General features: G+C 64.6%; 419 protein-coding genes, 9 pseudogenes and 1 riboswitch (2 of these 429 running past the window's edge). Of the genes and pseudogenes, 226 read left to right on the top strand and 202 right to left on the bottom strand.

Going from position 1 to position 447,476, the window contains the following annotated elements:
• The 21 genes and pseudogenes from tssA to BLV47_RS35560 all read left to right on the top strand — a co-directional run.
• Positions 1-890, top strand: the 3' portion of a protein-coding gene (tssA, locus tag BLV47_RS18710) for a type VI secretion system protein TssA (RefSeq protein ID WP_092316014.1). The gene continues 667 nt to the left of window position 1, outside the view; 890 of the gene's 1,557 nt are visible here — the last part of the coding sequence; its start codon lies off the left edge, out of view; its stop codon occupies positions 888-890.
• 33 nt (positions 891-923) lie between these two features.
• The gene (tssB, locus tag BLV47_RS18705) at positions 924-1,430 is read left to right on the top strand and encodes a type VI secretion system contractile sheath small subunit (RefSeq protein WP_092316012.1); all 507 of its coding nucleotides are present in this window, start codon (positions 924-926) and stop codon (positions 1,428-1,430) included.
• A gap of 27 nt (positions 1,431-1,457) precedes the next feature.
• Positions 1,458-2,933 carry a type VI secretion system contractile sheath large subunit gene (gene tssC / locus BLV47_RS18700; protein WP_016965107.1) on the top strand — a complete coding sequence of 492 codons (1,476 nt, stop codon included), beginning with the start codon at positions 1,458-1,460 and terminating at the stop codon, positions 2,931-2,933.
• 15 nt (positions 2,934-2,948) lie between these two features.
• Positions 2,949-3,356 (top strand): type VI secretion system baseplate subunit TssE, encoded by a 408-nt coding sequence (gene tssE, locus BLV47_RS18695; RefSeq protein ID WP_092316010.1) that lies wholly within the window; start codon positions 2,949-2,951, stop codon positions 3,354-3,356.
• A 13-nt stretch (positions 3,357-3,369) separates the two neighbouring features.
• Complete coding sequence (locus BLV47_RS18690) at positions 3,370-3,873, top strand: PAAR domain-containing protein (RefSeq protein ID WP_092316008.1); 504 nt, start codon at positions 3,370-3,372, stop codon at positions 3,871-3,873.
• Positions 3,874-3,878: 5 nt separating this feature from the next.
• A complete protein-coding gene (locus BLV47_RS18685) occupies positions 3,879-4,730 on the top strand; it encodes a hypothetical protein (protein WP_092317308.1) in 852 nt (283 codons plus the stop codon).
• Entirely contained in the window at positions 4,727-5,101 is a 375-nt protein-coding gene (locus tag BLV47_RS18680) for a hypothetical protein (RefSeq protein ID WP_092316006.1), read from the top strand. Before BLV47_RS18685 ends, BLV47_RS18680 begins: the two co-directional genes overlap by 4 nt.
• Positions 5,102-5,261: 160 nt before the next feature.
• Positions 5,262-7,049, top strand: a complete 1,788-nt coding sequence (gene tssF, locus BLV47_RS18675; protein WP_092316004.1) for a type VI secretion system baseplate subunit TssF — start codon at positions 5,262-5,264, stop codon at positions 7,047-7,049.
• Positions 7,013-8,020 carry a type VI secretion system baseplate subunit TssG gene (tssG, locus tag BLV47_RS18670; RefSeq protein ID WP_092316002.1) on the top strand — a complete coding sequence of 336 codons (1,008 nt, stop codon included), beginning with the start codon at positions 7,013-7,015 and terminating at the stop codon, positions 8,018-8,020. Before tssF ends, tssG begins: the two co-directional genes overlap by 37 nt.
• A gap of 11 nt (positions 8,021-8,031) precedes the next feature.
• Positions 8,032-10,647, top strand: a complete 2,616-nt coding sequence (gene tssH, locus BLV47_RS18665; RefSeq protein WP_092316000.1) for a type VI secretion system ATPase TssH — start codon at positions 8,032-8,034, stop codon at positions 10,645-10,647.
• A 10-nt stretch (positions 10,648-10,657) separates the two neighbouring features.
• Entirely contained in the window at positions 10,658-12,184 is a 1,527-nt protein-coding gene (locus BLV47_RS18660) for a sigma-54 interaction domain-containing protein (protein ID WP_092315998.1), read from the top strand.
• Between the two features lie 85 nt (positions 12,185-12,269).
• Positions 12,270-12,410 (top strand): type VI secretion protein, encoded by a 141-nt coding sequence (locus BLV47_RS18655; protein WP_092315995.1) that lies wholly within the window; start codon positions 12,270-12,272, stop codon positions 12,408-12,410.
• 17 nt (positions 12,411-12,427) lie between these two features.
• Positions 12,428-13,627 (top strand): type VI secretion system-associated FHA domain protein TagH, encoded by a 1,200-nt coding sequence (tagH, locus tag BLV47_RS18650; protein WP_092315993.1) that lies wholly within the window; start codon positions 12,428-12,430, stop codon positions 13,625-13,627.
• Positions 13,628-13,632: 5 nt separating this feature from the next.
• The gene (tssJ, locus tag BLV47_RS18645) at positions 13,633-14,136 is read left to right on the top strand and encodes a type VI secretion system lipoprotein TssJ (RefSeq protein WP_092315991.1); all 504 of its coding nucleotides are present in this window, start codon (positions 13,633-13,635) and stop codon (positions 14,134-14,136) included.
• Positions 14,133-15,464, top strand: coding sequence for a type VI secretion system baseplate subunit TssK (gene tssK / locus BLV47_RS18640; RefSeq protein ID WP_092315989.1), 1,332 nt, complete (start codon positions 14,133-14,135; stop codon positions 15,462-15,464). Before tssJ ends, tssK begins: the two co-directional genes overlap by 4 nt.
• Positions 15,465-15,469: 5 nt before the next feature.
• Positions 15,470-16,354: a type IVB secretion system protein IcmH/DotU gene (icmH, locus tag BLV47_RS18635; protein WP_092315987.1), complete on the top strand. Its 885-nt coding sequence runs from the start codon at positions 15,470-15,472 to the stop codon at positions 16,352-16,354.
• A pseudogene (tssM, locus tag BLV47_RS18630) lies at positions 16,354-19,877 on the top strand (type VI secretion system membrane subunit TssM). The gene icmH and the pseudogene tssM overlap by 1 nt, the downstream one beginning before the upstream one ends.
• A complete protein-coding gene (locus BLV47_RS18625) occupies positions 19,877-20,605 on the top strand; it encodes a PP2C family protein-serine/threonine phosphatase (RefSeq protein ID WP_092315985.1) in 729 nt (242 codons plus the stop codon). Before tssM ends, BLV47_RS18625 begins: the two are co-directional and overlap by 1 nt.
• Positions 20,602-21,675, top strand: a complete 1,074-nt coding sequence (locus BLV47_RS18620; protein ID WP_092315983.1) for a serine/threonine-protein kinase — start codon at positions 20,602-20,604, stop codon at positions 21,673-21,675. The genes BLV47_RS18625 and BLV47_RS18620 overlap by 4 nt, the downstream gene beginning before the upstream one ends.
• A gap of 21 nt (positions 21,676-21,696) precedes the next feature.
• On the top strand, positions 21,697-24,129 hold the full coding sequence (gene tssI, locus BLV47_RS18615) for a type VI secretion system tip protein TssI/VgrG (RefSeq protein WP_092315981.1): 2,433 nt from the start codon (positions 21,697-21,699) through the stop codon (positions 24,127-24,129).
• A gap of 11 nt (positions 24,130-24,140) precedes the next feature.
• The gene (locus tag BLV47_RS35560; protein ID WP_143038286.1) at positions 24,141-25,250 is read left to right on the top strand and encodes a peptidoglycan-binding domain-containing protein; all 1,110 of its coding nucleotides are present in this window, start codon (positions 24,141-24,143) and stop codon (positions 25,248-25,250) included.
• A 123-nt stretch (positions 25,251-25,373) separates the two neighbouring features.
• Here BLV47_RS35560 and BLV47_RS18610 read toward each other — a convergent pair whose 3' ends face one another.
• Positions 25,374-26,678 carry an IS1380-like element ISPa33 family transposase gene (locus BLV47_RS18610; RefSeq protein ID WP_010793081.1) on the bottom strand — a complete coding sequence of 435 codons (1,305 nt, stop codon included), beginning with the start codon at positions 26,676-26,678 and terminating at the stop codon, positions 25,374-25,376.
• Between BLV47_RS18610 and BLV47_RS35555 the strand changes: the two genes are divergently transcribed.
• A complete protein-coding gene (locus BLV47_RS35555) occupies positions 26,651-27,463 on the top strand; it encodes a hypothetical protein (protein WP_143038285.1) in 813 nt (270 codons plus the stop codon). The two genes, BLV47_RS18610 and BLV47_RS35555, sit on opposite strands and share 28 nt — an antisense overlap.
• Before the next feature lie 2 nt (positions 27,464-27,465).
• On the top strand, positions 27,466-27,969 hold the full coding sequence (locus BLV47_RS18605) for a hypothetical protein (protein WP_092315979.1): 504 nt from the start codon (positions 27,466-27,468) through the stop codon (positions 27,967-27,969).
• Between the two features lie 81 nt (positions 27,970-28,050).
• Here the strand turns inward: BLV47_RS18605 and BLV47_RS18600 are convergent, their stop codons facing one another.
• From BLV47_RS18600 to hglS, 3 genes are all read right to left on the bottom strand, one after another.
• Entirely contained in the window at positions 28,051-28,293 is a 243-nt protein-coding gene (locus BLV47_RS18600) for a DUF3077 domain-containing protein (protein ID WP_244168908.1), read from the bottom strand.
• A gap of 401 nt (positions 28,294-28,694) precedes the next feature.
• Positions 28,695-30,098: an FAD-binding oxidoreductase gene (locus BLV47_RS18595; protein WP_092315975.1), complete on the bottom strand. Its 1,404-nt coding sequence runs from the start codon at positions 30,096-30,098 to the stop codon at positions 28,695-28,697.
• Between the two features lie 141 nt (positions 30,099-30,239).
• Positions 30,240-31,634, bottom strand: a complete 1,395-nt coding sequence (hglS, locus tag BLV47_RS18590; RefSeq protein ID WP_208605280.1) for a 2-oxoadipate dioxygenase/decarboxylase HglS — start codon at positions 31,632-31,634, stop codon at positions 30,240-30,242.
• Between the two features lie 304 nt (positions 31,635-31,938).
• Between hglS and BLV47_RS18585 the strand changes: the two genes are divergently transcribed.
• Complete coding sequence (locus BLV47_RS18585) at positions 31,939-33,021, top strand: diguanylate cyclase (protein ID WP_092315972.1); 1,083 nt, start codon at positions 31,939-31,941, stop codon at positions 33,019-33,021.
• 374 nt (positions 33,022-33,395) lie between these two features.
• On the opposite strand, the gene BLV47_RS18580 is transcribed toward BLV47_RS18585, so the two are convergent.
• From BLV47_RS18580 to BLV47_RS18530, 11 genes are all read right to left on the bottom strand, one after another.
• Positions 33,396-34,304, bottom strand: coding sequence for an ABC transporter substrate-binding protein (locus tag BLV47_RS18580; protein ID WP_092315970.1), 909 nt, complete (start codon positions 34,302-34,304; stop codon positions 33,396-33,398).
• Positions 34,297-35,049 (bottom strand): (2Fe-2S) ferredoxin domain-containing protein, encoded by a 753-nt coding sequence (locus tag BLV47_RS18575; protein WP_092315968.1) that lies wholly within the window; start codon positions 35,047-35,049, stop codon positions 34,297-34,299. The genes BLV47_RS18580 and BLV47_RS18575 overlap by 8 nt, the downstream gene beginning before the upstream one ends.
• A gap of 11 nt (positions 35,050-35,060) precedes the next feature.
• Entirely contained in the window at positions 35,061-36,983 is a 1,923-nt protein-coding gene (locus tag BLV47_RS18570; RefSeq protein WP_092315966.1) for a TonB-dependent receptor plug domain-containing protein, read from the bottom strand.
• Positions 36,984-37,135: 152 nt separating this feature from the next.
• Positions 37,136-37,338, bottom strand: a riboswitch (cobalamin riboswitch).
• The gene (locus BLV47_RS18565; protein ID WP_167365673.1) at positions 37,297-38,433 is read right to left on the bottom strand and encodes an arginine N-succinyltransferase; all 1,137 of its coding nucleotides are present in this window, start codon (positions 38,431-38,433) and stop codon (positions 37,297-37,299) included. (Overlaps the previous riboswitch by 42 nt.)
• 49 nt (positions 38,434-38,482) lie before the next feature.
• The gene (locus BLV47_RS18560; protein WP_092315964.1) at positions 38,483-39,499 is read right to left on the bottom strand and encodes an arginine N-succinyltransferase; all 1,017 of its coding nucleotides are present in this window, start codon (positions 39,497-39,499) and stop codon (positions 38,483-38,485) included.
• Between the two features lie 168 nt (positions 39,500-39,667).
• On the bottom strand, positions 39,668-41,017 hold the full coding sequence (locus BLV47_RS18555; RefSeq protein ID WP_092315962.1) for an APC family permease: 1,350 nt from the start codon (positions 41,015-41,017) through the stop codon (positions 39,668-39,670).
• Between the two features lie 183 nt (positions 41,018-41,200).
• Positions 41,201-41,953, bottom strand: coding sequence for an N-formylglutamate amidohydrolase (locus BLV47_RS18550; protein ID WP_092315960.1), 753 nt, complete (start codon positions 41,951-41,953; stop codon positions 41,201-41,203).
• Positions 41,937-43,292: a glutamine synthetase family protein gene (locus tag BLV47_RS18545; protein WP_092315958.1), complete on the bottom strand. Its 1,356-nt coding sequence runs from the start codon at positions 43,290-43,292 to the stop codon at positions 41,937-41,939. The genes BLV47_RS18550 and BLV47_RS18545 overlap by 17 nt, the downstream gene beginning before the upstream one ends.
• On the bottom strand, positions 43,289-43,933 hold the full coding sequence (locus BLV47_RS18540) for a cysteine hydrolase family protein (RefSeq protein ID WP_092315956.1): 645 nt from the start codon (positions 43,931-43,933) through the stop codon (positions 43,289-43,291). The genes BLV47_RS18545 and BLV47_RS18540 overlap by 4 nt, the downstream gene beginning before the upstream one ends.
• 2 nt (positions 43,934-43,935) lie before the next feature.
• Positions 43,936-44,790: a MurR/RpiR family transcriptional regulator gene (locus BLV47_RS18535; RefSeq protein WP_092315954.1), complete on the bottom strand. Its 855-nt coding sequence runs from the start codon at positions 44,788-44,790 to the stop codon at positions 43,936-43,938.
• Between the two features lie 312 nt (positions 44,791-45,102).
• Positions 45,103-47,058 carry an EAL domain-containing protein gene (locus tag BLV47_RS18530; protein ID WP_167365672.1) on the bottom strand — a complete coding sequence of 652 codons (1,956 nt, stop codon included), beginning with the start codon at positions 47,056-47,058 and terminating at the stop codon, positions 45,103-45,105.
• 238 nt (positions 47,059-47,296) lie between these two features.
• Here BLV47_RS18530 and BLV47_RS18525 point away from each other — a divergent pair, with 238 nt between their 5' ends.
• Both BLV47_RS18525 and cobF read left to right on the top strand, forming a co-directional pair.
• Positions 47,297-47,869: a histidine phosphatase family protein gene (locus tag BLV47_RS18525; RefSeq protein ID WP_092315950.1), complete on the top strand. Its 573-nt coding sequence runs from the start codon at positions 47,297-47,299 to the stop codon at positions 47,867-47,869.
• Positions 47,870-47,988: 119 nt separating this feature from the next.
• The gene (gene cobF / locus BLV47_RS18520) at positions 47,989-48,750 is read left to right on the top strand and encodes a precorrin-6A synthase (deacetylating) (protein WP_092315948.1); all 762 of its coding nucleotides are present in this window, start codon (positions 47,989-47,991) and stop codon (positions 48,748-48,750) included.
• A gap of 60 nt (positions 48,751-48,810) precedes the next feature.
• On the opposite strand, the gene ftrA is transcribed toward cobF, so the two are convergent.
• Complete coding sequence (gene ftrA / locus BLV47_RS18515) at positions 48,811-49,779, bottom strand: transcriptional regulator FtrA (protein WP_092315946.1); 969 nt, start codon at positions 49,777-49,779, stop codon at positions 48,811-48,813.
• Between the two features lie 102 nt (positions 49,780-49,881).
• Between ftrA and BLV47_RS18510 the strand changes: the two genes are divergently transcribed.
• On the top strand, positions 49,882-50,316 hold the full coding sequence (locus tag BLV47_RS18510) for a rhodanese-like domain-containing protein (RefSeq protein WP_092315944.1): 435 nt from the start codon (positions 49,882-49,884) through the stop codon (positions 50,314-50,316).
• Between the two features lie 364 nt (positions 50,317-50,680).
• On the opposite strand, the gene BLV47_RS18505 is transcribed toward BLV47_RS18510, so the two are convergent.
• Positions 50,681-51,985 carry an IS1380-like element ISPa33 family transposase gene (locus BLV47_RS18505; RefSeq protein WP_010793081.1) on the bottom strand — a complete coding sequence of 435 codons (1,305 nt, stop codon included), beginning with the start codon at positions 51,983-51,985 and terminating at the stop codon, positions 50,681-50,683.
• A 169-nt stretch (positions 51,986-52,154) separates the two neighbouring features.
• Between BLV47_RS18505 and BLV47_RS18500 the strand changes: the two genes are divergently transcribed.
• From BLV47_RS18500 to BLV47_RS18485, 4 genes are all read left to right on the top strand, one after another.
• Complete coding sequence (locus BLV47_RS18500) at positions 52,155-52,934, top strand: ABC transporter substrate-binding protein (RefSeq protein WP_092315942.1); 780 nt, start codon at positions 52,155-52,157, stop codon at positions 52,932-52,934.
• A 117-nt stretch (positions 52,935-53,051) separates the two neighbouring features.
• Complete coding sequence (locus BLV47_RS18495) at positions 53,052-54,164, top strand: succinylglutamate desuccinylase/aspartoacylase family protein (RefSeq protein ID WP_092315940.1); 1,113 nt, start codon at positions 53,052-53,054, stop codon at positions 54,162-54,164.
• 86 nt (positions 54,165-54,250) lie between these two features.
• Positions 54,251-54,634 carry a hypothetical protein gene (locus BLV47_RS18490; RefSeq protein ID WP_425272177.1) on the top strand — a complete coding sequence of 128 codons (384 nt, stop codon included), beginning with the start codon at positions 54,251-54,253 and terminating at the stop codon, positions 54,632-54,634.
• Positions 54,635-54,705: 71 nt separating this feature from the next.
• Positions 54,706-55,422: an alpha/beta hydrolase gene (locus BLV47_RS18485; protein WP_092315936.1), complete on the top strand. Its 717-nt coding sequence runs from the start codon at positions 54,706-54,708 to the stop codon at positions 55,420-55,422.
• Between the two features lie 13 nt (positions 55,423-55,435).
• On the opposite strand, the gene BLV47_RS18480 is transcribed toward BLV47_RS18485, so the two are convergent.
• From BLV47_RS18480 to BLV47_RS18465, 4 genes are all read right to left on the bottom strand, one after another.
• Positions 55,436-56,014 carry a DcrB/PsbP domain-containing protein gene (locus tag BLV47_RS18480; RefSeq protein WP_092315934.1) on the bottom strand — a complete coding sequence of 193 codons (579 nt, stop codon included), beginning with the start codon at positions 56,012-56,014 and terminating at the stop codon, positions 55,436-55,438.
• Between the two features lie 121 nt (positions 56,015-56,135).
• Entirely contained in the window at positions 56,136-57,050 is a 915-nt protein-coding gene (gene yddG, locus BLV47_RS18475; protein ID WP_092315932.1) for an aromatic amino acid exporter YddG, read from the bottom strand.
• A 99-nt stretch (positions 57,051-57,149) separates the two neighbouring features.
• A complete protein-coding gene (locus BLV47_RS18470; RefSeq protein ID WP_092315930.1) occupies positions 57,150-57,926 on the bottom strand; it encodes a helix-turn-helix domain-containing protein in 777 nt (258 codons plus the stop codon).
• A 97-nt stretch (positions 57,927-58,023) separates the two neighbouring features.
• Positions 58,024-58,806 (bottom strand): hypothetical protein, encoded by a 783-nt coding sequence (locus BLV47_RS18465; protein WP_092315928.1) that lies wholly within the window; start codon positions 58,804-58,806, stop codon positions 58,024-58,026.
• A gap of 423 nt (positions 58,807-59,229) precedes the next feature.
• Between BLV47_RS18465 and folE the strand changes: the two genes are divergently transcribed.
• Genes folE through BLV47_RS18450 form a run of 3 tightly spaced genes read left to right on the top strand, consistent with a single transcriptional unit; the run spans position 59,230 to position 60,876 of the window.
• The gene (gene folE, locus BLV47_RS18460; protein WP_016963769.1) at positions 59,230-59,790 is read left to right on the top strand and encodes a GTP cyclohydrolase I FolE; all 561 of its coding nucleotides are present in this window, start codon (positions 59,230-59,232) and stop codon (positions 59,788-59,790) included.
• A complete protein-coding gene (locus BLV47_RS18455; protein WP_092315926.1) occupies positions 59,791-60,318 on the top strand; it encodes a chalcone isomerase family protein in 528 nt (175 codons plus the stop codon).
• Between the two features lie 24 nt (positions 60,319-60,342).
• Positions 60,343-60,876: a DUF3833 domain-containing protein gene (locus tag BLV47_RS18450; protein ID WP_092315924.1), complete on the top strand. Its 534-nt coding sequence runs from the start codon at positions 60,343-60,345 to the stop codon at positions 60,874-60,876.
• An 18-nt stretch (positions 60,877-60,894) separates the two neighbouring features.
• Here BLV47_RS18450 and BLV47_RS18445 read toward each other — a convergent pair whose 3' ends face one another.
• Positions 60,895-61,356 (bottom strand): thiol-disulfide oxidoreductase DCC family protein, encoded by a 462-nt coding sequence (locus tag BLV47_RS18445; RefSeq protein WP_092315922.1) that lies wholly within the window; start codon positions 61,354-61,356, stop codon positions 60,895-60,897.
• A 157-nt stretch (positions 61,357-61,513) separates the two neighbouring features.
• Between BLV47_RS18445 and BLV47_RS18440 the strand changes: the two genes are divergently transcribed.
• Positions 61,514-62,839 carry an Nramp family divalent metal transporter gene (locus tag BLV47_RS18440; protein ID WP_092315920.1) on the top strand — a complete coding sequence of 442 codons (1,326 nt, stop codon included), beginning with the start codon at positions 61,514-61,516 and terminating at the stop codon, positions 62,837-62,839.
• Positions 62,840-62,938: 99 nt separating this feature from the next.
• On the opposite strand, the gene BLV47_RS18435 is transcribed toward BLV47_RS18440, so the two are convergent.
• The gene (locus BLV47_RS18435) at positions 62,939-63,871 is read right to left on the bottom strand and encodes a LysR family transcriptional regulator (protein ID WP_092315918.1); all 933 of its coding nucleotides are present in this window, start codon (positions 63,869-63,871) and stop codon (positions 62,939-62,941) included.
• A 191-nt stretch (positions 63,872-64,062) separates the two neighbouring features.
• Between BLV47_RS18435 and BLV47_RS18430 the strand changes: the two genes are divergently transcribed.
• Positions 64,063-64,488, top strand: a complete 426-nt coding sequence (locus BLV47_RS18430; RefSeq protein ID WP_244168939.1) for a DMT family transporter — start codon at positions 64,063-64,065, stop codon at positions 64,486-64,488.
• A 2-nt stretch (positions 64,489-64,490) separates the two neighbouring features.
• Positions 64,491-64,985 (top strand): DMT family transporter, encoded by a 495-nt coding sequence (locus BLV47_RS18425; RefSeq protein ID WP_092315914.1) that lies wholly within the window; start codon positions 64,491-64,493, stop codon positions 64,983-64,985.
• 31 nt (positions 64,986-65,016) lie between these two features.
• Here the strand turns inward: BLV47_RS18425 and glcF are convergent, their stop codons facing one another.
• Genes glcF through glcD form a run of 3 tightly spaced genes read right to left on the bottom strand, consistent with a single transcriptional unit; the run spans position 65,017 to position 68,789 of the window.
• On the bottom strand, positions 65,017-66,222 hold the full coding sequence (gene glcF / locus BLV47_RS18420; RefSeq protein WP_092315912.1) for a glycolate oxidase subunit GlcF: 1,206 nt from the start codon (positions 66,220-66,222) through the stop codon (positions 65,017-65,019).
• 3 nt (positions 66,223-66,225) lie between these two features.
• Entirely contained in the window at positions 66,226-67,290 is a 1,065-nt protein-coding gene (gene glcE / locus BLV47_RS18415; protein ID WP_092315910.1) for a glycolate oxidase subunit GlcE, read from the bottom strand.
• Positions 67,290-68,789, bottom strand: a complete 1,500-nt coding sequence (gene glcD / locus BLV47_RS18410) for a glycolate oxidase subunit GlcD (RefSeq protein WP_092315908.1) — start codon at positions 68,787-68,789, stop codon at positions 67,290-67,292. The genes glcE and glcD overlap by 1 nt, the downstream gene beginning before the upstream one ends.
• Positions 68,790-69,021: 232 nt before the next feature.
• Between glcD and BLV47_RS18405 the strand changes: the two genes are divergently transcribed.
• Entirely contained in the window at positions 69,022-69,192 is a 171-nt protein-coding gene (locus BLV47_RS18405) for a metallothionein (RefSeq protein WP_016965497.1), read from the top strand.
• Between the two features lie 49 nt (positions 69,193-69,241).
• On the opposite strand, the gene BLV47_RS18400 is transcribed toward BLV47_RS18405, so the two are convergent.
• The gene (locus BLV47_RS18400) at positions 69,242-69,469 is read right to left on the bottom strand and encodes a DUF6555 family protein (RefSeq protein WP_092315906.1); all 228 of its coding nucleotides are present in this window, start codon (positions 69,467-69,469) and stop codon (positions 69,242-69,244) included.
• Positions 69,470-69,701: 232 nt separating this feature from the next.
• Between BLV47_RS18400 and BLV47_RS18395 the strand changes: the two genes are divergently transcribed.
• The 3 genes from BLV47_RS18395 to BLV47_RS18385 all read left to right on the top strand — a co-directional run bounded on the left by BLV47_RS18395 (position 69,702) and on the right by BLV47_RS18385 (position 71,850).
• Complete coding sequence (locus BLV47_RS18395) at positions 69,702-70,475, top strand: AraC family transcriptional regulator (protein WP_092315904.1); 774 nt, start codon at positions 69,702-69,704, stop codon at positions 70,473-70,475.
• A 204-nt stretch (positions 70,476-70,679) separates the two neighbouring features.
• A complete protein-coding gene (locus BLV47_RS18390) occupies positions 70,680-70,853 on the top strand; it encodes a DUF1427 family protein (protein ID WP_016965498.1) in 174 nt (57 codons plus the stop codon).
• Positions 70,854-70,893: 40 nt separating this feature from the next.
• The gene (locus BLV47_RS18385) at positions 70,894-71,850 is read left to right on the top strand and encodes a quinone oxidoreductase family protein (protein ID WP_092315902.1); all 957 of its coding nucleotides are present in this window, start codon (positions 70,894-70,896) and stop codon (positions 71,848-71,850) included.
• A gap of 107 nt (positions 71,851-71,957) precedes the next feature.
• On the opposite strand, the gene BLV47_RS18380 is transcribed toward BLV47_RS18385, so the two are convergent.
• Entirely contained in the window at positions 71,958-72,986 is a 1,029-nt protein-coding gene (locus BLV47_RS18380; RefSeq protein ID WP_092315900.1) for a purine-nucleoside phosphorylase, read from the bottom strand.
• Positions 72,987-73,093: 107 nt separating this feature from the next.
• Positions 73,094-74,050 carry a nucleoside-specific channel-forming protein Tsx gene (locus BLV47_RS18375; RefSeq protein ID WP_092315898.1) on the bottom strand — a complete coding sequence of 319 codons (957 nt, stop codon included), beginning with the start codon at positions 74,048-74,050 and terminating at the stop codon, positions 73,094-73,096.
• Between the two features lie 258 nt (positions 74,051-74,308).
• On the opposite strand from BLV47_RS18375, the gene BLV47_RS18370 reads away from it, so the two are divergent.
• The 3 genes from BLV47_RS18370 to mnmH are packed head-to-tail and all read left to right on the top strand — an operon-like array spanning position 74,309 to position 76,846.
• Complete coding sequence (locus tag BLV47_RS18370) at positions 74,309-74,668, top strand: nuclear transport factor 2 family protein (RefSeq protein WP_092315896.1); 360 nt, start codon at positions 74,309-74,311, stop codon at positions 74,666-74,668.
• Positions 74,669-74,711: 43 nt separating this feature from the next.
• The gene (gene selD, locus BLV47_RS18365; RefSeq protein ID WP_092315894.1) at positions 74,712-75,746 is read left to right on the top strand and encodes a selenide, water dikinase SelD; all 1,035 of its coding nucleotides are present in this window, start codon (positions 74,712-74,714) and stop codon (positions 75,744-75,746) included.
• Positions 75,746-76,846 carry a tRNA 2-selenouridine(34) synthase MnmH gene (gene mnmH, locus BLV47_RS18360; RefSeq protein ID WP_092315892.1) on the top strand — a complete coding sequence of 367 codons (1,101 nt, stop codon included), beginning with the start codon at positions 75,746-75,748 and terminating at the stop codon, positions 76,844-76,846. The genes selD and mnmH overlap by 1 nt, the downstream gene beginning before the upstream one ends.
• A gap of 52 nt (positions 76,847-76,898) precedes the next feature.
• Here the strand turns inward: mnmH and BLV47_RS18355 are convergent, their stop codons facing one another.
• From BLV47_RS18355 to BLV47_RS18340, 3 genes are all read right to left on the bottom strand, one after another.
• Positions 76,899-77,240 (bottom strand): DUF6124 family protein, encoded by a 342-nt coding sequence (locus BLV47_RS18355; protein ID WP_092315890.1) that lies wholly within the window; start codon positions 77,238-77,240, stop codon positions 76,899-76,901.
• 398 nt (positions 77,241-77,638) lie between these two features.
• On the bottom strand, positions 77,639-78,694 hold the full coding sequence (locus BLV47_RS18345) for a permease (protein ID WP_092315888.1): 1,056 nt from the start codon (positions 78,692-78,694) through the stop codon (positions 77,639-77,641).
• A 220-nt stretch (positions 78,695-78,914) separates the two neighbouring features.
• Positions 78,915-79,571, bottom strand: coding sequence for a histidine phosphatase family protein (locus tag BLV47_RS18340; protein ID WP_092315886.1), 657 nt, complete (start codon positions 79,569-79,571; stop codon positions 78,915-78,917).
• Positions 79,572-79,788: 217 nt separating this feature from the next.
• Between BLV47_RS18340 and BLV47_RS18335 the strand changes: the two genes are divergently transcribed.
• From BLV47_RS18335 to BLV47_RS18310, 6 genes are all read left to right on the top strand, one after another.
• Entirely contained in the window at positions 79,789-80,493 is a 705-nt protein-coding gene (locus tag BLV47_RS18335) for a glutathione binding-like protein (protein WP_092315884.1), read from the top strand.
• 546 nt (positions 80,494-81,039) lie between these two features.
• Positions 81,040-81,891, top strand: coding sequence for a PhzF family phenazine biosynthesis protein (locus BLV47_RS18330; protein WP_092315882.1), 852 nt, complete (start codon positions 81,040-81,042; stop codon positions 81,889-81,891).
• Between the two features lie 251 nt (positions 81,892-82,142).
• On the top strand, positions 82,143-83,117 hold the full coding sequence (hemB, locus tag BLV47_RS18325; RefSeq protein WP_092315880.1) for a porphobilinogen synthase: 975 nt from the start codon (positions 82,143-82,145) through the stop codon (positions 83,115-83,117).
• Positions 83,118-83,234: 117 nt separating this feature from the next.
• Entirely contained in the window at positions 83,235-83,756 is a 522-nt protein-coding gene (locus tag BLV47_RS18320; protein ID WP_060838618.1) for a sigma-70 family RNA polymerase sigma factor, read from the top strand.
• The gene (locus BLV47_RS18315; RefSeq protein ID WP_092315878.1) at positions 83,753-84,724 is read left to right on the top strand and encodes a FecR domain-containing protein; all 972 of its coding nucleotides are present in this window, start codon (positions 83,753-83,755) and stop codon (positions 84,722-84,724) included. The genes BLV47_RS18320 and BLV47_RS18315 overlap by 4 nt, the downstream gene beginning before the upstream one ends.
• 103 nt (positions 84,725-84,827) lie before the next feature.
• On the top strand, positions 84,828-87,302 hold the full coding sequence (locus BLV47_RS18310) for a TonB-dependent siderophore receptor (RefSeq protein WP_092315876.1): 2,475 nt from the start codon (positions 84,828-84,830) through the stop codon (positions 87,300-87,302).
• Between the two features lie 29 nt (positions 87,303-87,331).
• Here the strand turns inward: BLV47_RS18310 and BLV47_RS18305 are convergent, their stop codons facing one another.
• Positions 87,332-88,882, bottom strand: a complete 1,551-nt coding sequence (locus BLV47_RS18305; RefSeq protein ID WP_092315874.1) for an FAD-dependent oxidoreductase — start codon at positions 88,880-88,882, stop codon at positions 87,332-87,334.
• Positions 88,883-88,945: 63 nt separating this feature from the next.
• Entirely contained in the window at positions 88,946-89,560 is a 615-nt protein-coding gene (locus BLV47_RS18300; protein ID WP_092315872.1) for a LysE family translocator, read from the bottom strand.
• Positions 89,561-89,932: 372 nt separating this feature from the next.
• On the opposite strand from BLV47_RS18300, the gene BLV47_RS18295 reads away from it, so the two are divergent.
• The gene (locus tag BLV47_RS18295) at positions 89,933-91,024 is read left to right on the top strand and encodes a DUF1615 domain-containing protein (RefSeq protein WP_092315870.1); all 1,092 of its coding nucleotides are present in this window, start codon (positions 89,933-89,935) and stop codon (positions 91,022-91,024) included.
• Positions 91,025-91,536: 512 nt separating this feature from the next.
• Complete coding sequence (locus BLV47_RS18290; protein ID WP_092315868.1) at positions 91,537-92,085, top strand: ATP phosphoribosyltransferase regulatory subunit; 549 nt, start codon at positions 91,537-91,539, stop codon at positions 92,083-92,085.
• Positions 92,086-92,500: 415 nt separating this feature from the next.
• On the opposite strand, the gene BLV47_RS18285 is transcribed toward BLV47_RS18290, so the two are convergent.
• Positions 92,501-93,298, bottom strand: coding sequence for a DUF4349 domain-containing protein (locus BLV47_RS18285; protein ID WP_092315866.1), 798 nt, complete (start codon positions 93,296-93,298; stop codon positions 92,501-92,503).
• Between the two features lie 196 nt (positions 93,299-93,494).
• Here BLV47_RS18285 and BLV47_RS18280 point away from each other — a divergent pair, with 196 nt between their 5' ends.
• Complete coding sequence (locus tag BLV47_RS18280; RefSeq protein WP_092315864.1) at positions 93,495-93,914, top strand: PaaI family thioesterase; 420 nt, start codon at positions 93,495-93,497, stop codon at positions 93,912-93,914.
• On the opposite strand, the gene rtcR is transcribed toward BLV47_RS18280, so the two are convergent.
• Positions 93,911-95,515 carry an RNA repair transcriptional activator RtcR gene (gene rtcR, locus BLV47_RS18275; protein ID WP_092315862.1) on the bottom strand — a complete coding sequence of 535 codons (1,605 nt, stop codon included), beginning with the start codon at positions 95,513-95,515 and terminating at the stop codon, positions 93,911-93,913. The two genes, BLV47_RS18280 and rtcR, sit on opposite strands and share 4 nt — an antisense overlap.
• A gap of 204 nt (positions 95,516-95,719) precedes the next feature.
• Between rtcR and BLV47_RS18270 the strand changes: the two genes are divergently transcribed.
• The 11 genes and pseudogenes from BLV47_RS18270 to BLV47_RS37075 all read left to right on the top strand — a co-directional run bounded on the left by BLV47_RS18270 (position 95,720) and on the right by BLV47_RS37075 (position 107,651).
• Positions 95,720-97,270 (top strand): vWA domain-containing protein, encoded by a 1,551-nt coding sequence (locus BLV47_RS18270; RefSeq protein WP_092315860.1) that lies wholly within the window; start codon positions 95,720-95,722, stop codon positions 97,268-97,270.
• 634 nt (positions 97,271-97,904) lie between these two features.
• Complete coding sequence (locus tag BLV47_RS18265; RefSeq protein WP_092315858.1) at positions 97,905-99,131, top strand: RtcB family protein; 1,227 nt, start codon at positions 97,905-97,907, stop codon at positions 99,129-99,131.
• 4 nt (positions 99,132-99,135) lie between these two features.
• Positions 99,136-100,479 (top strand): HEAT repeat domain-containing protein, encoded by a 1,344-nt coding sequence (locus tag BLV47_RS18260; protein ID WP_092315856.1) that lies wholly within the window; start codon positions 99,136-99,138, stop codon positions 100,477-100,479.
• 16 nt (positions 100,480-100,495) lie between these two features.
• The gene (locus BLV47_RS18255; RefSeq protein ID WP_092315854.1) at positions 100,496-101,128 is read left to right on the top strand and encodes a hypothetical protein; all 633 of its coding nucleotides are present in this window, start codon (positions 100,496-100,498) and stop codon (positions 101,126-101,128) included.
• Positions 101,129-101,143: 15 nt separating this feature from the next.
• Positions 101,144-101,932, top strand: a complete 789-nt coding sequence (locus tag BLV47_RS18250) for a nucleotidyltransferase domain-containing protein (RefSeq protein WP_092315852.1) — start codon at positions 101,144-101,146, stop codon at positions 101,930-101,932.
• 8 nt (positions 101,933-101,940) lie between these two features.
• Positions 101,941-102,969, top strand: a complete 1,029-nt coding sequence (gene rtcA / locus BLV47_RS18245) for an RNA 3'-terminal phosphate cyclase (protein WP_092315850.1) — start codon at positions 101,941-101,943, stop codon at positions 102,967-102,969.
• Positions 102,970-103,008: 39 nt separating this feature from the next.
• Positions 103,009-103,659 (top strand): glutathione S-transferase family protein, encoded by a 651-nt coding sequence (locus BLV47_RS18240; protein ID WP_092315848.1) that lies wholly within the window; start codon positions 103,009-103,011, stop codon positions 103,657-103,659.
• Positions 103,660-103,752: 93 nt separating this feature from the next.
• On the top strand, positions 103,753-104,865 hold the full coding sequence (locus tag BLV47_RS18235; RefSeq protein ID WP_092315846.1) for a M50 family metallopeptidase: 1,113 nt from the start codon (positions 103,753-103,755) through the stop codon (positions 104,863-104,865).
• A gap of 359 nt (positions 104,866-105,224) precedes the next feature.
• Positions 105,225-105,518 (top strand): DUF3144 domain-containing protein, encoded by a 294-nt coding sequence (locus tag BLV47_RS18230; RefSeq protein WP_092317305.1) that lies wholly within the window; start codon positions 105,225-105,227, stop codon positions 105,516-105,518.
• Between the two features lie 93 nt (positions 105,519-105,611).
• Positions 105,612-106,529 (top strand): annotated as a pseudogene (locus BLV47_RS37080) (cache domain-containing protein); the annotation flags it as partial.
• Entirely contained in the window at positions 106,515-107,651 is a 1,137-nt protein-coding gene (locus BLV47_RS37075; protein ID WP_425272176.1) for a methyl-accepting chemotaxis protein, read from the top strand. The pseudogene BLV47_RS37080 and the gene BLV47_RS37075, both read left to right, overlap by 15 nt.
• 75 nt (positions 107,652-107,726) lie before the next feature.
• Here BLV47_RS37075 and BLV47_RS18220 read toward each other — a convergent pair whose 3' ends face one another.
• Positions 107,727-108,176, bottom strand: coding sequence for a hypothetical protein (locus BLV47_RS18220; protein ID WP_092315842.1), 450 nt, complete (start codon positions 108,174-108,176; stop codon positions 107,727-107,729).
• Between the two features lie 340 nt (positions 108,177-108,516).
• On the opposite strand from BLV47_RS18220, the gene BLV47_RS18215 reads away from it, so the two are divergent.
• A complete protein-coding gene (locus tag BLV47_RS18215; protein WP_244168906.1) occupies positions 108,517-110,244 on the top strand; it encodes an alkaline phosphatase D family protein in 1,728 nt (575 codons plus the stop codon).
• Between the two features lie 7 nt (positions 110,245-110,251).
• Here BLV47_RS18215 and lysA read toward each other — a convergent pair whose 3' ends face one another.
• A complete protein-coding gene (gene lysA / locus BLV47_RS18210) occupies positions 110,252-111,484 on the bottom strand; it encodes a diaminopimelate decarboxylase (protein WP_092315840.1) in 1,233 nt (410 codons plus the stop codon).
• A 129-nt stretch (positions 111,485-111,613) separates the two neighbouring features.
• Here lysA and BLV47_RS18205 point away from each other — a divergent pair, with 129 nt between their 5' ends.
• On the top strand, positions 111,614-112,552 hold the full coding sequence (locus tag BLV47_RS18205) for a LysR family transcriptional regulator (protein ID WP_092315838.1): 939 nt from the start codon (positions 111,614-111,616) through the stop codon (positions 112,550-112,552).
• 354 nt (positions 112,553-112,906) lie between these two features.
• Here the strand turns inward: BLV47_RS18205 and BLV47_RS18200 are convergent, their stop codons facing one another.
• Genes BLV47_RS18200 through BLV47_RS18190 form a run of 3 tightly spaced genes read right to left on the bottom strand, consistent with a single transcriptional unit; the run spans position 112,907 to position 115,491 of the window.
• Complete coding sequence (locus tag BLV47_RS18200) at positions 112,907-114,085, bottom strand: acetyl-CoA C-acetyltransferase (RefSeq protein WP_092315836.1); 1,179 nt, start codon at positions 114,083-114,085, stop codon at positions 112,907-112,909.
• A 10-nt stretch (positions 114,086-114,095) separates the two neighbouring features.
• Entirely contained in the window at positions 114,096-114,755 is a 660-nt protein-coding gene (locus BLV47_RS18195) for a CoA transferase subunit B (RefSeq protein ID WP_092315834.1), read from the bottom strand.
• A gap of 37 nt (positions 114,756-114,792) precedes the next feature.
• The gene (locus BLV47_RS18190; RefSeq protein ID WP_092317299.1) at positions 114,793-115,491 is read right to left on the bottom strand and encodes a CoA transferase subunit A; all 699 of its coding nucleotides are present in this window, start codon (positions 115,489-115,491) and stop codon (positions 114,793-114,795) included.
• A 215-nt stretch (positions 115,492-115,706) separates the two neighbouring features.
• Between BLV47_RS18190 and BLV47_RS18185 the strand changes: the two genes are divergently transcribed.
• Positions 115,707-116,609, top strand: a complete 903-nt coding sequence (locus tag BLV47_RS18185; RefSeq protein WP_092315832.1) for a LysR family transcriptional regulator — start codon at positions 115,707-115,709, stop codon at positions 116,607-116,609.
• A 3-nt stretch (positions 116,610-116,612) separates the two neighbouring features.
• Here the strand turns inward: BLV47_RS18185 and BLV47_RS18180 are convergent, their stop codons facing one another.
• From BLV47_RS18180 to BLV47_RS18170, 4 genes and pseudogenes are all read right to left on the bottom strand, one after another.
• Positions 116,613-117,455 carry an NAD-dependent protein deacetylase gene (locus tag BLV47_RS18180; RefSeq protein WP_092315830.1) on the bottom strand — a complete coding sequence of 281 codons (843 nt, stop codon included), beginning with the start codon at positions 117,453-117,455 and terminating at the stop codon, positions 116,613-116,615.
• Between the two features lie 109 nt (positions 117,456-117,564).
• Positions 117,565-118,155: pseudogene (locus BLV47_RS37070) on the bottom strand (methyl-accepting chemotaxis protein); the annotation flags it as partial.
• A 264-nt stretch (positions 118,156-118,419) separates the two neighbouring features.
• Positions 118,420-119,121 (bottom strand): annotated as a pseudogene (locus BLV47_RS37065) (CHASE3 domain-containing protein); the annotation flags it as partial.
• A 288-nt stretch (positions 119,122-119,409) separates the two neighbouring features.
• Positions 119,410-121,635: an LTA synthase family protein gene (locus tag BLV47_RS18170; protein WP_092315826.1), complete on the bottom strand. Its 2,226-nt coding sequence runs from the start codon at positions 121,633-121,635 to the stop codon at positions 119,410-119,412.
• Positions 121,636-122,118: 483 nt separating this feature from the next.
• Between BLV47_RS18170 and BLV47_RS18165 the strand changes: the two genes are divergently transcribed.
• A complete protein-coding gene (locus BLV47_RS18165; protein ID WP_092308884.1) occupies positions 122,119-122,415 on the top strand; it encodes a transposase in 297 nt (98 codons plus the stop codon).
• Positions 122,412-123,245 carry an IS3 family transposase gene (locus BLV47_RS18160; RefSeq protein ID WP_092315824.1) on the top strand — a complete coding sequence of 278 codons (834 nt, stop codon included), beginning with the start codon at positions 122,412-122,414 and terminating at the stop codon, positions 123,243-123,245. The genes BLV47_RS18165 and BLV47_RS18160 overlap by 4 nt, the downstream gene beginning before the upstream one ends.
• A 99-nt stretch (positions 123,246-123,344) precedes the next feature.
• On the opposite strand, the gene BLV47_RS18155 is transcribed toward BLV47_RS18160, so the two are convergent.
• Genes BLV47_RS18155 through BLV47_RS18140 form a run of 4 tightly spaced genes read right to left on the bottom strand, consistent with a single transcriptional unit; the run spans position 123,345 to position 127,751 of the window.
• Positions 123,345-124,046, bottom strand: a complete 702-nt coding sequence (locus tag BLV47_RS18155; RefSeq protein WP_092315822.1) for a VIT1/CCC1 transporter family protein — start codon at positions 124,044-124,046, stop codon at positions 123,345-123,347.
• Positions 124,047-124,100: 54 nt separating this feature from the next.
• Positions 124,101-125,075, bottom strand: coding sequence for an FAD:protein FMN transferase (locus BLV47_RS18150; RefSeq protein ID WP_167365704.1), 975 nt, complete (start codon positions 125,073-125,075; stop codon positions 124,101-124,103).
• Positions 125,065-127,254: a PepSY domain-containing protein gene (locus tag BLV47_RS18145; RefSeq protein ID WP_092315818.1), complete on the bottom strand. Its 2,190-nt coding sequence runs from the start codon at positions 127,252-127,254 to the stop codon at positions 125,065-125,067. The genes BLV47_RS18150 and BLV47_RS18145 overlap by 11 nt, the downstream gene beginning before the upstream one ends.
• 26 nt (positions 127,255-127,280) lie before the next feature.
• Positions 127,281-127,751: a DUF2271 domain-containing protein gene (locus BLV47_RS18140; RefSeq protein WP_092315816.1), complete on the bottom strand. Its 471-nt coding sequence runs from the start codon at positions 127,749-127,751 to the stop codon at positions 127,281-127,283.
• A gap of 235 nt (positions 127,752-127,986) precedes the next feature.
• Between BLV47_RS18140 and BLV47_RS18135 the strand changes: the two genes are divergently transcribed.
• Positions 127,987-128,646, top strand: a complete 660-nt coding sequence (locus BLV47_RS18135) for a response regulator transcription factor (RefSeq protein WP_092315814.1) — start codon at positions 127,987-127,989, stop codon at positions 128,644-128,646.
• On the top strand, positions 128,643-129,986 hold the full coding sequence (locus tag BLV47_RS18130) for a sensor histidine kinase (RefSeq protein ID WP_092315812.1): 1,344 nt from the start codon (positions 128,643-128,645) through the stop codon (positions 129,984-129,986). The genes BLV47_RS18135 and BLV47_RS18130 overlap by 4 nt, the downstream gene beginning before the upstream one ends.
• Positions 129,987-130,314: 328 nt before the next feature.
• On the opposite strand, the gene BLV47_RS18125 is transcribed toward BLV47_RS18130, so the two are convergent.
• From BLV47_RS18125 to BLV47_RS18090, 8 genes are all read right to left on the bottom strand, one after another.
• Positions 130,315-130,755, bottom strand: coding sequence for a CBS domain-containing protein (locus tag BLV47_RS18125; protein ID WP_060838656.1), 441 nt, complete (start codon positions 130,753-130,755; stop codon positions 130,315-130,317).
• A 167-nt stretch (positions 130,756-130,922) separates the two neighbouring features.
• On the bottom strand, positions 130,923-132,092 hold the full coding sequence (solA, locus tag BLV47_RS18120; RefSeq protein WP_092315810.1) for an N-methyl-L-tryptophan oxidase: 1,170 nt from the start codon (positions 132,090-132,092) through the stop codon (positions 130,923-130,925).
• Between the two features lie 25 nt (positions 132,093-132,117).
• Complete coding sequence (locus BLV47_RS18115; protein ID WP_092315808.1) at positions 132,118-132,642, bottom strand: DUF2867 domain-containing protein; 525 nt, start codon at positions 132,640-132,642, stop codon at positions 132,118-132,120.
• Between the two features lie 252 nt (positions 132,643-132,894).
• Positions 132,895-134,001 carry a polyamine ABC transporter substrate-binding protein gene (locus BLV47_RS18110; RefSeq protein ID WP_341865638.1) on the bottom strand — a complete coding sequence of 369 codons (1,107 nt, stop codon included), beginning with the start codon at positions 133,999-134,001 and terminating at the stop codon, positions 132,895-132,897.
• Positions 134,002-134,143: 142 nt separating this feature from the next.
• Positions 134,144-135,040, bottom strand: coding sequence for an ABC transporter permease subunit (locus tag BLV47_RS18105; RefSeq protein WP_092315804.1), 897 nt, complete (start codon positions 135,038-135,040; stop codon positions 134,144-134,146).
• Positions 135,037-135,918 (bottom strand): ABC transporter permease subunit, encoded by an 882-nt coding sequence (locus BLV47_RS18100; protein ID WP_164990763.1) that lies wholly within the window; start codon positions 135,916-135,918, stop codon positions 135,037-135,039. The genes BLV47_RS18105 and BLV47_RS18100 overlap by 4 nt, the downstream gene beginning before the upstream one ends.
• 44 nt (positions 135,919-135,962) lie before the next feature.
• Positions 135,963-137,105, bottom strand: coding sequence for a polyamine ABC transporter ATP-binding protein (gene potA, locus BLV47_RS18095; protein ID WP_092315802.1), 1,143 nt, complete (start codon positions 137,103-137,105; stop codon positions 135,963-135,965).
• A gap of 250 nt (positions 137,106-137,355) precedes the next feature.
• A complete protein-coding gene (locus tag BLV47_RS18090; RefSeq protein WP_092315800.1) occupies positions 137,356-138,111 on the bottom strand; it encodes a gamma-glutamyl-gamma-aminobutyrate hydrolase family protein in 756 nt (251 codons plus the stop codon).
• A gap of 266 nt (positions 138,112-138,377) precedes the next feature.
• Between BLV47_RS18090 and BLV47_RS18085 the strand changes: the two genes are divergently transcribed.
• From BLV47_RS18085 to BLV47_RS18070, 4 genes are all read left to right on the top strand, one after another.
• The gene (locus tag BLV47_RS18085) at positions 138,378-139,754 is read left to right on the top strand and encodes a glutamine synthetase family protein (protein WP_092315798.1); all 1,377 of its coding nucleotides are present in this window, start codon (positions 138,378-138,380) and stop codon (positions 139,752-139,754) included.
• A gap of 33 nt (positions 139,755-139,787) precedes the next feature.
• On the top strand, positions 139,788-141,278 hold the full coding sequence (locus BLV47_RS18080) for an aldehyde dehydrogenase (protein WP_092315796.1): 1,491 nt from the start codon (positions 139,788-139,790) through the stop codon (positions 141,276-141,278).
• Positions 141,279-141,333: 55 nt separating this feature from the next.
• Complete coding sequence (locus tag BLV47_RS18075) at positions 141,334-142,614, top strand: NAD(P)/FAD-dependent oxidoreductase (RefSeq protein WP_092315794.1); 1,281 nt, start codon at positions 141,334-141,336, stop codon at positions 142,612-142,614.
• A 271-nt stretch (positions 142,615-142,885) separates the two neighbouring features.
• The gene (locus BLV47_RS18070; protein WP_060838667.1) at positions 142,886-143,434 is read left to right on the top strand and encodes a cupin domain-containing protein; all 549 of its coding nucleotides are present in this window, start codon (positions 142,886-142,888) and stop codon (positions 143,432-143,434) included.
• Between the two features lie 192 nt (positions 143,435-143,626).
• Here the strand turns inward: BLV47_RS18070 and BLV47_RS18065 are convergent, their stop codons facing one another.
• Positions 143,627-144,166, bottom strand: coding sequence for an AAA family ATPase (locus BLV47_RS18065; protein WP_092315792.1), 540 nt, complete (start codon positions 144,164-144,166; stop codon positions 143,627-143,629).
• Positions 144,167-144,506: 340 nt separating this feature from the next.
• Between BLV47_RS18065 and BLV47_RS18060 the strand changes: the two genes are divergently transcribed.
• The 4 genes from BLV47_RS18060 (at position 144,507) to BLV47_RS18045 (ending at position 147,380) form a co-directional block, all read left to right on the top strand.
• Positions 144,507-144,785 carry a hypothetical protein gene (locus BLV47_RS18060; RefSeq protein ID WP_060843183.1) on the top strand — a complete coding sequence of 93 codons (279 nt, stop codon included), beginning with the start codon at positions 144,507-144,509 and terminating at the stop codon, positions 144,783-144,785.
• Between the two features lie 230 nt (positions 144,786-145,015).
• Positions 145,016-146,464, top strand: a complete 1,449-nt coding sequence (locus tag BLV47_RS18055; RefSeq protein WP_092315790.1) for a PAAR domain-containing protein — start codon at positions 145,016-145,018, stop codon at positions 146,462-146,464.
• On the top strand, positions 146,461-146,850 hold the full coding sequence (locus BLV47_RS18050; protein ID WP_092315788.1) for a hypothetical protein: 390 nt from the start codon (positions 146,461-146,463) through the stop codon (positions 146,848-146,850). Before BLV47_RS18055 ends, BLV47_RS18050 begins: the two co-directional genes overlap by 4 nt.
• 17 nt (positions 146,851-146,867) lie before the next feature.
• Positions 146,868-147,380 (top strand): aminotransferase class I/II-fold pyridoxal phosphate-dependent enzyme, encoded by a 513-nt coding sequence (locus BLV47_RS18045; protein WP_244168905.1) that lies wholly within the window; start codon positions 146,868-146,870, stop codon positions 147,378-147,380.
• A 237-nt stretch (positions 147,381-147,617) separates the two neighbouring features.
• On the opposite strand, the gene BLV47_RS18040 is transcribed toward BLV47_RS18045, so the two are convergent.
• Together BLV47_RS18040 and BLV47_RS18035 are read right to left on the bottom strand one after the other, a co-directional pair.
• Positions 147,618-148,076 (bottom strand): Hsp20 family protein, encoded by a 459-nt coding sequence (locus tag BLV47_RS18040; protein WP_092315786.1) that lies wholly within the window; start codon positions 148,074-148,076, stop codon positions 147,618-147,620.
• 204 nt (positions 148,077-148,280) lie between these two features.
• On the bottom strand, positions 148,281-148,535 hold the full coding sequence (locus BLV47_RS18035; protein ID WP_092315784.1) for a bacteriocin immunity protein: 255 nt from the start codon (positions 148,533-148,535) through the stop codon (positions 148,281-148,283).
• A gap of 280 nt (positions 148,536-148,815) precedes the next feature.
• Here BLV47_RS18035 and BLV47_RS18030 point away from each other — a divergent pair, with 280 nt between their 5' ends.
• The 3 genes from BLV47_RS18030 to BLV47_RS18020 all read left to right on the top strand — a co-directional run bounded on the left by BLV47_RS18030 (position 148,816) and on the right by BLV47_RS18020 (position 151,257).
• Positions 148,816-150,261 (top strand): PAAR domain-containing protein, encoded by a 1,446-nt coding sequence (locus tag BLV47_RS18030; protein ID WP_092315782.1) that lies wholly within the window; start codon positions 148,816-148,818, stop codon positions 150,259-150,261.
• Positions 150,258-150,650, top strand: coding sequence for a hypothetical protein (locus BLV47_RS18025; protein WP_092315780.1), 393 nt, complete (start codon positions 150,258-150,260; stop codon positions 150,648-150,650). Before BLV47_RS18030 ends, BLV47_RS18025 begins: the two co-directional genes overlap by 4 nt.
• 211 nt (positions 150,651-150,861) lie before the next feature.
• Positions 150,862-151,257, top strand: a complete 396-nt coding sequence (locus tag BLV47_RS18020; protein ID WP_092315778.1) for a hypothetical protein — start codon at positions 150,862-150,864, stop codon at positions 151,255-151,257.
• A gap of 148 nt (positions 151,258-151,405) precedes the next feature.
• Here the strand turns inward: BLV47_RS18020 and BLV47_RS18015 are convergent, their stop codons facing one another.
• The 7 genes and pseudogenes from BLV47_RS18015 to BLV47_RS17990 form a co-directional block, all read right to left on the bottom strand.
• On the bottom strand, positions 151,406-152,026 hold the full coding sequence (locus BLV47_RS18015; RefSeq protein WP_244168904.1) for a hypothetical protein: 621 nt from the start codon (positions 152,024-152,026) through the stop codon (positions 151,406-151,408).
• Between the two features lie 153 nt (positions 152,027-152,179).
• Positions 152,180-152,839: a hypothetical protein gene (locus tag BLV47_RS18010; RefSeq protein ID WP_092315774.1), complete on the bottom strand. Its 660-nt coding sequence runs from the start codon at positions 152,837-152,839 to the stop codon at positions 152,180-152,182.
• A gap of 71 nt (positions 152,840-152,910) precedes the next feature.
• Positions 152,911-153,717, bottom strand: a pseudogene (locus BLV47_RS18005) (DMT family transporter); the annotation flags it as partial.
• A 94-nt stretch (positions 153,718-153,811) separates the two neighbouring features.
• The gene (gene istB / locus BLV47_RS18000) at positions 153,812-154,561 is read right to left on the bottom strand and encodes an IS21-like element IS1474 family helper ATPase IstB (protein WP_062838242.1); all 750 of its coding nucleotides are present in this window, start codon (positions 154,559-154,561) and stop codon (positions 153,812-153,814) included.
• Positions 154,449-156,134 carry an IS21 family transposase gene (gene istA / locus BLV47_RS17995; protein ID WP_062838241.1) on the bottom strand — a complete coding sequence of 562 codons (1,686 nt, stop codon included), beginning with the start codon at positions 156,132-156,134 and terminating at the stop codon, positions 154,449-154,451. The genes istB (BLV47_RS18000) and istA (BLV47_RS17995) overlap by 113 nt, the downstream gene beginning before the upstream one ends.
• Positions 156,135-156,359: 225 nt before the next feature.
• Positions 156,360-156,458: pseudogene (locus BLV47_RS35525) on the bottom strand (DMT family transporter); the annotation flags it as partial.
• Between the two features lie 165 nt (positions 156,459-156,623).
• Positions 156,624-157,694 carry an SDR family oxidoreductase gene (locus BLV47_RS17990; protein ID WP_092315772.1) on the bottom strand — a complete coding sequence of 357 codons (1,071 nt, stop codon included), beginning with the start codon at positions 157,692-157,694 and terminating at the stop codon, positions 156,624-156,626.
• A 74-nt stretch (positions 157,695-157,768) separates the two neighbouring features.
• Here BLV47_RS17990 and BLV47_RS17985 point away from each other — a divergent pair, with 74 nt between their 5' ends.
• The 5 genes from BLV47_RS17985 (at position 157,769) to BLV47_RS17965 (ending at position 163,453) form a co-directional block, all read left to right on the top strand.
• The gene (locus BLV47_RS17985) at positions 157,769-158,158 is read left to right on the top strand and encodes a MerR family transcriptional regulator (protein ID WP_092315770.1); all 390 of its coding nucleotides are present in this window, start codon (positions 157,769-157,771) and stop codon (positions 158,156-158,158) included.
• 326 nt (positions 158,159-158,484) lie between these two features.
• Positions 158,485-158,991, top strand: a complete 507-nt coding sequence (locus tag BLV47_RS17980) for a sigma-70 family RNA polymerase sigma factor (protein ID WP_092315768.1) — start codon at positions 158,485-158,487, stop codon at positions 158,989-158,991.
• Positions 158,988-159,953 (top strand): FecR domain-containing protein, encoded by a 966-nt coding sequence (locus tag BLV47_RS17975; RefSeq protein WP_092315766.1) that lies wholly within the window; start codon positions 158,988-158,990, stop codon positions 159,951-159,953. Before BLV47_RS17980 ends, BLV47_RS17975 begins: the two co-directional genes overlap by 4 nt.
• 97 nt (positions 159,954-160,050) lie before the next feature.
• The gene (locus BLV47_RS17970) at positions 160,051-162,885 is read left to right on the top strand and encodes a TonB-dependent receptor (RefSeq protein WP_092315764.1); all 2,835 of its coding nucleotides are present in this window, start codon (positions 160,051-160,053) and stop codon (positions 162,883-162,885) included.
• A 103-nt stretch (positions 162,886-162,988) separates the two neighbouring features.
• Entirely contained in the window at positions 162,989-163,453 is a 465-nt protein-coding gene (locus BLV47_RS17965) for a DUF3429 domain-containing protein (protein WP_092315762.1), read from the top strand.
• A 332-nt stretch (positions 163,454-163,785) separates the two neighbouring features.
• Here BLV47_RS17965 and BLV47_RS17955 read toward each other — a convergent pair whose 3' ends face one another.
• Positions 163,786-164,061 (bottom strand): hypothetical protein, encoded by a 276-nt coding sequence (locus BLV47_RS17955; RefSeq protein ID WP_092315758.1) that lies wholly within the window; start codon positions 164,059-164,061, stop codon positions 163,786-163,788.
• A 27-nt stretch (positions 164,062-164,088) separates the two neighbouring features.
• Positions 164,089-164,697: a TetR family transcriptional regulator gene (locus tag BLV47_RS17950; protein WP_092315756.1), complete on the bottom strand. Its 609-nt coding sequence runs from the start codon at positions 164,695-164,697 to the stop codon at positions 164,089-164,091.
• A 102-nt stretch (positions 164,698-164,799) separates the two neighbouring features.
• Between BLV47_RS17950 and BLV47_RS17945 the strand changes: the two genes are divergently transcribed.
• Both BLV47_RS17945 and BLV47_RS17940 read left to right on the top strand, forming a co-directional pair.
• Complete coding sequence (locus tag BLV47_RS17945) at positions 164,800-166,317, top strand: 2OG-Fe(II) oxygenase (RefSeq protein WP_244168903.1); 1,518 nt, start codon at positions 164,800-164,802, stop codon at positions 166,315-166,317.
• Positions 166,318-166,539: 222 nt separating this feature from the next.
• Positions 166,540-167,232: a tRNA (adenine(22)-N(1))-methyltransferase gene (locus BLV47_RS17940; protein ID WP_279626585.1), complete on the top strand. Its 693-nt coding sequence runs from the start codon at positions 166,540-166,542 to the stop codon at positions 167,230-167,232.
• Positions 167,233-167,293: 61 nt separating this feature from the next.
• On the opposite strand, the gene arsH is transcribed toward BLV47_RS17940, so the two are convergent.
• From arsH to BLV47_RS17925, 3 genes are read right to left on the bottom strand one after another with little or no spacing between them, the layout of a single operon-like run.
• Positions 167,294-167,986 (bottom strand): arsenical resistance protein ArsH, encoded by a 693-nt coding sequence (gene arsH / locus BLV47_RS17935; RefSeq protein WP_092315750.1) that lies wholly within the window; start codon positions 167,984-167,986, stop codon positions 167,294-167,296.
• Between the two features lie 12 nt (positions 167,987-167,998).
• A complete protein-coding gene (locus tag BLV47_RS17930; RefSeq protein WP_092315748.1) occupies positions 167,999-168,469 on the bottom strand; it encodes an arsenate reductase ArsC in 471 nt (156 codons plus the stop codon).
• 59 nt (positions 168,470-168,528) lie between these two features.
• Complete coding sequence (locus BLV47_RS17925) at positions 168,529-168,873, bottom strand: metalloregulator ArsR/SmtB family transcription factor (RefSeq protein ID WP_092315746.1); 345 nt, start codon at positions 168,871-168,873, stop codon at positions 168,529-168,531.
• A 223-nt stretch (positions 168,874-169,096) separates the two neighbouring features.
• Here BLV47_RS17925 and BLV47_RS17920 point away from each other — a divergent pair, with 223 nt between their 5' ends.
• The 5 genes from BLV47_RS17920 to BLV47_RS17900 all read left to right on the top strand — a co-directional run bounded on the left by BLV47_RS17920 (position 169,097) and on the right by BLV47_RS17900 (position 174,608).
• Complete coding sequence (locus tag BLV47_RS17920) at positions 169,097-169,966, top strand: hypothetical protein (protein WP_092315744.1); 870 nt, start codon at positions 169,097-169,099, stop codon at positions 169,964-169,966.
• 132 nt (positions 169,967-170,098) lie between these two features.
• Complete coding sequence (locus BLV47_RS17915; RefSeq protein ID WP_092315742.1) at positions 170,099-170,386, top strand: barstar family protein; 288 nt, start codon at positions 170,099-170,101, stop codon at positions 170,384-170,386.
• Between the two features lie 95 nt (positions 170,387-170,481).
• Positions 170,482-173,046 carry a valine--tRNA ligase gene (valS, locus tag BLV47_RS17910; RefSeq protein WP_208605279.1) on the top strand — a complete coding sequence of 855 codons (2,565 nt, stop codon included), beginning with the start codon at positions 170,482-170,484 and terminating at the stop codon, positions 173,044-173,046.
• Positions 173,047-173,169: 123 nt separating this feature from the next.
• Positions 173,170-174,021, top strand: a complete 852-nt coding sequence (locus BLV47_RS17905; protein ID WP_092315740.1) for an EcsC family protein — start codon at positions 173,170-173,172, stop codon at positions 174,019-174,021.
• An 11-nt stretch (positions 174,022-174,032) separates the two neighbouring features.
• Positions 174,033-174,608 (top strand): GNAT family N-acetyltransferase, encoded by a 576-nt coding sequence (locus BLV47_RS17900; RefSeq protein WP_092315738.1) that lies wholly within the window; start codon positions 174,033-174,035, stop codon positions 174,606-174,608.
• A 36-nt stretch (positions 174,609-174,644) separates the two neighbouring features.
• On the opposite strand, the gene BLV47_RS17895 is transcribed toward BLV47_RS17900, so the two are convergent.
• Together BLV47_RS17895 and BLV47_RS17890 are read right to left on the bottom strand one after the other, a co-directional pair.
• The gene (locus BLV47_RS17895; protein WP_092315736.1) at positions 174,645-175,079 is read right to left on the bottom strand and encodes a hypothetical protein; all 435 of its coding nucleotides are present in this window, start codon (positions 175,077-175,079) and stop codon (positions 174,645-174,647) included.
• 4 nt (positions 175,080-175,083) lie between these two features.
• Complete coding sequence (locus BLV47_RS17890; protein WP_092315734.1) at positions 175,084-175,413, bottom strand: cyclic-phosphate processing receiver domain-containing protein; 330 nt, start codon at positions 175,411-175,413, stop codon at positions 175,084-175,086.
• 266 nt (positions 175,414-175,679) lie between these two features.
• Here BLV47_RS17890 and BLV47_RS17885 point away from each other — a divergent pair, with 266 nt between their 5' ends.
• From BLV47_RS17885 to BLV47_RS17865, 5 genes are all read left to right on the top strand, one after another.
• Entirely contained in the window at positions 175,680-176,468 is a 789-nt protein-coding gene (locus BLV47_RS17885) for a hypothetical protein (protein WP_092315732.1), read from the top strand.
• Positions 176,469-176,515: 47 nt separating this feature from the next.
• Entirely contained in the window at positions 176,516-177,145 is a 630-nt protein-coding gene (locus tag BLV47_RS17880) for a DMP19 family protein (RefSeq protein ID WP_092315730.1), read from the top strand.
• 57 nt (positions 177,146-177,202) lie between these two features.
• Complete coding sequence (locus BLV47_RS17875) at positions 177,203-177,649, top strand: NUDIX hydrolase (RefSeq protein ID WP_208605278.1); 447 nt, start codon at positions 177,203-177,205, stop codon at positions 177,647-177,649.
• 198 nt (positions 177,650-177,847) lie between these two features.
• Entirely contained in the window at positions 177,848-178,543 is a 696-nt protein-coding gene (locus BLV47_RS17870; RefSeq protein WP_092315726.1) for an OmpW/AlkL family protein, read from the top strand.
• 258 nt (positions 178,544-178,801) lie between these two features.
• Positions 178,802-179,389 carry a cell wall hydrolase gene (locus tag BLV47_RS17865; RefSeq protein ID WP_425272174.1) on the top strand — a complete coding sequence of 196 codons (588 nt, stop codon included), beginning with the start codon at positions 178,802-178,804 and terminating at the stop codon, positions 179,387-179,389.
• A gap of 21 nt (positions 179,390-179,410) precedes the next feature.
• On the opposite strand, the gene BLV47_RS17860 is transcribed toward BLV47_RS17865, so the two are convergent.
• On the bottom strand, positions 179,411-179,752 hold the full coding sequence (locus tag BLV47_RS17860; RefSeq protein WP_092315722.1) for a hypothetical protein: 342 nt from the start codon (positions 179,750-179,752) through the stop codon (positions 179,411-179,413).
• A 43-nt stretch (positions 179,753-179,795) separates the two neighbouring features.
• A complete protein-coding gene (locus BLV47_RS17855) occupies positions 179,796-180,197 on the bottom strand; it encodes a GFA family protein (RefSeq protein WP_092315720.1) in 402 nt (133 codons plus the stop codon).
• 288 nt (positions 180,198-180,485) lie between these two features.
• On the opposite strand from BLV47_RS17855, the gene BLV47_RS17850 reads away from it, so the two are divergent.
• Positions 180,486-180,947, top strand: a complete 462-nt coding sequence (locus BLV47_RS17850) for a methyltransferase family protein (RefSeq protein WP_092315718.1) — start codon at positions 180,486-180,488, stop codon at positions 180,945-180,947.
• Positions 180,948-180,989: 42 nt separating this feature from the next.
• On the opposite strand, the gene BLV47_RS17845 is transcribed toward BLV47_RS17850, so the two are convergent.
• On the bottom strand, positions 180,990-181,469 hold the full coding sequence (locus BLV47_RS17845) for a hypothetical protein (protein WP_425272159.1): 480 nt from the start codon (positions 181,467-181,469) through the stop codon (positions 180,990-180,992).
• A gap of 144 nt (positions 181,470-181,613) precedes the next feature.
• Here BLV47_RS17845 and BLV47_RS17840 point away from each other — a divergent pair, with 144 nt between their 5' ends.
• A complete protein-coding gene (locus tag BLV47_RS17840; RefSeq protein ID WP_092315716.1) occupies positions 181,614-182,135 on the top strand; it encodes a DUF1993 domain-containing protein in 522 nt (173 codons plus the stop codon).
• A gap of 22 nt (positions 182,136-182,157) precedes the next feature.
• Here BLV47_RS17840 and BLV47_RS36565 read toward each other — a convergent pair.
• Positions 182,158-182,634, bottom strand: a pseudogene (locus BLV47_RS36565) (TetR/AcrR family transcriptional regulator); the annotation flags it as partial.
• A gap of 3 nt (positions 182,635-182,637) precedes the next feature.
• On the opposite strand from BLV47_RS36565, the gene BLV47_RS36410 reads away from it, so the two are divergent.
• Entirely contained in the window at positions 182,638-182,985 is a 348-nt protein-coding gene (locus tag BLV47_RS36410) for a darcynin family protein (protein ID WP_244168900.1), read from the top strand.
• 87 nt (positions 182,986-183,072) lie between these two features.
• Here BLV47_RS36410 and yfcF read toward each other — a convergent pair whose 3' ends face one another.
• Positions 183,073-183,705 carry a glutathione transferase gene (yfcF, locus tag BLV47_RS17830; protein ID WP_092315714.1) on the bottom strand — a complete coding sequence of 211 codons (633 nt, stop codon included), beginning with the start codon at positions 183,703-183,705 and terminating at the stop codon, positions 183,073-183,075.
• A gap of 322 nt (positions 183,706-184,027) precedes the next feature.
• Between yfcF and BLV47_RS17825 the strand changes: the two genes are divergently transcribed.
• On the top strand, positions 184,028-184,357 hold the full coding sequence (locus BLV47_RS17825; RefSeq protein WP_092315712.1) for a hypothetical protein: 330 nt from the start codon (positions 184,028-184,030) through the stop codon (positions 184,355-184,357).
• A 344-nt stretch (positions 184,358-184,701) separates the two neighbouring features.
• On the opposite strand, the gene BLV47_RS17820 is transcribed toward BLV47_RS17825, so the two are convergent.
• Positions 184,702-185,598 (bottom strand): DMT family transporter, encoded by an 897-nt coding sequence (locus BLV47_RS17820; RefSeq protein ID WP_092315710.1) that lies wholly within the window; start codon positions 185,596-185,598, stop codon positions 184,702-184,704.
• Between the two features lie 108 nt (positions 185,599-185,706).
• Between BLV47_RS17820 and BLV47_RS17815 the strand changes: the two genes are divergently transcribed.
• The gene (locus BLV47_RS17815) at positions 185,707-187,041 is read left to right on the top strand and encodes an aminotransferase-like domain-containing protein (protein ID WP_092315708.1); all 1,335 of its coding nucleotides are present in this window, start codon (positions 185,707-185,709) and stop codon (positions 187,039-187,041) included.
• A gap of 66 nt (positions 187,042-187,107) precedes the next feature.
• Here BLV47_RS17815 and BLV47_RS37060 read toward each other — a convergent pair whose 3' ends face one another.
• The 6 genes and pseudogenes from BLV47_RS37060 to BLV47_RS17790 form a co-directional block, all read right to left on the bottom strand.
• Positions 187,108-187,971, bottom strand: coding sequence for a methyl-accepting chemotaxis protein (locus BLV47_RS37060; RefSeq protein WP_409259009.1), 864 nt, complete (start codon positions 187,969-187,971; stop codon positions 187,108-187,110).
• Positions 187,966-188,721: pseudogene (locus BLV47_RS37055) on the bottom strand (MCP four helix bundle domain-containing protein); the annotation flags it as partial. The pseudogene BLV47_RS37055 and the gene BLV47_RS37060, both read right to left, overlap by 6 nt.
• A 263-nt stretch (positions 188,722-188,984) precedes the next feature.
• Entirely contained in the window at positions 188,985-189,866 is an 882-nt protein-coding gene (locus BLV47_RS17805) for an alpha/beta fold hydrolase (protein ID WP_092315704.1), read from the bottom strand.
• A gap of 87 nt (positions 189,867-189,953) precedes the next feature.
• Complete coding sequence (locus tag BLV47_RS17800; protein ID WP_092315702.1) at positions 189,954-190,475, bottom strand: alpha-ketoglutarate-dependent dioxygenase AlkB family protein; 522 nt, start codon at positions 190,473-190,475, stop codon at positions 189,954-189,956.
• A 55-nt stretch (positions 190,476-190,530) separates the two neighbouring features.
• Entirely contained in the window at positions 190,531-190,848 is a 318-nt protein-coding gene (locus BLV47_RS17795) for a hypothetical protein (protein ID WP_092315700.1), read from the bottom strand.
• Positions 190,849-190,954: 106 nt separating this feature from the next.
• Positions 190,955-191,680 (bottom strand): murein L,D-transpeptidase catalytic domain family protein, encoded by a 726-nt coding sequence (locus BLV47_RS17790; protein WP_092315698.1) that lies wholly within the window; start codon positions 191,678-191,680, stop codon positions 190,955-190,957.
• Positions 191,681-191,833: 153 nt separating this feature from the next.
• Here BLV47_RS17790 and BLV47_RS17785 point away from each other — a divergent pair, with 153 nt between their 5' ends.
• Positions 191,834-193,402 carry a L,D-transpeptidase family protein gene (locus BLV47_RS17785; protein ID WP_092315696.1) on the top strand — a complete coding sequence of 523 codons (1,569 nt, stop codon included), beginning with the start codon at positions 191,834-191,836 and terminating at the stop codon, positions 193,400-193,402.
• Positions 193,403-193,583: 181 nt separating this feature from the next.
• Here the strand turns inward: BLV47_RS17785 and BLV47_RS17780 are convergent, their stop codons facing one another.
• Positions 193,584-195,467, bottom strand: coding sequence for an amidohydrolase (locus BLV47_RS17780; protein WP_092315694.1), 1,884 nt, complete (start codon positions 195,465-195,467; stop codon positions 193,584-193,586).
• 114 nt (positions 195,468-195,581) lie between these two features.
• Between BLV47_RS17780 and BLV47_RS17775 the strand changes: the two genes are divergently transcribed.
• On the top strand, positions 195,582-195,953 hold the full coding sequence (locus BLV47_RS17775; RefSeq protein WP_167365671.1) for a hypothetical protein: 372 nt from the start codon (positions 195,582-195,584) through the stop codon (positions 195,951-195,953).
• A 3-nt stretch (positions 195,954-195,956) separates the two neighbouring features.
• Complete coding sequence (locus tag BLV47_RS17770; RefSeq protein ID WP_060838734.1) at positions 195,957-196,139, top strand: DUF1289 domain-containing protein; 183 nt, start codon at positions 195,957-195,959, stop codon at positions 196,137-196,139.
• A gap of 34 nt (positions 196,140-196,173) precedes the next feature.
• Here the strand turns inward: BLV47_RS17770 and BLV47_RS17765 are convergent, their stop codons facing one another.
• The 4 genes from BLV47_RS17765 to BLV47_RS17750 all read right to left on the bottom strand — a co-directional run bounded on the left by BLV47_RS17765 (position 196,174) and on the right by BLV47_RS17750 (position 198,826).
• Positions 196,174-196,653, bottom strand: coding sequence for a hypothetical protein (locus BLV47_RS17765; RefSeq protein WP_092315690.1), 480 nt, complete (start codon positions 196,651-196,653; stop codon positions 196,174-196,176).
• A gap of 13 nt (positions 196,654-196,666) precedes the next feature.
• Positions 196,667-197,308 carry a LysE family translocator gene (locus BLV47_RS17760; protein ID WP_092315688.1) on the bottom strand — a complete coding sequence of 214 codons (642 nt, stop codon included), beginning with the start codon at positions 197,306-197,308 and terminating at the stop codon, positions 196,667-196,669.
• 139 nt (positions 197,309-197,447) lie between these two features.
• Complete coding sequence (locus BLV47_RS17755) at positions 197,448-197,999, bottom strand: hypothetical protein (RefSeq protein ID WP_092315686.1); 552 nt, start codon at positions 197,997-197,999, stop codon at positions 197,448-197,450.
• 68 nt (positions 198,000-198,067) lie between these two features.
• Positions 198,068-198,826 (bottom strand): hypothetical protein, encoded by a 759-nt coding sequence (locus tag BLV47_RS17750; protein ID WP_244168899.1) that lies wholly within the window; start codon positions 198,824-198,826, stop codon positions 198,068-198,070.
• 323 nt (positions 198,827-199,149) lie between these two features.
• Between BLV47_RS17750 and BLV47_RS17745 the strand changes: the two genes are divergently transcribed.
• Positions 199,150-199,824, top strand: coding sequence for an ATPase (locus BLV47_RS17745; RefSeq protein ID WP_092315682.1), 675 nt, complete (start codon positions 199,150-199,152; stop codon positions 199,822-199,824).
• A gap of 115 nt (positions 199,825-199,939) precedes the next feature.
• On the opposite strand, the gene BLV47_RS17740 is transcribed toward BLV47_RS17745, so the two are convergent.
• The 3 genes from BLV47_RS17740 to BLV47_RS17730 form a co-directional block, all read right to left on the bottom strand.
• On the bottom strand, positions 199,940-200,788 hold the full coding sequence (locus BLV47_RS17740) for a CAP domain-containing protein (protein ID WP_092315680.1): 849 nt from the start codon (positions 200,786-200,788) through the stop codon (positions 199,940-199,942).
• 94 nt (positions 200,789-200,882) lie between these two features.
• On the bottom strand, positions 200,883-201,578 hold the full coding sequence (locus BLV47_RS17735) for a YwqG family protein (protein ID WP_092315678.1): 696 nt from the start codon (positions 201,576-201,578) through the stop codon (positions 200,883-200,885).
• 78 nt (positions 201,579-201,656) lie between these two features.
• Entirely contained in the window at positions 201,657-202,616 is a 960-nt protein-coding gene (locus BLV47_RS17730; protein WP_092315676.1) for a GlxA family transcriptional regulator, read from the bottom strand.
• Positions 202,617-202,713: 97 nt separating this feature from the next.
• Between BLV47_RS17730 and BLV47_RS17725 the strand changes: the two genes are divergently transcribed.
• Positions 202,714-203,169: a tautomerase family protein gene (locus BLV47_RS17725; protein ID WP_208605275.1), complete on the top strand. Its 456-nt coding sequence runs from the start codon at positions 202,714-202,716 to the stop codon at positions 203,167-203,169.
• A gap of 20 nt (positions 203,170-203,189) precedes the next feature.
• On the opposite strand, the gene BLV47_RS17720 is transcribed toward BLV47_RS17725, so the two are convergent.
• From BLV47_RS17720 to istA (BLV47_RS17700), 5 genes are read right to left on the bottom strand one after another with little or no spacing between them, the layout of a single operon-like run.
• A complete protein-coding gene (locus BLV47_RS17720) occupies positions 203,190-203,684 on the bottom strand; it encodes a PaaI family thioesterase (protein ID WP_092315672.1) in 495 nt (164 codons plus the stop codon).
• A gap of 47 nt (positions 203,685-203,731) precedes the next feature.
• Positions 203,732-204,373, bottom strand: coding sequence for a hypothetical protein (locus tag BLV47_RS17715; RefSeq protein ID WP_092315669.1), 642 nt, complete (start codon positions 204,371-204,373; stop codon positions 203,732-203,734).
• Positions 204,370-205,176, bottom strand: coding sequence for a hypothetical protein (locus BLV47_RS35520; protein ID WP_143038283.1), 807 nt, complete (start codon positions 205,174-205,176; stop codon positions 204,370-204,372). Before BLV47_RS35520 ends, BLV47_RS17715 begins: the two co-directional genes overlap by 4 nt.
• Positions 205,173-205,922 (bottom strand): IS21-like element IS1474 family helper ATPase IstB, encoded by a 750-nt coding sequence (istB, locus tag BLV47_RS17705; RefSeq protein WP_062838242.1) that lies wholly within the window; start codon positions 205,920-205,922, stop codon positions 205,173-205,175. The genes BLV47_RS35520 and istB (BLV47_RS17705) overlap by 4 nt, the downstream gene beginning before the upstream one ends.
• The gene (gene istA, locus BLV47_RS17700; RefSeq protein ID WP_062838241.1) at positions 205,810-207,495 is read right to left on the bottom strand and encodes an IS21 family transposase; all 1,686 of its coding nucleotides are present in this window, start codon (positions 207,493-207,495) and stop codon (positions 205,810-205,812) included. The genes istB (BLV47_RS17705) and istA (BLV47_RS17700) overlap by 113 nt, the downstream gene beginning before the upstream one ends.
• 1,045 nt (positions 207,496-208,540) lie before the next feature.
• Between istA (BLV47_RS17700) and mqo the strand changes: the two genes are divergently transcribed.
• From mqo to BLV47_RS17680, 4 genes are all read left to right on the top strand, one after another.
• Entirely contained in the window at positions 208,541-210,178 is a 1,638-nt protein-coding gene (mqo, locus tag BLV47_RS17695; protein WP_092315665.1) for a malate dehydrogenase (quinone), read from the top strand.
• Positions 210,179-210,447: 269 nt separating this feature from the next.
• Positions 210,448-211,170: a GNAT family N-acetyltransferase gene (locus BLV47_RS17690; RefSeq protein ID WP_092317290.1), complete on the top strand. Its 723-nt coding sequence runs from the start codon at positions 210,448-210,450 to the stop codon at positions 211,168-211,170.
• 427 nt (positions 211,171-211,597) lie between these two features.
• Positions 211,598-212,851, top strand: coding sequence for an MFS transporter (locus tag BLV47_RS17685; RefSeq protein WP_092315663.1), 1,254 nt, complete (start codon positions 211,598-211,600; stop codon positions 212,849-212,851).
• 215 nt (positions 212,852-213,066) lie between these two features.
• Positions 213,067-213,849, top strand: coding sequence for a DeoR/GlpR family DNA-binding transcription regulator (locus tag BLV47_RS17680; protein WP_092315661.1), 783 nt, complete (start codon positions 213,067-213,069; stop codon positions 213,847-213,849).
• A 93-nt stretch (positions 213,850-213,942) separates the two neighbouring features.
• Here the strand turns inward: BLV47_RS17680 and BLV47_RS17675 are convergent, their stop codons facing one another.
• From BLV47_RS17675 to BLV47_RS17655, 5 genes are all read right to left on the bottom strand, one after another.
• Complete coding sequence (locus BLV47_RS17675) at positions 213,943-214,740, bottom strand: nucleotidyltransferase domain-containing protein (RefSeq protein WP_092315659.1); 798 nt, start codon at positions 214,738-214,740, stop codon at positions 213,943-213,945.
• An 86-nt stretch (positions 214,741-214,826) separates the two neighbouring features.
• A complete protein-coding gene (locus BLV47_RS17670; protein WP_092315657.1) occupies positions 214,827-216,155 on the bottom strand; it encodes an MFS transporter in 1,329 nt (442 codons plus the stop codon).
• Positions 216,156-216,275: 120 nt separating this feature from the next.
• Complete coding sequence (lhgO, locus tag BLV47_RS17665) at positions 216,276-217,469, bottom strand: L-2-hydroxyglutarate oxidase (RefSeq protein ID WP_092315655.1); 1,194 nt, start codon at positions 217,467-217,469, stop codon at positions 216,276-216,278.
• Between the two features lie 115 nt (positions 217,470-217,584).
• Positions 217,585-218,295 carry a FadR/GntR family transcriptional regulator gene (locus BLV47_RS17660; protein WP_047303688.1) on the bottom strand — a complete coding sequence of 237 codons (711 nt, stop codon included), beginning with the start codon at positions 218,293-218,295 and terminating at the stop codon, positions 217,585-217,587.
• A gap of 109 nt (positions 218,296-218,404) precedes the next feature.
• On the bottom strand, positions 218,405-218,950 hold the full coding sequence (locus BLV47_RS17655) for a GNAT family N-acetyltransferase (protein ID WP_425272158.1): 546 nt from the start codon (positions 218,948-218,950) through the stop codon (positions 218,405-218,407).
• Positions 218,951-219,056: 106 nt separating this feature from the next.
• Here BLV47_RS17655 and BLV47_RS17650 point away from each other — a divergent pair, with 106 nt between their 5' ends.
• The gene (locus tag BLV47_RS17650; RefSeq protein ID WP_092315651.1) at positions 219,057-219,938 is read left to right on the top strand and encodes a LysR family transcriptional regulator; all 882 of its coding nucleotides are present in this window, start codon (positions 219,057-219,059) and stop codon (positions 219,936-219,938) included.
• 10 nt (positions 219,939-219,948) lie between these two features.
• On the opposite strand, the gene BLV47_RS17645 is transcribed toward BLV47_RS17650, so the two are convergent.
• A complete protein-coding gene (locus tag BLV47_RS17645; protein ID WP_092315649.1) occupies positions 219,949-220,563 on the bottom strand; it encodes a LysE family translocator in 615 nt (204 codons plus the stop codon).
• A 103-nt stretch (positions 220,564-220,666) separates the two neighbouring features.
• Positions 220,667-221,536 carry a LysR family transcriptional regulator gene (locus BLV47_RS17640; RefSeq protein WP_092315647.1) on the bottom strand — a complete coding sequence of 290 codons (870 nt, stop codon included), beginning with the start codon at positions 221,534-221,536 and terminating at the stop codon, positions 220,667-220,669.
• Positions 221,537-221,673: 137 nt separating this feature from the next.
• Between BLV47_RS17640 and BLV47_RS17635 the strand changes: the two genes are divergently transcribed.
• The 5 genes from BLV47_RS17635 to BLV47_RS17615 all read left to right on the top strand — a co-directional run bounded on the left by BLV47_RS17635 (position 221,674) and on the right by BLV47_RS17615 (position 226,596).
• Positions 221,674-222,732, top strand: a complete 1,059-nt coding sequence (locus BLV47_RS17635; protein ID WP_092315645.1) for an agmatine deiminase family protein — start codon at positions 221,674-221,676, stop codon at positions 222,730-222,732.
• Complete coding sequence (gene aguB, locus BLV47_RS17630) at positions 222,729-223,637, top strand: N-carbamoylputrescine amidase (protein WP_092315643.1); 909 nt, start codon at positions 222,729-222,731, stop codon at positions 223,635-223,637. The genes BLV47_RS17635 and aguB overlap by 4 nt, the downstream gene beginning before the upstream one ends.
• 1 nt (position 223,638) lies before the next feature.
• Complete coding sequence (locus tag BLV47_RS17625; RefSeq protein ID WP_092315641.1) at positions 223,639-224,760, top strand: extracellular solute-binding protein; 1,122 nt, start codon at positions 223,639-223,641, stop codon at positions 224,758-224,760.
• A gap of 129 nt (positions 224,761-224,889) precedes the next feature.
• A complete protein-coding gene (locus tag BLV47_RS17620) occupies positions 224,890-226,008 on the top strand; it encodes an agmatine deiminase family protein (RefSeq protein WP_092315639.1) in 1,119 nt (372 codons plus the stop codon).
• A gap of 129 nt (positions 226,009-226,137) precedes the next feature.
• Positions 226,138-226,596, top strand: coding sequence for a GNAT family N-acetyltransferase (locus BLV47_RS17615; protein WP_092315637.1), 459 nt, complete (start codon positions 226,138-226,140; stop codon positions 226,594-226,596).
• Positions 226,597-226,757: 161 nt separating this feature from the next.
• On the opposite strand, the gene BLV47_RS17610 is transcribed toward BLV47_RS17615, so the two are convergent.
• Together BLV47_RS17610 and BLV47_RS17605 are read right to left on the bottom strand one after the other, a co-directional pair.
• A complete protein-coding gene (locus tag BLV47_RS17610) occupies positions 226,758-227,699 on the bottom strand; it encodes a class I SAM-dependent methyltransferase (RefSeq protein ID WP_092315635.1) in 942 nt (313 codons plus the stop codon).
• 288 nt (positions 227,700-227,987) lie between these two features.
• A complete protein-coding gene (locus tag BLV47_RS17605) occupies positions 227,988-228,545 on the bottom strand; it encodes an NTF2 fold immunity protein (protein WP_244168898.1) in 558 nt (185 codons plus the stop codon).
• A gap of 280 nt (positions 228,546-228,825) precedes the next feature.
• On the opposite strand from BLV47_RS17605, the gene BLV47_RS17600 reads away from it, so the two are divergent.
• Positions 228,826-230,181 carry an MATE family efflux transporter gene (locus BLV47_RS17600; RefSeq protein WP_092315633.1) on the top strand — a complete coding sequence of 452 codons (1,356 nt, stop codon included), beginning with the start codon at positions 228,826-228,828 and terminating at the stop codon, positions 230,179-230,181.
• Positions 230,182-230,193: 12 nt separating this feature from the next.
• Here the strand turns inward: BLV47_RS17600 and BLV47_RS17595 are convergent, their stop codons facing one another.
• Both BLV47_RS17595 and BLV47_RS17590 read right to left on the bottom strand, forming a co-directional pair.
• The gene (locus BLV47_RS17595; protein ID WP_092315631.1) at positions 230,194-230,514 is read right to left on the bottom strand and encodes a DUF2834 domain-containing protein; all 321 of its coding nucleotides are present in this window, start codon (positions 230,512-230,514) and stop codon (positions 230,194-230,196) included.
• A 26-nt stretch (positions 230,515-230,540) separates the two neighbouring features.
• The gene (locus BLV47_RS17590) at positions 230,541-230,930 is read right to left on the bottom strand and encodes a DUF6713 family protein (protein WP_092315629.1); all 390 of its coding nucleotides are present in this window, start codon (positions 230,928-230,930) and stop codon (positions 230,541-230,543) included.
• A gap of 148 nt (positions 230,931-231,078) precedes the next feature.
• Between BLV47_RS17590 and BLV47_RS37050 the strand changes: the two genes are divergently transcribed.
• Together BLV47_RS37050 and BLV47_RS17580 are read left to right on the top strand one after the other, a co-directional pair.
• Positions 231,079-231,255 carry a hypothetical protein gene (locus BLV47_RS37050; protein WP_425272157.1) on the top strand — a complete coding sequence of 59 codons (177 nt, stop codon included), beginning with the start codon at positions 231,079-231,081 and terminating at the stop codon, positions 231,253-231,255.
• A 49-nt stretch (positions 231,256-231,304) separates the two neighbouring features.
• A complete protein-coding gene (locus BLV47_RS17580) occupies positions 231,305-232,150 on the top strand; it encodes a helix-turn-helix domain-containing protein (RefSeq protein ID WP_092315627.1) in 846 nt (281 codons plus the stop codon).
• Between the two features lie 14 nt (positions 232,151-232,164).
• On the opposite strand, the gene BLV47_RS17575 is transcribed toward BLV47_RS17580, so the two are convergent.
• Positions 232,165-232,539 carry a DUF2784 domain-containing protein gene (locus BLV47_RS17575; protein ID WP_092315625.1) on the bottom strand — a complete coding sequence of 125 codons (375 nt, stop codon included), beginning with the start codon at positions 232,537-232,539 and terminating at the stop codon, positions 232,165-232,167.
• A 219-nt stretch (positions 232,540-232,758) separates the two neighbouring features.
• Here BLV47_RS17575 and BLV47_RS17570 point away from each other — a divergent pair, with 219 nt between their 5' ends.
• Positions 232,759-233,769 (top strand): hypothetical protein, encoded by a 1,011-nt coding sequence (locus BLV47_RS17570; protein ID WP_092315623.1) that lies wholly within the window; start codon positions 232,759-232,761, stop codon positions 233,767-233,769.
• Positions 233,770-233,784: 15 nt separating this feature from the next.
• On the opposite strand, the gene BLV47_RS17565 is transcribed toward BLV47_RS17570, so the two are convergent.
• The 3 genes from BLV47_RS17565 to BLV47_RS17555 form a co-directional block, all read right to left on the bottom strand.
• Complete coding sequence (locus BLV47_RS17565; protein WP_092315621.1) at positions 233,785-235,548, bottom strand: FAD-dependent oxidoreductase; 1,764 nt, start codon at positions 235,546-235,548, stop codon at positions 233,785-233,787.
• A 245-nt stretch (positions 235,549-235,793) separates the two neighbouring features.
• Positions 235,794-237,167, bottom strand: a complete 1,374-nt coding sequence (gene ppnN / locus BLV47_RS17560) for a nucleotide 5'-monophosphate nucleosidase PpnN (RefSeq protein WP_092315619.1) — start codon at positions 237,165-237,167, stop codon at positions 235,794-235,796.
• Positions 237,168-237,372: 205 nt separating this feature from the next.
• Positions 237,373-238,122: an SIR2 family NAD-dependent protein deacylase gene (locus BLV47_RS17555; RefSeq protein ID WP_092315617.1), complete on the bottom strand. Its 750-nt coding sequence runs from the start codon at positions 238,120-238,122 to the stop codon at positions 237,373-237,375.
• A gap of 181 nt (positions 238,123-238,303) precedes the next feature.
• On the opposite strand from BLV47_RS17555, the gene BLV47_RS17550 reads away from it, so the two are divergent.
• Positions 238,304-238,708 (top strand): response regulator, encoded by a 405-nt coding sequence (locus BLV47_RS17550; protein ID WP_092315615.1) that lies wholly within the window; start codon positions 238,304-238,306, stop codon positions 238,706-238,708.
• A gap of 33 nt (positions 238,709-238,741) precedes the next feature.
• On the opposite strand, the gene BLV47_RS17545 is transcribed toward BLV47_RS17550, so the two are convergent.
• Positions 238,742-239,611, bottom strand: coding sequence for an isocitrate lyase/PEP mutase family protein (locus BLV47_RS17545; RefSeq protein ID WP_060838771.1), 870 nt, complete (start codon positions 239,609-239,611; stop codon positions 238,742-238,744).
• 404 nt (positions 239,612-240,015) lie between these two features.
• Here BLV47_RS17545 and BLV47_RS17540 point away from each other — a divergent pair, with 404 nt between their 5' ends.
• On the top strand, positions 240,016-241,143 hold the full coding sequence (locus BLV47_RS17540; RefSeq protein WP_092315613.1) for a saccharopine dehydrogenase family protein: 1,128 nt from the start codon (positions 240,016-240,018) through the stop codon (positions 241,141-241,143).
• 7 nt (positions 241,144-241,150) lie between these two features.
• On the opposite strand, the gene BLV47_RS17535 is transcribed toward BLV47_RS17540, so the two are convergent.
• From BLV47_RS17535 to BLV47_RS17525, 3 genes are all read right to left on the bottom strand, one after another.
• Positions 241,151-242,476, bottom strand: coding sequence for a YncE family protein (locus tag BLV47_RS17535; RefSeq protein ID WP_092315611.1), 1,326 nt, complete (start codon positions 242,474-242,476; stop codon positions 241,151-241,153).
• A gap of 116 nt (positions 242,477-242,592) precedes the next feature.
• Positions 242,593-243,540: a sensor domain-containing diguanylate cyclase gene (locus BLV47_RS17530; RefSeq protein ID WP_092315609.1), complete on the bottom strand. Its 948-nt coding sequence runs from the start codon at positions 243,538-243,540 to the stop codon at positions 242,593-242,595.
• Between the two features lie 3 nt (positions 243,541-243,543).
• Positions 243,544-244,533 (bottom strand): response regulator, encoded by a 990-nt coding sequence (locus BLV47_RS17525; RefSeq protein ID WP_092315607.1) that lies wholly within the window; start codon positions 244,531-244,533, stop codon positions 243,544-243,546.
• 514 nt (positions 244,534-245,047) lie between these two features.
• Here BLV47_RS17525 and BLV47_RS17520 point away from each other — a divergent pair.
• Positions 245,048-245,584: a DUF4174 domain-containing protein gene (locus BLV47_RS17520; RefSeq protein ID WP_092315605.1), complete on the top strand. Its 537-nt coding sequence runs from the start codon at positions 245,048-245,050 to the stop codon at positions 245,582-245,584.
• A 42-nt stretch (positions 245,585-245,626) separates the two neighbouring features.
• Here the strand turns inward: BLV47_RS17520 and BLV47_RS17515 are convergent, their stop codons facing one another.
• Complete coding sequence (locus BLV47_RS17515; RefSeq protein WP_092315603.1) at positions 245,627-246,802, bottom strand: aspartate aminotransferase family protein; 1,176 nt, start codon at positions 246,800-246,802, stop codon at positions 245,627-245,629.
• 101 nt (positions 246,803-246,903) lie between these two features.
• Here BLV47_RS17515 and BLV47_RS17510 point away from each other — a divergent pair, with 101 nt between their 5' ends.
• Positions 246,904-247,851: a LysR family transcriptional regulator gene (locus tag BLV47_RS17510; protein ID WP_092315601.1), complete on the top strand. Its 948-nt coding sequence runs from the start codon at positions 246,904-246,906 to the stop codon at positions 247,849-247,851.
• On the opposite strand, the gene BLV47_RS17505 is transcribed toward BLV47_RS17510, so the two are convergent.
• Genes BLV47_RS17505 through BLV47_RS17495 form a run of 3 tightly spaced genes read right to left on the bottom strand, consistent with a single transcriptional unit; the run spans position 247,803 to position 249,572 of the window.
• Positions 247,803-248,309, bottom strand: coding sequence for an NUDIX hydrolase (locus BLV47_RS17505; RefSeq protein ID WP_060838780.1), 507 nt, complete (start codon positions 248,307-248,309; stop codon positions 247,803-247,805). The two genes, BLV47_RS17510 and BLV47_RS17505, sit on opposite strands and share 49 nt — an antisense overlap.
• An 8-nt stretch (positions 248,310-248,317) precedes the next feature.
• Positions 248,318-249,025 (bottom strand): NUDIX hydrolase, encoded by a 708-nt coding sequence (locus tag BLV47_RS17500; RefSeq protein ID WP_092315599.1) that lies wholly within the window; start codon positions 249,023-249,025, stop codon positions 248,318-248,320.
• A 1-nt stretch (position 249,026) separates the two neighbouring features.
• Positions 249,027-249,572 carry an adenylyltransferase/cytidyltransferase family protein gene (locus tag BLV47_RS17495; RefSeq protein ID WP_092315597.1) on the bottom strand — a complete coding sequence of 182 codons (546 nt, stop codon included), beginning with the start codon at positions 249,570-249,572 and terminating at the stop codon, positions 249,027-249,029.
• A 181-nt stretch (positions 249,573-249,753) separates the two neighbouring features.
• Here BLV47_RS17495 and BLV47_RS17490 point away from each other — a divergent pair, with 181 nt between their 5' ends.
• Genes BLV47_RS17490 through nadE form a run of 3 tightly spaced genes read left to right on the top strand, consistent with a single transcriptional unit; the run spans position 249,754 to position 252,481 of the window.
• Positions 249,754-250,401: an isochorismatase family protein gene (locus tag BLV47_RS17490; protein ID WP_092315595.1), complete on the top strand. Its 648-nt coding sequence runs from the start codon at positions 249,754-249,756 to the stop codon at positions 250,399-250,401.
• A gap of 9 nt (positions 250,402-250,410) precedes the next feature.
• Positions 250,411-251,640, top strand: a complete 1,230-nt coding sequence (gene pncB / locus BLV47_RS17485; RefSeq protein WP_092315593.1) for a nicotinate phosphoribosyltransferase — start codon at positions 250,411-250,413, stop codon at positions 251,638-251,640.
• Position 251,641: 1 nt separating this feature from the next.
• Complete coding sequence (gene nadE / locus BLV47_RS17480; protein ID WP_092315591.1) at positions 251,642-252,481, top strand: ammonia-dependent NAD(+) synthetase; 840 nt, start codon at positions 251,642-251,644, stop codon at positions 252,479-252,481.
• A gap of 219 nt (positions 252,482-252,700) precedes the next feature.
• On the opposite strand, the gene BLV47_RS17475 is transcribed toward nadE, so the two are convergent.
• The 7 genes from BLV47_RS17475 to BLV47_RS17445 form a co-directional block, all read right to left on the bottom strand.
• Positions 252,701-253,168 (bottom strand): hypothetical protein, encoded by a 468-nt coding sequence (locus BLV47_RS17475; protein WP_092315589.1) that lies wholly within the window; start codon positions 253,166-253,168, stop codon positions 252,701-252,703.
• On the bottom strand, positions 253,161-253,571 hold the full coding sequence (locus BLV47_RS17470) for a GFA family protein (RefSeq protein ID WP_092315587.1): 411 nt from the start codon (positions 253,569-253,571) through the stop codon (positions 253,161-253,163). Before BLV47_RS17470 ends, BLV47_RS17475 begins: the two co-directional genes overlap by 8 nt.
• A gap of 256 nt (positions 253,572-253,827) precedes the next feature.
• Complete coding sequence (locus tag BLV47_RS17465) at positions 253,828-255,141, bottom strand: NAD(P)/FAD-dependent oxidoreductase (protein ID WP_092315585.1); 1,314 nt, start codon at positions 255,139-255,141, stop codon at positions 253,828-253,830.
• Positions 255,142-255,264: 123 nt separating this feature from the next.
• Positions 255,265-256,629 (bottom strand): glutamine synthetase family protein, encoded by a 1,365-nt coding sequence (locus tag BLV47_RS17460; protein WP_092315583.1) that lies wholly within the window; start codon positions 256,627-256,629, stop codon positions 255,265-255,267.
• A gap of 630 nt (positions 256,630-257,259) precedes the next feature.
• The gene (locus tag BLV47_RS17455) at positions 257,260-257,919 is read right to left on the bottom strand and encodes a methyltransferase family protein (protein ID WP_092315581.1); all 660 of its coding nucleotides are present in this window, start codon (positions 257,917-257,919) and stop codon (positions 257,260-257,262) included.
• A gap of 172 nt (positions 257,920-258,091) precedes the next feature.
• Positions 258,092-263,104 (bottom strand): beta strand repeat-containing protein, encoded by a 5,013-nt coding sequence (locus tag BLV47_RS36555; RefSeq protein WP_244168897.1) that lies wholly within the window; start codon positions 263,102-263,104, stop codon positions 258,092-258,094.
• Positions 263,105-263,232: 128 nt separating this feature from the next.
• Positions 263,233-264,129, bottom strand: coding sequence for a LysR family transcriptional regulator (locus tag BLV47_RS17445; protein ID WP_092315579.1), 897 nt, complete (start codon positions 264,127-264,129; stop codon positions 263,233-263,235).
• A gap of 161 nt (positions 264,130-264,290) precedes the next feature.
• Between BLV47_RS17445 and BLV47_RS17440 the strand changes: the two genes are divergently transcribed.
• The 4 genes from BLV47_RS17440 (at position 264,291) to BLV47_RS17425 (ending at position 268,382) form a co-directional block, all read left to right on the top strand.
• Complete coding sequence (locus BLV47_RS17440) at positions 264,291-264,932, top strand: hydrolase (RefSeq protein WP_092315577.1); 642 nt, start codon at positions 264,291-264,293, stop codon at positions 264,930-264,932.
• Between the two features lie 90 nt (positions 264,933-265,022).
• Complete coding sequence (locus BLV47_RS17435) at positions 265,023-265,850, top strand: alpha/beta fold hydrolase (RefSeq protein ID WP_092315575.1); 828 nt, start codon at positions 265,023-265,025, stop codon at positions 265,848-265,850.
• 72 nt (positions 265,851-265,922) lie between these two features.
• Positions 265,923-266,501, top strand: coding sequence for an antibiotic biosynthesis monooxygenase (locus BLV47_RS17430; protein WP_092315573.1), 579 nt, complete (start codon positions 265,923-265,925; stop codon positions 266,499-266,501).
• A gap of 30 nt (positions 266,502-266,531) precedes the next feature.
• Complete coding sequence (locus BLV47_RS17425) at positions 266,532-268,382, top strand: amidohydrolase (protein ID WP_092315572.1); 1,851 nt, start codon at positions 266,532-266,534, stop codon at positions 268,380-268,382.
• 147 nt (positions 268,383-268,529) lie between these two features.
• Here BLV47_RS17425 and BLV47_RS17420 read toward each other — a convergent pair whose 3' ends face one another.
• A complete protein-coding gene (locus BLV47_RS17420; RefSeq protein ID WP_092315570.1) occupies positions 268,530-268,859 on the bottom strand; it encodes a hypothetical protein in 330 nt (109 codons plus the stop codon).
• A gap of 569 nt (positions 268,860-269,428) precedes the next feature.
• Between BLV47_RS17420 and BLV47_RS17415 the strand changes: the two genes are divergently transcribed.
• Positions 269,429-271,789 carry a DNA polymerase II gene (locus BLV47_RS17415; RefSeq protein ID WP_167365670.1) on the top strand — a complete coding sequence of 787 codons (2,361 nt, stop codon included), beginning with the start codon at positions 269,429-269,431 and terminating at the stop codon, positions 271,787-271,789.
• A gap of 6 nt (positions 271,790-271,795) precedes the next feature.
• Here BLV47_RS17415 and BLV47_RS17410 read toward each other — a convergent pair whose 3' ends face one another.
• Both BLV47_RS17410 and BLV47_RS17405 read right to left on the bottom strand, forming a co-directional pair.
• The gene (locus tag BLV47_RS17410; RefSeq protein ID WP_092315566.1) at positions 271,796-272,125 is read right to left on the bottom strand and encodes a DHCW motif cupin fold protein; all 330 of its coding nucleotides are present in this window, start codon (positions 272,123-272,125) and stop codon (positions 271,796-271,798) included.
• 41 nt (positions 272,126-272,166) lie between these two features.
• Entirely contained in the window at positions 272,167-272,463 is a 297-nt protein-coding gene (locus BLV47_RS17405; protein WP_092315563.1) for a hypothetical protein, read from the bottom strand.
• A 281-nt stretch (positions 272,464-272,744) separates the two neighbouring features.
• Between BLV47_RS17405 and BLV47_RS17400 the strand changes: the two genes are divergently transcribed.
• Entirely contained in the window at positions 272,745-274,184 is a 1,440-nt protein-coding gene (locus tag BLV47_RS17400; RefSeq protein WP_092315561.1) for a serralysin family metalloprotease, read from the top strand.
• 116 nt (positions 274,185-274,300) lie between these two features.
• Entirely contained in the window at positions 274,301-274,936 is a 636-nt protein-coding gene (locus BLV47_RS17395; RefSeq protein ID WP_092315559.1) for an SUKH-3 domain-containing protein, read from the top strand.
• 151 nt (positions 274,937-275,087) lie between these two features.
• On the opposite strand, the gene BLV47_RS17390 is transcribed toward BLV47_RS17395, so the two are convergent.
• From BLV47_RS17390 to BLV47_RS17380, 3 genes are all read right to left on the bottom strand, one after another.
• Entirely contained in the window at positions 275,088-275,837 is a 750-nt protein-coding gene (locus BLV47_RS17390; protein WP_092315557.1) for a glycine-rich domain-containing protein, read from the bottom strand.
• Between the two features lie 166 nt (positions 275,838-276,003).
• A complete protein-coding gene (locus tag BLV47_RS17385) occupies positions 276,004-277,626 on the bottom strand; it encodes an MFS transporter (protein WP_092315555.1) in 1,623 nt (540 codons plus the stop codon).
• A 418-nt stretch (positions 277,627-278,044) separates the two neighbouring features.
• Positions 278,045-279,691 carry a GMC family oxidoreductase gene (locus BLV47_RS17380; protein ID WP_092315553.1) on the bottom strand — a complete coding sequence of 549 codons (1,647 nt, stop codon included), beginning with the start codon at positions 279,689-279,691 and terminating at the stop codon, positions 278,045-278,047.
• 133 nt (positions 279,692-279,824) lie between these two features.
• Here BLV47_RS17380 and BLV47_RS17375 point away from each other — a divergent pair, with 133 nt between their 5' ends.
• Entirely contained in the window at positions 279,825-280,718 is an 894-nt protein-coding gene (locus BLV47_RS17375; RefSeq protein ID WP_092315551.1) for a LysR family transcriptional regulator, read from the top strand.
• A gap of 6 nt (positions 280,719-280,724) precedes the next feature.
• Here the strand turns inward: BLV47_RS17375 and BLV47_RS17370 are convergent, their stop codons facing one another.
• Positions 280,725-281,660: a phytanoyl-CoA dioxygenase family protein gene (locus BLV47_RS17370; RefSeq protein ID WP_092315549.1), complete on the bottom strand. Its 936-nt coding sequence runs from the start codon at positions 281,658-281,660 to the stop codon at positions 280,725-280,727.
• Positions 281,661-282,012: 352 nt separating this feature from the next.
• Between BLV47_RS17370 and BLV47_RS17365 the strand changes: the two genes are divergently transcribed.
• Positions 282,013-282,387, top strand: coding sequence for a hypothetical protein (locus tag BLV47_RS17365; RefSeq protein WP_092315547.1), 375 nt, complete (start codon positions 282,013-282,015; stop codon positions 282,385-282,387).
• 28 nt (positions 282,388-282,415) lie between these two features.
• Here BLV47_RS17365 and BLV47_RS17360 read toward each other — a convergent pair whose 3' ends face one another.
• The 7 genes from BLV47_RS17360 to BLV47_RS17330 are packed head-to-tail and all read right to left on the bottom strand — an operon-like array spanning position 282,416 to position 288,778.
• Positions 282,416-283,828, bottom strand: coding sequence for an ATP-binding protein (locus tag BLV47_RS17360; RefSeq protein ID WP_092315545.1), 1,413 nt, complete (start codon positions 283,826-283,828; stop codon positions 282,416-282,418).
• Positions 283,825-284,487 carry a response regulator gene (locus BLV47_RS17355; RefSeq protein ID WP_092315543.1) on the bottom strand — a complete coding sequence of 221 codons (663 nt, stop codon included), beginning with the start codon at positions 284,485-284,487 and terminating at the stop codon, positions 283,825-283,827. The genes BLV47_RS17360 and BLV47_RS17355 overlap by 4 nt, the downstream gene beginning before the upstream one ends.
• A 22-nt stretch (positions 284,488-284,509) precedes the next feature.
• On the bottom strand, positions 284,510-285,154 hold the full coding sequence (locus BLV47_RS17350; protein ID WP_092315541.1) for a tetratricopeptide repeat protein: 645 nt from the start codon (positions 285,152-285,154) through the stop codon (positions 284,510-284,512).
• Complete coding sequence (locus BLV47_RS17345; RefSeq protein WP_092315539.1) at positions 285,151-285,960, bottom strand: SDR family oxidoreductase; 810 nt, start codon at positions 285,958-285,960, stop codon at positions 285,151-285,153. The genes BLV47_RS17350 and BLV47_RS17345 overlap by 4 nt, the downstream gene beginning before the upstream one ends.
• Positions 285,947-286,621, bottom strand: coding sequence for an iron-containing redox enzyme family protein (locus BLV47_RS17340; protein WP_092315537.1), 675 nt, complete (start codon positions 286,619-286,621; stop codon positions 285,947-285,949). Before BLV47_RS17340 ends, BLV47_RS17345 begins: the two co-directional genes overlap by 14 nt.
• Positions 286,618-288,099, bottom strand: coding sequence for an AMP-binding protein (locus tag BLV47_RS17335; protein WP_092315535.1), 1,482 nt, complete (start codon positions 288,097-288,099; stop codon positions 286,618-286,620). The genes BLV47_RS17340 and BLV47_RS17335 overlap by 4 nt, the downstream gene beginning before the upstream one ends.
• Positions 288,089-288,778, bottom strand: coding sequence for a thermostable hemolysin (locus BLV47_RS17330; RefSeq protein ID WP_092315533.1), 690 nt, complete (start codon positions 288,776-288,778; stop codon positions 288,089-288,091). The genes BLV47_RS17335 and BLV47_RS17330 overlap by 11 nt, the downstream gene beginning before the upstream one ends.
• 209 nt (positions 288,779-288,987) lie before the next feature.
• On the opposite strand from BLV47_RS17330, the gene BLV47_RS17325 reads away from it, so the two are divergent.
• On the top strand, positions 288,988-289,533 hold the full coding sequence (locus BLV47_RS17325; protein ID WP_092315531.1) for a cytochrome b: 546 nt from the start codon (positions 288,988-288,990) through the stop codon (positions 289,531-289,533).
• Positions 289,534-289,652: 119 nt separating this feature from the next.
• Here the strand turns inward: BLV47_RS17325 and BLV47_RS17320 are convergent, their stop codons facing one another.
• From BLV47_RS17320 to BLV47_RS17305, 3 genes are all read right to left on the bottom strand, one after another.
• Entirely contained in the window at positions 289,653-290,759 is a 1,107-nt protein-coding gene (locus BLV47_RS17320; protein WP_092315529.1) for a DNA alkylation repair protein, read from the bottom strand.
• Positions 290,760-291,443: 684 nt separating this feature from the next.
• Complete coding sequence (locus BLV47_RS17310; RefSeq protein WP_092315525.1) at positions 291,444-293,267, bottom strand: monovalent cation:proton antiporter-2 (CPA2) family protein; 1,824 nt, start codon at positions 293,265-293,267, stop codon at positions 291,444-291,446.
• Between the two features lie 174 nt (positions 293,268-293,441).
• Positions 293,442-294,332, bottom strand: a complete 891-nt coding sequence (locus BLV47_RS17305) for a LysR family transcriptional regulator (protein ID WP_092315523.1) — start codon at positions 294,330-294,332, stop codon at positions 293,442-293,444.
• Between the two features lie 170 nt (positions 294,333-294,502).
• Here BLV47_RS17305 and BLV47_RS17300 point away from each other — a divergent pair, with 170 nt between their 5' ends.
• From BLV47_RS17300 to BLV47_RS17285, 4 genes are all read left to right on the top strand, one after another.
• Positions 294,503-295,585 (top strand): 4-oxalomesaconate tautomerase, encoded by a 1,083-nt coding sequence (locus BLV47_RS17300; RefSeq protein ID WP_092315521.1) that lies wholly within the window; start codon positions 294,503-294,505, stop codon positions 295,583-295,585.
• A gap of 44 nt (positions 295,586-295,629) precedes the next feature.
• Positions 295,630-296,955, top strand: coding sequence for a C4-dicarboxylate transporter DctA (gene dctA / locus BLV47_RS17295; protein ID WP_092315519.1), 1,326 nt, complete (start codon positions 295,630-295,632; stop codon positions 296,953-296,955).
• Between the two features lie 139 nt (positions 296,956-297,094).
• Entirely contained in the window at positions 297,095-298,399 is a 1,305-nt protein-coding gene (locus BLV47_RS17290; RefSeq protein WP_092315517.1) for a CitMHS family transporter, read from the top strand.
• A 116-nt stretch (positions 298,400-298,515) separates the two neighbouring features.
• Positions 298,516-299,745, top strand: a complete 1,230-nt coding sequence (locus BLV47_RS17285; protein WP_244168938.1) for an OprD family porin — start codon at positions 298,516-298,518, stop codon at positions 299,743-299,745.
• Between the two features lie 5 nt (positions 299,746-299,750).
• On the opposite strand, the gene BLV47_RS17280 is transcribed toward BLV47_RS17285, so the two are convergent.
• Positions 299,751-300,761, bottom strand: coding sequence for a M48 family metallopeptidase (locus tag BLV47_RS17280; protein WP_092315513.1), 1,011 nt, complete (start codon positions 300,759-300,761; stop codon positions 299,751-299,753).
• Between the two features lie 27 nt (positions 300,762-300,788).
• Positions 300,789-301,388, bottom strand: coding sequence for a LemA family protein (locus tag BLV47_RS17275; protein WP_092315511.1), 600 nt, complete (start codon positions 301,386-301,388; stop codon positions 300,789-300,791).
• A gap of 171 nt (positions 301,389-301,559) precedes the next feature.
• Between BLV47_RS17275 and BLV47_RS17270 the strand changes: the two genes are divergently transcribed.
• The 3 genes from BLV47_RS17270 to BLV47_RS17260 all read left to right on the top strand — a co-directional run bounded on the left by BLV47_RS17270 (position 301,560) and on the right by BLV47_RS17260 (position 302,986).
• Positions 301,560-302,009, top strand: a complete 450-nt coding sequence (locus BLV47_RS17270) for a DUF4265 domain-containing protein (protein WP_244168896.1) — start codon at positions 301,560-301,562, stop codon at positions 302,007-302,009.
• A 184-nt stretch (positions 302,010-302,193) separates the two neighbouring features.
• Complete coding sequence (locus tag BLV47_RS17265) at positions 302,194-302,532, top strand: FKBP-type peptidyl-prolyl cis-trans isomerase (RefSeq protein WP_092315507.1); 339 nt, start codon at positions 302,194-302,196, stop codon at positions 302,530-302,532.
• A 31-nt stretch (positions 302,533-302,563) separates the two neighbouring features.
• On the top strand, positions 302,564-302,986 hold the full coding sequence (locus BLV47_RS17260) for an NUDIX domain-containing protein (protein WP_092315505.1): 423 nt from the start codon (positions 302,564-302,566) through the stop codon (positions 302,984-302,986).
• Between the two features lie 16 nt (positions 302,987-303,002).
• Here BLV47_RS17260 and BLV47_RS17255 read toward each other — a convergent pair whose 3' ends face one another.
• Positions 303,003-304,025 carry a sensor domain-containing diguanylate cyclase gene (locus BLV47_RS17255; RefSeq protein WP_092315503.1) on the bottom strand — a complete coding sequence of 341 codons (1,023 nt, stop codon included), beginning with the start codon at positions 304,023-304,025 and terminating at the stop codon, positions 303,003-303,005.
• A 223-nt stretch (positions 304,026-304,248) separates the two neighbouring features.
• On the opposite strand from BLV47_RS17255, the gene BLV47_RS17250 reads away from it, so the two are divergent.
• Together BLV47_RS17250 and dmeF are read left to right on the top strand one after the other, a co-directional pair.
• On the top strand, positions 304,249-304,524 hold the full coding sequence (locus BLV47_RS17250; protein ID WP_092315501.1) for a metal/formaldehyde-sensitive transcriptional repressor: 276 nt from the start codon (positions 304,249-304,251) through the stop codon (positions 304,522-304,524).
• A gap of 10 nt (positions 304,525-304,534) precedes the next feature.
• Complete coding sequence (gene dmeF, locus BLV47_RS17245) at positions 304,535-305,515, top strand: CDF family Co(II)/Ni(II) efflux transporter DmeF (RefSeq protein ID WP_092315499.1); 981 nt, start codon at positions 304,535-304,537, stop codon at positions 305,513-305,515.
• 18 nt (positions 305,516-305,533) lie between these two features.
• Here the strand turns inward: dmeF and BLV47_RS17240 are convergent, their stop codons facing one another.
• The gene (locus BLV47_RS17240; protein WP_208605302.1) at positions 305,534-306,169 is read right to left on the bottom strand and encodes a LysE family translocator; all 636 of its coding nucleotides are present in this window, start codon (positions 306,167-306,169) and stop codon (positions 305,534-305,536) included.
• Between the two features lie 120 nt (positions 306,170-306,289).
• Between BLV47_RS17240 and BLV47_RS17235 the strand changes: the two genes are divergently transcribed.
• Positions 306,290-307,249, top strand: a complete 960-nt coding sequence (locus BLV47_RS17235) for a LysR substrate-binding domain-containing protein (RefSeq protein ID WP_092315495.1) — start codon at positions 306,290-306,292, stop codon at positions 307,247-307,249.
• Positions 307,250-307,251: 2 nt separating this feature from the next.
• Here the strand turns inward: BLV47_RS17235 and BLV47_RS17230 are convergent, their stop codons facing one another.
• Both BLV47_RS17230 and BLV47_RS17225 read right to left on the bottom strand, forming a co-directional pair.
• A complete protein-coding gene (locus tag BLV47_RS17230; protein WP_092315493.1) occupies positions 307,252-307,746 on the bottom strand; it encodes a DUF1543 domain-containing protein in 495 nt (164 codons plus the stop codon).
• A gap of 50 nt (positions 307,747-307,796) precedes the next feature.
• The gene (locus BLV47_RS17225; RefSeq protein WP_092315491.1) at positions 307,797-308,963 is read right to left on the bottom strand and encodes a cytochrome P450 family protein; all 1,167 of its coding nucleotides are present in this window, start codon (positions 308,961-308,963) and stop codon (positions 307,797-307,799) included.
• 81 nt (positions 308,964-309,044) lie between these two features.
• On the opposite strand from BLV47_RS17225, the gene BLV47_RS17220 reads away from it, so the two are divergent.
• The gene (locus tag BLV47_RS17220) at positions 309,045-309,794 is read left to right on the top strand and encodes an ArsR/SmtB family transcription factor (RefSeq protein ID WP_092315489.1); all 750 of its coding nucleotides are present in this window, start codon (positions 309,045-309,047) and stop codon (positions 309,792-309,794) included.
• A 52-nt stretch (positions 309,795-309,846) separates the two neighbouring features.
• Here the strand turns inward: BLV47_RS17220 and BLV47_RS17215 are convergent, their stop codons facing one another.
• Positions 309,847-313,449 (bottom strand): transporter substrate-binding domain-containing protein, encoded by a 3,603-nt coding sequence (locus BLV47_RS17215; RefSeq protein WP_092315487.1) that lies wholly within the window; start codon positions 313,447-313,449, stop codon positions 309,847-309,849.
• 328 nt (positions 313,450-313,777) lie between these two features.
• On the opposite strand from BLV47_RS17215, the gene BLV47_RS17210 reads away from it, so the two are divergent.
• The 6 genes from BLV47_RS17210 to BLV47_RS17185 all read left to right on the top strand — a co-directional run bounded on the left by BLV47_RS17210 (position 313,778) and on the right by BLV47_RS17185 (position 320,554).
• A complete protein-coding gene (locus BLV47_RS17210; RefSeq protein ID WP_092315485.1) occupies positions 313,778-314,986 on the top strand; it encodes an EAL domain-containing response regulator in 1,209 nt (402 codons plus the stop codon).
• Positions 314,987-315,077: 91 nt separating this feature from the next.
• Entirely contained in the window at positions 315,078-315,578 is a 501-nt protein-coding gene (locus tag BLV47_RS17205) for a P-loop nucleotide/nucleoside kinase family protein (RefSeq protein WP_092315483.1), read from the top strand.
• Between the two features lie 486 nt (positions 315,579-316,064).
• The gene (locus BLV47_RS17200; protein WP_092315481.1) at positions 316,065-317,474 is read left to right on the top strand and encodes a circularly permuted type 2 ATP-grasp protein; all 1,410 of its coding nucleotides are present in this window, start codon (positions 316,065-316,067) and stop codon (positions 317,472-317,474) included.
• A 3-nt stretch (positions 317,475-317,477) separates the two neighbouring features.
• Complete coding sequence (locus tag BLV47_RS17195; RefSeq protein ID WP_092315479.1) at positions 317,478-318,428, top strand: alpha-E domain-containing protein; 951 nt, start codon at positions 317,478-317,480, stop codon at positions 318,426-318,428.
• Positions 318,425-319,222, top strand: coding sequence for a transglutaminase family protein (locus BLV47_RS17190; protein WP_092315477.1), 798 nt, complete (start codon positions 318,425-318,427; stop codon positions 319,220-319,222). The genes BLV47_RS17195 and BLV47_RS17190 overlap by 4 nt, the downstream gene beginning before the upstream one ends.
• A gap of 165 nt (positions 319,223-319,387) precedes the next feature.
• Positions 319,388-320,554, top strand: a complete 1,167-nt coding sequence (locus tag BLV47_RS17185; RefSeq protein ID WP_092315475.1) for an acetyltransferase domain-containing protein — start codon at positions 319,388-319,390, stop codon at positions 320,552-320,554.
• 66 nt (positions 320,555-320,620) lie between these two features.
• On the opposite strand, the gene BLV47_RS17180 is transcribed toward BLV47_RS17185, so the two are convergent.
• Positions 320,621-321,271, bottom strand: a complete 651-nt coding sequence (locus BLV47_RS17180; protein ID WP_092315472.1) for an SEL1-like repeat protein — start codon at positions 321,269-321,271, stop codon at positions 320,621-320,623.
• 175 nt (positions 321,272-321,446) lie between these two features.
• Here BLV47_RS17180 and BLV47_RS17175 point away from each other — a divergent pair, with 175 nt between their 5' ends.
• Together BLV47_RS17175 and BLV47_RS17170 are read left to right on the top strand one after the other, a co-directional pair.
• Positions 321,447-322,667 carry a putative DNA modification/repair radical SAM protein gene (locus BLV47_RS17175; protein WP_092315470.1) on the top strand — a complete coding sequence of 407 codons (1,221 nt, stop codon included), beginning with the start codon at positions 321,447-321,449 and terminating at the stop codon, positions 322,665-322,667.
• Positions 322,664-323,491, top strand: a complete 828-nt coding sequence (locus BLV47_RS17170) for a TIGR03915 family putative DNA repair protein (protein ID WP_092315468.1) — start codon at positions 322,664-322,666, stop codon at positions 323,489-323,491. The genes BLV47_RS17175 and BLV47_RS17170 overlap by 4 nt, the downstream gene beginning before the upstream one ends.
• A gap of 124 nt (positions 323,492-323,615) precedes the next feature.
• Here the strand turns inward: BLV47_RS17170 and BLV47_RS17165 are convergent, their stop codons facing one another.
• The 5 genes from BLV47_RS17165 to BLV47_RS17145 all read right to left on the bottom strand — a co-directional run bounded on the left by BLV47_RS17165 (position 323,616) and on the right by BLV47_RS17145 (position 329,868).
• The gene (locus BLV47_RS17165) at positions 323,616-324,635 is read right to left on the bottom strand and encodes a branched-chain amino acid aminotransferase (RefSeq protein ID WP_092315466.1); all 1,020 of its coding nucleotides are present in this window, start codon (positions 324,633-324,635) and stop codon (positions 323,616-323,618) included.
• A 229-nt stretch (positions 324,636-324,864) separates the two neighbouring features.
• Positions 324,865-326,256 (bottom strand): dihydrolipoyl dehydrogenase, encoded by a 1,392-nt coding sequence (gene lpdA, locus BLV47_RS17160; protein ID WP_092315464.1) that lies wholly within the window; start codon positions 326,254-326,256, stop codon positions 324,865-324,867.
• Between the two features lie 17 nt (positions 326,257-326,273).
• Positions 326,274-327,572 carry a dihydrolipoamide acetyltransferase family protein gene (locus tag BLV47_RS17155; protein WP_092315462.1) on the bottom strand — a complete coding sequence of 433 codons (1,299 nt, stop codon included), beginning with the start codon at positions 327,570-327,572 and terminating at the stop codon, positions 326,274-326,276.
• Complete coding sequence (locus BLV47_RS17150) at positions 327,573-328,631, bottom strand: alpha-ketoacid dehydrogenase subunit beta (protein WP_092315460.1); 1,059 nt, start codon at positions 328,629-328,631, stop codon at positions 327,573-327,575. It abuts the gene before it with no gap.
• A 1-nt stretch (position 328,632) separates the two neighbouring features.
• Entirely contained in the window at positions 328,633-329,868 is a 1,236-nt protein-coding gene (locus tag BLV47_RS17145) for a 3-methyl-2-oxobutanoate dehydrogenase (2-methylpropanoyl-transferring) subunit alpha (RefSeq protein WP_092315458.1), read from the bottom strand.
• A gap of 196 nt (positions 329,869-330,064) precedes the next feature.
• Between BLV47_RS17145 and bkdR the strand changes: the two genes are divergently transcribed.
• A complete protein-coding gene (bkdR, locus tag BLV47_RS17140) occupies positions 330,065-330,553 on the top strand; it encodes a Bkd operon transcriptional regulator BkdR (protein WP_092315456.1) in 489 nt (162 codons plus the stop codon).
• A gap of 3 nt (positions 330,554-330,556) precedes the next feature.
• Here the strand turns inward: bkdR and BLV47_RS17135 are convergent, their stop codons facing one another.
• Both BLV47_RS17135 and BLV47_RS17130 read right to left on the bottom strand, forming a co-directional pair.
• A complete protein-coding gene (locus BLV47_RS17135) occupies positions 330,557-331,753 on the bottom strand; it encodes a cyclic di-GMP phosphodiesterase (protein WP_092315454.1) in 1,197 nt (398 codons plus the stop codon).
• A gap of 122 nt (positions 331,754-331,875) precedes the next feature.
• On the bottom strand, positions 331,876-333,498 hold the full coding sequence (locus BLV47_RS17130) for a methyl-accepting chemotaxis protein (protein WP_092315452.1): 1,623 nt from the start codon (positions 333,496-333,498) through the stop codon (positions 331,876-331,878).
• Between the two features lie 284 nt (positions 333,499-333,782).
• On the opposite strand from BLV47_RS17130, the gene BLV47_RS17125 reads away from it, so the two are divergent.
• On the top strand, positions 333,783-335,267 hold the full coding sequence (locus BLV47_RS17125; RefSeq protein ID WP_092315450.1) for a DASS family sodium-coupled anion symporter: 1,485 nt from the start codon (positions 333,783-333,785) through the stop codon (positions 335,265-335,267).
• Between the two features lie 15 nt (positions 335,268-335,282).
• On the opposite strand, the gene dapF is transcribed toward BLV47_RS17125, so the two are convergent.
• Positions 335,283-336,077 (bottom strand): diaminopimelate epimerase, encoded by a 795-nt coding sequence (dapF, locus tag BLV47_RS17120; RefSeq protein WP_092317284.1) that lies wholly within the window; start codon positions 336,075-336,077, stop codon positions 335,283-335,285.
• A 217-nt stretch (positions 336,078-336,294) separates the two neighbouring features.
• Here dapF and BLV47_RS17115 point away from each other — a divergent pair, with 217 nt between their 5' ends.
• Entirely contained in the window at positions 336,295-337,950 is a 1,656-nt protein-coding gene (locus BLV47_RS17115) for an MFS transporter (protein WP_092315448.1), read from the top strand.
• Complete coding sequence (locus BLV47_RS17110; RefSeq protein WP_092315446.1) at positions 337,947-339,071, top strand: HlyD family secretion protein; 1,125 nt, start codon at positions 337,947-337,949, stop codon at positions 339,069-339,071. Before BLV47_RS17115 ends, BLV47_RS17110 begins: the two co-directional genes overlap by 4 nt.
• 352 nt (positions 339,072-339,423) lie before the next feature.
• On the opposite strand, the gene copD is transcribed toward BLV47_RS17110, so the two are convergent.
• Genes copD through BLV47_RS17095 form a run of 3 tightly spaced genes read right to left on the bottom strand, consistent with a single transcriptional unit; the run spans position 339,424 to position 341,140 of the window.
• Positions 339,424-340,299 (bottom strand): copper homeostasis membrane protein CopD, encoded by an 876-nt coding sequence (gene copD / locus BLV47_RS17105; RefSeq protein ID WP_092315444.1) that lies wholly within the window; start codon positions 340,297-340,299, stop codon positions 339,424-339,426.
• Between the two features lie 3 nt (positions 340,300-340,302).
• Entirely contained in the window at positions 340,303-340,671 is a 369-nt protein-coding gene (copC, locus tag BLV47_RS17100) for a copper homeostasis periplasmic binding protein CopC (RefSeq protein WP_092315442.1), read from the bottom strand.
• Between the two features lie 34 nt (positions 340,672-340,705).
• Entirely contained in the window at positions 340,706-341,140 is a 435-nt protein-coding gene (locus BLV47_RS17095; RefSeq protein ID WP_092315440.1) for a GNAT family N-acetyltransferase, read from the bottom strand.
• Positions 341,141-341,406: 266 nt separating this feature from the next.
• Here BLV47_RS17095 and BLV47_RS17090 point away from each other — a divergent pair, with 266 nt between their 5' ends.
• Positions 341,407-342,027, top strand: coding sequence for a TetR/AcrR family transcriptional regulator (locus tag BLV47_RS17090; protein ID WP_092315438.1), 621 nt, complete (start codon positions 341,407-341,409; stop codon positions 342,025-342,027).
• A gap of 105 nt (positions 342,028-342,132) precedes the next feature.
• On the opposite strand, the gene preA is transcribed toward BLV47_RS17090, so the two are convergent.
• The 3 genes from preA to hydA form a co-directional block, all read right to left on the bottom strand.
• Complete coding sequence (preA, locus tag BLV47_RS17085; RefSeq protein WP_092315436.1) at positions 342,133-343,407, bottom strand: NAD-dependent dihydropyrimidine dehydrogenase subunit PreA; 1,275 nt, start codon at positions 343,405-343,407, stop codon at positions 342,133-342,135.
• Positions 343,408-344,775, bottom strand: a complete 1,368-nt coding sequence (locus tag BLV47_RS17080; RefSeq protein WP_092317281.1) for an NAD(P)-dependent oxidoreductase — start codon at positions 344,773-344,775, stop codon at positions 343,408-343,410.
• A gap of 153 nt (positions 344,776-344,928) precedes the next feature.
• A complete protein-coding gene (hydA, locus tag BLV47_RS17075; protein WP_092315434.1) occupies positions 344,929-346,368 on the bottom strand; it encodes a dihydropyrimidinase in 1,440 nt (479 codons plus the stop codon).
• 620 nt (positions 346,369-346,988) lie between these two features.
• Between hydA and BLV47_RS17070 the strand changes: the two genes are divergently transcribed.
• From BLV47_RS17070 to msrA, 6 genes are all read left to right on the top strand, one after another.
• Positions 346,989-348,476 (top strand): NCS1 family nucleobase:cation symporter-1, encoded by a 1,488-nt coding sequence (locus BLV47_RS17070; protein ID WP_092315432.1) that lies wholly within the window; start codon positions 346,989-346,991, stop codon positions 348,474-348,476.
• Between the two features lie 217 nt (positions 348,477-348,693).
• Entirely contained in the window at positions 348,694-349,971 is a 1,278-nt protein-coding gene (locus BLV47_RS17065) for a Zn-dependent hydrolase (protein ID WP_092315429.1), read from the top strand.
• Between the two features lie 1,308 nt (positions 349,972-351,279).
• Positions 351,280-352,248: an aliphatic sulfonate ABC transporter substrate-binding protein gene (locus tag BLV47_RS17055; protein ID WP_092315425.1), complete on the top strand. Its 969-nt coding sequence runs from the start codon at positions 351,280-351,282 to the stop codon at positions 352,246-352,248.
• Between the two features lie 113 nt (positions 352,249-352,361).
• Positions 352,362-354,437 (top strand): ATP-binding cassette domain-containing protein, encoded by a 2,076-nt coding sequence (locus tag BLV47_RS17050; RefSeq protein ID WP_092315423.1) that lies wholly within the window; start codon positions 352,362-352,364, stop codon positions 354,435-354,437.
• Positions 354,434-355,489: an ABC transporter substrate-binding protein gene (locus BLV47_RS17045; RefSeq protein ID WP_092315421.1), complete on the top strand. Its 1,056-nt coding sequence runs from the start codon at positions 354,434-354,436 to the stop codon at positions 355,487-355,489. The genes BLV47_RS17050 and BLV47_RS17045 overlap by 4 nt, the downstream gene beginning before the upstream one ends.
• Positions 355,490-355,500: 11 nt before the next feature.
• Positions 355,501-355,950: a peptide-methionine (S)-S-oxide reductase MsrA gene (gene msrA, locus BLV47_RS17040; protein ID WP_092317278.1), complete on the top strand. Its 450-nt coding sequence runs from the start codon at positions 355,501-355,503 to the stop codon at positions 355,948-355,950.
• 84 nt (positions 355,951-356,034) lie between these two features.
• On the opposite strand, the gene BLV47_RS17035 is transcribed toward msrA, so the two are convergent.
• From BLV47_RS17035 to BLV47_RS17005, 6 genes are all read right to left on the bottom strand, one after another.
• Entirely contained in the window at positions 356,035-356,307 is a 273-nt protein-coding gene (locus BLV47_RS17035) for a hypothetical protein (protein WP_092315419.1), read from the bottom strand.
• Between the two features lie 1,230 nt (positions 356,308-357,537).
• Positions 357,538-357,945, bottom strand: a complete 408-nt coding sequence (locus tag BLV47_RS17025; protein WP_092315417.1) for a type II toxin-antitoxin system HicB family antitoxin — start codon at positions 357,943-357,945, stop codon at positions 357,538-357,540.
• 43 nt (positions 357,946-357,988) lie between these two features.
• Positions 357,989-358,168, bottom strand: coding sequence for a type II toxin-antitoxin system HicA family toxin (locus BLV47_RS17020; RefSeq protein WP_092315415.1), 180 nt, complete (start codon positions 358,166-358,168; stop codon positions 357,989-357,991).
• A gap of 129 nt (positions 358,169-358,297) precedes the next feature.
• Positions 358,298-359,719, bottom strand: a complete 1,422-nt coding sequence (locus tag BLV47_RS17015; RefSeq protein ID WP_092315413.1) for an efflux transporter outer membrane subunit — start codon at positions 359,717-359,719, stop codon at positions 358,298-358,300.
• A complete protein-coding gene (locus BLV47_RS17010; protein ID WP_092315411.1) occupies positions 359,703-360,869 on the bottom strand; it encodes an efflux RND transporter periplasmic adaptor subunit in 1,167 nt (388 codons plus the stop codon). The genes BLV47_RS17015 and BLV47_RS17010 overlap by 17 nt, the downstream gene beginning before the upstream one ends.
• Positions 360,859-364,080 carry an efflux RND transporter permease subunit gene (locus BLV47_RS17005; RefSeq protein ID WP_092315409.1) on the bottom strand — a complete coding sequence of 1,074 codons (3,222 nt, stop codon included), beginning with the start codon at positions 364,078-364,080 and terminating at the stop codon, positions 360,859-360,861. Before BLV47_RS17005 ends, BLV47_RS17010 begins: the two co-directional genes overlap by 11 nt.
• A gap of 230 nt (positions 364,081-364,310) precedes the next feature.
• On the opposite strand from BLV47_RS17005, the gene BLV47_RS17000 reads away from it, so the two are divergent.
• Both BLV47_RS17000 and BLV47_RS16995 read left to right on the top strand, forming a co-directional pair.
• The gene (locus tag BLV47_RS17000) at positions 364,311-364,721 is read left to right on the top strand and encodes a PA0061/PA0062 family lipoprotein (RefSeq protein WP_092315407.1); all 411 of its coding nucleotides are present in this window, start codon (positions 364,311-364,313) and stop codon (positions 364,719-364,721) included.
• 123 nt (positions 364,722-364,844) lie between these two features.
• A complete protein-coding gene (locus BLV47_RS16995) occupies positions 364,845-365,861 on the top strand; it encodes a PDDEXK nuclease domain-containing protein (RefSeq protein ID WP_092315405.1) in 1,017 nt (338 codons plus the stop codon).
• A 73-nt stretch (positions 365,862-365,934) separates the two neighbouring features.
• On the opposite strand, the gene BLV47_RS16990 is transcribed toward BLV47_RS16995, so the two are convergent.
• The 6 genes from BLV47_RS16990 to BLV47_RS16965 form a co-directional block, all read right to left on the bottom strand.
• Positions 365,935-366,306 (bottom strand): YkvA family protein, encoded by a 372-nt coding sequence (locus BLV47_RS16990; protein ID WP_244168895.1) that lies wholly within the window; start codon positions 366,304-366,306, stop codon positions 365,935-365,937.
• Between the two features lie 189 nt (positions 366,307-366,495).
• Entirely contained in the window at positions 366,496-366,915 is a 420-nt protein-coding gene (locus tag BLV47_RS16985) for a DUF6691 family protein (RefSeq protein WP_092315401.1), read from the bottom strand.
• On the bottom strand, positions 366,912-367,352 hold the full coding sequence (locus BLV47_RS16980) for a YeeE/YedE family protein (RefSeq protein WP_092315399.1): 441 nt from the start codon (positions 367,350-367,352) through the stop codon (positions 366,912-366,914). Before BLV47_RS16980 ends, BLV47_RS16985 begins: the two co-directional genes overlap by 4 nt.
• A 128-nt stretch (positions 367,353-367,480) precedes the next feature.
• Positions 367,481-368,308, bottom strand: a complete 828-nt coding sequence (locus BLV47_RS16975; RefSeq protein ID WP_092315397.1) for a sulfite exporter TauE/SafE family protein — start codon at positions 368,306-368,308, stop codon at positions 367,481-367,483.
• Positions 368,305-369,582 (bottom strand): NAD(P)/FAD-dependent oxidoreductase, encoded by a 1,278-nt coding sequence (locus BLV47_RS16970; RefSeq protein ID WP_092315395.1) that lies wholly within the window; start codon positions 369,580-369,582, stop codon positions 368,305-368,307. The genes BLV47_RS16975 and BLV47_RS16970 overlap by 4 nt, the downstream gene beginning before the upstream one ends.
• 30 nt (positions 369,583-369,612) lie before the next feature.
• Complete coding sequence (locus tag BLV47_RS16965; RefSeq protein ID WP_092315393.1) at positions 369,613-370,497, bottom strand: MBL fold metallo-hydrolase; 885 nt, start codon at positions 370,495-370,497, stop codon at positions 369,613-369,615.
• Positions 370,498-370,748: 251 nt separating this feature from the next.
• Between BLV47_RS16965 and BLV47_RS16960 the strand changes: the two genes are divergently transcribed.
• A complete protein-coding gene (locus tag BLV47_RS16960) occupies positions 370,749-372,062 on the top strand; it encodes a sigma-54 interaction domain-containing protein (protein ID WP_092315391.1) in 1,314 nt (437 codons plus the stop codon).
• Between the two features lie 27 nt (positions 372,063-372,089).
• Here BLV47_RS16960 and BLV47_RS16955 read toward each other — a convergent pair whose 3' ends face one another.
• Positions 372,090-372,632 (bottom strand): GNAT family N-acetyltransferase, encoded by a 543-nt coding sequence (locus BLV47_RS16955; RefSeq protein WP_092315389.1) that lies wholly within the window; start codon positions 372,630-372,632, stop codon positions 372,090-372,092.
• Between the two features lie 132 nt (positions 372,633-372,764).
• On the opposite strand from BLV47_RS16955, the gene BLV47_RS16950 reads away from it, so the two are divergent.
• On the top strand, positions 372,765-374,264 hold the full coding sequence (locus BLV47_RS16950) for a helix-turn-helix transcriptional regulator (RefSeq protein ID WP_092315387.1): 1,500 nt from the start codon (positions 372,765-372,767) through the stop codon (positions 374,262-374,264).
• A 136-nt stretch (positions 374,265-374,400) separates the two neighbouring features.
• Positions 374,401-374,700, top strand: a complete 300-nt coding sequence (locus BLV47_RS16945) for a DUF1652 domain-containing protein (protein WP_092315385.1) — start codon at positions 374,401-374,403, stop codon at positions 374,698-374,700.
• 14 nt (positions 374,701-374,714) lie between these two features.
• Here BLV47_RS16945 and BLV47_RS16940 read toward each other — a convergent pair whose 3' ends face one another.
• Positions 374,715-376,109, bottom strand: a complete 1,395-nt coding sequence (locus tag BLV47_RS16940; protein ID WP_092315383.1) for a sensor histidine kinase — start codon at positions 376,107-376,109, stop codon at positions 374,715-374,717.
• Entirely contained in the window at positions 376,087-376,770 is a 684-nt protein-coding gene (locus BLV47_RS16935; protein ID WP_060838882.1) for a response regulator transcription factor, read from the bottom strand. Before BLV47_RS16935 ends, BLV47_RS16940 begins: the two co-directional genes overlap by 23 nt.
• Before the next feature lie 169 nt (positions 376,771-376,939).
• On the opposite strand from BLV47_RS16935, the gene BLV47_RS16930 reads away from it, so the two are divergent.
• The 5 genes from BLV47_RS16930 to radC all read left to right on the top strand — a co-directional run bounded on the left by BLV47_RS16930 (position 376,940) and on the right by radC (position 381,076).
• Positions 376,940-377,281, top strand: a complete 342-nt coding sequence (locus tag BLV47_RS16930; RefSeq protein WP_092315381.1) for a YdcA family protein — start codon at positions 376,940-376,942, stop codon at positions 377,279-377,281.
• Positions 377,282-377,299: 18 nt separating this feature from the next.
• The gene (locus tag BLV47_RS16925) at positions 377,300-377,695 is read left to right on the top strand and encodes a hypothetical protein (protein ID WP_143038282.1); all 396 of its coding nucleotides are present in this window, start codon (positions 377,300-377,302) and stop codon (positions 377,693-377,695) included.
• A gap of 259 nt (positions 377,696-377,954) precedes the next feature.
• Positions 377,955-379,154 (top strand): tyrosine-type recombinase/integrase, encoded by a 1,200-nt coding sequence (locus BLV47_RS16920; protein WP_001062689.1) that lies wholly within the window; start codon positions 377,955-377,957, stop codon positions 379,152-379,154.
• On the top strand, positions 379,151-380,215 hold the full coding sequence (locus BLV47_RS16915; protein ID WP_003092331.1) for a PDDEXK nuclease domain-containing protein: 1,065 nt from the start codon (positions 379,151-379,153) through the stop codon (positions 380,213-380,215). Before BLV47_RS16920 ends, BLV47_RS16915 begins: the two co-directional genes overlap by 4 nt.
• 351 nt (positions 380,216-380,566) lie before the next feature.
• Positions 380,567-381,076 (top strand): RadC family protein, encoded by a 510-nt coding sequence (gene radC / locus BLV47_RS16910; protein ID WP_003092330.1) that lies wholly within the window; start codon positions 380,567-380,569, stop codon positions 381,074-381,076.
• A 66-nt stretch (positions 381,077-381,142) separates the two neighbouring features.
• Here radC and BLV47_RS16905 read toward each other — a convergent pair whose 3' ends face one another.
• From BLV47_RS16905 to BLV47_RS16895, 3 genes are all read right to left on the bottom strand, one after another.
• The gene (locus BLV47_RS16905; RefSeq protein ID WP_244168894.1) at positions 381,143-382,132 is read right to left on the bottom strand and encodes an AAA family ATPase; all 990 of its coding nucleotides are present in this window, start codon (positions 382,130-382,132) and stop codon (positions 381,143-381,145) included.
• 92 nt (positions 382,133-382,224) lie between these two features.
• Complete coding sequence (locus tag BLV47_RS16900; protein ID WP_010793081.1) at positions 382,225-383,529, bottom strand: IS1380-like element ISPa33 family transposase; 1,305 nt, start codon at positions 383,527-383,529, stop codon at positions 382,225-382,227.
• 57 nt (positions 383,530-383,586) lie between these two features.
• Positions 383,587-385,041, bottom strand: coding sequence for an AAA family ATPase (locus BLV47_RS16895; protein ID WP_244168893.1), 1,455 nt, complete (start codon positions 385,039-385,041; stop codon positions 383,587-383,589).
• A gap of 515 nt (positions 385,042-385,556) precedes the next feature.
• On the opposite strand from BLV47_RS16895, the gene BLV47_RS16890 reads away from it, so the two are divergent.
• The 4 genes from BLV47_RS16890 (at position 385,557) to BLV47_RS16865 (ending at position 389,895) form a co-directional block, all read left to right on the top strand.
• On the top strand, positions 385,557-386,384 hold the full coding sequence (locus BLV47_RS16890; RefSeq protein WP_003092327.1) for a DUF932 domain-containing protein: 828 nt from the start codon (positions 385,557-385,559) through the stop codon (positions 386,382-386,384).
• Positions 386,385-386,464: 80 nt separating this feature from the next.
• A complete protein-coding gene (locus BLV47_RS16885) occupies positions 386,465-388,534 on the top strand; it encodes a ParB/RepB/Spo0J family partition protein (protein ID WP_000994919.1) in 2,070 nt (689 codons plus the stop codon).
• 61 nt (positions 388,535-388,595) lie between these two features.
• Entirely contained in the window at positions 388,596-388,805 is a 210-nt protein-coding gene (locus tag BLV47_RS16880; protein WP_022580212.1) for a hypothetical protein, read from the top strand.
• 775 nt (positions 388,806-389,580) lie between these two features.
• Complete coding sequence (locus BLV47_RS16865; RefSeq protein ID WP_001273857.1) at positions 389,581-389,895, top strand: DUF736 domain-containing protein; 315 nt, start codon at positions 389,581-389,583, stop codon at positions 389,893-389,895.
• 312 nt (positions 389,896-390,207) lie between these two features.
• Here BLV47_RS16865 and BLV47_RS16860 read toward each other — a convergent pair whose 3' ends face one another.
• Positions 390,208-390,501, bottom strand: a complete 294-nt coding sequence (locus BLV47_RS16860) for a helix-turn-helix domain-containing protein (RefSeq protein WP_006379425.1) — start codon at positions 390,499-390,501, stop codon at positions 390,208-390,210.
• Positions 390,502-390,788: 287 nt separating this feature from the next.
• Here BLV47_RS16860 and BLV47_RS16855 point away from each other — a divergent pair, with 287 nt between their 5' ends.
• The 9 genes from BLV47_RS16855 (at position 390,789) to BLV47_RS16805 (ending at position 398,247) form a co-directional block, all read left to right on the top strand.
• On the top strand, positions 390,789-391,136 hold the full coding sequence (locus BLV47_RS16855; RefSeq protein WP_016487838.1) for a DUF2958 domain-containing protein: 348 nt from the start codon (positions 390,789-390,791) through the stop codon (positions 391,134-391,136).
• 342 nt (positions 391,137-391,478) lie between these two features.
• Entirely contained in the window at positions 391,479-392,249 is a 771-nt protein-coding gene (locus BLV47_RS16850) for a DUF2285 domain-containing protein (RefSeq protein ID WP_003092318.1), read from the top strand.
• A 111-nt stretch (positions 392,250-392,360) separates the two neighbouring features.
• Positions 392,361-392,645, top strand: coding sequence for a helix-turn-helix transcriptional regulator (locus BLV47_RS16845; RefSeq protein WP_001247107.1), 285 nt, complete (start codon positions 392,361-392,363; stop codon positions 392,643-392,645).
• Positions 392,646-392,671: 26 nt separating this feature from the next.
• Positions 392,672-393,517, top strand: a complete 846-nt coding sequence (locus BLV47_RS16840) for a replication initiator protein A (protein ID WP_022652188.1) — start codon at positions 392,672-392,674, stop codon at positions 393,515-393,517.
• Between the two features lie 241 nt (positions 393,518-393,758).
• On the top strand, positions 393,759-394,397 hold the full coding sequence (gene parA, locus BLV47_RS16830; RefSeq protein ID WP_003092312.1) for a ParA family partition ATPase: 639 nt from the start codon (positions 393,759-393,761) through the stop codon (positions 394,395-394,397).
• Positions 394,394-394,657 carry a hypothetical protein gene (locus tag BLV47_RS16825; RefSeq protein WP_000147048.1) on the top strand — a complete coding sequence of 88 codons (264 nt, stop codon included), beginning with the start codon at positions 394,394-394,396 and terminating at the stop codon, positions 394,655-394,657. The genes parA and BLV47_RS16825 overlap by 4 nt, the downstream gene beginning before the upstream one ends.
• Positions 394,654-395,211, top strand: a complete 558-nt coding sequence (locus BLV47_RS16820; protein WP_023093372.1) for a DUF2840 domain-containing protein — start codon at positions 394,654-394,656, stop codon at positions 395,209-395,211. The genes BLV47_RS16825 and BLV47_RS16820 overlap by 4 nt, the downstream gene beginning before the upstream one ends.
• Positions 395,208-395,795, top strand: a complete 588-nt coding sequence (locus tag BLV47_RS16815; RefSeq protein WP_003092304.1) for a S26 family signal peptidase — start codon at positions 395,208-395,210, stop codon at positions 395,793-395,795. The genes BLV47_RS16820 and BLV47_RS16815 overlap by 4 nt, the downstream gene beginning before the upstream one ends.
• Positions 395,796-396,243: 448 nt before the next feature.
• Positions 396,244-398,247 carry a relaxase/mobilization nuclease domain-containing protein gene (locus tag BLV47_RS16805; RefSeq protein ID WP_000132148.1) on the top strand — a complete coding sequence of 668 codons (2,004 nt, stop codon included), beginning with the start codon at positions 396,244-396,246 and terminating at the stop codon, positions 398,245-398,247.
• 66 nt (positions 398,248-398,313) lie between these two features.
• Here BLV47_RS16805 and BLV47_RS16800 read toward each other — a convergent pair whose 3' ends face one another.
• From BLV47_RS16800 to BLV47_RS16760, 9 genes are all read right to left on the bottom strand, one after another.
• Positions 398,314-398,913, bottom strand: a complete 600-nt coding sequence (locus BLV47_RS16800; RefSeq protein WP_003124411.1) for an ABC-type transport auxiliary lipoprotein family protein — start codon at positions 398,911-398,913, stop codon at positions 398,314-398,316.
• 92 nt (positions 398,914-399,005) lie between these two features.
• Positions 399,006-399,935, bottom strand: coding sequence for an MlaD family protein (locus tag BLV47_RS16795; RefSeq protein WP_000433686.1), 930 nt, complete (start codon positions 399,933-399,935; stop codon positions 399,006-399,008).
• Positions 399,936-400,026: 91 nt separating this feature from the next.
• The gene (locus BLV47_RS16790) at positions 400,027-400,839 is read right to left on the bottom strand and encodes an ABC transporter ATP-binding protein (protein ID WP_024944155.1); all 813 of its coding nucleotides are present in this window, start codon (positions 400,837-400,839) and stop codon (positions 400,027-400,029) included.
• Between the two features lie 5 nt (positions 400,840-400,844).
• The gene (locus BLV47_RS16785; RefSeq protein WP_000063629.1) at positions 400,845-402,002 is read right to left on the bottom strand and encodes an MlaE family ABC transporter permease; all 1,158 of its coding nucleotides are present in this window, start codon (positions 402,000-402,002) and stop codon (positions 400,845-400,847) included.
• Positions 401,999-402,619, bottom strand: coding sequence for a DUF3313 family protein (locus tag BLV47_RS16780; RefSeq protein WP_000837791.1), 621 nt, complete (start codon positions 402,617-402,619; stop codon positions 401,999-402,001). The genes BLV47_RS16785 and BLV47_RS16780 overlap by 4 nt, the downstream gene beginning before the upstream one ends.
• A gap of 15 nt (positions 402,620-402,634) precedes the next feature.
• On the bottom strand, positions 402,635-402,982 hold the full coding sequence (locus BLV47_RS16775; RefSeq protein WP_038421338.1) for a DMT family transporter: 348 nt from the start codon (positions 402,980-402,982) through the stop codon (positions 402,635-402,637).
• A gap of 80 nt (positions 402,983-403,062) precedes the next feature.
• Positions 403,063-406,167, bottom strand: a complete 3,105-nt coding sequence (locus tag BLV47_RS16770; protein WP_003092293.1) for an efflux RND transporter permease subunit — start codon at positions 406,165-406,167, stop codon at positions 403,063-403,065.
• Between the two features lie 24 nt (positions 406,168-406,191).
• Positions 406,192-407,223, bottom strand: coding sequence for an efflux RND transporter periplasmic adaptor subunit (locus BLV47_RS16765; protein WP_225984323.1), 1,032 nt, complete (start codon positions 407,221-407,223; stop codon positions 406,192-406,194).
• Between the two features lie 131 nt (positions 407,224-407,354).
• The gene (locus BLV47_RS16760; protein WP_092315377.1) at positions 407,355-407,996 is read right to left on the bottom strand and encodes a TetR/AcrR family transcriptional regulator; all 642 of its coding nucleotides are present in this window, start codon (positions 407,994-407,996) and stop codon (positions 407,355-407,357) included.
• A gap of 100 nt (positions 407,997-408,096) precedes the next feature.
• On the opposite strand from BLV47_RS16760, the gene BLV47_RS16755 reads away from it, so the two are divergent.
• The 4 genes from BLV47_RS16755 (at position 408,097) to BLV47_RS16740 (ending at position 411,171) form a co-directional block, all read left to right on the top strand.
• Complete coding sequence (locus BLV47_RS16755) at positions 408,097-409,500, top strand: efflux transporter outer membrane subunit (protein WP_000078291.1); 1,404 nt, start codon at positions 408,097-408,099, stop codon at positions 409,498-409,500.
• Positions 409,501-409,593: 93 nt separating this feature from the next.
• A complete protein-coding gene (locus BLV47_RS16750) occupies positions 409,594-410,499 on the top strand; it encodes a LysR family transcriptional regulator (protein WP_000405670.1) in 906 nt (301 codons plus the stop codon).
• A gap of 32 nt (positions 410,500-410,531) precedes the next feature.
• Positions 410,532-410,795, top strand: a complete 264-nt coding sequence (locus BLV47_RS16745) for an EexN family lipoprotein (RefSeq protein WP_000717310.1) — start codon at positions 410,532-410,534, stop codon at positions 410,793-410,795.
• A 58-nt stretch (positions 410,796-410,853) separates the two neighbouring features.
• A complete protein-coding gene (locus tag BLV47_RS16740; RefSeq protein ID WP_000539741.1) occupies positions 410,854-411,171 on the top strand; it encodes a DMT family transporter in 318 nt (105 codons plus the stop codon).
• Positions 411,172-411,399: 228 nt separating this feature from the next.
• Here BLV47_RS16740 and BLV47_RS16735 read toward each other — a convergent pair.
• The 3 genes and pseudogenes from BLV47_RS16735 to BLV47_RS16725 all read right to left on the bottom strand — a co-directional run.
• A pseudogene (locus tag BLV47_RS16735) lies at positions 411,400-411,579 on the bottom strand (integrase core domain-containing protein); the annotation flags it as partial.
• 101 nt (positions 411,580-411,680) lie between these two features.
• Positions 411,681-412,211: an SRPBCC family protein gene (locus tag BLV47_RS16730; protein WP_000043569.1), complete on the bottom strand. Its 531-nt coding sequence runs from the start codon at positions 412,209-412,211 to the stop codon at positions 411,681-411,683.
• Positions 412,212-412,492: 281 nt separating this feature from the next.
• The gene (locus tag BLV47_RS16725; RefSeq protein ID WP_092317275.1) at positions 412,493-413,398 is read right to left on the bottom strand and encodes a LysR family transcriptional regulator; all 906 of its coding nucleotides are present in this window, start codon (positions 413,396-413,398) and stop codon (positions 412,493-412,495) included.
• A gap of 305 nt (positions 413,399-413,703) precedes the next feature.
• Here BLV47_RS16725 and BLV47_RS16720 point away from each other — a divergent pair, with 305 nt between their 5' ends.
• The 16 genes from BLV47_RS16720 (at position 413,704) to hcnC (ending at position 429,520) form a co-directional block, all read left to right on the top strand.
• Positions 413,704-415,701: a conjugal transfer protein TraG gene (locus tag BLV47_RS16720; protein ID WP_001163195.1), complete on the top strand. Its 1,998-nt coding sequence runs from the start codon at positions 413,704-413,706 to the stop codon at positions 415,699-415,701.
• Positions 415,698-416,174 (top strand): ribbon-helix-helix protein, CopG family, encoded by a 477-nt coding sequence (locus tag BLV47_RS16715; RefSeq protein ID WP_000085131.1) that lies wholly within the window; start codon positions 415,698-415,700, stop codon positions 416,172-416,174. The genes BLV47_RS16720 and BLV47_RS16715 overlap by 4 nt, the downstream gene beginning before the upstream one ends.
• A complete protein-coding gene (gene trbB, locus BLV47_RS16710; protein ID WP_023093367.1) occupies positions 416,171-417,241 on the top strand; it encodes a P-type conjugative transfer ATPase TrbB in 1,071 nt (356 codons plus the stop codon). Before BLV47_RS16715 ends, trbB begins: the two co-directional genes overlap by 4 nt.
• Positions 417,238-417,624 (top strand): TrbC/VirB2 family type IV secretion system protein, encoded by a 387-nt coding sequence (locus BLV47_RS16705; RefSeq protein ID WP_000150010.1) that lies wholly within the window; start codon positions 417,238-417,240, stop codon positions 417,622-417,624. Before trbB ends, BLV47_RS16705 begins: the two co-directional genes overlap by 4 nt.
• Positions 417,621-417,890 carry a VirB3 family type IV secretion system protein gene (locus BLV47_RS16700; RefSeq protein WP_003092280.1) on the top strand — a complete coding sequence of 90 codons (270 nt, stop codon included), beginning with the start codon at positions 417,621-417,623 and terminating at the stop codon, positions 417,888-417,890. The genes BLV47_RS16705 and BLV47_RS16700 overlap by 4 nt, the downstream gene beginning before the upstream one ends.
• 12 nt (positions 417,891-417,902) lie before the next feature.
• Positions 417,903-420,353, top strand: a complete 2,451-nt coding sequence (gene trbE, locus BLV47_RS16695) for a conjugal transfer protein TrbE (RefSeq protein WP_000933135.1) — start codon at positions 417,903-417,905, stop codon at positions 420,351-420,353.
• Positions 420,350-421,093, top strand: a complete 744-nt coding sequence (gene trbJ, locus BLV47_RS16690) for a P-type conjugative transfer protein TrbJ (RefSeq protein WP_003092277.1) — start codon at positions 420,350-420,352, stop codon at positions 421,091-421,093. Before trbE ends, trbJ begins: the two co-directional genes overlap by 4 nt.
• A 12-nt stretch (positions 421,094-421,105) precedes the next feature.
• Entirely contained in the window at positions 421,106-421,432 is a 327-nt protein-coding gene (locus BLV47_RS16685) for a hypothetical protein (RefSeq protein ID WP_014603538.1), read from the top strand.
• Positions 421,429-422,796 (top strand): P-type conjugative transfer protein TrbL, encoded by a 1,368-nt coding sequence (trbL, locus tag BLV47_RS16680; RefSeq protein ID WP_001000746.1) that lies wholly within the window; start codon positions 421,429-421,431, stop codon positions 422,794-422,796. The genes BLV47_RS16685 and trbL overlap by 4 nt, the downstream gene beginning before the upstream one ends.
• Before the next feature lie 18 nt (positions 422,797-422,814).
• On the top strand, positions 422,815-423,519 hold the full coding sequence (trbF, locus tag BLV47_RS16675) for a conjugal transfer protein TrbF (protein WP_001211312.1): 705 nt from the start codon (positions 422,815-422,817) through the stop codon (positions 423,517-423,519).
• A complete protein-coding gene (gene trbG / locus BLV47_RS16670) occupies positions 423,516-424,508 on the top strand; it encodes a P-type conjugative transfer protein TrbG (protein WP_000776560.1) in 993 nt (330 codons plus the stop codon). The genes trbF and trbG overlap by 4 nt, the downstream gene beginning before the upstream one ends.
• Before the next feature lie 2 nt (positions 424,509-424,510).
• Entirely contained in the window at positions 424,511-425,791 is a 1,281-nt protein-coding gene (locus tag BLV47_RS16665) for a TraB/TrbI/VirB10 family type IV secretion system protein (protein ID WP_003092274.1), read from the top strand.
• Entirely contained in the window at positions 425,788-426,033 is a 246-nt protein-coding gene (locus BLV47_RS16660) for a DUF2274 domain-containing protein (protein ID WP_000108283.1), read from the top strand. Before BLV47_RS16665 ends, BLV47_RS16660 begins: the two co-directional genes overlap by 4 nt.
• 517 nt (positions 426,034-426,550) lie before the next feature.
• Positions 426,551-426,868 (top strand): cyanide-forming glycine dehydrogenase subunit HcnA, encoded by a 318-nt coding sequence (gene hcnA, locus BLV47_RS16650; RefSeq protein WP_092315375.1) that lies wholly within the window; start codon positions 426,551-426,553, stop codon positions 426,866-426,868.
• Complete coding sequence (gene hcnB, locus BLV47_RS16645; RefSeq protein WP_092315373.1) at positions 426,865-428,274, top strand: cyanide-forming glycine dehydrogenase subunit HcnB; 1,410 nt, start codon at positions 426,865-426,867, stop codon at positions 428,272-428,274. The genes hcnA and hcnB overlap by 4 nt, the downstream gene beginning before the upstream one ends.
• The gene (gene hcnC, locus BLV47_RS16640; RefSeq protein ID WP_092315371.1) at positions 428,267-429,520 is read left to right on the top strand and encodes a cyanide-forming glycine dehydrogenase subunit HcnC; all 1,254 of its coding nucleotides are present in this window, start codon (positions 428,267-428,269) and stop codon (positions 429,518-429,520) included. The genes hcnB and hcnC overlap by 8 nt, the downstream gene beginning before the upstream one ends.
• A gap of 131 nt (positions 429,521-429,651) precedes the next feature.
• On the opposite strand, the gene BLV47_RS16635 is transcribed toward hcnC, so the two are convergent.
• Together BLV47_RS16635 and BLV47_RS16630 are read right to left on the bottom strand one after the other, a co-directional pair.
• Entirely contained in the window at positions 429,652-430,263 is a 612-nt protein-coding gene (locus BLV47_RS16635) for a glutathione S-transferase (RefSeq protein WP_092315369.1), read from the bottom strand.
• Between the two features lie 47 nt (positions 430,264-430,310).
• Entirely contained in the window at positions 430,311-431,570 is a 1,260-nt protein-coding gene (locus BLV47_RS16630) for a multidrug effflux MFS transporter (protein WP_092315367.1), read from the bottom strand.
• Between the two features lie 92 nt (positions 431,571-431,662).
• Between BLV47_RS16630 and pdxR the strand changes: the two genes are divergently transcribed.
• The 3 genes from pdxR (at position 431,663) to BLV47_RS16615 (ending at position 435,147) form a co-directional block, all read left to right on the top strand.
• Positions 431,663-433,144: a MocR-like pyridoxine biosynthesis transcription factor PdxR gene (gene pdxR / locus BLV47_RS16625; RefSeq protein WP_092315365.1), complete on the top strand. Its 1,482-nt coding sequence runs from the start codon at positions 431,663-431,665 to the stop codon at positions 433,142-433,144.
• 82 nt (positions 433,145-433,226) lie between these two features.
• Complete coding sequence (locus tag BLV47_RS16620; protein WP_092315363.1) at positions 433,227-434,147, top strand: DHH family phosphoesterase; 921 nt, start codon at positions 433,227-433,229, stop codon at positions 434,145-434,147.
• 127 nt (positions 434,148-434,274) lie between these two features.
• Complete coding sequence (locus BLV47_RS16615; protein ID WP_092315361.1) at positions 434,275-435,147, top strand: patatin-like phospholipase family protein; 873 nt, start codon at positions 434,275-434,277, stop codon at positions 435,145-435,147.
• On the opposite strand, the gene BLV47_RS16610 is transcribed toward BLV47_RS16615, so the two are convergent.
• Positions 435,144-436,064, bottom strand: a complete 921-nt coding sequence (locus tag BLV47_RS16610; protein ID WP_092315359.1) for a MurR/RpiR family transcriptional regulator — start codon at positions 436,062-436,064, stop codon at positions 435,144-435,146. The genes BLV47_RS16615 and BLV47_RS16610 overlap by 4 nt on opposite strands.
• A 310-nt stretch (positions 436,065-436,374) precedes the next feature.
• Here BLV47_RS16610 and BLV47_RS16605 point away from each other — a divergent pair, with 310 nt between their 5' ends.
• The 10 genes from BLV47_RS16605 to BLV47_RS16560 all read left to right on the top strand — a co-directional run.
• Complete coding sequence (locus BLV47_RS16605) at positions 436,375-438,315, top strand: bifunctional 5-dehydro-2-deoxygluconokinase/5-dehydro-2-deoxyphosphogluconate aldolase (RefSeq protein ID WP_092315357.1); 1,941 nt, start codon at positions 436,375-436,377, stop codon at positions 438,313-438,315.
• Between the two features lie 130 nt (positions 438,316-438,445).
• On the top strand, positions 438,446-439,354 hold the full coding sequence (iolE, locus tag BLV47_RS16600; protein WP_092315355.1) for a myo-inosose-2 dehydratase: 909 nt from the start codon (positions 438,446-438,448) through the stop codon (positions 439,352-439,354).
• Positions 439,351-440,157: a 5-deoxy-glucuronate isomerase gene (gene iolB, locus BLV47_RS16595; RefSeq protein ID WP_092315353.1), complete on the top strand. Its 807-nt coding sequence runs from the start codon at positions 439,351-439,353 to the stop codon at positions 440,155-440,157. Before iolE ends, iolB begins: the two co-directional genes overlap by 4 nt.
• Before the next feature lie 43 nt (positions 440,158-440,200).
• A complete protein-coding gene (locus BLV47_RS16590) occupies positions 440,201-441,700 on the top strand; it encodes a CoA-acylating methylmalonate-semialdehyde dehydrogenase (protein WP_092315351.1) in 1,500 nt (499 codons plus the stop codon).
• Between the two features lie 36 nt (positions 441,701-441,736).
• A complete protein-coding gene (locus BLV47_RS16585) occupies positions 441,737-442,558 on the top strand; it encodes a TIM barrel protein (RefSeq protein ID WP_092315349.1) in 822 nt (273 codons plus the stop codon).
• A gap of 144 nt (positions 442,559-442,702) precedes the next feature.
• On the top strand, positions 442,703-444,640 hold the full coding sequence (gene iolD, locus BLV47_RS16580) for a 3D-(3,5/4)-trihydroxycyclohexane-1,2-dione acylhydrolase (decyclizing) (RefSeq protein ID WP_092315347.1): 1,938 nt from the start codon (positions 442,703-442,705) through the stop codon (positions 444,638-444,640).
• A 34-nt stretch (positions 444,641-444,674) separates the two neighbouring features.
• Positions 444,675-445,685 (top strand): bifunctional inositol 2-dehydrogenase/D-chiro-inositol 1-dehydrogenase, encoded by a 1,011-nt coding sequence (gene iolG, locus BLV47_RS16575; protein WP_092315345.1) that lies wholly within the window; start codon positions 444,675-444,677, stop codon positions 445,683-445,685.
• A gap of 530 nt (positions 445,686-446,215) precedes the next feature.
• Positions 446,216-446,407, top strand: coding sequence for a hypothetical protein (locus tag BLV47_RS16570; protein WP_092315343.1), 192 nt, complete (start codon positions 446,216-446,218; stop codon positions 446,405-446,407).
• Between the two features lie 53 nt (positions 446,408-446,460).
• The gene (locus BLV47_RS16565) at positions 446,461-447,387 is read left to right on the top strand and encodes a sugar ABC transporter substrate-binding protein (RefSeq protein WP_092315341.1); all 927 of its coding nucleotides are present in this window, start codon (positions 446,461-446,463) and stop codon (positions 447,385-447,387) included.
• Between the two features lie 84 nt (positions 447,388-447,471).
• Positions 447,472-447,476, top strand: partial view of a sugar ABC transporter ATP-binding protein gene (locus BLV47_RS16560; protein WP_092315339.1) — the 5' portion only. The gene runs 1,561 nt beyond the window's last position; only the first 5 of its 1,566 coding nucleotides appear in the window; the start codon lies at positions 447,472-447,474; its stop codon lies beyond the right edge, outside the window.

Raw genomic sequence — 447,476 nt, 5'->3', positions numbered from 1 at the left:
CGCACAAGGCCCTGCGCGCCCAGCAGGACAACGCTCGGCCGCTGTGCGCCTGGTGGCTGCGGCAGAAAGCCACCGATCAACGGGCCCTGCGCCTCAATCGCACCCTGATGTGGCTGGCCATCGATGCGGTGCCCGAGCGCAATGCCGAGCAGGTCACCGCCTTGCGCGGGCTGCCGGCGGACAAGTTGCGTCACTACCAGGAACGTTTCGCCCAGGGCCAGTACGCCGACCTGCTGGTGGAACTGGAGGCCAGTCTGGCCCGGGCGCCGTTCTGGTTCGACGGCCAGCGCATGGTCTGGGAGTGCCTGCAGGAGCTCAATGCCGAGTCGGCCATGCGCGAGGTGGAGTTCCATTTCGCCCTGCTGCTGCAACGCCTGCCCGGGCTGATCGAACTGCGTTTCCATGATGGTGTGGCCTTTGCCGATCCGGCCACTCGCGCCTGGGTCAGCGCCCAGGTCCTGCCCCATCTGCAAAGTGCCGATGCGCCGCGCAAGGTCGAAGCGGACAGCCACCTGCCGGCCTGGGAAGAGGCCCTGGACGAGGTGCTGCCGACCCTGCGCAAGGACGGCCTCAAGGCTGCGGTGCAGGTGCTCAAGCAGGGACTGCAGAACGCCCAGGGCGGGCGGGTGCGGTTCTTCTGGCAGTTGAGCCTGGCGCGCCTGTGTTTCACGGCCAAGAAGTACGAACTGGCCAAGACCCAACTGGAGACGCTCGACCAGCAGTTGCAGCACTCGGGCCTGCAGGCCTGGGAGCCGCAACTGGCGCTGGAGGTGCTGCAGCTGCTGCACAACTGCTGCGAGCTGTTGCCGCAGAACCACGCGGTGCGCGAACGCAAGGAAGAGGTTTACCGCAGGCTGTGCCATCTCGATCTCGAGGTGGTACTCGAATAGGCCCCAGGGCCAACAATCCCAAGGAGAAGTGTCATGGCCAAAGAAGGCTCTGTAGCCCCCAAGGAACGGATCAACGTCACGTTCAAGCCCGCCACCGGCGGCGCCCAGGAAGAAATCGAACTGCCGTTGAAGCTACTGGCGATCGGCGATTACACCCAGCGCCTGGACGAGCGCAAGGTCGAGGATCGCAAACCCATCAGCATCGACAAGATGACCTTTGACGAGGTCCTGGCCAAGCAGGAACTGCGCCTGACCCTGAGCGTGCCCAATCGCCTGCAGGACGACGGCGGCAGCGACGAGCTGGCGGTGCAACTGCGGGTTGATTCGATTAAGGACTTCAATCCCGCGAGCCTGGTGGAGCAGGTGCCGGAGCTGAAGAAACTCATGGAACTGCGCGACGCCCTGGTGGCGCTCAAGGGGCCGTTGGGCAACGCGCCGGCCTTTCGCAAAGCCATCGAAGGCGTGCTCGCCGATGACCAGTCCCGGGACCGAGTCTTGGGTGAACTGGGTCTGAACGCCGCCCCCGCCCTGCAAGACTGAGCCCTCAACAGCCAAGGAAGCTCGAACATGAGCAGCAGTGCCGCACAGCAGAAGCACCAGGACAGCAGTGAATACAGCATCCTCGACAGCATCATCGCCGAGACGCGCCTGACCCCGGATGACGAGGCCTATGACATCGCCAAGCGCGGGGTCTCGGCCTTTATAGAAGAGTTGCTGAAACCGCAGAACAGCGGCGAGCCGGTGAAGAAGGCCATGGTCGATCGGATGATTGCCGAGATCGACGCCAAGCTCAGCCAGCAGATGGACGAGATCCTCCACCATCCCGACTTTCAGTCGCTGGAGTCGGCCTGGCGTGGCTTGCAATTGCTGGTGGACCGCACCAATTTCCGCGAGAACATCAAGATCGAGATCCTCAACGTCTCCAAGCAGGACCTGCTGGACGACTTCGAGGACTCTCCGGAAGTGATGCAGGCCGGCCTCTACAAACACATCTACACCGCTGAATACGGCCAGTTCGGTGGCCAGCCGGTGGGGGCCATCATCGCCAACTACTTCATGTCCCCCAGCTCGCCGGACGTGAAGCTGATGCAGTACGTGTCCAGCGTGGCCTGCATGTCCCATGCACCCTTCATCGCTGCGGCGGGGCCGAAGTTCTTCGGCCTGGAAAGCTTTACCGGGCTGCCGGACCTCAAGGATCTCAAGGACCACTTCGAAGGCCCGCAATTTGCCAAGTGGCAGAGCTTCCGTCAGTCCGAGGATGCCCGCTACATCGGCCTGACCCTGCCGCGTTTCCTGTTGCGCAACCCTTATGACCCGGAAGAAAACCCGGTGAAATCCTTCGTCTACAAGGAAAACGTCGCCAACAGCCACGAAGACTACCTGTGGGGCAACACCGCCTACGCCTTTGGCACTCGCCTGACCGACAGCTTCGCCAAGTTTCGCTGGTGCCCGAACATCATCGGCCCGCAGAGCGGTGGCGCGGTGGAGGACCTGCCCCTGCACCACTTCGAGAGCATGGGCGAGATCGAAACCAAGATTCCCACCGAGGTGCTGGTTTCCGACCGGCGCGAGTACGAACTGGCGGAAGAGGGTTTCATCTCCCTGACCATGCGCAAGGGCAGCGACAACGCCGCGTTCTTCTCCGCCAGTTCGGTGCAGAAACCCAAGTTCTTCGGCATCAGCGCCGAGGGCAAGGCGGCGGAGCTCAACTACAAGCTTGGTACCCAGCTGCCCTACATGATGATCGTCAACCGCCTGGCCCATTACCTGAAGGTGCTGCAGCGCGAGCAACTGGGGTCCTGGAAGGAGCGCACCGACCTGGAACTGGAACTCAACAAGTGGATCCGCCAGTACGTGGCCGACCAGGAGAACCCCAGCAGCGAAGTGCGTGGCCGACGCCCGCTGCGTGCCGCGCAGATCATCGTCAGCGACGTCGAGGGTGAGCCGGGCTGGTACCGGGTCAGCCTCAACGTGCGGCCGCACTTCAAGTACATGGGGGCGGACTTCACCTTGTCGCTGGTGGGCAAGCTGGACAAGGAATAGGGCAGGAGCTGAGCCATGCGTCGATACGGCAGCCTTTTCGAACGCCTCAGCGGCGAGGCCGAGCAGCGCGTCGGCTGGAGTCGCGAAGTGGCCGCCATGGCGTCGGTGGCTGCCCATCTGGCGAAGATGCTCAGCACCCGGGCGGGCAGTGTGCAGACACTGTCCGACTACGGGCTGCCGGATCTCAACGACATGCGCCTGAGCCTGCACGACGCGCTGAGTCAGGCGCGAGAGGCGATCGAAGGCTTTATCGAAACCTATGAGCCCAGGCTGTCCGGCGTGCGGGTCAAGCCACTGTCCCGGGACCACGATCCCCTCAAGCTGGCCTTCAGCATCGAAGGCCTGCTGGAGGTGGAAGGGGTCAGGCGCCAGGTGAGCTTTGCCGCGCGGCTGGATGGCAGCGGGCAGGTACGGGTCAAGTAAGGAGTGCACAAGGATGTCTGGAAAACCTGCGGCGCGGCTCAGCGATCCAACGGCTTGCCCGATTCCCGGGCATGGGGTCAGCCCCATCGCCAGCGGCTCAGCGGATGTGCTGTTCGACGGCTTGCCGGCGGCGCGCGAAGGTGACGTGTCGGCCTGTGGCGGAGCCCTGAGCGGTGCCTTGAGCAGCACCGTGTTCATCAACGGTCGGCCGGCCGCCACTCTGGGCTCGCTGGGCAGTCACGGCAACACGGTGATAGGCGGATCAGGGACGGTGATCATTGGCGATACCCATGTCCCGGCACCGTTTGTGGCGCCGTTGCCTTTGGTCATGGCCGGCGAATTCAATCAATTTCTTGAGTTCAGGACTGCAAGCGGAAAAGTCGTTGAGGATCTGCAGTTTTTCATTCGTTCTGAAAGTGGAATTGAAAAGAGCGGTACGACTTCAACGGGTGTTTCGAGCGGTATTTCGACTGGAAGAAAGTCGGAGGTTCTCAACGTGCTGGTTTCTGCGGAGTGATAGACGTGAAGACAGTCATTGTTGTCGACGGTATTAATCATGTCTTCTTGACGGAGGGAGGGGCTACAAAATTAAAGCTGGAAGCAGAAACAACCGAGGCGACGGATGTTGCGGGAGCACAACTGAAGTTGCCGGACATTTGGCTGATCACGAGAAAGAATGGCACTCCTATTTTTGGTTTGAGGCCTGAGTCCGGTGATAAGGCGTTCCGTATATTGACTGCAGAAAAGTTGTACGAGGAGAAGATTCAATGGTTTGAGCCATTGGCCCGTTACTACAGGCGGTTGATCTGGGTAAATCCAGAGTCAACCCGAAAAGGCGCAGATGTATATCTTGCCTACAAACATGTCACCTGGGGAGAACTCATAGAGTTTGCAATTGTTGATCGATTGTCGATCAGTTTTCATAGTTTGCTTCCTGGGGACTGGAAGAAATCTGATAAGGGAGGGGATGGATACCTTTTAGTACTGATGCAGGATCAACCTTACTGGACCGACGGTATTGGGCAGATCCCCTATGCGGTCAACACCTTCAGGAAGTACTGGAGAGAGACTCGGAACAAGGATCTTGCTATCAGGAAAACAGGAGAGACAGGAATTAGGTGGGGAAGCGGAAAATTCTACGAGCCAGCGGAAACAGGGCCCGGAGACGTTTACGACAATTTCATGATCTTGAGGGGAGCCTTGTGGGCATCTGAAAATTTCAGGCTCGAAGTGAAACAGCACACCATTCTTGATCGAGGCATTCCTTATGAAATAGAGACAGCAGACGCAGTGTATGCACCCACCTCGAAGACCAGGCTGACTCGCCCTATTTCACAGTCTGATATAGACAGGTATGGAGTTTGGCAGCGATGAGTGTCAGGCAAGGTATTGGTATTTGCATACACCTTTTGTTTTGTGTGATTTATATATTTTTGCATGACTATCTTGTCGGTATTTATGTTTCGATTTATGGAGGGTTTACATCTCGAGGTATTGCTATCGCCATGACCAGTGGCTTGATGTTCTACCTGTTTGTCTTAATGAGTTTTGTGGTTTTTTTAATTTCAGGTTTCAAGTGGAAGGTTTTAGTAATTTTTTTGTTGATGATTTCGATATTTTTTTATTTTTATCCGCGTTATCCCGTACGGGCGATCGTGTATTCGCTACTTGAGGGAGGGCTGATGATGTTGGCAGTTTTACTCAGGATGTGGCTGGAAAAGTGGTTGCTCAGAGTGGGGCGCTGAAATTGTCAGTCGTTTGGTAGTTGAACCTCTGCGCCATTGTCCGGTTGTAGAGCGCGGTGGTTTTTTACGGTTTCAAGTAACACGAATCGAATCTGAGCACTGATCCAAGTCAGGGTTTTCATATGCTCGCCCCTTTAACAGAGACGCAGGCAGGTACGCCATGTCCTTCAACCACTACTACCAAAGCGAACTGACCGCACTGCGCCAGTTGGGTCGGCGTTTTGCCGAGCGTAGTCCGGCGCTGGCTCCGTTTCTCGGGCAGGCCGGGCGGGACCCGGATGTGGAGCGGCTGCTGGAAGGCTTTGCCTTTCTCACCGGGCGTCTGCGGCAGAAGCTCGATGACGAGCTGCCGGAGCTCAGCCATTCGTTGATGCATCTGCTGTGGCCCAACTACATGCGGCCGTTGCCGGCGTTCAGCATCCTGCAGTTCGATCCATTGCAGCGCTCGGGGCCGGCGGTGGCGGTGGCCCGTGACACTCCCGTGGAAAGCCAGCCGGTCAACGAGGTGCGCTGTCGTTTTCGCACCTGCTACCCCACCGAGGTGCTGCCCCTGGACCTGACCGGCTTGACCTATTCGGTGAAGGGCGACGGCGCCTTGCTCAGCCTGCGCCTGGAGATGAGCTGTGACGGTCATGTCGGTGAGCTTGCGCTCAGCCGCTTGCGCTTGCACCTGGCCGGTGAGCGCTACATCAGTCAGATGCTCTACCTGAGCCTGCTGCGCAACCTGGACAGTATCGAGCTGGTGCCGTTGCAGGCAGGTGGCGCGCCGTTGCAGGGGGCCAATGGCGATCCGCTGTCGTTCAAGATTCCCGGCAATCAAGTGCAGCCGGTGGGATTTGCCGAAGAGCAAGCGCTGATCCCGTACCCGCTGAACACCTTCCGTGGCTACCGCTATCTGCAGGAGTATTTCTCCTTCCAGGACAAGTTCCTGTTCGTCGACCTGGATGGCCTGCAGGTACTGCGTTCGTTGCCCGAAGACCGCCTCAAGCAGGTGCGCGGGCTGGAGCTGCGTTTCGATATCCGCAAGAGCGGTATCCAGCGCCTGCGGCCGACCCTGGATAACGTCAAGCTGTACTGCACCCCCATCGTCAACCTGTTCAAGCACGACGCGCTGCCGATCCGCCTCGACGGCAAGCAGGACGAATACCTGTTGCTGCCGGCCGAATACGACCTGGAGAACTGCGGCGTGTTCTCGGTGGATTCGGTCACCGGCTGGGCCCCGGGCGGGGTCGGCTACCAGGACTATGTCGCGTTCGAATCCTTCGAGCACGACCCCAGTTTCGACGTGCCCCAGAGCCGTCCGCACTACAGCATCCGCCAGCGTTCATCGTTGCTGCACGATGGCCTGGACACCTACCTGAGTTTCGCCATCCGCCACACCGAGGCCCAGGAAACCCTGTCCATCGAGCTGACCTGCACCAACCAGAACCTGCCCCGGCAGCTCAAGCTCGGGGACATCAACCTGTCCTGCGAGGCAACGCCGGACTTCCTCAGGTTTCGCAATATCACCGCGGCCACGTCCAGTTTCGCGCCGCCGCTCAATCGCGATTTCCTGTGGAAGCTGATCAGCAACATGTCCCTCAACTACCTGTCCCTGGCCAACGTCGATGCGCTCAAGGTGATTCTCGAAACCTACGACCTGCCGCGCTATTACGACCAGCACGCCGAACGGGTCAGCAAACGTTTGCTGGGGGGGCTCAAGTCGATCCGTCACGAACACGTCGATCGCCTGCACCGTGGCCTGCCGCTGCGGGGCCTGCGCACCGAGCTGACCATCGACCCGCAAGGCTATATCGGTGAAGGCGACCTGTTCATCTTCGCTTCCGTGCTCAACGAGTTTTTCGCGCTTTACGCCAGCCTCAATTCGTACCACGAGCTGCGGGTAAACAGTACACAAGGAGAGGTGTACCAATGGACGCCACGCATGGGGTTGCAGCCCCTGCTTTAAGCGAGCTGTCCCGAGGCATACGGGAGTACTCGCTGTTCCAGGCGGTGATGCTGGTGGTCGATCGACTGCGCGATGCTCACCCACAGATGAACGACGACGAGCTCTACGATCAACTGGAGTTCCAGGCCAACCCGAGCCTGGGATTTCCCGGTAGCGACGTCGATCGCGTGGAGTTCTTCGAAGAGCACGGACTCTTGCATGCGCGCCTGCGCCTGAACCTGATCGGCCTGTTCGGCTCCGGTTCGCCGCTGCCGGCCTTCTATGGCGAGCAGGCCCTGGGCGACACCGAGGAGGGCAACCCGACCCGGTATTTTCTCGATCTGTTCCACCATCGCCTGCAACGACTGATGCTGCCGATCTGGCGCAAGTACCGCTATCGCGCGAGCTTCTCCAGCGGCGCCCTGGACCCGTTTTCCAGCCAGTTGTTCGCCTTGATCGGCCTGGGCGGCGAGGAGATCCGCCAGGCCCGGGAACTGAACTGGAAACGCTTGCTGCCCTACCTTGGCTTGCTCAGCCTGCGGGCCCACTCGGCGGCGCTGATCGAGGCGGTGCTGCGTTACTACTTCAAGCATGCGCAGCTGGTGATCGAGCAATGCATCGAGCGCCGGGTGCAGATCCTCGACGAGCAGCGCAACCGCCTGGGCCTGGGCAACAGCGTGCTCGGCGAGGACCTGGTGCTGGGGGAGCGGGTGCGCGATCGCAGCGGCAAGTTCCGCATCCACATCCGCGAGCTCGACTGGCAGCGCTTCCATGAATTCCTGCCGATCGGCTTTGGCTATCAACCGCTCTGCGCCCTGGTGCGCTTCACCTTGCGCGACCCGTTGGACTACGACATTCGCCTGGTACTGCGCCAGGAAGAAATCCGTGAACTGTGCATCGGCGAGCAGAACGCTTGCCGCCTGGGCTGGACCAGCTGGCTGGGACGTGAACGCGCCGATGGCGTGGTGACCCTGGGCAGCCTCTCTCATTAAGGACGAGACCGATGATCAACGTCGATTTGCCACAACTGATCCAGGCACTGGATGCCGAAACCCGTCGCGACCTGGAGCGCTGCGCCGAGCGTTGCGTGGCCCGTGGCGGCAGCAAGATCCTGGTGGAAGACCTGCTGCTGGAACTGCTGGAGCGGCCCCAAGGGCTGCTGGCCCGGGCCCTGCAGGATGCCGGGATCGAGGCCGCCGAGCTGGTGGCGGTGCTGCAACCCGGGACCGAGCACAGTGCCTCGCGCAACCCGGTGTTTGCGCCGGAACTGGTGCAATGGCTGCAGGACGCCTTGCTGGTGGCCAGCCTGGAGCTGGGGCAGACCCAGGTGCAGCAGGCGGCGTTGCTCCTGGCCCTGCTGCGCAACCCGCTGCGCTACGCCGGCAGCCGCTACCAGCCGCTGCTGGCGCGGCTGAACAGCCAGCGCCTGAAAGACTTCGCCCTGGCCCAGCAGGCTGATCCCGCGGCCCCGGGCCAGCCGGCGGCCGGCGGCGAATCGCTGTTGCAGCGCTTCACCCACAACCTCACTCAGCAGGCCCGGGACGGCAAGCTCGACCCGGTGCTGTGCCGCGATGAGGCGCTGCGCCAGATGGTGGATATCCTCGCCCGGCGGCGCAAGAACAACCCGATCATTGTCGGCGAAGCCGGGGTCGGCAAGACCGCGGTGGTGGAGGAACTGGCGTCGCGCATTGCCGCCGGTGAAGTGCCCCAGGCGTTGCAGGGAGTCGAGTTGCTGGTCCTGGACATGGGCCTGCTGCAGGCCGGGGCCAGCGTCAAGGGCGAGTTCGAGCGCCGGCTCAAAGGGGTGATCGACGAGGTCAAGGCCGCGCCGCGGCCGATCATCATGTTCATCGACGAGGCCCATACCCTGATCGGGGCCGGTGGCAACGCCGGCGGTGGCGACGCTGCCAACCTGCTCAAGCCGGCCCTGGCCCGAGGCGAGCTGCGCACCATCGCCGCCACCACCTGGAGCGAGTACAAGAAATACTTCGAGAAGGACCCGGCCCTGGCCCGGCGTTTCCAGCCGGTGCAGTTGCATGAGCCCAGTGTCGACGAGGCGGTGACCATCCTGCGCGGCCTGGCCCCGGTCTATGAACAGAGCCACGGCATTTACCTGCGCGACGACGCGGTGGTGGCGGCGGCGCAGTTGTCGGCACGCTATCTGGCGGGCCGCCAGTTGCCGGACAAGGCGGTGGATGTTCTGGACACCGCCTGTGCCCGGGTGCGCATCAGCCTGGCGGCGGCGCCGCAGAGCCTGGAACGGCTGCGGGCCGAGCTGGCCGAAGGCGGGCGCCAGTGCCAGGCCCAGCGGCGCGATGCCGAGGCCGGGCTGAGTATCGATCGGCCGGCCCTGGCCCAGCTGCAACAGCGCCTGATCGAGGCCGAGCAGGAGCGGCAGGCCCTGGAGCAACGCTGGCTCGAACAGCGCCGGCTGGCCGAGCGCCTGCTGGTCCTGCGCCAGGAACTGGCCCAGGCCCGCGCCGCCGCGAGCGCCAGCCCCCAGGACCCGGAGCAGGGCCGGCCAACCGTGGATTTGGATGCCCTGCAGGCAGAACTGGAGGCGGTCCACGGCCTGTTGAGCAGTGCTCAAACCGCAGAGCGCCTGGTCAGCTTTGAAGTGTGTCCACGGCTGGTGGCCGAAGTCATCAGCGCCTGGACCGGTGTGCCCCTGGAGCAACTGGCCCGGGAGCACAACGCCCGGGTGGCCAGTTTCGCCGACGATCTGCGAGCGCGGATCCGCGGCCAGGAACAGGCGGTGCAGGCCCTCGACCGTTCCATGCGCGCCGTCGCCGCGGGCCTGAACAAGCCTGACGCACCGGTGGGGGTGTTCCTGCTGGTGGGCCCCAGCGGTGTCGGCAAGACCGAGACCGCCCTGGCCCTGGCGGACCTGCTGTACGGCGGCGAGCGCTTCCTGACCACCATCAACATGTCCGAATTCCAGGAGAAACACAGCGTCTCGCGGCTGATCGGCTCGCCGCCCGGCTACATCGGTTATGGCGAGGGCGGCATGCTCACCGAAGCGGTCCGGCAGAAGCCCTATTCGGTGGTGCTGCTGGACGAGGTGGAGAAGGCCGATCCGGACGTGCTCAACCTGTTCTACCAGATCTTCGACAAGGGCCTGGCCAACGATGGCGAGGGGCGCGCGATCGACTTTCGCAACACCCTGATCCTGATGACCTCGAACCTTGCCAGCGAACGCATCGACGCCCTGTGCCAGGGCCCGCAGCGCCCCAGCACCGAGGATCTGGAGCGGGCGATCCGTCCGCTGCTCAGCGCCCACTTCAAGCCGGCGCTGCTGGCCCGCATGCGCGTGGTGCCGTTCTACCCGGTGGACGCTCCGGTGCTGCGGGAGCTGATCGAGATCAAGCTGCAGCGCCTGGGCCGGCGCCTGGCGCGCCGGCAACTGCAGTTCAGTCATTGCCAGGAACTGGTGACGCAACTGGCCCGGCGCTGCGGGCAGAGCGACAGCGGTGCGCGACTGATCGACCACTTGCTGGAGGCGCACCTGCTGCCCCGGGTCGCCGATCGCCTGCTGCAGGCCATGGCCAGCGGCGAGACCCTTGGGCAGGTGTACGCCACGGTGGATGCAGATGGCGGCGTGGTCTGCGAGTTTGCTTGAGGACACCCGAATGTTTACCCAGATTGCCCAACCACTGGCCTATGCCGAATCCCTGCTGGGGATGTACTGCGACCTGGCCCGCAGCGGCGACGAGGCCAGTCTGCTGGCGGACTTCGTGGCGGCCGTCGCCCGGCTCAGTGGTTGCCAGTTGACCCAGCTGTATCTGCTGGACGCCACCCATACCCGCTTGGAGCTTTGCGCCGAGTGTCTGAGCGATGCCGCGCGACCGCGACCGGTGGCCGAGCTGCCGGCGGACTACAACGGCGAACAGCTGTTGCAGTTCGCGCTGTGCCAGGACCGCGTGCTGTTCCTCGCCGACCTGGGTTGCGGCCTGTACCAGACCGATTTCCTGCCGGAGGCGGGCGGTGCCTGGCGCTCGCTGCTGTGCGTGCCCTTGGCCAACCCCCAGGGCGCGGTGCAAGGGCTGCTGCTGTGCGCCAGCCGCGAGCCTGCCCGGTTGCAGGGGTTTGCCGGTTCGTTGCGCCTGTCGGGCAGCTTCCTGCTGGCCCAGCGCAGCCTGCGGCAACACTGGCGGCATGCGCTGGCCACGCCGCCGGTCGAGGCCGAGGCGCCGCGCCGCGTCGGCGACTACGGGCTGATTGGCAGCAGCCCGGCCATGCGCCAGACCTGCCAGCTGATCAGCAAGGTGCTGCACAGCCCTTACACGGTGCTGCTCCAGGGCGAGACCGGCACCGGCAAGGAGGTGGTGGCGCGGGCCATCCACGATTACGGACCGCGCCGCTTGCAGCCCTTCATCGTGCAGAACTGCGCAGCCTTGCCCGAGCATTTGCTGGAGAGCGAATTGTTCGGCTACCGCAAAGGCGCGTTCACCGGTGCCGACAGCGATCGCATCGGCCTGTTCGAGGCGGCCCAGGGCGGCACGCTGCTGCTGGATGAAATCGGCGACATGCCGCTGGTGCTGCAGGCCAAGTTGTTGCGGGTGTTGCAGGAAAGCGAAATCCGCCCCCTGGGCAGCACCGAGCCGCGCCAGATCGATGTGCGCATCATCGCCGCCACGCACCGCGACTTGCCGACCCTGGTCAGCAGCGGCGAGTTTCGCGAAGACCTCTATTACCGCCTTGGCCAGTTCCCCATCGAACTGCCGCCCCTGCGCCAGCGCGCCGGGGATGTGGCGCAACTGGCGCGCTATTTCTGCGACAAGACCTGCGCCTTCCTCCAGCGCGAAGCATTGCAGTGGTCCGACTCGGCGTTGCAACTGCTTGGCGGCTACGCCTTTCCCGGCAACGTGCGCGAGCTCAAGGGTCTGGTCGAACGGGCGGTACTGCTGTGCGAAGGCCGCGAACTGCTGCCCGAGCACTTGCTCCTGCAACGCCCGGCGCCGGACGACTCGCCGAGCCTGAACCTGCGGCTGCGCATGGAACAGGTCGAGCGCGGCCTGTTGCTGGAGTGCCTGCACAAGCACGGCGGCAATCGCACCCACGCCGCCCGCGAGCTGGGCATGTCGCGGCGTGCCCTGCATTACCGCCTGGCGCGCTTGCAGATCCAGCCGCTGGAACCCGAGGCGTCCTGCTCATGAGCGCGCTGTGGTGGTGTTTGTCACTGACCGGCGGCGCCCGATCCGTTCGGCGCCGTGCCCCTTACCTTGATTCGGAGAACTGCTGATGTCCGTGCGTCCCTGGCCTCTTGTCCTGCTGTTGCTGGTGGTTTTCGGCCACCTGGGCGGTTGCAGCGGCAATTACAAATTCAATGACCCCAGCTACCGCCCGCTCGGAGACCCGCAGACGGTCAACCGCGGCAAGTGAGCGCAAGGAGCAGCACCATGGAACTGGTTTTTGAAATGCTCGACAGCCCTCAGCACCTGCCTGCCGCAAGTGCCAGCAAGACCTTCGGCCAGGGCGGTGGGCGGATCGGCCGCGGCGCCGATTGTCACTGGGTGATTCCCGATCGCCAGCGGCATCTGTCCAATCACCACGCGCAGGTCAGCTATCGGGACGGGGCGTTCTTCCTCACCGATACCAGCAGCAACGGCATCGTCCTCAAGGACAGCGGCGCACGCCTGCCCAAGGGCACGCCGCTGCGCATCGAGCATGGCAGCACCTATGTGCTGGGGGGCTTCGTGATGCGCGCGTGGCTGTTGCCGGCGAGCGCGCCCCTGGCGCTGGACGTCGGCCGACCGCTGGCCGCGGGCAGCATCATTCCCGATGACGCCTTTCTTGATCCGGACCCGCTCAAGGTCCTGGCCATGGAGGAGCAGGGCGAGCTGACGGACGATCCTCTGGCGCTGCTCGACAGCCCGCCCCAGGCCCTGGAGCCCTTCGCCGACTATGCGCGGATCGACACCGAGCACCTGCGGGTGCCCGAACTGGTGGCGCCCGCGCCGCCCCCGCCAGCCAGCCCGGCGGCGTCGCTCCAGAGCCCTGGCGAGCCATTCTGGGAACGGTTTGCCGAAGCCCTGGGCGTTGAACTCAAGGACCTCGATCCGGCGGCCCGGGAAGCGCTGGCCATCAAGGCAGCGAGCCTGCTCAGGCAGAGTGTCGCCGGCCTGCAGCAGAGCCTGCGCACCCGCAGCGAACTGAAGAGCGAACTGCGCCTGGGCCAGACCCAGGTGCAGAGCGTTGGCAAGAACCCGCTGCGCTTTGCCCCGGACGCCAGCGAAGCCCTGGAGCGGCTGCTGCTGGACGACAAGCCCGGGCAGTTGACCGGGCCCCAGGCCATTGCCCGGGCCTTCACCGATTTGCAGGCGCATCAGGTGGCCTTGCTCGCCGCCAGCCGGGCAGCGCTGCGCAGCACCCTGGAGCACTTTTCGCCGCAGCAGCTGACCCTGCGCTTCGAGCGCGACGGCAAGCGCCCCTGGCTGGCCAGCGCCGGGCGTCACTGGCGGGCCTACACCCGTTACCACCAGCACCTGCGCCTGGACGACGACTGGAGCGAACGCCTGCTGGCCCGGGACTTTGCCCAGGCCTACGAGGAGCAGCACCGGCTGATTTGCACCCTCAACACCCACGCCCACCAAGGATGATCCCCATGCTTCGCTGCAAGGTTTTATGGATGCGCGCCGCGACCCTGCTGGCGCTGTCGCTACTCGGCGCCTGCGCCTCGATGTCGCCGTATTCGAGCCTGACCAAGCTCGACCTCAGGCTTAGCGCCAGCGACCAGTTGAACCCCGACCTCAACGGCCGACCATCACCCATCGTGGTGCGCCTGCTGGAGCTCAAGCACCCGGTGGCCTTTGAGAACGCCGATTTCTTCAGCCTCTATGAACGGGCCAAGGAGTCCCTGGCCCCGGACCTGGTGGCCAGCGAGGAGCTGGAACTGCGGCCCGGGCAGAGCCTGGAGCTCAAGCTCAGCGTCGACCGTGACAGCCGTTATGTCGGGGTACTGGCGGCCTATCGCGACCTGCCGGAAACCCGCTGGCGCTATGTGATTCCGATCACCGCGCTGGAGGTCACTCGCAGTGAGCTGATCCTCGACCAGGCGGGCATTCGCAACCCTCTGCAACCTCTGGCCCGGGCGGATGAACAGCCATGAACGAACATAAAGTCATCTGGCAGGAAGGCATGTTGCTGCGGCCCCAGCACTTTCAGCACAACGACCGCTACTTCGACCATCAGCTCAAGACCCGCACCCAGTTGCTGGGCAGCTACACCTGGGGCTTTCTCGGCCTGGAGATCGACCTGCAATACCTGAACATGGGCAAGCTGGTGATCAGCCGGGCCTCGGGGATCCTGCCGGACGGCAGTCTGTTCGCCCTGGGGGAGAGCAGCGAGCCCCTGGCCCTGGACGTGCCGGCCAACACCGGCAAGACCGCGGTGTACCTGGCGCTGCCCCTGGTCACCGGCAATCACATCGAGGCCCGGCGCGCCGAGCAGTCCGATGTGCTGGCGCGCTACATCACCTACGAAGCGCAGATCGCCGACTCCAATGCCGACGACGACTCCAGCAGCCAGATCAGTTGCGGGCGACCGGACTTCCGCCTGTTGCTGGGCGAGCAGCAGAGCGACCAGGCCTACGTCAAGCTCAAGGTCTGCGAGGTGCAGGGCAGCAACGCCGAAGGGGTGATCAGCCTCGATGAGGAGTTCTTCCCGACCTTCATCCAGACCCACGCCTCGCCTTACCTGCTGTCTTGCCTCAAGGAGGTGATCAGCATGCTCGCCCACCGTGGCGACACCATTGCCGAGCGCATCCGCTCCAATGGCAAGGTCGGTGGCGCCGAGGTCGGCGATTTCATGATGCTGCAGTTGATCAACCGCGGCGAAGTGGTGCTGCGCCACTACCTGGACCTGGAGCAGGTGCACCCGGAGGAACTGTACCGCACCTTGCTCGGCATGCTGGGCGACCTGTCGACCTTTTCCAGCGAGAGCAAGCGCCCGCGCCTGGACACCCGCTACCAGCACAGCGACCAGGGGGCGAGTTTTCGCAGCCTGATGGACGCCATTCGCCAGGTGCTGTCCATGGTCCTGGAGCAGCACGCCATGGAGCTGGCCCTGCAGGAGCGCCAGTACGGCATCCTGGTGGCGGCGCTGCACGATCACTCGCTGCTGGAGTCGGCCTCGTTCGTCCTGGCCGCCAGCGCCAACTGCGAGGCCGAAGAGTTGCGCCATCGCCTGCCGGCGCACCTCAAGGTCGGCCCGGTGGAGAACATCCGCCAGCTGGTCAACCTGCACCTGCCGGGGATCAAGGTCAAACCGCTGTCGGTGGCGCCGCGACAGATCCCGTTCCACTCCAGCAAGACCTATTTCATCCTCGAATTCAGCCCCCAGGAGCTGAGCCAACTGGAGCGCTCCGGGGGCTTTGCCTTCCACGTTTCCGGGGAGTTCTCCGAGCTTGAGCTGAAATTCTGGGCCATCAGGAACTGACTGCCATGACCAAGGACAGTGAATACCCGCAGGACGACAAGACCGTCCTCGTCGATCGCCACGAGCCCCACGCCGGCACCGGCCCGCTGACGGACGCCGCCGCGCCGCTGCGCATCGAGCAACTGGAGCAGCGGATGATCTATGCCGCGCGCCTGCAACCGGCCCAGGCCTTCAACGTCAGCCTCAACGCCCTGGTGGCCGCGGCGTCCGAGCTGCTTTCGCAAGTGGTGCGGCTCAAGCACAGCGTGGTGCGCGAAGACCTGGACGCGCTCAACCAGCAACTGAGCGCCGCCATCCGGCGTTTCGAGGCCCGGGCGCTGCACGACGGCGCCGAGGCCGGCCAGGTGCGCAGCGCCCGTTATGTGCTGTGCACGGTGGCGGACGAGGCGGTGGTGAGCACCCCCTGGGGCAATGAAAGCCAGTGGTCGCAGATGAGCCTGCTGAGCAGCTTTCACAACGAGACGTTCGGCGGCGAAAAGGTCTTCCAGTTGCTGGAGCAACTGACCCGCAATCCGCTGCGCCACTTGCCGATGCTGGAGCTCATCTACCTGTGCCTGTCCCTGGGGTTCGAGGGCAAGTACCGGGTCGCGCCCCGCGGCATGCTCGAACTGGAAGGCATCCGCGATGCCCTGTACCGGCAGATCCGCCAGTTGCGCGGCGACGTTCCCCGGGAGCTGTCGCCGCAGTGGCAGGGCTTTGGCGATCAGCGCCCGGACCTGGTGCGGATCGTGCCCTGGTGGACGGTGGCGTTGTTCACCCTGGTGAGCCTGGCGGTGATGTATTCGGGGTTCGCCTGGGTTCTGGCGCAGCAGCGCGAGAGCGTGCTGCAACCTTATCGTCAGCTTGATTCGGCGGCCTCGGTCAACGCGCCGCAAGACGGGAAACTGTGATGAAGACTCTGTTGAAGAAAGTCGGCCTGTTCCTCGCCAGGACCTGGGTCTGGACCCTGCTACTGGTGTTGTTGATGGCGTTGCTGGTGTGGTTCGTCGGGCCCTTGCTGGCGGTGGACGACTATCGGTTCTGGGCCAGCACCACCGCGCGGCTGTTGACCATCAGCGGCTTGTGCCTGATCTGGGGCCTGGGCATGGTGTTCGCCAACTGGCGCGCCGGGGTGCGCAAGAGCGCCCTGGAGGACAGCGAGGAAGGCCGGCAAAGCCTGGAACGCGAACAACGCATGGATGACGAGGAGAAAGAGCTGCGCAGTCGCTTCAAGGATGCGCTGCGTACCCTCAAGACCTCCAGCCTGTATCGTGGCCGCAGCGAGCGCTGGCGCCAGGACCTGCCCTGGTACCTGCTGCTCGGGCCCCAGGGGGGGGCAAGACCAGCCTGCTGGATTTTTCCGGGCTGGAATTTCCCCTCAATCGCATCGACCGCAAACTGACCCGCGACACCCAGGGCAGCGTCCATTGCGACTGGTACTTCGCTGAACACGGGGTGCTGATCGATACGGCCGGGCGTTACCTGACCCAGCCCGATCCCGAGGCCGACAGCCACGCCTGGAGCACCTTGCTCGGCCTGCTGCGCAGCCGTCGGCGCAATCGGCCGCTCAATGGCGTGCTCCTGGCCCTGCCGGTGGAAGTGTTGCAGGGCGGCGACGAGCAGGCCCTGGAGCTGTTGGCGCGCCAGGTGCGCAGTCGCCTGCAGGAGGTGCGGCAAAAATTGCACGTGGAGGTGCCGGTGTACCTGGTGCTGAGCAAGGCCGACCAACTGCTGGGGTTCGACGAGTTCTTCGATCAGCTGAGCCGCGAAGAGAGCGAGCAGGTACTGGGGGTCAGCTTCCGTCGCGAGCAGGACGGCACCGATGTGGCGGTACTGCGCGAGGAGTTCGAAGACCTGCTGCGGCGCCTCAACAGCCAGATGATCATGCGCATGCACCAGGAGCGCGACACCCAGCGACGCGGGCGGATACTCGACTTTCCCCACCAGTTGGGACTGATCGGCGAGCGCCTGTGCCTGTTCGTCGACATGGCCTTCACCGGTAACCGCTACCAGCGCGCCAGCCTGTTGCGCGGCTTCTACCTCACCAGTGCGCCGCACCTGAGCCAGTCGCTGGACCCCGACACGGCCGGGATCGGCGCCAACCTGGGCCTGCCCAGCAGCCTGTTGCCGAACCTGCACAGCGGGCGCGCGCGATTCATTCATCACCTGCTCAGTCAGGTGATCTTTCCCGAAGCCGAACTGGCGGGCCTGGAGAAGGGCGAGCGCCGGCGCATCGACTGGGGCCAGCGTGCCCTCTATCTGGGGGCGCTGGGTTCCCTGGGCCTATTCGGGCTGGTATGGGCCAGTGGTTTTTCCGCCAACCATGGCCGCCTGGAGCAATTGCGCGAGCTGGCTCGGGAATGGACCCTGCAACGCGCCACCTTGAGTGCTCAAAGCGACGCCATGGCGGCGCTCAAGAGCCTGGACCTGAGCGAGCAGGCGACCCGGGTGTTCCCGCCCAAGGGCCAGGTGTCGCTGCATGAGCGCGCCGGCCTGTATCAGGGCGAGGCCAGCAACCCGTTGCTGCGCGCGACCTATGAGCGCGAGCTGCAAGCCCAACTGCTGCCGCGGGTGGCGCAGATGCTCGAAGGGCAGATCCGCAGCAACCTCAAGGACCGGGAGCGCCTGCTCAACAGCCTGCGCGCCTACCTGATGCTGAACCTCAAGGAGCGCCGCGATCCCAGTTGGCTGCGCGACTGGGTAGCGTCCGACTGGTCGCGGCGCTACCCCGGCAACAGCGCGGTGCAGAACGGCCTCAACCGGCACTTCGAGCGCCTGTTGCAGCAACCCTTCAGCTACCCGCTCAATGAGCCGCTGGTGGCCCAGGCCCGCCAGGTGCTGCGCAGCGAGTCGCTGGCCGACGTGATCTACCGGGTGCTGCGCGAGCAGGCCCGGAGCCTGCCGGACTATCGCCTGAGCCAGCACCTGGGGCCCCAGGGCCACTTGCTGCTGGGCGCCGACTATGTGATCCCGGGCTTCTACACCCAGCAGGGCTACCAGCAGTATTTCTCGGTCCAGGGCGCCAGCCTGGTGAGCGACATCCTCCAGGACAACTGGGTGCTGGGGGAGGGCAGCGACATCAGCGGCATGGACCTGCGCCAGCTGATGGTCAAGCTGGAGCAGCTGTACTTTCGCGACTACGCCAACCACTGGGGCGAGGCGGTGGGCCGGGTGGCTCTGCAGCCGATCCAGGATGCCGGTGAAGGGGCCGAGCAAGTGGCCGGCCTGACCTCGGCCAACTCGCCGATCCTGCAACTGCTGGTGGAAGTGCGCGACAACACCCGTTTCCCGGTGCTGGCCGAGCCCGGCGATGAGCTGAGCGAGGCCGCTGACAAGCTGGTCGGTGGCGGCGCCTTGGGCAAGGTCGCGGCGGCGGCCGCGGGCAAGGCCCAGGACGGGTTGCTGAAAAAGCTCCCGGACACCGCGCGCAAATCCCTGCAAAGCCGCTTCGAGCCATTGCACCGCTTGCTCGACGACAACAACGGCCCCACCGCGGACCTGGCTCCGGCCCTGCAGGCACTCAACGAACTGCAGTTGCAACTGGCGTTTTTGGCCCGCTCCGGCAACCCCGAACAGGCGGCCTTTGAAATGGCCAAGACCCGCATGAGCGGCCAGCGCGATGCCCTGAGCACCCTGCGCACCAGTTCCGGGCGCCTGCCGCGGCCGGTCAGCGCCTGGTTCAACCTGCTGGCCGAAGACACCTGGCGCCTGGTGCTCAACGACGCCTACCACTACCTCAACCAGCGTTATCAGGGCGAGCTCTACGGCTTCTACGGCAAGGCCATCCACAAGCGCTACCCGTTCGATGCCCACAGCAGCAGCGAGGTGGCCATTGGCGACTTCCGCGAGTTCTTCAAGGCCCAGGGCCTGGCCGAGCGCTTCTTCGACACCTACCTGCGGCCCTTCGTGGTGGGCGATCCGGGCAATTACCGGCTGCGCAACGTCGACGGCTACAGCCTGCCGGTGTCCCGGGTCTACCTGGACCAGATGGCCGCGGCCCAGGTCATCCGCCAGAGCTTCTTCGCCGAGAACCCCGCCGAGCCCCAGGTGCAGTTCCGCCTGGAGCCCTACACCCTGGACCCCAGTGTCAGCCGCGCCGAGTTCCGCTTCGGCAACCAGCAGTTCGAGTACCGCCACGGTCCGATCGTGCCCATGGCCTTCAAATGGCCCACCGATGCGGAAAACGGCCGCACCAGTCTGATCCTGGAAAAACTCGCCGGGCGGCCCATCGGCATCGAGAAGAACAGCGGTCCCTGGTCACTGTTCCGCCTGTTCGACCTGATGCAGAACGAATACCTGAGCGGACGTGACGTGATGGTGATCAAGGCCGACCTGGGCGGACTGCGGGCCAACTACCTGCTGCACAGCCAGCGCACCCCCAACCCGTTCGACATGGGCGTGCTGCGCAGCTTCCGCCTGCCGGTGCAGCTCTGATGAACGTTGCCGGGGCCTGGCGCAGCGCGGCCCGTACCGACCCGGGCAAGGTTCGCCGGCGCAACGAGGACGCCTTCCTCGACTGCCCGGAGCGCGGCCTGTGGGTGGTGGCCGACGGCATGGGCGGGCACCAGGGCGGCGACATCGCCAGCCGGCTGATCGTCAGCAGCCTCGCCGAGCTGCCGGCTGAGGAGGGCTTCGAGGCCCGCCTGGCCAGCGTGCGCCAGTGCCTGCACTGGCTCAACCGGCGCCTGGGCCAGGAGCTGACGGTCACCGCCGGACGGCGCGACAGCATCATGGGCAGCACCGTGGTCGCGCTGTTGCTGCAGGGCGATCGCGCCGCCTGCATCTGGGCCGGTGACAGCCGCTGCTACCTGTGGCGCGAACAGCGTCTGTACCAGCTGTCCCGGGACCATTCGCTGATGCAGAAACTCATCGACGAGCAGCAGATGAGTGTCGAGCAGGCCCGCGCGCACCCGGCCGCTAACGCCCTGACCCGGGCGGTGGGCGCCAGCGAGCGCCTGAGCCTGGAAGTGCTGGAACTGCAGGTCTATCCCGACGACGTGTTCCTGCTGTGCAGCGACGGCCTGTACCAGGATCTGACCCGCAACGCCCTGTGCCGCGCCCTGAGCCTGGCGGCGCCGCAGGTGGCCTTGCAGCGTTTGTTCGAGGACGCGCTGGACGGCGAGGCGCGGGACAACCTGACCGCCGTGGTGGTGCGCCAATGAACCTGTCGCTGTTGCACCCGCATTCACCCTCGCCGGCGCCGGGCGAACTGACCCGGGTGGTCGCGGCGGCGGCAACGCAGCAGCGGCCGGTCAAGGGGCGCGGCAAGGGCTCCAAGGGCCGCGGCAAGGCCCGGGGCGGCGGCAAGCGGCGCTTGCCGACAGCGCCGGTGCTCAAGGTGCTCGATCCCCTGGGCGGGCTGCCCCGGCTGCTGGCCGGCCGCTACCGCCTGGAACGCTTGCTCGGTGCCGGCGGCATGGGCGTGGTGTACCGCGCCCGGGACCTGCTGCATGAACAGTTCGGCGACCCCGAACCCTATGTGGCCGTGAAGCTGCTCAGCGAAGCCTTCGCCGACGCGCCGGATGCCAGCGCCTTGCTCTACAGCGAGTTTGCCCTGACCCGGCGCCTGCACCATCGGCACATCGTGCGCATGCACAGCTTCGACGTGGACACCGGGCATGCCTGCGCCTTTATCACCATGGAGCAACTGCACGGCATGCCCCTGGACCAATTGCTCTGCCAGTGGCCCCTGGGTCTGCCCTGGGCGCAGTCGCGCGAGGTGATTCCGGCCTTGCTGGATGCCCTTGCTTACTGCCATGGCCTCGGGGTGCTGCACGGCGACCTCAAGCCCGGCAACCTGATGCTCGGCGACGACGGCCTGCGCCTCTTCGACTTCGGCCTGAGCCGCGCCGCCCAGGGCCTGTTGCCGGGCCTGCCAGGGCTCAACCGCCAGCGTTTCGACGCCTGGACCCCCAGCTACGCCGCCCCGGAACTGCTGGAAGGCGCGCCGCTGTCGGCGGCGGCCGATCTGTTCGCCGCCGCTTGCGTGATCCACGAGCTGGTCAGCGGCCAGCACCCTTATCGCCGCCTGCCCTCGACCCAGGCCCGGGACCAGCAGCTGGACCTGCAACTGCAACGCCCGCGCCAACTGCCGGGGCACTGCTGGCCGGCGCTGCGCACGGCCCTGGCGCTGAATGCCGCGGAGCGGGCCATCGGCGTCGAGGAGCTGCGGGATGCCTTTGCCCCCAGGGGCGGCTGGCTGGGCGGCTGGTTGCAGCGGCGTGAACCATGAACAGCGAACAAGGAGCAGCACATGTTCAACTCGGCCAGTGAAACCCACTTCAGCCTGAGCGTCGAAGACTTTGCCAATGACTTACAGGTGCTCGGATTCAAGGGCACCGAAGGCATCAGCCAGCCCTTTCGCTTCGACCTGCAGCTGGTCAGCGACAACCCGGCCCTGGACCTGGAAGGGCTGCTGCACAAACAGGCGTTTCTCGCCTTCGACCCCCAGGGCCATGGCATTCATGGCCAGATCCGCCGCGTGGCCCAGGGCGATTCTGGCAAGCGCCTGACCCATTACCAGCTGTCCCTGGTGCCGCGTCTGGATTACCTGCGCCACCGCAGCAACCAGCGAATCTTCCAGCAGCTCTCGGCGCCGGCCATCATCGCCGCGATTCTCGAAGAACACGGCATCCTCGCCGATGCCTATCGGTTCCAGATCGAGCATCCATGCCCGGAACGCGACTACTGCGTGCAGTACGACGAGAGCGACCTGCACTTCATCCAGCGCCTGTGCGAAGAAGAAGGCCTGCACTACCACTTCCAGCACAGCCGTGGCGGCCACCTGCTGGTGTTTGCCGACAACCAGACCGCGTTCCCCAAGCTCGGCAGGCCCACCGACTACGTGCGCGGCAGCGGGCTGGTGGCCGACGCGCCGGTGATCAAGGGCTTCGAAGTGCGCCTGGCGTCGCGCACCAGCCGCACCAGCCGCCGCGATTACGACTTCGAGAAACCGCGCCTGCAACTGGAGGCCGCCTACCGGCCCGAGGCCCGGAGTCCGCAACCGGACCTGGAAGACTATGACTACCCCGGACGCTTCACTGACCGCCAGCGTGGCAAGTTGCTCAGCCAGCGCGCCCTGGAGCGCCACCGCGCCGACTATCGGCAGGCCGAGGGCTGGGGCGATGAACCACGGCTGGTCAGCGGGCATTTCCTGCAATTGTCCGAGCACCCGCGCAGGCAATGGAACGACCTCTGGCTGCTGACCCAGGTGACCCACGAAGGCAAGCAGCCCCAGGTGCTGGAAGAGTCCATTACCAGCGATACCCGGGCCGAGGACGGTTTCCAGCAGGGCTACCGCAACCGCTTTCTGGCCACCCCCTGGGACGTGTTCTACCGCGCGCCGCTCAAGCACCCCAAACCCCGGGTGCTGGGCAGCCAGACCGCGGTGGTCACCGGCCCGGCCGGGGAGGAAATCCACTGCGATCAGTACGGCCGGGTCAAGGTGCAGTTTCATTGGGACCGCGAGGGCCAGGGCGACGACAAGAGCAGCTGCTGGCTGCGGGTGGCTTCCGGCTGGGCCGGCGACCGCTACGGCGCCCTGGTCATCCCGCGCATCGGCATGGAAGTGCTGGTGAGCTTCCTCGAAGGCGACCCCGACCAGCCCCTGGTCAGCGGCTGCCTGTACCACAAGGAACACGAGGTGCCCTACGCGCTGCCCGCGCACAAGACCCGCAGCGTATTCAAGAGCCTGAGCTCGCCGGGCGGCGGCGGTTTCAACGAACTGCGCATCGAAGACAAAAAAGGCGCCGAACAGATCTTCGTCCACGCCCAGCGCGACTGGGATGAAAACATCCAGCACGACCAGAAGATCCTTGTTGGCAACGAGCGCCACGACACGGTCGAGCACCACGTCTACAGCGAATTCAAGGCCGAGGAACACCGCACCACCCACGGCGCGCGCAAGACCGAAATCCGCGCCGACGACCACCTCACCGTGGCCGACACCCAGCACATCAAGCTCGGCGTGGCGCAACTGACCCAGGCCGGGCAGGAAATCCACCTCAAGGCCGGGGACAAGATCGTCATCGAGGCGGCCCTGGAAATGACCCTCAAGGCCGGCGGTAGCTTTATCAAGCTCGACCCCGGCGGCGTGACGATCGTCGGGCCGCTGGTGAAACAGAACGCCGGCGGCGCCCCGGGCAGTGGCAGCGGGATTGCCATCAAGGAGCCGCTGCAGCCGGGGGCGGCGGATCGGGATAAGGCGGGGAATTTGATGGAGAAGGCGTTGGTGAATGCGCCGCAACCCTCACCATTAGAAAACCTTCGCAAAAGCTTTCGAATTCAAATGAAACGCCCCTATGACAAGAAAGGAATCTCTGGACAGCCTTATATATTGGAAGCCGATGGTGTGACTTATAAGGGAACAACATCTGCTGATGGATTTGTAGATCAACCTGTTCCGCTAAAGGCTAAAAAAGGAAAGTTAACCTTCTACGCATTTGGGATTGAGGCACAACCGTGGGTATGGGATCTCGATCTAAGCTCGCAACCAGTTGCATCGGATGTCAAGGGGCTTCAGTCACGGCTGAAAAACCTCGGTTTTTATCATGGAAAAGTTGATGGTGAAAACGGTCCAAAAACAAAGTATGCCACTCGCTGCTTCCATCGTTCATGTGAGCTGACAGATAAAGACTACCTGTCTCTGAATGATGTAAAACGGTTGGAAGAACAACATCTTGCGTAAGGAAATTAGTGATGAACTATGGGGGCTTTGATCTTTTTTTTGGAGATCATGATGGTAAGCCAGCGCAGAATTTACCTCCGCGATGGGGAGGCGTGGACAATCCGAACCTTTCCAATATTTCTGCTGAAACAGCTATTTCACCTTCAGGTAATAGTGCGGCTTTAGCTATTTATGAGCATGTAAGAAAGCTTCAGGAGGATTTGGCTTTTTTAGGGTTCTCTGTAGTTGGAAAGCCAGACGGCGCGTTTGGGGTTCGTACTGGTTGGGGTGTTAGAGAGTTTCAAATTTACGCCTCCATGGCTCAAGTAGCATGTGTTAGGCAAGATAAAAAGGGCTTGCTCTTATTAGATCAAACTGGCTCTCCTGTAAAGGTAGATAATTTAGACGTATATTTTGATAGTTCGGCAGCGATTTTGGCCAAAGCAGGAAAAGCAGCAGTTGTGGGCGGAACAACCGCAGGTCCGGTCAGTTACTATGTCGATAGTTTGCAGTCAGTTGCTAACTCGGCTCGGTACTCTGGCCCTATAAGTGGGGTTATGAATGCACAAACCAGATTGGCGATAGATCACTGGCTGGAGAATGACTATAGATGTCCGGTAGTCCTTGAGGCTTGGAAAATGGTCCATGGCGTCAGGAATGATATTGCTGCTTCCGGATGCAATATTTGGGCGCATGATAGCTTTACTGAGGGGGCGCCGAGAGTTTTTGTTAGAGATTTTTCAAGTTATTTTGATTTTCCTGCTGGGCGAGCGCAAAACCATTATCATGTTGTAGGTTATTACGAGTCTCGAGGTTTTGGTGGACCTAATGCGAGTAAAGGACATAGTTGGTCGCCAGAGGCTGAAATGACGGTGCAGAATATAACCGGCTCACCAGTCAATTTCACACAACTTAATAGTCCGGCCCTATCAACTTATCGTACTGTTCGAGTGGTGGCTGAAGCAGAATGTTTTGGACGTTTTGATGTGCTCAATGCATGGGACAATGCACTCGTGTCTGCAGGTCCATGCCACTGGACTATGGGGTTGTTCGATAGTGGTAAATACGGGAGGGGTGAGTTTGTTGGTTTTATTTCTTACCTAACCCGGATTTCTCATGAGGCCGGCAGGCGTGGCCGGTGAAGCCTCGGTGTATCAACAACCTGCCTTCCACCGCTAAAAATTGATCGTTTTTTATTCAATTCCCGCGTATGGGGCGCACTGCCCCCTTTCCCCCATTGAGCCGGGCCGGGGGCGCCCGCCTGTTCAGGTCGGCTTGAGGCGGGCAACCAGCCCCGCAAAGAGTTCCTGATGCGGATAGGCCTCGCTGATCAGCACGCGGATGCGCCGGCTGTTGCGAATGATCACCGCACCGATCTTGAGCAGTTTCAAGCGCAGGTTATGGATGCTCATGCGCGCCAATGCGGTGCCCTGGAGATGATCGCGTAGCCGTTCGAACAGCACATAGGCAAAGGCCGACAGCATCAGCCGCCACTGGTTGGTCCACCAGCGTGGGCTGGAGGTGCGGTCGGCGAACAGATCCAACTGTTGGTCCTTGATCCGATTCTCCATGTCGCCACGGCCGCAGTAGTCTTCGTAGTACTGCTGGGCAGCATCCTCGGCAAAGCGGGACACGACGATGAAGCGTGGATTGGCACCCTGCTCGCCATGTTCCAGGCGCGACACGACCAGGCGGCGCCTACGCCAACTACCGGCCTGATAGAGGAAGCGATACACGCCGGACATCTTCTGCCCGGTTTCTTGGTAGGCCTCGGCGACAGCTTGCATGGCCGGCGCCGCCATCCGCTGCAGGCGGGTGTTGCGGGCCAGACCCACCACATAATCCACCTGCTTGCGGTCACACCAGTCGAGCATGCGATGTCGGCAAAAACCGCCGTCACCGCGGAACACGATGCGGGTCTCTGGCCAGAAGCGGCGAATGAACTTGACCAGCAGTGCCAGGATGGCCCAACTGTGTCGGGCGCCATCGATGTTGCTCGGGCGCAAATAGCTCACCAGCAGATGGCGACCACAGAACACATAGAGCGGCAGGAAGCAGTAATGGTCGTAATAGCCATGGAAGAAGCGCCCTTCCTGATCACCATGCACCGGCACATCGGTCGCATCGAAGTCGAGCACGATCTCAGCCGGCGCCTGGTCATGCTGGGCGATGAAGTGCTCCCACAGCAGGCGATGGGCTTGCACCACCGTTTCGCGATCGGCTTGCTGTTCCAGGCGCCCCAGAGTGGATTTGCCGGCCAGCGGTTGCAGGCGGTTGACCGCAGTCTGCAGCGCGTAGTCATGGCGCAGGCCGTCATGATCGTTGAGATCCTCGTAGCCGGCGGCCAGTGCATAGATACGCTGGGCGAGCAGTGTCTGCAGTCCATGCTGGACACGCCCAGGATCACGCCGATCGGGAACGATTTTGGCCAGGCGGCGGGTCAAGCCATGTTGCCGGTCGACCTCGCGCAGCAGCAACAAGCCCGCATCCGAGGTGATGTGACCACCGGTGAAAGAGGCCTCGACGAGGCGGCGAGAGAGGGGTGAAAAGTGGAGTTTTTCTGGTAGCATTTTGTGCGCGGCTGAAGACTTATGGGGCTTTGTTTGGCGACAAGAATCATAAGGCTTTCAGCCGTTTTTGTTTATGCGGTCATGAGAAATCCGGGCTAAAGCAAAGAAATAACGAAATTTTTAGAAAGGTCTTTGGTGATTTTGGGCTTTATCCAAAATATGATTGGGGGGATTCGAGGTTGTATGTTGAGGATCTGAAAACATATTCTGGATGGGTGAGGTTAACAAATGACACATATGTTCCTGTTCAGCAGGTACATGCCGAGAGTGAATTTAATGATTTGCTGAGAACTAAAGAGGAAGCCCATTACTTAAAAACTTGGCATTGGTTTTATCGGCTGAGCATGGCAGGTCGAACCTTATCGGGCTATAGGGAGGCGATGTGGTCTATGGCCAAAGTCAGGGTTAGGGATCTTTTGACTAAGGAGGTTCAGTTTCGTGTTGGCGCTACGACTATAATTAGTACGCTGGGTAGCGTTTTTACCTCAGAGAAGAGTGTTGCAATACTTTTGAGATGGCATGTATATCGGCCGTCACATGTGGTTCATGATGACTATCAGAGAATCGTGCCAATCATTCAGCAAACAATAAATGAAACAGCTACGGTGAATTGGCAATTGCCGGTATCAAACTGGGGTGATGCACATGAAGCTGCCTTGTCTAGAGGGCTTCTATCTGCGGCCGCAGCTGTAAACTCCACTATAACGACCAGCATAGCTTTTGGTTCTACCCAGCCCCAGGGAGCAGTCCGAACTGGTCGTAATACCTTTATTCTGGATGAGTGAATATGAAATATATCCTAGCTCTTTTTCTGCTTTTACCGATTGCTTGTGCCGCAGCAGTAGAAGTTTGTGATGCCAGTGGTCCCAAACATTTTATTTCACAGTGGGCAGAAGATGTTGATCCTGTTCAGGTTCTTTCAAGAGTTGATGGGGTGAAGTTCTCTGTTCAAGAAGGTAGGGTTGTCTATAATGATGATCTTAATGGCGATGGGGTGAGGGACTTTATTTTTTCTTATTCTGGTAGTGAGGGGTCAAGTAAGGACAGGGTTTATGGTTTCTTTATTCAGTGTCGAGGGTATTTGAAATTTGTTGGTGGAGACTATTTTGCAGGCGTTAAGGTTTTAGATGTCTCCCCTGGTGGTGAAAATAAATATAAAGATATAGAGGTGTACTTCTATCAGAGAGATAAGGATGGGAATGTTGTATATAAGGGGGAGGGGGCGGTGACTAAGTCGTATGTGTGGAGCTTCAATCACGGCGCTCAGAGGTATGAAGGTGCGCTCGAATAACTCTTTGTGGTTTGTGTCTGAAAGAGAAACCGCTGCTTGTGAAGATAAATAATTAGTGGTTTATCTTTTTGGTATGCGTTATTAATTTAATCTCGACTCTGGTATGCCATTGGAAACATCATCGATAATGGCTTTGCCCATCTCGCATAGATAGTAGGCGGGCCAAGCATAACGCTTTCCTTGCTTTTCCATTGCAGCATCGAGCATGAGCTTTTTGGTGTAGTAGAACAGATTGGTAGCATGTTCCAGGGCTTCCCGAGCTGGAATATCCGGATTGACCTTGAACAGGTTTTGTTCTTTGTCGCCGCACTGGGTGAAGGTCACGATGCCAATGGTTTTGACTGAGGCAGTACTCCGTTTACTGGGTTATAGGCGCCACTTTGTTACCAAACGAATGGGTGGCAGCTGTACGCAGGTTGGTAAACCGGGGTAAACGAGCCCGGCAGACCCGAAGGCCTCCCGCGCACAGCCGCCATAACAAAGATGCAGGCACTAAAAAAACGCCGGCATGCGTTATGAGGGCGCTTATGCGCCGTTTACTCTCCGGGTTACCAAGCCGGCCGCTGATTGTGCAGCGGCGGGCGAAGGACTGCGGTCGGGGTGATCCGCTGCAACGGCGTTGGCGCGCTATTGTATGACGCCTTGTGTGTGCAGGCGTTTACCGCCGACGCGGGTGCTGGCTCTTCAACCAATTTCCATCGAACCCTGTCCTGGCACTCAAGCCCTCAAGGCCGCGCCCCCACCCCATACGCATCCCACAACTTATTGCGGAACTTGTTCTGCGGATCGACCCGGGCTTTCAACGCGAGAAATTCCCCCGCCCTTGGATAGGCCGCGCGAAACTGCTGCGCCGTGGCGTGGATCTGGTACGGCAGGTAGTAGCTGCCGCCGTGCTGGATGGCGCTGTCCACCAGGGCGCGGGTCCATTCGCCGACTTTCTCCCGTTCCTCTGGCGCGGTGCTCTGCTGGTAGTACAGCACCAGGGCGAACACCTCGGTCTTGGCCCAGGCCAGCAGGGTGCCGGGGTCGGCCTTGGCGTGGCGGATCGACAGGTTGATCACGTTGACGTTATGCGCTCTCAAGGTCGTGCCCATTTCTTGGACGAAGCTCTCCAACTGCTCGGGGGGCACGAAGTATTCCTGCAGCACGTAGGTGCGCTTGGCCCGGGACTCGGGCTCCAGTTCGCGCACGTCGAGGCTGGCTTCGTGGTTGCGCCACGATACTTGCGGCTTTTTCAGCACCAGGGGGTCGATCACCTCCTGGCGCAGGGTCTTGCCGCCGGGCCACTGGCTCACCACTTTCAGGGCTTTCTGTTCTTTCCAGTAGTTCTGGTCCAGGGGCGTGAGGCGTTCCTTGACCGTGACCGGCAGCTCGGTCTGGCTGTAGGAGACGGCGCGCAGGGTCTGGTACCGGTCGGGGTAGAGCACGGCGTTGTGCAGGATGACCTTGGGGTCGTCATGGATGCGGGCCTGGAAGTAGGGGCGGTAGGCGCCCAGGGGCATTTCCTCGACGCTGCGCAGCAGGCGCACGTTGTCGCTCAGTTGCAAGGTGGCCTGGACGATCACCCCCAGGCCGCCGTAGCCGCCGATGGCGCCGTAGAACAGTTCGCTGTTGTGCTGCGGGCTGGCGTCCACCACTTGGCCGTCGGCCAGCACCAGCTTGATGGCTTTCACCGAGCTCACCAGCGGGCCGTAGCCGATGTAGCGACCATGGGCGTTGACGCTCAGGGCGCCGCCGACGGTGAAGTTGGCATAGCTCTGCATGATGCTCACGGACAGGTCGTGGGGGTCGATGTAGTCCTGCACGGCGCGCCAGGTGATGCCCGGCTGCACGGTGATTTCCTTGCGTTCTTTGGAGAAGTCGAGCACCCGGTTGAAGCCGCGCATGTCGATCTGCAGCGCGTGCTCGGTGGCGGTCTGGCCGCCCATGCTGTAGCGCCCGCCGCCTATGGCGATGGGCCCGGGGTGTTCGGCCACCTGCTGGACGATCTGCTCCAGGGTGCTGGGGCGCACCACCTGATCGACCACGATGGGGTTGAGCTGGGTGATGTCGTTGACGGTTTCTGCGGCGTGGGTGGTGAGTGCGTGGCTGAGCGCCGCGCATAAAAACAGGCCGATCGCGAATCTCATTCGCCGTGTCCATCCCTGGTGGTGGCGCGCCGCCGGAGGGGCGCAAATGGCCGCAGAATACCGCCGCGGCGGGTCCATGACCATGGGCGAACGTACCGGGGGGAGGGCGGCATCGCCCCGTGGGTCGATGCCGGGCGCGGCTTACAGCGTCGGCAGGCCTAGGGTGGCGGCGCACTGCTCCAGGGAGCGCTGCTGGGTCTGGGCGTACAACTGCAGTTCGTCGAGGGTGGCGCGCCCGAGGGCGTTTTCGAAGGCCTGGCGGTTGGAGTGTTCGGCGTAGTGGCTCTGGCTGTCGTCACCCAGGTTGGACTGGAAGATCCCGGCGGCGCTCACCGGCAGGAAATCCTCATAGACCAGGGGCTCGAAGCCCAGGTGCCCGGCTGCCAGCAGGGCCGGCAGGGTGGTGGGGCGCTGGGGCTCGGCGCGGGCCGCGAGCCCGGCTTCGCTGACGAAGTAGCGAAAGTACGCCAAGCCCTGTTCGCGCATGGCCGAGTGGCTGTCGGGAAACTCCCGGAAGTGCTCTTGCATCAGTTGGTTGTAGCGCTGGGCGTTGGCCTCGTTGGGGAAGTCGCCCAGGGCGTCGCGGGCGGCGTTCAGCAGGCGGTCGTAGAGCGCGCGGCCTTTGGGGGTCAGCGCTGCGCCGCGCTGTTCGATTTCGCCAAAGCGCGCGCTGTGGCTGCCTTGGCTGTCGGCCTGGTCGGTGAAGGCCACGGACTCCTCCAGGGCCTTGAAGCTGGTCTGGCGCAGCAGGATCGGGCAGTCCCGGCGCGGCGGGCCTTCGATCACCGCCTTGGGGGTGATGCCGTGCTCCGGCATGAGCTGCTGCACTTGATCGATGTCCAGGGTGCGCGGGGTCAGGTGGTTGATGTGCGGGCCCTTGAACGCCACCACGTCGGCGATCAAGCGGTGCTGGGCGCTGAGGCTGGCGTACTGGGCGGCGGTCACGGTGGCGTGGTGGTGCCAGCGGAAGGTTTCCAGGGCTTCCTGGATAAAGCGCTGGGCGTCGTCTTCATCCAGCCCGCCCTCGGCCTGGGCCTGCTCAATCAGCTCCAGCACCTTGGGGGTGAAGATCTGGCGCTGGGCCAGCACCTGTTGGGCAAAGCCTCGCAGTTCGGGGTTGTCGATCAGTTCCAGGCGCAGCAGCGAGGTAAAGACCCGGAACGGGCTGACCTGCAGGGCTTCTTCGTGCACCGCGCGAAAGGCCGTGGAATGCACCGGTACCCCGGCCGGGGTCAGGTCGTAGTAGCCCACCGGCTGCATGCCCATCACCGCGAACAACCGGGCCAGGGTCGCCAGCTCCGCGGCGGTGCCGACGCGGATCGCGCCGTGGCGCTCCAGGTCCAGGCGCTGCAGTTCGCCGCTGCGCTGCAGGTGCCGGGCAATCGCCGGTTGCTGCTCCAGCACCCGGGCATTGACCTGGGCCACCAGTTCCATCAGGGCGCCGTAGAGGGGCACCTCCTCGCGGTACATATCCGACATCGCCCGGGAAAATCCCTGGCGGATCAGGTCAGGACTGACGAAGCGCTGGTTGCTCATGGACAGGTTTCCCGTGGCAGTGGATGGCGAAGCGAGAGAGGTACGGATCGGCCTCGATTCTGCTGGCCGGTGCCGAGGCTGACAAACGAAGTTTCCTCTGAACTTCATTCTGCAAACGAATGCATGGGGGCGCTGGCTTGCAGCGCCTCTTGGGGCCGACGGGCAGATTCCCGCACGGCGGGCCCGAGCGGAGCGGGCAGGCTGCGCGCGCTGATGGCGTTTTGGAACTGTGTGGCTAGACTTGCAACGGTCGATCCCCCCGCTACCGCTCGCGGCATCTTTCCCATCGCTGGACGGAGGCAACTTGGCCCCTGCGCAGTACACCAGAGGAAAGGGACTGTCATTGGCCAGGAGGCTGTATAAATCGCGGATTCTCGGCTTGGGCCTGGGCTTGCTGTGCGTGGCTGCCGGGATGTGGCCGCTGCAACCGGCGCCCTGGGTCTGGGGGCTGATGCTGTTCAACGCCTTTGTCTGGCCGCACCTGGCCTATCAGTGGGCGCGCTGGGCACGGGTGCCGTTTCGCGCCGAGCACCGCAACTTGCTGGTGGACTCGCTGGCGGGCGGTTTCTGGGTGGCGGCCATGCACTTCAATCCGCTGCCGCTGGCCACCACCCTGGGGATGATGGCGATGAACAACATCGCCCTGGGCGGGGTGCGCTTCTTTCTCGCCGGCAGTCTGGCCCAGGCCCTGGGCATTGGCCTGGGCCTGTGGCTGTTCGGCCCGTCGTTCATCCCCCAGACCACGCCGCTGCAGCTGTACGCCTGTCTGCCGATGCTGACCCTGTACCCCATGACCCTGGGCTACATCTGCTACCGCCAGGCGGCCACCCTGGGGCAGCACAAGCGCGAGCTGCTGGCCCGCAGTCGCACCGACAGCCTGACCGGGCTACTCAATCACGGGGCCTGGAAGGACCAGCTGGAGGTCGAGTTCCAGCGCTGCAAGCGCCAGGGCCGCGGCGGCGCCATCGCCCTGATCGACATCGATCACTTCAAGGCCATCAACGACACCTACGGCCATGTGGCCGGTGATGGGGTGCTGCGCCAGTTGAGCAAGCTTCTGCGGCAGAACCTGCGGGCCAGCGACCAGGCCGGGCGTTATGGCGGCGACGAATTCTGCGTGATACTGCCGGACGTGCCGCTGGCCCATGCCGCGGATTTGATGGAGGCCCTGCGTGGGCGCTTTGCGGCCCTGGGTCATGAGCAGAACCCGGCGTTGCAGGTCAGCCTGAGCATTGGTCTGGCGGCCTTCAGTCTCGGGCATGACGAGGCCATGGACTGGCTCAACGATGCCGATCAGGCCTTGTATGTGGCCAAGAGTGGCGGTCGTAACAACGTCACCTGTCATCCGCCGCAGCTGCCTTCGCGCAAGGTGTTGAATCCTCTGTAACACCGGCTCCCCGTAGGAGCGGGCTCGCCGCGAAGGCTTCGGGCGCGGCGCAGGACTGGCGGCGCTCGCTTCGCCGGCAAGCCGGCTCCTACATCGGGTGCGGTCTGTAGGAGCGGGCTCGCCCGCGAAGGCTTCGGGCGTGGCGCGGGACTGGCGGCGCTCGCTTCGCCTGCAAGCCGGCTCCTACATCGGGTGCGGTCTGTAGGAGCGGGCTCGCCCGCGAAAGCTTCGGGCGTGGCGCGGGACTGGCGGCGCTCGCTTCGCCGGCAAGCCGGCTCCTACATCGGGTGCGGTCTGTAGGAGCGGGCTCGCCCGCGAAGGCTTCGGAGCGAGGCGCGGGATTGGCGGCGCTCGCTTCGCCGGCAAGCCGGCTCCTACAGGGCGGGGTGCAGGCGCCGGGCCAGTTCCAGGGCGCTGCGGGCGCTGGCGATGCCCGGCACCAGTTGGCTGAAGGGAATCTCGATCAGGCGCTGCTCGCGCACCGCCCGCAGCCGCGACAGCACGGGATCGCTGCCCAGCAACTGGCGCTTGCGCGAGGCCGGTGACCACAGGGCATCGGCCAACAGCAGCACGTCCGGGTCGTTGATCAGCAGCGTCTCGCTATTCACCCGCAGCTGCGGGTGATCGACAGAGGCCATGCTGTTGCGCGCTCCGGCGGCCTGCAGCAGCACGCCGACAAAACCGCGGCGACCCTGGCTGGCCAGGCCGTTGACCTCGCTGTCGAGGTAGAACACCGCAGGCCGGTTGCGTCCCTGGTACAGGGCCGCTGCCGCGTCGAGGTTGGCCTGTTGCTCGGCGATCAGTTGCGCGGCCCGGGTCTCCTGCTGCAACAGGCGGCCCAGGGTCAGCAGGTCGCGACGGATATGCCCGAAGTAGTCTTCGCTGTGCCCGGCGCAGGCCGACTCCAGCAGGTAGCTGCCTACGCCTATGGCGCTCAGGTGTCGTCGGGAGCTGAAGTTTTCCGGGAACGCTGAGGCAAAGCCGCCCACCACCAGATCGGGCTTGAGGCTGTAGAGCACTTCCGCCGAGGGATACTGCCGGGCGATCACCGGTACACCGTGGTAGTGCCCGTCGGCCCCGGCATCGTCGTCCAGGTAGGCCACGCCGATCATCGCTGGCCCGGCGCCCAGGGCCAGCAGCAGGTCGGCGCTGTGCTGGTTGAGGGCGACGATGCGCTGTGGCGGTCCGGCAATTTCCCAGCGCTTGCCGCAGTTTTCATAGTGCTGCGCCAGGGCCGGCAGGGCCGCCAGCCACAGCAGCAGGCCGAGCAGTCTGCTAGGCATGCGCCGGCCCTCCATAGGGCGTGGGAATCTGCAGTTGCGCCACCGGTTCGCCCTGGACCAGGTGCTGCTGCACCAGGCGCAGCACTTCGCCGTCATCGCGTACTCGATACCAGCAGCCATCCGGGTGCACGGTGAGTAGCGGTCCCAGGTTGCAGGGGAATTGGCAGGCGGTGCGGGTCAGCAGCACGCCGCCGGGTGTTTCCAGGTGCTCCAGGCGCAGCAGTTCGCGGCGCAGGGTCTTCCACAGCGCCAGGGCGCCGCGTCGCACGCAGCGCGGGCCGGTGCACAGGAACACCTGGCGGGCATGGGGCGGCACCCGTGACCAGTCCGGGTCGCTGGCCACCGCGTTGACCTTGTCGCAGGGCAGGTGGCGTTCGCGCTGGCCAATGCTGGCGCAGGCCTGGGCCGCGTCCAGCCCGCGGCGGCCCAAGGCCTGGGCGGTGACCCACGGTTGCGGCGCTTGCGGGTGGGCGCGGGCCAGGCGTCCCAGCTCGTCGCGCAGCCAATCCAGGTAGGCGCCGTCGGAGCTGGGCTCCAGGTCCACCACCAGCAGCGCCGCGCCGTTCTCGGGCAAGGGTTCGTCGAAGGCGGCCCAGAGGCTGTCGAAGCCGTCCAGGGTGTCGATCACCCGGGTGCTGGCGTCGTTGCCTCGCAGTTGATGAAGCTCGCGGCGAAACGCCTCGCCCAGGGCTCCGCTGTTCAGGCCGGGGCCGACGAACAGCACCCGTTGATAATCCTTGTGCATGGCACTCGTCCTCAGAAGCGGTAGGTGTAGCGCACCTCGGTGGTGAAGGGGCGCCCCAGGTTATCCACCCGTGGGGTGTTGCTGGCGATGCTGGTGCTGTAGTCGCGGTCGAAGAGGTTTTCCAGCAGCAGGCTCAGGCGATGCTGCCGGGCCGTGTCGAGGTAGCGATAGGCATCGGCGTCGACCACCGAATAGTGGCCGTAGTCGATCTTTTTCGGGCTGTCGATCTGGCCGATGTAGCGGATTGCCCCGCCCACGCCCCACATCTGGTCGGGGGCTTCGAAGCCCAGCCGCGAGCGGGCGAAGAAGCCGGGGATATTGCTCAGGGTCACGCCGTTGCGCGACTCCACCAGGTTGCGGGTCAGGTCCGCCGAGAGGGTCCACTGCGGGCTGAACTGCCAGCGCCCGTCGATCTCGATGCCGCGTACCTTGATCCGTCCCTGGCCATTGACCCAGTCGATGCCGTCGAGGGCGATCAGGTCGTCGATCTTGCGCTGGAACAGCGTGCCGCTGGCGTTGAAGTCGCCGGCCAGCAGGCTGCCCTGGTAGTCCAGGCCCAGCTCGGCATTCAGGCTCTTTTCCGGCTTGAGGTGGCGGTTGCCTCGTTCATCGTCCTCGTTGGCGAACAGTTGCTCGGCATTGGGCAGCTTGAAGGCACTGCCGAACTGGCCGCGCAGTTGCCAGTGGGGCGAGAGGTCATACAGCGAGGTGAGCATGCCCACCGTGGCGCTTTCGCCGCCGCTGATCTTCTCGTGACGCACGCCGATGCTCGGGTGCCAGTCGGGCAGGGCTGCCACTACCGGGCGCAACTGAGCGTAGAGGGCATTGGCCTGGGCGCTGTTGTCGTCGATCTTGAGCACGTCGTCCTGGCCCTTGAACCACTGGTTGTCGCTGCCGAACAGCAGCACGTGGCCGCCGTCCAGTTCGGCCTTGCCCTCGGCCTGCAGGCCCCAGTCGGTGAAGCCCCAGTAGTCGTTGTGGTTGATCACTTTGCTGCCCCCGCCCTCGGTGGTGTTGATGCGGGTATAGCGGGTGTCCCAGTCGTTGACATGGCCTTTGACGAAGTAGCTGAAACCTTCGCTCAGGCGCTGTTCGAAGGTCGCGGTGGCGATCTGCTGGATGCGCTCGTTGGTGGTCTTCTTGTTGTTCAGCGGGCGGGCGAAATCCAAGTTGGCGTCGCTGTACTGGTAGAACAGCTCCAGCCGCGAGTCGTCGGCAAAGCCCTGGATCGCCTTGGCGCCGAAGGTGGTCACTTCATAGCTGCGTTTCCTGTCCCGGGTGTTGGCGTTGTAGGCGCTGTTGCGAAACGGCTGGTAACCGTCGGAGCGGTTGTGGCTGACATAGGCCAAGAGGCCCAGGTCGCCCAGGCCGTTGCTGACGATGCGTTCGGCGCGGGCATCGCCGCTGGTGCCCATGAAGCTGTCCAGGCCCAGGTTGGCCTCGCCGGAGACGTCGCGGGTCTGCGGGTTGCGGGTGACGATGTTGATCACCCCGGACACTGCCTGGGTGCCGAACAGCAGGCTCTGGCCGCCCTTGAGCACCTCGATGCGCTCGATGGCGTTGGCCGGCAGGGTGTCCAGGTACAGGCCGCCGTACAGCCGGTTGTTCAGGCGCACGCCGTCCAGCAGGATCAGGGTGTCGTCGTTGCGCCCCCCCAGCAGGGAATAGGTGCCGTAGTCGAAGGGGCCGTTTTTCGGTGCTACGTACAGGCCCGGCACATACATCTGCAGGACCCGGGTGATGTCGCTGCTGGGGCCGGCGCGTTCGATCTGCTGGCGATCGATGATCTCCAGCTTGCTGCCGTAGCGGGCCATTTCGGCCACGGCGGTGGACTCCACCGAAGGGGCAAAAATCGATTGCGGCTGCAGTTCCAGTGGCGCGTCGTCCGCCAGCAGCAGGGGGCTGAACAGGCAGCCGAGCAGGGCGCCGCTCATGCCGCGGCGAGGTGCACGCCAGGCGCATGCAGGGAAGGTTTCGATCGTTGTCATTCTTGGTCTTCTCGAAAGTGTCTTCGGGAAGCACGCAGGAGAAGGTATCGGCCACGGGCGCGCGACCTTACCGGCCCATGCCCGCCCACCGCAGGATTGCCAAACAGAAGTTCCAGGCCGGTCTCCGGGCTTGCGAGTCTGGCGGCATTCGCCTTCCCATACCTTGGGTACAGTGGCCTGTTGAATGCAGCACTCGCTTACCGTTGCGGGGGCAGCACCGGACTAGCCCTGAAGGGGCGCACCGGTTTCCCGTTTCACCTCATGCACGGCGGCATGAGGCACCTGAAGCTGGGCAGCATGTTACGCAGCGAAGCTGCGAGCTCCAAGCTCCAAGTTTCAAGCGGCAAGCTAAAAGCTGTTGCTTGCAGCTTGAAGCTTGCCGCTTGCCGCTTGCCGCTTGCACTGCTCTGACTGTGTCACCGGGCTGCAGTTGCAGGCGCTTGGCGGTCAGGCGGTCCACCAGCAGGCAGCCGGATACCAGGCGCCCGGGAGCGGCGGTGATGCGGCAGCTCTCCAGGCGCCGGTTGTGAATCAGCCACACCGGCGCCTGCGCGTCCGGAGTGCCCACCAACAGGGGCAGGGTCTGGCTTTCACGCACGCTGCGGATCTTCGTCACCTCGGCCTCGATCAGCGGCCCGCCGTCGAAGATGTCGATGCAGCCCTGATGGTTGAAACCTTCGCCCCGCAGGATGCTCACCGCCTGTTCGGTGCTGTGGTGGGCCTGGCCGATGGCGGCCTGGGCGTCGGGGCTGAGCAGGCAGGTGTACAGCGGCTGGCGCGGCATGAGTTCGCTGATGAAGGACTTGCTGCCCTGGCTGGACAGGCGATTGGCCTGCTGGAAGTCCATCTTGAAGAAGTGCCGCCCCAGGCTGTCCCAGAACGGCGAACGGCCCTGGCTGTCGAGCTGGCCCCGCAACTCGGCCACCAGTTTGTCGCCGAACAGCTGCGGGTACTCGGCGACGAACAGCAGGCGCGCGGTGGACAGCAGGCGCCCGGCGTAGCCCTGGCGCTGGTCGTGGCGCAGGTACAGCGAGCAGAGCAGGGATTGCCCGGTCATCTCGTTGCACAGGAACAGGGTCGGAATCTCTCTGTCGATGCCCAGTTCCGGGGCGCGGCCGCGGCTGATGCCCAGCCGGTAGTGGTAGCTGGGCTCGCGCAGGCCGATGGCGCCGCTCACAGCGCAGACGCCGATCACTTGCAGATCGTCGTCCTCCAGCACGAACAGGTAGTCGGCATCGGCCCGTTCCACCTGATTGGCGAAGGTGCGCTGGGCCCAGCGCAGCCGATGAGCCAGGCGCTCGGGGTCGGTGGAGAGGTTGTTCAACTCGCGAGGGCTGCCTTGCAGCAGCTTCAGCAGCGCCGGCAGATCGCTGACGCGCACCGGACGGACGATCATGGCACAGCTCCCTGGCGCTGCCGGGGGCCGCGGTAAACCCCGGGGCGGCTCATAACGCCACTCCCCGCACCGGCTCGCCCGGTGTCAATTGCAGGGCCTGGAGCATCGCCTGATCCAGGCCGATCACGTCGCCCGGGGCTTCGTCGAGGGGCACGACGATCGCGCGAAAGCCCTGCAACCGGTCGTTGCTCAGCAGCCAGTGGCGGCCCTGGCCGCTCTGCGGGCTCAGGTAACTGACCGCGACCCGGCTCTGAATGATCGAGCGCAGCTGGTTGCTGCGTGCCTGCAGGGTCGGGCCGGCATCGAACAGGTCGACGTACTGGGTGGGCGCGAAGCCTTCGTCGACGAGGATGTCGCAGGCCTCCCGGGCCGCCGGATGAATGCGTCCGATGCAGTCCTGGGCCGGCTGCGGCAGCATCGGGATGTACAGCGGGTACTGGGGCATCAGTTCGGCGAGAAAGCCGCGACCCTGCAAGGCGCACAGGCGTTCGGCCTCGACATAGGGCAGGTCGAAGAAGTGCTGGCCCACCGCCGCCCAGAAGGGTGATTGGCCGGCCTCGTCGCTGTAGCCGACGATCTCGCTGATGCAAGTGTCGGCAAAGCGCCAGGGGTGCGCGGCGATGAACAGCAGGCGCGCGCGGGAGGTCAGTTGCGCCTGGGGCGTGCCCGCCAGCGCCGGATCGACATGGAAGCTGCGCAGCAGGGTCTGTTCGCTGAGGTCCTGGCACAGTGACAGGGTCGGCACGGCGTGTTCGATGTTCAGCTCTCGCGAGCTGCTGACGAAGGGGCGGTTGCGCAGGCTGTAGAAGGGCGTGGCAAAGCCGGCGGTGGCGAGGATGTCCGAGCAGCCGTGCAGTTGGCCGCTGTCCTGGTCCTCGAGCACCAGAAAATAGTTTTCCGGCCCCTGGCGGGCCTCGACCTTGGCGAAGGACGCCAGGGAGTCGAGGATCTTTTCCCGCAGGCAGGTTTCGTCATCCACCAGCGAAGTCACGCCCAGCAGGCGTGCGCCGGCCAGACGCAGCAGTTGAGGCAGATCGGATAACGCCACCGGACGCAAGGCCAGCATGGGTGTACTCCTGTATCAAGGGCCGTTCGCCGGGGGCGAACATCGGCCAGACATCACTGTCGGTGACCACGCAATTGCACGGCCGCGGTTTCCGGCGGCCGGTCCCCGGGGCGGCTTGTGGCGGCCGCACTCGGGGGCGCGACGCCATCCGGCGCCGCGCGGGGAGGCTCATGGCTTGAGCGGATCGGGCAGGGCCGCGGCGCTGCCCAGCTTGTTCAGCAGGAACAGGTAGACCAGCCCGGCGAGGATCCAGATGGCGCCGAGTTTCTGCGCGTCCACGCCCATGTTGTACATGATGGCGCAGACGATCACGAAGCCGATCACCGGGCAGATCAGGTGGCGCACCACCTGGCCGGATTTCTGCCGGCGCCAGTAGAAGTTGATCACGGTGATGTGCAGCAGCATGAAGCCGCTCAGGGCGCCGAAGTTGACCAGCGAGGTCAGGGTGTCCACCGAGTTGATGAACAGGTAGCAGATCAGCAGCGACAGCACCGCCACCAGGTAGATGCTGATGTGCGGGGTGTTGTGTTTCGGGTGCACCTTGGCCAGCACCTTGGGCAACTTGCCGTCGCGGGCCATGCCGAACAGCAGGCGCGACACCGCGGCCTGCGAAGTAATGGCCACCGCCACGCCCCAGGCCAGCGCCGTGGCCACCCCGGTGAGGGTCGCCAGCCAGCTGCCGGCGGCCAGTTCGGCGATCTCGTAGAAGGCGGTGTCGGCGGACTTGAAGCCCATGCCGGCGGCCAGGTCGGTGGCGATCCAGGTCTGCACCACGAAGATCGCGCCCATCACCAGCAGAGTGATCAGCGCCGCGCGACCGACGCTGCGGCCGGGGTCGCCCTTGACCTCTTCGGCCAGCGTGGAGATGGCGTCGAAGCCGAGGAACGACAGCACGGCGATGGACACGCCCTGCATCAGCAGGCCGAAGTGGAAGTTGTCCGGGCTGTACAGCGGCGCCAGGGTCAGCTGGCCGTGGCCGGCGCCGCCGTGCAGGGCGTTCCAGGCGTAGAACAGGAAGATTCCCAGGACCACCAGTTGCGCCAGCAGGAACAGGATGTTCATCCGCGCGGTGAAGGTGATGCCCCGCAGGTTGACGAAGGTGGCGCTGACCAGGAACGCCAGGATGAAACCGACCTTGGGCACTTCCGGGTACAGGTGGTTGAGCGCCATGGCGGCGTAGACGTAGAGCAGCGGCGGGATCAGCAGGTAGTCCAGGAGCATCAGCCAGCCGGCGAGAAAGCCGACATGCGGGTTGAGGCCGCGCTGGGCGTAGGAATACACCGAGCCGGCAATGGGGAAGGCGCGGGCCATGGCGCCGTAGCTCAGGGCGGTGAAGACCATCGCCACCATGCCGATGATGTAGGCCAGGGGCACCATCCCTGGGGCTTCCTGGTTGACGTAGCCGTAGACCCCGAACGGGGCGATGGGGATCATGAAAATCATCCCGTAGACCACCAGGTCACGCAGGCTCAGCCCGCGCTTGAGTTCCTGTTTGTAGCCGAATTCTTCAATCTCCATGAAGCGGTTCTCCTTGTAGCCAATGTAGGTGGACGAAGTCGGCACCGAGGGTCGTCATGGACACCTCGGGCGCCGCCTGTGTTTGAACCTGGCAGGGTTAAAGACACACCACAGCTTGTTTTCTTGTTGTCGTTGCAGTCCAGCAAAGCGTCCGGGTCGCGTTCAATCCTCTGGTTTTGCGGGTTACAGCAGCGGTGCCAGGCGGTCGCTCCAGCACTGCACGGCTTCGGGGCTGCGCAGCAGATCGTTGCGCACCTCGATCAGCACCGATTCCAGACCCCGGGCATCCCCGTGCACCGGCACGGTCATGTCGCTCAAGGGGTCGATTTCATAAGGCTGGTTGCCCGCCACCTTTATCGGCAGGGTCCACAAACCTTCCAGTATTCGCGCGGCGTAGGCCGTGGCGTTGCCATACAGCACGCCGACTTCCAACGAGCGCGGCTGGCTGTAGTAGATGGGTGTGAAGCTGTGGATCCCCACCACCCGCACTTCGCGGCCGGCGGCCAGGCGCCGGTCGATGATCCGTTGCAGACGCTGGTGAAACGGCGTGAACAGCTGCTGGCGGCGGTATTCGCGGGTCGCCTCGTCGAGGTGCTGGTTGCCCGGCACCTGATAGATCTCGCTCTGCAGCGGGATGCTGTCGGGGGCGTGGCGCGGCCGGTTGAGGTCGATCAGCAGGCGCGAATAGTTGGCCGCGATCAGGGTCGCGCCCAGGGCCTGGGACAGGCTCTGGGCCAGTTCCAGGGCGCCCGGGTCCCAGGCGATGTGCTCGCGAGCCGCCACCTTGTCCAGGCCCAGGTCGTGCAGGGCCGGTGGAATGTAGTGGCTGGCGTGCTCGCACACCAGGATCAGCGGATGCTCGGAGTCTTCCCGCAGCAGGTGGTAGGCCGGCTCGGTGTAGAGACCGTGCTCGGCGGATTTAGTACAGGTGTCCATAGTGCTCACAGAGTTCGGCAGCGGTCAGGTGCTCGGTCAGGGACACTTCCTTTTGTTTGACGGCGAAATAGGTGCTCAGCAGCGGTTCCGGCAGAGCCTGCAGCAATTCCGTGTTGCTGCGCAGGTAATCCAGGGCCTGGGGCAGGCTGCCCGGCAGGGGCACGATGCCGCTGGCCAGGCGTTGTTCGGCGCTCAGTTCATCGGGGACCTTGTCGGTCACCGCGTTCAGCGGCAGCGTCTGTTCGATGCCCAGGCGTCCGGCCATCAGGATCACCGCCATGGCCAGGTGTGGCGAGGCGGTGGCGTCCAGGGCGCGGAACTCCAGGTTGTACTGCGGCGCCAGGGGCTTGCCGCCGATGTCCACGGTGGGGCAGATGCGCAGCGAGGCTTCGCGGTTGCGCAGGCCCAGGCAGGCGTAGGAGGCGCTCCAGTGATGGGGCTGCAGGCGCTCGTAGGACAGCGGCGTAGGCGCGGTAAAGGCGCACAGCGCCGGCAGGTGCTTGAGCACCCCGGCGGCCCAGTGCTGACCCAGGCTCGACAGGTCGTCGCCACTCACCGCCTGGGGATCGTAGAGCAGCGGTTGGCCGTCCAGGTCTTGCAGGCTCAGGTGCAGGTGCACGCCGTTGCACACCGCGTCGGCGGCGGTCTTGGGGGCGAAGCTGACCCGCTGCCCGAGCTGTCGGGCGATTTCCCGGGTGATCTCGCGCACGTTCACCGCGCGGTCGGCGGCGGCCAGGCCCTGGGTCGGGCGGCAGGTGATCTCGTATTGCTGCTTGCCGTATTCGGGGAGGAACATTTCCGGCTCGACCCCGGCGGCCCGCAGCGCCGCCAGCAGCCAGCCACCGAAGGCCGCGCCCTGGCGCTGGGCTTCCAGGGAGAAGGCCAGGTGCTGGCGCTGGCCGCTGCCGGTATCGAGGTTGAATTCATGTTCGAAGGCGGCGGTGACCTGGATGCCCAGCTCGCGGTAGCGCTCTATTTCGTTGCGCAGCAGGGTGCGCGGGCAGGCGCCCCAGGGCCTGCCGTCAGTCTCGCAAATGTCGGCATGGATGAAGTCCAGGGGCGGCGCCGTGGCATCCGGCCCGGGTCCGACGCTGACCCGGCTGTCCAGGTCGGGAATCAGCCGCAGGTCGCCGTAGGCGCCCCAGGGGTTGTCCTCGGCGATCAGGTCCTGGGGCGTCAGGGCGCTGTTGGCCGGCACCCAGCCGCAGCCGCCGAGCCGGTAGCGCTCCAGCTCGTCGCTGGGGAACGAGCGGCCGCGGGTGACGCCGATCAGGTCGGTGGTGACCAGGCTGGTCATGGCCACCGGCGTCAGGGCCTCGATGCCCTGGCCGCGGCTCATCCGCGGATCTCCCGCAGGCGGCCGAGCACGGTGTCAGTGTCGGTGATCCAGCAGTAGCCCTTGATCGCGTTGAGGCAGGCCTGGTGCCGGGCATCGCTGTAGGTGGCGCAGGCGTCTTCCACCAGGGTCACCAGGTAGCCGCGATCGGCGGCGTCGCGCACCGCCATGTCCACGCACTGGTCGGTGACGATCCCGGCGACGATCAGGTGGCGGGTTTCCAGGTTGCGCAGCACGTAGTCGATGTTGGTGGAGTTGAACACCCCGGAGGAGGTCTTGGGCAGCACGATCTCGTTTTCCACCGGTGCCAGCTCGTCGATGATCGCCGCCTGGGGGCTGCCCTTGGGCAGGTGCATGTTCGACAGCTTGTGGTCCAGGGAGCGGTCGCGGCCGTCGGCGGTCAGGCTTTCGATCAGGGTGTGCAGCACGTTCTGCCGCGCTTCGCGCACCGCGGCCAGCAGGCGTTGCTGGTTGGGAATCACCTGTTGCCGGGCGCGCTGCAGGAAGGCTTGGCCCTCGGGCTCCTGCAAGTGCGGGTCGAACTGCGGCTCCAGCCAGGCGCGTTGCATGTCCACCAGCAGCAGGGCGGTGTGATCGACAACGAAGGGCAGGTCGCGGGGCGAACGGTGGGGCAGGCTGAACATCCTTATTTCTCCTCCAGCACATGGGTATCGAATTGCGCCCGCAGGGCATCGATGCCCTCCAGGCGTTGATCAAGATCGGCGCTGCGCGGGGTCAGGCAGGCGATCAGCGCCTCGACCTGGGCCAGCGCCGGCACCAGGGTGTCGAAGGGCGACAGGGATTCCACCGGGGCGCTGATGATCAGGTCCGCCAGCTCGCGCAGCGGCGAGGCATAAATGTCGGTGAACAGCACCACCCGGGCATGGCGTGCCTTGGCCGCGCTGGCCACCCGCAGCGCCTGGGACTGATAGCGGCGGTAGTCGAACAGCAGCACCAGGTCCTGGCGCTGGATATCGAACAGGCGGTCCGGCAGTTGCGCATTGTCTTCCAGCAGCAGGCAGCCGGGACGCATCAGGCGCAGGTGGTTGAGCAGGTAGTGGGCGAGGAAACTGCTGAAGCGTCCGCCGAAGCAGTACAGCGCGTGGCGGCTGTCCTGCAGCCAGTTCACGAGCACGCGCACGTCTTCGGGCTGGGTCAGGGCCTGGGTGTCCTGCAGGGCGCGCTGGCTGTCCGCCAGGTAGCGGCCCCAGGTGTCGCCCTGGGCCACTTGCGCCCGGGGGCGGAGCAGGGTGCTGGGGGACCGCAGGCGGTCGTCCATGTCGCTGAGCAGGGCTTCCTGGAACTCGCCGTAGCCGCTGAAACCGAGCTTCTTCACCAGCCGCACTATGGTCGGATCACTGACGCCTGCGTGCTCCGCCAGACGCGACATCGGCCCCAGGCCGTTGCGCGGGTAGTGGTCGAGCAGCGCGCGCACCACCTTGCGCTCTGCGGGCGTCAGGTCGAGGGCCGAGTCGGTGATCAGGTCTTTGAGAGAGGGCATCGGGGTGCCTTGGAAGGTGATGTCGGTTTTATTTCATGAAAAGGCGAAATTGATATTTATGTAATGGACGCTACATGTCTAGTGAAAAATTGTCTGATAGCAAAATGCCCTGAAATGGGGCGGGGTTGGGGGGCAGGGGGATGGGGTTTCGCCCTTACGGCGAGTCACTATATGTAGGAGCCGGCTTGCCGGCGAAGAGGGCGAAGAGGGCGAAGAGGGCCGTGAGGCATGCATCGCCCGGGCGGACGCCTTCGCTGGCAAGCCAGCTCCTACGGAGGGGGATAGGCCTGATCCATAAATCGAAAAGCCCCATCACTGCCCCGGCTTTTCACCCTGCCCGCGCTCACACTCGATCCCCAGTTCAATCAATTGCGCCAGAGGCACCGCCGGCGAGAAGAAGTACCCCTGGGCACAGCCAATGCCAATGCTGCGCAGAATATCGATCTGCTCCTGAGTCTCGACCCCTTCGGCGGTCAGCGTCGCCTGGTACAGGCGGGCGCTTTCCTGGGCGATGGAGACGGCGGTGCGCATCCGTTCGTAGTGCAGCAGCGAAATCATCGAGTGATCGATCTTCACTTCCGCAAAGGGGTATTTGGCCAGGATGCTCAGCGCCGAATAGCCGGTGCCGAAGTCGTCCAGGGACAGGGTCACGCCGTGATCCTTGAGCAGGAGCATGTTGTGGGCCACTTGGCGGGTGTCCTGCAGCAGGGTGTTTTCGGTCAGTTCCAGGGTCAGGCGGTGGCCGGGCAGGCCGCTCTCCTTGAGGCGCCGTATCAGCAGCACGGCAAAGTTGGCATCGCTCAGGGTCGAGGCTGAGACGTTCACCGCCAGGGGCCCCGACAAGCCGGCGTCGATGTAGCGCCGGGCGTCACGAATGACCGCTTCGATGGTCGACCATTCGAAGGCGTGCTGCAGGTCGTGGTGGCGGATGACCTCGAGAATCAGCAGCGGAGAAATGGCCGCGCCCTGTTCGTCCCGGGCCCGCAGCAACGCTTCGGCGCCGATCACCGTGCCCCGGCTCAGGCAGAACTTGGGCTGGTAGTGCAGCGGCGGGGCGTTGCTGCGGACCCATGCCAGCAACTGCTGGCGGATGCGTTCGTTGCTCTGGGCCTGTTCGATCAGCGACTGATGCAGGTAGCGCACGGGTTGGCGGCTGTCCTGCAAGGCCAGGCTGATGTTGCGCAAGGTGATGTTGGCGCTGCCGCCGGCGCAGGCGTCGATCACGCAGAACTGCAGCGTGGGAGGCAGGCCGCTGTCGCTGGGCAAGCGGGCCTGCAGGGTCGTCCTCAGGGTGGCCAGCAGGGCCGACTCCTCGACCTGGCGGATACTGCAATCGGGCAGGGCCAGTGCCAGGCTCAGGTCCGAGAACATGAATGGCCTGGGTTCGGTGGCGCTCAGCAGGACATGCCGGGCGGCGCCGTCCTGGAATTCCTGCGCCAGGCAGACCAGCAACTGATCGGTCCAGTCGTGGCCGTGAATGGCCACCAGGTCCTTGAGGTTGCCGACTTTGACCACGACCAGCGTGTGCCGCCCGAGCATCTTCGCCCCCTGTTGCAGCAGTTGCTCCAGATAGATGCTCAAGGCCCGGCGATTGGGCAGTTGCGTGGTCGGGTCGGTCAGCGCCTGTTGCAGCAGGCGCTGTTGGGCCTGCTGGTAGCCTGCCTCGCGACGCAGCATGGCGAGAATCAGGATGATCAGCGGCAGCGAGAACAGGGTCGAACTGAAGCGCAACGACAGCAACTGTGCGGCGATGGTCGAGTCGATGCTGCCCATCCAGTAGACCAGTGGCACCGGGGCAATGGCGGCACCGACCCGTACCAGCAGCACCAGGGTCATTTCCTTGAACTGCAGGGACCACAGGCGGCGCGATTCGAACCAGCGGTGCAGCAGCACGCCGCCCAGGGTCATCAGGCTGAAACTGAACAGGGCTTCGGCGAACAGCTCGCTGCTGGCGAACCAGAAACGCGCCAGCGCCACCAGCGCCAGGCAGGCCAGGCCGCCCCACCAGCCACCCAGCAAACCGGCGAGAAACAGCATGTCGTTGCTCGGGAACACCTTCACCGGCGTCTGCATGAACTGCGAGGCCAGGGCGATCAGGGTGACGTTGCTGGTTCCGAGAATCAGCCCCAGCAGGACCTTTTTCGACTTGATCAGGCGCTGGGCGTCTTCGCGCAGCATCAGCAGGGTGCTGAAGACCCCGACCATGGCCACGTATTGCAGCAGGATGATCGGCAACGTCGATGTGTTGACCGCAAGGTTGAGAGACATGGGCTCCCACATACCGCTGTGCATGGTTGTCGAACTGCCTGATGGGGGGCGAGATTGGGAAGGGGGTGGAGGAGGATAAAAGTCCGCTGCGGGGGTGGCCTATAAGGCATTTCTGTTTCTTGATGGGTTTATTCTTGAATTTTTTCGAGAGTTGTCTGGTTTTCCCTGCTGGGAATGCTCTCTGCGCTCGTGCTAAAAAACGCCTCAGCCCTGATTGCCCTTTGTCGAGATCGCCCCATTGCCGGCCACCCGCCTGACCCTGATCTGCCATGCCCGCACCGCCGCCCAGAAACAGGCGCGGCTGCCCCTGGACGAAGCCCTGGAAATGGACTGGCAGGCCCAGGCCCTGAGCCGGGCGACGGCCTTCAAGCCTGGGCTGCGGGTGCTTTGCGGTCCGGAGTTGCGCACTCGCCAGACCGCCACTCTGTTCTGTGCCGAGCCGCAAGTGCAGGAAGCCTTGCGCGACTGCGGCTTGGGCCTCTGGCAGGGGCTATCGATCAAGCAGTTGCAGGCGCGCGAGCCCCAGGCGCTGCAGGCCTGGCTCGCGGACCCGCACCTGGCGCCGCCGCAGGGTGAATCGGTGGCCCAGTTGTGCCAGCGCGTGGCGCAGTGGCTGCAAGACATGGCCACGCGCCCCGGGCACTGGCTGGCGGTGACCCATCCCTTTGTCATGCGTGCGGCGTTGCTGCAGGTGCTGCAGGCGCCCCTGGCGAGCTTCAACCTGCTGGATATCGAGCCCCTGGCCCGGCTCGACCTTAGCCACGCCGGCCGCTGGCGCCTGCGCCTGCTTGAATCGCCGGCCCCCGGTTAACCGCGACGCTCGTCGGTTGCGGCTGCCGTGCCGGCCACTGCAGTGCCTTGGAGAAAGCATTCTCATCGGGCCAAAGCCCCGCATACTGGCGGGCAGGCAAAACAGCGAGAGCAAGACCCATGAAAACCCTACAGGTCATCGGCATCGGCGCCGGCAACCCCGACTACATCACGATTCAGGCGATCAAGGCGCTGAACAGCTGCGATGTGGTGTTTCTCATGGACAAGGGGCCGAGCAAGGATTCGCTGATCGACCTGCGCCGCGAACTGTGCGAACGCTACATCACCGAGCGGCCCTTTCGTTTCGTCGAGGCACAGAACCCCGAGCGCGAACGTGGCGATGTCGACTACCAGGCCAGCGTGCAGGCGCTGAACCGCGACAAGCAGCAGGTCTTCGAGCGCCTGATCAACGAGGAACTGGCCGATGGGGAAACCGGCGCCTTCCTGACCTGGGGCGATCCGGCGCTGTACGACAGCACCTTGCGCATCCTGGAGCAGATCCTCGCCAGCGGCGCGGCGCAGTTCGACTATCAGGTGATCCCCGGCATCACCAGCGTCCAGGCCCTGGCCGCCCGGCACAAAGTGCCGCTGAACCGCGTCGGCCGCTCCGTGGAAATCACCACCGGCCGGCGCCTGGCGGCGGGGCAGGCCAGCGATGCCGACAGCCTGGTGGTGATGCTCGATGCCGAGGATTCCTATCGCCAGCTGCGCAACCAGGACCTGGACATCTATTGGGGCGCCTACCTGGGCACCGCGGACGAGATCCTCATTTCCGGGCGGCTTGACGAGGTCGCCGAGCAGATCCAGCAGGTGCGTCGCCAAGCGCGGCAGACTCATGGCTGGATCATGGACACCTACCTGCTGCGCAAGCCGCAGGCTTAGGCTCTGCTCGCAATGGACGCCACTGAATGAGTGGCGTGTGGTTCGCCGGCAAGCCGGCTCCTACGCAAGGGGTTTTCGGCCGAAGCGCTCGCGGTAGGCCGAAGGCGGCAGGCCCACCAGGCCGCGAAAGGCCACGCGAAAACTTTCCACCGAACGATAACCGCAACGCAGGGCGATGCTTTCTGTGGTTTCGCTGCCGCTTTCCAGCAGCTCCCGGGCCCGGGCCATTCGCTCATGCTGCAACCAGGCCTTGGGCGAGGCGCCGGTGGCGTCGCTGAAACGCCGCAGGAAGGTTCGCTCGCTCATCAGGGCCCGGGCCGCCAGGTCGCTCACCGCCAGCGGCTCATGCAGGCGCTCCCGAGCCCATTGCATGACCCGCGACAGATCGCTGCGCGGGGTGCGGCTGACGGGCGCGGGAATGAACTGGGCCTGACCGCCGGTACGCTGGGGCGACATCACCAGGCGCCGGGCCACGCTGTTGGCCACCTGGGTGCCGAAGTCCCGGGCCACCAGGTGCAGGCAGGCATCGATGCCGGCGGCGCTGCCTGCGGACGTGATCAACTGCCCGGAATCGACGTAGAGCACATCCGGATCCACCGAGATGTCCGGGAAGCGCTCGGCCAGCTCTTGGGTGTAGCGCCAGTGGGTGGTGGCGCCCAGGCCGTTGAGCAGGCCGCTGGCCGCCAGGGCGAAGACCCCCGAGCAGATCGACAGCAACCGCGCGCCGCGATGGTAGGCCCGGCGCAGGGCTTCCAGCAGCCTGGGCGGCGGTGCCTGATCGCGGTTGCGCCAGCCGGGAATGATGATGGTCCGGGCCTGCTCCAGCAGTTCCAGGCCGCCATCGGCCAGTATCCGGATACCGCCCGCAGCGCGCATCGGCCCCGGGTCCACGGCGACGATGCAGTGCTCATACCAGGGAAAATCGAACTCCGGCCGGGCCAGGCCGAAGATTTCCACGGCAATGCCGAATTCGAAGGTGCAAAGGCCGTCGTAAGCCAGGATCGCGACCAGGCCGGGGGAATTGTGCATTTGGCGGAAAGTTACCAGTCGATGTCCGGGGCGCCACTTTAGCGCGGCGGGGCAGGGCCTATAAAGTCCTCCCACCTTAATCGCGAGTTTCTGGAGACGCCCATGACCAGCCTGGTCCGTAGCACTGCCGCCGCTCCTTCGGCCATTGCCCTGATGCATTTTTGCAACCGCCTGACCTTTGAAACCGACTGTTCCGACGTCTACCGCAGCCAGGAGACTGGCGAAGTGGATTTTGTCCTGGTGGATGTGCGTGGCCCCGAGGCCTTTGCCCGTGGCCATGTGCCCGGGGCGATCAATCTGCCCGGGCATGGGCTTTGCGCCGAACAGCTGGCCGGTTATCCGCGCGACACCCTGTTCGTGGTGTATTGCGCCGGCCCGCATTGCAATGGCGCGAACAAGGCGGCGGTCAAGCTGGCGGCCCTGGAATACCCGGTCAAGGAAATGATCGGCGGCATCACCGGCTGGCTGGCTGAGGGCTTCCCGCTTAGCAGCGGGCAGCCATGCCGCGAGGGGGCGGATCTGTCCTGCGCCTGCTGAAGGGCGCCCCCCGCTGGCGGCGGCCTCAGGCTGTCGCCAGGGGGGATGTGTCGGTAAACATGGGCCGTTTTGAGGCGAACGTCGGGTTTTTCAGGCACACATGCACCAAGCAGGGGCGTGGGGAGAGATGCGGGGATACAGTCGCAGGTTTTTTGTAAGTATTTGTCGCATAAACACAATTTGCCGCTTCGGAGCCGCTCTAGCCCGGATTTCTCATGAGGCCGGCAGGCGTGGCCGGTGAAGCCTCGGTGTATCAACAACCTGCCTTCCACCGCTAAAAATTGATCGTTTTTTATTCAATTCCCGCGTATGGGGCGCACTGCCCCCTTTCCCCCATTGAGCCGGGCCGGGGGCGCCCGCCTGTTCAGGTCGGCTTGAGGCGGGCAACCAGCCCCGCAAAGAGTTCCTGATGCGGATAGGCCTCGCTGATCAGCACGCGGATGCGCCGGCTGTTGCGAATGATCACCGCACCGATCTTGAGCAGTTTCAAGCGCAGGTTATGGATGCTCATGCGCGCCAATGCGGTGCCCTGGAGATGATCGCGTAGCCGTTCGAACAGCACATAGGCAAAGGCCGACAGCATCAGCCGCCACTGGTTGGTCCACCAGCGTGGGCTGGAGGTGCGGTCGGCGAACAGATCCAACTGTTGGTCCTTGATCCGATTCTCCATGTCGCCACGGCCGCAGTAGTCTTCGTAGTACTGCTGGGCAGCATCCTCGGCAAAGCGGGACACGACGATGAAGCGTGGATTGGCACCCTGCTCGCCATGTTCCAGGCGCGACACGACCAGGCGGCGCCTACGCCAACTACCGGCCTGATAGAGGAAGCGATACACGCCGGACATCTTCTGCCCGGTTTCTTGGTAGGCCTCGGCGACAGCTTGCATGGCCGGCGCCGCCATCCGCTGCAGGCGGGTGTTGCGGGCCAGACCCACCACATAATCCACCTGCTTGCGGTCACACCAGTCGAGCATGCGATGTCGGCAAAAACCGCCGTCACCGCGGAACACGATGCGGGTCTCTGGCCAGAAGCGGCGAATGAACTTGACCAGCAGTGCCAGGATGGCCCAACTGTGTCGGGCGCCATCGATGTTGCTCGGGCGCAAATAGCTCACCAGCAGATGGCGACCACAGAACACATAGAGCGGCAGGAAGCAGTAATGGTCGTAATAGCCATGGAAGAAGCGCCCTTCCTGATCACCATGCACCGGCACATCGGTCGCATCGAAGTCGAGCACGATCTCAGCCGGCGCCTGGTCATGCTGGGCGATGAAGTGCTCCCACAGCAGGCGATGGGCTTGCACCACCGTTTCGCGATCGGCTTGCTGTTCCAGGCGCCCCAGAGTGGATTTGCCGGCCAGCGGTTGCAGGCGGTTGACCGCAGTCTGCAGCGCGTAGTCATGGCGCAGGCCGTCATGATCGTTGAGATCCTCGTAGCCGGCGGCCAGTGCATAGATACGCTGGGCGAGCAGTGTCTGCAGTCCATGCTGGACACGCCCAGGATCACGCCGATCGGGAACGATTTTGGCCAGGCGGCGGGTCAAGCCATGTTGCCGGTCGACCTCGCGCAGCAGCAACAAGCCCGCATCCGAGGTGATGTGACCACCGGTGAAAGAGGCCTCGACGAGGCGGCGAGAGAGGGGTGAAAAGTGGAGTTTTTCTGGTAGCATTTTGTGCGCGGCTGAAGACTTATGGGGCTTTGTTTGGCGACAAGAATCATAAGGCTTTCAGCCGTTTTTGTTTATGCGGTCATGAGAAATCCGGGCTAGACTGCTGGCCACTTCGATTTGCCCTTAATCGAAACCAGCCAATAAAAGTCTCCGTCTCCTGGAGTTATAAATGAACAAGTTTGCGCTGTTTGGTGCCCTGGCACTGTCGCTGTTTTCCTTCACCGCTTCGGCCGACGAGGCCAAGCCGATCCGTATCGGTATCGAAGCCGGCTACCCGCCGTTCTCGATGAAGACCCCCGACGGCAAGCTCACCGGTTTCGATGTCGACCTGGGCGATGCCCTGTGCGAGCAGATGAAAGTCAAATGCACCTGGGTCGAGCAGGAGTTCGACGGCCTGATCCCGGCGCTGAAGGTGAAGAAGATCGACGCCATCCTGTCGTCCATGACCATCACCGACGACCGCAAGAAGAACGTCGATTTCACCATCAAGTACTACCACACCCCGGCGCGCTTCGTGATGAAGGCCGGCACCGCCATCAAGGACCCGCTGACCGAGCTCAAGGGCAAGAAGGTCGGCGTGCTGCGCGCCAGTACCCACGACCGCTTCGCCACCGAAGTGCTGGTGCCGGCGGGTATCGACCTGGTGCGCTACGGCTCCCAGCAGGAAGCCAACCTGGACATGGTTTCCGGCCGCATCGACGCGCTGTTGGCCGACTCGGTCAACCTCAACGATGGCTTCCTGAAAACCGATGCCGGCAAGGGCTTCGCCTTCGTCGGCCCCGAGTACAACGATCCGAAGTACTTCGGTGGCGGTGCCGGCATTGCCGTGCGCAAGGGTGACAAGGAGCTGGCGGACAAATTCAACAGCGCCATCGGCGAGATCCGCGCCAACGGCAAGTACAAGCAAGTGCAGGACAAGTACTTCGATTTCGACGTCTACGGCGAGTAAGCCGTCGGCTCGATACAGGAGGTAAAAAAAGGTGGCGGCCGCAACTCGGTCGCCACCTTTTTTCTGCGCCACTGTTTTATTCTGCACCGCGCTTTTTTCTTCAACCCCGGAGCCAGCATGCAACGCATCGACCATTCCCTGCCCTGGGGCCACCTGGGCACCCAGCGCCAGCTCAGTGTGTTCCGCTTCGGCAGCGGCCCACGCAAGGTGTACATCCAGGCCAGCCTGCACGCCGATGAATTGCCGGGCATGCGCACCGCCTGGGAGCTCAAGCAGCGTCTGGCCGAGCTGGAGCAGCAGGGCCGTCTGCAAGGGCTGATCGAGCTGGTGCCGGTGGCCAACCCCATCGGCCTGGACCAGCAGGTGCAGGGCAGCCACCTGGGGCGTTTCGAGCTGGGCAGCGGCAAGAACTTCAACCGTGCCTTCGTCGAACTCAGCGGCCCGGTGGGCGACCTGATCGGCAAGCAGCTGGGCAGCGATGCCGCCGCCAATATCGCCTTGATCCGCCGCGCCATGGTCCAGGTGCTGGATGAACTGCCGCCGCCGGCCTCGCAACTGCAGGCCTTGCAGCGCTTGCTGCTGCGCCATGCCTGCGATGCCGATATCACCCTGGATCTGCACTGCGATTTCGAAGCAGCGATCCATCTCTACGCCTTGCCCCAGCACTGGCCGCAGTGGCAGTCCCTGGCGGCGCGGCTCAAGGCTGGGGTGGCGCTGCTCTGTGAAGATTCCGGCGGCAGCTCCTTCGACGAGTCCTGTTCCGCGCCCTGGCTGCGCCTGGCCCAGGATTTTCCCCGGGCGGCGATTCCTCCGGCCAACCTGGCCACCACCCTGGAGCTGGGCAGCATGGGCGACACCCGGGTCGAGCAGGCCCGGGCCAACTGCGAGGCCATCCTCGGCTTTCTCGCCGAACAGGGACTGATCAGCGGCGACTGGCCTGCCGCGCCGGATCAGTGCTGCGAGGGCATGCCCTTCGAAGGCACCGAATACCTGTTTGCCCCGCACCACGGCGTGGTCAGCTTCCTGCGCGAGGCCGGCGACTGGGTGGAGCGCGGCGATGCCCTGTTCGAAGTGGTCGACCCGCTCAACGACAGCGTCAGTACCGTGCGCGCCGGCACCAGTGGCGTGCTCTTTGCCCTGGACCGCGGGCGCTACACCCAGCCGGGCATCTGGCTGGCCAAGGTGGCCGGCCGCGAGGCGATTCGCGCCGGCAAGCTGATCAACGACTGAACCGCCAGGAGCAGCTGCGTTGCGTTGGTCGGCGATCCGCCAGCGCGCCTTTCGCCGGCAAGCCGGCTCCTACAGCAGAGGTGTCCGTGTTCCGAGTGTCCCTGTTTATCCGCCTGCTGTTCACCCTGTGCCTGTTGGCGGCCACCTTCAATCACCTGCGCGCCGCGGTGGACCACGGGTTGCTCTGGGACTATGGCTACGGCGTCGACACGCCCCTGGCCAGCCGGGCCTTCTGGGGTTCCCTGAGCTTTTTCGATCCGCTGGCGGCGTTGCTGCTGTGGCTGCGCCCGCGCTGGGGGTTGCTGCTGACCCTGGCGATCATCGTGCTGGATGTCGTGCACAACAGCTTTTATGTGGCGGCCCACGGCCAGTGGCTGGAAACCTTCTACCTGTCTCAGGTGGGGTTCGGGCTGGCGGTGCTGGTGCTGCTGCCTTTGGCCTGGCGGGGCCTGGCGCTGCCCGACAGATGAACCTGCGGGCCCGGTGATGCCAGGCTCCGACACTGATTTGCTTGCCATCCCTCAGGCACAAGGAGTCGTACATGATCCGCTATCTGACGCTATTGCTCGCATTGGCCGCGCCCCTGGTCCACGCCGAGCCGACGCTGCACGACGATCTGCCGCTGCGCTATCTGGAGCAGGCTCCGGGCGACACGCGCAACCAGCCGCTGGTGATCTTCCTGCATGGCTACGGCAGCAACGAGGCCGACCTGTTCGGCCTGCATGAGCGCCTGCCGGCGACCTACACCTACCTTTCGGCCCAGGCGCCGCAGACCCTGGAAGAGGGCAGTTATCAGTGGTTCCAGCGCAAGGGGCAGGGGGCCTATGACGGTGTGACCGAAGAACTGGCCAGCAGCGCCGAGCTGATCGAGCAGTTTGTCCGCGCCGCGCTGGCCAAGTACCACACCCAGCCGGACAAGGTGGTGCTGGTGGGGTTCAGCCAGGGCGCGGCCATGGCCTATGAGGTGGGGCTGCGCCATCCGCAGTCGGTACGCGGCATTGCCGCCTTGAGCGGGAAGATCTTGCCGCTGCTGGCGGCACAGGTGAAAAACAGCCCGGAACTGCAGCGCCTGGGCATCTTCATCGGCCACGGCACCGAAGATCGGCGCCTGCCCTACAGCGATGCGCTGGAGGCCAATAGCTTGCTGCACAGGGCCTCGCTGCAACCGCAGTTCCATGCCTACCCGGGGTTGGGGCACAGCATCAGCGAGGCCGAGATCGAAGACCTCAAGGCTTGGCTGCAGGGGCTCAACCCCTAAGCCGAAGCGGGCTTTACCGACCGAGAATGTGCTTCATCAGTGCGGCATGGCCGGCCTTGTCGGCGGCCCGGGAAATCACCTGGACCACCGCCATGCGCGAGCCGGAACCGGCGATCAGGGTCGAGTTCAGGGTCTGGCCGCCGCCCTGGGTCGCGGTGCTGTCGATCTGCCGCACACCCAGGCCCTTGAGGGTCATGCTCTTTTCACTCTGTTTGCTGAAGTCCGGCAGGGCGGCGGCCTGTTGCGAGAGAAAGCTGCTGACCGCGGCGTCGAGAAAGACGCTGTCGTTGTCCTTGACCTGGGCCGCATTGGGAATGCTGTTCTGCGCGGCGATCACCACGGTGCGGGTGGTGGCGTTGGAATACAGGGTGCCGCTGGCGCCCGCGGTGCCGTCGGCCTCGCTGCCGGCCGGCAGGGCCGAGGCAGTGAAGCCCTTGGGCAGGGTGAAGGTCAGCTTGCCGCCAAGCATCGAGACTTTCTCCCCGGTCGCCTGCTTGGCCGTGGACTTGCCGGCAGCGAGCGCGTTCAGCGCACCAAAGCCCGCCATCGCAGCGAACACCAGGACCAGGGCTTTTCTAGCGAAGGATGACATGCGCAATCTCCAGGCATGGGATCAAGGGTGCGCATCATCCCATGCCCGTTACGGCCGGCTCCAGAACGTTTTTTGGCGCGTTGGTCGTGGCGCTTCGGATAGCCGTTTCTGGTGTCGCGCATCAGGCGCTACCGGTGCGCCGGCCCGAGGTGGCAATCACGGCCCCGGCGATGATGAGGAGCGCGGGTAGCAGCAGGATCGGCTTGGCGTTGGTCTGACCGGCGACGATCAGCAACAGGGTGGAAAACAGCGGGGCGAGATAGGACAGAGCGCCGAGACTTGCCAGGTTGCCGTGCTTGGTCGCGTGATCCCATGCAAAGAATGCCAGGCCGACCGGGCCCAGACCGAGGCCGATGATCGCCAGCCATTGCCCGTAGTCAGGCTGAACCGTGGTTTCGAACGCCAGGTGACAAAGCGCTCCGGCTATCGCTACCAGGCCGCAGATTGCCCCGATGCTGCTGCTGGGAACCTTGCTCAAGCGTCGATTGATCACCGAGTAGCCCGACCAGACCAAGGCACAGAGCAAGGCGGCCGTATAGCCGGCGACCGGCATGCTGGCCATGCCTGACTGCGAGCGTTGCTGCATGATGAACGCCGTGCCGGCAAGCCCCAGGAGCGCTCCCAGCAGTTGTCGCGGGCGCAGTCGCTGGCCACCCGTGACAGCGGCCAGCAAGACGATCAGCAGCGGCCAGAGGTAGGCGATCAGGCTGGCTTCGGCCGCGGGCGCGGCCTTGAGGGCGAAGAAATACAGTGCGTGATAGCCAAAGATTCCCAGAAAGCCTGTGGCCCACACCTTCCATGGCTGACGCCAGCCTTGAAAGCCCGCAGCACCTCGCAGCCCGAGAATGAGCAGGCTGGCCACAAAGGCTACGGCAAAGCTCAAAGCCAGCAACTCGAAAGGCGGGATGCCCGAGGTCAGGGTGGTGAGCAAGGCCAGGCAGGACCACAGGAACACGGCAATCACCCCAATGGCGGTTGCCGAGGCGGCGGACCTCGGGGCCGAGAGCGTTTTGCTGGACGTCGTTGCTTGGGTCATGAGTGCCGTCCGATGAGCGTTGCGAGGCGGGCATGATAGAAAATCCGCTCGCTCGGGTATTGGCGTGGGCTGCCTATTGCTTGTTCCAGGCTGCACGTTTCAGTCGGTTGCGCAGGATCTTCGGGCCGATGCGGGTGTCAGGTTGCGGTTTTTTTTCAGCGCATGATTCAAGGCGCTCTGGTCGGCGTAACCCGCTCGATGGGCAATGTCCGTGATCGACAGTCGAGTGTCGCGCAGCAGGTCCATGGCCAGGTCCAGGCGCAGACGAGTGACATGGGCAAAAGGCGTGGTTTTCAGGTGCTGCTCGAAGAGTCGGTACAAGCGTCGTTCGCTGGTGCCTGACATTCGGGCGATTTCAGAGGCGGTCAGAGCGGTGCCCAGGTTGTTTTCGATATGGGTCAGGGCCCGGGCCAGGGTCAATTGCCCGTGATCAGGGGAGTGGCTGTGGGGCTGGACCAGGGTCGACATCAGCAAGGTACTCCAGGATTGAGCCACCTCAGGCGAACTGGTCAGCAATGGAGCGCTGCGTGTTGCGTAATCAAGCAGGTGGCGAATCTCCGGCCTTACCGGAAAAAAGCTTTTTTCGTTGAGTCTCTTGATGGTTTCAGCTTCGAACGTTTGGGCACGGGGCGATGAAAGCGCGACATCAAGAACCAGGAAAGTGTTGGCGGTACTGGCGGAAAAGGCATGAGGGCAACCTGCCGGGATGATCACGCCCTGGCTCCAGTCGACTCTGCCGCCACGGCCATCGACCTCTATCTCCATGGCGCCTGATTGCGGCAGCACGATCTGGTGATAGTCGTGCGCATGCAGCTCAATCTGGGCTGAGTAGGATCGCAAGGCCAATGAAGCGGTTGGGGTTGCTATGTGGCTCATCGCACGCTTCCACAAAACTGACGACGCATGATGCATGAGTGTCCGAGCTCGGCGCCAGCCTCTGGATGCCGAGGCCTAGTGCCGGTTTATTTGCGCTTCAAGGACGTCGCCCAGCGACGGTGCCGAGGGTGTTTCGCGCCAACAGGCGCTTGCTCAAACCCAGCACCAGCATCGACACCGCCACTGCCAATGCAAAGGCGAGCATTCCCACCGTGGGCAGGGCCAGGGCCAGCACCAGGCAGAACGCCGCAAAGGAATACAGGCCGGTGGTCAGGGAGCGCAACAGCACTATGGTGAAGGCCACGCCGTGGCTCTGGTGGGAGAACACCGCCAGCACGCTGCCGAGCACCGGAAACACCGCGAGCATGCCGCTCCAGCGTTCGCCAACGGTGCTGGCCAGCAGGGTCACCGCCAGGGTCAGCAAGGCCCCGGCGAGCATGCGGTAGGGCAGTTTGTCGGAGCGCGGCGCGGGGGCGGCGGGCAGCTCGCCAACCCGGGGAAACAGCCGCGGCGCCAGGAGCAGGGCGCTGGCGGCACAGGCCACGGACAAGCCCAGCGAGGCCGGCACCTGAGTTATGGCTGTGGCCAGCACGGCCCAGACCAGTGTGGCCACGGCCAGGGCCCCGGGCCAGGCCAGGCGCTGCGCGGCGTGGGTGTAGGCGACGCTGAAGGCGATCATCGCCAGCAATGCCGAGAGGGCCGCCCCCGCCGCATGGGTGGCGAAAGCGCTGCCTTGCTCCAGGGCCAGAAACAGCAGGATCGGGCCCACCACCACCGGAAACCCCGCCAGCCAGCCGGCGACATTCGGTCCCCAGCGCCTGCTCGCCAGGGAGATCAACCAGAGGAATCCGGGAACCGTCAGCAGTTTTAACAGCAGCATGCGTGCACTCGGTGGATGAACGGTGCGCCACGCTAGCATCCAGCGCGGCTTTTGGCGCGTATCTGCTGACAGGGAAGCGGCCGGTAGCGGAGGAAGGTGGCGCTTTTTTCTTGTACAGCGAAAAGGTTTTGAATCGATTAAATGCGGTTTTGTACAAGTATTTAGGCGTTTAAGGCGTTTTTTATTGATAAAAATTGTACAAAATTAGAATTGTCGTATAGGTTTTCAAGGGTGGAATGTGCGAGTGCCTGCTCAGTCCTTTCAGGGGTAGGTGGTTGCTTTCCACACTTTTGGGGCTCCGAGGTAAGGCCCGGGTGGAACCGGGGCTGGGTCAGTCGTGTGGTCGGCCACCTCGGTGCTCTTTTTTTCCTCGGCACGTGCAAGGAATTGCCCGCCTCGCCGGCTTTTCGGAACCCATGCGCCATGCACGATCCTCTATCTCAGCACTTTCACGGCATCCTCCAGGGCCTGGGTGAAGACCCCTCGCGCGAAGGCCTGCGGGACACTCCGCAGCGAGCGTCAAAGGCCTTGCGTTACCTGTGTCATGGTTACGAAACCAGCCTCGAAGAACTGGTCAACGGTGCGTTGTTCAGCTCCACCAGCGACGAGATGGTGATGGTCCAGAACATCGAGTTGTATTCCCTGTGCGAACACCATCTGCTGCCCTTCATCGGCCAGGCCCACGTGGCTTACATCCCCACTGGCAAGGTGCTGGGCCTGTCCAAGGTGGCGCGGATCGTCGACATGTACGCGCGACGCCTGCAGATCCAGGAGAACCTCACGCGGCAGATTGCCGAGGCGATCCAGGAAGTGACCCGGGCGGCCGGGGTGGCGGTGGTCATCGAGGCGCGGCACATGTGCATGATGATGCGCGGGGTGGAAAAGCAGAATTCGCTGATGAACACCTCGGTAATGCTGGGGGCCTTTCGCGAGTCCGCCAGCACTCGCCAGGAGTTTCTCCAACTGTTGCGCAGGCAGCCTTGAATGAAGCGCATCCGGCGATGGCGGGTGGCCCGGTGGCTGTGGCTGCTGGTGCTGCTCAGTGCCGGCGCCAGCGCCGGCTGGCAGGCGTCGCTGCCCGATGCCCGGCTGCTGGGCAGTGGCGAGTTCAGCTGGTTCGGCTTCAAGGTCTACAACGCGCGGCTCTGGGGCAGGGCGTTGCCGCTGGCGGACGACAGCCCCTTCGCCCTGGAGCTGACCTATAGGCGCACGATCAGCCGCGGCGATCTGGTGCAGACCAGCCTCGACGAGATCCAGCGCCTGTCCGGTGCCGCGGTGAGCCCGGCGCAACTCAAGGACTGGCAGGCGCAGATGCAGCGCGCCTTTGTCGATGTCGAACCGGGCCAGCGCATCACCGGGGTGTTCCTGCCCGGACGCGGGGTGGAGTTCTTTGTCGACCAGCGCTTGCAGTACAGGGTCGAGGACGAAGCTTTCGCCCGAGCGTTTTTCGCCATCTGGCTCGACCCGCGCACGCGCAATCCGCAGCTGCGCGCAAAACTGCTGGGCCAATAGCCGGCGCAGCACAGGAGATGCTCCATGTTGAAGAAATACTTGCTGTTGCTGTGCCTCGGCCTGGGTCTGGTCGCCTGCAGCGACACCGACGTCAAGCAGTACCGTGAGCAGAAACCCGAGCTGGAACTGCGGCAGTTCTTCAGTGGCCGGGTTGAGGCCTGGGGGCTGTTCCAGAAGCGCTCAGGCGAGGTGATCAAGCGCTTCCACGTGCAGATCGACAGCCGCAGCGAGGGCGAGAAATTCATCATGCACGAGGACTTCACCTACAGCGACGGCACCCGCCAGACCCGGGTCTGGACCCTGGTCCCGGCGGGGCCCGGCCTGTGGCGCGGCACCGCCGACGATGTGGTCGGCGAGGCCCTGGGCGAAGTCTCCGGCAATGCCTTGCGCTGGCGCTACGTGCTCAACCTGCCGGTGGACGGCAAGACCTATCAGGTGCACTTCGACGACTGGATGTACCTGTTGGACGAAAACACCCTGGCCAATCGGTCCTACATGACCAAGTTCGGTTTCGAGCTGGGGCAGGTCAGCCTGTTTTTCCGCCGCCAGCCCAACTGACGGCGTTCGCCCCGGGCCTCAGGACGGATCGTCGAGAAAGCGCCCGCGATGTTCGGGGCTCGGCAACAGGCATACCTCATGGCGGCCGAACCAGCGGTAGCGATTGCCGGCGATGCGGTCATAGACCCAGTCCCGCAGCGGCCGCGGGACCCAGCGCAGCAGGCGCAGCCAGCGCCAGGGCGCGGGCAGTTGCGCCATCAGGCGGATAAAGGCTTCGGAGCGTTGTGACAGACCCTGGTCTTCGATCAGCAGCACACTGTCGAACTGCTCGGTGGGCTGGCCGAACCACTGCAGCAGGGCCTGACCCTGGGGCGATTGCATCGACGCCAGCTTGATCCGCCGCTGGCGGTCGTGGCGGATCACGAACTGCACCGAGGCATTGCACAGCTTGCACACTCCATCGAACAGCAGGACCCGGTCGCCGGGGTGCAGGAAGGGGGGCAGGGTGTCGGGTTCGGGGGGTGTCGCAGCGCTGTTCACGGGGCCACCTTGGGCGGGAAATCGATGCCTGCAGCAGGCGTCGCAAGGGTCTGGAGTGGCAGCAGCATACTCGCCTTCAGGGTGAAAATTCAGGCTTGGGTGCCCGGGCTGAAACCTCTAAGCTGGGCCCTTGCTCCAATCCGTCGTGGAAATCCCCGTGAAATTCAGCCTGCCAAAAATCGCTACAGCGCCCTTTTGTCCGCCGGAAGTGGCCGGTTCCGTATCCGTCGATCCCCGTGCCTCGTTGTTCAAGCGCCTGCTGCGTTTTGCCGGCCCGGGGCTGCTGATTTCCATTGGCTACATGGACCCGGGCAACTGGGCCACGGCCATCGAGGCCGGTTCGCGCTACGGCTACAACCTGCTGTTCGTGGTGTTGCTGGCGAGCCTGGCGGGGATGGCGGTGCAATGCCTGTGCTCGCGCCTGGGCATCGCCACGGGCCGCGATCTGGCGCAACTGTGCCGGGAGCGTTACAGCCGGCGTTCGGCCCGGGTCCAATGGCTGGCGGCCGAGGTGTCGATCATCGCCACCGACCTGGCCGAAGTGCTGGGCTGCGCCCTGGCGTTCCACCTGCTGCTGGGGGTGTCCCTGAGCACCGGGATCGTCATCACCGCCTTCGACACCTTGCTGGTGCTGGCCCTGCAGAACCGCGGCTTTCGCCGGCTGGAGGCGATCATGCTGGCGCTGGTGGCGACCATCGGCGTGTGTTTCTTCATTGAACTGCTGCTGATCAAGCCCTACTGGCCGGACGTGGCGCGGGGCTTCACGCCCTCGCTTTCGGCCATCAGCGAGGCTGCGCCCCTGTATCTGGCCATCGGCATCCTCGGCGCCACGGTGATGCCGCACAACCTGTACCTGCACACCTCGGTGGTGCAGACCCGGCTGATCGGCCAGGACCGGGCCAGCCGCGCCGACGCCATCAAGCTGGCGCGGATCGACACCATAGGCTCCCTGGCCCTGGCGTTGCTGGTCAATGCGGCGATCCTGATCCTTGCCGCCGCGGCCTTCCACAACACCGGCCACAGCGACGTGGTGGAGATCCAGGACGCCTACCACCTGCTCGACCCGCTGGTGGGCGGGGCCCTGGCCAGCGTGCTGTTCGGCGTGGCGCTGCTGGCCTCGGGGCAGAGCTCGACCTTCACCGGGACCATTGCCGGGCAGGTGATCATGGAGGGTTACCTGAACCTGCGGATTCCCTGCTGGCAGCGACGCCTGATCACTCGCGGCCTGGCGTTGATTCCAGCGTTCATCGGCGTCTGGCTGCTGGGGGAGGGCGCCGTGGGCCAACTGCTGGTGCTGAGCCAGGTGGTGCTCAGCCTGCAACTGCCGTTTGCCCTGTATCCGCTGATCCGCATGACCAACGACCGGCGCCTGATGGGCGAATTCGTCAACCGCTGGCCGACCCGGCTCCTCGCCTGGAGCCTGTTCGCCATCATCAGCGCGGCCAATGCCTGGCTTCTGGTCGAAGCAGCGGCAAGTTTCTAGCGGCAAGCTGCAAGCTAAAGCCATCCGCGCCATGCTTTGAGCTTGCAGCTTGCAGCTTGCAGCTTGCAGCTTGCAGCTTGCAGCTTGCAGCTGATCGCGTTAGCGATCCCAATAGGGCTCGGGGCCGAATTTCTCGACGAAGAAGTCGATCACGGTACGCACTTTCACCGACAGCCGGCGGCTGCCGGGCCACAGGGCGGCGATCTGTTGCGGTTCGAGGCTGGTGGCCACCTCGAAGTCTTCGAACAGCGCCACCAGGCGGCCCTGGTGCAGGGCTTGCCCAATCAGCCAGGAAGGAAACATCACCAGCCCCAGGCCCTGTTCGGCGGCCTGGGTCAGGGTGTCGGCGTGGTTGCCGGTCAGCGGGCCCTTGACGCTGTAGGGCGTCCAGTCTTCCCGCCCCTGGCGGAAGAACCAGCGCTGCTGGCCGCTCTCGCCCTTGTAGGCCAGGCACTGGTGCCCTCGTAGCTGTTCCGGGTGTTGCGGTGTGCCATGCCGCGCCAGGTAGGCCGGGCTGGCCGCCACCCGGTAGCGCTGCGGGGCCAGCAGGCGGGCCTGCATCGAGGAGTCTTCCAGGGTGCCGATGCGAAACAGCAGGTCGGTGCCGTCCTGCAAGGGATCGATGTAGTTGTCGGTCTGCTGGATGTCCAGTTGCAGCTTGGGGTAGCGGCCCAGCAGTTCGCCAAGCCAGGGCGACAGGTGCCGCTGGCCGAACACCACCGGAGCGTTGATTCGCACCAGCCCGGCGGGTTCGTCCTGCTGTTCCTGCAGCGCCTGTTCGGCTTCTTCCCATTGCGCTAGCACCCGCCGCGCATGGTGGCCCAGCAGGCGCCCGGCCTCGGTGGGGCTGACGGCGCGGGTGTGGCGATAGAGCAACTGCTGGCCCAGGGCCTGTTCCATCAGCTGGATCTGCCGCGAGATGGACGAGGGCGCCAGCCCCTCGCGGCGCGCCACGGCCGAGAAGCTGCCCTGGTCGAGCACCGCGATGAACAGGCGCAGGGCCTTGAAACCGAGGTCGTTGAAGCCTTGCATGGAGGAATCCTGCTGTGCGTTTTACGCAAAAGAGTTGTCAGCATGCTGGCATTTATCGCAAAGCTCGTGCAATCGATAATGCCCGCCGTTTCTTGATCTCAGGCAGGTGTTGCATGTCTTCCGATGTTGTCGAACCCGCGCTGCCAAACCTGGCGCCGGTCACTGAATCCCGCGCCGGCTGGCAGCGCCTGATGCTCTTGCCGCTGGTGATCCTGGCCGGCATGGGCCTGTCGGTGGAGGCCGGTCTGCTCGGTCCGCTGGGCGCTCAGGTCGGGCATCTGTGGGCCACCCTGAGCATCTTCGGCGTGGGTGCAGCGCTGTTGTCTCTGCTGCTGTTGTTCAGCGGTCCACAGCCGGGGCCGGCCCTGAGCCAGTTGCTGCGCTGGCAGTTGCTCGGCGGGGTGCTGGGGCCGATCTACGTGGTGGTGCTGACCCTGGCCACGCCCCATATCGGCATTGCCATGACCATGATCGCGATCCTCTCCGGGCAGGTCGGCAAAAGCGTGCTGATCGACCATTACGGCTGGTTCGGCAGTGCCCGCAAACCGCTCGATGCCGAGCGCGGGCTGGCCCTGGCGCTGATTGTCGTCGCACTGATCCTGATGGCCCGAGGTTGAAGATGAATCTGTTTCTATTGCTGGTCGTGGTGGTGGCCGCCGGTGCGCTGCTGAGTGTGCAGGCGGCGATCAATGGCCGCCTGGGAGCAAGCGTCGGGGTGCTGCGCAGCAGCCTGCTGACCTTTGCCGTGGGCGCCCTGATCACCGGGTTGCTGATTGTGTTTTTCCAGCCGCCCCAGGCCATGACGTTGCTTCAGGCGCCGAAATGGCAGCTTTGTGGCGCCTTGTTCGGCGTGGTCTACATGCTGGTGATGGTCGGCGCGGTGCCGCGGGTGGGCGCCGCTGTGGCCACGGTGGCGGTGATTCTCGGGCAGTTGGGCATGGGCATGCTGATCGATAACTTCGGCTGGTTCGGCAACCCGGCCATCGAGCTGTCGTCCAACCGCCTGCTGGCGATGCTGTGCCTGGCCCTGGCGCTGCTGTTCATGTATCGGAGCCATAAGCTGCAAGCTGCAAGCCGCAAGCCGCAAGCCGCAAGCCGCAAGCCGCAAGCCTGAAGCTTGAAGCTTGAAGCTTGCCGCTTGCCGCTTAGTCCAGCACTTCGATCCAGTGGCGGACCGGGGTGCGGCCGGCGCCATCCAGGTGGCTCTGGCAGCCGATGTTGGCGGTGACGATAAGGTCCGGCCGGCCGCTTTCCAGGGCCCGCAGCTTGTCGTCCCGCAGTTGTCGCGCCAGCGCTGGCTGGGTCAGTGAATAGGTGCCCGCCGAGCCGCAGCACAGGTGGCTGTCGGGCACGGCGGTGAGGTGGAAGCCCAGGCGTTGCAGCAGGCTTTCCACGGCGCCGCCGAGCTTTTGCGCGTGCTGCAGGGTGCAGGGGCAGTGGAAGGCCAGACGCTGTTCGCTGTGGGCGCCGAGCTGTTCCAGGGGTTCGTCGCGCAGCACTTCCACCAGGTCCCGGGCCAGGGCACTGACCTGCCGGGCCTTGGCCGCGTAGGCCGGATCATGGGCCAGCAGGTGCTGGTAGTCCTTGATGAAGGCGCCGCAGCCGCTGGCGGTCTGGACGATCGCCTCGGCGCCCTGTTGCAGGTACGGCCACCAAGCGTCGATGTTGCGCCGGGCGCGCTGCAGGCCGGTGTCCTGGGCGTTCAGGTGATAGTCCACGGCGCCGCAGCAAGCGGCCGCGTCGACCGGTTGCACGCTGATGCCCAGGCGATCCAGGACCCGCGCCGTGGCGGCATTGGTGTTGGGCGACAACCCCGGCTGCACGCAACCTTCGAGCAACAGCACGCGCCGCGCATGCCGTGGGGCGGGGCGCGGCTTGGCCGTGGGCAACTGGCGCGGCAGCTTGTCCTGCACCGCCTGGGGCAGCAGCGGGCGCAGGCGGCTGCCGCCCTGGATCAGGGCCTTGAACAGCTGCGGGTTGGCGCAGAGGGCCCGCAGGCCATGGCGCAGCAGTTGCTGGCCGGCGGGGCGGGGTACAGCGGCGTCGACCACGGCGCGGCCGATGTCCAGCAGGTTGTGGTAGTCGACCCCGGACGGGCAGGTGCTCTCGCAGTTGCGACACGTCAGGCAGCGGTCCAGATGCTGCTGGGCCTGGGAGGTGGCCGGGGCGCCTTCGAGCACCTGCTTGATTAGGTAGATGCGGCCTCGCGGACCGTCCAGCTCGTCGCCCAGCAACTGGTAGGTGGGGCAGGTGGCGTTGCAGAAGCCGCAGTGCACGCAGCTGCGCAGGATGCGCTCGGCTTCGGCGGCCCGGGGCAGTTGCCGGGCTTCGGGGCTGAGGGTGGTCTGCATGGTCTAGAGCTCCGCGTAGAGTCGGCCGGGGTTGAAGATCCCTTGCGGGTCCAGCTGCGCCTTGAGCCGTTGGTGGTAGTGCAGCAGGGTCGGCGCCAGGGGCTGGAACGGGCTGTCCTGCAGGCCGTGGCTGTAGCAGCTGGCGTGGCCGCCGACGGCGCTGACCGCGGCGCGGATCTCGGCGGCCGTGGCATCGGTCTTCAGCCAGCGCTGGGCGCCGCCCCAGTCCAGCAGTTGTTCGCCGGGCAGGGCCAGCAGCGGCGTGTTGTGCGGCAGCGACAGGCGCCACAGCGGCGGGCCAGGGTCGAAGAACGCCAGTTGCTGTTCATTGAGCAGGCTCCAGTAGCCCGCCTCCAGGGGCTCGCCGCCCAGGCGCTCATGGGCCGCCGCCACCGAGCCTTCGCCGCCCTCCAGGCGCAGGTGCAGGCGCTCGTCGTCATGGCAGGCGGCGCTGATCGGCAGGGGCTGCTGGCCCCATTCGGCCAGTTGCGCGAGGGCGCGCTGGCGGTCCATTTCCAGGCTCAGGCTCAGGCATTGCCGGGGCTTGGGCAGGACTTTCAGCGAGACTTCGGTGATCAGCCCCAGGCAGCCGTAGCTGCCGGCCATCAGCCGCGACAGGTCATAACCGGCGACGTTCTTCATCACCTCGCCGCCAAAGCGCAGGTGCTGGCCGCTGCCGCTGATGATCCGGGTGCCGAGAACGAAATCCCGCACCGCGCCGGCCCAGGGCCGACGCGGCCCGGACAGGCCGCTGGCGAGCATGCCGCCGACGGTGGCGCCGGCGCCGAAGGATGGCGGCTCGCAAGGCAGCATCTGCCCGGCGGCCTCCAGGGTGGCGTGCAACTCGCTGAGCGGGGTGCCGGCTCGGACGCTGATCACCAGCTCGGTGGGGTCGTAGCTGACGATGCCGCGATGGCTGCGGGTGTCGAGGATTTCCCCGGCGCATTCACGGCCGAGAAAGGCCTTGCTGTTGGCGCCCTGGATACGCAGCGGGGTGTTGTTCTGCAGGGCGTCGCGCACCTGCTCCAGCAACGCCTCTACGGCATCGAAGTCGCTGTCCGTGCTCATCAGAAGCGCTCCAGTTCGGGGAAGGGCAGTTGCCCGTGGTGGATGTGCATGGCGCCGAACTCCGCGCAACGCTGCAGGGTCGGGATGTTCTTTCCGGGGTTGAGCAGGCCGTGGGGATCGAAGGCTGCCTTGATGGCGTGGAACAGGTTCAGTTCGTGGTGGTTGAACTGGGCGCACATCTGGTTGATTTTCTCCCGGCCCACACCGTGTTCGCCGGTGATGCTGCCGCCCACCGCCACGCACAGTTCGAGGATCTTGCCGCCCAGGGCCTCGGCCCGTTGCAGCTCGCCGGGCTGGTTGGCGTCGAACAGGATCAGCGGGTGCATGTTGCCGTCGCCGGCATGGAACACGTTGGCCACCCGCAACTGGTGCTCGTCGGCCAGGCGGGCGATGCCCCGCAGCACTTCTGGTAGCTGGCGCCGGGGAATGCTGCCGTCCATGCAGTAGTAGTCCGGCGCCAGGCGCCCCACCGCCGGGAAGGCATTCTTGCGCCCGGCCCAGAAGCGCACGCGCTCGGCTTCGTCGCGGGCCTGGCGCACCTCGCTGGCGCCGGCTCGTTGCAGTACCTGGCGCACCCGCTGGCAGTCGTCGTGGACATCGGCTTCCACGCCGTCCAGTTCGCACAGCAGGATGGCTTCGGCGTCCACCGGGTAACCGGCGTGGATGAAGTCTTCGGCGGCGCGCAGCGCCAGGTTGTCCATCATCTCCAGGCCGCCGGGGATGATCCCCGCGGCAATGATCTCGGCCACCGCGCGGCCGGCGGCTTCCACCGAGTCGAAGGCCGCCAGCAGCACCTTGGCGATCTGCGGCTTGGGCAGCAGCTTGACCGTGACCTCAGTGATCACCCCCAGCAGGCCCTCGGAGCCGGTGAACAGCGCCAGCAGGTCGAAGCCCGGCGAATCCAGGGCCTCGCTGCCCAGGGTCAGGGGCTGGCCGTCGATGCTGAGCATCTCGACCTTGAGCAGGTTGTGCACGGTCAGACCGTATTTCAGGCAGTGCACGCCGCCGGCGTTTTCCGCGACGTTGCCGCCAATCGAGCAGGCGATCTGCGAAGACGGGTCGGGGGCGTAGTACAGGCCAAAGGGCGCGGCGGCCTGGGATATCGCCAGGTTGCGCACCCCGGGCTGGAGCCTGGCACAACGCGCGGCGGGGTCGATCTGCAGGATGTCCTTGAAGCGCGTCATCACCAGCAGCAGGCCATTCTCCAGGGGCAGGGCGCCGCCGGACAGGCCGGTGCCGGCGCCCCGGGCCACTACCGGCACCCGTTGCGCATGGCAGATCTGCAGGATGCGTTGCACCTGATCCAGGTGCCGGGGCAGGGCCACCAGCATCGGCGTGCTGCGGTAGGCGCTGAGGCCGTCGCACTCGTAGGGCTTGAGCTGGGTTGGCTGGTCCAGCAGTTCCAGTTCCGGAAGTTCTTGGCGTAGAGCCTGGATCAGGGCCTGGCGGTCGACTTCGGGCAGGGCGCCGTCGAGGCGTTCGTCGTAGAGCATGGTCATGGCGACTGGGGACCTTGTGTGGTTTTTATCAGGTCGCGACAGCAGCATCAGCGGGCCTGGTGTCCGTCCGTCCGCGCTTGCGCTGGCTGAACCACTTTAGTCGCTCGTGGCCGGGTGAGGGGCGCGGATTGGCCTAACCTTTTTAAGTGCTCGAACCCTGCGCTGCGCGCCGCTGTTTCAGGCGCTGCGCTGTTCGGGTCTCATCAGAAGGCCGTTCACGAGGAACACTGCCATGTCCAATCAAACCTGTGCCTGTCCGGCTTGCACCTGCAAGCTTGGAGCCCATTCGATTGTCCGTCACGGTAAGCACTACTGCTGCCAGGCGTGCGCCGACCATCACGCCCACGGTGAACCTTGCGCTTCCACCGAGGGCTGCAAATGCGCCAAGGGCGCCCACGGTTGACGCGGCTGTGGCGGGTGGAGCCCCAGAGCTCCACCCCCACCGGCAGGGCCTAGACCGAAGGGCGCCAGGTGACGTTCTCGATGCCGAGTTTTTCCGCCATGGGCTTGCTGGTCTTCTTCACCCGTTCACGGCCGAAACGTCCGATCCGACCCACGCCTGCGTCGCAACTGGCCCAGTGCCAGGCCTCGGCGTTGTCCATCTTTTCCTGGCGGATGATGAAGGACTTGGGCGCGCCGTGGAGGGTGTATTCGATGACGAAAAGTTTTGCGTTATTCATAAAGCCGTTATTCCTCCCTGTGATGCCTTAGTGATTCTGGCGTGGCGGAAAAATTCACTCGAATTGTCCCGCCGGGCTACCGACGGTCATCTTCCGAGGCTGCGCTCGCCGCCAGGGTGCCAGGGCCGGGCTGCGGGCTTGAGCCCCGTGTGGATGCGGGCCGCGGCGCCGCTTGGCGGCATCCACGGTGGCTGGTTACCATGGGCGCCCGCCGACTTGCCGCGACCTTGCCATGGCCCTCGCCACACCTCCCGACCTCAGTGACCCCGCGATCCCGGTGCAACCCCTGGCGCGTACGTATCCGCGCGGCTTGTTCATCGAGCCCCATCAGCACGACTGGGGCCAGTTGCTCTACGCCATGAGCGGGGTGATGTGGGTCGAGACACCCCAGGAGGCCCTGGTGGTGCCGCCGCAGCGCGCGGTCTGGCTGCCCCCTGGGGTCAGCCACGGGATTCGCGTGGTCAGCGATTTGCAGATGCGCAATATCTACCTGCGCCCGTCCCTGGCGGCGACCCTGGATCCCGGCGTCCAGGTGTTGCAGGTGGACAACCTGCTGCGCGAGCTCATCGTGCGCCTGGTGGAGCTCGACCCACCGCAGCCGGAGTACTACGAGGCGCTGGTGGGGCTGGCCCTGCTGGAACTGCGCAGGGCCCGCCGCTCGCTGTTGAAGATTGCCCTGCCGGACGCCTCCGACCGGCGCCTGAGCAGCCTGTGCCAGGCGGTGATGGCGGCGCCGTCCCTGGCCATTTCCTTTGAACAGCACGCCGACGCGGCGGGGGCCAGCGTGCGTACCCTGGCACGGCTGTTCAAGGAACAGCTGGGCCTGGGGTTCGCCGAATGGCGGCGGCAGGTGCAACTGGCCACCGCGGCTGCGGAGCTGATCCAGGGCGTACCGGTGAGCCGCATTGCCCGCGAGTTGGGCTATTCCCCCGGCAGTTTCAGCGACATGTTCCGTCGCGAACTGGGTGTCGCGCCTTCCCAGTACGCCGCCGCGAGCCAGGTGTAGCCGCTGTCGCAGGCTGCGAAGACGACGCGAAGATCCAAAGAGCCCACGAGGTGTATCAGGCGGACGCCAGCCAAGCGACCGCCCGGGTTTCGCTTTGGCCGAAATCCTGAAGCACTTGACCGATGCCGCAAGCGCTCGCCACCTAGACTTTGTCGCACACGCCACATCACCCCGGCACGGATGCCACGGCTTCTGGAGCGCGACATGAACTACCTGATTTCCCTGGCCGCCGGTCTGCTGGTCGGCCTGCTGTACGGCGCCTTGCAGGTGCGTTCCCCGGCACCGCCGGCCATTGCCCTGGTGGGCCTGTTGGGCATGCTCGGCGGCGAGCAGTTGTGGCCGCTGGGGCGTCAGCTCTTGAGCAGTTGGCTGTCCTGAACAGGCACTTTTTCTTTCCCCCTGACCCATGGAACCGACAATGAAAGCACTGCAATTTTCCGCAACCGGTGATCTTGCCGCCCTGCAGGTGGTGGACCTTGCCACACCGGCGCCGGGCGCCGGCCAGGTCCTGGTCCGCATCCAGGCCGCGGGCCTCAACCCCAGCGACGTGAAGAACGTGCTTGGGCGCTTTCCCTACACCACGCTGCCGCGGATTCCCGGGCGGGATTTCGCCGGAGTGGTGGAGCAGGGCCCGGCCGAGCTGATCGGTCAGGAGGTTTGGGGCACCGGCAAGGAGCTGGGGTTCTTTGCCGATGGCAGCCATGCCGAATATGTCGTGCTGGCGGCCAAGGGCGTGGCCCGCAAGCCACGGCACCTGAGCTTTGCCCAGGCCGCGAGCCTCGGGGTGCCGTACACCACCGCCTGGGATGCCCTGGAGCGCAGCGGTGTGACCACCGGCACCCGACTGCTGGTGATCGGCGGTGGTGCGGTAGCCACGGCGGCCCTGGCCCTGGCCAAGGTGCGCGGGGCCCGGGTGCTGGCGGCGGCGCGGCGGGCGGAGCAGGTTCAGGCGCTTGAAGCCCAGGGCTACCCGACCCTGCATCTGGAGCAGCCGGAAACCCTGGCGGCCCAGGTGGAGGAGGTGCACCCCGGCGGTGCCGAGGTGATCTTCGACACCACCGGTTTCTGGCTACCGGCCTCGGTGCCGGCCCTGGCCGCCTTTGGCCGCATCGCCATCATTGCCGCGCCGCTGGACGGTCAGGTGCAACTGCCGGCCCTGGCCCTGTACCGCAAGGGCGGCTCGGTGGTGGGCATCAACTCGCTGCTGTACGGGGTCGAGGCGTGCGCGGCGATGCTGGAACAGTTCGGCCGCTACTTCGACGAAGGCCAGTTGCCGCTGCCGGAAGGCTTGGTCGAATCGCCCCTGGAGCAAGGCCTGGAGCGCTACGCCGAAGTGAACCAGGGGCGCGGCGAGAAGGTCATCCTCATCCCCTGAGCACCCACGATGCGCCTGCGCCCCGTAGGAGCTGGCTTGCCAGCGGAGAGGCCCCTGAGACCGCCTTCGCCGGCAAGCCGGCTCCTACGGGGGGTGGGGTTGGGGGTTCAGGCTTCGGGGACGCCTGTTTCCCAGGCCGACCAGTTGTCGAGGATGTCCTGCACCAGTGGGTTGCCGGCTCGATACAGGTTCTCCAGGGCCGGGACAAAGCCACCCTGGTCGGCGTACTTGAGCAGGTTGTCCACTTCGCTGGCCCCCGGCGCCGGGCGGTCGAAGTCGGAGCCGGCGCGCAGCACCGCCAGGCGCTGGATGTCCACCAGGCCCTCGCGGCTGGCCCGCAGCAAGGCTTCGTAGGTGGAGTTGTCTTCCTGCTGGGTGGTGCAGTAGGTGCCTTTGTTGTCGGTCAGCAGGCGGGTCCAGACCTCGGCCCGCTCGCTCAGCCGAGTACCGGAAAACCAGGTGTTGCCCGCCAGGGTGTCGCAGCGGGTCACCACCGGCGGCTGGTTGGCCGGGGCCTTGGGGTATTTCAGGCGCCAGGCCGCCGATTCCTTGCTCTCGCTCAAGCTCACCTTATGACTCAGGGCGAAGGCCTTGGCCTGGAGCTTGGGGTTCAGTTCGAAGACCTCGGTCTTGTAGTCCAGGGGCGGCTTTTCATCCGGGCTCTTGGTGTTGATCCCCAGGTAGCCGGTAGGCCAGCCCTTGGGCGCATCCCGCGAATCGATTTCCCACTGGGTGCCGAATTCCACCAGGTAATGGGCCCAGGCCGCTGTGCCGATAGTGCCGTGGTGCGGGCTGATGCCGGCGATCCCGGCAATCAGGAAATAGCTTTTACGCAGGTCGAACTTCGGCGACAGGGCCAGCGCCAGGGTCGAGGCCGCGGCATTGGTCTGGCCCATGCCGGTGGTCAGCAGACACACCTCCCGGTCGTTGCAACGAATCACCGGATACTCCGCCGCCAGCCCTGGCAGGCGGATCTCACGCTTGAGCTCCAGGCGCTCGATCCAGTGCTGCGCTTCCGGCGCGAACATGCTGATCAGCACCACCTTGGGCCTGATCGGCGCCTCATTGGCCCAAGCACCGCTGACCATCAGCGCGCCCAAACCCAATACCCACGAACCCTTTTTAATCCCACGCATACAACCTCCATGACTGCCGTTAACCGGCGCTTATCCTGCCTGATACAGATGGCAATTCATCGCACTGCTCTGACTTGCCGCTTGTAGCTTGCCGCTTGCAACTGCTCCTAGAACTGATAGCCGACCCCGGCGTAATAGCCCCAGCCATTGGAGCGGGCGCGGAACTCGCCATCGCCGAAGTTCAGCACGCTGCCGTCCTCCCAGTTGCCGCCGTTGTGAAAGTAGCGGCCCACCAGGGTGAAGCGCAGGTGGGTGAAGGAATACAGCAGCACGTTGGTGGCCACCGTGGCATTGGCGGTGCGCGCCGGGTTGTCCTTGTGCAGGTCGGAGCCGAAATCGAAATTGGTGAAGCCGATGTAGGTCAGCGAGGCGCCGTTGCTGAAGGTGTCGATGGGCACGATGTACTTCAGTTGGGCGCGGTAGCCGTCCCAGGAGTACTCATTGCTGGCGCCATAGTTTTCCCACTGGTAGCGGCCGTAGAAGTTGGCCGAGAGGCTGACCCGCGAATGGGTGTCGATGTCGGTGCCCAGGCCGCTGTACAGGGTATTGGCCCGGTTGGCGGTGCGGCTGCCGTGGTCGTAGATCCAGTCGAAGGCCACGTACCACTCCTTGAACGGACCGATGGCCAGGCTGCGGCCGGCCAGGTAGTCGATGGAGATCCGCGGCTCATGCTCCATGAACAGCGGCGAGCCGTGGTCCCAGATGCCCTTGTCGTGGCTGTTGCCGATGTCGAGGATCTTCGGCAGGTCGATGTAGCCATATAGCTCGAAGGGGCCCTTGCGCCCGAAGTATTCGTATTCCAGGTAGACGTCGTCCGCCGGACGCGGGCCGAAGCTGATGTCCTTGCTGCCGATCAGCATCAGGTCCTGGTTGTACCAGTCGGAGAGGTAGGCCCCGGGCTTGGCCGGCTGTACGTCGCTGCTGAGGCTTTCGCCCTGGGCCGACTCGTCCGGCGGGGGCGATTGGGCCAGCGCGGTGCTGCTGAGTAGACCCGTAACGCCGGCCAGCCCGAGGGAAACAGCCCATCGGCGACGGAAAACGAAACGCGGGAAGCGGTTGTGCATGGAAAGTCCCTGTTCTTGCGGTGTGAAGTCCCTGATGTCCGCTCTCGCGCATGGCGGTGGCGAACACCCACAAAATTGCAACCCGCAAACGTTTGCACATGACGTACCAACTTGAAATAGGCAGTTGAAAAACAACCGGAAACGCCTCGGAAGATGGTGCTCCAGTAAAAAAAGTGCCCGGGCAGGGGGTGGTGTGCGCAAAAGCGGGGCGCTGCTAAAGTCCGGCGCTGGATTTTTCTGCTGAGGTGGAGCACGGCTTTGCATAAAGTCTTGCTGGAGTTGGAAACCAGCCTGCAACAGGCGGAGGTTCGTGGCGATCGCCAGGTGCTGGACGCCTTGCTGGCCGACGACTTTTTCGAGTTCGGTGCCAGTGGCGGGCGCTGGAACAAGGCCCAGGTGCTGCAAAGCCTGCCCCAGCAGGTGTTTATCGAGCGCCGTATCAGTGAGTTTTCGCTGCTGCCTCTGGCGCCCGATCTGGCCCAGGTCACCTACCTGTGCAATAACGCCGCAGCTGGCGGACGCGCGGCCAGCAGCGCCTGGCGCAGTTCGCTGTGGCGCTGCCGCGAAGGGCGCTGGCAGATGCTGTTCCACCAGGGCACACCTCGGCCCAGTGCCTGAGGGCTCTGCTAGAATCCCGGTCCCAGACTTGACGAGGTGCCCCATGAGCGAGCCGATTCGCCTGACCCAGTACAGCCACGGAGCCGGCTGCGGCTGCAAGATTTCCCCCCAGGTACTGGAGGTGATCCTGGCCGGCAGCGGGGCACAGAACCTCGACCCCAAGCTGTGGGTCGGCAACGCCTCGCGCGATGACGCGGCGGTCTACGCCATTGATGAAGAACGCGGGGTGGTCTCCACCACCGACTTTTTCATGCCCATCGTCGACGACCCCTTCGACTTCGGCCGCATCGCCGCCACCAACGCCATCAGCGATATCTACGCCATGGGCGGCGATCCGCTGATGGCCATCGCCATTCTCGGCTGGCCGGTGAACGTGCTGGCCCCGGAAATCGCCCGGGAAGTGATCCGTGGCGGCCGTGCGGTGTGCGACGCGGCGGGCATTCCCCTGGCCGGCGGCCATTCCATCGACGCGCCGGAGCCGATCTTCGGCCTGGCGGTGACCGGGCTGGTGGAAAAACGCTTCATGAAGCGCAACGACACCGCCACCGCCGGTTGCCTGCTGTACCTGACCAAACCCCTGGGGATCGGCGTGCTCACCACCGCCGAGAAAAAGGGCAAGCTGCGCGACGCCGACATCGGCCTGGCCCGCGATTGGATGTGCACCCTGAACAAGCCCGGCGCGCGTTTTGGCAAGCTCGAAGGGGTGACCGCGATGACCGATGTCACCGGTTTCGGCCTGCTCGGGCATCTGGTGGAAATGGCCGACGGCAGCGGCCTCACCGCACAGATTCACTACGACCGCGTGCCGCGCCTGCCGGGGGTCGAGTACTACCTGGACCAGGGCTGTGTGCCCGGCGGCACCTTGCGCAACTACAGCAGCTACGCCGAGAAAATCGGCCGAATCCAGGAGCTGCACAAACGCGTGCTCTGCGACCCACAGACCAGCGGCGGCCTGCTGGTGGCGGTGACGCCTGAAGGCAATGCCGAGTTCCTCGCCCTGGCGGCGGAGCTGGGCCTGGAACTGGCGCCGATTGGCGAGCTGGTAGAGCGACAGAGTCACGCGGTCGAGGTGTTCTGATGTCCGTGGACTGCACCGATTACCGCGAGATCTTCCTCAACGACCGGCCGATGATGGACACCCGGGCGCCGATCGAATTCATCAAGGGCGCCTTTCCCGGGGTGCTCAACCTGCCGCTGATGACCGACCAGGAACGCCAGCGGGTCGGCACCTGCTACAAGCAGCAGGGCCAGCAGGCGGCCATCGTGCTTGGGCATCAACTGGTGTCCGGCGACATCAAGGCCCAGCGCGTCCAGGCCTGGGCCGAGTTTGCCAAGGCCCATCCCGATGGCCTGCTGTACTGCTTCCGTGGCGGCCTGCGCTCGCAGATCGTCCAGCAATGGCTCAAGGAAGCAGGCATCGACTACCCGCGAGTCGGCGGCGGCTACAAGGCCATGCGCAGCTTCCTGCTGGACACCACCGAACAGGCGGTGCAGCAGTGCGATTTCGTCCTGCTGGGGGGCATGACCGGCACCGGCAAGACCGAACTCCTGGGCCAACTGGACAACGCCCTGGACCTGGAAGGCCACGCCAACCATCGCGGCTCCAGCTTTGGCCGCCGCGCCACCGGGCAGCCGAGCAACATCGATTTTGAAAACCGCCTGGCGGTGGACCTGCTGAAAAAGCGCCATCGCGGGGTGCGGGCTTTTGTCCTCGAAGACGAGAACCGCATGATCGGCAGCTGCGCCTTGCCCTTGTCGCTGCACCAGGGCATGCAGGGGTTCCCCATGGTCTGGCTGGAAGACAGCCTGGCCAACCGGGTGCAGCGCATCCTCGACGACTACGTGGTTAACCTCTGCGCCGAGTTCGTTGCGGTGCACGGCGAAGAAGGTTTCGCCCTGTTTGCCGAACGCCTGCTGGAAAGCCTGAACAAGATCCACAAGCGCCTGGGGGGCGAGCGTCACCAGCGCCTGTTGCTGCTGATGGAAGCGGCCCTGGCCGAACAGCTGCGCAGCGGCGACGTGGAACTGCATCGGGCCTGGATCGAAGGCCTTCTGGGTGAATACTACGACCCGATGTACGCCTACCAGCGCGAGAGCAAGGGCGCGCGCATCGAATTCGTGGGCGACCACGCCGCCGTGCTCGATTACCTGCGCCAGCGCCAGCCGCCATCGCGCTAGCGCTCAATCAACCGCGCGCTCGCAGCACCCGAGCGCGCGGTATTCGCAGGCGTCAGCCGGCAGGGCGTGGACGGTCGAGCAAGGCCTCGACCACGGCCCGGGCCATTTCCACGGAATGCACCATGGACCAGATCAGGCCGCGTTCGATGCCGCTGGCGCGCTCGGTGATTTCATCGGACACCTCCTCGGCGCACTTGAGCAGCAGGGCGACGTGCAGCAGGGCCTCTTCGGCATTGACCCCAGCTTGCACGCTGAACAGGGCATTGCCCTGGGCATCGCGCAGGCCGAACGGGCGGGCCTGGGTAGGTTTCAGTGCGGCGAGCAGGTTGGCGTTGGCGCGATCCAGCTCGGGATCGCGTAGTGGGCGGGGTGGATCGGGGACGAGCTTTTTCATTGGGGTACCTACGACTCTAAGGTTAAGTAGAGCCGCCGGTCTCGCTTCCACACGAGAGGGTGGCAGCCGTGCGTGGGTGTGGAAGACCGGGGAGTCTTTTGGTACCCAAAACCCGGCGCACCCGAAGGTGCCCCACGCATGGCCGCCATAACACGTATCCGCAGGCGCAAAGCGTCGGCAGGCGCGTTGAAGCGTTGTACCTATGACCCTTCCGGACTTCCACATCCGAGTCGCTCATGGTGCAGCGACCGGGGGAGACTGCCTGACGAAAACCAAGGGCACAAGCCGCTCAAAGGCGTTGGCGATTCTCTCGGACAAGCCTTACAAAACAAAGCGAAAACTCTGGTTTCGGGAGCGGCATTCCCTGACCAATGTGTTTCAAGACAATAAACAGGGTTCTACAGCACCGCCGCACCAATCAGGCCGCAGACAATCCCCACCAGCATGGTCAGCACGGCCACGGTCACCAGCACCCGGGCATCGAAGTCTTTGCGCAGCATCAGCAGCGACGGCAGGCTGATGCTCGGCAGGGTCATCAGCAGGGCCACTGCCGGCCCGGTGCCCAGGCCCAGGGTCATCATGGTCTGGACGATGGGGATTTCCGCCGCCGTCGGGATCACGAACAGGGTTCCGGCAATCGCCAGAGGCACCAGCCACCACAGGCTGTCGCCCATGGCGCCGTCGATGTGCGGGAACAGCCAGACCCGCGCCGCGCCCAGCGCCAGCACGGCGAGGATGTAGATCGGGATGGTGCTCCAGAACAACTGCCACAAGGTCTTGCCCCAGCGCAGCAGGAACGGCTGATCGTTCAGCGTGCTGGCTTCAACCACCGCGTCCACCGCAGCTTCCGGCAGTTTTTCCGGGCCGGCGATGCGTTGTGCGATCAGCGACACGCCCAGCACCAGGACGATGCCCGCCACCAGGCGCAAGGCGGAAAAGCCCCAGCCCAAAACAAAGCCCATGAACACCAGGGTCGCCGGGTTGAGCACCGGGTTGGCGATCCAGAACGCCAGCGCCGCGCCCACCGAGACCTTCTGCCGGCGCAGACCCGCCGCCACCGGCGCGGCGCAGCAGGAACACATCATGCCCGGCAAGGCGAACAGCCCGCCGCGCAGGGTCGAGCCGAAGCCGGCGCGGCCGAACAGGCGCAGCAGCCAATCCCGGGGGATCAGCACCTGCAGCAAGGAACCCAAGATCACCGCCAGCACCGCCGCCTTCCAGATGGCCAGGAAGTACACCTGGGAATAGGCCAGGGCCGCGCTCCAGGGCGAGCTTTGCTGGTCGTTGAGGATCGACGCGCCAATGCTGTGGCTGTCGGCGGCGACAAAGGCCTTGAGGTAGTAGGGCGACCACTTCACGTAATACAGGCCGACCGCGGCGATGATCAGGAACAGCAGGGGTTTGCACCAGAACGCCCAGCCGCGAGCGGGCTGGGTGGGGGCGAGGTTGGACATGAAGGGAATTCCGCACAAAGACAATAAGCGCGAATTGTAGCCGCTGGCGCCGGCGCGCCGCGAACCGATGAGCACTTCTCAACCTGCGACATGCGCCTGTAGCCGCTGGCGACCTCCTGTCGAATACCTGATGGCCTTAAGAGCGCCGCGTCTGCTGCACAGCCGTTCGCAGCCTGCGGCAGCGGCTACAGGGGCGGAGGGCGGGTGTAGTCCGGAACCTTCAGCTCGGGCAATCCTGCTCGCGGTTGTCCAGGCCTTGCTTGTAGCTCTGGCTGTGCAGGCTGGCCTTGCCGTTGCGCCAGGTCAGGGTCAGCACGTACAGCGAGTCGAAGTCGTTGGAGGCCCAGTCTTCGGTGATCGGGCGCTTCTGGCCCACGGCCTGGGCGGCGACCTTGTTGATCAGCTCCGGCAGGTAACCGTGGGACCAGGCGGTGTAGATGGTCGCGTTGTGGTAGCGGTCGTGCAGTAGCTCGTCCGCCAGGTCGCTGGTGTCGTTGGCGGCAAAGTCGATGTTCACCGGCAGGCCGAGCTTGATCGCGCTGGGGCTGATGGTCATCAACGGACGGATATAGCTGTAGGAATTGTCCTGCTCGCCTTCCTCGACATTGCGCGTCGGGTCGGCGGCGAACACGTACTGCGCCTTGCCGAATTTTTCCGGCAGCAACGTGGCCAGGTCGAGGGCCCGGTTCAGGCCCTGGCAGTTGAGCTGGCCGAGGCCGCCGGCGGGCTTTTCCGCGTGGCGCAGGAACACCAGGGTCTGGGTGCCGTCCGCCGGTTGTGCACGGCTGGCGCTGGATTCCAGGGACAAGACGCTGCCCAGCAACACGGCCGGGAGCAGCAGGTAGGCGCGGTTCTTGAGATGGCGTAACAGGGGCATGGCGAGCTTCTTCAGCGCAAGGGTGGAGGCTGACAAACCTGTGTATTCCCTGTCATCACGGCCGGTGAAGGCAGTGCTTCTGAGTCCTTGGACGGCGTTTGGTTCGATGCAGCGCCAGACTAACCACGGTGTGTTGCCGATTTAAGAAAACCCGGCGGATAATCCTCGACCGTTGCCTTGTGTGGCGCCCCCCTTTGACTGTCATTGGAAGCCTGTCATGACCGATCTTTCCGCTTTTGCCGTTACCCAGAAATGGCCTGCGCAATTCCCCGAATGGATTCAGCTGTACTCCCTGCCGACCCCCAACGGGGTCAAGGTCTCGATCATGCTTGAAGAGATCGGCCTGCCTTATGAAGCGCACCGCGTCAGCTTCGAGACCCAGGACCAGATGACCCCGGAGTTCCTCAGCGTCAGCCCGAACAACAAGATCCCGGCGATTCTCGATCCCCACGGCCCGGGCGATCAGCCGCTGGCGCTGTTCGAGTCGGGGGCGATCCTGATCTACCTGGCGGACAAGAGCGGGCAACTGCTGGCCCAGGAGTCGGCGGCGCGTTATGAAACCCTGCAGTGGCTGATGTTCCAGATGGGCGGCATCGGGCCGATGTTCGGGCAGGTGGGGTTCTTCCACAAATTCGCCGGCAAGGAATACGAGGACAAGCGGCCGCTGGAGCGTTACGTGAACGAGGCCAAGCGGTTGCTGGGAGTGCTGGACAAGCATCTGGTGGGGCGCGAGTGGATCATGGGCGAGCGCTACACCATTGCCGATATTGCGACCTTTCCGTGGATTCGCAATTTGCTCGGGTTTTATGAGGCGGGCGGGTTGGTGGGGATTGATAGCTTCCCAGAGGTGCAGCGGGTGCTGGCCAAGTTTGTGGCGCGGCCGGCGGTGATTCGTGGGTTGGAGATTCCCAAGGTTGGTTGAGGTGGTTTTTTAAGGGGGGGCGCGAAGGGGGGTACATATCCGGTGCTGCGGTAACGGCTGCTTAGGGTTTCGCCCTTACGGCGAGTCCCTTTTGTCAAACGCCGGAGTGCCGGCCCAGCAAAAAGTAAGCAAAAACGCTTGCCCCTCCATGGGCCCCTCGCTCCGGCTGGGAAGGGGCCTGAAGATCAAGGGCAAGAGCCAAGCGCGTTTACGCGCTACCTGTAGGAGCCGGCTTGCCGGCGAAGAGGCCCGCAAGACATGCAGCGCCCTGGAGGACGCCTTCGCTGGCAAGCCAGCTCCTACGGGAGGTGGGGGAGGTACTCCCCATTTCATCCTCAGGCCGGCAGTGCGGCGGCCCACGGATCAATGCCGGAGTTCGGGCATGCCTCGCTATGCCAGGCACCGAGTGGAGGGGCAGGAGCCTTTGGTGACTTGGGGCTTTTCAAAGTGACTCGCTGTAAGAGCTGAACCAGCAGCAGCCCCACCCGCAGTAACGAATATGTACACTTCACCCCCCAAAAAAAACAAACACCACAGGCTCCCTCCATGCCCGCCCTGAACTTCAAACAAATCGACGTCTTCAGCGCCACCCCTCTCAAGGGCAACCCCTTGGCCGTGGTGTTCGACGCCGACGATCTCAGCGCCGAGCGCATGGCCGCGTTCGCCACCTGGACCAACCTCAGCGAAACCACCTTCCTGCTCAAGCCCCGCGACCCTCGCGCCGACTACCGTCTGCGGATCTTCACCACCCTCCAGGAGCTACCCTTCGCCGGTCACCCGACCCTGGGCAGCTGCCACGCCTGGCTCGAAGCCGGTGGGGTGCCCCAGGGCGAGGAGATCATTCAGGAGTGTGAAGTCGGCCTGGTGCGCATTCGCCGTCAGGGCGATCAGTTGGCCTTTCTCGCGCCGCCGCTGCTCAAGTCCGGCCCGGTGGAGCCCGAGGTGCTGGAGCAGGTATGCCGTGGCCTGGGCCTGAACGCCGGGGACATCGTGCGGGCGCAGTGGGTCGACAATGGTGCCGGCTGGCTGGCGGTGATGCTCGCCGAGCGCCAGCAAGTGCTGGATCTGCAACCGGACTATCCGGCGCTGATCGGCCTGGCCGTCGGGGTGATCGCGCCTTGTGATCCGCAGCGTGATGACACCGACGCACAGTTCGAGGTGCGGGCCTTTATCGCCGGCGACGGCATGCCCGAGGACCCGGCCACCGGCAGCCTCAATGCCGGGATCGCCCAGTGGCTGCTGGGCGCCGGGCTGGCGCCGTCGCGCTACCGGGTCAGCCAGGGGCTGAGCATGGGCCGCGCCGGGGTCATCGATGTCGAGCAGGTGGGCGACGAGGTGTGGATTGGTGGCGCTGCCGTCACTTGTATTGAGGGCAAGCTGCTAGCGGCAAGTTGCTAGCTGCAAGTCCAGCACTTGCAGCTTGCAGCTTGCAGCTTGCAGCTGCTCCTCTGCATTGCGTCAGATGGTCGCAGGCCGTCAACTGCGGACCTGGGCCAACCCCATGAATCGCGGGCTGGGCGGCGATTATTACCGGTTTCGCAAGGCTTTCTTGAGTCCGGCGGGTTTGTACCTCGGCCGCTCTGGGCATAAGCTTTCAGCCTTTTTTCGTCATCGCTCGTGTTGTTTCGCGCTCAGCCTTAGGAAAAATCATGTCCAGCCAGTTCCCAGAAGCCCGTCCCCGTCGCCTGCGTCGCTCCGAACAACTGCGCAGTCTGTTCCAGGAAACCGAATTCACCCTCAACGATCTGGTGCTGCCGATTTTCGTCGAGGAGGAAATCGACGATTTCGTGCCGATCAAGAGCATGCCCGGGGTGATGCGTATTCCGGAATCCAGGCTGGCCGGGGAGATCGAGCGTTACGCCCGCGCCGGGATCAAGTCGGTGATGACCTTCGGTGTGTCTCACCATCTGGACTGCGACGGCAGCGATACCTGGAAGGAAAACGGCCTGGTGTCGCGCATGTCGCGCATCGCCAAGGACGCGGTGCCGGAGATGATCGTGATGTCCGACACCTGCTTCTGCGAATACACCGAGCACGGCCACTGCGGCGTGATGCACGGCCATGAAGTGGACAATGACCAGACCCTGGTCAACCTCGGCAAGCAGGCGGTGGCCGCGGCCCGTGCCGGCGCCGACGTGATCGCGCCCTCGGCGGCCATGGACGGTCAGGTCCAGGCCATCCGCCGGGCCCTGGATGCCGCCGGTTTCACCCAGACGCCGATCATGGCCTATTCCACCAAGTTCGCTTCGGCGCTCTACGGCCCGTTCCGCGAGGCCGGTGGCAGTGCGCTCAAGGGCGACCGCAAGAGCTACCAGATGAACCCGATGAACCGCCGCGAGGCGGTGCGCGAATCCCTGCTGGACGAGCAGGAAGGCGCCGACTCGCTGATGGTCAAGCCCGCCGGGGCCTACCTGGACATCATTCGCGATATCCGCGAGGCCTCGCGCCTGCCGGTGGCGGCGTATCAGGTCAGCGGTGAGTACGCGATGATCAAGTTCGGCGCCCAGGCCGGGGCCATCGACGAGCAGCGGGTGGTGCGCGAAAGCCTGGGTTCGATCAAGCGCGCCGGCGCCGATCTGATCTTCACCTACTTCGCCATGGACCTGGCCCTGGCCGGGATCTGATCCCGCACCTGCCCAAAGCGTCCCGCCATGAACGCCGCCCGGCGTTCGTGGCTCTTGCCAAGACTTCCGCCTCTACATGACAATGCGATTCATTATCAAATATGAATCCTTACTGTCATGCCCGCCGACGACTTATCCCTGCGCTGCGCCGTCACCGATCTGTATACCCATCACCATGGCTGGCTGCAGGGCTGGTTGCGCCAGCGCCTGGGCAATGGCTTCGATGCCGCCGACCTGGCCCAGGACACCTTCGTGCGGGTGCTCAAGGCCCGTAACGCGCAGGACATCCGCGAGCCGCGGCCCTACCTGTCGCGCATTGCCCGGGGCCTGTTGATCGATCTGTTTCGTCGTCGCTCCCTGGAGCAGGCCTACCTCGAAGCCCTGGCCCGGGTGCCCGAGGGCGAGCACCCGTCGCCGGAGGAACAGAGCGTGCTGTTCCAGGCGTTGATGGAAATCGACCGTCTGCTGGATGGCCTGGGGCCCAAGGTCAAGCAAGCCTTCCTGCTGTCGCAGTGCGATGGCCTGACCTACGAGCAGATCGCCGAGCGCCTGCAGATTTCCGTACGCAGTGTGAGCAACTACATGGCCAAGGCCATGGAGCATTGCTGCCTGATGCAGATGCGGATGCAGCTGTCATGAGTTTTGCCAGCCTGCAACTGAGCGTCGCCGAGCGCCAGGCCATCAGCGGCGCGGCGCGCTGGTATGCGCAGTTGCGCTCCGGCACAGCGAGCGAACAGGAGCAAGCGGCCTGGCGCGAGTGGCTGGCCGCCGACCCCCTGCATCGCCAGGCCTGGGAGCGCATGCAGCAACTGGGCGAGCAGATGTCGGCCCTGCCTGGTGGCCTGGCCGGCCCGACCTTGCGCGGGGCCGGGCGTTCGCGCCGCGAGCTGATGCGCAACCTGGTGGTGCTGGCCTCGGCCGGGTCCCTGGGCTGGCTGGGCTGGCGCAGCGACAGCGCCCAGCAACTGTTGGCGGACTATCGGACCCAGGTCGGCGAGCGCCGCGAAGTGCGCCTGGCGGACGGCAGCGCATTGCTGCTCAACACCGACACCTCGGTGAATGTCACTTTCGACGGTCAGCAGCGCCGGTTGCAGTTGCTCTGGGGCGAGATGCTGGTGAGCGCTGGCGTTGATGCGTTGCACAGGCCATTGCGGGTCATCTCGCGCCACGGTGAGGTCCAGGCCGAGGGCGCGCGTTTCGTGTTGCGCAGCGACGAACACGAGGATCGGGCGGCGGTGCTGGAGCAGGGCGTGCAGGTCAGCCTGGGCAACGGTAGCGTGCCGCGTCGAGTCGAGGCCGGCCAGCAACTGGCGTTCAGCGCTGCAGGCTTTGCTGCGCTGCGCTCCAACGATGCGTCGGTGGGCGCCTGGCGCCAGGGCAGCATCATCGCCCTCGACCGCCCCTTGGGGGACTTGCTGGCCGACCTGTCGCGCTACCGCCACGGAGTGCTGCAGTGCGATCCGCAGATCGCCGGGCTGAGGATTTCAGGGGCCTTTCCCATCGATGACACCGACCGCGCCCTGGCAGCGCTTGAGAGCGGTTTCTCGCTGCGTATCGAGCGCTACACGCGCTATTGGGTGCGGGTGTCCCAGCGCCGCGTCGGCTGAAACCAAGCGGTAAAAAATAATTATTCCGGTCTTTGCACTTTTGCCCGTTCTGATCCGGCTTATCCCCCAGTGGATTCATTTTCGTTAGCGGGGAAGGCCAAGCATGTCTGATGTTCACAAGTCGAAGTTGGCTCGGGCGATCAAGCTCGGGCTCTGCGGTGCACTGGCGGTCCATGGGGCGGCACTGCTGCCGTTGAGCGCAGTGGCGGCCAGCGAACAGAGCGCCGTGCGCCGCTTCGACATTGCCGCCGGCGATCTCACCGAGGTGCTGAGCCGTTACGCCAGCGCCGCCGGGGCGGCGATTTCCTTCGATGCGCGGCAGACCGCCGGCCTGCATTCGCCCGGGCTCAAGGGGGAATACGGGGTGCAGGAAGGCTTTGCGCGGATTCTCGCCGGCAGTGGCTGGCAGGCCGAAGCGCAGAGCAACGGCAGCTACGTGCTGCGCCCGCTGCCCCAGGGCAGCGGCGCCCTGGAGCTGGGCGTCACCCAGGTACAGGGCCAGGAACTGGGCGCCACCACCGAGTACTCCGGCTCCTACACCACCGGTGCGGTGACCATCGGCAAGGGCCAGCACTCGCTCAAGGAAACCCCGCAGTCGGTGACCGTGATCACCCGCAAGATGCTCGATGACCAGAATCTCAACACCATCGACCAAGTGATGGAGAAGACCCCGGGCATCACCCTTTACGACTCGCCCATGGGCGGCAAGTATTTCTACTCCCGGGGCTTTCGCATGACCGGCCAGTACCAGTACGACGGCGTGCCCCTGGACATGGGCAGCAGCTACGTACAGGCCGACAGCTTCAGCAGCGACATGGCCTTCTATGACCGGGTGGAGATCCTGCGTGGCGCTGCCGGCATGCTCAAGGGCGCGGGTGGCACTGCCGGCTCGGTGAATTTCGTGCGTAAGCGCGGCCAGGCCACGCCCCACACCGAACTGACGATGTCCGCCGGCAGCTGGGACAACTACCGGGCCCAGGTGGACACCGGCGGGCCGTTGAACGACGCCGGCACCCTTCGTGGCCGAGCGGTGGTGACCCAGCAGACCCGGCAGTATTTCTATGACCTGGGCGAGCGCAAGGACCAGGTCTACTACGGCGCCCTGGACTTCGACCTCAGCGACGCCACCACCCTGGGCCTGGGCATGGCCTATGAAGACGTCGACTCGCGCCCGTGCTGGGGCGGCCTGCCGCGCTACAGCGACGGCAGCGACCTCAAGCTCGGCCGTTCCACCTGCCTGAACACCGCCTGGAACAATTCGCGCAGCAAGCGCGCGACCTATTTCGCCGACCTGCGCCAGCAGCTCAACGACGACTGGGCGCTGAAGGTGGCTGGGGTCTACAGCCGCAATACCCAGGACATCGAGTACGCCTTCCCCAGTGGCTCGGTGCCGGTCGGTGCCAGCCGCTCCAGCACCCTGATGCTGGGCAGCATCTATGACTACGACCAGGTGGACTACGGTTTCGACGCCTATGTCGATGGGCGCTTCCAGGCCTTTGGCCAGGAGCACGAGCTGACCTTCGGTGCCAACGCCAGTCGCTCGATAAAGGACGACTTCTACGCCGTCGCGGTGTTGCCGCAACGGCAGAACGTGCTGGACCCGGATCACCACCTGCCCAAGCCCGATGCCAGCTACTACGAGGGCAACGCCTCCCGTGGCGGTCCATCCGATCTGCGGATCCAGCAGCAAGGGCTGTACTCCACCCTGCGCCTGAAACTGGCCGACCCGCTGACCCTGGTCATGGGCGGCCGGGTCAGCTGGTACAAGTCGCAGAACGATGCCGTGGCCTACTGGCGCGACACCCGCACCCCAAGCAGTGCCCGTTCCAAGGAAACCGGCGAGGTCACGCCGTTCGCCGGGGTGCTGTACGACCTCACTGACAACCTCACGGCCTACGCCAGCTACTCCAGCATCTTCACTCCCCAGGGCAGCTATCGGACCCTGGACGGTGCGTCCCTCAAGCCGCTGGTGGGCAAGAGCTATGAAGCGGGAATCAAGGGCGAGTGGTTCGATGGTCGCCTGAACAGCGCCTTGAGCCTGTTTCGCACGATCCAGGAGGATGCGCAGCAGGACGATCCGGCCTGCCCTGACAGCACCTGCTCGCTGAACTCGGGCAAGGTGCGGGCCCAGGGTTTTGAAGCCGAACTCAGCGGTGAGGTGATCGAGCGCCTGCAAGTGCTGGCCGGCTACACCTACACCCAGACCAAGACCCTGGAGGACGCCGACAGCAGCAAGAACGGCCAGTCGTTCAATTCCTACGTACCGAGGCACCTGCTGCGGGTGTGGGGCGACTACCAACTGGGCGGCGCCCTGGAGCGCTTCACCGTGGGGGCCGGGGTCAACGCGCAAAGCGACAATTACCGAGTCTCGCCCACCAGCGGCAAGCACATCAGCCAGGCCGGCTACGCGATCTGGAACGGGCGCATCGGCTATCGGCTCGACGACACCTGGTCCCTGGCGCTGAACGGCAACAACCTGCTGGACAAGCGCTACTACACCACCATCGGCACCGAAGGCTTCGGCAACTTCTACGGTGATCCACGCAACTTCACCCTGTCGGTCAAGGCCGACTTCTAAGGCCCCTGGCGGCGTGCGCCGAGCCCGGATCAGCGCGGTTTGTGGTTGGCCACGCCGTTCTGCGGGGAGATTTCGCGCTCGCGGAAATAGCGCTCCAGCACCCGCGGGTCGGCGGAGCGTTCGGCCAGCGCCACGTAGGTGTCCGGGCGCAGCAGGTACAGGGCGTTGCGCGCCAGCCCCGCGTGGGCGTGGGCCGAGCGCCAGTCGAAGATGCGCAACGGCACCCGGTGCTCGGCGCACCAGTCCTGTACCGCGTTGCTGGTGACGCCGTAGACATGCACCTGCCAGCCCAGGTGATCGAGGCTGTCGAAGTTGTCGTGCTCGCCGTCGCGGACCCAGGGCAGGCGATCGCCGCCGTGCACCGGGCCGGCGCCGCCGGCGCTCAGGGGCATGCCCCGGTAGTTGAGGGTGATCTGCGACACGGTGCGAAAGAGAAACTCCCGGGCACGGTCGAAGGCGGCGATCTTCGGCAGCAGCAGGGGGGCCAGGCGAGTCCGTGCCAGGTAGGCGACCGGGCCATCGGCGGTGGCAAAGCTGAACACCCGGTCGGTGGTGGCCACCAGGCGCCGGGCGAATTCCATGCGTTCGATCTCATAGCTGTCCAGCAGGCTTTCGGCGCTGCTGCCGCTGAGCACCGCCGCCAGTTTCCAGGCCAGGTTGATGGCGTCGCCGATCCCGGTGTTCATGCCCTGGCCGCCGGCCGGGCTGTGCACGTGGGCGGCATCCCCCAGCAGGAACACCCGGCCGCAGCGAAACTGCTCGGCCACCCGGTGATGCACCTTGTAGGTGGAGAACCAGTTGACCTGATTCACCTCGACCTTGAGCTGGCGCATGGCGCGCTGGCTGACGTCTTCGAAGCGCAGGTTTTCCGGGTGCTCGGCACGCTCGTCGCGCACCGTGCCGATCAGCCGCGCGCGGCCGCTGTGGGCCAGGGGAAACACCGCGAGAAAGTCGGCGTCGTCCAGGTCCACGTGCAACTGGCCGTCGATGCTTGGGCCGCTGGCCTCGACATCGGCGACATAGAACACCTGTTGATAGGTGCCACCGGGAAAGCCTGTGCCCAGGGTCTTGCGCACCGTGGAGCGGGCGCCGTCGCAGCCGGCCAGGTAGAAGGCCTGGCAGTGTTCCTCGCGGCCGTCGGGGCCGCGCAGGCGAGCGTTGATCAAGTGGCCGTGATCGGTGAAGGCCAGCAGTTCGGTGCCCCGTTCGACGCTGACCCCGAGCAGGGCCAGGCGCTCGATCAGCAATTGCTCGTGTTCGTCCTGGGGAAAGATCTGCAGGAACGGGTAGGGGGTCAGGTCCTCGCCGATGGCGTTGAACGGCAGTTGGGCCGCGCGCTCGCCGCGGACCCAGAGGTTGACCGCCGGCACGTGGTGGCCGCGTTCGACGATGGCCCGGGTCAGGTCCAGCTGGCGGTACAGCTCCAGGGTCCGGGCCTGCACTGCCAGGGCCCGGGAGGTGGTGCCCGGGCCCTGGGTCTTGTCGATGATCCGGACCTTGATCCCCTGCTGGCGTAGCCAGAGCGCCAGCACCAGACCGGTCGGGCCGGCGCCGATGATCAGTACGTCGCTGCAGTTCATGTGTTTGCCCTCGTCAGGAGATCAACGTCATGCATCTGGCTGCGGGCGGCGCCTGCCGCGGACTCAGCGCTGGGCGAAGGCCAGGTTCAGGCCGAGCCCGGCGAAGCTCGCGGCAAAGCTGCGGCGCAACCAGTTCTGCACCTTGGGCGACTCGATCACCGCGGTGCGGAACAGGTTGGCCAGCAGGCCATAGAGCACGAACACCAGGAAGGTCATGGCCATGAACACGCCGCTCAGGGTGACCATCTGCAGCAGCGGATCGGCGCCGTCGTGCCGGATGAACTGGGGCAGGAAGGCCAGGAAGAAGATCGTCAGCTTGGGATTGAGGATGTTCAGCAGGCAGGCCTTGAGCATCAGCGCGCCGGCGCCGCGGCTTACTGACTGGCTGTCTACGGCGAACGCCGAACGGTCGCGCCAGGTGGCGTAGGCCAGGTACAGCAGGTAGGCGACCCCGGCGAATTTCAGCCCCTGAAAGGCCAGGGCGCTGGTGTGCAGGATCGCCGACAGGCCCAGGGCCGAAGCCAGCAGGTGCGGGACGATCCCGGCGGTGCAGCCGATGGCGGTGAACAGGCTGGCGCGCTTGCCGGCCACCAGGGCGGTGGAAATGGTCAGGATCACGCCGCTGCCGGGAATCAGCACGACGATCAGGCTGGTGAGCAGAAAATCCAGGGTCAACATCCGGGTGTCACTCCATTGAGGGCGTGTGTCGGGCCAGGTCTGCCCGGGGCGACGCGTTGAGGCTCGGGGCCATCAACATACACCTGGCCACGCTGGCAATAGAAGGATTTTAGCCGGGAGCCGCAATTGAGCCTGGGAAGCTGCGAAAGGTCGGGCCGCGTTCGGTCCGCAGGGCCTTGCCTGGCAATCCGCCGCCGAACCTCAATCGGCCTTGAGAGCGTCGCATCCCTGCGACGAGTACCGCCCACAGCTTGCGCAGCCAGCGGCAGCAGCTTCAGGGGGGGACGGGAACAGCGTTGGTATTCCTTGGTCGAACGCCCCATGCCGCTGCTTTACTGATACGGCCCTCGTCCAGCCATCTTGCGGAGTCCCATGGTTTCCCACCGTCTTCTCAGCTGTTTCCTGGGCCTGTCGTTGCTGGCCGGTTGCGCCAGCCCGCGCGGCCCCCAGGCACCGACGCTGACCCCGGAGCAGACCCAGGCGCGGATCCTGCGCCTGCTGCCGGCCCAGGTCGGCGACCGCCAGGGCTGGGCCCGGGACATCCAGGTGGCCTTCAGCGCCCAGGGGCTGGAGCCGAGCCAGAGCAACCTGTGCGCGGTGCTGGCGGTGACCGAGCAGGAATCGACCTTCCAGGTCGACCCGACAGTGCCGGGCCTGGGGCGCATTGCCCGGGAGGAAATCGACCGTCGCGCGGCCAAGGTGCATGTGCCGGCGCTGCTGGTCAGCGCCGCCCTGCAAGTGCGCGACGCGCACGGCCAGTCCTACAGCCAGCGCCTGGCCAGGGCCCGAACCGAGAAGGAGCTGAGCGCAATCTTCGATGACTTCATCGGCATGGTGCCCCTGGGCCAGACCCTGTTCGGCCGTTTCAACCCGGTGCACACCGGCGGGCCGATGCAGGTCAGCATCGAGTTTGCCCAGCAGCATGCCCAGGGTTATCCCTACCCGGTGCAGGGCACGATTCGCCATGAAGTCTTCAGCCGCCGTGGTGGCCTGTACTTCGGCATCGCCCACCTGCTGGGCTACCCCGTGGACTACCCGCAACCGCTGTACCGCTTCGCCGACTTCAACGCCGGCTGGTACGCCAGTCGCAACGCCGCCTTCCAGGCCGCGGTCAGCCGCCTCAGCGGGATCAAATTGGCCCTGGATGGCGACCTGATCCGCTACGACTCGCTCTTGCCCGGCAGTACCGAGCTGGCGGTGCGCACCCTGGGCAAACAGCTGGGGCTGCGCAACCCGCAGATCCGCGAGCAGCTGGAAAAGGGCGACCGCGAGGACTTCCCACAGACCGAGCTGTACCGCCAGGTGTTTGCCCTGGCCGATCGCAGCGCCGGCCGGCCCGTGCCACGCCAGCAGTTGCCGGGCATCGAACTCAAGAGCCCGAAGATCACCCGCCAGCTGACCACCGCCTGGTTCGCCAAACGGGTGGACGAGCGCTACCAGCGCTGCCTGCAACGGCCGCTGTAACCCAAGGGCCTGCCGTAGGAGCTGGCTTGCCAGCGAAGGCGTCCGCCAGGGCGATGCAGGGCTTAAGGCCCTGTTCGCCGGTCGTGCGCTGAGGTGTTCCTGCCTGCCGTAGGAGCTGGCTTGCCAGCGAAGGCGTCCACCAGGGCGATGCAAGGCTTGCGGCCCTGTTCGCCGGCAAGCCGGCTCCTACGGTAAGTGCCTGGCTTGCCAGGCACTTGGGCCGCGTGGCAGGATGCGCCATGAATTTTTCCAGCCTCGACTCCCGCCTGCATCACCATCGACCTCAGCTTCGGGGCCGTGGTCGCGTGTGCGCGTCGAGCGGTCAGTCATCCAGACCCTGCGATCACTGACCAACGATGAAAAAACCAAGGCGCCCGACAAGGCGCCTTTTTTATTGCCAGTCAAAAACCAAGAGGAAATACCCATGACCATGCTCCGTGGCACTCGAATGATCACCGGTACACAAGCCGCCGCCCTGCGCACCCTGGAAGGACGCTTCCGGAGCTGGCTTCATCGCAGCGGGTGCTGAAGAAGTCATTGTCCCGGCGCTGTGGGGTCAGGACACCTTTATCGAAAAGGCCGGCGGCAGTGAAGTCATCGGCCAGATGTGGGCCTTCAACGACAAGGCCGGACGGCCCTGCTGCCTGATCCCGGAAGCCACCGCGCTGTTCCAGGAAACCGCCGGCGAGCTGCTGGCGGGGCGCGAACAGGCGGCGTTTTTCTATGTTGCCCGCTGCTATCGCTACGAGCGCCCGCAAGCCGGGCGCTACCGTGAGTTCACCCAGTTGGGCCTGGAGATATTGGGGTCAGAACCCTTGCAGGCGCTGGAGCGCGCGCGGGAACTGTGCGTTGGCTTTCTGGATGCTCTGGGCCTGGAGTACGAGCTCAACCTTGGGGTCAAGCGCGGCCTGACCTACTACCTCAATGGCGAGGGTTTCGAGGTGCGTTGCCCGCAGTTGGGCGCGCAACAGCAAGTGGTGGGTGCCGGCGCCTACCGTGAAGGTGCCGGCTTCGGCATTGGCCTGGAACGCCTGCAACTGGCGCTGCAACCCCAGCCGTAGGAGCTGGCTTGCCAGCGAAGGCGTCCGTCAGGGCGCTGCAGGATTCGCGGGCCTCTTCGCCGGCGAGCCGGCTCCTACGGGGCCTTACGCGGTGTGTGAGCTAACCGTAGGAGCTGGCTTGCCAGCGAAGGCGTCCACCAGGGCGATGCAAGGCTTGTGGTCCTGTTCGCCGGCAAGCCGGCTCCTACGGGGCCTTACGCGATGTGTGGGCTGACCGTAGGAGCTGGCTTGCCAGCGAAGGCGTCCACCAGGGCGATGCAAGGCTTGTGGTCCTGTTCGCCGGCAAGCCGGCTCCTACGGGGCCTTGCGCGATGTGTGGGCTAACCGTAGGAGCTGGCTTGCCAGCGAAGACGTCCGCCAGGGCGATGCAAGGCTTGCGGTCCTCTTCGCCGGCGAGCCGGCTCCTACGGCGGGTTCAGGGGCGGCGGCGGACGAACTTGCGCCACAGCCAGACCCACAGCAGCGCCAGGGGGAAGGCCAGGATCACAAAGGGCAGGGCCTGGCTGCCTTTCTCCAGGGCTGCGGCAGTGCCCTCGGCCAGGTTGTCCGGCAGGTTGCGCAGGGCGCGCTTGAGGCTTGAGCCGCGTTCTGCGCCGTCACTGGGCAGGAAGTTCAGGGTCAGGCGGTTGGTGTCCAGGCGGCGCTGGTGTCCGGCAGCCGCCTGGGCCAGGGCCTGCAGGTCGTTCTCGATGCCGGCCTGCTCCTTGCTCAGGGCGATCAGGTCGCTGACGCCGATGTCCTTGCGCGCCGCCAGTTCATCCAGGCGCTGCTGCTGGGCCTTGAGCCGCTGTTGCTGGCGTTGCACATCGGCCACGGCGTCGGCCAGGTCTTCGGCGCTGGTGACCCGCTCGCCCAGTTCGGCCCCTTGGGACGCCTGCTTGACGATGGGTTCGACACCGTCCGGGACGATTCGCAACACCACCCGAGCGCGGTACTTGCTCTGTTCCAGAAGCAGGATGTTGCAGGCGCCAAACTGGGCCTTTTCGCAGGATTCGCGGGTTTGTTCCAGGTGCGCGCCGATCTGTTCGGCGGGCAGGGACAGGGTCAGTTCGTGTTCGTAGGCCAGCAGGGCGCCAGCCTTGCCCTGGGCGCCGCCGAGGGCCACCGCGGAGTTGTTGTGATCACTGGGGGAACAGGCACTGAGGGCCAGGGCGCCGAAGAGGGCAAAGGCCAGTCGACGGGGGATGGCAGGGTGATCGTCCTGATGCTGCATGGAGGCTCCTTGAATACTGGAAACTGCGGCTAGGGCGCAGGCGCGCATCTTACCGCTGTTCCCAGGATCACCACGATCGCGGTGCAACTTATTTTCACCAATTTGCCTGGCTGATGCTCATAGGCGCCGTGGTCAATCAGGGCTACACCTGTCGCCCTGTGCAACCCTCGTTACCCAGCGGTTCAAGGAGAACCTCATGAGCGAATCGGACATTCCCCCGGGCTTCAGTCCGTTGCCCCGCAGCAGCCCGCTGCTGGAGTTGATCGGCCCGGTCTATGGTCGCGGCAGTGGCCGCGAACTGTGCCTCGGCCTGCGCGCCGACACCCGCCACGCCAACGGCCGGGGCACGGTGCATGGCGGCATCATCGCCACCCTGGCGGACATTGGCATGGGCTACGCCATGGCGTTTTCCAGCGAGCCGCCGTTGCCGCTGATCACCGCCAGCATGACCCTCGACTACCTGGGGGCGGTGCAGGTCGGGGAGTGGATCGAGGTGCGCCTGGAGCATGCCAAGCGCGGCCGGCAGATGGCCTTTGCCACGGTGCTGCTGCGGGTCGGCGAGCGTGAAGTGGCGCGGGCCAGCGGGGTATTCGCAGTGCCGGCGCCGCGGGATTAGTCGCCGGGGTTGATCTGTTTCCAGTCCAGGCCGAAGCGCGCCAGGTACTTGCGCAGGCGGTCGGCGTCGTTGGGGTTGGCCTTGCCCAGGCGCGACACCCCAAACAACCGGCGCCCGGCATCCGACAGGCTGTCGGCGCGGCGGCATTCGGCAATCACCGCCTTGAGTTGCAGGCGGTCGAACAGGTCCATCTCCACATCCTCGCCCAACAGTTGCTGCAGTTCATCCTCGGCATTCTCCAGGCCCCAGGCATGGCGCAGGCGCTGGATTTCCTCTTCGACCTGGGCCTGGTCGATGCGCCCGCTGTCGGCCAGGGTGGCCATGCGGGTGATGGACGCCGACAGCTCGCGGAAGTTGCCCAGCCAGGCCGCTTCGCTGGAGCTGGCGAAGGCCAGGTAGCGGCGCCGCGCCTCCAGGTTGAAACGCACCAGTTGCCCTTGCTCCCGGGCATGGCGTTCCAGCTCGAAATCGATGTTCGGCTCGATGTCTTCGCGGCGTCCCGCCAGTCCCGGCAGGTTGAAGGTCCAGAGGTTGACTCGCGCATACAGGTCTTCGCGGAACAGGCCCTGGGCCACCCGGCCGCGCAGGTCGCGGTGGGTGCCGGCGATGATCAGGAAGTCGCTCTGCACCTCCTGGTCCGCGCCCATGGGGAAGAAGCGCTTCTCTTCGATGGCCTTGAGCAGCATCGCTTGTTCATCCAGCCCCAGTTCGCCGATCTCGTCGAGAAACAGCATGCCGCCGTCCGCCGCCCGCAGCAGGCCGTCGCGGGCATTCTGGGCGCCGGTGAAGGCGCCCTTGATATGCCCGAACAGCGCCGACATGGCGCCGTCGCCACGCAGGGTGGCGCAGTTGACCTCGACAAAGCGCCCCTGCACCTGGTGCCGGCCGCGCTTGAGTTCATAGATGCGTCGGGCCAGGAACGACTTGCCGGCACCGGTGGGGCCGATCAGCAGCATCGGTGCCCGGGAGCGCACGGCCACCCGTTCGATCTGCTCGATGGAGCGGTTGAACGCCGGGTTGCGGGTGGCGATCCCGGACTTGAGGAAGGCCAGGCCTTCCAGGCGCTTGTGGGCAAAGCGCGAGGCGATGCGGTCGTAGCGCGACAGGTCGAGGTCGATCAGCGCGTGGGTGCCGGTGGCCTGCCCGCCGGGGTCGCGGCGCCGGGCCGGCGAGGTCTGGATCAGCCGGGCAGGGAGGTAGCGCGCCTCGGTCAGCAGGAACCAGCAGATCTGTGCGACGTGGGTGCCGGTGGTGATGTGCACCAGGTAGTCCTCGCGTTCGGTGTCGAACGGGTAGGCGCTGGTGAAGTCGTGCAGGGCGGCGTACACCTCCTCGAAGTCCCAAGGGTTGTTCAGGCCCATGGGGTGCAGGCGCACTTCGGTTTCCGGCGACACCTGGCGCACGTCGTTGGCCACCCGCTCGGCCAGGCTGACATCCCGGGCGTCCAGGCCGTGGATCAGTTCCAGGCGGTTGATCAGCACATCCTGCTGCTGGCACAGGCCGACCGTGGGCCGCCAATGGCTCCAGCGATTGGCGCCCTTGCCGACGCGATCGAGGGTGGAGCCGATAAAGCCGATGGCGACCGTAGGTTTGCTCGACATGTTTATACCTGAAGATAAAAAGCGATAGGCAAAGATATAAAATTTTCGTGACGTTTGTCTTGTTGAATGGCCGATGAAAAATTGGATAAAAATAAAAACGTTATAAATCAATAAGTTAAAAAATAATTTGCTGAAAAATCAAAACCTGGCACAGCGGCTGCAATGTATCTGGCAACGAACGAGACAACAGAGCGAGACGCCAAGATGGCCAACTTCCAGCTGTTCAACACCCAACAGGCAAAAGCGCCAGCGAGCACCACCCTGAACGCTTCCAAGGCCGGGGCTTATGCCTACAACGCCAAGCATCGCCTGGCCCAGCTGGCGGTCACCGGTTGCCTGAACTCGACCTTCTACACCTCGCCTGAAGGCCAGCTGGAGGCGGTGCTGCAACTGGTGAGCGAGCTGGACAGCCGCTTCGTCGCCCGGGCCGCCCGTTACGCTCGCCAGCAAGGCCATATGAAGGACATGCCGGCGCTGCTGCTGGCGGCGCTGACCGCGCAACGTTCGGCCCTGGTGCCGGAGCTGTTCGCCCAGGTGGTGGACAACGGCAAGATGCTGCGCAACTTCGTGCAGATCCTGCGCAGCGGCGTGACCGGGCGCAAATCCCTGGGGTCGCAGCCCAAGCGCCTGGTACAGAACTGGTTGAACACGGCCAGCGAGCGTCAGCTGTTGCAGGCATCGATCGGCAGCAAGCCGTCCCTGGCGGACGTGGTGAAGATGGTTCACCCCAAGCCCAGCGAGGCCTGGCGCGAAGCCTTCTTTGCCTGGGTGATCGGCAAGCCGGTGGATGTGCAGGCGCTGCCCGGGCTGACCCGCGACCTGCTGGCGTTTCGCAGCGGGGCGACACAGGAAGTGCCGCAGGTGCCGTTCCAGTTGCTCGGCAACGAAACACTGAGCGCCGAACAATGGGCCGCGCAGGCCCGCAACATGGGCTGGCAGGGGCTGCGCATGAACCTCAACACCCTGGCGCGCCACGGCGCGTTCCAGGTGCCGGGTTGCACCGAGTACGTGGCGGCGCGATTGGCGGATGCCACCGAGGTGGCCAAGGCCCGGGTCTATCCGTACCAGTTGCTGGCGGCCTACCGTATGGCCGGCGAGGAGGTGCCGCAAGCGGTCCGCGAGGCGCTGCAGGATGCCCTGGAGCTGTCCCTGGCCAACGTGCCGGCACTGGCGGGCAACGTGGTGGTCTGCCCGGATGTCTCGGGTTCGATGCACAGCCCGGTCACCGGCTACCGCCAGGGCGCCACCACCGCGGTGCGCTGCATCGATGTGGCGGCACTGGTGGCAGCGGCGGTGTTGCGCAAGCAGCCGGCGGCGCGGGTCATGCCGTTCGAGCGGGGTGTGGTGAACATTCACCTGAACCCGCGGGACAGCGTGATGAGCAATGCGCAGAAGCTGGCCAACATCGGCGGAGGCGGGACCAACTGCTCGGCGCCCCTGGCGCAACTGGCCAACGCCAAGAGCCGCGTGGACACCCTGATCCTGATCTCGGACAACGAGTCGTGGATCGATGCGCGGCGTCACGGGGCCACGGAAACCATGCGCCAGTGGGAGCGGATCCGGGCCATCAACCCGCAGGCGAAGCTGGTGTGCATCGACATGCAGCCGGGGGCCACGACCCAGGCGCCGGACCGCGAGGATATCCTCAACGTCGGCGGCTTCAGTGACGCGGTGTTCGATGTGATCGAGCAGTTCACCCGCGGCACCTACGGTGCGCAGCACTGGGTCAAGGCGATCGAGGCCATGGCGCCCTGATCGACAGAACATGGAGGTACACCGTGCGCCGGCCAGCCGGCGCACAGCGAAGATTTTTTGCTCATTGGCCCTGAATGCCGCTGTGACTACATCCCAAGGCGTCTCAGCAACTCTTGTCAGGGCCGGTGACGGCACGAATGCCAGTGGCTGTACATCCTGGTTAAGCCGGTTCGAATCCGGCCATCAGTCACTAATTTTGTCGTGCCACCTTTTTTGCAGTTTTTGCGACGAATGCTGGTGGAACTACATCCCAGGTTCGAGATGCGGGTTCGATTCCCGCCGGTGCTGGAAAACGGCGCCGTGGTTCAATGGACAGAACACGAACGCACTGTTTCATCGACCCTTGTCGTCGCATCTTTTTCCCCGCCTCGGCGGGATGGCAGCGAATGCCACGGGTACTACATGTTGTCGCGGGTTCGAGCCCCGCCAGCCGCAAGGCTGTAGCTCAGTCGGTAGAGCAAATGTGCCTGTTCCCTTGTCGCTGCCCGCAGGCCCGGCCTGCACCGAACACCGCAACTCCGTAGGAGCTGGCTTGCCAGCGAAGAGGCCCCTGAGATCGTCTTCTGCGCCCCGGCTCCTGCACACCCTATTGAACAAGGCCGAATCAGCGGCCACAGGAAAAAGAGTCAACGACATGGAACAAAAAACCTACCAACTGCTGGAAGTCGCCAACGGCAAGCCGATCAAGATGTGGACCCAGGGCGTGCCGGTGGAAAACGAAGCCCGCCAGCAATTGATGAACACCGCGAAGATGCCGTTCATCTTCAAGCACCTGGCGGTGATGCCCGACGTGCACCTGGGTAAGGGATCGACCATCGGTAGCGTGATCCCCACGGTGGGCGCGATCATTCCGGCCGCGGTCGGGGTGGATATCGGTTGCGGAATGATCGCCGCCCGTACCTCGCTGACCGCCGCCGACCTGCCGGATAACCTGGCCGGATTGCGCAGCGCCATCGAAGCGGCAGTGCCCCACGGTCGTACCTCGCCCCGTAGCGGTCGCGATAAGGGTGCCTGGGGTGACGTACCGAATCAGGCCGACCAGGCGTGGGCGGCGTTGCATCCGCGCTTCAAGGCGATCACCGATAAGTACCCGGCCCTGGCCAACAGCAACAACCGCAAGCACCTGGGAACCCTCGGTGGCGGTAACCACTTCATCGAGGTCTGCCTGGATGAGGCCAACCGGGTCTGGTTCATGCTCCACAGCGGTTCCCGCGGCGTCGGTAACGCCATCGGCAACCTGTTCATTCACCTGGCCCAGGCCGATATGCGTCAACATATCGCCAACCTGCCGGACCGCGACCTGGCCTACTTCGAGGAAGGCAGCCAGCACTTCGACGATTACGTGGAAGCCGTGGCCTGGGCCCAGGATTTTGCCCGGCAGAACCGCGAACTGATGATGCAACTGGTGATCCAGGCCACGCGCCAGGTGATCCGCAAGCCCTTCGAAGTGGCGCTGGAGGCAGTCAACTGCCACCACAACTACGTGCAGAAGGAGCGCCACTTCGGTGAAGAGGTGCTGGTGACCCGCAAGGGCGCGGTGTCGGCTAAGAAGGGCGAGCTGGGGATCATCCCGGGGTCGATGGGGGCCAAGAGCTTCATCGTTCGCGGGCTGGGTAACGAGGAGGCGTTCTGCTCCTGCAGCCACGGTGCCGGGCGTACCATGAGCCGCACCAAGGCCAAGAACACCTTCACCCTGGCCGACCAGATCCGCGCGACCGCCCATGTGGAGTGCCGCAAGGATGAAGCGGTGATCGATGAAATCCCGATGGCCTACAAGGACATCGACCAAGTGATGCACGCCCAGCGCGAGCTGGTGGAAGTGCTGCACACCCTGCGTCAGGTGGTGTGCGTAAAGGGGTAGAACAATGGACGACATGGACGCCTTGATAGCGGCCCCGCCCGGCTGGCATTACCAGTTGAGCGACTACGAAGCCCGCCGCGTGCGGGAGGTGCTGGAGGAATTGGACCGGCACAGTGCCTGGCTGGAACTGAGCCGCTTCGGCAACGGTTTCGTGCGTCAGGCGGCGGTGCGCCACCTGGCCGCGCAGCCTTCGGCCGAGGCCCTGGCGGTGTTCCTGGAGCGGCTCAACGACTGGGTGCCCCAGGTGCGCCAGGAGGCCGCCGCGGCGCTGGAGGGCTATCTGGCGCCAGAGCGCGCCGGGCTGCTGTTGCAGAGCCTGACGCCGCTGCTGGCCCTGGTCGGCAAGCAGCGCGCCGACCACGGCGCGACCCTGCAGCGGGCGCGTTCGGTGCTGCAGTTGGCCCAGGTACGCGAAGAAGTTGAAGAGGCATTTGCCGGTTGCCGGGGCAAGGCCGCGCGCTTTGTCTTCGAGCTGTTGCTCGAAGAGGCGCCGGAGCGGGCGGCGTTGCTGGCCCGGGCGCTGCGCCACCGGGAGGTCAGCGTGCGGCAGATGGCGGTGGATGCCTGCGCTCAATTGCCGGCCACGCAGGCCGTGCCTTTGCTGGAGGAGGTGATGCACAGTTGCGGCGCCAGTGTGCGGGTCAGGGCTCTGCGCTTGTTGCTGCCATTGCTGGACGATCCTCGCGAGTATCTGAGTCAGTCCCTGCTGGACCCTTCGGGGGCCTTGCGTTGCCTGGCCCACTGGGCTGCGCCCCGTCACGGGCTGGACCCGCGTGAGGTGTTGCGGCAACGGCTGCAACAGCCGGCACCACGCAACAAGCGCAGTTGGCTGGGCCTGCTGGGGCTCATCAAGGAGCTGCAGGAACCCATGGCCGACGCCATGGTGCGGCAGGCCCTGGCCTCGCCGGCGCCGAGTGTGCGCCTGCTGGCCCTGCAGACCCTGGGTGAACGTGGCATGGCCGAGCAACTGGCGGCCCTGGACGACCCCTCGGACAAGGTCTTCAACTGCGCCCTGGGCCTGTTGCACGAACAACCCTGGGCGGTGTTCGACGAGACCCTGGAGCAGCGTCTGGACCAGCACTGGCACGATCTGCCGAAGGCGCGGAGCTGGGCCCTGCTGGCCCTCAAGCCGGGCTGGCGCCAGCTGGAGTACCTGCTGTGGCGCCTGGGGCAGGGCGGCAGCGAGGCCGACTATTGGCGCGAAACCCTGGCGCACTGGTGCGATGGCCGCTACGGGATGTTCGACCCGGTCACCCCCAAGCCCCTGCGTGAAGCCATGGTGCAGCGCTTGCAGGCCATGGAAGCGGCAGGGGAACTGCCCGCCGGTTCGGTCAAACGGCTGTTGTGAAGAAAGGAGAACCGACATGCTGAGCCCCTTTGAAGATGAGCGCAGCCGGGCGCTGCGCCAACAGTTGCAAGCGGCGTTTTGCGTGTTCGATTTTGTGCGGCTGACGGTGGAACCGGGTGTGGCAGTGGATCAAGCCGTGCATCGCCAGGGCTTGCAGCACCTCTACCAATACCTGATGGCCGAACGCCGCGAGGGCCTGGAAAAACTGCGCCAGGACCCGCGTTACGCCGACGTTGGCGTAACGCCTATGCGCTGGGAGCAGGAGCGGGCGGTGCCCGAGCCGCTCAGCCCGTTGCAGGTTCGGCAGATGGTCCGCGAAGACCTGGAGCAGGAGGGGCCCCTGGCCTTGTACCGGGCTTTTTGCCAGCCGCCGTATGGGCTGCGTTTCCCTGGCGGGGCCGAGCAGGCCCGGCAAGCGTACGGCCAATGGCTGGACCTGCTGGGGCTCGATCCCGAGCAGCAGCCCCACGTGATCAACTGGGTGGGCAACCTGGAGGTGGATTATCAGGCCCCGGCCATGGGGCCGCACCTGCTGCCCTGGAGTGAGTATTTCGACGAAGGCCTGGAGTGGTGGGGCGTCTGGTGCCTGACGGTGTGGAACCCCGTGCGCCGGACCCTGAGTATGCTGGCTGCCAGCAGTACGGATTGAACAAGGAGCAGGATCATGGAACACCTCGAACGCCATCCCCTGAGCAGCGCCATGCGCGAACGGGTACTGGAAGAATTGGCGCGCATCGAGCGGGAACGCAACGTCAAGGTGCTGTATGCCTGCGAATCCGGCAGTCGGGCCTGGGGCTTTGCCTCCACCGACAGTGACTACGACGTGCGTTTCGTCTACGTGGAAAAGCCCGAGTGGTTCATCCAGGTGGATGCCGGGCGCGACGTGATCGAGCGGCCCCTGGACGACGAGCTGGACATCAGCGGCTGGGAACTGCGCAAGACCCTCGGGCTGTTGCGCAAGTCCAACCCGACCCTGCTGGAATGGCTGGACTCGCCCCTGGTGTATCGCAGTGAACCGGCCGCCGCCGCGCGCCTGCGCGAACTGGCAGAGGCGTTCTACAGCCCGCCGGCGGCGCGCAACCATTATCTGTCGATGGCTCGAAAGACCTTTATGGCCCATCTGCAGGACGAGACGTTGCGCTTCAAGAAGTATTTTTATGCATTGCGGCCGCTGTTGGCGGTGCGCTGGATAGATCAGGGGCGCGGCCGTCCACCGATGACCTTTGCCGATCTGTTGACCACGGTCGAGCATCGGCCATTGCTCGATGAAGTCGAGGCGCTGCTGGCGCGCAAGCGCAATGCCGATGAGGCTGCTAGTGGGCCACGACTACCGGCACTGCACGCTTTTATCGCCGCCGAGCTGGAGCGCCCCGTGCCCAAGCTGGCGCGCACCCATGAAGACAACGCGTTGCTGGACGCCTACCTGCGGGAAACGGTCCGGCACTACGCCTGAGGAATGTGATGAAACAGGATGTAATCGAACTGGACGGCGCCATCGGCGGCGGCCAGGTACTGCGCAGCGCCTTGAGCCTGTCGATGCTCAGCGGCAAGACCCTGCGTATCCATAATATTCGTGCCCGGCGCAGCCGCCCGGGGCTGCTGCGCCAGCACCTGACCGCGGTGCAGGCGGCGGCCCAGGTGTGTGGCGCCAAGACCTCCGGAGTCGAGCTCGGCTCCCAGGCCCTGACCTTCGAGCCGGGGCCGATCCGTGGCGGCGACTACCGCTTCGCCATTGGCACCGCCGGCAGCTGCACCCTGGTGCTGCAGACCCTGCTGCCGGCGTTGCTCCGGGCTCCGCAGCCCAGCCGCGTGAGCATCAGTGGCGGCACCCACAATCCCCTGGCGCCGCCGGTGGATTTCCTTCAGCAGGCCTGGCTGCCGCTGCTGCGGCGCATGGGCGGGCAGGTGGAGCTGCAACTGCTGCGCCACGGGTTTGTCCCGGCCGGTGGCGGCGAGCTGGAGGCTTTTGTCCAACCTTCGGTGTTGCAGCCCCTGCACCTTGAGGAGCGTGGCGCACTGCAGGGAAGTCGGGCCTGGGCCATGAGCGCGGGCCTGCCCGAGCATGTGGCGGAGCGCGAGTTGCGTCGAGTGCACAATCGCCTGGAACTGCTTCGGGAGCACCTCACCCCGGTGCAGCTGGATGAACAATACGGTCCGGGCAATGTGCTGCTGCTGGAGTTCGCCTGCGAGCACCTGACCGAGCTGTTCTGCGGCTTCGGCCAGAACAGCCTGCGGGCGGAAAAGGTCGCCGACCTTGCCATCGATCAGGCCCGCGACTGGCTGGATTCCGGTGCGGCGGTGGCTGAGCACCTGGCCGATCAACTGCTGCTGCCCATGGCCCTGGCCGGTGGCGGCAGCTTCACCACGCCGTGCATGACCGAGCACCTGGAGAGCAATATCCGAGTGATCGAAGCCTTCCTGCCGGTGCGGATCGAAGCGCGATCGTTGAGCGAGCAAGTGTTGCGGGTGGAATGCCACACCCTTGGGTGAAATTGCTAGAGCGCCCGGGTCATCAAGGAGGTTGTTGCCATGTATCACTTGTATGGAAGCCTGGGCACCGGCTCGGCCATCGTCGAGATCGCCCTGAAGTATTGCCAGCTGACCTATCGCAGCATCGAGGCCGCACCCTGGCACGACAGCAGCGGGCGCGAAGCCCTGGCGCGGCTCAATCCGCTATTGCAGATTCCCACCCTGCAACTGCCCGATGGCAGCATCCTCACCGAAAGCGCAGCGATCCTGATCCACCTGGGCCTGGAGTTTCCCGACTCCGGGCTGCTGCCTGAGTCGCCTTCGGCCCGAGCCCAGGTGATCCGTGGCCTGGTGTACATCGCCGCCAACTGCTATTCGGCCATCGGCATCCTCGATTACCCGGAGCGCTGGATCAGTGACCCCGACGAGCCGCTCAAGGCTCGCGTGCGCGCCGCCGCGGCTGAGCGCCTGTATCGCAGCTGGGGGCTGTTTGCCGAGCAATTCGCCCCGCAGCCGTTTCTTTGCGGCGCTGCGCCGGGCGCCCTGGACATCCAGGCCGCGGTGGTGTCGCGCTGGTCCGGTGCGCGAGAGCACCTGCGCGACAGCCATCCTGATTTTCTCGCCCTGCTGCAACGCATCGACGACGAGCCGCGGATCGCCGCCGTCTTGGTCCGCCACTGGCCCCCCACCTCCCATGGGGGAGAGCGGTAGGCAAAGAGGTGAATCAGCGGTTGAGTTTGCTGGGGCGAAACTGGCAGTCTGCGCGCCCGTTTCAATGTCGGTTTTCTCTCAGGGAAGTACGCAATGGATCGCCATGCCTGGCTCAAGGCCTTGAACAAACTGCTGACGCTGGTGCAACAGCTGGTGTTGCTCAGTGGCTGGTTTCTTGCCGCTCTGATGCTGGGGCTCACCATCAAATCCGAGTGGCAGCCCTTTCTGGCGATGTTTCTGGCTTCGCTGCTGGTGATCGTCGGCGTGCTGGTGCATGAGGGCGGGCATTACCTGGGAGCCCGCTGTTGCGGGATGCCGGTGCTGCAGGTGCGGATCGCCGCCGTGGAACTGCAGGCGCTGCGCCGCGGCTGGCGCCTGCGCTGGTCGCCGCAGCTCAAGCGCAGCCGCCTGGGAGGCTATGTGATGGTGGCGAGCAATGCGCAACGGCCCTTGCGTGGCCAGTGGATGGTGATGGCTCTGGGTGGGCCGCTGCTGAACCTGCTGGTGGGAGGCGCGGCGATTGGCCTCGGGTTGCTCTGGCAAGGGGTTCCCGGTGCCATTGCCCTGGCCTTTGCCATCGTCAATCTGGTGCTGGGCGTGGGTAACCTGCTGCCGGTGCATGGGGTACTGCCCAGCGACGGCATGCTCCTGCTGGGCTGGTATCTGCATCGCGACGACCAGCGTCCGGAATTGGCCCAGGCGCGCCTGCTGGCCCTGACCGTGGCCGGCGTTCCCAGCGCCCAGTTGCCGGCGCCAGACCTGGAGCGCCTGGCCCGGGGCACGGTGGCCGAAGCCTTGGTTGCCTTCGGTTATCGGCTCAATGCGAGGCAGGATCGGGGCGACTGGTCCGAGGTGCTGCAGATGGAGCAGGAGCTGGATCAGTTGCTTGCCGCCAGGGCCGGGGAGCTCACAGGGATGAGCGTCCTGATCGAGTTGTTGCGCGGCGAGTTGGTCTTCAGCCGTGCCTATCTGCAGCGCGACGCCAGCATCCTCAAGAGCCTCCCGTTGGGAGCCGATGTCGACTGGTACGCGCCTTGGCTGCGGCCGCGATGCCTGGCTTTGCAGGCGATCCTCGAGGGGGATCGGCAGCAGGGCGAGGCGTATGTGCAACAGGCACTGCAGGCGGCGCAGAGCTGCGTGGTGTTATCCCAGGGCAAGAGTGAAGCCTTGCTGGCCGAACACCTGCGGGCCCTGCCGGTGCCATAGCACGGCCGTTGCGGGGTGTTCGCCAGATCCATGGGCTCCTCGGCCACAGGCACCGTAGGCGCTGGCTTGCCAGCGAAGGTGTCCCTTAGAACGATGCAGGGCTCAAGGGCCTCTTCGCCAGCAAGCTGGCTCCTACAGGTGTGTGCGGTGCGGCGGATGATCGTAGGAGCTGGCTTGCCAGCGAAGGCGTCCGCAGGAACGCTGCATAGCCCAGGGCCCTGTTCGCCGGCAAGCCGGTTCCTGCAAGGGGCGGGCAGTAGTCAGGAAGTGGAGGGCAGTGTGTGAAAGAGATCGGTATGCGGGCGCAAAACTCTTATACTCCGGCGCTTTATTTTCCCTACCAGCCAGAGGAACGCCCCGTGGCCAACGAACCGGATCAGGATTTCTTCAACCGCGCCGATGCCATCATCGAGTTGACCAACTCCCACATCGCCGACAGCAGCCGGGGCAAGGCCAGCGCCTCGCTGATGTATGCCAACGCGCGCTTCAGTGCCTGGGTCAGCGCCTGCGGCTGCCGTAGTGCCGAGGAACTGGAAGCGGCCAAGCAACAGGCAGTGGACTATTTCCTGGAGGAGTTCCGCCTGATGCTCGAAGAGAACCTCGCCGATTACATCGAGAATTTCCCGCGCTACATGAGCGGCAAGCAGGACTGAAAGGTCGAACGCCGTCGCTGAGTCAGCGGCGGGTTGTGTGATCTGCGTCACTCTTTGCTCAAGTGATCCCTGCTCCTGGTCGATAAGCTCTGAATGCCTATTGATATGGAGTTCGTCATGGCCTTGCTACCGGTTCGTCTGTCTCATCGTTTGACCCTCGGCAGTATTTTGCTGCTGCTGTTCACGGCGTTGGCGGTATTTGCCGTGATGACGTTACGGGGGCAGCCCAAAGTGGTGGAGGCGAGCTCGGCATTGATCGAACAGACCGGCAGCGCCATCGTCCGCCAACTGGCCTTGCAGTTGGCCGGGATCGAGGGCGTGACGGCCAGCATGGCCCACCTGGTGGAAGGGCTGCCCAGGGAACAGGCGCTGTTCATGGCCACCTTGCCCAAGGTCATCGACCACGAAGGCGACAAGGCGATTGCCGGCGGTGGCATCTGGCCGGAACCCGGTGCCTTCGCGGCGGGCGTGGAGCGCCGCAGTTTCTTCTGGGCCCGCAGCGACGCCGGGCCCCTGGCGTTCTCCGATGACTACAACGCTGCCGGCAGCGCCGGTTATCACCATGAAGCCTGGTACACCGGCGCGCGCAACAGTGCGCCGGGGCGTTGCCTGTGGTCCGAGGCTTACCAGGACCCGGTGACCCGGGTGCCGATGACCACCTGCAGCGTGCCGTATCGCCAGGATGGCCGCTTTGCCGGGGTCGCCACCATCGACCTGCGCCTGGATGATCTGGCGCGTTTTCTCAAGGAGCAGGGCGCGGTCACCGGCGGTTATGCCTTTGCCCTGGATCAGGCTGGCAATGTGCTGTATTTCCCCGAGGCCCAGGCCAGCGCCGACGGGCAGATGCTCAGCTTCGAGGCCCTGAGCAAACAGCAGCCCTGGCTGCTCCCGGTCGCCGCAGCCCTGGCCAAGGCGGCACCTGCCGGGCAGGTGCGTAGCCTGGATCTGGAGGAGGATGGCCGCTTGCAGGAAGCGGCGCGGGTCAGCCTGTTCAGCATGCCCGGCAGCGGCTGGACCATCGGCCTGGTGACCCCGGAGCAGAAGGTCACCGGCCTGGCCCGGGCCATGACCACCGAGATCCTGCTGTTCCTGCTGCCGTTGCTGGCGCTGCTGTTGTTCTTCGCCTGGCTGGCCGGGCACAAGCTGATTGCCCAACTGGACGAAACCACCCAGCAGATCGATGCGCTGGGCCGTGGCCAGGCTACTGACAATGCCGAGTTGCACGTGGCCCGGGCCGATGAGATTGGTGCCTTGCGCGGCGCGGTGAACCGCTATGCCGGGCAACTGCGGCAGATGCTGCAGAAGATCGCCAACGAAGCCCAGCAACTGCAGAACGAAGCCGCGCGCCTGGGTGAACTCAGCAGCACCCTGGCCCAGCGCGCCGAGCAGCAACGCCAGGAAAACACCCAGTTGGCCACGGCCATTACCCAGATGTCCTCCAGTGCTCTTGAAGTGGCGCAGAACACCAACAACTGCGCCGACACCGCACGCCAGTCCCTGGTGGTGGTGCAGGACGGCCAGCAGCGGGTGGCGGCCAACAGTCAGTCGATCCAGCAACTGTCCACGGAAATGGCCGAGGCGGCGGCGGTGATCCAGCGTCTGGAGCAGGACAGCCAGCAGGTCGGCGCGGTGCTGGATGTGATCAAGGCCATCTCCGAGCAGACCAACCTGCTGGCCCTCAACGCCGCCATCGAGGCGGCCCGGGCCGGCGAGCAGGGCCGCGGCTTTGCCGTGGTGGCGGATGAAGTGCGAACCCTGGCCGGACGGACCCAGACCTCGGCCAACGAGATCAGCGGCATGATCGGCGATCTGCAGCAGGCCTCACGCCAGGCGGTGCAGGCGATCCAGGCCGGTGAATCGCGTACCCGTGAAGCGGTGGGCGAGGCTTCCGGCGCCTCGGATGCGCTGTCGAGCACCGTCACCAGTTTCGACGATATCTCCCAGCGTGCGCAGCAGATTGCCGTGGCCGCGCAGCAGCAAAGCCATGTGACCCAGGAGATCAACGAACTGGCGGTGCGCATCCACGGCATCAGCGAGGACAACGCCCGGGACGCCCAGGCCCTGGACAAGGTCAGCGAGGCCATGCAGGCCCTGTCCGGGCGCTTGTCGCACCTGAGCCAAGGCCACAGCTGAAGGCTCACCCACCCGGGTCGCCGGCGGTCCGGGTGGGTGTCAGCTGCTTCCCCGGGCCGCCGGTGTCGGCCCGATTCAGCCCAGGCTGAGCCGCACCAGCTGAAAGTTCAGCCACAGCCCAAAGGCCACCCAGCCAAAGCCCAGCAGCCCGCACACCAGCGGTTTGCCCGCGGTCTTGTGCGGCGCGAGAAAGACCGCGATGGCGGCGCCGATCAGCGCACCCGGAAAATCGAACAGGTAGAACAGCCAGCCCATGGTGTCGACCGATGAGTTGATCCACAGGCAGAACAACTGCAGGTGCGCCGCCAGGGCCAGGGCCACGCCGGTGAACAGCGCCGGGGCAGGGCGGGTGGCCAGCAGCAGTCCGAGTATCAGCCCCTGGGGTAGCCAGTAGGCGGCGAAGTTTTCCCAGAAATAATCCATCGGTTGCCAGGCCCGGACGATTGCCAGGGACAGCCCCCAGAACAGTGCGGCGGCAGCGGGCAGATGATTTGGGGAGAGCAGACGCAAGGTGCGGGAAGGCATGCAGGATCTCGGTAAGGCGACAGGGGATCAACCGTGCTGGCGGTCGGGAGTCATGGCCATCAGCGCGAAGCCCGAGGGGGCGGTGGCAGACGCCCGGCGAGCCGCGCCACCCTTGCGTGGCTCAGGAGCATGCCCAGGGTGATGGGGCGCTGCAGATCGGCTGCGGACGGGGGCGGAATCTAGCACAGGGTGATCGCTGACATGGCGTTACCTGCATGAGTCTGCTGAGGTCCGATGCGCCGCCTGCTCCGACCGGCTGTCAGGGTGGCTCGGCGAGGCTTGTCGGTGGCCGCGCCCGAGCTAGGCTTTGCCTGCACACCCCACCAAGGAGCAGGTCATCGTGAGCACCCTTCGCACGCCTTCCTTAGGCCCGATCGTCGGGCACACCACCGACACTTCCTGCCGTTTATGGATCGCCGCTTCCGATGCCCTGGACGAGAAGGGCGTGGCGGAGGATATCCGCACCATCGGCGTCATTGGCGTGGTCAGCAGTAACGGCCGGGTCGCCGCGGAAAACATCTTCTACTTTCGCTTGCGACGTGAGTACCACCGGACCGGCACCTTCAATCTCGGGGTGGATACCAGCCTGTGGGGCAGCGAGGCCGCGCGCAAGCAGCTCAAGCCCTTTGCGCTGACGCCGAGCACCCGCTACCGAGTGCGCATGGCCTCGCTCAACGTCGATGACGCGGGCAACAACGATGACGAGGTGTCCAGCGAGTCGGTGGTACAGCGCCTGCCCGAGCCCGGGGCCTGGGCCAATGACCTGAACCGCAGTGGCGCCGACAAGATGTACGTCGAGGCCGAATTCACCACCCGGGCCAGCGCGGTGCCGGGCAAGGCATCGGACCTGAGCTTCCTGCTGGGCTCGTGCCGCTACCCGGGGCTGCTGTGGAAACGCAAGAACTCCGACACGATCTTCGGGCCGATGCTCAGCAAACACGCCGACGCGCAGATGGTGCTGATGGTCGGCGACCAGATCTACGCCGACCTGTTCAACCGCCTGGTGCCGGTGGGGCTGGCGGACACCTTCGAGGAGTTCGAGGAGCGCTACCACAGCGCCTTCGGCTCACCGAACATCCGCCAACTGCTGGCCCACATGCCCACGTACATGATCCTTGATGACCACGAGATCGAGGACAACTGGACCCAGGACCGAATCCGCAAGGACCGTGACAAGCGCCTGCTGTTCAACCTCGCCATGGGCGCCTACATGAGCTACCAGTGGAGCCATGGGCCGCGCTTTGCCGACAGCTATGTGCATGGCCGGACCATGACCGGTGACGATCAGTACCTGCAGCAGTTGCAGACCAACCAGCTGTTCTATGACTTTTCCTGTGGCCACTACCCGTTCTTCGTCCTCGACACCCGTACCCAGCGTTTTCTCGACGATGTGCCGGACGCCCTGGACGACAACCACCTGCTGGGCCGCCCCTCACTGCACCGCAGCGAGCCGGGTCAGCTCGACCGGCTGTGTGCCTGGCTGCAGCACATGCAAGAGGATCGGGGCAATGTGCCCAAGTTCGTGGTCACCTCCAGCGTCTTCGTGCCCAATGGCGTGGACACCGTGGGCAACGACTCTGACGCGGTACGCCACAAGAACGACAGCGACTCCTGGTCGGCTTTCCCCACCACGCGCCGCGCCGTGCTGGAAACCCTGGTCGAGCACCAGGTGCAGAACGTGGTGTTCCTGTCCGGGGACATTCACTGCTCGAACATTTCCCGCTTGCAGTTCAGCGCCGCGGGGCAGGGGCTCAAGTGCTACGCGGTCACCTCGTCGGCGTTCTACTGGCCCTTTCCCTTTGCCGACGGCGATCCGGCCGGGTACGTGCACGACTCGACGGCGCCGCAAACGCCGGACAGCTTTGCGCTCTTCGACGGTACGCAGACCATGGACTACCAGACCTGGGCCTTCACCCAGGCGGACAACTTTGCCCGCCTGGACCTGAAGCCCGATGACGCTCAACTGGTGGTGCAGTTCTACGGTGCCGACGGTGAGCCGCTGGTGACCCGCAAGCAGGACGACAGCGTGGACAACCAGCCGCAACGGCTGCAGCTGGAGCCCTGGTAACGGGGCGTTACAGCCTCAGTTCCAGCGCCAGCAGATCCGCCAGGGGCTGGCGCCGGCGGATCAGTTTCGGCTGGCCGTTGGCGAACAGCACTTCCGGCAGCAGCGGCCGGCTGTTGTAGTTGGAGGACATGCTGGCGCCGTAGGCGCCGGTGTCGTGCAGCACCAGCAGGTCGCCGACCCGGGCCTGAGGCAGCAGGCGCGGGGTCAGGCATTCGTCGTCCTGGGTGAAGATGTCACCGGATTCACACAGTGGGCCGCCGACCACGGTCAACTGCTGCGGGCGGTCCACCGCCTGGCCGGCGGCATCCAGCAGGCTCATGCCGTGGTAGGCGCCGTACATGGCCGGGCGCATCAGGTCGTTGAAACCGGTGTCCACCAGCACGAAGTGGTGCTGGCCGGCGCTCTTCACCACTCGCACTTCGCTGACCAGGCAACCGGCCTCGGCCACCAGGAAACGCCCGGGTTCGATCTCCATGCGCACGCCGTGGCCCAAGTAGGCCTCGATCTCCTGGCGCGCGACCTTCCAGGCATTGGCGTAGCGCTGCACGTCCACCGGGGTGTCGCCGTCGCGGTAAGGGGTGGACAGGCCGCCGCCGATGGAGAAGGCCTCGATGTCGTGGTCCAGGGATTTCACCGCCGCCACCATGGCCGCGCCCACTTGCTCCAGGTGGTCGTAGTCGACCCCGGAACCGATGTGCATGTGCAGGCCCACCAGGTGCAGGCGGTATTGGCGGATCACCGCCAGGGCTTCGCCGACCTGGTCGTGCCAGATACCGTGCTTGCTGTTCTCGCCGCCGGTGTTGGTCTTGCGGCTGTGGCCGTGGCCGAAGCCCGGGTTGATCCGCAGCCACACCCGGTGTCCCGGGGACTGCTCCCCGAGCTGGCGCAGCATGTCGATGGAGCCGGCGTTGACTTCCACCTGCAGCTCCACCACGCGCTTGAGGGTGGCTTCGTCGAACAGGTCGCAGGTGAAGACGATGCCGGCATCCACCGGGCTGAAGCCGGCCAGCAGGGCGCGCTCGATTTCCCCCAGGGACACCGCGTCGACCCGCACTCCGGCTTCGCCGATCAGGCGCAGCAGGTGCAGGTTGGATGAGGCTTTCTGGGCGTAGCGCACCACGTCGAAGGCCTGCAGTTGGGCGATGCGCGCCTGGATGGTGGCGGCGTCGTAGCACCACAGCGGAGTGCCGTATTGACGGGCGGCGGCGGCGAGTTGAGCGGGGGCGAAGGGAATGGCCATGGCGATTGCAATCTGTGGTCAGTGAGAGTGGTTGCAGCATGCCGAGGATTGGCTATTCAATAAAATATCTATTCTTTGTTAGTCAATTCAGATTTGATATGGCCTGGTTGATCGAACGAGCCTCTGTTGATGGACATCTCCCTGCGCCATATCGAAGTCTTCCGCGCCATCATGCAGGCCGGCAGCGTCACCGGCGCCGCGCGCCTGCTGTTTACCTCGCAACCCACGATCAGCCGCGAACTGGCGCGGTTGGAAAGCCTTTCCGGGCTGCGTCTGTTCGACCGCGAAGGCGGGCGCCTGCTGCCCACCGCCCAGGCCCTGCTGTTGCTGGAGGAAGTGGAGCGGGCCTATGTGGGGCTGGAACGAATCAACAGCGTGGCCCAGTCGATCCGCCGTTTCGAACACGGCCAGTTGAGCCTCAGTTGCCTGCCGCTGTTTTCCCAGACCCTGTTGCCCCGAGTGTGCCAGCGCTTCTTGCAACAGCATCCGGGGATCGGCCTGAGCATCACCGCTCAGGAGTCGCCGCTGCTGGAAGAGTCCCTCAGCGCCCAGCGCCATGACCTGGGCCTGACCGAAAGCGAGCACCTGCCCCGGGGCACCCAGGGCGAGTTGCTGTTCTGCGCCGACATGGTCTGCATCCTCGCGGACCAGCATCCGTTGCTGGCCAAGCCACGGTTGGCGCTGGAGGATTTTCGCGGCCAGGATTTCATCAACCTCTCGGGCCTGGATATCTACCGGCAGACCCTGGACGAGCATTTTCGCCAGGCCGGGGTCGATCGCCGGGTGGTGGTGGAAACCACCAACGCCGCCTCGGTGTGCGCCATGGTGCGCCAGCAACTGGGCGTGGCGATCATCAATCCCTTGAGCGCCATGGAGGAAGTCGGACGCGGCCTGGCGATCCGGCCGCTGGCGTTTTCGGTGCCGTACCGGGTGATGCTGATCCGCCCGGACTACCGGCCGTCATCGAGTTTTGTCGAGGGTTTCTGCGGTTCCTTGCGGGCCCAGGCCAAGGCGCTGGAACAGCAAGTCGGGCGGATAGCGCAGGGCGCTTCGCAGGGCCGGGGGTGAGTCGGCGCGGCGAATGGGGCCGTCAATGGACGGTCGATGGGGTTGTGGATGGGGTCCAGCTGGACCTGGCGTAACGGGGCATGTGCTGGCGAAGGCGCTCTTGCAAACACCACAACCGTAGGAGCCAGCTTGCTGGCGAAAGCGCTCTTGCAAACATCACAACCGTAGGAGCCAGCTTGCTGGCGAAGGCGCTTTTGCAAACACCACAACCGTAGGAGCCAGCTTGCTGGCGAAAGCGCTCTTGCAAACATCACAACCGTAGGAGCCAGCTTGCTGGCGAAGGCGCTTTCACGGACGCCTTCGCTGGCAAGCCAGCTCCTACGGGGGGAGGGGGTGGGGGGGAGGGCCGCGCGGTTAGCGTTCGATGGCCAATGCCACGCCCTGGCCGCCGCCGATGCACAGGGTCGCCAGGCCTTTCTTGGCATCGCGCTTGAGCATTTCATGCAGCAGGGTCACCAGCACCCGGCAGCCCGAAGCGCCAATCGGGTGGCCGATGGCAATCGCGCCGCCGTTGACGTTGACCTTGCTCGCATCCCAGCCAAGCTCCTTGCCCACCGACAGCGATTGCGCGGCGAAGGCCTCGTTGGCTTCGATCAGGTCCAGTTGTTCCAGGGTCCAGCCGGCCTTGTCCAGGCAGCGGCGGGTGGCCGACACCGGGCCGATGCCCATGATCGCCGGGTCGACCCCGGCGTTGGCGTAGGCGGCGATCCTGGCCAGCACTGGCAGGCCCAGGGCCCGGGCCTTGCTGGCGCTCATCAGTATCACTGCGGCGGCGCCATCGTTCAGCGACGAGGCGTTGCCGGCGGTCACGCTGCCGTCTTTCTTGAACGCCGGCTTGAGCTTGGCCAGGGCTTCGGCAGTGGTGCCGGGTCGCGGTTGCTCGTCGGTGGCAAAACTCAGTGGCTCGCCCTTGCGCTGGGGAATCTGGATCGGGGTGATCTCGTCGACAAAACGCCCGGCTTCGATCGCCGCCACGGCCTTCTGCTGGGAGGCGACGGCGAAGGCGTCCTGGGCTTCACGGCTGATGCCGTACTTGTCCACCAGGTTCTCGGCGGTGATGCCCATGTGGTAGTCGTTGAAGGCGTCCCACAGGCCGTCGCTGATCATGGTGTCGATCATCTGGCTGTGGCCCATGCGCAGGCCGGTGCGGGCCCCGGGCAGCACGTAGTTGGACAGGCTCATGTTTTCCTGGCCGCCGGCGATGATCACCTCGGCATCGCCGCAGCGGATGGCCTGGGCGCCCAGGTGCAGGGCCTTGAGGCCCGAGCCGCAGACCTTGTTCAGGGTCATGGCGGGCACGGCGTGGGGCAAGCCGGCCTTGATCGCCGCTTGGCGGGCGGGGTTCTGCCCGGCGCCGGCGGTGAGCACCTGGCCCATGATCACTTCGTCGACCTGGGCCGGGTCGATGCCGGTCTGGGCCAGCAGCTGGCGGATCACCGCGGCGCCCAGGTCGACGGCGGGAATGCCCGCCAGCGAGCCCTGGAAACTGCCCACGGCGGTACGGGTGGCGGCAACGATAACGACGTCTTGCATGATGGGCTCCTTAAGCGAACTGCATTTCAGGCACGTGGTCCGGCACGATCAGCTTGCCGGCGGTCTTGCTGACGATTTCCTCGACGCTGACCCCGGGGGCGCGTTCCTTGAGGATGAAGGCGCCGTTCTCGATCTCCAGGTAGGCGAGGTCGGTGAGCACGCGCTTGATGCACTGGGCGCCGGTCAGCGGCAGGCTGCAGCGGTTCAGCAGTTTGGATTCGCCGTCTTTCGAGGCGTGGGTCATGGTCACGATGATGTTCTCGGCGCCGGCCACCAGGTCCATGGCGCCACCCATGCCCTTGACCAGCTTGCCGGGAATCATCCACGAGGCGATGTTGCCCTGCACGTCCACCTCGAAGGCACCGAGCACGGTGAGGTCGATGTGGCCGCCGCGGATCATCGCGAAGGATTCGGCGGAGGAGAAGATCGAGGCGCCGATGCGCGCGGTGACCGTCTGCTTGCCGGCGTTGATCATGTCGGCGTCGACCTGGTCTTCGGTAGGGAAGGCGCCCATGCCCAGCAGGCCGTTTTCCGATTGCAGCATGACTTCCATGCCGTCGGGGATGTAGTTGGCCACCAGGGTCGGGATGCCGATGCCGAGGTTGACGTAGAAGCCGTCCTGCAGTTCGCGGGCGACGCGCTGAGCCATTTGTTCGCGGGTAAGAGCCATGTTGGTTGTCCTTATTAGTCGGGCTGGGGAAGGGCGATCACTTGCGCACGGTGCGCTGTTCGATGCGCTTCTCGAAGGTGCCGCAGATGACCCGGTCGACGTAGATGCCGGGGGTGTGGATCTGCGTCGGGTCCAGCTCGCCCGGCTCGACGATCTCTTCCACTTCGACCACGGTGATCTTGCCGGCAGTGGCCGCCAGGGGGTTGAAGTTCTGCGCGGTGTGGCGATAGATCACGTTGCCGAAATGGTCGGCCTTCCAGCCCTTGACGATGGCGAAGTCGCCGGTGATGGACTCTTCCATCAGGTAGGTGCGGCCCTTGAATTCGCGGGTTTCCTTGCCGTCGGCCACCGGGGTGCCGACGCCGGTGGCGGTGAAGAAGGCCGGGATCCCGGCGCCGCCGGCGCGCATTTTTTCCGCCAGGGTGCCTTGAGGGGTCAGCACCACTTCGATCTCGCCGCTGAGCAGTTGCTTCTCGAACAGGGCGTTTTCACCGACGTAAGAGGCGACCACCTTGCTGATCTGGCGGTCTTCCAGCAGCACCCCCAGGCCGAAACCGTCGACCCCGCAGTTGTTCGACACCACCGTCAGGTCGCGAGTGCCGCGACGCTTGATCTCGGCGATCAGGTTCTCGGGGATACCGCACAGGCCGAAGCCGCCGGCGATCACGGTCATGCCGTCTTGCAGACCTTCCAGGGCTTCCTCGTAGGACGCCACACGCTTATCGAAACCTGCCATTTGCACCATCCTCTTTCTTGTTCGTTGGCGGCTGGCCAGCCGTTTGCGGATCAGTGTTGCGCTGCTTGATTGATTTGTTAAGTTGATTTTTAAGGTTGATTGATTGGAAAAGCAGCACAATGAGCTCCAAGCTCCAAGCTCCAAGCTCCAAGCTCCAAGCTCCAAGCTTGCGGCTTGAAGCTTACAGCTTGCAGCTGCTCTTCTGAGGATGAGAGATGACGGTTAAACAGATTCGGGCCTTTTTGGCGGTGGCCCACAGTTTGAGTTTTGCCCTGGCCTGCGAGCGGCTGCATCTGTCGCAGTCGGCCTTGAGCCTGACCATCAAGGCTCTGGAGGAGGGCTTGGGTGGGCGCCTGTTCACGCGCAATACGCGCAATGTGGCCCTGACTCCGGAGGGCGAGGCCCTGTTGCCGCTGGCGCGGCGTTTGATCGCCGATTGGGACAACGCCGAGGATGAGCTGCGCCAGCGTTTCACCCTGCAACGCGGGCGGGTCACGGTGGCGGCCATGCCGTCCTTTGCTGGCAATCTGCTGCCGCCGATTCTCAAGCACTTTCGCGCGCGCTATCCCCAGGTCAACGTCACGGTCAACGACGTGGTCAACGAGCAGGTGCTGGAAATGGTCCGTGACCGCGAGGTGGAACTGGGGGTGGCGTTCGAGCCTCAGGACAGTACCTCCCTGGTGTTTACTCCGCTGTACATCGACCGCTTCGTGGCCGTGGTGGCCAAGGATTCGCCCCTGGCGCAGCGCAGCCGCATCGACTGGCAGTCGCTGTTGCAGGAGCCCTTCATTACCCTGCAGCGGCCCTCCACGGTGCGGGTGATGCTGGAGGACCATTTGCGAGCCCGGGGCGTGCAGTTGCCGGTGGAATTCGAAAGCCATCAGCTGGCGACGGTGGGGCGCATGGTCGCCAGCGGCCTGGGGGTCAGTGCGGTGCCGGCTTTGTGTGCCCGGCATATGCGCGAGCTGGGCGGGCACTGCCTGATCCTGGACGAGCCGGTGGTGGAGCGGGCCATAGGCGTCTTGACCAAGCCGGGGGACGAGCTGTCGACCGCGGCCCAGGCGCTGTTCGACATCCTGCGCGAGGAAAACCTCGGCCAGCGCGTGGCCATGCTTTGAGGCTTAGCGCAGCAGGCGCTCGGCCAGCAGCGGCAGCAGTTGGTCGCAGGGCTCGCCCAGCTTGAGGCTCAACAGATCATCGGCGCGGGTCTTGCCGAAGTTGATGGCCAGCAGCGGCTTGCCCTGTTCGGCCACGGCGCGACACAGGCGCAAGGCCGAATATGCCATCAGCGACGACCCCACCACCAACAGGCCGGCGGCCTCGTGCACCGCATTCAAGGCCCGGGCGGCGGTGATCTGGGCCACGTTCTCGCCGAAGAACACCACATCGGGCTTGAGCCGCTCGCCGTTGCAGTAGGGGCAGCGAGGTAGCTGGAAGCGTGCTTCGAAGGCCGGGTCCAGCAGGGTATCGCCATCCGGAGCCTGCACCGCGTCGACGCCGGCCAGGTACGGATTGAGCGCCTGCAACTGCTGCTGGATGGCATCGCGCTGGCTGCGTTGCCCGCAGTCCAGGCACAGCACCCGGTGCAGGCTGCCGTGCAGTTCGATGACGTCCAGGCTGCCGGCCTGATCGTGCAGAGCGTCGACATTCTGGGTGATCACCCCGGCGATGCTTCCCGCCGCCTGCAACTGCACCAAGGCCTGATGCGCGGCGTTGGGCCGGGCCTGGCGGATGCGTGGCCAGCCAAGCATGGCCCGGGCCCAGTAGCGGCGGCGGGCTTCGGCTTGAGCGAGGAATTCCTGGTACATCATCGGCTGCTTGCCGCGGCGCACGCCGTCGCTGTCGCGGTAGTCGGGGATGCCCGAGGGGGTGCTGATGCCAGCCCCCGTGAGGACCATGAACGGCTTGCCGTGCATGGCGGCGGCCAGTCGTTCGAGCGGCGGGGTGGTGGGTCGGTCGATCATGGGGCGGCGCTCGTCTGCAGAGGGGACGGCTATCAGGAATAGACGCAAAACCCCGGGGATGCCAGGGTTTTGCGTCGCCCACCGGACGTTCGCAGCGGTGCGGGCCAAGCTACAGGCGGAACACGCTCACCTGCTGCTCCAGGTTCTGCGCCAGTTGCTGCAGGGAGCGGGCAGTCTCGGTGGTTTCTTCCACGGCCTGGCTGTTCTGCTGGGACATCTGGGCGATGCGCTCGACGTTGCGCGCTACGTCCTGGCTGGCGGCGGTCTGCTCGCGCAAGGCCAGGGAGATCTGATCCACCACTTGCACCACGTTGCCGGACGAGGTGCGGATATTGACGATGGCCTCACCGGCCTGCTGGGCCAGTTCGACGCCGTTCTTCACCTGATTGACCCCCACATCCATGCTGCTGACCGCTTCCCGGGTGCCTTGCTGGATCTTGCCGACCATCTCGGTGATTTCCTGGGTCGAGTTGGCGGTGCGCTGGGCCAGCAGGCGCACTTCGTCGGCCACCACGGCGAAGCCGCGCCCCTGTTCCCCGGCCCGGGCGGCTTCGATGGCGGCGTTCAGGGCCAGCAGGTTGGTCTGCTCGGCAATGCCCTTGATCACCCCGACGATGCTGGAGATCTGCTCGGCGTGCTGGCCCAGTTCACCGATCTGGGACGCCGAGGCCTGCACGGTTTCAGCGATCAGGCGCATGCTGCCCAGGGTGTCCTGGATCACGCTGCCGCCTTCCTCGGACTGGCGCCCGGACTCGCTGGACAGGGCGTGGGCATCCCCGGCGTTGTCCGCCACGTGGTTGATGCTTACGGTCAGCTCTTCCACCGTGGCGGCCATGGAGGAGGCCGAGTGGGACTGTTCCTGGGCCGAGGCCGAGAGCTGCAGCGAGGCACTGGAAATGCTCTGCGAGGCACTGACCAGTTGGTCGGCTCCCTGCTTGATCTGACTGATCATGGTCCGCAGGCGCTCCTGCATGGCGGCGAAGGCCTGCAGCAGGTTGCTCACCTCATCACGGCCGCTGGTGCTGATGCTGCTGTCGAGACGGCCGGCGGCGATGGCCTTGGCCACGTCCACGGCCTGGCGTATGCGCCCGACCAGGGTGCTGGACAGCGACCAGGCCACCAGCATCGCCAGCAGCGCCGCCAGCAGGCCGCCGCCGATCAGGATCGCCAGGGCCGAGGCCTTGGCGTCGTCCATGGCCTGGCTGCGGGCGTCCTGCAGGCTTGTTTCCGCTGTGCGCAATTCAGCGGTGAGCTGGCGCATGGCGTCCATCTTGGCCTTGTCGCGACCGGCGCCGATCTGTTCGGCCATGGCGGCGGCCGGCTGGCTGCCGGCATTGATTGCCCGGCGCAGGGCCAGGTTGGCCTGGACATCGTCGCGCAGCCACTGATCATGCAGGGCCTTGAGTCGTTCCAGGCGTGCCTGTTGCTCGGGATTGTCGGCGGTGCTGTTCTTGATCCGGGCGTAGTCCTCGGCAAAGGCTTTCTCGCCTTGCTCCAGGGGTTCGAGGAAGCTGTCGCGGCCGGTCAGGGCATAGCCGCGCATGCCGGTCTCGACATTGATCAGGCTGCGCAGCAGGGCGTCGGACTGGCTTAGGACCTCGTAGCTGTGGATGTTGCTTTTGACGCTCGTACTGACCTGATCGAAGCCGCGCAGGGCCGCCAGCACCAGCAGCAGGAGGATCAGCAGGACGACGCCGAAACCGGCATAGAGCTTTTGCGAAATGCTCAGATTGGAAAACAAAGGAAGGACCGCTCCTAAACCGTTGACTGAATGCTTCACAGGGCTGTGTCTCGACGAGGCAGCGTGATAGCTCAATGATGTTCAAATGACATCAACGGTCCGACTTTTCCTGTACAAAAAAAGTTTCATGTACAAGAAAATATTTTTTGCGGGGCTTGTAGAGGGGGGCATCGAGCTTCACCCGAAAGGGCGCCGCTCGATGCTCGGCAGGAGTCAGCTGGAATGGGCGTTGCTGTCGTCCTCGGGCTCGACACTCTCGGTCTGCCCTGGCAACTCGGTAATCACGCTGAAATCGCTGACTTCCACCGCGCCCAGGCCATAGCCCAGCAGGTGGAAGGAGAAGGCCTTGCGGGTTTGCGGATTATCGAAGCTGAAGTCCATCTGCAGCGGCTGGTCGGGCGTCACCAGCATTTCTTCCGGCAGGCCCAGGGGTACATCCTGCTCCAGCTCCTTGCCCTTGAGCAGGATGTAGGCGTTCTGCTGCGGGTCGGCGGAGCGCACGGTGAAGCGCACCCGGGTCTGCGAGCCCTTGGGCATTTCCAGGTACTGGGCACCGATCAGGTTGTCGGCCCAGTCGTCGTTGATCTGCGCCTTGAGCGGGATGATCGCCGGGCTGCCGAACTGATAGTGCTGGTTCAGCGGCGATTGCAGCAGGCTGCGGTCCAGGTGCGTGGCCCGGGCGCTGATCTGCCGGGCCCGCTGACCGCCGTACTGGCCCTGCAGGCTGGCGCTGTCGGCGATGAAGCCGGCGCTTGAGTAGTAGCGGCAGCGCTGCTGGAAGTCGCACTCGGTGAAGGTGCCCTGGCCATCGTGGTAGCGCAGCTTGCCGTTGGTGTAGGACATGATTTCCCGGCCCTGGGCGTAATCGCGAAACAGCGAACGGCCACTGAGGCTGGCGGGTACCGGCAGGCCGAAGTAGTCGAGCACCGAGGCGCTGAGGTCGACGTGGCCGTAGGTCCCGGACTTGAGGTGGGGCAGCAGCGCCTGGTCCGGGGCCAGCATCAGGTTGAAGCCCCAGGACGAGGCCAGGCGCACGCCGTCGATGCCGTGGGACTCATCGGAGGTGATGATCACCAGGGTGTCCTTGAGCACACCCTTGCGCTCCAGGCCTGTGAGGAACTGGTCGATGGCGTCGTCCAGGTAGCCGACCGCCGCCTGCTTGGGCGTGTCATAGCGCTCCAGGTAGTCCTCGGGGGCCGAATAGGGCTGGTGGGTGCCGACGGTCAGCAGGGTGAGCATCCATGGCTGTTTTTTCTTCTTCAGCTGATCCACGTAGCTCAGGGCGCCTTCGAAGAAGGCCTTGTCGTCCTTGCCCCAGGGGAATTCCAGGTAGTTGTCGTTCTTGAACCACTCCAGGCCATGGGTCGCATCAAAGCCGATGTGCGGCATGATCTTGTCCTTGGCCATGAAGCGCAGGCCGGCGCCCTGCAGGTAGTGGGTGTCGAAGCCGAACTTGTGCATCTGCGCCGGCAGGCAGGCCTGGTTGCGCTGGCTCTGGGTGAGCATCTCGACGCCCTTGGGGGTGCCGTTGTCGAGCTTGTCGTAGTCGCCGCAGAGCATGGCGTACAGGCCACGGATGGTCTGGTGGCTGTGCAGCACGTAGTCCGGAGTGTTCATGCCGCGCTCGGCCCAGGCGCTGAGCTTGGGCATCAGGTCTTCCTGGTAGCGGCTGTGCAGGGCCTCGCGGTTGGTGCGGATATAAGCCCCGGGAATGCCTTCCAGGGTGATCAGCAGCACGTTGCGCGCGCGACCTGCGCTGGGCAGCAGGGGTTGGCCTTCAAGGTCCAGCCGGGTCAGGCCGGTCATCACCGGCGGCACGTCGGCGACATCGCCTTGCAGCCAGTCTTCGATGCGCATCTGCGCCTGGCCGGTGGCGGTGGCCAGTGCCTGGTGGGGCAGGTTGAACTGCTGCCACTGATCGGCTTCGCTGGGCTTCAGATACTGGGCGGTGCCATGGGCCAGCAGCAGCCCCAGCGGCAGGGCCCACAGCGCCCGTGGCAGGGCCGGGAGTCGCACCCCGCGACTGCTGCGCTGGACCACCAGCCACAGCACCAGCCCCAGCAGCAGGGCCAGGCCCAGCTCGGGGTGGGTCAGGCCGCCGCCGGTGGAGTTGCCGACAAATTGTGGGTCCACCAGGTAATGCAGGTCGGCGAGGTTGGGCATGCGCCCCACGGCGCTTACCAGTTCGGCACTGACCAGGGTCAACAGCGCCCAGACCAGCAGCACTGGCAGCGCCAGCCACCAGCGGCGGCGATACAGCAGCAGGGTCAGCAGGCTGGCGCTGGCCAGGTCCGAGAGATAGCCCAGCGGGTGGGACCAGCCCAGGGCCAGGCGCGCCCCCATCGGCACCAGCAACAGCAGGCCGAACAAGGTGCACAGGGGCGCAAGAGGGTGTTGTAGGCAACGACGGATCAACTTCACAAATAACCTGCCTGTCATCAAGGCTTCACGCAAATGTGCGCAATGGTAACAAGAGCGACAGGTAAGACGTTTCTTATTAGTGGGGGGAATTTATTTCCCGGCAGCCTGAGAATTAGTCCGGAGAGGCTCAAGACTGAGCTGAAGGCCCGTATTCAGGTGTCTTATTGCGGCTGCGGCCGAGTCTGATGGTGGCGGGATTTACTATTTCAGGGTGTTAAAAAGGCGCCGTCTACGGATCAGCTCAGAAGCGCAGGCGCCCGCATGGGCGATGCCAGGCTGCGGGCCCATTCGCCGGCAAGCCGGCTCCTACGGGTGGTGATTGGGAGTGCTCTGTAGGAGCTGGCTTGCCAGCGAAGACGGCCGCACGGGCGATGCAAGGCTCGCGGGCCCGTTCGCCGGCAAGCCGGCTCCCACGGGGGGGGGGACGCTGTGTAGGAGCTGGCTTGTTGTGGCTCAATATTCCTGGACCACTCTGTAGGAGTTTCAACCTAAGGAAGCATCATGGGATTTCGGGTTGTTAGCGCTGAAGAAAAGGCTGAAGCCATTCGCTTGGTCGTGGAAATGAATTACTCGGTGCCTAAGGCATGTGAGCAAACCGGGGTTGGACCTACAGCCCTGCGACGCTGGGTCGCCAGATGGCGCAAGGAGCATGAAGGAGCCTTGCTGCCCACACGCCCTCAGGACCAGGAACTGATTGATTCACTGCAGGCCAGGCTCGCCTTGCTGGAAGCCGAGAATAGCGTCCTAAAAAAGCAATTGCCCTCTCATCTGAAGGTGCTGTTCAGCCGAATCAAATGATCGAGGGTTTGAAAGGACAGCTCTCCATTCGGCACTGCTGCCGACTTCTGGGCGTGCCTCGCAGCAGCTATTACGCCAAGCCCGTGGCTCGGTCTGAACCTGGGGTCGAGCGGCGACTGGAAAAGACCATTCGGCAACTGCACCGGGAGCATCGAGGTGCCCTGGGCGCCCGGGGATTTGCCAGAGAGCTCAAAAAACAGGGCGTAGCGGTTGGGCGCCATCGTATGGGCCGTCTGATGAAAAACCTTGGACTGGTCAGGCGACGAGCCCGTTACGCTCACTATCGTCGGACCGGAAAGCCCAGCAATACCGCAGCCAATGTCCTCGATCGTCGCTTTAATCCTGCATCACCCAATACGTTTTGGGCCGGAGACATCACTTACATTCGCGTCGGTGGAAGCTGGCTGTACCTGGCAATCGTGATGGATTTGTTTTCACGTCGGATCATCGGCTGGGCCTTTTCCAGGACCGCCGATGCCGAGCTGTCGCTCAAGGCGTTACGGCTGGCTGTTGGCATACGTCGGCCTGGTTCAGCGCTGGTATTCCACTCGGACCAGGGCTGCCAATACACCGCGGATCGCTTTGTCGAATACCTGGCTGAAAAGCAGATCGTGCAGAGCATGAGTCGACGCGCAAACTGCTGGGACAACGCGGTGGTGGCGCGTTATTTCCGGACACTGAAACACGATTGGTCGCCTGAAAATGGCTACCAGAATCATTTTGAGGCGCAGAAGGATGTGATGGATTTCATTGCCCATTACAACCATCGGCGTTGCCACAGCGCCTCGAACGATCTGCCGCCCGCCGCTTTTGAAAGGCTGGCGGCCTAATGCTCCTACAGAGTGGTCCAAAAAAACTGGACCACTACAGCTTGCCAGCGAAGACGGCCGCATGGGCGATGCAAGACTTGCGGACCCGTTTGCCTAGGGTCAGACCGCAGTGCCGAAGACGCTGCCCACGGCGGCGGTGAGGCCCATGGCCAGGGCGCCCCAGAGGGTCACGCGCCAGGCGCCTGGTATCACCCGGGCGCCGCCGGCGTTGGCCGCCACCGCCCCCAGGCCGCCGAGGAACACCAGGGACATGCCGGCAATCCACGGCACCACGCTGTGCGTCGGGGCGATGAAGGTCACCGCCAGGGGCAGCGCCGCGCCCACCACGAAGCTCGCCGCCGAGGCCAGGGCCGCCTGCAGCGGATTGGCCGCCAGGGCTTCGCTGATGCCCAGTTCGTCGCGGGCGTGAGCCCCCAATGCGTCGTGGTCCATCAGTTGCACCGCCACTTGGCGGGCCAGTTCCGGGTTGACGCCGCGGCTCTGGTAGATGTGCGCCAGTTCGTTGAGTTCGGCCTGGTGATCGCTGGCCAGTTCGGCGCGTTCCCGGGCCAGGTCGGCCTGTTCGGTGTCGGCCTGGGAATGCACCGAAACGTATTCTCCGGCGGCCATGGACATGGCCCCCGCCACCAGCCCGGCCATGCCGGTGACCAGCAGCGTGCCGTGGCTGGCGCTGGCCGCGGCCACGCCGATCAGCAGGCTGGCGGTGGAGACAATGCCATCGTTGGCCCCCAGGACGGCGGCGCGCAGCCAGCCAATACGGTCGTTACGGTGCAGTTCGCGGTGTCGGTGCATGAATTTCATCGGCAATGGACTCAGGTGGATAGCGTTGAACAATTCTTCGGGTGGGCCCAGGCTTCAGCGGGCCTCGATGTCGGCCTGCAACTGCCCACCCACAATAGACACTTCTCGCAACTGCCCGGCGTCGCGGATCACGAACAAGGCATCCATGCCGCGCTCCTGGGCCAGCCGTGGCCCTTCGACTTCGCCCAGTACCAGCAGCGCGGTGGCCCAGGCATCGGCCAGCATGCAGCTGCCGGCGACCACGCTGACCGAGGCCAGGCGGTTGCGCAGAGGCGCGCCAGTGCCCGGGTCCAGGGTATGAGCGTAGGACTGTCCGGCGATCTCCACCCACTGGCGGTAGTCGCCGGAGGTGGCGATGGCGGCGTCTTCCAGCTCCATCACCCCCATGACCTGGCGTTCCCCGCGCAGGGGTTTCTCCACGGCCACGCTCCAGGGCTGGCCCCCGGGCTTGCGGCCGCGGGCGCGCATTTCGCCGTCGATTCCCACCAGGTAGTCGCGGATGCCTGCGGCTTCCAGGGCCCGGGCCAGTTCATCGACGCCAAAGCCCTTGGCGATGCCATTGAGGTCCAGGCGCAGCTTGCCGCGCTTGCGCAGGCGGTGGCGCCTGGGTTCTAGCACCAGGGCGCTGCCGGCGCAGTGGCGATGCTGGCGGCCCAGTTCACCCAAGGCCGCAGGTTCCAGGGTCCGTGGCGTGGGGCCAAAGCCCCAGCTACGGACCAGATCGCCCACGCCAATCTCGAAGGCACCACGCGATTGCTCGCTGACCCTTAGCGCCGTGCTGATGACCTGCATCAGCTCCCGCGGCACGCTGATCCAGCGATGCCGGGGCGCAGCGTTGAGGCGGTTGAGATCGGACTCGGGGTTCCACCCCGACATCTGCTGCTCGACCCGCGCCACGGCCTGGGCCAGGCGTTCGTCGAGGTCCTGGGTGGCAAAGCCCGGGGCGGCGTAGAACAGCGCGCTGTAGCGGCTGCCCATGGTCGGGCCGTTGAGGCTGTAGCGCTGCAGTGCGGCGGTTTCAGTAGACATCTTCACGGTAACGTCCTTGGGCCTTGAGGGTCAGTACGCTGAGGTTGAGTGGTGCCAGCACTTCGTCCAGGGCCAGCATCACGCCCTTGGCCATTTCGCGGCTGCCGCAGACCAGCACCTGGGCGCCTTTTTCCACCAGCCGGCGCAGCGCCAGGGCATCGGCCAGCAGCCGGTCCTGCACGTAGCCGCGCTCCTGGACCTGGGAGAAGGCCGCGCGCAGGGCGGTCAGGCGCCGGTCGGCGAGATAGCCCTTGAGTTCCGGCTCGTAGAGAAAATCCGAGGCCGGGTGGCGCCCGCCCCAATACAGGTGCATCGGCTGCCGGGCCCGGTTGCCGCGGATGAATCCCGCCAGGGGGCCGATGCCGGTGCCGGCGCCAATCAGGATCACCGGCTGCGCGCCCTGCGCCGGACGAAACTGCGGGTTGGGCTGGATGAACCCGGTGATCCGCGCGCCCGCTTGTAGCTCGTGGAGAAAGCCCGAGCACAGGCCGCCCGGGTGCTTGCGCACGCAGATCTCCAGCACGCCGTCGGCGCTGCTGCTGGCCAGGGAATAGAAGCGTGGCCGGGTCGTGCCGGGTGGCTGGATGCCCACCAGATCGCCGGCCTGGAACTCGGGCAGGTCCCGCTCGCGGCCGTCGGCTGCCTTGAAGCGCAGGATTCGCGTGGGTGCCTGGACCTGATCGCCATACGCCACCGATTCCACCAGTTGCCACTCGTGGCGGGGCAGGGCATGGGCCTGATGCTGCAGGTCCAGGGGCAGGCCCAGGGCGTGTCCCAGGGCCTGGCCCCAGCGCTGGAACTCCTGGGGCGACTGGCAATGGATGGTTTCCAGCGGCAGCAGGCACTGCGCAGTGCCAGCGGCCAGGGCGTTCTGCACCTGTTCGGCAAAGCCGCAGAAACGCGGGAACTGCCGGTCGCCAAAGCCCAGCACGGCGTACTTCAGGTCGGGCGCCAGCGGCTGCTGTTGCAGGCGCGCGAGGAAGGCGCTGGCCGAGGCCGGGGCATCGCCGTCGCCGTGGGTCGACGTCAGAATCAGCAGGTGACGCGCCTTGGGGTAGCCAGCGCGCAGCTGGTTCATCGGCGCGCTGTGGACCTTGCGTCCTGCCGACACCAGGGCCTGCTGCAGGGTCCGGGCAAAGCCCCAGGTGCTGTTGCTCTCGCTGCCCACCAGGATCACGCAGTCGGCGGCGTCGGCCGGGCTGTTGTCGTCGATCGCCACGGCGTCGCGACGCCGGCGCCACCACAGCCACAGGCCGGTCAGGCTCATCAGGGGCACCCCAAGAGCGCTTGCGCCCAGCAGCAGGCCCAGCCACCACAAGCCTTCGCCGGTGTGCAGTTGATAGATGAACCCGGAGAGCTGCTGCATCGCGCCTTCGGGCTGGAAGGCCAGCAGGGCGCCGCTGGCCGGATCGACATAACCTTCGCCGCTGCGGGTGTGCAGGCTGTACAGGTCCTGCGGGTTGTCAGGGGCGGGGTAGACCAGCTCGCGCAGATCTTTCAGTTCCACCCCTTGCAACGCCGAGAGATTCGCCACCGGCAAGGCCGGGCCGACGCTGATCGGGGCCGGCAGCGCAGGCGGGCTCTGCCCGTCGTCGGCGATCAGGCCCAAGGTGCCGGCCGACAAGTACAGCCCGCTCAGGGCCGACAGCAGCAGGCCAAGGATCGTCAGGCGCCCCACCTCGGCGTGCCAGCGCTGGCTGAAATTGCCGCGCAAGGGCCGCAGCAGCTTGCCCCAGCCGCCGGCGCGGCGGGCCAGCAGTACGGCGCCGGACGCCGACAGCAAGAGCAGCGCCAGGGCACCCAGGGCCGATACGACCTGGCCTGGGGTGTCGAGAAACAGCGAGCGGTGCAGTTCCTTGACCCAGCGGGTGAAGGCCGAGGGCGTATAGGGCGCCAGCACCGCGCCGGTGCGTGGATCGACGCTGCTGGCCAGGGTCTGGCCATTTTCCCGGTGGTAGACGATCAGCGTGCCCGAGGGCGTGCGACGGATCTGTTCGACCCCGCTGAGCTGGCCGGCCACGCGCCCGGCCAACTGCGCCACGCTGACTGCAGTTGTCGCAGGTGGCGCCTGCAGGTGTTCCAGGGCCGGGTTCAGCGCCAGGGTCGCGCCGCTGATGGCCAGCAGCATCACCAGCAGGGCGGCCAGCAGTCCGGGGATCGAGTGCAACGAGCGCAACATGGTCGGGCCTCCTCGGGGCGCGGGGCTTACAGGTCGTAGCGCAGGGACTGCACATAGGTGCCGCCGCTGGCGGGCTGGCCGCTGCCCTTGAGGGTCAGGGGCAGGATCACGTCGGCGCGAACGTCGCGCTGGTCTTCCACGGCGCTGTCGATACGGATTTGGTACCCGGCGTCGATCAGGCTGTCCGCCAGGTCGGCGCTGACCTTGAGGGTCTCACCGCTGCCAACGCTGGCGCCGGTGACGCCGTCGTACTGACCGGCGGCCGCGCCGCCACCTCGGGCCCAGTCCGCCAGGTGCTTGTAGTACTTGGCTTTCTTGCCAGCGACCCACAGGGTCTTCTGGTAGGCGCCGCTGGCGTCGGTGAGGTAGATCGCCAGGTAAGCGCCATTGCCGCTGTAGGGCTTGAGCTGGGTGGTCAGGGTCACTTCACGGGCCTGGGCCAGTGTTGGCAGGGCCAAAGCGGTGGCGAGGCAACCGGCGATGAGGAACTTGTGCATGGGGTGCTCCCTTTCGGTGAATGTGGCTGCAGCCTGGGCCGTCTAGCTGACAGCAACCTGAAGGCCGGGAAAAAACTTCAGGCCACGGCGCTCTTGGCGACCTGCGCTTTTGCTGATCTGCCTCGCATCGCGCCGGCGCGACAGTGGCTACCCTGATCAGGCTGGCGGCTTCTTCAGATTCGCGTCAGGTTCAGCGGTTAAGGTGCGGCACCACACAGGTCACAGGAGAGCGTCGATGCGGGTGTTATTGGTCGAGGATGCGGCAGGGCTGGGGGACGCGGTGCGTGAGCAGATTGCCGACGATGGCCACGCCGTGGATTGGGTGCAGCGCCTGGAGCAGGCCCGGACCAGCGTCGCCTGCACGCCCTATGACCTGATCCTGCTGGACCTGATGTTGCCCGACGGACGCGGCCTGGAATTCCTGCGCCAGCGCCGCAGCGCCGGAGACGTGACCCCGGTGATCATCCTCACCGCCCAGGACCAGATCTCCGAGCGCATCGCCGGGCTCAATGCCGGCGCCGACGACTACCTGGTCAAGCCTTTCGACCTGTTCGAGCTGTCGGCGCGGGTCGCCGCGGTGGCCCGGCGCTACAGCGGCAACCCCAATCCGCAGATCCGCCTCGGCGAGCTGCAAGTGGACCTGAACGCGCGCACTGTGCAGCGCGACGGCAGCATCATCGACCTGACCGCCCGCGAATGGGCGGTGTTCGAAGCCTTTGTCCAGCGCCCCAGCGCGTTGCTTTCCAAGTCCCAGCTGGAGGAACGGCTGTATGCCTTCGGCGCGGAAATCGAGAGCAACACCATCGAGGTCTACATCAGCCGCCTGCGCAAGAAGCTCGGCCGTGAACTGATTGAAACCGTGCGTGGCATGGGCTACCGGCTGATGCCGGCATGAAGCGTCCGATCAGCCTGCAAAAACGCCTGAGCCTGGGCCTGACCCTGGGCATGACCCTGCTCTGGCTCGGGGCCACCGCCGGCACCTGGCTGGTGGTCCAGCACGAGCTGGACGAAACCTTCGACAGCGCCCTGGAAGCCACCGCCCAGCGCATCCTGCCCCTGGCCGCGCTGGAGATCGGCAACCGTCGCGGGCCGCGCCGGGCGCGGCACGTGGCGACCCTGAAGATGGACAGCGAATACCTGACCTACCTGGTGCGTGACGCCGACGGGCGGATCCTCATGCGCTCCCACGATGCCAAGCTGAAGATCTTCAGCCACCGGCCTACTCCGGGCTTCACCACCACCGACAAATACCGCCTGTACAGCGCCAGCATCGAAAACGATTCGATCGTCATCGAAATCGCCGAGCCCCTGGCTCATCGCCGCGAAGCCTCGCGGGAGGCCTTGCTGGCCCTGTTGCTGCCCTTGCTCGGGCTGATTCCCATCAGCCTGCTGGGCACCTGGCTGTTCGTGCGCCTGAGCCTGCGCAGCGTGCTGGCTTACCGCCGGGCCGTGGAAGCGCGGGGCGTGGGTGACCTGTCGCCGATCCAGGTGGCGCGCCTGCCGGCGGAAATCGATCCCTTGGCCGAAGCGGTCAATCACCTGCTGGAGCGCTTGCGCAAAGCCCTGGAGGCGGAACGCAGCTTCACCGCCAACAGCGCCCATGAACTGCGCACGCCCCTGGCCGCGACCCTGGCGCAGATCCAGCGCCTGCGCCAGGAAGCCCCAGAGGGGCCGTTGCAGGTACGCGCGGCGAAGATCGAGAACGCCCTTCGCGAACTGGCCAGGCTCTCGGAAAAGCTCATGCAACTGGCCAAGGCCGAAGGTGGCGGGCTGCTCTCGCAAAGCCCCGAGGACCTGATTCCGTTGCTGGCCCATGGCGTGGAGGAGTGGAATCGCGGCGCGGCGGCGCGGATCCGCCTGCAGTTGCCGGAGGCGACCCGGGTGTGCACCGCCATCGATCCGGACGCCTTTGGCATCCTGCTGCGCAACCTGATCGAGAACGCCCTGAAGTATGGCGATCCGGCGCAGCCGGTGGATGTCAGCCTCAGCACCGACGGCTGCTTGCGGGTGATCAACGGCGGGCCAGCGGTGCCGGCGGACGTACTGCAACGCCTGACCGAACGTTTCGTGCGTGGCAACAGCGAAACCAGCGGTTCGGGCCTGGGTTTGGCGATTGCCCAGAGCATCGTCCACGGCGTGGGCGGCCAGTTGCACCTGGCCTCACCGGCCAGCGGCCGTGACGATGGCTTTGAAGTGCGCGTGCAATTTCCCCAGCAGACACCAACCCAACCGTAGGAGCTGGCTTGCCAGCGAAGGCGCCGGTTGGGGCGGTACAAGGCTTGCGGGCCCATTCGCCGGCAAGCCGGCTCCTACGTCATGTTGTGCGGTTGAGTTGGCCTGCGTAGGAGCTGGCTTGCCAGCGAAGGCGCCGGTTGGGTCGGTGCAAGGCTTGCGGGCCCATTCGCCGGCAAGCCGGCTCCTACGTCATGTTGTGTGGTTGAGTTGGCCTGCGTAGGAGCTGGCTTGCCAGCGAAGGCGTCGGTTGGGGCGATGCAAGGCTTGCGGGCCCATTCGCCGGCAAGCCGGCTCCTACGTCATGTTGTGCGGTTGGGGGGATGCGGGGTCATTCGCCGCGGATGTATTGCTCCAGCTGGCGGATCAGGTCGGCCTGTTCGGCTATCGCTTCCTTGACCAGGTCGCCGATCGACAGCAAGCCCAGCAACTGGCCGTTCTCCACCACCGGCAGGTGGCGCAGGTGGTGGTCGGTCATGATGCTCATGCAGGTTTCCACGTTCTGGTGCGAATCCACGGTGATCACCGGCGAGCTCATGATGGCGCTGACCGGGGTGCCGACCGAGGAGCGCCCGTGCAGCACCAGCTTGCGTGCATAGTCGCGCTCGCTGATGACCCCTACCACCGCGCCGTTCTCCATTACCGGCAAGGCGCCGACGTTCTTTTCCGCCATCAGCATCAGCGCTTCCAGGACCATCTGGTGCGGGGCGATGGTGTGCACTTGCTGGTTGTGCTTGGCCTTGAGTTTCAGCAGTTCTGCGACGCTTTTCATGGGGCGCTCCGGGTGTTCTACGTGGGGCGGCGATGCGCTGCCCTGAGGGTTTCTAAAGAATCGTAGAGACTCGCCCAACCGGCAAGGCTGAAAACGGCAGATAAACGGCGAAAAACGTCAGCCCGGGGATTTTTTTTCATCGCGGCCCCGATAAGGGGGCCGCGCCATCAGTGGAAGCGTTGCAGGGAGAAACTCCCCAGGTCGATCTCGCTGCGGCCGTCCACCTGCAACTGGGCCAGGGCTTCGCCAATCGCCGCCGAGTGCTTGAAGCCATGGCCGGAGCAGGCGCTGACCACGGTGACGTTGGCCAGGTGCGGGTGGCGGTCGATGATGAAGCCCGAATCCGGGGTCACGGTGTAGGCGCAGACGCTGGCCTTCACCAGCTCCGGCGCCAGCCCGGCCATGTGCGGGGCCGCCAGCTCGCGGAACAGACGCTGGGCGTCGGCGAGGCTGGGTTGGCGGTCGAGGCTGTCTGGTTGGCTGCTGGCGCTGTACTGCTCGGTGGCGATTTTCACGCTGCCTTCGCCAGCAATCGGCGGGAAGCCATAGCAGGTGTCGACATCGCCGGCGCTGTGGAGGATGAAGCTCGGCGAGCGGGCCGGGTAGTGTCGGGGCTCATCGAGGCGGAACCAGTACAGCTGCTGGCGACAGACCCGCAGCAGGGCGTCGAAGGGCGCCCCGAGCAACTGCGCCGACCACATGCCGGCGCTGACGATCACCTGCCGGGCGCGCAGCCGCGAACCGGCGCTGATGACGTCCACCCCTTCGGCGTCGGACTTGAGTTCCAGCACGGTCTGGCCGGTGATCAGGGTCGCCCCCAGTTGCCGGGCCCGGGTCAGCTGCGCATCAATGCAGCGTTCCGGGCGGACAAAACCGCCGCCGGGTTCGAAGTAGCCCCGGGCACTGTCATCCAGTGGCGCGAACTGTGGGAAGCGCTGACGAATGTCGGCAGCATCGAGCACTTCATGCTCGATACCGTAGTGCCGGGCCAGGGCGATGCTGTTGTCGGTGAAGTCCCGGTCCTGCGCCGGGCGCTGCGGGTCGGTGCTGGCGGTCATCACCAGCACCCCGCACTGCTCGAACAGCGCCACGTCCAGTTCGCCTTCCAGCTCGCGCCAGATCTGCTGCGAACGGATCGCCAGGGGCACATAGGCCGCGCCTTCGCCCACCGCCTGGCGGGTGATGCGGGTGTCGCCGTGGCTGGAGCCCTGGTCGTGGGGCGGGGCGAAGCGGTCGATGCCCGCCACCTTGACCCCGCGCTTGGCCAGTTGATAGAGGGTGGCGGCGCCCATGGCCCCCAGGCCCAGGACGACAACATCGAATTCGGGTGTCTGCACGGCAAGATCCTTGAAGAGTGGTGGCTCAGCGACGGTTGATCGTGGCCAGAGTCATGGGCGCGATGATCCGGTGGAACGGCGCCACCGGCAGCATGTACAGGCGCCCCAGGCGGTTGTGCGGATGCACCACGGTGCTCAGCACCACCGGGCGCTGGCCCTCGGCGGTCAGGGGCTGGAGGTTGAGCGACAGGTGCACGTCCAGGTGCTTGTCGCGGTCCACCACCAGCACTTCGTCGGGGCTCTGGGACACCAGGGTGAAGATGCCCACCCGGTCGCCGGGCTGGTAATCCGCGTCGGGGCGCGACAGGTCGATGCGGGTCAGGCGCCCCAGGTCCTTGAGGCCGAACAACTGCACCACGCGGTTGCGCAGGCCCATCAGGCGGTCGATCCAGGGCGGGGTCTGGCTCATCAGATTCAGCAGGTGGCGCATGGCGCTGCGTTCGGGATCCTCGGCCAGGGTGCGGCGACAGTCGATGAAGGTCGCCCCCGCGGCCAGGGCGGCGATGCTGGAGTCATGGGGTAACGGGCAGGCGTGTACGGCGGACTTCATCGGTGCAGCTCCCTGAAAGAGGGTGGCCTCGGCTTCATGCCGATCAGCCACGCCATTGGCGGCAAGAAAATAACACTTCTTGGGGGGGAACGGCCTGCGGCGGCGGGGAACGCAAAAAAGGCGCCCGAAGGCGCCAAGGATTCACCCCAACCGAGGGAGCCGGGTGAAGCCGTTCGCAGAAGTGTCGCGGTGGTAAGGCGCGACGTGAACGGAAAAAGGGCCGCCGTGCCCGCCAGCGGCGGGCACCTTGCATCATTTGCCGAGCTTGATCCTGGTCCAGCCGCGGTTCATCACGCGCTGGATGGCAATCGGCTGGTCCGGCACCGCGTAGAGGGTGGCCAGCACCTCCTGGGGCGGGTAGGACGCCGGGTCATTGCGGATCGCTTCGTCCACCAGCGGCGTGGCCGCGGCGTTGGCGTTGCTGTAGCCGAGGCTGTTGGTGACCTCGGCGATGATGTCCGCGCGCATCAGGAAGTTCATGAACAGGTAGGCGTTGTCGACGTTGGTGGCGTCCTTGGGGATGGCCATCATGTCGTAGAAGCTGCCGGCGCCTTCCTTGGGAATGCTGAACGCGACTTTCTCCTTGTTGCCGGCCTCTTCGGCGCGGGAGCGGGCTTGCAGCACGTCGCCGGAGTAGCCCACGGCCACGCAGATGTTGCCGTTGGCCAGGTCCGAGATGTACTTGGAGGAATGGAAGTAGGTCACCGAAGGCCGGATCTTCATGAACAGTTCCTGGGCTTCGAGGATCTGCGCCTTGTCCTTGCTGGTCACCGGGTAGCCTAGATAGTGCAGGGCGGCGGGGAGCATTTCGGTGGGCGAGTCGAGGAAGCTGATGCCGCAGGCCTTGAGCTTCTCGGCGTTCTCGGGTTTGAACAGCAGGTCCCAGGAATTGGTCGGGGCGTCGCTGCCCAGGGCCGCCTTGACCTTGTCCGGGTTGTAGCCGATGCCGATCGAACCCCACATGTAGGGGAAGGCATGGGCGTTGCCCGGGTCGCTGGCGGAGGCGTTTTTCAGCAGTACCGGGTTGAGGTTCTTCCAGTTGGGCAGCTTGGACTTGTCCAGTTCCTGGTAGACCCCGGCCTTGATCTGCTTGGCCAGGAAGCTGTTGGACGGCACCACGATGTCGTAGCCGGACTTGCCGGTGAGCAGGCGCGCTTCCAGGGTTTCGTTGCTGTCGAAGACGTCGTAGGTGACATGGATGCCGGTTTCGGCCTCGAACTTCTTCAGGGTGTCCGGGGCGATGTAGTCCGACCAGTTGTAGACGCGCAGCACTTTGTCGTTGGCTTGAGCGCCGGTCACCATCGCGCCCATCAAGGACACCGAGAGCAGGGTTTTGGCGAACAGTGTCCTGCCAGGCATTTTCATTACTACAACTCCATTTCTTATTGTGCAGATTGCTGCGTGTGCAACTCGGGGGTTCGGGGTGAGCCTTTTTCGCCAGCAAGCTGGCTCCTACAGGTTTGGGTTATCCGTAGGAGCCAGCTTGCTGGCGAAGAGGCCGTCAGGCCGTTGCCGGCGCGGGTACCGCAGGTTTCTTCGCCGCCGGTGGCTGCCAGGATTCGTTGGCGGTGAAGTCCATGGCTTCCTGGATCGCCCGCTTGCGGGCCGCTTCGGCGCGACGACCGAAGTACCAGACCAGGAAGGTCACCAGGGACACCGCCAGCAGGATCAGGCTGGCCACGGCGTTGATCTCCGGCTTGACCCCCAGGCGCACCGCCGAGAACACTTCCATCGGCAAGGTGGTGGAACCCGGGCCGGAAACGAAGCTGGCCAGCACCAGGTCATCCAGGGACAGGGCAAAGGACATCATGCCGCCGGCCGCCAGCGAGGGCGCGATCATCGGGATGGTGATCAGGAAAAACACCTTGAACGGGCGCGCTCCCAGGTCCATGGCCGCTTCTTCGATGGACAGGTCCAGCTCCCGCAGGCGCGCGGAGACTACCACGGCGACGTAGGCGGCGCAGAATGTGGTGTGGGCGATCCAGATGGTGACGATCCCGCGTTCCATCGGCCAGCCGATCAATTGCGCCATCGCCACGAACAGCAGCAGCAAGGACAGGCCGGTGATCACCTCGGGCATCACCAGCGGCGCGGTGACCAGGCCGCCGAACAGGGTGCGGCCCTTGAAACGGGTGACCCGGGTCAGCACGAAGGCCGCCAGGGTGCCCAGCGCTACCGCGGCAATCGCGGTGTAGCAGGCGATCTCCAGGGAACGCATCACCGAGCCCATCAACTGCTGGTTGTCCAGCAGGCCGACGTACCACTTGATCGACCAGCCGCCCCAGACCGTCACCAGCTTGGAGGCGTTGAACGAGTAGATCACCAGGATCAGCATCGGCAGGTAGATGAACAGCAGCCCCAGCACCAGCATCAGTTTGGAAAATTCGAAGCGTTTCATGCCCGTGCCTCCATCTCTTTGGCCTGGCTGCGGTTGAACAGCAGGATCGGGATAATCAGGATCGCCAGCATCACCACCGCCAGGGCCGAGGCCACCGGCCAGTCACGGTTGTTGAAGAATTCCTGCCACAGCACGCGGCCGATCATCAGGGTTTCCGGGCCGCCCAGGAGTTCCGGAATCACGAACTCGCCGACCACCGGAATGAACACCAGCATGCAGCCGGCAATGATGCCGTTCTTGGCCAGGGGCACGGTGATCTTCCAGAAGTTGTTGAAGTTGCTCGAACCCAGGTCCGACGCGGCCTCCAGCAGGCTCTGGTCGTGCTTGACCAGGTTGGCGTACAGCGGCAGCACCATGAACGGCAGGTAGGCGTAGACCACGCCGATATAGACCGCGGTGTTGGTGTTGAGGATTTCCAGCGGCTGGCTGATCAGCCCGGTCCATAGCAGGAAGCTGTTGAGCAGGCCGTTGTTGCTGAGGATGCCCATCCAGGCATAGACGCGGATCAGGATCGCGGTCCAGGTCGGCATCATGATCAGCAGCAGCAAGACGTTCTGTGCTTCCTTGCTGGCCTTGGAGATGGCGTAGGCCATGGGGAAACCCACCACCAGGCACATCAGGGTGCTGAGCAGCGCCACCTTCAGCGAACCCAGGTAGGCCGAGAAGTACAGCTCGTCGCCGGCCAGCATGGCGTAGTTGCCCAGGTTCAGCAGCAGCTGGAATTTCTGTTCGGCGTAGCTGTAGATCTCCGAGTAGGGCGGGATTGCCAGGGCCGCTTCCGAGAAGCTGATCTTCATCACCAAAAAGAACGGCAGCATGAAGAACAGGAACAGCCAGAGGAAAGGAACGCCGATCACCAGCTTGCGACCGCTGGGCAGCATGCGGAACAGTTTCTGATTGAAAGTGCTCATGCTCGAAGTCCTCATGCCCGCAGCACCACGCCGCTGTCGTCTTCCCACCAGACGAAGACTTCGTCGTCCCAGGTCGGCCGCGCGCCACGGCGCTCGGCGTTGGCCATGAACGACTGGACGATCTTGCCGCCGGGCAGCTCGACGTAGAACACCGAGTGGCCGCCCAGGTAGGCGATGTCGTGCACCTTGCCCCTGGACCAGTTGTAGCGGGCGTCGGGCTTGAGGGTGGTGACCAGCATCTTTTCCGGGCGGATGGCGTAGGTCACCGACTTGTCCTGCACCGAGGTGCTGACCCCGTGGCCGACGTAGATCTGCTGCTCAAGGTCCGGGCAGTCGATGATCGCGTAGCCTTCCAGGTCTTCGGTGACGGTGCCGTCGAAGGCGTTGACGTTGCCGATGAACTCGCACACCAGGCGGCTCACCGGCGCCTCGTAGATGTCCACCGGGCTGCCGGTCTGGGCGATCCAGCCCAGGTGCATGATGGCGATGCGCTGGGCCATGGTCATGGCCTCTTCCTGGTCGTGGGTCACCATCACGCAGGTCACACCGACGCGCTCGATGATTTCCACCAGTTCCAGCTGCATCTGCGAGCGCAGCTTCTTATCCAGCGCGCCCATGGGTTCATCCAGCAACAGCAGCTTCGGACGCTTGGCCAGGGAACGGGCCAGGGCCACGCGCTGACGCTGGCCACCGGAGAGCTGGTGCGGTTTGCGCCGGGCGTACTGGGTCATGTGCACCAGCTTGAGCATTTCCTCGACCCGGGCCTCGATCTCGGCGGGTGGCAGGCGGTCCTGCTTGAGGCCGAAGGCGATGTTCTGGGCCACGGTCATGTGCGGGAACAAGGCGTAGGACTGGAACATCATGTTGATCGGCCGCTCATAGGGCGGCATGTCGGTGATGTCCACGCCATCCAGCAGGATGCGGCCCTCGGTGGGACGTTCGAAGCCGGCGAGCATGCGCAGCAGGGTGGATTTGCCGGAGCCGGAACCGCCCAGCAGGGCGAAGATCTCGCCCTGGTGGATCTCCAGGGACACATCGTCCACGGCCACGGTTTCATCGAACTTCTTGGTCACGCGGTCGATCTTGACCAGGACCTTCTGCGGGCTCGGGGTGCCTTCGAGGGCCTTGCGGTAAGTGCTGGAGGCGTTTGCCATGTGAAACTCCCAACAGGTGTCAGCAGCCTAGCCAATTCGGCCGGGCCTAAAGGTTGATTGCCAGCCCGCAGGGGGTGCGGGCTGATTCGGCGCTGCCTTCCTGGCGGCCTGACGCTATTTGTTGTTGTGGTCTTGCCGTTTGCTGCTCACGCCGGACGTCGGGCGCGCACAGGCGCGCTCGCCGTGGGGCAGGGCGTGGTGAATCTCGTTGAATGCCTGGAAGGCCGCCGCAGCGGCCGGGGTTTGCCGCTTAGCGGCGTTGCGCGGCCCGTTGCCGGCAGGCGTCGCCAAAGGCCTGGAAGATCCGCAGGTAGGCCGGGTTCGACAGCACCTGCCATTCCGGGTGCCACTGCACGCCGAAGGCAAAGGCCTTGCTGTGTTCCACCGACAGCGCCTCGACCAGGCCATCCGGGGCCAGGGCCTCGACCCGCAGGCCGGGGGCCAGGCGGTCGACGCCCTGGCTGTGGATCGAGTTGACCTGGATCTCGCCGGCCAGGCCCATGGCCTGGAACACGCCGCCGGGCTGGATCGTCACCGGGTGCGCCGGGGCGTATTGCACTTCGATGCGCGGGTCGTCGGCTTCGCGGTGGTCCATGTAGCCCGGCAGTTCATGCACCTTCTGGTGCAGGCTGCCGCCGAAGGCCACGTTCATTTCCTGGAAGCCGCGGCAGATGCCGAGCACCGGCACGCCGGCGGCAATCGCCGCGCGCAGCAGGGGCAGGGTGGTGGCATCGCGTTGCGGGTCGTGGGCGGTGCCCGGTTCGCTGGGCGTGCCCTGGTAATGGAAGGGTTCGACATTGGAGGGCGAGCCGGTAAACAGCAGCCCGTCCATGTTGTGCAGCAGATCGTCGATATCGATCAGATCCGCCAGGGAAGGAATGATCAGGGGCAGGCCCTCGGCCGCGACGCTGACAGCACGCAAGTACTTGTCGCCGCTGACGTGGTAGGGGTGCAGGCCGATCTCTTTGACGCACGCAGTAACGCCGATCAATGGCTTGAATGCCATTTTTATCACCTCGAAATTCACGCTGGAACGAGTTTTTCCAGAGCTTATCCTCGTTGATTTTAATTAACAACTTCCATGTAAAAAATTCTAAACGTTACTCGTCTGAAAGCCGCAGGCGGCGCGGATTGCGCCAGGGATTGATCTTTTATGGGGCAAAATAATTGACGAAAAGCCGCTGCTGTTGGCTATTGACTCCGGTTTTTCTTTCGGGTTGACTGCTGGCGTGTCACAGCAGTGAACATAATAATTAACACAATAGGTGCATCATGTCGGTCCCCCCGCGTGCCATTCAACTCAATGAAGCCAATGCCTTCCTGAAAAAACACCCCGAGGTTCTCTACGTCGATCTGCTGATTGCAGACATGAACGGTGTGGTGCGCGGCAAGCGCATCGAGCGCACCGCGCTGCACAAGGTCTACGAGAAGGGCATCAACCTGCCGGCCTCGCTGTTTGCCCTGGATATCAACGGTTCCACGGTGGAAAGCACCGGCCTGGGCCTGGACATCGGCGACGCCGACCGCATCTGCTACCCGATCCCCGGCACCCTGAGCGTCGAGCCCTGGCAGAAGCGCCCCACCGCGCAACTGCTGATGACCATGCACGAGATCGAGGGCCAGCCGTTCTTCGCCGACCCCCGCGAAGTGCTGCGCCAGGTGGTGAGCAAGTTCGACGAGCTGGGCCTGACCATCTGCGCGGCGTTCGAGCTGGAGTTCTACCTGATCGACCAGGACAACGTGAACGGCCGTCCGCAGTCGCCGCGTTCGCCGATCTCCGGCAAGCGTCCGCAGTCGACCCAGGTCTACCTGATCGACGACCTGGACGAATACGTCGACTGCCTGCAAGACATTCTCGAAGGCGCGAAAGAGCAGGGCATTCCTGCCGACGCCATCGTCAAGGAAAGCGCTCCGGCGCAGTTCGAGGTCAACCTGCACCACGTCAGCGATCCGATCAAAGCCTGCGACTACGCGGTGCTGCTCAAGCGCCTGGTGAAGAACATCGCCTACGACCATGAAATGGACACCACCTTCATGGCCAAGCCCTACCCGGGCCAGGCGGGCAACGGCCTGCACGTGCACATCTCGGTCCTCGACAAAAAGGGCAACAACATCTTCGCCAGCGATGACCCGGAAACCAACGAAGCCCTGCGTCACGCCATCGGCGGCGTACTCGACACCCTGTCCGAGCAGATGGCCTTCCTGTGCCCCAACGTCAACTCCTACCGCCGCTTCGGCGCGCAGTTCTACGTACCGAACTCGCCGACCTGGGGCATCGACAACCGCACCGTGGCCGTGCGCGTGCCCACCGGTTCGGCGGACTCGGTGCGCATCGAACACCGGGTGGCCGGTGCCGACGCCAACCCCTACCTGCTGATGGCTTCGGTGCTGGCGGGCATCCATCACGGCCTGACCAACAAGATCGAGCCCGGCCCGGCGATGGAAGGCAACGCCTATGAACAGAGCGAACCGAGCCTGCCGACCAACCTGCGTGATGCCCTGCGGGTACTGGACGACAGCGAAGTGATGGCCAAGTACATCGACCCGATGTACATCGACGTGTTCGTGGCTTGTAAGGAAAGCGAGCTGGCGGAGTTCGAAAACTCCATCTCCGACCTGGAATACAACTGGTACCTGCACACGGTCTGATGACCGTGGCGCCTCCTGCGTTGAGTATTTGCCATGACTAAATCCCGCAGCGACTGGGAGCAGCACTTCCAGTCCCTCAGCCTCGAAGGCCGTGCCTTTATCGACGGCCAGTACTGCGCCGCCGCCAGCGGCGCCACCTTTGAGTGTCTGAGCCCGGTGGACGGGCGCTTTTTGGCCAACGTCGCCAGCACCGATCAGGCCGATGCCGATCGTGCCGTGGCCGTGGCGCGCCAGGCGTTCAACAGTGGCGTCTGGTCGGGCAAGGCCCCGGCCGAGCGCAAGCGCATCCTGATTCGTTTTGCCGAGCTGATCCTGGCGCACCAGGAAGAACTGGCGCTCCTGGAAACCCTGGACATGGGCAAGCCGATTGGCGATTCCATGACCATTGATATTCCAGCCACGGCCAACGCCATCCGCTGGAACGCCGAAGCCATCGACAAGCTCTACGACGAAGTGGCGGCCACCCCCCACGACCAGCTGGGCCTGGTGACCCGGGAACCGGCGGGCGTGGTGGCGGCCATCGTGCCGTGGAACTTCCCGCTGATCATGGCCAGCTGGAAGTTCGCCCCGGCCCTGGCGATGGGCAACTCGTTCATTCTCAAGCCGTCGGAAAAATCGCCGCTGACTGCGATCCGCATCGCCCAGCTGGCCCTGGACGCCGGCATCCCCAAGGGCGTGTTCAACGTCCTGCCGGGTTACGGCCACACCGTCGGCAAGGCCCTGGCCCTGCACATGGACGTGGACGTACTGGCTTTCACCGGCTCCACCGCCGTGGGCAAGCAACTGCTGGTGTATTCCGGTGAAAGCAACATGAAGCGGGTGTGGCTGGAAGCCGGTGGCAAGAGCCCCAACGTGGTGTTCGCCGACGCCCCGGACCTGCGCGCTGCAGCCGAAGCGGCGGCCGCGGCCATCGCTTTCAACCAGGGCGAAGTCTGCACCGCTGGCTCGCGCCTGCTGGTGCAGCGTTCGATCCGCGAGCAGTTCATCCCGTTGCTGGTGGAGGCCCTCAAGGGCTGGAAACCGGGCCACGCCCTCGATCCCGAGACCCGGGTCGGCGCGGTGGTGGATCAGCGCCAACTGGACAACGTGCTGCGCTATATCCAGATCGGCAAGGAGCAGGGCGGGCAACTGTTGGCCGGTGGTGTCCGCACCCTGGAAAGCAGCGGCGGCTTATATGTCGAGCCGACGATCTTCGACGGCGTGACCAATGCGATGACCATCGCCCGGGAAGAGATCTTCGGCCCGGTGCTGTCGGTCATCAGCTTCGACACTGAAGAAGAGGCGCTGCAGATCGCCAACGACAGCATCTTCGGCCTGGCGGCCGGGGTCTGGACCGCCGACCTCAGCCGTGCCCACCGCTTCGCCCGTGGCCTGCGGGCCGGCAGCGTGTGGGTCAACCAGTACGACGGCGGCGACATGACTGCGCCGTTCGGCGGCTTCAAACAGTCCGGCAACGGTCGCGACAAGTCGTTGCACGCCTTCGACAAATACACCGAGCTCAAAGCGACCTGGATCAAGCTCTAACTCTTATAACAACAGCGGCGGCGGGCCTGGGCCCGTACCCGCTGGGGAATTTCTCATGCAAACCTACGTGAACAGCTACTACGCGGCGACCCGCAACCAGACCACCGACTACCCGCAACTCGAAGAGTTGGTGGAGTGCGACGTCTGCGTGATCGGCGCCGGCTACACCGGCCTGTCCTCGGCCTTGTTCCTGGCCGAAGCGGGTTACAGCGTCACCGTGCTCGAAGCGGCCAAGGTCGGCTTCGGCGCCAGCGGGCGCAACGGCGGGCAACTGGTCAACTCCTACAGCCGCGACGTGGACGTGATCGAAGAACGCTACGGCGAAAAAAGCGCCGAAGTGCTCGGCAGCATGATCTTCGAAGGCGCCGACATCATTCGCCAGCGCATCCAGCACTACGACATCCAGTGCGACTATCGCCCCGGTGGCATCTTCGCCGCCCTGAACAACAAGCAGCTCAAGGGCCTGGCGGAACAGAAACGCAACTGGGAACGCCTGGGCAACCACAACCTGAAGCTGCTCGACAAGGCGCAGATCGACCGCGAAGTCGGCACCCGGAACTACATCGGCGGCCTGCTGGACATGCAGGGCGGCCACATCCACCCGCTGAACCTGGCCCTGGGCGAGGCCAGCGCCATCATCGGCCTGGGCGGCAAGATCTTCGAACAGTCGGCGGCGGTGGAAATCACCTACGGCGAACCCAACGTGGTGCGTACCGCCAAGGGCGTGGTGCGCGCCAAGTACCTGCTGATTGCCGGCAACGCCTACCTGCAGCAGGATCTTGACCCGCGCGTGACCCGCAAGAGCATGCCCTGCGGCTCGCAGATCGTGGTCACCGAGCAACTGCCGGAGCAACTGGCCCGCAGCCTGATCGCCAACAACTACTGCGTGGAAGACTGCAACTACCTCCTGGACTACTTCCGCCTGACCGGCGACAACCGCCTGCTGTACGGCGGTGGCGTGGTCTACGGCGCCCGCGAACCGGACGACATCGAACAACTGATCCGGCCGAAGATCCTCAAGACCTTCCCCCAGCTCAAGGACGTGAAGATCGACTACCGCTGGACCGGCAACTTCCTCCTGACCATGTCGCGCATGCCGCAATTCGGCCGGATCGAAAAGAACGCCTACTACATGCAGGGCTACAGCGGCCACGGCGTCACCTGCTCGCACCTGGCCGGCAAGCTGATCGCCGAAATGATCCGCGGCGACGCCGAGCGCTTCAACGCCTTCGCCTCCCTGCCGCACATGCCGATGATCGGCGGGCGCACCTTCCAGGCCCCACTGACCGCCATGGGCGCCGCGTACTACGCCCTGCGCGACCGTTTCGGCATCTAATCCAACCTCGCTCCTACAGCCCCCCCACCCCTGTAGGAGCGAGCTTGCTCGCGAAGCTCCAGCCCTTGACCCACCGCAGAAAAACCCCCGCAAAGCCCCGGAAAACCGGCACTCCGTCACCCGGCCTTCACGCCCATCGCCGGTCTTTACAGCTGGCCTGTCAAACATGTTTAAATAGCCGCCTTTTCAGGCTCCAGGGCAGCCAAATCGCGACCTCCGCGACCCAACCGCCGCAAAAAATACCCTTAAGTACTTCTCACATAAGGCTGTTATGGACACGGGCACCCGACTCAAACTCGTTCGCGAAAGCTACAAACTCTCCCAGCGCGAGCTGGCCCGTCGCAGTGGCGTGACCAATGCCACTATTTCCCTGATCGAACAGAACCGCGTCAGCCCCTCCGTCAGCTCCCTGAAAAAGCTGCTGGAAGGCATCCCCATGTCCCTGGCCGACTTCTTCACTTTCGACCAACCGCCCCGCGAGCACCAATACGTGTTCCGCGCCAACGAACAGCCGGACCTGGGCCGTGACGGCCTGCGCCTGCTGATGATCGGCGCCCCGGTGGCCAACCGGCAGATGCGCTTTCTGCGCGAGCAGTACGCCCCCGGCGCCAGCTCCGGCGAAGAAGCCATCGTGCACAGCGAAGGCGAGGAGTGCGGGCTGGTTGTGCGTGGCACCGTGGAGCTGACGGTGGATGGGCAGGTGAGTGTGTTGAATCCGGGGGATGGGTATTACTTTCCGACCACCTTGCCTCATAGCTTTCGCAATATTGGGCAGGATGAGGCGGAGATTATCAGTGCCAACACCCCGGCGAACTTTTGAGTGGGGAGGCGGGGCGCCTGACTGATCTGAAGCGGCTTTTGATAGCCGCTTTTTGTGAGTGAGGAGGGGCTGATTTTATTGGTTTGGCGGTGTTTGCTTTTGACTGTTAATGGTCATTGAGAACGGGCAGCAATAGGCCAGAAGTATCCGTTCGTAACCAGCATTTTCCACAGTGAATCAATCAACCGTCGATCAATCTTGCGGAACTGGGACAGTCGAACTTCCAATATTCGCGAGAAACATGCCGATATCCCGATTGGACCGCAGACAAACCACGCGGCAAGTGGATGGCGCTGTTGCCACAAGTTGCTGCATCTTTTCTCGCGCTGAATTTTTCGTCCGCCACATGAATCTGAAAAACTCTGGCAGGTTCGCCAGCATTTCCGGGCAGTTCTCCGGCAAGTCGGGCCGAGACTGACCGCGTTGGAGCAGCGTTCTGCGCAGTACGCGCAAGAATCGAAGCGTCGCCGAACGATCAATCCATATCAAAAGATCTGCACGGGCCACGCGGTTGTCCCAAGTGGCTGAATGGCCACCTTCGAATATCCAGCGATCTTGAGCCTCGACATCGAGACATAGCCGGGTTTTCTCTTCCGGGCTTCGTTCTATCCACCCTGGCTGCCAGTGGATAGTGTCGATATGAACGACCGGCAAGCCCGTGCGCTGACCAAGCTCACGCGCCAAAGTGCTTTTGCCTGATCCAGGTTGACCAACAATCATCACCCGTTGCATCGAAGCTCCTTCTCGCTATGCAAGCTGATCTTTTGGGGCGGCGATTTTATGTCAATGCTTGCCTCGGTCAACAACTAACGGTCGGCATGACAGGTAGTTAACGGCCGAGAGTAGCGATTCAAAAAGCCGATCACCGTATGCTTTTGCAACGATAAATCGAACGATCGCTTATCCGGAAACGCTCATCGAGCGAATACCTCGTCTACAGTTCGATGCGTCACCGCAATTTAGTGACTGGTCATCGCGGGCCAAAAAACTATGGGCATAAACCTCGTCTCTTAGCCGATTCCATTTGGTTGTTTGACGGCGGTAAAGACTTGTCTCTCATGGAGCTTCACCAATGACCCGCACACATACCTGCAATCCCATCCCGCTCACCCGCAACGACACTGACCATCCCGTCCTCTACCTGGACGCCAACGCCTCGTTGGCCGATCTGTATACCTGCGCTCAGCAACGCATCGGCGCAGCCCGCAATCTGCTGGAAATCCTTGACTGCGCTGCTGGTCCGCAGGACCTCTCACAGATCCGCTTTGCCATCGGCCTGTTGCTCGGTGATGGCTTCGATCTGCTGTGTACCTTGGGTGATAGAGCCTTGGGGCAGGCTGATCCTGTGTAATCCTGGTTGAGTGCTGAAGAAACGAAAAAGGCGACGCATTGCGTCGCCTTTTTGCTTGGACGGGGCGCGTTCCAGCGATCGGCTCTGTGCCCGCTGTCCAGCCTCTGCCGTTGGCCTCGGCTGCGCTCGCTGACTTTTAAGAATCACCTTAGGGCCTGCTCCGAACTCCTGCGTTAGCGTCCCCTGTCTCCCGGACGGGAGGTTTTTTCACTCATAGCGCAGGATGCCAAATGATCGCTTCTTCACGCCTGGGCGACAGCCATGTCTGCCCGCTGCCGGGGCACGGCACTAGTCCCATCGTTACCGCTTCCAGCAACGTCATCATCAACGGCATGGGCGCGGCTCGGGTCGGTGATGTTTGCGGCTGTGGCGCGGTGATTACCACCGGATTCCCTTCTGTTCTGGTCAATGGCCGGCCCCTGGCCCATGTGGGCAGCCTCACCAGCCACGGCGGCAGCATTGTCAGCGGCTCTGGCGATACCTTTGGCGGCTCGCTTTTCGCACCCGCCGAGGGCGCCGCCATCGTCAACTTCGCCACGCTGGGCGCCATCCGTGCCGACGGTTCGGTGGATGAGTCGCGCATGGCAACGTTGCTGGCTGATCCGGCGCTGACGGCAAAAGCCCAGGCTGCCCATTCGCTGGTCAGCCCGTTGGCTGCTTCCAAGGCCGTCCTGCAAGAGGGCGTCGAACCGGGATTTCATATCGTCGAGCAGCCCATGTCCCGCTCGGCGCTGGAGTCCATACTCTTCGCTGCGCCCGAGAGCGCGGTGCTCGAGAAGTTTCGCCGTCTCAACCCGCAACTCGGCAATTACGCCAAGCCGGGGCAGTTGATCGTGCTCAGTGATCCGGCCAACGTCCTTTGCACCCGTGAAGAGGCGTGGCTGATGGAGGCTGCGGAAAAGGTCAATGCGGCACTGGAGCCGATGAGCGATGAAGAGGCCAGTTTCCTGGCGCGCCACCGGGATTTGCTGGAATCCTTTGCCTCCCATGGATCGACGGCGCTAGGCATTGGTGCCGCGATCTTCGCCAAGAACCTGGAGGACGTGAAAGCTTCGCTGCGGGATATCGAGAGCTTGCATCAAAGTACTTTTCAGCAGCATGGGCATTTGCGTTCTATCGAGTTTTTTGCCGAGCGCAAAAGGTTGTTGGCGCAGTTGGATACTCGGCTGACTGCCTTTACCCGCAAGGGGATCGGTTTTCCCGAGCACCCCAAGTTGAAAACGGCGCTGGGGATTTCCAGCCGCAGTCTGGTGCACCACTGGAAGCTGGCTGGTGCGCCGAGGCAGATACCGGGGTATGCGACGAATATGCGGGGTGTGGCGATGGCTGCGAAGTATGTGAAGTACGGAGGATGGCTGGGGATTGGGCTTGGGGGAGGAGCTTCATACATGAAGGTTCAGGAGGTGTGTACGGCTGGCGATGTTGAGGCTTGTGAGCGGGTGAGATTGACGGAAGGTGGAGGCTTTCTCGGAAGCGTGGCAGGTGGCGCCGCAGCCGCTACCTTTTTATCCGGTGCTGCAGCCGGAACTATATGTGTAGCTTTGGGCGTGCCCACAGGAGGTATGGCGACCTTTATATGTGGACTTGTAGTTGTCGGCAGTGGTTCTTTTGCGGCTGGAGCTGTCGGTGAAACTATAGGCGAGTTTTCCGGTGAGCTACTTTATAAGGGAAGCAGATGAGTTCGATTACTTCTATTGAAGTCGTTTTAGGTGTCGCATCTGGATTGGTTGTTCTGGGGGTGTTTGTTTGGATCGGTGTGTGTCTGCATCTGGCATATACCCGAATGGATGAAATGTTGGAGTTGTTGAAGAATTCATCAGCAATTATGAACCGCGCTCCACTGATGCATGGTGGGCCCTTTGGCAAACTATTATTAGTAGGACGGATATCAGGGGTCGTTACTTTTCCAAAGATCTATCTTAAGCATGGCGCGGTTTGCATTGATGATTTGAACAAAATCCCTGCGCGACTCAAGAGAAAGCTAGCAGTATTACAGTGGTGTGTAATCTGGTTATTAGTTGGGATGTTGGTCTGTGCTGCAGGTATAAAGCTTTATGGCGGGTGAGGCATTGTGTTGACCCCATGGGCGCGGTGTTACCCGTCGCGCGCCGCCTGCAGCTGCTGGAATGGGCGAGTCGCCATGATGCCTGGATCATTGAACACGATTACGGCGGCGAGTTCCGCTACGGCCAGCGCCTCATCGATGCACTGCAGTCCATGGATACGCAGGCGCGGGTCATCTATGTCGGGACCTTTTCCAAAGCACTTTCGCCACAATTGCGCCTGGGTTACCTGGTGCTCCCGCGAGAGCTGGTTCATGTGTTCCGCGAAGCCAAGCGGCTGACCGACCGTCACTCACCGCGCTGGGAGCAGAGCGTGCTCGCTTCGTTGATCGACAGTGGTGCTTACGAACGCCATGTCCGTCACCTGCGGCGAGACAACGAGCAACGGCGAAAGGCGTTGCTGGAAGCTGTCGATCAGCAGCTTAGGGATTACGGGAAACTGGTCGGCATGGCGGCGGGCTTGCACGGTGTGCTGAGGTTGCCGGGGCTTCGTGCCGAGGATGAGGCGAAAGTGCAAGCAACGGCTCTGTAGCGCGGCGTAGGGGTATGTCCGTCGTACCCGTTGCATGCAGGTGCCACATCGGGGAAATCTGCAAGAGGCGCAGCCTTGATCCTGGGCTATAACGGGCCTTTCGGCTGAAGCCATTCATCAGGGCATCGGCGGACTTGCAGGTGGGATTCGCCCGGTCATAAAGGAGCGCTCGCAATAATGGCGGGACTGGGTACTCGACAAAAAAGAGGCGCTCCGCAGAGCGCCTCCCCATGCCGGTTACTGCTCGCTGACCGGCTTCGAGTCAGCAGCCTCAGCTCCCCCGATCATGATGCGTTTAGGCTTCGCTTCCTCCGGTACGACCCTGAGCAGGTCGATGCTCAGCAGACCGTTGGTGAGCTTCGCACCCTCCACCTCGATGTGATCCATCAAGCGGAACGACAGCCGGAATGCCCGCTGTGCGATACCTTGATGCAGGTAAGTGACGGCTCCGTTGCTTTCTCGCTTGTCACCGGTGACGGTCAACACACCTTTTTCAACCTGAATGTCCAGATCCTCTTCGGCCAGGCCTGCTACCGCGATAACGATCCGGTAGTGGTCATCACCGTGCTTTTCGACGTTGTGCGGAGGATAGGAAGTACCGGCCTCACTGCGAAGCGCCGATTCAAAAAGGTCGTTGAAACGGTCAAAGCCGACCGAGTGGCGGAAAAGTGGGGCCAACGAAAGGGTAGTAGCCATTGCAAAATCTCCTGAGGTTTCTCCAAGTGATTTGAGGCGCGGCCCGCATTCGGCACCACGCAAGAACCTAGGTATGTGCCGGAAGCAAAACTTCAAGAGCTCAAAAAAATTGATTTTATCTATCAATTTCAACGAGTTAATCGCCGTTTTTCAATGTATTGAAGTTACTCGTTGAGTCACTACAGGGCCTGGGGGTGAATTCAATCAGCCGTTCTTGAATCCCGGCAGTCCCTGAGCTTTGCGCCATTCCTTCAGGGTACTGGTGACCCCCTCGGCGGAGTTATCCGCGCCGGGCTCAGGGTGGAAAATCAGGTCGTAGCCATCTGGATGGCCTGCGAGCTTGCTGAACCTTTCAAGCAACTCGCCTAGCTCATCGTCCGTCCCGCCCTTGCTGACGGTTCGTATGATGTTGACGAAGGAAATGAATTCGGCTTCGGTCAAATCAGAAATGTCTTCCATGTAGTGCCTGTTTTCTTTCGTGAGGGTCAATGTGGTTTCGTAGGGCGTTGATCTTCAAGCTTTTTGCGTCTTAGGCCAGCCAAGCGTCTCGATCTGCGGCTGGCTTGGCCGGGGGCACTTTCAAGGGCTCGGTTCTGGGCTCGTGATCCTGCCTCAGCCACCGACCTCAGCGCCGCTCACCGCCTTTTGAGAATCTCCTTAAGGTCCTGCCCGAACTCCTGCGCTAGGGTCCCCTGTCTCCCGGATGGGAGGTTTTTTCACTCATAGCGCAGGATGCCAAATGATCGCTTCTTCTCGCCTGGGCGACAGCCATGTCTGCCCGCTGCCGGGACACGGCACCACGCCCATCGTTACCGCTTCCAGCAACGTCATCATCAACGGCATGGGCGCGGCCCGGGTCGGTGATCTTTGCGGCTGCGGCGCGGTGATTACCACAGGATTTCCTTCTGTGCTGGTCAATGGCCGGCCCCTGGCCCATGTGGGCAGCCTCACCAGCCACGGCGGCAGCATCGTCAGCGGCTCTGGCGATACTTTTGGCGGCTCGCTTTTCGCGCCCGCCGAGGGCGCCGCCATCGTCAACTTCGCCACGCTGGGCGCCGTCCGCGCCGATGGCTCGGTGGATGAGTCGCGCATGGCCACGCTGCTGGCCGATCCGGCGCTGACGGAAAAAGCCCAGGCGGCCCATGCGCTGGTAAGCCCGTTGGCCGCTTCCAAGGCGGCCCTTCAGGAGGGTGTCGAGCCGGGGTTTCATATCGTCGAGCAGCCCATGTCCCGCTCGGTACTGGAGTCCATACTCTTCGCCACGCCCGATAGCGCGGTGCTGGAGAAGTTTCGCCGCCTCAACCCGCAACTCAGCGACTACGCCAAGCCCGGGCAATTGATCGTTCTCAGTGATCCGGCCAACTACCAGTGCACCCGTGAGGAGACCTGGCTGATGGAAGCAGCGGAAAAGGTCAACGCGGCACTGGAGCCGATGAGCGATGAAGAGGCCGCTTTCCTGGCGCGCCATCGTGATCTGCTGGAGTCCTTTGCCTCCCAGGGATCGACCGCGATGGGCGTCGGCGCCGCGATCTTCGCCAAGAACCTGGAGGACGTGAAAGCTTCGCTGCGGGAGATCGAGGGCTTGCATCGGCGTACTTTTCAGCAGCATGGGCATTTGCGTTCTGTCGAGTTTTTTGCCGAGCGCAAAAGGTTGCTGGCGCAGTTGGATACTCGGTTGACTGCCTTTACCCGCAAGGGGATCAGCTTTCCCGAGCATCCCAAGTTGAAAGCGGCGCTGGGGATTTCCAGCCGCAGCCTGGTGCATCACTGGACGTTGGCTGGGGCACCGGGGCAGATACCGGGGTATGCGACGAATATGCAAGGCGTGGCAAAGGCGTCTCAGTATGTAAAGCACTTGGGCTGGCTGGGTGTCGGGTTGGGTGGGGGCGCTTCGTATCTGAAGGTTCAGGAGGTGTGTACGGCGGGCAATGTTGAGGCTTGTGAGCGGGTGAGATTGACAGAGGGAGGGAGCTTTATTGGGACGGTGTTGGGCGGCGCGACAGCTGGCACATTATTGACGCCGGTGGCCGGTCCCATTTGCTTGGCATTGGGTGTACCAAGTGCTGGAACAGGGACTTTGATATGCGGGCTTGGCGTGGTGGGAGTCGGGTCTTGGGTTGCGGGTAGCTTGGGGGACGCCTTGGGTGAAGGTGTGGGAGAGATAGTTTATGAGAGCAGTCGATGAGTAATGAGGTATTGCGCACGATATTTCTCTATCTGGGCTTGACGGAGTTTGGGGCGCTAATTGTCTGGCTCGGAGTTGGTTTGTATATGGCATATACCGAAATGGATGAGATGCTTGCGCGACTTAAAAACTGCCCCGCAATCATGAATAGAGCTTCGCTCAAGCGCGCCGGGCCAGCGGGGAGGCTGTTTCTAATGGGGAGTGTTGTTGGAGTGATTGCCTGGCCTGCGATGTACATCCGTGATGGGGGCGCAAGCATCGAAGATATCAATAACTTTCCCCGACGCCTTAGAAGGAAGCTGGTGGTCTGGTACCGAGCCGGTGCAGTTCTCTTGGGGGGGCTTCTTTTGCTGTGGTCTGTCGGTCAATACATGGGCTGGGTTAAGTGAGCGGTTGATGGCACTTTATGTGCTTTACGTTTTAGGTGATGGTCGACTGATTCTGTTGCAAGCTCCGTCATTATAGGATGCGGTGTCCCTACCCTGTGGGCCGGAGCTCTGGTTTGTGGACTGATAGTAGTAGGGGTTAGTTCTTATGCTACTGGCACTGCAGGTGGTCTGGTGGGGGAAAGGTCGGGGAAAGGATCTATGAGATGCAGAAATGAATCTAACCACTACCGTGCATGATTTTTTTGTACTTCTAGGCGCTGTTGCTCTATCTGGGATTTTCGTTTGGGTGGGTGTCTGTCTGTATTTGGCATATACCCAGGTATACGAGTTTCTGGAGCGCCTTAAGCACTGTTCTGCCGTGATGAGCCTGGCTCCGCTTAGGCAGGGCGGTCCTTGGGGAATATTGTTGTTGGTCGGTGGTGTGACGTCGATTGTTACCTTTCCACGCGTATATCTTAAGCATGGCGATGTCAGTGTTGAGGACCTGATTAATTTTCCGCGGAAATTGAAGAATAATTTTGCCGTATTGCAGTGGGTCGGGCGCGGACTTATTGTGGGACTGCTGATATCTGCCGTAGCGATAAAACTAATAGAGCTTGGTGTTTGATTTTTGGGAGGAAGACTAAATGCAGTCTGTAGGTAAACTCTTCGGTGAACTGGGATTCCATTGATGATTTGAACAGAATTCCTGCGCGGATGAAGGAAAAGCTAGCTGTATTGCAGTGGGGGGTAATTTGGAAGTTAATTAGGGGGTGTTAGCGCGATGTACATTGACCTTCTTGAAGAAAATCTTTTAACGCAGCCTGATAAATAGTTAATGGTTGATTTTCAGTGCTGAGCAGGGCGAATGGAAGCGCTGTCAGGTGTGAAAATACCGTTGAATTTATCGAGTAGGTTTTCTGTCTGCAAAAGCCGTGGTTGTTGTTTAGTATGTAATCGAACTTGAATACTCTTGATCTTGTACACCAGCTAGGAATCAAGCCAAGACTCAAACCGGTCAAGTAATCTTGTACGCAAGCTCCTCCAGATGAAAACTCTGAAATTTTTATCTCTAACTCTGGAGTGGGTGTGGGTGTGGGTGTGAGCTGTGAACTATTGTCTTGTGCATTTGGAATGATTTTCTGTGTCGCCTCGTATGCGCTTTTTCTGAAGCGACTGTCTTTCCATGGCGAGTCTATTTCATAAGTGAAGTTGGAGATTGTTTCTTTTGTTTTGGGTTCGAAGTGTTCATTGATTGGCGGCTTGGAGGTATAGGATGTGCAGCCGGAGCCCACCATGGCAAAGCAGATGACAACCAAGCTGTTAATTATCAAGTGACTCATCCTGAGCTCTCCCTGGCTATTGGTTGCCCGATATTCATGTAGTGGGTTGTTCATTGGGTGCCATGTGTACGTCAGCTTGATCCTGAGTCACCGCGATCGAGTCCCGAAGATACGAAAAAAGGCGACGCAATGCGTCGCCTTTTTGCTTGCGCTGGGGGCTTGCAGAAAACCGGTTCCACGCCCGCTGTTCTGTCGCTGTCGTCGAACTCAGCAGCCGGAAGCCTTGAGTTCCGTGCCGATGGTGACCGCGCTGACCTGGACCTTTTCAAAAGCCTTCTGCGCGGCGGCGTCGTATTTCCGATCGCAGTTGAAGCGTGTCTCCATCACGTAGTCCTCGCCCTCCGCTTTGCGCATCTGCGCCTCCCACTGGTTGGCGGCGTCGAGCGCGGGATCCGAGGCCAGGACCACCTCCAGCAGCACCTCTCTGAAACCTATGGCGCGCGGGCCTTCCCAGTGGGCATAGACGGAAGGGTCGGCGGCGTTGCCGCACATGCTCAGGCAACTGGCGCTGTAGCTCAGGCCGCCACCGGACGATGCGTTGAAGGCGCCTACGGTGAGCGGCTTGCCGGGAGCCGGGGCGAAGGTGCCGACGAACTGGGTCAGGTCGGCCTGGCACTTGGGCGTCAGTTCCATGCGCAGTTTGCTGACGGTGCCACCTTCGACCGTGGCGGTGATGTCGCAGCCCTGGACTTTGAACTTGTGCTCGTCGCCGAAGGATTCCCGAGGGATTCCGGCGACGGATTCAAAGTAGCGCTGATTGGTGCCCAACATCTCGCCGTTGAACACTTCGGCCACGGAAGCGGCGTGGGTAACGTCGATAGACAGGGCCAGTGCCGAGGCAAAAAGGCCGTAGGTCAGCTTGTTCATGGGAGAGTCCTTTCAATGGCGCGGTCAGTGCCTGTGGTTATCTTCAGGCGGGTTCGGGGGGCGAGAATAGCTCATTCGATCGAAGCGACGGAGGCTTTGCTGCCCAAGCGAATCAGTTCATTGGAGAAACACAGGCCGAGGATGATCAGTGCCGCTCCTGCATACAGGCTTTCACGGGGAACTTCATTGAGTGCCACAAACGCCAGCAGCGCGGCGAACAGTGGCTCGGTCAACTCCAGCGCTTGCACTTGGGATGGCTTGAGATATTCGATGGCCTTGGTGGTGCAGAAGAAGCCGAGGATGGTCGGCAGGGTGGCCAGTGCCAGCAGGGCGGTGATCGCCAGTGGCGACAGGTCGCCCATCGTGAAGCCGTCGGCCGCCGCCGGCATCAGCAGGTACAGGCCGCCGAAGAACAACAATTGGCGGGTGAAATGCAGTCCTCCCGACACCCCCATGCGTTTCATGGCAACCGAAAAGGCCCCGTAGCCGCAGCCGGCCATGCAGGCAAGCGCCGCGCCTTGCAGGGTAAAGCCCTGTTGCAGGTCGCCACCGAAGATCACCGAGATCCCGGCAATCGCCAGTGCGGCGCCAACGCTGGCGTTCGCGGTGATGGCGTCCTTGAGAACAATGCGCCCCAGAATGATCGAGGAAATGGAAGCGCTGGCCATCAGGACCACCACCACACCTGCCGCTGCGTAGTGTCGATAGGCGGAGGTTTCGAAATGGAACAGCACAAAGATGCCAAGAAATGCGCAGATAGCCGCCTGGATCCATTGGCTCGATCGCGCCGGGCGCTTGAGGAAAAACAGCAATATCGACAGCAGCACGCAACCCAGCAGGGTCTTGATGACGGCAACACTGCTCGCGCTGAAGCCATCATGCGGATTTCGGTGAACGTGACCGAGCGTTTCGCTAATACGTGACCGGTGCTTCCACCCCGGTTGCGCGGGTTCTGGATTGTAATCGCATCGGTCACGATGCGGCTTGTTCCTCGGCTTTTTTTCGGCGCAGCGACTCGCCTTTCATCGTCAGTCGGTAGGCGTTGTGCACCAGGCGGTCGAGGATGGCATCGGCCAGGGTCGGGTCGTTGATCCAGCCGTGCCAGTGCTCGATGGGCAGTTGGCTCGTCAGGATGGTGGAGCGGCTGCCAGCGCGGTCGTCGATCACCTCCAGCAGGTCATGCCGGGCTCCTTCCTCCAGCGGGGCTAGCGCCCAGTCGTCCAGCACCAGGACGTCGACCTTTGCCAGCTGTTGCAGGGTACGGCCGAAGCTGCCGTCGCCATGAGCGATGCGCAGTTGTTCCAGCAGGCGCGGGGTGCGCAGGTACAGGGTGCTATAGCCCTGGCGGCAGGCCTGGTTGCCCAGGGCGCAGGCCAGCCAGGTTTTGCCGGCACCGGTCGGGCCGGTCAGCAGCAGGTTGTGCTGCTGGCGGATCCAGTCGCCACTGGCCAGGGTGGCGATCAGACGCTCGTCCAGGGCGCGTCCGGTGCGGCGGTCGAGATCTTCCAGGCAGGCGTTGGCGTACTTGAGCTTGGCCTTCTTGCGCAGCCGTACCAGGCGCTGGTTGTCACGCCAGGCCAGTTCGCGGTCGAGCAGTAGGCCGAGGCGTTCATCGAAGCTCAGGCTGTGGCTGGCCGGCAGCGTCCATTGCTCTTCCAGGGCGCGGGCCATGCCGTCCAGGCGTAGCTGGTGCAGTTGATTCAGGGTGTGTTGCGGCATCATCGAACAGCTCCTGTTGCGGGGGTTGGTAGTAGTCGGCGCCACGGACGTTCTCGTGGTCGCCGGGTAAGGTCGTTTCGGCGGCACGCTGGGGCAGCGGCTGTTGATCCAGGCCTTGCTGGAGCAGGTTGCGCACGCTGCGCCCGGTGAAGGCGCGCAGGTGTACGGCACGTTCGGCAGCGGCTTCCAGGCGTGCATTGCCATAGCGCCGGGCCAGCGAGAGCAGGCCGAGGCAGGCGCGGTAGCCCATCTCCGGGTGCGGCTTGTGGGTCAGTTGGTGATCGATCAGTTGGCGCGTGTAGGGGCCGATCCGCGCGCCCCAGTCGAGCAGGCGTTGTGGCGTCCATTCGCGATGCGCCTGGTGCGCCGCGGGCATGTGCTCGCGCTGGGTACTGTAAGCGCCGCGTCGCCCCAGCAGCAGGTGGCTGGCCACCCGCCGGTTGCCATGCAGCACTTCCAGGGTGTGTGCCGTCAGTCGCACGTCCACGTTCTGCCGGGCCAGGGCGGAGGGCACGCTGTAGAAGCTGCCATTGACCTCGATGTGGTAGTCGATGCTGACCTTGCAGCGCTTGAAGGTGGCGACCTCGTAGGGATGCACCGGCAGCGCTCGCAAGGCCGGGCGATCCAGGCGCTCGAACCAGTCGCGCCGGCAGCCATCGAGCCGCTTGAACGGGCGCCGATTCAGATCCTCCAGCAGCTCGGCGATGGCCTGGTTAAGCGCATGCAGGCTGAAGAACTGCCGATGGCGCAGCCGCGCCATGATCCAGCGCTCGACCACCTGCACCGCCACCTCGGCCTTGGCCTTGTCCTGAGGCTTGCGTGGCCGTGCCGGCAGGATCACCGTCTGGTAATGACGCGCGCACTCCAGCGTGGCCCGGTTCAGGCCCGGCTCGTAGCGATCCGGCTGGGCGACCAGGGCGCGCGGATTGTCCGGCACAACCATTTCCGGCACGCCGCCAAAGTAGGTCAGAGCCTGGCCCAGCGAGGTCAGCCAGTCCACCTGGGTTTCGCCTGGCGTCGCGCAGGCATAGGTGTAATTCGAGGCGCCCAGGGCGGCGACGAAGATGTGCGCCCGGCGCACTTCGCCGGTGGCCGGGTCGACCACCGGCAGCGTCGGCCCGGCATAGTCGATGAATAGCTTCTCGCCCGCACGGTGCAGCTGACGCATCGAACGTTTGAGCGTCTGGGCGTAGCGCCGGTAGTGCTCGACGAACTGGGTGTAGCGGTAGGTCGGCTGGCCCGCATGCGCGGCGAGATATTCCTCCCACAGCAGCTGCAAGGTCACGCCCTTGCGTCGCAACTCGCGGTGGATGCTCAGCACATCGGGCAGCACTCGCTCACCGCGCGGCTTGTTCGTCGACGTCGGTGCAAACAAGGCGGCCGCCAGCGCGGCCTCGTCCATGGCCACCAGCGCCGGCCAGTCCAGCCCGGCCACCCGCGCCGCCGCGATGTACTTGCTAACCACGCCCTTGGACAGCTGCAAGGCACGGGCAATCTTCTCGTGGGACAAGCCGGCCTCAAACTTGAGGCGCAGACATTCTTTGATGTTTCGCATGGCTACTCGCGGCGCCGCCATCTTCCTCTCCCGAAATCGGTCGAGGATGGCGGCGCATCAGGTCATGCGCAACGAAGGGGAAGGCTTTCGCTAAGTCGTGACCGGCGATTTCGGTAAGCCGTGACCACCTGTTTCGGAACAGGCGGAAAATCGGTCACGTTGCTACCGAAATGAGCGGTCACGCGTTAGCGAAATGACCGGTCACGATCAACCGAAACGGCCGGTCACGGTGCTCCGAAATCCGCAGCCATCATTCATGAGGACTTTGCTGAGTACACCGATCGTGGCGTTCAGTGCCGCAGCACAGAGTGCAAACATGACGCCTTTGCTGAAAGTGGATTGCATCGATGACGATCCCTGTCGCTGAGTTGTTGTTCGAAAGAATGCCGCCCTGTATCGGCGGCGCACAGCCTGAGTGGACGAAGGTACCAGCCATCCCAGCAGTGATCGGGGCTTAAGCTCGATCACCCGGCAGGATGCTGTCGACCTTGAACGCAGAGGCCAGCCGGCTTAGCCCTTGGCCATGCAATGAGCGTTGACGAAGGTTGCGGTGTGCTGCAAGGACTGGCGTATATCCGGTTGGGCTATGCCATGCCGGCTGGCAAATTGCTCGGCGGCGGTGGTATCGAAACGAGTGGCCTGGATAAAGTCCAGCGCCTCGGGTTGGGTATTCATGAAGCGCGCGACGGCAGGAATGCTCAGTAGCCACTTCAGCAATCGCAGTGGAATGTGACGCTTGGGAGACTTCAAGCCCAGAGGTTGTGCCACTTGCGCCAGCATTTCTCGCAAGTTGGGCGTTTGCGCGTCCAGTGCCAGCAGTTCCTGGCCGGCCATGGCCGGATCAAAGGCACTCGCCGTCATCAGCTCGACCAGGTAATCCACGGTGACCAGTGGCAGCCAGTGCCTGGCGGTGCCGGGCACGGCAGTCAGCTTTCCCTGCACCAGGTTACGGATCAGCGCCACCAGCGGCTGGTTGTCGAGGATATGCCCCGTGCGGCTGTGGCCACAGACTGTCGCGGGATGGACAACGGTCAGTTCCCCGCCTTTGGCGGACATGGTTTCCAGGGTCGCGAAATGCGCTTCCAGCTTGCTCGCCTCGTAACCACCGACCTCCCGGTAGAGGGCAGGCCAATCGGTTCGTTGCGGATGGCGAGGATCGATGCCGATGCGTTGCAGGTGTTCATGGTTTTTCAGCATGTAGCCGCCGATCATCACTAGCCGGCTGTTTTGCTCGGCCGCCAGCAGCGCCACACGCTTGGCGCCCTCTACGTTCACCGCACGAGACTGCTCTAAGGTAAGCCCCCAGGCGAAGTGGGCACCCAGGTGGAAGACGACTCTTGAGTGCCTCAGCACTTCTCGGTCGGCGGCACTCAGCCCGAGATGTTCTCGTTCCAGATCGCCGGCCACGGCCAATACCCGGGTGGCACAACCGCCCAGATTGTCGACTTGCTCGCGCAGTGCGGCGAGTCGCTCCGGGCGACGCATCAGCACCCGAACGGTGTGACCTTTTGCACTCAGGTGCGCCAGCAAATGTTGACCGATAAAGCCGGTACCACCGGTGACAAAGCACTCCACGCTCATTTCCCTGTTCCTTGTTGAAGGTGAGAAGGCAAGCGTAAACTGTCGACCCAACTCTAGGGTCAAGTGGTGTTTTCATGAAAATCGGTGAAATCGAGGCCCGCAGCGGCGCCAGCCGCCATACGCTGCGTTACTACGAGCAGATCGGCCTGATTTCGTCGCAGCGGCGAACGAACAACTACCGTGTCTACAGCGCGCAGACTCTGCAGGATCTGGACTTTATCCAGCGCGCGCAAAGCATGGGGTTTTCCCTGGGGGAAATAGGCGAGATTCTCGATGCGCAGCGCAACCAGATGATCGATTGTGCCGAGGGCGCCAAGCTGATTGAAAAGAAAATGGCAGAGATCAAACAGAAAATCGCCAACTTCCAGGGCATTTATCGGTATCTGGATGAAGAGCGGGCAAAGCTCGAAGCCAGTGCTGCCGAGCAACTTGAGCGGCAGCGGCTGAGCAACGCATCCAGCTGAACGGCCCGCTTCCATTACCCAGTCTTCGCCCTCCACGTTGCGCATCTGCGACTCCTCCTGGCCGGCAGGGCTTGGGCAACTGGCGCTGTAACCGGGCCACCACCGGACGACTCGGTAACGGCACCGATGGGGGGGGGCACGGTAGCCCTGCGGGCGTTGGTGTTGCGGTTTTCGCGCTTCTTGCTGGTTTTCTGTGGGCCTGTCCCCGGTCGTCTCAACCCAGGTACGAAGCCTGTGCCTTTGCGGTCGTCGTGAGTTCGTCGCGCTGTACAAGGGATGTCGGCCAGCAATAAAATGAGAAGTATTATCATTAATGCGAATCTCTCATGTCCAACCACAGCCTTTCTTCGCCCGTCGCCCAGCTGTATGCGAACCATCACGGCTGGCTGCGGGGCTGGTTGCACCGGCGCCTGGGGCACAGCGCCGATGCCGAGGACCTGGCCCACGACACCTTTATCCGCGTGTTGCGCTCCCAGGAGGATGTGCGCGAGCTGCGCCAGCCCATGGCGTTCCTGGCCACCATCGCCAACGGGCTGCTGATCAATCGCTGGCGCCGGCAGGCCATCGAGCGGGCCTATCTGCAGGCGCTGGCGGCGCGGCCGGTGGGGGAGGAGCCTTCGCCGGAGGAGCGGCATCTGATGATCGAGACTCTGCTGCAGCTGGATTCGCTGTTGGTGGGGCTGTCGTCGCGGGTGCGGCAGATCTTCTTTCTGTCCCAGCTCGATGGCTTGACCTATCCGCAGATCGCCGCGCAGTTGGGGCTGACCGTGGCCCAGGTGCAGCGAGCCATGGGCAAGGCGTTCAGTGTTTGCTACGCGAGCCTGTTTGAATGAGTGGCGCGGCGGTCGATCCGCGGGTGCGGAACTGTGCCATCGATTGGCTGGTGCGGATGCAATCCGGGCTGATGAGTACCGCGGACCATCAAGCCTTGCAGCAGTGGCGCCAAGCCTGCGCCGAGCATGAGCACGCCTGGCAGCGGGTCAGCCGTTTGCCGCTGAGGTTGCAGCCGGGGGCCGAGCTGTTGGCCGATGCCACCGCGCGCCGGGCCTTGCAGGCGGCAGGCAGCGATCCAGAGCGGCGGCGCCAGGTGCTCAAGTGCCTGTTGGCGCTGGGACTGCTGGGGGGCGTCTCCTGGCAGGGGGCGGACTCCACCCTGGTGCGTTCGGCCCTGGCTGGTTATCGCACCGGCATCGGTGAGCGCCGGCGTTGGGCCCTGGCCGACGGTGGTTCGCTGTGGCTTAACACCGCCAGTGCGGTGAACCTGGACTTGAGTGCAGGGCAGCGCAACGTGCAGTTGATCGAGGGCGAGCTGGCCCTGGATACCCCGCTGGCATCGGCGTCGCTGCAGCTGCAAACAGCGGATGCTTGGTTGTACAGCCAGGGCGCCCATCTGCTGGTGCGCCATGATCGCCAGGGCACTCAGGTGAGGGTGCTGCGGGGCCTGGTGCAGGTCAGTGCCCGCCAGCAGTCGACGCCGCTGGCGTTGCAGGCCGGTTGGCAAACCCGGGTCGATGGCCGGGGAGCAGGGCAGCCCAGCCCCATTGATGTAGTTCTGGCCCAGGCCTGGATGCGCGGCATCCTGCCCGTCGAGCGCATGCGCCTGGATCAGTTGCTGGCGGAGCTGGCGCGCTATCGCCCGGGTTTCTTGCGTTGCAGCGAAGCCGTGGCGGCCTTGCGGGTGACCGGAAGTTTCCAGCTGGACGACACCGATGCCGCCCTGGCCCTGGTGGCTAACACCTTGCCGGTGCGCATCGAGCGCAGAACCCGTTATTGGGTGACGGTGGTGGCGGCCTGAAGATTTTTTTTCACCGACGCGGGAGTTTTTTCGATCTGGCTTGGCCTTCAGGTATTGCCCACCGGCACAGGTGGGTTTCGACCCCCAGGAGCCTTGCATGATTTCCCCCGTTCGTGTCTTGCGTACCCAAACCTTTGGCCTGCTGTTTCTCAGCCTGCAACCGCTTTACAGCGAGATGGCGCTGGCAGCCGGCGAACGTCACTTCAGCATCGGTGCCGGTCCCCTGGACCAGGTGCTGGCACGCTTTGGCGCCGAGGCGGGGATCAGCATGGCCGGCAGTGCGCTGCTCACGGCAGGCAAGACCAGCCCGGGGCTGCAAGGGGATTTCAATACCGAGGCTGGCCTGAACCGCCTGCTGGCGGGCACCGGCCTGGGTTACGTGCGCCAGGCCGACGGCGGCTATGCCTTGCGCCTGCGCTTTGATGCGGTGTCGCTGCCGACGCAGAAGGTCAAGGGCGAGAACCCTGACGAAGAGGATGTGTACCGGGCACCACGGTCATCGGTGTACATATCCGCCGATGACATGCAGCGCTTTGGCGTGGTTTCAGTGGGCGATGTGCTCAAGGGCCAGCCCGGGGTGCAGGTCGGCGACAGCCGCAATGGCGGCGGCCTGGATGTGAACATCCGCGGCATCCAGGGCCAGAGCCGGGTGGCGGTGACGGTGGACGGTTCGCAGCAGGCGCTGGATGTCTATCGCGGTTATGCCGGGACCCAGCAGCGCAGCTACATCGACCCGGACATGATCAGCGACATCGCCATCGACAAGGGCCCGAGCCTGACCTCCAGCGCCATCGGCGGCACGGTGAAGATGCGCACCCTGGGTGTCGGCGACATCCTCAAGGATGGACAGAATGTCGGCCTGCGCCTGAAGGGCGATCTGTGGAACAACGGCGTTGCCCCGGCCCGTCGCGACCCCCATTCGAAGACCGAGAGCCTGTACTCGGAACCGCACCAGAGCCGCGGTGGGCTGTTCGGCTCGGAGGCCGAGTCCGGCAGTGCCGCGTTCGCCTACAGCCATGAGTCGTTCGATGTGCTGGCGGCCTACGCCCAGCGCAACCAGGGCAACTATTTTGCCGGCAACAAGGGCCAGGATCGCTACCGCACCTATGACCGCTATGGCGAGGAGGAAACCAGCGTGGCCACCACCTACAACGCCGGGGAAGAGGTGCTGAACTCCTCGTCGAAGACCCAGTCGTGGCTGCTCAAGACCACCCTGCGTCCGGCGGACGGCCACAGTTTCGACCTTGGCTATCGCCGTTATGACGGGCGCATCGGCGAGATCATGCCCTCGGACATCTTCCGTTTCGGCACCGGTGGCATCTACCAGTACCCCCTGGGCCACACCCGGATCGACACCTACACCGCGCGCTACAACTACCTGCCGGCGGACAATCCGCTGCTGGACCTGACTGCCGACCTGTGGCTGACCGATGCACAGACCAGCCAACTGAGCGCCTGGTCGGCACCGGCTTCCCAGGCCTATCGCAGCGACCGCTCCTGGAGCCGCCAGGCCAACCGCCGCACGGGTGGCGGTCTGGCCAACACCTCGCGCTTTGCCACCGACTACGGCGACCTGAAGCTGGACCTGGGTGGCTCGTTCCAGCTGGAGGAGCTGCGTCCGCAGAAGGGCGTGGTCACCACCCAGGACGACATCAACGCCAACCGCAGCTTGCGCGAAGGCTCGCGGCAGGAGTTCAGCTTCAACGGCAAGCTGGAATACCAGCCGGTGCAGCGCCTGACGCTGTGGGGCGGCGGGCGCTACACCCACTATCGCAGCAAGGACCATGTGGCCAATGCCACGGCGCGCAGAGAGGAACGCGAACACCGGTACGTGACCGTGTCGCGCCCCGACGACTATGGCTACCTGATGTGGTTCCCGGACCAGAACGGGCGGTACACCGATGCGACCGACCCACGGTTGCACAACGGCATCGTCTTCAACAACACCAACTACCCCTTCGAGGGCACGCCCTATAACCAGTACGGGGCGACCGATACCGAGGTCGGCGACTCGCAAGTGGGGCGGGTGGTCACCGGCTACACCTATTCTGGCAAGGACAGCAACAGCGGCGGCGCCTTTGCCCCGGCGTTCGGCATCAATATCGAGGTGCTGCCGGATACCTTTGTCTATGCGTCCTACACCCAGGGTTTTCGCATGCCTTCGCTGTTCGAAACCGGCTACGGCGTGCAGCAGACCACACCCGGCAAGGGCCTCAAGCCCGAGCGTTCGAGCAACTGGGAGATCGGCGCCAGCACCCTGCACAAGGGCCTGCTGGTGGATGACGATACGGCGGCGATCAAGCTGGCCTACTTCAACAACACCATCAAGAACTACATCACCCGCTACTACGACCCGAGCCCCGGCCTGTGGGGCCTGATGCGCTTCAGCAACACCGACAGCTACACCACCCGTGGCCTGGAACTGCAGACCCGCTACGATGCCGGGCGGATGTTTGCCGACCTGTCGTCCACCTACTACCTGAAGACCGAAACTTGCGACGCGGCCTTTGCCGCCACCCTGCGCGCCACCAGCAACCCCTATCGGAAAACCGCCGACACCCCGGACTGCACCCCGGGCAGCTTCATGGGGTCCTACACCAACACCCAGAACCCGCCGCGCTTTGCCGGCAACCTGACCACCGGCCTGCGCTTCTTCGACCAGAGCCTGACCCTCGGCACGCGCATCACCTACACCTCGGGCCCCACCGTCACCGCCGACAAGCCCTGGCAGACCGGCGCCACCACGCCCCAGCTGAACTACCGCGAAGTGGCGCTGGTCGATCTGTTTCTGAACTACAAGTTGAAGGAAGACGCCAGCCTCAATGTGTCGCTGCAGAACCTCACCGATCGCTACTACCTGGACCCGCTGGCGCAGAGCTTCATGCCGGCGCCGGGGCGCACGTTGCGGGTGGGGATGCAGGCGAAGTTCTGAGGGCCGGGCAGTGGCCGGCTGGTTGCGATGACTCAAGGCGACGGCCATTCGGAAGGCGCTTTTGCGGCTAAAGTTTTGAGTGCCCTAATTGAGAGGAATCCCGATGAACCTTTTGTCTTCTGTATCGCCGCCCAAGCCTGTTGCCTTGCTGGCTTATGGCGGTTTGCTGCCGTTTCTCGGGCTGGCGTTGCTGGCCTTGGTGTCACAGGCTCAGCGTCTGTTGTGGTGCCAGGCGCTGGTCAGTTACGGGGCGGTGATCCTGAGTTTCGTCGGGGCCCTGCATTGGGGCTTTGCCATGATCGCTCCCGGCATGAACGCGCAGCAGCGTCGCACGCGCTTTATCTGGAGCATCGTCCCCGCGCTGATGGGGTGGGTCGCCACCTTGCTGCCTTTGTCATGGGGTGGGCTGTTATTGATTGCCGGATTTTTTGCGCACTGGCGGCATGACCGGCAGCTCTCGCAGGTCATGCACCTACCGGCCTGGTACCTGCCGATGCGTTTGCGCCTGACCCTCGTGGCCAGCGCCTGCCTACTGCTGGGTGTGCTCGTGATACTCATCGGGAGTTAAGCGCGACGTTGGATTATCCGGCCCCGGGGCATCGGTGGCGCCCACTACTTTTGCTCCTGTTCGGGAAGGTCGCTCTGGTATTCGCCCCACTCCATGTAGGCGTAGTACTGGGTCATGGCTTCGACGTGGCTGTGGGCTTCAACTTCCCACACCATCTTGGCGTCGGGGTGAAGCAGTTTGCGTGCGGTGTCTCCCTGCGGGCCGCCCGGGCAGAATGTCTGACAGTCATCCGGTTCCATCCAGAGTTGGTAATTCATCTTTGACGCCCATGTTTTTTGCGGTTGTGCGCCCGTGAGTCTTTTGCCTCCGGGCCTCTGAGTGTGGCGGGTGCGCTATCGCCGTTTTGCTTCCATCGAGCCGACCGAGCGCAGATATTTCCCTGCCTGAGGGCTGGTGATCTTTTCTGGCTCAAGGACATACAGCGAGCTCCAAAGCGGTGGTAAACCCAGTTCCTCCATGTAGGAAGTGAAACTGTTGAAAGGCTCGGTGCCAATGTCCCCGGCAGCGAGCCAGAGCGACTCGCACCCTTGGCAAAGGTGCAGAATTTCCTGTGTTGCCCGCACTTGAACCTTGGTCACGACACCTTGTTCACATTCTGGACACTGCATATGTCGCCCTCCTTAATCGTGTGGTCGTCATCGTTGCTCTTGCGCATCCATGTAGCGTTCTACCCAGTCGATCAGCGTCGGTGCGGCGAAGGCCGTCGGCAACAGCGGCCGCGCCGTGGTGGACAGTGTGAACGCGCCCTGGATAAAGCAGGTAATGCCGGCCACCAGGGCATCGAGTTGGCGCACGCGGCGTCCGCGTTCGGCGTAGCACTGCCGGAGCAGGCCTTTGAGCAGTTTCATCTGTGTCGCTAGCGCCGCCTGATAGACCTCGCGCACGTCGGGGTCGTGCACCGACTGCTCGCCGATCATCACCCAGGCGGCAACCGCATCGGGCTGGGCATCCGAGCCATAGGCAAGGTGGGCTGCGATGTAGGCTTGAAGTCGTTGCCCGGCGGTGTGTGCTGCCGCGGCCCGGGATTCGTAGCGCTGCTGGGCGTAGCCGGCCAGCGAGTCGACCAGTGCCACCAGGATTTCGCGCTTGTCCCTGAAGTGGTAGTGCACGAGGCCGGGGGTGAGCTCCGCGTGCCGGGCGATGGCGGCGATGGTGGCCCCGGCGTAGCCGGCCCTGGCCATGACGGCCTGGAGTGCCGCGACGATCTGGCCGCGTCTTTCGTCGGTGTTCGAGCGGCGTGCCATGTGCTTCTCCAATATTGGTTGTGCGACCAGTTTAGCATTGACATCGGCGGCGTCGCACCCTAGCGTTGCCAATATTGGTTGTAGGACCAACTTTGGAGAATCATGATGAATTCCCTGGCTGAAATGCTGGTGGCGCGCCCCCAGGCTCCCTCGGTTGTGGTCGAGCGGCCTCTGGGTGAGGCGGTGCGGTGTGTCCTGGTGCACGGGTTTCTCTCGGCAAGCGAGTGCGATGCCCTGGTGGCCGCCACCGAGAAGCTCGGGTTTGCCAGCGCAGTGTCCGACTATCCGACCTCCTACCGCGACAACGACCGGATCGTGGCGGACGATCCGGCCCTGGCCCAGCGGTTGTTCGCGCGCCTGCGCCAGTGCTTGTCGCAGGCAGCGGGACTCGCTGCAGTGATGGACGAAGAGGGCTGGCGCATGGTCGGCGTCAATGAACGGCTGCGCTTTTGCCGCTACCGGCCCGGCACCCAGTTCCGTGCTCATCAGGACGGTGTCCACCATCGCCAGTCCAGCCAGTCGCGCCTGACCTTCATGATCTATCTCAACGACGATGCCTTCAGTGGCGGTGAGACGCTGTTCTTTGAGGGTCGCTCGGCAGCCATGTCGGGTCGCGATGCCACGCTGCGCCTGCGGCCCCGCAAGGGCAGCCTGATTCTGTTCGATCACGGGCTCTGGCACGCGGGGGCCCCGGTGGACTCGGGCCGAAAGTACCTCATGCGCAGTGACCTGATGTACCAGCCGCAGCATTCTCGGTCGATCGACGGCCCGTTCCAGCCCGGCCACCAAGGGTACGTCTGGGCGCTTGCCAGCCTTGGCGAACGGGGGTTTGCCAGCGCCGGGCGCGACGCCAGCATTCGTCTCTGGAGTCGCGAGGGCGAGTACCAGGGCCGGCTCGACGGACACAGCCAATCGATCCTCGGCTTGCTGGAGATCGCGCCTGGCGAGCTGGTGTCGCACTCGCGTGACCGGACGATTCGGCGCTGGTCCTTGGCAAGCGGAACCTCGACGCTGGTCGGCACCTCGGATTCGGCGCTGCTGTGCTGTGCGCGGCTCGCCTGTGGCCGGCTGGTCAGCGGTGCCGCCGACGGCCGCGTGACGCTGTGGAACCTGGCATCTGGCACGGCGGACGAGCATCAGGCCCACGCCTCTTGGGTCTGGGCGATCGCGCCTTTGGGCAACGGTGGTTTCGCCACCGCCGCGGAAGACGGGACGGTCAAGTTGTGGCAAACCGAGCTGCGCGACTGCGTGCAAGTGATCGATCTGGGGCGTCCACTGCGGACGCTGGCGAGCTGGGTCGATGTCGATGGCCGCGTCACCTTGGTCGCGGGTGATCTTGACGGCATGCTGCACCTGCTGGCGTGCGGCCAGGCACTGACGCTCGTGGAGCGCTTTGCCGCCCATGACGGGCCGGTGCGGCGCGTGCGCTTCGAGGCGCGGCAGGTGCTGCTGAGCTGTGGCGAGGATGGCCTGGTCCGGCGCTGGCAACTGCCATCACGGCAGGGGGTGGTCATCGGCTCGCACGACAACTTCGCCACCGATGTGCTGCCCAATGGCTGCGGTCGCTGGATCAGTTGTGGCTATGACGGACGGATAAGGCAGCATGGCGCCACGGGCTAGCGTTCGGCCGGGCAGCCGCCCACCTGATGGGCCTCGCCGCTGCGTATACCCACCAGGAGAGGGTGATCGGCGCGGCTTGCACCCTGGGCCCATTTGCCCAAGCGCAGTGCGGCCCGATCCCCGGTCCTGGTCGCATAAATTTGAAAAGCCTGGAATTGCCCGCCAGAATCGCCCCCCGATCCGGCCCGAGTGCCGGAGTTTGGTGGTGAAAAGGGGCAGCAGTTGAAGCAACAGACATTGTCCATGCGCCTGGCGCGTGTAGCGGCGCAGGTGCCGGCTGGCGCGTGCCTGGCCGATATTGGTTCGGACCACGCTTACCTGCCGGTGGCCTTGCTGCTGCGCGGCAGCATTACGGCGGCGGTGGCCGGCGAAGTGGCCTTGACTCCGTACCAGGCGGCCTTGCGCACGGTGCGCGACAACGGCCTGGAACAGCAGGTCAGCGTGCGCCTGGCCGATGGCCTGGCGGCGATCGAGCCACAGGACCGGATCAGCGCCATCAGCCTGTGTGGCATGGGCGGCGAAACCATTCGCGACCTGCTCGACAGCGGCCAGGCGCGCCTGAGCGGCCAGGAACGCCTGATCCTGCAACCCAACGGCGGCGAGCAGCCGCTGCGCCAATGGCTGATGGACAACGGCTACCGCATCCTGTGGGAGGAGGTGCTGCGGGAAAACCGCTTCGACTACGAAATCATCGTCGCCGAGCGCTCCGGGCCGGTGAGCTACAGCGCCCGGGAGCTGTACTTCGGCCCACTGCAAATGCAGCTTCGCAGCCCGGCATTCCTGGCCAAGTGGCAGCGTCTGCTGCACCTGAAGCAGCGTACCCTGGAGCGCTTCAGTCGGGCACAGGCGGTGCCGGAAGAGAAAGTGCAGGACATGGCCCGCCAGGTGCGCTGGATCAGCGAACTGCTGGCCTGACTCGATTCATTCAATTGCCTGCAGCCCGCAAGACGCAGCGAGCTGGCCCGTGACCCTGTGCTCAGAGCGAGCGCTGGTTGACCCGGGCCATCAGTTGCTCGGCACTTTCCTTGCGCTCGGAGTAGCGATCTACCAGGAAGGCCTGCTGGTTTCGCAGCAGGAGAGTGAACTTCACCAGCTCCTCCATCACGTCCACGACCCGGTCGTAGTAGGCCGAGGGTTTCATCCGGCCGTCCTCGTCGAACTCCATGTAGGCCTTCGCCACCGAGGACTGATTGGGGATGGTGAACATGCGCATCCAGCGGCCCAGTACCCGCAACTGATTGACCACGTTGAACGACTGTGAGCCTCCGCACACCTGCATCACCGCCAGGGTCTTGCCCTGGGTCGGGCGCACGGCGCCGAGTTCCAGGGGGATCCAGTCGATCTGTGCCTTGAACACCGCCGACATCGCGCCATGGCGCTCCGGCGAGCACCAGACCTGACCTTCGGACCATTGCACCAGGTCCCGCAGTTCCTGGACCTTGGGGTGCTCCACGCTGGCGTCGTCGGGCAGTGGCAGCCCGGACGGATTGAACAGGCGAGTCTCGGCACCCAAGTGCTGCAACAGGCGCGCGGCTTCTTCGACCAGCAGGCGGCTGAACGAACGGGCGCGGGTCGAGCCATACAGCAGCAGGATGCGGGGCTTGTGCTCGGGCCTGGCGAGCTCGCCATCCAGCAACGAGAGATCAAGGTTGGGCAGTTGTTCTGACATGTGTCCTCCGGCTCACAGTGTGCCAATGCGGTCCAGTTCGTGTTGCAGTTGCTCGCGGTCGAGGCGGTGCAACGGCAGGTCGAGGAAGGCTTTGCAGCGTCGCTCGATGTGCGCCAGGGTGGCGCGGAAGGCCGCCTCGACGGTGGCTTCGTCGGCGCTGATCGCGGATGGATCCTCCAGGTTCCAGTGGGCCTTGAGCGCCGGGCCGAAGAACACCGGGCAGGCTTCGCCGGCAGCCTTGTCGCAGACGGTGATCACGATGTCGGGCGGGTTGTCGGCGAAGGCGTCGTTGCCCTTGCTGTACAGGCCGCCGGTGGCGATACCGGCCTGCTCCAGGGCATGCAGGCTGCGGGGCAGTACCTGTCCCTTGGGAAAGCTGCCGGAACTCAGGGCCTGGAACCCCTGGGGGGCCAGGTGGTTGAACAGGGCTTCGCAGAGGATGCTGCGACAACTATTGGCTGTGCACATGAACAGGATTCGCATGGGTCATTCCTTGCGCTGTGGGCGGATGTCAAAGGCTCAAGACTCACGGGTTTGCGTTATCAGCAGCAGGCGGCGCGGACCGGGCGCCCCTGCATGTTCTGCAGGCGCAAGGCGTTTTGGCGCAGCCAGTCGCTGTTGGCCCGAAAGGTCACTTGCAGGATTTCCCCGACCCAGGCCGGCAGCTGAGGGTTGAGGCGGTAATAGACCCATTGCCCCTGGCGACGGTCGAGCAGCAGGCCGCTGCTGCGCAACTGGGCAAGATGACGGCTGATCTTCGGCTGACTGTCGTCGAGGGCGCACATCAACTCGCAGACACACAGCTCACCCTGGTTGGCAATCAGCAGGGTGGCGCGGGCGCGGGTTTCGTCGGCAAGGCTCTTGAACAGCTCAAGAGGCGTGATCATGGAACGTAGCTCGTATATATGGGTGTGCGAATATATGGAAATTCATATGTATTGTGCAAGTGTTGCCGGGACGGCTGTTCGGCGGCGGCGGGGATCAGGAGCTGACCGCTCAGGCGGGCGACACTTGTCGCTGGCGAAATCGGGTCTATATGATCGCCACGTTGTGTCATCCGCGGCCGGTTTGGCCGGCGGCAGTTTCGGACTCTACAGGGACGTGCGATTGATGAAATGCAGATTCGGGAAAGGTCTGGGCGATAGCCTGGGCAAGACGTTGGCGGGTTGGGGCGTGGCCGGCCTGGTCCTCGCGTTGCCGTTGCTGGCCCAGGCCGGGCCGGCACCGATTCCCCCCGGTGCGGTGCTGGCGGTGATGCACAATGTCGAGGTGCCCGACCAGGATGAGGAGGCGGAACTCCAGGACGGCGTCACCGCGACCTTCTGGTACGGCCAGGAGCTGGACGTCGACGGCAAGCACTACTACGCCACCTTTGTCTGGCACACCCGGGACAGCGCGGCCCGCCAGGGCGAGGATTTTGCCGCCCCCGAGGTCCAGGTGCGGCTGGCGGATGCGACCTTCGAACTCACCCACCCGGGCCAGACGCCGGCCTATTCCATCCGCAGCATCGAACGCAAGATCGGTTTCTTCGGCGGCCGGGAAAAGCCCGAGGAGGTTGACAGCAAGCGCCAGGCCGTGGAGCACCGCACCGCCGATGGCCGGCTGTTGCTGGCGGTGCCCACCGCCACGTTCGACAACGGTGTGGTGACCAAGGGCTACACGATGTTGCTGTTCAACCCGAACAAGAAGCCGGAAGACGATGGCTGGGTCTGGTCCTATCTGGGGCAGGTGCGCACCGGTGAGGACAATTCCGCCGCTTGTGACGAGGGTGCGGTAATGCCCTGTATCGGCAGCGACGGCGAGTTGAGTTTTGTGGCCGGCCAGGGGCCGTTGCCGCAGGTGCAGGTCAAGGTTAGCGGCACCACCTTCCAGGGCCCGGGAAAAATCCGCTCCCTGGCTGCGGCCGATAACCTGACCTACGTCTACGACAGCAAGAGCCAGCAGTACACCAGCCAGGAACTGGCGTCGCGGCAGCCGTGAATTCGCCGGCGGCATGAGCGGCCGTCAGGGCGCGGGTCGTGCCCCAGTCCTTGCGCCGCACCAACGCCTGCCAGGATGGGCCCCGGCATCGGGTATGCTGGCGGCCGATGAACCTGAGCAGAGGCACGGAACATGACCCGCCCGCAGTTGCTGGAAATTGATGTGCGCGACCTGGGCTCGGCCCGTGAGCTGCACCTGGCCTTGCGCGATGCCTTGGGTTTGCCCCTTTGGTATGGCTGCAACTGGGATGCCTTCTGGGATGCCATTTCTGGTCTGGTAGAGATGCCGCTGCAGTTGCGGATCACGGGCTGGCACAGCCTTTCCCGACGCTTGCCGGACGATGCGCGGCTGATGGAACAATGCCTGCGGCGCCTGCAGAGCAAGTACCCGGCATCGGCCGCGCAACTGCAGTTCGATTGAGACGCAATGCTAAAAGCCGCGCTCGGGCGATTTACTAATGCCGCGCAATCCTCTATATATTTTCCCCTCGGCGCCGACCTTTGCGGCGCCACCGGGTGATAACAGGAGGATGCTATGTCACCGTTAAACGTGTAACCGCAACGCTTTGCCCCATCGCCACACCCTCGCTTGAACATCTCGAAACACGCTGGTCCCAGCGCTGGCTGGAAGAGGGCACCTACGCCTTCGATCGCAGTGCCACCCGGGACGCGGTCTACTCCATCGACACACCGCCACCTACGGCCTCCGGCTCGTTGCACGTCGGCCATGTGTTCAGCTACACCCACACCGATATCATCGCGCGCTTCCAACGCATGCGCGGCAAGGCCGTGTTCTATCCCATGGGCTGGGACGACAACGGCTTGCCCACCGAACGCCGGGTCGAGAACTACTACGGCGTGCGCTGCGAGCCCCTGGTGCCTTACCAGCCGCAGTTGCAGCCACCGGCCCGGGTCGCCGAGCGGCGCGCCGACTATGCGCCGGTCAGCCGGCGCAACTTTGTCGAGCTGTGCCACCAGTTGACCGCCGTCGACGAGCAGGCCTTTCGCCGCTTGTTCATGCAACTGGGCCTGTCGGTGGACTGGGGCCTGACCTACGCCACCATCGATGAGCGTGCGCAACGCGTCAGCCAGCGCGCCTTGCTGCGCAATTACCGGCGCGGCGAACTCTACAGCCAGCAGGCGCCCTGCCTGTGGGACCTGACCTTCCAGACCGCCGTGGCCCAGGCCGAGCTGGAGGAGCGGGAGGTGGCCGGGGCCTATCACGAGCTGCGCTTTGAGGGCATCGACGGGCCGGACCTGAGCATTGCCACCACCCGTCCCGAATTGCTCGCGGCCTGTGTGGCGCTGGTGGCGAATCCGGACGATCCGCGTTACCAGGGGCGCTTCGGCCAGCGGCTGCGCTCGCCGCTGTTCGAGGTCGAGGTGCCGTTGCTGGCCCACGCCCTGGCCGACCCGCAGAAGGGCAGTGGGCTGGCGATGGTCTGTACCTTTGGCGATCTGACCGATGTGCTCTGGTGGCGTGAACTGCAGCTGCCGACCCGCTCGATCATCGGCGCGGACGGTCGGTTGCTGGCCCAGGTTCCCGACTGGCTGGCCACCCCGGCCGCGCGCCAAGCCTATGCAACGCTGGCCGGGCGCAGCCTGCCCCAGGCGCGCAAGACCTTGCTGGCGCTATTGCGCGAATGCGGCGCCTTGCTTGGCGAACCGCGACCGATCCGGCACGGGGTGAAGTTTTTCGAGAAGGGCGACCAGCCCCTGGAGATTGTCGCCACGCGCCAGTGGTACCTGCGCAACGGTGGGCGCAGCGCTGAACTGCGCCAGCAGTTGCTCGGCCGCGGCCAGGCCCTGGAGTGGCATCCGCCGTTCATGCGCAGCCGCTACGAACACTGGGTCGGCGGCCTCAATGGCGACTGGCTGATCAGCCGCCAGCGGGTGTTCGGCGTGCCGCTTCCGTTCTGGTATCCCCTGGATGCCCAGGGCGAAGCGGACTACGACAGGCCGATCCTGGCAGACGAGGCCTCGCTGCCGGTGGACCCGACCCTGGATACGCCAGCGGGCTACCGCCCCGAGCAACGCGGCCAGCCCCATGGCTTTATCGGCGAACGGGACATCATGGACACCTGGGCCACCAGCTCCCTGACCCCGCAGATCGCCGCCGGCTGGGAGGAGGGCGACGACCTGTTTGCCCGGGTCTACCCCATGGACCTGCGCCCCCAGGGCCACGACATCATCCGCACCTGGCTGTTCTCGACCCTGGTGCGCAGCCACTTCGAGGCGGCCACGGCGCCCTGGAAGCATGTGGCGCTGTCGGGCTGGATCCTTGATCCGGACCGCAAGAAGATGTCCAAGTCGCGGGGCAATGTGGTCACGCCCCAGGGCTTGCTGGAGCAATACGGCAGCGATGCCGTGCGCTATTGGGCGGCCCTTGGGCGCCCGGGCAGCGACACCGCCTTCGAAGAGCAGCAGATGAAGATCGGCCGGCGCCTGGCGCTGAAGTTGTTCAACCTGTCGAAGCTGGTATTCGGCGTGCCGGGCGACCCGCAGGGGCCGGTCGAGCAGAGGCTGGACCAGGCCATGCTGCAACGCCTGGGGGCGGTCACCGCCGCCGCCGAGGCGGCGCTGGAGGGCTACGACTACAGCAGCGCGCTGATCGGCATCGAGGGTTTCTTCTGGTGGTTCTGCGATGACTATGTCGAGCTGGTCAAGCGCCGCGCCTATCGCCTCGAGGGGCACTCGGCGCGCAACGCCCTGGCGGCGGCCTTGAGTGTCCTGCAACGTTTGTTCGCGCCGTTTCTGCCCTTTGTCTGCGAGGAGGTCTGGCGTTGCTGGCAGCCGGGTTCGGTGCACCGTGCCCAGTGGCCCGAGGCGCAGGTGGCCGAGGACTTTGTCGAGCCGATGCTGGAGGCGGTCAGCGCCACGCTGGCGGCCATTCGCAAGGCCAAGTCCGATGCCCGGCAGTCGATGAAGGCCGCGGTGGCGCGCGTTGAGCTGGTGCAGCGCGCGCCGCTGCTGGAGTCCCTGCAATGGGCCCGTCAGGACCTGATCGAGGCGGGGCAGGTGGCCAGCCTGGTGTTCATCGAAGGCGCGCAGCCCCAGGTGCGGGTCTGGTTGCAGGATTGACCTGCTGCCACCTCTGCGCCCCCATGAAGCGTCAGCTTCGTGGGGGCGCCCCGGCAGGATGAATCTTGTCGTGATCCGAGCGGCAAGCGGTTTATGCTGCCCGGGCGCAGTAGGTCGCAGCCCATGGAGAAACCGGTGAGCATCAAAGACAATGCCGAGGATTATCAGGACCTGAAGCGGGCCGTCAGCCTGCTGGAATCCCCTTCGTTGACCGCGCGCCTGTCCGGCCTGCTGGGCTCGCCGATTGAAAGCGCGGTCAAGGCGTTGCCCAATTGGGTGTCCGGAAAAATCAATGGCGCGGTGGTGGCCGCGCTGCACACCTCCGCCGATGCCGCACTGTGGAGCCTGGAAAACACCCCGAAAAAACAGGCGTCGACGCTCCTGCACAAAGTCTATGCCGCCACCTCCGGCGCAGTGGGCGGCGCTTTCGGGTTTGCCGCGCTGTTCGTCGAATTGCCTATTTCCACCACCATCATGATGCGCTCGGTGGCCGATGTGGCTCGCAGCGAAGGCTTCGACCTGGAGGATTTCGCCACCAAGCAGGCGTGCATCGAAGTGTTCGCCATGGGCGGCAACAGCCAGGCCGATGACGCCACCGAGACCGGCTATTACATCACCCGCAGCTTCACCACCCAGGCCATGCAGCAGTTGTCCAAGGAACTGGCGGCGATTGCCGCCAAACAGGGTGCCGGGGCGGCCGGCCGGTTGTCGCCGGGGCAGGTGGGCAAGTGGCTGGCGCTGCTGATCGAGAAGGTCGCCAGCCGTTACGGCGTGACCATTTCCAGCAAGTTCGCGGCCCAGGCGGTGCCGGTGATCGGCGCCTTTACCGGCGCCACCATCAATGCGCTGTTCACCGACTTCTATCAGGACATGGCCCGCGGGCACTTCATCGTCAAGCGCCTGGAGCACAAGTACGGCTTCGAGCAGATCAAGGGCGAGTATGCGCAGATTCTGGGCCGGCGGTTGGCAGGCTAGGGGGGCTGCAATTGAGCGATTTTCCGGTTATTCGCACCCCGCGCCTGATCCTCAGGGAATTGGTGCCGAGTGATATCCCGGCGCTGTTCGCGATTCACAGCGACGCCGAGGCCATGCAGTGGTTCGGCACCGACCCCATTACCGATTACCAGCAGGCCGAGCAATTGCTGGCGCTGTTCGCCAGCTGGCGGACCTTGCCCAACCCGGGCGTCCGCTGGGGTATCGAACGCCAGGCCGAACCTGGCCTGCTGGGCACCTGTGGCCTGTGCAAATGGAACCGCCAGTGGCGCAGCTGCGCCATCGGCTTCGAGCTGGCGCGTGCAGCGCAAGGGCAGGGGCTGATGACCGAGGCGCTGGAGGCCATCCTCGACTGGGGCTTTGCCCACATGGCGCTGAACCGGATCGAGGCCCAGGTGCACCCGCAGAACTGTGCGTCCCTCCGATTGCTGGAACGGGCGGGATTTGTCCGCGAAGGGCTTTCACGTCAGGCGGGGTATTGGCTGGGGGCGCATCATGATCTGGTGCAGTACGGGCTGTTGAGGGCCGATTGGCCCAGCCCGGCGCCGCTCGTCGCGCGTTTTGTGTAACCCCGTGGCGTGACAATCAAGCGGGCGCTGGCCGCTTCAGCGGTTGCCCGGCGTCGGCACAGCGCTGTCCTCGACGGGCTCAAGGTGGTGGTAGGAGGGAAAGACCCTCCTGTGGCTTATCTGCAAGCCTGTTGGTTGCGCGAGCCCGTGGGTTTTACTGGAGCCCCAGGTCCGACGTTCGCCGCAATAGGTATGCACCACCTCCGAGCTGTCCCAGAACAAGCGCTGCAGCAGGGCTTCGTATTCGGCCAGCCATGAATCTTCGAAGGTGTAGCTGTCTTTGGGGGCGCAGGCGAAGTGCACCATATGCCCGTAGTAGCAATGTCCCCGGCTGTTGGGCAGCAGGCTGAAAAGCGCCCTGGTGATCTGCGCCCCTGTGACCGGCAGGCTGTGCAGAACCGCGCGATTGTGCGCCTCGGCGGCCGGTGAAGCGTCAAAGCAGTGGATGTAGCCATACAGGTGGCCGCTCATGGGGTCAGCTGCCTCTGTTGTCGGTTGGTTGGCGGCAAACGTTGTTGCGGGCCAGCCGATCGATCGCTTGCACACCCGCGCGCATCTTTTCCACGGCGCTGGCATTGGCCGAATGGATATGAATCTTTGGGGGACAGAACCCGTGCAGCGCCACCGCTTCTTCGATCCATAGGATCACGTCGTAGCCGGTGCCGCGTGAGTCATCGCCGAGGTCGTGGTCGAGGCTGACGGCTTCGACGCCGCCGGTTTCGAGCAGCGCGATGACTTCGTCCGGCCAGTAGGTGCGAATCCAGCCGGGCGGGGTCTGGCGTTCGTCGTCGAGGTAGATTTTCATGGGGCTGGTGACTCGTTCGGATGCAGTTCAAGCATTGGCGTCGTTCGCGATGACATACAGCACAAGGTGCAGCGAGTCGTCGGTGAGTAGGGGGGCTGAGCGTCCGGATGAATGTTCGCCCGGTTGTATACCCCGATAGTGCGCAATAAGTCATTACCACGTTCAAGGTCGCGCGGGATTTTTCCAGCAGTGGATTAGTCCGCCGCAGTTGTGTAGAAACGCTCCATTATTCAATCCGGCACTCGCTGCCAGCCCAGGTAAACCTTATGCGGCCCAATGCCGAACTGCGCTTGTTTGCACTGCCGGCCTGCGCCGGTCTGGTCTATGCCGTGACCAAGGGCCTGATCAAGGGCTGGAATGGTACGCAGCTGTTTTCCGGGTTTCTGTTTGGCAGCGTGATAGCCATGGTCCTGGGCATTCCCCTGTTGCTGTGGATGGACCGGCGCTGGCCGCAAGCCAGGACACGCTATCTGTGGCTCGGCCTGATCCTGAGCCTGGTCGCGACCTTGCTGGTGCGCACCTCGTGGATGCAGTTGCTGTTGTTGCCGCTGGCCGGCGGGTTGGTCCTGGGCGCTCTGTACAGCCTGGTGATCCGGGGTATCGACAAGCTGCCGGTGCCGCTTCATGGGCGGGCGCGGCAAGGGTGGCGGGTGCTGGCCGTGCCGCTGTCAGGGGCGCTGACGCTCGGCGGGGTGGCAGTGACGCTCTATCCAAAGGGCGTGGAAAGCCTGCCGGTTTTCTCGCTCGGGGCGCTGATCGGTGCGTGGATTTCGATGCTGGTCTGCTGGCCGATGCTCTGGCTGGTGGAGCGCTTCCTCGCCACCGGCTGGCGCTATGTGATCGGTGGCGGACTCAGTGGCCTGCTGATCTGGCTGCTGTCCGGGGCCCCGGGATTGTTCGCCGAATCACTGAAGGGGGCTTCGGGTCTGGACTACTGGATCCCCTTGTTCAACCGTGGGGTCTTTCCGTTCCTGCTGCTTGGACTGCTGGCCGGGATGCTGTTATCGCTGTTCAACGGCCTAGGCCCGCGGCGCCCCGTGACCACCGGCGAGTAATCCGCCGGCGCCGCGTCATTGACCCTCTACTTGCAAGGATCCGCTCGATGAACCTCAGCCCCATCACCCATGTCAGCTTTGATGCCGAAATGCTCTGCCTCGGCTGGGCCGATGGCCTGCAACTGCGTCAGCCGCTGAGCCGCTACCGATGCCTGCACGAGGCCACGCCCGAGCAGCGGGCGCAGTTTCAGATCGAGCGCCGAGGGCGTTGGGTGTCCTGGCCGCAGTTGGGCGAGTCAGGGGTCAGTGTCGAGGCCATCGATTGGATCTGGGAGCACCTGTGCAATGAGTCCATGGCGCGCTTGCGGGCGGTGGAGTGGCAGCTCGACCGCTTGCCGGCGGACGATCAGGCCATCGTCGCGCTCTGGCGCCTGGAGGCGGACGGCTACAACGGCGGCTTCCTGCAGTTCTTCTGCAACTGGGGCGAGCAGACCTGTGAGCTGGCGCTGGACACCCTGGCGGCCATCGGCGCACGCAACGCCCGGGGGCTGGTCAGCCGCCAGCGGCAGTTGATCGCCCACCTTGAGGGCCATCCGCAACTGGAGCAACGCTGGGACATTCCCGGGTTGCTGAGCGATGAGCAGCATGAGCTGATCAGCGGCGAGCTGGACGAGCAGCTGTGGTCGGCGATGGAGGAGGTGCCGGCGTTGGCGGTGAAGTATTTTTACCTTGGTTGATGCTCGCTGCGCTGTGTTCTAATGCCGCGCCCCGTACCGGCAAATGGACTTTATCCCGTGTCTGAACCTCGTATTCGCGCGCTGGCGCTGTGTGTCTTCCACCACCAGGGCAAGATCCTGGTCAACCAGTTCGTTGATGCCGACACGCAACAGACGCTGTTCCGGCCGCTGGGCGGCGGTATCGATTTCGGGGAGCACAGTGCTCGGGCGATTGTCCGGGAAGTGCAGGAGGAACTGGGGCAGTCGATCAACCACCTGCGGCTGATCGGCACCCTGGAAAGCCTGTTCACCTTCGCCGGCAAACCCGGCCATGAAATCGTTCAGGTCTACGACGCCCGCTTCGACGATCCGAGCCTTTACCAGCGCGCCCATCTCGATGCCCGGGAAAGCGACGGCGCCCCCTTCGTTGCCCGCTGGCATGACAGCCGCAGCTTTAGCGAAGGCACGCCGCTGGTGCCCCAGGGGCTGGGCGAGCTGCTGAAGAACGCCGGCTTGCTCGACTGAGGGAAAACAGGCCGGACGCTCGCTCCTGGCCTGGCGCCACGAAACACCTGGCAACGCATCCCCAGGCCGATCGGCCGCGGCCTATGTCATTCGGCAGATGTGCGTCTTTACCCGCTTCTCGATACTCGAGCCTCCCTGGCACAGCCCGCCGTGATCACGCCTGGCGGGTTGGCCGTTGTTCGAGTAGTGGAGTGATGCATGCGTAAATTGACCCTTCTGAGTACCAGCCTGCTGTTGTCTTCCCTGGCCGTTTCCACGGCCCAGGCCTTCGAAGCCGGCGACATCATTGTCCGTGCCGGCGCGGTGACGGTGGACCCGCGCGAGAGCAGTTCCAGCGTCAAGGTCGATCGTGGCGCCCTGGCCGGCACCAACCTGGGGGGCAAGGCGAGCCTGGGCAGCGATACCCAATTGGGCCTGAACTTCGCCTACATGCTGACCAACCATCTGGCGGTGGAACTGTTGGCGGCGACCCCCTTTGAACACAACGTGAGCCTCAGTGGCACCGCCGGCGGTATCGCCGATGGCAAGCTCGGCTCCCTCAAGCATCTGCCACCGACCCTGAGCCTGCTGTACTACCCGATGCACAGCAAATCGGCGTTCCAGCCCTATGTGGGGGCGGGGCTCAACTACACCTGGATCTACGATGAAAAGGTCGGCAGCCGGGCTTCGGCCGCCGGTTTCGACAATTTTCGCGCCGGCAACTCCTGGGGCTGGGCGGCACAAGTGGGCATGGACTACATGCTTACCGACCGGCTGATGCTCAACGCGCAGATGCGCTACATCGACATCAACACCGATGCCTATGTGAACAACAGCCAGCTTGGGGTGCGCTCCAAGGTGAATGTGGATGTCGACCCGTTCGTGTACATGGTGGGGTTGGGCTACAAGTTCTAGGCCATGGGGCGGGACGCTGCGCCGAGGTCCGGCGTCCCCAGCCCGGTGAGCGTTTTTCAAGGGAATGTTTTTGTGGCGCCATGGTCGATTCGATATGGCCCGCTCATGACCCGTCGGTTGTCGCCTACGCGCCCGTGCGCCGGCCTCGGTGCGCTGCTCTGTCGCTCAATGGCTCGGGGCTGGCGTTGATCCAGGGTCCATGACTTGCTGGAAGAGTCGATCATGCACTTCATCACAAGGCTTGCCTGCTACGGTTTGATGTTCTATATCGCCCAGCTGCTGGCCGCCGAGCCGCAAGCTGCAATTCAGGAAGTCGCCAAGGACAAGGCACAGGTTCTGGAGCAGAAGGTCGCGGACAAAGAGAGCCCCAAGGCCGAGCCCCAGGCGGCGCCCATCACCAGGACTGAAGTCCAGGCCGTGGATCCCGCCGGACAGGCACCGGTGGACGATGCCATCACCTGTCTGTCGCGGACCCTGTATTGGGAAGCCAAAGGCGGCGAGTCTGCCGATATGGAAGCGGTGGCCGATGTGGTCCTGAACCGTCTGGGCCATGAGGGGTTTCCGTCTACCGTGTGCGAAGTGGTCAAGCAGGGTTCGGAGAAAAGTCCTTGCCAGTTTTCCTGGTGGTGTGACGGCCGTCCCGACCAGGTGCAAGAGGAAGAGCGCTACACCATCGCCAAGGAAATTGCCCGCAAGGCGCTGAATCAGCAGCTCAAGGACCGCACCGGCGGTGCCCTGTACTTTCACGACCGCAGCGTTTCACCGCAGTGGGCCAAGAGCTATATCAAGACCACTGAAATCGGTCATTTCCTGTTCTACAAACCCAAGGATCTGGCGGCGCGCTAGCAGCGCCGGGCGCGGTGGCGTTCAGTTTGTCGGGCCGTGCTGACGCAGCCAGCGCTTGCCCAGGGGCGTCAGCCGGTGCCGGATGGATTGGCTGAAGCGTTTGCGAGAAACCTGATGCAGCAGGGTTTCGCACAGCTCGCGATCCAGTGGAAAACCCGACTCCAGCCAGATCACGGCACGTTGCGCCCAGTATTCCGAGTCGGACTCCAGGGCGGTCAGCAGTAACTGGCGCAGGTTGACCGCCTGGGGCGGCGGGTGCTTGATATCCCGCTCGGCCAGGGCGCCGGGCAGGTTGGCCGCTACCGACTCGTAGGGGCTTTCCAGCAGCGGCAGCAGCCATACGTAGCACCAGTGCTGGCTCATTTGTTGGTCGATCCTTCATCTTGGGGCGCTGCTGCGCCCGGGGTCAGGGCAGCTGCGGATAGTGATCGGTGATGGCATGCCAGCTGGCCTTCATGGCCACGCAGTGGTACTTCTGCTTGGGGGCCGTGAATGGCGTATCCAGGGTAGCGATGGCGATTGAAATCCACTCGGCGTATTCGCCCCGGGCATCTCGCCAGAACAGCGATGAGCCACAGTGGTAGCAGAACTGGCGCCATACGCCGGGGGAGGACTCATAGCCCTTGAGGGCTGTATCGGGGTCGCTGAGGTGCAGATTCGCGCGCGGCGTGCTGGCGTAGGAGGCAAAGGCTGCACCGTGGCCCTTCTGGCATTTGTGGCAATGGCAGTGGGTGACGGCTTTCAGCGCGCCGGACACTTGATAAGTCACCGCGCCGCACAGGCAGCTGCCTTGATACCGGTTTTGCATGGTCAGGGTTTCCGAGGTTTCGGGTCAGCGTTGCCGCAAGTGGGCGAACCCTTTATAAATCGCCAGCGGCTTATCGCGGCCGCGGTCCTGGGGGCTACCCGCAAGGAGCGACATAGTGAGTCAATCGCCTTGCTCTCTCAACACTTGTGTTCGCGGTTTTTCGCGCATGCAGGGCCCCATGGGCAGGGCGACGCCGCCCTGCGCGCAGCGCCGGCACCGAACGGCAGGAAAGGGCCGGGCAACCTGTAACGCGCCCTGGCCGACGGTCGGGCAGAGGAGAGAAGCATCATGCAGGCATTGGAAAACCGCATTCCGCCACCGCTGGTCGCGGTGCTGTTCGGGGTCTTGATGGGACTGTTTTCGCGCTGGTTGCCGGGCCTGGATCCGGACCTGCACACGCGCCTGCTGCTGGCCTTGCCGCTGGTGATGGCCGGGCTGCTGTTTGTCCTGGCCGGGGGGCTATCCTTTCGCCGGGCCAGGACCACGGTCAACCCGCTCAAACCCGCCAGCGCCTCGGCCCTGGTGACGTCGGGCATCTACCGCTACACCCGCAACCCGATGTACGTCGGCTTTGCCCTGTGGTTGCTGGCCTGGGGGCTATACCTGGCCTCGCCCCTGGTGCTGCTGGGCGTCCTGGGGTTTGTCCTGTACATGAACCGCTTTCAGATCAGCCCCGAAGAACGGGCGCTCGGGCAGCTGTTTGGCGCTGATTTTGCGGACTATCGACAGCGGGTGCGGCGCTGGCTGTAGGTCGCACGCCTCTGTGCTCGCGGCAGAGGCGTGACGGTTGTCTCAAGCCGCCACTTGCGCCTGAATCTGCAGCTGGCCATCCACCTCCTGGACCAGGCCGCTGGCGACGAACAAGGGTAGCAGCCGTTTGTGCAGCTCGGGTTCGACAAACTCTTTCACCGTCGCCAGGTCGAGGTTGCCGCTGCCGGGCAGTTCGGCCTTGGTGAAGGACAGCCAGGCTTTCTTCAGGGCCAGCAGCACGTCGCTGCCGGCGGTGGTGGCGAAGCGGCGGTTGGCTACCTTGCCGGCAAAGTTGAAGCTGTGCGAGTGCTCGTAGCCGGTTTCGTCTCCCTGGCTGGCGACGCAGCGGCCACAGGTGCAAGGGCCGTCGGCGAAGGCGGCGCGCAGGTAGCTGTTGAAGTCGACGATGGGCTTGAGGGCCAGGCGCTTGTCGACTTCGAACAGGTCACCGGTCATTTTTGCTTCACTGCTCAAGGTCAGGTTCCTCAGGGTCGGGCGGTGTATTTCCAAGGGGCGCACCATACCAGCCGGATCGGCCGAGGGGTACTTTTCCGGCGTTGCCCGGTGCTTGGCCAGGCATGCCCTCTGCTAGGATCCATCAGGTTCTGTGGCGGGCCGACGAGCCCTGATCAATCACTGTGCCTGTACCTCATCGAAGGATGACCCATGTCCATCTACGCCATCACCGTGCCCTGTTTCACCCAGATGCTGCTGGCCCTTGGCGGCTTTCTACGCAAGGGCGAGGAGCGTGCCCGGGAGCAGGGGTTCGACCCTCAGGTTCTGCTGCAGTCGAGGCTGGCGCCGGACATGCATGATCTGGCGGCCCAGGTGCGTTTTACCTGCACCCAGGCCCGGGAAGCGCTGCAGCGCCTTGGCGGGCAGCCGCTGAGCGTGTTGCAGGCGCCGGTCAGCATGGTCGAGGCCCTGGCACAGATCGACGATACTCTGGCGTTCCTGGCGGCCGCGGATCACGAGGTAATTGATCGCAGTGGCCCGCGAGCCATCGCCATCGAGCTGCGCGACGGTATCGCCTTCGACATGAACGGCGAAGAGTTCGTCCGCAACTGGGCGATACCGCAGTTCTATTTCCATCTGGTCACGGCCTACAACATTCTGCGGCATAACGGCGTGCCCCTGGGCAAGGCCGATTATGCCCAGCATATGTTTGCCTATTTGCGTCAGCCGTAATGAGCGTCGCCGCGCTGGCCGATCATTCTCCGGCGATCGTCAGGTAGCCGCGGATGGCGCGCATGACCCGGCGCTCCAGGTCCAGGGCGTCGGTTTCGCCTCGCTCACCCGCGGCATCGATCATGCCGTGGGTCAGGGCGAACAGGTCATGGGCCACGGTGGTCACGTCATCGAGCACCCATGGTGCATCGGCCAATTGCAGGGCCTCGACCAGGGTTTGATGAATGACCTGGGCCACTCGCTGGTGCCGCTCCTGCAACGGCAGCCGTCGTTCCTCGAAATCGATGACCCGGGCCAGTTCCGGCCGGCGCAACTGGTGGGTCACCGCGGCCTGGACCATGGCGCGGATGCGCTCCAGAGCGTCGGTGAGATCGCTAGCCGCCTAGATGTCGTGCAGCAGTTGCGCCGTCTCTCGTTCGATCAGGGCCACGGTCAGGGCATCACGATTGGGAAAGTACTGATACAGCGACCCGATGCTGACCCCCGCCCGCTGCGCCACACTATGTCCGTCGCCGTGCTCAGCGTGTTCATGCTGGTCAAGACCACCCCGGAGTGGCTGGGATTCTCCGTCGAGGAGCGCTTTGATCTGATGCGTACCCAGATGGAGCCGATTCTGCAGAAACACTCGGCAGAGGTGTCCATGCGCTTTTTTGATATCGAGTTCTATTCGGCTCGGGTCACCGATCTCTGGTGGTGGGAGGCCAGCAGCCATCACGCCTATGAGCTGTTGGTGGAAGAACTGCGAGAAACGCCGTTCTGGGATCGCTACTTCAAGGTCGTGGAAATTCTCCCCGGAGTGGAGAATGCCTATGCCAAGAACTATGGCCAGCGGCAATTGCTGGCCTCCTGAGGCGCCTGTTCCGTCGTTGCACCCTCCCGGTTGGCCGGGAGGGTTTTTGCCGTTTGCCCGGTTGCCAGCACCTGCGGCCGTTGGCTGCTACAGCGCCGGACGTGGTAGGTGCAGCCACTCCTGCACTGCCGGGTGCTGCCACTGGCGTCGGGCATAGTCCACCAAGTTGGCCGGCACCGGGTCGCCATTGAGAATCAGCCGGTTGAGCATCAGCGCCAGGTCGACATCGGCGATGGACCATTGTTCGAACAGGTACTGGCCGCCATCCGCCAGCAGCTCTTGGGCCGCCGCGATCAGCTGGTTCGCCGCTGCTGCGGCGGCCGGCGACAGCGGTCCGCCGCGGTGGCCATAGAACACCACCAGTGTCGAGCGCTCCTGGCGGATGGGCAGCAGGTCGCTGCGCAACCAGGCCTGGACCTGGCGGGCTCTGGCGCGTTGTCGCGGGGTGTGGGGATAGACCGGGTTTTGCGGGAACAGCTGCTCCAGGTATTCAGCGATGGCCGAGGATTCGGACAGGGCAAAGCCTTCATGCACCAGGGTCGGCACTCGCTGCGTCAGGGACAGCCGGGCGTAGTCCGCTGTGCGGTTCTGGGCCGTCTCCAGGTCGATCGGCAGCAGTTCGAAGTCGATGCCCTTTTCCCGCAGCACCACGAACACGGACAGGGCATAGGGGCTGGTGAACTGGGCATCGACGTACAGGCGCGGGCGGGCGTTGGTCACGGTGGGATCTCCAATGGGGAAGGGGACACGCTAAGAGATCCCGGGCGATAAAGAAAATGCACGATTTTTATCCGTGCATTCCTTTCTGGAATACTGAGTCGGCCAAGCACCCCTCAGGGAGCACAAGGTGCCCTTGTTCCAAAAAACGCGCCTGATCAGGCATCCCCCGACCCGGGACGATTGACCTGAGGTGCGCCTGTACCGCATGACGGGCCAGCAGTGGCAGGCACTTTGCCTTGATCGATAAGGCAATCTGCTGGCCCCGCACTGGCTGATGTATCGGCAAAATCACTTTATTTTCAGGTGGTTAGGTGACCGATAAATGCGCCATGTGTTGATTACGCTGACTTCGTGCGCCCTGTTGGGCGGTGCCGGGATGGCCCAGGCCAAGGAGCTGCAGGCCAATGATCGCTATGTCTGCAGTTGGGGCGCGGGAACGGCCGCCAGGGCCCAGGAGCTGAAATTGTCCGGGGTGTCGCTGTACGCGGCGCGGCAGAAGATCCAGACCTACAAGTTCAGCAAGGGCTGGATGCGCATGATGGCCCTGGGAATCACCGAGCAGACCTACGACAGTGCCTCGCGGATCAGGCCCGAGGCCCTGCGCAAAAGCTTCTACGAGGACTGCGTGCGCTACAGGCTGGCTCGGCGCTAGGGGCATGCAGGCGCTCAGGGATGGGCGAGCGAGCCCCGGCGGATCCTTCTGATCCGTATTTTTCTTGCGTATCTGCGTCTGTTATCAGAACAGCTAAGGTTTGAAAATGGCGCGCCCGCCCGGCCTCCCGGCTGGAAACCGGGCCCGCTGCACCGCATACCTACTGTTCAGGAGGCCTGATGACTAAGATGGCGTTTTTCTTGTTTGGATTTTTAGCCTTGACCATCGCGATCGGTGCGCTTGCCACTATCTCTCCGACCTAGACCCCAAGCCGTTTGCAGCACCCGTCGCCAGGTAAGGCGCAAGCAGTGGCAGGTCTCTTGAGCCTGCCACTGTCGTTTCTGTCACCGGGCCCAACGCTTGGCCCCGGCCACGCAGAGAATCACCGCCAGAGTGACCCCGAGCATGCCCAGGCTGACCTGTTCGTGCAGCAGGCCGGCGGCCAGGGCCAGACCAAAAAACGGCTGCAGCAATTGCAGTTGGCCGACCGCGGCGATCCCGCCCTGAGCCAGGCCGCGATACCAGAAGACGAACCCGATCAGCATGCTGAACAGCGAGACGTAGCCCAGGCTGAACCAGGCCGGCAGGCTGATGCCGTTGAAGTCGGGCGAGGCGCTGAAAAGGGTCAGTGCGGCCATGATCGGCAACGACAGCACCAGGGCCCAGCAGATCACCTGCCAGCCACCCAGGGTCCGCGACAGCTTGGCGCCTTCGGCATAACCCAGGCCGCAGACCAGCACCGCCAGGAGCATCAGCGCATCACCCCGTGGCGAGGCCGTGAGGCCCTGGGACAGGGCGTAGCCCACCACCAGCAGGCTGCCCAGCAGTGAAAACAGCCAGAACACCGGGCGCGGTCGCTCGCCGCCACGCAACACGCCAAACACCGCGGTGGCCAGAGGCAGCAGGCCAAGAAACACGATGGAGTGGGCCGAGGTCACGTATTGCAGGGCCAGGGCGGTCAGCAGCGGAAAGCCCAGGACCACCCCCAGGGCGACGACACCCAGGGGCAGCAGTTGTGCCGGGCTCGGGCGCCGTTCCTTGAACAGCAGCAGGAGGCACAGGGCCAGAAGCCCGGCGAGGCTGGCCCGGACCACAGTGAGGAACAATGGCTCGAACTCCAGCACCGCGACCCGGGTTGCCGGCAGCGAGCCGCTGAAGATCAGCACCCCGATAAAGCCGTTGAGCCAGCCGCTGGCGGAGGATTCCAGGGCGGGTGATTGCAGGTTCGATGTTCGTGTCATTGAGGGAGTGCTCAAGAGTTCAGGGGCCGCCACGGCGGGGCTTGTGTTGCAGGCATCCTAGGATTGAAGATCAGCACAATCAAAAAATTGTCATGGATACAACGCCCTATGGCCCGTGCTCGCTACAAGCAACTGGTGGACGCCTTTGCCGCCGACATCCGCGCCGGGGTGCTGGCCCCGGGCACTCGCCTGCCCACCCATCGCCAACTGGCGGCGCGGGAGGGACTGGCGCTGGTCACCGCGTCCCGGGTCTATGCCGAGCTGGAAGCCATGGGCCTGGTCAGCGGCGAAGCCGGACGCGGCACCTATGTTCGGGAAACCGCCCTGCCTCCCGGGCAGGGGGTGGATCAGCCGGCCACCACCGCGGGCACCCTGGACCTGAATTTCAACTACCCGGCGCTGCCCGGACAGGCTGAGCTACTGCGCAGCGCCTTGCGCCAGCTGGCCTTGGCCGGCGATCTGGAAGCCTTGCTGCGCTACCAGCCGCACGCCGGGCGGGCCCATGAACGGGCGACGCTGGCACGCTACCTGGCCGGTTGCGGGCTGGCGGTTGCCGGCGAGCAGGTGTTGATGGTCAGTGGCGCCCAGCACGGCCTGGCAACCACGGTGATGGCACTGCTCAAGCCCGGCGATGTGGTGGCGGTGGATGCCTTGACCTACCCCGGGTTCAAGGTGGTGGCCGAGGCCCACGGGCTGGAGCTGGTGGCCATTCCCCTGGGCGATCGGGGGCCGGACCTCGACGCTCTCGAGGCGCTGTGCCGAAGGCGAAGGGTGCGGGCGGTGTATGCCATGCCGACCTTGCACAACCCCATGGGCTGGGTGCTGGACCTGGCCTGGCGCCAGCGGCTGGTGGCGATTGCCCGGGCCCATGGACTGCTGCTCATCGAAGATGCCGCCTACGCCTTCCTGGCGCCCGACCCGCCGCCGCCCCTGGCCGCCCTGGCGCCGGAACTCACGGTTTACGTCTCGGGGTTTTCGAAGAACGTGGCCACCGGCCTGCGGGTTGGATACGTGGTGGCGCCCTTGAAGTGGGTGCCGCCGATCGAGCGCGCGATCCGTGCCACCACCTGGAACACGCCTGGGGTGATGACCGCCCTGGCGTGCGCCTGGATCGAGGATGGCACCGTGGCACGGCTGGAGCAGGAAAAGCGCGAGGATGCCAGGGCCCGCCAGGCCCTGGCTGGTGCGGCCCTGGCCGGGCTGGCCAGTGTCGGCCATCCCCATTCCTACTTTCTCTGGCTGCCGTTGCCCGAGGAAGTGCGGGCCGATCAGGTGGCCATGGCCCTGTTGCGCGAGCAGATATCGGTGTCCACCGCCGAGCCCTTTGTCGGCGCTGGGCCGGTGCCTCACGCCATTCGCCTGGCGCTGGGTTCGGTGGACATGGCCGATCTGGGCCTGGCCCTGGCCAAGGTCCGGCAAGTGATTGAGCGTTACGCGTTCTGAAGCGGCAAGCGGCAAGCGGCAAGTTTGAAGCTTTGAGCTTGAAGCTTGAAGCTTGCCGCTGCTGGCTTACAGCTTGAACTGATTCACTAGGGCGTTGAGGTCTACCGCCAGGCGCGACAGTTCCTGGCTGGCGGCATTGCTCTGGTTGGCCCCGGCCGAGGTCTGGGTCGAGAGGTCGCGGATATTGACCAGATTGCGGTCCACTTCCCGGGCCACCTGGGCCTGCTCTTCGCTGGCGCTGGCGATCACCAGGTTGCGTTCGTTGATCATGGTGATGGCCTGGGTGATCTGGTCCAGGGCCAGCCCCGAAGCGCGTGCTGCCTCCAGGGTCAGGTGCGCCCGCTCGTTGCTGTTGCGCATGGCGCTGACCGCGCCCTCGGTGCCTTCCTCGATGGTGTTGATCATGCTTTCGATCTCCTGGGTCGACTGCTGGGTGCGATGGGCCAGGGCCCGCACTTCGTCGGCGACCACGGCAAAGCCGCGTCCGGCGTCCCCGGCCCGGGCGGCTTCGATGGCGGCGTTGAGGGCCAGCAGGTTGGTCTGCTCGGCAATCGAGCGGATCACTTCCAGGACCTGACCGATATTGCGCACGTCCGCCGCCAGGTGCTCGACCTGTTCACAGGTCTGGGTCACGTCCGTCGCCAGTTGGCCGATGGAGTCCACGGTGTGCTGTACCTGCTCGCGGCCGTGGTGGGCGGTGCGGTCGGTTTCCTGGGAGGCTTGTGAGGTGCTCACGGCGTTGCGCGCCACTTCCTCCACGGCCGCGGTCATTTCGTTGACGGCGGTGGCGGCCTGTTCCACTTCATTGCTCTGCTGGTGCAGGGTCTGGCTGGAGTGCTCGGTGACCGCGTGCAGTTCTTCGGCGGCCGAGGCCAGTTGGTTGGAGGAGTCGGCAATCCGCTGCAGGGTGCCGCGCAGGCTCGCCTGCATGGTCTGCAGGGCTTGCAGCAGGCGCGCCGGTTCGTCCTTGCCGCTGAGCGTGATGCTCTGGCCGAGGTCGCCGTTGGCGATGGTTTCCGCCACGGCCACGGCCTGGCCCAGGGGGCGCACGATGCTGCGGGTCAGCAGCAGGGCCAGGGCGATGGTCAGGGTCACCACCACCAGCATGATCAGCGCGACGGTGCTGATCGCACCCTGGAACACCTCGTTGCTGTGTTCGGCCGCGGCGACGCCACCGCGGGTGTTGGTGTCGATGATCTTCAGCAGCTCCTTGAGCATGGTGTCGGCGTTGGCCAGGTACGGGCCGGCGTCGACGATATCGATGGCGGCTTGCTTCTGTCCCTGGCGCACCAGTTCCACCACTTGATGCTGATCCTTGCTGTAGGCCGCCTTGGCGCTGAGAAAGCCTTCATAGGCTGTGCGCTCCTCGGCCTCGGTGATCAGTTTTTCGTAGACGCCTTGCTGGTGGGCGAGTTGCTCGTCGAGCTCGCCGACGCGCTTGAGCAGCGCCTGTACATCGTTGCTGTCACGCACTACCAGCATGCGCAGGGTGATGGTGCGGATCTGGGTGCTGGTCAGGGCCAGGGCGTTGGCGGCAACGATGGATGGCTGCCAGTTCTGGTCGACCTCAAGGGATTGCTGGTTCATGCGCTGCATTTCCAGCAATGAGAAGCCCCCCAGGCCCAGTGCCAGCAGGGCGATCAGGGCAAAGCTCAACCCTGCACGGCGGGAAATGTTCATCGTTCTCAAGAGCATGACTGTGTTCCTTGTGGCGGCAAAAAGTACAACCGGCGACAGGCATCGCGGTTTGCATCAATGCGGCGCGCGCTGGAGCAGGCTCCATGGCGCCGTCGGTCTTTTGCACACAAGGCGGGGGGTGGCAGGCGCGTCTGGGCGGCGCCTTGTCCAGGGGTTCCGGGGTGATCGGGATGCACGGCCCGGTCTGGGAAACCGGGCAATGATATCACGGTGACATCTATTCTGGGGGGCCTGCGGCGGGGTTTTCAGCGGCCTTCGGGGTGCACAAACCCCAGGATGGCCCGCGCGCTGGCTGCCGGGTCGACTTGCATGAAGCAGTGCTGACCCTCGATCACCTGGGTGCTCAGGTGACGATTGAGGGCTGCCCAGCGTTTCACCGAACGGGCCACGTAGGGGTAGCTGTCGCGGCCGTGTATCACCAGGCTCGGGGTCTGCACCTGACGCAGGGAGCGCCACAAGTGCCGGGGGAAGCTGCTGAAGATGTCCACCTCGCGTTCGGGAGCACATTTGAGCGCCACGCCCTGGCCGTCGTCCTTCAGCGCGTACTCGACATAGGCGTTCAGGGCGTCTTCGCTCCAGCCCTTGAAGATCCCCCGGTTGACCAGGCTGGCCCTGGCCGCGGCGCGGTCCGGCCAGTGCTGGCGCCGAGCGGCGGCCTTGCGCGCCAGGCTGTGGCGACGATTGAGGCCCAGGGCCGACAGCAGCCTCAAGGAACTGATCATCGACGGGCTGAAGATCACCGGATCCAGCAGCACGGCCTTGCGAAACAGCTGCGGGCGTTCGGCCAGGATCAGGCTGGTGAGTACCCCGCCAAAACTGTGGCCGACGGCGTAGCACGGCACGTCGGCGTAGGCCCCGCGCCCAGCTTCGAACGCCTCGGCGGCCAGTTGCGCGGTGCGGTTCCAGCCGCGGAACGGGCCGCCATGGTCACTGTCGCCATGGCCCTGGACATCGCTGAGCCACAAGTCGAAGGACTCGGCCAGCAGGGCCAGCAGCGGACGATAGGCCATGGAGCAAAAGCCGTTGCCGTGGAGAAAGTGCAGCAAGGGTTTGCCCGAAGGTACGGAGCGCAGGCCGCGCAGGGTGAAGCCTTCGGGGCAGGCGTAGGACCAGGGAAGCAACTGCATGGGGCCTCTATTCGAGCGGTGATCACAGCGGGGCATTGTCGATGGCGCGGCCCTTGAGTCAAGGGCCGATCCTGACCGAGTCCATCACTACGCGGTCTTGAGCAGGCGAAACGACAGGCTGATGCGTTCGCCCGCATCCGGCGCCTTGGGGATCGCGTGCAGCCAGTGTTTCTGCAGTTCGTCGGACATGTGCAGCAGTGAGCCGCTGGCCAGCGTGTAGTCGAAGGTGGCACCGCTTTGCTTGTGCCGGAACACCATGGCCCGCGCGTGACCCAGGGAGACGATCACCACCCCGGTGCCTTCCACCAGTTGTTCGTTGGCGTCGGAGTGAAAGCCCATGGAGGACTGCCCGTCGGGGTAGAAGTTGAGCAGGCAGTTGTTGGGACGAAAGCCCAGCCGTTGCTCGATCGGCCCGCACAGCTGTGCCAGGGCCTCGGGCATCGGCACCGCCGGGTAGGTGATCTGCGAGTAGTCATAGGGCGCCCCGAAGCTGGCGGTCTTGCGCGCACGCATGCGCTCGTCCCACTGCACGCCATTCTTGAGATGGTCGAACAGCCGCTGCGGGTCGGCGATGAAGCCGGGGAAAAAGTCGATCTCGGGTGGATTCATGAAAGCGCTGCCAGTAGGGGAAGGAGGGCCTTTGCCAGAGGGCGGGGCCCGCTCCTTATCGGTCCGTGATGTGTGCCTGGAGGGTGCCGCCTGCCACCGACTGGATGAAGTGCGCGGCCCTGGCGCCCAGATCCGCCTGAGAAGCGCGGATCAGCAAGACCAGGGGCTCCATGGACAGCGGGTCGATGTCCAGGCGTTGCCCGCCGGAGTCGCGCAGTATCAGGGTCAGCTCGGTCCACTGCTGATCGTCGGGGGTTCTGCTGTCGCCATCGGAGTCCACATTGCAACCGGCGCCCCACAGGTGTTCGGCGACTCGGTAGAACGCCGGGCGTGGTCCGGGATGATGGAGAAGCAGGCTGTGCGCTGAAGGCATGAGGTCCGGCTCGGGTGAGGTGGCGTTCCAGGTCGGCAACGGTATCTTGTTGCCGGCGCTCGGCGCAACCCGGCAGCGGGCTGGCCGCTGCGCTCAGCGCGTTTGCTCAGCCGCCATTGGCACTGAGGATGCTCGCCACCTGGCGCGGCTGGCAGTTGAGGTAGGCCGAGGATTTCAGCCAGCGCTGGTCCGGATACCAGGAGAACATGAACTGGCCATCCTTGAGCTTGTCTATCACCTGGCGCGCCACTTGCGGGCGCACCGCCGGGCAGCCCTGGCTGCGGCCGATGCGGCCCTGGCGCTGGCTCCACAAGGGGTTCACGTAGTCGGCGGCATGGATCACGATGTCGCGGTCCCGGGCCCGGTCGTTGAAACCGGGCTCCAGGCCATCCATGCGCAGCGAGTAGCCGTGGCTGCCTTCGTAGCTTTCCTGGGTGCGGAACAGGCCCAGGCTGGACTGATAGCTGCCCAGGCGGTTGGAGAACTGGGTGGCGAAGTTTTCCCCGGACTTCTGCCCGTGGGCCACCAGATCGCGCAGCACCAGTTTCTTGCTGCGCAGGTCGAAGATCCACAGGCGGCGCGCGGTGGACGGTTGCGAGTAGTCGATCACCGCCAGGTGCCGGGCCTGGCGGGCGCCGCTGGCGACGGCGCATTGCATGGCGCTGAGGGCGCTTTTCAGGGCCTGGGGATTGAGTTCCGGTGCGGCGTGGGCGAGGCTGGCGTACAGCGCGGGGCTGGCGGCGGGGTGGGGTTTGTTGGCGGCGAAAGAAGGACTGCAAATGGCGCCCAGGGCAATGGCCGTCAGGCAGAATCGGCACAAGAAGGTCAACATGTATAGTGCATCCCCATGGTCACTTTGGCTCCTGACGTCCTGTCGTTCCCCCGGCAGGCTGGTCTATATATTCAAGGCCCGGGCCTGATTGACTTCCCCATCTGCGGTAACGATTGGCCGTCAAGCTGGCGGCCACGGATTGGAGTAAAGCAGTTGTTCAAAAAACACGCATGTTACTTGAGCCTGTGCTTGCTCGCTGCGCCATTGGTCGCGCTGGCCGGGGAGCAGGCGCCGCTGCCTGTGAGCCCGATGCAACTGGCGCTGACCCAACTGGCGGTGGCTTGTCCGGCCCTGGCCACGCGGGTGAATCCGGCCCAGCAACAGCTGTTGCAGGGCTTCTATCGGCAGCAGGGCGAGCAGCCTGTTTGGGGCGTCGAAGGTCGCTTGTCCGGCCTGCAGGCACAGCTGACGCAACTGGTGGACGACGGCCTGGACCCTGGCCGTTACCGCCTGCCGTCGAGCAGCCCGGTGGGCGACCTGTGTCACGACATCGAAATCAGCCAGCAGTACCTGCAAGCCTTGCAGGACCTGCATTACGGACGCCTGTCGCAGGCCCGCTTCGAGCCGTTGTGGCGAGCCCAGCCGCTGCCGGAGGATCGCCAGGCGGCGCTGCTGGCGATGGCCGTGCCGGGCATCGAGCACCTGGCCACCGCCTTCGAACGGGCGCGGCCCAACCTTGAGCAGTACCGCAACCTGCGCCAGGCCTATGCCCAGCGCCGCCAGCAACCCTTGCCGCAATGGCCGGCGGTGGCCGGCGGCCCGTTGCTGCGTCCGGACATGCAGGACAAGCGCGTCCCCGACCTGGCCCTGCGCCTGTACCGCGGTGGCCTGCTGCCGAGCCCAGAGGTCAGTGCGGATAATACCTACGGCAGTGAGCTGGTGAGCGCAGTGAAAAACTTCCAGCTCAGTCACTCGCTGCAGGCCGATGGCGTGATCGGCGCGGGCACCCTCAAGGAGCTCAACGTCAGCCCGGCCGAGCGCCGCGAGCAACTGCGCATCAACCTGGAACGCCTGCGCTGGCTGGCCCAGGATTTCGAGCCGAACATCGTGCTGGTCAATGTCGCCGCGGCGCAGTTGACCTTCTACAAGGACGACGCGGTGGTGTGGCAGACCCGCACCCAGGTCGGCCGCGCCGAGCGCCAGACCCCGTTGTTGAAATCCCAGGTCACGCGCCTGACCCTGAACCCCACCTGGACCGTGCCGCCGACCATCCTCAAGGAAGACAAGCTGCCGGAGATCCGCCGCGACCAGGGCTTCCTCGACCGCCAGAACCTGCAGGTACTGGACGCCAATGGCCAGCCCCTGGCCGTCGAGGACATCGATTGGGAGCGCCCGGGCAACATCCTCCTGCGTCAGGGGGCGGGGCCGCGCAACCCCCTGGGGCGCATCGCCATCCGTTTCCCCAACCCGTTCTCGGTGTACCTGCACGACACCCCGAGCCAGGCCCTGTTCAGCAAGGGGCCGCGGGCCTTCAGTTCGGGCTGCGTGCGGGTCGAACAGGCCCTGCAACTGCGCGACTGGCTGCTGACTCCTGCGGAGCGGCTGCGCACCAACGACCTCTTGGCCACTGGCCTGACCCATGAATTCCGCTTGGCCAAGCCGGTGCCGATCCTGCTCAGCTACTGGACGGTGCAGGCCGACAGCCATGGGCAATTGCTCTATGCCCCGGATATCTACGGGCATGACCAACTGCTGTCGACGGCGCTGGGCAGCAAGATCTGACGCGGCTGCGTGGGTCAAGGCAACGCGTGACGAGGCAAGCGGCTCCCGCTGGCTGGCGTAGCCGCCGCGAGGCCCGCATGGCGCTCCAGCGGGGGCTGCCTCGCTCGCCACCCGCGTCGTCTCGTCAGCAGAAAAAACGCCGCGGTGCCTGGATGGCACGCGGCGTTTTTTGTCGCGGCGCTCAAGGTTGCGCGGGGGCCAGCCGGTCGTAGATCACATCCAGCGCCGGGCCCAGATCGCCGTCGCCCTGGGCCACCGCCTTGATGCCTTTGGGCATCGGCAATGACGGATCGCCGTGCATGCCCAATGGCGGCGGCAACCCAGCCACCTGCGCCGGTCGCTCATAGATCACCCGGCCTTCCTTGACGGTCTTGAGCACCTTTATTTCGCTCAGGGTCTCGGGTTTGACGGTCAGCGGGTTGGCCGAGAGCACGGCAAAGTCCGCCAGCTTGCCTGAGGTGATGGAGCCTTTGCGGTCCTCCTCGAAGTGCTGGTAGGCCGACCACAGGGTCATGGCCTTCAACGCCTGCAGTGGCGTCACCCGTTGCTCCGGGCCGAGCACGTAGCCGCTGCGTGTGGTGCGGTTGACCGTGGCCGCCAGCACTCGCATCGAGTCGGGCAGGGCCACCGGCGCGTCGTGGTGGGTGGTGAATTTCATTCCGGCCTTGAGCACCCACTGCGTCGGCGAGATGTTCTGCGCACGCTCAGGCCCGAGTACCGACTCGCGGTGCCAGTCGCCCCAGTAGTAAGTGTGCATGGGGAACAGCGACGGGAAGATCTTCAGTTGCTTGAGCTCGGTCACCTGGTCCTTGCGCAGCGTCTGACCGTGGATCATCACCGGTCGCACATCGACCCCGGGGTAGGCTCGTTCCGCGGCGCGCATCGCGCTCAGCAACTGGTCGATGGCACGGTCGCCGTTGGTGTGGGAAAGGATCTGCCAGCGGTTGGCCAATGCCTCCTTGTAAAGGGCCTGGGCATCGGCGTCCTTGATCACGCCATAGCCGGCATAGCTGGCGTCCTGGCCTTGCGGGGGCTTGAAGTAGGGTTGGGTCAGCCAGGCGGTCTTGCCCTGGGGCGAGCCGTCCAGGGTCAGCTTGACCCCGCCGATGCGAAAGTGCCGGTTGTACACCACCGGCTGGTTGCTCGGGTGATACCAGGGCGCGACCAGCAGTTCCTTGGTGCCGGGGGTGAGGATATCCGGGTAGGACACAATATCCGCCAGCAGCTTGCCGTCGCCGGCGGCCTTGATCGCGGTCCGCACCTGGTCCGGCGAGGAGCGGCCGTCCTGGACCGTGGTGTAGCCATAGCTGATGTACAGCTTCTGCCCGGCGCTGAGCATGTCCACGGCCTGGTCGGCGGTGAGCTTGGGGAAGATCTTGATCAGGGCGTTGAAGAAGGCGTTTTCCTCCAGCACGCCGTTGGGTTCCTGGCTGCCGTCGACGCGGCGGATCACCCCGCCTTCCGGGTTGGCGGTGGAGGCGTCGATCTTTGCCAGCTCCAGGGCCTTGCTGTTGAGCACCCCCAGGTGGGACGACTGGTGGACGATGGCAATAGGGACGTCTTTGGACACCGCGTCCAGGTCGTCCTTGGTCGGATGACGCTGTTCCTGGAGTTGGGAATCGTCATAGCCAAAGCCGAACAGCACGCCGAACTGCTTGGGGATCGGCGATTGCTGCTCGAAGTTGCGCAGGGTTTCCTGAAGCTTGGGGATGCTGTCGTTGGCACCATCCGGCGGTGGCAGCAGGTTGGCGCTGGCGGCCTGGAAGCCCACCATCGACACATGGCCGTGGGGATCGATGAAACCCGGCAACAGGGTGGCACCTTTGAGGTCGAGCATCTGCGTGGCCGGGCCCTGGCTCTTCAGGACTCGCTGCTTGTCGCCCACGGCGAGGATCTTGCCGTCCTTCACCGCCACGGCCTGGGCATTGGGCTGCTGGTCGTCGAGGGTGATGATCGGGCCGTTGAACCAGATGGCGTCCGCCACTGGCGGCGGGCTGGCCGCCAGGGCGCTGGCGCTGGCGAGCTGCAGCGCCGCCACGAGCAGCGCGAGGGAGGTCTTGTGCATGTCGGTTCTTCCTTGAAGCGGGCAGAAGGGCTCTAGCCTAGACGCAAAGCGCCGCCGCAGGTGGCTTGTTTGAGGTATCTTGTGCGGCCTTTTTTTCCTTGCTCAAGGTCCTGCATGCCACTCGACAAACGCCGGCAAGCCGCCATGGAACGCCAGCTGGCCGCCACCCTGACCGAAGCCTGCGAGGCCGCCAAGGCAGAGATCGTCGGTTTTTCCTGGTTGACCCACGAGGTGAATTACGCCGCCTTTCCGGCGAGCCTGGTGGTGGCCTGGATTTTCGACACCCAGGCCCACAAGGAGCAGGCCCTGGCGGCGGGCCAGGGCTCGCGGATGATCGAGCTGACGGCCCGGGCCCTGGGCGAGGCCGATGTGCACCTTGAGTCGTTGGCGGCCCATGTGTTCTTCGACAGCGAGGAACAATGCCAGCGGATCAATGGCGGTGATTGGGCACAACGCCTGAAGCGCCTGCGCCCGGGCCGGGGTTGAGCCATGGCCAAGGAAATCGACAATCCGTGCATCGCCCTGTGCCAGCTCAGTGGCGACCTGTGCCTGAGTTGCGGACGGACCAAGGACGATATCCGCAAATGGAAGCGCATGAAGCGCCCGGAAAAGATGGCCGCGGTGCAGCGCGCCAGTGCGCGGCTCAAGGCCTTGCAGAAAAAGAAGGGTTGAGGGTGGTGTGTTTGCCCCGCGACCTTGCCAGGCATCAGCCCTGAAACTGTCCGGCTCCCAGGCGTCGCACGCTTAGCCAGAAGTTTTTCTGAGGCTCGAACTGGAGCAAGTGGATGGAGTGCTCGTCACCCAGCTCATCCTCCACAATTACCCTTGTGTTCCAATCGAACTGTGGAGTCTGGGAGATGCTGTAGTACGGATAAGGGCTATCGATCTCGAAGTGAATCGAATAGACCTCCAACGGCGGGCACGAGACGCTGCCTTGTTCATACAACTGCCAGACCTGGCGTATTCCGGGTTCACACAGTTGTTCGGCAAAGGCCAGGGCCTGGGGGATGTCGTCCCAGGCGGCCTGTACCCCTTGCTGTGCAATCGCGAGCCTGCGCTGCGGTGGTTCGTTGTCGGGGTGCTGGATATAGACCAGGCGCCCGCCGAACTGCAACTCACATTGCATCACCCCAGTACCGGTCTCCCAGTGACCGAGCATCGTCCCATTCAGCAGATCGATTTGCATAGCGTCTGATTGCCTAAGCCGTCTGCCGACGCATGGCCAGGATGGTGCTGCCGAAGAAAATGAAGGTCGAGCCCACCACGCGATTGACCCACTTGGACAGTGCCGGCCGGGTCAGCACGCCCTTGGCCCGGGAAGCGAGCACGGCATAGATGCTGAGAGAGATCAGCGACAAGGCCATGAAGATCAGGGTCAGGATGAAGAACTGCGGCAGCAGCGCCGCGTGCTGGTCGATGAACTGGGGGAACAGCGCGGTGAAGAAGATCGTCGCCTTGGGGTTGGTAGCGGCGGTCAGGAAGGCCGACTTGAACAGCTTGAGCCGTGGTGGCGGGGCGAGCTTGCCATTGTCGCCGCTGCTCGCGCTCAGCAGTTGGCTTTTGCTGAACAGCTGCTTGGTACCGAGGTAGAACAGATAGCCGGCGCCGACGATTTTCACCGCGTTGAACACCCACTCGGAACTGGCGATCAGCGCGCCCAGGCCGAGCATGGCGGCGGCGGACATGCAGAACAGCCCGCTGATATTGCCCAGGGATGACCACAGGGTCGACTTGGCGCCGTAGGCCACGCTGTTGTGCAACGCCACCAGGGTGGCAGGGCCGGGGCTGGCAATGGCGATCGCCGCCACCAGGGTGTAGGTCAGTATCGAGTGTGCATCCATGGACCGGACTCGTCTTGCAGAAAAAGGGGGCTTGATTCTATAGCGGTGGTGGCGAGCTGTAAGCCAAAATTCGTAGTCGGCGCCGTGGCGGCTTTGGGAGTGGTCAGTGCTGTATTTGCTTGGCAATTGTCATGGGCGTCTAGAGCGCATTGCGGTGATACACCACCAGATCGCACGACGACGCAATGATCAGCGTGCGGCCGCTGTAGGAAAAGCCAAAAGCTCTGTATCCGGATTCAATAGCCAGTTTGTGGAAAACCGCAGGTCGATTGATCTCGGCGCCATACAGCCAAGATCCGGGCTCTACCAGCAGCAGGTGATGTTCGGGCCATGCCAAGCAGACGCTCTCGACCTGCCAGCCGTCGTTGCTGCCCAGGGGCAGGCTGCCGCCATTGATACCCGACATCGCAATGGTTTTGCCCGCTAAAGGCCCAACACCCCGGGCCTCGAGGTAACGGTCACTTTCGACGTTCTCTGTATAGTCCCGGGCAACTTTTTCACCCGTCAGGCAATCGATGACACTTCGCCCGGCGCTGGAGGTCACCAGCAACAGTTCAGACTCGCGATCGAAACCGACTTCCAGCAGGCTGCCGGCTGCTCGCTCAGTGACTAGCCGCCAGGGTTCCGGAGGCCGGCTGATGGGGCATTGAGCGATGGTGCGACGCAAGATGTCCAGGTGCGCGGTATTCATCAGGTGCTCCGTTGACGGGGCTCTGATCTATCGATTGGTCAGGCACCGGCTTGCTGGTCGAGGGTGATTTACTGCATGGCCACGTCGCTGAACTTGAGGGTCAACGGGTCGTTGTTGCCGTCACGAAATACCAGCTTGATGGCCGGGGTTCTACTCATTTTGTCATTGCTTTGCTGGAAGATCAGGGTGACCCGGGTCGGCACATTCCGAATCAGCTGGAAGTCCAGCCAGGAGTGGGACTCCACTTGGCCCACGCGGATGGAGTTGAAGGTCAGTGGCCCGCCGGATTCGTCGAACAGGCGGGTGCCGTTATCGAAACTGAAATTGCGATCAAGGTTGAGGTTGGTCAGCTCGAATGAGCAGGTCGGCAAGCGGCCGATATTTTCACAGCCTTCCAGTTCAAAACGCACGTTATCCAACACCTCAATACGTCTGCCCAGCAGGTTGTTGCCTTCGTTTTCGACAATTTTGGCCTGCAGCTTGGCAAATTCGAACGAGGGCTTGGCGTACTCGGTGCCGAGGATGAAAAAGCCGAATGAAAGGACGCAGGCCAGGCCAAAGTGCAGCAGGCCGCGAAGCAGAGGGTTGAGGTTGCGCATTTGCCAGCCCAGGGATATGGCCCCAAGGAACAGGAAGGTGCTGACCAGCAGTACGACGTTCTTCCAACTGACGAAGCTGAAACCGAAGACACTGGGGTCGGGGACCGCATAGGTAATCAGGGCCCATAGGGCGCTGAGGACGACCCCAAGTCCCGCCATGCCCCGGGTAATCAATGAGGTGAGTTTCTGGGTGCGGGTTGAGGGTGCAATTGAATCTTGAGATGACATCAAAGGTACTGGCTCCTTGTTCCGTAGCCGGATCATGCGTCCTTGCAGGCGATTGTCGGGCCGTCGCTCGGCTGAACCTCTTAGGTGAGGGGCACGGCTCGGGTATGGCGGGTTGCCATTATCCAGTAACCAGAGCGAGGGTAAAGCAGCGTCTGTTCTTGGCGTCCTTGGGGCGCAGTAGGACGCTCCGGGCAATCCAAGTGTCCGGGCGTTTTACATCATTGCTGCAATCGATAGTTATCATCAAAAAGTGCAGGTTCCGTTTTTCTGACAAAGGAGGAAGATAGCGCTTACACCGTGCTTGCTGCAGAAGGAAATACCCGATGAAAATCTCGACTTTAGTGACCCTTGTGGTGCTTTTGATCGCGGGAACCGGGGCTTCTGCTACCACCCTTGCTGCTGACGACGCCTCCTGCCACTTCCTGCCCATGGCCGACAGCAGTGCCGATCTGCGGCACGCCCAGTCGGTAGGGGTGCTGTACAGCGAAAACACCCTCAATACCCTGCAATACCTGGAGCACTACCACTCGGTGGCGCTGAACGGGGCGAAAAATGCCGGGCTCGACCCGCGCATCAGCGCCGCCTTTGTCGACAGCTCCGACCCGCAGCGGGCGATCAACTGGCTGATGGCGTCGTTGCAGAAACACTTCGCCAGCGTGACGGTGTATGACAACCTCGACGCGCTGGTCCAGGCCCGCCCCGATGCAGTGGTGATGCTCGACACCTACAACCAACTGGTGACCAAGGGCAACAGCAAGGTGGAAGCGCGGTTTATCGCCAAGTTCTATGACGCCAACCTGCAATACATCGGCCAGGCCGAAGGCATCCAGTCCAAGGTGCTGCCGTCGGTCTGGGTTCGCGGCAAGGCGGCGCCGGAGATCGCGGCGCAGATCAATCAGCAGACCGAACTGCAGGTCGACGCGCTGAAGCAGTTCGATGCATCGCTCAAGGCCCTGGTGACCCAGGGTGAGGCCGGGCAGGTGGCGACCAATCGCTAGCCAGGTGCTTGCCGCAAGCTGAAACGCCCCGATCGATCGGGGCGTTTGCATTTGGGGGGCGGTGTGAGCGCGGTCGACGGCCAGTGTCTGCAGGCCGTGCGCCGCGCCCGAGGACTCAAGGCGCGCCGAACATCGCGGTCCAGTAGATCCCGGCGTCGCTTTTCGGGTCCACCGCATAGGCCGCGCCCAGTTCGCGGTAGGCCGGGTTCATCAGGTTGGCGCAATGCCCTGGGCTGGCCAGCCAACCGTCCAGCACCTTGCGCACGGTGTCCTGGCCGGCGGCGATGTTCTCGCCCACCTGCTGGCCGGAGTAGCCTGCCAGTTCCGCGCGGTCGCCCGGGGTACGACCGTCATGGTCCTTGTGGTCGAAGTAGTTCTGGTTGGCCATGGCCCGGCTGTGTTCCATGGCGGTGGTGCCCAAGGTGGCATTCCAGGCCAGGGGCCCGGTCGCCGCAAAACGCTGGTCGCCACATTGCCGGGGCTGACTGCGCGCGCTGTTGATCTGTCCCAGTAGTTGCTGGCCTTCGGCCTGCCAATCGCCGAGGCGCGCCGACAGCAGCGGCCGGGCAAGGACGATGCGCCACTGGTTGGCCTGGCGATTGACGCCGATATCGACGAATTGCGGGTCCAGCACCACTTGGCAGAAGCTCTCGCGCACCGCTTGCATCGCCGCCTGGGCGTCCCGTGGCCCGGAAAGGCTGATGGCCTGCACGTTGACCATGGGGTAGGCCGCCCGTGCCAGGGCCTGCTGCAGGTCGCCGACATTTTCCACCGGCAGGATCAGCCGCGTGTCGCCGGTCAGTGGTGGCAGCTCCGAGGAGGCCTGGTTGGCGCAGCGTTGCGGCTGGCTGCGGTAGGCGTTGATCGACTCGATCAGTTGCGACTGATCATCGGCGGCGGCGCCTGTGGCCGCCAGCACGCCCAGCGACAGGGCGGCGGGCAAGAGCAGTGAGCGCATGGGCATGCAAGTCTCCCGGAAAATGGACAGCGCCCATGATGCACCCGGCGCCGGGGCATTTCATCCGCTGGCGGATGAATTCGGTGTTAACCGCCGCGCTTCAGTAGAAGTCGTAGTACAGCGCCCATTCGCCGCTGCCAGGGTGCTTCCAGAACATCAGGCTGCCGCTGTGCACCACGTTGAGGTTGATCTTGGCGTCGGAGGAAATCTGCATCACGAACTCGAAGCCGTCGCCGGCATCGATCCCCGACTGGCAGAACGATGGGTAGCCCCCGAGCTTGTGCTGGTAGCAATGGCTCACCAGGTCGTAGTAGCACTCGATCTGCCCGGAACGCTCCAGTTCGAGGATTTCCCGCTCCAGGTCCTCCGGCACGCCACCGCCGTCCCACAGCGGAAAGTCCGCGGGCACGGTTTCGGCCTTGACCGGGAAGGGTTTGAGAAAGGCTCCCGGGGCGCTCAGCTCCTTGCGCACCAGCACATCCTCGGCGCGGTATTCGCGAATCAGCCAGCGCTCGCCCATGGGCTCCAGGGGCTCGGGGAAGGGGTTGGCGACGAACACCGTGAGCACCCGCACGCCTTCCAGCAGCGGGCTGTGCCAGGGCAGGGCCGGCAGGTGGAACTGGGCGAACGGCAGCAGGGTTTCCCCGGCACTGTTGCGTGGCAGCTCTTCATCTTCACGAAACAGAAAGACCCGGCCCAGCCAGCTTTCCTCGTCGCTGTGGGTGGGGCGAAAGCCGCCGGGGGTCAGTTGCAATGCCGGCTTGGCCAACTGGCGCTGGATTTCCTGAATGTCCATGGTCAGGGCTGATTTCCTGTCAGGGGAAGGGGGCGGGCAATGTAACAAAGGCGACGCGGAGGCAGTAGCGCGGCGTGTTCAACGCAGCTGTCGCGGCGTGGCGTTGAGCAGCTTGCGCATCAGCCGGCGCAGGGCGGTGGCGTCCTGATAGCCCACCTGTTCGGCGACGCTTTCCACCGAGTACTTGCTGTTCTGCAGCAGCGCCCGGGCGCGGTTCAATTGCACGCGCTGGATCAAGCGCAGGCTGCTGTGGCCGGTGGCCTTGCGCACCTGACGGCCCAGGGTGCGCTCGGACATGCCGAACTGCGCCGCCAGCTCGCCGACGCTGGGCAGCCTGGGCAGGCAGGATTCGATATGGGCGGTGAGACGAGCGATCAGGGCACTGCCCTGAGCCATCATCGCCGGAACCGTACAAGGCGCTTGCAACTGGCGCCGATCAATCAGCAGCACCTGTCCCACGGCGTCCGCCAGGGCCGGAGAGAATCGCCTGCGCAGCAAGTGCAGCACCAGGTCGGATTGGCCCAGGGCGGCACCGGCGGTGGTCAGCGGCGGATCGACGATGACCATCTGGTCCGGGTCCACGTGGCAGTCGGCGACCCACTCCTGCAGCAGCGGCGCCAGCCACCAGGAGGTGGTCACCCGGCGCCCGTGCAGCAGCCCGGCGGCCTGCAGCAGGAATACGGCGGAACAGGAGGCCGCGACTTCTGCGCCGTTCTGCACGTGATGGCGCAGGGCCTGGAGCACGGGCGCCACATCCGCTTGCTGCAGACGCTGGGCGATGGCCTCCGGGGAGTCCAGGCCCAGCCCCGGCAGAATCCAGCAGGAGCGGTCGTCGGCCGTGGCATCCAGGGCCTCGACTTCCAGCAGCAAGCCTTGCCCCAGGCGCACCAGGCCAGCCTGCAGTGCGCAGACCCGCCAGCGCGGCGCGCCCAGCCCCAGGCGCGCAGCCAGCAGGGCGGCGCAGGACAGCATGTCCAGGGTCAGGGCGACGCTGGAGGCAAAGGCATCGGGGAGCAGCAGGACAGTGAAATCGTTCATTGGCCGATTATGCATGAAAGATGTCGAATCGGTCGCTGTTGGCCAAACCGGGCAGGGCGCTCAATAGCGGCTCATTTTTTTTCGAGTGGTGATAGCGATGCCCAACATCCTGATCAAGATTCCCCAGGGCGCCTTCAATGCCCAGCAGCGTGAGCAGCTCCTGCATGAGGTGACGCAAGTGGCGCTGGACGTGGAGCAGGTGGGCGCGGACCCGCGTCAGCGGGCGCTGTGCTGGGTCTTGCTGGAGGAACTGGCCCCGGGCACCTGGCGCTGTGGCGGCGTCGATCTCGGGGCCCAGGCGCTGCCTTGCCTGGTCCAGGTCAAGGTGCCCGCCGGCGTGCTCGATAGTGCCCGGCGCCAGGCCTATGTGGCCGGCTTGCATCAGGCCCTGGCCGCGTGCCGGTCGGCGGAGGACGGGCGGGTGTTGATGACTTCGATCCTGCTGGACGAGGTGCCCGATGGCACCTGGGGCGCCAACGGCACGCTGTGGCATCTGGCGGATTTCACCCGGGCGGCGGGGTATCGGCACTTGTCCCCGGGCAACGGCCAGTAGTTCGGGTTCCCGGCCCGGCCTCAGGCGTCGCGGCCGTGGGCCGCCGCCGCGAGCTGCGAGGTATCGACCCGGACGAAAATCGAGTCGCCAATGGCGGTCAGCACATCGCCGGCGTACACCTCGCAGATCACCCGGCTCTTGCGGCCCACGTCGCCGTCGACCCGGGCCCGCAGGGTCAGCGGCATGCCCATGGGCGTGGGCTTGATGAACTTGATGCCCAGGTTGCCGGTCACGCAGTCGATGCGTGGCAGGCTGCCTGGTTCACGTTGTTCGTGGCGGTAGTGGTAGGCCATGGCGGTCCAGTTGGAGTGGCAGTCCACCAGCATGGCGATCAGGCCGCCGTAGACCAGGTCCGGCCAGCCGCAGTACTTGGCTTCGGGCAGGTGCTCGGCGACCACATGCACGCCGTCTTCATGCCAGTGGCTCTTGATGTGCAGGCCATGATGGTTGCGGCTGCCGCAGCCGAAACACACGCCCTCGGGGGCGGTGGTGTCTTGCAGGGAGGTTTCGTGCATGGTTGTTCCTTGTTCTTGGATTCAGAGCTTGACGCCCATCAGAGTGGCTATCGGCGAGGAATTACCCGGAAATTACCGGGTTCTTCCCGGACTTTTGCGTACTGAACAGCCCCTGCCTCTGACAGTAACTTGTTTGCGGTGTTCTCCAGCAACAACGCGGTCACCGGTTTGATGATGCATCGCTGTACATCAGCCGGGGAGTTGATATCCGTCAGGCGCAGGCTGTAGCACCAGAAACTGGGTGCCCAGCGGAGCAGGTAGGGGGATTCCAGGTCAGGCTTGTCGCGGTCCTCGACATCCAGCGGAAATGTCATATGTATGTCATTGAAGTCGATGGCGGCGCCAAATCGACCTATGTGGATCAGTGGTTCATAGTTGTCGTGGGCATTGATACCCATACCAGCAAGGCTGATCTGCACAATCAGATAATCGCCAACGGAGCGCTTGGGCCTGATGATCAAGGGCAGCGAACTGGAAATATCGGTGAATACCCAACCGTGGGCGTCTTGCGCGTTTACCTGGAGCCACTCGCCTCCAACGCGATAGCGTCGGGCAATTTCCGAAGTCAGTAACAGTCGACTCAGTTCCTCTCTGATCAGCTGAGCCAGGCGGTCGCATTCGGCGCCGAGCTTGGAAACAAAAGAGATATTCTCGCTGATTGCCTTGCCTATATCCGACATCGTAGTCATGGCTGGGAGCTCCAGAAGAAGGAAGTTGCTTGCTTGGAAGAAGGGATAAGCGTGGGTAGAGGGAGTTCGCCGAAGCCGTTCACCGGAGTCCAGAAAATCGTAGGTGTTTTGATTGGTTGCGGGGGGCGGAGCCCGGTGAACCCCTGGAATCGCTTGACGCCCAGCTGTTCCAGAAAGTGAGCGGCCTGTATCGCCCAACGCCCCAGTAGCACCGCCTCGGGACTGCTCAGATGGCGCAGTACACCGAGAATGGAGGTCCATGGACGCAGTAGAAGGCGGCCGTTCCATAGGTCATGGTGGCTCAGGGCATTCAAGCCGGCGCTGATTTCCGGAGCAATGAACAGGTGGTAGGCGTCATCGCGTTCGCTGGGCAGGAGAAACTCCTGCCATTGTCGATGTAATTGATCATTACCACTCAAACCTGAGTTCCATTTGAACTCCACCAGAAGCAGTCGGCGTTCTCCGTGGGGCCAGTGCAATTCGACAAACAGGTCCGGCTCGATGCCTCGGCGTGGCCAGAAATGCATCTGGGCACGACTTACGGGTTCTCGAGGGAAGGGGAGCGATTGCTGCTGCCCTGCCTGTTCAACCACCGCTTTCCAAAAAGCGCCGATGGCTTCGGCTGGCAGATAGTCCAGTGGCCCCATGATCAAGGCGGTGATTTCATCTTCTTCGCAGACCCGGGTTTCACCTTCTTCTCGGTGTCTGCGGATTTCGGTGAACGTGACCGAGCGTTTCGCTAATACGTGACCGGTGCTTCCACCCCGGTTGCGCGGGTTCTGGATTGTAATCGCATCGGTCACGATGCGGCTTGTTCCTCGGCTTTTTTTCGGCGCAGCGACTCGCCTTTCATCGTCAGTCGGTAGGCGTTGTGCACCAGGCGGTCGAGGATGGCATCGGCCAGGGTCGGGTCGTTGATCCAGCCGTGCCAGTGCTCGATGGGCAGTTGGCTCGTCAGGATGGTGGAGCGGCTGCCAGCGCGGTCGTCGATCACCTCCAGCAGGTCATGCCGGGCTCCTTCCTCCAGCGGGGCTAGCGCCCAGTCGTCCAGCACCAGGACGTCGACCTTTGCCAGCTGTTGCAGGGTACGGCCGAAGCTGCCGTCGCCATGAGCGATGCGCAGTTGTTCCAGCAGGCGCGGGGTGCGCAGGTACAGGGTGCTATAGCCCTGGCGGCAGGCCTGGTTGCCCAGGGCGCAGGCCAGCCAGGTTTTGCCGGCACCGGTCGGGCCGGTCAGCAGCAGGTTGTGCTGCTGGCGGATCCAGTCGCCACTGGCCAGGGTGGCGATCAGACGCTCGTCCAGGGCGCGTCCGGTGCGGCGGTCGAGATCTTCCAGGCAGGCGTTGGCGTACTTGAGCTTGGCCTTCTTGCGCAGCCGTACCAGGCGCTGGTTGTCACGCCAGGCCAGTTCGCGGTCGAGCAGTAGGCCGAGGCGTTCATCGAAGCTCAGGCTGTGGCTGGCCGGCAGCGTCCATTGCTCTTCCAGGGCGCGGGCCATGCCGTCCAGGCGTAGCTGGTGCAGTTGATTCAGGGTGTGTTGCGGCATCATCGAACAGCTCCTGTTGCGGGGGTTGGTAGTAGTCGGCGCCACGGACGTTCTCGTGGTCGCCGGGTAAGGTCGTTTCGGCGGCACGCTGGGGCAGCGGCTGTTGATCCAGGCCTTGCTGGAGCAGGTTGCGCACGCTGCGCCCGGTGAAGGCGCGCAGGTGTACGGCACGTTCGGCAGCGGCTTCCAGGCGTGCATTGCCATAGCGCCGGGCCAGCGAGAGCAGGCCGAGGCAGGCGCGGTAGCCCATCTCCGGGTGCGGCTTGTGGGTCAGTTGGTGATCGATCAGTTGGCGCGTGTAGGGGCCGATCCGCGCGCCCCAGTCGAGCAGGCGTTGTGGCGTCCATTCGCGATGCGCCTGGTGCGCCGCGGGCATGTGCTCGCGCTGGGTACTGTAAGCGCCGCGTCGCCCCAGCAGCAGGTGGCTGGCCACCCGCCGGTTGCCATGCAGCACTTCCAGGGTGTGTGCCGTCAGTCGCACGTCCACGTTCTGCCGGGCCAGGGCGGAGGGCACGCTGTAGAAGCTGCCATTGACCTCGATGTGGTAGTCGATGCTGACCTTGCAGCGCTTGAAGGTGGCGACCTCGTAGGGATGCACCGGCAGCGCTCGCAAGGCCGGGCGATCCAGGCGCTCGAACCAGTCGCGCCGGCAGCCATCGAGCCGCTTGAACGGGCGCCGATTCAGATCCTCCAGCAGCTCGGCGATGGCCTGGTTAAGCGCATGCAGGCTGAAGAACTGCCGATGGCGCAGCCGCGCCATGATCCAGCGCTCGACCACCTGCACCGCCACCTCGGCCTTGGCCTTGTCCTGAGGCTTGCGTGGCCGTGCCGGCAGGATCACCGTCTGGTAATGACGCGCGCACTCCAGCGTGGCCCGGTTCAGGCCCGGCTCGTAGCGATCCGGCTGGGCGACCAGGGCGCGCGGATTGTCCGGCACAACCATTTCCGGCACGCCGCCAAAGTAGGTCAGAGCCTGGCCCAGCGAGGTCAGCCAGTCCACCTGGGTTTCGCCTGGCGTCGCGCAGGCATAGGTGTAATTCGAGGCGCCCAGGGCGGCGACGAAGATGTGCGCCCGGCGCACTTCGCCGGTGGCCGGGTCGACCACCGGCAGCGTCGGCCCGGCATAGTCGATGAATAGCTTCTCGCCCGCACGGTGCAGCTGACGCATCGAACGTTTGAGCGTCTGGGCGTAGCGCCGGTAGTGCTCGACGAACTGGGTGTAGCGGTAGGTCGGCTGGCCCGCATGCGCGGCGAGATATTCCTCCCACAGCAGCTGCAAGGTCACGCCCTTGCGTCGCAACTCGCGGTGGATGCTCAGCACATCGGGCAGCACTCGCTCACCGCGCGGCTTGTTCGTCGACGTCGGTGCAAACAAGGCGGCCGCCAGCGCGGCCTCGTCCATGGCCACCAGCGCCGGCCAGTCCAGCCCGGCCACCCGCGCCGCCGCGATGTACTTGCTAACCACGCCCTTGGACAGCTGCAAGGCACGGGCAATCTTCTCGTGGGACAAGCCGGCCTCAAACTTGAGGCGCAGACATTCTTTGATGTTTCGCATGGCTACTCGCGGCGCCGCCATCTTCCTCTCCCGAAATCGGTCGAGGATGGCGGCGCATCAGGTCATGCGCAACGAAGGGGAAGGCTTTCGCTAAGTCGTGACCGGCGATTTCGGTAAGCCGTGACCACCTGTTTCGGAACAGGCGGAAAATCGGTCACGTTGCTACCGAAATGAGCGGTCACGCGTTAGCGAAATGACCGGTCACGATCAACCGAAACGGCCGGTCACGGTGCTCCGAAATCCGCAGTGTCCGAGGTAACGCTTGAACAGGCGGCTTTTTCCGTGACAAAAGGCGTGCAGCATTCCGTTGGCTTCTTAGGGTTGGATCGGCCGCTATCATGGCGTTTTGATTCTGCGCTGGCTAGAACTCCAGGGACGAGCCGTTCGCTGAAGCACAGGCCTCAGCGGTTGCCGTATCACGGCGGCAGGGCAACCTCTACGCATTCTCCAGCCCAGCGTCGTTGTGACGCATTGATTGCGGCGGGTGTCGTAGTGGGTCGCGGTTTGTCCGGGGCCCAGGGCAGCCGCTCCGGCCAAGACAGGCTGATGCCGTAATGATATTCTTGCGCTGAATCGGTTCATCGTTTGTGCGGAAATACCTCCCCCGTGCTTTGCTTCAAGTGGCCTGATCGGGTCCTTGCAAATGGGCGGGAGTGTCCGGGCAAATCTGCCGAATGCAATATCAGGCAGTGTTCGTTGACCTTCTTTGGTTGAACCCGACCCTTCTTTTCCTGCTGGCCCCGTGCAGATGGGTGCCGGCATTGTGCGTCGTGCCCAGGCCGGTGCCGGTGAAAGGAGTGGGGCTGCGCAGCCGGCAGGCGGTGCCCCGTGATGTGTCCCGAGAAACAAGTGTCACTCAAGTAGCTGAAGCCAAAAACGACAAGAAGTCAGCGCCCGAGCGATATAAAACTGAGGTCGAGCCAGTCTCGTCGGCCTTGTGTGCCCACCCTCCAGTTCTTTATGAATGCGTGTGTCCAGGGCCTGCGAAATGCCTGTTTCGCCAGGTGCCGAGTGCGCAGGATCGAGGATGGGGCGGCGGATGGCGTTCTATCGTAGGTACTACAGAATGTTGAAGAAAGTGAACACGGCCCTGATCGGGCTGGCGATGTCGATAGGCCTCACGACCGCGCACGCGGCTGAGCCGAAGAAAGTGGATGTGCTGCTGATCGGTGGCGGCATCATGAGTTCGACCCTCGGGGTCTGGCTCAATGAGCTGCAGCCGGATTGGTCGATGGAGATGGTCGAGCGCCTGGACGGCGTGGCAGAAGAAAGCTCCAACGGCTGGAACAACGCCGGCACCGGTCACTCCGCTTTGGCCGAGCTGAACTACACCCCGGAAGGCAAGGACGGCAAGATCGAGATCGCCAAGGCCATCGAGATCAACGAAGCGTTCCAGATTTCCCGGCAGTTCTGGTCCTGGCAGGTCAAGAATGGCGTGCTGAAGAACCCGCGTTCGTTCATCAACTCCACGCCGCACATGAGCTTCGTCTGGGGCGATGACAACATCAAGTTCTTGAAGGCTCGCTACGAGGCCCTGCAGGCCAGCCCGCTGTTCAGCGGCATGCAGTACTCCGAAGACGCCGAGCAGATCAAGAAGTGGGTGCCACTGATGATGGAAGGTCGTGATCCGGCGCAGAAGATCGCCGCGACCTGGACCCCGATCGGCACCGACGTCAACTTCGGCGAGATCACTCGCCAGTTCGTCGCCCACCTGCAGGCCCAGCCGAACTTTGCCCTCAAGCTGTCCAGCGAAGTGCAGGACATCGAGCGCAATAAAGACGGCTCGTGGCGCGTGACCTACAAGAACCTCAAGGACGGTTCGAAAACCGAGACCGACGCTAAGTTCGTGTTCATCGGCGCCGGTGGCGGTGCCCTGCACCTGCTGCAGAAGTCGGGCATTCCCGAGGCCAACGAATACGCCGGCTTCCCAGTGGGTGGCTCGTTCCTGGTGACCGACAACGCCACTGTGGCCGAGCAGCACCTGGCCAAGGCCTACGGCAAGGCTTCGGTGGGCGCACCGCCGATGTCGGTTCCGCACCTGGACACCCGCGTGCTGGACGGCAAGCGAGTGATCCTGTTTGGCCCATTCGCCACCTTCTCCACCAAGTTCCTCAAGGAAGGTTCGTACTTCGACCTGCTGACCAGCACCACCACCCACAACTTCTGGCCGATGACCAAAGTCGGCATCGAACAGTACCCGTTGGTGGAATACCTGGCCGGCCAGCTGATGCTGTCGGATGACGACCGCTTCAACGCCCTGAAGGAATACTTCCCCAACGCCAAGAAAGAAGACTGGCGCCTGTGGCAGGCCGGTCAGCGCGTGCAGATCATCAAGCGTGACGAAGAGAAGGGCGGCGTGCTGAAACTCGGCACCGAGATCGTTGCTTCCCAGGACGGCAGCATCGCCGGCCTGCTGGGCGCCTCCCCGGGTGCCTCGACCGCCGCGCCGATCATGCTCAGCGTGCTGCAGAAAGTCTTCAAGGACCAGGTCGCGACCCCGGCCTGGCAAGAGAAGCTGAAGCAGATCGTACCGAGCTACGGCACCGCCCTGAACGACAGCCCCGAGCGTGTGGCCAAAGAGTGGGCCTACACCGCCGAAGTGCTGCAACTGACTCCGCCGCCTGCGGTGAAAGGTGCAGCACCCCAGGCTCCGGCCAGCATGGCCAAGCCCGAGAGCAACCCAGCGGCCGACATGGCGCTGTAAGCTTCGGCCCCGCCCGCGTTCGTCGGGCGGGGCACTGCGGCGGCCAGCGTGCCGCCGTCTCCTGTGCCGGTTGCGAGGCCCTGCAAGAGGGCTCGCCACCTGCCGGCCCGGCCGGCATCTGCAACTTCCTCAATCCGTTTCCTGCTTGTCCGCCGACCCAGCGTGCCCGTCGCACTGGCGTGCTGCTGCGCCCGGGCGGCCCACGGCGGGTTATCATGGCGCCGCCCGCCATGCCCGGGCATGCCCCCATCCTCGGAGTCACCGCCTCGATGTCCAGCATCACCCTGTTCCAAGCCCCGCCGCCTGAAGCCATCCAGAGCCAGATCCAGCAGATGGTGGTGGACTACATCAGCGACATCAGCGCGGTGGCCATCACCCCCAGCAACCCGCTGTACAACCTGTACCAGTACGGCGTCGGCTACGAGGTGCACCTGTACCTGCAGGCCATGGACGGCTCCCGGGGGATCGCGGTGGAACTTGTGGTGGCCACCGACACTCAGGACCCTGAAAAGGTGCTGGGTTTCACCCTGTACCTGCCGCTCAAGGACGATCCCCAGGCCTGCGCCGTGGCCTACATGGCGGTGCTGCAAAGCCATCGGCGCCAGGGCATTGCCCGGCAGATGCTGGAGGCCATGCGTGGGCGTTACCCCCATGTCGAGCTGGCCTGCCACGTGGCCAAGGTGGCGTGCTTCGAGGCCCTGGGCTTTCAACTGCTGGGCGCTCGCGGCCCGCAGGTGCTGATGAATACCCAAGACCATGGCAGCGACGGCCTGCTGGCGGTACTCGACGTGGCGCCAATCTACCAGTCAGTGGAAGTGCGGCAGATCCACACCTACCTGCTGGCCCAGCACGGGCGCAAGGCCATGCTGGAAGCGGAAAAGAAGCGCGACCGGCAGCTGGACCAGATGACCCGGCAAGCCCAGGCGCTGGTCCGCGAGCGCCTGGGGGAAGAGGCATTGCAGGCCCCCGTCCGCGGACCCCGCCTGGTCTGACCCTATGGCAGTAGGCACTGCCAGTGCCGGCAGGCTCGTCCGCGCCTGTCACTGGCGGTGTTACCGCACACAACTTCCCGGCAGCTTGTTACAGGGCTTCTCATGAATTTGGGCGGGCCGGGTTCGGCTGCCCTGCATTCCTGGCGTCGGACATTTTTCTTGAACGCGCCTAACAGCTTGTCGCGCAAAGCATTTCACCTGACAGAAGGCGGGCTCGGCAGCTTTCTCAACGACCTGTCGCTAAATATGGTCACGATTTTGCATTTACATGTATATACAGGAGTGCGCTAGTCAGGGAGCGGGGCGTCGCGGTCGAGGTGCATGGCATTGGGAGCGGGGCGCCAGTGTCGAGTGCGTCCTCGGCGCCACCCTGAGCCGGCCTTAGTCGCAGCCGGGTTCCTGCAACTGGATCAGAAAGGAGGCAGAGATGAAAACCAAGGTATTCCCGGGCTGGTATCTGGTGTTTGCGGCGCACGTCTTGCTGGCGCTGATCTTTGGTGCGGCCTATTCCTTTGGGGCTTTTTTCTCTCACCTGCAGGCTAACTTCGATGCCGGGCGGTTTTCCGTGGCTTCGGTGTTTTCCCTCACCGCGTTCATCTACTACGCCATTGGCGTGGTTTCAGGTTCGCTGGCTGATCGTTTTTCCACGCGGGCAGTGGTGAGCGCAGGGGTCATGCTGCTGGCCCTGGGCTTTTTCGTCAGTAGCAAGGCCTCAGGGTCGTTGCAGCTGTTTATCGCTTCCTTCTGTTCGTTGGTCGGTTTGGGCGTTGGCCTGGTCTATGTGCCCACGGTCACTGCGGTCCAGCGCTGGTTTGTCCGGAACCGCAGCCAGGCCTCGGGGATCGCTCTTGCGGGAACCGGCGTGGGGACCTTTATCGGGCCACTGGCGGCCGGCCTGTTGATGCAGCATTTCTCCTGGGAAACCACCATGCGCCTCTTTGCGCTGGTGATCCTGGTGAGCGGACTGTGGGTGGCGAGGCTGGTCAGAGGCCAACCGCAGGAACTCGGCCTGCTTCCCGATGGGGATCGACCAAGTGCTGGTTCGGCGGGGCCGCAAACCAGCCAGCAGAGCGGGATGCGCCTAGCCGAAGCCCTCGCGAGTGCGCGGTTCTGGTGGTACTTCGGGGCGATCTTCTGCGGTTCGGTGGGGCTGTTCATCGCCTTGGTGCACATCAATCCCTATGCCCAGCAATTCGCCATCTCCACCACCCAGGCCAACCTGCTGATCGGCTTGATCGGCGCGGGCAACGTGGCCGGCCGGCTTTTTCTCGGCACCCTCGGCGACCGCCTGGGCGCGCGCCGCCTGCTGTTGCTACTGACCGGCGCTCTGGTCGCTCTCAACCTGTTCTGGGTCGGTGCCCAGGGTTTCGTGACGCTTGCGCTGTTTGCCGTGCTCTTTGGTGTGGCGAATGGCGGATGCATTGCGCTCTACCCCTCGGTTGCCGCCACCTGGTTTGGCACCAGGCACCTGGGAGCGATCCTGGGTGCGCTGTACGTCTCGGTAGGTATTGCCGCGCTGGTGGGCGGCAGCCTGGGGGGGCTGCTGTTCGACCTGTATCAGGGGTATGCCGCGTCGATCCTGCTGGGGGCGGCCTGTGCGTTGCTGTCGGTGGTCCTGATCCTGATTGCCGGTCGCCAGGGTGTGCATTTGCCCGCAGCGGCCGCCTCGTTGCGCTCCTGAGCCTGCAGCGCGATCCCTAGTGCGCGCCGGTCGGTCTTCGGCATCGTTGTCCCGGCCGCGGATGAGCTGCTGGCAATGCTTCTTGGCAGTGCCTGCCTGTGGACCAAGTAAAGGCTGAGCTGCCCGGCGAGAACCTGCGCCAAAGCGCTGGGCAAGCTTGTTTTTGCCCCATGGCCTGGTTAATCTCGCACAAACCTGCAAGATCGGGCATAAACATGCAAAACCAGCACCCGGCAGCCGAACTGCCATCCCTGCGTCGGCAAAAGATCCTCCTGCTCCTGGAACGCGACGGCAAGGTCATGGCCGCCGAGCTGAGCCGGCACTTCGCGGTGTCCGAAGACACCATCCGCCGCGATCTCGCCGAACTGGATGCTGCCGGGCTGGTGCAGCGGGTCCACGGCGGCGCGCTGCCAAGGCCCAAGGACAGCGGCAAGGACTATTTCACCCGGGTGGGTGAAGTCAACGAGGCGAAACTGCGTCTGGCGCAATATGCCGTGCAATGGGTGCAGGACGGCCAGACGGTGCTGTTCGACTCCGGTTCCACCACCTTGCATATCGCCCAGTCCCTGCCGGCCGACATCCGCCTGACCGCGGTCACCGCCGCGCCGATGATTGCCGTGGCCCTGGCCGAATACCCCGGGATCAAGGTGATTCTGGTGGGCGGCCAGCTCAATCCGGCCACCCTGTCCGCCAGTGGCCATGAAGCACTGCGGATGATCCAGGGGATCAAGGCCGACCTGATGTTCACCGGGGTCTGTGCGATTCACCCGGAGATAGGCATCAGCTCCCTGCATTTCGATGAGGTGCCGATCAAGCAGGCGATGTTCGACAGTGCCGCCGAGGTGATTGCCGTGACCACCGCCGACAAGCTCGGCGCCATGGAGCCCTTTGTGGTGGTGCCGTGCCAGCGCTTGCGGCGACTGGTCACCGAGCATGAAGTGCCTGAGGCGGATATCCAGGGCTATCGGCAGTTGGGGATCGAGGTGCTGCTGGCTTGACCCGTTCCAGGGTGGCCGGCAACAGGGCAGGCAGGGCGGTGCGGGCCGGTTCGTGGCATGTCGCAATGGCCGGCGGCGTTGTTGTTCCGCGGCCTAGTTCCTGGCTCGCGGTTGGATGCATTCTTCGGTCATCCACTGCGTCATCTGCCGCAGGCGGCTGCTGAAACCGGCGTTGGCGAGGGTTCTGGCTTCGGCGGTCTGGCGGAACTCGGCGATGGGCAACGCCATGTCGGGGTAGCGCTGTACGAACAGCCGCACATGTTGATCCAGGCTGTGGGGCCAGCTTGGCTCCTGCTCCGAGCGCAAGAGGTTGGTGGCGCGCAGCAGTTTGCGCGCGGCCTCGCGTTGCAGGCGCAGGATCTCCGCGGGCTGCCGCTCGCCCTCGATGCGCTCGGCGTAGTCATCAAGCACCCTCTGGAAGTCGCCATTCACGGCCCAGGCAATTTCCCGGCTGGGCCTGAAGGGCGCAAAGCGCTGGCGCAGGTCATGGCCCCACAGGCAGCGGCAGTGGTGCTTGAGCCAGTAGCCCCAGCTGTGGCGATTTTCCGCGGCCAGCACCTGGGCCAGGTGGCCGATATCGAAGTCGATCTTCGCCACCAGCGGGTGCCGCGCTTGCAACGCCTGGTGCAGGTTCTCCAGGTGGCGCAGCGGCTGTGGGGCGGCGGGGTGTTGCAGGATCAGGCACAGGTCCAGGTCGGAAACATAGGCCCTGGCGGTGCCACGGGCGACGCTGCCGTACAGGTAGAGGCTGTGCAGCGATGGGCCGAGCGGGTCGCTCAAGGTGGCGCGCAGGTCATCGAGCAAGCCGTGGTATTCGGCCTGCAAGGGCGGTTCGGCGGGAAGGCTGATCAAGCCATCGGCGTCGACGCCGAATGCGCTACTGGATTGCATGGGGTGGCCCGTGATTCGAATGCAGCGGCCACCTTAGCAGAGTCTCCACAGGCCACCAGGGGCGCTGTGGAGGGTTCAACATCGCGTCAGTTCTTGAACGCCGAGTGCTTGTGGCCCTGGTCGCACAGGGCGAACACCACCACCAGCACGGCGGCGACCGCGAGGATGATCACCACGCCGTCGGTGGAGTGAGTGGCCGAGGCGGTGACCAGGGACAGAGCCCCCAGCGGCGCCAGGCCGCCGGCAATCGCGGTGCCGATTTCGCGCCCGGTGCCAAAGCCCGAGGAGCGGGTGGCGGTAGGGAACTGGCGGCTGAGGAACGAGCCCTGGGGCGCGAACATCATCGGCGCCAGGATGCCGGTGCCGACGCCGATGGCGATGTAGATCATCAGGCTTTCACCGGTGTTGAGCAGGGCCAGGAACGGGTAGGCGAACAGCACCGAGAACACCCCGCCGAGGATCAGTACGGTTTTGCTGCTCCACTTGTCGCACAGCCAGCCGAAGAACGGCACGGCGACGATGGCGATCAGGCTGGCGATGGTCACCGACAGCGAAGTGACGTGCACATCGACGTTCTTGTACTGGGTCAGGTAGGCCAGGGAGAAGGTCTTGAAGATATAGCTCAGGGCGTTGTAGCCAATGGCGACGAAGAACACCACCGCCAGGCCCTTGAGGTCGTTCTGGAGCAGTGCCTTGAGTGGCGAGGCCTTGGCTTTGCGGCTTTCCTTGCTCAGTTCCTTGAACTCCGGGGTTTCCGGAATGCTGTTGCGCACCCACAGGCCGACCGCCACCAGGACGATGCTGCAGACGAACGGAATGCGCCAGCCGCCGGCCAGCAGGAACTCGTTGCCGTTGATGGTCAGCAGGTAGATGGTCAGCGACGACAGCAGCAGGCCCAGGTTCAGCCCCAGTGCCGGCCAGGCGCCCTGGCTGCCGCGCTTGCCTTCGCTGGCGTGTTCATAGGAGGTGACCGCCGCGCCGGACAGTTCGGCACCGGCGCCCAGGCCCTGGATGATGCGGATCGCCACCAGCAGGATCGGCGCCCAGATGCCGATCGAGGCGTAGCTGGGGATCAGGCCGATCAGCGCGGTGCATACGCCCATCAGGCAGAAGGTCAGCACCAGCACCTGCTTGCGGCCGAACTTGTCCCCCAGGTAGCCAAACAGGATGCCGCCGAAGGGGCGGGCGATAAAACCGATGGCAAAGGTCGAGAAGGCCATCAGCGTGGCGCTTTTCGGGTTGCTGTTATCGAAGAAGATCTTCGAGAAGACGATGGCCGCCATGGTGGCGTAGAGGTAGAAGTCGTACCACTCCAGCATCGAGCCGAAGATGGTGGCCGCCGCGACCTTGCGCAGGCGTTTCTGGGTTTGTTGTGGGGTTTCCGCTGCAGTACTGCTGGTTTCAACTGCGCTCATTTCCGTACTTCCTCATGAATCATTGTATTTATTGTCGAGTTGACGTGAGTCGTGCTCGGCGCGCCCAAAAGGGCATACCGAGGTAAATCCGGGCGGCACAAGGCGTGCCGCGCCTGTGTTTCAGTCGGCCTGGAAAATCTTGTCGGCGATCATCGAACCAATGGGAATCGCCGAGGTGGCGGCGGGCGAGGGCGCGTTGCACACGTGCAACATGCGCGGGGTCTGGGCGAACAGGAAATCGTGCACCAGGCTGCCGTCACGCATCACCGCCTGGGCGCGAATGCCTGCCTCATAGGGCAGCAGGTCCTCGATCTGCAGGGACGGGCAGTACTTGCGGCACTGCTCCAGGTAGCCGGACTTGAACAGCGAGTTCTTCATCTCGGTGGTGCCGGAGCCCAGGTTCTGCCAGATGGTTTTCCAGAACCCGGGGAAGCTGGCGTACTGCGCCACGTCGCGCCAGTTGATGGAGAACTTGCGGTAGTTCTCCCGGCCCAGGCCCAGTACCGCGTTGGGGCCGACGGTGACGCTACCGTCGATCATGCGGGTCAGGTGCACGCCGAGGAACGGCAGCTCCGGGTCGGGGATCGGGTAGATCAGGTGATTGACGATGTTGTTCTTCGCCGCCGGCAGACGGAAGTACTCGCCACGGAAGGGGATGATCTGGTGGTCGATCTTCACCCCGGCCATCACCGCCAGGCGGTCCGATTGCAGGCCGGCGCAGGCCACCAGTTTCTTCGCCCGCCAGCTGCCGCCATGGCTGCTGACCGTGACGCTGTCGGCGCTTTCCTGGATGGCGGTGACGGTCTGGCTGAGGCAGATCTCGCCGCCCTCGCGGCGGATCACCCGGGCCATGGTTTCGCAGACTTCGCGGTAGTCGACGATGCCGGTGGCGTCGAGGAACAGTCCGCCGAGGCCGACGATGTTCGGTTCGCGCTGGCGCAGTTGCTCGGCATCCAGGCGCTCGACCTTCAGGCCGTTCTGTTGCGAGCGCTGGTACAAGGCCTCCATGCGTTCCATTTCCAAGGCATTGGACGCCACCAGCACCTTGCCGCAGACCTCGAACTTGATCCCGTGCTCGCGGCAGAACTGCTTGGTGGCCTCGGCCCCGCGCTTGCACAGGTCGGCCTTGAGGCTGCCCGGCGCGTAGTAGATGCCGGCGTGGATCACCCCGCTGTTGTGCCCGGTCTGGTGCCTGGCCAGGACGTTTTCCTTTTCCAGGATCACCAGCGAAGCGCCGGGCTGGCGCTTGAGGATCTCCATCGCCGTGGCCAGGCCGACGATGCCGCCGCCGATGATGCAAAAGTCGTAAGTCATTGTTCTTGGATACCTTGGCTCTGATCTGTTTAGGTCTGGTTATCAGGTTGTCAGACTAACTAATCCGACAAAATCCCGCGCTGCAGCGCTTGAAGCCTCAAGCGTGCCGCTGTGCTTAATCGATAGTGGGCAGCTCCAGGCCCAGGCGCTTGGCCGCAGCGCGCAAGTGGGCATCGGCGCAGCCGGCCGCGGCCTGGCGGTCGCCGGCGGCAATCGCCTGGTACAGCGCCTGGTGTTCCTGGGTGGCATCGGCGGAACCGCCGACCATGCGCAGCGCCGAGTTCTCCCAGGCGGCCTTGCGGGCACTGGTCAGCTGGCTGCGCAGAAAATCATGGAAGGCCACGAAATAGTCGTTCTTGCTGGCCTCGGCGATGGCCCGGTGAAACTCCACGTCGGCCAGCCCCGCGGCTTCGAAATCACTGCGCTTGTCGTGCATTTCCTGCAGGGCCTGCTGCATCCGTTGCAGGTCGGCGGCGTCACGGCGCTGGGCGGCGATCGATGCCGCCTGGGTTTCGATCCACAAGCGCATCTCGAACATCTGCGCCAGGTCCGGCAAGCGCCCGTTGCCCTGGGGAAAACGGAACACGGTGCCGGCCGGGGTCTTGGAAATATACGAACCCAGGCCCCGCCGGGCGATCAGCACACCGTCGGCCTTGAGCTGGGCGATGGCTTCGCGAATCACCGAGCGGCTGACGTTCAACTGCTCGGCCAGTTGCTGCTCGGTCGGTAGGCGCGATTCGGGGGCCAGGCGGCCGGAATCGATCTCGCTGCGGATCGCATTGACCACGCGGACAACGAGGGAGTCAGGTCGCTGGAGTTCGAGCATGGGAAGGAAAAACCGTGGCAGTCAGGTTGTCAGACAATAGCCGTTGAGATTTTTTGCTGTCAAGAAAAAACCACGGTGCAAGGGCGGGGCCGTCGTGGCCAATCCGGGTTCAGGCCGTCAGGTGGCAGCTGAAAATCAGGTCGTCGAAGTCTTCGCCGCCCTGGCGGAAGGCTCGCTCGTCGCGGCGCAGGAAGACGAAACCGCACTTTTCCAGGACCTGGCAGGAGGCGGCATTGCCGTCGGTGACGGTGGCCATCAGGCGCTTGATGCCCAGGTGTTGGCCAGCGTGCTCCATCAGCCCGCGCAGCGACTCCGCGGCCACGCCCCGGCCTTGGTGATGGCGGGCCAGGAGGTAGCCGACCTCGGCTTCGGCGGCGTCTCGGTCGCTGATTCGCAGGCCGGTGAGGCCCAGGTCCTCGCCGCTCTGGCGGTCGCGGATCACCAGGCACAGCCAGTGTGTCGAGTCGAAGTCCCAGCGCGGCAGGCGCGAGGTGAAGCGTTCCTCGATCTGGTCACGGGACAGCGGGTCGCAGACATAGCGCAGGTTGTCCGGGTCGCTGTGCAGGCTCAGAAACAGCTCCCAGTCATGGGTGCTCAAGGGGCGCAGGTGCAGGCGGGTGGTGTGCAGTTCCAGCATGAGAGGTCCCTGATCCATGGGCAGTAAAGATCTGGCGTACTTTAACGGAGAAAAGTCTGAACGCCGTCCCGGCAATATCGCATAAGATCCCGGGCCAGGGTTTTCAGGGACAGGGCAGGTAAAGGTGAACTGGGACGATCTGCGGTTTTTCATCGCTGTGGCCAATGCCAGCAACATCACCGACGCCGGGCAGGCGCTGAAGGTGTCCGCGTCGACGGTTTCACGCAAGATCCTGGTGCTGGAGCAGGCCTTGAACGTGCTGTTGTTCATGAAGACCACCCAGGGCTATTTTCTCACCGAGGCCGGCCAGGCCTTGTTGCCCATGGCCCTGGAGGCGCAAGAGCGTTTCCAGCTGATGACGCGGCAGATGTCCCAGCCCGGTGCGCGCATGGCGGGCCTGGTGCGCATTGACTGCCCGGAGCTGATGGGCAGCCACCTGATCATTCCCGCGCTGGCGCAGTTTCGCCTGCAGCACCCGCAGATCAGCTTCGATTTCGTCAATGCTGCGCGTTCGGTCAAGCTCACTCAGAGCCACAGTGATCTGCTGCTGCGCCTGCAGCGGCCGGAGGCCGGCAACTTCACCCTGCGTCGGGTTGGCGAGCTGACCCAGGCCCTGTTCTGTTCCCCAGGTTATGCCTCGGCCCAGGGTTGCCCCGAGCAACCGGCGGACCTGGGCCAGCATTCGCTGATTGGCTGGAACCAGACACTGGAGCACCTGCCCCTGGCCCGCTGGCTGGACCAGCTCAGCGGCGGCCAGCCGCTGTGGATGCGCACCGGCAACCTGGAAGCGCAGCTCAAGGCGGTGCAGGCGGGGCTGGGGATCGCCGCCTTGCCGGTCTATATTGCCGAGCCTTTGGGCCTGCTCCGGGTGTTGCCCCAGACCCCGGTTCACCGTGCCGATATCTGGCTGTTGCGCAACCAGGCGACCCAGGGTCAGGAGCGGGTCGACCGGGTGGTGGCGTTTCTCTGTGAGCTGCTGGCGCGTCACGGGCTGCAGGGCGGGTGAGGGGCGCGAGCTAGGCGCCGCGCAGGGAGATCCACACGGCCACCGCCATCAACAGCAAGCCGAACAGGGCGTTCTGCGCCACCAGCAACCCCGGTCGGTCGCGCATCAGCACCTGCAGGCTGGAGCCCAGGCCGGCCCAGAGCAGGTGGCCGAACAGATTGACCGCGATCAGTGCGGCGCTGAGCACCAGCACCACGGCGCTGCCGGCGTCGGTGCCGGGGCTGAAGGTCGAGAACATCACCAGCAGCATCACCAGGCCCTGCACATTGCCCAGTTGCAGCAGCACGCCATCGCGAAAGCCCAGGGGCTCGTCCGGCGCGGCGGACAAGCCCCGCGAGCGCAGCAACAGGCGCAGGCCGCGCCAGAAAATGTACAGGCTGCCGGCCACCCGCAGGCCCCAGAGCCATTGCGGTTGCGCCGCCAGGCTGTGATACAGCCCCAGCCCCACCAGCAGGGCCAGCAGCCAGTAAGTCACATCGAGGCCGAGGATGAAGCGCAGCGAGCGGCGCACGCCGCTGCGGGCGCCGGAGCTGGCCACCATCAGGTTGCCGGGCCCGGCGCTCAGGGCCATGGGCAGCATGGTGGACAGCCACAACGGCCAGTTGATGTCGTGGATCGGGGGCACGGGCGGCTCCTGGAAGACGATGCGGATTGCACCGGCGCCAGCTTAAGGCGCCGCCTTGCGCGGGGTTACCACCAGGAATGGAAAACGGTTTTGCGCCCGCCGCTCATGGCTCGGCCGGGACTTGCAAGGCGCCCAGCAACCACTCGCAGAAGCTGCGGGTCAGCGGGCTGCCTTCGCTGTCGCGGTGAATCAGCCAGGCCCAGGTCGGGCCGCGCACGCTCTGTTCGCACAATGGGGCCAGCAAGCCCTGGGCCCGGGCCTGCTGGGTCAGCAACTGGCTGACCAGGGCAATGCCGTGGCCCGCGCAGGCGGCGTCCAGCAACAGGCCCGGGTCGGAGAAGTTCAGGCCGTTGCTGCGCTGGCCAATGTCCGCGCCGCCTTCCACCAGCCAATGGCTCCAGTCCATCTCCCGTTCGCCATGCAAGGTGGTGCGCAGCGCTTCGGGTTGCTCCAGCACGCTGGGGTGGCAGGCCGGGTACAGGCGATCGCTGTACAGCTCCAGGTAGCTGCATTCGGCCTGGGCGCTCAGGTCGTCGCGCAGGGTCAGGTCGATGGTCTGGGTGCTCATGTCCGGCGGCTCGAAGCTGGTGAACAGCCACAGGTCGACTTCCGGGTGCAGGCGATGGAACTCACCCAGGCGCGGCAGCAGCCAGTGGCGGGCGAAGGCCGGGCTGGTGTTGACCACCAGTTGGTTGGGCTTGCGGTACTGCTCCAGGCGGCGGATGCCCACCGCCAGTTGCTGCAGCAGCGACTGGGTGGTGCTGCGCAGATCGTGGCCGGCGTCGGTCAGGGTCACGCTGCGCCCGCTGCGGTAGAACAGCGGTTGTTCGAGAAAGTTTTCCAGGCTGCGGATCTGCTGGCTGATGGCCGATTGCGTGAGGTGCAGTTCCTGCGCCGCCTGGTGAAAGCTGCCCAGGCGCGCGGCGGCTTCGAAGCCGCGCAGGGCATTCAGGGGAGGCCAGTGTTTCAACATGATTGATAAGTCCAACTAATCAGAAATGGGCTAAATCTATCGTTTGTTGAGGTTTTTTCAAAGCCATAGCATGGGCGCCATGGTTCGGCCGGGTCGGTCGATTGATAACAAAACCTTACTTCAGAGGTGCAACGCCCATGCTTAGCAATGACAGTCAACACCCGGGTTGGAAGATGCCCGCCGAGTGGGTTGCCCACGCCGCGACCTGGATGGTCTGGCCGCACAACCAGGGGTTGTGGGAGTCGGTCTGGGGCGTGACCCTGGCCGAGGTGCAAGCGGATTTCGCCCGGGTGGCCAATGCCATTGCGCGCTTCGAACCGGTAAAGCTGGTGGTGGACCCCTCGGCCCTGGACAGCGCCCGGGCGCTGTGCACCGAGGCTGTGCAGTTGCTGGTGCAGCCGGTGAACGACAGCTGGTGCCGCGACTCCGGACCGACCTTCATCGGCCATCCGCAGCATGGGCTGGCCGGCGTCAGCTGGCGCTTCAACGCCTGGGGCGACAAATCGGCCCACGATCTGGACCGCAGCCTGGCCCGACGCCTGCTCGACGACCTGGGGCTGGACTGTTTCGGCACGCCCCTGGCCAATGAAGGCGGGGCCATCCATGTGGACGGCGAGGGCACCCTGATCACCACCGAATCGGTGCTGCTCAACCGCAATCGCAACCCGGGCCTGAGCAAGGCCGAGATCGAGGCGATCTTCCAGCGCCTGCTGGGGGTGCGCAAGACCATCTGGCTGCCCGGGGACCCGGACCATGTCACCGGCGACATGACGGATGGCCATGTCGATGGGATCTGCGCCTTTGCCCGTCCGGGTGTCTTGCTGGTGGACGCGACCCACGACCAGGGCTCGGTCTACGCCGAAGTGGTGCGCGAGAACCGCCGTGCGCTGGAGCTGGCCCGGGATGCCCAGGGCCGTCGTTTCGAGCTGATCGAGCTGTTCGAGGCCAGCGCCGCGGTGGACAGCCAGGCCGAGGTGTTCTGCGCCTCCTACACCAACTTCTACCTGGCCAATGGCGCGGTGATCATGCCGGCCTATGGCATCGCCGCCGACCAGGAAGCGGCCCAGGTGCTGGCCCGGGCCTTCCCCGGGCGGCAAGTGGTGCCGGTGCGGATCAACCACCTGGCCCATGGCGGCGGCGGTGTGCATTGCATCACCCAGCAGCAGCCGCGCTGGCCGCTGGAGGTGCAGGCATGAGCCGGTTGATCGTCGCCACCACCCAGATGCCCTGCACCTGGGACCTGCCCGGCAACCTGGAACGCGCCGAACAGCTGGTGCGCGAAGCAGCGGCCCGCGGCGCCCAGGTGATCCTGCTGCAGGAGCTGTTCGCTACCCCGTACTTCTGCATCGAGCAGCAGCACCAGCACCTGGCCCTGGCCGAGGAGTATGCCCAGAGCCGGGTGCTCCAGCGCTTCGCCGCCCTGGCCGGGGAGCTGGGGGTGGTTCTGCCCCTGAGCTGGTTCGAACGGGCCGGCACCGCCTATTTCAACTCCCTGAGCGTCGCCGATGCCGACGGCCGCCTGCTGGGGGTGTACCGCAAGACCCATATTCCCAACGCCGTGGGCTATCAGGAGAAGGAATACTTCAGCCCCGGCGACACCGGTTTCCGGGTCTGGGACACGGCCTTCGGCCGCCTGGGCATTGGCATCTGCTGGGACCAGTGGTTCCCCGAGACTGCCCGCTGCCTGGCCTTGCAGGGCGCCGAAGTGTTGCTGTTCCCCACCGCCATCGGCAGTGAACCGGGCAGTGCCGATCTGGACTCGCGGGATCACTGGCAGATGACCATGCGCGGGCATGCCGCGGCCAACCTGCTGCCGGTGGTGGCGGCCAACCGCGTCGGCCATGAAGTGGCTACCAGCGACCCGGCCCTGCACATGGATTTCTATGGCTCGTCGTTCATCTGCGACCACAAGGGCCGGCTCTTGGCCGAGGCCGACCGCGACAGCAGCGGGGTCCTGTTGCAGTCCCTGGATCTGGCCGCCATGGCCGAAGAGCGCCGCACCTGGGGCATCTTCCGCGACCGGCGACCCGAGATGTACGGGCCGCTGCTGAGTCTTGACGGGCAACACCTTCATTCACGCTGGAACGGCCGGGAGGCATGACATGCGAATCATAGGCAAACGCTGGAAACGCCATTGCGCCAGCTGGCTGGCCCTGGCCCTGGTCGCGCTCCAGGCCCAGGCCGAACCCGAGGACCAGACCCTGCGCCTGTACAACTGGGCCGACTATTTCGCCGCAGACACCCTGGCGCGCTTCACCGCCGAAACCGGGATCAAGGTGATCTACGACGTGATGGAGGGCAGCGAGGTGCTGGAGGCCAAGCTGATGACCGGCGGCAGCGGCTACGACCTGATCTTCCCCGGCGATACCGTGGCCGAGCGCCTGATGCGTGCTGGCAGCCTGCAGCAGCTGGACCCAAGCAAGCTGACCGGGCAGGACGATATCGAGCCCGGCCTCAAGCGCCTGCGGGCCCACTACCCGCGTGCCAGCCAGGCCACCGTGCCCTATACCTGGGGCACCATCGGCCTGACCTACAACGCCCGGCAGATCGCCGAGCGCCTGCCCGATGCGCCGGTCAACAGCCTGGACCTGCTGTTCAAGCCGGAGCTGGCGGCGCGCTTTGCCGATTGCGGGATCTCGCTGATCGATTCGCCGGACGAAGTACTGGCGGTGGCGCTCAACTACCTGGGGCGCGATCCGCGCAGCGCCAGGCCCGAGGACCTGCAGGCGGCCAGCCAACTGCTGGGCAAGCTGCGGCCGTACATCCGCAAGTTCCAGTCGCAGCCGGTGACCGACCTGGTCAATGGCAACCTGTGCCTGTCCCTGGGCTACAGCGGCGACATGACCCAGGCCCAGCGCGCGGCCGACGCCGCGGGCAAGCAGGTCGAGTTCCAGTACCGCATTCCCCGTGAGGGCACCACGGTGTGGATGGACACCCTGGCGATCCCCAAGGATGCCCGGCACCCGGAATACGCCTATGCCTTCATCAACTTTGTCACGCGGCCAGAGAACATGGCGGCCATCAGCAACTTCACCGGCTACCCCACGGCCAATGCCAAGGCGCGGCCGGCGGTCGATCCGCAGATGCGCAACAACCCGGATATCTACCCGGATGACGCCACCTTCGAACGCCTGATTCCCGGCCGCGACATCCCCCAGGCCGACATGCGCGCGCGCATGCGCACCTGGACCCAGTTCAAGACCGCCACCGCCGCCCGCCACTGACCGCGCGCGATGCGATTCGCCGGCAAGCCGGCTCCTACACTGCCACGTAGGAGCCGGCTTGCCGGCGAAGGCCCGCGCCGCGCCACCCCGAATCTTTTCCAGCAACGCCTTCGACAAGAGAACCGCCCCATGCCCACCCGACGTCAACTGATCAAACAGGCCTCGCTGCTGGCCGGTGTCGCCGCCATGACCACCCTCGGCCTGGGACCGCGCAATGCCCGGGCCCGCGAGCAGGACAACGGCTACCTGCCCGATGAAGGCGAGCCCCAGCAGCGGGCCTTCATGGCCTTCGGTGCCCAGGACGCCATCTGGGAGGACTTCACCGGCGACGTGCAGCAAGCCCAGGGGCGCATTGCCCGGGCGATTGCCGCCTATCAACCCTTGACCTTGTTCTGCCGGGCGCAGGAGCGGAGCCTGGCGGAGCAACTCTGCGGCTCGCACAACATCACCTTTGTCAGCACCGAACTGGACGACATCTGGATGCGCGACATCGGCGCCAACTTCATCGTTGATGCGCAAGGCGGATTGGGCGCGGTGGATTTCAACTTCAATGGCTGGGGCAACAAACAGCGCCACGCCAAGGACGCCCGGCTGGCGCGGCAGATGGCCGACGCCGCCGGTGCCCGCTACTGGCGCAGCGAGCTGGTGGGCGAGGGTGGCGGCATCGAAGTCGACGGGCACGGCACCGGGATCATGACCGAAAGCAGCTGGATCAACGACAACCGCAATCCTGGCTGGAGCAAGGCCGAGGTCGAAGAGGAACTCAAGGCTTGCCTCGGCCTGCGCAAGATCATCTGGCTGCCGGGGATCAAGGGCCACGACATCACCGACGCCCACGTCGACTTCTACGCCCGTTTCGTCAAACCGGGGGTGGTCGTGGCCAATCTGGACAACGATCCTGAATCCTACGACCACCAAGTGACCCTCAAGCACCTGGAGATCCTCCGTTCCGCCCGCGACGCCGATGGCCGCGCGCTGCAGGTGCACACCCTGTCGCCACCACTGAACCCGCGGCAGAACCGCTTCAGCCGCGACAACCCGGATTTCGCCGCCGGCTACATCAACTACTTCGTGATCAATGGCGCGGTGATCGCTCCACAGTTCGGCGACCGGGCAGCCGACGCCAAGGCCCACAGCCTGCTCGCCGGCCTGTACCCCGGGCGGCAGGTCATCGCGCTGGACATCGATGCGATCGCCGCAGGTGGCGGCGGGATTCATTGCGTGACCCATCAACTGCCCGAGGTTTGAGGCAGCCCATGAAGTGGTCTGGCGATGCTCATTGAATTGGCCTGATACAGCCAGCCACTCTGGGGCTAACCTGCGCGCTCTTCAATGACCGGGGCTGATCCCGGTGTGGATGATCAAGAGGAGCGCGCAATGAGCGATCAACAACCTGCGGTGACGGTACGGGCGATTCAGCCAGGGGATTACCAGCAATGGCTGCCGCTGTGGCTGGCCTATCAGGATTTCTATCAGGTGACGTTGAGCGAAGAGATCAGTCGCACCACGTTCGAGCGTTTCCTTGATGCCCAGGAACCGATGTATTCGGCGGTGGCGGTGCAGGGCGATGTAGTGATCGGCTTCGTCAACCTGGTGCTGCACCGTTCGACCTGGGCCGTCAGCGACTTCTGCTACCTGGAAGACCTGTACGTGGCCCCATCGATTCGCGGCAGCGGAGCGGGGAAGCTGTTGATCGAGTGGGTGCAGGCGCAGGCCAGGGAACGGCGCTGCGGGCGCTTGTATTGGCACACCCAGGAAAGCAACGAGCGGGCGCAGCGGTTGTATGACTGGGTGGCGTACAAGCCGGGGGTTATCGAGTATCGGATGGAGTTGTAAGGCGGGAGTGGTGACTGCCCCCTGCACAAAGCCAAGCGCGTTTACGCGCTGTTCGTAGGAGCCGGCTTGCCGGCGAAGAGGCCCGCGAGGCATGCAGCGCTTGGGCGGACGTCTTCGCTGGCAAGCCAGCTCCTACGCAGGGGCATGCGCCCAATCCAACCCTAATCCCCCTGCCGAAACACCAAAGCCTTCAACCCACACTGCGGATCGGCATCCGGAAACTCCGGCGGATTCTCCAAGCGCTGTTCAAAGCGCAGCCCCGGCGCCTCCTGCGTCACCCCTTGCAAAAGAAAGTCCACGCTGAACGCCGGGTCATTCATGCACGCCAATACGCAGCCATTGGCCGTCAGCAGTTCCGGCAGGCGCCGCAGCACCCGCGCATAGTCCTTGCCGAGGACAAAACTGCCTTTCTGGAACGACGGCGGATCGATGATCACCAGGTCGTAAGGCCCGCCTTGCTTGACCTTGCTCCAGGACTTGAACAGGTCATGCCCGAGGAAACTTACCCGACTGGTGTCATGGCCATTGAGCCGGTGGTTGTCGCGGCCACGGCTCAGGGCCGCCCGGGACATGTCGAGGTTCACCACGCGTTCGGCACCGCCAGCGATCGCCGCCACGGAAAAACCGCAGGTGTAGGCAAACAGGTTCAGGATGTTCTTGCCCCGAGCGTTGGCCCGTACCCAGTTGCGTCCATAGCGCATGTCGAGAAACAGCCCGTTGTTCTGCTTGCTGCCCAGGTCCACCTGGTAGCGCAGGCCCTCCTCGGTGATGGTGCAGGAATCCACCGGCTGGCCCAGCAGCCACTCGCCATGGCTGTCGGGCAGGTAGCGGTGTTGCAGCATCAGGCTGCGGGCGCCACTGGCGGCCCACTGCGGGGTCGAGCCCAGGTCTGTCAGCAGTTGCCGCAAGGCGGCCAGTTGCTCGGCCTCGGGTTCCTTGAACAGCGACACCAGCAGCACGCCCTGCAACCAGTCCACGGTCAGTTGTTCCAGACCCGGCCAGCAGCGGCCGCGGCCATGGAACAGGCGCCGGGTCTCGGTGGGCGCGGCGGCCAGGGCGGTCAGCAAGTGCTGGTTGAGGGTGGCAAGGGCGAGAGGTGTCATCAGCAGGGCCGGTCATTTTTCGGGGCGGCATTTAACCACGGGCGGGGCAGTATTCGCCAACCACGGGCCCGGCCCTTCGTGCTCAGTCGATGTCCTGCGGCTGGCCCGCGGCGCGCCAAATCGCCAGCCGCAGGATCAGCAACGCGGCCGTCCGGTCATGGTTGTGCCAGCGGTTTTCCACCCGGTAGACGGCGTTCGCAGGCAAAGCGGCGGTTGTCCCGGCCCTGGTAGCAGGCCAGGGCAAAGGTGTTGCCTTGGTCGTTGCAGTCCTGGTCGCTGAGTTTTTCGTCAGAGGATGGTGCTGGCCCATTTCTGGGTGCCGGCCAGGCGGCGTTTGACGCTGTTGATCCGCCATTGTCCGGCGACCCGCTTGAGCAGGAAGCGGTGTTCGTAGCACAGCGCCCGAACGGCCGGGTCGCGCATCAGCACTTGCGCCTGGGCGGGCTTGAGCCGTTCGCTGCCGAGCAGTTCATCGTCTGGTGAATAGGTCGTGGGAAAACCATAGGACGCGCGCGGATAGGCTCGTGGGCGCCGGGTGCAGAAACGTTCGATGAGCTGTTGCGGTTCGGCCCAGAAGCCGGCATCGAGCGCCTCATGGCCCGCCGCGTTGCCACGTTGTTCCCAGGCGGCCACGGCCAGGGTATAGGCGCGCACCTGGGTGACCGGGTCGACACTGCAGTCGCCGCCCTCCGGCGGCTCCGGCCAGGCCAGGCCAGGGGCTGGGGTGGAAGCCGGTGGTGCTCCGGCACCGGCTTGTTCGAGCAGTTGCATGACCCGGGCATGGGACCGCTCTTGGGCCAGGGACCAGGCGTTGCGCTGCTGAAAGTCCAGCGGTCGGGAATCCATTCGGTGAGGGTGGAACGGCGGCCAATGGTAACGCTGCAGGGCAGGGGCTGCACCCTGAGCGGGTACATGCCAGGGTACGCCTGGGCCGCCGAGCTGCTTGAAGTCAAGGTGCGCGGGCAGGTGGTAGTCGACGTCAACCGCTGATATAACCCTCAGGCCGCCGCACAGCCGGAATACCCCGGGCGGCCTTCTTCGCGGTACTGTCCATGACCGACGCGAGCTCCGCGCTGCAGGGGGCGTCGCGGCATTTTGTCGTCTTGATCCGAGGTTGCCTGTTCCCATGTCCATTCCCGCTCAGCGTCCACTCTGGCAGGTGTACCTGGTGTTTCTGTTGCCCATGGTGCTGTCGAATTTCCTGCAGTCGTTTTCCGGCACCCTCAACGGTATCTACATCGGCCAGTTGCTGGGCACCCAGGCACTGGCGGCGGTGTCGGGGATGTTCCCCATCGTGTTCTTCTTCATCGCCCTGGTGATCGGCCTGGGCGCCGGTGCCTCGGTGTTGATCGGCCAGGCCTGGGGCGCCAGGGAACTGCATGCGGTCAAGTCGGTGGCCGGCAGCACCTTGCTGCTGGGAGCCCTGATCGGCCTGCTGGGGGCGGTGCTGGGCATGCTCTTCGCCCGGCCGGCCCTGCAAGGCCTGGGCACGCCGGCGGATGTGCTGGACGACGCGGTGGGTTATGCCCGGGTGATGATGCTGATCATGCCGTTGCTGCTGGTGTTCGTGCTCTATACCCAGCTGCTGCGTGGCGTCAGCGATACCCTGTCGCCGCTGCTGGCGCTGATCGTCTCGACCCTGGCGGGCCTGCTCCTGACCCCGGCGCTGATTCGCGGCTGGCTGGGGTTGCCGCCGATGGGCATCCAGAGTGCGGCATTCGCCGGGCTGGCGGGCAATGTCCTGGCCATGGGCTTTCTGGTCTGGCGCCTTAGCGGCCGGGCGCACCCGCTGGCGCCGGACCGGGCGCTGTTCGCCGCAATGAAGCTGGACCGGGCGATCCTCGGCAAGGTGCTGCGCATCGGCCTGCCCACCGGGGTGCAGATGGTGGTGATCTCGCTGTCCGAGCTGGTGATCCTGGCCCTGGTCAATCGCCACGGCTCCCAGGCCACGGCGGCCTATGGCGCGGTGACCCAGATCGTCAACTATGTGCAGTTCCCGGCACTGTCGATCGCCATCACTGCCTCGATCCTCGGGGCCCAGGCCATCGGTGCCGGGCGCCTGGAACGCATCACCCCGATCCTGCGCACGGGGCTGGCGATCAACCTGTGCCTGACCGGGGCCCTGGTGCTGCTCGGCTACCTGATTTCCCATTGGCTGCTGGGGCTGTTCATCATTGATCCGGCGGCCCTGATGCAGGCCGAACACCTGCTGCACATCATGCTCTGGAGCATCCTGGTGTTCGGCTTCCAGGCGGTGGTGGGTGGCATCATGCGCGCCAGCGGCACGGTGCTGATGCCGGTGGCGATCTCGATTTTCTGCATCCTCGGAGTGCAGGTGCCGATGGCCTATCTGCTGGATGCGCACTTCGGCCTGCAAGGGGTGTGGATGGCCTTCCCGGTGGCCTACCTGAGCATGCTGGTGCTGCAGGTTGGCTACTTCAAGCTGGTCTGGCGGCACAAGCAGATCCAGCGGCTGATTTGAAGCCGTCGCCGCTCAGGCGCGCTGCGGCGCGCCTCGGCCAAAGCCGTTGACCACCAGATAGAGCAACGGGCCGATGGAGACGAAGACCGCCGTGAGCAACAGGTAGGGCAGCACCGACCGCGCCGAACGGCCGCGGGCTCGGGCGTCTTGCAGCATCCACAGCCCCGCCAGCCATGCCATCAGGTACAGGTCGATGACCACCTGCGCGGTGTCCGGTTGCGCCAGCAGTTGCAGGCCAAATTGCAGCAGCGACTGCTCGGCCTGGAGCAGGGTGAACAGGGTGTAGGCACTGAAGGTCAGCAGGGCCATCAGGGCCAGGTAGGGACGGGACATGGCGGGTTCCTTGAGCGGGGAGGGGATCAGGCGCTGCATGTTGTGCGTTGCCGACCCAGGCTCGGCATCAGGTAGAGCAGGCCGGTGGCGCCGCAGGCGAAGATCAGCGTTTGCGACAGCAGCGAGTCGAAGAGGTACAGCGGGTGCTGCTGAAGGTTGTAGTGCAGTCCGGCGTGAACCACGGCAAAGGCCGCGAACAGCTGCCGGCTGGTGCGGCGTATGGCCTGGTGCGGGTGCCCGGCCAGCCACATCAGGGCGACGCACAGGGGCACATGCAGGGCAATGAACCACGGCGGGCCCAGCGTCGGATCGAGGTCGCGCAAGCCATACAGCAGGCGCCACTCGGCCTGGGCCACGGCGTCCAGCTCATGGCCGGCAAACAACGCCAGGCATAGGCGCCAGAGGATGTCTCTCATCGTTAAACTCCTTGAACTACGCGGAGCGAACAGGCTAAGTGGCACCCCCTGGGCCACTCAATGACCTCTCAGGTCATAGACAGGCGTGGGGCACAAGCGCTCAGCTAGGCGGCGCAGGACGACAATCAGCTTCAAGGAATGAGTAGCGATGAGCGACCGGCAACAGCTTCCCCCGCCAGGTATCCTGCGGTTGATTCGTGAGGCTCGGCCCGATGATGTGCCGGCCCGGGGGTTGCTGGCCAAAGCCGGCTTTCAGCCCAGCGGGGTGGTCGAGAACCTGGACGAGGGCGACCCCGAACTGATCTTTTTCAAGCCTGTGCGCTGAGCGGCGCGCCAGCTCCTCCACCTACACCCCCAGAGGACGACAAAAACCGATGGTCGAGCCCCTTGAACGCGTTCCGGCGCCAGCGCTGTCGGTCGGTGCGCAGCTACGCCAGTTGCGGCGCCAGGCGCGCTTGAGCCAGTTGGACCTGGCGTTGCAGGCGGGCATGTCGCAGCGCCACTTGAGCTGTGTCGAGACGGGGCGGGCGCAGCCCAGCCCGGCGCTGCTGCACAGCGTGCTGAGTACCCTGGATACCCCCTTGGAAACACGTAACCGGGTGTATCTCGCCGCCGGCTACGCCCCCCCTTATGCCGCCTTGCCATTGCACGATCCGGGCCTGGAACCGGTGCGCGCGGCGCTGCTGCACCTGCTCCAGGCCAACAACCCGGCACCGGCGATTGTCATCGACAGCGGCTGGCAGGTACTGGCCGCCAACCGCGCCACCGTCGCCTTGTTCGGGCTCTTGGGGCTGCCGTTGGCGGCGGTTGAGCAAGGTTTCAATCTGTTGGCGAGCCTGCTGCTGCCCGGCGGTTTTGGCGATTGCCTGATCAACGCCGAGGAGATCCGTCAGGTGGCATGGCAGCGAGCGGCCCGGGAAGCGACGGAGCAGCCGGCGCTGGCGGCGCTGCTGGCGAGCCTGCCGTGCCCCGGCGAGTCGGCGGCTGGCGCCAGCCTGAACGCGCCGTTGCTGCTGACCCGGGTGCGCGGACCTGCGGGCGAGCTGCGTTTTCTTTCCACCTTCACCACTTTCGGCATGCCCCAGGACATCACTGTGGCGTCATTGCGCATCGAGCATCTGATCCCCGCTGATCAGGCCACCTGGCAGGCGCTGACCCAGGCCTGCGAGGCCGAGCCGTCCCGGATCGCCAAGTCAGGGGCCGACGGGCCGCTGGGGTAATCAGGGCAGAGGCTTCAGGCGTGGCGGGTGCGGATCCAGCGCCGTGCCAGATAGCCGTAGACCGAAAGGTTGATCAGCAGCACCAGGCTGCCCAGCCACAGCTGGATGCCCGGGGTCAGGCCGGCGGGGTAGATCAGCGGGATCAGGTAATGCTCGATGAACCCGGCGCCGTAGCCGTCCTGGCCGGCGGCGTGGCGCAGCAGGTTTTCCCAGCGGGTCAGTGGGCATTCCAGGTGCAGCACTTCCACCGCCACGCCCCAGGCCGCGGCGGGCAGGTGCAGCAGCATCAGCCGTGGGTGGCGCAGCACCAGCAGGCCGCCCAGTAGCACGAAGACGATGAATGTCAGGTGAAACAGCACCAGGCTGTCGGCGGCGATGCGGTAGAGCATGGGGGTTCCTTGTTCAGGGGCTGGTCCGTGGCGCGGGCAATATACCCGGGGCCAGCGGGCACGGGCAGTGGTTTCTTGCGGGCGCGGGAAACAGCCCGGTGCGCGGTGATGCTTTGGCCCGCGGCCGCGGCAGCGGCGCTACCTATACTGCTGGAACGTCGGGGCAGTCTGTTGGGCCCGATGCAGCTTCTGCGGGAGGTATCTGTCTTGCGGCCATCGATGCTCTGCTGTCGCCATTGGCTGCTGGCCGTGCTGCTGGTGTTCGCCGGCTGCGCCCACCGGGTCCCCGCGCCTGTCGCAGTGGCGCCGGTCAGCCCGGCCACTTGGCGCCAGGTCGACAACCAGTTGCTCGATGCTTCCCGCAGCGCCACGCGACAGGCCGAAGTCTACGCCCAGGGCTCCATGGAGCACTGGCGCACCCGGGTCTACCAGCAGACCGACGAGCAATTCATTCCCTGGTTCAGCGGTTACTGGACCCAGGAATGGCTGTCGCTGAAGGTCGGCTGGTATTCACTGAACAATCGGGGCGATGCCGGGCAGTCCTCCTGGCGTCTGGCCGAATACCTGCAGGAGCAGTATCAGGAGCGGGTGCTGGCGCCGGTGGCGCTGGAGATCGATGCCGACGAGATCGCCGGCGAGGCCATGGAGTTCTATGTGCAGTTGCTGCGCCAGCAGCTGGTGCAGATCGGCAACCGCTACCAGCTGCCGGCACCGCAGTTGGACCAGCACCTGGGGCAAGTCCTGGCCATCGACCTGGGGCCGGCCGCCGAACAGCGCGCCTCATTGGCCCAACTGCTGCGGGTCGAGCCCATCGCCCGCTTGCCCGCCTACGGGCCGCTGTTGCAGCAGCTTCGTGGAGCAGCGGCGACCGAGCGGGACTCGCCGGCCCCCGGGGTGGCCCAGGTGGCGCAGGTGACCAGCGACAAACTCCAGGCCCAGTTCGCTACCCGCGGTGTCGCCGGTGCAGTGGCGGCGGCGGTGGGGCGGGTGGCCGGTGCGTTGATCTCGGTGGGGGTGGCCGGGGTCCGGGCGCTGGTCCAGGACCATGACCGGGAGGGCTTGCAGGCCCAGACCCGGCGGGACCTGGGGGCGGCCTTCGATCAGGCCTGGTCCCGGCAACTGCATGACCCCGAGCATGGGGTCATGGCCGGGGTGTATTACCTCGGCCGGCAGATCGAGAGCCAGCTGCAGGCGCCGGGTGAGGACGCCGCTGGCGTCGAGTCGCCCTGAGCGTAGCGGCGATGATCAGCACGGATCAGGCACGGCCACGGATGCCAGCGGCACCTCATAGGCATCGACCCCGGCCGCATGGCGCCCGGCGATGTAGCCGAAGGTCATGGCCGGGCCCAGGTTGATGCCGCCGGAGGGATAGAACCCGCCCATCACGCTGGCCATGTCGGTGCCGACGGCATACAGCCCGGGGATCGCCGCGCCGGCCTGATCCAGCACCTGGGCCTGGGCATTGGTCTTGAGCCCGGCAAAGGTGCCGAAGCTGCCGGGCAGCACTTTAACCGCGTAGAACGGCCCCTGTTCGATAGGCGCCACGCAAGGGTTGGGGCCGGGGTGCAGGGCGTCGCCCTGCTTGCGGTTGTAGGGGGTCGAGCCGCGGCCGAACTCGGGGTCCTGGCCGTGGCGGGCGTGCTGGTTGAACTGCTGCACCGTGGCCCCCAGCGCCTGTGGGTCGATGCCGCATTGGCTGGCCAGGGCCTGGATCGAGTCGGCCCGCCGTAGGTAGCCGCTGCGCACCAGCGGGCCAACGGGGAGCGGGAAGGGGCGGGCATAGCCCAGGCCGTAGCGGCGCTGGAAGCGATGGTCGCAGATCAGCCAGGAGGCCACTTCCTCGCCAGCCGGGACTTTCTCGACCATGGCCGCGGTGTAGTCGTAGTAGCCGTCGGCCTCGTTGACGAAGCGCTTGCCGTTGGCCAGCACGCCGATCAGTCCGGGCTTGGCCCGGTCGATGATGTGGGGAAAGTGGCCGACGCTGCCGTCGGCGTGGCGCACCCGCGATACCGGGGCCCAGGCCACCGGGCTGGCGAGGTCCGTGGCCAGGACTGCGCCGGCGGCTTCAGCGAGGCGGATGCCATCTCCGGAACAGCTCGGGGGTGGCAGCGCCAAATGCTCATCGACACCCGGCGCCCGGGGAAACAGCGCCTGGCGCCGGGCCGGGTCGTTGGCGAACCCGCCGGCGGCCAGCACCACGCCACGCCGGGCGCGGATTTCCCGCCGGCCTTGGGGCGTGTCCACCAGGGCGCCGTGCACCCCCTGTTCATCCCGTAGCAGCGAACGGGCCGGCGATGACTCCAGCAGATGCACTCCCAGGTCCTGGGCCGACTTCGCCAGCCGGCCGATCAGCGCCACGCCGTTGACCAGATGCATGGCTCGGCCATGCAGCGCCAGGTCCCGCAGGTGGCGGGTAAAACGCTTGGCGACATGCAGCAGCGACTTGAACGAGCGGGTCATGCTGAGAAAGGCCCCGAGGTCGGCCCCGGCCATGATCGGCATGCCCAGGAACGAGGTTTCGCGCATGGTTCGACGCAGGCGTGCCAACAAGGGGCCGATGGCCCGGGCGTCATAGGGCGCGGCAATGACTTGATGACCCTCGATACCGGCGCCGGGCAGCTGGCCGTGGATGTCCGGGATGCCGTTGCCATCGACGAATTGCAGGGCCGTGTGCTGCTCGAAGAAGGCCACCATCTGTGGCCCGTTATCCAGGAAGGCATCGATACGCGCAGGGTCATAGCGGTGGCCCAGCTCATGCTTGAGGTAGGTGCGCGGTTGCTGCGGGTCTTCATTGATGCCGGCGCGGCGTGCCAGGGGATTGCCCGGCACCCACATCCAGCCGCCGGACCAGGCACTGGCGCCACCAAAAGTGGAATCTTTTTCCACTACTATCACTTGCAGGCCGTGCCAGGCGGCGGTCACCGCAGAGGCCAGGCCGGCAGCGCCGGAGCCGATTACCAGCAGGTCACAGTCCAGGGGTGGAAGGAGGGCAGCAGGAGCTTCACTCAAGATGGCAGGCCTTTTTTGCGGTATTTTGGAAAAATGGAATTGTGTTCCGTATTGTTGAAAAACTATTCCATAGCGCCAGGGAGGCTGTCAAACCGGTGCGCTTTATTTCGGGCAATGCGTTACGGGGCAATGCATTAGGGGCAAGGGGGGCGGCGCGATGCGGCCATGCTCCGGCGGGGCAAAAAAAACGCCGCGTTCCCGGCAAAGGGGCGCGGCGTCGTGGGGCCGTCGAAGGCCTCGGTGGGTCAGCTCACCACGCGGTAGCACGGCACGTAGGCGGCGCCGCCGGGCAGCTTCATGCGGTGCTGCTCGACGAAGGCTTTGAGCAGCTGGTCGAGGGGCTGCATGATCGCCGGGTCACCGTGGATGCTGTACGGGCCTTTCTGTTCGATCAGGCGGATGCCCTGGTCCTTGACGTTGCCGGCGACGATGCCGGAGAACGCCCGGCGCAGGTTGGCTGCCAGTTCGTGGGGCGCCAAGGCGTGGTTCAGTTGCAGGCCGGCCATGTTCTCGTGGGTCGGATCGAAGGGGCGCTGGAAGCCCTCGTCGATCTTCAGCAGCCAGTTGAAGTGGAAGGCATCGTTGCGTTCGCGGCGGAACTGCTTGACGGTCTTGAGCCCCTCGGTCATCTGCCGGGCGACCTCCGCCGGGTTGTCGATGATGATCTGGTAGTGCTGCTGCGCTGATTCGCCCAGGGTCGCCAGGACAAAGGCATTGAGCTGTTCCAGATAGGGCGCGGCGCTCTTGGGCCCGGTGAGGATCACCGGGAACGGCAGGTCGCGGTTGTCCGGGTGCATGAGGATGCCCAGCAGGTAGAGGAACTCCTCGGCGGTGCCGGCGCCGCCGGGGAAGATGATGATGCCGTGGCCGACGCGGACGAAGGCCTCCAGGCGCTTCTCGATGTCCGGCAGGATCACCAGTTCGTTGACGATCGGGTTGGGCGCTTCGGCGGCGATGATCCCCGGTTCGGTCAGGCCCAGGTAGCGGCCGCCGCTCATGCGCTGCTTGGCATGGGCGATGGTGGCGCCTTTCATCGGGCCTTTCATCACGCCCGGGCCGCAGCCGGTGCAGATGTCCAGTTTGCGCAGGCCCAGCTCGTGGCCGACCTTCTTGGTGTACTTGTATTCCTCGGTGTTGATCGAGTGACCGCCCCAGCACACCACCATTTTCGGCTCGACGCCGGGGCGCAGGGTGCGGGCGTTGCGCAGCAGGTGGAAGACATAGTCGGTGATGCCCTGGGAGCTCTCCAGGTCGATGCGCTGGCTGTCCAGTTCGTTCTCGGTGTAGACGATGTCGCGCAGGGCGCTGAAGAGCATTTCCCGGGTGCTGGCGATCATTTCGCCGTCGACGAAGGCGTCGGCCGGCGCGTTGAGCAATTCCAGGCGCACGCCGCGATCCTGCTGGTGAATGCGCACTTCGAAGTCGTGGTAGGCGTCGAGGATGGTCTTGGCGTTGTCGACGTGGGCGCCGGTATTGAGAATGGCCAGGGCGCACTGGCGGAACAGGGTGTAGATGCTGCCGGAGCCGGCGGCGCTGAGTTGTTGCACTTCACGTTGCGAGAGGGTCTCCAGGCTGCCTTTCGGGCTCACCGAAGCATTGATCACGTGTCTTTGCGGCATTAATCCATTTCCTGAAATCGGCGCCACCGCGCCCAGTGCGGTCAGTGGCGAAAAAAACGGCGGGGCAGTGAACAGAGCCACCGGTACGGGGCTTGGTTTCCAGCGGCAGGGCAAGAAAGCAAACGTCGTTGCGAGGTTATTCGCTGCTTGAATCTACCTCATGCCGGGCCGTTTTGGCGGGAAAAATGACGATCCGCCCGGGGAATCAGGCGAAGGCTCGCTGCACGAGTTGCGGCAGAAGCTGGCCGGCCGGGCCCGTCAGGCTGTACTCCTGCGGCGCGCGGCACTCCTGGGGCTGCGGATTGATGTGCACCACCCTGGCCCCCTGTTGCAGGGCCCGTTGGGGGATCTGCGCCGCCGGTTGCACCAGCCCCGAGGTGCCCACCGACAGCAGCAGGTCGCAGTCGTCGGCCGCCTGGAAGGCGGCCTTGAGGATCGCCTGCGGCAAGGATTCACCGAACCACACCACCCCGGGGCGGATCTTGCCGTTGCAGCCGCTGCACCGCGGTGGCTCCAGGCTGCCACCTTGTTCCGGCAGATCGGGGCAGGGCAGTTTTCCCTTGAACGGGCGGTTGCAGGCAAAGCATTGCGGTGTATGCAGGCTGCCATGCAGGTGCAGCACCGATGGGCTGCCGGCGCGCTCGTGCAGGTCGTCGACGTTCTGGGTGATCAGGGTCAGGCGCGGCACCCGGCGCGCCAGTTCGGCTATCGCCAGGTGCGCCGGGTTGGGCTGGGCCTGGAGCATTTTCCGGCGCCGCCATTCATACCAGCCCCAGACCAGCGCCGGGTTGGCGCGGAAGGCCTGTGGCGTGGCCAGCTGTGCCGGGTCGAAGTGCTCCCAGAGGCCGCTGAGGGCGTCGCGAAAGGTCGGGATGCCACTTTCCGCCGAGACGCCGGCGCCAGTGAATACCACCAGATGCGGGGCCTGGGCCAGGTATTGGGGATCGAACTCCATGGATGACCGCTCTTTGTGGTTGCGCTGCTATCGGGCCTGCATTATTGCGGCCCTGCTCGGACCTGTCCGAAAAAATCACCGTGCATGCATCGGGAGTGAATTTATCCTCAAGCTGCCGCTCATAACTCTAGTCAGCGGTCCTGTCCGCGCAATGCTCAACTTTCCAGGGAGTGTCAGCCCCATGTGCCCAGCCTCGTCCGTCAGCCCCGACGCCACCTCTCGCTTGATCCTGGTGGTGGAGGATGAACCGACGGTGCTGGAGTTCCTGTGCGAGATTCTGCAGGACGAGGGGTTTGCCACCCGGGCCATGGACAGTGCCGATCGAGCCTGGGACTTTTTGCAGGAGCATGCGGCGGACGTGGCCCTGTTGCTGACCGATATCAGCATGCCCGGCACGCTCAACGGCGCCAGCCTGAGCAACCTGTGCGCTGAACGCTGGCCGTCGCTGCCGATCGTGGTGATGTCGGGTTTCGAAACCCCCGAGAGTTCCGGGGTGCGCTATCCGGTGTCCTTCATCCGCAAGCCCTGGACCATCGGCCAGATCCTCGACTGCGTGGCAGGCGCGTTGAAATCGGCCCAGGGTTGAGGCGTTGCGCCTCACCCCGGCCAATCGCCGGTGTTACTCCTTGACGCTCATGAACTCCTTGGCCCAGACAATGTAGTCCTCGGGCTGGGTGTAGGTATGGGCCAGTTCGGTGGCACTCAGGTCCGAGGCCTGGGTGAAGATCTGCCGCTGCTCGCGCAGGCAGTCGTAGGTGGCCTTGATCGCGGCGAAGTAGGCGGCATGGCCGTCCACTGCGATCTTCACCCCCAGCTCGGCCAGGCGCGCATCGTCGCGCAGTGCCGGGTTGCCGTAGGTCACCAGCATCAGCGGTACGCTCAGGTGCTCGGAGATCTGTTCCAGTTGCTCGAAATCACGGATGCCGACCATGCAGATGGCGTCGGCGCCTGCACGCTGGTACTGCTGGGTGCGGCTGATGATTTCCTGCACCGGGAGGATTCCGGCGTTGGTCCGGGCGATGATCGCCAGCTCGGTGTCGACCCGGGCTTCCAGGGCGGCGCGGATCTTGCCGACGCCTTCGGCCACGGAAATCAGGTCGGTGGATTTACGCCCGAACTGCGCCGGCAGCAGGGTGTCTTCGATGGTCAGCGCGGCGATGCCGGCCCGTTCCAGTTCCACCACGGTGCGCATCACGTTCAGCGCGTTGCCGTAGCCGTGGTCGGCGTCGGCGATCACCGGTAGTTGGGCCACGCGGCCGATGCGGGTGGCCTGCTCGGCGAATTCGCTGAGGGTGATCAGGGCGAAGTCGGGGGCCGCCAGCACCTGCAGCGAGGCCACGGAACCGCCGAGGATGCCCACTTCAAAACCCAGGTCGGCGGCAATGCGCGCGGACATCGGGTCAAACACCGAAGCGGTGTGGTAGCAGGACGAGGAGGCGATCAGTTCACGGAAACCGCGGCGCAAATCTTGATGGGAAAGCCTGGACATAACAGCTCCGAGATAGGATCGAGAGATCGACCTTGGGGTCGAGTCAAATTTTGCAATCAGTTCCCTTGGTGAGCCGATGATCGAAAGGCTCACAGCGAAACGTTAGTTGGGCAGATGAAGGTGAAGCAAAGGGGGATAACAAGGCATCTGGGTCCCGCTCGGTTGGGTAAACCGGCAGGTTTATTATGCGAGGCCGACATAGCAGGACGAGGCTATCACGCTCCAACGCCGCAGTTGATGAGGAATTTGCATAGCATTATGCCGGACCGGCATTGGCATTTTTTTGTTGACCGAATATTGCGGAGGCGACCGCCCCTTGTCGATCCGCGGCAAATCAACGAAGCTGCCGCGCCTCGAACGGTGCCTTCTGCGCCGGATAACGACTTGGTTCAGGGATGCAGGCAATGACGCTCAGGGTGTTGGTGGTGGGTGGCTATGGCAATTTCGGCAGCATTATCTGCCGCTATCTGATGCACCTGCCAGGGTTGCACCTGGTGCTCTCCGGGCGTGATCCACTAAAGCTTGCGGCCAAGCTCGACGCCTTGCGGGCCGAAGGCGCCCGGGCCTGCTCAGGCTGGTGCGGCGATGCCATGGGCGGGCAATGGGTCGCGGCGCTCAAGGAGCTGAACATCGACTGGGTGATCCATACCGGCGGGCCGTTCCAGGGCCAGTCCTATGCGGTGGCCGAGGGCTGTATCGAAGCCGGCATCAACTACTGCGATCTGGCGGACTGCCGGCAATTCGTCGGTGGCATCGGCGCCCTCGACGCCCGGGCGCGGGCGGCCGGGGTAACGCTGCTGAGCGGTTGCAGTTCGGTGCCGACCTTGTCGACGGCGATCATCGATGAGCATCGCGGACGCTTTTCCCGCATCGAACGCATCGAGCACGGCATTTCCTCCTCGGCGAAAATGCCCGGCCTGTCGACCATTGAGGGGGTACTGGCCTATGCCGGTCGCCCGATCCTGCAACTCAAGGACGGCCGGCCGCACCCGGTGATCGGCTGGCAGGGCTTGACCCTGCGCACGTTGCCGGGGCTGGGCAGGCGCCTGGTGGCCAATGTCGATGTGCCGGACCTGGACCTGTTCGCCGAGCGTTACGGCGCTCACACCCTGAGCTTCAAGGCCGGTGCCGGGCTGAAGATCGCCGGGCTGGCCAACGCCTTGCTGGCGCAGGCCGTGAAGCTCGGCCTGGTGCGTGATCCGGCGCCCTGGGCCGCGCGCCTGCATCGCTGCGGCACCTGGTTCGAAGGTTTTGGCGACGGCCTCAGCGCCCTGTACATCGACGTTCACGGCCTGGGCCAGGACGGCCAGCCCCTGACCATGAACGCCCAACTGACCGCCACCCACGACCACGGCCCGGAGATCCCCAGCTGCGCGGCGGTGGCGGTGGTGCACAAGCTGCTGGCCGGCCACGTGCCGGCCCCGGGTGCCCGCTCCAGCGCCGGTGAGGTCAGCGTGCAGGAGTACCTGCGGGCGATCGATGATCCGGATCACCTGCAACTGCAGGTGAATTTCTCGCGCCCGCCGGTTTAGAGCCCACTCACCACTGCAGGGGCTTGGCGAAGTCCTTCCAGAACAGCCAACGGCGCACTTCGCGGTGTTCGCCGGTGCCGATCTGCCAGTCCGGGCGGCCGGCGTCCAGGTCGATCTTGACGATGATTCCGGCATAGGTCGCAGCCACCAGGGTCTTGCCGTCGGGGCTGATGTCCATGGCGGTGAGGGTCGAGCCGATGTAGTGCTGCCAGCGTTCCTCGCCGGTTTCGCTGAAGGCCCGCAGGTAGCCGTAGGCGTCGCCGATGATGAATTCGTCGCCCCGTGACGCCGCGGCATACACCCGGGCGCCTTCCTGCAGCACCGGGGTGCGTGGATCGTCGCTGTAGAAGTCGGTGCTCAGTCCCGGCAGGTCGGCCACCGCCACCCCCAGGCTGGCGCCGCCATAGAAATGGCAGGCGTTGAGCAGCAGGCGGTCGCCGCGCTGGTTGAAGCAGGCGAAGTGCGGATATTCGCTGGCAGGGCCGATCTGCGCTACCCGCTGCAAGCGGGCATCGAGCACCAGGTGCGAGCTGCTTTGCTCGCCGATGGCGATCCACTGGCCATCGGGTGACACCGCGCCATGCTCCATGCTCAGGCCGGTACTCAGGTCCTCGGGGGCGACGCCTTCGGCCAGCTCTTGCTGCAGGTCTTCCTGGCTCGGCAGCAAACGGGTGGCGCCTTCGGCGTGCAGGACGAAGATGCCGTCGGCGCTCACCAGCAGCACCCGGCGCCCGTCGGGGAAGGGGATCAGGCTGCTGGGCGTGGGGCGCCCACTGTCCTCCAGCTCCACGCCCGCCGGCAGGCCCGCGTGGGGATCGGGCCAGGGGAAGCTCGCCACTTGCGGGCCATTCCAGCCGTCGGTGAGCTGGATGCCGTCAGCCCGGCCCCAGGCGAAATAACGCCGCTGCGGGCACATGCCGAAGCACTCCAGCTGTTCCAGGGTCTGGATCTGCTCGTCGCTGATATGCACCACGAAGCCGCTCTCGTAGGGCGCACCGATGCGGGCCAGCAGGCTGCCGTCGGGCAGCAGCGCCAGGGTCGGAATCATCCGTCCCTGGCTTTCCAGGCGCGGGGTCAGCGGGAAGTGCGCCGGCGGCCAGTCCTGGCGGAAGGCCTGGCGCGCGGCTTCATCGTAAGGGGCCTGGTTGCTCGCTTCCAGGGCCGCCTGCCAGTCCTGCAACAGGTGCTCGGTATCGGGCATGTTGGGCTCCTTCAAGCCTTTCCAGCCCTCGCGGGTACCGGTTTCGACATAGCGGTTGATGTCGCGGGCATAGGTCAGCACGGCTTGCTGCCATTGCTGTTGCGGGGAGAGGTTGGAATTCGACAGGGACATGCGCACGGGACTCCTTGTGGCGCTGGAACAGGCGTAGCAGACCGGTGATGGACCGGAAAAGCGCGCAGTTTATCCCTTGGCGGCGGTTTTTTTGCAATGGACCCACGTGCCGCTGTTCAAGGCGCGTAGGTGCTGACCCGATTGCGCCCGGCGTGCTTGGAGGCGTACAGCGCCTGGTCGGCCCATTCGATCAGGCAGCGGTGATCCCGGGCCGGGCGGTCGAGGCAGGCGATGCCCAGGCTGATGGTGAAGGCAATGGCCTGGCCGTTGTGGATCACCTCCTGCTGCTCCACCGACTGGCGCAGGCGCTCGGCCAGGGTCTGGGCTCCGGTCAGGTCGGTGTGGGGCAGGAGGATGGCGAATTCCTCGCCGCCATAGCGCCCGGCCACGTCGCTGTCGCGCACGTGCTCGTGGATCAGTTGCGAGACACGCTGAATCACCGCGTCCCCGGCCTGGTGCCCATGGCGATCGTTGATCGACTTGAAGTGGTCGATGTCCAGCATCAGCAGGGCGATGGCGCTGCCGTGGCGGCTGTATTCGAATTCCAGGCGCTGCTCCCAGTGACCGCGGTTGAACAGTTGGGTCAGGTGATCGATGCGCGACAGGTGCTGCAACTGCCGGTTGGCCTGCTGCAGCGCCAGGCTGTTGATCGCCACGTCGGTGACGTCGTAGATCACCAGGCAGACGTGGTGGATCTCGCTGTTGGACGAACGCAGCGGCAGCAGGGTGGTGTTCTGGTACATGAACTCGCCCTGGCCGGTGATCGGTTGGTAGTTCTTGAAACGCACCAGGTACGGCCGTTGTTTCCAGATGGTGAAGGCGGGGGTGCCCAGGGCCACCACGCGACTCACCTTGCGGCGGAACCAGGGCCGCTCGACCTCGGGGAACAGCGCGAAGAACGACTGGTCGATGGCCTGTTTGGAGGGCACGCCGGAACGGTTTTCCATGAAGCTGTTCCACACCTGGACCTGGCATTCGAGGTCGAGCACCACGATCCCCACGTCGATGCTTTGGACCACCGCCAGCAACCAGTGCAGCTCACTGAAATCCATTCGCTTGGGCATGGCTCAACTCATCAGGTAGGCGAGTTTCTGTTCCAGGAGGGCCATGGAGTCCTCGGTGAACAGCAGCAACAGGTCGAAGTGGATGTTCTGTTCCTCCAGGCTGTAGCTGATCTCCACCGCCTGGGTCTGGTTCCAGCGTTGCTGGTTGAGCAGGATCAATTCGTCGATGGTGGTGTGCTCCCCCAGAACCTGGGGATGGCCCACGGAAAAGAACACGTCCAGCTGTTCGGCGATGCTGCTCAGGCAGGCACCGATCAACACGCTGGACAGGTCGATCAGCACTTCCATTTCCTGGTAGGGATCGGTGCCTTGTTCCATCAGTTGGGCGATGTCCGCCACTTCCGAGTCGTAGAACATCAGCAAGGCTTCGCCGGCAATGCCGCTGCCGATGTAGCCCTGGCAGATGGCGGTCAATTGCCGGGCACGATTGGCGTCCGCCAGGAGCATCTGCAATTCGCCGGCTTCGAGCACGTTGACGTGGGGAATCGGCAGGTGCACGAACACATCCAGGACCTTGGCGATCAGCGCCGCGGCGTAGCCCATGGAGACGTTTACGGTTTCCCGGAAGGCGTCGCGAAAGGTCACCAGGGGGGCCGGCGAGGGCGCTATCGGGTGCTTGGGCGGCGGGCTGTCCAGCAGTTGCAGTTGCTTGAGCAGGGCACGCAGTTGCTGGGGGTCGAAGGGTTTCTTGAGAAAGGCCAGGGCGCCCAGCTCGCGGGTGCGGCGCACGGCTTCTTCCTGGACATCGCCGGAGATGACGATGATCTGCGCGTCGATGCCTTCTTCCTGTACCGCGCTCAACACCTGGTAACCGTCCATGACCGGCATGGTCAGGTCCAGCAGCGCCACCTTGCCCAAGCCCCGGCGCAGCGCCTCCAGGCCCTCGCGACCGTTGCAGGCCTGGGTCACGGACACCTGCCACTCGCTGGGCAAGGTCTGCAGCACCTGCTTTCTGGCCATGCTCGAGTCATCGCAGACGAGGAGGGGGATCATCGGGGTCGGACGCTCATTCGAAAAAATCCGTGGCGGGATAGTGTTCGGGAATGTGGCGAGTTGCCGCTTTAATCAGTGTGTTGCCGGGCTGTCCGTGCCGCGCCGCACTATAGTTCGCCGAGCGTCGGCAGAACAAGTAGCGGGTCATTGAGTTATTTGTTCCAGATCATTGTTCGCTGGATTCAAGTGCCAGGTGATGGCCTGGCCTGCGCTTTCGACAGTGAGCCCTGGGCATGAAGGGCTCTCTATCCGCACATTGCTCCAGGGCGCTCGACGTTTGCCCGCGCCCTTGCGCGGGCAGCCCGGTTGCTGGCCCATATATGCAACAAAACCTTACGCGCCAGGCCGTCCGGCTCGACGTTAAAAGCGCCGCAGCGCGGATTTTGCGCCGCCTGGGGCGCTGGCGGCGCTCACGTGGGGGGCGGCGCAGAAAAATGTCAGATTTTGAGTCCCGGCCTGGACCTTTTCCGGCAATGCGCAATCATTACTGCGTGGAAAACATAAGGAGAGACGCATGTTCATTCGGTCATTGACCCTCGCTACTCTGCTCGCTGTCGCCGGACCTGTCCTGGCTGCCGACAACGATGGCCCACTGACCCAGGACCTGGGCAAATCACGGCCATTGATCGTGATCGCCCCCAGCACCGTCGACCCAACCCTGGTCAGCCTGAAAAAGTCCCTGGAAGAGCCGGCAACCCGTCAAGCCTTCAACGAACGCAACATGGTCCTGTACACGGTGATCAACACCATCGGCCAGCGCGATGGCAAGGACATCGACCCGCAATCCACCATGGCCCTGATCCGCAGCCTCAAGCTCGGCGCCGGGGCGCAGACCAAGGTGATCCTGGTGGGCAAGGACGGCGAGAAGAAGCTGGAGCACTCCGGGGCGATTGAGCTCAAGGAAGTCTTCACCGCCGTCGACCAGTTGCCGGCCGCGGAGAAGCAAGCCGTTGCGCCGGCCCCGGCTCCCGAGCCCGAAGCCAAGCCGGCCAACGCCAAAGGCGCCAAAGCGGCCAAGCCCGCCGCTGCTCCCAAGGCCCTGGACGATTGATCCGGGGGGCCGGGGCGGGCCCAGGCCGCGCTCCGGTGTCGCTCAAGCAGCGTTGAGCAACTGCCTCAGGCCCTGAACGATCTCTTCCACTTCAGCTTCATCGATCACCAGCGGCGGCAGCAGGCGAATGGTCTTGCCGCGGGTGACGTTGATCAGCAAACCGTGCTCCCTCGCGGCGATCTGCACCAGGTCCCGTGGCATGTCGCGCAACTCGATGCCAACCATCAGGCCCTGCCCGCGAATCTCCAGGACCTGGGCATGGCCCTGCAACTCTTCCCCCAGGCGCCGCAACAGCAGCGCACCCTGGCGCTCGGCATTGGCCAGCAGATGTTGCTCCTCGATGATCTCCAGCACGGTGCAGGCCGCCCGACAGGCCAGGGGGTTGCCGCCAAAGGTGCTGCCGTGGCTGCCAGGGGTGAAGAGTTGCGCGGCCTTGCCCCGGGCCAGGCAGGCGCCGATGGGAATACCGTTGCCCAGGCCCTTGGCCAGGGTCATCACATCCGGCACCACGCCTTCGTGCTGGCAGGCGAACCAGCGTCCGGTACGGCCGACGCCACTCTGGATCTCGTCGAGCATCAGCAGCCAGTTGCGCCGGGTGCACAGCTCGCGCACGGCCTTGAGGTAGCCGGCGGGCGCCAGGCGGATGCCGCTCTCGCCCTGGATCGGCTCCAGCAACACGGCGCAGATGCGTGGGCCGTGCTCGGCGGCGAGCGCCTCCAGAGCCTTGAGGTCAGCGAAGGGCACCCGGAGAAAATCCCCTGGCAACCGGCCGTAGTTCAGGCGCACGGCGGGTCCTTCGCTGGCCGCCAGGGTGCCCAGGGTACGACCATGGAAGGCGTCCCCCATGACCACCACCAGGGGCTGTTCGATTCCCTTGTGCCAGCCGTGCAGCCGCGCCAGCTTGAGCGCGGTTTCGTTGGCCTCGGCGCCCGAGTTGTTGAAAAAGGCCCGGTCCATCCCGGCCAGCGCGGTCAGTCTGGCTGCCAGCTGTTGCTGCCAGTGAATGTCGTACAGGTTGGAGCTGTGCAGCAACAGGCCGGCCTGTTCGCTGATGGCCTTGACCAGTTTGGGGTGGGCGTGGCCGATAGCCGTTACCGCGACCCCGGCGATGGCGTCCAGGTATTCGCGACCGGCCTGGTCCCAGAGTCGGCTGCCCAAACCCTTGCAGAAGCTCAGGGCCAGGGGCTGGTAGGTGCTCATCAGGCAGGCGGCGGTCATGGCGGGCGACTCCATCTTGTTGGGGGTGCGGCCAGTATCGTTAGTCACCCAGGCTAGATAAACTCGCCGTTTCTTTAATCATCTTCAAGTCAGGGTTGATAATGGATCTGTTCCAGGCGATGTCGGTGTACGTCAAGGTGGTGGAGGCGGGGAACATGACCGCCGCCGCCCGGGAATGCGGGATGTCCACCACCATGGTGGGCAACCACTTGCGGGCGTTGGAGCAGCGTCTCGGGGTACGCCTGCTCAATCGCACGACGCGACGCCAGCGCCTCACCGACTTCGGCAGCGACTATTACCAGCGCTGCCTGGCGGTACTGGGGCTGGTGGCGGATTCCGAGCGTCTGGCAGAACAGGCTCAGGGCGAGCCCACCGGCACCTTGCGCATCACCGCGCCGCTGACGTTTGGCACCGAGCGCCTGGCGCCGGCCCTCAGCGAGTTCCGGCAACGCTGTCCCCAGGTCAAGGTGGAACTGACCCTGGCCAACCAGCGTTTCGACTTGACCGACGGCACCTTCGATGTGGCCGTGCGCCTGGGCAACCTGGACAACTCCTCGCTGATCGCCCGGCGCCTGCAGGATTACACCCTGAGTATCTGCGCCGCGCCGGAGTACCTGGAGCGCTGTGGTACGCCGCAAGTCCCGGAAGACCTGCAGCACCACAACTGCCTGGCATTTGCCTACCCGGCCGGTGACGAATGGAGTTCCACCGCCACCCAGTGGCCGTTGCGCGGGCCCGAGGGCGATGTGCTGATTCCGGTGTCCGGCTCGCTGCTGACCAACACCTCGTCCGGCCTGCACCACGCAGCCCGGGGCGGCCTGGGGCTGGTGATGATGCCCGATGCGCTGGTGGAGGAGGACCTGCAGCAGGGCCGGCTGGTGCAGGTGCTGCAGGATTATCAATTGCCGTTTCGGACCATGCACCTGCTGTATGCCCAGGATCGCTACCGCCTGCCCAAGCTGCGCAGCTTCGTCGAATTCGCCCTGGAGAAGTGGGGGCGTCAGGCCGACTCTGCGGCTAGCAGCATCATCGCCGCCGACAAGGTATGAGCGTCGGTGATCCGGCCAGCGGCGATCATCGCCAGCAGCTCCTGGCGGCTGACCCACAGCACATGGTCCACCTCGCCGTCGGTGGCGGCGCTCTGCTGCTCGGTGACCTGCACCTGACACACCGCCACCGCGCTGGCGATCAGCGAGGTATTGCTGTGCAGCAAGCCCAGCTGGCGCACGGACGAAGCCTGCCGGCCGGTTTCTTCCAGCAGCTCCCGGACCGCGGCGTCACAGGCGCTTTCCCCGGCATCGATGGCGCCCCGGGGAAACTCGATGGACTGGCCGCCAATGGCCCGGCGCTTGAGCTCGACCAGCATCAGCCGGCCATCGGCCAGGGTTGGCACGGCCACCACGCCGTTGATCGCCTGGGCTTCCTTGATGATGAAGTAGCCGTTTTCGCGGACCACCTTGAAGTAGGGGGTTTGCAGCAGGCATTGGTTGTCGGGGGTGGAACTCATGGGCGCTATTACTCCAGGAAACAACGATCGAACAGGTACAGCTCGGTGGGCTTGAGGCTCTCCACCGTGGCTTGCGGGCGGCCGCCATCGCCGCTTTTCTTGCGCCCGGTTTCCTGCAGGTAACCGGCTTCGCTCATCTTCAGCAGGCGCTGGCGGATGCTGGTCTTGAGCACCGGCCGTTGCAGCACCCGGGAGAAGATGCTCACCGCCTCGGGGGCGCTGAATTCCTTGCCGAGAAACATCAGCGGCAGGCTGCTGTACAGGGATTTGGAAAACAGCCGCTCCTTGGTTTGGGCCACCAGGCTGTTGTGGTCGAACGGCAACTTGAAGGCGCCGCTGGCCACCTCGCCAAGGGCAAAGAAACCCTGCTGCGGACCCGGCTGCACCGGGTCGCTGACGATACCCAGGTAGAAGGTCGAGGACGACCAGCAGCGCGGGTCGCGGAAGGCGTCGCCCACGGTGCCCACCTGTTCCAGCCAGGCCAGGGGCATGTCCACTTTGCTTGAGCGGCGCAGGCGTTCCACGGCGTCATTCAGGCTGCGGTCCTCGACATCGCCGTTGACCACGATGCCCGGCAGCGCCCAGTGCCCGGCGAAAGGCTCGCTGTCCCGTTGGTGAAGGAGAATTTCCAGCTCGCAGCGCTCGCGGTTGTAGCGCAGCAGGCACAGGTCGATGGTGTGCAGGTAGGCGCTGGGGAGGGTGGTGCGGTCGTGCATATCAACTTCCGTGGACGGCGTAGAGGCCGTAGTTTAGCGGATTCATGCCCGGCGCCAGCCACTGTTTGGGCGGTGTTTCGCCTCGGGCCAGGCACTGGCGCAACACGCTGCTGCGCACCCCGGGCTGCTCCTCGATACAGAGGATGGAAAAGCGTTGCAGCAGCTCCTTGCCGCGATGGAACCTGGGCAACTGCCGCGCCACGTCTTCACCCACCACCAGGGCGATGCGCTTGCCGTCCAGGGCCAGGTCGTCGGCCAGGCGTTGCAGCAAGTTGAAGCTGTAGACCGGTCCGGGATCGGCCAGGGCCAGCTGGCGCTCCAGGCGGCTGACCGCCAGTTCGGCGCTGCACTCGGGTTGCAGGTGCGCGGTGATCGCCTGCAGCCAGCTGGCCCGTTGCTCGAAATCCGCCATGCGCTTGCCATCCGGGTGGCGGAAGCTGGGCACCACCAGGACCCGGCGGGCGTGGCGCGCGGCTTCGAGCATTACCTGGGCGTGTCCGGCGTGGGGCGGGTTGAAGGCACCGCCATAGAGGGCCAGTTCAAACATCTGCTTTTTCTCGGTTGGTACATGACGCGTACCTTAGCATCGCTTCTGTCTGTGGAACATCTTCTTTTTAAGCTGTCTTTATCATGGCTTTGCATCAGGTGAATAAAAATAAAGTGCGCGGGGGCTTGCCATGAAAGTACATGACATGTACTTTTTGCTCCATGCAGAGGAGAGACCCAGCATGAACAGCCAAACGATGAAGACCGCTTCCTTCGATGTCGATGCGCAAAAGAGCTTCACCCCGCTGTGCCCGGACGAGCTGCCCGTGGCCGAAGGCGACCGCATCGGTGGCGAACTGAATTTCATGGCGACCCTGGCCAGCCTGCGCATTGGCAGCAAGGACGCCCACAGCCCCCAGGCGCCCTGGGTGGTGGCCGAGCACGCACAGATGCTCCAGCCCTCCGGCCTGGAACACGCCGACCTGACCTGGGTCAGCCACTGCGTACCGGGCACCGCGGGCTTCACCTTGCTGGACGAATTGCCCACGCCCTATGACTACGACTACTTCGTGTGGAAGGGCGTGGAACCGGACCTACACCCCTACGGCGCCTGCTACCACGACCTGCACGGCAAGCTCTCTACCGGGGTCATCGAGTACCTCAACAGCCAGGGCGTGCAACAGGTCATCGTCGGCGGCCTGGCCCTGGATTTCTGCGTCAAGACCACCGCCCTGCAGCTGGCCGCCGCCGGTTTCAAGGTGATCATCCACCTGCCGGCATGCCGGGCCATCAGCGCCGAGGGCGCTACCCAGGCCATTGCCGACATGCAACAAGCGGGCATCGCGGTTGCCGCGACCCGCGAAGAAACCGCCAGACTGGCCAAGGCTTGAGGAGTCATCATGGAAAGTGCATTCGACCGTAACAACGGCGTGATCCAGAGCCTGCTGGACACCGACTACTACACCTTCACCATGATGCAGGCGGTGCTGCACCAGCACCCCAATGTCGACGTGGAATACCAGTTCATCGTGCGCTCCAGAGAGTCCCTGGTGCACCTGATCCCGGAGATCCGCCAAGAGCTGGAAAAGCTCGCTGGCCTGCAGATGCGCGAAGGCGAACAGCGCTTTCTGTTCAACAAGCGCTTTCGTGAATACCTGACTCCGGATTTCGAGCAGTTTCTCGGCCTGTTCCGCTTCAACCTGCGCTACATCCACGTGGCCGCCGTCGATGGCCAGCTGAGCATCCGTGTCCGTGGCCCGATGCTGCACTGCATCATGTTCGAGCAGCCGGTGCTGGCCATGGTCAGCGAGCTGCGCAACCGTGATAAGTACCCGGATGTGGAGCTGGAGGACGTCACCCGCCGGCTCTATCAGAAGTTCGAATGGCTGGAGAAAAACGCCAGCCGCGAGGAACTCGCCGAGTTCCGCGTCTCGGATTTCTCCACCCGCCGGCGCCTGTCGTTCAAGGCCCAGCGCGAAGTGGTGAAGATCATGCGCAGCGATTTCCCCGGAGTCTTCGTCGGCACCAGCAATGCCCACCTGGCCTATGAGTTCGACCTGCCGCTGATCGGCACCATGGCCCACCAGTGGTTGATGGTGCACCAGCAACTGGGCCGGCTGCGGGAAAGCCAGAACGCCGCCCTGGAGAACTGGGTGCACGAGTACCGCGGGCGCCTGGGCATTGCCTTGACCGACTGCATCAGCACCGATTTCTTCCTCAAGGATTTCGACCTGTACTTCGCCAAGCTCTACGACGGCCTGCGCCAGGATTCCGGCGACCCGATTCTCTGGGCCGACAAAGTCCTGGCCCGCTACCGCGAGCTGGGCGTTGACCCGCGGACCAAGGACCTGATGTTTTCCGATGGCCTGAACTTCGAGAAATGCCTGCCGATCCTGCGCCACGTGCGCGGCCAGGCCAGGTTCGGTTTTGGCATGGGCACCAGCCTGGCCTGCGACGTCGAAGGCGTCGAGCCACTGAGCATCGTGATGAAGCTGGTGCGGGTGCATGGTGAGCCGGTGGTGAAGTTCTCCGACGACCCGATCAAGAACGTCTGTGAAGACCCGTCGTTCCTGCGCTACGCGGCCCAGGTGTTCAGCGTCAACCTTGCCCACTCGCCCCTGGAGGCCTGACATGAGCAACCCGACCCAAGAACGTATCGCCCGCGAACTGGGCATCGACCGGCAACTGGTGCGCGGTGGCGAGGCCGCCGAGATCGCCCGGCGCGTGGACTTTATCCAGCAAGTGCTGCGCGAGTCCGGTTGCAGCACCCTGGTGCTGGGCATCAGCGGCGGGGTGGATTCCCTGACCGCTGGCCGCCTGTGCCAGCTGGCGGTGGAGCAACTGCGCGGGGCAGGGCATGCGGCGCGTTTTATCGCCATGCGCCTGCCTTATAAAAGCCAGGCGGACGAAAGCGATGCCCAGGCGTGCCTGGACTTCATTGGCCCGGACAGCATCAGCACCTGCAACATTGCCGATAGCGTCGATGGAATGATGAGCCAGGTGCGGATCGACGGCTTGCAGCCTTCGCCGGCCCTTACGGATTTTGCCAAGGGCAACGTCAAGGCACGGGCGCGGATGATCGCCCAGTACGCGGTGGCCAACTTCAGCAACGGCCTGGTGGTGGGCACCGACCATGGCGCCGAGGCCCTGATGGGCTTCTTCACCAAGTATGGCGATGGCGCCTGCGACCTGGCGCCGCTGTCGGGCCTGACCAAGACCCAGGTGCGGCTGCTGGCCGATGCCCTCGGGGCCCCGAAGCATCTGGTGCACAAGGCCCCCACGGCGGACCTTGAGGAGCTGGCTCCGGGCAAGCTGGACGAAACGGCCTACGGTTGCAGCTATGAAGAAATTGACGCTTATCTGATGGGCGAGCCCGTCACCGACGCAGTGCGCCACCTGATCGAACGTGCCTACCTGCGCACGGCCCACAAACGCGCCTTGCCACGGGCGCCCGCGTCAGCCGGCGCATAGCAACGGACTTGTGTTGTTCGCCGGATCGCCTTCGCCGGCAAGCCGGCTCCTACAGAGCGCGCTACACCGAATCCCGTAGGAGCCAGCTTGCTGGCGAAGGTGCCTGCATGCTCGCCTTCGCCAACCAGCCGGCTCCCAGGTGCTCGCGCCATACCGATCAGCGTGAGAGCTGGCTGGCCAGCGAAGGGCCCCAGCCAACCACCACCGGCCTTCGGTTGTTCAATCCGGCCATTTGCGCAACGCCGCCCGGCAATCTTCGATCAACTCCGGCATATGCTCGCGCACCTCGGGCCAACCCAGCAGCGCCAGGGCTTCGCGGGCAGCTTCGCGCAGTGGCTGCCATTGCGGATGCTGGAAGCCGTTGTCTTCCAGGGTTACTCCGTAAGCCTCCCGGCACAGCGCTTCACAGCCGCGCAACAGCGCCTGCAAGTGCGACAGCAGATGCGGCGCCAGATTGGCCGGAAAATGCGTCACGAAACCGTCCAGGTATTCCAGGTAGTCGGACCACAGATTGCACTCGGCGCAGCAGCCGATTTCCTCGCGTTGCCGTTCGGCTTCCAGGGCGAGGAACTCCAAGGCCGGGCCCAGCTCTCCCAGCAGGATTATCTTTCGGTACTCGTCCTGGCCGTACCAGCTCCAGACATTCGAGGCGAGGGGCGCGCTGCAGTGGGACGGTGTTTCACTCATGTTGTCTGTCTTTGTCTTGGATCGTCGGCACAGGCTGCCAGCCCTCGGGCCAGCGGTCGCTGAACGAATGGCTGGTCGGCATCAGGGCCGGGTCACGGTTTTCATCGAAGCAGCCCAGCAGCAGGGCAATGCTCGGCTCGTCATCGACAGCCCCCAGCGTGCTGCCGCATTCCCGACAGAACGCCCGGCTCGAATAGTCCGACGATCTGAAGGTTGCTGGTGCGCCGCCGGGGCCGGTCCAGGTCACCCGCTCGCGGGGGAACTCGACCCACGCCACAGTCAGCGCACCGCTGTGCCGCTGGCACAGTTCGCACGAGCAGGTGTGAGGATTGGCGGCCGGTCCCTGAGCCTCGAAGCGGATCTGCCCGCACAGGCAGCCGCCTTGGTAGATCGTTTCGCTCATGTGCTCTTCCTGAGTGGGGCGGGTGTCGGTGCGAATCTAGCATGCCGGGGGGATGATTGAAGCTCGGCAGCGGCGGGCTTCCATGAGGCTGCTTGCAGCCGCTGGTGGAGGTGGCCCACAACGACGCATTCGACGCAAACAACCAGGCCTGACTCGCCGGGTAGCCCGCCAGTCAGGCCCGGCATCTTGTTGCGCCGGTATGCCGCCCGAGCCGTTCGCGGGCTGCGTCAGTGGTTGCAGGAGGGTGGTTGGTCCCTCAGCGCAGCTTTTCCAGCATCTGGTAGTACCACATGCCCGCCGCCAGCATTGGGTTGCCCAACTGGTTGCCGAAGGGCACGCGGATGTGCTGGCAGGCGGCGAAGGTGTCGTAGTGGCCGAGGTGGCCGGTCAGGGCCTCGGCCATGATCTCGCCCATGATGTGGCTGGTGGCCACGCCGTGCCCGGAGTAGCCCTGGCAGTACCAGACGTTGTCCGAGAGCTTGCCCAGTTGCGGGATGCGGTTGATCACGATGCCCATGGCGCAGCTCCACTGGAAGTCGATGGCCACGCCCTTGAGCGCCGGGAAGGTGCGCTCGATGCACGGGCGCAGTTCGCCGGCGATGTCCCGCGAGTCCTTGCCGCTGTAGTTGGCGCCGCCGCCGAACAGCAGGCGGCCGTCGGCGGTCATGCGGTAGTAGTCGAGCACGAAGCGGCAGTCGTAGACCGCCAGGTCCTCGGGGTTCAGGCGCTTGGCCAGGTCGCCCAGCGGCTCGGTGGTGACGATGCCGCCCATGGCCGGGAAGATCTTGCCCTTGAGTTTTTTCGGCTCCAGCTTGTGGTACACGTCGCCGGCCAGCAGCACTTGCTTGGCGTTGATGCGGCCCTGGGCGGTGATCACCGCCGGGTATTCACCGTGGACGATCTCCAGCACCTGGCTGTGTTCGAAGATCAGCGCTCCCAGGCTTTCGGCGGCCCGGGCTTCGCCGAGGCACAGGTTCAGCGGGTGCAGGTGCAGGTTGCGGGTGTTCTTGATGGCGCCGTGGTAGAGCTGGGTTTCCAGCAGGTCGCACACCTGGGCCCGGTCCAGCAGGCTGACTTCGTCGCCCATGCCGCGGCGCACGGCTTCTTCATAGTCGGCGCGCAGGCCGGGCAGGTGGCTGGGCTTGTAGGCGGCGTGCAGGTGGCCCTGCTTGAGGTCGCAGGCGATGGCGTATTTCTCCACCCGTTGCTGGATGATCCGGTGCCCGCGCCAGCGCAGGTTCCAGATGAAATCGTCGACCTCCTTGCCGAGGCTGCGGCCCATCTGCTTGCGCATGGCCGCGTCGCCGGAAAGGCTGCCGGTGACCTGGCCGCCATTGCGCCCGCTGGCGCCCCAGCCGATCTTGTGGCTTTCGACGATGGCGACTTTCAGGCCGCGCTCGGCCAGTTCCACCGCGCTGGCGACGCCGGTGAAGCCGCCGCCGATGATTACCACGTCCACTTGATGGCTGCCTTGCAGGGTCGGGTAGTGGGTTTCCTGGTTCAGGGTGGCGCTGTAGTAGCTGGGGCAGCGCTCGGCTGCCGGGGTCCGCGGATCAAGAGCGGTTGTCATGAACAATATCCTTAAAAGATTCAAGCTGGCGGCTGCCTGTGGGCAGCCGCCAGCGCTGGATAACGTGTCGGCGATCTGCCGCTGGCGCCTGGATGCAGCAGGCGTCGCAGATCGTGCTTGGGCTCAGGCCTGGGTCAGGTACCAGCGCCAGTCCTGCTCGCCGACTTCGGCCATGAACTGGCGGTATTCGGCGCGCTTGACCGCCAGGTACACCCCGAGGAATTCGCTGCCCAGGGCATCCCGGGCCCAGGCCGATTGCTCCAGGGCGGTCAGCGAGGTCAGCCAGTCGGTGGGCAGCAGCTCGGTGGCCTGGGCGTAGCCATTGCCTTGCACCGGATCACCCGGATCGAGTTGTTCGCGCAGGCCGCGGTGCACCCCGGCGAGGATCGCCGCTGCGGCGAGGTAGGGGTTGGCGTCGGCGCCGCAGATACGGTGTTCGATGTGCCGACTGTTGGCCGGGCCACCGGGCACCCGCAGGCTCACGGTGCGGTTGTCGACGCCCCAGGTGGGGGCCAGGGGCGCGTAGCTGTTGGCCTGGAAGCGCCGGTAGGAGTTGGCGTTGGGGCAGAACAGCAGCAGGGAGTCGAGCAGGGACGCAAGCATGCCGCCCACGGCCTGACGCAGCAGCGGGGTGCCGGCCGGGTCCTCGGAGGCAAACAGGTTGTGGCCCGCCGCGTCGGCAATGCTCACATGCATGTGCATGCCGGTGCCGGCCAGGTGGTCGAAGGGCTTGGCCATGAAGGTGGCCTGCATTCCGTGTTTGTGGGCTATCGCCTTGACCAGGCGCTTGTAGCGCACGGCCTGGTCCATCGCCTCCAGAGCATCGCCATGTTCCAGAGTGATTTCCACCTGCCCTGGGGCGTACTCGGAGATCGCCGTGCGCGCCGGAATGCCCTGCAGCTTGCAGGCCGCGTAGAGATCGGCAAGGAACGGCTCGATCTGCTCCAGCTCGCGCAGGCCGTAGACCTGGGTGCTGCGCGGACGACCGCCATCGGCGTCCAGGGCCGGTTGTGGCCGGCCATTGCCGTCGCGCTTGGCGTCCAGCAGGTAGAACTCCAGCTCGCAGGCCATTACCGGGTGGTAGCCCTCGGCCTTGAGCCCGTCGATGACCTTGATCAGCAGGTGGCGCGGATCAGCGATGCTGGCGGGCATGCCCTCCTGCGGGTGCATGCTGACTTGCACCGCGGCAGTGGGAATCTGCCGCCAGGGCAGGCGCACCAGACTGCCGGCCAGCGGGTAGGCGCGGCAGTCGATATCGCCGACGTCCCACACCAGCCCGGAGTTCTCGACATCGTCGCCATTGAGAGTCAGGCCGAGGATGGTGCTGGGCAGCGGCCGGCCGCTTGCATACACCGCCAGCAGTTCTTCGCGGTGCAGCAGCTTGCCCCGGGGCACGCCGTTGGCGTCGAGGATGAAGAGTTCAATCATGTCGATATCGGGGTTGGCGGCCAGGAAGTCACGGGCTTCGTCGAGGGCGGCAAATTTCATCGGGATTCTCGCTTGCGCCATTGGGGCGCGCAGGTTTTCAGGTCCTGCAACGACGCCGCGCACGGCTCGGTTGCAAGGGCAGAAATCAGTTCTGGGGCGTTACGCGCGAGGCGCGCGATCAGGCCGCAAGCGAGTGATCCGGAGGACGTGAGGAGTGGCGCAGACGGGAGCGGCACAGGGCCATGGGCAGGTTGACCAGAAGCTTCATGGGCGCAACCTGTCCAGCAAGTACAAGCCGATAACGGCGGCGCGGTCCTCATGAACCTCATGAGGCATGGCGGGGAGTGAGCGGGGTAGCGAGAGCCGAGCGTCGACGGCGCAACCACGGCCACTGTGCAGGGGCGCGGGAGCTGGTCTGTCGAATCCGTGATACGGGCTCAGGGGGTACATCGCCGGGTGATCTCGCTGTCGAGTTCGTGGTGATTATTCTTGATATGAACCGGGCGCTGGAGGGGGCGGATTAAGGGGCCGCTGCCTCATGGCGGACCAATACTGCAAGAATCCGCCAGCCAATGTAAGGGGGGTAAAGGGGCACAGGGCCCTGGCGAGTGTCCTTCAAGCACGGGCAGAGGTGCGTGCTAGAGCGGTTCATCCTTGTCGACAGAAGTGTCTGATTTTTTTTACAGCGCTTCAGTAGACACCGGGCAGCAGGCGCCAGCTGCGGGCGCAATAGTCTTCATATGCCTGGCCGAAATGCTCCAGCAACAGGGCCTCCTCGGCATGAATGCGCGCGATCAGCGGGATCAGGGTCAGCGCCGCCAGCAGCAGTCCCAGCCCCGAGCGAAAGGCCAGGGCCCAGCCCACGGCGTTCACCAGCAAGCCCAGGTAGCTGGGGTTGCGCAGGTGGCGATAGAGGCCGTCCACCACCAACTGGTGGCCGGGCTGGATCGCCACCAAGCCACTGAAGCGTCGGCCGAGGATGAACACCGGCCACAGGCGCAGCACACCGCCGAGGATGAACAGCAAGGCGCCGAGCCAGCGCAGGCCTTCACCGCCAAAGGTCCAGAAGCCGACGCGGTCGCTGTAGGCCGGGACCAAGCCGCTCAACAGACCAATCACCGCGAACACTGGCAGCACCCAGCGGTTGCCCTGATCTTCCCGCACGCCACTGCTCAGGTTGACCTCGCTGGACAGCGAAGCGACCACCATCAGCAGGGTGGCGAGGGTGATCAGCGTCAACTGCGGATGGCCGAAGAAGGCCGCGAAGCCGCCTATGCCCCAGATCGCCAGGCCGAGGTAGGCGAGGGCGCCGAGAAGGCTGGAGATGGCCAGTCGGGGGGAGATTTTCATGGGGGCGCCAGACGGCTATCAAAGGTATCTACAGAGTGTAGGTGTCGCCTGCGGGCCGGTTTATATAACGACCCTGAATCGGACTTTTCATCAGGCATGAAAAAGGGATGAGTCCATGACTGAGCTCATCCCTTTTCGCTGACTAGCTCAACGGGTTGAAGAGGTCAGGTGCTCAGCCAAACAAGGCAAATGCATCACTGTTGGCCGGAAGATTGATGAGTTGCCCATCAGCTGTCTGGATTTGCTCGATGGTGTCGTAACCGGCGAACCAGCCCTTCAGGCACACGCCTTCCTGTGGAGTCTGGCCACTCGCAAAGCGTGACTGGTGCAGGTAGAGATCATCGCCGACGCGGTCTGCCAGCAAGTCGTTGCTGTAAAGGGTTGACAGCACCAACTTGTCGCCACGGCTGACACCGTCGTCCTGAATGGTGACCAATGCCCGCGTATCGATCGTGTAGGTATCGTCACCCTCGCCACCATTGGCCCAGCCACTGGCGCGCAAGACCAGCTTGTCATCACCAGCCCCGCCGAACAGGGAAAAGCCCAGGCCGGTGCCCGTCAGCAGGTCGTTGCCTTCACCTCCGTCAGCCATGCCGTGCACAACGGTGATGACATCGCCCCCCGCTTCACCGTAGGCCCGGCTGCCCTGGTCGTTGCTTGCAGTGACAATGGTGTCGTTACCATTACCGCCATACAAGGTATCGGCCTGCGGCCCGTTGGTCAGGCCGTCGAGGCTGAAAGGCCCGATCTGCGAAATCAGTCCGCCGTACAGATAATCGTTGCCGTCACCACCGTACAGGACGTCATCGCCTAGCCCGCCTTCCAGATAGTTAACGCTGGCATCACCTGTCAGGCTGTCGTTGTAGTGACTGCCCACCACACGCTCGATGTTGCGCAGCACATCACCCTCGGCATCGCCACCCTGGTTCAGGTTGGTCTGCAGATTGATCGTGACGCCTGTGGTGCTGGTGATGTACCAGACGCTGTCCTGGCCTTCGCGACCATCAATCAGATCCGCACCCTTGCCGCCAATCAAAATGTCACTCAAGCGCGAGCCCGACAGCGTGTCGTTGAAGTTGCTGCCCTGGACAATTTCGATGTTGGTGTAGGTGTCACCCTGCGCGTCCCCGGTGTTGACTCCTGTATACAGGTCGATGGCCACGGCACTGTCCGACAGCTCGTAGCTGACCAGATCCTGCCCGGCAGCACCATCCAGCCCCATGGCGGAAGTTCCCCCATAGAAGATGTCATTCAGGTTGGAGCCCCTGATTGCTTCGATGTCGGTGTAGGTGTCACCTGCCGCTATGCCGGAATGTACGCCAGTCTTGAGGTTGAGGGTCATGCTCACTTTGCTATCGAGGTACCCCACCGTGTCGTAACCTGCGCCACCGAAGAACTGGTCGGCTCCCGCGCCGCCGTAGAGCGTGTCGTTGCCTGAGCCACCGGTGATGATGTTGTCGAGATCGTTGCCCCAGCCGGTGAAGGTGCTATTGCCGATAAAGGTCAGGCGCTCGACGTTGGCCGCCAGAGTAGTGCCGCCGCTATAGGTGTATGACACCCGTACTTCGTCATCGCCGCCGCCAGCCTGTTCGACGATGGTCGGTGTGATGGTGGTGTTGATGTAATAGATATCGTCACCCGCGCCACCTTCCAGGCGAATGGCCGTGGAGGCGGCGTCCGGACCGGAGGTGAGGATGTCATTGAACGCCGAGCCGATGACGTTTTCGATATTGGCGAGGGTAGTGCCTTCGGCATCCCCACCTCTGCCAACCGCGCCAATACCTGCACGTACTTCAACGTTTACTGCTGCGGAAGAGGTCGAGTAGTCGACGGTGTCGACACCAGCACCACCGTCAAAGGCCATGCCCAGGCCGTTGCCGACGAACGTGTCGTTGTAGTTCGAACCCTTGATCGTCTCGATGCTGTTGTAAGTGTCGCCAGCGGCAATGCCGGTGTTTACGCCGGTTTTCAGATTGATCGTCACGCCGACCTTGCTGTCGGTGTATCCAGCGATGTCTAGGCCCGCACCGCCGAAGAATTGGTCGGCGCCACCTCCGCCGTAAAGTGTGTCGTTGCCTGAACCGCCGGTGATGACGTTGTCGCTGTCGTTACCGTAACCGGTAAAGTTCTTGTCGCCGATGTAGGTCAGACGCTCGACGTTGGCCGCCAGAGTGGTGCCGCCGCTATAGGTGTATGACACCCGTACTTCGTCATCGCCGCCGCCAGCCTGTTCGACGATGGTCGGTGTGATGGTGGTGTTGATGTAGTAGATATCGTTACCCGCGCCACCTTCCAGGCGGATGGCCGTGGAGGCGGCGTCCGGGCCGGAGGTGAGGATGTCATTGAATGCCGAACCGATGACGTTTTCGATGCTGGTGAGGGTAGTGCCTTCAGCATCTCCGCCCTTGCCGGCTGGACCGGTACCTGCACGCACTTCAACGTTTACTGCTGCGGAAGAGGTCGAGTAGTCGACGGTGTCGACACCAGCACCACCGTCAAAGGCCATGCCCAGGCCGTTGCCGACGAACGTGTCGTTGTAGTTCGAACCCTTGATCGTCTCGATGCTGTTGTAAGTGTCGCCAGCGGCAATGCCGGTGTTTACGCCGGTTTTCAGATTGATCGTCACGCCGACCTTGCTGTCGGTGTATCCAGCGATGTCTAGGCCTGCACCGCCGAAGAATTGGTCGGCGCCACCTCCGCCGTAAAGTGTGTCGTTGCCTGAACCGCCGGTGATGACGTTGTCGCTGTCGTTACCGTAACCGGTAAAGTTCTTGTCGCCGATGTAGGTCAGACGCTCGACGTTGGCCGCCAGAGTGGTGCCGCCGCTATAGGTGTATGACACCCGTACTTCGTCATCGCCGCCGCCAGCCTGTTCGACGATGGTCGGTGTGATGGTGGTGTTGATGTAGTAGATATCGTTACCCGCGCCACCTTCCAGGCGGATGGCCGTGGAGGCGGCGTCCGGGCCGGAGGTGAGGATGTCATTGAATGCCGAACCGATGACGTTTTCGATGCTGGTGAGGGTAGTGCCTTCAGCATCTCCGCCCTTGCCGGCTGGACCGGTACCTGCACGCACTTCAACGTTTACTGCTGCGGAAGAGGTCGAGTAGTCGACGGTGTCGACACCAGCACCACCGTCAAAGGCCATGCCCAGGCCGTTGCCGACGAACGTGTCGTTGTAGTTCGAACCCTTGATCGTCTCGATGCTGTTGTAAGTGTCGCCAGCGGCAATGCCGGTGTTTACGCCGGTTTTCAGATTGATCGTCACGCCGACCTTGCTGTCGGTGTATCCAGCGATGTCTAGGCCCGCACCGCCGAAGAATTGGTCGGCGCCACCTCCGCCGTAAAGTGTGTCGTTGCCTGAACCGCCGGTGATGACGTTGTCGCTGTCGTTACCGTAACCGGTAAAGTTCTTGTCGCCGATGTAGGTCAGACGCTCGACGTTGGCCGCCAGAGTGGTGCCGCCGCTATAGGTGTATGACACCCGTACTTCGTCATCGCCGCCGCCAGCCTGTTCGACGATGGTCGGTGTGATGGTGGTGTTGATGTAGTAGATATCGTTACCCGCGCCACCTTCCAGGCGGATGGCCGTGGAGGCGGCGTCCGGGCCGGAGGTGAGGATGTCATTGAATGCCGAACCGATGACGTTTTCGATGCTGGTGAGGGTAGTGCCTTCAGCATCTCCGCCCTTGCCGGCTGGACCGGTACCTGCACGCACTTCAACGTTTACTGCTGCGGAAGAGGTCGAGTAGTCGACGGTGTCGACACCAGCACCACCGTCAAAGGCCATGCCCAGGCCGTTGCCGACGAACGTGTCGTTGTAGTTCGAACCCTTGATCGTCTCGATGCTGTTGTAAGTGTCGCCAGCGGCAATGCCGGTGTTTACGCCGGTTTTCAGATTGATCGTCACGCCGACCTTGCTGTCGGTGTATCCAGCGATGTCTAGGCCCGCACCGCCGAAGAATTGGTCGGCGCCACCTCCGCCGTAAAGTGTGTCGTTGCCTGAACCGCCGGTGATGACGTTGTCGCTGTCGTTACCGTAACCGGTAAAGTTCTTGTCGCCGATGTAGGTCAGACGCTCGACGTTGGCCGCCAGAGTGGTGCCGCCGCTATAGGTATATGACACCCGTACTTCGTCATCGCCGCCGCCAGCCTGTTCGACGATGGTCGGTGTGATGGTGGTGTTGATGTAGTAGATATCGTTACCCGCGCCACCTTCCAGGCGGATGGCCGTGGAGGCGGCGTCCGGGCCGGAGGTGAGGATGTCATTGAATGCCGAACCGATGACGTTTTCGATGCTGGTGAGGGTAGTGCCTTCAGCATCTCCGCCCTTGCCGGCTGGACCGGTACCTGCACGCACTTCAACGTTTACTGCTGCGGAAGAGGTCGAGTAGTCGACGGTGTCGACACCAGCACCACCGTCAAAGGCCATGCCCAGGCCGTTGCCGACGAACGTGTCGTTGTAGTTCGAACCCTTGATCGTCTCGATGCTGTTGTAAGTGTCGCCAGCGGCAATGCCGGTGTTTACGCCGGTTTTCAGATTGATCGTCACGCCGACCTTGCTGTCGGTGTATCCAGCGATGTCTAGGCCCGCACCGCCGAAGAATTGGTCGGCGCCACCTCCGCCGTAAAGTGTGTCGTTGCCTGAACCGCCGGTGATGACGTTGTCGCTGTCGTTACCGTAACCGGTAAAGTTCTTGTCGCCGATGTAGGTCAGACGCTCGACGTTGGCCGCCAGAGTGGTGCCGCCGCTATAGGTATATGACACCCGTACTTCGTCATCGCCGCCGCCAGCCTGTTCGACGATGGTCGGTGTGATGGTGGTGTTGATGTAGTAGATATCGTTACCCGCGCCACCTTCCAGGCGGATGGCCGTGGAGGCGGCGTCCGGGCCGGAGGTGAGGATGTCATTGAATGCCGAACCGATGACGTTTTCGATGCTGGTGAGGGTAGTGCCTTCAGCATCTCCGCCCTTGCCGGCTGGACCGGTACCTGCACGCACTTCCACGTTCACTCCGGCGGAAGAGGCCGAGTAGTCAATCGTGTCGAAACCGGCGCCACCATCGATCTTGTCTGCTCCGGGACTCCCCTTGATGACATCATTCCCGCCCAGAGCGTTGATTTCGTCATACCCATCGGTACCAGTCAGCGTGTCAGCACCGTTTGTCCCGTTGATTATTGCCATTCGCGTCTTCCTTGCTTTGATGTTGAACCCGATACCGAGAAAAAACGTTCTTGCAGCCAATTAGCTGAGATACAAATCGCTTCCATCGATTTCGGCCGCCACAGGCCAAACGTGAAGGTAAAAGATGATCAAGCTGAGATTTTTTTCGTCAGATGCCCCACCAGAAAATCGATAAACACCCGAGTCTTTTGTGGCACCCGCCGCGCCGAGGGGTAGACCACGTTGACGCTGATGGGCGGCGCCTGCCATTCACACAGCACCGGCACCAGGCGTCCGGCCGCCAGGGCCTCTTCGACGATGAAATCCGGCAGCAGGGCGATACCCATGCCGGCCTCGGCGGCCTGGGCCAGCAGGTCGCCGTTGTTGGCGTGCAGCGGCCCGGTGACGTGCACCCGCTGGGTGTCGCTGCCGTTGCTCAGTTGCAGGCTGACGCCGCTTTGCAGGTAGCCGTAGTTGAGGCACTGGTGGCTGCTGAGGTCCTTGGGCTGGAGGGGAGTGCCGGCTCGGGCCAGATAGGCGGGGGAGGCCACCATGATCCGCGGTGCCGGCGCCAGCTGCCGGGCCACCATCGACGAATCCGGCAGGCTGGCGATGCGCAGGGTGACATCGAAACCGCCGCGCACCGGGTCCACCTGCTGGTCGCTGAGCACCAGTTGCAACTCGATCAGCGGGTGCTGTTCATGGAACAGCGGCACCAGCGGCCCGAGCCGGCGCAGGCCGAAGGACATCGGCGCATTGACCCGCAACACCCCGCGCAGTTCGGCGACGCCGTCCCGGGCTCGTTGTTCGGCCTCGTCCAGGGCTGCCAGTACCTCCCGGGCGTTTTCGTAGTACTCGGCGCCGGCCTCGGTCAGGTGCAGGCTGCGGGTGGTGCGCTGCAGCAGTTGCACGCCGATGGCCTCTTCCAGGGCCTGGATCTGTTTGCTGACCTTGGAACGGGGCACATCCATGGCCCGGGCGGCGGCGGCAAAGCCGTTCTCATCAACGGTGACGACAAAAGCGCGCATGCATTCGATACGGTCCATGATTGTCCCTAATTTGGAATCAATGATTCCCGATTTTAGGGAATTGTTCCGTTTTCGACCAGGGCCTAAATTAGCCACCAAGCCGGACGCAAAGAGGCGCAAGCGGCGCCATCAGCCGGTCATGTTCGACCCTCACTCTCTGACTGCAAAAGGAACGCGCCATGTCCATTCGTGAATTGCTCAACCCAGCCAACTCCGCCCTGATCCTCATCGACCACCAGCCGCAGATGGCCTTCGGCGTGCAATCGATCGATCGCCAGACCCTGAAGAACAACACCGTGGCCCTGGCCAAGGCGGCCAAGATCTTCAACGTGCCGAGCATCCTCACCTCGGTGGAAACCGAGAGCTTCAGCGGCTACATCTGGCCGGAACTGCTGGCGGTGTTTCCCGGCCAGCAACCCATCGAACGCACGTCGATGAACTCCTGGGAGGACCGCAAACTGGTGGAAGCGGTGAAGGCCACCGGGCGCAAGAAGCTGGTGATGGCCGCGCTGTGGACCGAAGTCTGCCTGACCTTCCCGGCCCTGGAAGCCCTGGCCGAAGGCTATGAGGTGTACATCGTCACCGACGCCTCCGGCGGCACCAGCCAGGAAGCCCACGACATGGCCGTGCAGCGGATGATCCAGGCCGGCGCGGTGCCGGTGACCTGGCAGCAGGTGCTGCTGGAGTACCAGCGTGATTGGGCGCACAAGGACACCTACGAGGCGGTCATGGGCCTGGTGCTGGAGCACAGCGGCGCCTACGGTATGGGCGTGGACTACGCCTACAGCATGGTGCACAAGGCGCCGCAACGTCAGCTGTAGGAGCCGGCTTGCCGGCGAAAAAGCCAGGACCTGATGTACCGGACGCCGTCGGTGTCCGGTGTTTATCTCTCGAACATAAGGACATTTGACATGAGCACCTTCATCACCCGCGACGGCACCGAACTCTATTACAAGGACTGGGGCAGCGGTCAGCCCGTGGTCTTCAGCCACGGCTGGCCCCTGAGCGCCGACAGCTGGGAATCGCAGATGCTGTTCCTGGCCGACCACGGCTACCGCGTCATCGCCCATGACCGACGCGGCCACGGTCGCTCCAGCCAGCCCTGGCACGGCAACGACATGGACACCTACGCCGATGACCTGGCGCAGTTGATCGAGCATCTGGATCTGCGTGAGGCGGTGCTCCTGGGGTTCTCCACCGGCGGTGGCGAAGTGGCGCGCTACATCGGCCGCCATGGAACCGAACGCGTGGCCAAGGCCGGGCTGATCTCGGCGGTGCCGCCGCTGATGCTCAAGACCGAAGCCAACCCCGGGGGCCTGCCGCTGGACGTGTTCGACGGCATTCGCGCTGGCGCCCTGGCCGATCGTTCGCAGCTGTACAAGGACATCGCCAGCGGCCCGTTCTTCGGCTTCAACCGTCCGGGGGCCAAGGTGTCCCAGGGCATGATCGACAGCTTCTGGCTGCAGGGCATGCAGGCCGGGCACAAGAATGCCTACGACTGCATCAAGGCCTTCTCCGAAACCGACTTCACGCAAGACTTGAAACGTTTCGATATTCCGACCCTGGTGGTGCATGGCGACGATGATCAGATCGTGCCCATCGACGCAGCGGGCCGGGCTTCGGCCAAGCTGATCGCCAACGCCCGACTGCTGGTCTATCCCGGTGCGCCCCACGGTCTGACCGACACCCACAAGGAGCGGCTCAACCACGATCTGCTGACGTTCATCCAGCAACCTTGAGCTTAACTGTGACGCGCGGGTGCAGCGCTGCTGCGCCCGGCGCGATCTCCTTTCGGACGCTGGAGCCCTCTGATGAATATCGAACTCACCGACGGTGTCGTGACCTTGCTGGTGCGCCACCGGATCAAGCAGGGCCAGGACCAGGCCTATGAAATCTGGCTGCGGCAGATCATCGCCAAGGCCCGCAGCTACCCGGGGCACCTGGGCATCGACGTGGTCCGTGGCCACAGCGGCGGCCTCGGGCTGTTCACCAGCGTGCTGCGCTTTGCCAGCACCGAGCAGTTGCAGAACTGGCTGGACTCCGCCGACCGCCGCGAGCTGGTGCAACAGGCCCAGCACCTGCTGGCCGACGGCGACCAGACCGAAATCAACGCCGACCGCGAATTCTGGTTCACCCCTCAGGACGGCGCTACGCCGACCCCGCCACCGCGCTGGAAACAGGCCTGCGTGACCTTCCTGGTGATTTTGCCGCTGAGCTTCCTGGTGCCGCAGTTGTGGAAGCCGGTGTTTGCTCAACTGCCCTGGCTTGGCGGCTATGTGCCGGCCACGGTGCTGATCACCCTGAGCATCGTGCTGCTGGTGGTCTACGTCTTCATGCCCCGGGTCACGCGCTTGTTCAGCCGCTGGCTGCAACCGCGCAGCGCGGCCTGATTCCCTCATTCCTTTGTTTGGAGCAATGCCATGCAAGCCAATGCAATTGCCGACCTGATTCTGTTCAATGGCCGCCTGCACACCGTGGACCGGGCCAAGCCCCAAGCCAGCGCGGTGGCGATCAAGGACGGACGCTTCATCGCCGTGGGCAACGACGCCGAGGCCATGGCCCTGCGTGGTGCGGCAACCCAGGTCATCGACCTGATGGGGCGCACGGTGATCCCCGGGCTCAACGACTCGCACCTGCACCTGATCCGCGGCGGACTCAACTACAACCTGGAACTGCGCTGGGAAGGCGTGCCATCCCTGGCCGATGCCCTGCGCCTGCTCAAGGAACAGGCCCTGCGCACCCCAGCGCCGCAGTGGGTGCGAGTGGTGGGCGGCTGGAACGAATTCCAGTTCGCCGAGAAGCGCATGCCGACCCTGGAGGAACTGAACCAGGCGGCGCCGGACACCCCGGTGTTCGTCCTGCACCTGTATGACCGGGCCTTGCTCAACCGCGCCGCGCTGCGGGTGGTGGGCTACGACCGCAACACGCCGAACCCGCCCGGTGGCGAGATTGTCCGCGACGGCAATGGCAACCCCACGGGCATGCTGATCGCCCGGCCCAACGCGATGATTCTGTATTCGACCCTGGCCAAGGGGCCCAAGCTGCCGCTGGAATACCAGGTCAACTCGACCCGCCAGTTCATGCGTGAGCTCAACCGTCTCGGGGTCACCAGCGCCATCGACGCCGGTGGCGGTTTCCAGAACTACCCGGACGACTACCAGGTGATCAACGAACTGGCGGCCAAGCAGCAATTGACCGTGCGCATCGCCTACAACCTGTTCACCCAGAAGCCCAAGGAAGAGCTGGCGGACTTCAAGCACTGGACCTCCAGTGTCCGCTACGGCCAGGGCGACGACTTCCTGCGGCACAACGGGGCAGGGGAGATGCTGGTGTTCTCCGCCGCCGACTTCGAGGACTTCCTCGAACCGCGTCCCGACTTGCCGCAGACCATGGAGCAGGAGCTGGAACCGGTGGTACGCCACCTGGTGGAGCAGCGCTGGCCATTCCGCCTGCACGCCACCTACGACGAATCCATCTCGCGGATGCTCGACGTCTTCGAAAAGGTTGATCGCGACATTCCCTTCAACGGCTTGCCGTGGTTCTTCGATCATGCGGAAACCATCAGCCCGAAAAACATCGAGCGGGTCAGGGCCCTGGGAGGTGGCATCGCGATCCAGGACCGCATGGCCTTCCAGGGCGAATACTTTGTCGAACGCTACGGCGCCAAGGCCGCCGAGATGACCCCGCCGATCCAGCGCATGCTCGCCGAAGGCATTCCGGTGGGTGCCGGCACCGACGCCACCCGGGTGTCCAGCTACAACCCCTGGACTTCGCTGTACTGGATGGTCAGCGGCCGCACGGTTGGCGGCCTGGAGCTGTATCCCCAGGGCTTGAGCCGCGACACCGCGCTGGAGCTCTACACCCATGGCAGCGCCTGGTTCTCCTCGGAACAGGGCAAGAAGGGCCAGATCAAGGTCGGGCAACTGGCGGACCTGGTGGCCCTGTCGGCGGACTACTTCAGCGTCGAGGAAGAGGCGATCAAGTGGATCGAATCCCTGCTGACCCTGGTGGACGGCAAGGTGGTTCACGCGGCCGGCGACTTCGAAAAACTGGCCCCGCCGAGCCTGCCGGTAACCCCGGACTGGTCACCGGTGGCCAAGGTGCCAGGGCACTGGAAACCCAACGCACCCTTGCAGAATCAGGTGCACCAGTGCAGCGGACCCTGCGCGGTGCATGCCCACGGACACCAGAAGGCGCGCATGTCGAATGTGCCGGTGAGTGACTTCCAGGGGTTCTGGGGGGCGTTTGGGTGTTCGTGTTTTGCGTTCTGAGCTGTAGGAGCCGGCTTGCCGGCGAAGTCGTCCTGAAGGTCAGTTTCGCTGGCAAGTTGGAATGAATAAAAAGGGCGCCCTTCAAGAGCGCCCTTTTTTATGTTGCAGCCACTAGTTATTTATTCATTAACGTATTGACCGCACTACTCAGCAAAACCGATCAATAACCCGAACTTCCGATTTGTCCCGCAGCGACTGCCATTCGGTTTTCAGGGTCTCCAGTACCCGGCCGATGAAGTCCTTGTCGGCAGCGGCTTTCTTACCGACGTAGCCCTGGCCGCGGCGGTACATCTTCAGGCGGGCCGCCAGCTCCCGGTTGTTCTGGTCGAACTCTGCTTCATGGCTATGGGGCGACAGGCAGTCGATGTGCACTTGGCCCGACTTGGCAATCCACAGGATGTGGCTGTCGTGGCTGTCTTTCTGTGCAGCGAACATACGTGCCAATTCATCAATAGTGGGTTGATTATTAAGATTCATTTGTAGCCCCCTTGACCATTTGTCGATCTATCTAAGTTGATTCGCTAATTCATCTTGCTACGTCGGTAAGTTGAACCCTGATACCGGAAACAGGGCGACAGAGGGTGTCTGTCGGATACAGATAAGGCCCAGAGCCTGATGCGTGTAGTTGCCTTGATTAACTGCTACGCAATAGCGTCACAACGAAGAGAAGCAGCGTAAACCTGGATGAAGCTGCCGACATTCCCACCATCGGCCACAAGCATCTTGAAGAGTTTTCGCCGGCTTCCAGTCCTTGTTCTGGACGATCAATGCCAGGTCAGTTTCATCAATCTGCCTTGTGGGCAGTACACATCCGGGTCACAGCTCGGCGGTCAGACGAGCTTGCTCATAACACCTTTGCCTCGTCCCCCGATCGGGGAGACGTCTGCATCATGCAAGGGCGAAAACTTCGCGTCAACGGTTTTGTAGTGAATATTTTCAAGCACTACATGTTGTCTGACAAAAGCGGCAAAGCCATCATCCAGACACCCCATCGCCGATCGGGGCAGGTAGAATCGGCGCCTTGAAACGGCTCTGAGGTTGCAGTGGTGGATGTACAACAAGGCTTCGTCCTGACCCGGCACTGGCGCGATACGCCGGCGGGCACGGAAGTCGAATTCTGGCTGGCCACCGACCAGGGCCCGCAGCGGATCCGCTTGCCGTTGCAGACTTCCGTGGCCTTTGTTCCGGCGGTGCAGCGTCCTCAGGCCGAACGCTTGCTGGCGGACGACCCGGACGTCGAGCTGCGCCCCCTGCAACTGCGGGACTTCCACCAACGCCCGGTACTGGGCCTGTACTGCCCGCAGCACAATCAGCTGATGCGCCTGGACAAGACCCTGCGCCGCGCCGGCGTCGAGGTGTTCGAGGCCGATATCCGCCCCCCCGAGCGCTACCTTATGGAGCGTTTCATCACCGCCCCGGTTTCTTTCGGCGGCCTGCCCGGGCCCGACGGCCTGTTGCTGGAAGCGCAGATGAAACCGGCGCCGGACTATCGGCCAACCCTCAAGCTGGTGTCCCTGGACATCGAAACCAGCGAGCGCGGCGAGCTCTATTCCATCGCCCTGGAAGGCTGCGGCCAGCGTCAGGTGTACATGCTCGGCAAGGCCCGGGAAGACGACAGCCCGGTGGATTTCGACCTGCAGTTCTGCGCCAGCCGCGAGCAGTTGCTGGAGCAACTCAACCACTGGCTGGCCGAGCACGACCCCGACGCGATCATCGGCTGGAACCTGGTGCAGTTCGACCTGCGGGTGCTCCACGAACATGCCCGGCGCCTGGCGGTGCCGCTGCGCCTGGGGCGGGGCGGCGAGGAAATGCAGTGGCGCGAGCATGGCAGTCGTACCCACTATTTCGCCTCGGCCGCCGGCCGCTTGATCATCGACGGCATCGAGGCTCTGCGGTCGGCGACCTGGAGCTTTCCCTCCTTCAGCCTGGAAAACGTCGCCCAGACCCTGCTGGGGGAGGGCAAGTCGATCGACAACCCCTACCAGCGCATGGATGAAATCAACCGCATGTTCGCCGAGGACAAGCCGGCCCTGGCCCGCTACAACCTCAAGGACTGCGAACTGGTGACGCGGATCTTCGCCAAGACCGAGCTGCTGACCTTCCTCCTGGAACGGGCCACGGTCACCGGCCTGCCCGCCGACCGCAGCGGCGGTTCGGTGGCGGCCTTCACCCACCTGTACATGCCGCTGATGCATCGCCAGGGCTTTGTCGCGCCCAATCTGGGCGAGCTGCCGCCCCAGGCCAGCCCCGGCGGCTTTGTCATGGATTCACGGCCCGGGCTCTACGAGTCGGTGCTGGTGCTGGACTACAAGAGCCTGTATCCGTCGATCATCCGTAGTTTCCTGATCGACCCGGTGGGGCTGGTGGAAGGCCTGCGCCAGCCGGACGAGGAGCATTCGGTGGCGGGCTTTCGCGGCGCGCGCTTCTCCCGTACCCGGCACTGCCTGCCCGCGATCGTGACCCGGGTCGCCGAGGGTCGCGAGGTGGCCAAGCGCGAGCACAATGCGCCACTGTCCCAGGCCTTGAAGATCATCATGAACGCCTTCTACGGGGTGCTCGGCTCCAGCGGCTGTCGCTTCTTCGACCCGCGCCTGGCCTCATCCATCACCCTGCGTGGCCACGAGATCATGGCCCGCACCCGGCAGTTGATCGAAGCCCAGGGCCATCAGGTGATCTATGGCGACACCGACTCCACCTTCGTCTGGCTCGGCAGCCTGCATGACGAGGCGCAGGCGGCGCTGATCGGCCATGCCCTGGTGGCCCACGTCAATCAGTGGTGGCGCGAGCATCTGCAGCAGGAGTACGGCCTGGAAAGCGCCTTGGAGCTGCAGTTCGAAACCCACTACAAACGCTTTCTGATGCCCACCATCCGCGGCGCCGAGGAGGGCAGCAAGAAGCGCTACGCCGGCCTGGTGCAGCGCGCCGATGGCAGCCAGGAGATGGTCTACAAGGGCCTGGAAACCGTGCGCACCGACTGGTCGCCCCTGGCCCGGGAATTTCAGCAGGAGCTGTACCGACGGATCTTCCACCGCCAGCCCTATCAGGGCTATGTGCGCGATTACGTGCAACGCACCCTGGCCGGGCAATTGGACGACCTGCTGATCTACCGCAAGCGCCTGCGCCGGCCGCTGGACGACTACGAGCGCAACGTGCCGCCCCATGTCCGCGCCGCGCGCCTGGCCGATGACTACAACCGCGCGCAGGGCCGGCCGTTGCAATACCAGAACGGCGGCTGGATCAGCTACGTGATCACCCTGGCCGGCCCCGAACCTCTGGAAAACCGCCGCGCCGCCATCGACTACGAGCACTACCTGACCCGGCAGCTGCAGCCGGTGGCGGACGCCATCCTGCCGTTCGTGCAGGACGATTTCAGCACCCTGGTGGGTGGCCAGATGGGGCTGTTCTGAGGCGCCTCAATCGACCACGAACAGCTTGGCCCCCACAGTACTGAACGAGCGGTGCGGTTCGGCGTTGTCCGCCACCTGGTAGCTCATGCCTGGGGTCAGCACGAAGCGCCGGCCGTCCTCCAGTTCAGTGTGCAACTCGCCTTCCAGGCACAGCAGGATGTGGCCCTTGGAGCACCAGTGGTCGGCCAGGTAGCCGGCGCTGTATTCCACCATGCGCACGCGAATCTCGCCGAACTGCCGGGTGCGCCAGAAGGCGCTGCCGGTTTCGCCGCGATGCTCGGTGGGTTCGATGCTGGACCAGTCGGTGGTGGCGAAGGGGAGTGCGTTGATGTGCATGCGCGGCTCTTGAGGTTGAGGGAGAAAGGACTGAGGGCGACTCAATCGTCCACGGCTTCGCATAGACCACTGGCGCCGTGCTTGTCGGTGTACTTCACGGTCACCGAATCGTCGTCTTCGACGTTGATGGCCAGGGTGATTTCCGCGGTCTTGACCTGGAAATGCCGGTCATCCACGGCGTTGCTCTTGACCACCTTGCCGTTGATGTAGATCGGCCCGCCCTGGTCGGCGCTGACCGCCAGATTGCCCGGGCAGGACACGTTGAACAGCGGAACGCCTTCGGCGTGGGCAGCGCCGCAAAAGATCATCAAAGTGCCCAGCAGCAGGATATTGCGCATCGCGGCCTCCTCATGGAACAGCGGCGGGGCAGGGCTTGGCGTGAGCGTTTTCTGCCTCCGATTGCTGCTTAGCCTATCCGCTGTCGCAGCGGCGCGCGAGTGGAATATTGACCCCGGGCCAGAGCGCTTTCGGACGATTGTCGGACAAAAAAAACCGTGGACTGCAAGTTGACGAATGTGTCAGGTTTTCCGCGCCTCAACGGGCGAGTGACAGGACGATCTCGCAGGCGGGGTCGTGTCTGTTCTATCGGAAAATTTTTGTCTTGAACAAGGACGTAGCAATGTCAAAGACACTCTCGCAAATCAACGCAAACGCGATCCTTCCCGACGCAGCGGCCAGCAGTGCCTACCTGCAGGTCCAGACCTTCAGCCACCTGTATGACCGCGGTGGCAGCGCACTGGTGAACGGCAAGCCATCCTTCACCGCCGATCAGGCGGCGGATTCGATCCTGCGCAAGGGGCTGTCCTGGCACGACCAGAATGGCGACGGCAAGATCGACCTGACCTACAGCTTCCTCACAGAAAAACCGGCCAACTACAACCCGGCCCTGGGCAGCTTCAGCGAGTTCAGCGCGCTGCAGAAAGCCCAGGCGCTGTTGTCCCTGCAGTCCTGGTCGGACGTGGCCAACGTCACCTTCAGCGAGGCTGCCAAGGGCGGCGATGGTCACATGACCTTCGGCAACTACAACGTCAGCACCGGCGGCGCGGCCTTTGCCTACCTGCCATCCGGCGGCAGCTATGACGGCCAGTCCTGGTACCTGATCAACGACCAGTACCGGGTCAATGAAACCCCGGGCAATGGCAACTACGGCCGCCAGACCCTGACCCACGAGATCGGCCACACCCTGGGCCTGTCCCATCCGGGCGTGTACAACGCCGGCAATGGCAACCCCACCTACAAGGATGTCACCTACGCCCAGGACACCCGCGGCTACAGCCTGATGAGCTACTGGAGCGAGGGCAACACCGGGCAGAACTTCAGCAAGGACGGCAGTGGCGCCTACGCTTCGGCACCCCTGCTCGACGATATCGTCGCGGTGCAGAAACTCTATGGCGCCAACCATGAAACCCGCGCCGACGACACGGTGTACGGCTTCAACTCCAACACCGGGCGAGATTTCTACAGTGCCCACTCCAATGCCGACAAACTGGTGTTCGCGGTGTGGGACGGTGGCGGCAACGACACCCTGGACTTCTCCGGTTTCACCCAGAACCAGAAGATCAACCTCAACGAGGGTGGTTTCTCCGACGTGGGCGGCCTGGTGGGCAACGTCTCCATCGCCCACGGCGTGACCGTGGAAAACGCCATCGGCGGCTCGGGCAATGACCTGCTGATCGGCAACGCCGTGGCCAACATCCTGGAAGGCGGTGCCGGCAACGACATCCTCTACGGCGGTGGTGGCGGCGATACGCTGTGGGGCGGGGCAGGGGCCGATACCTTCGTGTTCGGCGCGGCCTCGGATTCGACCTTCGACGCGCCGGACTGGATCATGGATTTCGTCAGTGGCGAGGACAAGATCGACCTCAGCGGCCTGTTTGCCTCCACCGGCGCCACTCTGAACTTCGTCAGCGGCTTCACTGGCCACGCCGGCGACGCGATCCTCACCTACTTCGCCGAAACCAACCAGACCAGCCTGATGATCGACCTCACCGGCCATGGCGCGGTGGACTTCGCCGTGGGCACCGTGGGCCAGGCGGCCGTTACCGACATCATCGCCTGATCGATCGGAAACAGTGGAGCGGCGCGCGATGCGCCGCTTCCATATCACTCTTCCCCTATCCCCCCTTGTTCTCCCCGGTCCCGGGCAGGTTTGACCGAGGCAGGGATGGGTTGGCCATGGCGTTGCCGGCGATAGCCGTTGATGTCGAGCTGTTGCGCAGAGCAACGGATAGCGTTCCGGCAGGGGCCGTATCCAGGGCTTTTGCGTTTTTCCTGCACTTTGATTATCTTCGCCGCATGAATCTCCTGACTCCGAACATAGAACCGTTTTTCAGAGCTGCCGGATGGGTCCCTGGCAGGGCCGTTGTGGTTGATAGTCACGTACCCCGCGCACATCCGGCATTTCGCATCCTGCAAGCATTTGGCGAATTGACCGTAGGGCATATCGGCACGGGGGAGGAGTGTGCCTCTAGTGACATCGAGTTTGGCTGTCCGGCGTGCCCCGATGAACAAGTAGATGACTGGCAAGAAGCGCTGCGCACCGACTTTGTTTGCTTGGGTGATGTACATCATGGTCATGGACAGCTCTGGCTGGACAGCCAAGGCCGTTTGTTCTTGAACGGATTGGTCGCGTCCATGATGCTTTTTGTTGGGCATGATTTTGCCCAAGGCATCGAGGCCCTGCTCAAAGGGTATCGATCACGCCCCATGCTGTTGCCATCGCAGGAGGACGTCATGGTGTGGGGAGAGCGTTTTCGAGCTGGCGATCCACTTGTTCTAACGCCCAGCTTTTTCCACGCCCGCGCGCTCTGATGTGGGTGCTGGGCATCGCGCCCAGCCGCCGCAGACCCGCGGCAAGACCCTGTGGAACCTGGACCGTTCCGTCCGACGGTATCGCCTGAAGCCGCGAAGGCGGCAGGCTGCAATCCATTCTGAGGGCTGTCGGTGGCGCGGCCCCGGGCGATCAGTCGCCACCCCCGCCGCCACAACCGCCCCCACCGCAACCGCCGCTGTCGCCTCCACCGCCATCGCCGCCGCCACTGTCACCATCGCCGCCGAAACGCGAGCTGTCGCCGTCGCTGCTGCCGCTGGAGGAGTCGCTGTCGAAGGAACTGCTGTACAGCTCGCTGCCGCAGTGCACCACGGCCGCCGTGCTGGCGTTGTCCGTCAGGCGCCGCAGGGACTGGCAGTCGGCAACGTAGTGAAAGCCCCGGGCGATCTTCAGCTTGGCATCCAGGGCGAACAGCAGCGGCAGGCGACTGGGTTGGGCGGGGTTGATGTTTTCTTCCAGGCAGGCCTGACGCCAGACCCGACGCAGGCCGTTATCGCTTTTCTGCTCGGCGTTCCGGCCCAGCACCGCGGCCGGAGTGTGGTGGAGGAACTGGCCGAAGGCCTGGTTGCAGAACTGCTGGTATTCCCGGGTATGCAGGATGAATTCATGCCACAGGTCGTCCACCACTTGGGACGGCATCGACACGTAGCGCTGGCCGCTCTTGAGGTAGGCCAGGAAGAACTGGCGCAAGCCCTGGGCCACCAGTTGGCAGTCCTTGAGGCTCAGGTGCGGGTGCTGGGTGCGCAGCGGTTCGAACAACCGCGGGGGCAAGGTGAAATTGCGGATGTGGGCTTCCCGGCGCAATGCACGGAGGGCGTTCTGACGGCGCCATAACACCAGGACCAAGGCCAGGGCCACCACTGCGGGAAGGATCAACAGCATGTTCGGTCTCCGCCGGAAAAAGTGCCGAGACAGTGGCGCAAAGCAGCGCTTTATTCAAGCCGGTCCCTCGTAGGAGCTGGCTTGCCAGCGAAGAGGCCCGCAAGCCAGGTGCCTGCCTTGCGGACGCCTTCGCCGGCAAGCCGGCTCCTACAAGCACAAGGCCTCGTCAGCCATGGTTGATGTCCACATCACGGGTTTCGCGCAGGCACAGCAACCCCACCACCAGGCTGACCCCGGTAATCAGCACCGGGTACCACAGGCCATAGAAGATATCGCCGGTGTACACCACCAAGGCAAAGGACACGGTCGGCAGGAAACCGCCGAACCAGCCATTGCCGATGTGATAGGGCAGGGACATCGAGGTGTAGCGGATGCGGGTCGGGAACAGCTCCACCATCAGCGCCGCCAACGGGCCGTAGCACATGGCGGCAATCAGGATCAGGGCCACGATCAGCAGCACCACCATGGGTTTGTTGACGTTCTGGGTGTCGGCCTGCTGCGGATAGCCGGCCAGGGTCACCGCGCCGCGCAGGGCGGCTTCATCGAAGCCGTCGATCTTCACCTCGCCGACGCTGACCTGCACCGGGCTGCCGGCGGGGGCGGCGACGCTGTTATAGGGCAGGCCCTGTTTCACCAGGAAGGTCTTGACCTTGTCGCAGGGGCTGTCGAAACGCGCCTTGCCCACCGGGTCGAACTGGAAGGTGCAGGTGGCCGGGTCGGCGCTGACGCTGATCGGCGCCTGGCGGCTGGCCTGGTCGATGGCCGGGTTGGCGTAGTGGGCCAGGGCCTTGAAGATCGGGAAGTACAGCAGCGTGGCCAGCAACAGGCCGAGCATCAGCACCGGCTTGCGGCCGACCTTGTCCGAGAGCCAGCCGAAGAAGATGAACATCGGCGCGCCGATCACCACGCTGATGATCAACAGGCTGTTGGCCAGAGCCGGGTCCATCTTGAGGAACTGGGTGAGGAAGAACAAAACGTAGAACTGCGCGGCATAGAAGGTCACCGCCTGCCCGGCGTTGATGCTGAACAGGGCGATCAGCACCACCTTGAGGTTCTCCCATTTGCCGAACGACTCGCGGATCGGCGCCTTGCTGGCACGGCCTTCCTCCTTCATTTTCAGGAAGGCCGGCGACTCGTGCAGGCTCATGCGGATCCAGGTGGAAATGCCCAGCAGGACGATGGACAGCAGGAATGGCAGGCGCCAGCCCCAGACCTCGAACTGATCGCCAGTGAAGTAACGGCAGGCCAGCACCACCAGCAGCGACAGCAGCAGGCCCAGGGTCGCGGTGGACTGGATCCAGCTGGTGTGCAAGCCACGCTTGCCCTGGGGCGCGTGCTCGGCGACATAGGTCGCGGCGCCGCCGTATTCACCGCCCAGGGCCAGCCCCTGGAGCATGCGCAGGGCCACCAGGATGATCGGCGCGGCGATGCCGATGCTGGCGTAGTTGGGCAGCAGGCCCACGGCGAAGGTGGCCATGCCCATGAGGATGATGGTGGCGAGGAAGGTGTACTTGCGCCCGATCATGTCCCCCAGGCGGCCGAACACCAGGGCGCCGAAGGGGCGCACCACGAAGCCGGCGGCGAAGGCCATCAAGGCGAAGATGAACGCCGTGGTGTCGTTGACCCCGGCGAAGAACTGCTTGCTGATCACCGCCGCCAGGGCGCCATAGAGAAAGAAGTCATACCACTCGAACACCGTGCCGAGGGACGAGGCGAAGATGACCTTCTGCCCGCCATGGGCGGTGGTGTCCTGCAGGGTCGGGTTCAGGGGCTGTACGTGTTCTGACATGGGGGGCTTCCTTACAGTGATTATTGTTGTTGTTCCACTGCCGACGCCGTGACCGGCGCCGTTGTTGCGGGCTTATCGCGCGCGCGTTAAGCCTTCGTTTCCCTGCCGACCGTAGGAGCTGGCTTGCCAGCGAACAGGCCCCTGAGTCAGGTGCCGGCCTTGCAGACGCCTTCGCCGGCAAGCCGGCTCCTACATCGGGTACACCTGTTCCTGCCATCCCGTAGGAGCTGGCTTGCCAGCGAAGAGCCCCTTTAGCCGGTCGCCGGCCTTGGGGTGCGCCTTCGCCGGCAAGCCGGCTCCTACATCGGGTGCATCTGTTCCTGCCGTTCCGTAGGAGCTGGCTTGCCAGCGAACAGGCCCTTGAGCCGAGCGCCGGCCTTGGGGCACCTTCACCGGCCAGCCGGTTCCCATCTCAGGGTCATGTCGAGGTGGCGGGTTCCTTGTGCTGGACGCTGTTCCTGGGGACGCCGGCAAGAATCAGTTCGGCAGCCTTCTCGGCGATCATCAGGGTCGGCGAGCAGGTATTGCCCGAGGTGATGCGCGGCATGATCGAGGCATCGGCAATGCGCAACCCGGGAATGCCGTGCACCCGCAGTTGCGCGTCCACCACGGCGTCGGCGTCGCTGCCCATGCGGCAGGTGCCCACCGGGTGGAAGATGGTGGTGCCGATCCGCGCCGCCGCTTCATGCAACTGCTCTTCACTTTGCAGTTGCGGCCCTGGCAGGTATTCCCGGGGGTTGAACGGCTGCAGGGCCGGCGCGCCGACGATGCGCCGGGTCAGGCGAATGGCGTCGGCGGCGACCCGCAGGTCTTCGGGGTGGCTCAGGTAGTTGGGCTGGATCAACGGCGCCGCGCCGGCTTCCACGGAGCGGATCTCGACCCGGCCGCGGCTCTGCGGGCGCAGGTCGCAGACCGAGGCGGTAAAGGCCGGGAAACTGTGCAAGGGCTCGCCGAAGCGCTCCAGGGACAGCGGCTGCACGTGGTATTCAAGGTTGGCCCGGGTCTGCTCCGGGCCCGAGCGGGCAAAGGCGCCAAGCTGGCTCGGGGCCATGGACAGCGGGCCGCTGCGGTCATACAGGTAGCGCAGGCCCATGCCCATCTTGCCCCACAGGCTGGAGGCGATCTGGTTCAGGGTGCGGGCGTTTTCCAGCTGGTAGATCAAGCGCAGTTGCAGGTGGTCCTGCAGGTTGCCGCCGACCCCGGGCAGGGCATGGCTGACGCCGATCCCCAAGCGTTGCAGAAGCTCGCTTGGGCCAATTCCGGAGCGCTGGAGAATGCTCGGCGAGCCAATGGAACCGGCGCACAGGATGATTTCCCGGCGCGCCTTGAAGTCCACCTGACGGCCTTGGCTGAAGGCCCGTACCGCCGTGGCGCGAGCGTTTTCGAGGATCAGCCGCTGTACCTCGACCCCGGTCAGCACCACCAGATTGGCGCGCTGGGCGATCGGCTTGAGAAAGGCCTTGGCGGCGTTCCAGCGTACCCCGGCCTTCTGGTTGACCTGGAAGTAGCCGCAGCCTTCGTTGTCGCCGCCGTTGAAGTCATCGATGCTGGCGATGCCGCTCTGCTCGGCGGCCGTGCGAAAGGCATCGAGGATCGGCCACGACAGGCGCTGGCGCTCGACCCGCCATTCGCCGGCGGCGCCGTGCAGCTGGCTGTCGCCGGCAAAGTGATTCTCGCTTTTCCTGAACAGCGGCAGCACATCCTGCCAGCTCCAGCCCGGGTTGCCTGCGGCGGCCCAATCGTCATAGTCGGCGGCCTGGCCGCGCATGTAGATCATGCCGTTGATCGACGAGCAGCCCCCCAGCACCTTGCCCCGCGGGTAGCTCAGGCTGCGGCCCTGCAGGCCCGGTTCGGCTTCGGTCTTGAAGCACCAGTCGGTGCGCGGATTGCCGATGCAGAACAGGTAGCCGACGGGAATGTGGATCCAGGGGTAGTTGTCGCGACCGCCGGCTTCCAGCAGCAGCACCCGATGCTGGGGGTTGGCCGACAGGCGATTGGCCAGCAGACAGCCGGCGGGACCGGCGCCGACCACGATGTAGTCGTAGGCGTCAAAGGCGGGAAGCATCCGTGACCTCTTCTTGTTCTGATTCTTGTTGCCTCATCCTAGTTGTTAGCTTTCGTTAAAAGAATGTTAGTTTTTGCCCACCCGCTGTGCGTTTTCTAACAATCGCCGACCTCGACATCGATAAGGATTTTCCATGTTCGACTGGAACGACCTGCGCTACTTTCTTGAACTGCAACGCAGCGGGCGCCTGCTTACCGCGGCGCGCCGGCTGAACACCACCCACGCCACCGTGGCCCGGCATATCGAGGCGGTAGAGCAGGCCCTGGGCACCGCGCTGTTCGTCCAGCAGGCCCAGGGCTACCAACTGACCCCGGCTGGCGAGGCGCTGCTCAAGCACGCCGAGGCCATGGAAAACGTCGCTTTGCTGGCCCAGGAGGAAATCACCCAGTCCAGCGCGCCCCTGGGCAAGATCCGCGTGGGGGTCACCGAAGGCCTGGGGGTGAAGTTTCTCGCCGGGCGCATGTCCGCGCTGTTCGAGCGTTACCCGGGGCTGGAAGTGGAACTGGTGGCGGTGCCGCGTTTTGTCAGCATTCTCAACCGCGAGGCGGAAATCAGCATTCACCTGGAGCGCCCCAGCGCCGACATGCTGGTGACCCGCAAGCTCACCGACTACCGCCTGGCGCTCTACGCCAGCCAAGGCTACCTGGACCGCGCGCCGTCCCTGCGCAGCCGCGAAGACCTGGGGCGCCACGCCTGGATCGGCTACGTCGACGACCTGCTGTTCAGCCAGGAGCTGATGTTCCTCAACCAGTTCTGCCGCAACCCGCAAGTGGTGTTCCACAGCACCAGCGTCATCGCCCAGCAGGAGGCGGCCCGTTCCGGCCTGGGGATCGCCGTGCTGCCGTGCTACATGGCCGCCGCCGACCCGCAACTGGTGCCGCTGTTGCCGGCCGAGAGCATCCAGCGCGCCTACTGGATCAGCACCCGCCGCGAGCTGCACAAGTCGGTGCGCTTGCGGGTGGTCTGGGACTACCTGATGGAGCTGTGCGCGGCCCAGCAACAGGTGTTGCTGGGGCCCCAACCCTAGCCGTGCTCAGAGAATCGGCCCGCAATGGGCCGAGCTGCGGATCGGCGCCCCGGGCTGCAGATCGACGAAACGCGAGCCATAGGACACCGGGTTCAGCGGGCCGCCGTCCAGGCCCATGCCGAGCCCGCCGGCGCTGCGGGTTTCGCCGTCCAGCAGCAGTGGATCGAGGCGCGCGCGCCAGTCCAGCAAGCGCAAGGTCACGGCCTGGCGCCGCTCCAGGTCGCCGGCCAGCAGCGGGCTGGAGCGGTGCCACAGGTACTTGCTGAACAGCAGGGCGTCGCCGGGTTCGAAGGCTTCTTCGATGCGCTGTTGTTCGAAGCTGTCGGTGAGTAGGCCGGGGGTGCAGTAGGTCTGGCGCAGGTGCGCGGAAAAATCCTCGATCGACTCGCCCCGGGCCAGCTTTTCCGCCAACAGGCGCGAGAACTGGAAGTTCGCCTGGGCCGAGAACCGCGACAGCGGCACCCAGGCCATGCCGCCACCCTGCCGCTCGGGGCGGATCGGCTGCAACGGCAGCCACAGGCTGAAGGCCGGGTCCTGGGGGCGGATGTAGCGAAAGTTCAGCGAGTCGTAATGCCAGGCAAAACCCGAGCGTCCCACCCCCAGCTCGAAGCTCTGGGCCTCGCTCATGATCAGCCGGCAGCCGCAGAGCGAGGTCAGCACTTGGGTAAATGCCGGTTGCCGATAGAGTCGCTCAAGGATGCCGACCTGGGTCACCCGGTGAGTCAGGCGACTGAAGCCGTCACCATGGGCCGAGGCGCCCGAGGGCGTTGCGCGCAGTTGACTGTCGGCCAGTTCGCGCAGTTGCAGGATGGCCGCGGGGGTCAACAGACTGCGCAACTTGATGAAGCCACGCTCCTTGAAGTGACGCAGATCGTCCTGGTCCAGGCGTATCGGGTTGACCAGGGCAGGGGTGATGTCGGGCAGGACCGGTGGCAGGTTCACAAGGGCATTCCATTACCAGGGGACAAGGCCCTTGAGTATGGACAGCACGCATTGGGCCGGCAGGCTGGATTCGACCTCGAACAACGCCTTTGCGACATCCGCCAGTGCTGACGGCGGCGGATGGTCGGCGCCACCACGGTGCTTGTCAACGAGCCGGCCCGGCGTCGATCCCATGGGCCAGGCAGCCCTGGCCGCGCACGATTCTCAGCTCTCTTTTGCGCCGCCATTGCTCTAGAATGCCGCCGCTCAGGACCATGCCCGGCCCTGTGCAAGGCACTTGTCCAGGCCTGCCTGAGCCCGCTGGACCGGCCCCCTCTTGAAGACCCCACGGGTAAAAGGAACGACCCTCGCGATGCAAAAAATCAAACTCGTTCTGGGCGCCGCACTGGCGCTGTTCCTGGCGTACCAGGCCTACGGCTTGTTCTACTACGGCACGCCGTATCAGGGCCGCGGCTACAGCCCCGACCAGGCCTTCTACTACCAGAAATACCGCTTGTTCAGCTGGCGCACCTGGATTCCCAGCATGACCATGCCCGGCGATGGCGACAGTTCGCGCTACAGCGTTGGCGGCTACCTGCGGGTGTTCAAGGCCGACGGCACGCTGGTGGGGCAGTCCTATGACGACTGCATCGCGGTGGTGGAGGTGTCCTGGTACGACAATGCGGTGGGCGGCTTCGGTTGCGGCGAGCACTTGATCGCGCTGTCCGCGAAGGCCACGCCGGACTGAGCGTTCAGTCCCGGCGCCCGCCCACGGGCTATTGCTCGCGGCGCGTCGTCCAGGCACTGCCCAGCTGCAGCGGTTGATCGCAGGGGATCGACAGGGTGGCGCGCAGGCCGCCCTGGGGCAGATTGTCGAGGCTGATCCGGCCGCCCAGGTGCCGGGCGATGACGCTGACGATGGTCAGCCCAAGGCCGGCGCCGTGGACGTTGCCGCGACTGTAGAAACGCTCGAACAAGCGCTCGCGCTGGCTTTCGTCGATGCCCGGGCCCTGGTCCTCGACGCTGAGTTCGAAATGCTCGCCGACCTGGGCCAGGCGCACATTGATTAGGCCATTGGCCGGTGAAAAGTTCACCGCGTTGCTGATCAGGTTGTTCAGGGCGATATCGATGGAGGCCGCTTCGGCACGGATCGGGTAGGCGCGTTCGTCGACGTCGAACGACAGTTCCAGGCCCTTGTTCAGCAGCCATGGGGTCAGTTGCACCAGGCTGTCGCGCACGGTGTGGGCCAGGTCGATGAGCTGTTCGCTGGGCACCTGCGCCTTGGGTTCCAGGCGGGCCATGGTCAGCAGCTGGTTGACCAGGCGCCCGGCGCGGTCGACGCCGAGGATCAGCGATTCCAGGGAGGCCCGGCGTTCTTCTTCGGTACCGGCTTGCAGCAGGTTCTGCGCGTGCACCCGCAACACCGCCAGGGGCGTGCGCAGCTCATGGGCGGCGTCGGCAATGAAGCGCCGTTCGCGGCCCAGCAGCTCCTGGATCTGCGTCAGCATGCGGTTGAGGGCCGCCTGCATGGGTTCCAGCTCCCTGGGCAGGGGGTCCAGGTGCAAGGGTTCCAGGGAGCCGCTGGGGCGCGCCCGCAGGATCGCGGCCATATTGGCCAGGGGGCGCAGGCCCCAGCCGATGGCCAGCCAGATGATCACGGCCAGCAACAGACTGCCCAGGACGTTGGGCCACAGGGTGTGGCGCATGATGCGGCTGACCAGGTCGCTGCGCACATCGACCCGCTCGCCGACCCAGATCCGCAGGCCCGAGTCCGGGTCGTCGAGGGTGAAGGTGCGCCACTGATGGTCGTTGGGGTCCAGAGCGGTGCCGAAGCCCGGGGCCAACGGTTGCAGGGCATAGGTGGGGGCGCTGGTGGTGCGCACCAGCAGGTTGCCTTTGCGGTTCCATACCTGGAAGGCGATCTTGCTTTCGTAAGGGTGGCCGTCGACCTGGGGCATGGCCTGGCTCAGGGCCAGGTTGAAGGCGTGATACAGCTGGGCCTGATCGATGCTGCTGTTGGGCATGCGCATGATGCCCAGCAGCAGCCGGGCATGTTGCGCCAGCTGGGCATCGTAGACTTCGTCGATCTCGTGGTTGCTGTCGTGCAGGTTGAAGCTGGTCAGAATCAGCAGGCCGGCGAACAGCAGACCGATGATCAGGGTCAGGGTGCGCCGGCGGATCGAGTTCATCGACGCTCCTCCACCAGGTAACCCACCCCACGAATGGTGCGGATCAGGTCGGCGGAGAACTTCTTGCGCAAATGGTGGATGTGCACTTCCAGGGTGTTGCTCTCGGCCTCTTCATTCCAGCCGTAGAGCAGTTGCACCAGGCGGTCGCGGGTCATCACCCGGCCCGGCGGCGAGAGCAGTTCGTAGAGCAGCTGGTATTCCTTGGGCGTCAGGGCTACCGGCTCGCCGTGGTAGTGCACCTGCTGGTTGCCCGGATCGAGGCTGATGCCTGCATGCTCGATCAACACCCGGGCACGGCCGGCGCTGCGGCGCAGCAGGGCCCGCAGCCGGGCCTTGAGCTCATCCAGGTCGAAGGGCTTGATCAGGTAGTCGTCGGCGCCGGCGTCGAGGCCGGCGATGCGATCCTCGGTGGCGTCCCGGGCGGTGAGGATCAGCACCGGCAGGGTCGAGCCGCTGTCGCGCAGGCGCTTGAGCACTTGCAGGCCGTCCAGGCGCGGCAGCCCCAGATCGAGCAGGGCCAGGTCGAAGGTTTCGCTGAGCAGCGCATGCAGCGCGCTGTTGCCGTCCCTGAGCCAGTCCACGGTGTAGCCTTCGCGGCTCAAGGCCTGGTGGATACCTTCGCCCAGGGGCTGGTCGTCCTCGATCAGTAGTAAGCGCACATCGACTCCTGTCCTGTTCCGGTCATCTGATTTTCTTGCCCACCTCGGCCAGCAAGGCGCGGATCTCTTCGCGCCGGCCCTGATCGGCCACTTCCCGACCGGGGCGCGGCGCTGCCTGCAGGGCCTTGAGCAAGGCGACCCGGGCTTCGCCGTAGCGGCCCTGGCGATACAGGTGGTCACCCCAGAAGTACAGACTATCCAGGCCCTCGGGGTTTTGCTGCAAGGCTTGCTGGAGCAGTTCCTCGGCCTTGTCGGCGTCGCCGAAACCGATGGGCCAGCCGGGAACGCGATCATACAGCGCAGCGAGGCTGGTGTAGGCGGAACCTTGCAGCGCCTTGGGGTCCAGGCCCAGGGCCAGCTCCAGGTCGGCCTTGGCCGCCTTGGCCTTGCTCAGGGCACCGAGCCCGCCCTGGGCGCCGGCCCAACTGCTAGTGACGATGCCCGACCAGATCCAGGCCTCCGCCAGCGCAGGACGCTCCTGAGTGAAGGCCCGGGTTTGCGTGGCCAGTTGTTCGAAGGCCGCGGCCCGCTGCTCGGCCGGCAGCTGGTACTGAATGTGCGCCCAGCCTTGCTGGATACCGTTGAGCCGCTGCTGGTCGGCGGCATCCAGGGCCCAGGCGGGCAGGCTCAGGCAGGCCAGCAACAATGCACTGATCAGGGCTTTCATGGTTCCTCGTGCTCCCGTTCGGATCGAATGCTCAGCCGCCGGATCAGCGGCAGGTGTTTGTGCAGGCCGCGGTCCACCAGATTTGGCAGCAGGCTGTTGAGGCGCACGAAAAACCGTTCCGGCCAGCCCAGGTACAGCTCGCGGTGGTCGCCGGCGATGGCGTGCAGCACCGCGTTGGCCACGGTCTGCGGATCGTCGACGTTGCTTTTCAAGGCAGCGTTCAAGGCCTGGGCCGCGGGGCTGTTCATGCGGGTGCGGGTGGCGCGCGGCGCCACATAGAGCACGTTGACCCGGGTATCGGCCAGCTCCCGGCGCAGGGCCTCGGAAAAACCGCGCAGGGCGAACTTGCTGGCGCAGTAGGCGGCGTAGCCGGGGTAGCCGATGGAGCCGTAGGTGGAGCCGACGTTGACCAGCATGGCGCTGGGCGCCTGTTGCAGCATCGGCAGCAGCAGACGGGTCAGGCACATCGGCGCGCCGATGTTGACCGCCAGCATGGCGTTGATCTCGGCATCATCGAGCTGTTCGAGCATGGCGAAGTGGTTGATTCCGGCGGCGTTGATCAACAGGTTGACGCCGCCGATGGCCTCGGCGGCCAGCAGCACCTTGCGCCGGTCGCTGAGGAAGGTCAGGTCCGCCGAGACCCAGCACAGTCGGTTGGGGTAGCGCGCCAGCAGCGGCGCCAGGGGTTCCTTGTGCCGGGCCACGGCCAGCACCTGGGCACCACTGGCGCACAGGGCTTCGGCGATGGCCAGACCGATGCCGCCACTGGCCCCGGTGAGCACCGCGCGGGTATCAGACAGACGCATGGGCGCGCTCCCCGACACGTGGCAGACCGCGGAACATCTCGCTGTACAGGTGATAGACCACCTTGGAGGCATGGATCACCGCGGCCTGGTCGGCGGGATCGTCGAGACGATCCATCAGGCGCCGGTAGGTCTGCATGTGCTCGATGTCCAGGGCACCGTGGGACGCCAGGTAGCTGAACGCGCTCTGTGGCAGTTGCAGGCTCTCCTGAATGCTACCGGCGGCCATGGTGGCCAGGGCGATGCTGGTGCCTTCCAGCACGTTGACCATGCCGAACAGGCCCACCGGGTTGCCGCGGGCGATCAGGTCGTAGAGAAAGCTCACCATCAATTCAATGGCCATGCAGGGCTGGCCGTCGCGCACCGCCAGGCGCTCGCCGCCGCAGGCAACGATGTCGTTGAGCACCCACTGCTCGTGGCCGTACTCATCCTCGATGTACTCGCACACCGCGCTGCGCAGCCATTCCAGGCGCTCCGGCAGGCGAGCGCCACAGGCCATCATCAGCGGCACGGTGTGGCGCACGTGGTAATAGGCCTGGGTCAGGAAGGCCCGGTAGCCCTCAAGGCTGACCTGGCCGGCCACGGCTTCGCGAATGATCGGCAGGTTGAACAGGTGCTCCCGCTCCTGTGCGGTGGCCGCTTGCAGTTGGTCGAAAAAACTCATGACGATGATTCCTCGGAATGAAGGTGGGGGCAGAGCAGGTCGCGGTAGTGTTCGACGATGGCCTCGCGGCGCGGCCGGCCATTGGCGGTCAGGAGGCCGTTGGCCGGAGTGAAGGGCTGCTGCAGGCGGGTCCAGTGATGGACCTGGGCGTAATCGGGCAAGGCCTCGTTGGCCTGGGCCACGGCGGCGGCCAGCTGGCTGTCGCTGCAATCCGCGCGGTGCGGCCAGAGCAGGGCGTGGTTGCGCGGCAGGGCCTCGCCATAGACGAAGGCCTGGGCAATGTGGCTGCGTTGGGTCAGCTCGGCTTCGACCCATTCGGGGTTGACGTTGCGCCCGTAGCTGGTGACGAACTGATGCTTCTTGCGGCCCTTGAGGTAGAGGTAGCCGTCGCTGTCGAACTCGCCGATATCGCCGCTGTGCCACCAGCCGTCGAGAGTGTCGGTTTGTCCCAGGTAGCCCAGCAGTTGTGAGCCTTCGATCAGCACCTCGCCATCGGCCGCCAGGTGCACCCGGACATGGGGCAAGGGCTGGCCGACGCTGCCCGGGCGATGTGCCCCGGGGCGGTTGAGGCACACCACCGAGGCGCATTCCGACAGCCCGTAGCCTTCGTAGACCGGCAGGCCCAGGCGCTGGGCCCGTTGCAGCAGCTCCAGGGACACCTTGGCCCCGCCGACCGCAGCGAAGCGCAGGCTGGCGGGGTTGAACTGGCGCTGCTCGGCGGCGTTCACCAGCAACAGCAGCAACTGAGGCACCAGGATCAGGCTCTCGGCCCGGCGCTCGGCCAGGCAGCCGAGCAGGGTCGGCACGTCGACGCCGCTGGCGCCCTGGATGCCCAGGGTCTTCTGGCTGGGCAGGCTGAGGGTGGCCCCGGCGTAGAGCGTGGCGTAGCAGCCCAGGTTTTCCAGAAGAATCCCCAGCGGCAGCAGCGCCAAGTGATGGCGCGGATTGCTGGAATGACTGGCCTGCTCCAGCTCCCGGGCCACCCGCAGCAGGCTCTCGGCGCCCAGGCACACGCCCTTGGGGGTGCCGGTGGTGCCAGAGGTGAAGGTCAGTTTCGCGGTGCCCGGGGGCATGCTCGACGGTCCGTCGAAACGCCGGCGCCAGAACTCGCCCTGGCGTTGGTAACCGGCGGCTTGCAGCGCCGCCTCCTGGCCGTCTTCGGCCACCAGCAGTTCGGCGCGGCTCTGTTCCAGGCAGTGCAGGCGCTGGGCGTCGGTGAAGAAGGGTGGCAGGGTCAGGCAGGCCAGGCCCTCGAACAGCGCGGCCAGGTCCCACAGCAGCAGTTCCGGGCCGTTGTCCAGGGCCAGCGCCACGACCTGCACCTGTTCATCGCGCAGGCGTTGCTGGCGGTAGATCACCTCGGCGTAGAGGGTGGCGTAGTCCAGGCGCAGGCGATCACCCCAGAGCGCGATATGGACGGTCTTTTGTTCGGCGTGTTGACGAAGCGCTTCCTTGAAACGCTGCACTTCAAGCGACATGGCTGCTCTCCTCGAACGACAGTGGCAGGCCCAGGCGGTTGAACATCCCCATGTTGCGCAAATGGATGAACCCCGCACGGATGTTGCCCACGTGTACGGCTGGCTGGCTCTGGTAGTAGCTGCCCCAGTGATGACGGTCTTCACCCAGGCGCGCGGGGTCGGCCGCGCACAGGGTCAAGGGGCGCAGGCCCAGGCGATGGAAGCTGTTGACCAGGCCGACGTTGCCGGTGAACGCCACCCATTCCAGGCCGTCCATGGCCAGCAGCCAGGTGATGGCGATGATCGACAATCGCGCGCTGCCGGTGTCGCTGGCCGCCAGGTTGCCCACCTCCACCACGCCCTGGCGTTCCACCGGGCCCTCCACCGGGCGTTGTGCGGCGAGGTCGATCAGGGTTTCGATCGGGGCATCCAGATAGCGCTCCAGAAACAGCGGGCCGCTGCTGGCCAGGCGCACCCCGGCGACGGCGCACAGCGCGCCCAGGTGATCGCTGAGGCCGAACAGCTGCGGCATGAAATGATGAATGTTGGCGCCGTGAACCTGGCGGAAGCGCTGGCTGACATAGGCTTCGAAAACCGCGCGCTGGGGCTCCCCGGACAAGCTGCGGGCCAGGGTCAGGGGCGTGGCGGCGTCGCAGCCGAAGCTGAGCGGCAGGTGGATGTTGCAGTCGAAGCCAGGCATGGATATAGAGCCTCCCGAAGCGTGTTGGGGAGGAGTATCGGCAGGCTTTCTTAACCCAATCTGAAGATGGCAAAGAGACATCCCAGCGCTCTTCAGGTTGCCTTAAGGCTGGCCCGGCAAGGTGGCGCACCCGGGCAGCAAAAGACGTTGCGCGGGCCCTGCGACGACCTGAATGACTCAGGCGTGCCGAATCACCGTGAGGACTGTGTATGACTGCTCAATCCGTACCATCGCGCTATGCGCGACTGTCGATCCTGATGCACTGGCTGATGCTGGCGCTGTTCGTCGGTGTCTATGCCTGTATCGAACTCAAGGGCCTGATGCCCCGGGGCAGCACGGCCCGAGGCCTGTTTCTCGGACTGCACAGCCTGTTCGGGATCAGCATCTTCGCCCTGGTGTGGATTCGCCTGCTGGCGCGCCTGAAGCCGCGTCCGCCGATCTCTCCGGCGCCGGCCGCCTGGCAGACCGGACTGTCGCACCTGATGCACCTGATCCTGTATGGGCTGATGATCGCCACGCCACTGCTGGCCTGGCTGATGCTCTCGGCGGCGGGCAAGCCGGTGCCGTACTTCGAGTTCTTCCTGCCGGCCGCGCCGGTGACGGTGGACCCGGACCAGGCGCGTTTCTTCAAGCACTGGCACGAGCAACTGGGCAATGCCGGCTACTGGCTGATCGGCCTGCACGCCGCGGCCGGGCTGTTCCACCACTACTGGGTGGGCGACAACACCCTCAAGCGCATGCTGCCGGGCCGCTAGTCGGCGGGGGCCCTTTGCCGAGCACGGCGTCCGTCAGGATGTTGCGCGGCTCAGGGGCCCGTCCGCCGGCAAGCCGGTTCCAGCGCGAGGCGGGAGCGGGCGCTGCGGGCGGCGGTTGCTCAGGGGATCACCAGCTCGAAATGCCCACTGGCCAGAGGCTCGCCGTTGACCAGCAACTGCACGCCATGGCGCCCCGGATAATGGCGGCGGGTGGTCAGTTCACGGATCGGCTGGCTGCGGCCCAGGTCGACCTGGGCCAGGGCGGGCAGGGTGAAGGTCTTGAGCTTGAATACTTTGCTCGCCGTGGCACCGGAGGCCTTGACGTAGTCGATGGCGTAATCCACCACCAGGCGCTGGTCGCGGTGGCTGGTTGAGGCCAGGCTCAGGGACAGATCGAGGCGCTCGCCCAGGCGCAGTTGCCCGGGCGTGACCTGAAAGCGCCTGACCTCGACCTCGGCCCGGGCCCCGGCGCCGATGATCGCCAGGGCCCGGCGCTGGCCCTGCTTGATCAGGCTGCGCAGGGCATGGCGGGCGATCCAGGCGCTGTGGGGATGATCCAGGGGCCAGCCTTCCAGGCGCTGCATGACCCACTGCGGATGGTCCTTGCTGATGTCGTTGAGGTGGTTGGCCACCGACTTGCGCACGTACAGGCTGGGGTCGCTCTTCAGGCGTTCGAGAATCGGCGCCGCCAACTGCGGGTCGGCCTGCAACTGCTCCAGGCGAAACGACCAGGGCAGCCGCGGGCGACTGCCTTCGCTGGCCAGGCGGCGCACGTGTTCATCCGGGTCGCTGGCCCAGTCCAGCATCAGGGCCAGGGTGCGGGCGCAATCCTGGCGCAGGAAGTGCCGCACGGCGAACTCCGAGGAGCCGAAGCCGGTGAAGTACTTCAAGGCCGCCATCGATCGCTCGAAGTCGTGCAGGCCATAGCTGGCCACGTAGTGCGGCAGGAAGATGCACACGAAGCGGCTGTTCAGGCGCGGCGCCAGCTTGCGCAACAGGTCGAGGCTGGTGGGGTAGTCCAGGTCCAGCACCTGATGCAGGCTCTCGTTGACCCGGGCCAGGCGCTGCATCAGCGACAGCTCGGCGAGGTTGTGGCCGGCCAGTTGCAGGAAGCGCTGACGGTCGAAGGCCGGGTACACCGCGCGCATGGCGTCGGCGATGTGTTCCAGGCGCTGCTGGTTGAAGATTTCCTTGAGGGCCGGGGCGTTCTCTTGGGTGGAGCTCATGGGGCGTATCCATTCAAAGGCGAGGCGGCGCTCACTGTACACAACCCCTCCTGACAGAACCTGACGGTAATCGCTAGGTGTAGGAGCTGGCTTGCCAGCGAAGGGAGCACTGCGTCCTGCAGAGCATTTGCCGGCGTCCTCGAGGCCGCCTTCGCCGGCAAGCCGGCTCCTACGGAGTGTGCGTGCTGCAGGTGTAGGAGCTGGCTTGCCAGCGAAGGGAGCAGCGCGTCCTGCAGAGCATTTGCCGGCGTCCTCGAGGTCGCCTTCGCCGGCAAGCCGGCTCCTACGGAGTGTGCGTGCCGCAGGCGTAGGAGCTGGCTTGCCAGCGAAGGGAGCACCGCGTCCTTCAGAGCATTTGCCGGCGTCCTCGAGGCCGCCTTCGCCGGCAAGCCGGCTCCTACGGAGTGTGCGTGCCGCAGGTGTAGGAGCTGGCTTGCCAGCGAAGGGAGCACCGCGTCCTGCAGAGCATTTGCCGGTGTCCTTGAGGCCGCCTTCGCCGGCAAGCCGGCTCCTACGGAGTGTGCGTGCCGCAGGCGTAGGAGCTGGCTTGCCAGCGAAGGGAGCACCGCGTCCTGCAGAGCATTTGCCGGGGTCCTTGAGGTCGCCTTCGCCGGCAAGCCGGCTCCTACGGAGTGTGCGTGCCGCAGGTGTAGGAGCTGGCTTGCCAGCGAAGGGCGCGCTGCGTCAGCGCATCGGCGGCAGCGGGCTCTCGATCTGCTCGTCCTGCTCGTCGGCCTCGAACAGCCGGGCCAGCTCGGCCCGGGCTTCCTGGGCGCTCTGCAGCACTTTGGCGGCGTCGTCGTAGACCGCGTGCTGGGCCGCCAGCAGCTGTTCGTCGTGCTGGGTGAAGCGCTGGATCCGCGAGTCCGCCTGGGCCTGGCTCAGCCCCAGGCCGACCAGGGTGCGACGGCTCATTTCCAGGCTGGAGTAGTAGGTTTCCCGCACGGCCTGGGCCTCCAGGTCCACCAGTCGGTGCACGTGCTGGCGGTTGCGCGCTCGGGCGATGATCTTCAGGTGCGGGTAGAGCTTGCGCACCTGTTCGGCGGTCTTGATGTTGGTTTCCGGGTCATCGGTGGCGATGACGAAGTATTCCGCCGTGCCGACCTTGGCCGCGCTGAGGATTTCCGGGCGCATCGGGTCGCCGTAGAACACCGGCATGCCGCCGAAGCTGCGGATCAGTTCGATGGTGTCCACCGAGGTGTCCAGGGCCACGAAGGGGATCTTCTGTGCCCGCAGGATCCGCGCCACGATCTGCCCCATGCGGCCCATGCCGGCGATCACCACCCGCGGGCTGTCGGCGTCGATCTGGCGGTATTCGGCGGGCATCTCCAGGGGCTTGGCCTTGGGCTTGAGCCAGCGCGAGCAGGCCAGCAACAGCAGCGGCGTGAGGGCCATGGACAGGGTGATGGTGAGCACCAGCAGGTCATGCAGGCGGGCCTCGAACAGGCCCTGGTCGCGACCGATCTTGAACACCACGAAGGCGAATTCGCCGCCAGCCGCCAGCACCACGCCCAGGCGCACTGCGCTTTCGCGATTGAGGTCGCCAGCCAACCGCCCGACCACGTACAGCAGGGGCAGCTTGAGGCCGATCAGCAGCAGGGTCAGGCCCAGCACCGCGATGGGCGCGCTGAGCAGCAGGCCGAGATTGGCGCCCATGCCGACACTGATGAAGAACAGCCCCAGCAGCAGGCCCTTGAAAGGCTCGATCTGCGCTTCCAGCTCATGGCGGTACTCGGAGTCGGCCAGCAGCAGGCCGGCGAGGAAGGCGCCGAGGGCCATGGACACCCCCACCAGGTCCATCAGCCAGGCGGTGCCGATCACCACCAGCAGGGCGGTGGCGGTGGACACTTCCGGCAAGCGGGTGCGAGCGACGATGCGAAACACCGGACGCAACAGGTAGCGTCCGCCCACCACCACCACGGCGATGCTGCCCAGCACCTGCAGGCCGTGGCGCAGGTCCTCGGCGCTGCTGGTGTGGTGATCGTTGCCGGCCAGCACCGGGACCATGGCGATCAGCGGAATGGCGGCGATGTCCTGGAACAGCAGGATGGCGAAGGCCATGCGCCCGTGGGGGCTGTTCAGCTCCTTGCGTTCGGCCAGGCTCTGCAGGCCCAGGGCGGTGGAGGACAGGGCCAGACCCAGGCCCAGCACGATGGCGCTGTTCAGCGATTGGCCGAACAGGAACAGCGCTACCACGCCGATCACTGTGCCGGTCAACAGCACCTGGGCCAGGCCGACGCCGAACACTGCCTTGCGCATCACCCACAGGCGCTTGGGCGACAGCTCCAGGCCGATGATGAACAGCAACAGCACCACTCCCAGCTCGGAGATATGACTGACGCTTTGCGGGTTGCCCACCAGCCCCAGCACCGACGGGCCGATCAGCACCCCGGCCAGCAGGTAGCCGAGCACGGCCCCCAGTTGCAGGCGCTTGGCCAGGGGCACGATGAGCACGGCGGCGCAGAGGAACACGACGGCGGCTTGTAGCAGGTTGCCTTCATGGGGCATCGGGGGGACTCCAGGGAAAACGGGGCGCCGGTGATGATAGAGGCTCACCGGTGACAATCAGCGTAGGGGTGTTGCCAGTCTGCGCCCGGATAAAAACGGCATGGGTGTTCTGAGACTGGCGGTGCGCCCTTCAAGGCACGTTGGAGTATGGGCAACGCTGGAGGGGCGCGCCGGTCAGTGCGGCCACTGCTCCAGCAGAATCGCCACGAACTTTTCCGCGGCCGGCGACAGCGAGGCGCCGCGGCGGTACACCAGGCCCAGGGTGCGGTTGACCACCGGCTCGGTCAGCGGAACGCTGACCAGGGTCGGGTGATCGGCGGCGGGCATCGCCAGGCTGGGCATCGCCGACACCCCGAGCCCGGCCTCGACCATGCCCAGCGACGTGGACAGGTGTTGCACTTCGTAGAACCACTGGGGCCGCCAGCTCAAGCCGGACAGGGCATGGTCCAGCAGCATGCGGTTGCCGCTCAGGCGGCCAACGCCGATCAAGCGGTAATCGCTGAGTTCCGACCAGGTCACCGAGCGGCGTCCGGCCAGTTCATGGTCGCGGCGGCAGGCCAGGACAAAGGGTTCGTTGACCAGTGGCACGAATTCGATGTCCGGGTGCTGGCCGCTCATCATGTTGATGCCGAAGTCCGCTTCGCCGCGCAGCACCGCTTCCAGGCCCTCGTTGGCGCTGAGGTCGAGCAGGCGGATGCGGATTTTCGGGTAGCGCTGGTTGTACAGGCGGATCACCGACGGCAGGAAGTAGAAGGCCGCCGTGGGGATGCAGGCCAGGGTTACCTGGCCGATCTGGCGTTCCGCCAGTTCACGGATGTTGAGGATCGAGTCGTCGAAGTCGTCCAGCAGGCGCCGGGCCTTGGGCAGGAAGTCGCGGCCGACGCTGGTCAGGCTGACCTTGCGCGTGGTGCGATCGAGGAGGGCGGTGCCCAGGCCCTCTTCGAGTTTTTTCATGCGCCGGCTCAGGGCCGGTTGCGACAGGTGCAAGGCGTCGGCGGCTTCGTGGAAACTCCCCAGTTCGGCGATTTTCACGAAAGATCGTATGTCCTGGAGCTCATATTCCATGCTGGCTTCTCAACGCGTCGGGCAGGCGGAACAGCGTGGGAGAGAATATTTGACTCATGCATGAAACGCAATAATGCCTCTGATCTTTGCATTGGAATCACTTTTCAAACCCTGACACTCTTGTGCCCAGAACATCAATTACCTCGATTGATCAACAAGAGTCAGTGTTCATGCAACGAATTCCTTGTGTGTTGATGCGCGGCGGCACCTCCAAAGGGCCGTTCTTCCTGGCCTGGGATCTGCCGGTGGCAGTGGCCGAGCGTGACGAGCTGTTGCTCAACCTGATGGGCTCCGGCCATGAGCTGGAAATCGACGGCATCGGCGGTGGCAGCCCGCAGACCAGCAAGGTGGCGATCGTCAGTCCGTCGCTGCACCCAGAGGCGGATGTCGACTACCTGTTCGTCCAGGTCATGGTGTCGCAGCGGCGAGTGGATACCGCGCCCAACTGCGGCAACATGCTCTGCGCTGTCGGGCCTTTCGCGATCGAGCAGGGGCTGGTCAAGGCCACGGGGGCACAGACCCAGGTGCGGATTCGCAACCTCAACACCGGCACCCTGGTCAATGCCCAGGTCCAGACTCCCGATGGCCAGGTCAGTTACGAAGGCGACACCACCATCGACGGCGTGCCGGGCAGCGCAGCGCCGGTGGCCCTGACCTTTCTCGATGCCGCCGGGAGCAAGACCGGTCAGCTGTTTCCCACCGGCCAGCCTCAGGACCTGATCGACGGCATTGCCGTGACCTGCATCGACATGGCCATGCCCATGGTGCTGGTGCAGGCGGCCTGCCTGGGCAAGCGCGGCGATGAAAGCCCCGCCGAGCTGGACGCCGACAGCGACTTTCTGCAGCGCCTGGAGAGCCTGCGGCTCAAGGCCGGCCTGGCCATGGGCCTGGGGGATGTCAGCGACAAGGTGATTCCCAAGCCGGTGCTGGTGTCCCCGGCCCGGGCCGGGGGCACCCTGGCGGTGCGCTATTTCATGCCCCACAACTGCCATCGGGCCCTGGCCATCACCGGCTCCATCGGCCTGGCTACCGCCTGTGTCACCGAGGGCAGCGTGGTGGCCGAGATGCTGGGCGGGGTCGGTGAGCCGCGCCTGCAAAAGGTTCGGGTCGAGCACCCCAGCGGCTCGATAGATGTCGTATTGTCCTACACCGGAAAAAACGCCGAGACCATCCGCGCCTCGGTGGTCCGCACCGCTCGCCGGTTGTTTTCCGGGTATGTCTACGCGCCTGCTTCACAACGCCTGGCCGGCTAGCCGAAGCGCTTGCCGACACGGGTTGCATCAGAACAATTCTAAAAATGGGTGATGCCATGAAAGTTGTTAAATCGCTCTACTTCCAGATCCTCTGCGCGGTGTGCCTCGGGGTACTGGTGGGGCACTTCTGGGCCCAGCAAGCCATTGCCTTGAAGCCGCTGGGCGACGCCTTCATCAAGCTGATCAAGATGATGATCGCCCCGGTGGTGTTCTGCACCATCGTCACCGGCATCGCCGGCATGAGCGACAAGCGTTCCCTGGGCCGCCTGCTGAGCAAGACCATGCTGCTGTTCCTCGGCCTGACGCTGATCAGCCTGTTCATCGGCCTGGCGGCGGTCTACCTGTTCCAGCCCGGCGCGGGGATGAACATCGACCCCACCCGGCTGAACACCCAGGGCCTGTCGCAGTACACCGAGTCGGCGGCCAAGCTGGGGGTGGTGGAATTCTTCATGCACATCATTCCGGAGACCTTTGTCGGAGCCTTCAACAAGGGCGAGGTATTGCCGGTGCTGTTCATCGCGGTGCTGTGCGGCTTTGCCCTGTCGTCCCTGGGCGAGCGCGGCAAGCCGGTGCTGCAGGTGCTGGAGTCGGCCTCGCAGATGGTGTTCAAGATCTTCTCCTACCTGATGCGTTTTGCCCCCGTCGGCGCTTTCGGGGCCCTGGCCTTTACCGTGGGCCAGTACGGCATCACCTCCCTGGGCGCCTTGGCCAAACTGATCATGACCCTGTATGTGGCCTGCGGCTTCTTTGTCTGCGTGGTCCTGGGGGGCATTTGCCGGGCCAACGGCTTCAGCCTGTGGAAGCTGCTGCGCTACCTGCGTGAAGAGTTCCTGGTGGTGCTCGGGACCTCGTCCACGGAGCCGGTGATGCCGCGCATGCTGGAAAAACTCCAGGCCCTGGGCTGCCGCAAGAGCGTGGTGGGGCTGGTGCTGCCCACCGGCTATTCGTTCAACCTCGACGGCACGGCGATCTACCTGTCCCTGGCGGCGATCTTCATTGCCCAGGCGTGCAACATCGACCTTAGCGCCGGGCAGGTGATCACCATGCTGGCGATCATGCTGCTGTCGTCCAAGGGCGCCGCCGGGGTCACCGGCAGCGGTTTCGTGGCCCTGGCCTCGACCCTGACAGTGATCCATGACATCCCCCTGGCCGGCCTGGCGTTGCTGATCGGCATCGATCGCTTCATGTCCGAGGCCCGGGCGTTGACCAGCCTGGCCAGCAACGCCGTGGCCACCGTGGTGATCGCCCTCTCGGAGCAGGCCTGCGACCGCCAGGTGCTGTTGCGCATGCTCAATGGCCAGCCCCTTGCGGCCCCGGCCGCTGCCGCCGATGACAGCCCGGCGACCGTTCTGGCGAACAAGCTCGGCTAGACCCGCCAGGCCGCAGCGCTTTACCCCAAGTACCGACTCCACACCTGTGCCGGGCGCCCTTGATCGGGGCGTCCGGTGCTCGGGTGGCCGTGCACCCGCGCGCCGGCCACGCTCATCATAAAAACAAGAGAATCGACTTATGCTCGCTTTACTCGGCCTCGCCATGGTGGTGGTTTTCACCGTCCTGATCATGACCAAGCGCCTGTCGCCCATTGTGGCGCTGACCCTGGTGCCCATCGTCTTCGCGGTGCTCGGCGGGTTCGCCGGGACCACCGGCAAAATGATGCTCGACGGCCTGAAAATGGTCGCGCCGTCGGCGGCGCTGTTGCTGTTCGCCATTCTGTTCTTCGGCTTGATGATCGATTCGGGGCTGTTCGACCCGCTGATCCGCAAGATTCTCAAGCGGGTCAATGGCGACCCGACCAAGATCGCCATGGGCACCGCGCTGCTGTCGCTGGTGGTGGCCCTGGACGGTGATGGCACCACCACCTACATGATCACCTGCGCGGCCATGCTGCCGCTGTACAAGCGCATCGGCATGAACCCGATGATCCTCGCCACCATCTCCATGCTGTCGTTGAGCATCATGAGCGGCATGACCCCCTGGGGCGGGCCGGCGACCCGCGCCATCGCCGCCCTGGGCCTGGATGCCGGCGAGTACTTCGTGCCGCTGCTGCCGACCATGATCGGTGGTGCCATCTGGGTGGTGTTCACCGCCTACCTGCTGGGCCGGGCCGAGCGCAAGCGTATTGGCAATACCCAGCTGCAAAGCGGCGGTGGCGACTGCTACATCAAGGCCATTCTCGAAGACACCCCGCACAAGCGGCCCAGGCTGGCCTACGTCAACCTGCTGCTGGTGATGGCGGTGATGACCGCCCTGGTGCTGGGCCTGATGCATTCGGCGGTGCTGTTCCTGATCGGTTTTGTCCTGGCCTTGATGATCAACTACCCGCAGCTGGATATTCAGAAGGAGCGCATCCTCGCCCATTCGGGCAACGCCATGACCGTGGTGCTGCTGGTGTTCGCCGCCGGGATCTTCGCCGGGATCTTCTCCGGCACCAAGATGGTCGACGCCCTGGCGCAGACCCTGGTGGACTGGATCCCGCCGTCCTGGGGCCACCTGTTCCCGCTGGTGGTGGCGCTGACCAGCATGCCGCTGACCTTCGTCCTGTCCAACGATGCCTACTACTTCGGCGTGGTACCGATCCTGGCCAACGCCGCGGCGGCCTATGGCATCTCTCCCCTGGAGATCGCCCGCGCCTCGATCCTCGGCCAGCCGGTGCACCTGATGAGTCCGCTGGTGGCCTCGACCCTGCTGCTGGTGGGCATGGTGGATCGCGACATCGGCGACTTCCAGAAAGCCACGGTGAAGTGGGCCGTGCTGACCTCCCTGGTGATTACCGCCCTGGCCCTGCTGACCGGTGCCCTGACCCTGTTCGTCTGATTGGTTGGAAACCCTCTTTATATAGCCAGGCGCGCCTGCTTGCGGGGCGCAGGGCGAACTGCGCCTTGAATAACAACAACGAGAAGTACGACATGAGCCATCCACTGATCCGCGCAATGCTTGTTCCCGGTTTGAGCCTGTTGCCCCTGAGCCTGGTCCAGGCCGCGGGTTTCATCGACGACAGCAGCCTCAAGCTGCAACTGCGCAACGTCTATTTCAACGAGAACTTCCGTGACGAACACGGCCTCAGCGCCAAGGCCGCGCGCACGGCCAAGAGCGAGCGCACCGAATGGGCCCAGGGCTTGCTGCTCGACTATCAGTCCGGATTCACTCCCGGCACCCTGGGGTTCGGGGTCGATGCCCTGGGGCTGTGGGGCGTGCGCCTCGATTCCGGCAAGGGCCGCAGTGGCACGGGGCTGCTGCCGGTGCACGACGACGGTCGCGCCGCGAGCGAATTCGCCAGTGCCGGCGCCACGGCCAAGGTGCGGCTGGCCAAGACCACCCTCAAGTACGGCACCTTGCTGCCCAAGACCCCGGTGCTGGTCTACAACGATGCCCGCCTGTTGCCGCAGACCTATCAGGGCACCCAGCTCACCAGCACCGATATCGATGGCCTGAGCTTGACCGGCGGTTATCTGCAGCGCTTCAAACTGCGTGATTCCACCGACAGCGTGGGGCTGGTGCCCGACGGCTACAGCGGCGGCCAGTCCGGGGACTTCCGCTACGCCGGGGGCGAATACAAATGGAGCAAGACCCTGCGCCTGAGCTATTTCCATGGCGAGCTGGAGAACTTCTATCGGCAGGACTTTGTCGGCCTGCAACATGACCTGGCGCTGGGGCAGGGGACCTTGACCAGCGATCTGCGCTATTTCCGCAGCACCGATTCAGGCGCGGCGTTCGACGGCAAGATCGACAACCGCATGCTCAGCGGCCAATTGACCTACGCCATCGCCGGGCATTCCCTTGGCGGCGGCTATCAGCGCCTCAGTGGTGATGCCGGCTTGCCGTATATCAGCGGCGCCACGGTCTACTCCTTCAGTAACGCCGGCATCGGCAAGTTCATCGAGGAAGGCGAGAAGACCTGGATGCTCGGTTATGGCTACAACTTCGCCAGCCTGGGTGTCCCCGGCCTGACCTTCAGCTCGCGCTACCTGAGCGGCAATGACGGCAAGTCCAGGACCCGCGTCGATGAATGGGAGCGCGACAGCGAACTGGCCTATGTGCTCCAGCAGGGTGCGTTCAAGGGGCTGGGGGTGAAGCTGCGCAATTATGTGTATCGCTCCGACTACGCCCGTGGACGGGACAGCAACCGCCTCTACATCACTTACGACATTGCCCTCTGGTAGTCCGTTTACAGCGGCATGAAGCGCCCATCCCACTGCGGATCCAGGCGCTGGATGCGCGCGGCCAGCGGCGGGTGGGTGGCGAACAGGCGCTCCAGGCGCAGTTTCACCCCCTGGTGGAAATACAGGTGGCTGTACTGGGCGGCGGCGAAGGCGCGCAGGCGTGAGCCGGCGCTGCTGCCGCCGATCTTTTTCAGCGCGCCGGCGATGCCCTGGGGGTTGCGGGTGAACTGCACCGCCGAGGCGTCGGCGAGAAACTCGCGCTGGCGGCAGATGGCGGCCTTGATCAGGTTGCCCAGCAGGCTGCCCAGGCAGCCGAACAGCCACAAGGCCAGGCCCAGCACGGCGAAGATGATCTGCCAGAAGAAGCGGTGGCGGTCGCTGCCCAGGTGCTGCTTTTCCGCCTGGCGCAGCACCGCGATGCCGGCCAGGCTGAACACCAGCAGGCCGTGGATCACCGCCAGCAAGTGGGTGTTGAGGCGCATGTCGCCGTTGTGAATGTGGCTGAACTCATGGGCGACCATGCCCTGCAACTCGTCACGATCGAGGTGGGTGAGGGCGCCGCGGGTGATGCCGAGCACCGCCTGCTCGGGGGTCAAACCGGCAGCGAAGGCGTTGATCGCGTCTTCCGGCAGTACATACACCGCCGGCATGCTGGCGCCCGAGGCCAGGGCCATTTCCTCGACGATATTGAGCAGGCGCTGTTCCTCGCGGCCCCGTGGCGAGTCATTGATCAGGCGCCCGCCCAGGTGCTCGGCGATCACCTTGCCGCCGGCCCGCAGGCGCCAGCGCTGGTACCAACTGCCGAGCACGACCACCAGCAGCATGAGCACTGCCACGACCGCGACGACGGCCCAGTTCAGCACCTTGGGCTGGCCGTACTCCTGGCTCAGCTCGCGCCACAACAGGCCCAGCCCGAGGCTGCTGAGGCTGACCAGAGTGGTCACCGCCAGGGTCATCAACAGCAGCAGTTGAAGGGTGTGGCGCCGGGCACGGGCCTGGTGTTGAAAGAACTTCATGCAAGCTTCCGGGGATCGGCGGCGGGGTTACTGGAACGACACTTTGCTGGCGTCCTGGATCTGCGCGCTATCGGCGAATTGCAGCAGCGCGGCATCGGCCCGGTGGCCGAACAGCCCGGCGAAAAACAGCGCCGGCACTTGCTGCTTGCACAGGTTGTAGTCGGTCACGGCGTCGTTGAAGGCCTGGCGCGCGTAGGCGACCTTGTTCTCGGTGCTGGTGAGTTCTTCGCTGAGCTGGGCCATGTTCTGCGAGGCCTTGAGTTCCGGGTAGGCCTCCAGGCTCAGGTGCAGGCGGTCGAGGACCTGGTCCAGGGCGCTCTGGTCCTGGCTCAGGCGGGCGATGCGTGCGCTGTCGCCGGGTTGCGCGGCGGCCGCTTGCAGGCTGTCCCGGGCATTGTTGCGCGCCTCGGCCAGGGCGGTCAGGGTCTGGCGCTCGTGCTGCAGGTAGCCCTTGACGGTTTCCAGCAGGTTGGGAATCAGGTCGTAGCGGCGCTTGAGTTGCACGTCGATCTGGGCGAAGGCATTGCGCAGGCGATTGCGCCGGGTGGTCAGGCGGTTGTAGAGGCTGGCCAGGTACAGCGCCAGAACGGCGAGCAGCACCAGGGCGACGATATCGGCGGTGGCCATGGGATGTCCTTATCGGGGCGGGGCGTGGGGGCGGCCATGGTAACGGAATATTCCCGGGCAGTGACACACCTTTGCCAGAGCGGCCGCCAGGCATTGCAACGGATCGGCAATTCTGCGAAAAAGCCGCTCGGCGCGCGCCGGCCTCAAGGTCGAGCGGACGCCTTTCATTCAATGAACCAGGGACAGGTGATGGACAAGATCATGCTCAGGTTGACGGTGGTCGACGACTATCCACCGGTCGCCAGCGAAGGGGTCTGGGCGCAGTTGCAGCCTGACGGTCTGTACCGTATCGTCAATTTTCCTTTCTATTCCCAGGACGTCTGCTACGAGGACGACGTAGCCGTCCAGGTGGAGGCCGATGGCCTGAAGTGGTTCAGGCAGGTGGTGCACGGCAGCGGCAACAGCACGCTGCGCCTGGTGTTCTTCGAGGCCGGTCGGGAGCGGATTACCGAGGTGCTGGAGCGGATCAACGCCCTGGGTTGCCGCTGGGAGGGCATGAGCAAGGCCTTCTTCGCGGTCAATGTACCGGCCTCGGTGTCGTTGGACTGCGTGCTGGACTACCTGCAGCAATGCTTTGAACAGGGCTGGCTGGACTATGAGTCCGGGTTGTTGCGCCAGTGAGCGGTAAATGCAGCCGCCGCTGATCAGCTTCAGGTATCACGCAGCCACCTGCCGCCTGGCACTCACACGCCCATGCCGCTCCAGCCAGGGTCAGGCGCGCCCCGGTGATTGCCAAGCCGCGGCAATTCTGCGAAAAAGCGCGCCGCAGTCCCGCGTCGGGACAGGCGTTGAACGGGAGTGAAGCATGAGCGACTCATTGCAGGTGATCGATATCCAGTTGGGGGACGGCAAGGCGGTGGTCAAGGGCGCCCTGATCACCACCCAGTACCGGGGCTTTCTGGAAGACGGCAGCAGCTTCGACTCCTCCTACGATCGCGGCAAGCCGTTCCAGTGCGTGATTGGCACCGGGCGGGTGATCAAGGGCTGGGACCAGGGCCTGATGGGCATGCAAGTGGGTGGCAAGCGCAAACTGCTGGTGCCGGCGCACCTGGGCTACGGCGAACGCAGCATGGGCGCGATCCCGCCCAACTCGAACCTGATCTTCGAGATCGAGTTGCTGGAAGTGCTGACCCGGGATGATTGAGGAGCAGGCACCCACTGCACAAGCCAGGCCGATGCCCGCCAACAAGGCTTGCCCGGTAGTGTTGCGCTACACCCGCGAGCTTGAGGTCCTGGCCTTTCGTCATCCGCTGGCCGGCTTGCAGTTGGTCAAGGGCACGCTGGAGGCGGGAGAGTCGACGGCCGCTGGCGCGGTCCGCGAACTGGCGGAAGAGGCGGGCGTCGAGGCCGAGGAAAGCCGCTTTCTCGGCCTCTGGCACTCGGGGTTTGCGGACCAGGTGTGGGCCTTTCATGAGTGCCGGGTGCAGATGCCACTGCCCGAGCGCTGGACGCATTTCGCCGCAGATGACGGCGGCCATCACTTCGAGTTTTTCTGGCATGCCCTGGCCAGCCCGCCGTCGGCCCAATGGCACCCGCTGTTCCAGGCGGCCCTGGGCTATTTGCGTGGGCGCCTGCTCGGCGCGGGTGGCGACACCTAGGCCGGATTGGGGCGTATCACTGCCCCAGGCGGTACTGGTTATTGCCGCTGCGCTTGGCTTCGTACATTGCCAGGTCGGCGATGTGCAGCAACTGGTCCATGCGCCCGGCATGGTCGGGAAACACCGCCACGCCCAGGCTGCTGCCGATGCTGTGGCGCTGGCTGTCCACCTCCACCGGTGGCGACAGTTCATTGAAGATCTTCTCGCCGATGCGCCGGGCTTCCTCCGTCAGGTCGAGCTCCTGGGACAGGCCTTCCAGAACCACCACGAATTCGTCGCCGCCGATCCGCGCCACGGTGTCGCTGCTGCGCAGGATGCCTTGCAGGCGCCGGGCCGTGGCACTCAGCACCCGGTCTCCGGCGGCGTGGCCGTACTGGTCGTTGATGGCCTTGAAGCCGTTGAGATCGACGAACACCAGGGCCACCCGGGTCTGGTTGTGCCGCGCCTGTTCCAGGGCCCGGGACAGGCGCTGTTCGAGCATCAGGCGATTGGGCAGGCCGGTCAGCGGGTCGAAATGGGCCAGTTGCTGCAACTGGCGGGTGGAGACTTTTTCATCGGTGATGTCACGCACCACGCCGAGCATCTTGATGGTGGTGTCGTGCACGTTCTTCACCACGTTGCCGGTTTCGCGCAGCCAGTGGATGCTGCCGTCGGGCCACACCACGCGGTATTCCTCGTCATGGTTCTCGCCGGTTTCCAGGCAGCGCAATTCGCCGGCGCGCACCCGCTCCCGGTCCTCGGGGTGTACACAGGAGCAGAACAGCTCGTAGGAGGGCACCACTTCGCCGACCTTGAACCCGAACATGCCGTAGATCGCCTCAGACCAGTACAGGCGCTGGGTGTCGACTTCCCAGTCCCAGGTGCCGATGCGTGCGAAGTACTGGCTGCGCTTGAAGCGCTCGGCATCGTTGGGCAGGCCCTCGACCCGTTTGCGATAGGCGCGCAACTGGGCCTGGGCGCGGCGCTCGCGGCGCAGCAACCACAGCGTCAGCAGGGTCAGCAACAGGGTTAGGCACAGCAGGGACCAGACAGCAATCATAAGATTCTGGACAGCATGGAAGGGTGAGTCCTGAGGGTTGATGGCACTGGGCTATGTTAATCCACGCTACAGGCCGTACAGCAGTTTTTTCTGTGGTGTCAGGCCACTCGTCGGCTGCCGAGGGGGAACGCCCGGATCTTGGGTCTTTTTGCCTGTGGCCGGCTTGCGTCGTACCGGTTGTGGGAGCAAGATGCGCCCCGAAATAGGTATAGGGGGTATGGGTATGTCACACACGCACGCACAGAAAGATCAACTGCTCAAGCGGGTGCGGCGCATTCTCGGGCAGCTACAGGCCGTGGAGCGCGCCCTGGAAACCGGGGCCGACTGCGGCAAGACCTTGCACCTGGTGGCGGCGACCCGTGGCGCCATCAGCGGCCTGATGGGCGAGATCATCGAGGCCCATGCCCTGGAGCATGTGGCCAATCCCGAGCTCAGCGACGCCGAGCGGGCCCGTGGCGTGGATGAGTTGCTGGAAGCCATTCGCCGTTATTCGAAATAGGAGCGGGACGATGAATCTGTCTCAGCAGGCTGCACAGTTCACCCACGAACACCAGTTTCTCGGTGCCGATCACGATGACAACGCCCGGCGCACCCTGTGGGTGGTGGTGCTGACGGTGGTGATGATGGTCGGGGAGATCGTTGCCGGTTACTTCACCGGTTCCATGGCCTTGCTGGCCGACGGGCTGCACATGGCGACGCACGCCGGAGCCCTGGGCATCGCCGCGGCGGCCTATGGTTTCGCCCGGCGCAATGCCGGCAACCGGCGTTTCAGCTTCGGCACCGGCAAGGTCGGCGATCTGGCGGGGTTCGCCTCGGCGATCATTCTCGGCCTGGTGGCCCTGGGGATTGCCGGCGAGTCTCTGCTGCGGCTGTTCCAGCCCACCACCGTGGCCTTTGCCGAGGCCACGCTGATCGCGGTGGTGGGATTGCTGGTGAACATCCTCAGTGCCTGGCTGCTGGGCGGCGGCCATGGGCATCACGCCCACGGCCATGCCCATGGGCACCATCATGATCACGAACATCACGAACATCACGAACATCACGAACATCACGAACATCACGAACATCACCGGGGTGACAACAACATGCATTCGGCCTATGTGCATGTGCTGGCCGATGCCCTGACCTCGGTGCTGGCGATTGTCGCGCTGTTGGCCGGGCGCTACCTGGGCTGGGTCTGGCTCGACCCGGTGATGGGAATGGTCGGCGCGCTGGTGATTGCCCGCTGGTCCTATGCGCTGATCAAATCCAGTGCGGCAGTGTTGCTCGATACCAGCGATGAGCGCCTGGCCGAGCAGATCCGCCGATCGGTGGAAGCGCCGGGGGATGCCAGCATTGTCGACCTGCACGTGTGGCAGGTGGGGCCTGGGGCGCAGGCGGTGATTGTCAGCGTGGTGGCCCAGGCGTCGCTCAGTGTCGAGGCCGTGCGCGGGCGTCTGGCCGCCTTGCCCGGGCTGGCACACCTGACCCTGGAACTGCGCAGCCTCTGAGGTCGCTGGCCGGGCGTCTCAAGCGGCGCCCGAGCGGTACAGGTCCAGCAGCGAATAAACCACACCGGCCAAGGCCACCGCCAGCAGCATCAGGCTCGACAGGCCGGTCACCTGGCGCTTGTACCTGAGCGGGAAGCCCTGGCGCGCCATCAGGATATAGGCCCCCAGCACGGCAAAATCGATCACCACCCAGACCAGCGTCAGCAGCAGCGCGCTGCGCTCGAAGGAGCGACTGACCTGGATGAACTGGGGGAAGAACGAGACAAAGAAAATGATGTCCTTGGGGTTGCCGATCCCCACCAGGAAACCGTTGGCCAGGCCCTGGCGACCCTTGTCGGTGCGTGGCGCCGCTCCCACGGTGGGCGGGCCAAACACTTCCCGCAGTCCTTGCACGGCCAGCCAGCCGATAAAGCCGCAACCGAGCAGGCTGACCCCACTGATCAGGCGCGAATCCAGCGCCAGGCCGGTGGTCAGCATCAGCACCGCCAACAGCGCCAGCAGCAGTGACGCGGCGTTGGTGCCCAGGGCCGTCAACACGGCCTGGCTCGGCCCGGCGTTCATGCTGGTGTTGACGATCAGGGCCACCACGGGCCCCGGGGTGGCCACCAGCATCAGTACGCTCAGTGCATAGGCCAACAATAACGACAGGTTCAGGTCCACAGACAACGCCTTTCAGATCTTGTAGAGGGCTTGATCCTGAAGGCTTTACCCCGCGTTGAAAAACGCAAAAAGCTATGACCTACTATGATTATTAATCATCATGAGTGTCTTTCGATGGTCGAATCCCTGCCACCGCTCTACGCGCTGCGGGCCTTTGAAGTGGCCGCCCGGTCCAGCTCCTTTACCCGTGCCGCCGAGGAACTGTCCCTGACCCAAAGCGCCATCAGCCGGCATATCCGTACCCTGGAAAGTCAGTTCGGCTGTCGTTTGTTCGAGCGTCACGGACCCAGGCTGGTGCTCACCGAAGCCGGACAGCGCCTGGCCCGGGAGCTCAAGGTCGGTTTCCGGATCATCGAGGATGCCTGCCTGCCGCTGCGCGCCAGCCGCGGTCAGTTGCGTCTCAAGGCGCCTTCGACCCTGACCATGCGCTGGCTGCTGCGGGCCCTGGAGACGCTCAAGGGCGAGCAGCCGGAACTGGCGGTGCAACTGGCCAGCGTGTGGATGGACTTCGATCATGTGGACTTCTATGCCGAGCCCTACGACTGCGCGATTCTGCTGGGCAACGGCCACTTCGGCGCCGGGGTCGAGGCCTGCAAGCTGTTCGATGAATGGCTGATTCCCATCGGCCCGCCACAGGCTGCGCAGGGAGCGCCCTGGCCCCTTGAGCGGCTCAGGGATGCGGAGCTGATCCACCCTTCGGCGGACCGCCGCGACTGGCGTCGCTGGCTGCAGGCCCAGGCGCTCGAGGATCGGGCATTGCTGGAGCCGCTGCGGCTGGAACGGGGCACCGTCTTCGACACCCTGGACCAGGCGATCAGCGCCGCCATGGCCGGGCACGGTCTGTCGATCGGCGATCTGCACCTGGTGGCGCAGGACATACGCGGCGGGCGGATCAGCCTGCCGTTCCCCAGCGCGGTGGCGTCGGGGGATGGCTACTACCTGGTGTGGCTGCGCGACAGCCCGAGCCAGGAGCGCATTGCCCGGTTGCGCGACTTTCTGCTGAGCCAGGTCACCGATATCAGCGATCTTGGCCTGCACTACCGGGGCCCCGGCAGCGCTATGCCACCGGCCTGAGGTCAGTTGAGGATGATGTAGTCGTTGCGTTGCTCGATGCCCTGGTGCGGCCCTGGCACCAGGTGCACATAGCGCCCTTGCAGCAGATCGATCGGCAGGCAGTCGTCGACGTCGAGCAGGGCGTCGGTGTGGGCTTTGTGCCAGTGGGCCAGCATCTGCCGTTTGCCCTTGGCCTTGGCTTCGGTCTTGTCGCGGGCCACCACCAGCAGGTAGCGGTGGGCCTCGCCGAAGGTGGCCGCTTCGTAGCCGCCCAGGTTGAGGAAGTACAGGCGCGGCGCGCCCGGCCCGGGAGCCAGGGGGCTGAACTCGACCTTGTACTGCTCGACGCCGTCGACCTGCATCCATGAGTCGATATGCAAGCCCGCGGGACTGCCGAACCAGGCCTCGCGCAGCTGCGCGTAGGCCGATTCAAGGCGCTCGGCGACCACGAATTGGACGTCGTGGACTTCGATTGTCGCTTTGGGGTGCTTGCCCCCGAGCATCACCACAAACAGCATGACCCTTCCTTTTTCCAATAGTGGCTTCGGCACAGGGGGCACTTTTTACCTCAAGCGTCCGCTGGCTGCCAGCCCGTTGGCCGGCCGCCCGGCGCGTCGCTGAACAGGGGCAGGCGGCCATTGACCGAGGCCCGGTATCGCCATTGCAGGGCCAGCGCGCCCAGGTCCGGGTGCTGCAGCAGGGCGCGCAGCAGGCTGTGGACGATGTTCAAGGCCAAGTCCCGACCCGGGCAGCGATGGGCGCCGGCGCCGAAGCTGAAGCCCTGCTGCGCCGGATCGCTGCCGGTGATCGCGCACAGGGCCGGGTCGTGGTTGGCCGCGGCCAGCAGCACCAGCACGCTATCCCCGGGCTGCAGGTCGACACCCAGCAGGGTGCAAGGCTCGGCAACGAAGCGGCGGGTGTTCTGCACCGGCGGGTCCAGGCGCTGCACTTGCAGCAGCCAGTCCTGCAAGCGACCGGGATCCTGCTGCAGGCGCCGGGCCAGGGCCGGGTCCGTCAGCAAGGCCAGCAGGCTGTTGCCCAGCAGCCCGGCGCAGGCGTCGTGGGTTTGTGCCAGCAGGCCCAGCAGGTTGGCCTGCAAGTCCTCGGCGGCCAGCCCGCTGCTGCGTTCGAGGATCGACCTCAGCAGCGGGCTGGGTTGCGGGCCATCAAGCACGGCCTGCATCTGCCGGAGCAAGTCTTGCGCCGCCGCGTCGGCGGCCTGCAACTGTTGTTCCGTGCTCAGGGGCGAGAAGCAGGCGACGAACTCGCCGGTGCGTCGGGCAAGCTCTTCACATTGCTCGGCGGGCACCCCCAGCAGGGCGGCCAGCAGGGCCACCGGCAGGCGCCACTGCCAGCGTTGCAGGTCGGCGGCGCACTGTGGGGCATCAAGGGCCGGGCGCCATGCGGCCAGCCAGGGCATCAGGTCGATCCCGGCCAGTGCCTGCAGCCCTGGGGCCATGGCTTGTCGCGGACAGCCGTGGCGCGGGCCCTCGTTCATTCGCATCAGGCGGGCAAAGACTTGCCCGGCGGGCCGTCCGGCGATGGCCCGGGGCACCGGCTCGTGCAGCGGCCGGACCCGGCAGGCCGGGTGGTTGAGCACGGCGGCGACCGCCGCGGCGCTGCTGGCCAGCCACAGCCCGAGGGCCGAATCGTAGGTCAGGCCGCCCCGGGCACGCAGGCGGGCGTAGTAAAAGTCGTAGGGGTTGAAATGGGTAGCTGCGCTGATCGGGTCCATGATTTGTCTCTTTGTTGGGCAGAAGTCCAGGTTGGTACTATCCTCTGCCTTTCGAAGACACGATTCGTCATGGAGCGAAATATGAATGTAGTACAGAACGACCTCGGGCTATCCAACGTGGCGGCGGCCATCGCCGAGCCGGCCCGGACCCGGATGCTCTGTGCCCTGATGGACGGCCATGCCCGCACCAGCACCGAACTGGCGGCGATCGCCCAGGTCAGTACGTCCACCGCCAGCGCCCACCTGGCCAAGCTCAAGGACGCCGGTTTGCTGCGGGTGCAGGTCCAGGGACGGCACCGTTACTACGACCTCGGCGATCCTCTGGTGGCCCAGGCCCTGGAGGCGTTGATGGTGATCGGCCAGGGCACCCCTTTCACTCCGCGCACCCCGGACCGCCTGCAGTTCGCCCGCACCTGCTACGACCACCTGGCGGGCACCCTGGGGGTGCAGTTGCACGACCGGATGCTCGAAGCCGGCTGGTTGCTGGCGGCCGGGGAGGGCGAGGAGTACCGGATCAGCGACAGCGGCGTCGAGTTCTTCCACGGCCTGGGTATCGAGGTGGCCGAACTTCGTGCCCTGCGCCGGCGCGTTGCCTGCCCATGCCTGGACTGGAGCATGCGTCGCCCGCACCTGGGGGGCGCCCTGGGCGCTGCGTTGCTGCGGGTATTGCTGGAGCGCAAATGGCTGGTCCGCGACCTGGACAGCCGTGCCCTGACCCTGACCGGCACCGGCGGGCGCTACATCAGCAAGCGTTTCGGCATGCCGCTGATCCAGCCGTCGCGGCCGCTGTCGGCCTCGGCCAGCCTGGAGCTGCAGCAACTGGGGGGCTGAGCCCCCATGAGGACGCGGCGTCCGGGGCTCGCCCGAGCGCCGCATGGGCCGTTCAATCGGGCTCCAGGGCCTCCAGCAGGTCGCCGTCGAGCCCGAGCATGGCCTGTTCCAGGCGGGCCAAGGCCGCCTGGATCTGATCGGCATCGGCGCCTTCGAGGCAGGCCTTTTCCAGGTACTCGCATTCATCGATCAGGGCCTGGGCCTTGATGATCCGCGCCGCGCCATGGATGCGATGGGCCAGTTCGGCCACCCCTTTGCGCTCGGCACTGGCGAGCAGTTCGCGGATCTGTTTCAGGTCCTGGCGGTTGCTCTGCTGCACGCCCTTGAGCACTCGCTGGATGGAGGCCGGATTGCCGCCGGTGAGGTGGTCCAGTTGCTGGATGTCGAAATGCCGGCTGGTGCTTTTCAGCTGGGTGCGTGGCAGCGCCTGCAGCTGGCGCAGGCGGCGATCCAGCTCGGGCAGGGCGATGGGCTTGAAGATACAGCCGTTCATGCCGGCGTCCAGGCAGCGTTGCTGTTCTTCGGGTTGGACATTGGCGGTGAAACCGAAGATCTGCACCGGCGGGCGTCCCTGGATCTGCTCGGTGAGGCGAATCTGTCGGGTCAGTTCGTAGCCGTTCAGCACCGGCATGTTGCAGTCGGTGATCACCACATCGAAGGTTTCCCGCAGCCACAGCTTGTAGGCCTCGGCGCCGTTCTGTGCCTGGCTCAGCGAGTAGTCGAGAAAGCGCAGTTGCTCGCAGAGTAGTTGGCGGTTGGCCTGGCTGTCGTCCACCACCAGGATGTGCAGCGCGGCCCTGGCGGCCAGCGGCTGGGCGTCCTGTGGCACCGGCGGCGGTGAGTCCGGCAGGGGGGCGAGTCGGCTCAGCTGCAGCTGGACCCGGGCCAGGGTGCCGACCCCGGGCTGGCTTTGCAGGCTCAACTGGCCGCCCATCATTTCGCACAGGGTGCGGCAGATCACCAGCCCCAGCCCGGTGCCCGAGCGGGCGTTCTGATGTTGTCCGGGAACCTGGCTGAAGGGCTGGAACAGCAGTTGCTGGTCTTCGGGGTCGATGCCGATGCCGGTGTCCCGGACCGTCAGTTGCAGGGGCAGGGTCTGCGGGTCGTCGCGTTCGGCCTGCAGGCGCACCTGCACGGTGCCGCGTTCGGTGAACTTGATGGCGTTGCTCAGCAGGTTCGAGAGGATCTGCTTGAAGCGCAGCGGATCCACCAGCACGTCGCCGCTGGCGCTGCTGTCCAGGTCCAGTTCCAGGCGCAGGCCCTTCTGCCGGGCCAGGCCATCGAAGACCCGGAACACCGACTCCGCCAGCTCCCGCAGATTGGCCCGCTCGGGGCTCAGGCTCAGGTGCCCGCTTTCGATCCGGGCGATGTCCAGGATGTCGCCGATCAGTTCCAGCAGGCCCAGGGCCGAGCTGTAGGCCACCTCGATCGAAGGGCGGTCGAGCTGACCCTGGTCGGCGCGCTTGAGGGCCAGTTCGAGCATGCCGATCACCGCGCTCATGGGGGTGCGGATTTCGTGGCTCATGGTGGCCAGGAAGGTGGTCTTGGCCCGGTTGGCCTTGTCGGCGTCGTTCTTGGCCTGGGTCAGTTCATTCAACAGTTGCTGGCGCTCGCTGATGTCCAGCCAGCCGCCGATGATGCCGAGGATTTCGCCCTGGGCATCGCGGTAGGGCAGCATCCAGTGGTAGATCTGCACCTGCTGGCCGCGGATGTGCACCGTGCGGTCGATCAGCAGCGGCGGGCCGCCGTCGAGGATGCTCTGGAAGTCGGTGGCGAACAGCCCGGCCTCGGGCACCGCCAGCTGTTCGAGGTTGCTGCCCAGCACGCTCTGGCGATCGGTGCCCATGGTCTTGAGGTAGCTGTCGTTGCAGATCACCAGGCGCCGCTCGCGGTCGCGCACGTAGATCGGGTTGGGCGTGCCGTTGATCAGCGCGTCCATGAAGCGCAACTGGTCGTTGAGGGCATGCTCGGCCCGTTCGCGCTGGCTGACCTGGCGGCGCATGGCGTAGCCCCAGGCCAGGGCAATCAGCAGCAGCACCAGCGACGCGGCCCCGGCCAGGTACAGGGTGGTGCGGTAGTCGCGCCAGGAGGGGGGCGCGACCGCCGACTTGGAGCGCCAGCGATTGTTGAGCTCGGTGATGGCGTCCGGAGAAATGCTGCGCAGGGACTTGTCGATGATGTTGAACAGTTCCAGCTGGTCGCGGCGCACCGCAAAGGACTCGTTGAGCAAGGGCAGGTTGAGGGCCGAACGGACCTTGAGCTGGTCTTCCTTGATGCGCGGCAGGTTGAAGCTGACGGCGATTTCCGCCTGCACGGCGGCGTCGGCCTTGTGGTCGCGAAGCAGGGACAGGGCTTCGAAGTTGGTCTGCACTTCCTTGACGCGGATCTGTGGATAGCGCTGGCGCAGCTGGGCCACCAGGGAGTGACCGCTGCCGATCAGCAGGGTCTTGCCCGCCATGTCCTCCAGGCTTTTCGGCGCATCGGCGGCGTCGCGGGTGATCAGCATGTAGGGCCCGACCAGGTAGGGGCGGGTGAACAGCAGGTAGGCTTCGCGCTCGGTATTGCGGGCCCGATCGGCGGCCATCTGCACCCGGCCATCGCGCAGGGCATCGTTGAGGTCCTTGAAGCTGGGCAGCGGGGTGATTTCGAAGGTCAGCCCGGTCTTGGTCTCCAGCATTGCCAGCAGGTCGGCGGTAATCCCCAGGTAATTGCCGTCGGCGTCGAAGTAGGACAACGGCGGCAGGTAGCGGTGAATGCCGATGCGCACCACCGGGTTCCTTTCGATCCAGCGCTGTTCCTCGGGGGTGAGGCTGGTTTTTTCCATGCTCAGCAGCAGGCGGTCGCCCCAGCGATTGCGGATGCTGATGTCCTGCTCCTTGTGGATCGCGCGCAGAGCGGTATCGAGCAAGTACTGCAGTTGCCGATTGTCCGGGGTCACCGCGAAGGCAAAGCCGGAGATGCTGGCGGGGCCGCTGTAGATGATCCGCAGGTAGTCGCTGTAGTTGCGCGAGATCAGGAACTGCGCCGAGACGGCGTCGCTGAGCAGCACGTCGGCATCGCCGAAGGCCACGGCGGCCATGGCCGCATCCGCGCTGGCGTAGGTGTCGATCCGCGCCAGGGGGTACATGGCCTGGGCCACGGGCAGGCTGATGGTGTCCAGGGAGATGGCCAGGCGCTGTCCCTGCAAGCCGCCTTTGAGCGAGGGCGAGTCCCCCAGGCGGGCGACCAGGGTCGGGCGATTGACCAGATAGCTCTGGCTGAGCAGCAGTTGCCGGTGCCGGGCCTCGCCCTGGGTAACGCTGCCCATCAAGTCGATCTCGCCCCTGGCCAGGGCATTGAACACCTGCTCGCGGGTGTCGTAGGCCCGGATGCTGATCTTCACCCCCAGCGCGTCGGCCAGCAGGCCAATGTAGTCGGCGGTAACGCCCTCGTATTCCTTGGCTTCGTTGACCATTTCCAGCGGCGGCAGGTTTTGCTGCGCGGTGCCCAGCACCAGTTCGCGCTTGTTGCGCAGCCATTGCCAGTCATCCGTGGTCAGGGGCAGTTGGTGGTGATGGGGGGATTCATAATTGAGCAACTGCAACAGGGGAGGGGCGTCGCTCATGGCCGGCAGGCAGGCCAGTGACAACAGCATGGACAGGATAAAACGAAGCATCGGGGCTCCAGATCGGGGAACGGCACGAGGGGAGTCGAAGAGCAATGCGACAGGTTGGGTTGTCTGTCGGACAAGGGCGGAACGCCAATGCTGGAAATAAATATAGATCAAGGGACGGCGCCAAACGCGGCTATTTTCCCGGGTTGCGGGGAGCCGGGCAAGGCCGCTGGTACGGGCGGACCGAAGGTCTGGTCGGTGCCTTGACCGGCTTGCGCTTAGCGATACGCTTGTTGCTATCCGCATGCTTGCCGTTACACAGACTGCCGGGGGCCCGAAGCGCTGCCGGCTGCCGCACCATCGGCCGTCGCCGCTGAATCTGGAGCCGCGCTTGAATACCCTGAAGATATTGGTTCTGGAAGATCATCCGGTGCAGCAGTTGCTGGTCCTGGAGCAATTGCAGCGCCTGGGGGTGGTGGCCCCCCTGGCGGCGTTCGACGGCGCCGCTGCCCTGGAGCTGTTGCGCGCACGCGGCGCGGCGGACATCGTTCTCTGCGACCTGCAGATGGCCGGCATGGACGGCCTGGAGTTCCTGCGCCGAGCCAGCGAGGAGCAGTTGGTGCGGGCGGTGATTCTCTACAGCCTGATCGAGCCCGACCTGCGGCGCGCGGTGTTGCAGATGATCAGCCTGCAAGGGCTGATCGTCCTGGGGGATGTGGGCAAGCCGGCGGAACTGGCGGCCCTGCAGGCGATGCTCGAATGCTATCAACAGCACCACCACCTGCCGCCCGCGCCGCCGCCCCGGCACTTCGACCCGGTGAATCGCGAGGAACTGCTGCGGGGCGTGGAGCAGGGGCAGTTCGTGTCCTACTACCAACCCAAGTTCGACCTGCAACAGGCCACCTGCAGTGGCGCCGAGGTGCTGGTGCGCTGGCTCCATCCGCAGCGTGGCGTGCTGGCGCCAGCGGCCTTTCTCGCAGAGCTTGAGGCCGAAGGCCTGCTGGATCGGGTGTTTCATCAGCAGCTCGACCAGGGCATGGCCTTGCAGCGCCGGCTGCTGGATCAGGGCGAGGAACTGGAGCTGGCGTTCAACCTGATGCCCCGGCAGCTGGCCTGCAGCGACATCGTCGGGGATATCCACCAGGCCATCGAACGGCATCAGGTGCCGCCGCACTTGCTGAGCTTCGAAATCACCGAGGTCGGCCTGGTGCAAGCGCCGGCCATCAGCCTGGAGAACCTGGTGCGTCTGCGCATGATGAAGTGCAACCTGGCCATCGACGACTTTGGCGCCGGCTATTCCTCCTTGCAGCGCCTGTGCGAGTTGCCGTTCAACCAGATCAAGCTCGACGCGCATTTCGTCCGTGAGTTGCTGCGCCAGCCGCGCTGTCGCGCGGTGGTGGGGGCCTCCCTGGCGTTGGCCAGCAGCCTGGAAATGTGCCTGGTGGTGGAAGGGGTGGAAACCCAGCTCGAACGGCGCCTGCTGCTGGACATGGGCTGCGTGCTGGGCCAGGGCTACTGGTATGCCCGGCCGATGGCGGAAACCGAGTTGCTGGCCTGGCCGCGCCGGGCGCCGGTGCCGTTGTCGCAGCAGACGCCCTGATGGCCACCGGCTGGGGCCTGGGCAAGCGGCGCTGGACGCGGATGGCCATTGGGTTGAAGCTGTCGGTCCCTTGATTCCGGCAGGTTCTTGCATGCTTATCGTCTTCAGCGGATTGCCGGGCTCCGGCAAGACCACTATCGCCCGGACCCTGGTGCCGCACCTGAGCGCCACCTACCTGCGCATCGACAGCATCGAGCAGGGCTTGCGCGACGCCGGCCTGTCCGAGGTGGGCAAGGGCGGCTACCAGATCGCCCTGCAACTGGCGAAGGCCAATCTGGCCCTGGGTAACAGCGTGCTGGCGGACTGCGTCAATCCGCTGGCCGAAAGCCGTCTAGCCTGGCGTCAGCTGGCGGACGGGCTGGGCGTCGGGCTGCTGGATATCGAAGTGTTCTGTGGCGATCCGCTGGAGCATCGGCGGCGGGTCGAAACCCGGCAGCTGGATGTGCCGGGCCTGCAAGCGCCCGATTGGCAGTCGGTGCAAAACCACGAGTATCAGGCCTGGGCTTCGCCGCCCTTGCGCCTGGACAGTGCGCGACTGTCGCCGGAGCAGGCCGTGGCGGTGATTCTGGCCAACTTGCCGGCGCGCTCCTGAGGCCCGTTTGCGCCGCGGTGATTTTTATCTGTGAACCTCTTTGGTGCAGCTACAGTCATTGCTCAGAGGGGCGCTGCTGGCCGCTGTGAGCAGGACCGGATGAAAAACTCCCGATAACGGGGCAAAAAATTCCGCTGTCGGGATTTCTGCACCGATTCTGCCCGTATTCGGCGCCCCAGGCGCCGCCCGAGCGCGCTTGAACAGGTTCAAGGCTGGCCTGTCCAGGTCAGGCGTGTCTCTTTTTTGAAAACAAATGTCGCATTGAGGGTGTTTATTGCCCAAGGCAGCGCTTTGGCCGCGGTTTGCGCATTTGCGGCATAGCGATTGCTACCGCTGTCTCATCAGGGCGGCAGGAGCCGTCCCGACACAGCACTCAGGAGGTGTTTTACAGGGGCAGGGAGCGAGGATCCCTGCCAGGGCAAAGCCGGGTTAGGTACACACAGGGTTCAGATAAAAAGCCGTTTGCATCACGGCAAGGAGTTGGCTATGTCCCGCGCTTTTTTCGATGAAATGTACGCTGCCAGCGGCACGTGTCGACCCCATTACGCAGCGTTCGCCCGTTGGCTGGCGGACACCCCCCTGGAGCTTCTGGACCAGCGGCGGCGCGAGGCCGATCTGTTGTTCCATCGCGCCGGCATCACCTTCACCCTGTACGGCGACGAGCAGGGCACCGAGCGCCTGATTCCCTTCGACATCATTCCCCGCAGCATCAAGGCCAGCGAGTGGCGCAGCGTGGAGCGCGGCTGCGTGCAGCGGGTCCAGGCGCTGAACCTGTTCCTGGCGGACATCTATCACGGCCAGCGGATCATCAAGGAGGGCATCATCCCAGCCGAACAGGTGCTGGCCAACGAGGGCTATCAGGTGGCCATGCAGGGCCTGAACCTGCACCGCGGCATCTACGCCCATATCGCCGGGGTCGACCTGGTGCGCGACGGCGACGGCAGCTACTACGTGCTGGAAGACAACCTGCGCACCCCCAGCGGCGTCAGCTACATGCTCGAAGACCGCAAGATGATGATGCGCCTGTTCCCCGAGCTGTTCGCCGCCCAGCGCATCGCGCCCATCGACCATTACCCCAACCTGCTGCTCGAAACCCTGAAAAGCGCCAGCCCCCTGGACAATCCCACGGTGGTGGTGCTGACCCCGGGACGCTTCAACAGCGCCTATTTCGAACATGCGTTCCTGGCCCGGGAGATGGGCGTGGAGCTGGTGGAAGGGGCCGACCTGTTCGTGCGTGACGACCGGGTGTTCATGCGCACCACGGCCGGGGCCCAGGCGGTGGATGTGATCTATCGCCGGCTAGACGATGCCTTTCTCGATCCGCTGTCGTTCAACCCCGATTCCATGCTCGGCGTGCCCGGGCTGATCGCCGCCTACCGCTGCGGCAATGTGGTGCTGGCCAACGCCGTGGGCACCGGGGTCGCCGATGACAAGTCGATCTACCCCTACGTCGACGAAATGATCCGCTTCTACCTGAGCGAGGAGCCGATCCTCAAGAACGTGCCCACCTGGCAATGCCGCAACCCCGCCGAGCTGTCCCATGTGCTGGCCAACCTGCCGGATCTGGTGGTCAAGGAAACCCAGGGTTCCGGCGGCTACGGCATGCTGGTGGGCCCGGCGGCCACCGCGGCCCAGATCGAGGAGTTCCGCGCCCGGCTCAAGGCCCGTCCCGAGGCGTACATCGCCCAGCCGACCCTGTCGCTGTCCACCTGTCCGACCTTCGTCGAAAACGGTATCGCGCCGCGGCACATCGACCTGCGGCCGTTCGTCCTGTCCGGCCGGGAAACCCGCCTGGTGCCCGGCGGCCTGACCCGCGTCGCCCTGCGCGAGGGCTCGCTGGTGGTGAATTCGTCCCAGGGCGGCGGCACCAAAGACACCTGGGTAGTGGAGGACTGAACCATGCTTTCAAGAACCGCTGCGGACCTGTACTGGATGTCCCGCTACCTGGAGCGTGCCGAGAACCTGGCGCGCATGCTCGAAGTCAGTTACTCGCTGTCGCTGATGCCCCAGGCCGGGCGCGGCGACGGCCATGCGGAACTGTCCATGTCGCTGCTCGCCGCCGGCACCCTGGACGACTACAACCAGCGCTACGGCGAGCTCAACAGCGAGCGCATGCTGCACTTCTTCGCCCTCGACGACACCAATCCCGGCAGCATCTACTGCTGCCTGCGGGCGGCGCGCAGCAATGCCCACGCGGTGCGCGGACGGATCACCGCCGACATGTGGGAGAACATCAACGCCACCTGGCTGGAGATGCGCAACATCGCCGCCAACGGCCTGGGGCGCTACGGCATCAGCCAGTTCTGCGATTGGGTCAAGGAGCGTTCGCACCTGTTCCGCGGCGCCACCGTCGGCACCATCATGCGCAACGAAGCCTATCGCTTCATTCGCCTGGGAACCTTCATCGAGCGCGCCGACAACACCCTGCGCCTGTTGGACGCGCGCTACGAAATGTTCGGCGAGGAGTCCGAGGAGGTCAGCGACGATTCGGCCCGGGGCTACTACCAGTGGAGCGCCTTGCTCCGCGCCTTGTCGTCCTTCGAGGCGTTCAACGAGATCTACCGTAATGCCCCGGGGGCCGAGCAGGTGTCCGAGCTGTTGCTGCTGCGCGCTGATGTGCCGCGCTCCCTGCTGGCCTGTGTCGAGGAGCTGGACCAGCTCCTGGCCACCTTGCCGGGGGACAACGGCCGCCCGGCCCAGCGCCTGGCCGCTGAACTCAACGCGCGCCTGCGCTACACCGGGATCGACGAGATTCTCCACTCCGGCCTGCACCAGTGGCTGACCGATTGCATCGGGCAGATCCGCCATCTGGGGCAGACCGTGCACGAATCCTATCTGGAGGTGCTATGAAACTGTCCATTCGCCACGACACGACCTACAGCTACGCCGACGAAGTCTGCACCAGCATCCAGTTCCTGCGCCTGACGCCCCAGGACAGCCAGCGCCAGCAGATCCTCCAGTGGCAGCTGGAACTGCCGCGCCGGGTTCGTGCCCAGCGCGACCCCTACGGCAACATCCTGCACGTCATGACCCTCGACGAGCCCCACGGCGCGATCATTCTCACCGCCTTCGGCGAAGTGCGGATCGACGAGAACCGCGAGGTGGAAGGCGACAGCCAGTCGCCGCTGCCGTTCCTGCGCACCAGCCGCTTGAGCGCGGCCGACGCAGCCCTCTGTGAGTTTGCCCGGCGGCACTGCGGCGAAAGCCGCGACCGCGCCGCGCTCACCGAGCTGATGCAGGCCCTGGCCGAGCACATGCCCTACAGCCCCGGCGCCACCGGCGTCGGCAGTACCGCGGCCGAGGCCTTTGCCGGCGGCGCCGGGGTCTGCCAGGACCATACCCACGCGTTCCTGGCCTGTGCCCGCAGCCTGGGGATTCCCGCGCGCTATGTATCCGGCTACCTGTGCACCGAGGACGCCAGCCATCTGGCCAGTCATGCCTGGGCCGAAGCCTGGCTCGACGACGGCTGGTACAGCTTCGACGTGACCAACTGCCTGACTCGCCCCGAGCGCCACCTGAAACTGGCGGTGGGCCTGGATTACCTGGATGCCTGTCCGGTGCGCGGCATGCGGCGTGGGGGAGGGGCGGAGCAGATGCTGGCCCGGGTCCAGGTCAGCTCGATGGTGCAGGTGCAGCACCAGTAGTGGCTGTTGCCCGCATCGAGCCGGCACCGCGCGGGATAGCCCTCTTGCGGGTGCCGCTGGATCGAAGCTTGGGTCATTGTCAGTTGATGTTATAAAGTAACAGCCGCTTGCCGCTCCCCCCGATCGGCGCCGTTCCTTTGAACCTCAGGTGGTGATGGCTTTTCCATGAGTTCCTTGTCCCATTCTTTCGTCCGCCCGGGCTCCCGGCTGCCGAGCATCGATGCCCTGCGCGGGCTGGTGATGCTGTTGATGCTTCTGGACCATGTCCGCGAAACCTTCTTCCTGCACCGGCAGGTCAGCGACCCCATGGACATCGCCAGTACCGAGCCCGGGCTGTTTTTCAGCCGCACCCTGGCCCACCTGTGCGCGCCGGTCTTTGTCCTGCTGACCGGGCTCTCGGCCAGCCTGTTCGCCGACAAGCACGGCCATCGGGCCGAGGCCAGCGCCTTTCTGTTCAAGCGCGGGCTGTTCCTGGTGCTGCTGGAACTGACCCTGGTGAACTTCGCCTGGACCGGGCAGTTCCCGCCGAGCGTGATCTACCTGCAGGTGATCTGGGTCATCGGCCTGAGCATGCTGGCGCTGGCGGCGCTGCTGTGGTTGCCCCGCGCCGTGCTGCTGGGCCTGAGCCTGCTGCTGATTGGCGGGCACAACCTGCTCGACAGCGTGCATTTCGCCGCGGGTGAGGCGCTACATGTGCCCTGGGCGATCCTGCATGACCGGGGCTGGATCGAATTCGGCGATGCCTTGCGTCTGCGCACCTCCTATCCGCTGTTGCCGTGGATCGGGGTGATCGGCTTGGGTTATGGGCTGGGGCCCTGGTTCAGCGCCGGGACCGATGTCGGCCAGCGCCAGCGGCGACTGTTGTGGGCGGGGCTGGCGGCACTGGCGGGGTTTGTCCTGCTGCGCCTGCTCAATGGATACGGCGAGCAGCCCTGGGTCAGTGGCGACAGTGGCCTGCAAACGCTGATGAGCTTCTTCAACATCACCAAGTATCCGCCTTCGCTGCTGTTCATCGCCCTGACCCTGGGGCTTGGGCTGCTGGTGCTGCGCGCCCTGGAGCGGCGCCAGGAGCGGCGCTGGGTCGCGCTGCTCGGGGTGTTTGGCGGCGCGCCGATGTTCTTCTACCTGCTGCACCTGTATGTGCTCAAGGGCCTGTACCTGCTGGCGGTGGCGCTGCTGGGGCGCAACCAGGGGGCCTATTTCGGCTTCGACTCACTGGGCTGGCTGTGGCTGATCACGCTGCTGCTGGCGGTGCTGCTGTTGCCGCCGGTGCGGGCCTTTGCCCGGCTCAAGGCGCGGCGTCGCGACCTGGGTTGGCTGAAGTACTTCTGAGGCACCGTTCGCCGGCCGGTTTCCCGCAGGCACCGGCTGGCCGGCCAGAGCATTCCCCGATCGCGGTCAGGGCCGCGCCGCGCGAATGGCCGCGCGGATTTCTTCCTGCAACTGGCGAGCCCCGCGGCAGGCCGGGTCCACAGCGCCGAAGGTGCAGGATTTGTCCAGCACCTTCAGCGCCAGATCGACGTCGGGTGCTACGCCGATGCCGCGGCTGAGGTGAAAACCGTACATGGTGCAGGCCCAGGGATCGTCCAGCTCGCAGGCCTTGTTGAATGTCTGTACCGCGCAGTGCCGGGCGGCCTGGCTGTCGGTATCAGCGGCCAGCATGCCGGCGGCGTGGTTGGTGCAGCCGGAAACCAGTCCCAGGCTGCAGGCGCGCTGGTACAGCGGTTCATAGCCTGCGGCCGGGCCGTTGGCCTGTTGCAGGCTGGTGGCCAGCCAGTAGCAGTCGTTGCCATCGCCGGCTTCGCAACGCTGCAGGCAGGCCCCCCATTGCTCCGCGATTGTGCAGCGGTTGGCCTGCAACTTCAGCGAGGCGTTGCCGGACGTGATCAGCTCGCTGGGGCACTGCCTGGCCTGGGCTTGCCAGTCCTGTCGGGCCTGGACCTTGGCGGACAGCTCCTCGATCAGGGCCTGGCCGCCGGGCGCGGCGCCGAACGCAAAGGTCGACAGCAGTGCGGCGCCCAGCAGATAGAAACGGTAGAAGCGATGCATGGACGGGGTCCTTTCCAGGGGCAATGAGCGGGGGCGTATCTTAGGGGCTTTCAGGTCTGGCTGCTCGCGGCCGGCGCGCTGTGCCGAGAATTTTTTCAATCTCTACCTGCCGGGTGTCTTGTGGTCCCGGGGCTGTACTCTGTACTGTATATAAAAACAGTATCAGGGCCTTGCCATGCAATTGATCGACAAGCTGAGCATCCTCGCCGACGCCGCCAAGTACGACGCCTCCTGCGCCAGCAGCGGCGCGCCCAAGCGCAGCTCGCAAGGCAAGAGCGGGCTGGGTTCGAGCAATGGCATGGGCATCTGCCACAGCTATACGCCTGACGGGCGCTGCGTCTCGCTGCTCAAGGTGCTGCTGACCAACTTCTGCCTGTATGACTGCCAGTACTGCGTCAACCGCCGCTCCAGCGATGTGCCCCGGGCGCGCTTCAGCCCCGAGGAAGTGGTGCGCCTGACCCTGGATTTCTACCGGCGCAACTGCGTCAGCGGGCTGTTCCTCAGCTCCGGGATCATCCGCTCGGCGGACTACACCATGGAGCAACTGGTGCGGGTGGCCCGGCTGCTGCGCGAGGAGCACGAGTTTCGCGGCTACATCCACCTCAAGACCATCCCCGACGCCGACCCGCTGCTGATCGAGCAAGCCGGGCGCTATGCCGACCGCCTCAGCGTCAATGTCGAGTTGCCCACCGACCAGGGCCTCAAGACCCTGGCCCCGGAAAAGCACCTGGGCTCGATCAAGCAGGCCATGCGCACCATCTATACCGGCGAGCAGACCGTGCTCAACGAACCCCGGGCCCCGCGTTTCGCCCCGGCGGGGCAGAGCACCCAGATGATCGTCGGTGCCGACGACACCGATGACAGCACCATTCTCCACAGCGCCGAGGCGCTGTACGGCAATTTCCGCCTGCGCCGGGTCTATTACTCGGCGTTCAGCCCGATCCCCAACAGCCCGAAAAGCGTGCCTTTGGCCGCGCCGCCACTGATGCGCGAACACCGTCTGTATCAGGCTGACTTCCTGTTGCGCGGCTATGGCTTCAGCGCCAACGAGCTGCTGCGCGGGCCGGGGCACCTGGCCCTGGATATCGACCCCAAGCTGGCCTGGGCCCTGAACAACCGCAGCCTGTTCCCCCTGGACCTGAACCGCGCCGAGCCGGCGCTGATCTCGCGCATTCCGGGGATCGGCCTGCGCACCACCCAGCGCCTGGTGGAGCTGCGCCGCGAGCGGCGCATCCGCTTCGAGGACCTGGCGCGCATGCGCTGCGTGCTGAGCAAGGCCAAGCCGTTTTTCATCACCAGCGACTATCACCCGCAGCAGGCGGAAACCAGCAGCGCGCTGCTCTATCAGCAACTGCGGGACCGGCCGCAACCGCAGCAGATGGGGCTCTGGGGATGATCAGCCTGGACTGCGACGACCTGTTCGACACCTGGCGCCAGCAGGCGCGCTGGCTGCTCAGTCATTCCATCGACCCGAGCCGGGTCTGCTGGGCCGGGACGCGGGAGGCCGACCTGTTCGCCAGCGACGAGAGCTACCCGGAACAGCCCGGGCCGTTTCGCGCGCGCATTCCCCAGGCTTTGCTGGAGCTGTTGCAGCGAGCCGCCTGCTATCGCGGCGAGCAGCGCTGGAGCCTGCTCTACGAGGTGCTGTGGCGGGTCAGCCATGGCGACCGCACCGCCATGCTCAGCGGCGATCAACTGGGCAGCGAGTTGCAGCGGCGGATCAAGCAGGTGGACCGCGAGGCCCATCACCTGCATGCCTTCGTGCGTTTCGTCAGGCTGCCCGAGGGCCGCTCGCGCCTGGCCGAGCAACCCGAATACGTGGCCTGGCACGACCCGGCCCACGACATCCTGGCCCAGGCCAGCCGGCACTTCATCGGGCGCATGGGGCGCCACCGCTGGATGATCGCCACGCCCCGGGACGGGGTGTACTTCGACGGCGAGCACCTGCACCACCAGCGCCGGTGCCCCAGTGCCTGGCAGCAACTGGCCCAGGCCGGCGACGACCCTGGAGGCGAGCTGTGGCTGGCCTATTACAGCCACATTTTCAACCCGGCGCGGCTCAACCCCAAGGTCATGCAGGGGCATTTGCCGACCCGCTTCTGGAAGCACCTGCCGGAGGGGCCGCTGATTCCGGCGCTGATCAGCGAAGCGCGCCACGGCAAGCAGCGCGACGGCCAGGCCAGCCAGGTGGCGGCGCGGCCGGGCAAGCGGATCGGCTAGCCGCCGCAACCCGTTTTCAGCCACTGCTGGCGACGACACCGCCGGGTCGGCAGAGGCCGATTCCAGGCATGAAAAAGCCCGCCCCTGGCAAGCAGGGGCGGGCTGGGGTGCAGCCGGGAGCGAATCAGACCTTGACGATCCAGCCCGCTGGCGCTTCCACGTCGCCGGTCTGCACGCCGGTCAGCTCTTTGTAGAGCTTCTGGGTGATCGGGCCGACGTCTTTTTCGCTGTAGAACACGTGCAGCTTGTCCTGGTACTGGATGCCGCCGATCGGCGTGATCACCGCGGCAGTACCGCAGGCGCCGGCTTCCTTGAAGTCCGAGAGCTTGTCGATGAACACGTCGCCTTCTACCACTTCCAGGCCCAGGCGGGTCTTGGCCAGCTCGATCAGCGACAGGCGGGTGATGCCCGGCAGCACCGATGGCGAGTTGGGGGTGACGAACTTGTCATCGTGGGTGATGCCGAAGAAGTTCGCCGAGCCGACTTCCTCGATCTTGCTGTGGGTCAGCGGATCGAGGTAGATGCAGTCGGCGAAGCTGGCTTTCTTGGCCTGGGAACCCGGCATCAGGCTGGCGGCGTAGTTGCCACCGACCTTGGCCGCGCCGGTGCCTTGCGGGGCGGCGCGGTCGTAGCTGGAGATCAGGAAGTTGTGCGGGGTCAGGCCGCCCTTGAAGTAGGCGCCGACCGGGATGGCGAAGATCGAAAAGATGAACTCCGGCGCGGTACGCACGCCGATGTTGTCACCCACGCCGATCACGAACGGCCGCAGGTACAGCGCGCCGCCGGTGCCGTAGGGCGGAATGAAGCGCTCGTTGGCACGGACCACGGCCTTGCAGGCTTCGATGAACTGTTCGGTGGACACCTGCGGCATCAGCAGGCGGGCGCAGCTGCGCTGCATGCGCGCGGCGTTCTGGTCGGGACGGAACAGGTTGATCGAGCCGTCCTTGCAGCGGTAGGCCTTGAGGCCTTCGAAACATTGCTGGCCATAGTGCAGGGCGGTGGAGCCCTCGCTGATGTGCAGCACGTTGTCTTCGGTCAGGGTGCCTGCGTCCCACTCGCCGTTACGCCAGTGCGACAGATAGCGCTTGTCTGTCTTGATGTAGTCAAAACCCAGCTTGTCCCAATTGATGCTTTCGTTACCCATGACACCCTCTATCACTTAACAACCGCCGGAACGGCTCAAGGCTTCTGACGTTTTTTGGATGGGCACAACAATACTGCATTCCGGGGGCGGACCGCATCCCGGACGATGGGAGGGGGCGCAAAAAAACTTAGCCTGCTCATGAAACTTCCCCCATAACAGCCCCACACCCCCTGTAGGAGCGAGCAAGCTCGCTCCTACCTGGGCACAGTCCTGCGTGCCCCTTGGATGATTACAAATGCAAGGCGTGGCCCAAGGCCCGCAGCGCCGCTTCCTGGACCGCTTCGCCCAGGGTCGGGTGAGCGTGGATGGTGCCGCCGATATCTTCCAGGCGCGCGCCCATTTCCAGGGATTGGCCAAACGCCGTGGACAATTCGGACACCCCGACCCCCACGGCCTGCCAGCCGACAATCAGGTGATTGTCACTTCGGGCCACCACCCGCACGAAACCGCTTTTCGATTCCAGGGTCATGGCCCGGCCGTTGGCCGCGAACGGGAAGCTGCTGACGATGCAATCCAGTCCCGCGGCGCGGGCCTCGTCCGGGGTCTTGCCCACCACCACCAGTTCCGGGTCGGTGAAGCACACCGCCGGGATCGCCGCCGGGTTGAACTCGCGGTGCTTGCCGGCGATCAGCTCGGCGACCATCTCGCCCTGGGCCATGGCCCGGTGGGCCAGCATCGGTTCGCCGCACAGGTCACCGATGGCCCAGACGTTGCGCATGCTGGTCTGGCAGCGGTGGTCGATCTTGACCGCCGCGCCGTTCATGTCCAGGTTCAGGCTTTCCAGGTTCCAGCCCTGGGTGTTGGGCTTGCGGCCCACCGCCACCAGCACCTGGTCGGTTTCCAGGTTCAGGGTGCCGCCATTGGGTTCGCGCACCTGCAGGCTGCTGCTGGCGGCATCGAAGCCGAGCACGCTGTGCTTGAGGTAGAGCGTGATTCCCAGCTGCTTCACCGATTCCAGCACCGGCTGGGTCAGCTCCGCGTCATAGGCCGGCAGGATGCGTTCCTGGGCCTCGACCACACTGACCTCGACCCCCAGCTTGCGGTAGGCAATGCCCAGTTCCAGGCCGATATAGCCGCCGCCAACCACGGTCAGGCGCTTGGGCAGGGTCTTGGGCGCCAGGGCCTCAGTGGAGGAGATGATCGGCCCGCCGATGGGCAGCATCGGCAGGTTGACGCTTTTCGAACCGCTGGCCAGCAGCAGGTGCTCGCAGTGGATGCGAGTATCGGCGCCTTCGATCTCCACGGTCTTGCCGTCGATGACCTTGGCCCAGCCGTGAATCACCTGGACCTTGTTTTTCTTCAGCAGCGCGGCGACCCCGGTGGTCAGGCGGTCGACGATGCCGTCCTTCCATTCCACGCTCTTGCCGATGTTCAGGGTCGGCGCCGCCACTTCGATGCCCAGGGCCGAGCCCTGGCTGTGGTGGCGGGTCTGGTGGAACTGCTCGGCCACGTGGATCAGCGCCTTGGACGGGATGCAGCCGATGTTCAGGCAGGTGCCGCCCAGGGCCTGGCCTTCCACCAGGATGGTGGAGATGCCCAGCTGGCCGGCACGGATCGCCGCCACATAACCGCCAGGACCACCGCCGATGATCAGCAGTTGGGTATTGAGAGTCTGTTGCATGCCTGCTCCTGTAAAAATCAGTCCACGAACAGCGTGGCGGGTTGTTCGAGCAGGCCGCGAATGGCCTGGATGAATTGCGCAGCGTCCATGCCATCGACCACCCGGTGATCGAAGGAGCTGGAGAGGTTCATCATCTTGCGGATCACGATCTGGCCCTTGATCACCATCGGCCGCTCGACGATGCGGTTGACCCCGACAATCGCCACTTCCGGCAGGTTCAGCACCGGGGTGCTGACGATCCCACCGAGGGCGCCGAGGCTGGTGAGGGTGATGGTGGAACCGGACAGTTCATCCCTGGCGGCCTTGCCGCTGCGGGCAGCCTTGGCCAGGCGCGAGATCTCTTCGGCGTTGCCCCATAGGCTGCGGGCTTCGGCGTGGCGGACCACCGGCACCATCAGGCCGACGTCGCTCTGGGTGGCGACCCCGACATGCACCGCGCCATGGCGGGTGATGACCTGGGCTTCGTCGTCGTAGCGGGCGTTGATCTGCGGGAAGTCGCGCAGGGCGACGACCATGGCCCGCACCAGGAACGGCAGCAGGGTCAGCTTGCCGCGGCTGGCGCCGTGTTTCTCGTTGAGGTGGATGCGCAGCTCTTCCAGAGCCGTGACGTCCACTTCCTCGACATAGCTGAAGTGCGCGGCGCGGTGCTTGGATTCCTGCATGCGCTGGGCGATCTTGCGGCGCATGCCGATCACCGGGATCTGCTCTTCGTCGTGGCGTTCGGCGTAACCGACACCCGGCGCCGAGTAAGCCTTGAGCGGCTGGCTGTCCTGGGCCAGGTAGGCTTCCAGGTCCTCGTGCAGGATGCGCCCGGCCGGGCCGCTGCCTTGCACCAGGCGCAGCTGGATGCCCAGGTCCAGGGCATGCTTGCGCACGGCGGGCGAGGCCAGGGGGCGCTCGTCGGCCTGGCGTGCCACCGGTGCCTGGGGCGCGGCGCGGCAGGCGGCCTGGCTGGCGACGGCTTTTTCCACCTTTGGCGCTTCGACCACTGGCGCGGCGACAGGCTTGTCAATAACTTCCGGCGCTTTTGCCGCCGGCGCGGCAGCCTGGGCGGACTCCTTGAGGTTGCCCGCGCCTTCGACTTCGATGCTGATGAGGATGCTGCCCACCGCCATCACTTCACCGGGTTCGCCACCCAGGGAAATGACCGTGCCGTGCACCGGGGAGGGGATGTCGACCATCGCCTTGTCGGTCATCACGTCCGCCAGCACCTGGTCTTCCACTACCTGGTCGCCGACTTTTACGTGCCACTGCGCCAGTTCCACTTCTGCGATGCCTTCGCCGATGTCCGGCATCTTGATAACGTGCGTGCCCATTCAGACCTCCATGACCCGTTGCAGCGCCGCGCCCACTCGGGACGGCCCTGGGAAATATGCCCACTCCTGCGCGTGGGGATACGGCGTATCCCAACCGGTGACGCGCTCGATCGGGGCTTCCAGGTGGTGGAAGCAGTGTTCCTGCACCAGCGACACCAGCTCGGCGCCGAAGCCGCAGGTGCGAGTGGCTTCATGCACCACCACGCAACGGCCGGTCTTCTTCACCGACTTGACGATGGTGTCCAGGTCCAGGGGCCACAGGCTGCGCAGGTCGATGACCTCGGCGTCGATGCCGGTTTCCTCGGCCGCCACTTGCGACACATAGACGGTGGTGCCGTAGGTCAGGACGGTGACGTCCTTGCCTGGGCGGGCGATGGCCGCCACGTCCAGCGGCACCTTGTAGTAGCCGTCCGGCACCTGGGCTGCCGGGTGTTTCGACCAAGGGGTCACCGGGCGATCGTGGTGGCCATCGAACGGGCCGTTGTACAGGCGCTTGGGTTCAAGAAAGATCACCGGGTCATCGTTCTCGATGGAGGCAATCAACAGGCCCTTGGCGTCGTAGGGGTTGGAGGGCATCACGGTACGCAGGCCGCAGACCTGGGTGAACATCGCCTCGATGCTCTGGCTGTGGGTCTGGCCGCCATAGATGCCGCCACCGCAGGGCATGCGCAGGGTCATCGGCGCGGTGAACTGGCCGGCGGAGCGATAGCGCAGGCGCGCGGCTTCGGAAATGATCTGGTCGGAGGCCGGGTAGACGTAGTCGGCGAACTGTATTTCCGCCACCGGGCGCAGGCCGTAGGCGCCCATGCCGATGGCGGCGCCGACGATGCCGCTTTCCGAGATCGGCGCGTCGAACACCCGCGAGGTGCCGTACTTGGACTGCAGGCCCTCGGTGCAGCGGAACACGCCGCCGAAGTAACCCACGTCCTGGCCGAACACCACGACGTTGTCGTCACGCTCAAGCATCACATCCATGGCCGAGCGCAGGGCCTGGATCATGGTCATGGTGGTGGTGGTCATGGCGGTGTCCAGCTGGATATTGTTGTTGTGATCGTTCATGTCAGACCCCCAGTTCCTGGCGTTGGCGTTTCAGGTGCTCGGGCATGTCCTTGTAGACGTCCTCGAACATGGTCGCGGCGCTGGGGATCTGGCCGCCGGCGAGGGTGCCGTACTGCTCGGCTTCCTTCTGCGCGGCAATGACCTGGGCTTCGAGCTCGGCGCTGACCGCGGCGTGTTCCTCTTCGGACCACTGGCCGATCTTGATCAGGTGCTGCTTGAGGCGGGCAATCGGGTCGCCCAGGGGGAAGTGGCTCCAGTCGTCGGCCGGACGGTATTTCGACGGGTCGTCGGAGGTGGAGTGCGGGCCGGCGCGGTAGGTGACCCACTCGATCAGGGTCGGCCCGAGGTTGCGCCGGGCGCGTTCGGCGGCCCAGCGCGAGGCGGCGTAGACCGCGAGGAAGTCGTTGCCGTCGACCCGCAGGGAGGCGATGCCGCAACCCACGCCGCGTCCGGCGAAGGTGGTGGCTTCACCGCCGGCGATGGCCTGGAAGGTGGAGATGGCCCACTGGTTGTTGACCACGTTGAGGATCACCGGCGCGCGGTAAACGTGAGCGAAGGTCAGGGCGGTGTGGAAGTCCGACTCGGCGGTGGCACCGTCGCCGATCCAGGCCGAGGCGATCTTGGTATCGCCCTTGATCGCCGAGGCCATGCCCCAGCCCACGCCCTGGACGAACTGGGTCGCCAGGTTGCCGGAAATGGTGAAAAAGCCGGATTCCTTGACCGAGTACATGATCGGCAGCTGGCGCCCCTTGAGCGGATCGCGCTCGTTGGACAGCAGTTGGCAGATCATCTCCACCAGCGGCACTTCCCGGGCCATCAGGATGCTCTGCTGGCGGTAGGTGGGGAAGCACATGTCGTCGATGTTCAGGGCCAGGGCCTGGGCGCTGCCGATGGCTTCCTCGCCCAGGCTCTGCATGTAGAAGGACATCTTCTTCTGCCGTTGGGCGACCACCATGCGGTTGTCGAAGATCCGCGTCTTGAGCATGGCGCGCATGCCCTTGCGCAGGATTTCCAGCGGTATGTCCGCGGCCCAGTCGCCGAGGGCGTTGCCCTGGTCGTCGAGCACGCGAATCAGCCCGCGGGCCAGGTCGGCGCAGTCGGCAGGTTCGATATCGATAGGGGGTTTGCGAGCCAGGCCGGCATCGTTCAGACGCAGGTAGGTGAAGTCGGTCTTGCAGCCGGGACGACCCGAGGGTTCGGGAACGTGCAGGCGTAGCGGTTCATACGCGGTGGTCATGGCTTTCTACGCTCGATCTTGTGGATTTCTTGTAATTGGGCGCGCTAGCTGACAGTCATTCTCTGGGTAAAAGAAATCTTGTCCTACAAACATCATAGGCCGGGCGAAGGAGAATATTTATCTCTGTTTCATTGCGCTTGAGATCATTTGCAGATAAAAAATCTGCATAAACATAAAAAGAAGGTTGTTTTATCTCATGCGCAAACTGGACCGTACCGACATCGGCATTCTCAACAGCCTTCAGGAGAATGCTCGCATCACCAACGCCGACCTGGCCCGTTCGGTGAATCTTTCGCCCACGCCGTGCTTCAACCGGGTCAAGGCCATGGAGGAGCTGGGACTGATCCGCGAGCAGGTGACCCTGCTGGATGCCGACCTGTTGGGGCTGCACGTCAACGTGTTCATTCACGTCAGCCTGGAGAAGCAGGTGGAGGAGGCCTTGCAGCACTTCGAAGCGGCCATTGCCGATCGCCCGGAAGTCATGGAGTGCTACCTGATGGCGGGTGACCCGGACTACCTGATCCGGGTGCTGGTGCCGACCATCCAGGCCCTGGAGCGCTTCATGATGGACTTCCTGACCAAGGTGCCCGGGGTGGCCAACATCCGTTCCAGCTTCGCCCTCAAGCAGGTGCGCTACAAGACCGCGCTGCCGTTGCCGGCCAATGGCATGACCCTGGGCAGCTAAGGCTCAGGCCGGGAGCGGGTTCCACAGCCGGTCCAGGTTCTTGAACTCCCAGTCCTGCGGGGCTTCGCGGGCGAGGATGCGATCCTGGCCCTGGATCTTGGCCAGGTCGACCACGTTCTGCTCCAGGGGCAGGTTGGAGCGAGTGGAGAAGAACACCCGGACCTTGGGCGTGAGCAACGACTTGGGGTTCTGTTCGATCACCACCGCCAGGCGCCCGCTTTCCAGGCGCACCAGGGCGCCCACCGGATAGATGCCCACGCTCTTGACGAAGGCCTGGAACACCCGCTGGTCGAAATGGCCTTTCCAGGTGGACATGCGCTGGATCGCCTCGGCCGGGTCCCAGCCTCGGTTGTAGGGGCGGTTGGAGGTCACCGCGTCGTACACATCGCACACCGCGCCCATCTGCGCGAACAGGCTGATCTGATTGCCCGCCAGCCGGTGCGGATAGCCTGAGCCATCGGCTTTCTCGTGGTGGTGCAGGCACACGTCCAGCACCAGCGCATCCACGTCGGGGCTCTGCCGCAGGATCGCGCCGCCGGCTTCGGGGTGCAGCTTGACCCGTTCGAACTCGCTGTCCGAGAGCTTTTGCGGTTTGTTGAGGATGCTGTCGGGAATGGTCAGCTTGCCCACGTCATGCAGCAGTCCGGCGATCCCCGCCAGGCGGATGTAGTCCTCTGACAGGCCCAGTTGGCGGGCGGTGGCCAGCATCAGCGCGCACACCGCCACTGAATGCATATAGGTGTAGTCATCGGCGCTCTTCAGGCGCGCCAGGCTGATCAGCGCATCGGGGTGGCGCAGCAGCGACTGGCCCATCAGCACCACCAGCTCCTCGGCTTGCTGCATTTCCAGGGCCTGGCCCATGCGCACTTCCTGGAACATCGCCATCACTGCCTTGCGCGAGTGGGCGCAGAGCTTGATCGCGCGCTGGACTTCCTCGTCCATGCTCGCCCGGGGTGTCTCAGCCCTGGTTGGTTCTGGCGGGGCGCTTGGCGCTGGCGCGACACTGGCCTCGGGCAGGTCGCGGCCCTTGGCGGTGTCGATCCACAGGCTGCTGAGGTTGGAGCGTTGCAGGCGTTGCAGGTCGTCCCGGCTGTCGAGGAGGAAGCCGGCTTTCCAGAACGAGTGGTCCAGCCAGGAACCACAGAATTGATGGATGTACATGCCCATTTGCAGCTGCTGGATGGAGATGTGTTTCAGCATGACCAGCACTCCATTTCAGGACACCGGCTGGTCGCCGTTCACTGGCTCCTGCCAGGAACCGGTGAACGGCGAAACGGACCGGCGCTTGTTCTACCTGACGTCTATACGGGCTTTGGCCCGTCTCACAGGGAGAAGCGTGCCACCAGTTTGTTCAGACCCACCGCCAGGTTCGACAGTTCACTGCTGGCAATCGAGGTCTGGCTGGCGGCGGACGAGCTCTGTACCGACAGGTCGCGAATGCTCATCAGGTTCTGGTCCACCGAGCGTGCCACCTGGGCCTGTTCCTCCGAGGCGGTGGCGATCATCAGGTTGCGTTCATTGATGTGGCTGATGGCCTGGGCGATGTGGCCGATGGCCGAGCCGGCCTCATGGGCGATGGCCAGGGTCTGGCTGGCGTCCTCGCTGCTCTGTTGCATGGACAGCATGGCCTTGTTCGAACCGCTCTGGATGCCCTGGATCATCTGCTCGATTTCCTGGGTCGAGAGCTGGGTGCGGTGGGCCAGGGCGCGTACTTCATCGGCCACCACGGCAAAACCGCGGCCTTGTTCGCCGGCCCGGGCGGCTTCGATGGCGGCGTTGAGGGCCAGCAGATTGGTCTGTTCGGCAATCGCCCGGATCACGTCCAGGACCTTGGTGATGTCCTGGGCCTGTTGCGCCAGGCCGGCCATTTCCACGCGGGTATTTTCCACTGTGCCGGTGAGCTTCTCGATGGAGTGGATGGTCTGCTCGACCCGTTCCTTGCCGAGCCCGGCGGAGCGTTCGGATTCCTGGGTCGATTGCGAAGCGGACACGGCGTTGCGCGCCACTTCCTCAACGGCGGCGGTCATTTCGTTGACCGCCGTGGCGGCCTGTTCGGTCTCCATGCTCTGCTGCTGGATACCGGCGTTGGACTCGCGGGTGATGGCGCTCATTTCCTCGGCGGCGGAGGCCAGTTGGGTGGACGAATCGGCAATGTGGCGGATGGTCGACTTCAGGCTGTCGAGCATGGAACGGGTGGCGGTCTGCAGCTCGGTGAGTTCGTCCTGGCCGCTGACTTCCACCTGGGTGCGCAGATCGCCCTCGGCGATTTTCCGGGTGGTCGCCAGCAGGGTCTGCACCGGCAGGATGATGCTGCGGGTGAAGAACAGGGCGATCAGGGCGGTGAGCACGATGGCCAGGACAACGATCACCCCGGTCACGGTCAGCCCGGTGGTGAACTGGGTGCCGGCATCGGTCGCCGATTGTGCGGCGCCTTTCTCGTTGATGCGGATCAGCTCATCGATGGAGGACTGCAGGGTGTTGGCCAGGGGCACCGTGACCTGGTTGACATAGTTGGTGGCTTCTTCCGTGCTGCTGGTCTTGCTGATTTGCAGGAGCACCGCCAGCTTGTCCTGGTAGGCCTGGGCGCCGCTCTTGACCTGGTCGTAGGTTTCCTGCTCGTGCTGGCTGGAGACCAGCGCAGCGTAGTCCTTGATAGCCTGGTTGAGGTTGTTCCTGAGGACACCCAGGTTGTTCAGGGAGGAGGGTTTGTTGGCCTCGCTCTCGGTGACGTAGTGCAGGGTTTCGAGGCGCAGGCGCAGGGTGCTGGATTCGATCAGGGTGGCTTGCCGCACGCTGGGCAGCCAGTTGGTTTGCAGTTCTACCGCGGCATCATGGATCTGTCCCATCTTCCACAGGGCCAGTCCTCCCAGGCCAACCAGTAACACGCAGATCGAGCCGAAGCTGAGCAGCGCTCGCAAGGTCAGTTTCACGTTTCTTGTCACCATAAGGCACCTGCTTTTTTTGGAGTGATACGACTGATACTTCGACTCCCTGTCGCCCTAATGCCAATCTGATCTCATTGAAGTGAAAAATCTGTAGAAATGTAAAAAACCATTTCAACTTTTTTGCGACCATTCAACACGGCGACAGATTGGGCACGGCCTTGTGTGCAGGCATCATGTTCTCAGTCTAGAGGGCTCCGGGATTCTCCACTTGACCTCTATCAAGGCCGTTTGCCGAAGAAACCGGCATGCTGTCCAGGCCCAACCGGAGAAGGAATACCCCGCCCATGAATCCCCCTGTCAGTCAAACCTCCGAGGCCCGGGCACGCTTGCCCGTCGGGCTGTTGATCGGCGTGCTGGCGCTGGTCGCCGTGTTGCTGTTGCCGCTGCCCGCCGACCTGCCGGTAGCCGGCCAGCGGATGCTGGCGATCCTGGCCTTCGCCGTGGTGGTGTGGATCAGCGAAGCGGTGTCCTACGAGGCCAGCGCGATCATGATCACCGCGCTGATGGCCTTCCTGATCGGCACCGCGCCGACCCTGCAAGACCCGACCCAGCTCTATGGCAGCTCGGCGGCCATCAGCCTGGCCCTCACCGGGTTCTCCAACTCGGCCCTGGCCCTGGTGGCCGGCGCCTTGTTCATCGCCGCGGCCATGACCCACACCGGCCTCGACCGGCGCATCGCCCTGGTGACCCTGACCCGGGTCGGCACCAGCACCCGGCGCATCCTCCTCGGCGCCATCGCCGTGACCATCCTCCTCAGCCTGCTGGTGCCCAGCGCCACGGCGCGCAGTGCCTGCGTGGTGCCGATCATGATGGGGGTGATTGCCGCCTTTGGCGTCGACAAGCGTTCCAATATCGCCGCCGGGCTGATGATCGTGGTGGCCCAGGGCACCAGCATCTGGAACGTCGGGATCCAGACCGCCGCGGCGCAGAACCTGCTCACCGTGGGCTTCATGGACAAGATGCTCGGCCAGCGCGTGGCCTGGCTCGACTGGCTGATCGCCGGTGCGCCCTGGGCGCTGATCATGTCCCTGGTACTGCTGTGGCTGGTGCTGAAACTGCTGCCACCGGAAACCGACAGCATCCCCGGCGGCAAGGAAGCGGTGGCCCAGTCGCTGCTGGACATCGGCCCCATGACCGGGCCGCAGAAACGCCTGCTGGCGGTGTCCCTGCTGCTGCTCCTGGCCTGGTCCACCGAAGGCAAGCTGCACCCCTTCGATACCACGACCACCACCTACGCCGGGCTGGTGATCCTGCTGTTGCCACGGGTCGGCATCATGACCTGGAAGGACGTGCAGTCGCGCATTCCCTGGGGCACGGTGATCGTCTTCGGGGTCGGCATCAGCCTCGGTTCGGCGCTGCTCAGCACCCAGGCCGGGCAATGGCTGGGCGGGCAGGTGGTGGCCCATACCGGCCTGGATCAGGTCGGGCCGTTGGCGGTGTTCGCGATTCTCGCGGCGTTCCTGATCCTCATTCACTTGGGGTTCGCCAGCGCCACGGCATTGACCTCGGCGCTGCTGCCGATCCTGATCGCCGTGCTGCAGACCCTGCCGGGCGAGTTCAGCCGCCTGGGCATGACCATGCTCCTGGGCTTTGTCGTCAGCTACGGCTTCATCCTGCCGATCAACGCGCCGCAGAACATGGTCTGCCTGGGCACCGAAACCTTCAATGCCCGGCAGTTCGCCAAGGTCGGCCTGCTGGTGACGCTGATCGGCTACCTGCTGATGCTGGTGTTCGCCCTGACCTGGTGGAAGTGGCTGGGCTGGATGTAAAAGCCCGGCCGTTGCTCACAACGACCCGCTGAACACCCGGGTCACGCTGCCGGCCAGGCGCACCTTGCCCTGGCCGTCCCAGCTCACCGTCACCGGCCCGCCGTCGCACAGCACCTGCACCGGGCTGTCGAGCACGCCACGGCGGATGCCGTTGACCGCCGCCGCGCAGGAGCACGAACCGGAGCCCAGGGGAATCGCGCCGTTGCGCTCCCAGATACGCAGGCGGATGGTGTGGCGGTCGATCACCTGGATGAAATGCACGTTGGTCTTTTGCGGGAATAGCGGGTGACGCTCGATCTGCGGGCCCAGCGTGGCGATGTCCAGCGCCTGCAGGTCGTCGACGAAAAAGCTGCAATGGGGATTGCCCATGCTGCACGCTGCCGGCTGTCCCGGCAGTGGCAGGCTCAGGCTGTCCAGCTCCCGGGCCAGGGGGATCGCCTGCCAGTCGAATGAGGGCAGGCCCATTTCCACGGACACCGACTGATCCTCAAGGCGCAGGCAATGCTGCACACCGCGGGCGGTTTTCACCTGCACCGAGGTGGCCCCGCTTTCGTTCAGCAGCAGGTCGGCGGCGCCGCGAGTCGCGCTGCCGCAGGTAGCCAGGCTGGAACCATCGGCATTGAAGAAGGTCAGTTGCGCCGCGCTCTCCTGGCAATCGCCGAGCACCACCAACTGATTGAAACCGATGCCGCGCCGACGATCCCCCAGGGCCCGGACCCGTTCGGCGGTGATCGGGTTGTCGCGGCCACGGGCATCGATCAGCACGAAGTCGTCGCCATTGGCGTGCATCTTGAGAAAGTTCAGCGGCATGCGGGCTCCGATGGGCGAGGGCAGGCGGCGACGGGATTGCAGGCCGCCCGCGAACGCAGGATTGCGAAAAAAAGCCACCGGCGCCAGCGCCTTAAAATAAAATTCATCCTGCGGGCCCGGGCATGGCCAGGGCCGGGGGAATTTCCGGCACACTGCCGGACCACCGGGAACATCGCCCAGCGCTGCCACCGCGCTCGGCACAGCACAAGGTCACGGCATGGATCATTACGCTCCGCGCAACTGGCAGCCCCATGAAAAGCCCAGCTTGCCCGGTTCCCCCTCGACTCCGCTGCACCCCACCCACAAGCGCCTGGCCTACGCGCTGGTGGGGTTGCTGGTGGCGATCACCGGCGGCCTGGGCAACTCGCTGGTGATCGCCAACCTGCCGTACCTGCAAGGGGCGCTGGGGGCGACTACCGCGGAAATGGCCTGGCTGCCAGCCGCCTATGTGATGACCAACGTGTCGATGAACCTGCTGCTGGTGAAGTTTCGCCAGCAGTTCGGCTTGCGCGCCTTCACCGAAGTGTTCCTGGTGCTCTACGCCCTGGTGACCTTCGGCCACCTGTTCGTCAACGACCTGAGTTCGGCCATCGCCGTGCGCGCGGCCCACGGCATGGTCGGCGCGGCGCTGAGTTCCCTGGGCCTGTACTACATGGTCCAGGCGTTCCCGGCGAAATGGCGGCTCAAGGCCCTGGTGCTGGGGCTGGGCACCTCGCAGCTGGCCTTGCCCCTGGCCCGGCTGTTTTCCGAGGACCTGCTGCAGATCGCCGAATGGCGTGGCCTGTACCTGTTCGAGCTGGGGCTGGCGCTGACCTCCCTGGGCTGCGTGTTCCTGCTCAAGCTGCCGCCGGGGGATCGTTTTCGCACCTTCGAGAAACTCGACTTCCTGACCTTCGCCTTGCTGGCCAGCGGTGTCGCGCTGCTGTGCGCGGTGCTGTCCCTGGGGCGCATCGACTGGTGGCTGGAAGCACCCTGGATCGGCTATGCCAGCGCCGGCTCCATCGTGCTGATCCTGGCCGGGCTGTGCATCGAACATAACCGCAGCAACCCGATGCTGATGACCCGCTGGCTGGGCAGCGGGGCAATGATCCGCCTGGCCCTGGCGGTGATCCTGATCCGCATGGTGCTGTCCGAACAGTCCACCGGCGCCGTGGGTTTTCTCCAGGCGCTGAACCTGAGCAGCCAGCAGATGCGCCTGCTCTACGGGGTGATGCTGCTGGGCAGCATCGCCGGGCTGGCCACCAGCGCCCTGACCATCAACCCGGCGCACCTGTTGATGCCGCTGGTGATTTCCCTGGCGCTGATGGCCGTGGGTTCGGTGACGGACAGTTTTTCCAGCAACCTCACGCGCCCGGCCAACATGTACCTGAGCCAGTTCCTGCTGGCCTTCGGCGGCACCTTCTTTCTCGGCCCGACCATGGTCCTGGGCACCCGCAACGTGCTGACCAACCCGCGCAATCTGGTGAGCTTCTCGGTGCTGTTCGGCATCTGCCAGAACCTTGGCGGGCTGATCGGCTCGGCCTTGCTCGGGACCTTCCAGATCGTGCGCGAGAAGTACCATTCCAGCCATATCGTCGAGCAACTGACCCTGCTCGATCCCCAGGTCCTGGCCCGGGTGCAGAGCGGCGGCGCGGCTTACGGCAAGGTCATTGCCGACCCCGATCTGCGCACCCTGCAAGGCATCCGCAGCCTGGCCGCCGCGGCCACCCGCGAGGCCAACGTGCTGGCCTATAACGATGTCTTCATGCTGATCGCGGTGATTGCCGTGCTCACCATGCTCTGGATCTTCATCCGCAGCCTGTGGCTGATGAGCACGACCCGCGCGGTCGCGCCCACGGCTCCCGTTCAACAAAGTGGTGCCCCAACTTCATGAGCCAGACCGTCAACCCCACCACCAACGCCATTGCCTCGGCTCCCGAGCCCAGCGGCCCGCCGAGCATGCCCGCCACCGAGCCGCGCCCGCTGGCGGTGCGCATTCTCTCGTCCCTGGGTTTTGCCGCCATTGCCATCGTTGGTGTGCTGATCGTGCTCTACGCCTGGCAGCTGCCGCCGTTCTCCAGCGCCATCGAAAGCACCGAAAACGCCCTGGTGCGCGGGCAGGTGACGATCATCGGCCCGCAGCTCAGTGGGTACGTGTTCGAGGTGCCGGTGCAGGACTTCCAGCAGGTCAAGGCCGGCGACCTGTTGGTGCGTCTCGACGACCGCATCTACCGCCAGCGCCTGGACCAGTCCCTGGCGCAACTGGCGGTGCAGAAGGCGGCCCTGGCCAATGCCCTGCAGCAGCGCAACAGCGCCGAAGCGACGATCAAGCTGCGCCAGGCCGCCCTGGTCGACAGCCAGGCCCAGGCGCGCAAGAGCGCCGCCGACCTGCAGCGCAACCAGGCGCTGATCGCCGACGGTTCGGTGTCCCAGCGTGAGCTGGACGTGACCCGCGCGGCCAATGCCCAGACCGTGGCCGCCGTGGCCCAGGCCCAGGCGCAACTGGAGATCGCTCGCCAGGACCTGCAGACGGTGATCGTCAACCGCGGCTCCCTGGAAGCGGCGGTGGCCAGCGCCGAAGCGGCGGTGGAGCTGGCGCGCATCGACCTGTCCAACACCCGCATCCTCGCGCCCCGCGACGGCCAACTTGGGCAGATCGGCGTGCGACTGGGGGCCTACGTCAACTCCGGCGCCCAGCTCATGGCCCTGGTGCCGAACCAGCTGTGGGTGATTGCCAACATGAAGGAAACCCAGATGGACAACGTTCGGGTCGGGCAGCCGGTGAGCTTTACCGTGGACGCCCTGAACCACCGCACATTCACCGGCAAGGTGCAGCGGATTTCCCCGGCCACCGGTTCCGAGTTCGCCTTACTGCAGGCCGACAACGCTACCGGCAATTTCGTCAAGATTGCCCAGCGCGTCCCGGTGCGGATCAGCGTCGACCCGGATCAGCCGGAGCTTGAACGCCTGCGGCCGGGGTTGTCGGTGGTGGTCAGCATCGACACCTCCCGCTAACCGACACACCGCCGCTCTGTAGGAGCCGGCTTGCCGGCGAAGAGGTCCGTAAGATTTGCGCTGGTGCTGCGGGCGCTTTCGCTGGCAAGCCAGCTCCTACAAGGGCGGGATTTTCCTAAGGCTCGATGCTTTGCGTAGGAGCCGGCTTGCCGGCGAAGAGGCCCGCAAGATTTGCGCTGGTGCTGCGGGCGCTTTCGCTGGCAAGCCAGCTCCTACAAGGGCGGGGTTTTCCCAAGGCTCGATGCTTTGCGTAGGAGCCGGCTTGCCGGCGAAGAGGCCCGCAAGATTTGCGCTGATGCTGCGGGCGCTTTCGCTGGCAAGCCAGCTCCTACAAGGGGGGGTGGGGGATTGTTCAGACCGGTTGCATCGGGGGCAAGGTGCCCAGTAGCGAGACTGCGGCCACTGCGCCGACTCCCAGCAGCCATTCCAGCTGCACGCTGTTGCGCAGGCTGGCAAGGCGCTGGTCGCAGCCGCGAATCCTCAGGCGGTTGAACAGGGCCAGCCCGAGCATTCCCGCCACCAGCAGCACCTTGATCAGCAGGATCAGGGCAAAGCCGCTGAACAAGGGTGTTGGCCACCATTGCCCGGTGAGCACCCGCACATTGATCAGGCCGCTTGCCAGCAACCCCGTGACCAAGCCGTACCCCACACCGCTGAAACGCCGCAACAGCGGTTCCACGGAGGCCTGCGGTGGTTGCCGCAACACCAGCAGCAACACCAGCAAGCCCCCCAACCAGATGGAGACACAGCTTAAGTGCACGATCTGATTGAGGATCAGCATCTGCCCCGCCAACCCATCGAGCATGGCGCCGTGCCCCACCGGAGCCAGGGTGGCCAGGAGCAGGGCACCGAGCCCCAGTTGCAGCGGCAGGCGCCGGCCCAGGGGCGTCAGCAGCAGGCCCAGCAACAAGAGGTTGAGCAGCAGGTGCCAGCTCCAGACCTGGCCGAAGAAGGTCTTGCCCAGCACCAACCCCACGGTCGCCGGGTCCAGCGCCGCCGGCCAGGAACCGGCCATGCTCGCGGTGATCAGCAACAGCCAGCACAGGCCGCTGCAAAGGCCGATCAGGGTCAACCAGCGGCTGAGCCGATCGAGCTGTCGGTGCACGGCGCCATGGCCGTTGTGCGCGGAGTCTCGGCCCAGCAACAGCGGGCGAAACACCCAGGCGCCCACCAGGGTCAGGACCACCGCAAAGTGCACGAAGCGACACAGCACCAGCCATGAAACCATGGGTTACGGGCTCACCTTGAAGCTGTAGCTGCCTTCGCTCTTGTGGGTGTCCACCGACACCGCGTGCCATTGCACCCGGTATTCGCCGGCACGCAGTGGCGTGGCGCTGGGGGTGACGACCAGGGTTTTCTTGTCCGCGCCTTCAGTGGCCAGGCTTTTCACTTGGACGGGGGCGCCGTCCTTGCTGATCTTGACCTGGGTGAAGGCCGCTTCCACGCCTTCGCTGAACACCAGGCGCAGTTCGCTGGGCGCGGTCACCGTGCTGTCGGCCGCAGGTGTCGAGCTTTTCAGGTGGGCGTGGGCGAATGCCGAAGAGCCCACCAGCAGCGAGGCGAGCAGGGCAGTGGCGGTGAAGAGGTTTTTCAGTGACATGAAAGCAATACCTTTAAGAAGGAGGGAAGAAGACTCAACGATCTTGCAACTGCATATGGATGATCGGAAATGGCTTTCCTTCGCCATCGGTTGCCGAGCGACCGCAGTCGACGAAACCGTAGTGGCGGTAAAAACCGTGGGCCTTTGGGTTCTGTTCGTTGACGTCGACCTTGAGGCCGGGGCGGCGCACCTGATCCAGAAGCTTTCGACCGATGCCCTGGCCGCGTTGCGCCGGTTCGACGAAGAGCATTTCTACGGTGTTGTCGCTGGTGGCGATAAAGCCTGCGGGGCTGGCGTCGGGGTTCTCCAGGACCTGTACGTGCAGGGCCGGCAGGTAGCTGTCGCGTATCAGCGGGTACAGGCGCTGGATGTCGTCTTCAGCAATGAAGTCATGGGTGGCGCGGACCGAACGCTCCCAGAGCGCGGTCAGCAGGGCGTCGTCCGCAGCGACGCGAGGGCGAATCTTCATGAGCGTGTTCCATCGGTAACAGGACAGATGGCCGGCGGTGGGGCAGGGCCGGCATTCGGGCAGAGACCTGTATGCCCGTGTCGCGAGTTAACGCCTGGACGGAGCACCGCAGTGGCTGCTGCAAATGAGCGGGAGGCCGATCCTACCCAATACGGGCCGGCGGCGAAAGACCCAGCCGTGGCGCGCAATGTCGCGGCCCTGACGGCTCCCCGCAAGGCGCGGGCGGATGCTAGTCTTGCCGGCAGACCGTTTCCGCAGGAGCCCTCATGGGCAATCACAAGATCGAGATTCGTCGCAGCAACGTGGAAAAAATCCTCCTGGCTGCGGAGAAAATCTTCGCTGAAAAGGGCTATGCCGGCACGGCCATGGCCGACATCGCCGAAGAAGTGCAACTGCCGCGCTCCAACCTGCATTACTACTTCAGCACCAAGAACGAGCTGTACAGCGCCGTACTGCTGGACCTGCTGGAGGTCTGGAAGCAGGACGCCCTGTGCTTCGAGATGTTCGACGATCCGCGAGTGGTGCTCAGCAGCTACATCCGCGCCAAGATGCAGCATTCGCGCAGCCGGCCCTATGGCTCCAAGGTCTGGGCCAACGAAATCATCCATGGCGCGCCGACCCTGGGCGAGGCATTGGATGCCAGCCTGTACGACTGGGCGAAGATGAAGGAAGCCAAGATCCGCCAATGGGTCGAGGACGGGCGGATCCTGCCGGTCGAGCCTTCCAGCCTGCTGTACATGATCTGGGCCTCGACCCAGCACTACGCCGACTTCGACCACCAGGTGCTGATCCTCAACGACCACCAGCCGTTGTCGGATCTGCAATTCGAACGCGCGGTACAGACCGTCACCAGCGTCATCCTGCGCGGCATCGGCCTCGCCCCCTGATCCTCCCGCGATATTTCTGCCAGCCGTAGGAGCTGGCTTGCCAGCGAAGGGAGCGCGAAATCGCCTTCGCCGGCAAGCCGACTCCTACACCAGCAGGCTTCAGCCTCAAACGGCCTCGCGGTAGGGGTTGCGCGGATCATGCAGCCAGTCGAGGAACGGCTTGCCGGTGTCCTGGGGCACCATCTCGATGCAGTCCTGCACCGGGCAGGTGATCTGGCACAGGTTGCAGCCCACGCACTCGTCGTCGATCACTGCATATTTATGGCTGCCGTCGGCCTGCTTGAGGCTGGCAATCGCCTGGTGCGAGGTGTCTTCGCAGGCGATATGGCAACGGCCGCAGCCAATGCACGCCTGCTGGTCGATTTTGGCGATCACCTGATAGTTGATGTCCAGGTACTTCCAGTCGGTGGTGTTGGCCACCGCGCGCCCGGAGAAGTCTTGCAGGCTGTGGTAGCCCTGGCTGTCCATCCACCGCGACAGGCCGTCCTTCATCTCGTCGACGATGCGAAAGCCATGCAGCATCGCCGCCGTGCACACCTGCACCGCGCCGCAACCCAGGGCCACGAACTCGGCGGCGTCGCGCCAGCTGCCGATGCCGCCAATGCCGCAGATCGGCAGGCCGCGGGTCTGCGGGTCACGGGCAATCTCGGCCACCATGTTCAGGGCAATCGGCTTGACCGCCGAACCGCAGTAGCCGCCGTGGGTGCTCTGGCTGCCCACCATAGGGTGGGCCACCATGCGCTCCAGGTCGACGCTGGTGATCGAGTTGATGGTGTTGATCAGCGACACCGCATCCGCGCCGCCACGATGGGCGGCGCGGGCGGCCAGGCGGATGTCGGTGATGTTCGGCGTCAGTTTGACGATCACCGGCAGCGAGCAGTAGGTCTTGCACCAGCGGGTCACCTGCTCGACGTATTCCGGCACCTGGCCCACCGCCGCGCCCATGCCGCGTTCCGGCATGCCGTGGGGGCAGCCGAAGTTCAGCTCGATGCCGTCGCATCCGGTGGCTTGCACCAGGGGCAGGATGGCTTTCCAGGATTCCTCGACGCAGGGCACCATCAGCGACACGATCAGCGCCCGATCCGGCCAGTCCTTCTTCACCTGGGTGATTTCCTTGAGGTTGATCTCCAGGGAACGGTCGGTGATCAGCTCGATGTTGTTGATGCCCATGACTTCGCGGTTGGGCCCGAAATGCGCCGAGTAGCGTGATGACACGTTGACCGCCGCCGGGTCCTCGCCCAGGGTTTTCCAGACCACGCCGCCCCAGCCGGCCTCGAAGGCACGAACCACGTTGTAGGCCTTGTCGGTGGGCGGCGCGGAGGCCAGCCAGAACGGGTTGGGTGCCTTGATACCGGCAAATACAATCGACAGATCGGCCATTTACGCAGCCTCCACATTGAGCATGAGTCGGGCATGCATGGCTTCGGCGGCCAGCTTGCCGTGTTGTACCGCCTGCACGGTCAGGTCCTGGCCGAGGCTGATGCAGTCGCCACCGGCATAGACCCCGGGAATGCTGGTGCGCAGTTGGTCGTCCACCTGGATGCGCTCGCCGCAACGCTGCAGTTCCCGCGCCAGGGGATCGGCCAGGGCGCTATCGTCGAATGACTGGCCGATGGCCTTGAAGATCGCGTCGGCCGCCAGTTCGAAGGTTTCCCCGCTGTGTTGCAAACGGCCTTGGTGCATGTGGGTGCGGACGAAGCGCATGCCGCGCACCCGGCCCTGATCATCCAGCAGCACCTGTTGCGGCGCGGCCCAGGTCAGCAGGCGCACCTGATTGGCCTTGGCGATTTCTTGCTCGTGCTCGGTGGCGCCCATGTCCTCGATACCCCGGCGGTACACCAGGTTGACGTCCCGGGCACCGAGGCGGGCCATCTGCACCGCCATGTCGATGGCGGTGTTGCCAGCGCCGAGGACGATGCAGCGGTCGGCCAGGGGCAACTGGCTGAGGTCGTCGGCCTGGCGCAGTTCACGGATGTAGTCGGTGGCGGCCAGCAGCCCGGGGGCGTCTTCATGCTCCAGCCCCAACTGCTTGCTGGCGGCCAGGCCAAGGCCGAGGAACACCGCATCGAACTCCTGATGCAGTTGGGTCAGGCTCAGGTTGTCGCCGAGTTTGTGCCCGTGGCGGATCTCGATGCCGCCGATGCCCAGCAGGAACTCCAGCTCCCGCTGAGCGAAGTCGTCCACCAGCTTGTACTTGGCGATCCCGTACTCGTTGAGGCCACCGGCCTTGTCCCGTGCTTCGAACACCACCACCTCATGGCCGTGCAGGGCGCAGCGGTGGGCGCAGGACAACCCCGCCGGGCCGGCGCCGACCACGGCGATGCGCTTGCCGGTGGGCGCGGCGCGCTGGAACGGGTGCTCGGTGAAGTGCGCGTTGTCCAGGGCATAGCGCTGCAGCAGGCCGATCAGCACCGGTGCGCACTCCTGGGCGTTGTTGCGCACGCAGGCCTGCTGGCAGAGGATTTCCGTCGGGCAGACCCGGGCGCAACTGCCGCCGAGAATGTTGGCCGAGAGAATCTTCTGCGCCGCGCCCTGGACGTTGTCGGTGTGGATATTGCGGATGAACGAAGGAATGTCGATCTCGCTCGGGCAGGCATTGACGCAGGGCGCGTCGTAGCAATACAGGCAGCGCGAGGCTTCCAGGTGGGCCTGGCGGGCGTTGAGCGGCGGCGCCAGATCGCTGAATTGACCGGCGAGGGTGGCGCCATCCAGGGTCGGGTGGGGCAAGTGGTTCAAGGTCTTGATCACGGTGTTGGCCTCACGGTTTTTTTGCGGCTGCCTCTGATGGGCATGTTTGCAAGCGGGCGAGGGCGTCCGGATCGCGAGCAAGCTCGCTCCTACAGGGGCGTGTTTTTTATGTAGGAGCGAGCTCGCTCGCGATAGGGTGCAACGCCCCCGGTATCAGCGTTTAACCGCCGTCGGCTTGTGCCGCTCGGCGCGCTTGCTCAAGAGGTCGAACACCGCCGGGTAGGCCGGGCGTTCGATGTAGCGCCCGGCGCCGCGTTCGGCCCGCAGGTCGCCGTCGGCCCAGACCAGCTTGCCCTGGCTGATGGTGTGGCTGGGCACGCCGCGCACGGTCTTGCCTTCGAAGATGTTGAAGTCCACCTGCTGGTGGTGGGTCTTGGCGGAAATGGTGCGACTGCCGTTGGGGTCCCAGAGCACCAGGTCGGCATCGGCGCCAACGCGGATCGCGCCCTTGCGCGGGTAGAGATTGAAGATCTTCGCGGTGTTGGTGGAAGTCAGGGCGACGAAGTCCTGCATCGACAGGCGCCCTGAATTCACCCCTTCATCCCACAGCACCGCCATGCGGTCTTCGATGCCGGCGGTGCCGTTGGGGATCTTGCTGAAGTCGTCGCGGCCGGCGGCTTTCTGTTCGGCGCAGAAGCAGCAGTGGTCGGTGGCGGTGGTGTGCAGGTTGCCCGATTGCAGGCCGCGCCACAGCGCCTCCTGGTGGCCGCGCGGGCGGAAGGGCGGGCTCATCACGTAGCCGGCGGCGGTCTGCCAGTCCGGGTCGCGATAGACGCTGTCGTCCAGCAGCAGGTGCCCGGCCAGGACCTCGCCATACACCGGTTGGCCCTTGCCTCGGGCGTAGCTGATTTCGTCCAGGGCTTCCTGGGTCGACACGTGTACCAGGTACAGCGGCGTGCCCAGGGTTTCGGCAATACGGATCGCCCGGCTGGCGGCTTCGCCTTCCACCTGCGAGGGCCGCGACAGCGGGTGGGCTTCCGGCCCGGTGATGCCCTGGGCCAGCAGTTTGCGTTGCAGGTGATACACCAGTTCGCCGTTTTCCGCGTGCACCGTGGGCACCGCGCCCAGTTCCAGGCAGCGCTCGAAGCTCGCCACCAGGGTGTCGTCGGCGGCCATGATGGCGTTCTTGTAGGCCATGAAGTGCTTGAAGCTGTTGATGCCGTGGTGCTGCACCAGCTCGGCCATTTCCTCGCGCACCTGCTCGCTCCACCAGGTGATGGCCACGTGGAAGCCGTAGTCGCTGGCGGATTTCTCGGCCCAGCCGCGCCACTGGTGGAAGGCCTCCAGCAGCGACTGCTGGGGGTTGGGAATCACGAAGTCGATGATCGAGGTGGTGCCTCCGGCCAGACCCGCGGCGGTGCCGCTGAAGAAGTCTTCGCTGGCCACGGTGCCCATGAACGGCAATTGCATGTGGGTATGGGGGTCTATGCCGCCGGGCATCAGGTACTGGCCGCTGCCATCGAGCACTTCACAGCCGGCGGGAATATCCAGATTGTTGCCGATGGCGCGGATTACGCCGTCTGCGCAGAAGACATCGGCTTTATAACTTTCATCATGGGTAATAACGGTGGCGCCACGGATCAACAGAGACATTCCGAGTTCCTCGCAGGCATGACCGACTGTTGCCGGTTCTAGATTTTTATTGAACGCACTGACAACTTAATAATCCTGTCAGTGGTGTCAGGATTAGACGCTAGCCGTAGTTAAGAGAAACAGCAAGAATATTTTTTATAAGCTTATATTGATTATAAGTATTTGAATTTAAAAGAATAAAAAACAAAATCCGCAAAATGGTGCGCGTCATCACCATTTTGACGCACTTGACAGGATCAAAAAATAGTCGAGATTTCCTATGTCAAATCAGCCGTTTGAGGAGGCACCGCGAAGTCCAATAGGCAACTAAGAAAATAACCGTGCACTGCTTTGGGTCCTGACCGAACGGACAACTTGCCAAACACCCGGCCTGAGTGAACTGGCAACTAACCGAAGGCTTCAAAGTTGACTGAATAAAACTGAATCACATCAGTTGTTTACATGGATTCCGCACACTGTGCAGTCGCGTATCCGGCAGTAGTTGGCATCGTTATTGAGTGCCGCCGCAGATCGCTGGCCAGGAGGGTGGAAGTCGTAAGTTCTCCGGCCATCGTCCGGTGCGCTGTTCGTCGGTGCACTGGCCTGATGAGCAAAATAATCAAAAGAACAGTGGAGCGGCCATGCAACAGATCAGATCCCAGGTGACCGAGCGCGAAGGCTTGTACGAGCTGGACGCCGGCAGCGACGTACTCGACAGCCCCCGTTACAACCACGACATCGCACCGACCAAGGTCCAGGAACGCACCTGGAACAAATGGCACATCACCGCACTGTGGATCGGCATGTCGATCTGCGTGCCCACCTACACCCTGGGCGGGGTGCTCACCGCCTATTTCGGCCTCAGCGTCGGCGAGGCGCTGCTGGCGATCCTGCTGGCCAATATCGTGGTGCTGATCCCCCTGACCCTCAACGCCTTTGCCGGCACCCAGTACGGCATTCCCTTCCCGGTGCTGCTGCGCTCGTCGTTTGGCATCATCGGCTCCAACGTGCCGTGCCTGATCCGCGCCCTGGTGGCCTGCGGCTGGTTCGGCATCCAGACGATGTTCGGCGGGCTGGCGATCCACCTGTTCCTGGGCTCGATCTTCGAGGGCTGGAAGGCCCTGGGCGGCACCGGCGAGGTGCTCGGCTTCATGATCTTCTGGACCCTCAACCTGTGGGTGGTGCTGCGCGGTGCCGAGTCGATCAAGTGGCTGGAAACCCTGTCCGCGCCGTTGCTGGTGGCGGTGGGCATCGGCTTGCTGGTGTGGGCGCTGCCCAACGTCTCCCTCAGCGAGCTGTTGGCGATTCCGCCCAAGCGTCCCGAGGGCGCCAGCGTCACTGGCTACTTCATGGCCGGGCTCACCGCCATGGTCGGCTTCTGGGCCACCCTGTCGCTGAACATTCCCGACTTCAGCCGCTACGCGAAAAGCCAGAAAGACCAGATCCTCGGGCAGATCTTCGGCCTGCCGCTGACCATGTTCCTGTTCGCCGCCCTGGGGGTGGTGATGACCGCCGCCTCGGTGAAACTGGTGGGGGTCACCGTCTCCGACCCGGTGAGCCTGATCGGCCACATCCAGAGCCCGGGCTGGGTGGCCCTGGCCATGGCGCTGATCATCATCGCCACCTTGTCCACCAACACCGCGGCCAACATCGTCTCGCCTACCAATGACTTCCAGAACCTCGCCCCCAAGCTCATCGACCGCACCACCGCGGTGATCCTCACCGGGTTGGTGGGGCTGGCGCTGATGGGGCATGAGTTGCTGAAAAAGCTCGGCCTGCTGATGTCCGACGTCAGCCTGGAGACGGTGTATTCCAACTGGCTGCTGGGTTACTCCAGCCTGCTGGGGCCGATTGCCGGGATCATGGTGGTGGACTACTTCATCATCAAGCAACAGCGCCTGGACCTGGCCGGGCTGTACCGCGACGACGTCTACCCGGCGTGGAACTGGCACGGCTTCATCGCCTTCGGCGTGCCGGTGGCCCTGACCCTGATGTCCCTGGGTAGCAGCGCGTTCAACTGGTTCTACAGCTACGGCTGGTTCACCGGCTCGGCCCTGGGCGGCTTGATCTACTACGGCCTGTGCACCTGGCGCAGCCCCCAGGCGGCCACCGCCAAAACCCCGACATGAACACCCAACCTGCGTGCTCGCGGGCACCACCCCCGTCCCGTAGGAGCTGGCTTGCCAGCGAAGGCGTCGGTACGGGCGACGCACATCTTGCGGGCCCCTTCGCTGGCAAACGTAACGCCGCCCGGCGGCTCCTACCGATTGTTGCTAGGCCGTTATCCCGGGTGACTGTGTCACGCATCCCCCGACAAAATCAGAAGAAACGCCCGAGGAGATCACCATGAACGCTGCCGTCGAGGTTCTGCAATCCAGTCATCAGCACATCAACCGCGACCGCCTCTGGCAGTCGCTCATGGAGCTGGCCCGGCTCGGCGCCACGGTCAAGGGCGGTGTCTGCCGCCTGGCCCTGACCGAGCTCGACCGCCAGGCCCGCGACCTGTTCGTGAAGTGGTGCGAGGCGGCCGGTTGCACGGTCACGGTGGATGGCATCGGCAACATCTTCGCCCGCCGCCCCGGGCGTAACCCACAACTGCCGCCGGTGATGACCGGCAGCCATATCGACACCCAGCCCACCGGTGGCAAGTTCGACGGCTGCTTCGGCGTGCTGGCCGGGCTGGAAGTGCTGCGCACCCTCAATGACCTCAAGCTGGAAACCGAGGCGCCCCTGGAAGTGGTGGTGTGGACCAACGAAGAAGGCTCGCGCTTCCCGCCATGCATGATGGGCTCCGGGGTGTTCGCCGAGAAATTCACCCTGCAAGACACCCTGGCCAAGACCGACGCCGAGGGCATCAGCGTCGGCGAGGCGCTGAATGCCATCGGCTACGCCGGCACGCGCCCGGTCAGCGGGCACCCGGTGGGCGCCTACTTCGAGGCGCATATCGAGCAAGGCCCGATCCTGGAAGACGAGCGCAAGACCATAGGCGTGGTGCTCGGCGCCCTCGGCCAGAAATGGTTCGATCTCAAGCTGCGGGGCGTCGAAGCTCACGCCGGCCCGACCCCCATGCACCTGCGCAAGGACGCCCTGGTGGGCGCTGCCGCGGTGGTCGCCGCGGTCAACCGCGCAGCCCTCGGCCACCAGCCCCACGCCTGCGGCACCGTCGGCTGCCTGCAAGCCTACCCAGGCTCGCGCAACGTGATCCCGGGGGAGGTGCGCATGACCCTGGACTTCCGTCACCTGGAACCGGCGCGCCTGGATTCGATGATCGCCGAGGTGCGCCAGGTGATCGACAACACCTGCGAAGAACACGGCCTGAGCTTCGAACTGACCCCCACTGCGGACTTCCCGCCGCTGTACTTCGACCCCGTCTGCGTCGAAGCCGTGCGCGGCGCCGCCCAGGGCTTGGGCCTGTCCCACATGGACATCGTCAGCGGCGCCGGGCACGACGCGATCTTCGTCGCCGAGCTGGGCCCGGCGGGGATGATCTTCGTGCCTTGCGAAGGCGGCATCAGCCACAACGAAATCGAGAACGCCGACCCCGACGACCTCGCTGCCGGCTGCGCCGTCCTGCTGCGGGCCATGCTCGCCGCCTCCCAATCCATCGCCCAGCGCCAACCGTAGGAGCCGGCTTGCCGGCGAAGAGGCCCGCGAGGCAGGCAGCGCTTGGGCGAACGCCTTCGCTGGCAAGCCAGCTCCTACCGAGGGGGGCGTTGTTTCCACAATCCGCCCCCGCCCACACACACTCCCCGTAGGAGCCGGCTTGCCGGCGAAGAGGCCCGCAAGGCATGCAGCGCTTGGGCGAACGCCTTCGCTGGCAAGCCAGCTCCTACCGAGGGGGGGAGTTGTTTCCACAATCCGCCCCCACACACATTTCCCGTAGGAGCCGGCTTGCCGGCGAAGAGGCCCGCAAGGCATGCAGCGCTTGGGCGAACGCCTTCGCTGGCAAGCCAGCTCCTACCGAGGGGGGCGTTGTTTCCACAATCCGCCCCCGCCCATACATTTCCCGTAGGAGCCGGCTTGCCGGCGAAGAGGCCCGCGAGGCAGGCAGCGCTTGGGCGGACGCCTTCGCTGGCAAGCCAGCTCCTACACGGGGCATCGTGGGGCGTTTGGCTGGCGTACACTGGCGAACTTTTCGCACGGGATGCCGAATATGCACAGGATGGCGCTTTGTCTGGCCCTGGCTTTGAGCCTGGGGGGCTGTACGGATTACAAGTGGGGGCACAGTTGGAGAGTCGACCAGCCAGGAGGCTGGACCGACTCGCCCACACCGTATGGTGATGAAAGCGCCATACTAGAGGCTTCCTGCGGACCCAACCCGTTGTCCGTGTCCGTGAGGCGTAATCATTCAGGGCTGATCTTCGCGATATTCTTTATCCCCTTTTTTCCCCAATACGGCAGCGACGACCGCGTGCAAATCAGTGTTTCCCACCCTGATTTGAAAGCCTGTACGTCGCTCACGCAAAGCCCCTTGGTCCTGAAAATGGACAACCGCGTGGTTCGCGATATCAGCTGGTCACCTGGGTACGGTAATCACCAGTGCGACCTGACATTGCCTGAAGGAACACAGGGCGAGCAGCTGTCGATCGAGGTCAACCAAGCGGTCCTTCCTTGCTCCGTGGCCCCGGCAACACTGAAAAAGAGTCGCTATTTCTGTTTACGCCAAACGACATTCGGTGGCTCGCCAAGGTGTGATGATTAGCGCTTCGCTGCATCAGGTGGACGACCTGCTGTCGCCGCCAGGCCCAGGAGGCTGCGCTGGCCCGCGCAGTCGCGGTGATGAATCAGCCTGCTTGTTTTCGTGCGATCTCACCCTCCGCGACTTTCAACCCATCCCTCGAACCTAAGCTAATTCCTAAAAAGTATTTATTTTAGATTTATTAGATCGATTAGCTTTTAGCGACTTTCCTGTCTCCCAGAAGGTCCGCCCCCATGCGCCTGCCCTTTGCTTTGCGTCGTAGCCTGTCGATCACCGCCCTGGCCGGTCTGGCGCTGGGCATGGCCCTCAATGCCCAGGCCGACACCAACCTGCGCATCGGCTACCAGAAATCCTCGACCCTGCTGGCGCTGCTCAAGGCCCAGGGCACCCTGGAAAAACAGCTGGCGGGGCAGGGCGTCAACATCACCTGGCATGAGTTCACCAGTGGCCTGCCATTGGCGGAATCGCTGAACGTGGGCAATGTCGACATCAGCGCGGACGTTGCCGACACGGTGCCGGTGTTCGCCCAGGCCGCCGGGGCCAAGCTCACCTATTTCGCCACGGAAACCCCGTCGCCCGCCGCTCAGTCCATCGTCATCCCCAAGGATTCGCCGCTCAAATCCCTGGCTGACCTCAAGGGCAAGCGCATCGCCGTGACCAAGGCCGCCGGCAGTCACTACCTGCTGATCGCCGCCTTGCGCGAAGCGGGCTTGAGCTTTGCCGATATCCAGCCGGTGTACCTGACCCCGGCCGATGGCCGCGCGGCGCTGGAAACCGCCAAGGTCGATGCCTGGGTCACCTGGGAACCCTTCGTCGCCAGCGCCCAGCGCCAGCAGGGCGCGCGGGTGCTGCACGACGGCCAGGGGCTGGCCAGTTATCGCCGTTACTACCTGGCTTCCAATGACTACGCCAAGGCTCATCCCGAGGTGCTGAAGCAAGTGTTCGCCGAGCTGCAGAAGACCGGCACCTGGGTCAAGGCGCACCCGGCGGAGGCGGCGAAGTTGCTGGGCCCGCTGTGGGGCAACCTGGACGTGCCGACGGTGGAGCTGGCCAACAGCCGCCGCACCTACCAGGTCGAAGTGGTCAAGCCTGACGCCCTGGGCGAGCAGCAGAAAATCGCCGATGCCTTCTACCAGGAAAAGCTCTTGCCCAAGCCGGTGGATGCCCGAGCGGTGCAGTTGTGGAGTCCGCAATCCTTGTAATTGGCCGTTAGATCGCGTTCGCCTGTAGGAGCCGGCTTGCCGGCGAACAGGTCCCCCTTTTTTTCTTGTTCAGCGCCGGCTACGCCATCCCGCGCCCGGCGTCAGGAGTTCCCGTGTCTGCCGTTCACCCCCAAGAGGCCTTTGCCGTCCCAGCCTCAATCAGCCCGCCCGCGGATAACGCCGACGTGGTGCTGGAATTGCGCCACCTGACCAAGCACTACGCCCGCCGCCGCGGCCAGTCGGCGCCGCCTGCGGTTGAGCAGGTCAGCCTCAAGGTGCGCCGCGGCGAAGTGCTGTGCCTGATGGGCACTTCCGGCAGCGGCAAGTCCACCTTGCTGCGGCATATCAACCGGCTGGTCGAGCCCAGCAGCGGCGAGGTGCTGATCGACGGCGCCGCCATCAGCCAGCTTTCGGCCCAGGAACTGCGTACCCTGCGTTCCCGGCGCATTGGCATGGTGTTCCAGCACTTCGGCCTGCTGCCCCATCGCAGCGTGCGCGACAACGTCGCCTTGCCCCTGGAACTGCGCGGCGAACCCGAGGCCCTGCGCCACGCCGCGGCCGATGTGCAACTGCGGGCCATGGGCCTGGAAGGCTGGGGCGAGCACTATCCCCATGAACTGTCCGGCGGCATGCAGCAGCGGGTCGGGCTGGCCCGGGCCCTGGTCAGCGAGCCGGACATCCTGCTGATGGATGAACCCTTCAGCGCTCTGGACCCGACCATTCGCCGCGACCTGCAAAGCCACTTCCTGCGGGTGGTGCGCGAGCGCGGCATCACCACCTTGCTGGTGACCCACGACCCGGCCGAAGCCCTGCGCCTGGCGGACCGCATTGCCGTGCTGCGCCACGGCCAGCTGATCCAACTGGGCACCCCCGCCGAACTGCTGGAGCAGCCAGCGGATGCCGAAGTGGCGGACTTCTTCCAGGAACACGGTGCCCGCAGCGCCGCGCCTGCGGTGGCGGCGATCGCCCCGCACAAGAGCGCGACGAGCCCGGTGCCGGTCAGTCCCGGGCTGTCCTCGGCCCAGGCCCTGCTGCTGGGGCCCGCGGCCCTGGCCGCCAGCGGTCGCGGCGGGTTGTACTGGCTGGGTTTTGCCCTGGAGCTGGGCGCCGCCGCAGCCTTGGGGCAGGGGCTGGTCACGGCCAGTTTCGCCTGGGCCGCCTTGGCGCTCATCGGCTTGCTGCTCAGCCGCCTGTTGAGTGTGACCCTGGCCCGTCGCCCCAGCCGCCTGGGGCGTTCCGACTGGCGCCTGCCGTGGCTGGTGTTGCTGCTGTCCCAGGCCCTGGTGCTGTGGCGGGTCCTGGCCGTCGATGCCTCTGGCCCCTGGCTGCAATTTCCCGCCGACCGCCAAGTGCTGCTGGGCACCGCGGCGGCCATCGACCAGTTGATCGGCTGGTCCCAGGTCACCTTCGAAAGCACCTTCGTCGGCGTGATAGTCGCCGTGCGCACAGTGATCGACAGCACCGAAAGCCTGCTGGGCTGGCTGCCTTGGCCGGTGCCGGCCTTGGCCCTGGTGCTGCTGGCCTGGCGCAGCGCCGGCGCCGCCCTGGCCCTGACCAGCGCCGCGGCCTTGCTCTACATCGGCCTGTTCGGCTTCTGGGAGCGGACCATCGCCACCCTGGCCCTGGTGGGCTCCTCGGTGCTGATCTCGCTGTTGATCGGCGTGCCGGCCGGCATCCTCCTGGCCAAGCGCGCCCTGGCCCGGCGCCTGATCACCCCCTTGCTGGACGTGATGCAGACCCTGCCGACCTTCGTGTACCTGATCCCGGCGGTGGCGTTCTTCTCGGTGGGCAAGACCCCAGCGGTGATCGCCACGGTGATCTTCGCCCTGGCGCCGATGATCCGTCTCACCGCCCTGGGGATCCAGGAAGTGCCCAAGACCGCCGTCGAAGCGGCCCTGGCCCACGGCGCCACGCCGTGGCAGATCCTGACCAAGGTCGAACTGCCCCTGGCCGCGGGTTCCTTGCTGCTGGGGATCAACCAGACCCTGGTGATGAGCCTGTCGATGGTGGTGGTGGCGGCGCTGATCGGCGCCGGTGGCCTGGGCTACGACGTGATGACCGCGCTGCGCAACATCAAGGGCGGCGAGGGCATGTTGGCCGGGGCGGCGATCGTGTTCTGCGCGCTGATTCCCGATCGAATCATTCAAGCGACCCTGCGCCAGCGGGATCGCACTTTACAGCAATCATGAGGTGTCCCTTGAACAAGTCGTTTACTCGTACCCTTGGCGCCGCCGCGCTGCTGTTGGGTTTGTCCCTGCCGGTGCTGGCCAAGGACAAGATCGTCATTGGCGAGCAGAACTGGACCGGCGCCATCGCCATCCAGAATATCCTTGGCGAAGTGATCAAGACTCGCCTCGACGGCGACGTTTCCTACCTTGCCGGTGACGTACCGGTGCTGTTCGCCGCCGCGGCCAAGGGCGATGGCTCGGTGGACGTGCTCACCGACATCTGGCTGCCTAACCAGTCCGCCGCCTGGGCCAAATACGTCACCGGCGGCACCCGTTCCCTGGTGCCCAACAAGCAGCCGTACCTGGGGGTGCAAGGCTTCTACATCCCCGGCTACCTGCAAGACAAATACGGTGTGAAGTCGGTCTACGACCTGCAAAAGCCCGAGGTGGCGAAACTCTTCGAACCCCTGGGCGGCGGCAAGGCGCAACTGCTGGTGGGCCCGGCGGGCTGGGAGTCGACCTACATCGGCCAGATCAAGGCCAAGGATTTTGGCTTTGCCGACAAATTCGAATCGGTGTCCACCGAAGCCTCGGTGACCTACGCCAAGCTCGCCGCCGCCTACAAGGCCCAGCGCGGCGTGGTGTTCTACGCCTACACCCCGGACTGGATCTTCTCCGCCTTCGACCTGCGCCGACTGGATGAACCGGCGTTCGACGGCTACGCCCAGGACAACAAGAAGGGCGACCCACTGTACAAGGCCGACGGCTGCTGGAAATTCATCAGCCCGACGGTGGATGCCGACTGGCTGAGCAAGAGCAAGATCACCTGCGCCTACCCGGATGCCCGGGTCTACGTCCTGGCGTCCACCGCTCTGCAAAAACGCGCACCACGGATCGCCGCGTTCCTGGAGAACTTCAGCATCGAACCCCAGGCCTTGAATGACCTGATCCTCAAAATCGAAAAGGACCAGCAACCGGCGGCGCAGGCGGCCAAGGAATGGGTCGCAGCGCACCCGCAGATCGTCAATGGCTGGCTGGGCGCCAGCGGTGAAAAAGTGGGAGTGGCGCAATGAGTGGGGCGCCGGTGAGCAGCCTCGAACAGGCGACCTTTGGCGCCGGCTGCTTCTGGGGCGCGGAAGCCGCGTTCCGGGCGCTGCCGGGGGTCATCGACAGCCGTGTCGGCTACGCCGTGGAAGCGGGGGACGAGGCGTTGCAGATCGAGGTAGTGCAGGTGGATTTCGACCCGCAGGTACTGACCTATGCCCGTCTGATCGAACACTTCTGGGGCCTGCACGATCCCACCTCGGTGGATCGCCAGGGCGAGCATGGCGGAGTGAAATATCGTTCGGCGATCTTCCACACCAACGCCGCGCAAGCCGAACAGGCGAGGGCGGCCAAGACCGCCTTGCAAGCCTCCGGTCGACTCAACAAACCCGTGGCCACGGTCATCGTGCCCCTGGGCCGCTTCGACCTGGCGGATGAAGCGCACCAGCGTTACCTGGAGAAGAACGGCCTGAGTACTTGCCACATCTGATCGCCAGTAGGTGCGCCGGCTTTTGTAGGAGCTGGCTTGCCAGCGAAGGGGCCCGTAAGACCGCCTTCGCCGGCAAGCTGGCTCCTACGCCACCCGCCACTGAATCACTTCCAGCAACGCGCAACCTTCTCGGGTGAGCAGGTGTACACCACGGGTGATGCGGGTCAGATCGCAATCGCTGATGTCTTTCAGTTTCAGGCTGGACAGGCTGTCCATCAGGTCGCGGACCACGGTGAAACGATGGGCGGCGTTGCTGGCCAGGTCGCTCAAGGGGGCTTGGGTATCGAGGTAGAACACCGGGTGTTCGGTGTCGTGGGTGTCGATGGGGGTGAAGCGGGGGAGGTGATGGTCAGTCATAGGTACGGCTCCTTTTTCAGAGCAGTCACCTTTTTCGCTGATTGGGAGGAGTAGGGCGGTAGTACGCGGAAAGACTGGCCGGAGACGGGACAGCAGTGCACCAGAAGGTGTTCCGCGCATCACCGTCATGTCCCTCGATCGCTGGCGCAAAAAGCGACTGCAATGATGGTTTGATAGTCGATGCGTTCCTATATTCGACCGGCCAAGGTCGCTCGCGGATTGGGTTGCGAGTGGGGACTGTACGAGCGACGTCATAGCGCTGCAACAGGGTGGTTGGGGAGATGTTTGAGCGCTTGTTTCGTGGTGTTGGTGGCTGGTTTTGGTGGGGGGCATATCCGTTGCTGCGGGTGTGGCGGCTGGCGGTTTTGCCTTTATGGCGGGGGACGGGGTACATATCCGTTGCTGCGGCTGGCGGTTCCGCTTTTACAGCGGGGGGATGGGGTACATATCCATTCCTGCGGTAACGGCCACTTAGGGTTTCGCCCTTACGGCGAGTCCCTTTTTTTTAAACGCCAAAAAAAGGAACCAAAAAACGCTTGCCCCTCCATGGCCCCCTCGCTGGGGCTCGGGGTTCCCTCGCTTCGGCATTGCTCCGGGGGCCCGCCGCCAACCGGCCATCCATGGCCTGGGGCGGCTAGCTCGGCATCCATGCCGAGCTGCCCCCTACGCAACGCCTACGCTCGGCCGGCTGGGAAGGGGCCTGAAGATCAAGATCAAGATCAAAAGCCAAAGCCAAGGTGCGCATGCCGGCTACATGTAACGCGAACGTCAATGAAACAGGCCGGCCGGCAGGCCGCCGTCAGATTTTGATCTTGCTTTTGATTTTGATCTGAGCGCCCCGTTAACCACGATGGCCGAACGCAGGCATTGATCCGTGGGTAACCCGGCAGGGATGCCGGGTTAGCCGCCCCAGGCCATGGATGGCCTGTGGCGGCGGCCCACGGATCAATGCCGGAGTGAGGGCATGCCGAGCCTAAGCGAGGCACCGAGTGGAGGGGCAGAGCGTTTTGCTTACTTTTGCGCTTTTCAAAAGTGAGCCGCTGTAAAAGCGGAACCGCCAGCCGCCACACCCGCAGCAACGGATATGTACCCAGAACTCGCGGTAAGGGCGAATCACTTTGGCAAAGCTGGAATGCCGGTCCAGCCCAACATAACCAAAGGGTTCCTGCTCCGGTTTCCGGCACCTCGTTCCGGGCTCCTGAAGTGGGAGTGAGAGCAAGTGCAAAGCCCTCAACCGCCCTGCAACACCCTCAACGCAGCCTGAGCCAAAAAGCCCGATCGGCTTTTCTGTTCCGGATGATGTTTCACATATTCATCAATTCGATTCAGCAAATAGCCCGGCAGCGTGATGTTGAGTTTTTCCGCCTTGCCCATGTAGCGGGTGATGTCGATATCAATCACGGCCCAAGTGCAGCCTTGATACTGGGGATTGGTGGCATGGAGGGTCACTGTGCGGGCGGTGGGAATGGCTGCGCCTTCTTCTGCCAGTAATTCCAGGTGGCCTTCGATGGCTTCGCGGGCCATGGCCATGGCGTCGTCGAGGTCGTCACCGGCGGAGAAGCAGCCAGGAATATCGGGTACTTCCACACCCCAGGCGTGTTGGTCGTCACCGGGGAGAATGGCAATGGGATAGAGCATGGACTGATCCTCCTTCGGACCTGGGAGCGTCGAGCCTGGGTGGTTAGAGCCGGGCTTGTTTCAATATGCTGCTTACCGTTTTGGCCAGTAGATCTTTTTTGGGATGGGGAATGGTGACCAGGCCTGGCTTGGTTGGGTGTTTGAAGTGGTGGTGACTGCCCTTGACCCTGACCAGATACCAACCATCTGCTTCGATCTGGGCGATGAGTTGCCGGCTGTTCACATCGCTTTCAACTCCCTGTCGTGGCGGTGGGTATGATAACTACTTTTTTGGCGCTCAACACTATCAGCAACGGTTGGCGACGCATAGGGCGAGGCGGCAAACCTCAAGCTTTTTGCTTGCCGCTTGCCGCTACAAACTTGCCGCTGACTCTCCTCCACCCAACGCGACCACCAACCCCACACTGGCCTGCAACTCCCGCGTCTGCAGCGCCTGCAACCCTCGCTGAGCCTGGAGCGCCGCAGTCTGCGCTGTCACAACATCCAGGTAGCTGACGGCACCCGCCTGATAGCTGTTCATGGCCAAGGCCTGGGTGTGCAACGCAGCATTCACCGCCGCCTGCTGATCCAGCGCCTCCTGGCGCAGATCCCGCAGTTGCCCCAGGTTGTCCTCCACCTCGCGCACCGCTCGCAGCACTTGCCCACGGTAATGCGCGGCGGCTTCTTCAAACTCGGCATGGGCCTGGCGCTCATTGGCGCTCAGCCGGCCGCCGTCAAAAATCGGCAGATTCACCAAGGGCCCCAGGGCCCAATAGCGATTACCCGCCGCCAGCAGGTTGCCCACGCCCTGGGTCTGGCCGCCGAGCATGCCGGTCAGGCTGAAATCCGGGTACCAGGCGGCGCGGGCGATGCCGATGCCGGCATTGGCGGCGTACACCCGGCGTTCGGCCGCGGCAATGTCCGGGCGCCGTTGCAGCAAGGTGCTGGGCAGTTGCTGGGGAATGCTCGGCAGGCTCAGCAGTTGCTCCGAGGGCGCGAGGCTGAAGCGGCTGGCCGGTTCGCCCACCAGTTCGCCGATGGCGTGTTCGCTGAGGTTGCGCTGGGCGCGCACTTCGTCCAGTTCCGCTTCGGCGCTGGCCAGTTGGCTCTGGGCCCGGGTCAGGTCCAGTTCCGAGGCGATCTGCCCCTGGTAGCGGTCGCGGGTCAGTTGCAGGGCTTGGGCGTAATCCTCCAGGGAACGGCTGAGAATCCGGCTCTGGGCATCCAGGCCATTGAGTTGCACATAGAGCATGGCCAGTTGTTTTTGCAAGCTCAGGCGCGCCGCCGCCAGATCATCACCCGAAGCCTGGGCCTGGGCGTCGCCGGCCGCGGCTTGATTGCGAATCCGGCCCCAGAGGTCGAGGTCGAAGCTCAGGGCGAAACCGGCGGTGTTGCTGTTGTAGATCGACGGTTGCGTGCTGCCGCGCAGCGGGCGGCTGTCCGACTGGCGCTGGCGCAACGGTTGGGCGCTGGCGCTGATCAGCGGGAACAGTCCGGCGTGCAGTTGGCTGGCGTAGGCCTGGGCGCCGTCGTAGTGGGCCAGGGCCGCCGCCAGATCCGGGTTGGCCTGGAGCAGGTGTTGTTGCAGGTCGTTCAGACGCGGGTCCTGGTACAGCAGCCACCATTGTTCGCCGATGACCTGAGGCGTGGCGGCCGGGTGCCAGGGGCCGTCGCTGCTCTGTTCGCGATACTGCGCCGGCAGGTCGATGGCCGGCACCTGGTAGTGGGGCGCCAGGGAGCAGCCGTGCAGGGCCAGCACCAATAGGGCGGCGAGGGGCTTAAGCCTTGGGCGCATGCTCACCTCCGGCGTCCGCCAGTTGCACCCGGTCACCTTCGCGCAGGGCGTCCGGCGGGTTGTCGATGACGTGATCGCTGGCTTGCAGGCCCTGGTCGATCACCAGCCGCTCGCCGAGGTCGAGGCCGATATGAATGCTGCGCAGGTGCACGCGCTTGGCGCTGTCGATCACTGCCACCTGGGTGCCCTGGGCGCGGAAGATCAGGGCGCTGGCGGGGATGCTCACGCCGTGGGTGTCGGCGGGGATGGCCAGGGTCGCCTCGGCATAGTCGCCGGGCATCAGCGCGCCGTCGGGGTTGGCGGCGACGAACTGCGCCAGCAGGGTGCCGGAGCGTGAGTCGATGGCGGTGGAGTCGCCCACCAGTTGCGCGCTGAAGTGCTGGCCGGGGTGCTCGGGCACGGTCAACTGGGCCACCAGGCCGGGGCGGATGACGCTGGCGTAGTTCTGCGGAATGGGCACGTAGAGCCGCAGCTTGTGGGTGTCCGCCAGGTCGAACAGTTCCGGGTCGCTGTCGTTGTCGGCCTTGATCAACTGGCCGATGTCGGTGTGACGGGCGGTGAGGGTGCCGGCGAACGGTGCGCGAATGGTCTTGTAGTCCTCCAGCGCCGTGAGCCGTGCGTAGTCGGCGGCGGCTGCCTCGGCGCTGGCCTTGGCCGCGGCGGCGTTGGAGCTTTTTTCATCGGCCTCCTGGCGCGACACCGAGTGGCTGGCCAGCAGGTGCTGCCAGCGCTCGGCGGTGGTCTGGGCCAGCCGTGCATTGGCCTGCTGCTGGATCATTCGCGCTCGGGCCTGGGCCACTTGCTGGTCCAGGTCGGGGCTGTCGATATGGGCCAGCACTTGTCCGGCGGCGACCTTGGCGCCGATGTCCTGGCTCCAGTCCTTGAGGTAGCCGCTGACCCGGGCGTGGATCGGCGCCTTGCTCCAGGCTTCCAGGTGCGCCGGCAGGCGCAGGCTGTCGCCCAGCACGTTGGGCTGCGGCTGGAACACCAGCACCTGCGGCACGGCGGCGGTTTCGGTCCAGGCGACCACGGCCCGTTCATGCCGGGTGCGCGCCGCCAGGCCGCTGGCCACCAGCAGCGCGGCCAGGCTCAGACTGCCGATGCCCAGCAGCATCAGGCGTTTGCGCGATGGGGTGTGATCAGGCGACATGGGTGTTTTCTCCAACGACAGCGGATTGGGAGTGACGGCCGTGGACCAGGCTGAAGACCACGGGGACAAAGATCAGGGTGGCGACGGTGGCGAGGAGCAGACCGCCGATCACCGCGCGGCCCAGGGGGGCGTTCTGTTCCTCGGACAGGGCCAGGGGCAGCATGCCGATGATCATCGCCAGGGCGGTCATGCACACCGGGCGAAAGCGCGTGTAGCCAGCTTCCAGGGCGGCCTTGAGGGCGTCGCCGTGGGCCGCCAGGCGCTCGCGGCAGAAGCTCACCACCAGGATCGAGTTGGCGGTGGCCACCCCCATGCACAGGATGGCCCCGGTCAGCGCCGGCACCGACAGCGAAGTGCCGCTCAGGAACAGCATCCAGACGATCCCGGCCAGGGCGGCGGGCAGCGCGGTGATGATCACGAACGGATCGACCCAGGACTGGAAGTTGACCACGATCAGCAGGTAGATCAGCACCACCGCCCCCAGCAGGCCCAGGCTCAAGCCGCTGAAGGCTTCATGCAGGGCGTCGATCTGCCCGTGCAGGCTGACCGTGGCGCCCTTGGGCCGCAGGGCCGCGGCGTCGTCCAGGACCTTTTGCATGTCGTGGGCCACGGCGCCCAGGTCGCGGCCCTGGACGTTGGCGTACAGGTCCAGGGTGGGCTGGATGTTGTAGTGGCTGACCACCGCCGGGCTTTCTACGCGGGAGATATCCGCCAGGCCGCCAAGGATCTGCGACTGGCCATTGCTGCCAGTGACCGGTAGCGCCTCCAGGGCCGGCAGGCTGTCCAGGCGGTACTGCGGGGTGGCGGCGACGATGGAGTAAGACACGCCGTTCTTCGGGTTGAGCCAGAAGGTCGGCGCCACCTGGGAGCTGCCGGCCAAGGACGCCACCATGCTGTTGGTCACGTCACGCTCGGTGATGCCCAGGCCGTTGGCCCGCAGGCGGTCGACCTTGACCTGCAAGGACGGGTAGCCGGTGGATTGCTGCAGGCGCAGGTCGGCGATGCCCGGCACGTGCTGCAGGCGCCGTTGCAGTTCCAGGGCGAAGGCGCGGTTGGCCGCGGCGTCGGGGCCGGAGATTTTCACGTCCAGGGGGGCCGGGGCGCCGAAGTTGAGGATCTGGCTGCTGATGTCCGCCGGCAGGAAGGCGAACTGGCTGCCGGGGAAGCTTTCCGGCAGTGCTTCGCGCAGCTTCTTCACATAGTCGACGCTGGGGGCGTGGCCGGGTTTGAGGGTGACCTGGATGTCGCCGTCCTGGGGGCCGATGGTGCCGCTGTTGCTGTAGGCCATGTCGATGCCGCTCAAGGGGATGCCGATGTTGTCGATGAGGCTGTCCAGTTGCTCGGCCGGGATCACCTCGCGAATCCGCGCTTCGATGCGGTCGAAGGCTGCCGCGCTTTCCTCGATCCGCGTGCCCAGGGGCAGGCGCACGTGCAGGGCCAGGGCCCCGGCATCGGTGGCGGGGAAGAAGTCCTGGCCCAGGCTCGGCAGCAGGGCGAAGGAGGCCAGCACGCAAGCAAGAAAGCCGAGGATGAAGGTCTTGCGCCGGCCCAGGGCCAGATGCAGCAGGCCATGGTAGGTGTCGCGCACGTTGGAAAAACGCGCCTCGAAACCTTGCTGGAAGGCCAGCAGCCCGCGCACCAGGGCGCCGCGTGGCAGGGCGTGCTGTTCGCCTTCGTGGTGGTTGATGAAGGCGTCTTCCGGGTGATGCCCGGGCCCTGCTTCTGGCGCATGGGGCTTGAGCAGGTACATGGCCAGTGTGGGCACCAGGGTCCGCGAGAGGATGAACGAGCTGGCCATGGCGAAGATCACCGCCAGGGCCATGGGCCGGAACAGGTAGCCGGCGATGCCCTGCAACAGGAACATCGGCACGAAGACGATGCAGATGCACAGCAGCGAGACGAAGGCCGGGCCGACGATCTGCTGGGCGCCGTCGAGGATCGCCTGCTTGACCGCCTTGCCCTGTTCCAGGTGCCAGTTGATGTTCTCGATGGTCACCGTGGCGTCGTCCACCAGGATCCCCACCGCCAGGGCCAGGCCGCCCAGGGTCATGACGTTGAGGGTCTGGCCGCTGGCCGCCAGCAGGGCAATGGCCGAGAGCACCGCCAGGGGAATCGAGGCGGCGATGATCAACGTGGAGCGCCAGCTACCGAGGAACAGCAGGATCATCGCGCTGGTCAGCAGGGCGGCGATGATGCCTTCCCGGGCTACGCTGCCCACCGACTGCTTGACGAACACCGAGGCATCGCCCAGCAGCGAGGTCTTCAGCGCCGGTGGCAGGGTTTCATTGATCCGCGGCAGCATCTGGCGGATGCCGTCGACGATCGACAGGGTGGAAATATTGCCGTTCTTCAGCGCTGGCATCAGCACCGCGCGACGTCCGTCGACCCGCACGATATTGGTCTGCGGCGGCGAGCCGTCACGCACGTGGGCCACCTGGCCGATGGTGATCAAGGCACCGTCCACGGTCTTGATCGGCAGGTCGTTGAGCTCGTCGATGGCGGTCGGGCTGTTGTTCAGCAGCACCGTGTATTCATTGCCGCCGAGCTTGGCGGTGCCCACCGGGATGATCTGGTTCTGCGCCGCCAGGGCGTTGCCCACGTCCTGGGCCGACAGGCCCTTGGCGGCCAGGGCTTGCGGGTCCAGGTCGAGGGTGATCTGCCGCTGCTTGCCGCCCATGGGCGTAGGCATGGCCAGCCCCGGCAGCGAGCTCAGGGGCAGGCGAATGTTGTTCTGCACCAGGTCGCGGATCTTTGCTTCCGACAGGGTCGGGCTGGAAAAGGCCATCTGCAGGATCGGCACTGTCGAGGCACTGTAGTTGAGGATCAGCGGCGGGGTGATGCCCGGTGGCATCTGCTTGAGCACGGTTTGCGACACCGCGGTCACCTGGGCGTTGGCGGTGCGGATATCGACCCCGGGCTGGAAGAAGATCTTGACGATGCCCATGCCCGGCAGCGACTGCGACTCGATGTGCTCAATGTCGTTGACCGTGGTGCTCAGGGAGCGCTCGTAGGTGTAGATCACCCGCCCGGCCATGGCCTCCGGCGACAGGCCGTTGTACTGCCAGACCACCGCCACCACCGGGATGCCGATATCGGGAAACACGTCGGTGGGGGTACGCAGGGCCGCCAGGGGCCCGATGATGCAGATAAATATCGCCAGCACGATGAACGTGTAGGGCTTGAGCAGTGCGGTCTTGACCAGCCCGAGCATGCCGAAAACCTCCGAGGGAGTGGGATTGCAAACCTCGGCAGCCTGCAGCGACCCACCTAACACGCGGCTTTCAGCCAGGTGAAGGAAGTTTTAGGTAAGGCCTGAAATTCCTTTCATGGGGATTCATTTGTTCCCGCGTCTGGGCCTCGACAAGCTTGATGGCCATCGACGCAGCCGATTGTCCGGGGCTCGCGTCGCACTCCTTCCGGTCATTTGCGAGGTACCTTTTCATGACACTCAAACCGCTGTTGCTGATTCCCGCCCTGGGCCTGGTGTGCCTGCTCTCGGCCTGCGCTGGCCCCATGCCCCAGCCCGACCCCAGCGAGGCCTGGATCGGCTTGCAGGAAGAGGGCTCCAACGACCTGATGGCCGAACGGGTGGATGGGCACAAGGTCGACGATGGACGTTACTTTGAGGTCAAGCCCGGCGCTCATCGCCTGGACGTGACCCTGTTTGAAGAGAGCGTCGGTGATTCCAACCAGCAAGACTGCAACGGCCATCTCAGCTATAGCGGCTTCAAGGCCGGAGAGCATTACAAACTGGTGGAGTCGAGCCTGGGCAGCGAGGTGTCGGCGCGCTTGTATGACGCCCAGGGCAAGCAGGTGGCCAGCACCCAGGACTTCAATTGCATGCCCGGCTGACCGGGTTGTTTAGCGCGCGCAAATCAGGACATTTCGCTCAACACAAAGAGACAGGCCTGACTTCAAGCCCATGGCGAGCCACGGGATCATAGGGGCCTGTCTCCCAGCAAGCGGGTGTGCGTCATGAAGCAAGAGACTGCAGCGGCAATCAGCCCCACCGATGTGGCATTTGGCGAAGTGGCGCAAATGATCACCACCGCGCGGCAACGGGCAGTGCGGGCGGTGAATACTGAACTGGTGGAGCTGTACTGGCAGGTCGGGGCCTATATCAGCCGCAAGATCGAGGCGGCGGAATGGGGCGATGGCGTGGTCCGGCAACTGGCGGATTACCTGGCGCGGCAGCAGCCGGGGCTGCGCGGGTTTACCCGGCGTAACCTGTTTCGCATGCGCCAGTTCTATGAGGTTTATCGAGGGGAGGAGAAAGTGTCAGCAGTGCTGACACAATTACCCTGGACTCAGAACCTGATCATTCTTGCGCAAGGCAAATCTGCTCAGGAGCGCGAGTTTTATCTGCGCATGGCCCTCCAGGAACAGTGGTCGACCCGGGAACTGGAGCGGCAGATCAAATCCGCCCTGTTCGAGCGCACGCTGACCCACCCGGCAAGCGCCACGGCCACCTTGAGGCAGACTCGTCCCGAGGCCCTGAAAGTGTTCAAGGATGCCTACATGGTGGAGTTTCTCGACCTGGCCCAGGGGCATGACGAAGCCGATCTGCATCAGGGGCTGGTGCGCCAGCTCAAGGATTTTCTGATCGAGATGGGGCGCGACTTCTGCTTTGTCGCTTCAGGCTATCCCTTGCAGGTGGGCGGGCGCGATTTCGTCCTGGACCTGCTGCTGTTCCATCGCGGGTTGAATTGCCTGGTGGCCGTTGAACTCAAGGTCGGGCGCTTCGAGCCGGAGTACCTGGGCAAGCTGGACTTCTACCTGGAGGCCCTGGACCGCCAGGTGCGCAAACCCCACGAAAACCCGGCCCTGGGTGTGCTGCTCTGTGCCAGCAAGGAGGACGAGGTGGTGGAGTATGCCCTCAACCGTTCACTGTCTCCGGCGTTGATCGCCGAGTACCGGACCCAGTTGCCGGACAAGCAACTGCTGCAGGCCAAGCTGCAGGAGTTCTATGCCCTGGACACGCAGGCGCGGTGAGCCTGGCGGCCACTGTGTCCGGGGCTGCACCGCCCTGGTGAGTCGAGTGCGTACCGAGGCGCCGCCCTCTGGTTCATTGCGGCTCGCTGCCGAACCAGTCGGCCAGGCGTGCGCTGGCTTGCTCCCGGACCTCGGCGTTGATGTGGGCGGCCACCGTCACCACCGAGCCGGTCAACAGACCAAGGTCATCCACGTACCCGGCCCCGGGGATCAGGTCGGGGATCATGTCCAGCGGCAATATGAAGTAACCCAGGGCGGCGTAGATGGTGGTCTTGGCCCAGATTGGGGTTTGCGGTCGTTGCGCGGCGTAGTAGAGCCACAGGGCTTTCTGGATCAGGGTCCGGCCGATGCGCGAGGCGTAGCGGCCGATCTTGCGCCAGAGGCAGAGTTCAAGGGACTGGGCGGTGGACATGACGCACTCCTGGGGGATACAGGTCCAGGTCATGGTCGCCGTCCGTGCAGTGTCCCGGCAGAGGACAATATTTCCCCGGTGGTTGCCCACGTAGGAGCCGGTTTGCCGGCGAAGAGGCCGCCCCTGGCGCCATGAATCTGCTGTCAGGTCAGTGGTGGCCGTGGGGACGCCTTCGCTGGCAAGCCAGCTCCTACCGGGGCGGCGTACCCGCGGGCGGGTGTTCTAGCGGCGGCGACGGGCCTCCAGGCGCTGGAACAGCAGCATGCCCGCGAGCATGGCCAGGACAAACACCCAGGCTTGCCAGTGGCCGCCCGGCAGCAGCACCAGGGCCGGTCCCGGGCAGATCCCGGCGATGCCCCAGCCGATGCCGAACAGCAGGCTGCCGCCGATCAGGCGTCGGTCGATATTGCGCTTGGTGGGGATCTGCATGGGCGCCCCGAGCGCTGAGCGCGAGCGGCCCATGGCCCAATGGAAGGGCCACCAGGCCAGCACAATGGCGCCGAGCATCACCAGCGCCAGGGACGGGTCCCAGTTGCCGGCCAGGTCGAGAAAGCCCAGGACCTTGGCCGGGTTGGCCATGCCCGCCAGCAGCAGGCCGATGCCGAACAGCAGGCCGGCAACAAATGCGCTGAGTTTTCTCATGGCTGCAGCCCCAGGCCGTGGCGCAACACCCAGACCGTGGCGAAGCCGCTGCCCATGAAGCACAAGGTGGCGATGATCGAGCGTGGCGACAGCCGGGAAATTCCGCACACCCCGTGGCCGCTGGTGCAGCCAGCGCCATAGCGGGTGCCGATGCCCACCAGCAGGCCGGCGCTGATCAGGCCGAACAGACCGCCCTGGAATTCGGCGGCGGGCAGGGCATGAAACAAGCCCCAGAGCAGCGGCGCCAGCAACAGCCCGAGGATGAATAGGGCCTTCTCGCCCCAACCTTCGCTGCCGGGTTGCAGCAGGCTGCCAAGCAGGCCGCTGATGCCGGCGATGCGTCCGTTGGCGACAATCAACAGCCCGGCGGCGAGGCCGATCAATGCGCCTCCGGCCAGGGCCGACCACGGTGTGAAATGCAGATAATCCAAAAGCATATCGAGTTCCCTGTAGGAGCCGGCTGGCCGGCGAAAGGGCCTGTCCTGGCGCCGTGAGTATTGCGTCGGATAGCGGCGTCGGCGAGGACGCCTTCGCTGGCAAGCCAGCTCCTACGCGGTGTATGGGTTCAACGGGACAACCAGCCCAGGGCCCCACCCGCCAGCAGCAGCGCCGCCAGCAGGCCGGTGATGGCGAACAGTTGCTGCAGGCGCGGGCCGGCCAGATGACTGGCCACCTGCCGGCCCAGCACCAGGCCCACCACCGCGCCCAGGGCAAAGGGCGCGCCCACCGCCCAGTGCATCACCCCGCTGAGGCTGGCGGTGATCACGCTGCCCAGGGACACCAGGGCAATCACCGCCAATGAGGTGGCGACGATGCTCTTGCTGTCCAGGTTGGTGTAGCGGCTCAGGGCCGGGATGATCACGAAGCCGCCGCCCACGCCGAGCAGCCCGGACAACAGCCCGGAGAACATGCCGGTGACGGTCAGGGCGCGGGCGCAGGGCAGGGTCCAGCGCAGCCGGCCCTGGGCCGGGTTGAGCACGCAGGGCAGGAACGCCGGACGCGGCGCCGCCCGGCCCTGTTTCAATTCCAGGCTGGCCTTGCGCAGGATGCGCCCGCAGGCATACAGCAGCACCAGGGAAAACAGCAGGGCCAGGGGCAGGTTGGGCAGGCGGTGAGCCAGCCACAGCCCCAGCGGCGCCATGAGGATGCCGATGCTGGCGACGAACCCCGCCGCGCGGTAGCGCACGATGCCTTGGCGCAGGCCCAGTACCGCGCCAACGCTGGCCGCCAGGCCCACCGCCAGCAGGCCTATGGGAGCGGCCTCGACCATGCTCAAGCCCAGGCCGAACACCAGCAGTGGCACCGCGAGGATGCCGCCGCCGGCGCCGGTCAAGGCCAGGATCGCGCCGATCAGCGCACCCAGCCCGGCACCCAACAGACTGTGTTCGTTCATGCTTTGCGGGTGTCCGTGGCCAGGGTCGGTTGCGCCAGCCATTCATGGCCCTTGAGCATGCCGCGCCAGTACAGCGGCGGCAGAATCCGCTCCTTCAGCCACCAGGCGCGACGGGTCGGCTGGCGACCGTCCAGCAGCCAGCGCGGAAAGCTCGGCGCCAGCTTGCCGCCGTAGGTGAATTCGGCGAGGACGATCTTGCCCCGCTCCACGGTCAGCGGGCAGGAGCCATAGCCGTCGTACTCGGCCAGCCGGGTCAGGCGCCTGAGGGCCACCAGCACGTTGTTGGCCACCACTGGGGCTTGCTTGCGCGCCGCCGCGGCGGTCTTGGCGTTGCTGGTGTTGGTGGCATCGCCCAGGCCGTGAATGTTGACAAAACGCTTGTGACGCAGGCTGTGGGGATCGACATCGACCCAGCCGGCCACGTCGGCAAGCGGGCTGCTGCGGATAAAGTCCGGGGCGCATTGCGGTGGCACCACGTGCAGCAGGTCGAAGGTGCGCTCCAGGGTTTGCTGGCTGCCGTCGGCCAGGGTGCGGACGAAGGTCGCGCGCTGGTCCGGGCCGTTCACCGCCACCAGGTTGTGGCCGAAATCCAGGTCAATGCCGTACTTCTTCACGTACTCCATCAGCGCCGGCACATAGTCGGCCACGCCGAACAGCACCCCACCGGCGTTCAGGAAGCGCGGCTTGATCTGTCCCAGGCGGCCGTTACGCAGCCAGTGGTCGCAAGACAGGTACATCGCCTTCTGCGGCGCCCCGGCGCACTTGATCGGCATCGGCGGCTGGCTGAACAACGCCTCGCCCTGTTGCAGCCGCTGCACCTGTTGCCAGGTGTAGGGCGCCAGGTCGTAGCGGTAGTTGGAGGTCACGCCGTGGTTGCCCAGGGCCTCGGGCAGGCCGTCGATGGCCGCCCAGTCAAGCTTGAGCCCGGGGCAGACGATCAGTTGGTCGTAGGCCAGCACCTGGCCGTTGTCCAGTACCAGGGCGTTGTGTTGCGGCTCGAACTGGCTGACCGCGTGCTGGATCCATTTCACGCCCTGGGGAATCAGTTCGGCCATGGTCCGTTCGGTGGACGCGGCGCTGAATACCCCGGCGCCCACCAGGGTCCAGCCAGGTTGGTAGTAGTGCTGCCGGGCGGGGTCGATGATCGCCACGTCCAGGTGCGGATCGCGGGACATGAGGCTGGCGGCAACGGCAATGCCGGCGGCACCGCCACCGACGATCAGCACCTGATGGCTGCCGTCGACGGCGCGCAGGGCCGGGTTGAAGGGACGCATGGCAAGTTCTCCGTGTGGAGTCAGTAATGGTTATAAGGTGTTCAGGGGAATCTTCAGGTAGCTCACGCCGTTGTCTTCGGGCTCGGGGAAGTGCCCGCTGCGCATGTTGACCTGCACCGAAGGCAGGATCAGCACCGGCATGTCCAGGGTCGCGTCGCGGGCTTCGCGCATCTTCACGAAGCTGTCTTCGTCGATGCCCTGGTGGATGTGGATGTTGTTGGCGCGCTGCTCGGCGACGGTGGTCATGTATTGCAGTTCGCGGCCGTTGGGCAGGTAGTCGTGGCACATGAACAGCCGGGTCTGCGGGGGCAGGGAAAGGATCTTGCCGATCGAGCGGTACAGGGTCCGCGCATCGGCCCCGGGGAAGTCGCAGCGGGCGGTGCCGTAGTCGGGCATGAACAGGGTATCGCCGACAAAGGCCACGCACTCGTCGCCCACTTGCACCAGGTAGGTCATGCAGGCCGGGGTGTGCCCCGGGGTATGCAGGGCCCGGGCGCTGAGGCCGCCAATGGCGAACTCGGCGCCGTCTTCCAGCAGCACGTCGAACTGGCTGCCGTCACGGGCAAAGGTCGGGGCCTCGTTGAACAGCGCGCCAAAGACTTTCTGCACCCGGGTGATCTGATTGCCGATGGCCACCTGGGCGCCCAATTTTTCCTTGAGGTAGGCCGCGGCGGACAGGTGATCGGCGTGCACGTGGGTTTCCAGGATCCAGTCGACCCGGGCATCCAGTTCCTGGACCCGGGCGATCAGGCGGTCGGCGGATTCGGTGCGGGTGCGGCCGGATTTCGGGTCGTAGTCCAGCACGCTGTCGATCAGCGCGCAGCGGCGGCTGGCCTGGTCCATCACCAGATAGCTGATGGTCCAGGTCTGACTGTCGAAAAAGGCTTCTACACGCAGCGTGTCGCTGATGATCATGGGGCACTCCAGGCAATGAAGGTGAGGGCAGTCTGCGCTGACGCTCGTTCCTTGGACTGTCAATAAGCGTGCCAACCTCGAACACCGGGATTGGTCACCTGTTCATTGAAGTAGAAGGCCGCGGAGGCTGTCATCAGGGGTTTTTCGCCGTGACTGCCAACGCCAGTTGGCAGTGATATGGCAGCTTGTGGCAGAAAATGGCAGAAAGCCGCGGCGTGCTTTAAGCTGCCGCCACTGTCCCGGAGTTGCCCATGTCCCTGATCGCCACCGACCTTGCCCAGCCGCCGATGGCGGCCCTGGTGTCCTACCTCGAACACGACCCGCAACCGACCATCGTGCTCGACACTGACTACAACATCATTGCCGCCAACACCGCCTACCAGCGTCAGTTCGGCGTGGCCGGCAAGCCCCATGTGGGCGCCAAGTGCTATCGCGTGTCCCACCAGTTCGCCGTGCCCTGTGATCAGGCCGGCGAGCATTGCCCGATGCGCAAGGCCCACGACAGCCGGGTGCCGGAGCGCATGCTGCACATCCATCACACGCCTCGCGGCCCGGAACACGTGGATGTGGAACTGCGGCCGATCATCGGCGAGGCGGGAACCGTGGTGGCCTATGTCGAGCGCCTGAGTTCGGTGGCGGTGGCTTCGGTACAGCCCCAGCAGAAGGGCCTGGTAGGGCGCTCGCCAGCGTTCAACGAGGCCTTGAGCGCCTTGCAGCGGGCGGCTCCGGCGCCGATTCCGGTGCTGCTGCAGGGCGAGTCCGGCACCGGCAAGGAATTGTTCGCCCGCGCCCTGCACGATGGCAGCCCCCGGGCCAGCGGCCCGCTGGTGGTGGTGGACTGCACCGGGCTCACCGAAAGCCTGCTGGAAAGCGAATTGTTCGGCTACGAGAAGGGCGCCTTTACCGGCGCCCTGCAACGCAAGATCGGCCTGGCGGAAGCGGCCCATGGCGGCACCCTGTTTCTTGACGAGATCGGTGAAGTGCCCCTGGCCATGCAGGTCAAGCTGCTGCGGCTGATCGAGTCCGGCAGCTTTCGCCCGGTGGGCAGCCTGCGCACCGTGCACTCGGATTTCCGCCTGGTGTCCGCGACCCACAAGCCGCTCAAGGAGATGGTCGCCGCCGGCAGCTTTCGCCAGGACCTGTACTACCGCATCAGCGCCTTTCCGATCCGCCTGCCGGCCCTGCGCGAACGCAGCGACGACCTGCCGCTGCTGATCGACAGCCTGTTGCGCCGCCTCGATCCCGGGGTGGTGCCGCGAGTCGATCCCCAGGCCCTGGAACAGCTGCGGCTGTACACCTACCCGGGCAATATCCGCGAGTTGCGCAACATCCTCGAACGGGCCCGCTTGTTCAGCGATGACGGGGTGATCCGCCTGCAGGACCTGCCGGCGGAATTGCGCAGTCCCCAGGCTCCGGCCCCGGTGACCCGGCGCCGGGCCGGCAAGGACCTGGAACAACTGGCCCATGCCCTGGAAGTCTTCGACGGCTCGCGCAGCGAACTGGCCAAGGCCCTGGGCCTGAGCGAGCGCACGCTGTACCGGCGCCTCAAGGCCCTGGGCCTGTAGTCGCAAGGCGAGTGGCCGCAGCCGGGCTCAAGCCCGGGCCGGTGGCTGGGCGAGCGGCAGGTCGCAGGCCATCACCCACATGCCGATCTGTTCCAGGTCGGTGCTGAAGGGCACTTCACCGATCTGCCGCAGCCCGGCGCTTTCATAAAAGCGCCGGGCGCCGCTGTTGCTCTTGAGCACGTCCAGCCACAGGCAGGACTCCCCGGCGGCGCTGGCCCGCTGCAACACCTGCTCCAGCAGGCGCCGGCCGTGGCCCTGGCCGGCCTGGGACTTGAGCAGGTAGATCTTCTGCAGCTCGGCCCCGCAGCGCTCGCTGCCCGGAACCGGCCGCGCCCAGTTGAGCTTGGCGAAGCCGATGGGCTGCTGCTGCGGGTCCAGGGCCAGCAGCCACAGGTGCCGGTCGCGGGCGGCCAGGGACGCTTGCAGGTGGGCGCTGGAGAAATCCTGATCGAGAAACTGCTGCATGCCGGCCGCGCTCCAGATCGAAGCGAAGTGCTCGCGGTAGGTGGCGCAACCTATGGCCTTGAGCGCCTGGATATCGCGGCTGTCGGCTTCACGGATGGTGATCATGCTTCACTCCTGATGAATGGGCTGAACCGGGCGCAGCAGCTTACCGCCTGCTGCCTGAGCGCTCCAGCGCGCCCAGGGCACGATGGCCAACGAGCGTGGTCGTAGCTTCATCGTCCTTTTTCCGGAGATGCCATGAGCCAGGCCGTACTTGCCACCGAAACCAATCGCCGCCGGTTGCAGCAGATCATCGCCGGTCTGTCCGACGGGGTGATCCTGATCGAAACCGACCAGGCCCGCAGCCTGCTCTGGGCCAACGAGGCGGCGCTGGCCATGCATGGGGTGAGCGAGGTCGGCGAGCTGGGGGCCAATGTCCGCGAGTATGCCCGGCGCTATGCCTTGCGCTACCGCAACAATCACCCCCTGGCCCTGGACGCTTATCCGATCAATCGGGTGGCCGCCGGCGAAACCTTCAGTGACGTGGTGGTTGACGTCCAGGCCGAGATCGATGGCGAGCCCCGGCATTGGGTGCACCGGGTGCGCAGCATGATCCTCACCGATCGCAGCGGCGCCGCGGAATCCCTGGTGCTGATCCTCAGCGATGCCACCGACTGGGCCAGCGCCGAGCAGCGCTTCGAGAAGACCTTCAATGCCAACCCGGCGCCGGCGGTGATCTGCCGCCTCAGCGACCTGCGCTACATCAAGGTCAACCAGGGCTTTTTGGAAATGACCGGCTATGCCCGCGACCAGGTGATCGGCCGTTCGGTGTACGAGCTGGATGTGCTGGAAGACGCCGAGCGCAAGGACCTGGCCATCGAGCGCCTGGGCCAGGGCGCGACCATCCCGCAGATGCAGGCCGAGCTGCGCCTGCCGGACGGCGGCAGCAAGCTGGTGATCGTCGCCGGCCAGCCCCTGGACATCAATGACGAGGGTTGCATGCTGTTTTCCTTCATGGACCTGGAGCCACGGCGCAAGATCGAGATTGCCCTGCGTCAGAGCGAGGAGCGCTTTGCCAAGTCGTTTCGCCTGAGCCCGGTGCCGACCCTGGTGTGCAGCGCCGAGCAGCAGATCGTCGACGTCAACGAGGCCTTTCTCAATACCTGCGGCTACAGCAGCGAAGAACTGCTGGGCAAGAAGGTCGGCGCCATCGGGTTCATCGCCGAAGCCGCGGCGGCCAGCCAATTGTTCAGTCAACTGGAGAAGGCCGGCAACGTCGATGGCCTGGACCTCAAGGTGCGCCAGAAGAACGCCGGGCTGATCGATTGCGTGGCCTACGCTGACACCGTGCTCATCCAGGACAGCCCCTGTTACCTGCTGGTGCTGATGGACATCACTGAGCGCAAACGGTCGGAACTGGAACTGGTGAGCGCCATCGAGGAGGTGATGCGCGACGCTTCCTGGTTCAGCCAGACCCTGATCGAGAGGCTGGCCAACGTCAGGCAGCCCAAGGCCCCGGACGGCCCCGGGGTGTCCTCGGCCGACCTGACCGCCCGCGAGCGCGACGTGCTCGGGCTGATCTACCAGGGGCTGGCGGACAAGGAGATTGCCGCGCGCCTGCAATTGGCCCCCAACACCGTGCGCAACCATGTCGCCACCCTGTATTCCAAACTCGGCGTGCACAGCCGCGGCGAGGCCATCGTCTGGGCCCGGGAGCGTGGGTTGTTTGTCGGTACGGCCGGTAGCCGGAGACGTTGAGCCGGTGCAAATGCACCAGGGCAACCCGTGCAAATGCGCCTTCTGGGTATGGCGGCGGTTTTTTACCCTGTGATCTGCCACGGCTCCGCTCCGAGAGTCCGTGGCACCTCTCAATCACAGTACAAGGACAGCCCGCATGGGTGATGAACAGAACAAGGGCAGCGTGACCGGCCAGGCGCCGGCGGTGCTGACCCAGGCACAATGGCGCGCCTGTATCGAACAACGCCTGGCGCCAATGGCCTGCAGTTTCAGCCATGCCGGCGACGGCACCCTGACCCTGCGGGTGTTCGAGCCCGACAGCGGCCGGGTCGATCTGGTGGTCAGCGGGCTGCGCATCAAGTCCCTGCAAAGCGAGGCCGAGGTATTGCGGCTGATCGACGAACTGCTCTACGAGCTCGGCAGCAACTCCCTCAGGCAACCCGACCTTTCCTCCTGAGCCGGCCCCGGCCTTCAGCCTTCGCTGATCAGGCTCGGCCGGCAATCCAGGCTCAGGCGCGCTCCGCCCCGTTCACTGCTGCCCACTTCGAGCTTGAAGCCGTGCAGGCTGACAATCGCCGCAACGATCGACAGGCCCAGGCCGAAACCGCCCTGGGCGTTGCTTTCGTCGACCCGGTAGAAGCGCCGGAACACCGCCGCCCGTTCCGCCGGGGGAATGCCGGGGCCTGAGTCCAGCACCTCCAGGCGCGGGCTGCCGCCGTCGTCGAGGCCGCGCAGTATCACTTCGCCGCCGGGCGGGGTGAACTTGATCGAGTTGCTCAGCAGGTTGGCCAGGGCCTCGAACAGCAGGGCGCGGTCGCCGGTCAGCCGGGGCAGGCTTGGCGGCACGTCGAGCAGCAGGGTCAGGCGGCCTTCTTCGGCCAGGGGCAGGTAGAAGTCGTACAGCTCCTGAAGCAGCGGCAGTGGATCGAGTTCGAGGAAGCCCGAACGCCGTTGCCGGTCCTCCAGTTCGGAGATGCGCAGCAAGCCGCGAAAGCGCGCCATCAGTGTATCGGCCTCGGCCAGCAACTGGTCCATCTGCAGGGCCTGGGGCGAACCTTCCTCGGCCTGTTGCTGCAGGCGGTAGAGCTGGGCACGCAGGCGGGTCAGCGGGGTACGCAGGTCGTGGGCGATGTTGTCGCACACGCCCTTGACCTCATGCATCAGCCGCTCGATGCGTTCGAGCATGGCGTTGACGATGGCCGCCAGCATGTCCAGTTCGTCGCGCCGGTTCGACAGCGGCAGGCGCCGGGTCAGGTCGCCGGCGACTATGGCGTCGGCGCTGGCCTGGATCTGGCGGATGCGCCGCAACGGCCGGCGGCGCAACAGGTGCCAGCCGGCGACGCCGGGAATGATGGTCAGGGAGATGCCCCAGAGCAGCGCGTGGAGGATGATCCGGGTCACCGCGAACAGCGAGCCGTTGTCGCGCACCAGCACTAGCCAGCGGCCGTCGCGGGTATGGGTGGCCACCGCGTCGCAGCTGTCCCGGGGCAGGCTCGGGTCGTCGGAGTCGATGCAGTTCTTCAGCTCGTGGATCTGGCCGTCCAGGGGCAGGTCGTCGGGGATCTGCCGGATCGGCCCGCTCAAGGGCCGGCGCTGTTCGTCGAACAGGCCGTAGGCGTCGATGGCGCGCATGTCGAAGGTCATGCTGGTGGCCAGGGCCTCTACCAGTTGCTCGCCCTCGAAGCGCGCGAACAGGTGCTGGCGTTGCATCAGCGAGTGCTTGGCCAGGCTGTCCAGGTAGGTGGACACCTCGTAGTACAGCACTCCCATGAGGATGCAGCTCCAGGCCACGAACAGCGTGCTGTACAGCGCCAGCAGGCGGCTGCTGGAGGAGCGCCAGCCCTTAGAGGGGTTCGGCAATGACATAACCCGAGCCTCGCACGGTACGGATCAACGGGGTCATGCCAGGCGGGTCGATCTTCTTGCGCAGGCGGCCGATGTGCACGTCGATCAGGTTGGTCCCCGGGTCGAAGTGATAGCCCCAGACCTCTTCGAAGATCATCATCCGTGAGAGGATCTGCCCGGTGTTGCGCATGAGGAATTCCAGCAGCTTGTATTCGGTGGGCAGCAGGCTCAGCAACTGGTCGGCGCGGGTCGCCTCGCGGCTGATCAGGTTCAGTTCCAGGTCGGCCACCCGCAGGCTGGTGGCGAAATCCTTGACCGTGTTCTTGCGCCGCAGCAGCACCTCGACCCGGGCCGCCATCTCGTCGGAGGCGAAGGGCTTGGTCAGGTAGTCGTCGCCGCCGGCGCGCAGGCCGCGCACCCGTTCATCGACATCGGAGAGGGCGCTGATCATCAGGATCGGCGTCGACACGCCAATGGTGCGCAGGGTGGTGACGATCGCCAGGCCGTCCAGCTCCGGCAGCATGCGGTCCAGGGTGATCAGGTCGTAGTCGCCGCTCACGGCGCGCACCAGGCCTTCGCGGCCGTTGTCCACCCAGTCCACGTCGAGGCCGTGGCTGCTCAGTTCGGCGACGATCTCCCGGGCCGTCACGGCGTCGTCTTCGATGGTCAGAATGCGGGTCATAGGCGTTACCTGCTTGGCGGTTCGTGACACAGGCGGGCATTTTGCCAAGAAACCGTGGGCGAGATTCTAAATAAACTTTCATCTGGCTTGTCGTGATGCCGACGCCGCCCGAGTCAGGGGCGCTGAAGCTTGATATCATCCGGCCACTTTTTTGCCAGGAGGCGTCACCATGAGTGCCCTGACTCGGGTCGGCTGGAAGCCCTTTGTCGCGGTCTGCCTGATGCTGCTATGCAGCGCGGCGGCCCAGGCGGCCAATCAACCCTGTTCCGGAAAGAAAGGCGGCATCGCCCGCTGCGATGGCGAGTTGTTCCTGTGCAATGACGGCTCCATCAGCGCCTCGAAGAAAAACTGCGCGCTGATGTTCGGCCAACCACCTTCCACGCCAAGGGTCCAGCCGCTGCTGCGCGATGCCGAGGGCTGCGCCTGTGGCAGCGGCAGTTTCTGCACCGGGCCCCGGGGCGGGGTGTATTGCCTGACCCCCAGTGGCAACAAGAGCTACAAGCGCCGTTGAAGTGCATGAGGTTGAAGGGTGACTAAGAAAATATCGTTGTGGAAACGCCTGGGGCTGTTGCTGCTGGTGAGCCTGGTGCTCAACAGCCTGGTGCAGATGCTGATTGACCTGCCGTTGGTCATCAGCATGTTCGGAGCAAACACGCCCTATGGCTGGCACCTGCTGCTGAGGATGCTGCTGAAGATTGCCATGCTGACCCCGGTCACCGCGCTGATTCCCGGGTTGCTGATGCTTTTCGGCCGGGGCTTCACGGCCTGGGCCAGCTTGCCGATGTGCATCCTGCTGTTGCTCCTGGGGCTGGCGCCCATCCAGCTGGGGACCTTTCTGATCGGCTACTGGATCTGCGCCGTCCTGGCACGCCTGGGCTGGCTCAAGGCCCGGGACTTCTACTACTACCTGCGCGCCAACGGCTAGGTCACGGCGCACGCCTGGGCCCCGGGCAGGGGCCGAGCCCTGTACGAACCGCAGTCGGCCGCGCGCCGCCTGCGGTTTTTTTGTTTCACGATGACTCCAGCCCGGTAGTTCGCTGGACTGCGACGTAGCCCGATACAGCAGGTTTATCAATAGCTTACGCGCTTCCATCATATGCCGGTGCTTTCTGAAACTTGACCCGGTTCTCCCTCGCGCCGCTCCTATCTGGCTCCTGGAATCCGGGTCGTTCCAAGGAGTCATCATGGCAAAGATCAAGCTCACCAAGACCGCCGTAGAGTCGGCGCAACCCCAGGCGAAGGACATCGAACTACGGGATACCGTCGTGCCCGGCTTCCTTTGCAAGATTACCTCGACGGGACGCCGGGTGTTCATGCTCCAGTACCGCACGAACTCTGGCCAGCCCCGCAAGCCCTCGCTGGGACTCTACGGGGAGCTAACCGTCGAACAGGCGCGGGTCAAAGCGCAGGACTGGCTGGCCGAGGTTCGCCGGGGTGGTGATCCCGGCGGTGCCAAGGCCGAGGCGCGCAAGGCGCCCACGATGGCCGAGTTGTGCAAAAAGTTCATGGAGGACTACTCCAAGAAGCGCAACAAGGTCAGCACGCAGGACGGCTACCAGGGCGTCATCGACCGCAACATCATCCCGCTGCTGGGCCGCAAGAAGGTGCATGACGTGAAGCGGCCCGACATTGCGGGGCTCATGGAAAAGCTGGCCTACAAGCCGACCGAGGCCAACAAGACCTTCGGCGTGCTGCGCAAGATGTTCAACTTGGCCGAAGTCTGGGGCTTCCGCCCGGACGGCACGAATCCGTGCCGCCACGTCCCGATGTACCCGCCGGGCAAGGAAACCCGGCTCATCGTGGACGAGGAAATGGTGCGGATCTTCCGCCAGTTGGAGAAACTGGAGGCGGAGGGGCTGGAGAACTACGTCATCCCGTTGGCGATCCGGCTGCAATTCGAGTTTGCGGCGCGGCGCTCCGAAATCTGCCCGCTCGAATGGAGCTGGCTGGACTTCGAGAACCGGCGCGTGGTGTGGCCCGACAGCAAGGTTGGCGGCATTTCCAAGCCCATGAGCGAGGAAGCCTATCGGCTGCTTTCGACGGCGCCGCGTCTGGAAGGCTGCCCTTACGTCCTGCCGTCGCCGAACGACCCGGCCAAGCACCTGACCTTTGGCGAGCACTATGGCGGCTGGTGCCGGACGCTCAAGGCCGCCAGCGTGCCGCACGTAGGCACGCACGGCATCCGTCATCGCTCGACCACCGACATTGCCAATTCCGGTGTGCCGACCAAAGTGGGAATGAAGCTGACGGGCCACAAGACCGTGGCGATGTTCATGCACTACGTCCACACCGAGGACAAGCCGGTGCGCGAGGCGGCCGAGCTGGTGGCCAGCCGCCGCCAAGCCATCACGGGCGCGCGGCAGCTTGCGGAGGCGGTGGCATGAACGGGCGCCGGCCATCAGCAGCATCGCTCGCAGCGCCCGCGGCGCTGCTGGGCGACATTCGGGCACTGATCGAGGCGGCGCGCTTGCGCGCCGCCTCGACGGTGAATAGCGAGCTTACGATGCTCTACTGGCGCATCGGCCAACGCATCCACACGCAGGTCTTGGACAGGCGCCGGGGCGCCTACGGCAAGGAAGTTCTGCCCACCTTGGCTGCGCAGTTGGTGGAGGAGTACGGCAGCAGCTTTGCAGAGCAGAACTTGCGCCGCATGGTGCAGTTCGCCGCCACCTTCCCCGACGAGCGAATTCTCGTATCACTGATACGAGAATTGAGCTGGACGCACTTCATCGCCCTGATGCCGCTGAAAGACCCGCTCCAGCGGGACTACTACGCACAGATGGCCAGCACCCAACGCTGGAGCGTGCGGACGCTGCGCGAGCGTATCGACTCGATGCTGTACGAGCGCACGGCGCTTTCCCAAAAGCCGGAAGAAACCATAGCGCAGGAGTTGGCGACCCTGCGCGATGCGCAGCGCATGTCGCCGGCCCTGGTCATGCGCGACCCGTACATCCTCGACTTCCTGGGCCTGCGGGACACTTGGCAGGAAGGCGACTTGGAAGCGGCGATCATCCGTGAAATGGAGTCCTTCCTGCTGGAGCTGGGCGCGGGCTTCTCATTCGTCGCCCGGCAGAAGCGCATTCCGATCGACGACGAGGATTTCCACCTTGACCTTCTGTTCTACAACCGCAAGCTGCGGCGGCTGGTTGCGGTGGAGTTGAAGGTAGGTGACTTCAAGGCGGCCTACAAAGGGCAGATGGAGCTTTACCTTCGGTGGCTAGACAAGCACGAACGGGAGCCGGAGGAAGCCTCGCCGCTCGGGATCATCCTTTGCACCGGCAAGAAGCGCGAGCAGATCGAATTGCTGGAGCTGGACAAGTCCGGCATCCACGTTGCCGAGTATCTGACCGCCTTGCCGCCGAGGGGCGTGCTGGTGGAGCGGCTGCAACAGGCAACGCAACGGGCGCAGTTGCAAATCGAGCAGCGCAAGACGGACAACGAGTAGTCCTGTCCCAAGCAGTCGGGCGTCCCGGCGTGCCGCCGTCGCGCTGTCGTGCTGCGCATCGAGCTTCGCTGCGCGAGTCTCGCCCCTGTCGGGCTTCCATCACTGACGCCTCCGTCCCGGCTCGTTGATCCGGGCCTGCGCGCTCCGCTTGCCAAAAATCGACTCTGTGCAGTGGGCGGGTGTGGGCGGTCTTGCTGTTCCCTTCACCGTATCACGGCGTTCTCGCCGTCAAGGGCGGCGCGCGCCATGCGCGCTTGCGTCCTGGCGGCCGTCTGCGACCCCTGACTGCTTGCGCTGCGCAGTGCTGCCGCCGGTTCCGGGCAATTCCGCCCGAGCAACCGGAGCACGATCATGTCGCAACTGTCCTTTCCCTCGTTCGATTCCTGTCTGCTGGTGCGCGACGCGCACGGGCGCTATCTACCGGCATCGGCCGACGACATTCTGGAAGCTGCGCGCCAGGTCATTGACCGGAAAATGCGGCGCGGAGCAGAGTTCACTTCGCCGGCGGCGGTCAAGGAATACTTGCGTACAAAGTTGGCCAGCTTCGAGCATGAGGTGTTCGTAGTGCTGTTCATGGATACGCGCCATCGTCTGATCGAATACAGGGAGATGTTCCACGGCACTATTGACGGTGCGTCGGTGTATCCGCGCGAAGTGGTCAAGGAGGCGCTGCGGCTCAATGCGGCGGCGGTCGTCGTTTCGCACAACCATCCGAGCGGAAACCCCGAGCCGAGCGCGGCTGACCGGGCGCTGACCCAGCGGCTCAAGGAAGCGTTGGGTCTGGTGGACGTGCGCGTGCTCGATCACATCATCGTTGCGGGCAACGAAACGGCATCGTTCGCCGAGCATGGGCTGATCTAGCCCAAGGGGCTTCGGCCCCTTTTTGCTGCGCCTGGTGGCATAGCTATGGCCCTCGCGGCCTGATGCTCAGGCCGTCGCAACCTGAATCATCTCGTCGTAATGTTTCTTGTCCACCTCTTCCAGCCACTGGAAGATGTTCCCGATGACGCTGTGGCTTTCGCCTGCCAAGTTTTCTGCGGATTCCTCTGTTATCTCAATAACGTCGCTATGTGAATACTTATTGATAAAGCGGTAGATTTTTTCTTTAAGCTCTGGTGTCGTGATGGTGCAATCTTTTAGGCCAGCCTCCATCAATTGACTAATGTCGCTTCGACGCCTTGGATATTTGAAGGTGAAAAACGATTCAACAAGCTTTCGGGCGAGGTTGGCGGTCAAGAACGCCTCATCTCGATTGAGTGTTGTGTGCGCCCTATATTCGTAGAGCTTCTTGAAGATATAGTGGTACTCGGAACCGTAGTTCTTGAGTGAGTCGTCGGCATCCACAAGTAGGGAGTGACGAGGGGAGCCAGGTGGCGCATCCAGGCGATAAAAGAAGCAATTCTCGGCGTTGCCTTTTTTGACTCGATTCCTATTGGTGCCAGTGAACCAGTCTCTCACTAGCTTAAAGTAAGTGAAGTTGTGAGTCAGCACAAAAAGTTGCTTGGCTTCAGTGCATTGCGTTCTCAAAAACGAGTAGGCGTGAAACAAGTGATTAGAATCAAAGCTTGAGACCGGATCGTCAACGACGACGATCGTATCCTTGATGTTATTTCCATTTTCTTTGAGCTTCGTGATGAAATAGACAAATGCAATCGCAGTTTTCTCACCTTCGCTCAAATTCCCATCGTGCTCACCAACCCCGTTTCTGATGATCTCATAGCCTTTCTTCTTCTGATTGAAGTTCAGGCAAAGCTCAGAGCGGCCAATGAAGCGATGCAGGATGTCATTGAACTCCTTTGCCCCGACCGTTTCATTCGAGAGCGCCGCTTCTATGGCTCCGACCTCTAGCCCGGATTTCTCATGAGGCCGGCAGGCGTGGCCGGTGAAGCCTCGGTGTATCAACAACCTGCCTTCCACCGCTAAAAATTGATCGTTTTTTATTCAATTCCCGCGTATGGGGCGCACTGCCCCCTTTCCCCCATTGAGCCGGGCCGGGGGCGCCCGCCTGTTCAGGTCGGCTTGAGGCGGGCAACCAGCCCCGCAAAGAGTTCCTGATGCGGATAGGCCTCGCTGATCAGCACGCGGATGCGCCGGCTGTTGCGAATGATCACCGCACCGATCTTGAGCAGTTTCAAGCGCAGGTTATGGATGCTCATGCGCGCCAATGCGGTGCCCTGGAGATGATCGCGTAGCCGTTCGAACAGCACATAGGCAAAGGCCGACAGCATCAGCCGCCACTGGTTGGTCCACCAGCGTGGGCTGGAGGTGCGGTCGGCGAACAGATCCAACTGTTGGTCCTTGATCCGATTCTCCATGTCGCCACGGCCGCAGTAGTCTTCGTAGTACTGCTGGGCAGCATCCTCGGCAAAGCGGGACACGACGATGAAGCGTGGATTGGCACCCTGCTCGCCATGTTCCAGGCGCGACACGACCAGGCGGCGCCTACGCCAACTACCGGCCTGATAGAGGAAGCGATACACGCCGGACATCTTCTGCCCGGTTTCTTGGTAGGCCTCGGCGACAGCTTGCATGGCCGGCGCCGCCATCCGCTGCAGGCGGGTGTTGCGGGCCAGACCCACCACATAATCCACCTGCTTGCGGTCACACCAGTCGAGCATGCGATGTCGGCAAAAACCGCCGTCACCGCGGAACACGATGCGGGTCTCTGGCCAGAAGCGGCGAATGAACTTGACCAGCAGTGCCAGGATGGCCCAACTGTGTCGGGCGCCATCGATGTTGCTCGGGCGCAAATAGCTCACCAGCAGATGGCGACCACAGAACACATAGAGCGGCAGGAAGCAGTAATGGTCGTAATAGCCATGGAAGAAGCGCCCTTCCTGATCACCATGCACCGGCACATCGGTCGCATCGAAGTCGAGCACGATCTCAGCCGGCGCCTGGTCATGCTGGGCGATGAAGTGCTCCCACAGCAGGCGATGGGCTTGCACCACCGTTTCGCGATCGGCTTGCTGTTCCAGGCGCCCCAGAGTGGATTTGCCGGCCAGCGGTTGCAGGCGGTTGACCGCAGTCTGCAGCGCGTAGTCATGGCGCAGGCCGTCATGATCGTTGAGATCCTCGTAGCCGGCGGCCAGTGCATAGATACGCTGGGCGAGCAGTGTCTGCAGTCCATGCTGGACACGCCCAGGATCACGCCGATCGGGAACGATTTTGGCCAGGCGGCGGGTCAAGCCATGTTGCCGGTCGACCTCGCGCAGCAGCAACAAGCCCGCATCCGAGGTGATGTGACCACCGGTGAAAGAGGCCTCGACGAGGCGGCGAGAGAGGGGTGAAAAGTGGAGTTTTTCTGGTAGCATTTTGTGCGCGGCTGAAGACTTATGGGGCTTTGTTTGGCGACAAGAATCATAAGGCTTTCAGCCGTTTTTGTTTATGCGGTCATGAGAAATCCGGGCTAGACTAATTTTTTCAATTTCCTTATGGTCGTTCTTTGCTTCTGACTCAAGGTCATTGCACTTCTTCTCACTTCCAGCATAGTCAAACTCTTGCACCTCAGCCGCAGCAAAGTGAAGCTCCAGTGCCACCTTGCTTTTTGAGGTCTCAGATTTGAAATTTGAAGTCTTATTGTTGTGCTTTCCAACGAGAGCAACAATCGATTTCAGGATGTCATTGAAATTGGTGACATCGTCTTCAACCACATCCGAGATCTGAATGTCTGTCTTCCCAGGGTCTGTGATCTTGGCCTTCAGGGCTTCCCGCCAGGCGTCGATTTGCTGGTCGATCTTTTCAGCAGCAGTTGCGTAGTCCTTTTGAAGCTTCTCTGCCTCGGCCGATAGTTCTTTATAAAACTCGGTCGATGCGGGAAACTGATTAGCTGGAGCGCCTTGAGATTCAATCCATGTCGCCGCGTTCTGAAGTCGGCTCTGAAACTCCGTGAACTCCTTGCTGAAGTGGGCAGCAAGCGCCTCGGCACGAAGCTGGGCGAACGGAGAGCCGCAGAACTCGCAGGATTGCGAGTCGTGGTTTTTATGGATTTCCAAGCCTGCTTGAACCCATTCGCGGATTTCCGGGTTATCGGTCAGCCGCTGGATTGCTTGATTGACCGCCGTAGTCCCAATCAAATCTCTGATGCGGCCCGCCGCTTTCTTAAAGTAGTCCGGCTCAATGGCCGTTGAGGCGAAAGCAATGCTTGGAAGCTGATCTGGCTTGGCGGCATTCGTAAGGTCGATAACCCTCTCATCTGGAAGAACCGACTCCGCCTTGATAATTGTCTCGCCGTTATTCTGTATGAAGTTGAAGAGCTTGCGGCGGTCGTAATTCAAGTAATAACTGTCGCTCGTATCAATCGCCTGAAGTCCAAGCTTCATTTTCTTGGCAGCATTGGTCAGGAACTTCTCTAATGCCTCACGCTGCTTCTTGATATCGCTTTGCTTGTCGTCGTGAGCCTTCTTTTTCGACTGAAGCTCGCTCTTCAGCTTCTCCAGCTTCTGCAAGTCATCAATCTTCTCTTTCGCAATAAGAAGGATGCTCTTTACGGATTTGTCCCAATCAATGTTCTCATGCACGAAGCGTTGATTGAAAACATGAATATTCAATTGGGATGAGTGGAGTGTGGATTCCGTGATCGTTGAGCCATCCTCCAGAACTACTGAAAATTGGCCCGTGCTGAAGCGGGGAACCATCGAGCGAAGCTCAAAGCAAGAGAATAGATTCGATAACGTTGACTTGCCTGTTCCATTCCAACCATAGACCAGGTTGTACCGGCCGAACTTTTGGATCTTCGTTCCATTGAAGTCGCTGAAGATTCCGAACTGTTTGAGGCGGTTGATGCAGACAATCATCTCTATATCTCCGTGTTCTTGCTTTCCCATCATTTGCTTGCGAAACAAATGGTAAACGAAGAGTCCTCTTGCGTCTCCGCTTCGCGGATCGCGCTGCTCCAGGTTCGCTAGTCGCTCATCCCTGGCGGGACTGGCTTCGCCAGCCTTCCGCATCGCTGACGCCTACGGCCCGGCTTCCAGCTTCGGGCCTGCGCGCTTCGCTTGCGTGCGGTCAGCACAAAGGGATGGCCGTTGCCTTGTCCAGCCGTCTCCCCTGACTTCATCACCTTACCCGCGACCGTAGCCCGCGACCGTGTGCCGTCAAGGCGCGCAGGGCCGTGTCCTCGGCTGCGCCTGCGGGCCGCACCAACCCTGCGCTTGGCTCCTTGACGGCCCCCGTCCGCGCGCTCCTTTGGGCGCGGGCGATGAACTCAGGAAAGACGGTGGCAACAGGGCCAACCGGGTTCCTCGTGCCGACCGCACCAAACAGCCGAAAGGCTGGGCTCCGAATCTAGAAATCCGGTGTGCGGTGTGAACAGCAAACCTCTTTTGTCAGGAGAAAGACCATGCAACTCGCATCCCGTTTCGCTTTCCGCTCCCCCTCGCTGCGCAGCGATTACCCGCTGTCCGACGACCAGATTCACCGCGTGGCCCCGTCCATCTTCGCGGATGCCCCGCACGAGAGCCGTTCGCAGCGGTACGCCTATATCCCCACCGCCGCCGTGCTGACCGAGCTTCGCAAAGAAGGCTTCCAGCCTTTCATGGTGACGCAAACCCGCGTGCGCGACGAAGGCAAGCGCGAGCACACCAAACACATGATTCGCTTGCGCCATGCCAGCCAGATCAACGGCGCGGAGGCCAACGAAATCGTGCTGCTGAACTCGCACGACGGCACCAGCAGCTATCAGATGCTGGCCGGAATGTTCCGGTTCGTGTGCAGCAATGGCCTTGTCTGCGGCAACACCGTGGCCGATGTGCGAGTGCCCCATAAAGGCGACGTGGCCGGTCTGGTCATTGAGGGGGCTTACGAAGTCTTGAGCGGTTTCGATCGGGTGAAGGAATCGCGCGATGCCATGCGCGGCATCACCTTGGACGATGGCGAATCCGAAGTGTTCGCCCGCGCCGCGCTCGCCCTCAAGTACGACGACCCCGACAAGCCCGCGCCCATCACGGAATCGCAAATCCTGATGCCGCGCCGCTTCGACGACCGCCGCCCCGACCTGTGGAGCGTGTTCAACCGCACCCAAGAAAACCTGACCCAAGGCGGGCTGCGTGGCCGCAGCGCCAACGGGCGCCGACAGCAAACCCGCCCGGTGCAGGGCATCGACCAAAACATCCGACTAAATCGCGCCCTCTGGCTGCTGGCCGATGGCATGCGCCAGTTGAAAGCCTGAATCCCCACGCGGCAGGGGCAGGCAGCAGCCCTTGTCGCTTTCTTCGCTGCTGCATCCCTGAACCGATAGGAGTTATCACCATGAACGCCGTTACCCAAACCGAAGCCCGCGCCATCAACACCGCCGCCGCTATCCCGCTGGAAGCCGCTGATCCGACCAAGAACCTGATTCTGGTTCCGCTGTCGCGGCTGGTGTCGCGTCCCACTGGCCGCAACGTGCGCAAGACCCCGCGCATGTCCATTCCCGAACTCGCCGCCAGCATCCAGCGTGTCGGCCTGCTGCAAAACCTCATCGTGATTGCCGCCGCCGATGGCGAGCATTACGAGGTCGTGGCCGGTGACCGTCGCCTCGCAGCGTTGAAGCTGCTGGCGAAAAAGCACCGCATTAGCAAGGAATGGGAGGTGCCTTGCCTGCTGGTGGCCGATGGCACCGCCCGCACGGCCAGCCTCACCGAGAACGTGCAGCGCGAAGCCATGCACCCCGCCGACCAGTTCGAGGCGTTCGCCGCGCTCGTGGCCGAAGGCCGCAGCATCGAGGACATTGCAGCGGATTTCAGCGTCACGCCGCTGGTGGTGCAGCGCCGTCTGAAACTCGCCAACGTGTCGCCGCGCCTGCTGGCCGACTACCGGGCCGAGGCCGTGAGCCTTGACCAGTTGATGGCCCTCGCCATCACCGACGACCATGCTGCGCAGGAAGCCGCGTTCTACGATGCGCCCACATGGCAGCGCGGCCCGCACAACCTGCGCGACCGCCTGACCGAACGCGAAATCGACGCCTACCGGCATCCGCTGGTGCGCTTTGTCGGGCTGGACGGCTACGAGCAGGAAGGCGGTGGCATCCGCCGCGACCTGTTCGCGGAGGGCGACAAAGGCGTGTATCTGACCGATGCCGCACTGCTGGAACGGCTGGCGCAGGACAAGCTGGCAGGTATCGCCGCCAAGGTGCAGGCCGAGGGCTGGGCGTGGGTGGATGCCACGCCGGGCATGACCCATGCCGATCTGCAAGCCTTCCAGCGTGCGCCAAGGGAACGCCGCAGTCCGAACAAGCGCGACGCGCAGCGCATCGAGAAGCTGCAAACCAAGCTGCACGAACTGGCCGAGGCGGTGGATGCCGCGCTGGACGACGAGGACGAGGAAAAGGCCGATGCCTTGCAGGAAGAAGGCGAACGCCTGGGCGAGCAGTTGCAGGCGCTGGAAGATGGCTTGCTGGACTATGCGGCCAACGTGAAGGCCGCAGCCGGTGCCATTGTCACCATCGACCGCGACGGGCAGGCCGCGATTCATCGCGGGCTGCTGCGCGAAGCGGAGGCCAAGGCACTGCGCACGCTGGAGCGGCTGCGGCAGGGTTTCGGCAGCGAAGGCGAAGCCGCGAACGAGGACGCAGGCGAGGACGACGAGCAGCCCAAGACCGCCGCCATGTCTGACCGACTGGCGCAGCGGTTGAGCGCGCACCGTACCGCTGCGCTGCAAATCGAAGTTGCACGGCATCCGCAAGCAGCGCTGGCCGCCGTGGTGCATGGCATGGTGCAGACCGTCTTGCAGGAAAGGCACTACGGGCACGACCTGCCGCTGGGTGTGCGCCTCACGGTGCAAGACCGGCTGGAAGGCATGGCCCCGGACTGGCCGGAATCACCCGCCGCCGTGGCGCTGCGCGAACTGCAACAGGTGGCAGGCGAAACCTTGCCGGAGGACAGCGCCGAACTGTTCGCCGCGCTGCTGGCGAAATCACAGGATGAACTGGTGCGGCTGTTGGCCGTGTGCTTAGCTTCCACGGTGGACGTGGTGACGCCTCGCGCCACGCCGCACCAGCCCGGCGCGGAACTGGCGCAGGCCGTGGGGCTGGATATGGCCGCGTGGTGGCAGCCCACCAATGAGGGTTACTTCCGGCATGTGCCGAAGGCCGCGATTCTGGAAGCCGTTGGCGGGTTCGCGCCCTCGCACGTCACCCGACTGGCGAAGTTGAAGAAGGGCGACATTGCCAGCGAAGCCGAACGGCTGGCCGCTGGCACCGGCTGGATGCCCGCCATCTTCCGCTCCGAAGGCCCGCAGCAGACCGGGCAGGACGCGCCGGCGGATGGCGAAGCCGAAGCACAGGAAGAAGTGGCCGCCGTGGCGGATGACCAGCCGCAGGCCGAGGCTTTGGCCGCGTGACTTCGCACCGTAGATAGCGCCCCGGTTCCGGCCGGGGCGCTTCATGTTGAGGATGCCTGCCATGACCCACCAACCCGCAAACCGCCCCCGCATAGCTGCGACCTATGCCTCCGGCACGGTGCGCGCCCGCCGCTGGCACGGCGACGGCGACGTGCGCGGCTACCGTCCGCCGCGTGGCTGGACGGCCCGCGCCGACCTGACCGATCTGCATCCCCTCACGGGCCGCGCCTTGCCGCGCGCCGTGTGGTGGATCATCGAAACCAAGGAATAACGAGCCGCACCGGCCCCAAGCCGTGCCGCCTTGGGGCCGGTGGTCGAAAACTCCGGGCGCGGCGGTGGCCGCGCCCGGTTTCACTGCTCAAAGCCAAAACGCCCCATCGCCGCCTTCGGACAGGCGGCGATGGGGCCACGCACAAGGGCGCTCGTGCGCGAAATCCACGAAGCCAGCAAGTGTGGCGGCGCATCGCGCCGCCAACGATTCGACCGAGCCCCGCCGCAATGGGCGGGGCTGGTGTGGCTACGCCCCGGCTTGCTGCGGCAGGTTGCACGAAAGCGTGCCGTCCCCGACGCTGGCGGTTCGTTGTCTGTACGTCACGAAAGACGGTTCACCGACACGCCGCCCAGCCTCGCTTCTATGGAGCTTCCACACCACGCCTCAGTATGTGGCCGTGAGCTGCGGCAGGGGCGCTCTGGCCTTGTCGTCGGGGCATTGACCTGGCCCGCGTCAGGGCGCAAGCCGGTGCAGCCGTCACGCGGGGATGCCGAGTTGGCCACGTCTCCATTCGGGAGCGGGCGGCCTGTGCGTCCTTGTCTTGTTGTGAATCCTGGCGGTGGCGCGGCTGCGCCTTGTGCTTGATGGCCGCAACCTTGCAGCGAAAACAATTTCCCCTGCGCTGCGCGCATTCCTCGCGGGACAAATTCTTTTCGCTTCCAGGTTCTCCACGTTGTTGCGACCGCTGTGCGGTGCGACCAGCCCATCCCCCGCCGGCCGGATCACAACAAGGACGCACTGGCGCGACCTTGTTCAACCCGAAAGGAGAAACATCATGGCTAACATCGGCACCTTCACCGCAGAGAAAGACGGCTTCACCGGCACGCTTCGCACCCTGACGCTCAACGTCAAGGTCAAGCTGGTTCCCAACGACAAGGGCGACACCGAGAACGCCCCCGACTTCCACCTGCAAGCGGCTGGCCACGAAGTCGGCGCAGCGTGGAAGAAGACCAGCGAGGCCGGGCGGGAATACCTGTCCGTATCCATCGACGACCCTTCGTTCCCGGCGACGGTCTATGCCCGCCTGATCGAGAACGAGGACGGCACGCACGACCTGATCTGGTCGCGCAACAAGCCGAAGGCGGCCTGACAGCCGCTTACCGCGTCCCGCCCACTGCGGCGGGGCGCGATGCTGCTGATCGCAGCACCGCACGCGCAGGATTTCTGCTGCTGCCGCGTGCTGGATACGCCCGTCACGGCGGGCCTGCATGCGTGCCTTGTGGCTCGCAATCCGTGTCAACGAGCGGTGTGTGGCGTGTCGGCGCTGTAAGCGCCGCCGGGCTTTCGGGCTTCGCCCCGTGCCGGCAAGCCGTCACGGCCATCCGGCTTCAATCCCTCACGCCTTCGCGCCTGCGGCGCTGCGCGCTCCGCTTGCTGCAATTCAGTACCACACGCCAACGCGCTAAGGCGTGTCGGGCTCTTCCAATATCGCCCTGAGTTCCTGGCGCACCTGTGCCAGCAATTCATCAGCTTCGCGGGTGCTGTCACCGGCATAAGCCAATGTGAGCAGCGTGAGCGGATGCACTTCCATGACCTCGCACAGATCGGCCAGCTTCTGGATGGTTGGGCTTTTCAGGTCGCGCTCCAGCGTGCTCATGTAGGTGCGACTGGACACGTTGGAGAACGCTTCCTGGCTCAAACCACGCGCCTTCCTTACCGTCCGAATCGCCGCTGCCAATGAGTTCTTCGCTGCCACCTATGGTTTCCCCAAAAAACCAAGATGACAGCCCATTGCGCCCTATAGGACTACAATCTATAGTGTTCATTTGGTGGTGATGTTTTCCTTTTCCGTGCTTTTACGGAGATCCGCATCTGCGGATTTCCTCAGACCCAGGGAACCGCATCCGTGTCTTTCCTGACTTCCACCAATACGCCTTCGTGCCTCTCCGCTTTTGCGGCTTCGTGCGCTTGCGCATACGTGCATCCGTCCGCAGGCACAGATGCGCCTCGGCGATTGCGTGTGTTCGTGGAAGGGGCGCGGCCTTGACCACGCTTGTCACCGAGGAAGACCGGGTGCACCTACTGGCCCACGGCCTCACCCGCGCCGCAGGCCAGGAATGTGACCCGCTGCCCGTGGTGCGCCTGTTCACACCGGACGCACATGCGACCTGGCTATTGGCCGCGCTCGATCCGACCGATGGCGATACGGCCTACGGCCTGATCGACCTCGGGATCGGGATGCCTGCCCTGGCGACGGTGAAGCTGTCCGATCTGGCGTCCATCGTCGGGCCGCTCAAGCAGCCCGTGATACGAGATCGGTATTTCCAGCCGACGCGGCCGCTGTCGGAATACGTTCGACTGGCTCAGGAAAACGGTTCGATCACCGATTGACGCATTCCAGCGCGACCAGGCAAAAAGTATCGCATTGTGACTATTTCGGTCTTAGCCAAGACCTGGCAAGTCTTGATCCGCATGCTTGCACCAGGGTGGTGCGCTCCTGACCAAAACAGTCATGATGCCAGGCGCGAGATTCGGCACGGTGTTCAATGCTGCACCCCATTTCCGGGCGGTGCAGTCGTCGCATTTAGACGATTTCGGCAATGCACTGGAGCGAATCTGTCTTGACACCAGCAGTTAAAGCGTAACCCGAGTTTGATGACCACTTGATGGCGATTCGATAGCTCCCGCACAGCGGAATTGTGGCGACGTTCCCAGAAACAGGGAGGTTTCGCCATGACTGACCGCAGCAGCCAACACTGGTATCCCACGGCCGCGTATCTCTACACGCTGCACCTCGATGGCCCAGCGCTGGCTTGGGAGTATTTGCGCAGGAATCCAAGCTACCGGCGCGACTGGCTACGCCGGCGTCGCAAGCCTGATGCGGCGCAGGCCTGGGGCCTGCGCCTGCTGGAAGATCCCGGCCTGGATGCGCGCGACGCACATCCTGCTTGGTTCCCCGATCACGATGCCGTGGTGCAGCTATACCCCGACGCCGACCCACCACCCGATGCGCATACCTTCGAGTTCTGGCGCATTCCTGGGCGCAAGCAACTGACCCACGACGGCAAGCGCCTGGTGCTCGTATCGCATTGGCCAGGCTGCTGCGTTCGGCTGGCACTCGCACCCGACCTGGAAGATGGTTCGGCCTATCTCTACGCCACACGCGCCTGCGCCACGCCCTGTGCGCGCTACCGCACGCTCGCTGCGAAGCTGGATGCGCTATCTGCCGCAACCGTGGCCACGCCTGTGGCAACAGCCCGCTCCCGCCCCACGCCCGCCGCGCTGCTGGAACTGCATACCTTGCAAGCGCTCGACGCGACCCTCGCGGGAGCCTCCTTGCGCGAGGTGGGCGAAGGTCTGTTCGGCGCGGATGCCGTCGCGGCCGACTGGCACAAAGACAGTGCATTGCGTGCCCGCGTACGGCGGCTGGTACGCCGCGGCGATGAGCTGATGCACGGCGGCTACCGCCGACTAGCGCAGCTTCCAATGTTCCCGTCGCATTAGGGGGGACGTTTCTCGACCCGTGCGAATCGTCCCTTAGCAAGAAGCCTTGCTTTCTTGAGAGTGCCTCTATCCGGCCGCGTGGTGTGGCCGGGCTTGATGGAGGTACATCCCATGCGACCTGCTCCCTCGCGGCCTGCCGCCGCTGCCGTCACTGCGACCTCGCAGCCTCAACGCTACCTGACAAACGACGAAGCCGCCGACTACCTGCGGCTGTCGCCGCGCACGCTGGAGAAGCAGCGGGTGATCGGCGGCGGCCCCAAGTTCCGCAAGTTCGGCCGCCGCGTCATGTACGCGGTGTCCGACCTCGATGCCTGGGCCGACCAGCGCAGCTACGAGGCCACGTCCGATCCCGAATACGCCGAGCGCCACGCGGGCGACTACCGTGATGGCCGCTGATCGTCGGCGCGTGGGTGGCCTTCGCCATGTCCAGCCCGCCAGGGCAAGCCTTGCCGCAGCGCGAACAGCTCGATCTGTTCCGCGCGCTGCCGGGCGACATGGCGCCACGCGATTCCCAGGACTTGATGGCCTTTCCGTTCTTCTCGCTTGCCAAGTCGCGGCGCACGGCGCCGATCGACTTCCGCAGCGGGAACGTCACCATTCGCGTGGAAGGCACGCAGGAGCACGGCATCGCAACGATATGGGATGCCGACGTGCTGATATGGGCCGCCTCGCAGATCGTGGAGGCGCGCGACGCGGGCCTGCGCCCGTCGCGCTGGATACGCGCCACGCCTTACGAGATTTTGCGCTTCATCGGGCGCGGCACGTCCCTCAACGACTACCAGCGCCTGAAGGCCGCCCTCGACCGGCTGCAATCGACCACGGTGGCCACGTCCATCCGCGAAACCACGGGAAGGCGCTTGCATCGCTTCTCGTGGATCAACGAGTGGAAGGAACTCGCCGACGCCAGCGGCACCCCGCTGGGCATCGAGCTGATCTTGCCGGACTGGTTCTATGCCGGCGTGCTCGACGCCGCCCTGGTGCTGACCATCGACCCGGCCTATTTCCGCTTGAAGGGCGGTATCGAACGCTGGCTGTACCGCCTGGTGCGCAAGCATGGCGGGCGGCAGGAGCACGGCTGGCAATTCGACTTCCGACACCTGTACCGCAAATCCGGCAGCGCGGCCCGCTTCTCGGACTTCGCCTACGACGTGCGCGCCCTGGTGGCGCGGCAGTCGTTGCCCGGCTACGTCCTCGGCATCGAGCGGATGCCGGACGACAACACCGAGCTGCTGACCTTCCGGCCCGTGCCGCACGCGGCACGGGGATAACTGCGGGAGAACCTGTGGACGGCCTCGTGCTATCAGGAGTACCGGGTATCGTGCTATCAGGAGTACGACCCTCGTGCTATCAGGAGTACGAAAACGCCGGAAAGCCAACAACGGCGCGGGTTTGCGTTCCCTCTAACTTACCTAACAAGAAATACATAACTTTTAGTAGAAGCGCGCCGTTTCGGTGGACAACCACGAAACGGCACGGCCAGGCCGGCTTTCCAGCTCGGAGGGCCGCGCCATGATCTTCGCGTTTCTCAACCAGAAAGGCGGCGTCGGCAAGACCACGCTCGCCACGCACATCGCCGGCGAACTGGCGATGCGCGGCCTGCATGTCATCCTGCTGGATGCCGACCCGCAGGGGTCATCGCTCGACTGGACGCAGCGGCGTAGCCAGCAGGGCCTGCCCCGTCTGTTCAGCGCCGTGGGCCTTGCCCGCGAAACGCTGCATCAGGAAGCGCCAGAACTCGCCAGGCGGGCCGATCACATCATCATCGACGGCCCGCCGCGCATCGCCGCCCTCGCGCGTTCCGCGCTGCTGGCGGCCGAGCGCGTGCTGATCCCCGTGCAGCCCAGCCCCTACGACGTATGGGCTTCTGCCGAGATGGTCGCACTGATCCGCGAAGCACAGGTGTTCCGGCCAGCGCTGCGCGCGGCCTTCGTCATCAACCGGCGCGTCAGCACCACCATCATCGGCAGGGAGGCACGGCAATCGCTGGCCGAACAGCCGCTGCCCGCGCTGCGCTCGGAGATCCACCAGCGCATCGTCTTTGCCGACAGCGTAGCCGCTGGCCGGCTCGCCCGCGAAACCGCGCCCGACAGCGCCGCTGCCCGCGAGATCGCCGCGCTCACCGACGAACTGCTGCGGTGGCCGACATGACTGGGAAGCCACCACCACGCAGCAAGCGCGTCGGCATCGGTGCGCGTCCCCCAGCGAATCCGCACGCCGAAGCGTGGATTCGCCAGGGCGACGCAGATGCCGTGCAGAAAGGCGACCTCTACACCGCTCGACTGACGCTCGACATCACGCCCGCCATGCGGGCGCGCATCAAGGTGTCGGCCTTCACGCGAGGCGTGACCGTAGCCGAACTGCTGCGCGACCTGCTGGAGCGGGAGTTTCCCCCGGAGGGCACGCCGTGAACGCATCCGCTTCGACCGCCCACACCCCCAAAGCAAGTGCGCCCACGGCTGCGCCGCCGCCGGCGCCTTCGACACTCGCCGGCCAGGCCGGCAACGTGCCGCTGACGCGCGTGGCGCTGGCCTACATCGAACCGCGCTTCAAGCTCTACCTGCGCTTCGGCGAACCGGCGCGCACGCTCCAGCTCGACCGCTGGCGGCGCTGCGCCGTGTTCCTGCCGAACGCGGTTCTGTGCCGCATCCGTTGGCAGGCCAACGACTACGGCACGATCCGCTGGCAGCTCATGGTGATGCAGACCGCCACGCCGCTGGACGCCGTGCAGCGCATCCCCGGCGTGCAGCCGGGCGCGCGTCTGCTGCTGCACGCCGAAGGCGATGCCAACGTGCGCGCCGTGCTGGAACGCATCGACGGCATCGAGGCGCTGGGCATCGCAGCCGCAGACACATCGCCCGCGTACTGGCGCACGCTCGCGAACCGGCTCGCAGCGCGCTCGGCGCTACCCACATACACCGCAGAACGGCACGCCGCCTGGCTGGCCGGGAGGGCATTGCCATGACCACGATTTCCACGACCGGCCCCGTGCCGCATCCTCGCTCGCGCCTGCGCGCTCGCCTCGTGCTGGCAGGCTTCGCCACCGTCGGCCTCGCTGCGCTGGCCTGGGCGGCGTTCGTGCAGCCCCTGCCGCGAATGGCCTACAACCCGTCCGACAGCGTGGCGGTCGGTTGGTATCGCATCGAACCGTTCGACCCGCGCACCGCCTCGCGGCCACGTCCGCTGTCCGTGGACAGCATCGTGCTGATGCCGCTGCCCGACAGGGCCGCCATGCTGGCTGCGCAGCGCGGCTACCTGCCGACCCGCGTTCCGCTGCTCAAACGTGTGGGCGCAGTCGCGCCACAACACGTTTGCATCGTCGCCGGCCAGGTTCGCATCGACGGCGTGCCGGTGGCCGCCGCCCTGCCTGCCGACCGGCTGGGCCGGCCGCTGCCATCCTTGCAGCTTTGCCGCCGTCTCCAACCGGGCGAACTGTTCCTGTTGAGCGCGACCAACCCGGCGTCGTTCGACAGCCGCTATTTCGGGCCGGTCAGCGCGTTCGCCGTGATCGGCGTTGCGCATCCGATCTGGCTGGAGACACGTCCATGATGGCCGCCGATTCGCTGCACTTTGCCGCGCCTCTCATCGTGCCATCGGGCATGTCGTTCTACTGTTCGTCGCCGTGTCGTCGCGCGTGCAGTGCGGGTGCATTCGCACCGCACTTCGCGCTGCCTTCGGCGCAGCCGCCCAACGTGCAGGCGTCTTGCCTCGAACGCGCCTGGCCTGCGGCCATTGGCGTGTTCGCCGGCGGGCTGGCTGCTCGTGCAGCAGCGCCGCCGGGCCGCCGATGCCCGGAGCGGGAGCGAGGGGCAAAGGCGGAAGGCAAGACAAAAGGGTTCGGCACTCTGCCGCCCGCAAAGCCAGTCTGCACGTGGGGGTGGCGCGGCACGGCGCGGCTTCGCCGCCGTGCCGCGTGGGGCGCGAGGCACGCGCCGATGCAGGCATGTCCGCGTGCTTCGCACGCTCGGACACGCCGGAGCTTGCAGGGAGCACAGCCATGACCGACCGCGGCGACCATGATTTCTGGGTGCGCCCTGGCGCGCCGAAGAACCGAGGCAAAGGCCAGGGCCAGAGCTTCGTTTCCAAGGTGCTCAAGCAGGCTGGCAAGGCCAGCGGCGGCAAGTCGGCGGTGCGCCGTCCTACCGCTGGCGGGAGCGGCCAGCACGCCGGCCAGCGGCCCGGCTCACGGCTTGGACGCGGCCATACGGCGGCGCGCTTCGCAGGCGCAAAGCTGACCCCTATGTCACGGCGCGTGACCATCAAGACGCTGCTGGTCAACCAGCGCAACGCCAGTCCGCAGTCGCTCGCCAAGCACCTGCGCTACATCGAGCGCGACGGTGCCGGCCGGAACGGCGAGCCGGGCCGTGCCTACGGGCCGCAGACCGACGAAGCCGACCTCGATGCCTTCAAGGAACGCTGCCAGGACGACCGACATCATTTCCGCTTCATCGTCTCACCTGAAGACAGTGCGGAGCTGGACGACCTGCGCACCTACACCCGGCACCTGATGAACCGGATGGAGGCCGACCTGGGGACGCGGCTGGATTGGGTGGCGGTCGATCACTGGAACACCGACAACCCGCACACGCACCTGATCGTGCGCGGACGCGACGATACCGGCAAAGACCTCATCATCGCGGGCGACTACATCGCCCACGGCTTCCGCCATCGCGCCGCCGAGCTGGCGACGGAATGGCTGGGGCCGCGCACCGAACTGGAGATCCAGCAGACCTTGCAGCGCGAGGTGGAGCAAGAGCGGTGGACGAGCCTCGACCGCACGTTGCAGCGCGAGGCCGGCGAGGATGGCCGGGTGCAGATCGAACGCTTCAACGAACCCCGGCTGCAACGCCAGCGCCTGCTGCTGATCGGCCGCCTGCAACACTTGCAGCGCCTGGGCCTGGCCGACGAGGTGCAGCCCGGCACCTGGGCCGTCCATGCGGACGCGGAGAAGACCTTGCGTGCCCTGGGCGAGCGTGGCGACATCATCCGAACGATGCAGCGGGCCATGAGCGGCAAGCCTCGCGAGCTGGCGGTGTTCGAGCCGGGCGACGACGGCCGCACTATCGTCGGTCGCGTGGCTGCTAAGGGTCTGGCCGACGAGCTGCACGACCGCGGCTATCTGGTCATCGACGGGTTGGACGGCAAAGCCCACTACGTCGCGTTGGACGCCCGCGACGAGCTGGCGAACTATCCCATCGGCGCGGTGGTGGAGGTACGCGGTTCCGCCGAGGTGCGGGCGGCCGACAAGAACATCGCCACGCTGGCGAGCAATGGCCTGTACCGCACCGATCACCACCTGGCGATCGAGCAAGGCCGAGCCAAGCCCGGCCGCGACCCGCAAGAGGCTGTGGCGGCCCATATCCGCCGGCTGGAAGCCCTACGGCGGGCCGGCATCGTGGAGCGCGTGGCCGAGGGGTTATGGAAGGTGCCGGACGACTTGGCCGAGCGTGGCCGCCAGTACGACGCGCAGCGGCTGGGCGGCGTGGCGGTCGAACTGAAATCGCATCTGCCGATTGAACGGCAGGCCCGCGTCATCGGCGCGACCTGGCTGGATCAGCAGTTGATCGGCGGCGGCAAGGGACTGGGCGACCTGGGCTTTGGCGGCGATGCTAGGCAAGCCTTGCAGCAGCGCGCCGACTTCCTCGAAGAACAGGGGCTGGCCCAGCGGCGCGGGCAGCGGCTGATTCTCTCCCGGAATCTGCTGGAAACGCTGCGCAATCGGGAGCTGGCGCAGGCCGCCCAGCACATTGCCGCCGATAGCGGATTGGAGCATCGGCACGTCACAGACGGGCAGCGCGTAGCCGGCATCTACCGGCGCTCGGTCATGCTCGCCAGCGGTCGCTATGCGCTGCTCGATGACGGCATGGGATTCAGTCTGGTGCCTTGGCGGCCGATAATCGAGCCACGACTGGGGCAGCAGATCGCCGCGACTGTACGCGGCGGCGGTGTGTCATGGGAGGTTGGACGGCAAAGAGGTCCTGGGATTGGATCGGGGCCGTAGGCTGTCGTACCGAGTTAAGGTGTCGAGCAGCGTTTTGGCCCTAGCTTCTGTGCTCCGTTAAGACGACTAGTCTGTGCTTATCGACGACGCTGTGGGTGCATGGTTGCTTGCCAATTCCGGTGCAACTCGCAAACGCGCTGCCCCGACCTGAACTGCCCATTCAACGATCTGCCCGGCCAATATATCCGTGGCGACACCGAACGCGCTCACCACATCGGCCTCTCGCTTGCTGCCTGTGGCTTGGATTGCTTCGAAGCGTCTACTGGCAATAGCAGTCCGTTTGGCCGGATCGACCAGTTGCACATCGAGCCGAACCGCGGCGATCGCTTCAGTGCCGCGGTATTCGAGCTGGAACGCCCGCAGCGTACTGCGCAACTCCATATCGGCGCTCATTGGGGTGCTATCGGTAATCACGGAAGTCGACCGCCCATCGCGCATGAAGGCTTCGACGATTCGGTCACGCAGCAGCACCGGTGCGGGGTCGGCCCAACGCACTCCTTGCCAAGCCGACAAGCGACCATCGGGCTGCGCAATGAACAGCCGCTCCGAATCCAGGACGCGACTACTCTCAGGGGCGTAGACGCGCAGCGCCCCGGGTCCCGGAACGGCGCGCGGCGTACTCTCCGCCTGGGCGATGTGATAGTCGGGCAATTTGTAGGTGACCATTGGAGCTGCTTTGGGAAGCACACTGCACGCGGACAAGCCGAGTACTAGCGTCATAGTCACGGCAGCGACGGGAATCATCCTGGCGGAAGTGTTCACGGCTTGGTTTCCTCAATGTTCTCTCCACCGAGCAGGTATTGCGCCGGATTGCGATCCAGTCGGCGCAGCACGGTGTTTAGATTGGCCAGCGCCTGCTGGAGTTCGTGCATGGCAGGACCTGTGGCGGCCAAGCCCTGGTTCAGCGATTCCTGATTGTTTTGCAGTAGCGTCTCAACCCTGAAAGCGGCGCGTTCGAGGGATGCCGTTGCATCACGCGTGTTCACCATGATTTGCTTACCATCGTTATTTAGTAGCAGGTTGGCATCGCGAAGAGTGCTATTTGCTTGGCGCACGGCAGCTGTCGATTCTCTGCTTGCTTCGGTCAGATTGCTGATTAACGTCGCGATCTCGGCCCTCTGGTCAGCGACCGCGCCCGTGGTCTGTTCAAGATTCACCAGACTGCGGTGCACAAGAGCCAAATTCTCCTTCGACAGTAACTCCTGCGTGCGCAGCAAGATGCCGTTGAGTGTCGTCATGCTGTTCCCCTCACCGGAGACCAGGGATGCCATCGCCGAACGTGGTGCGAGGATCAACGGTTCCTCGTCCTCTCTCCGATCCAGCAATGGCACGTTTGGCCCACCGTCGCTCAACTCGATCACCGCGTTGCCGGTAATTCCCGTGATGACCAATTCAGCGCGGGTATCCTGCCGGACCGGGATGGTGGCATTGATGCGTACGCGCGCTATCGCCCGCCTTGGGTCTCGCGGTGAAAGAGAAAGTGCAACGACTTCGCCAATCGTGATTCCGCTGTACTGAACCTGGCTGCCGGGCGTAAGCCCGGTCACTGGCTCATCGAACATAATCCGGTAATACTGGTAATCGTGGTCGGAACGTGTGTCGCTGAGCCAAAGCGCGAAGCCAATACCAATCGCACCGAGCAGCACGACGAACAGACCAATGAATACATGATGGGCACGTGGTTCCATGATCAGACCACCTCGTTCTCAGAGTTTAAATATTGCGTGCGCCCAGCCCAATGCGTGCGCGACGGAAGAATGATGCAGATGCGGAGGGGTTTCATGGCTGCGTCTCTTGGCTGGAAGCACCAGTGGCCTGTGCGGCCGCACGGCCACGGGGGCCGTGAAAGTATTCCTGTATCCACGGGTGCTTGAAGCGCTCGACTGCCTCGATGCCGTCGTTGATGAGTACCTTCTGGTTCGCCAGGACCGCGACACGGTCGCATATGGTGTACAGCGTATCGAGGTCGTGGGTTACCAGAAACACCGTGAGGCCCAGTGCATTGCGCAGGGTCAGAATCAATTGGTCGAAAGATGCAGCCCCGATTGGATCCAGTCCTGCGGTGGGTTCGTCAAGAAACAGGATGTTCGCATCAAGCGCCAAGGCTCTCGCCAGTGCTGCTCGTTTCACCATGCCTCCGGACAACGAGGCCGGATACTTGTCTCCCGCTCCGGCAGGCAACCCCACCAAGCCCAGCTTGCTTCTTGCCAAACGCTCGGCAAGAGGCCGCGCCAGACCGACATGCTCGATCAAAGGAAGAGCGACGTTCTCCAAGACGGTCAGCGATGAATACAACGCGCCCTTCTGGAACAGAATGCCGAACCTTCGCTCCATACGCGCGCGCGCAAGCCATTGGGCTCGCAGTAGGTCGCGCCCCCCGATACGGACCACGCCCGAATGCGGCTTCTGCAGCCCGACGACGCTACGCAAGAGCACGGATTTCCCGGTGCCTGACCCTCCCACCACGCCAAGGATTTCCCCGCGCCGCACGTCCAGGTCTAGGTCCTGATGGACCTGCTGGGTTCCAAACCTGTTGTCCAGGCCGCGCACTTCAATAGCGTGTCGCACACCGTTGTCGGTGTCTTGCTTCACCGCGCTCACCAGCCCATCTCCATGAAGAACAGTGCAGCGATGGCGTCTATCAGGATCACCATGAAGATTGATTGCACGACACTAGACGTCGTGTGGTCGCCTACCGACTCAGCGCTACCGGCGACCTTGAACCCTTCATGGCAGCCGATAGCGGCGATCATCACCGCGAAGAGCGGGGACTTGCTCATTCCGACAAGAAAATGGCGCACCTCGATTTTTTCCTGCACGATGGCAAGGAACTGTGCGGGAGGAATTTCCAAGCTCAGTGCGCATACGGTGGCGCCGCCCGCAATGCCAGCCAAGATGCCTACTAAGGTGAGCAGTGGCAAGGACACAAGAAGCGCCAGCACGCGTGGCAGCACCAGTAACTCGATGGGGTCGAGCGCGTTGGAGCGAAGCGCATCGATCTCTTCATTTGCCTTCATCGAACCGATTTGGGCGGTGTACGCGCTTGCGGTACGGCCTGCAATCAATATGGCCGGGAGCAGCACTCCGAACTCGCGCATGAACGAGAAGGCGACCAGATGCACCGAGAAGATGCTCGCACCGAAGTTGGCCAGCACCGTTGCTCCCAGGAACGCCACCACCATTCCTACCATGAAGCTCAGTAGCGCCACGATGGGAATGGCGTCCACCGCTGATCGCTGGATTTGAGCGATCACCGAGGTCGCGCGCCAGCGACGCGGGTGACGAACGGTACGGCTCCATGTTTCGATGATCTGGCCCACGAACCCGGCCAGACCAAGACACGCACGACAGCCCTGTTCCAAGGTCAGGCCTATGCGTCCCAGACCGCGGAGCAGAGGATTCCCGCTCACCGCTGCTTTCTCCGTCTTCTGCTGATCGGTAGCAGCGGCGGCCAGCGCTCTCATTAGGGCGAGGCGATCCGAGGACAGATTTGGAGCTGCCTCCGGCCGGTCGAGTATCGAGTCTGGCCCGAGAATTTCCACCAGCAGAGCCGCGCCGGCGGTGTCCAGTCTCTGGACTTGCGTCCAGTCGAGTAAGGGAGTGGCGTACCCCTCGGCATGACTGATGCGGGCGGCGGACACGGATTTTGCCAGACTGGCGTAGTGCTCTATCGTCCAGTCGCCACCCGCCAGCCATTTGTGATCACCGCCGACCATGGCATCCTGCCGGAGCCAAGCCTGTGAAGCGTTGCTCATGGCTGCGTGTCCCGCCAAGCGCTGTCGATGCGCTCGATGCAGTTCGTGATCGCCGCTTTGGCATGACCCAGCAATGTGTACGAACCGGCGAACTCTTTAATGACGTTGCCGCGCTCGAAGCAACTGGCGGCAGCAACCCGGCGTCCCGTCCTTAAATCGACTGCTTCGAACTCTAGGCTGGCACCACCCGTCGTCACGGGTCCAACCAGCAGGGTCGTCATTGCATTGACTGCCCGATTCGGTGTCTGCAGTTCGGTGACCGCTACACGCACCCGAACCTGTCCCGCGCCACCTGGGGGGGCGGGACTTTTGCCTTCCTGGCGTTTCAGTTCGCTCGTCACATGGTCTAGCACTTCGCGCTGCTGCGCGTCATCGAGCCCATCGATGCGACCCGAGGCGGTCTTGATCTGCGCTTCTTCCACCACGACAGCGGCATAACGCTTGGGCTCGAATCCCGCTGCGCGGTACATCAGTACGTTCTCGTATCGTGTCGGCGATAACTTCTCGTAGTCGCCGAGAAATCCGGAGCGCGTCATGCTGTTGGTCGCGCATCCAGAGAGCGCGCCTGCTACGCAAAAAAAGATGCCGCCGCGGATCAATGCAGTTTTGCTCTTCATAATGGGTCTCCTTGATCAAACGAAACTAAGACAGGCAATGCCTGCTGCGATGAGGGCGGTGCCAGACCAGCGCGTTACCGATGCGACATCGCCTAGTAGGAGGGCGCCGACGCCCAAGTTTCCAAGTAGCCCGATTCCTGCCCAGGCTGCAGAGGCCGCGCTGATCGGAATCCGCTTGAGCGCGAACCACAAAAGTGCGCCGCTGGCCGCCATGCACGTCACTGCCACACAGAGGCCGACCCAGCGCATCGGACCGCCCGCCGTGATGGCCCGCAGGCCCAGTGGATAGCCCGCTCCTAGAACCCCTGCGGCAATGACAATCGACCAGGATTTCCAGATCAGCGGATGGGTGCTGAATCGCATAAGCCTAGCGAGACATACGCATGAAGCGTGGGTGCATACGAATTCTGAGAATGCGCAGCACGCGGCGGCTCGCAAGAGACTCATGAGCGATCTCCATGCGCGGTGGCGACACTCAGGTTCCACGGCCCAATTCGCTTGATTCCAAACAGGACTTCGTAAAGCAGCGGAATCAAGCCCAACGTCACCAGCGTTCCGAGTGCCAGCCCACCGATCATCGCGATCGCCATCCCTTTCCATAATGGTCCGGAGAAGAGCATGAGTGGCACCAGTCCCGAAATGCAGGTGACCTTGGTCATCACGATTGGACGAAGCCGTTGTATCGCGGCCCCAACCAAGGCTTCATGGCGTGGCAGGCCTTCCGCTAGCCCCTGGTCGATGCGTTCCAGCAAGAGCACGGCGTTGTTGACAATGATCCCGAACAGGGCCAGTACGCCGAAGGTCGCCATGAAGCTGAAAGGTGTGCCGGTCAGCTTCAGAGCCAATACCACGCCGATAAGCGTGAAAGGGATCGTCGCGAGGATCACACCGAGCTTGCGGAAAGAATTGAACTGCCATACGAACAGCATCAGCATCGCCAGAAATGCGAGGGGCATGTAGGTCGACAGCGCGGCGTTCGATTCGGCGGCTTCCTCGATCTCGCCGCCAAGTTCAACCGAGTAGCCCGCGGGCAGGTCCAGGGCAGCGACGCTAGGCGCCAGGCGGTTGATGATCTCCTGGGCGGTGTAAGAGGTGTTCTGTCCTTGCACGGTGATCGTGCGGATGAGATTGCGCCGTTGGATGACCGAGGGCTCGCTCGCGAGCGATACGTCTGCGACCTGAGCCAGCGTCACCGCTGGACCGCCGTTGGTGGGATAGATGAGCGTCGCGCCTACGTCTGCCGTGCTGCGACGCTCGCTTACGATACTGCGCAGGACGATCGGGACGGAGGTGTCACCGTCGCGAATAACCGAGATCGATCTGCCGCTGTAGCGGACATCCAGCCCGCCAGCGATGTCTTCAGTCGTCACGCCCGCCCGACGCGCGCGGTCCTGGTCGACCCGTACGTCGATGCGGCCAACGCGCGTATCCCAATCGTTCTTGACGTTGATGGTGCCGGGCAGCTTGCGCAGCGCTGCTTCGATTTTGGACGCGGCCCCCAACAATACCTCCTCATCCGGACCGCTGACGCGATAAATGGCAGTCCCTGACTCGGTCGCACCGAGCGAGAAACGCTTGGGCTCGGCGCGCACGTCGCCATGTGCTTGCGCAAAGTAGCTGCGGGTGCGGGCGAGGACGGCGTCGATGTCGCTCTTCGGCTTCAATGTGACAACGAAGTACGCGATGTTCGATGCCGGCAGTGGTGGATTCAGGCTAAGGATGAAGCGCGGGCCACCATCGGCGACGTAGCCGATGTGATCGGAGACTTCTGGATTGATGTTCGTGTCGCCCAGCCAACCACTGATCTGCTTCACGCGGGCGAGCGTTTCGCGCGAGTCGGTACCGGGGGCGAGCTGCACCGGAATCTGGAACTGAAGCCGGTCGGACTTGGGCATGAAATCGTACGGCAGGGTGGTGAAGCCATACAGCGCAATGGCAAGCGCCGCGATCATCGACGCTACATAGACCGCCTTATGGTGGAGCACCCACTCCAGTACGCGCCGGTAGCCACGGTAGAAGCGGGTGTCATAGGCGTCGCCCTGCTCCTGCTTGTGATGGGGTTTGGCGAAGTGGTAGCACAATAGGGGCGTGACAGTCAGGCACAGCAGCCACGAAGCGAACAACGTCAGTGCCAGCACGACCACGAGATTGTGCAGATACTCGCTCGTGGCGTTCTGGCCAAAAAAGAACGGCGAGAACACGATCACGATCACGAGCGAGGACGTGAGCAGCGGAATGGCGAGCGTGCGGCCCGCCTCGAGGCAGGCATGCTTACGATCTTCGCCACCGGCCAGGCGGCGTTCGATGTCTTCGGCAATCACAATGCCGTTGTCCACCAACAAGCCGAGCGCAATGATGATGGCGCCCATCGAGACGTTCTGAAGCTCGATGTTCATCGCGCGCATGACGATGAGTGCACTGAGGATCGTCAACGGCACGATCATGCCCACGATGATCCCGGTGCGCCAACCGAGAAATAGCACGACGACACCGAGGACGACGATGATCGTCTCCATCATGACGTGGTTCATTTTGCCCATCTCGTGCTTGACGACATCGGCCTGGAAAGTGACGTATGACAGATCGAAACCCGCCGGCAGCAGCTTCTCCTGGTCTGCAACCCGTGCTTTGAGCGCTTTTCCGAACTGCTCCACGTTCTGACCGGAGGCCATCGAAACCGCCATGACGACAGCGGGCTGGCCTTTGTAGATGGCAGCAGATTCCGGCGGATCGGCTGGCCGCACACTCACCTGCGCCAGTTCACCCAATGCGATCGTCGGCACGGGCGCCGTACTACTTTGCGGTCGTGGCAGCGCGATCGGCATTGCTCGCAGGGAGGGAGCGTCACGCACTTCGCCACTGACCGCCAAGGTTGCATTGATGCCGCCGACAACAATTTGTCCACCCGAAGCGACGACGTTCTGTTTGACGAGTTGGTCGATCACCCCCTGTGGTGTCAGCTCCAATCGCGCGAGCCTAGGCCGATCGAATTCGAGATAGACGCGCTCTTCCTGCAGGCCGTAGAAAGTGATGCGCTCAATACCAGGCACGGTGTACAGGCGGTCGCGCATCTGCTTGAGCGCGACGCGCATCTCGCTCATGGAGTAACCTGGTGCAGTGACCGCAATCGAGGCAACCGCGACGCGGCCGAAGTCTTCGTCGACGAAAGGCCCCATCGTGCTCTGTGGTAAGGCATCCTTCGAATCGGCGACCTTGGCCCGGACGCGCTGCCAGATCGGTGCCAAGTCGGTGTAGCGGTCCCAGATCGTGACCTGGATCATGGCGCTGCCTGCGCGCACGGTGCTCGTCACGCGCTTGACCTCTGCCAGTTCGCGCAAGCGCTCCTCGATCGGCCGGGCAATGAGTTGCTCAACGCGTTCGGCGGGCAGCCCCGGGTTCAACGCCGTGACCATCGCATCGCGGACCGTGACAGTCGGCTCCTCCTGAGAAGGAAAATTCAGGAAGGTCGCGATGCCGGCGACGAAAATGATGAGCGCTACAAAGTAGGTAAGTCGACTGGCGCGCAGCGCCATCTCGGTGATCTTCATGATGAAGTAACCTGGTGGATCGCGTTAGCGCTTGGTCAATTGAGTGGTGGCTTCCAGTGGTGTCACTGGCTGTCCATCGGTGAGCCATCCTCCTCCGGCGGCAACCACCGTCTCGCCGGGCTTGAGTCCAGCGAGGACGCGCGCGCTGTCTCCTTCCTGTACCGGCGTGAAGCGCACCGCGCGACGGTGCACCTTCTTATCTTCAGGGGTGTAGACGAAGACGGAAGCCTCGCCCGGCTTCGTGCCGAGCACCAGCGAGGCATAAGGTATGGATACAGTCTCGGGCCGAGAGGTCTTGGAGGTTGCCGCAGGTGCGTCGAGCACGACCTGTACGGGAATACCTGGCCGAAGTGCGCGCGCTTGCGCGTTATCTTCAGGCACTAGCACCACGGGTAGGAGCGAGCCATTTTCGGCGCGCAGACCGACACGACGTACCACCGCTCGGATTGGTTGTTCGGCTCCGCTCCAGCTCAGTTCTGCGCGTTGGCCGACATCTATGTGAGGTGCCTGTGTAGTAGACGCGTTCGCGATGATCTCAGTGCCACTGCGCACGCCGTCGACCTGAAATACCGGCGCACCAGCAGCAATGTCGGTGAACGCCAAAGCCAGCTTTTCCGCCACGACACCATCGAAAGGAGCGACGATCATCGTGCCACGTTGTGCTCGTTCGGCCAGGCCAAGCGCCGCCTTGGCAGTGCGCGCTTGACCCTCTGCGACCGCTAGCTGCGCCTTCGCGCTCTCGAACGCAGCAGGGGAGATGACTTCGCTTTCGAGCAACCGGCGCTGTTGATCTGTCTGTACACGTCGATCCATCAGGCCGGCTTCGGCGGCCGCCAGGGATGCTTGCGCTTGTGTCACGCGAAGCCGGTCAGGTTGCGCATCAAGTTCTGCCAGGACTTGGCCGCGGGAGAACCGTTCACCCACGTCGACGTTCAACTTGGCGATCCGTCCTCCTGTTTCAAATCCTAGGATGCTGCGCTCGGTTGCTCGCGCCGAGCCAGTCAATTCGATGCGAGAGCTATGCGGGAGATCCGACTGCGCGGCGGCGAGCTTCACTGCGCGCGGAGGCTCGGATACGGTGGATTGCGAGTTTCCGCACCCTGAGAGCAGAGTCGAAATGGATAGTGTGCAAGCAACCGCCAAGGAGCGCGGTGCGCACGCGGTCATGACACCGCTACGGACGCGACTCATGTGCGTCCTTTTGCCGGGACAAGTTCGAGATGGCCCGAGGCGAGATCCTGGAGCGCCCGAAAGAAATGCCGCCGCTCTGCGGGTGCGAGTATTGGCAAACCCAGAAGATCGGCGAACAGGGCGCCATCCAATGCCAGCATGATGAGTGCCGCGGTCTCGGTGCCACGCGGGGATCGACGCACGCGTTCGTACTGCACGCGGTACCACTCGCGCAGTGGGTCGAGAAGTATTGGATCTTCCGCAGCTGCCGCGAGCAGCGCTGCGCCCATCTTCTGCATCTCGTCGTCGGGCATCGCTTCCACCTGGCTCGACAGCCAGGAGTCCGGATCTCCGGCAAACCTGCGCTCGTGATTGGCTTGTACCGCGTCGAACGCCCGGATCATCTCGTCGATCAGTGTCACGAACAAATCGCGTTTGGTCTTGAAGTGATAGAGAAACGCCCCTTTGCTCAACCCGGCCCGCACAACGACGGCGTCCAGTGTCAAGCGACTGGCACCTTCCTCCAGCACCAGTTCGCGGGCGGCCTGCAGGATGCGGTCGCGAGTTCGCTGGGCTCCTTGCTGGAGGCCGGGCTGCGCATCGGCGCTGCTATGGGCAGTGGACGGGGGGGGCAACTTTGTTTTCGCGCGGGGCGGCATGGTCGTGCTCCAAAAAAGCTTGAGTCATATACAGTCCAGACGGTATAGTAGAAGCCATACAACAGTCCGTCAAGACTTTTTCGGAACGCAAGGAGCTGCCATGTCTCAAATTCTTGAACGCTATCGCCTCATTGCCATGATTTCTCCGCTACTGCTTCTTGCGGCCTGCAGCCATGCCCCGCACTCTGCCGATCCACCTCGCCTGGATGTACCGGCCCATTTCTCAAATGAAGAGGGAGGTGAAGGCATCTTGGACAAATCGTCCCGCCGTACTCTTCCCGTCGATTGGTGGACGGCCTACGGCGATCCGCACCTCAATGCCTTGGTCCGGGCGGCGCTGGAGCGCAATACCGAACTGACGATTGCGCGAGCGCGCGTGGACGAGGCATCGGCCGCCACGCGGCGAGCACGGGCCTCCCTGCTCCCCTCGTTGTCCGCGGGCACGCAGGCAACTCGAGGACGCGACTATTCAGAGAACGTTGCAATCGGCAATGATGGCCGCGCCACGTTGTCCGCATCGTGGGAGGCAGACCTGTCGGGACGGCTTTCGCAGGCAGCAGAAGGTGCGCGCCTGGATGCGGTGGCAGCCGAACAAGCGTGGGTTGCCACGCGGTGGCAGGTCGCGTTTGAAACAGTGTCGGCGGCTGTGCAGCAGCGCCAAGCCAGTGAGCTCGAAGCGCTAGCCGCGGCGCGGCTGGCATCCGCAGAACGACTCGTCTTGCTGATGCAACGGAAGTTCGAGGCCGGACAAGCTACCGGCTTCGACATCGAGCGTACCCGCGCCGGCGTCGTCGCACTGCGCGTGGAGCAAGAGCAACTGCGGCGTGCGCGCGGCGAGGCGACGCATGCACTCGATGTACTAGTGGGACAAACGCCCGGAGCGCCTGCAGCTTCCCCAACTCTTGCGTCGCTCGCCGTCCCGGACTGGACACCGACACGCATACCTGCGGACCTGCTGAGTGAGCGGCCCGACGTGCGCGCCGCCGAAGCGAAGTTCGCCGCCGAAACCGCGCGCTGGAACGCAGCCGAAGGCGAACGCTTCCCCAGGCTGGTGTTGGACCTGAGCGGCGGACGGCAGCGCGTAGAGAGTGTGGGAACCCGCATCACTGGAAACATTTTTTCACTTGGGGCCGGGGTGTCGTTGCCGATCTTCGATGGTGGCGCGATCCGTGCCGGCATCGAGACCGGAGAGGCGCGCAGCCGAGCTGCCCGTGCGGAGTTCGAGCGCACTTTGTTGAGTGCTTTGCAGGACGTAGAGAACGCATATCTCGGTTGGCATACGCAGCACGCAGCACTGGAGCATCAGGCCGAGGGTGTCGCAGTCGCGGAGCGTCAGCTCGATCGCAGCCGACGTCTGTTCGAGGCGGGACAAGTGGACGCCACGGTGGTGGCCGAGGCTGAGGCCGGGGTGCTGTCAGCGCAGGCTTCGCTGATCCGCACGCGGGCCGAGACAGCCATGCAATGGGGCGTCCTGGCAAAAGCATTATCCGGCTCTCCTGTTTGATCGCAGAAACATGCTGGAGCAGCTTGCGAAGGCTAGCTAAATAGCGTGACGCAAGGCGAAGGTGGTGAGGCCTGAGTGATGAGGAATGCGAACATGGAAATTCGACACCTGCGCTACTTTCTGGCGGTGGCAGAGGAGCTGCACTTTGCCCGAGCCGCAGAGCGCCTCCACATAGAGACATCGCCGCTGTCGCGCGCCATCAAGGAACTTGAGGAAGAGTTGGGCGTAGCGCTATTTGCGAGAACCACTCGGAGCACCCGCTTGACTCGTGCGGGCAGGCTCTTCTTTGAGAGCGTGCCGCGTGTCTTCGCAGCTTTGCAGCAGGCGCGCGACAGTGTGAACGCCGCAGCCAATGGCTTTCATTGCCAGCTCCGTATTGCATTGTCTGATGGAATCACGCCATCGCGCCTGCCTGCGTTGTTGGCGCTCTGCCGGCAGGAAGAGCCGGAAGTGGAAGTTCGCTTCTTCGAGGTGCCTTTGGCACAGCAAATCAAGGGATTGTGTGGCGAACTGTACGATCTCGGCTTCGCTCAATCGGATGAAGTCGGCGAAGGCATCATCGCCGTGCCGGTGTGGAGTGACCCTCTGATGGTAGCTGTGCCCGCACGGCACCCCTTGCTATCCCACAAACAGATTCCCCTAGAAGAGCTGTTGCGGTATCCGCTGGTGCTCTGCGACGCGGTGGCGTGTGAGGGCCATGCTCGGCAAGTTGAACGGGTGCTACGTCGCGTGGACATAGAGCCACTGATTGCCGAACGCGTGACTTCCAGCGATCTAATGATGGTCCTGGTTTCGGCGGGACTTGCACTAGGCCTCACAGGAGGCGCGCATATCACAGCCAGCAGGGAACAGGGGGTGGTCGCACGGCCGCTGACTGGACGTTCGCCAATGCTCACGACCTATCTACTACGGCCGGCCAGCGAGCCGTCAGAAATGCTGACTCGCTTCATGGAACGCGTTCATTCGATCAAATCTCCAGATGCCAAAGGTCGGCGGTAAACCATCACACAATCTCCCAAAGAAAATTAACCATGAAGAAGATTGCTCTCATATTGCTTTCCTCGACATTGGCAGCCTGCAGCCCATCTGGGAAACCAGATAAAGCCAACCTTCCGACAGTCGATGAATTAGCGCTCAATCCTGAGCGTCTGAAAGAGTTGCGCAAGCAATGCAAGTTGGATCGACCAATGCTGGGCGACCAACTATGTAACCGGGTTGCCGAGGCTACGCGAAAGCGCTTTTACGAAGATGGCGATGTGCCCCACACCACGCCTAAAGAGCCGCCGAAGTTCTAAGCTGGTGGTCATGCCGGAGTATGTATGCCGGATATGAAAAATTTGAAGGAGAATCGCAATGGGTTGGATCTATCTTGTTTTGGCTGGATTGTTTGAAATCGGATGGCCGGTCGGGCTGAAAATGGCGCAAGAGCCAACATCGCGTTGGAGTGGGGTCGCAGTAGCCGTCTCTTTCATGACAATTAGCGGCGCCTTCCTATGGCTTGCTCAGCGTCAGATACCGATTGGGACTGCTTATGCGGTGTGGACGGGTATCGGAGCGGCGGGAACTTTCTTAGTCGGAATTCATTTCTATGGCGACCCAACCTCCCTGATGCGATACCTTGGCGTGGCGTTGATCATCCTGGGCGTTATCACGCTCAAGTTATCGAGTTGATCGCTAGCTCCATTGGTAGCGTAGTCGCTAGGCGACCCAGCTCCCAGAGTGGATCGGGCGCTGGGAACTCGTACGGTCACCTCCTCTCTCTAGTCGCTATGTGACGAGCTTGCCGGCGCCTCGGGAGAGTTCGAGCCAGTGCGCGTAAGGCGGTGGGAGCACCCATTCCGGGTGGCTCCACCTTCAGTGCCTGCGCCAAGGTGACCTGAGTACGAACTTTGTAGCCAGTCAGGCAGTGAGTTCGGAGGGGATGCTATCGGATTGGATCCAGTTGCGCCGGATCGTCGCCGGCGGTTTGTAAGCATGCGCGCTATGCGGCCGCTGCTCGTTGTAGAACTGTCGCCAACGTTCGATCAGCACCTTCGCTTCGGTCCGACTGCGGAACCATTCGCGGTTGAGCAGTTCGTCGCCCATCGTTGCCTGCGAAGTCAGGACCAGCAGAATCCTGAGGGGAGTTCTCATCATGGTTTTCTCCGTTCAGACGCTTGGGATCAAGCGGCCGGAGACCACTACGCCTGCTTGGCTTTGCGCGCTGCCTCGACCAAGCTGTCGAGCCAGTCCTGATGGCCGTTGATCATCGGGTTGGGTTTGGCGTTGTGCAGCTCCTCGGCCGGTTTGCCCTTCTGAGTTTCCTGCGTGAGGATGCGCACGCGCCTGCCGTCCAGGTTCTCAACCAGCCAGGCGTGATGCACATCCAGGCGCGTATCTGTGCCTTCCTCGCCGGACCAGCCGTGCCAGGCCACGCGGCCGGGTTGCCCATCCGCAGGTGGCACGTATTCGTTGCACTGCCCCTCTACCGGGAAGCCGAAGGTCTCGAAGTAAAACCGATCGCCGTCGGCCAGTACCGGGCCTTTGCCGTCATGAAAGCACACGTTAGCCGAGTTGGCGTAGTAGCTTGGCCACAGCGATGGTGTGACGAGTAGAGGCCATACGTCGGCCGCGCTCAAGCCGGCGGCGATGATCTCATTGGAGGCGAAATTCTCAGTAAAGCCCGGCGTGTAGCCTTCGGGCCAGAGGATGGCGTTCTGTTGCTTGCTCATATCGAAGCTCCTTCACAAAATGTCGATGACGCAACAGGGGTGGCTGCGTCATTCAAGTGGTCATGGAGCAAATCATGAGCCTCCATCTGCAATAAGTGAAATCCTAAGTTTCTATTTTTGATATCATAAAATATGATATCAAGGCCTAGGTTCTGCCATCCACCGACTAGGCTATCTCGCAGCGGCGCTACGAAAGGGCGCGTCTCCAATTGAGCCGACTGATTGCTTATTTGTAGTGCGAGGTAGAGTTGTGCTGAGCATGACGATAGGAGCGATCTTGCCTACTTGTTGTTAGCACAGGAAGTGAACAGCAGTGCTCGTATCCAGCGATGTGCTGGATCGTGATGGGTGCGTTCGTGCCAAGCAGCCGTCTTGGTGAACCCCGGTATCTTCACCGGCGGCAGGGAGATAGCCAGCTTGTCCATACCGGCGACCAAGCGGCTCGGCAAGATCGCAACCATGTCACTGGCACGCAGGATGTCTGGCAAGATCAGAAAGCTCTTGACCGACAGTGTGACGCTGCGTCGTTTGCCCAACTGTTCTAGCGCATCGTCGGTGACGCCGCGGAAACCTCCACCATCGTAGGAAACAAGCGCATGGTCGAGAGCACAGAACTGTTTAACGGTCAGCTTGCGCCCCATAGCCGCAGGATGGTCTTCCCGCAGGACACACACATAGTGTTCCTTGAACAGCTCTCGGGCATGCAGATTTGGCGGAGTGATCTCTGGCGTCAGGAGGGCTAAATCGATCTGACCGCGCTCAAGCTGGTTCTGTAGCTGCCCGCTCTCGACTGGCACTAATGAGACTCGTACACGCGGTGCGTGCCGTTTAAGTGCCGATAGAAATGGGACAGCAACGGCACGCAGCGCATAGTCCGTCGCGGCGATGGAGAAGGTCAGTTGTGCGGTGGCCGGATTGAAGGAAGGTGGCTGGAGCAGCGCGTCGATTTCGGCGAGCACCTGCTTGACAGGCATCCCTAGATCCAGCGCCCGCTGCGTTGGAACGATACCCCGCTGCGAGCGCGCGAAAAGCGGGCCACCGAAGCTCTCGCGCAACCGCGTCAGCATGCCACTCAAGGCCGGCTGGGTTAGTCCCAGACGGGCCGCCGCCCGTGTCACATTGCGTTCGTCTAACAATGCGTCCAGCGCCTTGAGCAAGTTGAGATCCATACTCTTGATATTTTTCATTTTTATTCCAATCTTAAATATCATCGTTTTTCATGATATCTAAATATTGCCTATGAGTGGAAGCAAGGCCCATTGACGGCTTTTTTTGGGTAACTTGCTTGGAACTCTGTATGCGCCGCAGTGCGCTTTCGCTTGCGGCGCTTTTCTTTGACTCGCCACCGCGCTCATTCTTTCTTTTCCCTCGACCATTGTGCTGCGAACGGTCTTTGACCGGCACTAGCCCAGAACCGATCCTGACGCCTGCGACACCCCCTGTGCAACGCTTTCAATGAGACACCAGCGCAGGAGAAATCGGAGGACAGGTCATGCAAGGGACGAACGTTCTGTTCGGCCAGATCGCTGTGGTAATCGGCATCGTGATCGCCGGCGTCTGGGGCGCCACACAATGGACAGCAGCGACCCTTGGCTATCAAGTACGCCTCGGATCGCCCTGGTTCGATCTTCTAGGTGTACCGGTTTATCACCCGTGGCGCTTGTTCGAATGGTGGTTCTTCTTTGATGCCTACGCGCCGCACGTCTTCGACACAGGCGGTGCGATTGCGGGTGGTAGCGGTTTGTTCGCTTTACTCGTCGCCATCGCCATGTCGGTATGGCGTTCTCGGCAGTCGCGGCTGGTTACGACTTATGGTTCGGCACGCTGGGCCGATGCCGTCGACATCCGCAAAGCTGGACTGACCCTCCCGGCGGGCGTCTTCCTCGGCCAACACGACGACCAATACCTCCGACATGAGGGGCCGGAACATGTCCTGAGCTTCGCACCCACGCGCTCGGGCAAGGGCGTGGGCTTGGTGGTGCCTACGTTGCTTTCGTGGCCGGCGTCCGCCGTCATTCACGACATTAAGGGAGAGAACTGGAAGATCACGGCGGGCTGGCGTTCGCGCTTTTCGCACTGCCTGCTTTTCAACCCCACCGATAGGCAGTCGGCCGCCTACAACCCGCTGCTTGAAGTCCGGCGCGGCGCACATGAAGTGCGCGACGTGCAGAACATCGCCGACATTCTGGTTGACCCTGAAGGTGCGTTAGAGAAGCGCAATCATTGGGAGAAGACCAGCCACGCGCTACTGGTCGGTGCAATCTTGCATGTTCTGTACGCAGGCGAGGACAAGACGCTGCGCGGCGTCGCCAACTTCCTCAGCGACCCGGCGTGTCCGTTCGAGCTGACGCTGCACCGGATGATGACGACGAAGCACCTGGGCGATGCGCCTCACCCGGTTGTCGCATCCGCTGCCCGCGAAGTGCTCAACAAGTCGGACAACGAGCGATCGGGCGTGCTCTCCACCGCCATGTCGTTTCTCGGCCTGTACCGCGACCCGACCGTGGCCGAAGTCACATCGCGCTGCGATTGGCGCATCGCCGACCTGATTTCCGCCGAGCACCCGGTATCGCTCTATCTGGTGGTGCCGCCCTCCGACATAAGCCGCACCAAGCCGCTGATCCGGCTCATCTTGAACCAGATCGGGCGGCGGCTGACCGAATCGCTCGACGGCAGCGATGGCATCGCGCGCCGGCACAAGCTGCTGCTGATGCTGGACGAGTTTCCGGCGCTGGGTCGCCTCGATTTTTTCGAGTCCGCGCTTGCCTTCATGGCCGGCTACGGCATCCGCAGCTTTCTCATCGCTCAAAGCCTGAACCAGATCGACAAGGCGTATGGGCAGAACCATTCCATCCTCGACAACTGCCATGTCCGGGTGACTTTCGCCACCAACGACGAAAGGACGGCGAAAAGGATTTCCGAAACCCTCGGCACCGCCACCGAGCTTCGCGCGCAGCGCAACTACGCGGGCCACCGCCTCGCTCCGTGGCTGGGGCACCTGATGGTGTCGCGTCAGGAAACTGCACGTCCGCTGCTGACGCCCGGCGAGGTGATGCAGCTTCCACCTGAGGACGCCGTAGTCATGGTGTCCAGCGTTGCCCCGATCCGCGCGAAGAAGCTGCGTTACTACGTCGACGCCAATTTCAAGGATCGCGTCCTGCCACCGCCCGTGCTCGCAGTCGGGAGGTACGCCGACGCGCCGCCAGCCCGCCCCGACGACTGGAGCGGCTTGGCGATCCCGGCCGTACCTACGGCGCCGACCTCGGTATCCGCCGATGGTCCGGGCGGCACCGATGACGGCGGCCCGCGCCGCCAGCTCGAACTCTCCGAAACCGTCGCCTACGAGCCCGAGTTGGACGCGTGTGCGAACGACCTGGAGCTGCTCGATGACGACGACCTGGCGCTCCCGCTTCCCGGCCAGCTCGACCCGGCCATGCAGCGCACGGCCCGGCTGGCTTCTCTCGACCCCAACGACGGAATCGACCTATGAGCCAATACCGCCTCAATCTTTTCATCCAGCCCGAGCACGCCAAGCGCCTGGATGAACTTGCCGCCAAGAAAGGCGTGTCCAAGTCCTCCATCGTCGCAGCGGCCTTGGCGTCCTGGCTGTCACCCGATGCGGGCGACCAGCGTGAGGCCGCCATTGCCAAGCGGCTGGATCGACTGTCGCGGCAGACCGAACGCATGGAGCGCGACCAGAACATCCAGATCGAAACGCTGGCGCTGTTCATCCGCTATTTCTTGACCATCAGCACGCCGGTGCCAGAAGCCCACAAGGACGCGGCCCGCGCCCAGGGCAAAGCGCGCTTCGAGCAGTTCGTCGAGCAGTTGGGTCGCCACCTGCTGCGTGGCCGCAGTCTGGTGCGCGACGTGGTGGAGGAACTGCACCCCGATCCGATGCGGATGGATGACGCAGCAGCGATGGCGTCCGCCGATGAGCGAGCTGCAGAGCGTGCGTCATGAGTGCCGTTCCGCAGATTCCGCCTGAATCTCGCTCATCCGCCGCGGCGTCCCAGGATCGCCGCATCCAGATGCTGCGCACGGCGATGGGGCCGCTGATCGCCGCTGCGCTCGAAGATCCGGATGTTGTGGAAATCATGCTCAACCCCGATCGCACCCTGTGGGTGGATCGGCTGTCGTCGGGTCGCTCGCCGCTGGGCGTGGAGATGCCCGAGGCCGATGGTGAACGCATCATCCGCCTGGTCGCCGCGCATGTCGGCGCGGAGGTGCATCGCGGCCAGCCGCTCTTGACCGCCGAGTTGCCGGAAACCGGCGAGCGTTTCGAGGGCATCCTGCCTCCGGCCGCCCCGGGGCCAGCCTTCGCGCTACGCAAGCGGGCCGTGAGCATCATCGGCCTGGATCGCTACGTGGCCGACGGCATCCTGACCGCCGGGCAGGCCGAGTTCCTGCGCCGCGCCGTGCGCGAGCGGCAGAACATCCTGATCGCCGGCGGCACCAGCACCGGCAAGACCACGCTGGCGAACGCGCTGCTGGCCGAGATCGCCGCCACAGGCGACCGCGTGCTGGTGCTCGAAGACACCATCGAGCTGCAATGCGCGGCCCGCGACCATGTGCCGCTGCGCACCCGCGCCGGCGTCGTCACAATGACCGAGCTGGTGCGGGCCACGATGCGCCTGCGGCCTGACCGCGTGATCGTCGGCGAAGTGCGTGGCGGCGAAGCCCTGGACTTGGTGAAGGTCTGGGGCACCGGCCACCCCGGCGGCATTGCCACCATCCATGCCGGCTCCGCCTTGGGCGCACTGCTGCGTCTGGAGCAACTGATCCTCGAAGTGGCAGTGAATCCGCCCCGCGCCCTGATCGCCGAGGCGGTCAACGTGGTGATTCACATCGCAGGCCGTGGCCGCAAACGTCACGTCGAAACCATCTCCCGTGTCGTCGGCTTCGACGGTGCGGGCTATCGCCTGACAGATGCGCTGGAAACGCCGTTTCCCGAGCTGCCGCCGGTTCCTCTTGCAGCCGCTGCCGCTGCGCCTTCCTCGACCCCTGACCAACCTGGAGAACTGCCATGACGCACGTTGATGCTTTCCGTCTTTCCGTAAATCCTATTTCTCGCCTGTCCAGCATGGCGCGGCTGCGCCACCTGGCCCGTCCCGCAGGGCAAGGGCTGCTGCTGGCCGCGCTGATGCTGTTGCTGGCGGGCACGGCGCAGGCCGCCGGTTCCTCGATGCCGTGGGAAGGGCCGCTGACCTCCATCCTCGAATCCATCCAAGGGCCAGTCGCCCGGATCGTGGCGGTGATCATCATCATCTCGACGGGGCTTGCGCTGGCGTTCGGTGATACCAGCGGCGGCTTTCGCAAGCTGATCCAGATCGTGTTCGGCCTGTCCATCGCGTTCGCCGCGTCCTCGTTCTTCCTGTCGTTCTTCAGCTTCTCCGGAGGGGCCGTCGTATGAGTAAGGCCACCGATCTTCCGGGCTTTGAAGTGCCGCTGCATCGCTCGCTGACCGAGCCGATCCTGCTGGGCGGTGCGCCGCGCACCGTGGCGATTGCCAACGGCACGCTAGCCGCCGCCGTCGGGCTGGGCCTGCAACTGTGGATTCCCGGCGTGGTGCTCTGGATCGTCGGCCACTCGCTGGCCGTATGGGGTGCGCGCGTCGATCCGCAGTTCATGCAGGTCTTCGCGCGGCATATCAAACACCGCCCGCTTCTGGACGTGTGAGGGGAGGACGCCATGCTGAACCTTGCCGAATATCGTCAGCGCCCGGCCTTGCTTGCCGACTGGCTGCCCTGGGCCGGGCTGGTCGCGCCGGGCGTTGTGCTGAACAAAGATGGTTCGTTTCAACGCACGTTCCAGTTTCGCGGCCCCGACTTGGACAGTGCGACACAGGGCGAGCTGATTGCCACGTCGGCGCGGCAGAACAACGCGCTTCGCCGTACCGGGTCTGGCTGGGCCTTCTATATCGAGGCCGAGCGGATGCGGGCATCGAGCTATCCGCAATCCTCCTTTCCCGAACCACTGTCCTGGCTGGTGGATGAGGAGCGACGCGCGGCGTTCGAGGAGTCGGATGGCCATTTCGAGAGCGTCTATCACTTCACGTTGCAACACCTACCGCCGCAAGAGTCTCGCGCCCGTGCGGCTGGGATGCTGTACGAGAACCGGCCCACTGAGGGTGTGGACTGGCGTGGTCGGCTTGATTCCTTCGTGGCAGAGACCGATCGCGTGTTCGACCTGCTCGATGGTGTGATGCCGGAGATTGCCTGGCTGGACGATAGCCAGACGCTGACCTACCTGCATGCCACAGTCTCCACGCGGCGCTATCGCGTCGGCGTGCCCGACGTGCCGTTCCATATCGACGCACTGCTGGCCGATGCCGCGCTGGTCGGCGGCCTGGCGCCCATGCTGGGCGATCAGCACCTGCGCGTGGTGTCGGTACGAGGCTTCCCGACCTCGACCTGGCCGGGGATCTTGGACGACCTCAACCGCCTGGGCTTTGCGTATCGCTGGAGTACGCGCTTCCTGTGCCTGGACAAAGCCGAGGCGGAACGGGAATTGGGGCGCTTGCGGCGCCAATGGTTCGCCAAGCGCAAGAACGTCATCGCGCTGCTGCGCGAAACGATCTTTCAGCAGGAAAGCCCGCTGGTCGATACCGATGCCAGCAACAAGGCCGCCGACGCCGATGCCGCCTTGCAGGAGCTGGGCAGCGATCAAGTCGCCTTCGGCTACCTCACCGCCACGGTGACGGTGCTCGACGCCGACCCGGCCGTGGCCGACGAGAAGCTGCGCATGGTGGAGCGCGTCATCCAGGGCCGGGGTTTCGTGACCATCCCCGAAACCCTCAACGCAGTCGATGCCTGGCTGTCGTCCGTCCCCGGCAACGCATACGCGAACGTGCGTCAGCCCATCGTTTCGACGCTGAACCTGGCGCACATGATGCCGATGTCAGCGGTATGGGCTGGGCCGGAGAAGAACGAACACCTCGATGGCCCGCCGCTGATCGTCACCCGCACCGATGGCGCGACGCCGTTCCGGCTGGTGACGCACATCGGCGACGTGGGGCACACCCTTGTCGCCGGGCCGACCGGCATGGGCAAGTCGGTGCTGCTCGCCATATTGGCCATGCAGTTCCGGCGCTACTTCGGCTCGCGGATCTTCGCCTTCGACATGGGGCGCTCGATGCGCGCCACCATCCTCGGCCTTGGCGGTGAGCACTACGACCTCGGTGCCGATGGCGGCATCGCCTTCCAGCCACTCGCGCGAATAGCCCACGAGGGCTACCGCACCTGGGCCGCCGAATGGGTGGAGGGCCGGCTGCTGCACGAAGGCGTGACGGTCGGCCCGGACGAGAAGGCTGCCATTTGGTCGGCGCTGCGAAGCCTTGCCGGTGCGCCAGTGGAGCAGCGCACCATGACCGGCTTGTCGGTGTTATTGCAGTCCAACGCGCTGCGCCAAGCGCTCGCGCCCTATGTGTTGGGCGGCGCCCACGGCAAGCTGCTGGACGCTGACCACGACCGGCTGGGCATGGCCGACGTGCAGGGCTTTGAGATGGAAGAACTGATGCACAGCCCCGCCGCCGTGCAAGCAGTGCTGCGCTACCTGTTCGCCCGCTTCGACGAACGTTTTGACGGCGCGCCCACGCTGCTGATCCTCGATGAAGCGTGGCTGTTCCTCGATGAGCCGTCCTTCGCGGCCCGCATCCGGCAATGGCTCAAGACGCTCAGAAAAAAGAACGTCAGCGTCATCTTTGCCACGCAGTCGCTGGCCGACATCAAGGACTCGACCATCGCGCCAGCCATCATCGAAAGCTGCGCGAGCAGGATCTTCTTACCTAACCCGCAGGCCACCGAGCCGCAGATTCGCACGATCTACGAAGGCTTCGGCTTGAACAGCCGCCAGATTGAGATCGTGGCGACCGCACAGCCCAAGCGCGATTACTACTACCAGTCGCGCCTCGGCAATCGCCTGTTCGACCTCGACCTGGGGCCTGTCGCGCTCGCATTCGCGGGCGCATCCACCCCTCAAGACCAACGCGATATTGACCGCGTGCTGACGCAGGCCGGCGCTCCCGGCTTCGCCGGCGCGTGGCTGCGCCATCGCGGCCTCGGCTGGGCCGCCGACCTGCTGCCGTCCGCTCCGGCGGCAGCTTCCTTTCTCGCTTCTCAACCGCTGGAGGTTTCACCATGAAGACCAAGCCCCGTTTGCTCTCTGTCTCACTCGCTGCCGTGCTGTCGGTATCGCTGCTGGCCGTGCAGCCCGCATCCGCGCTGACGGTGTTCGACCCGTCCAACTTCGTGCAGAACACGCTGACCGCCGTGCGCACGCTGGAACAGATCAACAACCAGATCAACCAGCTTCAGAACGAGGCGCAGATGTTGATGAACCAGGCCAGGAACCTGGCAAATCTCGACTTCAACATCGTCAACCGCCTGCGCTCGACGCTCGCCACCACCGAGCGCCTGATCGCCGAGGCGCGCGGCTTGGCCTACGACGTGCAGAGCATGGATGCCACGTTCGCCCGCCTGTACCCGGAACAGTACGCCGCCACCATCAGCGGCGACCGCATGGCACAGGACGCCCGCGAACGCTGGCAGAACACCTTGAACGGCTTGCACACCGCGATGCGGATGCAGGCGCAGGTGTCGCAGAACCTCGCCCAAGACGAAAGCGCGCTGGCCGATCTCGTGAGCCAGAGCCAGTCGGCCACCGGCGCGCTGCAAGCGATGCAGGCGACGAACCAGCTCCTGGCTTTGCAGGCCAAGCAGTCGATCCAGGCGCAGCAGCTCCAGATCACGCAAGACCGGGCCGCTTCACTGGAACTGGCGCGGCAAGCGGCGGCTATGGAGCGCGCCCGCGAAGTGCGGCGGCGCTTTCTGGGCACCGGCACGCCGTACACGCCGCAGTCCGTCAACTTCTATAACAACTGACCGGAGGCGGCCATGCGATGCGCTTCCGTCCTGATGGCCGTGCTGCTGACCGCGTGCGGCCAGCAGCCGGCCGAGAACCTGGCCGACGCCCTGGCCGCAGATCCGGTGCGGCTCAAGGCGTTGCGCGGGCAATGCGCGGCCGACCGGCAGGCCGTGGGCGAGGATGCCTGCCGCGCCGCCGCTGAAGCCTTCCGGCGGCGCTTCTTCGCCGGCCATACCGGGCCGGATGAATACAACTCGCTGGCTGAACTCCCGCCGATTCCGCCGAGCTTCGATACGCCCGCAGATGAATTGCCAGAGGGCGCCGTTCCGCTCACTCCGCCCGAGGATTCGCCATGAACGACGTGACCATCATCGACCGTTTCCTCGATACGTTCTCGCGCTACATCGACTCGGGCTTCGGCTTATTGCAGGGCGAAGTGGCATTTCTCACCGCCACGCTCATCGTCATCGACATGACGATCGCTGGCCTGTATTGGGCCATGAGCCACGCCACCGGCCAGGGCGACGACGTGATCGCCAAGCTGCTGCGCAAGGTGCTCTGTGTCGGCGCGTTCGCCTACATCATCGGCAACTTCAACTGGCTGGCGAGCATCGTGTTCCGCTCGTTCGCCGGCTTGGGAATTACCGCTACCGGCTCGGCCATCACGATGGAGAACTTCCTTCAGCCGGGCCGGCTGGCGAAGACCGGCATCGACGCAGCCGCGCCGATTCTGGAACAGATCGGGGACATGGCTGGGTTCCCCGAGGTGTTCGTGAACATCGACCCTATCGTGGTTCTGTTCATCGCCTGGCTGGTGGTGATCCTCTGCTTCTTCGTGCTGGCCGTACAGCTTTTCATCACGCTGATCGAGTTCAAACTGACTACGCTCGCCGGCTTCGTCTTGATCCCGTTTGCACTCTGGAACAAGACCTCGTTCCTCGCGGAAAAGGTGCTAGGCAACGTGGTGTCGTCAGGCATCAAGGTCTTGGTGCTGGCCGTCATCGTCGGCATCGGTTCAGGCCTGTTCGCCGAGTTCCAGGTGCATCCCGACGAACCATCCATCGACCACGCGCTGGTCGTGATGCTGGCCTCGCTCGCGCTGCTGGCGCTGGGCATTTTCGGCCCCGGTATCGCCACCGGCCTGGTGTCCGGTGCGCCACAGCTTGGTGCGGGCGCGATGGCTGGTGCTGCGGTCGGGGCTGTCGGCACCGGCGTTGCCATCGGCGCCGCCGTAACGGGCGTGGGCGGCGCCGTCATGGCCGGGGCACGAATGGCCCCGGCGGCCGCAAAGCTGGCCGGTGCCGGTGCGCGTGCCGCGACTTCGGCGGCCGGCAGTGCCCGATCGGCGTTCCAGGCCGGTTCCGCTGCGGCCGGCGGCGGTGCCAAGGGCGCGGCGGCTGGCCTCGGCAATGTCGCCAAGACTGGCGCACAAGCCGCAGGCCGCAGCGTCACCTCTGGTGCTTCCGCTGTTGGGCAGAAGGTGGCCGACTCCTTCCGCGCTGGCTGGAACGGCACAGAAGCCGGCAGCGACGGTGCTGGCCCCGGCCAGACCGCAGACGGCACCGCAGGCTCGCAGAAGCAAGAGCAACCGGCCTGGGCCAAGCGGATGCACCGCCGCCAGCAGGCTACCCATGCCGCGACCACTGCCGCCCACACGCTGCGCGGCGGCGACGGCGGCGGCTCCGGGCAAGGCCCGAGCCTGCGGGATTCCGATACCTAACCTTCAAGGAGAACACCCATGCGATTCAAACGACCGCAGGTGCGCTACGCCGATACGCCGCAGCCTGCCACCCCGTATCAAGCCGCCGCCCAGGTGTGGGACGACCGTATCGGCTCCGCCCGCGTGCAGGCGAAGAATTGGCGCCTGATGGCCTTCGGCTGCCTAGTGCTCGCGCTGTTGATGGCCGGCGGCCTGGTGTGGCGCTCGGCGCAGTCCATCGTGACGCCCTATGTCATCGAGGTCGATCAAGCCGGGCAGGTGCGCGCCGTGGGAGAGGCCGCCACGCCGTACCGGCCCGGCGACGCGCAGATCGCGCACCACCTGGCGCGCTTCGTGACGCTGGTTCGCTCGCTGTCCATCGACCCCATCGTGGTGCGGCAGAACTGGCTCGATGCCTACGACTACACCACCGACAAGGGCGCGGCGGTGCTCAACGACTACGCCCGCACCAATGACCCATTCGCCCGCATCGGCAAGGAATCGGTAACGGTGCAAATCACCAGCGTGGTTCGCGCGAGCGACACGTCTTTCAACGTGCGCTGGACAGAGCAGCGCTATGTCAACGGTGCGCCCGCCGGCACCGAACGCTGGAACGCCGTGCTTTCGACCGTCCTGCAAACCCCGCGTACTGAACAGCGCCTGCTCAAGAACCCATTGGGTATCTACGTCAACGGCCTGTCATGGAGCCGCGAACTGGATTCTTCCGAAGGAGCCAAACCATGAAACTTCGTTTCCGCCTTTACGTTGTTCCTTTGACGCTGCTGGCCCTCGCGGGCTGCGCCTCGCAGGGGAAGCCGCCGCCATCCATCTCGCTCGACGAGACGGTGCTGGCCCAGCCGTTGCCCGAACCGCCCAAGCCCGTCGAAGTCGTCGCCGTCCCTGAACCGCTGGCGCTGCCGGCGCAGTTGAAGCCCCTGCCGGAACTCGATGAGGCCCCCGTTGCGCCGGAGCCGGCCGACGAAAAGGTGCGCGTTTCCCGTGCCAATGCAGAAGCGCGTATCGCGCCTACCCGTGAGGGCTACGTCAACGCGATTCAGGTGTGGCCGTTCACCGATGGCGCGCTTTATCAGGTCTATGCGTCGCCGGGGCGCGTGACGGTGGTTTCGCTTCAACCGGGCGAGGAACTGGTAACGGTCGCCGCCGGCGATACCGTGCGCTGGATCGTGGGCGACACGTCCAGCGGCGGCGGGGCCGATCTGCGCGTCAATGTGCTGGTCAAGCCTATCCGCTCCGGTCTGAAAACCAATCTCGTCATCACCACCAGTCGGCGCACCTACCTGCTGGAGCTGACCTCGACCGAGAGGGCATGGATGGCGTCGGTGTCCTGGGACTATCCGAAAGACCGAATGCTCGCGTTGCAGCGCCAGGCGCAGGCAGCGCAGGCAACAACGCCTGTCGATACGGGCCTGTCGCTGGACAAGATCCGCTTCCGCTACGCGGTATCGGGCAGCAACCCGCCGTGGAAGCCTCTGCGCGCCTTCGATGATGGAGAGAAGGTCTATATCCAGTTCCCGCCGGGCATCGCCCAGGGCGAGCTGCCGCCGCTGTTTGTCATCGGCGCGCAGGGCGACGGGCAACTGGTGAACTACCGTTTTCGCTCGCCGTACTACGTCGTGGATCGCCTGTTCGGCGCGGCCGAACTGCGGCTGGGCGGCGATGGCGGCGACGTGGTGCGGATCGAGCGCACCGATGGTGTTGCACGGAGGAACTGACCATGAGCCAGGATGACACTCCCGACCTTGCCGCGCCGCAGGCGGACAAGGTGGCGCCGGAGGCAGTGGCGCTGCGCGCCCAGCCGCGTCCAGTCACACGCCTGAACCGGCGCTCGCTGGCCATCCTTGCCGGCGTCCTAGCGGTCGCCGTGCTCGGCGCGCTGATGTGGTCGCTGCAACCTCATCGACGCAGCACAGGCGAGCAGACCGAGCTTTACAACGTCGATCGCGTGTCAAAGTCGGAAGGACTGGATGCGCTGCCGACGGACTATTCCAAGCTGCCGCCGGCGTTGCTGCCTGCCGTTCCCGAACTAGGGCCACCGCTGCCGGGCGATCTTGGCCCGGCTATCGTGAAGTCGCAGCAACCGGCGACGGCTGCCTACGCGGCCCCCGGTCACGACCCGAACGATGCCCTGCGAAAAGAAGCCGAGGCGGCCGCGGCCTCGTCCGTGTTCTTCCGCTCGGGTGGGCAGAATGCGGCGCCGGTAGCGCAGACACAGGTGGCCGCTGCGCCGGGCTTCGCCGCCAATGCGGCGTTTGACCCGCTGGCGGCCGGGCCGGCCTCCACGGCGGCCCAACCTGCTGACCCGACAGCGGTGCAAAACCGGCAAGACCAGAAAGAGGCTTTCATGAAAGCTGGCCCCACTGAAACCCGTAATTCCGGCAATCTGACTCTGCCAATTTCGCCGTATCAGGTTATGGCCGGAACAGTGGTCGCAGGTGCCTTGGTGACGGGCATCAAGTCGGACTTGCCCGGCGACGTGATCGCCACGGTGACGGAGCCGGTCTATGACACAGCCACCGGGCGCTTCCTGCTGATTCCGCAGGGTTCGCGCATCCTGGGCAAATACAACAGCCAGGTCAGCTACGGGCAGAGCCGCGTTCAAGTCGTCTGGAACCGGATCATCCTGCCGGACACGTCTTCGCTCACGCTCGACAACCTGGCCGGCACCGACCCAGCCGGCTATGCCGGGCTGGAGGACGATGTGGACTACCACTGGGGCCGCATCTTTGCCGGTGCGGCACTCACCACGCTGCTGGGCGTCGGTGCCGAGCTGGCCGCGCCGGAGAACCGGCAGGATGGTGATCGCGTCATCATCGCTGGGCGCGACAGCGCGCAGGACAGCATCAATCAGGTCGGCCAGGAGATGACCCGGCGCAACCTCAACATCCAGCCGACCTTAACGCAACGGCCGGGCCTGCCGGTTCGCATCATCGTCAACCGGGATCTGGTGCTGCGGCCGTACCAGCCGCTGTTCTTCAACCGGGGGACTTCACGATGAGCACGACCAAGAAGCTGCGGCTCGGCCCGCTGCCGAAGACCGAGAGCACCAAGCTGACTTTCGTTTGCCCGACCAGCTTGAAAGTCGACCTCGACCGCTACGCCGCGCTACACGCGCAGGCGTATGGCGAGGCCGTTGATGCGGCGACGCTGATCCCGCATATGCTGGAAGCGTTCATGGCGGGGGATCGAGGATTCAGGAAGGGCACGGCGACCCGCAGCACACCACCGAAGCCGCCATGATTGCACCGCATGCTATTCAACGGCATCCATCGAACGCGCAGCCCAGGCTGCGCGTTCTTCATTCTGGATGCCGCCGAGCCTGTTGGGCTATGATGATGCGACAGGCCCGCCGTTCCTCGGCAATCCAGCACTACACAGTGCGATGCGGCTTTCTCTCCCAACGCTCCTATGTCGCTCCTAGCCGACAACGCCGCTCTTCTTCTAAGCGGCCCCGAAAGGAGCTAACCTACTGTCCCATATACGGTTTCAAGTCCTTCTTGATTTGCGCGAAAGAATTGACACCGGCACTTTTTTGTGCCCGGCGTCCCGGTTCTGGGGCGCGCCAGGGCTGTGTGTCAGGGCGGGGCGCAACCCTTTGCTTGGCCCAGATCAATATTCCTGTCGGACAAAAGTACTAGATTGGCCCGCGCTCGGTTCTGACAGCGTTATCGGAACCGCGGTGTTGCCACGTCCTCGCGCCAGGACTCTGCGCGGCAGGATGCCGGCAACTCCACTCACTTCTCACGGATGAACCGCAATGCGTCAGATAGACCGCAATTTTGATATTCAGCCGCTGCAGCATGCGGACATGACCATCAGCCTCAATGGCCAGCCGGTCACTGCCGCCCTGGGTGAAACGGTCCTCAGCGTGATCCAGGCCACCGGCCTGCGCCAAGTGGCGCGCAATGATCACGGGCAACTGGTCGGTGCCTACTGCGGCATGGGCGTGTGCCATTGCTGCCTGGTGCAGATCGACGGCCGTCACAAGCGCCGCGCCTGCCAGACCCTGGTCAAGCCGGGGATGCAGGTGCAGACCCTGAGCAACCGCATCACTGAAGCGGAGCCCAGCCTATGAGCCTCAATCCCCTGATTGTCGGCGGCGGCCCGGCCGGCATGGCAGCGGCCATCGAACTGGCCGAGCACGGGGTGCGCAGCACCCTGATCGAAGAAGCCTCACGCCTGGGCGGCGTGGTCTATCGCGGGCCGCTGCGCGATGGCGTGCAACTGGATTACCTGGGGCCGCGCTACTGCGAAATGCTGGCCAGGCTGCACGGTGATTTTTCCGACCACGAACAAATGATCGACGTGCGCCTCAACAGCCGGGTGATCGGCGCCGAAGGCCATCACAGCCTGATGCTGCTGGACGCCGACGAGCAGGTGCAGCAGGTGGACTACTCGCAACTGCTCCTGGCCGCCGGTTGCCATGAGCGCAGCGTGCCGTTTCCCGGTTGGACCCTGCCGGGGGTCAAGTTGCTGGGCGGCCTGCAATTGCAGATCAAGAGCGGGGTGGTCAAGCCCCAGGGGCCGGTAGTGATTGCCGGCACCGGGCCGCTGCTGCCACTGGTGGCCTGCCAGCTGCATGCCTCGGGCGTGCGGGTGGCCGGGGTCTTTGAAGCCAGCGCCCTGAGCAAGATCGCCAAGCAGAGCCTGGCCCTGCTGAACAAGCCGCAACTGTTCCTCGACGGCCTGAGCATGCTGGCCTACCTCAAGCTCCACAGCATCAGCCTGCGTTATGGCTGGGGCGTGGTGGAGGCCCAGGGCCAGGGCGCCCTGAGCGTGGTCACCGTGGCGCCGTACTCCAGCGACTGGCAGCCGGACATGTCCAAGGCCCAGCGCGTCGCGGCCCAGACCCTGGCGGTGGGCTACGGCTTCATTCCGCGCACCCAGCTGAGCCAGCAGATGGGCCTGGACCACGGCTTCAGCGACGACGGCTACCTGCGGGCCACCGCCAATGTCTGGCAGCAGAGCAGCGAGCCGCACATCCATCTGGCGGGCGACATGGGCGGAATCCGCGGCGGAGAAGCAGCGATGCTCACCGGCCGCATCGCCGCGCTGTCGATCCTCATGCAGCGCAATGTCCTGAGCAACGAGGCGGCCCTGCAGCGGCGCCAGGGCTACGAGCGCAAGCTGGCCTCGATCCTGCGCTTTCGCGGCGCGGTGGACCGCTATACCGCGCGTGGCACCGGGCAGATAGAACTGCCCAAGGGCGACACGGTGATCTGCCGTTGCGAACACACCACCCGCAACGATATCGAGCGCGCCCTGGCCCAGGGGGTGCAGGACATGGCCAGCCTGAAAATGCGCACTCGCGTGAGCATGGGCGACTGCCAGGGGCGGATGTGCGTCGGCTATTGCAGCGACCGCCTGCGCCAGGCCACCGGACGCAAGGATGTGGGCTGGATTCGCCCGCGCTTCCCGCTGGACCCGATTCCGTTTTCCGCCTTTGCCGCACCCGACCAGGAGGTCCCCGAACATGAGTAAGTACTACGACGTGGTGATCGCCGGTGGCGGCGTGATCGGGGCGTCCTGCGCCTACCAGCTGTCCAAGCGCAAGAACCTCAAGGTGGCGCTGATCGACGCCAAGCGTCCGGGCAACGCCAGTCGTGCCTCGGCCGGCGGCCTGTGGGCCATCGGCGAATCGGTGGGCCTGGGCTGCGGGGTGATCTTCTTTCGCATGATGTCGGCCAACCGCAAGCGCGAAGCCCAGGGCTCGGCGGTGGTGGTGGACTCCAGCACCCCGCATATCCTGCCGCAGTCGTTCTTCGACTTCGCCCTGCAGTCCAACGAGATCTACCCGCGCCTGCACCGCGAACTGATCGGCCTGCATGGCATGGACTTCAAGTTCGAACAGACCGGGCTCAAGTTCGTCATCTATGACGATGAAGACCGGCTGTACGCCGAACACATTGTCGGCTGCATCCCGCACCTGTCCGACCAGGTGCGCTGGCTCGACCAGGCGGCCCTGCGCGCCGCGGAACCCAATGTCAGCCATGAAGCCCGGGGTGCCCTGGAGTTTCTCTGCGATCACCAGGTCAACCCGTTCCGCCTGACCGATGCCTACACCGAAGGTGCACGGCAGAACGGCGTGGATGTGTACTTCAACACCAACGTCACCGGTGTCCTGCACCACGGCAACCGGGTCAGCGGGGTGCAGACCGCCGAGGCCGGGCTGTTCCATTGCGCAACCCTGATCAACGCCGCCGGTGCCTGGGCGGCGGAGCTGAGCCTGCAGGCCACCGGGGTGGAGATTCCGGTGAAGCCGGTGAAGGGCCAGATCCTCCTCACCGAGCGCATGCCCAAACTGCTCAATGGCTGCCTGACCACCAGCGATTGCTACATGGCGCAGAAGGACAACGGCGAGATCCTGATTGGCAGCACCACCGAGGACAAGGGTTTCGACGTCAGCACCACCTACCCGGAAATCAACGGTCTGGTGCAGGGGGCGGTGCGCTGCATTCCCGAGCTGGCCCAGGTCAACCTCAAGCGCTGCTGGGCCGGCCTGCGCCCGGGCTCGCCGGATGAACTGCCGATTCTTGGGCCGATGGACGGGGTCGAGGGCTACCTCAACGCCTGCGGCCACTTCCGTACCGGCATCCTGACCTCGGCGATCACCGGCGTGCTGCTGGACAAACTGGTGAACGAGGAAGCCCTGCCGCTGGACATCACCCCGTTCCTGGCCCGGCGTTTCGCCACCGCCGCGGTGAAAAAACAACCCGAACCGGCCTGACAGATCCCCACGAGGATCGGTTGGACTGGCGTAGGAGCTGGCTTGCCAGCGAAGGCGGCCTCAAGGGCGCCGCAAGGCTCACGGGCCTGTTCGCCGGCAAGCCGGCTCCTACGGCGAGGGCGATGTGGAGGTCAGGTGGCGGGGGTGTCGAGGAACACTGGCAACTGTTCGGCGTATTCGGCAAAACCGCGCACCGCGGGGAACTGCTCGGGGCTGAACTGGTCGGTCACCATCATCTGACTGAAACTCCAGGCCACCGCCAGGCTGATGCCGGCCTGGCTCAGGGTGCCATCCCGGGGCAGCGGCTGTTTTTGCAACTCGCGCTCCAACTCGGCATAGGCGGCCTGCAATTGGCCGCCGATCCGCTCCAGCCAGGGGCCGTGCTGTTTTTCCGCCGGACGCAGTTTTCTTTCGTAGACGATCTGTACCGATTTCTCACAGGCCGCCAGGGCCAGGCCGATCAGCCGCAACTCATGTAAACGCTCCGGCAGGGCCGCGGGCATCAGGCTTCGTTGCGGGCCGGCCAGGGTTTCCAGGTAGTCGAGGATCAAGCTCGAATCCATCAGCACTTCACCCCCGTCGCAGACCAGGCTTGGTGCCTTGACCACCGGGTTGATGGCCTTGAACTGCTCAAAGGTGCTGAACACCGAGACCGAGTGATGCTCGAAGGGCAGGCCCAGGCTCTTGAGGCTGATGGCAACGCGGCGCACATAGGGAGAATCGAGCATTCCAATAAGCTTCATCACGTATTTCCTTGTCTTGAACGGCACAACGGGTGGGAACGGCGCGGCTAATGTAGCGGCATTGAATCGGCCTTGCCCAGACCCTGCTGGCGCCGTGGTCGCAGGCACCACCAGACCAGGCTCAGGGCGAGGCTGGACAGGCCGGTCAGGGCCTGCAGCGAGCCGGCCGGGTGGTCCGCCAGCAGGCTGGCGAGCAAGCCGCAGCCGGCGGTCAGGGCCATCTGGATGAAGAAGAACAGCCCCGAGGCGGTGCCCGCCACTGCCGCATAGGGTTGCAGGATCGCCAACTGGCAGGCGGGTATCGCCAGGCCCACCGAGAACATCAGCGCCAGCATCGGCACAACGATCGCCCACAGACTGTCGGGCCACAGGCTGCGAGTCAGCAGCAACAGGCCGGCGCCCGCCAGATTCAGCAGGCAGGCCCGGGTGATCAGGCGGTCGGCGCCGTGGCGGGCCCCCAGGCGCTGGAACAGCCGCGACCCCAGCAGGTAGCCGGCCACGGTGGCGGCGAAGACCAGGGCGTAGGCCGTGGGCGACAGCCCCAGCTGGCGCTGCAACAGCGCCGGGGATTGCAGGATGAAAGGGAAATAGGTGCAGTACAGGCAGCCGATGGCCAGGGAATAGCGCATGAAATAGCGCTCGCTCAGCAGCCGCAGGTACAGGCCCGGCAGGTGTTTGCCAGGCATCGGGGCGAGTTGCGCCGGGCGGGTTTCGGCAAGCCGTTTGTACATCAGCAGCCAGGCCGCCGCGGCCACCAGGCTCAGGCACAGGAACAGCCCGCGCCAGCCCAGCAGGTGGTCGATCAGGCTGCCCAGCGGCGGCGCCAGCATCGGTGACAGGGCGATGCCCATGGACAGCAGCCCGAGCAGGCGCGGCTGCTCCTCGGGTGCGTAACGGTCGCGGACCATGACCCGGCCGATCAGGGTGCCGCAGCAACCGCCCAACGCCTGCAGCAGGCGCGCGGCCAACAGCACTTCGACGCGGGTGGCGAGCATGCAGGCCAGGCTGGCCAGGAGGAACAGCGCGGTGCCCGCCAGCAGCACCGGGCGCCGGCCATAGCGGTCGCACAGCGGCCCGCCCAGCAGCATCGACAGGGCGTAGCCGAGCATGTACAGGCTCAGGGTCAGTTGCAGTTGCGCATCGCTGGCCCGCAACTGGTCGGCCATGGCTGGCAGCGCCGGCAGGTACAGGTCGATGCTGATCCGCGGCAGGCAGACCACCACCAGCAGCAACAGGGTCCAGAGCCAGGGGGCGAGGGGGCGTGCAACAGCGAGGGAGTGGGGCGGGGCGTCGGTAACCGGCGGCATGGCGGGCTCTGGGCAAGTGGGTACGGCGCTGAAATTAAGGTCTTTATGGTTTAATGCCGAGCACCATTTAGAGCCCATTCGACTGGACCACTATGAGCCGTGGAAAGCACCCCGTGCCCCTCGACCTGCCCTTGCCGTCCCTGGATGAAACCCTGGGCAAGCAGGACAGCGCCTACGGCGCGTTGCGCCAGGCGATCCTGGAAAAACGCCTGCCGGCCGGCTGCCGCTTGCCCTCCACGCGCACCCTGGCCCAGCGCTGGGGCCTGTCCCGGGGCACCCTGGAAGTGGTCTTCGACCGCCTGCGCAGCGAAGGCTACGTGAGCCGTGCCAGTGGTTCCGGGACCCGGGTCTGCGCGGTGGTGCCGGACCTCTACCTGAGCGCCCCGGCAGCGGCTGCGGCGCCGTGCGCCGCCGCTGACCTTGAACCGTCATGCCCGCCGCTCGGCGTGCGCGCTGGCCAGCCGTTCGTGGCGCGGCTGGCCGACCCGGCGCTGTTTCCCCTGCAGCGCTGGACCCGCTCGTTGACTCGGGCCCTGGGCAGTGCCTCGGCGCAGTCGCTGTGTGATGCCGACCCCGGCGGCCTGCCGGCGCTGCGTCAGCAGATCGCCGAGTACCTGGGGCAGCACCGGGGCATCGCCTGCCATGCCGGGCAAGTGATGATCACCACCGGCATCCGCCATGGCCTCGATCTGCTGGCCCGCAGCCTGCTGCGCCCGGGTGACAAGGTGTGCCTGGAAGACCCCGGCTACCTCTCGGCCAGGGACCTGTTCGCCCTGGCCGGGGCGCGCCTGGTGCCGATCCCGCTGGAGGACGAGGGCATCGACACCGAGCGCCTGCAAGAGCACCGCGATGCGCGCATGGTCTACGTGACCCCGGCCCACCAGGCGCCCCTGGGCATGACCCTGCCGGTGTCGCGGCGCCTGGCCCTGCTGGACTGGGCGCGGCACAGCCAGGCCTGGGTGGTGGAGGACGACTACGACAGCGAATTCAACTACCAGGGTGCGCCCCTGGCGGCTCTCAAGTCCCTGGACCGGGACGACCGGGTGATCTACTGCGGCAGCTTCAACAAGACCCTGTTCGCCGGCTTGCGGGTAGGCTTCATGCTGCTGCCGGAGGCCCTGCGCCCGCGCTTGCTGGCGACCCTGCAGAGCACCGGACGCTCCGTCGGGGTGATCGAGCAACTGGCCCTGGCCGACTACATCGCCAGCGGCGCCTTCCTGCGCAACCTGCGGGCGGCGCGTCAGGCCTATCAGGAGCGCCGCGACCTGCTGCTGGCGATTCTCGCTCGGGAGGCGCCCGGCTGTTACCGCATCAGTGGCCAGCAGGCCGGGCTGCATCTGCTGCTGGAGTTGCCGCCGGGCAGCGACGAGGCGGGCTTTCGCCAGCGCGCCGCAGAGCAGGGCCTGCTGCTGCAGGGGCTGGCCGAGCATTGCCAGAGGGCGCGTCGGCCGGCGGCGGTGATCATCGGCTACGCGGCCCTGAGCCTGGCGCAGATCCGTTTCAGCGGATCACGGTTGGCGGCGCTGCTGGTGGCCGAGGCGCGGCAAGCGCAAGGCCAAGCGCAAGAGCACTGAGCCGGGGCTGTCATGTGCCTGTCATGTGGCTCGGGCACCCTCGACGCCCCGGCCTCGGGCCTTTGTGGATTACACGGACGTCATGATCATTGTCACCGCCGGCGCGGCCTATCTGGATATCGACGCCTACGCCGGCTGCATCGCCTACGCCGAATTGCTCAACCTCAGCGGCCGCCCGGCCCGGGCCCTGAGCAGCGCGCCGCTGAACGAGAGCATTCCCCAAGGCTTCAGGGACAGCCTCAAGGGCCTGGACCGCCACGTCCCCGAGGGCGCCGATCAGTTCGTCCTGGTGGACATTTCCAATCACCTGCACCTGGACCCGTTGGTGGATCTCGCGCGGGTGATCGAAGTCATCGACCATCACCCGGGGTTCGAGGCGTTCTGGGACGAGCGCCTGGGCAAATACGCGGATATCCGTCCGATCGGCGCCGCCTGCACCCAGGTCTATGAGCGCTGGCGCGATTCCGGCCTGCTGCCGCGGATCAGCCACGACAGCGCGCAATTGCTGGCGGCGGGCATCCTCGACAACACCCTTAACTTCAGCGGCCGCAGCTGGACCACGGCCGACCGCCAGGCCTATGCCGCCCTGGCCGCCCATGCTGGCCTGGGGCCGCAGTGGCCCGAGGCGTATTTCCAGCAGTGCCAGCAGCAGATCGAAGCGCAGTTGCCCCAGGCCCTGCTCAAGGATTTGAAGGTGCTCGAAGCGTCCAGCAACCTGCCGCGGCGCTTTGCCCAGTTGACGCTGTGGCAGGGCGAGGGCCTGCTGGCGCGCCAGCGCCACCTGATCGAGCAGGTGCTGGGGCAGTGGGGCGATGACTGGCTGCTGAACCTGATCAGCCTCAGCGAGGGCAAAAGCTACCTGCTGACCGGTAGCCCGGGCAGTGCCCGCAAGCTTGAGCGGCTGCTAGAGTGCAGCGCCCGGGACGGCGTGCATTGCCTGGCTCGGCCGATCCTGCGCAAGGAGCTGCTGCGCAAGGGCCTGGCTTTGCAGGCGGTGCCCTGAATCAACGGAGAAGGCCATGAACCTTGGCAAGATCTACGAGTAGAGCCGCTGGTGCGGTTGCTGCCGCTGGTTGACGGGTGGCTATGCTGAGCTTCTGGAGCGCCGACAACGGCGCGGGAGGTCGGCCATGAGTCAGGAAAAAACCGCGCTGGTGCTTTCCGGAGGCGGCAGCCTCGGGGCGGTCCAGGTCGGCATGCTGCAAGCCCTGGTGGAGCGGGGGCTGGAGTTCGATCTGGTGGTGGGGGCCTCGGTGGGCGCCATCAATGGCGCCTACTTCGCCGCGCGGCCCGATGCCCGGGGCGTGGCCGAGCTGGCGGATTTTTGGCGTGGCTTGCGCAAGGGCGATGTGTTTCCGTTTTCCTGGCTCGACAGTCTGATGGGCCTGCTACGCCATCGCGGCTGCCTGCTGCCGTCCACGGCCCTGTCCCGGCTGGTGCGTCGGGCGTTGCCGGTGGCGCTTATCGAAGACAGTCGATTGCCGCTGCATATCGTCACCACCAACCTGCTGACGGGGGCCCAGGAAGTGCTGTCCAGTGGCGACACCGAGCAGGCGCTGCTGGCCAGCGCGGCGATTCCCCTGGTGTTTCCCTGGGTGCGCATCGGCGACAAGCTGCTGGTGGATGGCGGGGTCGCGAGCAATACGCCGATTGCCGCCGCGGTGGGCCTGGGGGCCACTCGGGTGATTGTCCTGCCCACCGGTTTCGGCTGCGCCTGCCCGGCGCCGCCGGCGGGGATGCTAGCCCTGGCCCTGCACACCTTGAACCTGTTGAGCATGCGCCAGCTGGTGCGCGACATCGAACTCTATGCGCCGCGGGTGGCGATCCATGTGGTCGACCCGCTGTGCCCGCTGGGGGTATCGGTGTTCGACTTCAACCAGACCGAAGCGCTGCTGCAGCGGGCGTACCGCCAGACCCTGGACTGGGTCGAGCAGGGTGGCCTGCAACGCCGGGGCGTGCCCGATGCCCTGCAGGCCCACAGCCATGGGCCGGCTCCGGGTTAGTCGTCGAAGCCGGCCTGTTCGTGAATCTCGTCCATCTTCAGTTCCAGGCGATAGGCCACGGCGATGAACAGCGCCTGGCACAGGCACAGGGTGGCGCTCAGTGAGCGGAAGGCGAACGAGCTGCCTTCGTTGACCAGCAGCACGCTGTTGGCGCGCTTGGCCAGGGGCGACAGGGTGCTGTCGGTGATGATCAGGGTCTGGGCCTGGTTGTGCTGGGCAATGCGCAGGCAGTGCTGGGTTTCCTTGGCGTAGGGGGTGAAGCTGATGGCGATCACCAGGTCGTTGGGGCGGATGCTGCGCATCTGCTCGCGGTAGCTGCCGCCCAGGCCCGACACCAGGTGAATGCGCTTGTTGGTGTGCTGCAGGTTGTACACCAGGTAGTCGGCCACGGCGAAGGAGCGGCGCACCCCCACCACGTAGATGTTGTCGGCATTGACCACCAGTTCCACGGCCTGCTCGAAGGCCGCGTCGTCCAGCTCCAGGCCCAGGCGCTCGATTCCCGAGAGCGTGGCGTTGATGCATTCCCGAGCCAGATCGCCGCCGCTGGCCTTCTGCGACTTGTTGGCGATCATGCTGCGGATGCGCTGCTGGTAGTTCTGCACCGGCATGGCCTTGTGGGTGTAGGCCTCGCGAAACAGCGCCTGCATTTCACTGAAGCCGCTGAAGCCGAAACGCTGGGAAAAGCGCACGATGGCCGAAGGATGGACCTCGCATTCCCGGGCGATGTCGCTGATGCGGTCGACCATGATCCGGTCGCTCTGCTGGCTCATGTAGCTGGCAATGCGCTTGAGCTGGCGGGGCAGGCTCTCGTATTCCTCGGTGATCAGTTGCAGCAGGCGCTCGGCATTGATCGGGGGGCTGACGAGGTCGCTCTCGGGCGTGCTCTCGGCCAGGGCCGGCTGATCGGTGCGGGACATAGAAAATCCTTCTGGCGTGTACTGATGGGCTGGCTGGGGAGCCGTCCCCTGACAATAGGTGGGCTGCCGGCAGTCTACAGGGTGGGGCCCGATAAAATCTTCGGGCCGGTGCCGGCCGGGGCTTTGCTGAAACGATGCAGGGCGTCTGGCTCAGGCTTGAAAAAGTTTAATGGAAAATATATTCCATGTAAAAAATATATAGAAAAAATATTGATTGAGGCCCGGAGACGTTTTAGTCTGCATCCACCAAGAGTGCTCGGCGGCCGGTAACGGCGGCGAGCGCAGGCTGATAAAAATAACAGGAGCCAGCATGGGCCAGACTCGTTTTGCCAGTGGGCGTCAATTGGATCTGATTTGCCTCGGACGCCTGGGCGTCGACCTCTATGCGCAGCAGGTCGGGGCGCGGCTGGAAGACGTCGCCAGCTTTGCCAAGTACCTGGGCGGCTCGTCGGCGAACATCGCCTTCGGCACCGCGCGCCTGGGCCTCAAGTCGGCGATGCTGAGCCGGGTCGGCGACGATCACATGGGGCGCTTCCTGCTGGAATCGCTGGAGCGCGAAGGCTGCGACGTCAGCGCCGTCAAGGTCGATCCGCAGCGCCTCACCGCCCTGGTCCTGCTGGGCCTCAAGGACCGCGAAACCTTCCCCCTGGTGTTCTACCGCGAGAACTGCGCGGACATGGCGCTGTGCGCCGCCGACATCGACGAAGCCTTCATTGCCTCCAGCAAGGCGCTATTGATCACCGGCACCCATTTCTCCACCGACGGCGTCTACCGGGCCAGCCTGCAGGCCCTGGACTACGCCGAAAAGCACGGGGTCAAGCGGGTCCTGGACATTGACTACCGGCCGGTGCTCTGGGGCCTGGCGGGCAAGGCCGACGGCGAGACGCGGTTCGTTGCCGACCAGCAGGTCAGCCAGCATGTGCAGGGCATCCTGGGGCGTTTCGAGCTGATCGTCGGCACCGAGGAGGAGTTCCTGATTGCCGGTGGCAGCGACGACCTGCTGACGGCCCTGCGCACCGTGCGCGCCCTGAGCGCCGCGACCCTGGTGGTCAAGCTCGGCCCGCAGGGTTGCACGGTGATTCACGGGGCGATTCCCCCGCGCCTGGAAGACGCGGCGATCCACCCCGGGGTGCGCGTGGAAGTGCTCAACGTGCTGGGCGCCGGCGATGCCTTCATGTCCGGCTTCCTCAGTTGCTGGCTGGAAGAGGCCAGCGACGAGCGCTGCTGCCAGCTGGCCAACGCTTGCGGCGGGCTGGTGGTGTCGCGCCATGCCTGCGCCCCGGCGATGCCGACCCGGGCCGAACTGGACTACCTGTTCAGCAGCCCGGTGCCCATCACCCGTCCCGATCAGGACCCGGTCCTGCAGCGCCTGCATCAGGTCAGCGTGCCGCGCAAGGCCTGGAAGCCACTGTTCGTCTTCGCTTTCGACCACCGTGGGCAACTGGTGGAACTGGCGCAGCACAGCGGTCGCGAGCTCAAGGCCATCGGTCAGCTCAAGCAACTCTTCATCGAAGCGGTGGAGCGGGTCGAAGCCGACCTGCGGCGCCGGGGCATCGAGGCCGATGTCGGCCTGCTGGCCGACCAGCGCTTCGGCCAGGAGGCGCTGAATGCCGCCACCGGGCGCGGCTGGTGGGTGGCGCGGCCGGTGGAGGTCCAGGGCTCGCGGCCCCTGGCCTTCGAGCACGGGCGCTCGGTGGGCAGCAACCTGATCGCCTGGCCCCAGGAGCAGATCATCAAATGCCTGGTGCAATTCCACCCGGACGACGAACCCCTGCTGCGCCTGGAGCAGGAAGCGCAGATCCGTGGCCTGTACCAGGCGTCCCAGGCCAGCGGACATGAACTGCTGCTGGAAATCATCCCGCCCAAGGACCTGCCCGGGGCCCATCCCGAGGTGCTCTACCGTAGCCTCAAGCGCCTGTACAACCTGGGCATCTACCCCGCGTGGTGGAAGATCGAGGCGCAGTCGGCCGAGGAATGGAAAAAGCTCGACGAGCTGATCCAGGAGCGCGACCCGTATTGCCGTGGCGTGGTGCTGCTGGGCCTGAATGCCTCGGCCGAAGCCCTCGCCGAAGGCTTCCGCCAAGCGGCGGACAGCCGCACCTGTCGGGGGTTTGCCGTGGGCCGCACGATTTTCCAGGAACCCAGCCGAGCGTGGCTGGCGCGGGAGATCGACGACGAAACCCTGATCCGGCAGGTGCAGGGCACCTTCGAACAACTGATCAACGCCTGGCGCAGCGCCCGCCCCCAGTAGGCGCCGGCTGGCCGGCGAAGAGGGTCTTGAGCCTGGTGCCAGGCTCGCCGGCGCCTTCGCTGGCAAGCCAGCTCCTACGAGTGCGAGGCCGTTCTCCACGCTTTCATGAATAACAACAAAAGGTGCAGCCATGCCCGCGATCCGAATTGGCATCAACCCGATCTCCTGGAGCAACGACGACCTGCCGGCCCTGGGTGGTGAAACGCCCCTGGACACCGCCCTCAGTGAAGGCCGGGACATCGGTTATGAAGGTTTTGAACTCAACGGCAAATTCCCCAAGGACGCCCAGGGCGTGGCGGCGGTGTTGCGCCCCTATGACCTGGCGCTGGTGTCGGGCTGGTACTCCGGGCGCCTGGCCCAGCGTTCGGCGGCCGAGGAAATCGACGCCATCGCCAGCCATGTCGAGCTGCTCAAGCACAATGGCGCCTCGGTGCTGGTGTACGGCGAAGTGGCCGACTCGATCCAGGGCTCGCCGGTGCGGCTGGTCGAGCGGCCGCGGTTCCATCGTGCCCAGGCCTGGCAGGACTATGCCGACAAGCTCACTGAGCTGGCACGTTTCACCCTGTCCCAGGGCGTGCGCCTGGCCTACCACCACCACATGGGCGCCTACGTCGAATCCCCGGCGGACATCGACCAACTGATGGGCCTGAGCGGCGAGGAAGTCGGCCTGCTGTTCGATTCGGGCCACTGCTACATGGGCGGTGGCGAACCCCTGGAGGTGCTGCGCAAGCATGTGCACCGGGTCTGCCACGTGCATTTCAAGGATGTGCGCAAGCCGGTGGTGCAACTGGCGCGCAACAACTTGTGGAGCTTTCCGGACTGCATCGTCAACGGCACCTTCACCGTGCCCGGCGATGGCGACCTCGACTTTGCCGCCTTGCTCGACGTGCTGCTGGACGTGGGCTACCAGGGCTGGCTGGTGGTGGAAGCCGAGCAGGACCCGGCCGTGGCGCCGAGCTACGTCTACGCGAAAAAAGGCTACGACACCTTGCGGGCACTGCTGGACGCCGCTGTGCAACGCCGGAGCACTGCCCAATGAGCCTGTTGATCAAAAGCGCTGCTCAGGGCCGGACCCTGGTCCAATTGCCAGAGGGCGCCCTGGAATACGTGGGCTTCAGTGCCTACCGCCTGAGCCTGGGAGACAGCCTGCCGGTCAGCGCCGGCGACCAGGAGTTGTGCCTGGTGCTGCTCAGCGGCCGCATCGATGTGCAAGGCCAAGCACCCCAGGGTGCCTTGCAGTGGAACAACCTGGGGGACCGGCAATCGGTGTTCGAGGACAAAGCGCCCTTTGCCGTCTATCTGCCGCCGGGCAGCCAGGCCCGGGTCAGCGCCTTGAGCGACGTGCAGATCGCGGTCTGCGCCGCCCCGGGCGCCCTTGAGGGCGGTCCCGGCCCGCGGCTGATCCGCCCGGAACAGTGCAAGCGCAGCGTGCGCGGCAAGGGCGCCAATACCCGTTATGTCTGCGACATCCTGCCCGACAGCGAGCCGGCCCATTCGCTGCTGGTGGTGGAGGTGCGCACGCCGTCCGGGCATTCCTCCAGCTACCCGCCACACAAGCACGACACCGATGACCTGCCGCACCAGAGCTTTCTGGAGGAAACCTATTTCCACCAGGTCCATCCGCCCCAGGGCTTCGTCTTCCAGCGGGTCTACACCGACGACCGCAGCATCGACCAGGCCATGGCCGTGGAGAACAGCGACCTGGTGGTGGTGCCCAAGGGCTATCACCCGGTCAGCGTGCCTTACGGCTATGAGTCCTATTACTTGAACGTCATGGCCGGGCCCAAGCGGGTCTGGCAGTTCCATAACGACCCGCAGCACAGCTGGCTGCTGGATCTCTGAAGCGCCGAACCCAGGTGGCAACCCTTTACGGAGAACAAGAACAATGAGCGACACCCCGGTAATAGGTCATTACATCGGCGGCCAGGCGCAGGACGCCGGCGAGCGTTTCAGCCCGGTGTTCAACCCGGCCACGGGTGCGGTCCAGGCTCGCGTGGCGCTGGCCGGCCAAAAGACCGTGGACGAGGCCGTGGCCTCGGCGCTGAAGGCTTTCCCGGGCTGGTCCGAACAGTCCGCCCTGCGCCGCGCGCGGGTGATGTTCAAGTTCAAGGAACTGCTGGACCGGCACCACGCGGAGCTGGCGCAGATCATCACCCGCGAGCATGGCAAGGTGCTGGCCGACGCCATGGGCGAGGTGACCCGTGGCATCGAGATCGTCGAGTACGCCTGCGGCGCGCCGAGCCTGCTGAAAACCGATTTCAGCGACAACATCGGCGGCGGCATCGATAACTGGAACCTGCGCCAGCCCCTGGGGGTGTGCGCCGGGGTCACGCCGTTCAACTTCCCGGTGATGGTGCCGCTGTGGATGATCCCCATCGCCCTGATTGCCGGTAACTGCTTCATCCTCAAGCCGTCCGAGCGCGACCCGTCCGCCAGCCTGCTACTGGCGCGCCTGCTGACTGAAGCCGGCTTGCCCAAGGGTGTGTTCAACGTGGTCCAGGGCGACAAGAGCGCGGTCGACGGCTTGCTCCAGCACCCGCACATCGAGGCGATTTCCTTTGTCGGTTCGACGCCGATCGCCCAGTACATCCACCAGCAGGCCAGCGCCCGGGGCAAGCGCGTGCAGGCCCTGGGCGGGGCCAAGAACCACATGATCGTGATGCCCGACGCCGACCTGGAGCAGGCCGCCGATGCGCTGATCGGCGCGGCCTACGGCTCGGCCGGCGAACGCTGCATGGCGATTTCCATCGCCGTGGCCGTGGGCGAGGTGGCCGATGAATTGATCGCCAGGCTGCTGCCGCGCATCGACCGGCTCAAGGTCGGCAACGGCCTGGAGGGCGACAGCGACATGGGGCCGCTGGTGACCGCCGAGCACCAGGCCCGGGTTGAAGGCTTTATCGGCCAGGGCGTGGCCCAGGGCGCGCAGTTGCTGGTGGACGGACGCGGCTTCAAGGTGCCGGGGGCGGAGCAGGGCTTTTTTGTCGGCGCCACGCTGTTCGATCAGGTCACCCCCGAGATGAGCATCTACCGGGAGGAAATCTTCGGGCCGGTGCTGGGTATCGTGCGGGTGCCCGACTTTGCCAGCGCGGTGGCGCTGATCAACGCCCACGAGTTCGGCAACGGCGTGTCCTGCTTCACCCGCGACGGCGGCGTGGCCCGGGCCTTTGCCCGCAGCATCAAGGTCGGCATGGTGGGCATCAACGTGCCGATTCCGGTGCCCATGGCCTGGCATTCCTTCGGTGGCTGGAAACGTTCGCTGTTCGGCGACCACCATGCCTACGGCGAGGAGGGCCTGCGTTTCTACAGCCGCTACAAGAGCGTGATGCAGCGCTGGCCCGAGAGCATCGCCAAGGGGCCGGAATTCAGCATGCCGACCGCCAAGTAACGGTCTCGACGGGATGGATTTTGGAGAACCACAAGCATGAGCCAACCCCTGCGCTTCGCCTTGAATCGTATGGTTGCACCGGGTTTGTCATTACCGGAGTTCATCGACCTGGCGCACGCGCTGAAGGTCGATGCCATTGAGCTGCGCAATGACCTTGCGGGCGTGGAGATCGAGGACGGCACGCCGCCCGAGCGGGTCCGCCAGTTGTGCGCGGCCGAAGGGCTCAAGGTGTTGTCGATCAACGCCCTGTACCCCTTCGATGTGTGGAACGACGAGCGACGCCGGCAGGCCCTGAAGCTGGCCGCCTATGCCCGTGCCTGCGGCGCCGAGGGGCTGGTGCTGTGCCCGCTCCATGACCCTGCCGACCTGCGCAGCGAGGCCCAGCGCAGCAGCGGTTTGCGCACGGCCCTGGGCGAACTGGCGCCGATCCTTCGCGAGCACGGCCTGCTGGGGTTGATCGAGCCCCTGGGCTTTGTGCAGTGCGCGCTGCGCCACAAGCGCACGGCGGTGGCGGCGATTCGTGCCATTGGCGGCCTGGATGTGTTGCGCCTGGTGCACGACACCTTCCACCACCACTTGGCCGGGGAGGATGAGTTCTTCCCCGAGCTGACCGGGCTGGTGCACATCTCCGGTGTCGAGGATCGCCAGGCGCCGCTCGACAGCATTCGCGACGGCCACCGGGTGCTGGTGGGCGAGGCGGACATCCTTGGCAATGCGCAGCAGATCGATGCCTTGCGCAGCGGCGGCTACCGCGGCTACCTGTCGTTCGAACCCTTTGCCGAGAGCGTGCACGGGCTGGCGGACATTCGGCAGGCGCTGGGGGCGAGCATGACCCACCTGCAACAATCCCTGGCCTGACGCCGCCCTCGCGTAGGAGCCGGCTCGCCGGCGAAGAGACACCACAGCGGAGCGCAAGTCTCCAAGGTGCTTTCGCTGGCAAGCCAGCTCCTACGGGCGTGTTGGCAGGGCCGTTGGCGACACAACAACATTAAGGTGCAAACCATGAGTACGACACGACTGACCATGGCCCAGGCCCTGGTGAAATTCCTCGATAACCAATACGTCGAGGTGGATGGGGTGCAGAGCAAGTTCGTGGCCGGGGTCTTCACCATTTTCGGCCACGGCAATGTGCTCGGCCTGGGCCAGGCCCTGGAGCAGGACAGCGGCGAGCTGCTGGTGCACCAGGGCCGCAACGAGCAGGGCATGGCCCACGCCGCCATCGGTTTCGCCAAGCAGCACCTGCGGCGCAAGATCTACGCCTGCACCTCGTCGGTGGGGCCCGGCGCGGCCAACATGCTGACCGCGGCGGCCACCGCCAGCGCCAACCGTATTCCCTTGCTGCTGCTGCCGGGGGACGTCTATGCCAGCCGCCAGCCGGACCCGGTGCTGCAGCAGATCGAGCAGTTCCATGACCTGAGCATCAGCACCAACGATGCCTTCAAGGCCGTGAGCCAATACTGGGACCGGATCAACCGGCCCGAACAACTGATGAGCGCGGCGATCCATGCCATGCGCGTGCTCACCGACCCGGCACAGACCGGCGCCGTGACCCTGGCCCTGCCCCAGGACGTGCAGGGCGAAGCCTACGATTACCCGGACACCTTTCTCGCCCGGCGGGTGCACCGCATCGACCGCCGCCCGGCCACCGAGGCCATGCTCGGCGATGCCCTGGCGCTGTTCGAGGGCAAGCGCAAGCCGTTGATCATCTGTGGCGGCGGGGTCAAGTACTCCGGGGCCAACCGGGCCTTGCAGGCCTTTGCCGAACGCTTCGGCATTCCCTTCGCGGAAACCCAGGCGGGCAAGAGCGCGGTGATCTCCGAGCACCCATTGAACGTCGGCGGGATCGGCGAAACCGGCTGCCTGGCGGCCAACCTGCTGGCCCGGGAAGCCGACCTGATCATCGGCGTCGGCACCCGCTACAGCGATTTCACCACCTCGTCGAAGTGGCTGTTCCAGCACCCGGAGGTGGAGTTCCTCAACCTCAATGTCTGCCCCGGCGACGCCCTGAAAATGGACGGCGTGCAGCTGCTGGCCGATGCCCGGGCCGGCTTGCAGGTCCTGGGTGAAACCCTGGGCCGCAGCGGTTACCGGGCGGCCTGGGGCGGACAGATCAGCGCGGCCAAGGCGCAGTTGGACGCCGAGGTCGACCGGCTCTATCAGTTGCAATACCAGGCTCAGGACTTCGTGCCGGAAATCAACGACCACCTGGATCCGGCGGTGCTGCGCGAATTCATCGAGCTGACCGGCTCCTGCCTGACCCAGAGTCGGGTGCTCGGGCTGCTCAACCAGGCGCTGCCCGCGGACGGCATCATCGTCGCCGCCGCTGGCAGCCTGCCCGGCGACCTGCAGCGCAGCTGGCGCAGCAGGGAGGTCAACAGCTACCACGTGGAATACGGCTATTCGTGCATGGGCTACGAGGTCAACGCGGCCCTGGGGGTCAAGCTCGCCGAGCCGGATCGCGAGGTGTACGCCCTGGTGGGCGACGGTTCCTACCTGATGCTGCATTCGGAGCTGGTCACCTCGATCCAGGAGCGGCGCAAGATCAACGTGGTGCTGCTGGACAACATGACCTTCGGCTGCATCAACAACCTGCAGATGGGCCACGGCATGGACAGCTTCGGCACCGAGTTCCGCTACCGCAACCCCGAGAGCGGCAAGCTCGACGGCGGCTTTGTGCCGGTGGACTTCGCCATGAGCGCCGCGGCCTACGGCTGCAAGACCTACAAGGTCAGCAACGAGGAGCAGTTGCTGGCGGCCCTGGCCGATGCCCGGACCCAAACGGTCTCGACCCTGATCGACATCAAGGTCCTGCCCAAGACCATGATCCACGGCTACCTGTCCTGGTGGCGGGTGGGCGTGGCCCAGGTGTCCACCAGCGCGCGCACCGATGCGGCGGCCAAGACCCTGAATGAACGCCTGGCCCAGGCCCGGCAGTACTGATCGCTGTGCAACGAACAACCACAGGAGTATCTGCATGTCTTTGAAACTTGGCGTTATCGGGACCGGGGCCATCGGCCAGGATCATATCCGTCGTTGCAGCCAGGCCCTGCTGGGCAGCCAGGTGGTGGCGGTCACCGACATCAACCTTGAGTCGGCGGCCAAGGTGGTTGGCGACCTCGGGCTCGGCGCCGAGGTCTACCCGGACGGCCGCGCGCTGATCCAGGCGGCTGAGGTCGAGGCCGTGCTGGTCACCTCCTGGGGCCCGAGCCACGAGGAGTTCGTGCTGGCGGCAATTGCCGCGGGCAAGCCGGTGTTCTGTGAAAAGCCCCTGGCGGTGACCGCCGCCGGCTGCCGGCGCATCGTCGAAGCGGAAATCGCCCACGGCAAGCGCCTGGTGCAAGTGGGCTTCATGCGCCCCTACGATGCCGGCTACCAGGCCCTGAAGGCGGTGATCGACAGTGGCCGGATCGGCGAGCCGCTGATGCTGCACTGCGCCCACCGCAACCCGCGGGTGGGGGAGAACTACAAGACCGACATGGCCATCACCGACACCCTGATCCATGAACTGGACGTGCTGCGCTGGCTGCTGGCCGACGACTATGTGTCGGTGCAGGTGCTGTTCCCGCGCAAGACCAGCAAGGCCCTGGCCCATTTGCGCGACCCGCAGATCGTGCTGCTGGAAACCGCCAGGGGCACGCGGATCGACGTCGAAGTGTTCGTCAACTGCCAGTACGGCTACGACATTCAGTGCGAAGTGGTGGGGGAGAGCGGCATCGCCAGATTGCCGGAGCCGTCCCAGGTGCAGTTGCGTAGCGAGGCCAAGCTGTCCAACGCCATCCTGATGGACTGGAAAGAGCGTTTTATCGCCGCCTATGACGTCGAGCTGCAGGCCTTTATCGACGGCGTGCGCGCCGGCCAGGTGGGCGGGCCTTCGGCCTGGGACGGCTTTGCCGCCGCGGTGGCGGCCGACGCCTGTATCGAAGCGCAGAACAGCGGCCAGATCGTCAGGATCGAGCTGCCCCAGCGGCCCGGCTTTTACGCCTGATCCAGGAAGCCTTGCAGAGCGCTTTCGCTGGCAAGCCAGCTCCTACAGGGGGCGGTGTGACGATTGCCGTGGTAGGAGCCGGCTTGCCGGCGAAGGGGGCCTTGGAGTTGGCGCAGGGCTGGGGGGCGCTTTCGCTGGCAAGCCAGCTCCTACGGGGGGCGGTGTGATGATTGCTGTGGTAGGAGCCGGCTTGCCGGCGAAGGGGCCCTTGGAGTTGGCGCAGGGCTGGGGGGCGCTTTCGCTGGCAAGCCAGCTCCTACAGGGGGCGGTGTGATGATTGTCGTGGTAGGAGCCGGCTTGCCGGCGAAGGGGGTCTTGCGTTAAGCACAGGTCTTGGGCCTGCAGCCGTCGCGCGGCAGCGATTTTCAAGGAGGAAAATCGATTTAGAATAAAATTCTAAAATGAGTTGATATAGAAATTATTTTCCAATAAAGTCATTTCCAGGTTGCCGACTAGCTAGGTTGCACACCCCTCAGGCAGGTTTTGAGCGCGGCTTGCACCGACCCACAAAAACAAAACAGGTACCGTCGATGAAAACCTTCAAATCCGCTGTCCTCGCTGTCGTTTCACTGTTGCGCCCAGCCTCGGCGCCGGCCGCTGTGACTCCCCGGGCCTGCCGCTCCGCCATCCTCCTGACCTGCCTCGGCTTTCTCTCTGTAGAGCGCAACGGTGCGCTGCTGTGCTGCGTTCCTGGCGCGCCGGTGGTGCATCTGCCGCTCTGAGTCGTTCTGCGCTTTATCCATAAAACCTACAAGAACGTGGAGAAAGACCTGTTATGAACACCAAGATCCGTTTTGCCTCGCTCGCGCTGTCGCTGCTGCTGACCAGCGGGGCGGTGCTGGCCGACGTCAAGATCGGCGTGAGCATGTCGCAGTTCGATGACACTTGGCTGACCTACCTGCGCGAGTCGATGGACCAGAAAGCCAAGTCCCTGCCCGATGGCGTCAAGCTGCAGTTCGAGGACGCGCGCAGCGACGTGGTCAAGCAATTGAGCCAGGTCGAGAACTTCATCAGCCAGAAAGTCGACGCCATCGTGGTCAACCCGGTGGACACCGCGGCCACCCGGAAAATCACCGAGGCCGCGGTCAAGGCCGGCATCCCCCTGGTGTATGTCAACCGGCGTCCGGATGACCTGAACCTGCCCAAGGGCGTGGTCACCGTGGCCTCCGACGACCTGGAGGCCGGGAAGATGCAGATGCAGTACCTGGCGGAAAAAATGGCCGGCAAGGGCGACATCGTGATCCTGCTGGGCGATCTGGCGAACAACTCCACCGCCAACCGCACCAAGGGCGTCAAGGAAGTGCTCAAGCAGTACCCGGGGATCAAGGTCGAGCAGGAACAGACCGGGGTCTGGCTGCGGGACAAGGGCATGACCCTGGTCAACGACTGGCTGACCCAGGGCCGCAAGTTCGATGCGGTGGTGGCCAACAACGATGAGATGGCCATTGGTGCCGCCATGGCGCTGAAGCAGGCCGGGGTCGAGAAGGGCAGTGTGCTGATCGCCGGTGTCGACGGCACCCCCGATGGCCTGCGCGCGGTGCAGAAGGGCGACCTGGCGATCTCGGTGTTCCAGGATGCCAAGGGCCAGGCGGACGGCTCCATCGATACGGCGGTGAAGATGATCAAGCGCGAGCCGGTGGAGCCGGCCGTGTGGATTCCCTATCGCCTGATCACCCCGCAAAACGTCGACCAGTTCAAGTAACGCCGCGCCTCGGGCCAGGGCGGTTGCATAACAACAATAAGTGGCGGGCGGCCCCGGGCGGCCCTGCCGATGGAGTAGCTGATCATGTT

Origin of the sequence: Pseudomonas saponiphila (assembly GCF_900105185.1) — a bacterium.
Taxonomy (GTDB): Bacteria; Pseudomonadota; Gammaproteobacteria; order Pseudomonadales; family Pseudomonadaceae; genus Aquipseudomonas; species Aquipseudomonas saponiphila.
This window is presented reverse-complemented; position numbering and strand designations above follow the sequence as displayed.

What these genes read in the sequence shown, in the direction of transcription:
- tssB (WP_092316012.1), top strand. Translation starts at nt 924, where the DNA reads ATGGCCAAAGAAGGCTCTGTAGCCCCCAAGGAACGGATCAACGTCACG.
- tssC (WP_016965107.1), top strand. Translation starts at nt 1,458, where the DNA reads ATGAGCAGCAGTGCCGCACAGCAGAAGCACCAGGACAGCAGTGAATAC.
- tssE (WP_092316010.1), top strand. Translation starts at nt 2,949, where the DNA reads ATGCGTCGATACGGCAGCCTTTTCGAACGCCTCAGCGGCGAGGCCGAG.
- BLV47_RS18690 (WP_092316008.1), top strand. Translation starts at nt 3,370, where the DNA reads ATGTCTGGAAAACCTGCGGCGCGGCTCAGCGATCCAACGGCTTGCCCG.
- BLV47_RS18680 (WP_092316006.1), top strand. Translation starts at nt 4,727, where the DNA reads ATGAGTGTCAGGCAAGGTATTGGTATTTGCATACACCTTTTGTTTTGT.
- tssF (WP_092316004.1), top strand. Translation starts at nt 5,262, where the DNA reads ATGTCCTTCAACCACTACTACCAAAGCGAACTGACCGCACTGCGCCAG.
- tssG (WP_092316002.1), top strand. Translation starts at nt 7,013, where the DNA reads ATGGACGCCACGCATGGGGTTGCAGCCCCTGCTTTAAGCGAGCTGTCC.
- tssH (WP_092316000.1), top strand. Translation starts at nt 8,032, where the DNA reads ATGATCAACGTCGATTTGCCACAACTGATCCAGGCACTGGATGCCGAA.
- BLV47_RS18660 (WP_092315998.1), top strand. Translation starts at nt 10,658, where the DNA reads ATGTTTACCCAGATTGCCCAACCACTGGCCTATGCCGAATCCCTGCTG.
- BLV47_RS18655 (WP_092315995.1), top strand. Translation starts at nt 12,270, where the DNA reads ATGTCCGTGCGTCCCTGGCCTCTTGTCCTGCTGTTGCTGGTGGTTTTC.
- tagH (WP_092315993.1), top strand. Translation starts at nt 12,428, where the DNA reads ATGGAACTGGTTTTTGAAATGCTCGACAGCCCTCAGCACCTGCCTGCC.
- tssJ (WP_092315991.1), top strand. Translation starts at nt 13,633, where the DNA reads ATGCTTCGCTGCAAGGTTTTATGGATGCGCGCCGCGACCCTGCTGGCG.
- tssK (WP_092315989.1), top strand. Translation starts at nt 14,133, where the DNA reads ATGAACGAACATAAAGTCATCTGGCAGGAAGGCATGTTGCTGCGGCCC.
- icmH (WP_092315987.1), top strand. Translation starts at nt 15,470, where the DNA reads ATGACCAAGGACAGTGAATACCCGCAGGACGACAAGACCGTCCTCGTC.
- BLV47_RS18625 (WP_092315985.1), top strand. Translation starts at nt 19,877, where the DNA reads ATGAACGTTGCCGGGGCCTGGCGCAGCGCGGCCCGTACCGACCCGGGC.
- BLV47_RS18620 (WP_092315983.1), top strand. Translation starts at nt 20,602, where the DNA reads ATGAACCTGTCGCTGTTGCACCCGCATTCACCCTCGCCGGCGCCGGGC.
- tssI (WP_092315981.1), top strand. Translation starts at nt 21,697, where the DNA reads ATGTTCAACTCGGCCAGTGAAACCCACTTCAGCCTGAGCGTCGAAGAC.
- BLV47_RS35560 (WP_143038286.1), top strand. Translation starts at nt 24,141, where the DNA reads ATGAACTATGGGGGCTTTGATCTTTTTTTTGGAGATCATGATGGTAAG.
- BLV47_RS18610 (WP_010793081.1), bottom strand. Translation starts at nt 26,678, where the DNA reads ATGCTACCAGAAAAACTCCACTTTTCACCCCTCTCTCGCCGCCTCGTC.
- BLV47_RS18605 (WP_092315979.1), top strand. Translation starts at nt 27,466, where the DNA reads ATGAAATATATCCTAGCTCTTTTTCTGCTTTTACCGATTGCTTGTGCC.
- BLV47_RS18595 (WP_092315975.1), bottom strand. Translation starts at nt 30,098, where the DNA reads ATGAGATTCGCGATCGGCCTGTTTTTATGCGCGGCGCTCAGCCACGCA.
- hglS (WP_208605280.1), bottom strand. Translation starts at nt 31,634, where the DNA reads ATGAGCAACCAGCGCTTCGTCAGTCCTGACCTGATCCGCCAGGGATTT.
- BLV47_RS18580 (WP_092315970.1), bottom strand. Translation starts at nt 34,304, where the DNA reads ATGCCTAGCAGACTGCTCGGCCTGCTGCTGTGGCTGGCGGCCCTGCCG.
- BLV47_RS18575 (WP_092315968.1), bottom strand. Translation starts at nt 35,049, where the DNA reads ATGCACAAGGATTATCAACGGGTGCTGTTCGTCGGCCCCGGCCTGAAC.
- BLV47_RS18570 (WP_092315966.1), bottom strand. Translation starts at nt 36,983, where the DNA reads ATGAGCGGCGCCCTGCTCGGCTGCCTGTTCAGCCCCCTGCTGCTGGCG.
- BLV47_RS18565 (WP_167365673.1), bottom strand. Translation starts at nt 38,433, where the DNA reads ATGATCGTCCGTCCGGTGCGCGTCAGCGATCTGCCGGCGCTGCTGAAG.
- BLV47_RS18560 (WP_092315964.1), bottom strand. Translation starts at nt 39,499, where the DNA reads ATGCTGGCCTTGCGTCCGGTGGCGTTATCCGATCTGCCTCAACTGCTG.
- BLV47_RS18555 (WP_092315962.1), bottom strand. Translation starts at nt 41,017, where the DNA reads ATGGAGATTGAAGAATTCGGCTACAAACAGGAACTCAAGCGCGGGCTG.
- BLV47_RS18550 (WP_092315960.1), bottom strand. Translation starts at nt 41,953, where the DNA reads ATGGACACCTGTACTAAATCCGCCGAGCACGGTCTCTACACCGAGCCG.
- BLV47_RS18545 (WP_092315958.1), bottom strand. Translation starts at nt 43,292, where the DNA reads ATGAGCCGCGGCCAGGGCATCGAGGCCCTGACGCCGGTGGCCATGACC.
- BLV47_RS18540 (WP_092315956.1), bottom strand. Translation starts at nt 43,933, where the DNA reads ATGTTCAGCCTGCCCCACCGTTCGCCCCGCGACCTGCCCTTCGTTGTC.
- BLV47_RS18535 (WP_092315954.1), bottom strand. Translation starts at nt 44,790, where the DNA reads ATGCCCTCTCTCAAAGACCTGATCACCGACTCGGCCCTCGACCTGACG.
- BLV47_RS18530 (WP_167365672.1), bottom strand. Translation starts at nt 47,058, where the DNA reads ATGTCTCTCAACCTTGCGGTCAACACATCGACGTTGCCGATCATCCTG.
- cobF (WP_092315948.1), top strand. Translation starts at nt 47,989, where the DNA reads ATGAAAACCCTACAGGTCATCGGCATCGGCGCCGGCAACCCCGACTAC.
- ftrA (WP_092315946.1), bottom strand. Translation starts at nt 49,779, where the DNA reads ATGCACAATTCCCCCGGCCTGGTCGCGATCCTGGCTTACGACGGCCTT.
- BLV47_RS18510 (WP_092315944.1), top strand. Translation starts at nt 49,882, where the DNA reads ATGACCAGCCTGGTCCGTAGCACTGCCGCCGCTCCTTCGGCCATTGCC.
- BLV47_RS18505 (WP_010793081.1), bottom strand. Translation starts at nt 51,985, where the DNA reads ATGCTACCAGAAAAACTCCACTTTTCACCCCTCTCTCGCCGCCTCGTC.
- BLV47_RS18500 (WP_092315942.1), top strand. Translation starts at nt 52,155, where the DNA reads ATGAACAAGTTTGCGCTGTTTGGTGCCCTGGCACTGTCGCTGTTTTCC.
- BLV47_RS18495 (WP_092315940.1), top strand. Translation starts at nt 53,052, where the DNA reads ATGCAACGCATCGACCATTCCCTGCCCTGGGGCCACCTGGGCACCCAG.
- BLV47_RS18485 (WP_092315936.1), top strand. Translation starts at nt 54,706, where the DNA reads ATGATCCGCTATCTGACGCTATTGCTCGCATTGGCCGCGCCCCTGGTC.
- BLV47_RS18480 (WP_092315934.1), bottom strand. Translation starts at nt 56,014, where the DNA reads ATGTCATCCTTCGCTAGAAAAGCCCTGGTCCTGGTGTTCGCTGCGATG.
- yddG (WP_092315932.1), bottom strand. Translation starts at nt 57,050, where the DNA reads ATGACCCAAGCAACGACGTCCAGCAAAACGCTCTCGGCCCCGAGGTCC.
- BLV47_RS18470 (WP_092315930.1), bottom strand. Translation starts at nt 57,926, where the DNA reads ATGAGCCACATAGCAACCCCAACCGCTTCATTGGCCTTGCGATCCTAC.
- BLV47_RS18465 (WP_092315928.1), bottom strand. Translation starts at nt 58,806, where the DNA reads ATGCTGCTGTTAAAACTGCTGACGGTTCCCGGATTCCTCTGGTTGATC.
- folE (WP_016963769.1), top strand. Translation starts at nt 59,230, where the DNA reads ATGCACGATCCTCTATCTCAGCACTTTCACGGCATCCTCCAGGGCCTG.
- BLV47_RS18455 (WP_092315926.1), top strand. Translation starts at nt 59,791, where the DNA reads ATGAAGCGCATCCGGCGATGGCGGGTGGCCCGGTGGCTGTGGCTGCTG.
- BLV47_RS18450 (WP_092315924.1), top strand. Translation starts at nt 60,343, where the DNA reads ATGTTGAAGAAATACTTGCTGTTGCTGTGCCTCGGCCTGGGTCTGGTC.
- BLV47_RS18435 (WP_092315918.1), bottom strand. Translation starts at nt 63,871, where the DNA reads ATGCAAGGCTTCAACGACCTCGGTTTCAAGGCCCTGCGCCTGTTCATC.
- BLV47_RS18430 (WP_244168939.1), top strand. Translation starts at nt 64,063, where the DNA reads ATGCTCTTGCCGCTGGTGATCCTGGCCGGCATGGGCCTGTCGGTGGAG.
- BLV47_RS18425 (WP_092315914.1), top strand. Translation starts at nt 64,491, where the DNA reads ATGAATCTGTTTCTATTGCTGGTCGTGGTGGTGGCCGCCGGTGCGCTG.
- glcF (WP_092315912.1), bottom strand. Translation starts at nt 66,222, where the DNA reads ATGCAGACCACCCTCAGCCCCGAAGCCCGGCAACTGCCCCGGGCCGCC.
- glcE (WP_092315910.1), bottom strand. Translation starts at nt 67,290, where the DNA reads ATGAGCACGGACAGCGACTTCGATGCCGTAGAGGCGTTGCTGGAGCAG.
- glcD (WP_092315908.1), bottom strand. Translation starts at nt 68,789, where the DNA reads ATGACCATGCTCTACGACGAACGCCTCGACGGCGCCCTGCCCGAAGTC.
- BLV47_RS18405 (WP_016965497.1), top strand. Translation starts at nt 69,022, where the DNA reads ATGTCCAATCAAACCTGTGCCTGTCCGGCTTGCACCTGCAAGCTTGGA.
- BLV47_RS18400 (WP_092315906.1), bottom strand. Translation starts at nt 69,469, where the DNA reads ATGAATAACGCAAAACTTTTCGTCATCGAATACACCCTCCACGGCGCG.
- BLV47_RS18395 (WP_092315904.1), top strand. Translation starts at nt 69,702, where the DNA reads ATGGCCCTCGCCACACCTCCCGACCTCAGTGACCCCGCGATCCCGGTG.
- BLV47_RS18390 (WP_016965498.1), top strand. Translation starts at nt 70,680, where the DNA reads ATGAACTACCTGATTTCCCTGGCCGCCGGTCTGCTGGTCGGCCTGCTG.
- BLV47_RS18385 (WP_092315902.1), top strand. Translation starts at nt 70,894, where the DNA reads ATGAAAGCACTGCAATTTTCCGCAACCGGTGATCTTGCCGCCCTGCAG.
- BLV47_RS18380 (WP_092315900.1), bottom strand. Translation starts at nt 72,986, where the DNA reads ATGCGTGGGATTAAAAAGGGTTCGTGGGTATTGGGTTTGGGCGCGCTG.
- BLV47_RS18375 (WP_092315898.1), bottom strand. Translation starts at nt 74,050, where the DNA reads ATGCACAACCGCTTCCCGCGTTTCGTTTTCCGTCGCCGATGGGCTGTT.
- selD (WP_092315894.1), top strand. Translation starts at nt 74,712, where the DNA reads ATGAGCGAGCCGATTCGCCTGACCCAGTACAGCCACGGAGCCGGCTGC.
- mnmH (WP_092315892.1), top strand. Translation starts at nt 75,746, where the DNA reads ATGTCCGTGGACTGCACCGATTACCGCGAGATCTTCCTCAACGACCGG.
- BLV47_RS18355 (WP_092315890.1), bottom strand. Translation starts at nt 77,240, where the DNA reads ATGAAAAAGCTCGTCCCCGATCCACCCCGCCCACTACGCGATCCCGAG.
- BLV47_RS18345 (WP_092315888.1), bottom strand. Translation starts at nt 78,694, where the DNA reads ATGTCCAACCTCGCCCCCACCCAGCCCGCTCGCGGCTGGGCGTTCTGG.
- BLV47_RS18340 (WP_092315886.1), bottom strand. Translation starts at nt 79,571, where the DNA reads ATGCCCCTGTTACGCCATCTCAAGAACCGCGCCTACCTGCTGCTCCCG.
- BLV47_RS18335 (WP_092315884.1), top strand. Translation starts at nt 79,789, where the DNA reads ATGACCGATCTTTCCGCTTTTGCCGTTACCCAGAAATGGCCTGCGCAA.
- BLV47_RS18330 (WP_092315882.1), top strand. Translation starts at nt 81,040, where the DNA reads ATGCCCGCCCTGAACTTCAAACAAATCGACGTCTTCAGCGCCACCCCT.
- hemB (WP_092315880.1), top strand. Translation starts at nt 82,143, where the DNA reads ATGTCCAGCCAGTTCCCAGAAGCCCGTCCCCGTCGCCTGCGTCGCTCC.
- BLV47_RS18320 (WP_060838618.1), top strand. Translation starts at nt 83,235, where the DNA reads ATGCCCGCCGACGACTTATCCCTGCGCTGCGCCGTCACCGATCTGTAT.
- BLV47_RS18315 (WP_092315878.1), top strand. Translation starts at nt 83,753, where the DNA reads ATGAGTTTTGCCAGCCTGCAACTGAGCGTCGCCGAGCGCCAGGCCATC.
- BLV47_RS18310 (WP_092315876.1), top strand. Translation starts at nt 84,828, where the DNA reads ATGTCTGATGTTCACAAGTCGAAGTTGGCTCGGGCGATCAAGCTCGGG.
- BLV47_RS18305 (WP_092315874.1), bottom strand. Translation starts at nt 88,882, where the DNA reads ATGAACTGCAGCGACGTACTGATCATCGGCGCCGGCCCGACCGGTCTG.
- BLV47_RS18300 (WP_092315872.1), bottom strand. Translation starts at nt 89,560, where the DNA reads ATGTTGACCCTGGATTTTCTGCTCACCAGCCTGATCGTCGTGCTGATT.
- BLV47_RS18295 (WP_092315870.1), top strand. Translation starts at nt 89,933, where the DNA reads ATGGTTTCCCACCGTCTTCTCAGCTGTTTCCTGGGCCTGTCGTTGCTG.
- BLV47_RS18285 (WP_092315866.1), bottom strand. Translation starts at nt 93,298, where the DNA reads ATGCAGCATCAGGACGATCACCCTGCCATCCCCCGTCGACTGGCCTTT.
- BLV47_RS18280 (WP_092315864.1), top strand. Translation starts at nt 93,495, where the DNA reads ATGAGCGAATCGGACATTCCCCCGGGCTTCAGTCCGTTGCCCCGCAGC.
- rtcR (WP_092315862.1), bottom strand. Translation starts at nt 95,515, where the DNA reads ATGTCGAGCAAACCTACGGTCGCCATCGGCTTTATCGGCTCCACCCTC.
- BLV47_RS18270 (WP_092315860.1), top strand. Translation starts at nt 95,720, where the DNA reads ATGGCCAACTTCCAGCTGTTCAACACCCAACAGGCAAAAGCGCCAGCG.
- BLV47_RS18265 (WP_092315858.1), top strand. Translation starts at nt 97,905, where the DNA reads ATGGAACAAAAAACCTACCAACTGCTGGAAGTCGCCAACGGCAAGCCG.
- BLV47_RS18260 (WP_092315856.1), top strand. Translation starts at nt 99,136, where the DNA reads ATGGACGACATGGACGCCTTGATAGCGGCCCCGCCCGGCTGGCATTAC.
- BLV47_RS18255 (WP_092315854.1), top strand. Translation starts at nt 100,496, where the DNA reads ATGCTGAGCCCCTTTGAAGATGAGCGCAGCCGGGCGCTGCGCCAACAG.
- BLV47_RS18250 (WP_092315852.1), top strand. Translation starts at nt 101,144, where the DNA reads ATGGAACACCTCGAACGCCATCCCCTGAGCAGCGCCATGCGCGAACGG.
- rtcA (WP_092315850.1), top strand. Translation starts at nt 101,941, where the DNA reads ATGAAACAGGATGTAATCGAACTGGACGGCGCCATCGGCGGCGGCCAG.
- BLV47_RS18240 (WP_092315848.1), top strand. Translation starts at nt 103,009, where the DNA reads ATGTATCACTTGTATGGAAGCCTGGGCACCGGCTCGGCCATCGTCGAG.
- BLV47_RS18235 (WP_092315846.1), top strand. Translation starts at nt 103,753, where the DNA reads ATGGATCGCCATGCCTGGCTCAAGGCCTTGAACAAACTGCTGACGCTG.
- BLV47_RS37075 (WP_425272176.1), top strand. Translation starts at nt 106,515, where the DNA reads ATGCCCGGCAGCGGCTGGACCATCGGCCTGGTGACCCCGGAGCAGAAG.
- BLV47_RS18220 (WP_092315842.1), bottom strand. Translation starts at nt 108,176, where the DNA reads ATGCCTTCCCGCACCTTGCGTCTGCTCTCCCCAAATCATCTGCCCGCT.
- lysA (WP_092315840.1), bottom strand. Translation starts at nt 111,484, where the DNA reads ATGGCCATTCCCTTCGCCCCCGCTCAACTCGCCGCCGCCGCCCGTCAA.
- BLV47_RS18205 (WP_092315838.1), top strand. Translation starts at nt 111,614, where the DNA reads ATGGACATCTCCCTGCGCCATATCGAAGTCTTCCGCGCCATCATGCAG.
- BLV47_RS18200 (WP_092315836.1), bottom strand. Translation starts at nt 114,085, where the DNA reads ATGCAAGACGTCGTTATCGTTGCCGCCACCCGTACCGCCGTGGGCAGT.
- BLV47_RS18195 (WP_092315834.1), bottom strand. Translation starts at nt 114,755, where the DNA reads ATGGCTCTTACCCGCGAACAAATGGCTCAGCGCGTCGCCCGCGAACTG.
- BLV47_RS18190 (WP_092317299.1), bottom strand. Translation starts at nt 115,491, where the DNA reads ATGGCAGGTTTCGATAAGCGTGTGGCGTCCTACGAGGAAGCCCTGGAA.
- BLV47_RS18185 (WP_092315832.1), top strand. Translation starts at nt 115,707, where the DNA reads ATGACGGTTAAACAGATTCGGGCCTTTTTGGCGGTGGCCCACAGTTTG.
- BLV47_RS18180 (WP_092315830.1), bottom strand. Translation starts at nt 117,455, where the DNA reads ATGATCGACCGACCCACCACCCCGCCGCTCGAACGACTGGCCGCCGCC.
- BLV47_RS18170 (WP_092315826.1), bottom strand. Translation starts at nt 121,635, where the DNA reads ATGACAGGCAGGTTATTTGTGAAGTTGATCCGTCGTTGCCTACAACAC.
- BLV47_RS18165 (WP_092308884.1), top strand. Translation starts at nt 122,119, where the DNA reads ATGGGATTTCGGGTTGTTAGCGCTGAAGAAAAGGCTGAAGCCATTCGC.
- BLV47_RS18160 (WP_092315824.1), top strand. Translation starts at nt 122,412, where the DNA reads ATGATCGAGGGTTTGAAAGGACAGCTCTCCATTCGGCACTGCTGCCGA.
- BLV47_RS18155 (WP_092315822.1), bottom strand. Translation starts at nt 124,046, where the DNA reads ATGAAATTCATGCACCGACACCGCGAACTGCACCGTAACGACCGTATT.
- BLV47_RS18150 (WP_167365704.1), bottom strand. Translation starts at nt 125,075, where the DNA reads ATGTCTACTGAAACCGCCGCACTGCAGCGCTACAGCCTCAACGGCCCG.
- BLV47_RS18145 (WP_092315818.1), bottom strand. Translation starts at nt 127,254, where the DNA reads ATGTTGCGCTCGTTGCACTCGATCCCCGGACTGCTGGCCGCCCTGCTG.
- BLV47_RS18140 (WP_092315816.1), bottom strand. Translation starts at nt 127,751, where the DNA reads ATGCACAAGTTCCTCATCGCCGGTTGCCTCGCCACCGCTTTGGCCCTG.
- BLV47_RS18135 (WP_092315814.1), top strand. Translation starts at nt 127,987, where the DNA reads ATGCGGGTGTTATTGGTCGAGGATGCGGCAGGGCTGGGGGACGCGGTG.
- BLV47_RS18130 (WP_092315812.1), top strand. Translation starts at nt 128,643, where the DNA reads ATGAAGCGTCCGATCAGCCTGCAAAAACGCCTGAGCCTGGGCCTGACC.
- BLV47_RS18125 (WP_060838656.1), bottom strand. Translation starts at nt 130,755, where the DNA reads ATGAAAAGCGTCGCAGAACTGCTGAAACTCAAGGCCAAGCACAACCAG.
- BLV47_RS18115 (WP_092315808.1), bottom strand. Translation starts at nt 132,642, where the DNA reads ATGAAGTCCGCCGTACACGCCTGCCCGTTACCCCATGACTCCAGCATC.
- BLV47_RS18110 (WP_341865638.1), bottom strand. Translation starts at nt 134,001, where the DNA reads ATGCCTGGCAGGACACTGTTCGCCAAAACCCTGCTCTCGGTGTCCTTG.
- BLV47_RS18105 (WP_092315804.1), bottom strand. Translation starts at nt 135,040, where the DNA reads ATGAAACGCTTCGAATTTTCCAAACTGATGCTGGTGCTGGGGCTGCTG.
- potA (WP_092315802.1), bottom strand. Translation starts at nt 137,105, where the DNA reads ATGGCAAACGCCTCCAGCACTTACCGCAAGGCCCTCGAAGGCACCCCG.
- BLV47_RS18090 (WP_092315800.1), bottom strand. Translation starts at nt 138,111, where the DNA reads ATGGCATTCAAGCCATTGATCGGCGTTACTGCGTGCGTCAAAGAGATC.
- BLV47_RS18085 (WP_092315798.1), top strand. Translation starts at nt 138,378, where the DNA reads ATGTCGGTCCCCCCGCGTGCCATTCAACTCAATGAAGCCAATGCCTTC.
- BLV47_RS18080 (WP_092315796.1), top strand. Translation starts at nt 139,788, where the DNA reads ATGACTAAATCCCGCAGCGACTGGGAGCAGCACTTCCAGTCCCTCAGC.
- BLV47_RS18075 (WP_092315794.1), top strand. Translation starts at nt 141,334, where the DNA reads ATGCAAACCTACGTGAACAGCTACTACGCGGCGACCCGCAACCAGACC.
- BLV47_RS18070 (WP_060838667.1), top strand. Translation starts at nt 142,886, where the DNA reads ATGGACACGGGCACCCGACTCAAACTCGTTCGCGAAAGCTACAAACTC.
- BLV47_RS18065 (WP_092315792.1), bottom strand. Translation starts at nt 144,166, where the DNA reads ATGCAACGGGTGATGATTGTTGGTCAACCTGGATCAGGCAAAAGCACT.
- BLV47_RS18060 (WP_060843183.1), top strand. Translation starts at nt 144,507, where the DNA reads ATGACCCGCACACATACCTGCAATCCCATCCCGCTCACCCGCAACGAC.
- BLV47_RS18055 (WP_092315790.1), top strand. Translation starts at nt 145,016, where the DNA reads ATGATCGCTTCTTCACGCCTGGGCGACAGCCATGTCTGCCCGCTGCCG.
- BLV47_RS18050 (WP_092315788.1), top strand. Translation starts at nt 146,461, where the DNA reads ATGAGTTCGATTACTTCTATTGAAGTCGTTTTAGGTGTCGCATCTGGA.
- BLV47_RS18045 (WP_244168905.1), top strand. Translation starts at nt 146,868, where the DNA reads ATGGGCGCGGTGTTACCCGTCGCGCGCCGCCTGCAGCTGCTGGAATGG.
- BLV47_RS18040 (WP_092315786.1), bottom strand. Translation starts at nt 148,076, where the DNA reads ATGGCTACTACCCTTTCGTTGGCCCCACTTTTCCGCCACTCGGTCGGC.
- BLV47_RS18035 (WP_092315784.1), bottom strand. Translation starts at nt 148,535, where the DNA reads ATGGAAGACATTTCTGATTTGACCGAAGCCGAATTCATTTCCTTCGTC.
- BLV47_RS18030 (WP_092315782.1), top strand. Translation starts at nt 148,816, where the DNA reads ATGATCGCTTCTTCTCGCCTGGGCGACAGCCATGTCTGCCCGCTGCCG.
- BLV47_RS18025 (WP_092315780.1), top strand. Translation starts at nt 150,258, where the DNA reads ATGAGTAATGAGGTATTGCGCACGATATTTCTCTATCTGGGCTTGACG.
- BLV47_RS18020 (WP_092315778.1), top strand. Translation starts at nt 150,862, where the DNA reads ATGAATCTAACCACTACCGTGCATGATTTTTTTGTACTTCTAGGCGCT.
- BLV47_RS18015 (WP_244168904.1), bottom strand. Translation starts at nt 152,026, where the DNA reads ATGAACAACCCACTACATGAATATCGGGCAACCAATAGCCAGGGAGAG.
- BLV47_RS18010 (WP_092315774.1), bottom strand. Translation starts at nt 152,839, where the DNA reads ATGAACAAGCTGACCTACGGCCTTTTTGCCTCGGCACTGGCCCTGTCT.
- istB (WP_062838242.1), bottom strand. Translation starts at nt 154,561, where the DNA reads ATGATGCCGCAACACACCCTGAATCAACTGCACCAGCTACGCCTGGAC.
- istA (WP_062838241.1), bottom strand. Translation starts at nt 156,134, where the DNA reads ATGGCGGCGCCGCGAGTAGCCATGCGAAACATCAAAGAATGTCTGCGC.
- BLV47_RS17990 (WP_092315772.1), bottom strand. Translation starts at nt 157,694, where the DNA reads ATGAGCGTGGAGTGCTTTGTCACCGGTGGTACCGGCTTTATCGGTCAA.
- BLV47_RS17985 (WP_092315770.1), top strand. Translation starts at nt 157,769, where the DNA reads ATGAAAATCGGTGAAATCGAGGCCCGCAGCGGCGCCAGCCGCCATACG.
- BLV47_RS17980 (WP_092315768.1), top strand. Translation starts at nt 158,485, where the DNA reads ATGTCCAACCACAGCCTTTCTTCGCCCGTCGCCCAGCTGTATGCGAAC.
- BLV47_RS17975 (WP_092315766.1), top strand. Translation starts at nt 158,988, where the DNA reads ATGAGTGGCGCGGCGGTCGATCCGCGGGTGCGGAACTGTGCCATCGAT.
- BLV47_RS17970 (WP_092315764.1), top strand. Translation starts at nt 160,051, where the DNA reads ATGATTTCCCCCGTTCGTGTCTTGCGTACCCAAACCTTTGGCCTGCTG.
- BLV47_RS17965 (WP_092315762.1), top strand. Translation starts at nt 162,989, where the DNA reads ATGAACCTTTTGTCTTCTGTATCGCCGCCCAAGCCTGTTGCCTTGCTG.
- BLV47_RS17955 (WP_092315758.1), bottom strand. Translation starts at nt 164,061, where the DNA reads ATGCAGTGTCCAGAATGTGAACAAGGTGTCGTGACCAAGGTTCAAGTG.
- BLV47_RS17950 (WP_092315756.1), bottom strand. Translation starts at nt 164,697, where the DNA reads ATGGCACGCCGCTCGAACACCGACGAAAGACGCGGCCAGATCGTCGCG.
- BLV47_RS17945 (WP_244168903.1), top strand. Translation starts at nt 164,800, where the DNA reads ATGATGAATTCCCTGGCTGAAATGCTGGTGGCGCGCCCCCAGGCTCCC.
- arsH (WP_092315750.1), bottom strand. Translation starts at nt 167,986, where the DNA reads ATGTCAGAACAACTGCCCAACCTTGATCTCTCGTTGCTGGATGGCGAG.
- BLV47_RS17930 (WP_092315748.1), bottom strand. Translation starts at nt 168,469, where the DNA reads ATGCGAATCCTGTTCATGTGCACAGCCAATAGTTGTCGCAGCATCCTC.
- BLV47_RS17925 (WP_092315746.1), bottom strand. Translation starts at nt 168,873, where the DNA reads ATGATCACGCCTCTTGAGCTGTTCAAGAGCCTTGCCGACGAAACCCGC.
- BLV47_RS17920 (WP_092315744.1), top strand. Translation starts at nt 169,097, where the DNA reads ATGAAATGCAGATTCGGGAAAGGTCTGGGCGATAGCCTGGGCAAGACG.
- BLV47_RS17915 (WP_092315742.1), top strand. Translation starts at nt 170,099, where the DNA reads ATGACCCGCCCGCAGTTGCTGGAAATTGATGTGCGCGACCTGGGCTCG.
- BLV47_RS17905 (WP_092315740.1), top strand. Translation starts at nt 173,170, where the DNA reads ATGGAGAAACCGGTGAGCATCAAAGACAATGCCGAGGATTATCAGGAC.
- BLV47_RS17895 (WP_092315736.1), bottom strand. Translation starts at nt 175,079, where the DNA reads ATGAGCGGCCACCTGTATGGCTACATCCACTGCTTTGACGCTTCACCG.
- BLV47_RS17890 (WP_092315734.1), bottom strand. Translation starts at nt 175,413, where the DNA reads ATGAAAATCTACCTCGACGACGAACGCCAGACCCCGCCCGGCTGGATT.
- BLV47_RS17885 (WP_092315732.1), top strand. Translation starts at nt 175,680, where the DNA reads ATGCGGCCCAATGCCGAACTGCGCTTGTTTGCACTGCCGGCCTGCGCC.
- BLV47_RS17880 (WP_092315730.1), top strand. Translation starts at nt 176,516, where the DNA reads ATGAACCTCAGCCCCATCACCCATGTCAGCTTTGATGCCGAAATGCTC.
- BLV47_RS17870 (WP_092315726.1), top strand. Translation starts at nt 177,848, where the DNA reads ATGCGTAAATTGACCCTTCTGAGTACCAGCCTGCTGTTGTCTTCCCTG.
- BLV47_RS17865 (WP_425272174.1), top strand. Translation starts at nt 178,802, where the DNA reads ATGTTCTATATCGCCCAGCTGCTGGCCGCCGAGCCGCAAGCTGCAATT.
- BLV47_RS17860 (WP_092315722.1), bottom strand. Translation starts at nt 179,752, where the DNA reads ATGAGCCAGCACTGGTGCTACGTATGGCTGCTGCCGCTGCTGGAAAGC.
- BLV47_RS17855 (WP_092315720.1), bottom strand. Translation starts at nt 180,197, where the DNA reads ATGCAAAACCGGTATCAAGGCAGCTGCCTGTGCGGCGCGGTGACTTAT.
- BLV47_RS17850 (WP_092315718.1), top strand. Translation starts at nt 180,486, where the DNA reads ATGCAGGCATTGGAAAACCGCATTCCGCCACCGCTGGTCGCGGTGCTG.
- BLV47_RS17845 (WP_425272159.1), bottom strand. Translation starts at nt 181,469, where the DNA reads ATGGTGCGCCCCTTGGAAATACACCGCCCGACCCTGAGGAACCTGACC.
- BLV47_RS17840 (WP_092315716.1), top strand. Translation starts at nt 181,614, where the DNA reads ATGTCCATCTACGCCATCACCGTGCCCTGTTTCACCCAGATGCTGCTG.
- BLV47_RS36410 (WP_244168900.1), top strand. Translation starts at nt 182,638, where the DNA reads ATGTCCGTCGCCGTGCTCAGCGTGTTCATGCTGGTCAAGACCACCCCG.
- BLV47_RS17825 (WP_092315712.1), top strand. Translation starts at nt 184,028, where the DNA reads ATGCGCCATGTGTTGATTACGCTGACTTCGTGCGCCCTGTTGGGCGGT.
- BLV47_RS17820 (WP_092315710.1), bottom strand. Translation starts at nt 185,598, where the DNA reads ATGACACGAACATCGAACCTGCAATCACCCGCCCTGGAATCCTCCGCC.
- BLV47_RS17815 (WP_092315708.1), top strand. Translation starts at nt 185,707, where the DNA reads ATGGCCCGTGCTCGCTACAAGCAACTGGTGGACGCCTTTGCCGCCGAC.
- BLV47_RS37060 (WP_409259009.1), bottom strand. Translation starts at nt 187,971, where the DNA reads ATGCAGGCGAGCCTGCGCGGCACCCTGCAGCGGATTGCCGACTCCTCC.
- BLV47_RS17805 (WP_092315704.1), bottom strand. Translation starts at nt 189,866, where the DNA reads ATGCAGTTGCTTCCCTGGTCCTACGCCTGCCCCGAAGGCTTCACCCTG.
- BLV47_RS17800 (WP_092315702.1), bottom strand. Translation starts at nt 190,475, where the DNA reads ATGAATCCACCCGAGATCGACTTTTTCCCCGGCTTCATCGCCGACCCG.
- BLV47_RS17795 (WP_092315700.1), bottom strand. Translation starts at nt 190,848, where the DNA reads ATGCCTTCAGCGCACAGCCTGCTTCTCCATCATCCCGGACCACGCCCG.
- BLV47_RS17790 (WP_092315698.1), bottom strand. Translation starts at nt 191,680, where the DNA reads ATGTTGACCTTCTTGTGCCGATTCTGCCTGACGGCCATTGCCCTGGGC.
- BLV47_RS17780 (WP_092315694.1), bottom strand. Translation starts at nt 195,467, where the DNA reads ATGCACAAGACCTCCCTCGCGCTGCTCGTGGCGGCGCTGCAGCTCGCC.
- BLV47_RS17775 (WP_167365671.1), top strand. Translation starts at nt 195,582, where the DNA reads ATGCCACTCGACAAACGCCGGCAAGCCGCCATGGAACGCCAGCTGGCC.
- BLV47_RS17770 (WP_060838734.1), top strand. Translation starts at nt 195,957, where the DNA reads ATGGCCAAGGAAATCGACAATCCGTGCATCGCCCTGTGCCAGCTCAGT.
- BLV47_RS17765 (WP_092315690.1), bottom strand. Translation starts at nt 196,653, where the DNA reads ATGCAAATCGATCTGCTGAATGGGACGATGCTCGGTCACTGGGAGACC.
- BLV47_RS17760 (WP_092315688.1), bottom strand. Translation starts at nt 197,308, where the DNA reads ATGGATGCACACTCGATACTGACCTACACCCTGGTGGCGGCGATCGCC.
- BLV47_RS17755 (WP_092315686.1), bottom strand. Translation starts at nt 197,999, where the DNA reads ATGAATACCGCGCACCTGGACATCTTGCGTCGCACCATCGCTCAATGC.
- BLV47_RS17750 (WP_244168899.1), bottom strand. Translation starts at nt 198,826, where the DNA reads ATGTCATCTCAAGATTCAATTGCACCCTCAACCCGCACCCAGAAACTC.
- BLV47_RS17745 (WP_092315682.1), top strand. Translation starts at nt 199,150, where the DNA reads ATGAAAATCTCGACTTTAGTGACCCTTGTGGTGCTTTTGATCGCGGGA.
- BLV47_RS17740 (WP_092315680.1), bottom strand. Translation starts at nt 200,788, where the DNA reads ATGCCCATGCGCTCACTGCTCTTGCCCGCCGCCCTGTCGCTGGGCGTG.
- BLV47_RS17735 (WP_092315678.1), bottom strand. Translation starts at nt 201,578, where the DNA reads ATGGACATTCAGGAAATCCAGCGCCAGTTGGCCAAGCCGGCATTGCAA.
- BLV47_RS17730 (WP_092315676.1), bottom strand. Translation starts at nt 202,616, where the DNA reads ATGAACGATTTCACTGTCCTGCTGCTCCCCGATGCCTTTGCCTCCAGC.
- BLV47_RS17725 (WP_208605275.1), top strand. Translation starts at nt 202,714, where the DNA reads ATGCCCAACATCCTGATCAAGATTCCCCAGGGCGCCTTCAATGCCCAG.
- BLV47_RS17720 (WP_092315672.1), bottom strand. Translation starts at nt 203,684, where the DNA reads ATGCACGAAACCTCCCTGCAAGACACCACCGCCCCCGAGGGCGTGTGT.
- BLV47_RS17715 (WP_092315669.1), bottom strand. Translation starts at nt 204,373, where the DNA reads ATGACTACGATGTCGGATATAGGCAAGGCAATCAGCGAGAATATCTCT.
- istB (WP_062838242.1), bottom strand. Translation starts at nt 205,922, where the DNA reads ATGATGCCGCAACACACCCTGAATCAACTGCACCAGCTACGCCTGGAC.
- istA (WP_062838241.1), bottom strand. Translation starts at nt 207,495, where the DNA reads ATGGCGGCGCCGCGAGTAGCCATGCGAAACATCAAAGAATGTCTGCGC.
- mqo (WP_092315665.1), top strand. Translation starts at nt 208,541, where the DNA reads ATGTTGAAGAAAGTGAACACGGCCCTGATCGGGCTGGCGATGTCGATA.
- BLV47_RS17690 (WP_092317290.1), top strand. Translation starts at nt 210,448, where the DNA reads ATGTCCAGCATCACCCTGTTCCAAGCCCCGCCGCCTGAAGCCATCCAG.
- BLV47_RS17685 (WP_092315663.1), top strand. Translation starts at nt 211,598, where the DNA reads ATGAAAACCAAGGTATTCCCGGGCTGGTATCTGGTGTTTGCGGCGCAC.
- BLV47_RS17680 (WP_092315661.1), top strand. Translation starts at nt 213,067, where the DNA reads ATGCAAAACCAGCACCCGGCAGCCGAACTGCCATCCCTGCGTCGGCAA.
- BLV47_RS17675 (WP_092315659.1), bottom strand. Translation starts at nt 214,740, where the DNA reads ATGCAATCCAGTAGCGCATTCGGCGTCGACGCCGATGGCTTGATCAGC.
- BLV47_RS17670 (WP_092315657.1), bottom strand. Translation starts at nt 216,155, where the DNA reads ATGAGCGCAGTTGAAACCAGCAGTACTGCAGCGGAAACCCCACAACAA.
- lhgO (WP_092315655.1), bottom strand. Translation starts at nt 217,469, where the DNA reads ATGACTTACGACTTTTGCATCATCGGCGGCGGCATCGTCGGCCTGGCC.
- BLV47_RS17660 (WP_047303688.1), bottom strand. Translation starts at nt 218,295, where the DNA reads ATGCTCGAACTCCAGCGACCTGACTCCCTCGTTGTCCGCGTGGTCAAT.
- BLV47_RS17655 (WP_425272158.1), bottom strand. Translation starts at nt 218,950, where the DNA reads ATGGATCAGGGACCTCTCATGCTGGAACTGCACACCACCCGCCTGCAC.
- BLV47_RS17640 (WP_092315647.1), bottom strand. Translation starts at nt 221,536, where the DNA reads ATGTTGAAACACTGGCCTCCCCTGAATGCCCTGCGCGGCTTCGAAGCC.
- BLV47_RS17635 (WP_092315645.1), top strand. Translation starts at nt 221,674, where the DNA reads ATGCTTAGCAATGACAGTCAACACCCGGGTTGGAAGATGCCCGCCGAG.
- aguB (WP_092315643.1), top strand. Translation starts at nt 222,729, where the DNA reads ATGAGCCGGTTGATCGTCGCCACCACCCAGATGCCCTGCACCTGGGAC.
- BLV47_RS17625 (WP_092315641.1), top strand. Translation starts at nt 223,639, where the DNA reads ATGCGAATCATAGGCAAACGCTGGAAACGCCATTGCGCCAGCTGGCTG.
- BLV47_RS17620 (WP_092315639.1), top strand. Translation starts at nt 224,890, where the DNA reads ATGCCCACCCGACGTCAACTGATCAAACAGGCCTCGCTGCTGGCCGGT.
- BLV47_RS17615 (WP_092315637.1), top strand. Translation starts at nt 226,138, where the DNA reads ATGAGCGATCAACAACCTGCGGTGACGGTACGGGCGATTCAGCCAGGG.
- BLV47_RS17610 (WP_092315635.1), bottom strand. Translation starts at nt 227,699, where the DNA reads ATGACACCTCTCGCCCTTGCCACCCTCAACCAGCACTTGCTGACCGCC.
- BLV47_RS17605 (WP_244168898.1), bottom strand. Translation starts at nt 228,545, where the DNA reads ATGGATTCCCGACCGCTGGACTTTCAGCAGCGCAACGCCTGGTCCCTG.
- BLV47_RS17600 (WP_092315633.1), top strand. Translation starts at nt 228,826, where the DNA reads ATGTCCATTCCCGCTCAGCGTCCACTCTGGCAGGTGTACCTGGTGTTT.
- BLV47_RS17595 (WP_092315631.1), bottom strand. Translation starts at nt 230,514, where the DNA reads ATGTCCCGTCCCTACCTGGCCCTGATGGCCCTGCTGACCTTCAGTGCC.
- BLV47_RS17590 (WP_092315629.1), bottom strand. Translation starts at nt 230,930, where the DNA reads ATGAGAGACATCCTCTGGCGCCTATGCCTGGCGTTGTTTGCCGGCCAT.
- BLV47_RS37050 (WP_425272157.1), top strand. Translation starts at nt 231,079, where the DNA reads ATGAGCGACCGGCAACAGCTTCCCCCGCCAGGTATCCTGCGGTTGATT.
- BLV47_RS17580 (WP_092315627.1), top strand. Translation starts at nt 231,305, where the DNA reads ATGGTCGAGCCCCTTGAACGCGTTCCGGCGCCAGCGCTGTCGGTCGGT.
- BLV47_RS17575 (WP_092315625.1), bottom strand. Translation starts at nt 232,539, where the DNA reads ATGCTCTACCGCATCGCCGCCGACAGCCTGGTGCTGTTTCACCTGACA.
- BLV47_RS17570 (WP_092315623.1), top strand. Translation starts at nt 232,759, where the DNA reads ATGCTCTGCTGTCGCCATTGGCTGCTGGCCGTGCTGCTGGTGTTCGCC.
- ppnN (WP_092315619.1), bottom strand. Translation starts at nt 237,167, where the DNA reads ATGCCGCAAAGACACGTGATCAATGCTTCGGTGAGCCCGAAAGGCAGC.
- BLV47_RS17555 (WP_092315617.1), bottom strand. Translation starts at nt 238,122, where the DNA reads ATGGAGTTCGATCCCCAATACCTGGCCCAGGCCCCGCATCTGGTGGTA.
- BLV47_RS17550 (WP_092315615.1), top strand. Translation starts at nt 238,304, where the DNA reads ATGTGCCCAGCCTCGTCCGTCAGCCCCGACGCCACCTCTCGCTTGATC.
- BLV47_RS17545 (WP_060838771.1), bottom strand. Translation starts at nt 239,611, where the DNA reads ATGTCCAGGCTTTCCCATCAAGATTTGCGCCGCGGTTTCCGTGAACTG.
- BLV47_RS17540 (WP_092315613.1), top strand. Translation starts at nt 240,016, where the DNA reads ATGACGCTCAGGGTGTTGGTGGTGGGTGGCTATGGCAATTTCGGCAGC.
- BLV47_RS17535 (WP_092315611.1), bottom strand. Translation starts at nt 242,476, where the DNA reads ATGTCCCTGTCGAATTCCAACCTCTCCCCGCAACAGCAATGGCAGCAA.
- BLV47_RS17530 (WP_092315609.1), bottom strand. Translation starts at nt 243,540, where the DNA reads ATGCCCAAGCGAATGGATTTCAGTGAGCTGCACTGGTTGCTGGCGGTG.
- BLV47_RS17525 (WP_092315607.1), bottom strand. Translation starts at nt 244,533, where the DNA reads ATGATCCCCCTCCTCGTCTGCGATGACTCGAGCATGGCCAGAAAGCAG.
- BLV47_RS17520 (WP_092315605.1), top strand. Translation starts at nt 245,048, where the DNA reads ATGTTCATTCGGTCATTGACCCTCGCTACTCTGCTCGCTGTCGCCGGA.
- BLV47_RS17515 (WP_092315603.1), bottom strand. Translation starts at nt 246,802, where the DNA reads ATGACCGCCGCCTGCCTGATGAGCACCTACCAGCCCCTGGCCCTGAGC.
- BLV47_RS17510 (WP_092315601.1), top strand. Translation starts at nt 246,904, where the DNA reads ATGGATCTGTTCCAGGCGATGTCGGTGTACGTCAAGGTGGTGGAGGCG.
- BLV47_RS17505 (WP_060838780.1), bottom strand. Translation starts at nt 248,309, where the DNA reads ATGAGTTCCACCCCCGACAACCAATGCCTGCTGCAAACCCCCTACTTC.
- BLV47_RS17500 (WP_092315599.1), bottom strand. Translation starts at nt 249,025, where the DNA reads ATGCACGACCGCACCACCCTCCCCAGCGCCTACCTGCACACCATCGAC.
- BLV47_RS17495 (WP_092315597.1), bottom strand. Translation starts at nt 249,572, where the DNA reads ATGTTTGAACTGGCCCTCTATGGCGGTGCCTTCAACCCGCCCCACGCC.
- BLV47_RS17490 (WP_092315595.1), top strand. Translation starts at nt 249,754, where the DNA reads ATGAACAGCCAAACGATGAAGACCGCTTCCTTCGATGTCGATGCGCAA.
- pncB (WP_092315593.1), top strand. Translation starts at nt 250,411, where the DNA reads ATGGAAAGTGCATTCGACCGTAACAACGGCGTGATCCAGAGCCTGCTG.
- nadE (WP_092315591.1), top strand. Translation starts at nt 251,642, where the DNA reads ATGAGCAACCCGACCCAAGAACGTATCGCCCGCGAACTGGGCATCGAC.
- BLV47_RS17475 (WP_092315589.1), bottom strand. Translation starts at nt 253,168, where the DNA reads ATGAGTGAAACACCGTCCCACTGCAGCGCGCCCCTCGCCTCGAATGTC.
- BLV47_RS17470 (WP_092315587.1), bottom strand. Translation starts at nt 253,571, where the DNA reads ATGAGCGAAACGATCTACCAAGGCGGCTGCCTGTGCGGGCAGATCCGC.
- BLV47_RS17465 (WP_092315585.1), bottom strand. Translation starts at nt 255,141, where the DNA reads ATGACAACCGCTCTTGATCCGCGGACCCCGGCAGCCGAGCGCTGCCCC.
- BLV47_RS17460 (WP_092315583.1), bottom strand. Translation starts at nt 256,629, where the DNA reads ATGAAATTTGCCGCCCTCGACGAAGCCCGTGACTTCCTGGCCGCCAAC.
- BLV47_RS17455 (WP_092315581.1), bottom strand. Translation starts at nt 257,919, where the DNA reads ATGAAAATCTCCCCCCGACTGGCCATCTCCAGCCTTCTCGGCGCCCTC.
- BLV47_RS36555 (WP_244168897.1), bottom strand. Translation starts at nt 263,104, where the DNA reads ATGGCAATAATCAACGGGACAAACGGTGCTGACACGCTGACTGGTACC.
- BLV47_RS17445 (WP_092315579.1), bottom strand. Translation starts at nt 264,129, where the DNA reads ATGGACCGTATCGAATGCATGCGCGCTTTTGTCGTCACCGTTGATGAG.
- BLV47_RS17440 (WP_092315577.1), top strand. Translation starts at nt 264,291, where the DNA reads ATGTCCATTCGTGAATTGCTCAACCCAGCCAACTCCGCCCTGATCCTC.
- BLV47_RS17435 (WP_092315575.1), top strand. Translation starts at nt 265,023, where the DNA reads ATGAGCACCTTCATCACCCGCGACGGCACCGAACTCTATTACAAGGAC.
- BLV47_RS17430 (WP_092315573.1), top strand. Translation starts at nt 265,923, where the DNA reads ATGAATATCGAACTCACCGACGGTGTCGTGACCTTGCTGGTGCGCCAC.
- BLV47_RS17425 (WP_092315572.1), top strand. Translation starts at nt 266,532, where the DNA reads ATGCAAGCCAATGCAATTGCCGACCTGATTCTGTTCAATGGCCGCCTG.
- BLV47_RS17420 (WP_092315570.1), bottom strand. Translation starts at nt 268,859, where the DNA reads ATGAATCTTAATAATCAACCCACTATTGATGAATTGGCACGTATGTTC.
- BLV47_RS17410 (WP_092315566.1), bottom strand. Translation starts at nt 272,125, where the DNA reads ATGCACATCAACGCACTCCCCTTCGCCACCACCGACTGGTCCAGCATC.
- BLV47_RS17405 (WP_092315563.1), bottom strand. Translation starts at nt 272,463, where the DNA reads ATGCGCAATATCCTGCTGCTGGGCACTTTGATGATCTTTTGCGGCGCT.
- BLV47_RS17400 (WP_092315561.1), top strand. Translation starts at nt 272,745, where the DNA reads ATGTCAAAGACACTCTCGCAAATCAACGCAAACGCGATCCTTCCCGAC.
- BLV47_RS17395 (WP_092315559.1), top strand. Translation starts at nt 274,301, where the DNA reads ATGGCGTTGCCGGCGATAGCCGTTGATGTCGAGCTGTTGCGCAGAGCA.
- BLV47_RS17390 (WP_092315557.1), bottom strand. Translation starts at nt 275,837, where the DNA reads ATGCTGTTGATCCTTCCCGCAGTGGTGGCCCTGGCCTTGGTCCTGGTG.
- BLV47_RS17385 (WP_092315555.1), bottom strand. Translation starts at nt 277,626, where the DNA reads ATGTCAGAACACGTACAGCCCCTGAACCCGACCCTGCAGGACACCACC.
- BLV47_RS17380 (WP_092315553.1), bottom strand. Translation starts at nt 279,691, where the DNA reads ATGCTTCCCGCCTTTGACGCCTACGACTACATCGTGGTCGGCGCCGGT.
- BLV47_RS17375 (WP_092315551.1), top strand. Translation starts at nt 279,825, where the DNA reads ATGTTCGACTGGAACGACCTGCGCTACTTTCTTGAACTGCAACGCAGC.
- BLV47_RS17365 (WP_092315547.1), top strand. Translation starts at nt 282,013, where the DNA reads ATGCAAAAAATCAAACTCGTTCTGGGCGCCGCACTGGCGCTGTTCCTG.
- BLV47_RS17360 (WP_092315545.1), bottom strand. Translation starts at nt 283,828, where the DNA reads ATGAACTCGATCCGCCGGCGCACCCTGACCCTGATCATCGGTCTGCTG.
- BLV47_RS17350 (WP_092315541.1), bottom strand. Translation starts at nt 285,154, where the DNA reads ATGAAAGCCCTGATCAGTGCATTGTTGCTGGCCTGCCTGAGCCTGCCC.
- BLV47_RS17345 (WP_092315539.1), bottom strand. Translation starts at nt 285,960, where the DNA reads ATGCGTCTGTCTGATACCCGCGCGGTGCTCACCGGGGCCAGTGGCGGC.
- BLV47_RS17340 (WP_092315537.1), bottom strand. Translation starts at nt 286,621, where the DNA reads ATGAGTTTTTTCGACCAACTGCAAGCGGCCACCGCACAGGAGCGGGAG.
- BLV47_RS17335 (WP_092315535.1), bottom strand. Translation starts at nt 288,099, where the DNA reads ATGTCGCTTGAAGTGCAGCGTTTCAAGGAAGCGCTTCGTCAACACGCC.
- BLV47_RS17330 (WP_092315533.1), bottom strand. Translation starts at nt 288,778, where the DNA reads ATGCCTGGCTTCGACTGCAACATCCACCTGCCGCTCAGCTTCGGCTGC.
- BLV47_RS17325 (WP_092315531.1), top strand. Translation starts at nt 288,988, where the DNA reads ATGACTGCTCAATCCGTACCATCGCGCTATGCGCGACTGTCGATCCTG.
- BLV47_RS17320 (WP_092315529.1), bottom strand. Translation starts at nt 290,759, where the DNA reads ATGAGCTCCACCCAAGAGAACGCCCCGGCCCTCAAGGAAATCTTCAAC.
- BLV47_RS17310 (WP_092315525.1), bottom strand. Translation starts at nt 293,267, where the DNA reads ATGCCCCATGAAGGCAACCTGCTACAAGCCGCCGTCGTGTTCCTCTGC.
- BLV47_RS17305 (WP_092315523.1), bottom strand. Translation starts at nt 294,332, where the DNA reads ATGGAATATGAGCTCCAGGACATACGATCTTTCGTGAAAATCGCCGAA.
- BLV47_RS17300 (WP_092315521.1), top strand. Translation starts at nt 294,503, where the DNA reads ATGCAACGAATTCCTTGTGTGTTGATGCGCGGCGGCACCTCCAAAGGG.
- dctA (WP_092315519.1), top strand. Translation starts at nt 295,630, where the DNA reads ATGGGTGATGCCATGAAAGTTGTTAAATCGCTCTACTTCCAGATCCTC.
- BLV47_RS17290 (WP_092315517.1), top strand. Translation starts at nt 297,095, where the DNA reads ATGCTCGCTTTACTCGGCCTCGCCATGGTGGTGGTTTTCACCGTCCTG.
- BLV47_RS17285 (WP_244168938.1), top strand. Translation starts at nt 298,516, where the DNA reads ATGCTTGTTCCCGGTTTGAGCCTGTTGCCCCTGAGCCTGGTCCAGGCC.
- BLV47_RS17280 (WP_092315513.1), bottom strand. Translation starts at nt 300,761, where the DNA reads ATGAAGTTCTTTCAACACCAGGCCCGTGCCCGGCGCCACACCCTTCAA.
- BLV47_RS17275 (WP_092315511.1), bottom strand. Translation starts at nt 301,388, where the DNA reads ATGGCCACCGCCGATATCGTCGCCCTGGTGCTGCTCGCCGTTCTGGCG.
- BLV47_RS17270 (WP_244168896.1), top strand. Translation starts at nt 301,560, where the DNA reads ATGAACCAGGGACAGGTGATGGACAAGATCATGCTCAGGTTGACGGTG.
- BLV47_RS17265 (WP_092315507.1), top strand. Translation starts at nt 302,194, where the DNA reads ATGAGCGACTCATTGCAGGTGATCGATATCCAGTTGGGGGACGGCAAG.
- BLV47_RS17260 (WP_092315505.1), top strand. Translation starts at nt 302,564, where the DNA reads ATGCCCGCCAACAAGGCTTGCCCGGTAGTGTTGCGCTACACCCGCGAG.
- BLV47_RS17255 (WP_092315503.1), bottom strand. Translation starts at nt 304,025, where the DNA reads ATGATTGCTGTCTGGTCCCTGCTGTGCCTAACCCTGTTGCTGACCCTG.
- BLV47_RS17250 (WP_092315501.1), top strand. Translation starts at nt 304,249, where the DNA reads ATGTCACACACGCACGCACAGAAAGATCAACTGCTCAAGCGGGTGCGG.
- dmeF (WP_092315499.1), top strand. Translation starts at nt 304,535, where the DNA reads ATGAATCTGTCTCAGCAGGCTGCACAGTTCACCCACGAACACCAGTTT.
- BLV47_RS17235 (WP_092315495.1), top strand. Translation starts at nt 306,290, where the DNA reads ATGGTCGAATCCCTGCCACCGCTCTACGCGCTGCGGGCCTTTGAAGTG.
- BLV47_RS17230 (WP_092315493.1), bottom strand. Translation starts at nt 307,746, where the DNA reads ATGCTGTTTGTGGTGATGCTCGGGGGCAAGCACCCCAAAGCGACAATC.
- BLV47_RS17225 (WP_092315491.1), bottom strand. Translation starts at nt 308,963, where the DNA reads ATGGACCCGATCAGCGCAGCTACCCATTTCAACCCCTACGACTTTTAC.
- BLV47_RS17220 (WP_092315489.1), top strand. Translation starts at nt 309,045, where the DNA reads ATGAATGTAGTACAGAACGACCTCGGGCTATCCAACGTGGCGGCGGCC.
- BLV47_RS17215 (WP_092315487.1), bottom strand. Translation starts at nt 313,449, where the DNA reads ATGCTTCGTTTTATCCTGTCCATGCTGTTGTCACTGGCCTGCCTGCCG.
- BLV47_RS17205 (WP_092315483.1), top strand. Translation starts at nt 315,078, where the DNA reads ATGCTTATCGTCTTCAGCGGATTGCCGGGCTCCGGCAAGACCACTATC.
- BLV47_RS17200 (WP_092315481.1), top strand. Translation starts at nt 316,065, where the DNA reads ATGTCCCGCGCTTTTTTCGATGAAATGTACGCTGCCAGCGGCACGTGT.
- BLV47_RS17195 (WP_092315479.1), top strand. Translation starts at nt 317,478, where the DNA reads ATGCTTTCAAGAACCGCTGCGGACCTGTACTGGATGTCCCGCTACCTG.
- BLV47_RS17190 (WP_092315477.1), top strand. Translation starts at nt 318,425, where the DNA reads ATGAAACTGTCCATTCGCCACGACACGACCTACAGCTACGCCGACGAA.
- BLV47_RS17185 (WP_092315475.1), top strand. Translation starts at nt 319,388, where the DNA reads ATGAGTTCCTTGTCCCATTCTTTCGTCCGCCCGGGCTCCCGGCTGCCG.
- BLV47_RS17180 (WP_092315472.1), bottom strand. Translation starts at nt 321,271, where the DNA reads ATGCATCGCTTCTACCGTTTCTATCTGCTGGGCGCCGCACTGCTGTCG.
- BLV47_RS17175 (WP_092315470.1), top strand. Translation starts at nt 321,447, where the DNA reads ATGCAATTGATCGACAAGCTGAGCATCCTCGCCGACGCCGCCAAGTAC.
- BLV47_RS17170 (WP_092315468.1), top strand. Translation starts at nt 322,664, where the DNA reads ATGATCAGCCTGGACTGCGACGACCTGTTCGACACCTGGCGCCAGCAG.
- BLV47_RS17165 (WP_092315466.1), bottom strand. Translation starts at nt 324,635, where the DNA reads ATGGGTAACGAAAGCATCAATTGGGACAAGCTGGGTTTTGACTACATC.
- lpdA (WP_092315464.1), bottom strand. Translation starts at nt 326,256, where the DNA reads ATGCAACAGACTCTCAATACCCAACTGCTGATCATCGGCGGTGGTCCT.
- BLV47_RS17155 (WP_092315462.1), bottom strand. Translation starts at nt 327,572, where the DNA reads ATGGGCACGCACGTTATCAAGATGCCGGACATCGGCGAAGGCATCGCA.
- BLV47_RS17150 (WP_092315460.1), bottom strand. Translation starts at nt 328,631, where the DNA reads ATGAACGATCACAACAACAATATCCAGCTGGACACCGCCATGACCACC.
- BLV47_RS17145 (WP_092315458.1), bottom strand. Translation starts at nt 329,868, where the DNA reads ATGACCACCGCGTATGAACCGCTACGCCTGCACGTTCCCGAACCCTCG.
- bkdR (WP_092315456.1), top strand. Translation starts at nt 330,065, where the DNA reads ATGCGCAAACTGGACCGTACCGACATCGGCATTCTCAACAGCCTTCAG.
- BLV47_RS17135 (WP_092315454.1), bottom strand. Translation starts at nt 331,753, where the DNA reads ATGCTGAAACACATCTCCATCCAGCAGCTGCAAATGGGCATGTACATC.
- BLV47_RS17130 (WP_092315452.1), bottom strand. Translation starts at nt 333,498, where the DNA reads ATGGTGACAAGAAACGTGAAACTGACCTTGCGAGCGCTGCTCAGCTTC.
- BLV47_RS17125 (WP_092315450.1), top strand. Translation starts at nt 333,783, where the DNA reads ATGAATCCCCCTGTCAGTCAAACCTCCGAGGCCCGGGCACGCTTGCCC.
- dapF (WP_092317284.1), bottom strand. Translation starts at nt 336,077, where the DNA reads ATGCCGCTGAACTTTCTCAAGATGCACGCCAATGGCGACGACTTCGTG.
- BLV47_RS17115 (WP_092315448.1), top strand. Translation starts at nt 336,295, where the DNA reads ATGGATCATTACGCTCCGCGCAACTGGCAGCCCCATGAAAAGCCCAGC.
- BLV47_RS17110 (WP_092315446.1), top strand. Translation starts at nt 337,947, where the DNA reads ATGAGCCAGACCGTCAACCCCACCACCAACGCCATTGCCTCGGCTCCC.
- copD (WP_092315444.1), bottom strand. Translation starts at nt 340,299, where the DNA reads ATGGTTTCATGGCTGGTGCTGTGTCGCTTCGTGCACTTTGCGGTGGTC.
- copC (WP_092315442.1), bottom strand. Translation starts at nt 340,671, where the DNA reads ATGTCACTGAAAAACCTCTTCACCGCCACTGCCCTGCTCGCCTCGCTG.
- BLV47_RS17095 (WP_092315440.1), bottom strand. Translation starts at nt 341,140, where the DNA reads ATGAAGATTCGCCCTCGCGTCGCTGCGGACGACGCCCTGCTGACCGCG.
- BLV47_RS17090 (WP_092315438.1), top strand. Translation starts at nt 341,407, where the DNA reads ATGGGCAATCACAAGATCGAGATTCGTCGCAGCAACGTGGAAAAAATC.
- preA (WP_092315436.1), bottom strand. Translation starts at nt 343,407, where the DNA reads ATGGCCGATCTGTCGATTGTATTTGCCGGTATCAAGGCACCCAACCCG.
- hydA (WP_092315434.1), bottom strand. Translation starts at nt 346,368, where the DNA reads ATGTCTCTGTTGATCCGTGGCGCCACCGTTATTACCCATGATGAAAGT.
- BLV47_RS17070 (WP_092315432.1), top strand. Translation starts at nt 346,989, where the DNA reads ATGCAACAGATCAGATCCCAGGTGACCGAGCGCGAAGGCTTGTACGAG.
- BLV47_RS17065 (WP_092315429.1), top strand. Translation starts at nt 348,694, where the DNA reads ATGAACGCTGCCGTCGAGGTTCTGCAATCCAGTCATCAGCACATCAAC.
- BLV47_RS17055 (WP_092315425.1), top strand. Translation starts at nt 351,280, where the DNA reads ATGCGCCTGCCCTTTGCTTTGCGTCGTAGCCTGTCGATCACCGCCCTG.
- BLV47_RS17045 (WP_092315421.1), top strand. Translation starts at nt 354,434, where the DNA reads ATGAGGTGTCCCTTGAACAAGTCGTTTACTCGTACCCTTGGCGCCGCC.
- BLV47_RS17035 (WP_092315419.1), bottom strand. Translation starts at nt 356,307, where the DNA reads ATGACTGACCATCACCTCCCCCGCTTCACCCCCATCGACACCCACGAC.
- BLV47_RS17025 (WP_092315417.1), bottom strand. Translation starts at nt 357,945, where the DNA reads ATGCTCTATCCCATTGCCATTCTCCCCGGTGACGACCAACACGCCTGG.
- BLV47_RS17015 (WP_092315413.1), bottom strand. Translation starts at nt 359,719, where the DNA reads ATGCGCCCAAGGCTTAAGCCCCTCGCCGCCCTATTGGTGCTGGCCCTG.
- BLV47_RS17010 (WP_092315411.1), bottom strand. Translation starts at nt 360,869, where the DNA reads ATGTCGCCTGATCACACCCCATCGCGCAAACGCCTGATGCTGCTGGGC.
- BLV47_RS17005 (WP_092315409.1), bottom strand. Translation starts at nt 364,080, where the DNA reads ATGCTCGGGCTGGTCAAGACCGCACTGCTCAAGCCCTACACGTTCATC.
- BLV47_RS17000 (WP_092315407.1), top strand. Translation starts at nt 364,311, where the DNA reads ATGACACTCAAACCGCTGTTGCTGATTCCCGCCCTGGGCCTGGTGTGC.
- BLV47_RS16995 (WP_092315405.1), top strand. Translation starts at nt 364,845, where the DNA reads ATGAAGCAAGAGACTGCAGCGGCAATCAGCCCCACCGATGTGGCATTT.
- BLV47_RS16990 (WP_244168895.1), bottom strand. Translation starts at nt 366,306, where the DNA reads ATGACCTGGACCTGTATCCCCCAGGAGTGCGTCATGTCCACCGCCCAG.
- BLV47_RS16985 (WP_092315401.1), bottom strand. Translation starts at nt 366,915, where the DNA reads ATGAGAAAACTCAGCGCATTTGTTGCCGGCCTGCTGTTCGGCATCGGC.
- BLV47_RS16980 (WP_092315399.1), bottom strand. Translation starts at nt 367,352, where the DNA reads ATGCTTTTGGATTATCTGCATTTCACACCGTGGTCGGCCCTGGCCGGA.
- BLV47_RS16975 (WP_092315397.1), bottom strand. Translation starts at nt 368,308, where the DNA reads ATGAACGAACACAGTCTGTTGGGTGCCGGGCTGGGTGCGCTGATCGGC.
- BLV47_RS16970 (WP_092315395.1), bottom strand. Translation starts at nt 369,582, where the DNA reads ATGCGTCCCTTCAACCCGGCCCTGCGCGCCGTCGACGGCAGCCATCAG.
- BLV47_RS16965 (WP_092315393.1), bottom strand. Translation starts at nt 370,497, where the DNA reads ATGATCATCAGCGACACGCTGCGTGTAGAAGCCTTTTTCGACAGTCAG.
- BLV47_RS16960 (WP_092315391.1), top strand. Translation starts at nt 370,749, where the DNA reads ATGTCCCTGATCGCCACCGACCTTGCCCAGCCGCCGATGGCGGCCCTG.
- BLV47_RS16955 (WP_092315389.1), bottom strand. Translation starts at nt 372,632, where the DNA reads ATGATCACCATCCGTGAAGCCGACAGCCGCGATATCCAGGCGCTCAAG.
- BLV47_RS16950 (WP_092315387.1), top strand. Translation starts at nt 372,765, where the DNA reads ATGAGCCAGGCCGTACTTGCCACCGAAACCAATCGCCGCCGGTTGCAG.
- BLV47_RS16945 (WP_092315385.1), top strand. Translation starts at nt 374,401, where the DNA reads ATGGGTGATGAACAGAACAAGGGCAGCGTGACCGGCCAGGCGCCGGCG.
- BLV47_RS16940 (WP_092315383.1), bottom strand. Translation starts at nt 376,109, where the DNA reads ATGTCATTGCCGAACCCCTCTAAGGGCTGGCGCTCCTCCAGCAGCCGC.
- BLV47_RS16935 (WP_060838882.1), bottom strand. Translation starts at nt 376,770, where the DNA reads ATGACCCGCATTCTGACCATCGAAGACGACGCCGTGACGGCCCGGGAG.
- BLV47_RS16930 (WP_092315381.1), top strand. Translation starts at nt 376,940, where the DNA reads ATGAGTGCCCTGACTCGGGTCGGCTGGAAGCCCTTTGTCGCGGTCTGC.
- BLV47_RS16920 (WP_001062689.1), top strand. Translation starts at nt 377,955, where the DNA reads ATGGCAAAGATCAAGCTCACCAAGACCGCCGTAGAGTCGGCGCAACCC.
- BLV47_RS16915 (WP_003092331.1), top strand. Translation starts at nt 379,151, where the DNA reads ATGAACGGGCGCCGGCCATCAGCAGCATCGCTCGCAGCGCCCGCGGCG.
- radC (WP_003092330.1), top strand. Translation starts at nt 380,567, where the DNA reads ATGTCGCAACTGTCCTTTCCCTCGTTCGATTCCTGTCTGCTGGTGCGC.
- BLV47_RS16900 (WP_010793081.1), bottom strand. Translation starts at nt 383,529, where the DNA reads ATGCTACCAGAAAAACTCCACTTTTCACCCCTCTCTCGCCGCCTCGTC.
- BLV47_RS16895 (WP_244168893.1), bottom strand. Translation starts at nt 385,041, where the DNA reads ATGGGAAAGCAAGAACACGGAGATATAGAGATGATTGTCTGCATCAAC.
- BLV47_RS16890 (WP_003092327.1), top strand. Translation starts at nt 385,557, where the DNA reads ATGCAACTCGCATCCCGTTTCGCTTTCCGCTCCCCCTCGCTGCGCAGC.
- BLV47_RS16885 (WP_000994919.1), top strand. Translation starts at nt 386,465, where the DNA reads ATGAACGCCGTTACCCAAACCGAAGCCCGCGCCATCAACACCGCCGCC.
- BLV47_RS16880 (WP_022580212.1), top strand. Translation starts at nt 388,596, where the DNA reads ATGACCCACCAACCCGCAAACCGCCCCCGCATAGCTGCGACCTATGCC.
- BLV47_RS16865 (WP_001273857.1), top strand. Translation starts at nt 389,581, where the DNA reads ATGGCTAACATCGGCACCTTCACCGCAGAGAAAGACGGCTTCACCGGC.
- BLV47_RS16850 (WP_003092318.1), top strand. Translation starts at nt 391,479, where the DNA reads ATGACTGACCGCAGCAGCCAACACTGGTATCCCACGGCCGCGTATCTC.
- BLV47_RS16845 (WP_001247107.1), top strand. Translation starts at nt 392,361, where the DNA reads ATGCGACCTGCTCCCTCGCGGCCTGCCGCCGCTGCCGTCACTGCGACC.
- BLV47_RS16840 (WP_022652188.1), top strand. Translation starts at nt 392,672, where the DNA reads ATGTCCAGCCCGCCAGGGCAAGCCTTGCCGCAGCGCGAACAGCTCGAT.
- parA (WP_003092312.1), top strand. Translation starts at nt 393,759, where the DNA reads ATGATCTTCGCGTTTCTCAACCAGAAAGGCGGCGTCGGCAAGACCACG.
- BLV47_RS16825 (WP_000147048.1), top strand. Translation starts at nt 394,394, where the DNA reads ATGACTGGGAAGCCACCACCACGCAGCAAGCGCGTCGGCATCGGTGCG.
- BLV47_RS16815 (WP_003092304.1), top strand. Translation starts at nt 395,208, where the DNA reads ATGACCACGATTTCCACGACCGGCCCCGTGCCGCATCCTCGCTCGCGC.
- BLV47_RS16805 (WP_000132148.1), top strand. Translation starts at nt 396,244, where the DNA reads ATGACCGACCGCGGCGACCATGATTTCTGGGTGCGCCCTGGCGCGCCG.
- BLV47_RS16800 (WP_003124411.1), bottom strand. Translation starts at nt 398,913, where the DNA reads ATGGTCACCTACAAATTGCCCGACTATCACATCGCCCAGGCGGAGAGT.
- BLV47_RS16795 (WP_000433686.1), bottom strand. Translation starts at nt 399,935, where the DNA reads ATGGAACCACGTGCCCATCATGTATTCATTGGTCTGTTCGTCGTGCTG.
- BLV47_RS16785 (WP_000063629.1), bottom strand. Translation starts at nt 402,002, where the DNA reads ATGAGCAACGCTTCACAGGCTTGGCTCCGGCAGGATGCCATGGTCGGC.
- BLV47_RS16780 (WP_000837791.1), bottom strand. Translation starts at nt 402,619, where the DNA reads ATGAAGAGCAAAACTGCATTGATCCGCGGCGGCATCTTTTTTTGCGTA.
- BLV47_RS16775 (WP_038421338.1), bottom strand. Translation starts at nt 402,982, where the DNA reads ATGCGATTCAGCACCCATCCGCTGATCTGGAAATCCTGGTCGATTGTC.
- BLV47_RS16770 (WP_003092293.1), bottom strand. Translation starts at nt 406,167, where the DNA reads ATGAAGATCACCGAGATGGCGCTGCGCGCCAGTCGACTTACCTACTTT.
- BLV47_RS16760 (WP_092315377.1), bottom strand. Translation starts at nt 407,996, where the DNA reads ATGCCGCCCCGCGCGAAAACAAAGTTGCCCCCCCCGTCCACTGCCCAT.
- BLV47_RS16755 (WP_000078291.1), top strand. Translation starts at nt 408,097, where the DNA reads ATGTCTCAAATTCTTGAACGCTATCGCCTCATTGCCATGATTTCTCCG.
- BLV47_RS16750 (WP_000405670.1), top strand. Translation starts at nt 409,594, where the DNA reads ATGGAAATTCGACACCTGCGCTACTTTCTGGCGGTGGCAGAGGAGCTG.
- BLV47_RS16745 (WP_000717310.1), top strand. Translation starts at nt 410,532, where the DNA reads ATGAAGAAGATTGCTCTCATATTGCTTTCCTCGACATTGGCAGCCTGC.
- BLV47_RS16740 (WP_000539741.1), top strand. Translation starts at nt 410,854, where the DNA reads ATGGGTTGGATCTATCTTGTTTTGGCTGGATTGTTTGAAATCGGATGG.
- BLV47_RS16730 (WP_000043569.1), bottom strand. Translation starts at nt 412,211, where the DNA reads ATGAGCAAGCAACAGAACGCCATCCTCTGGCCCGAAGGCTACACGCCG.
- BLV47_RS16725 (WP_092317275.1), bottom strand. Translation starts at nt 413,398, where the DNA reads ATGAAAAATATCAAGAGTATGGATCTCAACTTGCTCAAGGCGCTGGAC.
- BLV47_RS16720 (WP_001163195.1), top strand. Translation starts at nt 413,704, where the DNA reads ATGCAAGGGACGAACGTTCTGTTCGGCCAGATCGCTGTGGTAATCGGC.
- BLV47_RS16715 (WP_000085131.1), top strand. Translation starts at nt 415,698, where the DNA reads ATGAGCCAATACCGCCTCAATCTTTTCATCCAGCCCGAGCACGCCAAG.
- trbB (WP_023093367.1), top strand. Translation starts at nt 416,171, where the DNA reads ATGAGTGCCGTTCCGCAGATTCCGCCTGAATCTCGCTCATCCGCCGCG.
- BLV47_RS16705 (WP_000150010.1), top strand. Translation starts at nt 417,238, where the DNA reads ATGACGCACGTTGATGCTTTCCGTCTTTCCGTAAATCCTATTTCTCGC.
- BLV47_RS16700 (WP_003092280.1), top strand. Translation starts at nt 417,621, where the DNA reads ATGAGTAAGGCCACCGATCTTCCGGGCTTTGAAGTGCCGCTGCATCGC.
- trbE (WP_000933135.1), top strand. Translation starts at nt 417,903, where the DNA reads ATGCTGAACCTTGCCGAATATCGTCAGCGCCCGGCCTTGCTTGCCGAC.
- trbJ (WP_003092277.1), top strand. Translation starts at nt 420,350, where the DNA reads ATGAAGACCAAGCCCCGTTTGCTCTCTGTCTCACTCGCTGCCGTGCTG.
- BLV47_RS16685 (WP_014603538.1), top strand. Translation starts at nt 421,106, where the DNA reads ATGCGATGCGCTTCCGTCCTGATGGCCGTGCTGCTGACCGCGTGCGGC.
- trbL (WP_001000746.1), top strand. Translation starts at nt 421,429, where the DNA reads ATGAACGACGTGACCATCATCGACCGTTTCCTCGATACGTTCTCGCGC.
- trbF (WP_001211312.1), top strand. Translation starts at nt 422,815, where the DNA reads ATGCGATTCAAACGACCGCAGGTGCGCTACGCCGATACGCCGCAGCCT.
- trbG (WP_000776560.1), top strand. Translation starts at nt 423,516, where the DNA reads ATGAAACTTCGTTTCCGCCTTTACGTTGTTCCTTTGACGCTGCTGGCC.
- BLV47_RS16665 (WP_003092274.1), top strand. Translation starts at nt 424,511, where the DNA reads ATGAGCCAGGATGACACTCCCGACCTTGCCGCGCCGCAGGCGGACAAG.
- BLV47_RS16660 (WP_000108283.1), top strand. Translation starts at nt 425,788, where the DNA reads ATGAGCACGACCAAGAAGCTGCGGCTCGGCCCGCTGCCGAAGACCGAG.
- hcnA (WP_092315375.1), top strand. Translation starts at nt 426,551, where the DNA reads ATGCGTCAGATAGACCGCAATTTTGATATTCAGCCGCTGCAGCATGCG.
- hcnB (WP_092315373.1), top strand. Translation starts at nt 426,865, where the DNA reads ATGAGCCTCAATCCCCTGATTGTCGGCGGCGGCCCGGCCGGCATGGCA.
- hcnC (WP_092315371.1), top strand. Translation starts at nt 428,267, where the DNA reads ATGAGTAAGTACTACGACGTGGTGATCGCCGGTGGCGGCGTGATCGGG.
- BLV47_RS16635 (WP_092315369.1), bottom strand. Translation starts at nt 430,263, where the DNA reads ATGAAGCTTATTGGAATGCTCGATTCTCCCTATGTGCGCCGCGTTGCC.
- BLV47_RS16630 (WP_092315367.1), bottom strand. Translation starts at nt 431,570, where the DNA reads ATGCCGCCGGTTACCGACGCCCCGCCCCACTCCCTCGCTGTTGCACGC.
- pdxR (WP_092315365.1), top strand. Translation starts at nt 431,663, where the DNA reads ATGAGCCGTGGAAAGCACCCCGTGCCCCTCGACCTGCCCTTGCCGTCC.
- BLV47_RS16620 (WP_092315363.1), top strand. Translation starts at nt 433,227, where the DNA reads ATGATCATTGTCACCGCCGGCGCGGCCTATCTGGATATCGACGCCTAC.
- BLV47_RS16615 (WP_092315361.1), top strand. Translation starts at nt 434,275, where the DNA reads ATGAGTCAGGAAAAAACCGCGCTGGTGCTTTCCGGAGGCGGCAGCCTC.
- BLV47_RS16610 (WP_092315359.1), bottom strand. Translation starts at nt 436,064, where the DNA reads ATGTCCCGCACCGATCAGCCGGCCCTGGCCGAGAGCACGCCCGAGAGC.
- BLV47_RS16605 (WP_092315357.1), top strand. Translation starts at nt 436,375, where the DNA reads ATGGGCCAGACTCGTTTTGCCAGTGGGCGTCAATTGGATCTGATTTGC.
- iolE (WP_092315355.1), top strand. Translation starts at nt 438,446, where the DNA reads ATGCCCGCGATCCGAATTGGCATCAACCCGATCTCCTGGAGCAACGAC.
- iolB (WP_092315353.1), top strand. Translation starts at nt 439,351, where the DNA reads ATGAGCCTGTTGATCAAAAGCGCTGCTCAGGGCCGGACCCTGGTCCAA.
- BLV47_RS16590 (WP_092315351.1), top strand. Translation starts at nt 440,201, where the DNA reads ATGAGCGACACCCCGGTAATAGGTCATTACATCGGCGGCCAGGCGCAG.
- BLV47_RS16585 (WP_092315349.1), top strand. Translation starts at nt 441,737, where the DNA reads ATGAGCCAACCCCTGCGCTTCGCCTTGAATCGTATGGTTGCACCGGGT.
- iolD (WP_092315347.1), top strand. Translation starts at nt 442,703, where the DNA reads ATGAGTACGACACGACTGACCATGGCCCAGGCCCTGGTGAAATTCCTC.
- iolG (WP_092315345.1), top strand. Translation starts at nt 444,675, where the DNA reads ATGTCTTTGAAACTTGGCGTTATCGGGACCGGGGCCATCGGCCAGGAT.
- BLV47_RS16570 (WP_092315343.1), top strand. Translation starts at nt 446,216, where the DNA reads ATGAAAACCTTCAAATCCGCTGTCCTCGCTGTCGTTTCACTGTTGCGC.
- BLV47_RS16565 (WP_092315341.1), top strand. Translation starts at nt 446,461, where the DNA reads ATGAACACCAAGATCCGTTTTGCCTCGCTCGCGCTGTCGCTGCTGCTG.